The following is a 378,287-nucleotide window of genomic DNA, read 5'->3' as shown; positions in this document are numbered from 1 at the left end:
AAGGTTAAGTTGAAGAGACGGAGCCGAAGCGAAAGCGAGTCTGAATAGGGCGAGGAGTACGATGTTGTAGACCCGAAACCGTGTGAGCTAGCCATGAGCAGGCTGAAGGTCAGGTAACACTGACTGGAGGGCCGAACCAGGGCACGTTGAAAAGTGCTTGGATGACTTGTGGCTAGGGGTGAAATTCCAATCGAACACGGATATAGCTGGTTCTCTCCGAAATAGCTTTAGGGCTAGCCTCGATAAGAGTCTACTGGAGGTAGAGCACTGAATGGGTGATGGCCCCACCTCGGGGTACTGATCTCAATCAAACTCCGAATGCCAGATAGATATGATCGGGAGTCAGACTGTGGGTGATAAGGTCCATGGTCAAAAGGGAAAGAGCCCAGACCGCCAGCTAAGGCCCCCAAGTGTCCGTTAAGTGGAAAAGGATGTGGAGATGCACAGACAACTAGGAGGTTGGCTTAGAAGCAGCCATCCTTTAAAGAGTGCGTAATAGCTCACTAGTCGAGTGACTCTGCGCCGAAAATGTACCGGGGCTAAACGGACCGCCGAAGCTGCGGATTGACACGAAGTGTCAGTGGTAGGAGAGCGTTCTAACAGCGGAGAAGCAGTACCGGAAGGAGCTGTGGAGCGGTTAGAAGTGAGAATGCCGGTGTGAGTAGCGAAAGATAGGTGAGAATCCTATCCATCGAAAGCCTAAGGTTTCCAGGGGAAGGCTCGTCCGCCCTGGGTAAGTCGGGACCTAAGGTGAGGCCGAAAGGCGTAGCCGATGGACAACAGGTAGAGATTCCTGTACCACTTAATAAACTGAAGGAGTGACGGAGAAGGCTAAGTTGAGCGTGTGAATGGATTCACGTGTAAGCAGTGAGGTGGTCATGTAGGCAAATCCGCATGGCGAAACATTGAGCTGTGATGCCGAAAGCCCGCAAGGGTGAAGTCAGCTGATGTCACGCTTCCAAGAAAAGCTTCTAGGGATAATTTATTAGGTGCCCGTACCGATAACCGACACAGGTAGGCGAGGAGAGAATCCTAAGATGAGCGAGAGAACTCTTGTTAAGGAACTCGGCAAAATGACCCCGTAACTTCGGGAGAAGGGGTGCTTGTGAAAGCAAGCCGCAGTGAAAAGGCCCAGGCGACTGTTTATCAAAAACACAGGTCTCTGCTAAACCGCAAGGTGATGTATAGGGGCTGACGCCTGCCCGGTGCTGGAAGGTTAAGAGGAGAGGTTAGCGCAAGCGAAGCTTTGAATTGAAGCCCCAGTAAACGGCGGCCGTAACTATAACGGTCCTAAGGTAGCGAAATTCCTTGTCGGGTAAGTTCCGACCCGCACGAAAGGCGTAACGATCTGGGCGCTGTCTCAACAAGAGACTCGGTGAAATCATAGTACCTGTGAAGATGCAGGTTACCCGCGACAGGACGGAAAGACCCCGTGGAGCTTTACTGTAGCTTGATATTGAGCACTGGTGACACATGTACAGGATAGGTAGGAGACGAAGAGACCAGGACGCCAGTCTTGGAGGAGTCGCTGTTGGGATACTACCCTTGTGTTACTGGGGTTCTAACCCGTGGCCATGAGCTGGTCAGGGGACAGTGTCAGGTGGGCAGTTTGACTGGGGCGGTCGCCTCCCAAAGAGTAACGGAGGCGCCCAAAGGTTCCCTCAGAATGGTTGGAAATCATTCGAAGAGTGTAAAGGCAGAAGGGAGCTTGACTGCGAGACCTACAAGTCGAGCAGGGACGAAAGTCGGGCTTAGTGATCCGGCGGTACCGAATGGAAGGGCCGTCGCTCAACGGATAAAAGCTACCCCGGGGATAACAGGCTGATCTCCCCCAAGAGTTCACATCGACGGGGAGGTTTGGCACCTCGATGTCGGCTCATCGCATCCTGGGGCTGTAGTCGGTCCCAAGGGTTGGGCTGTTCGCCCATTAAAGCGGTACGCGAGCTGGGTTCAGAACGTCGTGAGACAGTTCGGTCCCTATCCGTCGTGGGCGTAGGAAATTTGAGAGGAGCTGTCCTTAGTACGAGAGGACCGGGATGGACACACCGCTGGTGTACCAGTTGTTCTGCCAGGAGCATAGCTGGGTAGCTACGTGTGGAAGGGATAAACGCTGAAAGCATCTAAGCGTGAAGCCCCCCTCAAGATGAGATTTCCCATTCGAAAGAAGTAAGATCCCTTGAAGACGACGAGGTAGATAGGTCAGGAGTGGAAGTTTGGTGACAGATGAAGCGGACTGATACTAATCGATCGAGGACTTAACTAAATAGGAAAGGCAAAAACGAGCGGTTATCACAGGCAGAAAGTGAAAAGAACTGAGGAATCACGAAGGTGATGAACAGTTATTGAACTTTACCACTGTGATGCGAGAGTTGCCGGACAAGAAGAAGTAAGCAGAAGATATCTAGTTTTGTGAGATTGATGAAATCTGACAGAAGGTCTAGTGATAAGGGCAAGGAGGGCACACCTGTTCCCATACCGAACACAGAAGTTAAGCTCCTTAGCGCCGAGGGTAGTACGCAAGTGCGAGAGTAGGACGTCGCTAGGCCATAAATAAAGAAAAGTACAAGTGAGCGATTATCTTCGAATAAAACTTAGCGAACACAGAAATGGCTAAAAGCCATGAGAGTGCGCATAAGTTTATAGAGAAGATGCGAACGGTACTAGACAAAAAATGCGGGTGTAGTTTAATGGTAGAACTTCAGCCTTCCAAGCTGACTGTGAGAGTTCGATTCTCTTCACCCGCTCCAAATAGCCAATTAACATCCTTCGGGATGTTTTTTTATATTATGAAGCTTAAATCGTATGTTGTGGGAGATAAAGAAGGATACGAAATGAGATTTCCCGTCTATTTATAAAAAATCTATAAAAATAGCTTGCATTTATGGGTTCCATCATTTAGAATATAACTAACAATTTAGTTTGAATAAATCCTTTGATAAAGAAAGTAGCAATAAGTTAAACTGTTAAGCGAGCTAGTGAGGGTGGGAGTCTAGTCAGTACTTATTCGTGAAACGCCCTTTGATGGAGATTATCACAAATATATGATAAGTATAGAGTATGATAATCGGGTACTCCCCTTACAGAGCAGAGTGGATACAATTTAGTTGTATTAATTAGAGTGGTAACGCGGTGAATCATCGTCTCTTATGGTAAATAAGAGGCGATTTTTTTTATCTGTCATAATTTCTAATAAATTTAACTATAATGTATCAATAAGAGTGGTACCGCGGTAAAAGATCGTCTCTTATTCAAGAGAGGGTCTTTTTTTCTTGGTCAAAAAGGAGCTCAAATTAAATCATGAAATTTAAGAGGAGGAGATTGTAATGAAAAAGGTATTATTAATGATCATGCTCGTATTCATTGGAATGGTAGGATGTTCAAAACAGGGGGTTAGCATTGAGGATATTCAAAAGGAAGGAACGCTTTTAATCGGGTTATCGGGGGATTATCCTCCATTTGAGTTTTATAAAATGGTAGATGGGAAAGAGACACTTGTTGGTTTTGACGTCATGTTAGGTGAAAAAATTGCGGAAGAACTAGGCGTAGAGGTTAAATTTAAAAATATGGACTTCAACTCATTAATTGGGGCCTTACAGTCAGGGCAAGTGGATATGGTTATTTCAGGAATGTCACCTAATGAAGAGCGTTTAAATCAAGTTGATTTTTCAGACTTTTACTATACGGGAGAAAATGCAGTCTTAGTCAGAAAAGAAGATGCTGATCGTTATCAAACAACAGAGGATTTAAAAGATGTTAAAATCGGGACACAATTAGGTAGTATTCAGACACCAATTGCGCAATCATTAACAACAAATGTGAAAGAACTCGCATCAACACAATCCATTGTTTTAGAGTTAAGTAATGAAAATGTTGAGGCCGTTATTTTAGGAAATGATATTGCGGCACGTTATGCAGAACAATTTGATAACGTGGTTGTCTCAGACATTAAAATTGAATCTGAGGAAAAAATGGCCGTTGCCTTACCAAAAGAATCAACAGAATTAACAGAGCAAGTCAATAAAATTATTTCTACATTAAAAGCCGACGGAACCCTTGGAAAAATGTTAGAAGAGGCAATGCAGTTGGCAAACTAGATGATGTTTTTCTTTAAAGATAAAGAATAGCCAGATTACAAATGAAAAAATATAGTTTAAACGCCGTGACATAACGTTCGCTGAAGAGTGGGATCCTATTTAGGGAATAGGGTTCCTACATTTAAAAAGGATTCCTTTAAAAAGGCTAAAAATTCCTTTACTAACTTCTAAAAGAGTGAGGAACGAGAATGAGGGATCCTGTTAGAGGAAAAGAAGAATTAAAATGAAGTAGGTGGAAAAATGTTTGACTTTATTATTGATTATTATCCCATGCTTTTAAAGGGAACTGGGATCACAATATTATTAGCTTTATTAACGGTTGTTTCAGGAACATTAATCGGAATTTTAATTTCTATTTTAAGATTTAATAATAAAGGGATTATTGGTAAATTACTCAATAAGTTAGCGGATGCATACATCGCCTTTTTCCGTGGAACACCGCTCATGATTCAGTTATTTATTTTTTGGTTTGGGATTCCTCAATTATGCGGAATTCGTTTAAAACCTGTTGGTTTTATTCCAGCAGAATTTATCGTAGGGGCAATTGCCTTAGCTATTAATTCAGGGGCCTATGTAACCGAAATTTTTAGAGCAGGAATTCAGGCGGTCGAGGTTGGACAAATGGAGGCGGGACGTTCACTTGGATTAAGTGAACGACAAACGTTAAAGCATATCATTTTACCACAGGCCATTAAAAATGTTCTCCCTGCACTTGGAAATGAGTTTGTTGTTATTATTAAAGAATCTGCTATTGTTTCTGTTATTGGATTGGCTGATTTAATGTATAACGCAGATAAAGTAACTGCAGCTACATTTAATGCGTTTGGTGTTTATATAGTAGCTGCCCTGATTTATTTCCTTTTAACATCAGGCTGCTCAAAACTTGTGACTATATTTGAAAGGAGATTACAACAAGATGCTTAAGGTAAAACAATTATCAAAGTATTTTCACGGAAAACAGGTGCTTCATGAGATTGATTTAGAGATTAAAGAGGGAGAAATTGTAACTATTATTGGTCCCTCAGGATCGGGAAAGTCAACCTTATTAAGATGTTTAAACTTACTTGAAATTCCGGAATCAGGGGATGTTTTATTTGAAGAAACAAACCTTTTAGATAAAAAAACGAATTTAAATGAAATTCGTGAGCAAATCGGGATGGTATTTCAAAGTTTTAATTTATTTCCAAATAAAACAGTTGGAGAAAATATTACATTAGCGTTAAAACTTTTAAAAAAAATGGATGAGGCGCAGGCAAATGAAATAGCTCTGGGGTTATTAAAACGTGTTGGCTTAGAGGATAAATTTAATGTCTATCCCTCTAAACTATCAGGGGGTCAAAAGCAACGTGTTGCGATTGCTCGTTCACTGGCCTTAAAACCAAGGGTGATGTTGTTCGATGAACCGACATCTGCATTAGACCCGGAAATGGTAACCGAAGTACTTGATGTGATGAAAGAGTTAGGAGAAGAGGGAATGACCATGGTCATTGTTACCCATGAAATGGGGTTTGCTCGACAAGTTGCCTCACGTGCCATTTTTATTGATGGTGGAAAAATCTTAGAAGATACTACGCCAGAAACATTATTTACTCGACCGACGCACCAACGAACGAAAGAATTTTTAGCAAAAGTATTATAAAGTCATAAAAAGCTACCAGCGAAAAGGCAGGTAGCTTTTTTTCTCGTTCATTAATTTCCTCGGAAATTAAGAGAAATATTCGAAGATTAGCAGGGAAAGAGGGATGATATAGAAAAAAACTGAAATTTGTTGTATAATAGGAAAATAGGAAGGGGGGGCAATGAATTAGTTATGAGAGAGAAAAATTAGGTGTGTGAAGAAGGGAATGAAATAGAGCTTTAAGTAAAAATGGGAAAAGGGGGAATTGTTTTTGTTAAGGGTCTTATTGGTGGATGACGAGGAGGATGTTTTAAATAAACTTTTTTATATTGTCGAATGGAAGCGCTTTGGTTTTTGTGAGGTGAGACGATGTAGTGATGCAACAGAAGCACTGATACTCTTGTCTCAGGAAATGTATCATTTAGTGTTTATTGATTTAAAAATGCCTAAAATATCGGGGATTCAGTTAATTCAAGAGATGAAAAGGCGCCATCATCGGGCCCTAATTGTTGTGCTTAGCAATCATGAGGACTATGACCAAGTGTCCCAGGCCATGCGATTAGGAGTGTTTGATTACTGTATCAAGAAACATTTAAATTCCGAGGAGATGCAATCTTTGATCAGGCGTGCATCGATTTGCTATCCGACGAGTCAGGAGATGGCACACACAGGTCCTTTTCTTTTGTATTATCTTACTTTTCAACGCAGTCTCGACACCAGACACGGTAAGTTAGTTGAAGAGCGAGTTAAAAAAGTATTTCTTGGATGTAATGTTTTTCGATTAAATGATAGTGGATTTGCCGTGGTTATCGCAAAAAATGGAGTTTTTCATGAAATCAGTTGCTTCGATTATTGGATGAAACTGCGTGCTCAATTAAGGGACACCTTAAAGGTGAAGAATGAGGTCTCCCGTGGAATTATGGTGGAGTCTATAGAAGCGTTACGGAATTACCTGACTTCGGGGATTGAAGAAACAGCTAGCTATTATCGACAAGAGGTATTTAATAGTTTAATCTACATTCATCAATTCTACATGAAACGAATCTCAGGATGCGAGTTAGCACGAATGGCCTGTTTACATGAATCGTATTTAGCCCGTCTTTTTAAACAGGATACTTCTAAAACGATTTGTACCTATATTAATGAATTAAGGGTATATAAGGCGACAGAACTGTTGAGAATTCCTGGTATTAAGATTAAGGAAGTCGCCCAATTAGTTGGCATTCAGGATCAACTGTATTTTAACCGGTTATTTAATCGTCAATGTGGGGTTAGTCCGAAGCGTTATCAGGAGAGAATAAAGTTCGACGGCATCATTTAGAACAATTCGATAGAATATGAAAAAAACTGTCTTTTAAAAGGCAGTTTTTTTCATATTTTTGTTGAATGATGACTAAAATGAAGTAGGAGGCGATGTAAATGAAAAAGGGGTGGCTTCTTGTTGGAACTCTTTTTTTACTAAGCGGATGCATAAATAGTGGAGAAAATAAACTTTCTTCTGTTAATCGGGTGGAGGTTCGATTTGGAGAGGAGGTTAAATCTACGATTGAAGAGCCCGAGGATGTCGAACAACTTGTTGATATTTTATTGAAAGCAAAAAGAGGAAATCTTGTTCGTGAAGAATCCTATGTCTTATCTGAACCGCTTGTTTATGAATTTTATGAGGGGGATCAGTTGGTACAGACGGTGCTGTTTAATGGGGAGGATACGACGCGCATCTTAAAGGGAGGACTTTGCTATGAAGTAGAATACGAGGGGATTTCTGTATCAGAGTGGTATGAAAAGTTAATTCTTCCTTAAGAAAAAATTAAGAATGATTCTATCTTTTTATTAAGATTTTTGCGTTATAGTTTTAAAGTAAACGAATGAGGTAGGAGGAGGCGGAAGTCGATGAAAAAGGAGCGACGCATGGGATATTTCAAGAATGAACAAAGTATAGGTTATATTCTCCAAAATCTGATGACGGTAGCTTTAATTGTTGGCGTGATGATTCATTTCGTTATGCGATAAAAAAATGTTGGAAAATATCAAAATTAATGTATAATTGTAAATAGATAATAGAGTATTGTCGTTAAGGGGGATATAAGGTCGATGCAGCGTAAAGCGATGTATTATGGTGAGCAAAATCATGTTGGAATTGGATATGTATTGAAGAATATGATGACGATTCTTCTTGTTGTTTTAGTGATGTATCATTTCATAATGAAAGGTTGATGATTTCTAAGGTAGAAATCATCTTTTTTTATGTAGAAATATAATTCATGATAAACGCCTCGGGGTATTAAGAAATTATTAAGAATTAATCATGTTTTTTATTAAGATATTTAGGGTAAAATGGGGGAAGTGATAGTTTATTGAAAGGTGGGTTATGAATGAAGAAGCGAGCTAACATCCATAAAGTGTTGATTAGAGTGATCGTTATTCTGATGATTGGCTTAGGTGCTATCGGTATTTATTCACGCTACCCGCAAATGCGAGAGCGTGCCATTAAAATGACGGATAATTTTTACGAGTCTTACATGTTTTTGTGGAATTTTTCCGAAGGAATCTATTCGTTAGACAGTGTCTTAAAAGAAGGGGAAGCAAGTCAGTTTTATCCGTTGTCGCAAAGTTGGCAACGGGATTACCAAAAGGACATGGATTATTATCTTAAACAGGGGGATGAGGTATTAGAACATAAAGGAGATCAATTAGCCGAGCTATTAACGGAAGGGGCAGCCGAAAAGACGGATGATTTGTCAGCGTATCAGTATGTGCTCGCCTTACAATTTGATGGGGAAGGACAACTAACGATTAAGAAGATTATCGGGGCCAGTTCGACGGAAACACGGCAACGATTAGAAGAGTATTTATCAAACTATCCAACCGATATCAAAGATACAACGATGGTTTTTGGTGTCCATCAGAGTTTGTCTAAGGATGGATTGCTCAATCATAAAATTGAAAATTACTTAGGTGGGGAGTATTTACAAATTGTCGTTGTCTATTTAGTATCCATTACGCTTATTGTTTTAGTTATTGTCTTTATCCTCCCATTTTCGTGGTTTGAGGAACTTGCTACTGTACGAGGATTATTGCTTGTTCCATTGGAACTGAGATTCATTTTTGTCATTGTGACGGCAATTGCCTCAGCGTTTGCTCCGCTCCTTGTTGTGCTGACGCAGGCTCACCAGTGGACACAGTTGATTGACCCTGCACTTGTTCATTGGATTAACCTCATTTGTTGGGGAGGATTTATTGCGGTTGTCCTACTTCATGCCCTTTATGTAAAAGAATTTTTTGTGATTGGCCCATGGCAGATGATTCGTCAACATACGATTTTAGGTCAGTTAGTCTATTTTTGGACTCGACCAAAAGTAGTGGTTGAAACAGAAACAGTAGAAAAAGTGATTTTCAAGGAAGACCCTCGTGTTGATTTGATGGTTTCACGTCTGGAACTTTTAAAGGAAACGTTAACGAGAGTGAAGCATTCTGTTGAGAATACCGCCGATATTGAAAATGTTGCTGTCCAAATCGAGTCTCTTTTGAAATTATGTGCACTAAATCGCCCAAAGACAACGGTTAATTTAACGAAACTCATCTCTGATACATTAGTGCAATTGGAACAAGAATATATACCATTAGAAGTCAAACTAAGATTTCCAGAAAAGACAGTATCTATTCAGGCGAATGAGGAGGACTTAAAACTCTTGATGGATTCTTTATTAATGGGAATTGCCACGTCAGCTTTACAACAGACGCGCGTGTATTTACAATTAGCAGAATCGGAAGATTTAGTGGTGTTTACAACACGTAGTGTGATTCGCTCAGAGGTGAATGAGACATGGCCTGCAAGTTTAAATCAGTTAGCCGAGTATATGGATGCCCAATTAGAAGTAGTAATAGATGGGGATTTATTAAAAATGGATATCGCATTTAAAAAATAAAAGAGGGGTGAACCCCCTCTTTTATTGTAAAAAAGTATACTTTTTAGGTCGATAATGGTATAATTTGTTTGAAATTGTTAAGAAATTTTTATTAACAGTTTAAAGGATGTAGGCCAAAAAAAGTAAAATGAGGTGTATTGAAGTGAAGAAACGATGGAGTTTGCTACTTATGAGTGGTTTATTATGTTTAGCAGGGTGTCAAGGAAAGACGCAGCAAAATGAAATGGAAATGGTGACGTCGATTCAGGAGCCAGTTGAGATTGAGTTTTGGCACGGAATGAGCGGGGCGTTAGGTGAAACAATGACGGAATTAGTAGCCGATTTTAATGAAGGAATTGGAAGCGAAAAAGGAATTAAAGTAAAGAGTACATACCAAGGTAATTACGAAGATTTAAAGGCTAAAACGATGGCTGCGATTAAAGCCGGAAATAATCCCGCAGTTATTCAAGGGACATTTAATAATATCATGGAGTTTATTGGGTCTGGGATTGTTCAACCGTTAGATGATTATATTTTTAACCAAGAAATCGGAATGAATGATTTCGAAGATATTTATGAAGGGTACCGTTTAGAAAATTCAAGTTATTGTGAGGATCAACGCTACTATGCTTTACCGTTTTCTAAATCAACAGATTTACTCTTTTATAATCGCACATTTTTTGATGAACATGGATTAACCGTTCCAACAACGTGGGATGAGTTAACGGAAGTTTCTAAAAAGATCTATGAATTGACGGGGAAAACGGCGTTTAGTATTGATAACCCAGCGAATTATTTAATTACTTATTTAATGCAAGCAGGGGCTGAGTATACGAATTCAAAAGGAGACCTACTTTTTAATAATGAGGCAGCGATTGAGGCATTAACGATGCTTCAAGATAATGTGAATGCAGGGTATTGGCGTTTAGCAGGTGAGGATAGTTTTTCATCAGGTCCTTTTTTAGCTGAGAATGTTTATTTATATATTGGATCAAGCGCAAGTGAAGCTTTTTTACCAGAAGAAAACTTTGTTTGGGAAGCGGCAATGATCCCACAATTAAAAGTTGATCAACCGCAAAATATTCAACAAGGAAACAATGTTGCCATTTTAAACAAAAATAAAACATCGGAAGAGGTTTATGCGGCTTTTGAATTTATTAAATATTTAGCATCTGATGAAGCAAACTTAAAATGGGCAACAAGCACGGGGTATTTACCTATCCGTGAATCAGTGGCGACGTCAGAAGACTATGCGTCATATGTGCAACAGGCCAAGCAATCAGCTAAGGAAGCGGGAATTGAAGCTGCAAAGAGCGGATTTGTTGAACCGCTGTTCTTAATGGATCATAAAAATTCTAATTTAGTCCGTACCGAAGTGGGAGCAATGATTGAAGAAATCGTGTTAACAAATGCTGATGTTGTTGAAACAATTGAACGCTATATTCAAAAATTAAATTAGGAAAAAGGGACAAGTATTCCCTTTTTTATGTTATAAATACAAAAAACGGAAGCCTATTTATGGTGTAGGAGCGACACCTCTCACAACGTATGGCAAGCCAGGACAAAATGTTTAGCCTTCTTTAATCAGGATTTATAAGGGTTTCTTTGTTTGAAATAAATTAAGAAATGGCACTTGATCGGGTTCAACTAAAAATTAGCTCTAATAGGGCTTCATTAGTAATGACAAAACGCCTAAATGCGACTGCTGTGATGTGGCAAATTTTATCAACTTTTTGTTAAAAAAATATTTAAAGATGAAATATGGGTGGGTAAAGTATATAGAGTCTATATGATATATAAATTAAAAAAGTAGCTGAGTGGCTACTTTTTTAATTTATTTTTATCTTCTCTTAATTGGCTAACAGTAAGTACGGGTAATCCCGTTTTAAACGCAATTGTTGTGTCATCTAGAACGTCTAATAGGTTCTTGGCGATTTCTAAATCCCGTTGCATCTTTCCTTGCTCAATTCCTTCATCTCGTGCTGTTTGTAGACGGCTTGTTTCATCAAGTAGAGCCTTTAAGCGAGCCTCATAGTATAAACGGTATTTTTCATTACAGCTTAGGACAAGGAGTTCGTCCTTTGCTTCGCGAATCGTTTCATCCTGACGTGCCAACTCATAGCTGACTTGACTTTCGGGATGTTTAATAAATTCGAGCCAGGCTTCTAATTGTGTTTTTATTTCATCCGCATGGTGGATGTCTTTTATCTTATCTAATTCAATGAAATGGATTTCTAAAAGGTCGCTTAATTGTTCATTTCGCTCGCGTTCTTTTAAAACGTAACAACTATGATACTCGGCAGTTTCAAGTAAGTCAAAAGATAAGAGATTGATGCAGACTGTTCGTTCTAACTTCTGATAAGGAATACCACTTTGAAGTTGCCCAGAAAACAAACGACTCCAATAAAATAAACTGCGTTCAATCATATTTTTTTCATCTGCCACTTGAACCTCGACATTAATTAACTCCCCTTTATTGGTGGTCGCTAAAATATCCAAAGTCCCCATTTTATCCTCTTTGTATTGCTTGTCAATAGTTCGGTCCTTAAAGGTAATCGAAGTAATCGGTTCATCTGGCGTCAAAACGGCATTTAAAAATGAAATTAACAGTTCTGGTCTCTTCTCGTTTCCAAACAGCCCCTTAAATACAAAGTCCATTGTTGGGGGTAATAATACCGGTCCCACGTTTTCTCCAGCCCCTTTCGGTTGTTTCATTAAATCATCTAAATTTATCATAATTAATTACCTCCATTATAACATATTAACGATGTCAAAACCTCTTTCTATCTTACAATACGCGTATAAACGGAGATTTCCTTTTTAAATTAAAATATTTTGAATCTTCACAGCAAATGGCACGTGATCGGGTTCAACTAAAAATTAGCTCTAATAGGGCTTCATTAGTAATGACAAAACGCCTAAATGCGACTGCTGTGATTCGGCTATTTTTATCAACTTTTTGTTAAGACTCAATTCTTGTGGTGATCCTGAAAATGGATTAGTTAAATTTAAGCCTTTAAAAATAGCTCGTTTTTGCCTGACAGTTAATGCTAGATAAGTTAATATGTAAAAAAAGGAAGATGGGTGATGGGGTGAAACAGATACTATATAAAAATCCAGTGGCTTCAATGGTGACATTAAATTTATTTACTTTTCTTATTTATATATTTTGGTTTTATAAAACAATCGGTATTTTGATTTTTATCCCGTTAGCTGTTTTAAATCGACGGGTTATCATCAATCATCTAACTCTTACGCAATTAAGAAAACTCATTATTTATGGGAGTTTCTTTTTAATGTTTGGGGGTTCAGTTTGTTATGGTCTTTATCTCATTAATTTTGTGTCAAGATAACGGATGAGTTTCAAAAATTAAATGAGGTAAAAGGAGGATTTGAAAGAATCCTCCTTTTAATATTTATATAACTTTCATAATCGAAACGCTACCATTTATCATAAGATAAAGTAGGGCTTTATCTGTGAGGGAGGCGGATGAGATGAAAAGAGTGATGCGATTGATTGTTTATATGATGCCCTTAGTGATTGTGTTTTTAGGGGAAGTATTAGCTAAAACAGAGGGAAGCCGAGCCCAAATTTATGTTCCTTTATTAGCATTATTTCCATTTCTTTATTTTTTGCAAGGAATGCTCGTTTCTTTTTATGGAGGAAATTTGCATGTCGCTGTTATGATGACTTCCATTTCCTATGCCATCACGCTTTGGCTATTTTTAAGTCCAGCTTCATGGGGAATGATTTTGATTTATCTACTTGTTGTCTTCTTCCTTGGATTATTTTTGGAAATGAGGCATAAGCACTAGGAAATGGCAGGTTAGTGAAAGCTATTTTCATAAAGTTGAGCGAGTTCTTTAAGACGACGATCGATTCGTCGTTTTTAATTTGGAGGAATTCACGAAAGGGGTTTTAGTGACCACTTATGTTTATTAGATGAAAAAGGCTCTTTCACTTCAAGGGAGTCTTTTTTTCATTGAAAAAAGCCCGATTCGAATCGGGCTTTAATAATGACGGCAACCGTTTTTTTGGATGAATCCACCGTGTTCTAGTTGATAAAATTCATGAGATTCTCCGACGACGCGTGGTAAGGAACCAATTCGTAAAACTGTCGTGGCGTGAGAGGTTGTCGCAGGTTCAGTGTAAACAGCTGTGTTACTAATGACTTTAACGACGAAACTTTCCGGTAATGGTTGTACAACTTCATTTGATGATTGATCTAAGACATGACAAGCTTCTTTAGCAATCCAACCCACTTTTGTTTTAAAGTGTTGAGGTGTTTCGCTTGTGACTGCAAAGACTTGGTCCTTTGCTAGATGAGCGGTGACCTTTGATTGAGGATTGTCCTCTTTGTGCGCTGTACACGATTCATTGATTGCAACTAGAAATTTATCTTTTGGGACATAAAAACTTGACGCATTAAATCTAACATTTGCCATTTTTCATCATCTCCCTTAGTGAAACATCGTTTGCCATTAGTAATATATGTTTCTAAACAGAGAAATACGACAAGATAGGATGTTGTTTTTGAAAGGGGCAATGGGCTGAAAAAAGGAAGCCTCTTTTCAAGGCTTCCCATCAGTTATTTGTTGTTTTTTAACCACATGATGGCATTATAGGCGTGCATCGCGGCACCAGTAGGTAAAATATCTTCATTAAAGACTACTTTTTCATTATGCATCGGTTTTCCGAATAATGGGTTTTCCTGCTCTGTTCCAGCTCCAAGTAAGAGATAAACACTTGGCACATGGTAGGCGTATGACGCAAAGTCTTCAGAACCCATGCCTCCCTGTTCAAATTGAATGACAGCCTGCTCACCAAGTAGGTCTTTCATATAAGAAGTTATTTCATGTGCTAACGGTGTATCATTCGTTAGCGGTGGAACAGAAGAGAGCTCAATCAGTTCAGCCGAGCCTCTAAACATTGTCGCTGTAGAAACGACGATTTCATTTACTCGATTAACCATGTAATCTAAAAGTTCCTTATCAAGGCTGCGGATGGTTCCCTCCATCACAACTTCTCCGGGAATGACGTTCGGTGCTTCCCCTCCAACAAATTTTCCAATGGTGATGACAGCTGGTTTTGAAGGTGACACTTCACGTGCAATGATTTCTTGAAGTGCGAGGTAGATATGGACGGCGATGTTAATCGGATCAACACCTGTTTCTGGCATTGCCCCGTGGCACCCTGTCCCCTTAACTACAATTTGGAATCGGTAACATCCGGCAATCGTTGTGCCAAGTCCACATAAAACGAGATTAGACGGTGTTTGGGAGTGAACATGCATCGCCAAAGCGGCATCAACTTTAGGATTTTCTAAGACACCGGCGGCTATCATTTTTTTAGCCCCTGTGAAGCCTTCTTCATCAGGTTGGAAAACTAGCTTAACGGTTCCCTCGAGTTGATCCTGATTCTGTTTTAAGAGTTTTGCAGCCCCAAGGAGCATGGCAGTATGCATATCGTGTCCGCAAGCGTGCATGCAACCATTTGTTGATTTAAAGTCGCAGGCTGACGTTTCTTTCACTGGAAGAGCATCCATATCGGCACGTAGCATTATGGTTTTTCCAACCGTCCTGTAAGGGTCGCTACAATTCCACTTTCACAAATTTCAATCGGATCATAACCCAATGATTTTAGTTGTTCCATGACATAAGCTTTCGTTTGAGGTAAAGTTGCGCCCACTTCAGGAATTTGATGAAGGGCGCGACGGTAACCGATTAATTCGTTCTTAATGGCTAGTGCTTGTGTTATTAATGTGTTCATCGGAACATCCCCTTTTTCTTTAATTTTATTGATTATAAAACATTATACAACAAAATTTTAAGATTCTTAAAGGGTGAATAAAAATCTCTCTCTTATGATGCACATCACGTCAGGTGAACAGGGAGGGCGTGAACTTAAACACGAGCACACGGTATTAAAAGAGATCGATGTCTTTCCTCTTCTAAAAGGCTCATTAAACCATCATCGTTTTTAAATAATCCGCAATATTGTATAGTGCCGCGCCAATAGCGGGGGTGTATTTTCCTTCAATTCCAAGAATAATATTTTCACGGGTGAGTGGGAAAGGGGCAATTTCTTTTAAGTAATGTTGAATAAAGGTGAGATCTTCTTGATTAAAGTAAGGGGCAAGGTGTCCGCTAATAATGACGACGCCATCGACGATAACGGTAATATTTCGAATCGCCTCTGCCAAGTGAGTCAAGTAAGTTTTCCAAATGGTTTGACAGTGATCATCGCCGGCGCGTAACTTTTCAAAGAAGTCAGGAACACTCATTTTTGCTTGGGAGACAAGTGCATGGATAGAACAGTAAGTCTCTAAGCATCCACGGGAACCGCAGTAACAAGTGGGGCCTTGTTTATTAAGGGAGAGGTGCTCAATAATTCCACTTCTCATTTGAAGTCCATTATGAACTTTACGGTGGGTCATAATAGCGCCACCTAGGTTTTCATTTAAAAAGAGAAGGATGGCACTATCAAGCTCTTGGTGGTGCCAAAGTTCGAGGTAGGCAGCTGCCTTAGAGTCGTGAGTCAATCGACAAGGATAGGGAATGAACTCAGCAAGCGTCGAGCGTTTTAACTGGTCATTTTGAAGGATGGGGCCATAACTGACGGACTCACCATCTGAGGAAATGATGCCTTGAATAGCAATGGATACGCCTAAAAGGCGATCGGGATTAATGTTGTTTTTTTCGATAAATTGTTGAACGAGCTTACCTATTGTTTGATAGTACGGTGTTTCATCCGAGTAGGGGATGGGATGGGTTTGTTTATGCGTGACTTCACCGTATAAGTTGACGTGGACAAGATGAATACAATCTTTTAAAATGCCAAGACCGATCGATGTTCGGGCTAATTTATTAATGGTGATTAAATGAGCACGTCTTCCCCCTGTTGATTCTAAATATCCCGTTTTAAGGATAAGTTCTTGATCTTCTAGCTCTTTAAGATTTTGGCTAACGGTGGAAAGCCCCATCTGTAAAGATTGAACCAATTGTAGTTTTGATGTTTCCTTCTCTTGATAAATGGCAGTGTAGACTTTCTTTAAATTAATTTGTTTAATGGCCATGGTGGTCATTCCTTTGCTTATCATCGGGTACCTCCTAGTTTTCATCATCTATTTCAATCTAAATATAAACGCAAAAATGTTGCTCGCCAGCGATTAGAGTGTGGGTCTTATCAGGGGGGGCGCGTGTTGCCAGCGTAGGAATTGGCGTAGAGATTTAGGCAAGGAAGAGTTAGACTCATTCAGATTTCTAGGGTCGCTATCGTCAATTTTCTTTTGGATCGGTGAGGAAAAAATAAGGATCTGTGAGAGAATGCGACCACTTGTGCACTCAAAATTACACAAAGTCTGGCTAATCTTTTTCACGGTAAATATTTAACAAGAAGTGGTGGGCAGTGCTAGGCTGCGAGAAACATTTAGGACAAAATCATCCAAAAGAGCCGATTTTTTAGTTTTGGTTTATATATAGAAAATATTTCTGTTTTTCTCTAGTCGTAATTATAGTACATTCAAAGCAATAAATCAAAAAAAGCTCAAGGGAGTAAAAAAAATATAAAAAACATCCTAAAAAAGCGTTTACAAAATAGAGGGTTTAGGCTACAATGAACTTACACTTAACATTAAGTCTAAAGTTAAAGTGGAAAGTTTCTAGGAGAGAAAGGATGAATAAAATGAAAAGTGCGGTATTTTACGGGAAACATCAATTGAAAGTAGAGGAAGTGAATCTTCCTGTTGTTGGAGAACATGAGGTATTAGTCGAAGTAAAAGCATGTGGTGTATGCGGGACGGACGTCCATATTTATGAAGGTGATGAGGGAGCGGCACCTGTTACGCCACCGACCATTTTAGGACATGAATTTTCGGGGGTTATTAAAGAGGTAGGTACCGCAGTTAAAAGTTGCGCGGTTGGAGACCGTGTGAGTGTGGATCCGAATTGTTATTGTGGGGTTTGTGATCCATGCCGAAATGGAATGGCACATTATTGCGAAAATATGATCGGGTATGGAACAACAGTGAATGGTGGATTTGCTGAATACTGTGTGGTTAAAGAAAGCCAAATTTATAAATTAGGTGATCATACGTCTTTTGAGCAGGGAGCAATGGGGGAACCTGTGGCTTGTTGTTTACATGGAATTGATATGTGTGAAATTAAACCTGGACATCAAGTAGTGGTCATCGGTGGGGGAATGATTGGATTATTAATGATTCAATTGGCTAAATTAGCGGGGGCAGCAAAAGTCGCTTTATTAGAGCCAGTCGCGAGTAAACGTGAAGTGGGATTATCGATTGGAGCAGACGTTTGTATCGATCCGTTAACAGAAGATGTTGAAAAAGTACTTAAGGAAAATGGCATGACATGGATTAATACGGTTATTGAATGTGTTGGGCGAATCGATACGATTGAGACAGCGATTAAGGTTGCAGGAAATAAAGCAGTTGTCATGATGTTTGGATTAACAAAACCCGAAGAAGAGTTACGCATTAAACCGTTTGAAATTTTCCAAAAAGAGTTAGTCTTAAAAGCGTCTTACATTAATCCATATACACAAAAACGTGCGTTAGATTTAATTGATTCAGGTCGTTTAGATGTTGAGAGCATGATTTATGAGGTATGTGGACTTGAACAATTAGAAGAGATTTTAAGCGATCCAAAGTTACGTGCGAAAGGGAAGTATTTAATTTCTCCTTCTAAATAGGAAGAGATTAGAGGGGGGATAGTATGAGTCCAGCATTTATTGCAGATCCACAGCGGCTAGTGATAGCCGCCTTATGTGGCGTTTTGTTATTACTCGTTTTAATTGTTAAATTTAAGCTTCATCCGTTTATTTCGCTCCTTATTTCCGCGTTTGTTATAGGACTTGGAAGCGGTCTTCCTGTCCCAATGCTTGTGTCTGCTGTTGAAGAGGGAGCGGGACAAACGTTACAGGGGATTATCTTACTGATTGGACTGGGATCTATGTTCGGGGGAATATTAGAGGTCTCAGGTGGGGCCCAGGCAGTAGCCCAAGCCTTAATCAAAAAATTCGGTGAAAAAAGAGCGGGACTTGCTCTTGGGTTAACAGGGTTAGTCGTAGGGATTACCGTATTCTTTGAAGCAGGTGTCGTTATTTTAATTCCACTGGCTTTTGGGTTGGTGAAAAAGACGAAACGATCAACGCTTTATTATGTGATTCCGTTACTGGCCGGATTGGCCTCAGCCTTTGCGTTTATTCCACCTTCTGCGGGTTCAGTGCTAGTCGCTAATCTTTTAGGGGTTGACCTAGGGATTATGATCGTCGTTGGTGTGATTGTCGGGCTAATGGCCTTACTTGTGGGAGGAATCTTTTTCTCACGCTTTATTGGTCATCGCCTGCATACCGCTTTACCGACCAATGTGTTGGAAGTAGAGGAAATTGATGAAAATCAACTTCCATCTTTTAAGCTAGTGGCAACTATTATTCTCATCCCACTTCTTTTAATTCTAGCGAGTACTGTATCGGTTTATCTTGAGGGGCTTCGCCCGATTCGACCGATTCTTGAGTTTTTAGGGACGCCGTTTGTGGCATTAGTGATAGCCGTATTAAGTGCCGTTTATCTTTTAGGGATTAAACAAGGGTATAATGCGGAACAAGTGCGAAAGATTTTAGAGCGCTCTTTACGGCCAACTGGACAAATTTTACTTGTCATTACAGGTGGAGGTATAATTAGCTTTATTTTACAAGCTTGCGGCGTAGGAGAACTTGTGGGTGGCCTATTAGAAAGTAGTGGCTTACCTTATGTTTTAGCAGCTTTCCTCATTGCTGGATTTATTCGTTTTTCTGTCGGAGCTGCGGTTGTGGCGATGACGATGGCTGCTGGAATTATGGCATCGATGCCTGCTGTGCTGGAATTATCACCCCTTTATTTAGCCGCCATGGTTTGTGCGATTAATGGGGGAGCGACGGCCTTTAGTCACTTTAATGATTCAGGATTTTGGTTGGTGAGCTCACTTTTAGAAATCGATGAAAAAACAACATTAAAATCATGGACAGTTATGGAAACATTAATTGGAGTGACAGGGTTGGTTTGTGCCCTTGTGATTTCGATGTTTGCTTAAAGTCGAAAAAAGGAGGATAAAAACGTGTTTCAAATTGAGGTTGTTTTAAATAGTATCACGCATGCGAAAGATTTAGTTTCAATTGCAGAAGGAACACCGTGTGAGGTTTGGCTTCATTGTCATCGTTACGTGGTTAATGCAAAATCATTACTAGGAGTGCTGAGTTTACCTTTTATGGAAGAGGCGAAATTATCACTTGAAACAGAGGATCAACAGGTGATTGATGAGGTTTTAAAAAGATTAAGCACTTTTCATTTACTAAAAGATGAAAGCGCTATTAACGATAAGGCGTATGATTTAGTGGCGCTTGGGGAAATTTTGATTGATTTTACACAAGAGGGTGTCACGGCATCCGGCCAAAAAATATTTGTTCAACATGCTGGAGGAGCTCCTGCTAATGTTTTAGTCGCTGCTAGCAAACTGGGATCAAAAACGGCATTTTTAGGAAAGGTGGGTACAGATGCTCACGGTAGGTTTTTGAAAACAACACTAGAAGCGGAAGGAGTGGAGACTAAGGGACTCATTCTTGATTCAAATTTCTTTACGACGCTCGCCTTTGTAGAATTAGATGAAAGCGGGGAGCGAACCTTTTCATTTGCTAGAAAGCCGGGGGCGGATACCCAAATTCAAAAAGAGGAACTTCCATTAGAAATTTTAAAACAGAGTCGCATCTTTCATGTAGGATCGCTGTCTCTTACGCATCAACCGAGCTATGAGACGACGTTTTACGCGGTTAAATATGCAAAGGAACATGGGGCGATGATTTCCTATGACCCAAATTATCGGGCGTCCTTATGGGAGAGTGAAGAAATCGCGAAAGAGGTCATGCGCCAGATGATTCCTTATACGGATATTATGAAAATCTCGGAGGTTGAGATGGAGCTTTTAACGGATCAATCGACTCCAGAGGCTGCTGCCACGTGTTTAATTAATCAAGGGGTTCAAATCGTATTGATTACACTCGGAAAGGATGGCGCGTATCTTTATACGGAAGAAGGCGGGCAGTTGATTCCAGGGTATTTAAGCCATGTCATCGATACAACGGGAGCGGGAGATGCCTTTCTAGGCGGCTTTTTACATAGTCTTTCACAACACCCTATTTTGATGTCACAACTATCTTTAAAGGGATTAACGTCTCACGTCAGACTTGCAAATGCGGTGGCAAGCTTATGTGTTGAACAAATGGGGGCGATTCCAGCGATGCCTCTTAAAGAATCAGTTTGTAAACGTTTTATTGGATTTGCGTAGTCTAGTAGGGGCGAGGGTGATCAGGACAAGTCGCCCCCCTGGTTAAGAACAAACAAAAGGATGACAGTTGACACTCGTCATCCTTTTGTTTGTTTACGTTTTAAGCGCTCTGTGCATCAGATCTTAAGAAACCTTAGCTGATTGCAACTGACGGAAGGTTAAATCGCGAATCGCTATCTTTTATGAAATAGTTGCAGATGAGTGATAGGCGGGCTTTGATATGTTATAATGAAGAAAATGAATGATGTCCTCTTTTGAAATCGTTATTTTCTTTATAGGGGCCCCTTGCTCATCAAGTGTCTGACCTCTTATAGGAGTTCCCAACAGAGAGAGTCACGTAAAGGTGAAAAATTCAGTAGGATGGTGGGTCGCTATTTTATTTATCGGACGTAAGAAAGGGGTTGTAGCCAAAAATGACGCTTGCTAGCGGATGAAAAAAAGGCGAGATGTTTTAATAAAAGGAGGATAGCTTGCATAAGTTATTAAAAAAGGGCATAGGGTGGGATTTCTATGAAATTATTTGCATCAGATTACGATGGAACCTATTGGAAACATACATTTAAAGGTCAGGTAGACCTTGTTAAAAATATTAAACAAACGAAACAGTGGCGTGAAGAGGGGAATCTTTTTGTTTTTGCAACGGGACGTCCTATTTCCATGATGAGGCTAGAAAAATATATGCATGGCATTGTTTACGATTATATTGTAGGGCTAAATGGTGGAATCATTATCTCTAAAACAGGAGATATTTTATTTCGGGAAACTATCAATAACTCGATTGCTCGAAAAATCATGATTTTAATTCAACAAAAAGAGGTGTTACATTACTCGGTCAGTGATGGATTATGTGGCCACTATCATACGGCTTTTGGATGGTCCCACAAGACTTTTTATTTATTTGCCTTTTTTAAATTATTTTTAAAAACTTATGGGCTTACTTTAGATGAGGCGTTAAATCGACCCGTTGTTCAAATTTCAGTCAAATTAAAAAGTGCCGACGAAGCGTCTTCCTTTGCTCATCAAATGAATCAATTGTTTGGAAAAGATATTGTGGCTTTTTCTAATCTACGCCATGTTGATATTGCGGCTAGGGGTCTTTCGAAGGCAACGGGAATTGAATATATTGCGAATCGGCATGGGATTGATGCGAATGATATTTATTGTATGGGAGATAGTTTTAATGATTTGCCTATGTTAAAACGCTATCATGGATTCACGCTTCCAGAGGCCCATCAGACGATTAAAGAAAATGTACGTGGAGTATTTGAAACGGTGGGCGATGCGCTCACACAAATTTTAAAGGGGTAAGGAAAGGTCAAAGGGAACTTTGGCTTTTTTTGTGTGAGCTATCACCAATCGGGGCTAAAGTGGATATACTATCAGTGAATCGTTCTATTGACGTGTGATATCATTTGTCAACAGATTGGTTAAAGGGGAGTGAGTTTATGTATGATCGACCACGTTTTAATCGCCGTAATCCTTATTCTTTTTTAAGGGGATATCGTGAGAATCATGAAGGGGGCTTTGACCCAAATTTTGTTCCGGTTCCGTATCCAGGTGAATTTGGTGGATTAGGTTCATTTATTGTCGGAGGGTTAGCGGGTGCCTTTTTGGCGAGTGCCTTTGGTAATAAGCATGATCAGGCGGCGCATCCAGCACAAGCTACGACCAGTTCGGTTCAACCCGTCATTCAACCGGTACCGGTCGTCCAAGGAATGCCTTATAATTATTCGCCTTATGGCTATATGTCACCGACATCGCAATTAAAGGAGCCTAAGGTGAAAGAAAAAGATGACGACGAGGAGTTATATCCGGATTTTGATGAGTGGAAAGGAAAACAACCGGTAAAAGAAACACATCAAGTCTATACCATCCCAAATCAGGCAACGTCTAACAAAATGCCAACGTACCAACAGGCGCCCGTGTATTACCAACCGATGATGCCGGCTTATCAGGTGATGCAACAATCCATGATGCCTTACCCATCAAGAAATGGTTCGGCCCGTTGGATAACAACAGATGTTTCTCCGTATCAGGAAAGTTCCGGTCCGTTTATGGCAATGGTTCCGGTCGTGACACATCAAGTGGCGTTAGAAAGTCGTCCAGCAACTCAGGTGATGCCTTATTATATGATGCCTGTCCAACAAAGTCCGCTTCTTTAACAGTGGAATAAAAAAACTCGAAGAATGTCCCGCTAATTTGGAGTTTTCCTCGAGTTTTTTTATGATTATTTTGTTAAAAATCATCATTTTCTTCAATCGCGTGGTATTTGTTTGGCGGGTCTTCCGGTAACTTGAACGGGTTAACGTGAACGGTACAGTGTTTAATTTGAGGAAGGTGATGTTCAAGTTGATAGTGGACCTGCTCTGCAATCGCATGGGCTTTAATAAGGCTTAAAGTAGGATCGACAGAAATTTCTAGATCAACATAAATTCGATTGGAATGGATCCGCGTTTTTAATGAATCGATGGCAAGGACGCCGTCTACCTGTTCGATTTGCTGTTTGATTTGAGCAATGAGTTGGGGGCTTGCCGCTTTATCAATCACTTGGTTTGTGGCCTCAATGAAGATTTGAATAGCTACTTTTAAAATAATGACGGTAATAATAAGGGCCGCTAATGGATCAAGGATGGGAAACCCTAAACGAGCCCCGATAATTCCAATGAGAGCTCCAATCGATGAAAGAGAGTCGCTTCGATGATGCCACGCATCAGCGGCAAGGGCCGTGGAATTTATTTTTTTCGCCTGGTATAAGGTATAATGATACATCCACTCTTTAACAGCAATCGATAACAAGGCGGCCCAGATTGTCACTGATCCCGGGGTTAAATAATGGTGGGATACAATGGTTTCAATAGCGGAATAGCCAATAGAGAGTCCAGTTAAACATAAAATAAACGATAGAATTTTGCTTAAAATAGGCTCGAACTTTTCATGCCCATACGGATGGGAACAGTCAGCAGGTTTTTGTGAAAGACGAAATCCGATAAGGACCCCAATAGAACTAATGACATCGGATAAGGAATGAATCCCATCAGAAATCATTGAGGCACTGTGTCCCACGAGTCCAGCAACTAGTTTAATCATCGTTAAAATCGTATTCATCACAATTGTGACGAGTAAGGTATGATTTCCAATCTGCTCCCGATTAGATGAATTCACATCAAACACCTCCATTAGTGGTTTGTTACTTATAGTTTATGAGAAAAAGTTAGGATATGTGCCTAAAAATGTATAATCATCGGTGAGTCGGGGATATTAAGAGTAACCCAGTTAGAAAGGAAGGGGATTTCAATGAATATGACATTAATGATTCAAATTGGATTAATGCTTTGTGTCATTAGTATTGTGATAATGGGACTTGTCTTCTTTATTGCCTATGATCATCAACTCAGACGAAGACAGGCTTTACAATATCATTTAGATGAAAAAAAAGGTAATCCTTTTCCTTTTTAAAGGGTTACCTTTTTTCTATTGTGAAGTAAATGTGATTAAAGATCGGCAGGCCGTTGTCCCAAAGTTGTAAGAAGTAATCGGTTGATAATGTTCGATTTCCCGGTGCCTCACCGTTTTCATCGTCCTGACGAAGCGAATCAAAGAAATAGACCTCGCTTAGTGATTGATCAAATCCAACAAGTGTCATGTAGTGTTGCCAATTTAAACCATCACCGACTAAGACAATAACAGGTGTTCCCTCAATCAATCGACTTTTTAACGTCTCAAATGTTCCGCGATAGAGTGTCGCCTCATAGGCACTATCTTTAAAATAACTTAAAATTCCCTTCGGTAAAACATAACCAGAAAAGGGTAACTTATAGCCGAATTTTTCGTACAGCTCAAGCCCCGTCTGAGACTCCCCAAAGTGTCTTAATACGTAGGCGGTTGAGAAGGCCGAGCACTCGTTATGAACTTGAGTTTCAAAGCTATTTTCCTGATCAATTGAATAAGAGGAAGGAACGCTTTTTGTTAGAGAATCCCGTTGGGGAAAGGGGGTTAAATAATAAAAAATGATGAGCACGAGAAGAAGTAGACCTAAACTGCCCCAAAATAACCATCGTTTCATTGCATATCTCCCTTTGTTTTAAATGTATCCTCAGTATAGCATAGTTCCTTAAAAAGCGTCAAATATTGGTATTATAAGTAGGGAAGATTTTGATAGGATCTAAAAGGCTAATCGTCCTTTTTAAATCGTAGTTTTTTTGTCTAAGAAGTGATAAAATAAGAGAAAATGTGAACGATGAAGGTTTGGAGGAGTAGCGATGAGTAAACGTGTCGTGTTGGCGGAAAAACCGTCTGTTGGTCGTGACATTGCTCGTGTGCTTGGATGCACGAAGCAAGGTCAGGGATATTTAGAAGGAAAAGATTATGTCGTGACATGGGCACTTGGTCACTTAGTGACACTTGCGGACCCAGAGGCATACGATGTGAAATATAAATCGTGGAATTTAGAAGATTTACCCATGTTACCGAAAGCGTTTAAATTTGTGGTGATTAAAAAGACGGCGAAGCAATTCAAGGCAGTGAAGGAACAGCTGTTAAGAAAGGACGTTTCTGAAATTGTCATCGCGACGGACGCGGGGCGCGAAGGAGAATTAGTGGCACGTCTCATTATTGAGAAATCGGGTGTAAAAAAACCACTTAAACGTTTATGGATTTCTTCAGTGACGGATCAGGCGATTAAACAAGGATTTAAATCATTAAAAGATGGACGTCACTATGATGATTTATACGCATCAGCGTTGGCGCGTTCTGAGGCGGATTGGATTGTCGGAATGAATGCGACACGGGCCTTAACAACGAAATACAACGCTCAACTTTCATGTGGTCGCGTGCAGACCCCAACCTTGGCCATGATTTCAAAAAGGGAAGAAGAAATTAAACAATTTAAATCAGAACCTTATTTTGGGTTAACGGCCATGAGTGAGTCCGTGAAGTGGACGTGGCAAGACGGAAAGTCAAAAAGTACACAGACATTTGAAGAACAGCGTATCGATGAGTTAATGCGTGCGCTTAAAGAGAAACCGTTACAAATTATAGAAGTTAAAAAGGCCGAGAAAAAGGTTTATGCGCCGGGCTTGTATGATTTAACGGAATTGCAGCGGGATGCAAATAAAAGGTTTGGATTTTCGGCGAAAGAGACGTTATCAACGATGCAAAAATTATATGAACATCACAAGGTGCTCACATATCCGCGAACGGATTCACGCTATCTTTCAACGGATATTGTTGCTACTCTCCCTGAGCGCTTAAAAGCGGTCGCTATCGGACCTTACCGAGGGGTGGCGAACCAACTGTTAAAGGGTAAAATCGTCACAAATTCTTCGTTTGTCGATAATAAAAAGGTAAGTGATCACCATGCGATTATTCCAACCGAGCAAACACCCCTGTTAAGCGATTTAAGTGATAAAGAACGAAAAATTTATGATTTAGTCGTGAAACGATTCCTTTCTGTCTTTATGAAGCCATATATTTATGAGCAGACGACGATGTTGGCTAAAATGGGTCAGGAATCGTTTGTTGCGAAAGGAAAGCGTGTCGTGTCATTGGGGTTTAAAGAAATCTACCACGTGGATGAAGAGGAAGGGGATGGGTTAGCCAATCTCCCAGTTGTTGAGGAAGGGACGGTCTTATCTCATATTAAATTAATCAAAACATCAGGACGGACTCAACCACCCGCTTATTTTAATGAAGCGACACTTTTATCAGCGATGGAGAATCCATCACGATATATGAATCAGGCCTCAAGTGAGGTGGTTAAAACATTAAAGGAAACGGGTGGATTAGGGACGGTAGCGACACGCGCCGATATCATTGAAAAGTTATTCAATAGTTTTATGATTGAGAAAAAGGGCCAAGATATTTATTTGACATCAAAAGGGCGACAATTATTAGAACTGGCGCCTAAGGAGTTAAAGTCACCTGAATTAACAGGACAGTGGGAGAAAAAACTTCAAGATATTTCAAATGGGCGCTTAAAGCGCCAACAGTTTGTCGGGCAGATGCGCGAGTATGCAAGTCAAATTGTGCATGAAATTAAAGGAAGCGAAGCCACGTATAAACATGAGAATTTAACAACAACGAAATGTCCAACGTGTGGCAAGCCGATGCTTGCCGTGAATGGAAAGCGTGGAAAGATGCTCGTATGCCAGGACCGTGAATGTAACACGAAAAAGACGGTTTCTCAATTGACGAATGCTCGTTGTCCAAATTGCCATAAAAAGTTAGAACTTCGTGGTGAGGGAGACAGTCGAATGTTTAGCTGTGTGTGTGGGTACCGTGAGAAGCTAAGTACGTTTAATAAGCGAAAATCGGAACAGAAAAAACAAGGAAGCAAACGTGACGTCCAAAAATATTTGCGTGAACAAGAAAAGCAACAAGAACCAATGAATTCAGCGCTCGCTGATGCGTTAGCTAAATTAAAATTATAAAAAAATAGGCCTTTGGGTGAATTTCATCGAGGGGCCTATTTTTTACATTTTCTGTTGTTTTTATACACGCATTATATGATTTTTTAGAAGTTATGTGGTAGGGTGAAATAGACGGGAGAGTCATGAATAGGATGGCAGTTGCATAGACTGTTAGAAGTTTTATAAAGGAGGAAATAAAACGTATGATTAAGAAATCGATTCTTACCTTGGGATTGGCTATTGGGTTAAGTCTTTCAACGCCAGTTTTAGCAAAGACGTCGTTTAGCGGTGAATACCGTCAGGGGGAGATTTTATCTTTTGGAACAAGTTTAACAAAGAGTGAAGAGGCTGCTCTCCGGGAGTATTTCGGGGTACCCGCGGATATGGAAGCTATTTATGTTGATAATGCCACAGCGATTGAGCAATTAGGGTTAGCACCTGATGCGTTAGATGATTATACGGGAGGCTGGTATTCATCGGCGTATGTTAAGTTAACGGATCAAGGAGGGGTTCAAGTTTCATCGAAAAACGTAAGTTTAGTCACGAATGAGATGTTTGCGAATGCCCTCATCACGTCAGGAATTTTAAATTGCGAAGTTAATGTTTCAGCACCGTTTATGGTGACTGGAGAGTCAGCATTGGCAGGAATTTTAGCCGGTGCGGAAGAAATTATGGGTGAGAGTCTCTCTGAGGAGAATAAAGTTATTGCGAAAGAAGAAATTGATACAACGCTAGAGGTTGCTGATGAAATTTTAAACGATGAATCAAATAATATTGATTCAAAAAGTGATTCATCAACCGTTGCATCAGGAATTATGAACGACATTAAAGAGCAAGTCATTAAGGATTCACCAAATTCAGTTCAAATTGGTCAAATCATTACGAATGTAACAAATAATTATGGAGTCGAATTAAGTGACGAAACGAAAGCACGCGTTGCCTCTTTAATGGAAAATGTGAATGATTTAGATATTGATTACTCAGAGATTAAAGATACAATGAAAAATATCGGAAATAGCATTGCCGACAGCCTCAAAGAAGCAGGCGTGCATTTGAAGGAATCTGGCCTATTAGAAAGTATCGGAAACTGGTTTTTAGATTTATTTGCCTCTTTTGGTGAATGGATTAAACAGTTATTTGTTTCTATCCCAGATTCGAATCAGGCTGAGACAGATAACAATGAGTTAGAATCAACAGTGGCACCAACGGTTGAAGAAGAGCAAGACTCACTTCCAACCAATATTGACTCAAGTTCATTAGACGAATCATTACTGGAATCGACACAGGATACAGAGGAATCTGTTGAATTGCCAGAGGCTAAGGACACGGAACAAACTCAAGTGGACGGTGTTTTGCAGGCAGACGAATTAAATCCAAATGATGAAACACAAGAGGCTCTAAATTAATAAAGAAAAAGACAGAATAACAGTTAACTGTTATTCTGTCTTTTTCTTTAAATAGCATTAATGACGATAATAAGTATAATGACGGTTTAAAGGGATAAAGGTTTGATAAAAAATATGGATTTGTCCAGAGAAGGTGTGACTCTCATTTTCAAAATTAAAGGTTCGAGTTCCCCATCCATAGCAATTATCCCATGATATCGTATGAGGACTTTCGTTGTAGTAAGTCCATTGTTGTGGGCTTGGAGGAACCGGCTCTCCCTGGTGGTCTTTAACGGGATAAGGAAGAATAAGACGGTACGTGTGAAGAATGATGTTAGGAAGATGGACGGTTTGGTTGGTGGCGGAAAATTTCTGTGTGAGTGGAGAACCTTTTAAGGGTGAAAGATCGCAGACGTGATTATTATCAAGTGTGAGGGAAATCAACTCTGTTTTGTCAGCGAGTGGCGAAATATCAGAAATTTGATTGTCGTGTAATGTTAACGTTTGGAGTTCAGTCATGTTTTGAAGGGGAGTAATATCGGTAATTTCATTTGTATATAAGTCTAAAATTGTAAGATTCGTTACTGTCTTTAAAGGGGAAATATCATGAATCTGGTTTTGATTAAGGGTTAATAAGGTTAATTTTGTCATATCTTCTAAACCGTTAATCGATTGAATTTGATTGTAATGTAACCATAAGTGAGTTAAGTTCACTAGTTTTTTTAACGATGTAACTGTTGTGACCTTTGTGTCAGAAATATAGAGTTTTTGCAAGTTTGTTAAATTCGCAAGAGGTGTAATGTCTGTTAGGTCGGTATTCATATAAAGGTGTAATTCTGTTAAACTGGTTAGGCCAGCTAATGCGCTTAAGTCGGTAATTTGATTATTGAATAATAATAATTGTGAAATCGAGTTAGGAAGTCCTGCTAAACTTGAAATATCGGATATCTGATTGTCGCCAAGCTGTAAGGATTCTAAATTAATAAGATGTGAGAACGAATCTTGTGAGGGTAAGGTTGCAATCTGATTGGTATTTAACAGAATAGTTGTTAAACTCGATGGAAGATTTGAGACGTTTGAAAGGTCGTTAATTTGATTATCGATTAAATCTAAAATTTGGAGATCGGTGAGAGCAGACAAATCCGGAAGGGTTGTCAGGTTGTTGTAAGGAAAATAAATATCTGTGACGTTGACACAGTATTCGATTCCCGTAAGGTTTGATATTTTTTGTGTTACGGGTTTTCCGTCTCCAGAATAATCAAGTTCATCTAATTGGGCGAGATCGTCATCTGTAAGTTGCAGAGTCTCAGAAGTGATTATCCCTTTATCTATGAGGGTATTGCGAAGATATGTATAAAAGGCAGCATCGGGGATATTAACGGGTGTGGCCAAAGCCATCACCTCCTTTTTAAAATTTCTACTTTAGTATATGTCTTTAGCAACAAGAGGGTGACACGATAACAAAGCATGAAGAATGTACAAAATGAGTTCCCTATGAAAACAATTTAAAAAACCATTTGAGCACGATAAAGCTCGGAGGAAATACATCCGTATTTGTGTGTGGATTCAATGGTTTTTTTATGATTAAGGATTGATAGGATAACGGAGAACTTTTAGGTTTAAAACATCTGGGACCTAGCATGAAAGAAGCTGAAGGGAAAAATAAAAGGTGAGTTAAACGACTAGGAGTCAATAAATTTTTAAAAAAGAGATGATGCACGCGTAATAGAGGTTTATTAAAGCTAAATGACTTCTCAGTATCTATAAATTTTAAAAAGTCATTTCTACGAGTGTCATTTGTCGTGCTTTTTTAAAGCGAATAAAAAATTAATTTTTTTCTAAAATTTTATTGAGTTATGTTAGCAAGTTTTTGTTGTTATTAGGTTGGTTTAATGATAGGCTTAATTTATTAAGTTAAGATAAAAAGGATGAATTAGATGAAGACATGGATGATGGTGCTAGGCATGAGTATTTGTTTAGCTGGATGTGATAAAAAGGTAGAAAAGCAGGAGGAGGTCACTCCAAGCGAATTTAAAAATTTATTAATGATGGATGAGGTTCATCGAGAGGCATATGAGAGTGACGTGACGTATCAAGTGGGGGACCCCGTTATTTTTTTAGATGATTCAGGCGTTCTTTGGCAGGTGACGCTTACTTCTTATGAAGTTGTTAAGGATCGGTATGCCGCATCGAAGGAAGCACTTGTTCTTCACTTTAATTATCGTTATCTGTTAAAAGATTTTGAGATGAATGAAACAGTGATGCCTGTCTCAATTCCAACTGTTTTTTATGAGAAATGGGCACTAAAGCCTCAAAGCTTAGCTGAGGCGAAGATTGCGTATCAATTTGGTGAATATGAAAAAAGTCCGCACATTCTTTATGAGCCAGTTATTAATCAAGAGGTAACGTGTCAACTTGTGCAACTAAAACCGAATAAAGAACAAAATTGTTTTAGTTATTATAGTTATGCGGGGGAGGGAAACTATCTGATTAGTTTTGAGGGGAACAAAAAAGAGCGTTTCAACTACTCTCTCGACATTAAACCGGAGTCGAATTTTTAGAAAAAATAACCAAAAAAATCAATATTATTCAAAAATATGCCAGGTGTGGTATGATAAATAAGGATTAGGAAAGAGCTAAAAATATAAAAGAAGGGACCATGTTATGAGTATGAAGAAAAAAATTTTAATGGGTGGGGCCATTAGCGTTTTAACCGTCGGACTTTTATATGGAGGTTATAAAGGGTACGAGTATTATACGGCAAAAGAACTTGTTGCCACTTATGAGACAAAGACATTTCCAAATATTAAAGTCAATGGACAAGATGTATCTAATTTGTCGAAGAAGAAGTTAACTCGTGCGCTAGAAAAAGAAGTTGAAAAATTTGCAACACGTAGCATTGAAATTAAAATAGATGAACATACTTTTACAAAAACATTAGATGAATTAGGGTTAACGATTGAAGAAAATCTTGAGAAATTAGCGGATGAAATTTTTACGCTTGGAAAAGATTTAGAATTGATAAAACAAGCGAAACGAATTAAAGAGGCGCCATTAAAGGAGTATCAGATTGATTATTCGTATGATGAGACATTAGTTGATGGGTGGCTTGAAACGATTGCAAATGAATTGTATGTGGAAGTAGAAGAGCCAACCTTAACGATGGTATCAGCCGGAAACTTTGAAGTGACCGGGGGCCGAGATGGATATCGTGTGGAAACAGCGGAGATTGAAGAGCAAATCAAAAAGGCTTTAAATAAGAGCTCAACAAAAGCAGTCAAAATAACAGCTGAAGGTGTTGTCACACATCCCCAACGTGATAAAGAGGCGCTTGCATCGGTTAATCATCGAATTTCAAGTTATAGCTCGACTTTCCCAGCAGGTATTCCAAGAGCCCGCAATGTGGAGTTGGCCACATCAAAAATTAATAAAACCGTGTTAATGCCAGGTGATGAATTCTCTTATACGGAAAAAGTTTCACCTGTTATTTATTCAAACGGTTATGTTGATGCAACCGTCTTTATCAATTCTAAGCCGGTTGATGGAGTAGGAGGCGGAATTTGCCAAGTATCCTCTACACTTTATAACACGGTATTAAAAGCCGGAATCTTACCGACAGAACGTCGAAACCATAGTTTACCTGTTGGATATGTTCCAAGTGGGTTAGATGCGACGATGGCAGAAGATTTAATCGATTTTAAGTTTGTGAATACGCTCGATTATCCTATTTATATTAATGCATATACGAGCGGTGGAACGTTAACCATTGATTTTTGGTCACACGAAAGTGCCCTAAACGGTGTAACGTATAAGCCTCAAGTTAGACAGTTAGCAGCGAATAAATATCAAACGTCTTTATTAGGATATGATGCAGCTGGAAATGTCGTATTTAATAAGTATATTGATACAAGTGTTTATAAATAATAAAAAGTGTTTCCATTTAGGTGGAAACACTTTTTTTCATGATTAAATGGCGCCTCACGTGTGTTAGAAGGGGCCTTTGAGGTGCCACTGATTTTAAAAATTGAATATACTAGGGTGTATCCTACTTAACTTAATCGTTCAAACCATAAAACTAATTTAACAAATGAAGGAATGTGAGGAGCACTCATGAATGTGATAGTGGATCAACAATTAAAAGCCGCACTCAATCAACAGTATTTAAATCAACCATTAGAATCAGATATAACTAAAGAACAGTTAATGAATTTACAAGGAATTCTCGTATTAGAAAACAAAGGAATAAAAGATTTAAGTGGGATTCATCATGCGATTCATGCCACGCAGATTCATCTGGGTAGCAATCAAATTAAAGATCTTTCTCCCTTAAAGGGATTAAAAAATATTGAGCAATTAAACCTTAGCCATAATCAAATTGACGACCTAAGACCGCTAAGTCAATTAAAGCAGTTAACACGCTTAGATGTGAGTAGAAATCACATTCGTAGTTTATGGCCGCTAACTAAGCTTGACCGTTTAAAAATGTTACTCGTCGACTACAACCCCCTTCAAGGTTACGAAGAGTTACGATTTATGAAAAAACTGACGTTTCTTTCTTTAAAGGGATGTGGAATTCAGACGCTATTTCCGCTCGAACCGTTAACACAATTGCAAACGTTAACGTTAGAAGAAAATAAAATTGAATCACTTGTACCGATTAGTGAACATTTTTTATTAACCCAACTTCATTTAGGCCATAACCAGATCAGTGATTTATCACCGCTTTCGAAGTTAACTCATTTACGTGTGCTATTTGTCGAAAATAATCAGATCAGCGATTTAAGTCCATTGCGCCGATTAAAACATCTTCAATTTTTGGATTTAAGTCATAATCGAGTCCGTCATCTAGACTCACTGAGTGGTCTTGAATTTTTAGAGGCCCTAAATTTAATTAATAATCAGGTGAGTGATTTGAAACCGATTGAAAAGCTTCCGTTATTAAAGGCATTATTAGCTCAGGGAAATCAAATTGCGTCTATTTCGGGGTTGAAAAAGTTATTAATTGTTAAGTTAGAACGCCAACATATCCAGTGGGAAATAGAGGGAGATAATCTTTCCTGTTTGGATCTAAGAGGACGAATCACAGATATAAATGGAACCGTTCCAATGATTTGTGTAGACCCTAAAATGGGAAGTTATGACCCTCGGAGCAAGATCGTTAGTATCCCTGAGGGAAAGACACATCTTACTTTAGGATTTGAAGGGGAATGTGAAGATGTTCCCTTTAGCGGGACAATTGATTGTGTCTTAAAGCCAAAGGTTAAAGAATAAAAAAAACACCTCTTAATAAGAGGTGTTTTTTTTATTCACTCATTGGGGGATTCATTGCTTCAAGGGCCGCTTGATATCCCGCCTGATAGCCTTCTTCAAATCCTTGGTCATAAAATTGGTTGTTCTCTTCTTCCTGTCCCACTTTATATTTTGCAGATGTACTAAGAACGTGATTAGTGACCGTCACTTGTTGAATTGAAAATTGATCTTCTTCATTTAACGTATAATCAGGAACCTTTAATGTATTTGAATCAACATAAATGGTTTCATGGGCGTTATCATTGATTTTTACACGACTAGAGTCGGTAAAGTTTTGTCCTTTGACGATGAATTGCCCTTCCTCATCTTGGTAAACCTCAGAAATGGAAATTTCATTAACCCCCATTTGTAATTTAGTTGGTTCATAAGGGTTCACTCCATCGTAAACATAGCGTTCACCGTATAGCATATCGTATTGTAGAAGTTTAAGATTTTCTTGATAATCAGCTTCATCTTTAAATTGTTGATGGTAGTTAGTTAACGTTCCATGATGGATCCCTAATTGGTCTAATACGTGTGCCCCAAGTTGATAGGCTTCGATATTAGCGTCTTGTTTTTCAAGGCCGAAATTATTCCAAATAATATACTCTGTTTGGAACATATCGCCGTTAGCTAATTCTTCATTTGTAATATCAAGGGTTGGCAAGTGATCCCCATACATGACAAGCACCGTGTCTTCGTTAATTAACGAAAGGGCAGAAATGAGCTCTGCAATAAAAGTATCCATTTCATGAATTTCATTCGTGAAATATTCAAATGAGTTTAAGCGTTCGGTGTCATCAAATCCACTTAATTTAATTTTAGAGTGATTTTCAACAGGTGTACTTGGATAATCTCCATGCCCTTGAACAGAAATCGTATAAATATAATCTGAGTTTTCAGTCGATTTTAAGGCATCAAGAATAGGTTTAATTAAATATTTGTCTTTTGCCCATCCGCGTGGGGTAAGCTCTTCTACGTTCATGTATTCAACTGATGTAAAGGTATCAAAGCCTAGCATTTTAAATACCTTTTGGCGACTATAGAACGTTCCTTTATTATTGTGAATCGCATGTGTTGAATAACCAAGGTCTTTTAAATCATAATTGATCGTTTCTGCTGTTGTCTTACGTAAGATTGATTTATACGGGTACTCTCCGGCTCCGAAGAATTCTAAGTTCATTCCTGAGATAGCTTCAAACTCCGTATTAGCAGTTCCCGCACCAACAGAAGGCACAGTTAAGAAACCTGAAGAAAATTGTTCTTTTAGTTTACGGAAGTTCGGCACAGGATCCTCTGAAAATTTTAAATCTTTCATATAAGTTGGATCAAAGAATGATTCTAATTGAAGCATAATAATATTAGGTGCCTTTTTTTGTAACATCAATTGGTTATCATTGTTGGCAACTAAATTAGAACCCCCAATCGTTGTTGATTCAGATGATGCAAGTTGCTCTTTTAGTTGATCAACTGATGCTTCAGAGTAGTTTGCTGGACGAGTAATCCCAGTGTTTAATAATGTATTTGTAAAACAGTAAGGGAATCCGTAATCGAGATATGCGAATGCAATGTTTCCAAAGTAGCTAGCCACTACATTTGTTTTTAATGCCCCTTGTGTTAAACAGAAGAAGCAGAGGATTCCGCCTAAAAACATGGGTACAGCTTTTTTATAATTGACCTTATCCTTTGATTTTGGTGCTTTAAAGAACGCAATGACGACACCAATTAGCGCTAAAGCAACGCCAAGGATGATTAATCCAATTTGAAATTTTGAAAAGTATTTTTCTAAAATATCGAACGTTGATGAGATTAATTTTAATTCGTTTGCCGTAAATGGTGTGACACGGTTGTTGAGGACAATCCCATTTGTAATTCCCCCCGCTAACCAAATGACTGAAATCGCAGTGAAAGTGAAAACTTTTCGGCGAACGAGTAGCGAGATAGATAACGTCAATAAGATTAATAACGTATTGTAAAGAAAAACGAGTGGTGAATGAACGAGATAGTTAAGTGCCGCAACAACTGAATGACGACTAAAGCTTTCGATGAGAAAGTTTAATAAGATGGCAACAAGTAACGAAATCGTATAATTGTTATATAAATATTTTTTTATCATTTCTTTCATCTGAAACCCCCATAGATAAAACCTCGGTTTGTGATGATTTTTTCGAGGTTATTAAGTTGATGAATCTTATGTCTAACCTATCAGACATTGTAGCAATCTCGTCCCTTAAAATCAATTAGAAAAATTTACTACATTTATAGGTGCCCTTTCTACGCTTACGATAGATAAGGTAGGCTAATCAGGGATGCTATTGTCTATTTTAGTGAGACTCAATTCAAGTAATTATTATACGGATAAAAATAAAGAATTCATCTCCTAGATGTGTCTTTTTATAAAATTCCTCAAACTTTTTACTTCTTATAGGTGCGGTTAACTGATGTAATCGCTTATTTTGTTTATTTCACCATAGAATGTCGAAGGTTGTAGGGCAGGAAGGGGTTATCTTTATTTATATAGGGGAGGTAGAGGAATAAAAAAAGAGAACATAAAAGTTCTCCTTTTTTAGATTCTTTTGTTAGAAAGGGTATTTTAGCTAGCTTTAGGACGTAAACATTGACTAACGCGAGAGACAATTGTTTCTTTCTCAGCGTCATTACTTCCGTTCCATAAGATTTCAAAAATAACACCGAGCCCAGGAAGTGTTTTTTCTTCCCCTGACTCAATTGCATCAATAATCGTTTCACGGATTTCATCATAGTTAGAATCATCTAAGTTTGCCATGACGGCTTTTCTTAAATCTAAGTTCATCAACATCACCTCATCATTTTATCTTTCAATTATAGTTTTTCAAAATGCACCGAAAGTATACGCGCTTTATTTGATGAAATTTTTATGGAGAAGTGGTCTATACTAAGGATGTTAGTCGTTTAAGAAAAAGGTGCCACGGATAAAAGGTGGATCGTAAGGTGTCAAGGGCTACCTTGGTTGAAAAAAAAAGAAAATGTCTTTTTACCGTAAACGCTTCATCCTATAAAATGATTTGGAAAGTTTATAAAATTATAGTAAAATAATAAAATAAATCCGTTTGCAAAGCGGTATGAACGAAAAGAAAGTAGGTCGAGGATATGGGGAATCGCTTTTTAAAGGGGGCCATGATTTTAAGTATTAGTATGTTCGCGACGAAGTTCTTAGGAATTTTGTATGTTATTCCATTTCAACAATTAGTTGGAGCTTCTGGGATGGCATTATACAACTATGCTTATACGCCATATGCCCTGTTTATTAGTTTATCCACGTTAGGAATCCCAGTTGGAATTGCAAAGTTTGTGTCAAAATATAATGCGGCTAAGGAGTATGATACGGCACGGACGATGTTTAGGTATGCAAGTTGGTTTATGATTGCACTCGGATGTGTTGGCTTTTTAACGATGTATAATATGGCGCCTTGGTATGCTAATGTCGTATTAGCAGGTCAAAGTGAGTTAGCAAATACAGTGGAAGATGTAACGATGGCGATTCAAACGATTAGTTTTGCCTTATTGATTATTCCAGTTATGGCAATTTTCAGAGGATTCTTTCAAGGGAATCAAAATATGGTTCCAACGTCAGTTTCTCAGTTTGTTGAGCAGGTCGTACGAATTGTTTTTATCCTTGTAGGCTCTTATTATATTATTCATATAAAGGGTGGAACGGCGAAGGAAGCGGTTGGTTTTTCTGTCTTTTCGGCTTTCTTAGCGGGGATTACAGCTTTTTTAATTTTGTATTATTATTGGAGAAAAAATGTAAAGCAGTATAATCAGTTGCTGAATGAAACGGTTTCTCATGAACCAAGAAATTTTGGAAATTTATTTACAGAGTTAATTGCGTATGCGATTCCGTTTGCGATTTTAGGATTGGCAACTAATCTATTCCAAATTGTGGATCAGACAACATATAATCATTACATGTTAAAGAGTGGCTTAGATGGAGTAATTGTTGAGGATTCTTACGGGATGTACGCAGGATCATTGTATAAGATTATTATGATTCCTGTCTCGTTTGCGATTTCGTTTGGTCAACCTTTAATTCCAGAGTTAACGTATCATCTGACGGAAGGAAATATGAAGTCGGTTCGTAAAAATTTAATGTTGGCGATTCAATTAACTTGTTTTATCACTGTCCCTGCCGTCGTAGGAATGGCGCTTCTTTCGGAGCCTATTTTTATCATGTTTTTTAACTCATCGGTCAAAGGCTATAATGCGATGGGAGGAGATATTTTTAGATTAGGATCGTTGCTTGGATTATTTATGGCACTTTATAGTATTGTCACGGCGATTTTACAAGGGATTGGTAAACAGTGGAATGGTATTATTTTCTTAGTGCTTTCGTTAGGAATTAAATATCTTGGAAATGTGTTATTAATTCCGATTTTTAAAACAGATGGAGCAACGATGGCGACGATGATTTCGTATACCTTCTGTATTGTCATGAGTTTAGTGGTCATTCAACGGGAGACAAAGTTTAAAGTGGCTAACTTAATTCGCCGATTGGTTGCGATTTTTGTTTTTACAGGGGTCATGGCCCTTGTTGTGGTGGGCGTGAAGTTTATTTTAGATTTATTTATGAACTATCAGGTTCATCATATGCTCTCATATTTATATGTAGGAATTGCGGGACTTTTCGGTGTTATAGTTTACTTCGGACTCGCGTGGTATTTTGATCTCATTGAGACCCTTTTTGGGACGAAATTTTCGTTAAAACGATTGAAGGGACGCATAGTTCGTCGTCGCTAGTTCATACTAAACAAAAGACAACTTAGTATGAAGGTGATGAAATGAAGCGGTTAGTTTCGTATGTCGTGTTAGGATTCGCGGTAGTAGGGCTTTTATTTGTGGGCGGTTTTCGAACGGAGATTCAGTTGACACAACAGGCCAAACTGAATATGGCGCGCTTAGGCCATGAAATTCAAGAGGTCAAAGGGTATGTTAGATCCTGGTTGGGTGAAGATAAAGAAGAGACGGTGGTGGTGAGCACTGATAATAGTCCGCAACGAGCGAGCCTAGATGTTAATTACGATGCTGCCTTAGAGATAGTAGAGGAAATGTTAAAGGATTTAGAACATTTATTTACAGCGGATCAGCAACAAGCAGTTCAAAAGGAGATGGATCAGCTGTACAAGCAACATTTATTACAACAATATAAGGATCAACTTGCACCAAGTTATTATGAATAAAAAAGTTGTTTTACATCAAATATAAAAAGAACGCCTAGGCGTTCTTTTTATATGGTCGTTTCAGGGCGAAATCCAAGATAACTTTCTACTTTTCGAAGTCTGATGTTCATATTATCAACTTTACTTTGGATGTCTTGTGGCGCTTGGGATGGACTCATATCTTGAAAAGGGGGAGTGGGATTAACGACAGGTGATCCATTAGATGTTTGTGTAGGGTTTTGTGCAGGAATGCCTGGGACACGGGTAGGTGTTGTATCAGGCGTCAAGGTGAGGGGCTGATTAGAAAAATATTGATTGCCGAGGATATTCGTTTGTGTTAAATCTTCAAGGGAAGGGGTCAAATCCTGGGGTGCTTGGGTGGGTAATGAGTCGAACGCAAAATCGTTAAATGAGGCTGAATCCGAAAATGTAACAGTGTTCATTGGTTCTGCTCCAATGTTTGAGCTAAGTGGTTCATTAAATGAAGAAGTGGGTGTCAATGACGCGTAAGTATTTTGTAGACTTGGGTTTGAAATAGATGTGACATAACTATCGTTACTCATCATCGGTTGGGGTTGATTAAAGTTGTTACCCATCATGGATTGAGGTTGATTGAAGTTATTACCCATCATGGATTGAGGTTGATTGAAGTTGTTACCCATCATGGATTGAGGTTGATTGAAGTTGTTACCCATCATGGATTGAGGTTGATTGAAGTTGTTACCCATCATGGATTGAGGTTGATTGAAGTTGTTACCCATCATCGGTTGAGGTTGATTGAAATTATGACTCATCATCGGTTGAGGTTGATTGAAATTATGACTCATCATCGGTTGGGACGAATTGAAGTTATTGCTCATCCCTGGTTGGGATGGATTGAAGTTGTTGTTCATCATTGGCTGCCCTTGATTAAAGCCGTTATTTACCATCGCGTTTATTCCTCCTGTAGGTGGGACCATTCGTCCAGAGACTTGAGGACCCGCGCTATGATTAAAGCCCATTCCTCCTTGAGGCATTCCATTTGGTCCTTGTGGCGTAGGTTTTGGCGGGTTAAGAAATTGATTTAAATAGAATTGCTCCATCTGTTCAACAGGCGATTTTGTTTTTTGTTTTTTTAGTTTACCAAACATGGGCGAAGCCCTCCTTTCTTTTAGGTAAACGAGTTTTAGACACGGGTTGTTAGGCCATACGTTAAGATGTTTGAGTCAAGCGTGAACCACAAAATAACCGGTGCCTTTAACCTGTTAATATATTCTATGATTTATGCCCTAGTTGTGTTATGATATTTTTGTTGAAAAAAAGTATTTTTGTCGGAGGATAGGCCAGTGCGTTTAGATAAATTATTAGCTCATACGGGGTATGGTACCCGTTCTGAGGTGAAGCGATTATTAAAATCAAAAGTTGTAAAGATTGATGGTCAGGTGGCGAAAGACGCCAAAGTAAAGGTTGACCTTTCATCTCAAGTTGTCACTGTTTTTGATGAAGTAGTAGACTACCGTGAATTTGTTTATATCATGATGAATAAACCGCAAAACTGTTTAAGTGCGACACGGGATCGTGATTATCGAACCGTGATCGATTTGTTAGATGAGTCGTATTTGATTTATGATGTGGCCCCCGCAGGGCGTTTAGATCGAGATACGGAAGGATTAGTGCTCTTAACAAATGACGGAAAATTAGCACATGAAATTATCTCTCCTAAAAAAGAGGTGTATAAACATTATAGAGCCCACATCAGTGGCGAGTTAACCAAGGAAGCCGTGAAGCGATTAGAGAACGGGGTCGAAATTTTAGACGGAAGCAATGAGTCTTTTATGACCAAGCCTGCAAAGCTTCAGTTAATCGGATCGATGGATGATCTAACTGTCGTTGACATTTGGATTATGGAAGGTAAATTTCATCAAGTGAAACGAATGTTTGCGAGTGTAGGGTGTAAAGTCGAGTATTTAAAACGATTAGCGATCGGTGAATTGAAATTAGACGAGTCGCTACCTTTGGGTGGATATCGTGAATTGAAAGATGAAGAGCTTGAGTTGCTACGACGAACGGTTTAATAAGATGAGGCAGGGGTCACTAAAAGGTGGCCTCTTTTTAATGGGCTAAGAGAATTGTTGCTTTCACAAAGGCGGGGACATGTGATACAATTAGGGCGATAAAAAAAGACGAAAAAGAAGAAATATTGTCAAAAAATTAAGAATATAGGTTAAGACATCTATAGTAAATAGAAGAAAGGTGCTGATAGTGATGCGTTTAAGAAAGGTAAAAGGAGCGTCCGAAACGATTGCTGCCCATCCAGAGATTGTCATCCCAAATGGTGAGGAGTTAAAAGGAAACTGGCAATCTGTTTTTGAAAAGGAACAACCTATTTATATTGAGGTAGGAATGGGGAAAGGGCAGTTTATGATTGGAATGGCTAAACAAAATCCTCATTTAAACTTTATTGGAATTGAAAAGTTTGATTCAGTTATGGTTCGTGCATTAGAAAAGGTGCTTGAGGCAGGAGAACTTCCTAATTTAAAGCTATTAAAAATCGACGCAGAAGATTTAACCGATATTTTTGCTGAGAACGAGGTAGAAGGTGTTTATTTAAACTTCTCGGATCCATGGCCAAAGCCTCGCCATGCGAAACGCCGCTTAACACATGAAAACTTCTTAACGCGCTATGAACAAATTACGGTCCCAAATGGATATTTACGTTTTAAAACGGATAATCGTTTACTTTTTGAATATTCGCTCGTTAGTGTGACAGGGTATGGAATGAAACTTGAAGATGTTGCGTTAGACTTACATCAACGAGAAGCGTTAGATTGGAATATTATGACGGAATATGAAGAGAAGTTTAGTGCAAAGGGACAACCGATTTATCGATTAGAGGCACAATTTCAATCAAAAAAGTTAGCTTAGGAAAGTGGGGATGAAGTTGAAAGTTGTGGTAGGATCAACGAATAAGGTAAAAGTGGGAGCGGTTAAGCGAATTCTCACCCCACAAGGATATGAAGTAGAAGGAGTCGATGTTTTAAGCCAGGTTTCAGACCAGCCATTTAGTGATGCTGAGACCGTATTAGGTGCAAGTCATCGTGCACAAGGGGCGCTAGCCTTTGGGGACATTGGAATTGGACTTGAGGCTGGAGTTGAATATTTAAATGATCAGCTGTTTTTAGTCAACTGGGGTGTGCTAAAAACGAAGGAAGGTCAAACCTTTTATGCGGGAGGAACGCGCCTGCCATTGCCTGATGAATTACGTGACGCCCTAGAAGATGGAATCGAATTGGGTGATGTCATTGATGGTTATTCTAAGCGACAAAATGTCCGTACAAATGAGGGAGCCATCGGCGTTTTAACAGCTGATTTTGTCAGTCGAGAAGATAATTTCTGTCATATCGTCCGCTTGTTATGGGGACAATTCGTCCGTAATAGCAATTGTTGTCGAAAATAAAAATTTGGTTAGAATCGTCTCCTATGATATAATAGAGTATATCATGTGATAAGGGGGCGATTTTTTTGTCGAAACAAAAAACTGATATGCAAAAAAACAGTGAAGAAATGAAAAAAGTATCACATTGGCTAAAAGAACAAGTGATTAATTTTACTCAATCGTCAAAACGAAAATTACAAGCCATTCGGCTAAAAAATAAATTAAATTCAACATCAGAAGGCATGAACGAACATTCATCGCGACTTCGAGTCATTAATCGTCTAACGACGACAATTAGTGGGGTAGTCGTGGTGGGACTAAGCGTTGGGCTTCTTTATATGGCTCAACCTATTGTAACAGCAGAAACGTTTGAAGGAACGATGGAAGACAGTATTAGTGCCGCATTTAATTACAAGGGAAATAATATTAATATTAAGAATGAGACACTAAGTTATCATATTCCACGACAATTTAAGTATAAATGGTCAATAGGAGTTAATGATATTATTAAATATAAAGATAACGAGGTGATTATGAATTATAATCATCAATATAGTGCTGTCGATGTGAATAATGAGACGTACGACCTCTTACGTGATGAGAATAAGGCGGCGGGTCATGAAGTTTTTTACAAAAGCTTTAATCGCGATGGAAAAAATGGATTTGTTCAATTGGTTCAATTGCCCGAGAAATATTTACTGATGGTGTTAGTGGATGGAACAAAGCTTTCAGCCATTATTGACTATCAAGAGGCCCCTTACTTAACATATAATATGTTAGTTTTAGGGCGTACGGCAGTAGCTGATGAAGTGGGAGTTGCTAAGGAATTACAAGTTTCAAAAAATGAGGCAAAATTAGAGGATGCTGAAGCGAAAGTTCGGTCGGTAGACCCTAATGTAGAGGGGCAAGGGAATGAGGCACAGGACGCTAAGGCGCCTGTGATATCGAAAGAAGATACACAAGCAACAGAAATGAGCGAGTCAGTCGATTCTTCGAATCAACAGATGGCGACTGAGGAAGGAAATCAAGTTATTCAATTTGATTTTAGTACAGAAAAGCGTCAGGAAACAGAGGGAAATAAGTAGCGAAGATGATCATCTTTGATGAGGAGCCGATGATAGAAAACTGTTATCGGTAAGTATAAAAAAGGAGGATTCATATGAAAGAGATTACGACAGTAGAGCAGTATCAAGAGATTATTAAAAATGAAAATGTGATTATTTTATTCACCGCTAATTGGTGTCCAGATTGTATGGTGATTAAACCATTTATGCCAAAAATTGAAGAGAAATACTCAAATTATCAGTTTTATACGGTTAACCGCGATCATTTAATGGATCTTTGTATCGAACTTGATATCTTTGGAATTCCTAGTTTTGTGGCCTTTAAAAATGGAAAAGAAGTGGGACGTTATGTTAATAAGGAACGTAAAACACGTGAACAAATTGAAGGTTTTATTGAATCATTGGCATAGGTCATTAAGATTAAATCGTCATGAAAACGCGTGGCGATTTTTTTTGAACATTGTTGAGAATAATGGAATTTTTCATGTATAATTAAATGTAGACATTTGGGTAATTTAGGGTGAGACAATATGAAAAAAAGGAAGATTTTTGATATTGAGAAAATTGGTTTTGGAGATGAGGAAGTTGTAGCTACTCCAAAATCAGTCTCAATAAATGAAGTGAAACAAAGAGTAAATACGGTTCGTCAATCGGAAGTTAAACCGGTGATAGACCGCCCACAGGCAATATTAAGTCAAGAAATTAAAGTGGTACAGGAAAAGAAACCGATGCCATCAACAACACGCACAGGAGAGGGACAAACGGGTGCACCAAAAACGGCCATTTATAAGCCGGTAGAGTTTGTTTCTCCGATTACTGGACGGCGCGTGCAACAACCTAAAGCGGTCCAACTCGCGCATGGGAAGTATCAATTATCGACTGCAACCATCGTTACCGATGAAGGTCAAGAAGCGGGGCAACGTGAGGAGGAGTTCGCACCTGTTTGTCGTGAGGAGCTAACAGCTATTTCTAACGAGGAGCTAAACGAGCTCTTCGAGCCGACTGATGATGTTACTCCTTGTCCCAGTTTTACAGCTGAGGAAGACGCTTCTTGTTTGGAAACAGACGAAAAAACGGTGGATCGATCAGTATCAAAAGATGAGGAAATTAACACACCGGTAGCGTCAACCCAGGCTGTGAATGACTCCATAGATGAAGGGGCACCGACGGTTGAAGAGGAACAAACGGAACGAGTAGAAAATACGGTTGCTTTTCAACAAGTAGCAGGGGGATTAAAGGAAAAAAATCAGGAGTTAGGATTAGAAGATGTCTTTTCCTTATTAGAGGATGAGGAACAATTGCCTTCGATTTTTGATTCAATTCTTTCCGAAGGTGAAGTCGACCAAGCGATTGAGCAAGATCAAGTCATTGATTTTTCTCAATCGATCGAGGAGGATGACCTTCACTCACAAGATCTCCTTTTTGAAGACGATGACGAACCTTACGATGATGAGAATTTTTGTAACGAATTATTAGATCAGGTTCAGATTGCGGATGAAGAGGAAGAGGTTATTTATTATGAAACGCCTTCTTTAGAATTGCTAAATGAACCGAAACGCGAAGATTTCATCGATGAAGAGTGGATTTTTAGCAAGATGGATATTCTTGAGCGAACGTTCCTTGATTTTGGAGTAAAGGTGAGGCTAACGGGAGAATATACGCAAGGACCAACGGTAACTCAGATTGAAATTCAGCCGGAGTCAGGAACAAAATTAAATAAAATAATGAATTTATCGGATGATCTAAAACTTAGTCTGTCTGTTGAGGAGTTACGTATTGAGCCGATTCCAGGTAAAAATACGATAGGAGTAGAAATTCCAAATCCTAAGCGGAAAATGGTTTGTTTAAAAGAGATTCTTTCGCGACCAGAATTTATTTTACATGAAAGTCCTCTTTACATTGGGTTAGGGCAAGATGTAGCAGGAAATCCAGTTTATGCGGATATCGCGGCGATGCCACACGGATTAATCGCGGGACAAACAGGTTCAGGTAAAAGTGTGTGTATTAATACCTTACTTATTAGTATGTTGTATAAAGCGAGCCCCGAGGAAGTTCGTGTGATGTTAATCGACCCTAAACGAGTAGAATTGGCTCCGTATAACACCATTCCGCATTTAATTACTCCTGTTATTTGTGATGAACACAAAGCTGCTCAAGGATTGCGCTGGGCAGTAGAAGAGATGGAGCGACGCTATGATTTATTTTTAGCAAATGGTGTTAAAGACATTAAGTCCTTTAATGAACGCCGTCACCAATTTGAAATATCTTATGGGAAACTCCCCTATATTTTAATTGTTATTGATGAGTTAGCCGACTTGATGATGGTGTCAGCACAAGAGGTTGAAGATTGTATTATGAGGATTACCCAAAAAGCTCGTGCGGCAGGAATCCATCTGATTGTTGCCACGCAACGACCAACGGTGGATGTCATTACGGGAACGATTAAGTCTAATATTCCAAGTCGGATTGCGTTTACCGTCGCCCAGGCGAATGATTCACGGGTAATTTTAGATGAGACAGGTGCTCAAAATCTGTTAGGGCAAGGTGATATGCTGTTTTTAGGAAGCAGTTCAAAGGCAAAGCGCGTTCAAGGAGCCTATATTTCAAGCGAGGAAATTGAACGTATTGTTGATTGCATCAAAGGAAAGGGGAAACCGAAGTATTTAATTGCAGATGACATCTTTAAACGTGGAACATCTGCAATGAACACGGATACAGACCCGCTCCTATATGAGGCAATGAGTTTTATCTTTGATCGCGGATATGCGACCGTATCATCTTTACAAACACGTTTACGTATTGGGTTTAATCGTGCCGCCCGAATTATTGACACGTTAGAGTTAAATGGATGGATTGGCCATCCTCAGGGGGCACAAAAGCAACGTGAAATAAAAATTACACGTTCGGAGTTTGAAAGTTTACAAGATCAAACGCGCCTATAAATAAAATGAGAAAAAACGTTCCCTCTTCATTGTCATGAGGGAACGTTTTTTTATAGGTGGATGATATAATGGAAAGAATCGTAAAAAGACGGTTTCCAAATACATGATAAATGATATAATAGTAAGGAAATTATGACGAGATAGGAGTCGATTCGAAATGAGTGAAAAATACCATCTCATTGGGATTAAGGGTTCAGGAATGAGTGCGTTGGCACATATTTTATATGATATGGGATATGAGGTTCAAGGATCGGATATTGAGGAGACTTTATTTACTCAGATCGGATTAGAAGCTAAAGGGATGAAGCTTTATCCATTTGGACACTCTCATATCGACCCTGATATGACCGTGATTATCGGAAATGCATTTAAGGATGACCATGTGGAAGTGGTATTGGCGAAAGAGGTTGGAGCAACGTGTATTCGTTATCACGACTTCTTAGGTTCTTTAGCGGGGAACTTTACGTCAATCGCTATTTCTGGAACTCATGGAAAAACAACAACAACAGGGTTGTTATCACACGTGTTACGCCTTAACCACAAAACATCATTTTTAATTGGTGATGGGACAGGACAAGGGGTTAAATCAAGCGAATATTTTGTATTTGAGGCTTGTGAGTATCAAAGACATTTCTTGGCTTATCATCCTGATTATGCAATCATTACAAATATTGAACATGATCACCCAGACTACTTTAAGGATATCGATGATGTGCTAGATGCGTTTAATACATTTGTAAGTCAATGTAAGAAAAAAGTGATTGCTTGCGGTGATGACGTTGAGGTGAAAAAATTAAAAGACACTGATAAAATTATGACCTATGGATTTGAACCAACTAATCATGTCGTTGCAACAAACGTCATTAAAAGTTCAGCAGGAACAACATTTGATGTCTTAATTAATGGAGAATTTTATCATACCTTCCATACACCGTTTTTTGGAGACCATATGATTTTAAATAGTTTAGCCGTGATTAGTATTTGTTATTTAGAAGGGTTGAATCAAGAAACGATTGAAAGTGATTTATGTTCGTTTGAAGGTGTGAAACGTCGTTTTGCACAAAAAAATTATCGTGATCAAATCATCATTGATGATTATGCCCATCATCCAACAGAAATTGCGGCGACATTAAAAGCGGTTCGTCAAAAATATCCGGATCGTGATTTAGTTGCTGTATTTCAACCGCATACATTTACGCGAACAGCTGCCTTTATCGACGAGTTTGCTCAAAGTTTAAATTTAGCGGATTATATTTATTTAACAGAAATATTCGGATCTGCTCGTGAAGAAAGTGGTGCTGTCAATATTCAAACATTAATTGATAAATGTCATAGTGGCCATTTAATTACGAAAGAGACAGTCAATCAGTTAGAACAATATCCAACCGCTGTTATTGTCTTTATGGGAGCGGGAGATATTAAGAAGTATGAGGATGCTTATACCACATTAACGCCAAGCATTTAAGGTAAGTTTTAAGGAGAGAAAAGAATGATTTTAGCAGCAGGAATGACAGTAACATTAACCTTATCGGATTTATTAATGTTAACGATTATTGGATGTTTGATTGTTTTAACGGTATATCTCGTATTAACGTTAAAGGCAGTCATTCGTTTGCTTAATGAATCACGTGTTCTAGTTAATGAGAGTACAAAGATTGTTGATGATGTGCAAGAAAAAACAAAGGTCATGGGGGATTACATGACGGATGCTTTAACAAATGGGCATGGAATTTTTAAAATTTTTTCGGTGATGAATCGTCAGCGATAAGTTGATTCATTTCGATCACCCGATTGTTCAATAATTTTTAGCGGAAACGGTGATAATTTCCGTTAATACTTCATAGGATAATCTGAAATGGGTAAAATAGAAACTGTAAAAGGAAAGGTGGTTTTTATATGAAAAAAAGAAATGCTTTTTTCTTAGGCGCACTAGTGGGGGCAGCAGCTGTTGCCTTATTTACACCTAAGTCTGGTCAAGAAATGCAAAAAGAATTATTACAAAAATTAGAGGATCTTCAATCAAAAATCAAAGATATTGAAGTGGATGAAGTAAAGGCTGCTTTTACAGCGAAATTAGATGATGTAAAAGATGTGATTAATAATTTTGACTGGGAAACATCAAAAGCAGAACTTGAAGTTAAAGTGAACGAAGTAAAAGCTAAATTAAACGAAATGATGGTTCGTTTAGATGAGGCTAAAGATAATATTAAAGATCAAGCGGAATTAGCTCAAGAAGATTTAGAAGAGAATTTTACTATCGTTATTGATACGGTGAAAGAACATGCAAAAGATATTGCCGAAGATGTGAAAACACGTGTTTCTAATGTTTCAGATGATGCAAAAGTGATTGCATCTGATGTGGCAGATGAAGTGAAAAAGGCGACATCTGATGTTGTTGATATTGCCATGAAAAAAGAAGAGAAATAATGAAAAGGAATAGCTCTTTCATAGAAGAAGGGGCTATTCCTTTTTAACATCATAACAATCGGCGTGATGACTTAATGAATAGAAAAAAGAGTTATGCCTTTCCCCAACATAACTCTTTTTAAATTAGCAATAATAACAAAGCGTATAGCTTGTTAATAAATATTGCGGAATAAGATTAACTTTACAAGGTTTAATCAAAGGCGCTAACTCGTACGCATATGCGACGACCTCATTCATTGTTGGATGAAAATGAATATAATCTTCTATGTCTGGATCATAGAGTCCCCATGCTTCCCTTGAATAACAATATTGAATGTAGAGTTCTTTCATTATATCCCTCACTTTCAATGAGAAAATGTAGATTAATTATATAATGGAGCCAAAGTTTATTTTGTCGTTTTTACTCCACGTTTAAAAAATCCATTTTTTCATTTAACGTTTTTAAAATATAAAGAGCTGACTTATATTTATGCTGCTTTTCGTAGATGTGATGAAGTTGGTAAGAGTAGAGTTCGAACGCCTGACGATCATGGCGTTTTTTTGCAAAAGGAATCGCTTCTCCCTGAAGGAAGATTCGAAAAGAATCTGAAAGAGGGCGATTCATGAGGTAATGATAGAATTTCCATTTTAAAATATCGGGGAGCGGCACAGAAAAAGGGAAATGAGTTAACTGCTGTAGCAACTGTTTTAATTTAGTAGTTTGTTGAGACTGATAGTAAAGGTCCATTAAGGACGTAAGGGTTTCAACCTTATAGGATGACGTCTTTAGACCTTGAATGTACATGATTTCAGCATTAGGATAATCTTTAAGGGCGGTGTAATACTCACCGTAACGATTAAATAAGGTAGACACTTGTCTGTATGGGTCTTTAAGTGTTAACTTCGCTTTTAATTTTTCAAGTAAAGGGGAGGCGGTTGAAAATAGATGAGTGAATGTATATTCTTGACATAAAAGAAGCTCACAGTCAAGCGCGTATCCCATTGCATAATCTTTGAGGAAGAGGGCATTCGCCTCATAGGCCAATTGAACGGCCTTCAACGAGTGGCGGGAAAGTGAGTAATAACGGGCTAACATCAAAAGGAGCAGGGGATCATCCCAATGGTGTTTGATCGCTAACTCATAAGAGAGGTCGTAGTATCCTTTACTAAGTTGTCCATCATGTAATAAAAAGTAGTAATAACCCATAAAGAGAAAATAAAATTGAAGTTCTTCTACCGAAAAATAAGGGAGCATTTTTTCAAGGAAGGGCATCTCACGTTTGGCATAACTGGTGTTTCCTTGAAGAAGATAATAAGAAAATTTGAGGAGGGAGAACTGGTAGTGCAGTTCAAAATGTGCTTCGTTTAAGTCATGGGCGGATAAGTCTTGATGATAAATCATTTGGCGAATGGGAAAGAGCCATCCCTTTACGGGTGGCTTTTTCCTAGGAGAAAGCGTTAATTTTTTATAGATAGCCTCTAACAGGGAAGCGGAAGGAGCGAGTTTTCCAGTTTCGATTTTTGATAAGGTAGACGGGGAACAAAGCGGTGTAAAGTCTTCCATTTTTAGCTTTAAAAACAACCGTCTATCTCGAATGAAGAAACCAGCAGGGTACACTTCTTCAGTGGATAAACGTTCATGCATGATTTGTTGAGCGCGTTGATAACATTTCATAAGACACCTCGTTTAGTTAATGAATTAATCCCTTCAAGACTTAAGATAAAAAATAATTTAGGTCTAGTGATAAAAGAGCGACGATTTAAGGAGAAGATCGAAAGGGATAGTCTTTTTTGATATCAGCCTTTTCTAGCAGAAAAAAATCATCGCTACCTTTTTAGTTTAACAAAACAATAGATGGATCACTATGGATGATATGGATAAAAATATGAACGGAGTTGACAATAAGAAGGAAAGGACCACGCTAGAAGGCAGGTGTTGTCTAGTATTAGTAAGGAAGCAGAAAGTTAGCCCTTCGTTTAGTCGAATCGTTTTTCGTAAAAAATGTTCATGAGAAGAGGGGGGCGTATAAGGTGCATAATGAGCAGGGGAAGGACACATCCCCCTGTTTTTGCAAACAAAAAGACGATTTCAGTAGAGAAATCGTCGTTGTTATTCAATTTATTTTGGTTCTATAATTTTTGGTGTGGGTGGGATTACTCACACCTTTTTGATTGCCATAAATATTGAGACAAAAAAAAGAGACATAGTCCCCAAAATCCTATACAATGTAATCGGCTAAAACAACACGAAAGGATTGGTTTTATGTCTCATACTAATTGTATCTCAACTTTACTTGATTTAAAAGATAAAAATATTACTTTTTCAGAAAATTGTATCCAGGAAACTCAGATTAAGAATGTTCGTTCTAAACTTATTTTGGGGACTCTTTCTTTTCAACCGACTCATTGCTACCACTGTGGTCATTCTTTTGACTCAAATATCATTAAACACGGCTTCAAAACTTCACGTATTAAGCTAGTCAAAATTTCCGGATTTGATGCTTATCTAGACTTAAAAAAACAACGTTATAAATGCCGTCATTGTGACCGAACATTTACCCTAGAAACATCTTTTGTTAACCCTAATTGTTTTATTTCCACTCCCGTAAAACAAGCCATCTTTTTAGAAGCTAGTCATAAGAAATCCGAAACAGATATTGCACGTGAGCTTAACGTTTCTCATTCAACCGTTAACCGCGTCATTCATTCTTCCTATGAAGAACAGCCGCTTCCCTTTAATTCTCTCCCAAAAGTTCTTTGTTTTGACGAGTTTAAGTCAGTTAAATCGGCCGAGGGTCACCTGCCATGCGAAGCATGTATCCTCCATTGGTAGGGAACGGAGCAATGTCCTTCATTTTTTGTGATGCGTCCAATGGAAAGCTAATTAATATCGTTGAAGACCGTCGCTTAAGTACTCTAAAGGACTATTTTATGCGGTTTTCTAAGGAAACTCGTGAAGGTGTAACCCACATCGTCATTGACATGTACGCCCCTTATATGACACTCATTAAAGAGGTATTCCCTAAGGCTAAGATTGTTTTAGATAAATTTCATATCGTTCAACTAGTCTCTCGTGCTCTTAATAAAACACGCATTCGTTTCATGAATCAAAATAAAGAGTTTTATAATAAATTCAAACATTATTGGCGACTTCTCTTAAAAGCCCAAGAAGATCTTAATGCCACTCATTACTTCTATTCCAACTGCTTCAAAAAGATGATCTCTCAACAAGAAATTATTGACTTTTTATTAGCCCTAGACCCTGAACTAAAGGAGACTTATGATTTCTACCAAACTGTCCAACAGGCTATTAAACTTCGTAACCTTGAAATATTTCATCATGCCATTCAACATCCCTCTGACCTGCTTTCACACGAAATGAAAACAGCTTTAAAAACACTCACTCATTATCAAGATTATGTCAAAAATACTATCGAAACTCCCTATACAAATGGAGTACTTGAAGGAATTAACAACAATATCAAAGTCATTAAGCGAATCGCTTTTGGATACCGTAGTTTCTACCATTTCAAAGCAAGAATTTTGATTATTCATAAATACACTTTTGAACAAAAAAAGAAGAGGAATCAAACCATCTAAAGAATAGCCTAATTCCTCCCGATTATATGTATAGATTTTATTCACCCACACTATTTGACAAAGAACCTTTATTTTAATGCTTTTAATACTTTGTTTGCAAGGCCGAGGTAAGCAACTCCAATATCCTCTGTTGGAGTGAAGATGGAGTGTGAGAGGTTATTTTGTGGTTGACCGATTGGGAGTGTAGCAAGTAGGTCAACCTTTAAGGCATTTGCAACGATTTCTCCACCACCTGAACCAAAAATCGCCTCATGGGCCTGATTGACTGGATTTGGGTAATAAGACATGTTTTCAACGACCCCAAGGATTTGATGTTTAAGTGTTTGAGCCATATACCCTGATTTCACGGCAATATGTGAAGCGGTCGGATGAGGAGTGGTTACAACGATGACATAGGCTTCAGGAATAAGCTTTTGAATATCGATGGCAACATCACCTGTACCAGGAGGGAGATCGATGAGCATAAAATCTAAGTTCTCGTCCCATTCCACGTCGTTAAAAAAGTGATTTAACATTCGATTAAGCATTGGACCGCGCCACATGAGTGGTTGATCGTCTTCTAAGAAAAACTCTGTTGAAATGACAGGAATATCAAACGCCTTTGGAGGATAGATTTTATTATTGCTCGCTAATTGGAATCCTTCTTTTTTCATTTCGAAAATATGAGGGATACTTGGTCCGTAAATATCAGCGTCAATAATCCCAACCTTTTTTCCTAAGCGTGCAAGTGCAACGGCTAAATTAGCTGTAACCGTTGATTTTCCAACGCCACCTTTTCCCGAGGTAATGGCGATATAAGTTGTTTTTTTCTTTGTTGTCGATTCTTCTTGTGATGGAAGCTGCTCAAATTGTAATTTAACTCCACGGAATTTAAAGTCAATTTTAATAAGTTTCGCTAATTGGCGTGAGAGTGTTTTTTCTTCTGGGCCTTTAATTAATCCGATGGCGAGAATCGCTGTTACAATTGAATCCTCTTCATTGACGGCGAGATGGCGAATACTGTGCTGTTCGCCTAACGTTTTTTGTGTGCTTGGATCGATTAATTGTTCAATCGCTTGTTTGATTTGTTCTTTTATCGTCATGTTTAACAACTCCTTTATTAAAGCATATGAATCATCTAATTTTTATTATACCTTAAAATAGACGAAATGCCTGAGTTAACGCTCAATGTGAAGAGGAAAATTCATATATTCTTCTTGGTTTAGTTGGGTGCAAAGTGGTTCGGGTAAAATCGCGCTATAGGCAGCGGTGACCGCCTGTTCGTGCTTGAGAATTTCATGAGCTTTTAGCTCGAATTTACTATATATAGGAACCGTCACTTCCTTTTTAATCTGTTTTAAATAGCGTTTACCTGTAGGGGTCGAACCTAAAATTCGAACGTAAGGGGCGCCGTTTTCAATCTGTAAAGCACGAATCCAAGTTTTTTCAGTTTGCGTCAAAATGTGAGCACAAATACGTTGAATCCGTGTTCGGGTATAGCGCTTGGTTTTGACATGATTCATAAATTCTTCAAAGCTTGAACTCTTTATCATCGCAGCATATAAACGGTTTTCAAGTCCTTCTTCAACATCATGGATGCCGAGGAGGCCTTTAGGGGTGAGCGTGAGAATTTTTTGCTTAAGAAACGGAAAATAGGCTTCCCACGTGTGGTAGGTTGCTGTTAGCTCATAATGCTCCTTTAATAGGTGGGCCACATTTTTTGGGACAAATGCATCAATGGCTTGTCCCTTTTCACTGAGATTTCTGATAGACGTTGCACTAGAAATCGCGTGATGCGTTGGGGCGAGGTCGCGGTAATCACTATGTATTCGTGTTAACGTGCCAGCCGTTATCGGACTATTTAATTCACGAATAGCTTTGAGGTAGTAAAGACCTAGGGTGTTGTTTGGAGAGGTTGCTAACTCATGATTTAGATTAAAGGATTCTAAGGTCGCGGCACTTGCCTTTGGAAGACTAAGCCCTGATTTTAGCTGTTGTTTGAGTTTTTTTTGAAATTGATCCTCTTGCATGATTTGATCGAGGGTCAATAATTCATTAATATTTCCGCTTTCGCTTCCAAAAATGAGTTCATTTACGCGTAAATGTGTTAAAATAGAAACGGCCCCTTTTGCAAATAAGTCGGCAGATTGACAACTATAGACATAAGGAAGTTCAACGACGAGATCGGCGCCGTTTAACAGTGCCATTTTAGCGCGTTCCCATTTGTTTACAATCGTCGGTTCCCCTCGTTGGGTAAAATGTCCACTCATCACGACAATGAGCACATCGGCCTGTGATTGTTTAAGACTTTCTGTTAAATGGTATAAATGACCGTTATGGAATGGGTTATATTCAACGATTAAACCGGTTGCTTTCATCTTTTATCACCTTCCTTGTTTTATTATAGCAAAGATTAGGTGAACATCGCTAAAGTTTTAGCGGATGAGGCGTTGATTCGGTTAACGAAATGGCCTACTTTTTTGGATAGATAGATGATATTCTCTGATGAGTAGGGGATATTAAAAAGGAGTGCTACGCGATAAATTTATAAGATTACAATTCTTTTTGTTGAAAATTATCAAGTGATGTGTTGACAATAGGATACAAAGTATGTATAATGTAATCTGTTGCAATTAGAGGTGATTGTAATGAAATGGGCAATTGCTCAACTAGTCAAACAAGGTTCCAAAGTTTTTGAAATTGATGAACTGATTGATTTCTCTGACATTGTGAACGCACACGATGAAATTCGTAAACTTTCAAAGGTTAAAGTGACAGGAACAGGACAGCTTCAAGGAAAAAAAGTTGTTTTCAATCTTCATATCGAAGGGACGATGACACTCCCTTGTGCCGTTACACTGGATGATGTAGAGTATCCATTTGATTACGATTCAGTAGAAATTTTCGTATTAGATGCTGATCTCTATGAAGAAGGTGAAGACGAGTATCTCGTAACTGGAACAACAATTGAACTCGCACCGATTATTTGGCAAAATATTTTGCTACAAAAACCTTTACGTGTGGTGAAGGAAGGTGCTTACGAAGAAATGAAGAAAAAAGGTATCGAATTTGAAACAGAAGAAGATTTGCACGAATCAGAACCTGAAGTAAAAGTCGATCCGCGATTAGCAGTTTTATCAAAATTGCTAAATGATACTCAAGATAAGTAGGAGGTGTCAACATGGCTGTACCACAAAGAAGAACATCTAAAACTGCAAAACGTAAACGTCGTACTCACTTCAAATTAGAAGTACCAGGTATGGTAGCTTGCCCACAATGTGGAGAAATGAAATTATCTCACCGCGTATGTGGAACTTGCGGAACTTACAAAGGACGCGAAGTTGTTAAAACTGAAGAATAATCCTTTATTAATGGGCCCATTAATAAAGATTAGCGAACCAGAACAGAAATGTTCTGGTTTTTTTGTGGTTCTATAATATTTGGTGTGGGTGATGCCCACACCTCTTTTATTGAAATTAAAAAATAAGTACAAAAAAAGAGACATAACGTCCCAAATTCTATACAATGTAATCGACCAAAAAAACACGAAAGGATTGGGTTTATGTCTCACACTAATTGTATCTCAACTTTACTTGATTTAAAAGATAAAAATATTACTTTTTCAGAAAATTGTATCCAAGAAACTCAAATTAAGAATGTCCGTTCTAAACTTATTTTAGGCACTCTTTCTTTTCAACCGACTCATTGCTATCACTGTGGTCATTCTTTTGACTCAAATATCATTAAACACGGCTTCAAAACTTCACGTATTAAGCTAGTCAAAATTTCCGGATTTGATGCTTATCTAGACTTAAAAAAACAACGTTATAAATGCCGTCATTGTGACCGAACATTTACCCTAGAAACATCTCTTGTTAACCCTAATTGTTTTATTTCCACCCCCGTAAAACAAGCCATCTTTTTAGAAGCTAGTCATAAGAAATCCGAAACAGATATTGCACGTGAGCTTAACGTTTCTCATTCAACCGTTAACCGCGTCATTCATTCTTCCTATGAAGAACAGCCGCTTCCCTTTAATTCTCTCCCAAAAGTTCTTTGTTTTGACGAGTTTAAGTCGGTTAAATCGGCCGAGGGTCACCTGCCATGCGAAGCATGTATCCTCCATTGGTAGGGAACGGAGCAATGTCTTTCATTTTTTGTGATGCGTCCAATGGAAAGCTAATTGATATCGTTGAAGACCGTCGCTTAAGTACTCTAAAGGACTATTTTATGCGGTTTTCTAAGGAAACTCGTGAAGGTGTAACCCACATCGTCATTGACATGTACGCCCCTTATATGACACTCATTAAAGAGGTATTCCCTAAGGCTAAGATTGTTTTAGATAAATTTCATATCGTTCAACTAGTCTCTCGTGCTCTTAATAAAACACGCATTCGTTTCATGAATCAAAATAAAGAGTTTTATAATAAATTCAAACATTATTGGCGACTTCTCTTAAAAGCCCAAGAAGATCTTAATGCCACTCATTACTTCTATTCCAACTGCTTCAAAAAGATGATCTCTCAACAAGAAATTATTGACTTTTTATTAGCCCTAGACCCTGAACTAAAGGAGACTTATGATTTCTACCAAACTGTCCAACAGGCTATTAAACTTCGTAACCTTGAAATATTTCATCATACCATTCAACACCCCTCTGACCTGCTTTCACCCGAAATGAAAACAGCTTTAAAAACACTCACTCATTATCAAGACTATGTAAAAAATACAATTAAAACTCCTTATACCAATGGAGTACTCGAAGGAATTAACAATAACGTCAAAGTCATTAAACGTATTGCCTTCGGATATCGTAGTTTCTATCATTGGGTCCCCTAGCGTACGTAGCGAAGCTCGTACATTTCATCAATTGCTAGGGAAAGGTCACCTGCCATGCGGAGCATGTTTCCTCCACTGGTAGGGTAGTCAAAGCAAAAATTTTGATTATTCATAAATACACTTTTGAACAAAAAAAGAAGAGGAATCAAGCCGTCTAAAAGATGGCCTAATTCCTCTTGATTACATGTATAGATTTTATTCACCCACACGATTTGACAAAGAACCTTTTCGGTTATGTCGAAAAAGGGTAATCAATACAGGTGCCAGCCCTTTTTATCATAAATTGAAGGATTCCCCTCTTGTGAATGGGTTGGTAAACTTTACAATTTCTTGTACGTATGGTAGGATTAGTTATAGTATGACAGTGGGGGAGACTAGATGATTAGAAAATTGATGGAAAAGGACCGCGAAGCGGTTTTAACGTTTTTGCGAGAGGAGCCCCTTTTGAATTTATTTCAAATCGGGGATATTAGAAATTATGGGTTTAACTCAAGTATTCAGACTGTTTATGGTTATTTTGATACGAATCATCAGTTAACAGGTGTTCTTCTTCGTTACCGGCAACACTATCTTCCTTATTTTAAGGAGGAGGGCGAGGTGTGTCAGTCCTTTTTAGATGTTATTAAAACAGACCCTGCGGCACAGATGATTTCAGGAGATGAGCGGTTGGTTCGCCCTTTTTATCGTTGTTTTAATGAAGTAGAGAAAGAGATGACCTTTTTGTGTGAATTAATAGATGGAACTCATTTGCCCTCAAATGAGTTAGTAGGGGTAAAGCGAGCGACAGTAGCAGATGCTCCTCGGATTGCGACATTAATCCAGATGATAGTGGAGTTCCACTCAGATTCGGCTAATGTTCAGAATATAAGACAAAAGATTAAGGATGAATCTGGACGGATTTACTACATTGAAAATGAACACAAAGAAGTGATTAGTGTGGCACAATCAACAGCTGAAAATGAGGAATCGGCAATGATTGTCGGGGTAGCGACGCATCCTTTGTATCGGCGACGGGGGTTCATGACGCAAACCTTATCAAAGCTATGTTATGATTTGTTAGCAGAACAAAAGCGAGTATGTCTATTTTACGATAATGAAGCAGCGGGAAGGATTTATCATCGATTAGGTTTCAAGACGATGGGGACATGGGTCATGTTAAGACGTGTCCAACAAACACGATGAGTTTGGTGTTAGCAGGAGTTGAGACAATCTGATGGAAAAATGAAGAATTTTGCAGAAGAAATACGCTATTTTTAAAAAAGATGTGATACAATAAAGGAAAAAATAAGGTATAGGAGTGAGACAATGGAAAGCTTAATTTGTTCAACAACTACAATCGCATTAGGTGTTGCACGAAGCGATGTAACCGTCGATTACCGATTGATGGGGGGGATGTCAAACTTAATGTACGTCGTTTCAGCCAAGGGGAAAAAGTATACCTTCCGTATTCCGGGAAAAAACTCGGAGGTATTTGTTGACCGTAAAGAGGAATTGTTCAACATTCAAATTATTGATGGACTTGGAATTAATAATAAACTGGTTTACTTTGATACGAAAACGGGATATAAGTTATCAAAATTCGTTGAGGGAACACCATTAGGAGAGATGCCAGACCCGGAATCTCACTTAGAAGAAGTAGCCTGTGTTTTACATCGATTACACGATTCGGGACTAAAAGCGCATAAGGATTACGGTCCTTATGAACGATTAGAGAAATACGAACAAGAGGTTAAATTATTAGGATATACGCACGATGAAAAGTATACCCATCTTAAGTCAGTATTTTTAAGTCACCGCGAATTCCTCGATCAATTTGAACAAGTGATTTGTCATAATGACAGTCAAATTTCAAATATTGTGATTGGGGAAGAACAACCTTATTTATTGGATTGGGAGTTTGCTGGAAATAACGACCCGATGTATGATGTTGCTTGCGTCGGTAATAAAGATTTTGGATTAGCCTTAAAATTTTTACCGGTTTATCTCGGTCGTGAACCACGTGCTGAAGAATATCGTCGAGTGTATTTATGGCGAGCATTTCAATGCTTGCAATGGCATAATGTTGCTTTATATAAGGAAATGATCGGACTGAGCCAAGATTTAGGTGTTGATTTTAAAGGGGTCGCAACCCTGTATTTGGCCAAAGCTGAGGAGTTCCTAAACGGGGCCAATCAATATTAATTAATTAGGAGGGGAAGCTAATGGGCTCCTCCTTTTTTTGTTTTTAGCGGAGTAACCGTGTAAAGTCGCCTAATGGCACGATTCGATAAAAGATGGCAGACATCGCTGTCTGATTGGTCGTCGTTAAAGCAAAAAGCAATTCACGTCAAAAAGTGAGTTGCTTTTTTCATAAATGGGACGATTACCGTATATTTTTATAGTAAGGATGTATCGGGTGGAGGGATAAAATGGATGGATTTTGCTGTTTAACATTGGAACAAGTCTATGGTCCGCAACTCAAACAGGCGGTCCTTTTAGATCCGAATGTGATCAATTACGACGAATTACGTTATTTAAAGGTGTTGCACATCGGCTATGATGGTTGCCCTCATCAAGGGGAGCTCCTTGTCCATCACACCGTAGCCAAGGAGGTCCTTGAAATCTTTCAAGCGCTGTATGAGATGAACTACCCCATCGAAAAAATGCGTCTCATGAGTTGTTACGACGGTGATGACGAATGGTCGATGACCGATAATAACAGTAGTGCGTTTAATTTTCGTTACGTGACGGGAGACGGGGGGAAGAAGTATTCGAAGCATGCCTACGGTTTGGCGATTGATTTGAATCCACGGGTTAATCCTTATATAAAAGGTGAAATCGTCCTTCCGAAGAATGGGTTACCTTATATCAACCGGGACCAGCATGCGCTGGGGATGATTAAAAAGGATGATGCCGTCTATCGATTGTTTAAACAATACGGTTGGATTTGGGGGGGAGATTGGGAAACCTTGAAAGATTACCAACACTTTGAGAAAAAGAAAAAATAAAAATCCAGGAGTTTCCTGGATTTTTATTTGCGTTTAAATAACACTTTGTCGCTTGTTATTTGCGAGGTTGTATCCCAAGTGGTCTCATCCTTTGGATCATAGGCTTCTAAAAATTCAATAACTTCTTTTGTTACCGCCGTTGGAGTTGATGCTCCTGCTGTGACAGCAACGGTTTCGATCTCTTTGAGCCAATTAAGGTCGATATCCGCTACAGAGGCGATGCGATGTGAAGGGGTATGGGCACGCTCGATTGAAATTTGTGAGAGTCGCGCCGTATTATTGCTATGCGGATCACCAACAACTAATGTTAAATCAGCTGCTCCTGCTTGATTGGCGACGGCCTCTTGACGCACTTGAGTGGCGTTACAAATTTCTTTAATAAAGGTTGCCTGTGGAAATTTTTCTTTTATTTTTTCTGAGAGTGAGTAAACATCCCACAGGCTCATTGTTGTTTGATTGGTGATAATAATTTTTTCGTTAGTTAGCGCGAGTTTTTCTAATTCATCGGCCTTAGATAAGAGATGGATATGGTCTTTATCTACACCGAGTGCTCCTTCAGTTTCTGGATGTCCGTGCTTACCAATATAAATGACGTCATAGCCAGCATCGATATGTTCTTTCATCAAAACATGGGTTTTAATGACGTCTTTACAACTAGCATCAATAACGGTTAACCCTTTATCCATCGCTTTTTGCTTTACCGCGGGAGCGATTCCGTGTGCAGTAAAAATAACAGTTCCGGCGTCGATTTGTTCAAGGAGTTCTTCACGTGTTTTTGTTTTATCGTCGATGGTGATGACGCCTAAATCATCAATCGCCTTCGTGATGTGTTCGTTATGAACAATCATGCCAAGGACATAAATAGGTCGTGGTAACGATTCGTCTTTTGCTGCATCTTGAACAATATTTAGGGCGCTAATAACCCCGAAACAGTAACCTCTTGGGGCAATTTTTATGACTTTCAATGCATTCACCTCTACTTTAGATTATGTATTTATTATAGCATATTTCGACTTAAAACTCCTAATAATGAACAATATAGCTTGAATTTTAAGTCCTATGTTTGATATGATAGAATTTGTATGTCAAATGGAATAGCAAAATAACGAGTTATTTTCGTTAAGATGGATAGAAGTTAGTCATACTAACAGTGAAGGAGTGGTAGAAATGTCTGTACGTTTTGAAGAGTTAAAGATTAAGCCTTACTTAAAGGAAGCCGTAGCGAGTCTACATTTTGAAGAATTAACACAAATCCAGGAGGAAGTCATTCCGTTAGCATTACAAGGGAAAGATATTATTGGACAATCGCAAACAGGAAGTGGAAAAACACATGCTTTCTTATTGCCGATTTTTCAAAAGTTAGATGAACAAGCACAACAAGTTCAAGCCGTGATCACAACTCCAACGCGTGAGTTAGCGGATCAAATTTATCAAGTAGCGAATCAACTTGCTTCATTTTGTGAGCACCCAATTAAAATTGGACGTTTCGTTGGTGGAACAGATAAGCAAAAAACAATTGAAAAATTAGGAACACAACCTCAAATTGTAATTGGGACTCCAGGTCGTATTAAAGATTTATCGATTAACGAACGCGCCTTATTCGTTCATACGGCAAAAATGTTTGTGGTTGATGAGGCAGATATGACGCTTGAAACTGGATTTTTAACTGAAATTGATCAGATGGCCGGAACGATGGGGAACGATTTACAAATGATGGTGTTTTCAGCAACGATTCCTCAAGCGTTAAAACCCTTTTTGAAAAAATATATGACGGCTCCGGTGCATATTCATATTCAACCTCGTCAACAAACAGCGGTTAAAATTGAGCATGTTTTATATCCGACAAAACACCGTAATCGTGTAAATATTGTGGCCCAGTTATTAAAGGCATTAAACCCTTATTTAGCGATTATTTTCGTGAATACGAAACAAAGTGCAACGGAGGTGGCGAATGCTTTAACATCAGCAGGGCTTCGTGTCGGACAAATTCATGGGGATTTAACCCCACGTCAACGTCGTCAAATGATGCAACGTATTCGTCATTTAGAGTTTCAATATATTGTAGCGACAGATATTGCCGCACGTGGAATTGACATTGAGGGAATTAGCCACGTGATTAACTACGAATTACCACAGGATTTAGAGTTTTACATTCATCGTGTCGGTCGAACAGCGCGTGGAAATTATGATGGAATGGCGATTACGTTATACGATTCAAAAGAGGAAGAATTATTACAACAACTTGAAGCGCGTGGAATTGAATTTAACTATCGTGAATTAAAAAATGGAGCATTAGTGGAGGTAAATGCGCGTAATGCTCGTCAAAAACGTGTGAAAAAGGAAAATGAAATTGATAAAATTGCGAAAGCTAAAATCCGTAAACCGAAAAAGGTAACACCGGGTTATAAAAAGAAAATGAAAGCCCAAATGGAGCAGGTGAAGCGTCAGGAACGACGTAAACGTAAATAATAGAGGGTTAGGTGGTATAAGATGTTAAAAATTGGATCACATGTTGGGATGGCTGGAAAGGAAATGCTTCTTGGAGCGGCTAAGGAGGCCGCCTCATATGGTGCAAATACGTTTATGATTTACACGGGGGCCCCACAAAATACGCGTCGTAAACCGATTGAAGAGCTAAATATTGAAGCGGGATGGGAGTATATGAAGCAGCATGGACTATCTGATATTGTCGTCCATGCACCTTATATTATTAATTTAGCGAATACTGTTAAACCGGAAACGTTTGAATTGGCCGTTGAGTTTTTAGCGAAAGAAATTGAACGATCAGAGGCGCTGCGCGCTTATACACTTGTCTTGCATCCAGGTGCACATGTAGGAGCTGGAGCAGAGGTTGGATTGGCCAAAGTGGTTGAAGGACTTAATGAAGTGTTAACGAAAGATACGAATATTACGATTGCGCTAGAGACGATGGCAGGAAAAGGGACGGAAGTTGGGCGTAGTTTTGATGAGCTGGCCTATATTTTTGATAATGTCGTACATAATGAAAAATTACGTGTTTGTTTCGATACCTGTCACGTTCATGATGCAGGCTATGACTTAGTGAATGACTTCGCGGGTGTTTTAGAATCGTTTGATCGTTTAATTGGAAAGAAACAGATTGCCGTTTTCCATATTAATGATAGTAAAAATATAATGGGGGCCAAAAAGGATCGTCATGAGAATATTGGATTTGGAGAAATCGGATTTGATGCCCTCAAAACCATTATGTATCATCCAGATTTTAAAAAGGTTCCGAAAATCTTAGAGACACCTTATGTTGCTGTTGGAGGGGATTCTAAAGAGAAATTACCACCGTATAAACAAGAAATTGAGATGTTTAGAAAAGGGGAGTTTGACCCTAAAAATCTTGAACGTATTTTAGGAAAACAATAAAAAAATAACCATCCGTTTGGATGGTTATTTTTTATTAAAAATGATATTTCGTTTAATTCCTGTAATTAATTCATTGTATTTAGATATATTAGACGTTTTTAAATGGGTACGTAATTGGTCATGATTTAAAGATAACGAAGGCTCATCGATAATCTCACTCCAATGATGGGTCAGGAGATGATGAAAGTTTATTAAGTCATTGGGATCAATTTTCAAATCGTTCTTACAGTTTAAAGTGAATAACTCCTCAACACTTAAATGCATCAAGGTTGTTTTTAGTAACTCATACATAGCAAGTCCCCCTTTGTAACAAATGAGTGGCACTTCTTTATACTATGCAGTTTATGGAAGAATGGTTCGAAAAATGCTTATCTTTTTTCTGGCATCGTTTACAAGTGAGATTCTTTTTTGTGTCTTTACGTGATATGAAAAAAACCTCGAAGCATATTCGAGGTTTTTAAGTTAGGCTTTTTGTTGTTGCTCACGTTCTTTGACTAAAAGTTGAATTTCTTCGACTAATGTATCAAACATTTGATCTTCTGGGACTTTTCGAATAATTTCTCCGTGTTTGATGAGGATTCCTTCTCCGCGACCACCGGCAATCCCAATATCGGCATTTTTAGCTTCACCTGGGCCGTTAACCGCACACCCCATTACAGCAACATGAATATCGTGAGGAATTGTGGTTAAGTAGTCTTCAACGCGTTGAGCGAGTGGAATTAAATTATATTGAATACGTCCGCACGTTGGACAAGAAATAAGGGTTGGAGCATTTTTGATTAATCCAAAATTTTTGAGAATTTCACGTGCGACTTTAATTTCCTCAACCGGATCGGCACTTAATGAAACGCGCATGGTATTTCCAATTCCTTGGTGAAGTAAAATCCCGAGTCCGATTGAACTTTTAATTGTTCCAGAAAATGCCGTTCCTGCCTCTGTAATTCCTAAATGTAAAGGATAGTCAAACGTTTGGGCTGCAAGTTCATAGGCTTTAATCGCTAAATCTGTATCCGACGCTTTTAGCGAGATAATGATATCTTCAAACCCTAAATCTTCTAAAATTTTAACATGCAATTGGGCGCTTTCGACCATTCCTTCTGGCGTTGCTTGCCCATATTTTTTTAAAATTTCACGTTCGAGTGAACCGGCATTGACTCCAATACGAATGGCCACCTGTTTTTTCTTAGCCGCTTCAACGACTTGGCGAACCTTTTCTTCGTTTCCGATATTTCCAGGATTAATTCGGATTTTATCGACACCTGCTTCAATCGCAAGTAAGGCTAAACGATAGTCGAAGTGAATATCAACGACTAACGGAATAGAAATTTGTGCTTTAATCTCTTTTAAAGCGTGTGCATCTGCCTCATCTAAGCATGCGACGCGGACGAGTTGACATCCCGCCGATGCTAAACGATTAATTTGTTCGACTGTGGCTAAGACGTCGTGCGTTTTCGTTGTGGTCATACTTTGAATAATGACCTCATCTTTACCACCAATAAATAAGTTTCCGACTTTTACACGTTTTGTATGTTGACGATGTGTGAACTGAGACACCGTAAATCACCCCACAATTTAGCTTCTTTTGATATAAAATGCGAAAATGACATTTCCTATCTGTCTTTAATTATATAATAATTCCAGAGTGTTTCAACTGTTATACAAAAAAATCAGGAGGCGAAGAGATGACGGAATATCCTTTTTTACCATTACCTTATACTTATAATGCGTTAGAACCTATTTTGGATGCAAAAACAGTAGAGATTCATTACACTAAGCATCATAAAGCTTACTTAGACAAATTAAATGCACTCGTCAAACGATATCCTTCTTTTTTTGAGGGGAAAACGATAGAAGATGTACTGAGTCATCCCGATGAAATTCCAGCTGATATTCGTCAAGAGGTGATTAATCAAGGGGGCGGGTATGCCAATCACAACCTGTATTTTTATTGTTTATCACCGAATGGCGGAGGGGAGCCGTTTGGAAAATTAGCGAAAGAAATTAAACTCGCGTTTGGAAGTTTTGATCAATTAAAACGATTACTCGCACAGGCAGCAACGTCTCAATTCGGATCGGGTTATGGATGGCTAGTTCTTGATCAGAATAAAAAGTTACGGGTGGTGAAGACACTTAATCAAAATTCTCCATTAAGTGCAGGCTTTACACCATTATTAAATCTTGATGTTTGGGAGCACGCGTATTATTTGAAATATCAAAATCGTCGGGCGGATTATACAGAGGCTATTTTTGAAATTATTAACTGGGATGAAGTAGAGCGCCGTTTTGAGGAAGGGCTTCGTAAATAGTAAAAAAACTGGTTCGAGTAATAATCTGTACCCTTTGTCAAGGACAAAGAAAAAAACCTAAGCAACTTGAAGCTGATTTCTGTATCCTACAGGAGTCAGCTTTTTTAAATTCCATTGATATCTAAAGTTGTTATGATAATCTATATATTCTTCAATTTCAATGAGTAAATCATCAAATGTCAGTTGATTGGTTATATCTGCTTCATCTTTTAGATGCCCAAAAAATGATTCTTGTGGAGCGTTATCCCAACAATTCCCCTTCCTAGACATTGATTGTTGAATTCCTAATTCCTTTAATTGATTCGAAAATTGCGGACTCGTATAATGCACGCCCTGATCGGAGTGAATAATCGTTTCCTTCGTTAATTGGACAGTCGGATTTTCTTGAAGTTGGTTCAGTGTTTGGAGAACAAAATCTATCTTTAAATGCTCACTTAATTGAAAAGCTAAAACTTCATTTGTTGCACTATCTAAGATGGTCGAGAGATAGGCAGTCTGACCCTTTCCATATTTTAAATAAGTGATATCGGTTAATAGAACTTTATAAGGTTCTAATGGCCTAAATTGACGATTAACAAGATTTGGACAGACACGATGTGCTTGTGTCGCTTTAGCGAGTTTACGATAGGGATTGCTTCGACGAACTTGACTCAATAGTCCATACTTTTTCATGATTCGATGAATAGATTTTAGGTTAAAGATAATGTTGAATTCCCCTTTAAGAACCATCGCTACTTGGCGAATTCCCTTGTTTTTTCGTCCCTTAAAACAAATGGCCTTTTGAATAACTTCTAAACGATGTTGTTCCTCCTTTAATCGCTTTAAACGAGCTTCTTCAGCACATAACGAAAAATAACGATAATAACCTGATCTTGAAACACCAAGACTATCGCATAAATGAGAAATTAAAGATTTAAATTTAGTTGATGTCTGATTCACTACTTGATGAATCATTTGAAACTTTACTTCTTTAGAGACTATTCGAGCATTTTTCTCATGAGTCTCAACTTTTTTAATAATTCGTTCTCAATCTTTAAAACTTCTAATTCAGCCTGCGTGCGTAATAATTGTTCTTCTAGCGTTAACTCTCGTTTTAGGGACCTTCCAGAATTCTTAGTACGACTATCATCCAATCCTAATGGGCCCTGGGTTTTAAAGGCTTGTTTCCAACGTTTAGCTGCAGAATTCACACGCTGCATGCCAAGCACCGTAACATTAAATCCATAGTATTCGAATATCTCTCGCGGAAACTTTCCTTTCTCGCTCATCATAATAAAGTTCTCCTTAAATTCTTTCGTATAAGTAATCCCTTTTTCAGATACTGACTTAACATATTCGTTTTGTTTGAGTTGTTCAATCTCTTGTGGTGTAAATAACTTCTTGCTCATTTAAAATCCTCCTAAAATCTAATAGTTAATATTATAACAAAAAGGCCCTAGAAGGTAGACTTTTTTTATTTGTCTACTCTCTAGGGTACATTTTATAATGAACCAGTTTTTTTAATTTTAACAAAAGTGGACAGACTAAAGGTATGTATCCATAGGTGAGGAGGGAGATTTATTTGATTGGAGAATGGATCTCATGAACAAGGATAACAGGGTTAAGATGATGAATGAAATCTTCCCACCTATCGCGCCCCTGTTGGATGGAAGAAGAGGTGTGGGGGTCGTGGGAACCCATACGACAAGATGACCTATTTTTTTACACAAAAAATTCAAAAGACCCGTTTTTAAGTGTGATATAATAGGTGAGAAGTTAGAGTGAAAGGTGCGGGATGGACGTGGATAAGTTATTTAAACTAATCAAATCATTAGTTTTTAGAATACAAGTATTAAAAGTAGTTTGTTTGTTAATGTTTATTGTGATTGCGTTCCGTTTATATGCTATTCAGGTGAAGTATTCGGACGATTATCAGGCTTATGTGAATAAGACATCGACTGTTGCCTTGCAACGGAATGTTCCGCGTGGGGTCATCTACGATCGAAATATGTCTGTGTTAGTTGATAACGAGGCGGTGAGTACGATTACGTATCAACGGTATGCGGATGTCAGTGAAAAAGAGATGCATCAAATTGCTGATAAATTGGCGGATTTAATTGAAGTGGATTTTAGCAAGTTGACGTCACGTGATTTAAAAGACTTATACTTAGAGAAATTTGAGGATGAGGCGAAGGAGTTATATACGAAAGAAGAGTTGAAAAAGTATGGGGATAAAAAGCTCTATCAATTACAACTCAGTCGTATAACGGATGACATGTTATCAAAACTTACCGATCAGGATAAAGAGGCCCATGCGATTTATATTAATATGAAAAAGGGGACAAATCAGACATCTAATATTATTAAAAAAGGTGCAACTGAAGAAGAAGTAGCGATCGTTAGCGAACATTTGGAGTCGATGCCAGGGGTGAATACAGAGGTCGACTGGGATCGAACGTATCCAAGTGTTGCGCAGTGGCACCCGATTTATGGACGTGTTTCAAGTTATGAGCAAGGATTGCCAGCGGTGTTAGTAGATTATTATAAGGCGCATGACTATCAATCAAACGATCGGGTAGGATTATCCCAGTTAGAACTTTATTATGAGGCGTTACTTGGTGGGCATAAGTCGCAATATTTATTAACGAATGATGACGATACGTCAACGTATGATGAAATCTATGAGGGGCAACGAGGGTATGAATTAGTGTTAACCATCGATGCCGAGTTGCAGGCAGCCGTTAATGATATTGTCCGTGATGAGTTGTTAAATGCGAAGAAAAATTCATCGACGACGAAGTATTTACGTGAGGCGTACATCGTGATGACAAACCCTAATACGGGGGAAGTGTTAGCGATGACAGGAAATATTATTGATTGGGACGACGAAGCAAAAGATTATGTGATTTATGATAACTCGCTTGGAACTTTTCAAAGTTCGTTTACGGTCGGATCGGTTGTTAAAGGTGCGACCTTGCTTAGTGGATTTAAGTATGGAGTGACGACGCCAGGACAAGTGGTTAATGATACAAAGATGTACTTTAAAGGTGGTCTTGTCAAAGGATCGTGGCAAACATTAGGGGCGGTTAATGACTTAACAGCGTTACAAAAGTCGAGTAACGTGTACTTCTTTGACCAAACGATTCGTTTCGGTGGCTCATATTATTCACCGTACATGGCGCTAAATCTGAATTTAGATGTTTTTGATAAATATCGTTCAACCTTTAATGAGTTTGGACTCGGTGTAAGTACTGGAATTGATTTACCGAATGAGTCGACGGGATTAGTTGAAGCGCAGCGAACGTCAGGGAAACTTTTAGACTTCGCGATTGGACAGGCGGATTTATACACGCCGATGCAACTTGTTCAGTACGTTTCAACGGTTGCGACGAGTGGGAAACGTTTTGCTCCGACACTCGTGAAAGAAGTCTATTTGCCATCGAATGACGATATAAGTGGAAAACAATTAGTTAAAGGGTTTGCTCCTAATTTATTAAATGTGGTTGAATTAGATCAACAATATTTTGATCGTGTTCATCAAGGGTTTGTAATGGCCTTACAACAAAGTGGAGGAACGGGATATTCAACGTTCTATAAGGCAAACTATAATCCTGCAGGTAAAACAGGGACGGCACAGGAATATGCGCGTGATGCGGATGGACGATACATCAAGGATGCCAACGGCGAATTTATTGACGTGCATAGTCGAACATTAATTGCCTACGCCCCTGCGGATAAACCAGAGGTGGCTCTTTCTGTTATTGTTCCGCAATGTGAGTTACCGAGTCAATCCCACCCGATTTCGCTTCAAATTGGTGAACGAGCGATGCAAGCCTATTTTGATTTAAAGAAAGAACGAATGGCGGCTCAAAATGAAGTGGATAATGGAGAGACTATAGGACAAGCACCGGAGAATGTAGCACAAGGTGAATAAAGAAAAACAGAAATGGCTGAATAAAAGGGGAGAAAGGCCCCATAATAAATTGATTTAACGTGTAAAAAATATAGGCGAAAACGAATGACTTGGAAACTATTTTTAAATAAGGGATAAATTACTTATAAATAGGTCTTGAGGTACGATTAAGCTTTTGTTATAATTTTTACACAGGAGATTAAACAACAAAGAAACACTTTATAGTACAAATTGATAAAAAAAACTTTGTTTTTTGATGTCGTGCGTGCTATAATGTAGAAGTTGTTATTAGATTGGAGGGATTTTAGTGCGAGTAAATCTTACATTAAAATGTACAGTTTGCGGTGAAGAAAATTACATTTCTAAAAAAAATAAACGTAATAACCCAGAACGTCTTGAGATGAATAAATACTGCCCACGTTGCCGTAAATCAACTGCTCATCGCGAGAAAAAATAAGGAGTCATCCTTTTTACAAGCCCTGCCTTCGGTAGGGTTTTTTTTATGTTCAAACAAAATGTATGGATGAGAACTTTAAGAGTTGAAGGTTTTAGCTTTTTTAGACAGTGAGGAGACTAATCTAGTAGAACGAATGGGTTATTTTATCTATTGACTAAAGAAAAATAAAGAAAGAAAGCGATTTTTTACACTTTTTAGTGAATAATGTTTGTGAAAAAATAAATCATGGTATATAATTAAAAATGAATTTAAGACACATTTGCATTTCATAAAAATAGTGAAGCTGTCGGAGTTCGCGAAAATATGGCATACGAAAGTGTATGTCATAAAAACATGTTGTAGAGGTGAAAGATATGAAAACAGGTGTAAGACGCGTTGCTTTAGTCGGAACAGGATTCGTAGGAATGAGTTTCGCATACTCAATGTTAAACCAAGGCGGATTAGAAGAATTCGTTTTAATCGATGTAAACAAAGATAAAGCTGAAGGGGAAGCAATGGATTTAAGCCATGGTTTACCATTTGGACCACAAAAAATGGATATCTGGGCGGGGACATATGAAGATTGCCGTACAGCAGATATCGTTGTTATTACAGCAGGAGCTAACCAACAACCAGGGGAAACTCGTTTAGCTTTAGTTGAAAAAAATGCAAAAATCATGCGCGGAATCGTTCGTGAAATCATGAAATCAGGATTCAATGGAATTTTATTAGTAGCAAGTAATCCAGTTGACGTATTAACTTACGTTGCATGGCAAGAATCTGGATTACCACGTCACCGTGTAATCGGATCAGGAACAACTTTAGATACAGCTCGTTTACGTTTCGAAATCGGTAAATATTTAAATGTTGACCCACGTAACGTACACGGATACATTATCGGTGAACACGGAGATACTGAGTTCCCATTATGGTCTCATACAACTGTAGGTGTTCAACCAATTATGGATGTTGTGGCTAACAACCCTAAATTCAACCAAGAAGATTTAGAGCAAATTTACGTAAATGTACGTGACGCTGCTTACCACATCATTGAACGTAAACGTGCAACTTACTACGGAATCGGTATGGCATTAGCTCGTATCGTACGTGCTATCTTAGGTGATGAAAACAGCTGTTTATCAGTTTCAGCTTACTTAAATGGACAATACGGACAAAATGACGTATTCGTAGGGGTACCTGCAATCGTTAACCGTAACGGAATCCGTGAAGTATTCGAATTAAACATTACTGAAGAAGAAACAGAAAAATTAACAAAATCAGTTAACGTATTAAAAGAAACTTTAAATACAGTTAAATAATTTTAAAAAAAAGCACCGGACTCTGACACGGTGCTTTTTTTATGAATTTTGAATATGTAACGGGTTTGGTTATTTTTAAAGGGGTTACATCTTTTTATTAAGAAGACTTTATGATAAAATGAATACGAAGAAATTATTAAAGGATCAAGTACATGATATAGGAAGATATCTGACTTTATGTGGCATGATAAGGAGGAGTTTGAAAATGAATAAATATGTATTCGGAATTGACGTTGGTGGGACAACAATTAAATGCGGATTATTTTCATCAAAAGGTGAAATTTTAGATTCTTGGGAAATCGTTACGAATAAAGAAGATAACGGGGACCATATCGTTTCTGATATTGCACGTACGATTGAAGCAAAATGCGAAGAAAAAGGAATTCAATTAAGCGAGGTTGAAGGTGTTGGAATTGGGGTTCCAGGACCTGTTGATAATAATGGTGTTGTCAAAGTTGCCGTGAACTTAGGATGGACAGAACGCCATGTGAAAACGGAATTAGAAGAAATGATTAAAGTTCCAGTGGCAGTTGGAAATGATGCAAACGTCGCTGCATTAGGTGAATTATGGTTAGGGGCTGCTGCAGGGGCACAAGATGCGATCATGTTTACGTTAGGAACAGGTGTTGGTGGTGGAGTCATCGTTGATGGTAAAGTTGTTGCAGGTGTTCATGGTGCCGGGGGAGAAATCGGTCACTTAGCGGTTGTTCTTGAAGATGGGAATCAATGTAACTGTGGGAAAAAAGGATGTTTAGAAACGGTTGCTTCTGCAACAGGAATCGTTCGCGAAACAGAAAAATTCTTACTTCATACAGCAGAAGAATCAACGTTACGTCAATTAGATAAAATCGAAGCTAAAGATGTCTTTGATGCAGCGAAAGCTGGAGATGCTGTTGGATTAAAAATGGTTGATCAATTAGGTCGATATATTGGTTTAGCGGCAGCTAACTTAGCAGCAACAACTGATCCACAAAAGATTATTATCGGTGGAGGGGTTTCAAAAGCCGGAGACATTTTAATCGATACCATCGTTAAACATTACCAAAATTATGCTTTCAGTGCGGTTCGTCAAACACAATTTGTTTTGGCTGAATTAGGAAATGAAGCGGGAATTGTTGGTTCAGCTTATTTAGCTAAAACGTTATAATAATAATTAGAAAAGCACCCTTTGTGGGTGCTTTAATCGATTGATGAGGTGATTTTGTTGAACGTTTATCCATTAGTATTAGGACCTGTTCAAACGACGTGCTACGTTGTTTCAAGTCAAGGAAGGGCAGTTATTGTAGATCCCGCTGCCAATGCCACTAAAATTATTCAATATTTAGGGACGAAGAAACTCATCCCTGAGGCAATTTTGTTAACTCACGGTCATTTTGATCATATTGGTGCTGTCAACGAGTTAGCAGCGAAGTACAGTCTTCCAATTTATGCGCATAAATCGGAAAAAGAGTATTTTGATCAACCAGAGGTTAATCTTTCAACGATGACGTATCAACCGTTTGTGTTAAGCGAAGACCTGGATTATCATTGGTTAGCGGATGGGGCAACACTTACTTGTTTGGATACTCAAGTAAAAATCTTTCATGTACCTGGTCACACGTCGGGAAGCCTATGTTACTATTTTGTGAAAGATCGCATGGTATTCACAGGAGATACACTATTTAAACAATCGATTGGACGAACAGATTTTATTTATGGAAACCATCAACAGTTAGTGACTGGAATCAGACAGAAATTATTAACCTTGCCAGATGATACACTTGTTTATCCTGGCCATGGTGACTGTACAACGGTTGCAGACGAAAAAAGAAACAATCCATTTTTAAACAACTAGGAGGAGGCGAATTTGCCTCCTTTTTTTATAGGTTCATTGGTGATGAACAATGTTTAAACATATTTATTGTTTTTTAGACATAGGGTATACAAGTGGCGCCATGTTTTATCCTAAACTTACGGTCATTATCATTGATCCGATGTGTTTGATGATTAAATCGTGAGAGAGGTAACATGAGAGGTGAAAGCTTTTTCGCCCCATAAGAGATAGATTTTTTATAAAGGGAGGAGAGAAGAAATGGATCAAACGGGACAATCAAATCCATTAGGGGAGGCCCCTCTTTTTAAATTGATTTGTAAATTTGCCATTCCCTCAATGATTAGCCTTTTGGCGAGTGCGATTTATAATATTACAGATCAGATGTTTATTGGTCATCAGGTGGGTGTTCTTGGAAATGCGGCAACGAATGTTGCGTTTCCTGTCGTCACTTTGGCAACTGCTATTTCTCAGTTGGTTGGTGTTGGGACAGCGGCTCATTTTAATATTTGTCAAGGAGCCGGACAGGAGTCGGATGCTAAACGATTTATTGGAAATGGACTTGGGTTCATGTGTTGCGCGGGAGTCGTTATGATGGGGGCTTTATTTTTGTTTAAGTTAACCATTTTAAATTTATGCGGAGTAACGGATGAAGTGTTTAACTATGCTAATCTTTATTTAAGTGTCACGCTATTTGGTATCCCGTTCTTTATCTTTTTTACCGCGGGTAGTTTTCTGATTCGGGCGGATGGGAGTCCACGCTATGCGATGGGATGTTCGATGACGGGGGCGCTATTAAATGTCGTTCTTGATGCTCTTTTTATGCTCGTTTTTAAATGGGGAATCTTTGGTGCTGCACTCGCCACCGTTTTAAGTCAAGGGGTTTCAGGAACGCTTTGTTTATGGTATTTTAATCGCTTCCGGGCGTTTAAGATTAAGTGGCAAGATCTTCGGCTTCAACCGACGTATGTGTGGGAGATTGCCAAATTAGGATTTCCTAATTGTTTAACGCATTTTTTAATGATGGTGGTCAACGTGTTGATGAATCATACGCTCGTTTTTTATGGTGCCCAAAGTCTATATGGAAGTGCTATTCCGTTGGCAGTTTCCGGAGTGGTCGCCAAACTCTATACAATTTTATCGGCGTGTTCAATTGGACTAGCCCAAGGATGTCAGCCAATTTGGGGATTTAATAAGGGGGCTAAAAACTACCGTCGGGTGAAAGAAACGTTTAAAAAAGCGATGATGATGGGATTAATGTTTAGTTTTACAGCATTTTTACTGTTTCAACTCTTTCCACGCCAAATTGTTGGGATTTTTGGTGGAGGAGGGGAGCTTTATTTTCAGTTTGCGACTAAATACATGCGCATTTATTTGATGCTCATTTGTGTCGTTGGGGTTCAACCGCTTATTGTCAACTTCTTTACCAGTACGAAAAAAATGAAACAGAGTATGATTCTTTCACTGGCCCGTCAAGGACTCTTTCATATCCCTTTAATTTTGTTGTTCCCGATGTGGTTAGGGATAGATGGAGTGCTATACGTCGGACCCATTGCGGATTTTTTAACCTTTATGTTATCTATTATTTTGATCATGCGCTATTTTAAAGAACTAAATGAATCTGAGTTTTAAGTGTATTTTTACAATAGACGAATTAAAGCCCTTAACTGTGAATTGAAAACAGGTAAGGGCTTTTGTTTATTGAGGAAGTTTTTGTTTAATGAGGGTGATGATTTCTTCTACGGTTTTATGATCGGTCTTAATGGTATCATGGGCGCATTCTCTGTAGAGGGATTCCCTTTTGTCGTACAAGGTACGAAGTTTTTGTTCCATTGGTTCATTTTGGAGGAGGGGACGATTTTGGTCATCGATCCGAGTGACTAATGTTTGGATGCTTGCCTCTAAGAAAATAACGTAGGCGTTATTTTTGAGGTGTTCTCGATTTTCTTTTTGGATGATGATTCCGCCTCCGGTTGAGAGAATGCCTGGAAAGGTTAAAAGGGTTTGGAGCGCTCTCGTTTCTAGTGTGCGAAAGTAGGCTTCCCCTTTGGTAGCAAAGATGTCTTTGATTTGTTCATGGGTTGTTTGTTCGATAAAAAGGTCGCTATCGTGCCACGGGAGGTGGAGTTCCTTTGCGAGTTGTTTTCCAATGGTGGTTTTCCCACTTCCCATCATGCCAATGAGGGCAATTGGTTTCATATGAAATCCCTCCTAGTTCATAGTGTAATCATGGGTCTTTTTGTCATAGGTAATGCTCCCTGATTCTAAGTATTCATTATAGTGAAATTGATAGGTGACTGCAAGTGTCTCATACCCATTTTTATAGCTTATGGTAACCGGGGTCCCATTATGTAAGGAAATGACCTGAGGTGGTATTTTTTCATGTCCTTCAACGATTTTTGTTCCTAGTTGGTCTGTTATTTGTTTGACGCATTCTTTTTTGAGTAGGGAGAGTGTTAAATGATCGCGTTCGAGGTGATAAAGACGCGCCTGATCTTCAATTCGATAGGAGAGGTGAAGCAGGAGAAGGGCGATCATTAAGCTCATCGCGAGTGTTAAGGGAAGAATCATCCCCTTTTGGTTCATCAAACTGGCACCTCCGTTTCGTCAACCTTATCCTCGTTAAGTGGTTGAAGTGGGAACCGATGAGAGGTTAGGTAAATGGAATAGCTATTATTTTTAGTGCGAAGGGTGAGGGTGACGGACTGATCATGATGTTGGGTGATGTCTAATTGGTCACAATGATAGAGGGCGACTTCGCCGCCCTTTCCATCGACTTGGCGCATGAGGCGATGATTAGAAATAAAGTAGGTAGATTGTTTACCCGATTCAAGATAGAGGGTAAGCTTTTCTCCTGAGATATCGAACCGAAGCGCGTGTTGAGCTTCTTTTTGCAATCGTGCGCGCAAGGTTGTTATTTCCTCATGACTCACCCGGTCTAAATCGGTTTGGTACGTTTTAATGAGGGGGAAGAGTCGAAGGATGAGAAGTGTCAGAAGGGCTGTAATGACGAGACCGATGAGATGTTCAACGAGTAAAAATCCATGATTAGATAAGCTATAGACAAATTTTTTGTTCACACGGATTCCCTCCAGTCATAAGTAGCACAAAGTTGAGCGTCTTTTTGGGTGACGGTATAAGGGATGGGGGAGGTAAGATGAAGGGGGAATGAGAGGGTGTTGGGTTCAAAGAGCCAGCGATCTTTTAATACATAGAGGTGATAATAGAGCGTTTGTTGGACGTCAAGGTGCTGTTGCTTTTTGAGAAGTTTAGGTAAGACGTGGGAAAGACTCATGGCAACGGTACATAGGATCATCAGCCCGATGAGGCATTCAGTCAGAATATATCCCTTTTGGTTCGTTCGAATCACGGATATCAATTCCTCCTGTTCCGATTGAAAAGACAATCTTTTTTTCTTGATACTTACTTTTAATAAGAAGTGTTTGACCACCTCCAATGTGGCCGAGGTTATTAAATGATAAATCGGTTAGTGTTGTACTAACGGATGGAAAAGAAATTCCTTGAGGGAGTGTCCGGAGTTGCTGGTTGGTTCCGTTTTGTCGAAGCGCATACTTGTTTTCTTTATGATAGATGCGTAACGTGTACGTCCCTCCTTGAAAGGGCATCATATTCGCTTGGCGAATGTAGTTTAAATCTGATTGGAGTAACGCAATGGCCTGATTAAGTTTGATGCCGTCATAAAGTTTTACAAGGGGTGGGAAGGAAATCAGAGATAATGTTCCGGTAATTAAGAGGGCTAGGAGCGCCTCGATGAGTGTAAATCCTTTTTGATTAAGAATCATTCGCCCTCCTTACACACTTTTTCGCGGTCTTTGGCGATTTGATTGAGTTCAGATTCGGATAAGGGCTCGCCTAGGAGATCGGCTGACGTTTTTTGTGCCTCAACGGATTGGTCAAAAGCCTCACATCCGGTCTGATTGGTTTTCTCTAACACGGCACTTGCTTTTGGAAAGACGAGGAGGACGAGTACCCCGACGATGACCATGACAATTAACATTTCAATAAGTGTAAATCCTTTTTGATTCATTTGAATTCTTTTTTTCATAAGATAATCCTCCGATTGTTTAGATAAGTTCCGCCATTTGAAAGACGGGTTGTAATAGACTTAAGTAAATGAGTACAATAATGAGCCCGATGAGGGCTAAAAAAATAAATTGAATCGTTTTAAATAAGGTGTTCATGTGTTGGGTGAGTCGTTTGAATTCTTCGGTGCTATAGGTCTTTAATTCTTGGTGCACCTTTGCAAGCTGCAAGGCGTGTTTCATTATAAGTTTGAAGTACGCGGTAAAGTACGGGCTCTTTTCGAACAAATCGCCAAGGGAAATACCGTTTTCTAGCCGTTGTTGAAGTTCGTCAATGATGTGGCGGACGAAGGGGATGTTTTCAAAGGATCGCATCATGAAAAGACTTTCTTTTAGCGGGAGTCCGCAGTTTAGGAAGATGAGCCATTGGCTGCTAAAGTAGTAGGAAAAAACGTGCTGAGAAAGCGATTTGAGCAGCGGAAAATGAAATAGGAGGTGCGGAATACATCGGTGGGGACTTGTTAAAATGAGAAAGAAGCTACCGATGAGGAGAAAGATAAGGAGAAGGAGCCCGCCAAGAAGAAGGAGGACGCCATTTAGTAAGGTAGGATCGCCTTCAATATGGAAGCTTTGGTAAAAATCTTCAAGTTGTGGGAAGAAAAAAAGATAGACGATGCCAAGTATTCCGATCATTAAGGTAAATAGGAAGAGAGGGTAACGTAATTTTTTAGAAAGCTCCGCCTTGTTTTGAATTAAATGCTCGCTATATTCCGCCGCCTTTTGTAATCCTTGCAAGAGGGACCCCGCCTCTTCGCCACATCGGACAATATAGACAATTCGTTTTTCAAAGTGGCAAGTTTCTAAGGTGGAGGCAAAGGGTTGTCCATTGGCACAATGCGCTGCGAAGGGAGCGATGGCCTCTTGTTTAAAGAGTGTTCCCATAATCTCTAGTGCTTGTGCTAACGAAAATCCTTGCTCAATCAGTTGGCTAAAGCGAGTTAAAAATTTTTGTTGTTCGCAAAGGGGCCAACGGGGGGATAAGTGATGGATTGTGGGCATTATACTAACTCCTCGTCTAATGTGTGATAGGGAAGCGAAGCGGGCGAAAGTTGGGAAAATAGGTGATCGAGTTGTTCACCAAAACAAAGTTCAAACATGGCCTTTCGTTCGGTCTTATTTTCAATTAATTGTTGATTCGCGATGCCAACGAGTGCTTGTTCAAGGTCTTGGGTGGATATTCCGAGGTCGATGAGTCGATTTAAGGTTCCCCGTACATTTTTAGCATGGACGGTTGAGATGACTAAGTGGCCGGTAAAGGCTGCACGCAGCGCCTGCCGAGCAGTCTTGACGTCACGAATTTCACCGATGACGATGACATCAGGATCGTGGCGCAAAATTTCTTTGATTCCAACATCGTAGGTCATCCCAAGACTTTCGTTGACTTGCATTTGAACGATATCGGGTTGTTGGTACTCAACGGGATCCTCAATGGTCACAATGCTTTTTCCAAGCTCGTCTTTTAAGTAATCGATCAAGGCGTAAGTCGTTGTTGTTTTTCCACTTCCCGTCGGACCGCTGATGAGAATTAAACCGGCCGGCATTCTTGCCATATCTTTTAAAATATCAGTCGTTTGAGGAAAGTGCGAAATTTCATCTAATTTTTTTTTATGGTGATGATTGATGAGTCGCAGCACAAGACTTTGATAATGAGGCGTCGGTAAAATGGAGACGCGCGTATAGTAAAGCGCTGTTGCATCTTTTAGCTTGAGTAATCCTGACTGAGGTTGTTTAGGATGGGTAAGGGTTAATGAAGCATGAAATTTGATATAAGCGAGGAGTTGTTCGTAGGTGGATGGGCTCATACGATCGCTTGAAATCATTAATGAACCGACCCGAAATTGAACGAGGATATCGTTGTCTTTTAAGGTAAAATGAATATCGCTCGCTTTAAGGGTGATTGCTTCTTTTATGAGACGTTTAAGTCGTGTATGAATCGAGGGGCCCGACTCCTGCTGAGTGGGCGTGAGTGGGGGATAGATTGGTTTTCTTTTTGTGAATAATGAGCTAACCCGCTGAAGGGGCATTAAAATCACCTCCTGCCTTACTATACGAAAAAAGGGGGCGATTTCCTTTTTTAAATGAACGAATTAAAATAAAAAATGAAGAGTAGGTTCGGTTAAACAGGATGGAGTGGGCGAAAGCGCCCCTTTGTTAAAGGTCGAATAACCAATCAGGCATCCGTTGGGGAAGGCGATGGATTGAACGAGGAGAGGCCATTAAAGACTTGTGGTATTAAGTCAAACAGTTAATTGATAAAAATAATTAAAGATTCTAAAAACTTAGGCGCACTGAACTAGACCCTCGGCTAACCTCTGAAAAAAATTAGCCTAGCGCCAGGACAGAAAGGATTCAAAAGCAACAACTGTTAGCCTTTGAGTTATACGCTCCTTTCTGGCGTGTAGAGTTGGCGGTTACGTAGTAGCGTATCCACCAAACGCACAAATTTTCTGGCAGTAAGGACGAGGGCTCGTTTGTGTTTAAATTTCGGAACTTCATCATATTTCTTGTGATAATAGAGACGGTAACTTTCTTCGTGACGTCTTATAGAGTTGGCAGCCTCAACCATATAATACCGAAGATATTGATTACCTGTCCGTGTCATAGGTGTACGTTCCGATTCAAAGTTTCCAGATTGATTCTTCTTTCAGTAAAGTCCGCAATACTTGGCTAATTGAGCTTCGTTTTCAAAACGTTCAATTTGACCGATTTCAGCGACAATACCGGCGGCATACACGATACCGATTCCTGGAATACTTTTTAAGCATTGGACCTCTGAAACAACTTCAAATAAGGCGACAATACTTTTTTCTAAATCTTTAATTTGTTTTTTTAATGTTTGAATTAATCTCGCATAAGTCGCTAAAACCATATCCACTGATTCTTGGACGACTTGGGCTAAACGATAAGAGTCGCGAATCGCTTTCTTAATCATTTTAGCTATCTTTTGTGGGTCACTAAAGCGACCGCGCCCCTTTTCTTGTAAGAGAAGGGCTAAATCTTCTAACTCCATTTGGGCAATTTCATCAAGTGAAAGTGAGTCAGAGAGAAGATCAAGCATGGTGGCACCAAAAACAGAAGTATCAAGTTCCTTAGAGAGCGTATTACATTTATAGTAAAGGTTCTCAAGAAAGTGTTGTTTACATTCGGTTAATTGGTGAACGAGTTGGTATCTCGAACGAGTCAACCGTTGAAGAGCGATGTAACGCTCCTCTTTTAAAACCGTCTTATTAAAGCGTTCAATGCGTAAGAAATCCGCAATACGAAAGGCATCAATGCGGTCGGTTTTATCCTCTTCAAAAAGGCCTTTGTATCGATGGATAGACTTCGGATTTTGAACGACAACTTCCACGCATCCAAGGGACTTTAAGTCAGTGTCCTCAGATAAAAATGTGGCAGGATGAAAACTGTAAATAGAGGTGGACTCCATTCCAATCACAATCTTTTCATAGTTAAAAGAGTGGTGAAACGTTAGAACAGATTCCTTGATAGATGAGGCACCGTTTAGATTATTAGGAAGTGTGACTTCCTTCAGAGTGGTGTCTGAACTATCTAGAAAACAAACATCAAGCTTTTCAGAACTCACATCAATACCGACAAACAATTTCATGGAAAGGACCTCCTTTCTTTGAGATAAATTTGGAATAAACTCGGATGCGGACGGATATCCCTAGGGCCCAAAACATGGCGACAACCTCGTGTATAAGTATTCTAAAGAATCGCCCCATGAGTGCTGCCCTCAGCCTACTAAGAAGAGGAATATGGGACGAATCGATACAGCTTGTGCGTATGCCGAACAGTTTTGGTCTGGGTCACAGTCTTTAAAAGTAGTCAAACTACAGGGGGAGAAAGTATATTCCTGATGGATCCAATTCCATTACCTATATGGTGGGATGTCCGATAAAATCTCAGACAAAAAGAGGGTAACCAATTAACTGAAATGACGGAAAGAAGAGTCAAGATAACATGAAGTTTTCAAAGAACAATTAACGCCCATTAACAAGGGCATAAACTTATTATACGAGGGGGGAAAAGTATAAAAAAAGCCACTCAGTTACCGAGGCGTCTGTTTAGAATCAATAGCGGATGAGGTGAAAGGCAGTGTTTGTTTATGGAAGGGGGAAGCCTTTTTTTAGTAAAGGGCGAATTTAATGGATTTAAATCGTTTAAAAGGATTGAAAGTATAAAGGAGTCTCGGTAGAATAATAATAGGACTAGTGAAAGTGAAGTGATATCAAGTGAATCTTGGATTGTTTTTTAGTGGAGGAGCACTTCCGCTGATTATTATTGTGATTGCCTTATTTCAAAAGATCGAGTGGCGGAAGGAAATAAAACGTCAGGCACGAACGTACTTTTATGAGGGAGCCTGGTTAAAATTTGCTCTTTGTTTGGTGATCTCGGTTGTGGGTGTGATTGTTTTATCTGCGTTACTCGGGGTGTTTATTCCCTTTTTATCGGTGTTATGCTCGGTGTTTGGAATGGGCGTTGTTTCGTATGGGACGATTGAGGTGATGCGTTTTATAAGAAACCATCAAGAGTTTGGATTAAGAGATTTTATTTCTATTGATAATGTAGGTGGAGCAGTTAGCGTCTATTTTATTAAATGGTTATATACCTTTTTTTGGTCGTTGCTATTAGTAATTCCAGGGATGATCAAGTCGTATTCTTATTCTCAAGCGATGTTTATTATCAGTGAGGATCCGGCGATTGGGGCTGATGGGGCGATTACCCGTAGTCGTGAAATGATGAATGGTCATAAATGGGAGTTAGTCATTTTACAATCGAGTTTCTTCGGATGGGCGATTTTAGGAGCCTTAACCTTTGGAATAGCGATTATCTATATCTTACCGCTTTATGCGATGTCAATGGCGGTATTTTATGAGTATGTGAAAAGGGACTATTTTGCTGCAAAGGCATAGGTGTTCATGAACGAACAGAGCGTTCATGGATTTATGGCGCGAATGAGCGTTTATGAGATAAATTTTAGGGTTAAAGCGAAAGTGACCGGTCGATTTGAGAGGCCGGTTGCTTTTTTTATGGTGTAGGAAAATGATATAATGGATCGTTTTGTGCTATAATAAGAGGACGAAAGTGAGTGATGTTATGATTCGAGTCGCACAAATTAAAATTTCAATAGATGATTCAATTGATAAGGTAAAAGAGTTAGTTTTAAAGCAATTACGGTTAAAGGAGCATGAGCTTTTAGATTATCGTATTTATAAACAATCGATTGATGCCCGTCGCCGTGGAAAGTTAGATTTCGTCTATACGGTCGATGTGGCGGTGAAAGATGAAGAAAAAATCTTGGCGAAGAAGTTACCTAATGTGTCTAAAACGCCAGATATTGAGTATAAGTATCCTGTGAAAGGTCAAGAGGCAATGAACCATCGTCCTGTTGTTGTTGGCTTTGGTCCAGCCGGTATGTTTGCGGCCTTAATTTTAGCTGAAATGGGGTATCGCCCCATTGTGTTAGAGCGTGGTGAAGCGGTTGATGAACGCGTACGTTCGATTGAAAAGTTCTGGAAAGAGGGAATCTTAAATCCAAATTCAAATGTGCAGTTTGGGGAAGGCGGAGCTGGAACGTTTTCTGATGGAAAGTTAACGACACGCGTGAAAGATTTACGCGGTCGAAAAGTGCTTGAAGCATTGGTTGAGGCCGGAGCTCCGGAAGATATTTTATATATGGCGCATCCTCACGTTGGAACAGATTTGTTACGCGGAATTGTGAAAAATATTCGCCAAAAGATTATTTCACTGGGAGGAGAGGTTCGCTTCAATCAACAAGTGACAGGGTTTTTAATGGAAGATGGGCACATTTGCGGGGTGAAAGTCAAAGGTGGTGACACACTGTTAACAGAAAATGTGATTGTGGCGATTGGACATAGTGCACGCGATACGTTTTATGAGTTATATGAGAGTGGGGTCTCTTTTACGGCTAAACCGTTTGCTGTCGGTGTAAGGATTGAGCATCCTCAAACTTTAATTGATGTGGCCCAATATAAAGAGTTTGCGGGACATGAAAAATTAGGGGCGGCAGAGTATCGATTGACGCATAAGGCTGAAAATGGACGTGGCGTGTATACATTCTGCATGTGTCCAGGTGGGCTTGTTGTCCCTTCAAGTTCTGAAAAAGGGCGTTTAGTCACAAATGGAATGAGTGAGCATGCACGTAATCAAGAAAATGCGAATAGTGCCTTACTTGTTCAAGTGTTTCCGGAGGATTTTGGCTCAGATCATCCACTGGCTGGGATTGAGTTTCAACGTCGATTAGAGGAAAAGGCCTTTGGGATGGGAGGAAGCGATTATAAGGCACCGGCTCAACTAGTTGGGGACTTCCTCAAAGGACAGGCCTCAAAACGTTTAGGAACGGTGACTCCCTCATATGCATTAGGTGTTAAGTTAACAAACTTACATAAGTTGTTCCCATCGTATATGACAGATGCCATGAAAGATGGTCTGAAGGCTTTTGATCGAAAATTACACGGCTTTGGGATGGATGATGCGGTGATGACTGGCGTTGAATCTCGCTCTTCTTCGCCAGTGAGAATGGATCGCGATAGCGAAACATTACAGTCGCTGACGGTTAAAGGGGTCTATCCATCAGGAGAAGGTGCAGGCTTTGCAGGAGGTATTGTATCAGCTGGAATTGACGGGATTAAGTGTGCAGAGGCAATGATTCAAGCCTTTGCGCCAAGTTTAAAGAAGTAGATGAGAACGTCATTGCTTTTATTGAATATAAAAAATCACACCGTTTGATGGTGTGATTTTTTAATGTTGAATCGTTACCATTTGACCGGCTTGCAAAAAGAGGTCTTGATTGAGATGAACGAGTTCATCTGGGGTTAGTTTGTAACGAATTAAAAGATCTTGGAGGGATTCCCCTTCAGCAATGACATGGATCCTGTTATTCTCTAGCAGGGGAACGTTGATGAATTGTTTAGGTTGAATGATAAGGGGCTTATTTCCGTTTAATTTCATGAGTTCAACCGGGGTTGTGTCAAATTGGGTGGCAATGCTTTTAATCGTGTCACCCGCTTGAATCATATATCGAGTTATTGTTAATGGTTGCGCATTCATTTTATTCACTTCCTTATCGTTAGGGATAAGTTTCCTACTATAATCTATGCAAAAAGTGTGGGGATTTGCCCTCTTTTTTGGATAGATTAGCAACACGATTTCAACCGTTTAGGCATAGGTTGATAGTAGGAAGGTAGAGGAGGGGATTTTAATGATTATCGTTTTTACAACAGTGACCCTTTATATGATTGGGATGCATCTTAAAATGAATCAATCACTAAAACATCGCGTGACCCCAGAGATCAATTGCCTTTTAATTTTAGGATCTTGTTTAAAGGACCAGCATGTCTCGCCTACATTACGTGCCCGTCTTGAATTAGGGGCAACGTTATTAAGAGAAAATCCACACCTTCATGTCATTGTGACGGGAGGAAAGGGAACCGCACAGCTTCCTGCAGAGGCACAGGTGATGAAGCGGGTACTGATCGAAGATTATGGAATTGAAGAAAATCGTATTCTTGTTGAAGACCGCTCGACGAATACGTTTGAAAATTTATTTTTTTCTCAATCACTATTTGGAAAACATCAGGTAGCAATTGTAACGAATGAGTTTCATAGTGTGCGTACTTCATTACTTGCCCGCCGATTAGGTATTTCTCATATCATCATCGGCGTAGCGACCCCTGCTAATAAACGTCTAAAATGGGAGTTGCGTGAGCACTTGGCGCTACTTAAATCATGGGTGGTGGATCGTTAGTTGGCATTCGTTTCTTGCGTTTTCTGATCATTCGCCTTATAATCTTTACAGGACGCAAAAATGAGGTGACGCAATGGAAACATGTAGCATAGAAGCTATTCATGATGAAGTCGTTTTATCGGTGAAGGAAAAAATGCCAAGAGACGAGGAGTTATTAAAACTGGCAGATTTATATAAAGCGATGGGAGACTTAACACGGATTCGCATTTTGGCTGCTCTTGTTCAGTCGGAAATGTGTGTGTGCGATTTAGCATCGTTGCTTGAGATGACACAGTCAGCTATATCGCATCAATTACGTGTGTTGCGTCAAGCCCATCTTGTTAATTATCGTAAGGTTGGCAAAGTGGTTTACTATTCACTGGATGACGAACATATTAAAATGTTATATGAGCAAGGATTAGTCCATGTGTTGCATCAACATCAATAGCTTTGTTTTTGAGGAGGATCGGATAGGTTATATCGGATGCTCCTTTTTATGTGACGTCTTGTCGAGGTGAACAGAAGACATAGTGGATTCCTTTTAATAGGGAATCGAATGGAGAATAATTGTGGTGTTAGTGCATGACGGGCTGTCTGAGATGAGGGTGTTTTTAGTCTAAGAAAAGAGCGTTGTGTAGAAGGTGTTTTCTCTTAAGTGAAGGCGAATCTCACTCTTTTTCCCAAGGCAGAGGGCAGTTTTAAAATCGTTGAGAGCGCCCATACGATTCGATGCTTGCCGGCATATATAATAAGAGGGCAGGAAGTGTTGAATAAAGGAGTGATAGTATGCCTTATATTGTTGTAGATGCTGGTCATGGTGGATGGGATAATGGTGCTCATTACAATGGACATCGTGAAAAGGATATTACGTTGCGTGTAGCGACAAAAGTAACCAAACGATTGAGAGAAATTGGATTTACTGTGACGCAATTAAGAACGGATGATACGTACGTTGGAAATGCTTCAGCACGTGGTCGTCAAATTGCAGAGTTACAACCTAATTTAGCTATTAGTATTCACGTCAATAGCTCAGGTGGAGAGGGAAAATTACGTGGAGCCGAAATTTATGTGCCGCTGGCAGAGGATAGCGCACGTTTTGAGTATTATTTACAAGAAGAGTTGAGTCATCTTAATGCGTTTCGAGAAATTTATTCACGCGCTTACACCGGAGAGTTTTACGATCGTCATATTAATCCGCAAACGTTAAGATTTACCCAAACGTATAGTTATACGGATTATTATGGAATTATTCGTGAGGCTTGGCGTGGAGGTGTTTCTTGTGATATTATCGAGATGTTTTATTTAGATAATGAGGGAGACCTTTATACCTTTTTAAATCAAGAGGATGCTTATGTTGAAGCGATTGTCGTGGCGTTAAGTAAAGCGTTTAATATGAATTATGAACGCGAAGCTCGACATGAAGTGGTTGACCGTCCAGAACCATTAAAAACGGAAACGTATTATCGCGTTGTTTGTGGATCATATTCTGATTTAAACGAGGCGAAAAAAGTACAGCAAGCACTTGCTCGTGCTAATTATCCAGGGGTTTGGATTCAACCCGTCGAAACGAAACGATAAAAAAAGCTCCCAACGGGGCTTTTTTTTTATACGGAAAAAGGAAAGTAGCGATTGTTGGCGTATTGATAAGGGGGGGAGTATTTAAGATTCTGAATATGTTATAATAATGGAGGTTTAATGAGCGACCTGATCATTGAAAAGAGAAGGAATGCAAAGTGTGAGGTTAGTTGGTAATTGGTTTGTTGATAACGTCTTTTTTAATGGGAGAGGTTCGATAATACGGTGTAAACGGGAAGAGTAAATCGATGGATGGGGATTGAGCGTAGGCTGTCATCTATAAGATGAAAAGGTTAGCTATTGCTTCTTACAGGAGAAGGGCTCTGACGTCCATGGCTTCGTGTTCTAAGGTTAGGAGGACGTTTATTTCAGGGTCCGTGAAATCGAGGGGTTGTAAAATCAATCATGTGATAGACGGCGAAAGTTTTGAAGGCGTTCGACAAGATGAGAATAAAAAGAGAGTTTTAATGATTAACCGAGGTGGTGATGATGTGTTAGAAGAACGTTTAGTTGTTTTGGGACTAGAAGTTAAGGTTGTACGTAAGAGAATAAAAAATATGTATTTACGGGTCCGTCGTACGGGGGAGGTAGAGGTTTCGGCTGCACCACGTGTTGAACGAAAGACGATTGAATCGTTTATTGTTTCGAAGTGGTCATGGGTTCAGGCGAAACGAAACCAAGCGTTATTATCTCTTGAAAAACAGTTGCAGGCGGATGAAATTTTTTATTTTGGACAGCGTGTGACGATCAAACGGCACCCGGCAAAAAAAATATCAGTTGAACGAGGGGAAGAGACGTTGCATTTTTTTGGTCCCTCAACGTATGACGATGAACGCGTTGTTTTATGGATTAAAAACTGGATGTTTTGCGAGTTGCAGCAAAAAATTGAACAGTTAGTGAATGCGTATTGGCCATATTTTCATGGGAAAGGTTGTGCTCCTGTGGAGATTAAGTACCGCCAGATGACTGCGACATGGGGAGTGTGTCGTCCGCAACGCGGGACGATTACCTTTAATAAGAATTTAATTCATCAGCCTGATGCGTTTATTGAATATGTTGTCGTGCACGAGTTGAGTCATTTGGTTGAGGCTAATCATAGTGCTCGATTTTATCAAGTGGTCGAATTGTTACTCCCGGAGTGGAAAATGTATGATAAACAAAAAATTTCATTTTAGGGGTTCCCTTTTTTAGAGGTGGGAATATAATGAAGTATAGACAAAGAGGTCTTAGTTAATAAAAACTAGATGTGAACAAAGGCGTTCTTCAATAAATGAGGAACGCCTTTTAAATTTTCTTTTGGGCCCAAAGACAATTGCGCATCGTCCAAATTTAGACTAAGGAAATTTCCACTGACTGTGTGGGATTTTAGGAGGGACAGATTATGACAATTGATCTTAATGTAATTATTGATACCCTATGGGTAGTCATTGCTTCAGTGTTAGTGTTTTCGATGCAAGCGGGATTCGCGCTTGTCGAGAGTGGGTTTACGCGTTCTAAAAACGCGGCGAATATTATGATGAAAAATTTCTGCGATTATTCGATTGGTGCACTCGTTTTCTTTGTACTTGGTTTTTCGTTAATGTTTAATGGTTCGAACTTCGGATGGGTTGGGACGCCTGATTGGTGTATTTCCGGTGATTATAGTTTTCTCGGATTAATTATTCCATTTCTTGCCTATGTTTTCTTTCAAACCGTTTTTTGCTCGACATCGGTGACGATTGTTTCAGGGGCAGTTGCAGAACGAATGAAATTTTCAACCTATTTAATTTTTAGTGCGATTATGACAGCCCTTATTTATCCAATTAGTGGTCACTGGGTTTGGGGTGGCGGATGGCTTTCTCAATTAGGATTCCATGATTTTGCAGGTTCTGCTGTTGTTCATTCCCTAGGTGGATTTGCTGCTTTAGCAGGTGTCTTACTTCTTGGTGCACGCCGAGGAAAATTTAATGCGGATGGTTCAGCAAATACGATTCACGGTCATGGATTAACGCTTGCTGCAATGGGGGTTTTCGTGTTATGGATTGGTTGGTTTGGTTTTAATGCAGGATCAACATTAACTGCAAGTGATCCAGAGGCAATTGCTCATGTTATGGTAACAACAAACTTAGCACCATCAGCCGCGACCGTCACCGCACTTATTGTTTCCTGGTTAAAAGGTAAACCTAGTGTAGATGCAGCCATGAACGGAGCATTAGCGGGATTAGTCGGAATTACCGCAGGATGCGACCTTGTTTCACCTTTCGGTGCTATTGCGATTGGGGTTCTTTCAGCCCTTGTGATGATGGCAGGTAATTATTTATTAGAATCTAAATTTAAAGTTGATGATGCGGTGGGTGCAATTCCTGTTCATGGATTCTGTGGAGTTCTTGGAACCATTTTAACAGGTGTATTTGCAACGACAGGTGGTTTGTTATACGGTGGCGGTTTCCACTTCTTAGGTGTTCAAGTGCTTGGGGCAGTGGTTATTGCGATTTGGGGCTTTGTTGCTTCCTATATCGCCTTTGTCATCTTAAAACGTACCATCGGACTTCGCGTCACTGAAGAGGAAGAAATGAAAGGTCTTGATTTATCTGAACATGGTGTAAGTGCATATCCTGGATTTAAATCAGATGAGTCAGACTTATAAAGAAATCCGGTTAAAATAAATAAAAGCCTATCGTGTGAATCATCGACGATAGGCTTTTTGATAAGGAAAGGCTTGTAGAGAAATGCTTGTAGAGAAATGCTTGATTAAAAGGTTTTGTCTACAAGTTTTTATTAATGGAATAGAAGGGTCATAAGGTCCATGAGGATACTAATATAAACAACGATGGTGAGGAGGAGGTAGAGCAATCTAATCACAAGATACACGGTATGAAGAAGTGGATGGTGGTCCCACAGGACAGTTAACTTTTGATTAAGTTGATCGATGCCTTGTTTTTTTAGGCTTTTTATACGAGCAAGGACCCCTTCGCCCCAGGAAAAATTTTCAATTAGTATTCGAAGGAACTCAGATATAAGCAAGATAGTCAATTTAAAACAACAAAAAAGATAAAAGATTCGGAACAATATCGAAAAAAAATTCATTTTTTTCACCTCGTTTTTATTTTAACGAGGGAGGGGAGAAAAAACAATAGCGGTGCACAAAATTTTTCAACTCCCTGTTCTTTCCAAGTGAAATAAGGGAATCTGTTTCATTAGAAAATGCTCGCTTTGGATTGATGATAAGTGATAAGTGTGAGAAGTGAACAGGAGAGAGGGTTTTTGGGTGAAAGTTAAGGAATTTGGTGTTTTTTGAAAGAAGATGTATGTTTTGCAACAGAGGTAGAAAAATAAGGGTAGCCAGTTGGCTACTCTTATTTTTGATAGAAACAGGTGATGAGATGAGACGAATGCGGATGTTTTTTTTAATAGGACTGAGTTTTTGTATGTTAGTGGCTGCGATTCCTGTAAAGGCGAAGGAAGACATTTCAACGGATGATTATATTGGGTTTTATGGGATGGATCCGGAGACATTTGATTATCTTTATACGTACAAGACCGTTGATTCAGCGCACTTTGCCAATTTTATTGACGGCTTGCTTGAACATGATGAGTATGGAAATTTAGTAGGCGCGATGGCAACGAGTTGGGAAAGTAATGAAGATAAAACCGTTTGGCGATTTAAGTTAAGAGAGGGGGTGCATTGGTATACGGATGAAGGAGTGGATTATGGTGAAGTGATAGCTGATGATTTTGTTACTGGGCTTTGGCATGCCGCTGATTTTCAATCCCAAACCCTTTATTTGGTGCAACCTTTAATCAAAAATTTAGACGCTTATGTCAAAGGGGAAGTTCCGTTTAGTGAGGTGGGGGTTCGGGCGATTGATGACTATACGCTTGAATATGAGTTGACTCAACCGACGCCGTATTTTCCAACGATGACGACGTATTCGATTTTGCTTCCTGTTAACCGTAGCTTTTTAGAGTCGAAGGGAACCGGTTGCCGTCTTGGGAACCCCGATTATTCAACCTGTCAATTTGGTGCCGTTAAACCGGAATCCATTTTATACAATGGGGCTTATTTCTTAAAAAATTTTACGTCGAAGTCGACGATTGAATATGTAGCCAATCCAAATTATTGGGATAAAGAAAAGGTGCACGTGAAAAAAGTAAAGCTCATTTATTGCCAACAGGCGGACCCGACGACGCTCTTTTTAGCTTTTGATCGTAAGGAGATTGTGTCCGCTCCATTAGATGTGAATAATCCCCCTCTTGTGAAACGTGCGAAAGAAAAATATGGGGATTCTATCTTTGTGACGGATACAAACGGTGCGGTAGCGTTTGCGACCTTTGTTTTTAATCGTCAACAGTATCATTCACCGCTAGATAGTAAACAGGATGTTTCACCCAAAACAAACAAACAACGGGAGGATACAAAACAGGCCCTTTTGAATACTTCTTTTCGACGCGCGATTATGCGAGCGATTGATACGGAATCGATTAATCGTCAAATGGTTGGCGATGAATTGAAAAAGACTTCGTTAAGAAATATGCTTACTCAACCGACTTTTGTTAAAACCTCGACGGGAGAATACTATGGGACGTTAGTGAGCGATTCGCTAAAAGGGTTAGATGCTAAGCTTTACTCTAAACAACTGAGTCTTGAGGATGGACAAATGGCCTTTTTTAATCCGGAACTTGCAAAAGAGCAGTTGGCGATTGCTAAAGAGGAGTTAAGTCGTGAGGGCGTTCAATTTCCCGTTTATTTAGATGTGATTTTAAATGGAGAAAGCGAGACGAGTTTTCGAAGTGCTCAGGCTTTAAAACAAAGTATCGAGGAATCTTTAGAAGGAGAGGTTCGTCTGAACCTCATTATGAGTTCTCGTGAGAATTTATTGGCGTCAAAAACGGCGGAGTTAGTGAATAGTGACTTGATCTTCTCGGCCGGGTGGTCACCTGATTACGGAGATCCGAAAAGTTATTTAGACATTTTAGACCCGGATAACGGGGATTTGTTAAAAAGTTTTGGTCTTAACCGAGCGGCTGTCCAAAGCGAGGAAGAAAAAGAGATTAAGGAACAGATAGGATTGTATATTTATAAGGAGTTAAAGGACCTTGCGAATGCTGAAGTGGCGAATATAGATAAGCGATATGAGCTTTATGCGGATGCTGAGGCGTATGCAATTGATCAAGCTTATTTTATTCCGCTTTATTCTTCAGGGGGGAGTTATGCGATTACGCGAATTATTCCGTATACGAAATCATATAGCCCGTATGGATTGTCATCGATGAAGTTTAAACGCATGCAATTAAGTGAGGAAATTATTACGTTAAAAGAGCGCAATAAACGGTATGAAAGATGGCAACAAGAAAAAGGTGGTCAGTTGGAGTCCACCCAAATTTAGCAAGTGAAAAAATACTTTTCATTCCCTACAATGTGAGATATAATCGAATAAGATAAAATTCAATCGACACATGGAGAAGGTGTGTTTGAAGGGAGAGTCGTTAATGAGTGTTTTAAATGTAACAAACTTAAGTCATGGATTTGGGGACCGCGCCATTTTTGAAAATGTTTCATTCCGTTTATTAAAAGGTGAGCACGTTGGATTAGTTGGAGCAAACGGTGAAGGAAAATCAACGTTCATGAATATTATTACGGGAAAATTGGCGCCTGATGAAGGAAAAGTTGAGTGGTCACGCAATGTCCGTGTTGGATATTTAGACCAGCATGTTGCTTTACAAGAGGGAATGACCATCCGTGATGTGCTAAAAACTGCCTTCCAATATTTATTTGATATGGAAGCAAAAATTAATGATTTATACATGAAAATGGGAGAGGTATCTCCAGAAGAAATGGATGCCTTACTTGAGGAAGTTGGGGTCTTACAGGATATTTTAACGAATAATGATTTTTATGTCATTGATGCGAAGGTTGAAGAAGTTGCAAAAGGATTAGGATTACAAGAAATTGGTTTAGAACGTGATGTAACGGAATTGAGTGGGGGACAACGTTCGAAAGTTTTACTTGCAAAATTATTACTTGAAAAACCGGATATTTTATTATTAGATGAGCCAACGAACCACTTAGATGAGGCGCATATTACATGGTTGACGCGTTATTTACAAGAGTATGAAAATGCCTTTATTTTAATCTCACATGATATTCCATTTTTAAATAGTGTGATTAATCTCATCTACCACATGGCAAATCAGGAGTTAAACCGTTATGTGGGAGATTACGATAACTTCGTCCGTATTTATGAGGCGAAAAAAGCACAGTTAGAATCAGCGTATAAAAAACAACAACAAGAAATCGCTGATTTGAAAGATTTCGTTGCGCGTAATAAGGCACGTGTCTCAACACGTAATATGGCGATGTCACGTCAAAAGAAATTAGATAAGATGGAGATTATTGAACTGGCAGCTGAGCGTCCAAAACCTGAATTTAATTTTAAAGTGGCTCGTACCGCTGGACGTTATATTTTTGAAACAAAAGATTTAGTGATTGGGTACGACGAGCCGTTATCAGCTCCTTTAAATTTAACGATGGAGCGTGGACAGAAGATTGCAATCTGTGGGGCAAACGGAATCGGGAAAACAACGTTATTACGTAGTATCTTAGGAGAAATTCCTGCTATTTCTGGAAGTGTTGAATTAGGTGAACATTTACATATTGGTTACTTTGAACAAGAAATCAAAGGTGGAAAAGACAAAACATGTTTACAAGAGTTTTGGGATGAGTTTCCACATTTAACACAAGGTGAAGCACGTGCAGCATTAGCTAAGTGTGGATTAACAACAAAACATATCGAAAGTAAAGTCATGGTTTTAAGTGGAGGGGAACAAGCCAAAGTTCGCTTAGCTAAATTAATTAACCGTGAAACGAACGTCTTAATTCTCGATGAGCCGACAAACCATTTAGATGTAGACGCGAAGGAAGAATTAAAACGAGCATTAAAAGAATATAAAGGAAGTGTCCTTTTAATTTCCCATGAACCTGAGTTTTATCGTGAGGTTGTGACTGATATTTGGGATGGGGAAAAATGGACTACTCGCTTAGTTTAGGGGAAGAGTCGAGCCGTTGAAGGCTCATTCTTCTTTTTTTTCATTTAAGTGGGAGGTGATGGCATGATTATTAAAAAAGGCATTAAAGATATTGTGAGTTATGTGTATCAACAAGGTGATTTGAATTTAGAATATTTTTCTGCTAATCGCGCCCAGTATGGGACGAAAGCTCACCAGGCGATTCAGGAGCGATATTTAGAGGAAGAATGCGAGGTTTATGTAGAAGGGCGTTACGCGATCGGTGAGCATGAATTTCACCTTAATGGACGAGTGGATTTATTGCTTGAACGAGAGGGGCAATGGATCGTAGGGGAGATTAAATCGACTACCCGGCCATTAGACGCTATTATTCCAGGGGATCGTCCTACCCATCTTGCACAGGCAAAAGTTTATGCATACTTACTTTTATGCGAGCATCCGGAGTGGGAACAAGTTTTGGTGCGGCTAATTTATTGTGATTTAGAAGGCGTACAAACGCGACAAATCGATGAAATGTATACGAAGGAAGAGTTAGAACCTTTTATGGAGCAAACGTTACAAATTTATTTGAAGTGGTATTTGATTCTCGTTCGTTCGATGACGTTGAAATTAAAGTCAGCTAAAAGTTTCACCTTTCCGTTTGGTGATTTTAGAAGTTACCAACGAGAACTTTCGGCCTCCGTTTATCACTGTATTAAAAAACGTAAACAACTGCTATTACGGGCCCCAACGGGGATCGGTAAAACGATGGGAACTATTTTTCCAAGTATTAAGGCGTTGAGTGATCAAGAACAAAAAATATTTTATTTAACGGCAAAAACAATAGGAAGGCAAGTCGCTGAAAAAGCTTTTGATGTGTGTTTGGCGACGGGGTGGGTAGCAAAAGTGACCACGATTACCGCGAAGGAAAAAATTTGTTTGATGGAAGAGGTAAAGTGCGACCCCACTTATTGTCCGTATGCTAAAGGTTATTTTGACCGGATCAATGAGGCGGTCAAAGACCTATTTGAAACTGAGCAACTCTTTAATCGCGATCGGCTAGTGGCGTATGCTAAAAAGCATCAGGTGTGTCCTTTTGAGTATTCGCTAGCGATGGCTTCAATTAGTGACGCGATTATCGGTGATTATAACTACATGTTTGATCCACGTGCCTATTTGCGACGCTTTTTTGACGAACCTTCCCCTCATATTGCGTTAATAGATGAGGCACATAATTTGTATGATCGAGCATGTGAGATGTATAGTGCTTCTTTGACTAAAGGAAAGGTTCAAGAGCTTAAACGTCTATTCAAAGGAAAGAGCAAATCACTTAATAAGGCATTAAACGCCCTCAATTTGAAGTTATTAGAGTATCGGCAAGAGTTAGAGGAGGATAAAAAACAGGAAATTTTTAAGGAGGAAGTCGAGTCTTCTTTTTTAACGAAAGTGATGGCTTTATTAGAAGGGGTAGAAAAATATTTATATGCGCATCCTACAACGGAGTATAAGCCGCAATTAATGGATTTATATTTTGAATGTCATCAGTTTTTACGAATATCTGACTTTTATAATGAATGTTTTCGTGTTCGGTATGAAAGGATGGGGATAGATTTAAAAATCAGTTTGATTTGTTTAAACCCGAGTCTCTATCTTTATGACCGAATGCAGCACGTTCGTTCGGCTATTTTGTTTTCGGCGACGCTTCATCCGTTAAGTTATTATCAGACGGTGTTGCTTCATGATGAGGCGTGTGAGCATATTTTTTTACCGTCCCCATTTGGGCGTGAAAATTTAGATTTGTATGTTCATTACGGCATTTCAACGAAGTATAAGCAGCGGGAAGCTTCTTTGTCGAAACTTGTGTTTACGATTTTTCAAGTCACGCGTCAGAGAAAAGGAAATTATTTTATTTTTTTCCCGTCTTATCAGTATTTAGAGCAAGTGTTTGAGGGCTATAAATCGTTAGTTGGCGAGGAGCAAGTGGTGATTGCTCAGGAGCGTGAGATGGATGAACATGATCGTGAGGTATTTTTAGCTCAATTTGAGGCTCAGTCGGAAAAGACATTGGTGGCGTTTGCTGTTTTAGGAGGCATATTTAGTGAAGGGATTGATTTGATTGGGGACCGGTTAATTGGATCGGTCATCGTCGGGGTTGGACTTCCACAACTTAATCCATTAACTGAACAACGACGGTTATATTTTGAGGAAACCTTTCAAAAGGGGTATTTATATGCGTATCTTTATCCGGGATTTAATAAGGTGATGCAGGCCGTTGGACGTGTGATTCGTTCAGATACCGATCGTGGGATTGTTGTTTTAATTGATGAGCGTTATGTAGAGCCGACGTATTTATCGTTATTTCCTTACGAATGGCAGCATGCGAAGTTTTTAAAGTAGTTTGTTTGCGCAGAAGAAGAGTGTGTTAGTAATTATTTTTTTTGGAAGTGATTGACTTTAACCGACAATTATGTTAAATATTAAGACATCTAATAGTTTGATATCTAATCATTTAGAAGGAAGGAGCACCGTTGATGAAAGATGAATGCGAAGGACATGAGTTATTAGATTTGAACCGATTATTTGTAAAAACAGCTAAAATGCATCGCCGAATTTTTCAATATGAATTTCAAAAGCTTGGCTTAACGGAGGGGCAACCGAAAGTATTAGACTATTTGCATCGTCATAATGGCTGTTCGCAAAAGGAGTTAGCTAAACATTGCCATATTCAACCGGCGACGGTGACGAGTTTGCTCGCACATTTGGAGCGACGGGGATTGATTTATCGGCAGGCTAATCAGGATGATCGCCGAATGACGAACGTTTTTTTAACGGAGATGGGAATGGAGTTAAAATATCGAATTAATCAAGCTTTCCGTCAAATCGATGATTGTTTGTTTGAAGGTTTTACATCATCAGAGCGAGGGCAAATGAAAGAGTATTTAGAGCGAATGTATGAAAATTTGCGTCGAAAGGAGATTGAGGCACATGATTAAACTATTACGCTATTTAAAGGGATCGGCCATCCTTTATGCGATTTTGGCCCCTTTATTTATGCTTGTTGAAGTTTCGATGGATTTAATGTTACCGACGATGTTATCGAATATTATTGACATTGGAATTACAAATGGCGACACGACCTATGTATGGATGACCGGAGCTAAAATGATTGGATTTGCGGTGATCGGATTGATTGGCGGTGTTGGATGTTCCATTTTTTCAACGATTGCTGCTGTCAACTTAGGAAAAAATTTGCGTGATGGATTATTTGCGACGATCCAGTCCCTCTCTTTTTTAGAATTGGATCATTTTAAAACATCATCGTTAATTACGAGATTGACTAATGATATTACTCAGATTCAAACCATGGTGATGATGGGGTTGCGTATTTTAGTGCGAGCACCGTTATTATGCATTGGTGGAATTTTAATGGCTTATCGATTAAGTTCAGATTTATCTGGTATTTTTGTTATTACAATTCCTGTTATTTTAATCTTTGTTGCTATCGTCATGTCACGATCGTTCCCATTGTTTAAAAGTATGCAGGAAAAAATCGATAAAGTGAACAATGTCATGCGTGAAAACTTATTAGGGGTTCGCGTCATTAAGGCATTTACGATTGAACATAAACAAAAAGATCGATTTAATGAAGCAAATGATGATTTAATGAATCAAAGTATTCGTGCTCAGAAATTGATGATTATTTTAAATCCAGTGGTCATGCTTTTAGTTAACTTTAGTATCGTTGCTGTCTTATGGTATGGTGGATTTTTAGTTCAAGCAGGTGTGTTAGAGACTGGAAAAATCATGGCGTTCATCAATTATTTAACGCAAATTATGATGTCGTTAATGATGGTTATTATGATATCGATGAACTTTTCCAGGGCAAAAGCGTCAGCAGATCGTATTAATGAAGTGTTAATGACGGAATCAAGCATTCAAGATTCAAAGAGTCCTGAGGTCATCGATCAGTATGATATTGAATTTAAAGATGTGTCATTTAAATATCATGATCACAGTGAAGAGGTTCTAACGGATCTTTCCTTTAAAATTAAACAAGGAGATCGAGTAGGGATAATTGGTGGAACAGGTGCAGGTAAAAGTTCGCTTGTTCAGTTAATTCCTCGTCTTTACGATGTAAGTTCGGGGGAGGTCTTAATTGGTGGTCGAAATGTTAAAGAGGTAAGCCTACATGAATTACGAGATAAAATTGGCGTAGTTTTACAAGAGAGTATTTTGTTTTCGGGAACAATTGAGTCGAATATTAAATTTGGATATCATGACGCGACGGATGAAGAATTAGACCAAGCGGCAAGAGATGCACAAGCCATGGAGTTTATTCAATTAAAAGAGTCTGGTTATCAGACAGAAGTTGAACAACGTGGGAAAAATTTATCGGGTGGACAGAAACAACGGGTTTCCATTGCAAGGACTTTGATTCGTAAACCTAAAATTTTAATTTTAGATGATTCTTCAAGCGCATTGGATATGGCAACCGAGCGTCAATTACAAGAGGCAATTAAAGAACAGATGACAGGGAGTACGGTGATTATGATTGCCCAACGTATTTCGGCAGTCATGGATGCCAACCAGATTATTGTTCTTGATCAGGGACATATTTCGGGAATCGGGACGCATGAGGAATTATTAAAAACGAATGAAATCTATCGTAGTATCGCCATTTCACAATTAGGAGAGGAGGCGGTTCATCATGGCTAGACCGATGGGGCCAGGGGCCGGACCTGGTGGGCGTTTTCACCAAGCTGAAAAGTTAAAAAATCCGAAGTCAACGATTAAACGATTGCTTGGTTACATGAGTCATAAAATTTATGCCTTAATTTTCGTTTGTTTATTATGTATTATTTCGACGGTTGTTAATGTGTTAGCAACGAATTACTACGGGAATATTATTGATGATTATATTGTGCCACACGATTTAGCAGGGTTAAAATGGATGTGCCTTTTTATCGCTGGCATTTACTTCATTAGCGTGTTAGCCACGTACTTTCAAAATTTAATTATGGTGAAGCTTTCACAAGAAACGACGGCTGAAATTCGCCGAAATTTATTTACAAGTATGCAAAAACTACCGCTACGTTTTTTTGATACACACTCAAGCGGTGATTTAATGAGTCGTCTAACGAATGATGTCGATAACATTAATATGACCTTATCACAAAGTATTACACAAATGTTTTCAGGGATTGTAACGATTATCGGAATGTTAATCGCGATGATTGTATTAAGTCCTGCATTAACAGTGGTCGGACTCATTACGACGCCGTTGATGTTTTTAACTTCACGATTTTTAGTGAAAAAAACTCAACCGTTCTTTATTAAACAACAACAAGATTTAGGAAATCTTAATGGGTACATCGAAGAAATTGTTTCTGGACAAAAGGCCGTTCTTTTATTTTCACAAGAAGAAACGGTTGAAAATGAGTTTGGTAAAATTAATCGTCAATTAACGAAAAGTTCGATTATGGCCCAAGCCTTGTCAGGATTTATGGGACCATTAAATAACTTTATTAATAATATGACCTTTTTAATCGTAGCCGTTGTTGGGGGGATTTTGGCCCTAAACACAACAGGGCTTTCAATTGGGAATATCTTTGTCTTTATCTTATATATGAGAAGTTTTACGCGTCCGATCAATGAGATTTTGAATATTTTTAACACGGTTCAATCAGCATTAGCGGGGGCAGAGCGCGTATTTGAAATTATGGATGAAGCCCCGGAATTAGATCTTGATGGAGCACATGATATAGCTGAGCTCGATGGAGACGTTGTATTAGAACATGTTAAATTCTCATATGATAAAGGAAAAACGATTTTAAAAGATGCGTGTATCCATGCCAAAAGGGGAGAAACCGTTGCGATTGTTGGGCCAACAGGGGCAGGAAAAACGACCATCATCAATTTATTAACAAAATTCTACGATATTGATTCAGGAAATATTTTAATTGATGGTGAAAATATTGACCGCTTGACGCGTTCAAGTTTACGTCGTAATATTTCGATGGTGTTACAAGACACCTATCTTTTCTCTGAAACGGTTCGTGAGAATATTCGCTATGGACGATTAGATGCGACGGATGAAGATGTGATCTTAGCGGCTAAAATGGCGAATGCCCATGCATTTATCATGCAGTTACCGGATGGGTATGATACGATTTTATCAGATAATGGAAGTAACCTCTCACAGGGACAACGTCAATTGTTAGCCATTGCTCGCGCGGTTTTATCAAAAGCAGCTATCTTGATTTTAGATGAGGCAACTTCATCTATTGATACACGAACAGAGGTTCAAATTCAAAAAGCGATGCTGCGTTTGATGGAGGGGAAAACAACTTTTGTTATTGCTCATCGTTTAAGCACGATTAAAAACGCTGATCAAATTTTAGTTTTAAATCAGGGAGAAATTATTGAGCAGGGAACACATGAATCACTGCTTAAATGCAATGGATTCTATGCTAATTTGTATAATAGCCAATTTCGTGAATAGAAATCAAAAACTCTTAAAAGCTAGCGATGATGCTTAGCTTTTAAGAGTTTTTTTATAAGGGAAAAGGAGGGAACGAATCATCAAAAAGTGACATATACTGCTATTAGAATATTTCCTCATTAAATAGAGAGATGAGTAAAATGTCAAAAAACAAGGGGGTGAGAAAATGAAGCGTTGGTTTGATATTATCATTTCAGGTACGTTACTTGTCGCCCTCTCGCCACTGTATTTAATTATTTTTATGCTTGTATATCTTGATATCGGATGGCCTGTTTTTGAGAAACAACGCTATCCTGGCATGAACGAACAGTGGTTTACGATCTACCGTTTTCGTACCATGAATCGGGCATGCAATGAAAAGGGCGAACTATTGCCCGCCAATCAACGGTTAAGTGTTATCGGCTATTATTTAAAAAGGTTTAAATTAGATCGTTTGCCTGAGTTTTATAATGTGTTACGTGGGGAAATGAGTTTAGTAGGACCACGACCAGGATTTATTCGTTCGATTCCTAGTAAAGATGTTAACTTAACTCGCCATTCCGTTTGCCCGGGAATGACAGGGTGGAGTCAATTACACGGAAAAAACTTAACATGGGAAGAAAAGTTAGCCTTAGATTTATACTATGTGAAACATCAAAGTCTATGGTTTGATATTAAAATATTAGTGTTAAGTTTAGGCTTACTTTTTATTAAAAAACCTTTAAAAGTAAAAATAACTAAAAAAGATGAGTGAAACAAAAGGAGATTCACTCATCTTTTTTTACGCTTTTTTTCATAAAGATTTAAGCTTCTTTGTTTTCATCACTTCTTTTAAGTTAAGCTTTTTTAAAAAAGAAAAATAAAGACACGCTCTAGAATGGAATAAGAAACAGACATCTGACCATTTAAAACAAACATTAATGAGTTGTCTTTATAAATGGAATAAAAATTAGTAAAAAAAATGAAATTAATCGCATAAAAGCGCTTGCAACAAAATCGGATGGATGGTATTTTATGTATATAGTCGTTCAGTAAACGGTTACATTAAGAGGAGGGGAATTATGAAATTAACAAATTCAGCTAAATACGCATACGGATTTGGTGCATTAGGAAAGGATTTAGTTTGTGGGGTTGTTGGTGTTTACATTATGTTTTACTTTACAGATGTGATTGGGTTAAACCCGGCATTTGTTGGAACACTTTTTTTGATTGCGCGGGTGTGGGATACAGTAAATGATCCGATGATGGGAATGTTAGTAGACAATACGCGAACAAAGTGGGGAAAATTTAGACCATGGATTTTAATAGGAACTTTAATAAATGCGGTTGTTTTATTTTTCTTATTTAAGAAGCCAGACTTAACAGGGGCCCCATTATATGCTTATTTTTCAGTCATGTATATCTTATGGGGAATGACATATACCATTATGGATATCCCATATTGGTCAATGATTCCTTCTTTAACGCAAGACAAAGAGGAACGAGAAAAAATATCTGTTATTCCGCGAGTGTTTGCAGCGATTGGAAATTTATGTGTAGCAACGTTTGGATTATCGATGGTTCATCAATTAGGTAAGGGCAATCAAGCGAAAGGTTTTGAATATTTAGCGTTAGGAATTTCTATTATTTTTATTATCACCTCTGTTGTGATGTGCTTAAAGGTGAAAGAGCCATCAACGAAAGTTGCTAAGACTAATGCCTCAGAAACGGACCGAGTGACACTGAAACAAACATTTAAAATTATTGGGCAAAATGGTCAATTAAAAGTGTTTATCGTTATTGTGTTATGTATGAACTTAATGTTATCATTTTTAGGCGGAATGGCACTTTATTACTTTAAATATGTGACTCAAAATGAAGGAATGTTCCAAATCTATAATGGATGTGCTGGATTCGCAGAAATTGCTGGTTTATTAATGTTCCCAATTTTAGTGAAAAGAATGGGACGTAAGCATGTATTTAGATTAGGATGTGTCTCACCGATTGTTGGGCTATTGGTATTACTTGTTTGTGGCTTTATTGCTCCTCAAAATACATTATTGGTTGCTATCGGTGCATTTTTAGCTCGAGCGGGAGGAGGATTAATTATCGCCTCATCAACAGTTATGCTTGCTGATGTTGTAGATTATAGTGAGTATAAATTTGGAACGCGAAATGAAAGTATTATCTTTTCATGTCAGACGCTACTTGTTAAATCGGCTAGTGCTTTAAGCGGATGGTTAATTGGAGTCGGGCTTGCTGCCTTTGGTTATGTAGCAAATGCACAACAAACAATGACAACAATGATGGGGATGCGAGGACTAATGTTCGTCTTACCAGCAATTTTTATTGCACTATGTTTCATCGTTTATAAAAAGTATTACAAAATCACAGGGGATTATCATGAGGAAATTATTAAGGAATTAGAGGCACGTCAACAAGCTAGAAAACAAGGGCTAGAAGTTACTAACCTCAGTTATGAATAAAATAAAAAGGGAATTGAAACGAGGGGGTTCAATTCCCTTTTTTAGGTTTTAATGGGGAAGTTGTTTAACGTGAATAGTTGAATGTTGCACCAAGCTCTGCAATTTTAACAATCACATCAACAGCTTTTTCCATTGACGGAACAGGGATATATTCAAATTTCCCATGGAAATTATGTCCACCTGTAAAGAGGTTAGGGGTAGGCAATCCGCGGAATGATAAACCAGAACCATCTGTCCCTCCTCGAATTGGAATAATAAGTGGTTCGACATCGGATTCAATAAGTGCTTGTTTGGCTAATTCAACAATATACATTTTATCTTCAATTTGAAGGTGCATATTGTAATATTGATCCGTTAGTGTCAGTTCAATAGGCTTGGTTGGATATTGACGATTAAACTGCTCAGTTAATTGCTGAATAAATTGTTTGCGTTCATTAAATTTGTCTGAATTAAAATCACGAATGATAATTTTTAAAGTGGCTTCTTCACAGTTACCACTAATTGAAGTTAGGTGGTAAAACCCTTCATATTTTTCAGTTGATTGTGGGGTTTCAAGTTTAGGAAGGTGGTTCATGAATTCGGTGGCAATAAGTCCAGCGTTAATCATTTTGTTTTTAGCATCTCCAGGGTGGACGCTTTTTCCATGAATCGTTATTTTTGCTTCAGCGGCATTGAATGATTCATACTGTAATTCACCAAGAACTCCGCCGTCGACGGTATAGGCAAAATCTGCTCCAAACTTTTCGACTTGGAATTTGGATGCCCCGTGTCCGATTTCTTCATCTGGAGTAAAGGCTACCTTAATGCATCCGTGCTTAATCTCGGGATGCTTCACTAAGTAGTCCATTGCTGTCATGATTTCAGCAATCCCCGCTTTGTCATCGGCACCAAGTAAGGTTGTCCCATCCGTTGTAACAAGTGTTTGTCCCACATATTGATTTAAAGATGGAAAATCATTGGGCGAAAGGATGATGTTTTTTTCTTTATTTAATAAAATATCTCCTCCTTGATAGTTAACAACTTGGGGATTAACATGGGTAGCCGTAAAATCAGGGCTCGTATCTAAGTGAGAGATAAAGGCGATGACAGGGACATCGTGAGAGATATTACTTTCTAATGTTGCATAGACATATCCGTTTTCATCTTTTTCAACTTGAGTTAATCCAATTTCTTTTAACTCCTGAACAAGGATATCCCCAAAGGCTAATTGCGATGGCGTTGACGGAGTTGTTTGGGCCGTGGGGTTTGATTGCGTATCGTATGTGACATAGTTTAAAAAACGTTCCATAACTGTTTTCATCAAGCATTCCTCCAATAATTATTTTGCTTAGTATGTGCATACCGGTTAAGGTTATGTATAGTCTACCATAATTTTGAAAATTATATAAGAGAAGTTGTCAGAAGTTTATGATTCTTTGCAGAAATCATTCGATTGAAGGAAAATGTGTTATAATAAGGAATGGGTATGACAATGAGTGGAAAGAGGGGATAACGTGAAGGAAGAAAGTACATGGTTAGACTATGCGGTCGAGATTGGATGTAGTTTAGGTATAGGGTATTTGATTTCACGCTTTGTTCGTGTGGCGATTGCACGAGGGGAATCGATGCGACCGACGATTAAGAACAATCAGCCCATTTTACTAGATTGTCGCCGTTCACGTAAGCAAAGGCTAAGAAGACAGGATTTGATCGCTTTTCGAGCACACCAAAAAAAGCAGTTGAAGTTTTTCTTAAAGCGCGTCATTGCGCTTCCAGGAGATCATTTGGTGATCGAATCGGGACGCGTTTTTGTTAATGGCCATCTGATTGAAGAGGATTACTTAAATGAACCGATGAACGGTCATAATAAAGTGGACCTCATGATTGACAAAGGAAAGTTATTTGTAATGGGAGATAATCGAAATGATAGTCTGGATTCGCGAAGTCCACGCCTAGGTGTGATTGATATTGAAAAAGATGTACTAGGTGTTGTTGTTCAATTAAAAAAGTAAGGAAGTGATCGAATGACAACGATTCGTAAAGATGAACAGTTAATTTTTATTATAAACGACGAACAGGCGGGACAAACAGTTCGTGAATTTTTACAGGGGTACCATCTATCTCGTAAAAAAATTCATGAGATGTATATGAATAAAAAGGTGAGATTAAACGGGAATAGCGTTTCTTTTGAAACAATCCTTCATGCGTCTGATGAACTGGCTATCGCTCTTTTTGAGGAGGAGGAAATTGATTTTTTACCTCAAAAGATGCCATTAGAAATTATCTATGAAGATGATCATCTATTAATTATTAATAAACCAGCTGGATTAATGGTTCATCCTGATCAAAAGGATGGGAAGGGGACACTTGCTAATGGGGTAGCTTATTACTATGAGAGGCGAGGAATGAAACACCGTGTTCGCTATATTCACCGATTAGATACAGAGACGAGCGGTGGAATTATTTTTGCTAAAACATATTTAGCTCATAGTTTGTTAGATTATTGGTTAAGTGAGAAGAAAATCAGACGTTGGTATGTAGCCCTTGTTTCTGGCACGTTGAAGACGAAAAAGGGGAAAATCGACGCACCAATTGGAAGGGATCGTCATCACGGTGCTCGACGTCGTGTCAGTTCAAAAGGGGATCGTGCGCTTACTTATTATCAGTTAAAACGACAGTATCAAGGATATGCCTTGGTAGAACTAGAGTTGAAAACAGGACGTACGCATCAAATAAGGGTTCATATGAGTCATCTTGGGCACCCACTTCTTGGGGATGTCCTATACGGAGGAGCAAAAGATAAAATGAAACGTCTGGCGCTGCATTCTGCACGGATTGAAATGCTTCATCCAATTACACGTGAACCGTTAATGCTACATATTCCAATACCAAACGACATGAAGCGCTGGATAAAATAATAAAGACCACCCATTAACAAGGTGGTCTTTATTATTTTATCCATTGAGGGTTATTCATCAAACTCTACATGTTTTGCCAAACGCCAATCATATGGAAGGAGATCTTTGAGTGGAACGGCCTTTGTACGATTAATAAGAATTTTGGCATGAATATTTTGGTCGTCAAGTTGACTAATAAACTCTCGACATCGACCACATGGGGGTAATATATTTCCCCGTTTATTGATGGCTACCATTTTTACGATATGACTTTCTCCGGCTGTAATCATAGCGGCAGCAGCCGCGTGCTCTGCGCAAAACCCCATGGAGCATTTAGTTTCAATGCAAACACCTGTATAAATATGGCCACTCTCGGTTAAAATGGCAGCTGCAACACTTCCAGCTTCGGCAGCAGCTGAGAGGTGACGGGGATTTAAAACTTCCGTCGCTTTACGAATTAATTCATCAAACATACAAGTCCCTCCTCATGGTATGAGAGATAGTTGGGTTTATAATAATAGCAGAAAAGAAATTTGAAGTCAATTAGTATTAACTATAGACAAAAAGGAGGATTTTATAAAAGGTAAGTGAAAAAACGGTCTCCTTGTATAAAAAATTTACCAATCTGAGCTTTCGATTAGTGTCTCAATTAATTGCTCGCCATCAATTAAGAAAATAGGTTTATCTTTGGCAAATGTATAACAATCGGCGTCGAATGGGCTTAATGTTACAAATACGCCTTGATCAATTTGTTGGTTTCTCATCATTAAATGAAGACGTTCTAAATAGGATTGAGGAATTTCATGAGTGTTTGCATTTAAAAGGCAGGAAACTAACACTTTTTGATCTTCTAAATACATTTCAATGTCATAAAATTGTTCATTCATTCGTGGCGTTAAAAAAATTCGTTTGAATCCTTTGATCCGAAATAAATCGGCAACAAGTTCCCCAAAATCAGAAGGATTCATCGAAGAAACTTGCTGATAAAGCGCATTTTTTTTCTGCGTTAATTTTTTTTCTGCTAAATCGATACATTGGCTATCTCGTTTTAAATCTCGAGAATAGCATTGGTATTTTAAAAAACAAATCACAACAAATGAAAGTAATAAAAAGAGTAGTGTATACTGTGATGCTGTCCATTCCGCTAAGTCTAGGCTAAAGGTATAGCGAATTTGAATGAGAAAAAAGATGGACAGCAGTAAGGAACAATAAAAGAAAAACATCATTTGTTGACGCGATGATTTTAGTGAGTTTGTAGACATCCTAGGACCCCTCCGCTTAAATAAGTTTCTGTTAGTATGGATACTATTTGAAAAAATTATACCATTTAATGTAAGTTAATTGAGTTTTTTAGCCCACGAGTGGAGGGGGGAAGAAAAAGTCCTATCGGTATGATAGGACTTTTTAATTAGCGTTTTAAAAGTTGTTCTGTCGTACGACGATCTTTAGAAGATTGCGTATAACGTCGAGCTTCAGGTAATGATTTTTTTACCTCTAGACGTGTATCAGGGACGTTTCCTGTACCAAATTCAACATCATTTTTATTTTTAATACTTTGAACAGAAGCATTCATTGGAGATCCCATTTCATTTTTACCCATTGTTTTTGACTCCTTTCAAAATTCCAAGATTTTAGTTGGAATTTTATTAATAGTATGAACGACTCAATGATCAAATATGTATGTTAACGCTCAAAGTTGTCGAATAAAAACGAATGGTTAGTTGTGATTTGATTGGAAGAGACGTGGCATCTTCGTGAAAGAGTGACTGTTTAAAGTGATCAAAAGTGCTTCGTGATGTGGAGGATGAACCGAAGTCATGAAAGAATTCTTATCTTTTTCAACGATAAAAGGTGATAATTAGAGAACTTGGTTAATATAATCAAAATGGAAATGGTTTTAAACGACCGTTAATTTTTGTTTACCTAAAAGAAGTGCCTCCGTTTATAAGAAAAAGAATGGATACCACTGTTTGACCGTCTGTAAAAAGGAGGGATTGATTCATAAACTGAGGTTGACATATCGTGTCATTTTAAAAGTTGTAGGACTGATCAAATTCGATGAAAGAGGGGATATCGAATGAACTATGTGGAGGTCACTGACCAAAAGGAAAGTTTGAATACAAAGACGAGGAAGAATCGAAATCAAAAAAAAGAGGCGATGAGCCGCGTGCCAGAGAGCGCACATAATCTTTTAATGAGAAAGCATTCAAATGATTATCAATATAATTTGGAGTATTTAAAAAAATATCGTTTAGAACATGATCAGTCGGCGCTTGAATGGTTAATTTTTAATAATACTAATTTAGTTCACAAGATTATCGGACGGTATACTAAATTTTATCACCATAAGTTAGATTACGATGATTTATTTTCAGTTGGACTCGAAGGATTGATGAAGGCGATTGAAAAATTTGATTTTAATTACGATAATAATTTTTCAACCTATGCAACGTACTGGATTAAGCAAGCAGTCACGCGAGCAATTGCAGATGAGGGATTTACGATTCGGATTCCTGTGCATATGTTTGAGTCGATTAATCAGGTGATGCGTTATGAACAAAAAGCGGATCAAGGTGACGAACCTATTGATGTGACCGATTTGTGTGGGGAGTTAAATATTCCAAAGGAGAAGTACGAGGCGGTAAAGCGTGTGCAAACCTACATGTTAAAGCCCACCTCTTTAAATGGGTTTGTATCAAAAGAGGATGAGGACACCGAATTACAAGATTTAATCTCAAACGACAACGAGTTGGTGTCAGAAGGAACCTCACGCTTGTACGATAATCCAGAAAAAAAAGCAATGGATGAGGATTTAAAGAATTATATGGATAAAATGATTTTAAATTTAAACCCTCGTGAACAGTTTGTTATTACTCATCGTTTTGGTTTAAATGGAGCCGAACGAAAGACGTTGGAAGAAATTGGTGCGATTGAAGGCGTGACGAGGGAGCGCATCCGACAAATTGAAGCGAAAGCCATGCGGAAGTTACGAACACTTCTCATTCGATATAAAGAGTATTTAATTCATTAAATAAATAGAAAAGGAACCTTGGATGAAGGTTCCTTTTCTATTAAAATATAGATGTGGTGTTTTTATAATTGGGAGGGTCTTTATACGATTCGCATGAGCTCTTTTCAAATAGGAATTCAATCATTTTTATATTTTAATGAGTGTAAAATTTTTCTATTTGTGCCATGAAGAATATGAGCTAGGAAAAGGGAAATACTAAATTTAATGAATGTCTAATCAGTTTAATTGATAGGGAAGTGTTTAAATTTAACTAGAAGGAGGTTGATGACATGATAAAAAAGTAGAGAAAAAAACGTTAGGAACTGCCTATCATCCCTCCCTTCAAAGCCTCTTTCATCTTTATAAAAAAAATCATCCGGAGTCCGCGAAGCGATTTAATCTGATTCGGACCATCAATGATGATAGTTTGCATCCTGGATATGGTTATCACTTTCATCCTCATAAGGAAGTTGAAATTTTAACTTTTATTTTAGAAGGTGAGCTAACATATACCGTGAAGGGGCAAGGTGGGGGATGTATGCGTCGGGGAGATTTTACTTATTTAACCGCGGGAAGTGGGATTGAACATAGCGAGTTTAATTGGGGGGATGTCCCTATGCGAATGATACAGGTTTGGATGAAACCTCAACACAAAAATTTACACCCTCACGTTCAATATGCGACCTTTAATGAGAACTGTCATTTGAACCAATGGTACCTCATGGCATCTGATGCTAAAAATAATCCCATTCAACTTCAACAAAATGTTCAAATTTGGGTATTGAAACAAGAAGGGAATAAAAAAACGGAGTTTTTGGTGGCCAAGAATCAGCAAGCCTATTTAGTTCAATTAGAGGGAAGTTCAACAATAAATGGTGAATGTTTGTCTAGATATGATGGTTTAGAGGTTTATGGAGAGAAAATTCAAATTATGACCGAAAGGGAGGCATGCTTTTTACTGGTTGTGACCCCTTTGTCAATTGGCACGGAACTGAATGAAAAATAAGATAGGATTGAGTTAAAAAGAAAGAGTTGAATAAAAATAGCGTGGTCTATCCTAAAAATAAATTGAGAAATTTGTATAAAAACAAAGGGATTATGTCAAAAAAAATCAAATAGAGTTTTTTTATTCCAATAATTGTGATAAAATTTAGAGGTCAATCGCTCATTTAAATGAATTAATTTTTGAGTAAAAAAATTCAATGTCTTCATGACAGGGTCGATGGGTCTCATTAAAATGTTTCGATAAGAAAGGATGAAATTTATGAAAGTATTAGTAACTGGAGGAGCGGGATATATTGGACGTACAGTTGTTTCTGCTCTTGAAGATCATGGACATACCCCAATTATTTTAGATTCACTCGTAACAGGACGTAAAGAATTTACGGAAGGGAAAATTTTTTATCAAGGGGATATTGCGGATCGTCAAGTGTTAGAAAAAATCTTTTCTGATCACCCAGAAATTAAGCATTGCATTCATTTTGCTGCATTAATTGTTGTTCCCGATTCAGTGGCGAACCCTTATGAATATTACAAAGAAAATGTAGCCAAATCATTAGAATTATTTAAAAATTTACATGAATTTGGTTGCGATAATATTGTCTTCTCTTCTTCGGCTTCTGTTTATGATGTCGTTCCAGGGTTTAAAGTGACAGAGGAGTCTCCGTTAAAACCATCTTGTCCATACGCACGAACAAAATATATGATGGAAATGGTGTTACAAGATTTCTGTCATGCGTATGGAATGCATGGAATTGCTCTTCGCTATTTTAATCCAATTGGTGCTGATCCAAAATTACGCTCAGGATCTCATGTTCAGTTTCCATCGCACGTACTAGCAAAATTATTAGAGGCTGCTTCAAGCGATGAAACAGTGTTTAATATTACAGGTGTGAATTGGCCAACGCGTGATGGTTCAGGAATTCGCGATTATATCCACGTTTGGGATTTAGCCATGGCACACGTTAAAGCATTAGAAAACTTTGATCAAGCGTTTGCCCATGCAGAGAACCCGAATGATTCTTATTTAGTGATTAATTTAGGAACAGGTAATGGGGTAACAGTTAAAGAGCTAGTTTCAATCTTCGAAACCGTTTTAGGGCGTGAAGTGAACAAGAAAGAAACAGATCCTCGTTCAGGAGATGTTGCAGGAGCTTATGCAAGCTGCGAACGTGCGAAAAAATTAATCGATTGGGAAGCGAAATATACGATTGAAGATGGTATTCGAGATGCTTTCCGTTGGGATGATATCCGCGAAACGATTTTAAACTATAATTAGTTAATTAAATGAAGAAATCCCCCTAATTTAATTAGGGGGATTATGTTTGGGGGTCAAGATGAAGCGTAAGGTAAAGTGGTGTCTATTATTAGGATGGATGATTGTTATCTTTTTATTTTCCCATCAGACGGGGCAGCAATCAAGTGAGAGTAGTGGGCTAGTTGAAAAGTTATTTTCTATTTTTCCTTTTTTACCGGATCAAATTTTAGGAGTGGAGTTGCACTTTTTAATTCGAAAAGCGGCTCATTTTACAGAATATTTTATTTTATATCTTTTAATGTTTAGTGTCTTTATAGATTATGCAGTTTTAAGGAGAGTGTTGCTTTATACATTATTTGGCGTTTTTTTATATGCCTGTACTGATGAGTGGCACCAATTGTTTGTTCCCGGACGAGTAGGTTCATTTAAAGATGTCTGCATTGATACTGCAGGTGGGACGCTCGCTATGGGGTTGATTTTGCTATCTTATTATATTCAAATCAAACATAAAAGGGCTTAAAGAATTAATTCTTTGAGCCCTTTTATGTTTGATCAGCTGGATGGCAGCACGATAAAACTTGATCTTGCAGTTTGGCTAATGCCTCCTTAAGTTCCTTGACTTCATTTTTTAAGTCTTCTTTTTCAATGGCTTCAATTTTTTCAAGGCGTCTATCCTCAAGTTCTTGTAAATAGGCCCCTTGCTCTGCGATATACTCAATATTGGTTGCAATAACTTCTAAAAAGTTACCTATTGCCTCTTGCTCCTCAGGGTTATTTGCTTCCATTGCAATTAAAATGGCAATAATAAATCCGAGTGTAACTAATGCGTAAGGGTCCAGTGAAAGTAGAAATGGAAGAAATCTGGGACATTCAGGTGGAACTTTATCCTCTGCCTCAAGTGTTTCTTCATCGGTTTGTCCAAGTTCTGCATCAATGCTTTCACTTGTGAAAAAAGGGGATGGTGGAGGTGGTGGCGGAGGCGGTGAAAAGGCCTGTCTCATAATGATGACCCTCCTCTTTAAAAGGATATCATAATATATACTTATGTTAAAATCTAGATTCTGTTCCTTTAGGTCAAATAAATGGCTAAGTAGATTTCAAGTTTAATGGGGATTATTGAATCGTTAGGGGAGATCATTTGAAAAGAATCCACACAGTGATTTAATAGAAAGAATCATGGGTGATAGAGCGATAGGAAATGTTTTGAAGTTATTCCATTTTGTTAGGTATGAAATGAATAAAAGTGGGGAAAGTATATATAAGTGCAGATACAATGATACTGCCGTTAAACTTTTGTCATGGGGAACGTCTAGGTGCTCACCTGCGGTAAAGTTCTTACCGTTTAAAATGACGTACTATGTTTAGTAGGAGTGCCTCGCAACATAGCGATGATTGGAGGGCGATTATAACGGTTTAAAAGAGTGGTGTGAGTAATTATGGGTGAGAGGGTGGGCTCATAGTGACACTTAACGTGTTCAAAGTGAAAGGATTGTTATTCCGTTTACTTGTCTGTTAAAAAGGATATAGCAGGAAAGTTGGATAAAATAAATATGAAGTTATTGATGGTGATTAAAGATATTTTATTAAAAGGTTTAATGGTTGATCAGACGTTTTAATCGAATACTTACCTTAAAATCTTACCGTAGAGAGGAGGAACTGCTACGAGACAGCGTATAGCTAAACAGGGGCTAACCGTTGCAACGGTATAAATAAGATTAGCTCAACGAAAAAATTTGAATTTAGGTATAGGGTTGTCGGTGCTTGAAGTGGCGGTGTTATTCATGAAAAAGTTATTTATATTAGTGAGTCTTTGTATCACGTTGATGTTAATGGGGTGTCAAGGAAAGACAGAGTCTAAAGTTTTTCAAGTGCTAAATGAGCATATTAAATTGCAAAATGAGTGCAATCGGCAGTATGAGACGTTAACTGAGTTATTCAGTCAGGAAACGGTTCTTTATAATCAACTGATGGATCAAGGATTTGAAGACTTTGAGCAGATAAAACCTTTAGTCGACGAGGGAAGTCAATTAGTTAAAGAGATTGAATCACAACTTCAGGATTATCAAACATGTGTTGATGAAGCAAGTTTAGATGAAAAGGAACTAGGAGCAGTGGACAGTGAACCATTAAATCAATTAGTTTCAACCTATCAAATTTACGAACAGGAGTTGGAGCAATATACGCAGTCATTAATTTCATTAAATGAGGCACAACAAAATTTTTATGAGGTTATTAATGATCAAGTATCCATTGCTACACTTGATGAGCGCATAACAGCTATTAATTTAGCTATTGATGAGGCAAATACCCATTCGATGAAAGAACAAGAAGCATTAGAAAATTTCAATCAGCTATATAAAGAATATGGTAAAATGAAATAGATTGCCTCACTCATTAAAGTCGAAGTTTTACATCGGCTTTTTATGAGTGCTCCACTTTAAATCCATTCATCGCGCTACCTATTAGGATAAAAAGGCGAGGTATTTAAAGAGTCACGCAAGAAGAGATTGCTTATCAAGAGAATGGAGGGAATAGCAAAACAAAACCTTGGTTTTGCTCGTTGAAGAATGAAAACTATTTTAGCTGAAAAACAAGCACATTTTATTGATGCGTTAGCCATCCGTACCCTAGTATTTATTGGCGAACAGGATGTTCCAGTTTGGGAAGAAATTGATGATTACGATCGCTTTGTTCCTCTATTTGTGATTTATGAAGGAAATCGGGCATTAGGCACAGCGCGAATTATTCCCAAAGAAAAGGGGATTTATAAAATTGGTCGTGTGGCGATTAGACAGGAAGCCCGTAGTCGGGGTGTTGGAAAGAAATTGATGCAAGATGTTATGAACTATATTAAGAAGGAGACAATGGCAAAGGAGATTTGTTTAGATGCTCAATTAACAGCTGTTCCTTTTTATGAAAAATTAGGATTTAACGTTTATGGGGAAGTTTTTCAGGATGCTGGAATTGATCATATTTCCATGTCTTATAAAGGATAATGCTATAAAAAAAGTTCACTTCAAATGAAGTGAACTTTTTTTATGCAAAGGTTAAGTGTAACGCAGACTCTGACGTAGATTCGTTAGATTCTTCAGGTAATTCTTGGTGGTACATGGCCAATTTAGGTTCATTATTAATTGCACGGATAAATTGTTCATATTGGGTTCCCGACTGTACCATGACTTCTAGGCAAGCTAAGATTTCGTGTTCAGCCAATGGACGTAATGTATATTCAAGAACATTGCATTCTTGTCCATGGGCAAAAGTAATGTCGTATTCAATCATTGTGCGTGCAACAACGTGAGATGATTGAATAAAGCCAACATAATCTAAGCCTAAATCTGGGCGATGTGTATCTTTATGTTTAAACTCAATTTGTTGTACAAACTGATAATTTTCAAAAATTGGACGTGGTATTAACATAGAATCTACTCCTCTACTTGAAATGTGTTACCGGTTATAGAAATAGTGTAACCCATCTCTTTTAATAAAAAAGGAGAAAAAAGGCGATAACCCCTCCAATATTATCAACAAAAAACGACAATACTAAAGGGGTTATCTGCATTTATAAAGTTGGTTTATTCGCCTGCAACTGCTAATGACTGAATAAACAGGGTTGGAGAACCAACCGTTGAAGGTCCAAATTCGAGATCATTTCCAATTTGTTTGATGTTTTTTAATAAGTCAAAGAAATTTCCGGCAATGGTCATTTCATGAACAGGATCCGTTAATTGTCCATTTTCGATTAAAAAGCCATTTGCTGATAAAGAAAAATCGCCGGAAATGGCATTTAATCCGCAATGAAGTCCTTGCACATCCGTGATGTAAATTCCATTGAACGCCGCTTTTAGAAGGTCTTCTAATGGAGAGGCCTGAGGCTTGATGTACATATTGGTTGGTGAAATGTTAACGGAACTTTTAAAGCTTGCTCGTGAAGCGTTGGCAGTAGAGGTCGTCTTAAAAATCTTCGCTGTTGTTAATGAGTGGAGATAGGTCATTAAGACACCATCGGTGATGACTTCCTTTTTATAGGTTGCTACACCTTCTCCATCAAAGGAAGAACTTCCTAAACCATTTGGAAGATGCGGGTCGTCAATGAGGGTAACGATGGAGCTTGCAATTTGCTTTCCAATCTGTCCTTTTAATCGTGAGAGGTCTTTAATGACTGCATCCGCTGAGAAGATACCACTCATGGCCTCTAAAATATCACCGGCTACTAAGTTTTTTAAGACAATCGGATAGGTTCCAGATTTGACCTTTTTAGCACCCAGCTGCGAAAGGGCAGAATGGACGATTTTTTTTGCGAAAGACTCTGCTTCGTAATCGCTAAAGTCTGTACTAATAATAAAATCACCATCATTTTTGTTTTCGCCATTTTCACTTACAAGGACGCTAACATAAGCGTAAGCAAAATTTTGTCGCTCACTCACATCAAGCCCTTTTGTATTTTTTAGAATCACTTCACTTGCACCATTTGAGAAAGAGCAATAGTCAACCGATTTAACGCGTGGGTCCAAAGCAAAACATGCTTTTTCTATGGCCTTTAAGAACTCAATCTTTTCTAATGCGGTTACCTCATTAAAGGAATGATGGTAAAGTTCTAGCTTTACATAATCCTTATCCCCCGCATAAAGTTGCTCGTTTTCTTCCTTTTCCATCACTGAAGCATTGTCAATGACACTTGAGATGATGAATGGGATGGAAGAATCATCACATTTCTCAGTATAGGTGTATCCCATTTGACCTTGATAAATTCCTCGAAATGATAACCCTTGAGTTTTTGAGACAGAGTAGGCATCAACATTTTGTTCGAATACTTTGCAAGAAAAATTATCGTTTTTTACAAGATAGACTTCCATGTCTGTTAATCCAGCCTCGTATCCTGCTTTAAATAGTAAATCGATATTTATCATTTATTATTCCCCCTTTGCACCACCAACGGTAATTTCTTTCACACGAATAGCAGGCTGCCCGACATCGGTTGGAATAGAACCACTGGCTGCCCCACACATTCCCTGGGCACGGGATAAATTATTTCCTACCATATCGATTTGATGTAAAATTTCAGGTCCATTTCCGATTAACATCGCACCACGGATAGGTTCTGCAATTTTTCCATTACGGATAATGTATCCTTCATTCACGGCGAAATTAAAGTCACCTGTTCCAGGGTTCACAGAACCGCCACCCATACTTTTTGCATAGAGACCGTACTCCGTATTTTTAATCATTTCATCCAAGGTATGATTACCATTGGCAATAAAGGTATTTGTCATACGAGAAGTCGGTGCAAATCGATAGTTTTGGCGTCGTCCAGAACCTGTTGATGCCATATTCATTCGGCGACCATTTAGTTTATCAATCATATAACTTTTTAAGATCCCGTTTTCAATTAATACTTTTCGTTGTGTGGGGGTTCCCTCGTCATCGACATTTAACGATCCCCATGCATTTTTAATCGTACCGTCATCGATTGCTGTGACAACGGGACTTGCAATTTGCTCACCGAGCTTATTTGAAAAAACAGAGAGCCCTTTAGCAACGGAACTAGCTTCTAAACCGTGTCCACACGCCTCATGGAAAATGACACCACCAAATCCATTATCCATGACAACTGGCATTTTTCCACTTGGACAAAGACCAGCATTTAACATTGTGACAGCTTGGCGGGCTGCGTCGTTTGCAAAGAAATCAGTATCCAAATTCTCGACAAACTCAAACCCCTGTAAGGCACCAGGGCCGTATGCCCCTGTTTGCATTTCTGAGCCATTAGAGGCGACAGCGCGGATGGATAATCGTGTATAGACGCGCGTGTCTTCAACAAGGGTTCCTTCAGTATTGGCGATCAGTACGTGTTGTTTTCTTTCAGAAAGACCAGCAGCGCTTTGACTAATAGATGGATGATAGTCTTTAATCACTTGGCTAATTTGACGTAATTTTTCGACTCGACGCGAGGCGGGAACATCGTTTAAATCAGTTTGGACAAGGTGCTGATTCATGATGTTTTGACGTACTAAATTTAATGGTTTTTTTAACACAGGGCCGATTAGAGCAGAGGCAATTTCACGCGTTGTTTTTAATAGATTATCGCGTGAGGCATCATTTGTATATCCGTAAACTGAATTTGTTCCTTGAAAAAGTCGAATTCCAATTCCAAAATCTTGGCCTCGATTTGCTTTATCTACTTTGCCGCCTACTAAATCCATTGATTGGGTTTGTGTTTGTTCGACGTAAAGTTCAGCGAAATCTGCCCCATAGGACATCGCCTCATCCAAAACATCGTTAATTAAGGCTTCGTTTAACATAGGTTTATACCCCCTTTTTATGCATTATTAATTATTATACCATATTATGGATGAAAAACTACGTGGGCAGATTAAATAAATAGGAAAGTTGAGACAAACGATATAAATAGAGGCTGTTGTTTTTTATAAGGCTGTGCTGTTGATTAGAAAGATAAAAATGGGAGAAGAGAGTGGTACAAGAAATTGAGGAGGCTGATACATTTATACAATTGTTTTGTTTTATAGGAAGAATAGGTGTTAAGTTAAAGGATCATACTAAATGAAAGGTTATAAATGATTATTTATCAAAAGATAGAAAGTGAGTGAATGTCTAACTATGATTCATTATCTTGGCTTTATCATCGGATTTGGGGTGAGTCTTTTTTGTTCCGGTCTATTGATGATTCGTTATTTACATCGCAAGGAGAAGACTCCTACATCGGAGTAACTGATGAGGATTATATGGGTTGGATAAATAGAGGATGAATTATGTTGCTAGGGGAATTTCTTTTGGGGCAAAGGTCATAAAAGATGACGAACAAAGAAGAGTCTGGATAAATTTGTTATATAATTTTGTTTTTTACTAAAATAACAATTGAAAAGAAAGCGGTTTACTTATATAATGAAAAGGAATTTGATAGAGGATTTTAAAAAGGCTAATAAACCAGATGGGACTCTGATTTATTGTTATGGAGGGGGACGGAATGTTTACTTGTCAGGAAATTAAATCATTTAATGCGCTAGAGTTAGAGGTTTATAACTATATTATGAGACATCAAGATCAGGTCGTAGAGATGAAGATAAGGGAACTAGCAGATGCTACCCATGTATCGACGACCACCATTTTACGTTTTTGTAAGAAAATTGGATGCAATGGATATTCTGAGTTTAAATTAAAATACAGAATGTATTTGAATCAGGAAGACAAACGAATCCAGTCTGCCGACACTGCTATCTTATTAGATTTTATAAATCGAGTGGAATTAGAAGAGTTTAATCAAAAATTAGATGAGGTAGCGGGGTTAATTTACTACGCACAAAAAATTATTTTTATTGGTATTGGAAATTCAGGGATATTAGCTAAATATGGTGCGCGATATTTTTCAGGAGTCGGAAAGTTAGCCCAGTATATTGATGATCCATTTTATCCAGTACCTCCGGGCTATTATGATGCATCTGTTATTATTGCGCTCTCTGTTTCCGGAGAAAGTAATGAGACAATTAACCAGTTAAAACGATTTACGGGTTTTAACTGTGCAACCGTAGCTATTACTAGCAGTGAAAAAAATACGATTTCTAAAATTTCTGATCTGACAATTAGTTATAACTTTCCGTTAGAGCGAACGTCTGTAGAGTTAGATCTAACAACGCAAGTACCGGTCCTACATATTTTAGAAAAGTTAGGTAAAAAAGTTCAATCACTTTCTTTCAATAAGGCTATATAAAAAATAGTTTAATAATGACCCTACATGAGGATGTTAAATCGAATAGGTAGGGTTTTTTTATGCCCAAAAGATGAAGTCTTTGTTTTTTTTATGTAACAAATTCCTAAAAATGCTAATTGTTATTTTGGATTTGTAAAGTGTTGCCAAAAATGTAAGCGCTTGTTATTATAGCGGTGTAGGAAGAAATTAATGATACTTGGGAGGGAAAGTTTATGTCTAGTTCATTTGGAAAAGATTTTTTATGGGGAGGGGCTGTAGCTGCTCATCAACTTGAGGGTGCGTGGAATAAAGAGGGAAAAGGGATTAGTATTGCAGATGTTATGACAGCAGGTTCGCACGACATTCGTCGAGAAATTACTGATGGAGTGTTGGAGGGAAAGTATTATCCTAATCATACGGGGATTGATTTTTATTCGCGATATAAAGAGGATATTGCCTTATTTGCCGAAATGGGTTTTAAGTGTTTTAGAACATCGATTGCCTGGTCAAGAATTTTTCCAAATGGAGATGAGTTAGAGCCAAATGAAGCGGGATTAAAGTTTTATGATGATTTATTTGATGAATTATTGAAGTATCAAATTGAACCGATTATTACACTTTCTCATTTTGAGATGCCTTATTATTTAGTAAAAGAGTATGGAGGTTTTAGGAATAGAAAGTGTATTGATTTCTTTGTAAGATATGCTGAAACAGTTATGAGACGGTATAAGGACAAGGTAAAATACTGGATGACGTTTAATGAGATTAATAACCAGGCCGATTTTGAAGAGGATATATTTCCTTTTTGTAACTCAGGAATTTTGTTTCATGAGGGGGACAATCGTGAGGAGGTCGTTTATCAGGCAGTACACCACGAATTAGTGGCAAGTGCTAGGGTGGTAAAAATAGGACATCAAATAAATCCAAATTTTAAAATCGGGTGTATGATGGCGATGGTTCCCCTTTATCCGTATTCATGTAATCCAGATGATGTCATGCTTTGTGAAGAAGAGATGCGAAAACGTTGGTATTATGCTGATGTTCATTGCCGAGGTGCTTATGGAAACTATGCAAAGAAATGGTGGAAACGTAAAGGTCTAAATATTGTAATGGAACCAGGAGATGAACAAATTTTAAAAGAGGGAACGGTCGACTTTATTGGGCTAAGTTATTATATGTCCGGAGCCATAAAGGCTCATTTAGAGAATAAGGGAGATGTAGCATTTAAAAATTTTATTAAAAACCCATATATACAAGAATCAGATTGGGGATGGCAAATAGATCCAGTAGGACTAAGATATACATTAAATCTTCTTTATGATCGATACCAGCTTCCTTTATTTATTGTTGAAAATGGGTTTGGTGCAGTGGATCAACAATTAGAGTCTGGTGAAATAAGAGATGATTATCGAATTGAATATTTAAAAACTCATATAAGGGAGTTACAAAAGGCTATCGAATTAGACGGAGTTGATGTTATTGGATATATGCCTTGGGGATGTATTGATTTAATCTCATTTGGAACAGGTGAAATGAAAAAACGTTATGGTTTTATTTACGTTGATCGTGATAATGAAGGAAATGGAACATTAGCTCGATATAAAAAGTTATCATTTAATTGGTATCAGCAAGTTATCAAAAGTAATGGAACCGTACTTTAATAGGGGGGAAAATAGTGAAGGGAAATGAGTTAATTAGTTTTCAAATTATTTCATCCGTTGGCACTGCACGTAGTTTATACGTAGAGGCCATTCAGGAGGCAAAAAAGGGAAATATAGATGGAGCAAGGCAATTAATTGAAGATGGAGTAAAAATATTTGTGGAGGGGCATCGAGCACATGCCTCACTCATTCAAAAGGAAGCAGAAGGAGAACAGACAGCATTTAGTTTATTGTTAATGCATGCCGAAGATCAATTGATGACAACAGAAACATTAAAAATTATCGCAGAGGAGTTTATTGATATCTATCAAGATAAATTTAATCGCTAAGGGGGAATTGAAAATGTTAAAAATTAAATTATTTTGTGCGGGTGGAATGTCAACAAGTATTTTGGTGAAAAAAATGTTAGAGTCAGCTGAAAAGAAAGGGATTGCGGTAGAGATTGCTGCTTATCCTGAGGCACAGATGGATCAGCAAACAGACGATTGTGATATTGCGTTATTAGGACCACAGGTAGGGTATCGTTTAAAAACAGCACAACAAATTTGCAAACCAAAAAATATTCCGGTTGCGGTTATTCCAATGATCGATTATGGAACGATGAATGGAGAGAAAGTATTAGAGTTTGCATTGAATTTAAAATAAAATAGGGGGGGATTTAAATGCAAGAGTTTTTTACAAATAAAGTAATTCCATTAGTTATGAGATTTGTGACATTAAAAGGTGTGGTCGCATTAAAGGATGGGCTGTTGTATAGTATGCCGTTAACAATCGTTGGATCTATCTTTTTGTTACTTGCCAATTTTCCGATTCAAGCAGTTGTTGATTGGCTAGATTCAATGGGATGGATTGATCCATTAAACCAGGCATATGGAGCTACGTTCAATATTGTTGCGCTTATAGGTGTTGTTGGAATTGCCTATGAGTATGTTAAAAATGAGGGGTATCAAGGATTAAATGCTGGTGTTTTGGCGGCTGTTTCATTTGTTTTAACTACTAATCCTTATGTAGTCGCTGAGAACGGAACAGTCGTAAACAATGTAATTGATAAAACGTGGACGGCAGGACAAGGGATGATTGCGGCTATTGTAATCGGACTACTTGTTGGTTGGACTTACGCTTGGTTTATGAAACATGATATTCGAATTAAAATGCCTGCCGGAGTTCCAGAGGGAGTAGCCAATTCATTTACAGCATTAATTCCTGGTTTTGTTATTATTACAGGGGCAACGCTTATTTATTCATTCTTTAAATTTGTTTTGGATACAACATTTATAGAAGCGATTTATTCATTTATTCAAACACCGTTACAAGGATTAACTGATTCATTAGGTGGAGTTATTGCTGTTGGGTTAATTATTCCATTCTTATGGTGGTTTGGGGTCCATGGATCAACCATTGTCGGAGGAATTATGGGTTCTTTACTTCAGTCGAATTCATTAGCGAATCAGGCTATTCTTGATGCGGGCTTAGAGTTAACCATTGAAAATGGAGGTCGTATTGTGACCCAACAGTTTATTGATCAATTTATGACAGTTACGGGTGCCGGATTAACCATTGGTTTAGTGGTTTATATGATTTTCTTCGCTAAATCAGTTCAGTGTAAGGAGTTAGGAAAGCTAGGAGGTGTACCGGGATTATTTAATATCAATGAACCTATTTTATTTGGGTTACCAATTGTTTTAAATCCATTCCTTCTTCTTCCGTTTATACTGATGCCAGTTATTTCAGGAATTATTTTATATTTCTGTATGTCGATCGGGCTAGTTCCATTATTTTCAGGAGTTATGGTACCTTGGACAACGCCACCAATTATTTCAGGATTCTTGGTTGGAGGATGGAAAATGGCCTTATTACAAACCGCTATTTTAACTCTATCGTTCTTCGTTTATCTTCCATTTATTAAGAAAATAGACAGAATGAACTATGAAGCTGAAAAAGCCGCAAATTAAATGAAAGTCAAGAAAGATATAGACGATTAGGATGGATTAAATAATGAATTAATTTAGGGAGGTATCTTATGAGAATCCGTAACTAAATGTTTACGGGTTCCTTATTTCTCCCAATGGGGGTTTATCAATACGTACGATTGAAAGATAATAAAATTTTAAAAAATCACAGGAGGAATTCAAATGGCGTTTAGAGAGAACTTTTTATGGGGAGGAGCAACTGCTGCAAACCAATGTGAAGGAGCATATTTAGAAGGAGGACGTGGATTAGCTAATGTTGATGTTGTTCCAGCTGGAAGTGATCGTTTTTCAGTGGGATCAGGAATGATGAAGATGTTTAGTTGCAATGAAGAGCATTACTATCCAAGTCATGAGGCAATTGATATGTATCATCATTATAAAGAGGATATTGCACTGTTGGCTGGAATGGGGTTCAAATGTTATCGTTTATCAATTGCATGGTCACGAATTTTTCCAAAAGGAGATGAATTAGAGCCAAACGAAGAAGGGTTAAAGTTTTACGACAATGTATTTGATGAATGTTTAAAGTATGGTATTGAACCGTTAGTAACCATTTGTCATTTTGATGTGCCAATGCATTTAATTGAAACGATTGGTGGGTGGAGAAGCCGTCAAATGATTGACCATTATGTGAGATATTGTGAGACCATTTTTAAACGGTATAGAGATAAAGTAAAGTATTGGCTAACATTTAATGAAATTAATATGATTTTGCACTTCCCATTCATGGGAGCGGGATTGTATTTTGAGGAAGGTGAAAATAAGCAGCAGGTTAAATATACGGCGGCTCATCATGAGTTAGTGGCCAGTGCTTTAGCAACGAAGATTGCCCATGAAATAAATCCAGAATTTAAAATTGGATGTATGTTAGCTGCTGGAAATACCTATGCTAATACTTGTCATCCAGAAGATGTTTGGAGGTCAATTGAAAAAGATCGCGAAAATTATTTCTTTATTGATGTTCAATCACGTGGGGAATATCCGGCGTATGCTTTAAAACAATTAGAGCGTGAAGGTGTTAAAATTCCATTTGTTAAAGGGGATAAAGAATTACTCCAAACGTATACAGTTGATTTTATTTCCTTTTCTTACTATTCTTCTCGTTTAGTTAGTGCAAATCCAGACGTCAATAAAATGACAGAGGGAAATGTTTTTGATACTTTAAAAAATCCTTACTTAGAAGCAAGTGAATGGGGATGGCAAATTGATCCACTAGGTTTAAGGATTACATTAAATTCATTATATGACCGCTATCAAAAACCATTGTTCATTGTTGAAAATGGGTTAGGTGCCGTGGATATTCCAGATGAACATGGTTATGTAGAAGATGATTACCGTATTGACTATCTCCGTGAACATATTAGAGCGATGAAAGAGGCGGTTGAATTAGACGGGGTTGATTTACTTGGATATACAACTTGGGGGTGCATTGACCTTGTTAGTGCCGGAACAGGTGAAATGAAAAAGCGATATGGTTTTATCTATGTTGATAAAGATAATGAAGGTAATGGAACCTTAAGACGTTCGAAAAAGAAATCATATAACTGGTATAAAAAGGTGATTCACTCAAATGGTGAAGATTTAGAATAGATCTAAAGCCTCTCTTTATGGAGAGGCTTTTATGTTGTAATAGAACCTAATTAATAGACACTTACTTAATGTAAGCGAAAGTGGAGGGATAAAAATAAAAAAGGGGTATCTAATCAAAATTAGAACAGACGATGGAACCATCGTTAAGGAGAGGTAGATGATGTGAGTGAAGCACTTAGAGGTCGTATATATCGAAAATTAAAAGATAGTTTATGGGGATTTGATTTTATGAATGCAAGATCGAGATTTAGCAGACGATTTAACACAAGAAACAGTTTACCAAGTGTCTAAAACGCTTCATCATTTAGGGAGAATTTTAGATTATCACTATGGTGATGCCAAATTGCTACATTTTTTTGGTATAAGCAGTTAAAGAAAAAAGGTGATAGAGATGCAAACGATGGAGGAGGTATCAGGGTTAGAGGTTGGCTATCAAAAGTTATTCGTTGAAAGTCTAATGTTGAGCGTTAATCAAGTCAGGATTGAGGATCTAGCCATGGGTGCAGAGGTCGAGTTGCAATTTCCGTTAAAGGATAAATGGGGGCAACTCTTAGCTTGTATATATGGTGAAGGATCCTTGGAGGATGGAGGTTATTCATTTCAAGCAGGGAGGCCTCAATTAGGGAGCTCGTTTTCTATAGGCAACGTTATGGGAGTCAGGAAATTATTAAGATTGAAGGGATACCAAAGAGTTATTGATAAAGACCCTCAGGATAAGCTGTCATCGATCTGGGGAGAGGGGATGAAGCTTCCTGTTATTGAAATATCATAAAGACGGTCAAATGGGGATATTCTTATACTCGGTTCGTATGATCAACGAGATCCAGGGAGCTTTTTTTGAAAAATAGTCGTAATGAGCTGGTTTAAAAGTTAATCGCGTATACTTCATGCTAACGATCCTAACAAGGAGAAAATTCCTACATCGGAGTAATTGATGAGGATTATAGCAGGAAATTTGGATAAAATCGTGGCTTGCTACAGTTAAAAACATCAGTTGAACTGGTGTTTTTTTGTAGTAAAAACTAAATATAGTTGAATTTTTAATGGGAAAACCATGGTATAATCCTATTAGTTATCAATGATAATCGTTATCAAAAAGGAGGAGTTAAAAGATGATGATGAACAAGAGACTCATTGCGATGTGTGATGAGTCGAAGAAGTATATGGGGCTCACTATTTTATGCAGTTGGGTGGGAATTGTTTGTAATATCGTCATTGTTTGGTTGATTGGGCAGTTGATTAACCGAATGGTAGAGGGCGAGGCGTTAAATATGACAGGGGGATCGATAGGGGAGGCGTTGTCGTCGTATCCATTGATTGGCCCAATTTCTTTAGCTACAGGGATGATAGTTGTGATGATTGCCTTAGTTGTGAAGTGGGTGAGTCATTATTTATATGGATGTTACTCTTACCAAGCATCGGCAAATGCACGAACAACACTTCGACGTCTGATTTATCAGAAATTACTGCGATTGGGCATGGCGTATCAGCAAGTAGAGAAAACATCCGGAATTGTTCAGTTATCCATTGAAGGCGTTGAACAATTAGAGATTTATTTTGGCAAGTATATTCCACAATTCTTCTATTCGTTATTGGCGCCAATAACCTTGTTCGTCTGTTTATCATTTATTTCGTTTAAGGCGGCTCTTGTCTTTATGTTGGGGGTACCATTGATTCCTTTATCGATTGTCGCTATCATGAAGGTGGCAAAAAGAATTTTAAAGGCTTACTGGAATAATTATGCAAACTTAGGGGAAACCTTTTTAGAGAATTTACAAGGGTTAACAACGCTTAAGGTATATAATCAGGACGAACGAAAACACCAGGAAATGAATGAGGAGGCAGAGGGATTCCGACAAATTACGATGAAAGTATTAAGTATGCAATTAAACTCGATTAACGTGATGGATTTGATTGCCTTTGGGGGCTCTGCCATTGGAACAATTGTTGCCCTATATGAGTTTAAACGAGGAATGTTACAAGTCGGGGATTTAATTGTTATTATTTTATTGTCATCGGAATTTTTCATTCCGCTTCGCCTGCTAGGCTCTTATTTTCATATTGCGATGAATGGGATGGCAGCCTCGGATCGGATTTTTGCTCTGCTAGATGCACCGGAGGAGGAAGAAGGAGCGTTAGAAATGATGCCGTCAAGTCCTCAAACGGTGATTCAATTGAGTCATCTTAATTTTAGTTATGATGGGGAGCGACAGGTGTTGCAGGATATTTCTCTTGACCTTAAATCGGGGGGATTAACCGCGATTGTCGGGGAAAGTGGAAGTGGAAAAAGCACGATTGCCTCTCTTCTCCTCGCCCAAAGACGGGTAGCGAACGGATCGATTTTAATCAATAATCTTCCATTATCTGATGTGAGGAAAGAGGAACTTTATCGATATGTTTCGCTCGTTTCAGCGCATAGCCATATCTTTAAAGGGACGATCAGAGAAAATTTATTAATGGCCCGTGAAGGGGTGACAACGGATGAAATGATGCAGGCGTTACGGACTGCCCGTTTAGAATCATTTGTGATGCAGTTACCGCAAGGGTTGGATACGGAGGTCTCGGATAATGGAAGTTCGTTATCGGGGGGACAGAAACAGCGGTTAGCACTGGCTCGCGTTATTTTGGCCGATCGTCCTGTCATTATTTTTGATGAGGCGACATCAAATATTGATGTTGAAAGTGAGGAGGCCATTTGGGAATCGATTTATGAGCTGGCCAAGCAAAAGACTGTGTTGGTTATTTCACACCGATTGGCAAGTGTTAAAGAGGCAAAGGTTATTTATGTGTTAAATGAGGGACAACTCGTGGAATCGGGAACCCATCATGAATTGATGCACCGAGGAGGACACTATACTAGGATGGTAGAAAAACAACACCAGTTAGAAAGTATGAGAGAGGTGAGCAGATGAAGCGTCAATCTGGATTGAAGATAATGAGGCGATTAATTTTAGAATTAAAGCCACTCATTCATGTCATGGTTATGACGATAACGTTAGGGGTCTTAGGATTTTTAGCAGCAATTGCGATTGGAGTTTTAGCGGCGATTGCATTAGGAACATGGGTCGAGGGCTCGAGTGTTGTATCCTTTGAAACAGCCCTCGTCTTAATGGGGGTTTGTGCTGTAAGTCGCGGCTTATTACGTTATGGGGAACAGTTATCCGGTCATTATATTGCGTTTAAAATTTTATATCTGTTGCGCGATAAAATTTTTGCAAAATTGCGGACACTGGCACCGGCTAAATTGGAAGGGAAAGACAAGGGGAATCTAATTTCAATGATTACCTCGGATATTGAGTTATTAGAAGTGTTTTACGCGCATACGATTGCTCCTATCGCTATTGCTATCTTAACGAATAGTTTGATTTCTTTTGTGTTATCTCAAATTCATCCTGTTTATGGATGGGTTTCGGCTATTTATTTTATCGTCGTCGGCGTTTTAATTCCCTATTTTTCATCGATTTCTGTAAAGGAAGCAGGCGTTTTATATCGTCAGGTATTTGCAGATAGTAATCAATATATTTTAGATTCTTTGCGAGGGTTAAAAGAAATTATTTTCTTTAATCAGGGGGCAAACCGTCTAGCCAATCTGGATCATCACTCATGTACTTTAAATCAAAGTGTCAGACAGATTAAAAATCATGAAGGATTTGTTACGGGGTTAACAGGAGTCATTATTTCCTCGGCCATGTTAGTTTTTACGGGGACTGGTTTTTATTTTTATACAACGCATCAATTAAGTTTAACGGCAGTTTTGGTTGCGTTGGTTCTCATTGCCTCGTCGTTTGGACCTGTCGTCGCTTTAAGCAATTTATCCAATACATTGGCGCATACGTTTGCGTGTGCTCAACGTCTTTTTGATCTATTAGATGAGGTTCCACAAGTAGATGAGGTCGCTGGGGAGATGGAGATTCGGGCTGATCATCTTGCTTTTGATCGGGTGACATTTACATACCCCTCTAGTGACAGAGCAATTTTTAAAGAGGCCTCAATTTCAATTTCCAAGGGGGATAAATTAGCACTTGTCGGTCCGAGTGGGACGGGGAAGAGTACGTTTATTAAATTATTAATGCGTTATTTTGATGTTCAGGCGGGGCGTATTACAATTGATGGCACAACTATTTCAAAGATTCCGACGAATGCATTAAAAGCAAAGCAAACGCTTGTCAGTCAAGAGACTTACTTATTTAATGATACAATTGTGAACAATATCAGGATTGGAAAAGCCGAGGCTACTTTAGAAGAAGTGATGCAGGCGGCGAAACAGGCGGCCATTCATGAGTTTATCATGACCCTACCCAAGGGATATGATACATCGGTTGGTGAGTTAGGCGGCTTGTTATCTTCAGGTGAACGACAGCGTCTAGGATTGGCACGCGCCTTTTTACATAATGGGGATCTTCTTATTTTAGATGAGCCAACGAGTAATTTAGATGCGTTAAACGAGGGTTCAATTTTAAAGTCTATTCGTGATTATCATCAGGAAAAGACGATTATTCTTGTCTCTCATCGCCAGTCAACAACGGCGATTTGTGACCAAGTGTACCAGTTAAAAGATCGAAAGTTAGAAATGAGTTCTTAAGCGTGGATTAGGGAGGCCTAGTCCTCTCTTTTTACAAAGTTAATGATAGTGATTATCAACGATAGGAGTGGAGAACGTGGCAAAGGGAAGAATTGAGCGTGAAAAACGTGTGATTGAATTGATGATCAATGTGTATTGTCACAAGAAGCATCAGCACCAATCAAAGGGAAGGTGTTCAGATTGTGAGGCATTACTTTCCTACGCCCACCAACGCTTGAATTTTTGTAAATTTCAAGATGAGAAGACGACGTGTCAGAAATGTCCAATTCACTGTTATAAAAAGAAAATGCGACAACAGATTAAAGAAGTTATGCGTTTTTCAGGACCGCGCGTGTTGTTTTATTCACCGGTGGAGTTTTTTAAACATTTACTAGATAAATAGGGAGGTAGAGTGAATGAAGAAATTAGTAAAGGGATTATTCGTGATGGGTGGGTTTGTTTGTGTTGGTCTTGGAATCCTCGGTATTTTGTTACCTATTTTACCAACCACCCCATTTCTGCTATTAGCCTCCGTTTGTTTTGTGAAGGGGTCGACGCGATTCGATAATTGGTTTCAATCGACGTCCCTTTATCAAAAGTATTTAGCAGATTTTGTGAAACATCGGCAAATGACGCGAAGACAAAAATGGACGATTTTATTAATGGCGGATGCTATGTTGTGTGTTCCGTTTTTCCTCGTAGATTCAGTTGTGATGCGGGTGGGCTTACTGACCTTGGTTGTTGCAAAGTTTTATTACTTTTTCTTTAAAATTGACACCATTCAACACGATAAAAATTAAAAGCAAGGATTAGGAGTGAGATAGAATGCTGGCACATGTTTGTTTTTTTCTAGCACTAGGGGTTTATTATGTAGCAAAGGTAGGTTTTAAGAAGGCCTCCTTGGGGATTTATTTACACGTGATATTAGGTACCGTGTCCATCCTTTCGATGGTGATGGATACGGTCATGCAAATTGGAAGCGACCGTTTTTGGCGGTATAGCGGTTTTTCATTGACGATGTTGTTCATTGGAATTAGTGGTTACTATGTGATCAAACAAGGGAAACGTTGGATGAAATGGCACATCGTTGCGGTGGGGTCCTTCTTCGCTTATTTAATGGCTATTATCGTTTTGTAGCGGTCAGCGGGGCCTTAATCATTAGTTCCACTAATGGTTAAGGCCCCAGGATTGATGGAGCTCGAAGGTGCCGTTGATGGAATAATTCAGTGATTATTTTTTTGGGGGGAACATCATAAAACGTGGGTCATATATATATAGTGAGTTGATGATGCCCAGTGATGGTGATAGAAGGAGGGGAAAGGATGGCGGATGTAGATGATGCCTCAATTGAGGATTACGATATAGCGGATGAGGATAGCGGGTCATCGATTGATCGTTATAAGGGAAGTACATTTGCAAGTCTTTTAGTTATTATTTTATTTGTCATTTGGTTTTTATACCGAATGGGTTGTATTGGACAACGTTAAAAGGATGCATCTGATTAATTCAGGGCATCCTTTTTATATAGCGTATTTAAGGTTTCTAGAAATTGAATGATATCATCTTTTGAGGTGGCATAGGAAGTTACAAGTCGAACAACCGAATGATGCTCATCATAGGGTTCCCAAATAGTAAAGGAAAATCGCTCACTTAACACCGGAAGAAGATGATTAGGCAAGATTGGGAATAATTGATTGGTTTGTGTAGACGTCCAAAAGGAAATTCCTAAGTGTAAAAGACCTTGGCGAAGTTCATTCGCGCGTTGATTGGCCAAATGGGCAATTTCAAAGAAGAGAGCGTCTTGAAAAAGGGTGAGGAATTGAAGGCCTAGTAAACGTCCTTTTGCCAATAAAGCTCCTTTTTGTTTCATATTCAGACGGAAATCTTGGGCAAGTTCAGGATGAATGAGGACAAGCGCTTCTCCGAAAAGGGCTCCATTTTTGGTCCCACCGATATAGAATGCATCGGTAAGACGTGCATAGTCTTCAAGGGTTAGTGTATTAGATGGAGCGACTAATCCACTTCCTAGTCGTGCGCCATCCACATAGAGATAGAGATGATGCTGTCGACAAAACTTAGAAAGTTCCTCTAATTCTTGTTTCGAGTAGAGGGTTCCAAGTTCTGTTGGATTCGATAGATAAAGAAGTTTAGGTTTGACCATGTGAATGGTTTGAGGCTGTTTAAAAAAGGTGTGGAGCGCATGTAGCGTCACCTTTCCATCCGTGGCAGGGAGTGGAATAATTTTATGCCCCGTTGCCTCAATTGACCCTACTTCGTTTGTCATAATATGCCCCGTTTGGGCGGATAAGACGGCCTCGTATGGTTTTAAGGCATGTGAGATGAAGGTTAAATTGGTTTGGGTTCCTCCCACGAGAAAGTGAATCTCGCATGGCGTTGAACCTAAGTATGATTGAATGGCTGCCTGTGCCTGTTGACAGTAGTCGTCCTCCCCATAACCTGGCGTTTGGTCCGCGTTAGTCGTTAGGAGTTTTTCTAAAATTTTTGGGTGTGCCCCGTCTGCGTAGTCTATTTTAAAATTAATCATCATTAGTGGAGACCAAAAACTTGGTTTCCTTCCCTCCTTCTTGTTTCAACCAGGCTTTAAGTTGCACAAAAATCTTTTTTTGCCTTCATAACATCTATCCCCTTGGCACCGGCAAAAGGCATTCCTTGAATAGAGATTAGGGAGATGAAGGGTAAAAGATCATTCTGCTTTTTACTGATGAGTGATGGATCCTTTTAAACGCGTTCATCGATCACTCACCATAGCCCTTTTATAGTAGGAACCAGACAACGAGGTCTGTTTCATAAAGTGTAAACTCACTTTTCGTTTGTCTTTTTCGTTTGTCTATAGATACCTTATTCTGAGACTGCGATAAAAATGTTAAAAAGAAGGAACGAGTTGCCCTTAAGGGGGAACTTCTCATCAAGGACTAGTAAAATTTAGGGGAATGGGGTATGATATCATGTATGAGAGTGGCGAATCGGAACGTTGAATGATGGGTAATTAGTGGACAGGAATTTAAAATGGAGGTCGAGTGCAATGTTTGCGAAGTGGTTAATTAAACGGTTAGAAAAACAGGAGGAAACAAGAGAAGAGGGGCGAGAGCGGCTCATTTTTATTTCAGGATTAATTGGTATCCTTGCTAATATATTATTATTTGGGGTGAAGTTTGGCGTCGGGTGGTTAGCCGGAAGTATCGCCGTCATGGCCGATGCTTTTAACAACCTATCGGACACCGCATCTTCTGTAGTCACAATTGTTGGTGTGAAGTTAGCAAATCGACCAGCAGATAAGGAGCATCCGCATGGGCATGGGCGAATTGAGTATATTTCAGCGCTCATTGTAGCATTTATGGTAATGTTGGTGGGGGTTCAATTTATTCAATCCTCAGTCGGTCGAATTTTAAATCCGAGTGAGGTTCGTTTCGAGTGGGTCTCTTTCTTATTGTTGTTTGTATCGGTGCTTGTTAAAGTTTGGTTAAGTTTCTTTAATAAACACATGGGAGAAGCGATTCAATCGGGGGCGTTAAAGGCTGCATCCGTGGATGCTTTAGGTGACGTCTTTACCTCAAGTACGGTGCTTTTATCGTTTTTAATGGCGCGTTTGACATCATTTCCTATTGATGGATATGCAGGTGTGATTGTTGCAGGATTTATTTTATATGCGGGATATAATCTGGTGAAGGAAACGATTAGTCCTCTTCTAGGAGAGGCACCCGATGCGGAGCTCGTGCAACAGATCTATGATCGACTCCTTTCATTTGAGCATATTACGGGGGCACATGACCTAATGATTCATAATTATGGGGTGGGATGTGTCATTGCCTCTATTCATGCGGAGATTCCAGCAGACATCGATGTGATGACGATCCATGATATCATCGATGAAGCAGAACGACAAATCTCAGAAGAATTGAAGCTCCATCTAGTGATTCATATGGATCCTGTTTCTGTAGAAACCGAAGAGATTAAGCTGATGAAAAAAGAACTAGAGCAAATTATTGACGCGCATCCGGTGATCATGTCGATGCATGATTTTCGAATTATTGGGCAAGAACCAAATAAAAATTTGATTTTTGATTTAGTCGTGAATGGCTCGCTACTAAACAAAACAGTGACAGAGGAGTCCATTAAAGATGAGGTTATCGCAAAAATTAGAGAAACCCATCCGCAATACCGTTGTGTCATTGTGATTGATCGGATGTATGTTTAGAATAGAAAAGACCCAGTACCTTGGGTCTTTTCATTTTGTCATTAGAAGTTTCATCGAATAGCTCACTCAACGTAATCTGGCAGAAGGGGCGTTTTGCATGGAAGTATAAGAGCGAGCTCATTTTTTTTCATTTTTAAAAGAGGATGTCTAACTCACGTGAGTTAGACATCCTCTTTTAAAATCATAAAGTTTTTATAAAGTACATTGTTCTAGGACCTGCTCCACATGGTTAGGGACACGAACCTTACGGAAAATTTTTGTAATCATTCCTGTTTCATCGATGATAAACGTTGATCGTTCAATCCCGATGGCTTTTTTTCCGTACATATTTTTTTCCTTTAATACATCATATTGCTTACAAACCGTTTCTTCGGTATCAGATAACAGAATAAACGGTAAATCGTGTTTAGCGACGAATTTTTCATGACTTTGAACACTGTCACGACTTACGCCTAAGATGACAGCGTTTTGGTCTTTAAAGGATTGAATCGCATCGCGAAAATCTTTTGCTTCATTCGTACATCCTGGCGTATGATCGCGTGGATAAAAATAAAGAATTACTTTTCGTCCTAAGTAATCTTTTAAGCGATGTTGGCATTGATCAGATCCTGGTAATGTAAAATCAGGGGCTTGCATTCCTTCAGTTAAAGTAATAGGTTCCATTAAACTTCACTTCTTTCTTTTATAGTGATTATAAATAATTATGCGTTATGGTGAGGGGATTGTAAACAAATATGCTAAAATATTAATGAACTTTTTAGTCTCATTTTAAGTAAAATGTGGGGAATATAGCCAAAATACTAAGAGAAAGAGGTCGGTCATTGTTTTCTATGAGTAGGATTTAAATATGGGGTGACCGTCGCGATAGAGTAGCACGGTGTTTTTCTAAAAGGTGATCGCTAAAATAGGATGTATAGGATGACGCCCAGTTGATGGAAAGGATAAAAGGTTGGTTAATCGAAAAGTAATCAGTGTTAGGATATGAAAATAAAAGATAAGGATGTGTGAAGAATGTTAATGATTTTATCACCTGCTAAGACGTTTACATCAGGGGAGAACGTGCCCCATACGAATTTTAAGGCGCTTCTTTTTCATGAAAAGACAGCGAAGTTAGTTGAACAATTGTCTTCTTTTTCTAATGAACAATTAGGAAGTCTTATGAAGATGTCCGAGGAATTGGCGACGTTAAATAGTGCGCGCTATCGTCAATTTTATTCGGATGAGTTGCAGGCACTTCCAAGTATTTATGCTTTTTCTGGCGAAGCATATAAGGGATTGGATGCATTAACACTCGATCAAGGGGCACTTGAGTTTTCAAACGAGTCGTTGCGCATTTTATCAGGACTTTATGGTGTTTTACACCCCTTTGATGCGATTAATCCGTATCGGTTAGAAATGGGGTTAAAGTTTTCGGGAGAACATGGAAAAAACTTGTATGAGTATTGGAGGAGGGAATTGACGGATTACTTTTTGTCAGCACTCGCAACAACGCCCGGTGATCAGGTGTTGATTAATTTGGCTTCTACGGAATATAGCAAGGTGGTTGATTTCAAACAGATTAAGCAACAGTATGGCGTATTAACGATTGAATTTAAAGAACAAAAGGGAGAGTCGTTCCGAACAGTAGGGATGTATGCTAAGCGAGCGCGTGGACAAATGGCACGCTATATTTTAACGCGCAAGCTTCATTCAGTTGAGGAACTCAAACAATTTAATGAGGAAGGCTATCAATTTAATGAAGACCTGTCGACTCCAGCGACGTGGGTCTTTACCCGTTCGGTGAAAGGATGAGAACATGATTTTTTACTTTAGTGGAACAGGAAACTCCCAGGCAGCAGCAGAAACGATTGCGCGGGTACAACGGGAACGACTCGTTTCAATCATACAAGCCATTGAGGCAGAGCAATACGATTACGTGTTGCAGAAGGGGGAGGCGGTGATTTTCGTTTTTCCGGTTTACGCATGGGCTCCTCCTGAAATTGTGATGCGATTTCTTTCACGGTTAACATTTTTAGGGGAAGACCCCGATTATTTAGGAGTTATTGTGACCTACTCTAAACAAATCGGAAATTGTTTTAAGGTTGTGCATCAAGCCATTGAAGAAAAAGGATGGCGTTTAACAAGTTTTTACACCCTAAAAATGCCTCATAATTATTTAATTGTGGGGCATACCGATTCATATGAGAGGGTTTATGAGACATTGGCAGCTACTTTGCCAACCTTAGAAAGAATGAATCAGGAAATAGCACAAAAAGAGCACGTTTATGAACAGGCTACCGGATTCTTTCCTAGGATACGAACCCTAGCGGGACAGAGATGGATGCGAATCATGTCTAAACGAATCACCCCTTTCTACGCGAATGATCATTGTATCTCATGTAAAGTATGTGAGAAAATTTGTCCGACACAATGTATTGAGGTGATCCAAAAACCTTCATGGAAGGGGGAGTGTTTACATTGTCTAGCCTGTCTCCACTATTGTCCGAAGTCGGCGATTCAATATGGTAGGTCGATGGAAAGAAAAAAAAGATATACACATCCAGATATACGTTGGTATGAATTAAACCATAGCTCTACTAAAAATCGTCCGACTAAATTTTAGGATAAAAAGGGTCTCGGTTGAACGGAGGATGGGGCCATTTTAAACAGGATACAGCAGGATGAAAGGATAAAAAAAGATTTTTTAAATAAAATATGTATATTTTGAGTAAAATCGTCCATAATTTTAGTGTGAAAAAAGAAGGTGATTATCATTTAGAACCGAAAAAGAGGTAAAATGTCACATGAATTTTATTTTTTATAAAGGAGAATATTGAGCGAATGTGACGAAAAAACATATTTAATTTTAAAAAATATGAAGAAAAAAATAGTGAAAAAGGGTGAGTAACCGGTTACCTATTGAATGAAAGTGGTATTAATTTATGACGGAATGTATTATAATCATAAATGTAAACGTTGCGAAGATATATGGCTTAATTTCATATTTCTATTGCCAAAGTTTGCGGTATTAAAAATAATACAACACGATCAAAATAATACAACCATGAGTTGCGGTTATCTTATACGATAAGAGGAGGATTCAAGTATGTTTAAGTATTTACAGCGTACAGGTAAAGCATTAATGCTTCCAATCGCTGCTTTACCAATTGCCGGTATTTTACTTGGTGTTGGTGGGGCATTCTTAGGAATTGCTGGAATGACAGATGCACCAGCGATTTATCAAACAATCGCTAATGCGATTAATAACTCTGCGGTGCTTACAGCGATTTTAACAATTATGAAAAATATTGGAGATATCGTTTTTGGTAACTTACCGATCTTATTTGCGATTGGGGTTGCGGCTGGTTTAGCTAAAAAAGATAAAGCAACAGCAGCGTTAGCTTCTGTGTTTGGTTTCTTAGTTATGAACCAAGTTATCTCTACTTTATTAGGATTAGGATTAACGAAGTTAGGTGTTGTAACACCTGATAACGTTGGGGAATACGGAACTTATGTGACAACTAACCTTGGGATTTTCACTTTAAATATGTCAGTGTTTGGTGGGATTATTACAGGGATGGTAACATCTGCGTTACATAATAAATTCTTCAATATTCAATTCCATCCAGTTTTATCTTTCTTTGCTGGTTCACGTTTCGTTCCAATCATTACATCTTTAGTAATGGCTGTTGTTGGGGTAGTATTAGCTTACCTTTGGCCTTTCGTTCAAGATGGAATTGGAGCATTAGCAAATGTTGTTAACTCATCTGGAGTATTTGGTTCATTCTTATTCGGATTAGTTGAACGTTCATGTGTACCATTCGGATTACACCATGTATTCTATACACCATTCTGGTATGGTTCATTCGTTGAAGCTAACTTATTAATCAACGGTGTTGATACAATTGTTCAAGGGGCAAATACAGCTTACTTCGTACAATTAGGATCAATGGGTGATTTAGTTGGATTAGAATCTGGAAGAATGCATGAGATTGTTATGGGAACAACAGCGTTCTTAGCTGGTAAATATCCATTCATGATGTTCGGATTACCAGGGGCTGCTTTAGCAATGTATAAATGTGCTAAACCTGAAAAACGTCAAGCTGTTGGTGGTTTATTAGGAGCTGCTGCGTTAACAACAATCTTAACAGGTATTACTGAGCCATTAGAGTTTACATTCTTATTCGTTGCACCAATCTTATTCGTTGTGCATGCTATCTTCTGTGGATTATCATTCATGATTATGGCGATGTTAGATGTTTTCATCGGTATGACATTCTCTGGTGGATTAATTGACTTCGTTTTATTCGGATTATTACCTGCTGGTGCTGGTGTAGCAACACATTGGTATTGGGTATTAGTTGTTGGTGTCGTTTACTTTGCTGTATACTTCTTCGTATTCAGTTTCTTAATCAAAAAATTAAACTTAAAAACACCTGGACGCGAGGATGATAACGAAGAGGTAAAATTATTCTCGAAAAAAGACTTCCAAGAACGTAATGGTGGTGGAGCAGCAGAAAAATCAGCTGCAACTGGAACTGATGAGTGGAAAGAAAAAGCACCATTAGTATTAGAAGCTTTAGGTGGAGAAGAAAATATCGAAAACATCGATGCTTGTATTACTCGCTTACGTGTTGAAGTTAAAGATACTGCTAAAGTTGATAAAGATCGTTTAAAAGCTTTAGGAGCAGCAGGGGTAATGGAAGTTAAAGGTGGAGTTCAAGCTATCTTTGGTGGAAACTCGAATACTCTTAAAAACCATATCCTTGATATTATCGGTGACTAATTAATACTATAAAGTTAATAAAAATGACTAATCGAATGATTAGTCATTTTTTATACATGATGAAAATATATATTTCCCGGGTGAATAAAGTTACATCAACGGATTGTAATAACCAGCGTTGTTCACTAAGGATAAGTTATTTAATTGAGGTTGCTGCGTAACTGTTGGTTGGGCCATCATTTGTTGTGTATATACTGATTGACTTACAGTTGTTGGTTGGGGGTTACTAGTCATTTGAGGAAGCGGTTGTCCCCAGTCAAATGAATTCGATTGCATCCCTTGTGTTAAATTCATAGGTGGTTGTCCAGCTAAATACTCATCATAATAATAGGATTCCACGCTTTCTTGACGATTGACGACATAGTTGTGGTGATTATGATGATGATGAACATTTCGAACAACGACCGGAATAACATGATCAACTCGATGATAGTGGTGTTGTTGTGGGGTACAGGCAATAGTTGGTTCAACAACTTGTTGGCAAGTTTCATATTGTCCCATAGGTGGCATAGTGACACATCCACCCATTGGAGCATTTCCTAAACATCTCATATTTTGTTTCATTTGTGCGACATCCTTTCAATCTCTAATTCAGCTACAGTATAGAATATGAAAAAGGTAATAGAATGAACGGGAAGGTGCCTAAAAAAGGAATGTTATTTTTTTATAAATTATCAATAAGTGTGAAAGACTACTAACAGAATAGATAAAGGAGTGATTCAATGAAAAATATCATTTATCCTAATTATGAAAAAAGTACTTTGAATATTATGGCGACCTTGTTAAACTATTATGACGTAGCGTCTTCCTATCAGTCTTTATCAGTTATAAAAGAAGTATTAGATAAGGAGTATAAAAATGTAGTGCTTCTTGTTTTTGATGGAATGGGGGTTGATGCGTTAGAGAAAAACTTAAAGTCAACAGATTTTTTAAATCGCCATCTGAAGGAGGAGTTAACGGCTGTAGCGCCTTCTACTACAACTGCTGCGATGACGGCTTATTATAGTGGAAAATCACCTTTTGAGCATGGATGGTTAGGTTGGTCCCTCTATTTCAAGGAATATGGACGTTGCATCGATACTTTTTTAAATACTGACAGTTATACAGGTGAGAAACTTGAGCTTCCCCATGCAGGATATACATTAATGGGCTATACTCATGTGTTAGACCGTGTGGAAGAAGCGACAAATCATCACATAAAAGCTTATATGATTGAACCAAATTATATCAATTACCAAGGGAAAAATACAAAGATTGGTGTTGAATCTGCACAGCAATTAGTTGATGAGGTTGCAAAATTAGTGTCGACTGCCGAACAAAAATTTGTTTTCGGTTATTGGACAGACCCGGATAAAACAATGCATGAATCGGGGTGTTACTCGGCAAAAACGAAAGAAAAAATGACAGAAATTAATGAGCTATTAATGAATTTATCCCAACAGATGAAGGACACTTTGTTAATTATATCTGCCGATCATGGTTTAATTGATGTAGAGCCTACGACGTATTTAAATGATTATCCCGAGTTAACGGCATGCTTTTTAATGCCCCCATTTATTGAGGGACGCATGATGTCATTTTTCATACGTGAAGACTTAAGAGAGACGTTTTCTAAAAAATTTAATGAAACATTCGGGGATGATTTTATTCTGCTCACGCGTCAACAGGCACTTGAAATGAATTTATTCGGGTACCATACTCCTCATCCTAAAACACTCGATTTTATTGGGGACTTTATCGCTTGTGCGACGGGTCATAAAGTACTAGGTTATTTACCAGCCGTGAAAAAGGAAAAGTTTAATTTTACTGCAACACATGCAGGATTAACACGCGAAGAAATGGTAGTGCCACTTATTTTAGTTGAATCTAAATAATGTAGAGGGTCTTTCCAAATGGGGAGAGGCCCTTTTTCTATTGATCAGAAAATAAAAAAGGCTCTTTGTCAAATCGTGTGGGTGAATAAAATCTATACATGTAATCAAGAGGAATTAGGCCATTCTTTAGACGGCTTGGTTCCTCTTCTTTTTTTGTTCAAAAGTGTATTTATGAATAATCAAAATTCTTGCTTTGAAATGGTAGAAACTACGGTATCCGAAGGCAATACGTTTAATGACTTTAATGTTATTGTTAATTCCTTCGAGTACTCCATTGGTATAAGGAGTTTCGATAGTATTTTTGACATAATCTTGATAATGAGTGAGTGTTTTTAAAGCTGTTTTCATTTCGTGTGAAAGCAGGTCAGAGGGGTGTTGAATGGCATGATGAAATATTTCAAGGTTACGAAGTTTAATAGCCTGTTGGACAGTTTGGTAGAAATCATAAGTCTCCTTTAGTTCAGGGTCTAGGGCTAATAAAAAGTCAATAATTTCTTGTTGAGAGATCATCTTTTTGAAGCAGTTGGAATAGAAGTAATGAGTGGCACTAAGATCTTCTTGGGCTTTTAAGAGAAGTCGCCAATAATGTTTGAATTTATTATAAAACTCTTTATTTTGATTCATGAAACGAATGCGTGTTTTATTAAGAGCACGAGAGACTAGTTGAACGATATGAAATTTATCTAAAACAATCTTAGCCTTAGGGAATACCTCTTTAATGAGTGTCATATAAGGGGCGTACATGTCAATGACGACGTGGGTTACACCTTCACGAGCTGCTTTAGAAAATCGCATAAAATAAGTCCTTAGTGTACTTAAGCGACGGTCTTCAACGATATCAATTAGCTTTCCATTGGACGCATCACAAAAAATGAAGGACATTGCTCCCTCGGCCGATTTAACCGACTTAAACTCGTCAAAACAAAGAACTTTTGGGAGAGAATTAAAGGGAAGCGGCTGTTCTTCATAGGAAGAATGAATGACGCGGTTAACGGTTGAATGAGAAACGTTAAGCTCACGTGCAATATCTGTTTCGGATTTCTTATGACTAGCTTCTAAAAAGATGGCTTGTTTTACGGGAGTGGAAATAAAACAATTAGGGTTAACAAGAGATGTTTCTAGGGTAAATGTTCGGTCGCAATGACGGCATTTATAACGTTGTTTTTTTAAGTCTAGATAAGCATCAAATCCGGAAATTTTGACTAGCTTAATACGTGAAGTTTTGAAGCCGTGTTTAATGATATTTGAGTCAAAAGAATGACCACAGTGGTAGCAACGAGTCGGTTGAAAAGAAAGAGTTCCCAAAATAAGTTTAGAACGAACATTCTTAATCTGAGTTTCTTGGATACAATTTTTTGAAAAAGTAATATTTTTATCTTTTAAATCAAGTAAAGTTGAGATACAATTAGTGTGAGACATAAACCCAATCCTTTCGTGTTTTTTTGGTCGATTACATTGTATAGAATTTGGGACGTTATGTCTCTTTTTTTGTACTTATTTTTTAATTCCAATAAAAGAGGTGTGGGCATCACCCACACCAAATATTATAGAACCATAAAAAAATGGGTAATGGGCCTTTACGTCTCTAGAGGGTGTTGCATATGATACATTATCAATGAGGTAAAGAGTAGGGGGGATATGGATGACAAAGCGTCCTTTAATTGGAATTGTTCCTCTTTGGGATGACAAAAAACAAAGTAGTTGGGTTAAACGGACCTATATTGAGGCAATCTATGATGCGGGTGGAATTCCTATTATCCTACCTATTTTTCAATCTGAACAGTTTATTGAGGAACTAGTAGCACGAATAGACGGTCTTTTTTTAACGGGGGGTGATGATATTCATCCGAGTCTTTACGAAGAGGTGAAAGAAGAGGAGTGTGGCCATACATCAAAAGTTTTAGATGATTTTGAATGGTGTGTGCTAACAAAAACGATTGAAAAAAGAAAACCTATCTTCGGTGTTTGTCGGGGGTTTCAATTTATAAATGTCTATTTTAATGGAAGTTTATTTCAAGACATTGAAAGTCAGTACATGAAAGAGCGTTCTTTTTCGCATCGTCAGCTGCCTCCCTATGATGAACCAGCGCATGAGGTATACCTATCTGAGAATGGAGTATTACAACACTGGTTAGGTGTTCAACAATTGGCAGTGAATAGTCGGCATCATCAAGGAATTAAGCGATTAGGCGAGGGACTAATTGTAGAAGCGTTAGCACCGGATGGATTAATTGAAGCCGTCCGTCATCGAGATTACCCGTTTTTAGTGGCCGTTCAGTGGCACCCTGAATTAAGGTATAAAAGGGATCAGGCCGAACGACTTTTATTTGAACGATTTGTTTTTAGTTGTCAAGAGAATGATTTTTCTTTAAAGGGTGAATGAGATATGATAAGAAAGGCATCCTATAAAAAGGAGCCTTTTTTTTTATAATAATGAGGAGAGGATTTTATAATAATGGGAAATCTTTAATCCCCTTTTTATCTTGTGATAAACGATCAAGATTGAATAAAAAAATGACAGTTTATATAAGAAAAATGGGAAACATTGTCGATTTTTTCAGACAAGAGGTGTATAATTGCTCTATTCAATATAAGGAAAGAAGGATTGAAATGTTAAAAAATATTTGGACCATTTATAAGACAGATTTGAAACACATCGGGACCAATTACGCAGCAGCTATTGTCGTTTTAGCCCTATGCATTTTACCCTCGTTATATGCCTGGTTTAATATTAAGGCATCCTGGGATCCTTATGGGCAATCAGCAACCAGTCAAATTAAAATTGCCGTTGTAAACAATGATCAAGGAACGACGCTCAATGGGAAGGAAATAAATGTTGGGGATCAAGTAGTTGAGGAGTTAAAAAACAATGATTTAATGGGATGGCAGTTTATGAGCGAGAAAGAGGCCCAAACTCTTTTAGAAGAAGGAAAAGTCTATGCTTCTCTTACAATTCCAACTGATTTTTCACAAGATATTTCATCTCTTGTTACAACGGATGTGAAAAAAGGAAAAATTATTTATCAAGTGAATGAAAAAATAAATGCGATTGCTCCTAAATTAACAAGTAAAGGAGCAACGGGTGTTCAAGAAAGTATTAATCAAACTATTGTCAAAACTGTCAGTGGTATTTTGTTAGAGGCAGGAAAAGAGTTAGGAATTGAGATTCAAGAAAAGGTTTTACCTGAATTATCACATGTTCACTCACAGTTAGAAGAGCTCGTTTCTAAGTTTGGTGAGATGAATGAGTTAGTAGACACGGCTCACCGTGGAGGGATTCAATTAAAGGATTTAATCCAATCCATTCAAAATGATTTACCTCTGATTGAATCAACGATTGATTCTGCTAAGCAGACGGCGACAGGGTTAGAAGGCTTTATAACCTCATCGAAGTCAGCCCTTTCTGATTTCGTCCCAACACTAAAATCAGATTTAGAACTTGTATCGGTGATTAGTGGGGAACTAAAAACGTATACACAAGGGGTTAAGGATGCTATTTCAAGCGGTTCAGAACAGGCTCCACAGGTTGTTGATCGACTGATAAGTAAGGTAGATGGAACACAAGGACTTATTCAATCGTTTATTAAAATGTTAAAAAGTTTTAATAAGTTTCCTGCAGGGCGATTTGATGAAATGATTGCGCAACTTGAGGGAGTTCAAGGTGATTTAGCTCGTGTTCAACAGCTACTAGAAAAGGTTAAAGGTCAATTAGCAACAGGAGAAGGACCAGATTTGACAGTGTTTGATCAAATTTTAACTTTATTAAATGATGTATCTAACACAGCCGATTCAATTGTTAAACGTTTTGATGACGAAATTGCTCCCTCTTTAAATCAAGTTATCGATAAAGCGTATGAAACAGCAGAGTCTGTCTTAACTGTTTTAAATGAAGCAAGTAATAAGTTACCTGATGTAAAAAATTTATTAAATACCGCCTATAGTGGTTCTGACCAAGGAATTTCGGCAATTGAGTATATTAATGGAAAGCTTCCAGAGGCAGAGGAAAAACTACAAACGTTGACAGAGAAACTTGGAGAAATAAACAGTAGTGAAGGGTTACAGGAAGTATTAACGCTCATTCAAGAAGGAATTGCTCAACGTGAAAGCTTTATGGCTACACCTGTTGAGTTAGTTGAAGAAACGTTATTCCCAATGCATAATTATGGAACAGCGATGACGCCATTTTATAGTGTACTTGCTCAATGGGTCGGAATGACATTGTTAATTTCGATGTTAGCGGTGCATGCAAGAGGAGAGTATAAAAAAAGCGAAGAATACTTTGGTAAATTACTATTATTTTTAAGTATTGCACTTCTTCAAGGATTAATTATCGCATTAGGGGATTTATACCTATTGAAAATTTATTGTATGAATCCACTCTTATTTGTGGGCGGTATCTTGTTCACAAGTGTCGTTTTTACATTCATTATTTACTCACTTGTCTCTGTTTTTGGAAATGTCGGAAAAGTTGTTTCGATTATTCTGCTCGTTTTACAGGTAGCGGGTTCTGGAGGAACCTTCCCTATCCAATTAACTCCTAAATTTTTCCAAATCATTTATCCGTTTTTACCGTTTACTTATGCCATTTCGTTTGCACGAGAATCAATAGGTGGGGTTGTTCAAAGTGTTTTATCTAGAGATATAGTAATTCTAAGTACTTATATTATAGTAGCTATTCTCGTCTCAGTTTTCTTGAAAAAACCGCTCAACCGCTTGATGTCAGGATTTAGTGATAAATTTAAAGAAAGTGGGTTGGGAGAATAACGGAAGGTTAATTTTTCTTAAAAAAGATTGACACACCAATAGGGGTATGATATAAAAAGAGTAGATTATATTAGCACTCTTACTTAACGAGTGATAAAACAAGAGGGAGCGATTCAATTGAAACAGTTTAAGGCAGAATCAAAACGTTTACTTGATTTAATGATCAACTCGATTTATACGCATCGCGAGATTTTCTTGCGAGAATTAATTTCAAATGCAAGTGATGCTATTGATAAACTTTACTATCGAGCACTAACGGATCACAATTTAAGTTTCAATTCGGAAGATTATTTTATTAAAATTACGGTTGATGAGGCAAAGCGCCAAATTAAAATTTCGGATACTGGAATTGGGATGACAGAAGCGGAATTAGACGAGCATTTAGGAGTCATTGCAAAGAGTGGTTCGTTACAGTTTAAAAAAGATACAGAATTAGAAGACGGACATGATATCATTGGTCAATTCGGTGTTGGTTTTTATTCTGCATTCTTAGTGGCGGACAAGGTAACGGTGATTTCAAAAGCATTAGGGGCAGAGACAGCCTATAAGTGGGAGTCATGCGGTGCAGATGGTTATGTGATTGAACCATGCGAAAAGGAATCTGTGGGAACAGATATTATCCTAACAGTTAAAGAAAATACCGAAGATGAGAATTTCGATGAATATTTAGATCCATACAAATTAAAAGCAATTATCAAAAAATACTCTGACTTTATTCGTTATCCAATTAAAATGGATATCACACATTCGCAATTAAAAGAAGGAACAGAGAATGAATACGAAGAAGTTACAGAAGAGCAAACAGTGAATAGCATGGTTCCAATTTGGAAAAAGAATAAACGCGAATTGACTGATGCTGATTATCAAGCTTTTTATCACGAGAAACATTTTGGATTTGACGATCCATTAGCTCATGTTCATTTAAGTGTTGATGGGAATGTTAGCTATCAAGCTATTTTATATATTCCTGAAAAAATGCCATATGATTTCTACACAACGGAATATGAAAAAGGGTTAGAGTTATATTCAAGCGGTGTTTTAATCATGAATAAATGTGCGGATTTATTACCCGATTACTTTAGCTTTGTAAAGGGAATTGTAGACTCAGAGGATTTATCATTAAATATCTCACGAGAAATCTTACAACATGATCGTCAGTTAAAGTTAATAGCGAAAAATATTAAAACAAAAATTAAAAATGAATTAGAAAAAATGATTAAAAATGACCGTGAAAAATATGAAACGTTCTACCAATCATTTGGTCGTCAATTAAAATATGGGGTTTATTCGGATTTTGGTGCAAATAAAGAGGTATTACAAGATTTATTAATGTTTACTTCTTCTTACGAAGATAAATTAGTCACTCTATCTGAATATGTATCACGTATGAAAGAGGGTCAATCTCATATTTATTATGCAGTAGGGGATTCAATTGATCGAGTTAAAAAATTACCGCAATCAGAAGCAGTTCTTGATCAAGGATATGAAATGCTCTACTTTACAGAGGATATTGACGAGTTTGCGATTAAGATGCTGATGTCTTATGACGGAAAAGAATTCAAATCAGTTTCTAGTGCCGATTTAGACCTTGAAACTGATGAAAAGGATGCAGAAGCAACTAAAGAATTCGCCTCATTATTTGAAAATATGACATCTGTTTTAAGCGGTAAGGTAAAAGCTGTACGTGCAAGCCAACGTTTAAAATCACATCCTGTTTGTTTAGCGAATGAAGGGGAATTATCCATTGAAATGGAAAAAGTGTTAAATGCCATGCCAAATGGACAACAAGTTAAAGCAGACAAAGTGCTAGAAGTTAACGTTAATCATGAAGTATTTAAATCTTTACAGGCGGCTTATGAACAAGATCAAGCTAAATTTGATTTATATACAGATGTTTTATATAACCAGGCACGCCTAATTGAAGGATTAGATATTGAAGATCCAGTGGCATTTACCAATAATGTTTGTCAATTAATGAAATAAAAAGTCTTTAGAAAAACATCAACTTTGTAGTTAAGTTGATGTTTTTTTTGATTCCGGGTATGCTAAGAGGGAAGACGGATCTTCTTGTTAAATTAAGCATTTTTGTTTATAATAAAATTAAAACGTTTTATATGGAATAGATAGAAATGTTTATTCAATTCATCAAGCGTTAGAAATAGCGGACAAAGGTGGACTATAAGATAGACTTAAATCAGTCATAGAGGGTGTTTATAAAAATGTCCGGACATGGTGTTTAAGAGAGGAGGAATTAAAGATGAAAAAACGACAGAAAGAAACGATTCTCATCGGGTGTGGCCTCGTGAGTTTATCCTTGATTTTGCATTTCGTCCACGTATTAATTTTTAAAGATGTTCATCATACGATGATCTTTTTAGTTGCAGATATTGCGTTTATTCCGCTAGAGGTCTTTTTTACGACAATGATTTTAGAGCGCGTGTTAGAGAGACGTAAGAAGGAACAGGATCTTGAAAAATTAAATATGTTAGTTGGCGTTTTTTATGCTGAATTTGGAACGCAATTATTGGAGTACTTTGTTAATCAAGATGATCGTGTCGCTATTTGTAAAAAATTACGGATCCAAGATCCAAGTGTTTGGAATGATGAGTATTTTAAACGACTACAACAACTTAACTCATCGTATCATTATGAGGTGCAACTTACTAAAATTGATTTAAGAGAGTTGCAACAAATTTTACATGAGGGGAAAAATATTATTATTACACTCATGACAACAGATAGCTTGCATGAACATGAGACATTTACAGAAATGTTGATGCGAATTATGCATTTAAAAGAGGAATTAGATACCCAAGATATTACCGATTTATCAAAAATTAAGTGCACACATTTAGAGGAAGATATGGCGGCCATTTATCGCTACCTAACTTACGAATGGTGTTACTATTTGAACTATTTAAATAAATTCTATCCAAGTTTGTTTAGTACAGTGATTATGTTAAGCCCATTTAATAAAAAGCATCAGCGTACGCTATTAGAACAACGTGAAAGCGAAGGAGGTCATCTTTCGTGTCCTTATTAAAACCAACGCAAACCATAGGGTTGATTGCGTTATCTAACGGATTATCTGTACAACAAAAACCAACGCTTGATCGGTTAGAGCAAACATTAGAGGAAATGGGGCTCTCTACCGTACGTCCCCCTTCTTTGTTTGCTAAAGAGAGTGTCTATCATGCCTCAGATAAAGAGCGTGCGAAGATGTTGATGGATTTTTATAAAAACCCAGATATCCGAGCGATTTTTGATGTATCTGGAGGAGATTTAGCAAATGGAGTTCTTTCCTATCTGGATTACGAGTGGATGAGCCAACATCCCAAACCTTTTTTCGGGTACAGTGATTTATCGGTGGTGCTAAATGCGCTATATACAAAAACAGGACAATCGAGTTATCTCTATCAAATTCGTCACCTGGTCGGAACCTTTGCTGATGCACAACAGGGGCAATTTAAAGCCTCACTTTTTGAGCAGGAACACGCCTTATTCACTTTTCCATTTGACTGGATTCAGGGACAGAAGATGGAGGGCGTTGTGATTGGAGGAAATATACGATGTTTCTTAAAATTAGCAGGTACAGCGTATTGGCCCTCGTTTAAAGGGAAGATTTTACTGCTTGAGGCGTATAGTGGTGATGTGGCGAAAATGGCAACTTATTTGAATCAATATAAGCAACTTGGGGTATTTGAAGAGATTAACGGCCTTATTCTCGGACATTTCACTGAAATGCAGAAAAAATCGTTTCAGCCGGATATCGTGACACTTGTTCGTCAAATTGTTGAAAATCCATCTTTACCGATGATTAAGACTGATGCGATTGGTCATGGGGCCGACGCTAAATGTATGGTAATTGGTGGTCAGTATAACTTTAAAGAGAAAGAGATGAGATATGAGGATGGATGTAACAGATAAAAAAAGCCATTGCGGGTCGTGTCTCCATAATGTGAATAATTACTGTATGAGTACATTAGGTTATTATTTTTATGGGGAGTCGATTTCAGATGAAGAAGTAGAATGTGAGGATTGGATAAAAAATCAACATTCTTATGGCGAACGTTTAAAACAAACGATGGGTAAAGGTAAGAAATAATGAAGGCGTTTGTTCCTTGTAAAGGGAGCAAACGCTTTTTTACGGAGGAATCATTTAGAAGTCATATAACGGTTAATTGTGACATAAATTAAGAGTGTAACATGAGTTAAAGAGAGGATGATGAGTATGTATTGTCGTCATTGTGGGAAAGAGTTAAATGAAAATGCTGATTACTGTACTTCATGCGGAGTAGCAACAACAAAAGGTGATTCTTATTGTGGAAACTGCGGTTCAGAAGTTGCTAAAGAGGCGGATGTTTGTCCAACATGCGGAACTAATTTGAAAAGAGGAGTGGGGGCTCCAAAATCAAAATTAGTTGCTGGATTATTAGGAATCTTTTTGGGGGTATTTGGAATTCACCGCTTTTATTTAGGGTATACGACAATTGGACTTGTTCAATTATTAGTGAGTGTGATTCTTGGAATTTTCACATGTGGAATTTCAACTGCGCTTGTGTCATTATGGGGATTTGTAGAAGGTATTTTAATTCTTTGTGGAACGGTGATTACAACAGATGCTGGCGGGAATGAGCTTCAATAAATGAGTGAAAAAATAAGGTGGATCCGTCTGATTATTTATGCCGCTATTTTTATTTTAATCTATATGATTCCACTTGAAACCGTTGAAGGCCAGCGTTTATGTATCTGGTATCATCTCTTTCATATGGATTGTTTAGGTTGCGGGTTTACACGGGCATTTTTTAGCCTCATGCATGGTCAGATTCTAAAGGCATTCATGTATAATCCTATGGTTATCGTGGTTCCAGTTGCTTTCTTCTTGGTGTTGCAAGATAGTTGGATGATTATCCAAAGGTCGCCTCAATGGAGCCTCTTAGAAAAGTTTTTTAAGTGGGGGATGGCGCGATGTTATCCTCACAATATAAAGAACGGGTAGAAAACTACCTGTTTTTTTTATATATAAACTTTGAAAACCAAAGTAGTTGACGATAAAAGGGGCGGTATGCTATGATGAGGATAATAGAGAGGTGGAAGTTGATGGAATTAAAACAAGAGGTGTTAGCCTTGTTCATGAATCATCATGATGAGGTCATATCCGGTCAGGAAATAGCTAATCGTCTTTCTTTTAGTCGGACAGCAATTTGGAAGGTGATTAAACAATTAAGGGAAGAGGGATACCCAATTGAGTCGATAGGAAATAAAGGATATCGTTTATGCCAGGTTCGTGATCCCCTATCACGGGATTTAATTATTAAGGCGTTGCATTCCGATTATCAGAAAATACAACTTGAAATTTACCCACAAGTTGATTCAACGAATACGCGGGCAAAGGTTCGTGCAATAGAAGGAGCCCAACATGGGCATGTGATCTTAGCTGATGAGCAGACGAGGGGACATGGTCGTTTTGGAAGGCCCTTTTACTCACCTAAGGGCGAGGGGCTTTATATGAGCCTTATTTTACGTCCTCAGATGCATCTGAGTCAGTCTGTCTATGTCACGATGCAAGTTGCCGTCCTCATCTGTCGTGTACTAGAGCGTTTGACCCATCAAGCCCCTAGTATCAAATGGGTAAATGACATTTACTTAGGAGATAAAAAGGTATGCGGTATTTTAACGGAGGCTGTTACCGATTTTGAAACAGGGCAGGTCCAATACATGATCTTAGGGATTGGATTAAATGTTTGGAACGAAGAGTTTCCAGATGAATTAAAACAGATCGCCACTGCTTTAACTCCTTTAAAGACGACACGAAATGAGATTTGTGCGGCTTTATTAAATGAGGTATTACCGATTAGTTCATCTTTTTCTTTTGATGAAGAGATTTTAGTTGAATATAAACGACGATCGAACGTTTTGGGGAAGACCGTGGAGTTTGTTAAAAATCGTGCTCCGATTGAAGGCGTGGCCGAAGACATCGATGAAACGGGTGGACTCATTGTCCGATTACAAAATGGAGAGGTTGAAACGCTACATTCGGGTGAAGTTTCAATCCGAAGAAAGTAGGGGATGACTTCACTATGAGAAAAGAGATGATGAAAATTCGTGAGATAACATCAATCGCCCTTTGTTTGGCGATGCTCTGTGTCTCCTCATATGTATCAATTCCATTGCCTTTTATGACAACGCCCATTACGGCACAAACGATTATGATTAATACGATTGCACTTTGGCTAACCCCCGCACAAGCCATGACAACGATGGGTGCCTACTTGATATTAGGACTGATCGGTTTTCCTGTTTTCGCTGGGGGAAGTTCGGGCATATCCGTGTTCCTTCGGCCGACGGGAGGATTTTTAATCGCCTTTTTTATCTCGGTGGGGGTGATTAGCGGATTAAAAAAACGATTCCCGCAAAAGCTCGGGTCCAATATTTTTTTAACCGTAGGGATTGGGATGCCGATTGTTTATTTCGTGGGTGCTTTTTGGATGAGCATTCTGATGGAGATAGACTTTGTCGTCGCTTTTCAACTCTCGGTCTATCCGTTTATTGTAGGCGATCTTTTAAAATGTTTAATCGCTTGTCGTCTAGTCGAAAGACTAAATGGCACCATGAAACAAAGGTCAGTTTTTATAAAAAGGAAGTTAGTCTAATGGCATCACATAAAACTCGTTGAATGTTTATCCAACGAGTTTTATGTTTAAAAAGGTTAAAACATTGACGCCATTAGGAATCGTGTTACAATAGAGAAGAAGAAATGAAAAAGAAGAAATTTGTAAAAATAAAGAAAACTACGGGCAATGAGCCTAAAAATAGACAGAATTGAAAGAGGTAGGAAGATGTCAACCTTTAACGAATTAAACCTAAGTCCTGAAATTTTAAAGTCTTTGGCGGGACTCGGATATGAAAAAATGACGGATGTTCAATCACGTGTTATTCCTGAGATTTTAAAAGGAAACGATGTGATGGTCCAATCTAAAACAGGAAGCGGGAAAACTGCTGCTTTTGGAACGGCTATTAGTGAGCAAATTGACTGGGAGGAAAATCGACCACAGGCATTGATTTTAACACCGACGCGAGAATTAGCCATTCAGATTCAAGAGGAAATGATGAATATTGGACGCTTTAAACGGTTAAAGGCGGTTGCCGTTTATGGAAAGTCCCCGTTTAAAGAACAGGCCCAACAGTTAAAACAAAAGACGCATGTCGTTGTTGGAACACCAGGACGTGTGCTTGATCATTTAGAGCGTGGGACATTGAATTTACAACGAGTAAAATACGTGGTCTTAGATGAAGCCGACGAAATGTTGAGCATGGGATTTATCGAGACGATTGAGATGATTTTAAAGATGACGTCTTTAAATCGACAAACCTTATTTTTTTCAGCTACTCTGCCAGCTCGAATTGAAAAATTAAGCCAACAGTATTTAAAGAATCCATCTATGATAACGATTGAATCAGAGTCTATTGTCAATGAATCCATCGAACATGCGCTATATCAGGTTCGGGTGCCTGAGAAGGTGCGCGTATTAAAGGATGTTTTAACGATTGAGAATCCGACTCAATGTATGATTTTTTGTGCGACGCGCGATGAAGTTGACGCATTGTATCAAGGATTAAAGGCGCAAGGCTATCCGGTTTTAAAATTACATGGGGGAATGGAACAAAAAGAGCGACTTGAGACGATGCGCCAATTTAAAATGGGGAGATTCCCATATTTAATTGCGACGGATGTCGCAGCCCGTGGAATCGATGTGAGTCAGATGAGCCATGTTTTTAATTTTGATTTACCGGAAGATGGCGAGGCTTTTGTTCACCGTGTGGGGCGTGTTGGTCGCGCAGGAGAAAAAGGAAAAGCAGTAACATTTGTGACACCATTTGAAGCGAGAAAGCTTGAAGAAATTCAAACCTATATTGGGTTTGAATTACCGGTGAAGGAGCGCCCTGTAAAAATAGAGGTCGAACAGTCAAGGGAACGGTTTGAGTCTCAACTCAAACGTCGTCCGCAACAGAAACAGACAAAACAGGCGGATGTTCATCGTGAAATTATGAAACTTTATTTAAATGGTGGAAAGAAGAAGAAATTACGCACTGTTGATTTTGTTGGAACGATTTTATCTATCGATGGAATTTGTAAAGAGGATATCGGGATTATTGAGATTAAGGATCAAGTGACCTATATCGATATTTTAAATGGGAAAGGTTTTGATGTTCTCGATGGATTAAAGACACGGACGATTAAAGGAAAGAAATTAAAGGTTCAACGGGCCTATCAAGTATAAGTAAATAAAAGGAAAAAAAGCACTTTGTGTTGATGACCTGATGTGTCAGACATGAAGTGTTTTTTTTATGATTTTTTTCTTTGTGCCCCATTATTTTAAAGATGGTGAGGAGGGGGACACTTTTGATAAAGCATTTGCGATAAGGGGGATATTTCATGGGGGAATGAAAAAATTTTTTTCGATTAGGAAGAAAATGTCTAGGTCATAGCACCAATCGGGGTCTTTTACATACGATAGAAAAAGATAGGAGGAAGGATGTGAATCAGATGAGTGAAGAGGTTAATGAAGGGATAAGTAAGTATACGATCAAAAATCTAAATTTACAAAAGGAACCCTCGAAGTCAGCTATGATTATTAAAGTAATTCCAGCCTATTCTCGATTTGAACTATTGGATTCAGATGATGAGTGGTTAAAGGTGAGTTTTAACCATCGAGAGGGATATGTCGCTAAAGGTAACGTGTCAGTCACCAAAATAACGACGGCAACGACGCGTTTAAAAACAAGACCTTTAAAAGAATCCAAATCAATGAAGACGATTAAAAAGCATCAAGTGGTTGAAGTGGTTGATCAAGAGGGAGTTTTTAATCAAGTCTTTTATGAAGGAAAACTGGGCTATGTTGAAGCTGATCTGTTAAGTGATGATGGAATCAAATATCAACCTGATAAGCTCGGAAATTTTTATTACAATGCTGAAAAGTTCGTAAATGACCAGAAGATTAAGAGTCCGACTCCCTTTTTAGTTGTCACAGATTTAAAGGCAAAGCAAACGTATGTATTTGAGGATGTTAAGGGATCCTGGAAAGAATTATATTGTTGGCCATGTTCGATTGGGGCGGCCCAAACACCTACGATTACAGGAGTTTTTCATATTAATGGGCGTAAAGAGTCTTTTAAAACAGGACGTTATCAAGCGAAATATGCCACAAAAATCAAAGAAGGATATTATTATCACTCAGTTTTGTATGACCCAAGTGGAACAAAGGTAACGGAAGGTCGCTTAGGCGAGGCGTTAAGCCATGGGTGTATTCGTTTAGCGGCGGATCAAGCGAAATGGATTTATGACGCTATTTTAGATGGGACGACCGTTGTGATTCATTAGGAAACTTCATGAAAAGTTTCATTTAATAGGAACAAGTTTGAAGGGCCATTCATAAAATGAAGAGAAATGTCATTAGAAAGGATGAATAGAAAGTGAAAGTTGTAAAATGCCATATATCTGTCTATCAATATACATGGACAAGTTTAAATTTGCGTGCAGAAAAATCATTGATTTCGGAGGTGTTAACCATCATTCCATCCCATACGAAATTTGAGGTTATTGGATCAGATCATTTATGGTTAAAAGTCATTTATGATGGACAGATTGGCTATGTATTGAAACAAACTGTATCTGTGAGTGAGGTTCTTACTCACTCACAGGTAAACTTTTTAAAACAGCAAGCGTGTTAATAAACGAACCTTATCTTTCTAGATAAGGTTTTTTTAAAAGAAAAATTTAAAAAAAAGAAGATTTTTAGAAATTACGACAAAATATGTGGGAGCTTTTCAGTATAATTTTAAAGTAAGGGAACAAAAGGTTAAAAAATGATGTGGGGACTCGTTTTTTAATAGAGAAACTTATATTTGGGTAGATGTTTTGCGTTCTTCGCTTGTATCGTTAAAATTTTAAATAAGTTTATGCATCTGAGGACATTGACTTCAGATGCTTTTTTTTGTAAAGCTTTTTATGTTGAGGGAAAAAGTGATGGCCTTCGCATTTTCGTGTCACGCACATTCAAGGGTGAACATACTATAACATAGAATAAAGGTGAGAAAAAGGAGAAATAGTATGTTATGTTTTGAAAAATTAAATGCAATTAAAGGATTTGATATGTGGAACCCTGTTAATGCACATCAAAATAATTATGCGTGGTCAATGGCGGAAATGGGAGATTATATTTATGTTGGAACTTGCCGTAATATGTTCACATCGATGCTTTCATTAGCGAAACGACCTTTATTGGGCCAAGTTCAAACAACGGGGTTAGATAATAATGCTGAAATTTGGCGTTATAAAAAGGATGGGACACAAGGATGGCAACGCGTGTTTAAAACACATCCTTATGATAAAAGTTTTGGGTTTCGGGCGATGACGGTGCATGAATCAAAATATTCAACAGCCCTTTATGCAGCAACAATCGGGGAGCGTGTTTATATTTATAAAAGTATTGACGGTGTGACTTGGAAAAAACTACGAACACCACAGGTAGTTGGAGGAAGTTCACGTTCATTTGCTTCACTAAATGGTAGACTTTATGTGTCAACGCTGCAGGAAGGAATTGGAGGAAAAAATTCCTACCTGTATTCGAGCGCCGATCCTGAGTTTGAACCATTTAAGCTCGTTATGGACCCTCATCATCCTTATTTTCAGAAAGATAAAAATCCGATGGGCGGAATAGATGCACTGGAGGTGTTTAATCACAAGTTGTATTTAGGTGTTTCAGGTGAAAACGGGGCAGAAGTTTGGCGTTCAATGGAGGGCCAACCTGCAATGAATAAATGGATAAAAATTGGTGATGCAGGATTTGGGGATGGAATGAATCAAGAAATCATGTCGATGGGAACGTTTAAAAATCATTTATATGTGGCATTAACTAAAAAATTTCCATTAGCCTTATTTGCGCCGCTTGGTTTTGATCTTGTTCGTTTTGATCGTTGTGACTGTTGGGAACTCATTGTAGGAGGACGACCAATGAAACCAACTCATCCGAAGACAGGAGAACGAACAACGAGTCTTTCGGGCTTTAAATCGGGCTTTAATTCGCCATTTAATGTATATGGGTGGCAATTACTTGCCTATCAAGATCAATTGATTTTAACAACGTTTGATGATTCTGTTAATATGAAACTGATGCGAGATGTATTTATCCAACGAAAAGAGGGGTTGATTCAACGCATTGGACAGGAAAAATACCAGCAACTTGTATGTCTTTACGGGGAGATCATCTGCCTTTTAGAAAAATATCAGTATCCGAAAGGATTCGATTTATATGTTTCAAAAGATGGTATTCATTTTAGACCTGAGGTTTTAAGTGGACTTAATAATCCGTATAGTTACGGAGGACGGACATTACTTGTTAGCCAAGAGGATGAGCTATATGTTGGGACGGCGAATCCATATGAAGGATGCGATGTGTATAGAGGGGAAATTATCGGATGTCAACCTTACTTTACAGACGGCCAGTTACAGAGCTATTTTGAACAGTTAGAGGCACTAACCTGTGAACTTCAATGTCTTTATCCGGATTTAATTCGTCTTTTGTCTGAATTGTTTGTGACCTCGAAAAAATGAGCCACCTTTTTTGAAGGGCTAGGACCCTGGATCGCTTTATGACGTCTAAGGAGGCCTAACTATCCAAGCAGAAGGGACAAAATTTAGGATAAACTTCTCATCCAGGGACTCAACTTGTTTGACGTTTCGCCAAAAAATCACGTCTGAATTAAAACGTGATTTTTTTTGAATTCTATTCTTTTGTTTATTTAGAGTTTATATTTGTTTGGTAAAATAATAAAGCGGATGTTATAGGGAGAATACCAGTCATTTTTATCGAAAAGAGTGTTAGAAGGACGTACTAAGGTGAGTGAGTCTTCAAGGATGGGCCTTTTATTGGGGGAGAGGTAAGATATTAAAGGTGGTGATTCGTGATGATTCATATTTTAGTGGCAGAAGATGACAAGCATGCCAGAAGATTATTAGAGGTCGTCTTAAAGCGAGAGGGATATCATGTCTTAAGCGTCGAAGACGGTGAGATGGCATTAAAAGTGATCGAATCTCATCATGTCGATTTAGTCATTTTGGATGTGATGATGCCAAAGCTTGATGGTTATGAGGTGGCAAGATTATTAAGAGAGGCGGAGTTTATGATGCCTATTTTAATGGTGACAGCTAAGCAATTACCAGAAGATAAAAAGCGGGGATTTATCATGGGAACCGATGATTATATGACGAAGCCGATTGATACGGAGGAACTTGTTTTAAGGATTAAAGCCTTACTGCGACGGTCAAAAATTGCAAGTGAGAAAAAATTAACGATTGGCGATGTCGTCTTAGATTATGAATCCTTAACGGTGCACCGAAATCAAGACGTGCAGACGCTTCCACAAAAGGAGTTTTATTTATTGTATAAATTGTTATCTTATCCGGGACGAATCTTTACACGTATTCAGTTAATGGATGAGATTTGGGGCGTTGACACGGAGAGTACGGACACAACCGTGAACGTTCATATTAATCGATTGCGCAAACGTTTTGCTGATTGTGAAGCTTTCGAGTTAGTTTCAGTGCGAGGGCTTGGATATAAGGCGGTGAAAAAGGAATGAGGCAATTATTAACGAAAATTAGTTTTAGTTTTTATACGACGCTGTTTATTTTTATTTTATACGTCTTGATTTTTACGATTACCGCCTGTTTAATTTATACGGTGATTGGCCTCGGGTGGTTTGATGAGGAGAGTCTTAACCCTATGTTGTTGACGTTAGCTGCCTGCTTTTTAGTTGGAACAACGATTTCAATTATCTGGGGGCATAAAATGTTGAAAAATGTTCGAATTTTTACCGGAGCGATGGATCAACTAGCTAGCGGGGATTTTTCGGTGCGTTTAAATATGACTCATCCCTTAGAATATCAGCTGTTATCTGATAATTTTAATCGGATGGCGGAACAATTAGCAGGCATTCAGGTGCTACGCACTGATTTTATTAATCACTTTTCGCATGAGTTTAAAACTCCGATTGTTTCGATTAAAGGATTTGCCCAGATTCTAAAGGATGATACGTTGTCTAAGGAAGAGCGCGAGGAATATTTAACGATTATGATAGAGGAGGCCGACCGCCTGTCAACTTTAGCGACGAATGTCCTCATGTTATCGAATATCGAATCACAAACTCTTTTAGTTGATCGCCAACGCTTTAATTTGGGGGAACAGTTACGACAATGTATTTTGATGTTTGAACCCAAATTAATAAAAAAAGATATTTTACTGCTTGCAACGATTGAAGATGAGGATATTTATGCGAATAAAGAATTACTCAATCAAGTGTGGTTAAATTTATTAGATAACGCCATTAAATTTGTTCCAATAGGTGGAAAGATCGAAGTGTCCATGGGAAGTTATGAGGCGGATTTAACCGTGATGATTGCCGATAATGGATGCGGAATTGCGAAAGAGACGCTTCCTAAAATATTTGATAAATTTTATCAAGAAGACCATTCCCGAAAGACGATGGGAAACGGACTGGGTCTATCGATTGTCAAAAAAATTATTCTCCTTCATCAGGGGGAGATTACGTGCGAAAGTATACCAAACCAACGGACTATCTTTACGATAAGGCTCCCTAAATCTTTATAAAAGGGGGCCTTTTATCATGACTTACCAATGCTAGATAGGAATCTACCTCATGGTTGATGAAAAAGTTGCTCTTTTTTCAATTGTTTATCATGAGTTAATGTTTCTTTGTTATAGTTATCAGGTGGAGATTTGAAAAAGGAGTGCGAAAAGATGATTAGGATGTTTCGACAATTAAAAAAGAGGGAGTGGCTATTGTTTTTATGTAGCGTCCTCTTCATCATTGCCCAAGTCTGGCTTGATTTAAGGTTACCGGACTACATGAGTAAGATTACGCAATTAGTGCAAACACAAGGAAGTGAGATGGAAGAAATTTTAGCGGCAGGAGGGAAGATGTTACTTTGTGCCTTTTTTAGCCTAGCGACTTCTTTTATTGTAGCGGCGATTTCGGCGAAAGTAGCGGCTAATTTATCCGGACGATTACGTTTTGCCCTGTTTAACCGTGTTCAGTCCTTTTCAATGGAGGAAATTAATCATTTTTCAACCGCAAGTCTTGTGACGCGTTCAACAAATGATGTGACACAAGTTCAAATGTTTGTGGTCATGGGGCTGCAAATCCTGATTAAGGCCCCCATTTTAGCGGGATGGGCGTTAGTAAAGATTACGAATAAAGGGTGGCAGTGGACGTTAGCAACGGCTGTGGCTGTTGCCGTTTTGATTGTGATTGTTTCTATCTGTGTTTGGTTGGGGATGCCAAAGTTTAAGGGCATTCAACGCTTAACCGATAATGTCAATAAAATTGCACGTGAGAATATTAATGGATTACGCGTGATTCGAGCTTATAATGCCGAAGGATATCAGGAGGAAAAGTTTGAAAGAGCTAATACCAATTTGACGTACAATAATTTATTTGTCGGGCGCGTCATGGCCTTTTTATTTCCAAGTATTAACTTGATTATGAGTGGCTTAACGCTAGCTATCTACTGGATTGGTGGCTTCTTAATTGATGGGGCAATCGGAATGGAACGAATGACTGTTTTTTCAGATATGATCGTCTTCTCTTCTTATGCCATGCAAATTGTGATGGCCTTTATGATGCTTATTATGATTATGTTTATTCTTCCTCGGGCGACGGTTTCGGCGAGTCGAATTAACGAGGTGCTTGAGATGAAACCGACCATTGAGGATGGAAGTTTTATTCCTAAGGATGAGCGATTGATGGGAGAGATTGAGTTTAAGGATGTTTGCTTTAGATATGCCGATGGTGAGGACTATGTGTTAGATCACATTAATTTTAAAGTGCGCCAAGGAGAAACAGTTGCTCTTATTGGAGCAACAGGGTGTGGGAAAAGTACGTTGGTTAATTTAATTCCTCGTTTTTATGATGTAACAGAAGGTGAAATCTTAATTGGAGGAGTCAATATTAAAGACTATGACCAGCAGGCGCTTCGTAATGAATTAGGATATGTTTCACAACGGGCCATCTTGTTTGAAGGAACCATTCAATCAAACGTCGCGTTTGGAGATAATGGAAAAGCGTCATCTCGAGATGAAACAGTAGAAGAGGCCATCGAGATTGCCCAAGCATCAGAGTTTGTTAACAAGATGGAAGAGGGCTATGAGGCGCATGTTGCACAAGGTGGAACGAATTTATCAGGAGGTCAAAAACAACGGTTATCGATTGCAAGGGCTGTTGCACGTCGTCCGAAGGTCCTTATTTTTGATGATTCTTTTTCTGCTCTAGATTATAAAACCGATCGAACACTCCGTCAGCGGCTTAAAAAGGAAACGGCCGGTGCCACGTTATTTATTGTCGCCCAACGAATTGGAACCATTAAGGATGCAGATAAAATTATCGTTTTGGATGAAGGGCGAATTGTTGGAATAGGATCTCATGATTCTTTAATGTCGTCTTGTGAGGTTTATCGTGAAATTGCATACTCTCAACTTTCAAAGAAGGAGCTTGAGTCATGAGAAAGATGGAGAAAAAGGAGAGTAGTTTTTTAAAATTACTAAAATATTGTAAAAAATATACGGTGCACATTGTCATAGCGCTCATTGGAAGTGTGATTGGAACCCTTTTAACGCTATTAGGTCCAGATAAATTATCAGAAATGACAGACTTAATGACGAATGGGTTAATGGGTGAGCTCGATTTAAAAGGAATTACTTCGATTGGGATCACACTTGTTATGATTTATGCCGTTAGTTTTATTTTATCACTCACGCAAGGACTTATTATGACGCAAGTGATTCAACGCGTTTCTAAGCAATTACGAACGTCATTAACAGTGAAGATTAATCGCTTACCGATGAGTTATTATAATCAAACAACGACCGGTGATATTTTATCACGCGTGACAAATGATGTGGATACGTTAGGACAATCGTTGAACCAAAGTTTGACCACATTAGTCAGCGCAACGTGTTTGTTTATCGGGTCCATTGTCATGATGTTAAAGACAAATGTTGTACTCACGCTAACGGCCATCTTGGCGACCATTATTGGATTTATCATGATGATGTTCATTATGAAACGTTCTCAGGTGTTCTTTTTAAAGCAACAAGAGGGACTGGGTAAATTAAACGGTTATATTGAAGAGGCTTATTCGGGTCAGATGATTATTAAAGCTTACAATAGTGAAGAACAGATGATTTCAACTTTTCAGAAGATGAATCAGGAATTGACATCTAATACTTACCGAGCACAAATTCTTGCCGGATTTATGATGCCACTGATGACTTTTATCGGTAATCTTGGTTATGTGGCTGTTTGTATTGTTGGGGCAGTATTGACGATGAATGGAACGATTTCATTTGGAGTCATTGTGGCATTCATTATGTATGTCCGTTATTTTACACAACCCCTTGCACAAATGGCGCAAGCTGCACAAAGTTTGCAATCTGCTTCAGCAGCGGGGCACCGCGTTTTTGAGTTTTTAGAAGCTGAAGAAATGGAAGACGAGTCAAAAAAGGTCGGTTATTTAAAAGAAGTAACAGGAAAAGTACAATTTGACCACGTCTCTTTCGCCTATGAGGGAAGTCATCGCCCGGTCATTAAAGATTTTTCGATGACGGCACATCCAGGGCAAAAAGTGGCGATTGTCGGACCAACAGGAGCGGGGAAAACGACACTGGTTAATTTATTGATGCGATTTAATGAAATCAATCGAGGAGATATTCGAATTGATGACGTTTCAATTCATGACCTGACACGTGAAAATATCCATGATTTATTTTGCATGGTTTTACAAGATACGTGGTTATTTGAAGGAACAATTAAAGAAAATTTAATTTATAATCAGACGCACTTAACGGATGAAGATGTGGAGCAGGCGTGTGAAGCGGTCGGATTACATCATTTTATTCAAACCCTACCGGAAGGATATGAAACGCTATTAAACGATCAACTTAACTTGTCGGCCGGTCAAAAGCAACAGCTTACGATTGCTCGAGCGATGCTTAAAAATGCACCGATGCTTATTTTAGATGAGGCGACAAGTTCTGTTGATACGAGAACGGAATTAATCATTCAACAGGCGATGGATCAGTTAATGCACGGTCGAACTTCCTTTATTATTGCGCACCGTTTATCAACGATAAAAAATGCAGATGTCATTTTAGTTTTAAAAGACGGTGATATTTTAGAAAGCGGAAACCATGAACAATTACTAGCAAAAGGCGGTTTTTACGCTGAACTTTATAACAGTCAATTCGAACAAGTATAAGAATCAAAAAGAGGGAAACCAGGCGTGCCATGGGTCAAGTTTCCCTCTTTTTTTGTTGGGAAGGATATGGATGGAGCTATTTGACAGAAGAGATTTATAAAAACGTAAGCGGGTAATTATAATACGGATAGAAAAAAAGCAAGGTTCGTTGTACACTAAAGGCACACTGAATCTTGCTTTTTATTTACAATTTTCTTGAATTATTTTTGACCAGGGTAAAAAGTCCCCCAATAGCTGTGGATTTACTAAGAATTCGCAATTTGGAAGTTTTTCAAAAAGGTAGGTTAAATAACGATAGACATTTAATCCGTTGGCTTTGGCTGTTTCAATTAAGGTATATGCCATGGCGTTTGCTTGGGCCCCTTTGACACTCGTTGAAAAGAGGTAATTCTTACGTCCAACGACAACGGGTCTAATAGCTTGTTCGGCTAAATTATTAGAGATCTCTAAACGTCCATTTGACAAGAATTCTGTGAGTGCTCGTCTTTGGTTCTGGGCATAAACAATCGCTGTTTGTAACTTACCTTTAACCGTACGAATCCCTTCAATAAATTGATAAAAGGATTCAATGATTGGCCGAATTTTTGATTCTCTTTGGATTTGACGTTCCTCAGGGGAAAGGTGTATCAACTCTCGTTCTAACCGAAAGATTTGATTACAGAAGTGAACGGCTTGTTTGGCTTTCCCATGTTCCGTTGAAACCTCTTGAAATTTCCGGCGTGCATGTGCCCAACACCCATTCCCTACCAACGGTGGAGACATTTACTTCGTAAATGGCAGGGGACCCACAGTGGTCACATTTGGCAAATCTTTGTAAGCTATATAGCCATCACAATGAAGCCATCCTTTAAACGACCGAAGTAGTTCTAAAATAACAGACTTCGCGCGTGTTAAATCGGCGTGATAAAAAACAATGGGATGGGACACATCTTTGATGGTACGAATCAACCAAATTCGAGCCTCTGATGTAGCAGGTTTTCCATCCGAACGATTTAAAATCTGATAATATGTTTCATCCGCATGTAGGACCTCTTGTTGGCGTAATTTATCTAGAAATAGTTTATATAAAGGTTCTAGCCAATCAAAAGAGGCACGGATAATCCAATTAGAGAGAGTTTTCCGACTTACTTCTAATCCATAAGACGACCATTCTTTCTCTTGGCGATAAGTTGGTAATCCGAGTTCAAATTTTTGATGAAAAAGCCAAGCCAATGTTGTTGGTCCTGCTAAGCTACGTTGGATAGGTCCCTTAGGAACCTCGGCACAACGAATGGATTTAGCTTCAAGATTAGGATCATGACAATCACATTCGTAGGCATGTGAAATATAAACTTTCTTATATAATCGTGCAGGTACAAAACAGACTTCTTCACGAACAACCTTTTTCCCCATTGGTTTCATGGCCTGACCGCAATGGTCACATGTACAATCCTCTCCATGAAGTTCACAATGAACTTCTTCAATAGGTAAATCTTTCGTTAATTCTGCTTTACGACCAGATGTCTTACGACGGCGATACGTAATTTCCTCTGTCGGTTCATCCTTTGTCAGAGGTTCTTCTAATACAGGATCCCCAAAAAGGGTAAGCTGACCTGGATCAACCTTAGTTTTCTCGCTTGAGGATCCAAAAAGCTTTTTTGAAAGAAACTCAACCTGTTCAATAAGCGTATCAATTTTGTCGGTCTGCTCCATCATTTTTAATTGGAGCTTATTAATTTTTTCCTCTTTTTGGGCGAGTAGTTGAGCTTGTTGATCCAGTTTCTTTAATAGTTTCTGATTTTCTTCGATTAGTTTTGATTCAAACGTGTTCAACTTGGCTCACCTCTTTTCTAAATGATTTTATTAGTCTTAGTATGTCCAACTTTATATAGAAAATACAGGATTTATTACCATTTTTAATTAATGCATCCTTTGCGGGCGGGTTTGATAGCTTTAGGCTGTTGGATAGAGAGTCCCTCAAGTAACCAGCGAAGCTCCTGACTCGTTAACTTTTTGACTTCTTCTTGGTTTCGTGGCCATTGAAGGTTCCCATTCTCTAGCCTTTTATATAAGAGGATAAAGCCATCCGTATCCCAATAAAGTGCTTTAAATCGATCCTTTTTTAGACCACAGAAAAGAAATAAGGCATCATCAAATAAATCTAAATTATATTTATCCGTAATAATTCCCGCGAGACGATCAATCCCACAACGCATATCCGTCCGACCACAAACGACAAAAATATTTTTAACATGAGTGAAATCAACTAACATTTTTCATCAACTCCGTCAGAACTCTCCTTAAAAGATCGTCATTAATCCCAGGATAAAAAGTTATTTCACTTCCATTCAGTTGAACACAACAGATGGGAGTTCTTTTTTTAGTGGAATCTGTTTCAAGTTGAATCGGAACAATTAATGGACTTTCCTTCATAAAAATGACCTCCTTTTCTTTGATAGCTAAAGTATAGCTCAAAGTTGGAGGTCAAAATAGACATGTTTATATTACGCGCTTACATAAAAACGAGAATGAGTGTTCTTATTTGAAAGTTCCTTTTTAGTGAGGGGCTAATAAAGCATCCATTTGATTAAGGCTAATGTCCATTTATTGAGGATCGATTTGTACAAAAGGGGGAATGAATTCCTTTATTTGTTGATTCGACGTTTGTAAGCCAGTGAGAAGGTTCTCTAAATCAAGTGTGGAGAGTTTTGATAGATGTTCATTATTATATAATCAAAAGAATTAATAACGCTTTAAAAACGATAATCATACACCCTCTGCATGAATCGACAATTTTTTTAAAAAAATAATATATTTAAGTTAAAAAGAAGTAAGAGGAGAGATTTAAAATGAATATAGAGTTATTGTCTAGTCGATTTAAAGTAAAATATATTGAAGAGTCTCAAATAGATGAGGTATATGAACTTTGTAAAGGGAATCCAATATATTATAAATACTGTCCTCCCTACATAACAGTTCAAGGAATAAAAAAAGATATGATTGCACTACCAAATGGTAAAACGTTAGAAGATAAATATTATATCGGTTTTTATGATAATAATAAGCTTGTTGCTATCATGGATTTGATTTCTAAATATCCTGATGAAGAAACGGCATTCATAGGATTCTTTATGATGAGCCAAGAGCGTCAAGGAAAAGGTGAAGGGACAAACATTATTACAGAAGTATACGGATATCTTAAAGAAATAGGTTTTCTGAAAGTAAAACTTGGTTATGTGAAAGGTAATTCTCAAAGTGAAACGTTTTGGAGGAAAAATCATTTCTTAAAAACAGGAATAGAAAGACAAGAAGAGGGTTATGTAGTGGTACAAATGGAAAAACAACTTTAATTAGAAACGTTGTGTTTTAAATAAAGGTTGATAAAATAGAAATTCCTCATGGTATCAATACATTGAAGTGATTTACAGTGCGAATGATTGATTGAATCAGAATTAGCAAAGGAACTAACACGACTAATGAAACAACGATACCCCTTTTAACAAAATCTAATGTTCCCTTAATCGTTAGAGCAGAGGTAGCAATAAGTGTGAGAATAGTTATCATGAATGGATTGACAGTAGGAACTAAAGTGGTAGCAATGACTTTCTTTTTTATAGAGCATCTCCTATTAAGATATCATTTAATACTGTTATATATTAGATGCCCAAAAATAATATAATTTTAGAGGATATCATGAGTAATTCAAACAACTAGAGGTTCTCCTGTTCTAATGGCTTCCTTTGAAATTATCAAGTAGATGGCTTATGCTTATCAATATATTATTTTTATCGAGTCTACCTAAGTTCATCTCATCGTAAAGATGAGCTGTCTTTAGGATGGAGTGAAACACGGGTATAGTGACTTTGGACAGCGGTAAACGTTTGAACTGTTTAACACTTATCGTTGGTCTGTACGGAATCTGTTTTGGACTATGCGGTAAACTCTCAGAGGTGACAAGGAGATTTTACGTTCTGCTGATGTGGGATACACATAGGGGGAATTTAAGGGAGGATAGGAGCTAAAAATATGAAGCAATTTTATGTGTATCGAATTTTTACGTTAAATCATTTTATGACGGCCATTTATGTCATTTATTTACGCTCCTTAGGATGCTCGTTTGTGAGTATTGCGGCTTTTCATACAGCTAAAGATTTAACTGTGATGGGATTAGAGATTCCATTAAGTTATCTTTCTGAAAAAATAGGATATAAATTTATCTTAGCGTTTTCGGGTATTTTTATGACACTTTCAATGTTACTCATGATGGGGACAACGAATCGGGCGCTATTATTATTAAGTTTTATTTGTCGGGGCATCGCTGTATCATGCGATTCCGGAATTAGTGATGCCTATTTATATGAGCAAGTAGGTGAACAACGCTATCCTATCGTTCAATCCAATACCCTCATGTGGCGACAACTGGTCGGATCAGCCTTTAAATTAATGGGGTCAATGGTTTATTCCATATTTCATCTGCTTCCATTTCTGCTCACGTTAATCAATAGTTTAATTTCGACAGGTACCGCATTGAGTTTCAAACAGATAAAGGTTAAACGAACTCCGCGAAAGGTGTCATTTAAACAGTTTAAGGGGACGGTCTTATCTCCTACCTATCTTGCTGTTGTTTTTCATAACGTCTGTTTAATTACTTTTTTAAGTTTAACGTTTACGTATGAATCGGTGTTACTTGTCGATCAAGGCCTAGATGCTAACTATTTAGGGATTGTGACGTGTTTGAAATTAATGGTAAGCTCTTTTGGTGTCCATCTCGTTAAAAAGTTTGCATCTATCAAAAATAGTTCCAATTTTTATTTGGGATTATACGTGATTTCAACCGTTGCTATCTTAGGATTAGGGAGTCGGACGTCTATTTTAGTCATTAGTTTATCAATCTTAGTGATTTCGGTCGTAAATGGGGTAATGTTTCCCTATCGAAGCATTTTATTAAATAAAGTGATTCAAGATAATCGGGCAACGTTGTTGTCTATTCAATCTCAAGGTCAATTTTTTATGTGAGCCGTTTTATCGTTAGGAATGAGTTGGATAGCAAATCTTGTTTCCCCTTCATTTGCGATGGTAGGCTTAGCTGGATTAACATTATCCTCCATTTTAATCATGCGAGGATGCTTTTATCCGGTCATGAGAACCGTCGATGAATGGAACGAGAACAAAGTGAAGTCAGTCGCTTAACGGTTAAAAATTAAAGATAAAAGGGATCACCCATTTGGGGATCCCTTTTATCATGAAGGTTTGAAAAAAAGTTGATTGATAAGCATAATGTAATGGTCATTCAGATGTGCCATTTGTTTTTTTAAGAGGGTGGGATTATCGGTCACAATCCCATCGACTTGCATCGCAATCATCGTTTGCATTGTGGCTTCTTTATTGACCGTCCACGCATAGATTTGTTTTCCAGAATGATGGACCTGACTGATGAGGGCATAAGAGATAAAGGACGCCTCAATCGAATAGTAGTCAACGTCTTTTAAATTTTGATAATCCCCGTAAGCAAGTGCCGTAATATAGACGGTTTGGATGTCGGGGTTAATCATTTTAGCGACTTGTAAAACACGGTAATCCATGGATCCAATAAGACATTCATCTTCCATTTTGTTTTCCTCTATTAAGTCAATTACCTTTTGAGTAATCTCGGATGTTTCTTCATTGACTTTGATTTCAATCATGAGTGTCAGTTTTCCTTTTGCCTTTTTTAAGGCTTCCTCTAGCGTGGGGATCGGTTCCCCGAAAAAGGCGGCATCAAATCGTCCTCCTACTTCTAATTGCCTGATTTTTTGATAAGTTGTCTCGGTTACTTTTTGATCATAACCAGATGTTCGTTTCAGATTGGAGTCGTGCATCAAAATCACTTCTTTGTCTTTGGTCATCTGAACATCAATTTCTGCCATATCAGCACCATGTTGAATGGAATAATCAAGAGCAGCTAATGTATTTTCAGGAACATAGGTTGCTGAACCGCGATGAGCAATAATTTGAATATCATCTGAAAAGTTTCTCCGACCAATCGAGAGGAAATTAGGACTAATGAGCCCACTACCAATGAGGAAGAAAATCCCGATCATGACTCCTTTGAGAATCGGATGTTTTGTCATTTTTGACGCGCAGCCTTTTATCGGAGGAAGATACGGGGCTGGGGTAATGAGGTAAAGAGTATGGATAAAGGCGCACATCAAAATTAAAAAGAAGGACGGTGCAATAATCGTTAATATACTTTTAATGGTTAAGGCTATATTTATAAAGATTGTCGATGCCTCTGTTGGATGAATGATTTTAATGGCAAGCGCACTTATTAGAATTAGTCCGCCATAAAGCCCCATAAAGGCTATTCCGATAAGCAGAAGATAGTTCAGGGTGTAGAAACGAAGAACTACTGTTTTCGATGAGCGTTTAACACTTTCCTTCGCTGCCCGAATGAAGGGCAACTTTTGATAGACCACCCCTTGGAGGGTAAAGCAAAAACGAATGTTAAGTAAGGCTAGAGCAGAGATGAAGAGAAAATAAACAGGATGAAAAGGCGCCCGTTGGTACAATAAATCGAATAAAAATTCGGTAATTGAAAAATCTTTTAGGAAATAGTATTTAAATAAAAAGGAAGAGATAGGGATGATACTCGTTAGAAAAAGGAGGAGTAAAAGGTTTCGAGGGGCTAGAATATTTAACGCCCCTTTTAGGCTTCGTGTAATGGTTTGAAAAAGCGAAAGTCTTTGATGATGAGTAGCTGCTTGTAAAAGGAGGAGAATAGCGTAAACTTCTAAAAATAATACATATCCAAGACAAATAATCATAAAAAAGCCTAAGATTAAAACACTTGGTGAAAGGCAAAAATGAACCGCTTGCTTGGCGCTCAGATAAGTCATATTCAACTTTTGCATAATCGTTGTTAAAATTGAAAAAAAAGATGGCACGATGACTGCCAAAAGAAGCAATTTATGTATAAGCTCAAAAAGAGCAAGTGTTAGGGCATTATATTTGAGATAAGTGAACGTTTCTTTAATCAAATGGGCCATGGTTGCAACCTCCATATCTGTCGTATTACTCCATCATATGCAAAAAGGAAAATAAACTTGCTTAGGACTAACAGGAATTAATGAGGAATGGTGCACACCCATCATGAGTTTTAACAACGACCATTCATCAAGTACTAGGTGGTCCAGTTAAAAGGGACGAGGGGGTAAGAATAGTATGTACATATTTTGGTAAAATTATGAGCGAGTTAATCGATAAAATCCTTTTCTTTAAAAACACAAAAAAAATTTGTATAATAGGATTGAGCGAAAGGAGCAAATCAAAAGATGAAGACTTATTACACAACGAATTTTGATTTTTATTATGATGAAAATATGATGGATATTCCGCAAGCGGTGTTAGAGAGTGAGCAATTGTCACCCGCTGCTAAAAATATTTATATTTACTTTATTTATTTAATCACGGAGAAGGTGGAAGATATTTTAGGCGTTTTATCGCAATTAGAAGAGGCGCGAAATGATTTAGAGGCCGGCTTGTCTGAACTCCTAGCGTGTGGGTTAATAAAAAAAGAAGTCAGATGTAATGAATCAGGTGAAGAAGAATTACATTATATTGTGACTAAGGAGTTAGCAAGAAAGTGATGGACGAATCACTATTTTCTTAAAAAGGGGCCTTTTAATTATCGTGAATTTTTCATGAAAATGAGCTATAACTTTGACGATGGAGGAGTTTGTTTTAAAAGCGTCCAACATCGTTTTTATTATGAGATAAACGAAAGAGAGGGGGGAACGACCTTTAGTGTTTCATGTAATAAATAGAATTTAACCACCTCAAACTTTTATAAAAAATGGGAAGGAAACCGTTAAAAATGAAGAAGATCAAAAAGACGGATCACTTTCTCAAGTTAAATTTCAATTGACTGCATAAAAGAGCACATTTTTTTACAATAGGTGATTAGAAGAACCCCGTCTACGGATTTAAAACGAAGACGAGGTTTTTTTATTATTTTTCTTCCAAACAGAATTCGACAATTCGATTATGGTTAGCGCTTACTCGAAAAGAGGGGAGGATGAAATAGAGATTGTGTACGTTTTCACAGGCTTCAATTGAACTTTTTTTCACAATATTATTGTTAAAGAATTCACAACATGCTATACTACAGACATCAAGCAAAGATTAATTAATACGTGAGAGGGGTTTTCAAGGATGAGAACAGAGAAAGAATTTATCAACCGAATTAAGGAATGTCCGATGGATGTTAAAATCAGGGGGAATCGTCAAAGTATTATTTTATCTTTCGATGAAACAGAAGTGAAGTTCCCAGTTGTTGATTATATTTATACACGATTTGTGTGTTCTTTGTCTCATGCTCAAATCTTATCAAAAGGTAAACTAGAAGAGTTGAGTTTAAAAAGTTTCGAGGCGCTCGCAACAGCAGCGATTAATCGAAAAGGATCAAGTTTTGATTTGACATTTCAAGCGTAAGCGTGGATATAAAGGGGAAAAATGAAGGAGGAAATCAAATGAGAACAGAAAAGGAATTTATTAACTATATTAAGGAATGCCCAATGGAGGTTAAAATTAGGGGGAATCGCCAAAATATTATTTTGTCTTGTAAAGATACAGAGGTAAGATTTCCGGTTGTTGATCATATTTATACACGATTTATTTGCTCGCTTTCAGAGGCACAAATTTTATCAAAAGGCCATCTAGAAGAAATGGGATTACCAAGTTTAGAAGCATTAGCAACAGCGGCGATGAACCGTCAAGCGTCTAGCTTTGACTTAGTATTTGAGGCCTAATAAGGGAAATAAAAAAGCTAGATATTAATCTAGCTTTTTTATTTGAATGTTTTTAGTCGAACCTTGTTGAACTCACGGACGATTTGAAAGATAAGGCAGTGATGTTTTAAAAGATGAAGACAGGTAGATTAAAGGTTTGTTTTAACTATAACGTCTATGAGAAAACCTCGAAGGGCTTAGTGGCTTTGGGTGATTAATTTTAAAAAGAAAGCGTAGACAAAACGGTTAGAATTTATCTAGCTTTAATCATTTGGACTAATCGGAGGAAAGCGGTTGATAGAACTCCTTATCTAACTTCGTATAAATCGAATGGGCGGAATGGATTTTTGACCAGAGGAGGAAAAAATAAAGAGTTTTAGGCATATTTTTATGAGGATCTTCTTATAATGAAGTATCAACTAATTAAAGGAGCCTATAACGATGAAAAAATTTGAGTACCGATTAGAAAACTTAGCGATTGATATAAAGACAGTTTTAAATGTGGCAAATCAGGAGTTAACGGAAACGTTAAAACAAAAATTAGATGAACTTGGGCAAGAGGGATGGCGCCTTTGTGGAGTTAATGGTCATTTGTATTATTTTACACGTGAATTATAACTAGTATTCATTGAATAAAGAGGGAGAGGGATACCTGATCAAAATGAGGGGCCCCTCTTTTTTTGTTATGTAATGAACGAATATGGATGTTTATGAACGAAAGTGAATGAATTTGAATGAAAACGATTGACTAAAGGTGAGGATTTCGTTAAAATTGAATTGTAGGAAACGGTTTCGAAAAAGAGTTATAGAGGTGTTCAAGACATCCATGAAATGAACGTGTTTAGAAGGTCCCTCATCACGGGAAGTTAAACGAAATAGGATATTGGAGGTGAGGCTTTTGATTACGGAAAAAAGACATCAATTAATCTTATCGGAACTCAAGGAGAAAGGATCGGTAAAGGTCGCTGATCTTGTGGAGAAGTTTAATTTTTCAGAGTCAACCATCCGTCGAGATCTTGTTCAACTTGAAGCACGTCATTGTTTAAAGCGTGTTCATGGGGGTGCAATCCCTGTTCTTAATAAATTTGTTGAAAAAAGCTATCAAGATAAAAAAAGTCAATTTATTCATCAAAAAGATGGGATGGCAAAGTATGCAGCCTCGTTTGTTCAGGATGGAGAGAGTATTTATCTTGATTCAGGAACAACAACCTTTGAGATGATTAAATATTTAAAAGAAAAGGATATTGTGGTAGTGACGAACGGACTCTCTCATATTGAAGCGCTCATTGATCATGAAATTCCATGCTTTATTCTCGGGGGAAGAGTGAAACACAAGACAAAGGCGATTATCGGATATGAGGCGCTAACCTTGTTACATCGTTATAAATTTGACAAGTGTTTTATTGGAAGTAACGGGGTTCATCCCATCCACGGTTTTACCACCCCAGATCCAGAGGAAGCCTTGATTAAAGAGCACGCGATTAAATCCTCAGCAACGACATATGTCTTAGTTGATGAAAGTAAGTTTGGTGAAGTAAGTTTTACAAAGTTTGCGGACTTAGAAGAAGCGACTATTATTACAACAGGAAGTCTTGATCTTAAGGCCTATGAAAAAATAACGATAGTAAAGGACGTGAAAATATGATATATACAGTAACTTTGAATCCATCGATTGATTACGTCGTGAATATGGAGCAATTAGTTGAGGGAATGGTAAATCGGGTGAGCACCGAACATTTTTATGCGGGTGGAAAGGGAATCAATGTGTCTCAAATTCTGAATCAGCACGGAATTTCCAATCGTGCATTAGGTTTTATTAGTGGATTTACGGGAAATTTTATTGAAGGAAGCTTAAAAGAAAAGGGCATTGATACCGATTTTATTCGATTGAGTGAGGGATACTCTAGAATCAATATGAAAATTAAAACAACGACAGATGAAACAGAGATTAATGGAATGGGACCGCATATTCCAAAAACAGAGATTGATAAACTGTATCGGCAGTTAGATTTATTAACGGCGGATGATACGTTAGTGTTAGCGGGAAGCATTCCGGCGACGCTACCGGATGATTTTTACGAAAAAATGATGGAGCATGTACAGGATCGAGGAGTAAAAGTAGTCGTTGATGCCACTAAAAATTTATTATTAAACGTCTTAACCTATCGTCCTTTTTTAATTAAACCTAATCATCATGAAATAGCAGAGATGTTTGGGGTAACGATTTCAACCACGGAAGATTTGCTTCAGTATGGGAATCGCTTGAAGGACATGGGGGCGCGTAACGTCTTAATTTCAATGGGAGGAGACGGAGCAATTTTATTAGCTGAAAATGGTGAGGTATACCGATCAAATGTTCCAAAGGGGGTCGTAAAAAATTCAGTGGGAGCCGGGGATTCGATGGTAGCGGGGTTTATTGCCGGTTATGAAAAAACTCAATGTTATGAACAGGCGCTTCGTCTTGGAGCAGCGAGTGGGAGTGCCACAGCTTTTTCAAGCGATGTAGCGACAGCAGAGGAGATTTTAGCCTTAGTAAAGGAAATTGTTGTTCAAAAACTATAAAATGGAGGGGTTCATATGAGAATTATCGATTTGTTAAGTAAAGACTCAATTAGTCTTCGTTTACAGGCGAAAAATAAAATGGAGGCCATCAATGAATTAGTTGATTTAGTAGATGCTAGTGGTCACTTAACTGATAAAAAGGCGTACAAGGAAGGAATTATTGCGCGTGAAGAGCAGAGTACAACCGGGATTGGAGAAGGGATTGCCATTCCACATGCTAAAGTAGCTGCAGTGAAAAAGGCATGCTTGGCGGCCGCTGTTAGCCACGTGGGGGTTGACTATGAATCGTTTGATGGAAGTTTAGCTCATTTGTTTTTTATGATTGCTGCACCTGATGGGGCAAATAACACGCACTTAGAAGTCCTATCGCGATTATCAACGATTTTGATGGATGAATCCTTTAGAAAGAAACTGATGGATGCCAAAACAGTGGATGAATTTTTATCATTGATTGATCGAAAGGAAACAGAGGCGTTTAAAGAGGAAACAGAAGAAGTTATCGAACAAGGGGGGAATGAAAAGGCATCAAAATATCCTCAAGTATTGGCAGTCACAGCGTGTCCAACTGGAATTGCGCATACGTTTATGGCGGCAGAATCACTTAATAAAAAGGGGGCAGAGTTAGGAATTTCGATTAAGGTTGAGACGAATGGATCAGCAGGAATTAAAAATGCGTTAACAAAAGAAGAGATTGAGCATTGTGAAGCTATTATTGTTGCGGCTGATAAAAAGGTAGAAATGGCACGATTCAATGGTAAACGTGTGATTCAAACAAAGGTTGCCGACGGGATTCACAAAGCAGAAGAATTAATTAACCGGGCAGTAAATGGAGAGGCACCCATTTACTATAATTCGTCAGCGACACAGGATGTAGTGGAGGAGTCAACTGAAAGTTTCGGGCGTCAATTATATAAACACTTAATGAATGGTGTTTCAAACATGTTACCTTTCGTTGTAGCTGGAGGAATTTTAATTGCCCTTGCCTTCTTATTTGATAATCGCGAAATAAACCCAGCAAATTTTGGATCAAATACGCCGTTTGCTGCTTTCTTTAAAACGATTGGTGATGCAGCCTTCGGATTTTTATTGCCTGTGTTAGCAGGATTTATCGCGGTTAGTATCGCGGATCGCCCAGCTATGGTTGTTGGTTTCGTTGGTGGATTGTTAGCAAATGTAGGTGGCGCTGGATTTTTAGGGGCGTTACTTGCCGGATTTATTGCCGGTTATCTTGTTGTTGGATTAAAGAAAGTTTTCTCATTTTTACCATCATCACTTGAAGGGATTAAACCTGTTCTGCTTTATCCTTTATTTGGAACATTGCTTGTCGGAGTCATCATGACGTTTATTGTAAATCCGCCAGTTGCCTTTGTTAATCAAGGGTTGACTAATTTTTTAAATGGATTAGGAACGAGTTCAGCAGTTATTTTAGGAATTGTTGTGGCTGGAATGATGGCGATTGATATGGGAGGACCATTTAATAAAGCGGCTTACGTTTTTGGAATTGCTTCATTAGAATCTGGAAATGAAGCAGTTATGGCGGCTGTCATGGCCGGGGGGATGGTTCCACCTTTAGCCATCGCATTAGCCACAACGTTCTTTAGCCAACGTTTTACAAAAGAGCAACGTGATTCTGGAAAAGTTAATTATGTCATGGGACTCTCTTTTATTACGGAAGGGGCTATCCCATTTGCAGCGGCTGATCCATTAAAAGTCATTCCTGCTTGTGTGGTTGGTTCGGCGATTGCTGGTGCACTAACGATGATTTTTAATTGTACGTTGCCAGCACCACACGGTGGAATCTTCGTATTACCGGTTGTAGGAAATGCCCTCATGTACCTTGTTGCGATTGCCGTAGGTTCAATAGTCGGTGCTTGTATTTTAGGTGCTTTAAAGAAAAAATAATGATGAGTGAGTGTTGGTTGGATACCGAGGACTCGAAAAAAGACCCCAGGCAGAGATAGCTGATCTATCTTCGGACCTGGGGTCTTTTGTATAGGATTGGGGAGGCTAGGTCAACATACAATGGGTGACAGTGGTTGATTAGACAACCAACCTGGCGATAACTTTTTGTATGTTCCAACTTCCCGTTAGACGTTTCATTTTATTTCATCTACATGAAGCTGTCCATTTGCGACTAAGAACTCTTCAAACAACGGAAGCTTCTCTTGAAGTTCTTGACAAAATTGTCGCCATTCAGGCAATCGATGATGGTGACGTTGTGACCAAATGTTCATGAGTTGCAAATAGTTAGTTGTAATTCTTCCTGTCATTTTTAATCCCGCTGGGGTCGAGTACAGGAGTTTCAGATAATCTTCTTTAGACTTCGTTTGCTGATAATGTTTTTGAAGCTCTTCTAGACGCTCGATAATAAGAGGGTCTGTATAGTCGTTAAACGCAGATTTTAAATCAAACTGGCTAATTCGATGCATGGTACTCATCCCAGTAATGATGTCAGCAAAATGGTACCGTTGAAACTCAATCCAAGCTTTATTTGTAAAGGTGATATCCATATTCACGACAATCCCCTTCGCAAACGAACAATGTCCACTATTTAACGGAGCGCGTAACAGCTTTAGAGCACGTCGGTAAGGGTGAGACTCCTTTGCATTCCCTTTTAAAGAATTCAGTTGTTGTAAAACAATTTCTTCCTGATAATCCTCAATCATCGCATACCCACTCGCAATAAGGGTCTCCTCTAAATCATAGACGCGTAAATGAGAAATAATCTCCATTTTTTCTCCTCCTTTTTACAATTTAAGATTAAAATAACATGCGAAGAGATGAGGGAGCAAGGAAAAATAACAAATTTCTAATAATCGGTAGAAACGATGAACGATTTATTAGAAAATACATATAATAATAAAAAGGAAAGGAGTCGATCGACATGAGTCAAATAATTCCTAAAATAATTCATCAAATATGGTTAGGAGACGGTGATGTTCCAATAAAATATTTATCGTTTATTGATTCGTGGAAGTCACATCATCCTGATTGGGAATATCACCTATGGACGGTGGACCATCTGATTCCCTTGAGAAACCAAAGAAGTTATGATCAAACGACAGATGTCGTGCAAAAGACCAATATCGTTCGTTATGAAGTTCTTTATCAATATGGTGGAATTTACGTTGAATTAGATACAGCCTGTTTTAAAAATATTGAACCTTTATTGGATGATGTCGAATTTTTTGTGGAAACTAAAGATGATTTTTATTTTTCTAATGAATTGATGGGATGTACGCCACATCACGAATTAATGGGCGAATTAGTGGAAGGAATTTCTCGTTCTTTACAGACAGAGGGCTTAGCCCCAATTGATGAGCAAAGCGGTAGCCTTTATATGATGAAGTACCTTCTTTGGATGCCAGAGGTCACCATTTTGGAGGAGGCTATGTTCATTCCATCACATACCGAGTTGCTTCAGCCTGAGGATGGCTCATACTGCTATCGTTCAGCGCGATTCGTCCCCTCTTTAGGATAAATTGCTTTTTTTGACGCTTTACGAGTGCTTCTACTATAACATATGATAAGGCGTCATAGATAGTCACCGTTTAAGAAAAAGAGAACGTAGTTTTTAAATCCAGGAAATACCCCTTGACATAGATAGACAAGTTCCTTACGAGTCGCATGTTAGACTAATGACGATGAGAGGGGGATGCGGATGAAAAATCCAAAATCGTTTACGACGTTTTTAGAAGGGTTTAACTTAGGAACCATTCTATCATTAATTTTATTGGGGAGCATTTTATTAAGTAGTCAATCTATTCAAGCATATAGTTTAATCTTAATTCTTATCTTAACGTGTGGTGTTGTCATTGGGGTGGTTAGGCAATACTTGCTGATTCAATTAACATTAATGAAAAATATGAGCCATTCCTTTAAGCGCTCGCAAAATCAAATTCCAAAACGTTTATTAGAGATGAAAAATAATAAGTTACTCGACGCCCTACATTTATTAGCAGGGATTAGCTTACGGTTGCGAATGAACATGGGGGGAGTTGCTTTACTCACCGTTCTTTTGTTAATGACGCTATTTTTACCAACCGTCTATACGTATTATTTTTCTTCGAAGATGTTGATTGTGAGTTTAATTTGGAATCTTGCCTTTATCATTTATACGTTTAAAATAGTAAGTGAAATCAAGGAAAATTATTACTATCTTCAAGATCAGATTAATTATTTATTAGAAGTTAATCAATTTAATCCGGCTCACATGGGGCAAAAACAAAGCTAACCTTTGATAAATAAGAAATGGACAAGTGCAAGACTTGTCCATTTCTTATTTTATTGTGAGTGTGAGACCAACTGGGCAGTGATCAGATCCTAAAATTTCTGGATAAATAGTAGCTGTTTGTAAGCTTTCTTTTAGACGATTAGAAACAAGGAAATAATCAATGCGCCAACCCACGTTTTTAGCACGTGCATTTGCACGGTAAGACCACCAGGAATAACATCCTTCTTGGTGCGGGAAAAAGTAGCGAAAGCTATCAATAAATCCTTCTGAGAGTAAATGGGTCATTTCCTCACGCTCTTCTTTTGTAAATCCTGCATTTTTTTGATTAGTTTTAGGGTTTTTTAAATCAATAGGTTGGTGGGCGACGTTTAAATCCCCACATAAAATAACAGGTTTTTTCTTGTTAAGTTCGACTAAATAATGGCGAAAGTCACGTTCCCAACTTAAGCGATACGGTAACCGGGCAAGTCCGTTTTGGGAATTTGGAGTATAGACATTTACGAGATAAAATTCATCGTATTCTAACGTAATGGTTCGTCCTTCTTGGTCGTGCTCCTCCAGGTTGATTCCATAAAAAACCGACGTCGGACGGTGTTTAGTAAAAATGGCTGTTCCGGAATAACCTTTCTTTTGGGCATAATTCCAGTATTGGTAGTACCCCTCGAGTTCTAAGTTGATTTGTCCTTCTTGTAACTTTGTTTCCTGAATACAAAAAAAGTCAGCATCGATGGTTTGAAAAAAATCTAAAAATCCTTTTTTAACACAGGCGCGTAATCCGTTGACATTCCATGAGATAAATTTCAATTTTATTCCTCCTTTTTATGAAAGAAAGTTTATCGTACCTTGCGATAAAAGTCTACTAAAATGGACGATGTTTGAAAAAGATGTTGAAAAATGCAAAATCCTTTTTATAGGGGAGGGCACATAAAAGAAGCTAAAAAACATAAATTAATAGCATGATAGGGTTATGACTTTTTTGTAAGATGGGAGAGATCGACATGAACTTATGTACAGATCATTGCCAATTAATTGAGAAACATAAGGGAGGAGACCCCTCTCATTTGCAAGCATCGTCTTCTTCAAAAAGGGAGAAAAATGAAAAAATCGTTGATTTTGAATGGGAGGTTAGGCTAACAAAGAATCAGCAAACGATTGGGGGGGTACAGCTTAAATCACTCCCTGATACAGTGAGCGTAGAGTTAGGGTATGATAACTTAGAAGTTTTAAGGCAATTAAACGTTATCGAAGAAATTTTGAGAAAGTTAGTGGACTTTTCTTTTTTGACGTTAAAAGTTCCTCGATTGATGATGATGGTTCGCTCGATTGATTTTGAGTTAACTAAAGTAGTAAAAAAACTTGGGATGAGGTTAGATGAGAAGGTAAGCATTGGGGGCGCTGTTTTCTCAAAATATAGTTTAACTCATCCGATAAATGAAAAAGTTCCTCTCTTAAAAATGCGTTCAAGTGCGCAAATCCAACGAGAGGTACTTGAATTTGTAAAACGTGAAGCGGAAATTCGTATTTTAATACAAACAGGATTACGATTAAATCGCGATGCTCCTCTTGATATTATGAGAGATTACCGCTTTTGTTTAGGGGTAAAAAGTGAAAAATTGCACCGTTATACGGAGGATTGTTCATGGATGGAGACATTTGGGGAATTGTTAGTCGTTAAAAAAAATAAGTTAACCCCGTCTCATCTTCTTTTTCAAATGCAATTTCAAGATGGAATTCGCCTTGATTTTGAATTCCTAACGCTCGATAGACTAAAGGAATATGTTATCTCAGAAACATTGTATCGAGTGATTTTAGACAAGGATCATCAGTTGCCACTAAATACTCAGACTCATCTGTTTCCTAGCCGTGTTTCATGCCCGACGGAAGAGGAGTTTCAGGAGTTACTGAATGACATTTGGTGGAATCAAATTGAGGTTGCTAAGGCATTGTATCGTGAAGAGGTGACGCTAGTTGGGTCACTTTATGAGAAACTTTTAACGGAGGGGCTAACAACCCTATTAGGCTGGATGGTTGAAATTAAATATGATTGGAAGGTTGATTTAGGCCGAAAAAATAGGTGGTTAAAACGTTATTTATCAGATACTAGCTATCAAGAGTATCTTTCACTGTATCCTAATCAAAGTTATGGGGGGATGTGGGAGCGTTTGTTTTTGATGAAGTTATTCGTTGAAAAATATGCGAAAAAAGTGGCAGGGGTTCTCGGATACACCTATGATGTTGAACAAGGGGAAAAAGTAGCTAAATTTTTACATCGAATCAATTCTTTACCAAGTAACGCCAGTGAATTTCATTAATCATGACGTAAACGTCGGGCGAAAGTCAGGGGGAAATTAAGATGGCAGAAATTATTTTATTAATAGTGATTGCTGGATTGGTTTTAGGGGGGCTTTGTTTGTTGTTTGTCGGATTAGGTGTCTTCCAATTGATGATGAAAGGGATAGCATTAACGAGGATTACCGTGATTTTTAGTTTAGGCGTCTTAGTTGTTCTTTTGTGTTTAACAGTTGGTCATGTTATAAGGGTGATAAGTTATTTTGAAGCCCTTTTAAAAGCAAAAACTCATGAAAGATAGTCCCCCCTCCTTATCTTTAATACAAGGGTTCATTTGAGGAGGCAACAAAGGAAAAATAGGATAATGCATGATTGAGGGAGGAAGAGGATGAAAAGTAGGAAGAGGATGATCGGTTGGATTGTTTTAGGAGGAGCGCTTAGTTTGTTTCTTCCGTTGTTAGTGATTGGATGTTTGTATGAGAGGCAATATGGGGAAAGAAATGAGACTCCGGAATATTTAATGTATGACCTCTCAGTATTTTCAAATTTAGAACGTAGTCCTATTTCTTTTGAGTCTAATGACGGTCAATTATTAGCAGGATATGTATATACAAGTCCAGAGAATGACAACCCATTGGGGACCATTATTGTATCTTCAGGAATTGAAACGGGGCATAACGCGTATTTGCCAGAAATCAATTATATGGTAAATAGCGGGTATCGTGTTTTTGCCTACGACGGAACAGGGAATGATGAAAGTGAAGGAGAAAGTACCGGAGGCTACTTACAGGCAGCTATTGATTTGGATTATGCGATTCGTAAGGTGAAGGAAGATAAGCGGTATGGTGACTTACCGGTGATGCTATATGGTCATGGAAGTGGTGGATATGCGGTTGTATCTGTTTTAAATCATCATCAGGATATTACCGCTGTCGTCGAACAATCGGGCTTTTATGCTTCAACGGATGCGATGCCTTATCACTTTCAATGGTTAAAGCCTTATATTAAACTTTATGAGTATTTAAAATATGGAAACTATGCTCGGGAAGACCATTTAAATGTATTGATGCATACGAATAGTCATGTTCTTCTTCTTCATAGCGAAGACGATGAGGTGACAAGTTATGAGCAATCCTTTTTTAAATATGAACCGTTGCTATCGGCCCATGATCATTTAACGTTCAGACGCTATCAAAATCGTGGCCATGATGTCGTTCTTGATCAACGACTTATAAAGACGTTAAAACTACAAGTGGATGCGGATTTAGCGGAAGAGAAGATGTCGCCCACACTAAAAAGGATGTATCAACGGGTTTTTTATGACGCGAAAAAAAATTTAGATGTTGCCGTAATGCAACAGATTATTGATTTTTATAATCAATGGATATATGCAGAATATGAATAATCAGTGAAATTAGGATAAACCTCTATAGTTTCTCTTCAGCGGTAAAGGTCAATGGGCGATAGTAAAAAATGATGAACAAATTTCTGACCTTTACCTTCTATTTTTAATGGAATGATTGAACCCATCAAGTATTCAGTTTATAATACAAAAAGAGAAGTAAGAGGAAAGAAGGTAATGGTCGTTGGTTTTATATGATGTGTTAATGGTTATTTCTATTTTATGTGCACTTTTGGTCACAGGAATGATGATTTGGCTAATGAATCGTGCTAATAAGAAGATTGAGCGTCAAACGCGAGAGATTCAAGGAAAAGTTGAACAGTTAAGAGCAGTGCCTGATCGATTAAAGGTAGAGATTGGGGACAAATTGGAGGTAGTAAGGGGAAGGTTAAGAATTTGTTACAAGATGTTAACGTTTATTGGACGTAGAAGAAAACAAAAACGACTAAAAAAGAGATTGTTAAAGTAAAGTGTCTGTCTGTAAAATAAAAAAACCTCAGCTTAATAGTGAACCATAAGGGTTAGATTAAAAATTATATCGTTAAAGGTTCCTATTCGTTTGAGGTTTTTTTATAAAGAGCAGGCGAAAATGTATCCGAGGAGAAGGAGAAGTGAATTCCAAATCGCAATGCCCCCCATCGAGAACCACAGGTATGATTGAAAAGGGACCTGAAAGACACCTGCCATGAGTGAGATAAATGTGCGTACGGTTGGAATTGTTCGACCAATTAAACAAGTGATGGCCCCATAGCGCTCACTCAACTCCTTCGCTTTGTCTAATCCCTTCTGAGTGGGTGGAAATTTATAATAGAAATAATTGTACATGGGGCGACCAAATTTTAGAGCAATCAGATAATATAGAAGACATCCGCAAAGACTGCCAATAAAGGTTGTAAAAAAGATGGTAAGAAGATGAAATGAACTTTGCTTTGTCAAGTAACCGATCGTAGCTAAAATAAGATATGAGGGAATTCCGGTAAGGTTTAAGGCCTCTAAAAACATAATCACAAAAATAAGCAGAGGCCCATACTCATTAAAATAAGATAAGATCTGGGATATTGTCATGAGGTAGACTCCTAAATTTAATTTTTTAAATTTATTATACCATAAAGAAAAAAGTAAAAACAAGTTGGGTGAATCCACATCTCCTATTCAAAAGATCAGGTGTATTAGGCGAGAAAGTTTTATTAAAATGTGCTATGATGGGGGTGGAGATAAGTGTGATTTGGTATAAATACCAAGGAGGAATCATAAGGTATAAATGGTTCAATCTTTTTAGAAGGACACCCCTTTTCATATAAGTGGGGAAAGCATCTAAGCCTGTCACTTAGTAGGGCTTCGTCATCTATATTTAGCAAGACTTAAAGGTTTTCTATGAAAAGATAATTTAGAATTTGTATGTACACCAACCGAAGGAACCATATATTTTATTAAACAGACTGAGTTGTTTAATCCATTCGGATTGGATGACGAATCATTAAATAGAGATGTGAGGAGATTTAAAGTGATCGTCTCGTACAAGTCGTATTGAAAAGGAATGGACGATTTGGGAGAGGAGGTAAAAAGGGAATGTTATTGGAATTGAAAGAAAAACTAACCGTTGAAGATTTATACCACGGAAATTTTGGAATTGAACGAGAGGGACTGCGCGTGACACAAGAGGGGAAACTCGCAGATACCCCGCACCCAGAAGTGTTCGGTGATAAGTTGAAAAATCCGTTTATTACAACCGACTTTTCCGAGAGTCAAATTGAAATGATTACCCCTGTTTGTCAGACGATTAATCAGGTGCATCGCTCCTTAGCTTCTCTTTACCATCAGACAATAAAGGGGCTACAAAGGAAGGAATATTTATGGCCGCAATCGATGCCCTGTTTGTTAGAGGAGAAACAAGTAGTTGCAATTGCCCACTTTACTAGTGATGAGGAAGGAAGGGCGCTCATGGCGTACCGAAAATTATTATTAGATAAGTATGGGGCTAAAAAACAATTGATTTCTGGGATCCATTACAATTTCTCATTTAGTGAAACATTGCTGAAAAAATTATTTTTAGAAAGAGGAGCTAGCCAATCTTATCAATTATTTAAAGATCAAGTATATCTTAAAATTGTCCGTCAATATTTGCGATACCGCTGGTTGCTTATTTATTTTTTAGGGGCTTCTCCGGTCATCGATACAAGTTATTTAAGTGAATGTAAAGCTCCGCTAAAACAAATCGCGAGAGATAGTTTTTCGTATGAGGGAGCAATTTCCTTTAGAAATAGCTCAGATGGGTATCAAAATAAAGTCCCAATTTATGTTGATTACAAGGATGTAAAAAGTTACGTTCGCTCTTTACAGACGTATATTGATAAACAGACACTGTTCAGTTACAAGGAGTTTTATAGTCCGATTCGTTTAAAGGCACGGAATCCTCAACGTTTTATGGATTCATTAAAACAGGAGGGGATTTCCTATCTTGAAATACGCTCAATCGATCTTAATCCATTTGAACCACTAGGAATTTCTAAGACGGATTTACAATTTATTCATTTGTTTATCTTATTTTTATTGGAGAGTGAGGAGGTCGAGGTGGAAAACTGGCAACAGGAAGCTAACTTCAATGCAGAGCAAATAGCAAGAGAAGGACGTTGTTCTTCACTTCGACTTAAGCGAAGGGATGAAGAGGTTTTAATGACTGAATGGGCATTAGAAATATTGAATAAAATGAAACAAATTAATGATACATTTGGACTTTATCAGGAAGCAATGATGGATCAAAAGGTAAATCAGTTACGCTACCCGGAAGAAACAATTTCAGGGAAAATGGTAGAACTAATGAGGCGGAGTAGCTATCTCGATTTGAATTTAAGTTTAGCGCGTCGATATAAGGATAGTTTAAAACACCATTTGGTTTTAGGGAAAAGGGTAAAGACAGTGGATTTAGGCAAGGAAAATGAGACGTGTTTAAATTAAAAATGAAGGAGAATTCTATTTTAAGGGGGTTCTCCTTCATTTTTTTTATTGTGAAACCTGTTCAATTTCATCGAGAATTCCACTTAGGCGAAGGGCTAGTTCATCTAATTGAAGTTCTTTAAATTTTAAATCCTCCTCTGTTGCAAGTTGTTGTTGTTTACTGCGTTTGAATTGAGATGTTTCATCATTCTCAACCGCAATATAATTTGCTTCAAACGCTTGCAACAGTTCTTGCGTTTCGTGTAAATCTAAAAGAATCATCGTCTTGGTGTATCCTGATGTTAAAAACTCCGTAGCAACATTAAAGGCTGAGTTAACAGGGTGTTTAGTGAGTTGTTTATCAATTGCTTTGAAGGTTGTTTGAATGACTTTCGTATAATCAGTTTCATTTGGGTTATGAAGGTATTGCTCAACCGTGTGTACGGCTTCCGTCATTATTTTTAAAGAGGTTTCATAAAGCGAAGAGGTGTCCTGTGAAGACATATGTTTAGATAGCTTTTCTTTAAGGTTAGTTAAAGGTGTGAGAATTTGTTTAGAAAGAGTCTCAGTATAAGGTCCTGTTTCTTCGGCAAGAATATTACGTTGGGTTCGTAATTCTTTAATATTTGTTTGTAGACTTTGAATCTCGGACTCTAACATGCTACGTTCTTCATGAAGCATGGTTAGTTGAGAAGTGGCATTAGCAAGGGTAGGCGAATCTGCCTCTAGTAATTTGGAAACAGGTGTTGCTGTTGTTCGAGCTAAATCGAGTTTAATAGCAGATGTTTGAATCTGTTCGGGTTGGTGTTGGGTAAAGCTTAGGAAGATTCCGCTGACGACTACTAATCCCCCAACTAAGCTAATAGGTATCATTTGTTTAACGTTCATAATAGCCTCCTAAAAAACTAGTTTTTATTAGTATGTCCGTTTACAGGGGATTTTTACGATAAAATTCAAAATAATAGTAAATAAGAGAGATAACTTTTTGGGGGAAGAAATGAAATTTCACTTAGAATTAGGCGAGAGATGATAGGCGATGGTAAAAAACATAGAGTATTGTCGTTGATTGTCAGAAGAGTTTTTAATATAATAAGAGTAATATCAATCAGTTAGACTAAATCTAATTTCTAATCATTTGATGGGAGAAAAGCATTTAGACTGACTATAATCTGATTGGAAACATCCCATCATTTCGTCGTTTAGTTACTAGAGTATATGTAAACAGTGGTTCCGTTTTTTGAAATGAAATTTCCTACTTGAAAAATAAATTTAGGATAAAGGATTGATCCACGCAAAGATTAGTAGGGAAACGCCTAAAATGATGTAAATAACTAAGATAGGAGATGGAAAAATGAACCAATCACGGAAACGGGTACGCTCTGTTAGTTTAGAAACCTTTATCTTTTTGGGAGTAACCCTTGGCATCTTTGGATATATCGCCAGTCAAATGGGTGTTGGAATCATGTTTAGTGTTATTATGAAGACGGCCCATGACCTATTACTACAAACTGTGTTTTTAATTATGGCATTGGCCGTGTTAGCTGGGGCGCTTAGTGCGCTATTATCGGAGTTTGGAGTCATTGCTTTAATCAATAAATTATTATCTAAGGTTATTCGCCCGCTTTACGGATTACCAGGAGCAAGTATTATAGGAGCGATTGCTACTTATTTATCGGATAATCCCGCTATTATTGCGTTTGCAAAAGATAAAGAATTTCAACGTTTTTTTAAAAAACATGAAATTCCAGTTCTTTGTAATTTAGGAACAGCGTTTGGGATGGGGTTAATTGTTACAACTTTTATGGTGGCATTGGGCCCAGATTACATTGTGCCAGCGTTACTTGGGAATGTTGGAGCCATTGTTGGGAGTATCGTCAGTGTTCGCCTCATGCTTTCCTACACAAAAAAATATTATGCGAATCAAGGAATTGAAGATTTTCAACAAGATGAGGTGATTGTTGTTGAAGACTATCGTGAGATTCGTGAAGGAAACCTGTTCCAACGTATTCTTGATGCCATGCTTGAAGGAGGAAAGAACGGGGTCGAAATGGGAATGTCAATCATTCCTGGAGTTTTGATTATTTGTACACTTGTTATGTTGTTAACATTTGGTCCCTCAACGGATCCGCTGACAGGAGAGTCTGTTTATTTAGGGGTCGCTTATGAGGGGGTAGCTCTTCTTCCAGCCATAGGTGAAAAGCTCATGTTTTTGTTAAACCCATTATTTGGATTTACTAATGCGCAAGCTATTGCGGTACCTGTCACTTCCCTAGGGGCTGTCGGAGCAGCGATGTCGCTAATTCCACAATTTATTACTGAAAATATTGTAACGCCTAATGATATTGCAGTATTTACTGCGATGGGAATGTGTTGGAGTGGATATTTAAGTACCCATGTTGGAATGATGGATGCACTTGGGGTAAGACAATTAAGTAGTAAGGCAATTATGGCCCATACAATTGGAGGAATCGTTGCTGGAATGGTTGCTCATTTCCTATACATATTTTTTATTTAAAAAGTTACCGCGAGGTAACTTTTTTTGGAATAGCAACCACACAAATGAAAAGAATAGTTAAGGAATATACTTCAGATGAGGATAGTTTTATTTAAGAGATGTTGGAAAGTAGGAGTGGTAAAGAAATAAAACGGTAGAATAAATTTTATAAAGTAAATAAATATTCTCATGAATGAAGAGTAAAGGATCGAAAGGAGGAGTAATAGGTGAAAATTATGACATTTAATCTCCGTTCTGATTCAGTTTTAGATGGTAAAAATCGTTGGCGTCATCGGAAGGAGATTGTGTGTGATATTTTAGAAAAATATAGTTGTGACATTATTGGTCTTCAAGAAGTAACCGTCAAGATGCGGGCAGACCTAGAAAAAAATTTGAAAGGATATCAGATTATCGGAAGGCCAAGGAGTAAACGATTCTTTATTGAGCATAATAATATCCTTGTCTCAACCAAGCATACGATTTTAAGCCAGGAGACATTTTGGTTATCTAGAAATCCTCAGAAAGTTGGAAGTTCCGTATGGTATTCTATTTTTCCGCGAATTTGTACAACAGCAAAAATCAAATTAAGCACGGGAGAAGTAGTGAGGGTGTATAATACACATTTAGATTGTTATCTATCTCCTGCAAGACAGTATGGGTTGAAAAAAATTATGCGCTATATTGAAAAGCAGCATGCTTTAGAAAAACTACCCGTGATTCTTATGGGAGACTTTAATGCAAATCCCCATCACCGTGTCATTCAAACAATCTTTGGTGAAAAATACAATACGCAACAATTGGTTGCTGTGCAGGAAAAAGATCCGAAAATTTATCATCAGGCAACAATGGGACGGTTTAAAGATCGTGAGCGTGGAATGCATTTAGATTACATCTTTGTTTCCCCTGAGTATGAAGTTGAGCGAACACAGATTATCAAAGATAATCAAAATGGAAGATTTCCATCGGATCATTATCCATTAGTAGCAGATATTTGTTTGCAAAGAGGTAATGGATAGAAAAAGTTAATATCCAATTTTGACACGGAAAGAACACATCTTATTTAAACAAGTGTGCCATAATAGAAATTGTCTTGAAGAACAGGACACTACCCCAACAAAAATATTATAAAGTTCTCCCCAAAAAAACTTTATAATATTCTCTCTTTTCATCCCAATATTTATAAAGCATCCCCAAAAAGAAATCTTATTTGATTTCTTTTTTTATTTGTTAAAACTGAGGGGGGGAAGAGACACAAGTTTTTATATGGCAATAATGCGGTAGAAGATAAAGGATCACCTTAAGAATTAAACATCTTTCGAGGAAAGGAAGAGCCGTTAGCCTGTATTAACTAGACGCCTGCGGTTATTTAGCCCTAACTATTCGACAGTATAAAACAAAAAACACAAAAAAGACACATTTCAAAGTGCAAATATGCTATAATAATAAATGTCTTGAAGAACAAGACACTACCCTAATTAAAAAATTACGAAGTTCTCCCCAAAAAAACTTCGTAATATTCTCTCTTTTCATCCCAATATTTATAAATCATCCCCTGTTTTAAGAGGCTCGTAAGAGCCTCCTTTTTTTATCATGCTTGAGATAGTAAAGAAGGAGTTCGTGTGTGGAACTTTATCATAACAAGGCTGCTTATTTACTCTCAACGTTTATCGATAATAAAAGAGAAAAAACACAAAAAAGACACATTTTGAAATGTAAATATGCTATAATAATAAATGTCTTGAAGAACAAGACACTACCCTAATTTAAAAATTACGAAGTTCTCCCCAAAAAAACTTCGTAATATTCTCTCTTTTCATCCCAATATTTATAAATCATCCCCTGTTTTAAGAGGCCTTAGGGCCTCCTTTTTAATTGGTAGAATAAAACACGAAAAAGACACAACAATAGATAGAGAGTATGGCATAATAGTGAATGTCTTGAAAGATAAGATACTATCCTAATTTAAGAAGTTATGAAGTTCTCCCTAAACAACTTCATAATATTTTCTCTTTTCATCCTGATAGTATAAATCATCCCCTGTTTTAAGAGGCTCATAGGAGTCTCCTTTTTTTGTAGAGAAGATTGAAAAAGGGCGAAAAAACACAAAAAGGACACATGGTATCAAAGAGTTGTGTTATAATAATAAATGTCTTGAAGAACAAGACACTACCCTAATTAAAAAGTTATGAAGTTCTCCCAAAAAACTTCGTAACATTCTCTCTTTTCATCCCAATATTATAAATCATCCCCTGTTTTAAGAGGCCCGAAGGGCCTCCTTTTTTGTGTGAAAAAATGAAACCGATGGGTAAGTTAAGAAGAGAGGCGATCATGATTAGACGATATTGTTGTTTCATTATTGTAGAATCTAGCTATAATGGTGATAAAAAACGACAAAAAAAAACACAAAAAGGACACATTGTGTAAAAGGATTGTGTTATAATAATAAATGTCTTGAAGAACAAGACACTACCCTAATTAAAGAATTACGAAGTTCTCCCCAAAAAAACTTCGTAATATTCTCTCTTTTCATCCCAATATTTATAAATCATCCCCTGTTTTAAGAGGCTCGTAAGAGCCTCCTTTTTTATGTAGGTAAGAAAAATTTCCAATTTTAAAAATAATATTTAGGTTGAAATGTGAAATGATTGGTATGGGACTAAGACCTGTGTTTACCATGGGAAGTTTAATGATAGGTATGTGGGGATAGAGTGATCGTTTCTTATAACGAATTAATCTTTTTTGATAAAAAACGACAAAGAACACATGAAAGACACATTTTGAAGTACAAATATGCTATAATAATAAATGTCTTGAAGAACAAGACACTACCCTAATAAAAAGTTACGGAGTTCTCCCCAAAAAAACTTCGTAATATTCTCTCTTTTCATCCCAATATTTATAAATCATCCCCTGTTTTAAGAGGCCCGAAGGGCCTCCTTTTTTATATTTGAAAAAACCCCAACCAAAAATAGAAAAATATGGTAAAATATTTAAATAGAAGAAAAGAGGGGGAATGATCTTGGATAGAGAAAAAGCATTGAGGTTTTTAAAGGAACAAAGAAAACTCATGAATTATATGAATTCGACGTTAAGTGTTGTGTCGTGGGATACTGAGGTAATGGCTCCTGAGGAAGCAATCGATTATCGAAGTGAAGTGATTGGGTACTTATCGTCTAACTATCATCAGTTAACAACGGATTATAGAATTGAGCAAGCTCTGGGTGTCTTATTGAGTGAAGAGGATAAATTTAATCTGTATGAGCAACGCTTGATTGAAGAGTTTTATAATATTTATTATAAAAATAAAAAAATACCGGAATCCCTGCAAAAGGAATTATCGATGGCGACAGCGATAAGTAATAAATCTTGGAAAAGGGCGAAAGAAAAAGGTGATTATGAACTTTTTAAACCCCATCTTGCGCGTGTTATTGATTTGTTAAAACAGCAAGCAGTATGCGTGGGGTACGAGGGGCATATCTATAACGCCTTTTTAGATAACTTTGAAAAAGGGATGACAGTAGAGGAGTTGGACGAGATTTTTGCTGACCTTAAAGAGGGGCTTGTTAAACTTTTAGCGGAGTTAAAGGAGGCAAAGCAACTGTCATTCCGTCGGCCTAAAGGGCCATTTTCAAAAGAATCGCAATCTCAGTTGGCGTTATATATACTCAACCAAATGGGATATCGCATCCATGAAGCAGGGCGACTTGATGAAACAGAGCATCCTTTTACAGCTTTTTTAGGGCCCAAAGATATAAGGATTACCACACATTATTATGAAAATTCAATTGAAGGTGCGTTGTTTAGCACGATTCATGAAGGCGGGCATGCTATTTATGATCAAAATATGCCTCATGATTGGGCAGAATATGGGGTGAATGAAGCGCCATCGATGGGACTTCACGAATCTCAATCGCGTTTTTACGAAAATATAATTGGGAGAAGTTTACCATTTTGGAGAGCTTATTTTCCAAAATTACAAGAGTTTATGCCGTCTTATCAGTCGGTTTCTTTAGAGGAGTTCTACCAAATGATAAATGAGGTATCTCCTTCGCTTATTCGGACGGAGGCAGATGAGATAACCTACTCGTTACACATTATTATTCGCTATGAAATTGAAAAATTAATGGTGAGTGGAGAGGTTGGCATTGACGAACTTCCAATGATTTGGAATCAAAAGTATAAAGAGTACTTAGGCGTGGAGCCGAAAAACGATGCAGAGGGATTAATGCAAGATGTCCATTGGGCTGAAGGGATGATCGGTTACTTTCCAAGCTATGCGCTAGGAAACCTATACGGCGCTCAGTTTTATCATCAGATGAAAAAGGAACTTCCACAACTTAAGGATGAGATAGAATCAGGGAATTTATCAATTGTTTTTGAATGGTTGAAGCAAAATGTTCATTCGTATGGAAAGGTGTATACCCCTGGACAATTGGTTGAACATGTGACCAAAGAGCCGCTTAATCCTAAGTATTTCTTAGATTATTTGCGTGAAAAATATCTAAATTTATATCATCTATAATATTGAATTAATGCTTTAGCCCTTTGTGGCATATAATCCAACGAGGTTTCCGATCGTCGTTGGATTTTTTGTATAATGGGGGGATAAAATGAAAGTAAAAGTGAGGCGGATGAGCGAGATAGATGCGTTAAAAATATTGGTATGGCATTACGCTCCTCCTTATAGTTGGTATGATTTTGAACAAACAAACTCAGATTTTCACGTGTTGTTAAAAGATCAGTATTATTGTGTAATTGGTGAAGAAGGTGAGTTAATAGGTTTTTTTTGTTACGGAACGGCTGCACAAGTTTCTTTAGGAGTAGAGCAAGGGTTTTATCGGGATCAGGATTATTTAGATATTGGGTTGGGGATGAATCCCCTGCTGTGTGGTAAAGGTTACGGGGCTCGCTTTTTTTTAATAGGAATGGACTACGCAAAACATCAATTTGGTTTTAGTAAATTTCGGTTAACTGTAGCCTCGTTTAATCAACGGGCAATTAAAATGTATTTAAAGGTAGGTTTTGTAGAGATAGGTAGATTTATTGTTTCGACTTATGAATTTATTGTAATGATTTATGAGAGGGAATCTTAAAAGGAAGGTTCCTTTTTTTGTTTAAAATATAGTAAAATTTTAATAAAAAAGGTTGATAAAAAAATAAAGTTATTATAAAATAGAATCATAAGTAAAACGCTTTTAAAAAAGAGTGTTCTTAAAGAAATGGGAAATAGAAGGAGTGAAGGCTTCGTGTTAATGGAAAAAGAATTGTTTATTCAGGGAACAAGTGAACCGTTACAGCAGGCACGTGAATATGTGGAAAAGAAAAAAGACGAGATTATTTCTTTAAAGGATAGAAATAGATTTCATCATATGCCGGAAGTTGGGTGGATGAATGATCCTAACGGATTTTCAGTTTATGATGGGGAGTATCACCTGTTTTATCAATACTTTCCTTACGATGTTAAGTGGGGGCCGATGCATTGGGGGCATGTGAAGAGTAAAGATTTAATCAAGTGGGAATACCTTCCGGTTGCTTTAGCGCCAGATCAATCTTATGAAACAGGAGGATGTTTCTCAGGAAGTGCGTTCGAGGTGGATGGAAAACATGTATTAATGTATACCGGACACACTAATCCTAATCCAGAAGATGAATCGTATGTTAGACAGGTTCAATGTTTAGCAGTTGGGGATGGGGTAAATTATCAAAAATATATTCAAAACCCAATCATTAAAACAGAGGAAATGCCTCCGCATTCTAGTTTAACAGACTTCCGTGATCCAAAAGTTTGGAAAAAGGGAGAGACATACTATTGTATCTTAGGAAGCAAGAGTGATGAAAATAGTGCTCGTGTTTTACTATATAAGTCAGAGGATTTAATTCACTGGACATATGTTGGTTTAGTCGGAGAAAGTAATCATGAGTTTGGTTACATGTGGGAGTGTCCAGACTTCTTCCACTTAGATGGAGAAGACGTCTTAATTATGTCGCCACAAGGGGTACCTGAAGATGAGTTTAGACATAAAAATACGAATACAACGGTTTATTGTTTAGGACATTTAGACTATGATTCCGCACATTATGATTTCCGTAAGATGGAAGAACTTGATTATGGATTAGATTTTTATGCACCTCAAACAACAGAAAGTTTGGATGGGCGCCGTTTAATGATTGCTTGGATGCAATCTTGGCATCGCAATATGCCAACTGATAAGCAAGGTTGGGTGTCATCGATGACGCTTCCGCGTGAATTAACGGTAAAAGATGATATTTTATATCAGTGGCCTGTTCGTGAAATCGAAAACTATCGTACTAATTTAGTTCGTTTTGAGGACTTGTTAGTGACAGGTGTTCAACAGTTAGCAGGCGTAGAGGGGCGTCATATCGATATGGACTTGACAGTAGAGTTAAACGATGCTCAACGTTTTGAAATAAAAGTGATGAAGGGCGAAAATCAAGAGACAACAATCGCTTACGATGTTGATCGTGAGGTGCTAAGTTTTGATCGTCGTCAAAGCGGAAGTGGCATTGAGGGACTTAATTATCGTGAAATGCCTGTTCCATTAAAAGATGGAAAATTATCACTCCGTATCTTAATGGATACTTATTCAGTTGAGTTGTTTGCGCAACAAGGGGCGCATACGATGACATCAACTGTATATGCGGATTTAACATCAACACAAGTGGAATTTGCAAGTGATAAAGAAGTTAAATTAACCATTAATAAATGGGATTTAGCCGTATAGAAGATGTAGATCGTCTTAAAAAAGAGTTCCCCCCCTATAAAATGGTAGATAAAGTAAACACAAACTTTATCTACTTCTCTTTTTTATTGTAATGAAAGCTCATAAAATATCTAACTGTGTTGATTTTTTTAGATTGAAATAAATGGAATTTTAAAAATAAAGGTGATAGGATAGGATTATGCCTAACTAGAATCATGAAATGAGGGTGAATGGTTTGAATTTAAATGTTGCATTAATCGCACATGACCGAATGAAGGATCAAATGGTGAATTTTTGTTTTGCATATGAATCTATTTTAGAAAAATATGGATTGTATACAACAGGAACGACGGGAAAGCGTATTGAAGAGGGAACGTCACTAAAAGTAAATAAATTAGCTTCAGGTCCGCTTGGAGGTGACCAGCAAATTGGGGCGATGATTGTCACAGAGGAGATTGATTTAGTCATCTTTTTGAGAGATCCTTTAACGCCACAACCTCATGAGACGGATATTTTAGCATTAATTCGTTTATGCGATGTCCATGCTGTTCCTATTGCAACAAATTTAGCATCGGCAGAGATCTTTATTAGAGCACTTGATCAGGGTGATTTAGATTGGCGAACATTAAGAAAAAATAATAAGTAATGGCTATAGTTTTATAGGGGGAGAACGTATGTTAAAAGTTGTAAAGGTTAAAAAAGATTCTGCTGTGAAGGAATCGGCTATTCCATTTATTGAGGAGACTTGGAAACAAAATAGTAATTCCTCGGATGTTTATCTGAAGGAAAACGGTGTTAAATACTCTGAAGATCGATTAGAAAGTTTTTTTGTTTTAATTCAGGATGATCAAATCATTGGTTATTGTGATTTTATTGAAAATGCTCCGTTAACGGATACAATTGAAGGTCCTTGGGTGAGTTCAGTGTACATGAAAATAAATGATCGCGAAAATAACTATGGGCAGTTATTAATTAATCACGTCCTTCATTACGCCCAATTGCAGGGATATTCTAATGTATATTTATTAGCGAATTCGGGTGATTATTACCGGGAGCAAGGATGGACGATTTTAGAAAATAACGTTAAACAAGGAAGCCAACAAATTTTGATAAAAGAATTAACTGAGAGATGTTAATTATTTTTTAATGCCACTGAGTAACCGGTTACCGATTTTTTATTCTTGAGGTAACCGGTTACTTCTATAACAAAAGGAAGGGGAATCGTCCCCTTCCTTTTGTTATAGAAAGCTAGAATAGAATTTTTTAAAATGTTGAAGGCGTATGAATTTGATGGCGCGGCATTAAAAGCTCTTTATTCTATATATTAATATGGGGGGGATAAAAAGTGTTAATTAAGAATAAAGTTTTAAGGATGAGTCGTCGTGGGGAGGTAGTCAAGGAAGGTTTTTTCGTGATATAATGCACATAAAACAACATAGAAGCTAAATAAAATTTTAGATGCCTAAAGTGTAGGAGAGGTTAACATGAAAATTGGATTTTTTGATTCAGGTATTGGAGGGTTAACTGTTTTAAGCGAAGCTTTAAAACGCCTTCCTCATCATGAATATCTATATTATGCAGATACTGAACATGCACCTTATGGGAAAAGACCTAAAGAAGAAGTGTTAATGTATGTGTTAGAGGCCGTTGACTTTTTAGTTCAACAAGGAGCACAAATGATCGTTATTGCTTGTAATACAGCGACAAGTATCGCTATTACAACGCTTCGTGAGAAGTATGATATTCCTATCATTGGGATGGAACCGGCGGTAAAACCAGCCATAGAGTGTGTGAGTGACGGTTCGAAGCGGGTCTTAGTCACTGCAACACCGTTGACATTGAAAGAAGAAAAGATGCATGAACTGATTCAGCGAATTGATGGGAAACATCAAACGGACTTACTTCCATTACCCGATTTGGTTCGTTTTGCCGAGGCGCTAGATTTTTCAGATCGAACAGTGCTTCCGTATTTAGAAAAATGTTTAAGTCCGTTGGCGGTGAACCAGTATGGAGCCGTTGTTTTGGGATGTACTCACTTTCCACTTTTTCGTGCTCAGTTTGAAAAATTGTTTGAATCGACGGTTCATATCGTTGACGGAAGTTCGGGGACAGTTTCACGTTTAGAACAATTAATGCGAGAAGAAAAAGCAATAGAATCAAGTGATCCAAAGGTGAAATTTTATCAGTCAGGGAAAGAGGTTCAATCAGAAAAGGATTTAGTGAAATTTACACGTATTCTCGCTCAATTAGATGGAAGTAAATAAAAAGAGTACATTTAGTCATATGAAGGAACGTTTAATCATAGATTAAGGTGAGAGATCAGATTACTTGAAAAATGTGGTGATACTATGGATTTTCAAAACGTGAATCCCGAGTTGTTCATCGTGGTCGGTGAGTTGCTGGGTAACGTTCTTTCAAATGAGTTACCATTTAATGTACAAAATGCCGTGGGCAACTGGTTACAACTTGTTGGACAAGCGATTGAAACGTATAATGCGCAGCAGCAATATTATCAGCAAGGACCCGGGCGATATTTTACACCAGATAGTTTTAATGTAGATAATCCTCATTGTCAAAATAAACAGGGAAGTTCTAATCAGACTTCCTCCAATCAAGGGGCTTCATCTGAAGATGACGTATTGCCTAAATCTTCAAGAGCGTCGACTGACTCAGGTTCAACACCAGACATTGAACATCTTGTGCGCTTACAGGAAACGGTTGAATTACTAATGTCACGTTTAGAACAATTAGAAAAAGAAATAAAAACTTTAAAAGAGATGGATAGGGGAAAATAAACTCGTGTTAAATGGATTTTTAACATGAGTTTTTTTGTTTTGGGTATATTAATAACTGTTGGAGGTGATTATTCATGAAACATTGTAGTCATCAAGGGTTAAAAGGTGGAAATCAATTTTCTGATGTTGAGTTTGCGTCTGAGTTTGCCTCAAAAGAATCATGTTTAGATCAAGAGGCACAACATGCCTTTTTATCAGCTAAAGCTGGCGGAATGATTACGAAACGATTAGTAGAAGTCGGAGAAAAGATGCTAATGAATCAACAAAAAACGAAGTAACGTCTGTTGAATGAAAAAATAAAGGACAGGATTCCGTTCATTGTAACGGTTGTCCTTTTTTATTTGCCCATAGATGTTAAGAGCTAGAAATGGGGAAACATGAATTTTGACGAAAGGTTTAACAAAAAATATGAAAAAATGCTATCGTATTTGGTATAAAATAATAAAAAAATTATAAGTAGAAAAGGGGTTGAACGAGGGAATAGCTACAGGTAGGGCTCGGTTTTTTAGGGCCTTTCAAACATCCGTCAATGAGAGCTTGGCAGGATGGTAACTGGGGAAAGGGTGATGATCATCAAGCTGGATGACTCAGTTTAAATAAAAGGTGAAAGGGGAGAAAGCTGAGTGAGACGATATTTAATTAAAAGGTTTTTAAGATCATTGTTGTCGATTTTTATTGTTATGACGATTGTTTTTACGCTTGTTTATTCGGTAGTCCCTCGTGATCGAGTCTTTTTTTCAGATGTAAATATAGAAAAGTTGCAAAAAAGACCGGATGATTACTTGAATTATAAATATATTCAATGGGAAAAGTTGGGTTACTTGAAGTATGAGACGATTCAAGATTATTGTAGAGGACTTTACGGCGACGCGAATGGAGAGTATGTTCGTTGTTTATTACCGGACTCAAGCGAAACAAAAGAGTTTGTATCTTCTAAACAAGAGGAAGGATGGGAAGTATCCTTTTTTGAAGAATCCGGACAGGCTTATTCATTTGAAGAGATTTCACCGTTAAAACGTGCACTTAATTGGTGGGCCAACTTAATTCAAATTGATTCGCCTAATCGGGTAAAGAGTGAAGAGGCGACCCTAAAACGCCAAATTTATGTTGGAAAAGATTTTAATGATCGTCTGGCGTTGATGTGTTCGGGGTGCGAAAATAAATACTTAATATATTTTGATCAAAAGTTTCCGTTTATTCATCAAAATATAGTCAAACTGAATTTAGGAGTTTCCTATCCAACGTATAGTGGACAGGAAGTATTAGAGGTCATTACGAGTTCTCAGGGAGAAAAGGTGAAACAGGAGCTTAAAGAACCTATTAATGGTCAAGAAGCGAGCTCGATTAATTATTACACGTGTCGATATAAGGAAACGTTGGATGCCCTAGAGAAGAAGAACTTTAGTGATCATTATGCAGATTGCGATGCCATTCGAACGGATCCATCCATGATGAAGATTTCGTTTATTATGGGATTTATCTCGCTTGTGTTGACTTATGTGATTGGCTTGCCACTTGGGGTTTATATGGCGCGCCATCAAGGTCGGTGGGGGGATCGTTTGGGGCAGTGGTATATCATCTTCATGAATGCCATTCCTGGTCTTGCTTATATTGTTTTTATTCGCTTTATCGGTGGAAAATATTTTGGCTTACCTTCGATGTTCCCTATGTTAGGGGCAGAGGATCCAAGGTCTTACATTTTACCTATTTTGTCGTTAACTTTAGGTGCTACAGCTAGCCGCATGATGTGGATGCGCCGCTATATGATTGACCAAAGCCAGATGGATTATGTCAAATTTGCACGTGCGAAGGGACTTTCAGAGCGCGAAATTTTTTCAAAACACATTTTTAGAAATGCGATCATTCCTATGGTTCATGGAATCCCTGCAGCCATCATTTTTTGTATTTCTGGCGCCTTAATTACCGAAGGGGTTTATGGAATTCCAGGAATGGGTAAAATTTTACCCGATTCTATTTCGATTTATAATAATTCGATGGTGGTAGGGCTAACGTTTATTTTTACAACTTTAAGTATTCTATCGACATTTTTAGGGGACTGGTTATTGACTAAAATTGATCCACGGATACGTCTTGAAGATAAGGGAGGGAATTAACGGTGCAAGATTCACGTTTTGAATTTGTCACAGTAGATGCACGGGTAGCTGAAGAGATTGAGGCCCCATCTTATTCATATTGGCAGTCTGTTTCAAAGCAATTTTTTAAAAAGAAGAGCACGGTTATTTTGTTATTACTGATGGTCGTTATTATACTTGTTGCCTTAATTCAACCAGAATTATCAGGCTATGATCCGATGAATTCCCCTAATATTAATCGTCCAGAAATGAGATTTCGAGGGATTTCATTACAATATCCTTATGGAACAGATGGGGTTGGAAACTCAGTTTGGGATGTTGTTTGGGCGGGGACTAGGACCTCGTTATTAGTTGGATTTATTGTTGCTTGTATTAATACATCGATTGGCGTTGTTGTAGGGGCCGTCTGGGGATTTTCAAAGGCCATTGATAAAGTGATGATTGAGGTCTTTAATATTATTTCAAGTGTTCCTTATATTTTAATTGTCACTGTTCTTTTGTATACGTTTGGAAGGGGATTTTGGCAATTAATTTTAGCCATGTGTTTGACGGGCTGGTTATCGACGGCTTATTTTATTCGAACACAAGTGATGATTATTCGTGATCGCGAATATAATCTCGCTTCATCTTGTCTTGGGACACCGATGTTGCGTTTAGTTAGTCGTAATATTTTGCCATACTTGCTATCCGTTATTATGACGAATGTATCTCTAGAAATTCCAGCGGCTATTTCAACAGAAGTCACGTTATCATTTTTAGGAATTGGTTTGAACGTGGCTGTTCCGTCTCTTGGAAGAATGATTAACCAATATGCCAATTATTTTAATGGATATCCCCACTTATTTTGGGCTCCTGTTTTAACATTGGCGTTAGTGACGATTTCTTTATATGTCATTGGTCAAACATTAGCAGACGCTTCAGATCCAAGGACACATCGATAAGGGGGATGAGTTATGAAAGGTAGGGACACTATTTTATCCATTCGAGATTTAGAGGTCACCTTTAAAGTGCGAGACCGCCAACTTAAAGCTATTCGCCGCATTTCATTTGATTTGTATCGCGGGGAAACACTTGCAATTGTTGGGGAATCTGGATCTGGAAAGTCTGTGTTAATGAAGTCGCTAACAGGAATGTTGGAATCTAACGGGACGGTTAGCGGTGGAAGTATTCGTTTTTTCGGTGAGGAGCTTGCTCAAAAGAAAAAACCGCGGGAATGGGAGTCGATTCGCGGGGCTAAGATTGCGACCGTTTTTCAGGATCCGATGACCTCACTTAATCCGGTTCGTACGATTGGATCGCAAATTGTAGAGGTGATGATGAAGCATCAACGTTGTTCACGAAAGCGGGCGAAACAGTTGGCGATTGAGCTAATGGAACGTGTCGGAATCTCAGAAGCTGCCGAGCGATTTGATGCGTATCCTCATGAGTATTCAGGCGGAATGCGCCAGCGGATTGTGATCGCGATTGCGTTAGCTTGCCGTCCACAAATTTTAATTTGTGATGAACCAACAACGGCTTTAGATGTGACCGTGCAAGCCCAAATTTTAAATTTAATTAAACAATTACAACAAGAGGAAGGGTTTACCACCATTTATATTACGCATGATTTAGGGGTAGTGGCCAATGTGGCTGATCGGGTAGCTGTTATGTATGCAGGACAAATTGTAGAGTACGGAGAGGTAGAGGAGATTTTCTATGAATCGGCTCATCCGTATACGTGGGCGTTGCTTTCTTCGCTTCCACAATTAGGTCAAAAGGGAGAACGTTTATTTTCGCTTCATGGGACACCGCCTTCTTTATATCATGACATTGTCGGGGATGCATTTGCTCCACGTAATCAGTATGCGATGCGTATTGATTTTGAAGAGGAGCCGCCTTTTTTTGAAATTACACCGACTCATTATGCAAAAACGTGGCTATGTGATCCGCGAGTTCCATTTTTTAAACGCCCAAAAGCGATTGAAGGGCTTCATCAGAAGATGGTAATGATTTATCAAGGAGGAAATGTTAGTGGGAACAGAGAAGAAAGAAGTTTTAGTTTCAATCCGCGATCTTGAAATTAAATTTGATGAGTACGTCGCTGTATCAAATGTGAATTTTGATATTTATAAAGGAGAGACATTTTCGCTTGTTGGGGAATCCGGTTCAGGAAAAACGACCATTGGTCGGGCTTTAATGCGTATTCATGAGACATCGAAAGGGGATATTTTCTTTAAAGGAAAAAAGATTAATCAAAAGGTGGGGGCGCGTCTTCATAAAGAACTCATCAAAAAAATGCAAATGATTTTTCAAGATCCCGCTGCTTCTTTGAATGAACGAGCGACTATTGATTATATTGTATCTGAAGGGTTGCGAAATTTTCGTCTTTATAAAAATGAAACAGAGCGTCAACAAAAAGTTCGTGAGGCGCTATTGTCTGTTGGTCTCTTGCCTGAACATTTAACGAGATATCCTCACGAGTTTTCGGGAGGACAACGCCAACGGATTGGAATTGCCCGTGCGATGGTGATGGAACCTGAGTTTATTGTAGCTGATGAACCGATTTCCGCACTTGATGTTTCCATCCGCGCGCAAGTTTTAAATCTGTTAAAGAAGCTCCAACAAGAAAAAGAGTTAACTTATTTATTTATTGCGCATGATTTATCGGTTGTGCGTTTCATTTCCGATCGGATTGCTGTGATTCATAAAGGTAAAATTGTGGAGTTGGCAGAAGCAGAAGAATTATTTTTAAATCCGCTTCATCCGTATACGAAATCATTACTTTCAGCGATTCCGATTCCAGACCCACGCCTTGAAAAAAATAAAAAATTAGTGGTCTATACAGGGGAAGAACATGATTATTCAGAGGATTTACCGAAATGGAAGGAAATAAAAGCGGGTCACTTTGTATGGGCAAATGATGCGGAAGAAAAAAGATATAGAATGCAAATGAAGATAGGATAATAAAAAAACCGATTGAAACACGTGGTAAACCCAATAGGTTAGAATTTTTAACTAACGTATCGGGATTGTTGCGAAAAATCATCGGTTTTTTTGTTTTAATTCTACAGGAGTGGAATAAGGTATAAAGAGGGGAGGAGTAAGGCATGCAACTAAAACGTTACAACCGACAAAAGGCTATTGATTATGCTAGAAAGTGGGCGCTTGATCGTAATAGTGTTTATCACGATTATGAAAATTACGGTGGGGATTGTACGAATTTTATTTCACAGTGCTTACGGGCAGGAGAAATCCCGTTTGATGAATCAGGAAGTGATTCGACTAAGAAATGGTATTGGTATAGTGATGCAAAGCGGACACCTTCCTGGACGTCAGCTAAACCATTTGAAACTTATTTGATTGGCAATAATAAACAGGGAACGAAAAACTATGGTGTTTATGCCACGTTTTGTCGTTATGAGGAGTTAGAACTTGGGGACCTTGTGCAAAAGCGCATTAATGGTGTCCTTACCCACACGATGATTGTGACTTCAAAAGTTTTCGATGTGGACGGTGAGTTAACAGATTACTTAATCTGTCAACACTCGTATGATTTGAAAGACTTTCCACTCTCTCAAAAAGATGGCGTGCATAGCTACATTAAAATTCATGGGTATTATGCTTAACTCATTTATCTAAAGGTATCATGCATAGTTTCGATGAAATATCGCACACTACTAAAGTCAGAATTCGACAAGAAAGTGAGGCGGTATTTGATGAGTTGTAAATGTAATGGAAAATGCCATGAAAAAGGAAAAAAAGCTAAAAAATCGGAAGCAAATAATCAATGGTGTGGAGCGTCTGCCGTTGGAAATACAGATGACCATCAAATGAAAACCGAATTTAGTAACGAATGGGCTTCAACCAATAAAATGGGAGCCGTCAATCAGGAAACTAAAAAATCTCATTAAGACGAAAAGGCCCCAACAGGGGTCTTTTTATAAACGTTTGAACGAGGTAAGGTTTGTTTTTAGGACGCCTATACACGTTAGGTGAGAAATGATTAGATGTTAACATAGAAGGTGATAAGGCCTATTGTCGCACGAGGTATCAGAAACTTGTCATAAAATAAGAGGATTTTTCTTGGTGTCTGATAGCTTTTTTAGTATAATTAAAATTAACAACATGAAGGAAGGGTGAGGACATGGAGTTATTTGTTTCGGATTTAGATGGGACATTATTAAACAAATCGAGTCAAGTCTCATCAAAAAGTCGTGAAATCATTAATGACTTAATGAAAAAAGGGGTAAAGTTTACGGTTGCAACCGCACGTACGCATGCGACGGTGATTGATTTACTTGAAGGATTAGAAATTAATATGCCGATTGCGATTATGAACGGCGTAGGAATTTATGATTTAAAAAATAGAAAATACCTTGAAATTGTTGATATGGATAAACAAGCAGTTAAGGAAGCGATCACGATCTTTGATCAATGTCACTTAGAACCGATGATTTACGGAATTTGTGAGGATCAATTATCCGTTTTTTATCGTCAACTTCCAAACATTGCAGCACAAACATTTTATCATCAACGTAAAGATGCGAAATTAAAAACATTTAAACAAGTTCATTCGTTCGAAGAGGTCATTCAAACGAATAAAATCGTAAATATGCTTGTTTTTGATCGATTAGAAATCATTGAGGAAGCCTATCGCCGTGTCCAATCCATCGACGGAATCAGAGCGACCTACTATCGTACGCGTGAAGAAGGATACGGGTATATGGAGCTTTATAGTACCAATGCTTCAAAGGCAAATGGAATTAAGGCGTTAATGAAATATGCTGACTTTGAGAAAGTCATTGGATTTGGTGATAATCTAAATGACCTCCCGATGTTTGAGTTAGCCGACGAGGCGTATGCACCTGAAAATGCGGTTGACGAAATTAAAAAAGTTGCAACGGGTGTTATTCGTCACCACGATGATGATGCGATTGCACTGTATTTACAAGAACGTTACGAAGATCGCCAAAAATCGTAAAGTTTTTGATGACTCAGGTGAAAGGCTCCCCTTATTCATTAGAGGTTTTATAGAACGAATGGCGCTATATTTAAAAAGACACCGATGTACGTCCCTTTGCGGGTAAACATCTGTGTCTTTTTCTTTTTTCGTGCGTGTGATTTAAAGGGGGAATTTTTTAAAAGCGCGACTTCTAGGGCATGAGTGAGGGTCCTCCTCTTACACCCAACCAAAGAGTTGAAAAATGAGCGTATTGATGAAACAGAGTAAAAATCCAATAAGCGTTGGAATGAGGAAAGCAAGAATCGCCCATTTATATCCACCCGTTTCTTTTTTGATTGTCATGAGGGTTGTCGAACATGGCCAATGGCAAAGCGTAAAGAGTAAAACATTGATCCCGGTCAGTAATGTCCATCCATGCTCAGTTAAAATTTGGCTAAGGGAAAGAATGCTATCAAATTCAACCATCACGCCACTCGATAAGTAAGACATGAGTAGAATAGGAATGACAATTTCATTTGCAGGAATCCCTAAGATAAACGCCATTAAAATAAATCCATCAAGTCCAATTAACGTCGCAAAGGGATTGAGAAAGTTTGCGATATGGGTTAAAAGACTCAAATCGTTAACATAAAGGTGATTTAAGCACCAAATCATGATCCCCGCTGGAATGGCGATCATCACGGCACGTCCTAAGACGAAAAGTGTTCGATCAATAATAGACGTGTAAAGAATCCGACCAAGTTGGGGTGTACGATAGGGAGGTAATTCAAGGGTAAAAGAGGAAGGGACGCCTTTAAGAATGGTTTTTGATAGAAGGTAGGAGACGCCTAAAGTGATGAAGACGCCTAAAATAACAATCAGACCTACAACGAGGGCACTCGCAAGTGTTCCATTGATGGGACCAAGGTCCACATTTAAAAGGAGGACACTCGCGATGGCGATAATGGTCGGAAAACGTCCGTTACAAATCATAAAGTTATTCGTTAAAATGGCGATTAGTTTTTCACGAGGGGATTCGATAATCCGGCAACCAATGATCCCGGCGGCGTTACAGCCAAACCCCATACACATAGTCAGGCACTGTTTTCCATGAGCACACGCTTTTTTAAATAAATGATCTAAGTTAAAAGCGACGCGTGGTAAATAACCTAAATCTTCAAGGGCTGTAAATAGCGGAAAGAAGATGGCCATAGGGGGGAGCATCACAGAAATAACATTGGCAAGTGTCTGATAAACACCGTTTAAAAGCAATTCATATAACCATTGGGGGGTGTGAATGGCCGTTAAAAAATGGCTGATGTAACGGCCGAGGAACGCAAAAAAGTTAGATAGAAGTTCGGATGGAATATTGGCTCCTGCAATCGTTAGCCAAAGAATTCCTAGTAAAAGCAAGAGCATTAAAGGAATGCCAAAGCGCTTAGAGGTAATCCAGGTATCAATTTTTAAATCCCGCTCACGTGCTAACTGTTGTTTGTCGAGTAAATAAACATAATTTCGTTTGATTTCTTCGGCTTTAGCGTAACTGATCTCGGTCAAGTGATCTCGAATTTCATCTTTAGCTAATGATCGAGGTAATGTTTTTTCAATTTGAATTAATTCATCCGCTTCCTCTGGACTTAAATAGCGGTTCATAGATTGGTAAATACTTTCGTTTCCATCGATCAGACGAAGGGCGAGCCATCTGGGATTGAGATTTTTATAGTTGTTAGCGAGAAGGGGAAGGAGTTGGTGGATATGACGCTCTGTCTCTTCGTTATATGTAAGGGGTTGGTAATCGAAGGGGTAGTTATTGTTAATGATTTGATCAAGGGTTGTGGTCAGTTCATCAAGTCCTAATTTACTGCGGGCTGAGGTTAAAACAACAGGGACTCCTAGTTCTTGTTCAATGGCACGACGATCGACAACGATTCCTTTTTTTTCTGCCTCATCAATCAGATTGATGCATAAAATGACTCGGGTCGTGAGTTCCATTATTTGAAAGGCAAGGTGTAAATTGCGTTCAAGGGCAGTGGCATCCGTGACAACGACAACTGCATCGGGTTGTCCAAAACAAATGAAATCTCTTGCCACTAACTCTTCTTCCGATGTGGCGAATAAAGAGTAGGTTCCAGGTAGATCAACAAGCACGTAATCATGCTCCTTCGTTTTAAATTCTCCCCGGGCATTTGTCACCGTTTTTCCAGGCCAGTTTCCTGTGTGTTGGTGTAGCCCTGTCAAAGCATTAAAGACAGTACTTTTACCGGTATTTGGGTTACCTGTAAGGGCAATGACGAACTGATCTTCGGTTTTATCGATGGCGAATAAATCTTGTAAGGCTTCCCTTTTGGTTGAACGATAGGTTAATCCCATACAAATTCCTCCTTATCAATCATGAATTGGTTGAACCATAATCAAGCTTCCCTCCTCCTCGCGCAAGGCAATCATTGCACCTCTAATGTTATAGACCGTTAAATTATTTTTAGGGCCTTTTTTTATCACATCAATTAAAGCCCCAGTTGTGACACCAAGGGCCAGTAATCGCTCACGTAAAACACCTGTTGCGATAAGTTTAGCGACTTTAACCGTTGTTTGGCATTCAACTTCGCTTAATTTTTTCAGCATAGTCATCACTCCATTACTTGATTTAATAGGGCTAACGTTTATCTAAAAGGAAATCGATCCAAAAGGATTAACTATTTCTTTCACGAGTCATTAAATAGGGGGGGGATAAATTTTAGCCGCGGCTAACAGATGAAAGGCTAGTCGGTATAGTATATGAAGCTTCATCAAATGGGTGATAGTAAATGGACATTCTTCTCATTTACAGTTTTTTCTTTCCTGCAGGGATAGTATTTGCACAACGGTTCAAACTATAGTATTATTATAGTAGTTGCATATGATTGGAGGAGAATGGTGATGGCTGTTTCAAAGTATTATCGTATTGACGAAGCAAATCAAGAAATTGGGAATATCGAAATTCATTCACAGGTTTTTGAAGTGATTGCTCACAATGCGACAGCAGAAATTGATGGAGTTTCAAAAATGTTTGAAAGTATTTCACAATCAATTGCCGATACATTTAACAGTAAAAAACATCGAAATGGTGTTGAAGTTGAGTTTGATGAGAATGGATTAGTTGTAGATGTTTATGTGAGTATTAAAGTGGGATACGCAATCAATGAAGTTGCGGAAAAAATCCAAAAAAATATTCACCAAATGATCTATCATATGACAGCAGTTAAAACATCAGAAATCTATGTTCATGTCGTTTCAATTGATTTTGAATAAAAATAAACCACTTTCAGTGGTTTATTTTTATTTTTTTCGGCAAAATTTTAATAAATATGATAACATATATAATTGAAACTTGAAAAAATAGTATACAATATAAATATGTCCAGATGAATTTATCAGTTAGAGTTGGACCAAAGGGTTTGAGTGATAAGAAAACGACGTGGGTTTTCTAACTCATGAACCATTTATTTGTTAGTTGATAAATTGAACAACTTAGAAGATTTGAATAGAAAGAGGGATTTGTGTGATTCGTCATGTATTACGTCAATTTGCAGTACAAACATTATACCAAATGGAAGTTGGGAAGATGACTAAAGAAGAAGCCATCGAAAATGTTGAACTAGTAGTTGAAGGATTAAAGGAAGAAGCGCTAGAGCTTGTAGCAGAAGAGGTTACACCACATCAAATTCTTGAAATTGAACGTCAATTTAAGTTAGAAGATTTTTATTTTGAATTGGTTGAAGGTGTATTGGCTCATCAACAAGAGTTAGATGAATTAATTGAGGCTAACTTAAAAGGATGGAGCTTTTCACGTTTAAATAAAGTAGACCGCGCGATTTTACGCTTAGCTGTTTATGAAATGAAATTTTGTCAGGAGACTCCTCATAAAATTATTATGGATGAGGCCGTTGAATTAACGAAGGAATTTTCAGATACGGGAGATGGAAAAGCCCGTAGTTTCAATAACAAAGTATTAGATCAAATAAGTAAGCATTTAGCTTAAGTAGGATGTGGGATGGATGGAGCAAAGGCAACCCTTAACCGTTAAAGCGTTAACGAAGTACATTAAGTTAAAGTTTGATTATGATAAGAATCTGCAGCATCTCTTACTTAAGGGGGAGTTATCGAACGTTAAACGGCATTCACGTGGGCATCTTTACTTCACGCTAAAAGATGACGAGGCACAAATCAATGCCGTAATGTTTGCGAGTGCCGCCTCACATTTAGAATTTGTTCCAACGGAAGGGATGCAGGTCATCGTGAAGGGGCACATTACCGTTTATGAAGCGGGAGGAACCTATTCGCTATACGTAAAAGAGATGACCGAAGATGGAATCGGAAATCTCTATGTCGCCTATACCCAACTAAAGGAAAGACTAGCAACAGAAGGCTTATTTGATGCTCGCTTTAAGCAAAAAATCCCTGATTATCCTCAGGCAGTAGGTGTCATTACTTCTCCAACAGGGGCGGCAATCCGAGATATTATATCGACCATCAAGCGAAGATTTCCAATGGTCACCATTTATGTTTATCCTGCCCTCGTTCAAGGAGAACAAGCAGAGGCCTCAATTATTTCTTGTATTAAACAGGCCAATGCGATGAATCTAGTGGATACATTAATTGTCGGTCGTGGAGGCGGGTCCATTGAGGATTTATGGGCCTTTAATAAGGAAGGAGTCGCACGGGCCATTTTTGAGTCAAAGATTCCTATTATTTCGGCGGTCGGGCATGAGACAGATTTTACGATTGCAGACTTTGTTGCCGATCATCGCGCTCCAACCCCAACCGGCGCGGCGGAGTTAGCAGTTCCTAATTTACCAGACGTTTTAAAACATTTAAATCAGCTAAACGCACGCTTAAATCACAACTTTAATTTGCAGTTTAAACAGAAAAAGGATTATCTTACTCAACTTTGCAATCATTATATTATGAAAAATCCCGCGGCGTTATTTGAACAGAGGCTGATGTATGTGGATCAGTTGAGTGAAAAGTTGAATTATGTGTTGCAGGATCAACTGACAAGAAATCAAACAAAATGGTGGACGTTGCATCATCGACTTCTCCAATTAGATCCTAAAGCTAGCGTTGACCAAGCCAAGCAGTCCTTACTCCTTCAAGATCAAACATTGCGGCAATTAATGCTTCAACACCTTTCTCAATCGAAACAAGATTATACGGTTTTACTAACTAAACTTGAGTTACTAAACCCCTTATCCATTTTAAAAAAGGGGTACACCGTCTTGACGAATGATAAAGATGAGATGGTTACGACTGTTCAAGATATTTCTGTGGGACAGGACCTCTTAATTTCATTAGATGATGGAAGGGTAAGAGCATCCGTGAAGGAAATTGAAACAAGTGAAAGTTAATAAAGAGGTGATGCAAAGATGAGTGAAACAAAATTAAACTTTGATGAGGCGTTGCGCCAATTAGAACAAGTGGTTCGTCAATTAGAAGCAGGGAACTTGCCATTAGAACAGTCAATCGATCTTTATAAAAAGGGGATGTTACTGTCTGGTGAGTGTCATCAAAAGCTGCAACAAATTGAATCGGAGGTTGCAAAGCTTGTCGATCCAACCGGAGCCATGACTGATTTCGAGGTATCGGGGGAATAGGGATGTTACAACAATATATAAATTCTCATCGAGAATCCTTTAATGCGTATATGATGGGATTAATTGAAAAAGAAAATATTCCGAATGAATTGAAGGAGTCGATGCTCTATTCGTTATCTGTTGGTGGAAAGCGATTAAGGCCGATTATTTTATTCGCCGTTTTAGAAACATTAGGGTTGGATGCAAAAAAAGGATATCCAACAGCGGCCGCCCTTGAAATGATTCATACGTATTCATTAATTCATGATGATTTACCCGCAATGGATAATGATGATTTTAGAAGGGGCAAGCCGACTAATCACCGAGTATTTGGGGAGGCGATTGCTATTTTGGCGGGTGATGGTCTATTAACACACGCTTTTCGTATAATTTGTCAAGATAACGGGCTGACTGACATGCAAAAACTACAGTTAATTGCTCATCTATCTGAGGCAGCTGGTCCGACGGGGATGGTTGCTGGCCAAGTACTTGATATGGAAGCTGAACAAAAACAATTGACGCTTGACCAATTAAAAGAGGTCCATTTACATAAAACGGGATGTCTCATTGAATTTTCAGTTGCGGCTGCAGGAATTATCGCCGGTATCTCACAGGAGCTGCTACAGGATTTAAGACAATTTGCAAAACATATCGGTCTTGCTTTTCAAATCAAAGACGATATCCTAGACGTTGAGGGAGAGCGTGAACTTATTGGAAAAGATGTAGGTAGTGACATGGAAAATGGTAAAAATACGTATGTCTCTTTAGCAACATTAGCTGGGGCTAAAACATTGTTAGATGAGGAGATAAATGCATCGTCTGTCATTTTGGATAAAATCCCATATGACACGACACTACTTATGGCCATTGCACGATTCATTAAAGAACGTCAAAGTTAATAGCGGGGGCGATTATTCATAATCGCCTTTTATTGTGAGGCTATAGGATAGGGGATGCCGTGATAGCTTCTTGAGGCCTGTTTCTGTTGAAGGCGTGAGGAGACTCCACCCAATCGTTTATCTCGCCATCAAAAAAAGAGGAGTGTTCGTTTCTTGATGAAATAGTAAGTCCAAAGCCCAAACGAGGGCTACGATAGAAAAAGAGGTCCCGAGATAGGAATAAACGTCGAAATATGATATGATATAAAGGATTAGATAAAGATTAATAGATGGAACAAGGTTGGAGTGATTAGGATGTACGACATCAACAAGATTACGGATCCTTCATTCATCAAGAATTTATCCATTCAGGAAATGCAAGTTTTATGCGATGATGTTAGAACATTTTTGATTGATTCTTTATCACAAACTGGGGGACATGTGTCCTCAAATCTTGGGGTAGTCGAGTTGACAGTTGCGATGCATAAAGTTTTTAATACGCCAGAAGATAAATTCATTTGGGATGTTGGACACCAAGTATATACTCACAAAATACTAACAGGGAGAGCTCAACGATTTAATACGTTAAGACAGTATAAAGGATTATCAGGGTTTCCAAAGCGCGAGGAGTCACCTCATGATTGTTGGGAGACAGGACATGCCTCAACCTCGATTTCTGCGGCGGTTGGAATGGCTTACGCCCGGGATTTAAAGAAAGAAAATTATCATGTAGTGGCTGTCATTGGAGATGGATCATTAACAGGTGGAATGGCTTACGAGGCACTGAATCATATTGGACATACTAACCGAAGACTTATTGTTATTATCAATGATAATGAGATGTCTATTTCTCAAAATGTCGGAGCCCTGCATAATATTTTTGGAAATTTACGCACAAATGCCTCTTATTTAAAAACGAAACATCGCGTGAAGCGTTTATTGAAAAATTCCGTGGTGTTAAAACGTCTCATGTCGCGCGCTAAAGTGCGGGTCAAACGTTTTGTAATCGGTGAAAGTTTATTTGATGCAATGGGGTTTAAATATTTAGGGCCGATTGATGGACATAATTTAGAGGAACTCATTAAAAATTTAAATGTAGCGAAAACCGTAGATAAGCCGGTTATTATTCACGTGAAAACTAAAAAAGGAAAAGGTTACACTTACGCAGAGCAAGATAAACAAGGAATATGGCATGGAGTTGGGAAGTTTAATAAGGAGACGGGAGCGATTTGCGCGGTTCGGGATCAAGAACGCATCTCTTGGAGTCAACATATTTGCAATATTTTAATTGAGCTATCGAAACATGATTCTCGTGTTGCTGTGATAACGCCAGCGATGATTAATGGTTCAGCGTTAAATGATTATCAAAAGTTGTATCCTGATCGATTAATTGATGTCGGAATTGCGGAAGAGCACGCGGTGACGATGGCAGGTGGAATGGCCACGCAAGGGATGAAGCCTTTTGTCTCGATTTATTCTACATTTTTTAAACGTGCCTTTGATCAAGTTCACCACGATATTGCCCGTCAAAAATTAAATGTTGTTTTTGGTGTGGATCGTGCGGGGATTGTAGGTGCTGATGGGGAGACCCATCAGGGAATTTATGATATTCCAATGTTAAGGCCTGTTCCAAATTTAGTCATGATGATGCCTAAGGATGCGAAGGAAGCTGGGGATTTAATGTATACCGCTTATCAGATAGAGGGGCCAGTTGTTATTCGTTATCCACGTGGTGAGGTTTTAAAAGTCGATGTTAATTATGAGTCGCTTCAATGTGTTCGAGTGGGATCATGGTCTACGTTGAAGGCAGGGGGAGACGCCTATATTATTTCAATGGGACCTATTTTAGATGAGTTTGTAGGACTCGCTCAACAATTAGACGACGAACTTGGAATGAAAGTCGGCGTGATTAATGCCCGTTTTATTAAGCCGCTAGATACGAAATTGCTAGATGAATTGGCACTTAAAAAGGTTCCGCTTATTGTTTATGAGGAATCAGCAGTCATTGGTGGTTTAGGAACGGCGATTTTGGAATATTATAATCAGACAAAACAAGAGGTTGATGTAAGAAGGTTAGGAATTCCTGACCTTTATGTTCAACACGGAAGCGTTAAAGAAATTTTAGAAGAGTTACATCTTAGTTTACAAGACGTGAAACAGGAAATTAAGCAAGTCATTAATAAATAGGTCGGTGTCAAAAAAATATGAAAAAAGAACGAATTGATGTATTATTAACCCAATTAGGATATTTTAGTTCCCGCGAAAATGCTAAACGGGCGATTATGGCGGGATTAGTTCTAGTCAATCAAGAACGAGTGGATAAGCCAGGGGAAAAGGTTCCTGTGGAGGCAGTTATCACGGTTAAGGGAAATGTGTGTCCGTATGTTAGCCGTGGGGGATTAAAGTTAGAAAAGGCACTTCAAACTTTCCCTATTGATTTAAAAGATAAGATTATTATCGATATTGGTGCTTCTACGGGTGGTTTTACGGATTGCGCGTTACAAAATGGGGCGAAATTGTCATATGCAGTTGATGTGGGTTATAATCAGTTAGATTGGAAGATGCGTCAAGATGAACGCGTTATTTGTATGGAACGTACAAATTTTAGATATATGACGCCGGAGGATTTAGCATACGGTGCACCACAATTTGCTTGCATCGATGTTTCGTTTATCTCATTGAAAATTATTTTCCCGGTTTTAAAGCAGTTATTAGAAAAGAATGGTGAGGTTGTTGCGCTGATAAAACCTCAATTTGAGGCTGGAAAAGACCAAGTCGGTAAAAAAGGAATTGTTCGTGACCCGAAGGTTCATGCAAAAGTAGTGAAAGAAATTTTGGATTTTATTACGGCGTTAGAGTTAAGTGTACTCGGATTAACGTATTCACCGATTAAGGGGGGCGAAGGAAATATCGAATTCTTAGCCTATATTAAATATCAGGATGAGGTTTGCACGTCAATTGATGAAAAAGAAATTGAACGGATTGTAGCAGATGCGCATCAACAACTTTAATTTCAGTCATGATAAAGCATGGTTGAACGATAAAAAAGCATTCATATCATGAATGCTTTTTTTATTTTGATAAGATGAAAGCGCGCGTTTTCTACTGTTTTTGAAAAATAAAAGAATCTCTTAAAGTGTGACTTGAAATCCCGGTATTATCTATGATAAGATTAAATTATCGAACAAATGTTTAGGAATAACCCCTTAGAGTAGGTGATGAATATGTTATCGCATTTAAGTATAAAAAACATGGCAATTATTGAACATTTAGAATTAGATTTTAAAAAAAATATGACGGTGTTGACTGGTGAAACAGGAGCAGGAAAGTCGATTATTATTGATGCTATCTCTTTATTATTAGGGGATCGTGCGTCAACGGACCTTATCCGTCATCACGAAGAGGCAGCGGTGATTGAGGGAATTTTCGAAGTCACAGAAAATAAACCTGTAAAAAAATATTTATCCGCGTTGGGAATCGAGGTTGAAGATCAACTACTGATTAAACGAATCGTGAAACGAGTAGGGAATGGTCAAATTCGAGTGAATGGAGAACTGTTGTCTGCTACTCAATTAAAGGAAATAGGTCAATATCTCGTGGATATTCATGTTCAACATGATACACACCGTCTTTTTCAAAATGAGTATAATTATCAATTAATCGATCATTTGGATTTAACGGGTGAGGCGGCTGAAAAAAATAGAGCTTATCAATTAGCTCTTGCAACTTATAATCAGGCTAAACAAGAATATCTTTCTTTTAAGCGTAATGCGGAAGAGACCCAACGCCGAATGGATTTAATGATTTTCCAAAAAAACGAGATTGAGAAGGCTCAATTAAAATCTGGAGAATTTGAAGAGCTTGAGGAGAGACGAAATCTTATTTTAAATTCGGATAAGCTCCATAAAACATATAGTCAAATTTTACAATCTTTAACGAGTGATGGTGGAGCCTTAGAACGGTTATATCACGCCTATACGTCAACACAAAACCTTTCTTCGATAGATGAAACCTTGACCCCGGCTGTAGGGCAAATGGGTGATATCTATTATGGATTAGAGGATTTTGTAAATGTTATTTCATCCAAATTAGATGAACTTAATTATTATCCTGAAGAACTTGAAGAAATTGAAATGCGTTTAAATGAACTTCAACAATTAAAACGTAAATATCGTCTTGAAATTAATGAGATTATTCATTATTATGAGCAACTTGTGAATGATTTATCACTGTTTGAGGATGCCGGACATTATGAGGAAACATTATATGCCGCGGTAGAACAAGCGTATCATGTCGTTATTTCAAAGGGTGAAGAACTAAATGAAAGGCGAATGGAAGTTGCCGATGGAATTAAGGAACAGCTAGTGAAAGAATTAAAAGACTTACAATTATTTAACGCGCAGTTCGATGTAGAATTTAAACGCTTAGCTATAGAAGATAGATTAGAGACGATTTTTTTTACACACGGAATTTATGAGATTCAATTTTTATTAAGCGCAAATAAGGGTGAGCCATTAAAGCCTCTCAATAAAATTGCCTCTGGTGGAGAGTTATCACGAATCATGCTTGCCCTAAAAACTATTTTGCATCGCGGTCAGTGTATTTCAACTATTATTTTTGATGAAATTGATACAGGTGTAAGCGGTCAGGTTGCTTCAAGTATTGGAGTAAAAATGAAAGACATTTCTAAGGAGAAGCAAGTATTATGTATTTCTCATTTGCCTCAAGTTGCTTCACTTGCTGATCATCATCTTCACGTGAGTAAACATGAAAAAAATGGACGTACTGTTACGCAGGTGAAAGAATTATCCTTTGAGGAGCGAATGAAAGAGATTGCTCGAATGTTAAGTAGTGATAATATTACGGAATCAGCACTCCTTAATGCTGAACAATTGCTTTTACAAAAATAAAAAAAAGAATTCCTTATTTTTGTTTACATAAACAGAAAATTGGAATTCTTTTTTTTAGATATTTGTTATTTAAATAGCCATAATAGTAATGTAGTTCGTGTCGAAGAAAGTTGAAAGGAGGCGCAATATGAATCAAAAAATAAATAAAAATAGGTTTTTAATTCATACGATATTAATATTTGTCTTCTCTTTATTAAGTATTAGCGCTCCAGCACAAACATATGTATGGGCCCAATCTAATAATGACCAACTTTTACATATTGATGAAAAGCGAAAAATATATGAAGTCTCGACGAAGCAGGCAGAAAGAACGGCTTCTAAAAAGCAAAATCAAAATCGTTATATGTTAATTCCTGGAGGCGATGCCATAGGAATTAAGATTCAAACAGATGGATTAGTCGTTGTCGATACCTACCTTGTGAATACGGAAGGTGGAACTATTAACCCGGCTAAGGAAGCGGGGGTTATGAAAGGAGATATGATTTTAGCAGTTAATAATCAAAAGATTTCTACAATTGAGGAATATAAAGAACAGTTGATGTTAGCGAAAGAAAACAATCAAATGATATTAACGATTGACCGCCAAGGTAAAACAGAAAATATCACCGTTCATCCGGTGATTTCGACCGAAGGTGTTTGTACGACAGGGCTTTATTTACGTGACAAATTAGCCGGTATAGGGACATTAACCTTTATCGATCCTAATACGAATAAGTATGGAGCATTAGGGCATGAAATTATTGATCAGGACACTAACCAGTTAGTTAATATAAAAAATGGTGAAATTATCAACTCTAATGTTCTATCTGTGAGAAAGGCGACGACAGGAAAGCCCGGGGAAAAGGTTGCGGACATCTTATTTGATGAAAAATTAGGAACATTAGAAAAAAATAATAAATACGGTGTTTATGGACTGATGCAATCTAATGAGATGAGCCAAAAAGACTTAATTCCAATGGCTTATATCAATGAGGTGAAAAAGGGTCCAGCACAAATTTTAACGGTCTTAAATGGAAATAAAATCGAAGCGTTTGACATTGAAATTACAGAAGTAAATGTTCAAAGTGAAAAGGCAATTAAGGGAATTAAATACACAGTGACAGATCCTCGTTTATTAGAAGAAACGGGGGGGATTGTCCAAGGAATGAGTGGGAGTCCTATTATTCAAGACGGGAAAATAATTGGTGCAGTTACCCATGTCCTTGTTCATGATTCGACGCTCGGCTATGGAATTTTTATTGAATGGATGTTGCAAGAAGTAGGAATTGAATATCCAGCTCAAAAAATGGTCACAAAAGTAGCTTAATGACGTATTAGTCTTTTTTCGACATCATTTGACACAAGAGCGTGAAAAGGGTTTAAAAAGAAATAAAAGACAAAAGGTGATAAAAAAAATTTGTCGAATAGGTTTAAGAAATTTTATAATCTCACAAAAAATATAAAGTAATTATTGAAAAATGTAAGGAAGTGTAATTTAATAGATATATAACCGGAAAAATTAGGGGGCCAAAAAATGAGTAAATTAAAAGTTTTATTAGCAGATGATAATAAAGAACTAATCACTGTATTATCAGAATACATTTCATTACAAGAAGATATGGAAGTTGTTGAGGTAGCAGGAAACGGGAATGAGGTCTTATCTGTTTTAAGACAGCGCGACATCGATATTTTATTATTAGATGTGGTGATGCCAGACTTAGATGGAGTAAGTGTGTTAGAAGAATTAAAAGATAATCCAACTTTATATAAACGTCCACGCCATATTATTATGTTTACAGCATTCAACCAAGAGAAAATTATGATGCGTGCTGCGGAATTAGGAGCTTCATATTTTATTATGAAACCATTTGAAATCAATAAAATCGTAAAAATTATTCGTGATATTAATGTTCGTTTTGATACGACTGAAGTTTCAAAGCCAATTAATAATTTATATACAAATCAACGTCCTGTGGTTAAAGAGTTTGATTTAGAATCAGAAATTACAAATATTTTACACGAGATGGGTGTACCGGCACACATCAAGGGATATTTATACTTACGCGAGTCGATTAATATGGTTTACAATGATATCGAATTACTTGGATCAATTACAAAAGTTTTATATCCAGATGTTGCGAAAAAATATAAAACAACAGCTTCACGTGTTGAGCGTGCTATTCGCCATGCAATCGAAGTGGCATGGAATCGTGGAAATATTGAAGCTATTTCAAACATCTTTGGTTATACAGTAAGCGTATCAAAATCAAAGCCAACAAACTCAGAGTTTATTGCGATGATTGCCGATAAATTACGTTTAGAACATAAAAATAAAGCTGCATCATAAAACAAGATTTAAAAAAAGCATCGGGTTTTCCGGTGCTTTTTTACGTTTAAGTTGGATGAACCTCTCATGATGAATGTGCATATATTAATTCAGAATGGAACTTCCTAAAAGGGAGTTAAATGCGCTGTGAGAGGAGGAAGGGGAGATTAGAAATACGATGCTTTCTAATCTTCTAAATTTAAAATGGGAAATGATAAAATTCATCTATATAAGTTAACTTGTAATTGTCCATATTGCCGACAGTTACGGTTTTTAAATGAACGCATGTTAGCGGAAGGGAAGGTGGAATTAAATACGCCGGAGGAGATAAGAAAAGAGGTTACTCCTTCTAGAAAAGAGTTAACAAATAAGGTGGTTTTTGAGCCGATAGCAAGTGAAGGTAAAATGGTGTACACTCCCACTTCGATTGTTTCTAAGAAAGAACAGTTTCGAGGTGTTTGGATTACCACAGTTAGGAATAATGACTTTCCGTCCATATCGGTCTATGAAAACGGGTTTAATGTGGAACAATTTAAACAGGAATTTTTGGCTATTCTTAAACGATGCAAAGAATTAAAATTAAATGCAATCTTCTTTCAAGTTCGACCAGAAGGAGATGCTTTTTACGAGTCGGGTGTTAATCCATGGAGTGTTTATTTAACAGGCGAACAAGGAGTCAAACCAAATTGGGGAGAATTTGATCCGTTGGCTTGGATGATTAATGCGACACATCACGTAGGAATTGAATTCCATGCTTGGTTTAATCCATTCCGCTTAACACCGACAGGTCCAAGTGATTCGACGAAAGAGAGTTTGTTACGGACACTTAGCGACACGCATTATGCGAGACGTCACCCGGATTGGGTTTATTATTTTAATCGACAAATTTATCTTAATCCAGGGATTCCTGCGGTTCGAGAATTTATTGTGCAGACGGTCATGGAAGTGACAGAAAAGTATGAAATTGATGCCGTTCATTTTGATGACTTTTTTTATCCATACTCTTATCAGGTGGAAGAAAACGGAGTGATTAAAGTTATCAGTTTTGCCGATGAAAGTCCAGACTATCAAACTTACGAGACTTATCATCTTCCCCATCAAACGATTTTCCAATGGCGTGAGTCAAACATCAATGAAGTTATTCGAACGCTATCAGAGGCCATTAGTGAATACAACCGGTTAGCTAAAAAAAGTGTGGCCTTTGGAATTAGTCCTTTCGGTATATGGGCTTCGGCTGAGGAAACGGGAGGTATTGGTTCACAAACATCACCTAATCAACTTTCCTCATTAAGCGAGTTTGTTAATTCAAAACTATGGATTGACGAACAGTGGATAGATTATATCGTTCCTCAAAATTATTGGTCATTTATTGATCCACTTTCAACATTTGCTGATGTTTCCGATTGGTGGAATAAGATTGTGATAAATTCTAAAACGCAACTTTATATGGGGATAGGGTTATATCTTTACAATGAAGATGCACAAAATCCTGCGTGGCAGAATAAAGAAGAGATCGTTAATCAAATTCGATATCTTTCGCATCTCGACCATGTCGATGGATATGCCTTTTTTACATATCATAATTTATTAATTTCACACCATCATCTACCGGGGCAAGAAGTATTGAATCAGGCCATTGTGAGTTTAGAAAATGAGGTTTTAACGAATTATGCACTCATCCCTTCTCGACCATGGCTACAACAAGGAGAAACATTCCCTGTCAGTCAGTTAAAGGTTACTCCTTGTGATGAAGGATGTGTATTGGTTCAATTTGAGGATATGCCAGAGAATTATAGTGAATATTACGTGATCTATCGTGCTCCGAAATCGAGTCAGCGGGATGTAATCGACTTTAATGATGCCGCGTCTATTCTTGATGTGGTAGGAAAAAATAAAAAGTCGCTCATTCAACATTATACGGATTCAAGTGCGAATCCAAATCAAACCTATACTTATGCGGTTAGTGCTTTATCTCAGGCACAAGTTGAATCCGATCCTGTTTCAGTTGTATATGTTCCGTAAAAATAAAAAAAACATTTACGTAAAGTAAATGTTTTTCTTTTATTAAAAGAATGGCATATCGCGTAAGCCGATGATGCTGATGATTAATGAAATAACAGGAACAACAACAAATGATAAAGCGAGAATTAATAATAAAATTTTTGTTCCCTTCATTTTGTTTAAATTATGCGGAGCCTTTTTAGCCATATTTAATTCACCTCATAGACAACTTTTGCTATAATGTTATGTGTAACTGAATCTATTATAATATATATATCTAAAAAAAGGAAGAGGATTTACCGTTGGAAAAGCCTATATTTAGAATTATCTTCCATATTGATTTAAATGCTTTTTTTGCTTCTTGTGAAATAGCGAGGCGTCCAGAGTTAAAGGATGTCCCCGTAGCGATTACGGGAGAAAAGTCATCAAAGCGTGGGATTGTAACGACTGCTAATTATGTCGCGAGAAAGTATGGGGTGAGCAGTGCGATGCCACTTGTTCAGGCCAAAAGGAAGTGTCCTAATTTAGTGGTTATTGCCGCAAATTTTAACTTGTACAAACAGGTTTCAAGGCAATTTCTTGATCTTCTTCACACGTATACCGATCAAGTTGAGAAAGCTTCGATTGATGAGGCTTATTTAGATGTGACGGCTCTTTTTCAAGAAGGTGGGGTGCATCCTGTGCAGTTAGCATTGCAAATGCAGCAACGTATTTTCAATGAGTTAAAGATTGGGTGTAGTGTAGGAATTGGACCGAATAAGTTTTTAGCGAAAATGGCGTCGGATATGAAAAAACCAAATGGGATTACGGTCTTAAGAAAGCGGGATTTACCACAACTGTTATGGCCACGGCCTATTGAAGAGATGTTTGGTGTTGGGAAAGCTTCGGCTCCAAAATTAAAACAACTTGGAATACAGACGATTGGGGATCTGGTTCATTTTCATGAAGTTGAACGATTAGAGTGGTTGTTTGGAAGTCAGGCCTTGAAATGGATAGAGCATGCGAGGGGGGAGGACTTGAGTATTGTTGATCCACAGCGATATGAAGTTCCGTCAAGCATTGGTCATTCAACGACGTTTTCTAAGGATTATTATTTTGAACGTGAAATTAAAGAAGAAGCGAAAAAAATGTGTTTGAAAACCGCCAATCGTTTAAAAAAGTATGGTCTCTATGCAAAAACAGTGTCACTACAACTCAAGGATACACACTTTAAGCAGATGACGCGTAGTTTAACTGTATCGAAGCCTATCCAGCATATGAATGAATTATACCCGCTTGTTGAGGGATTGTTTGATGATCACTGGGAGGGGCAACCGTTACGGTTAATCGGGGTATATACCTCCAATTTAGTGCATACTAATAAAACAACTGAGCCTTTAAACTTATTTAATTATCAGTCATTTGTCGGGGAAGGGAAAATTAGGAAGACTATGGAAGAGATAAAAAATAAATATGGGGCGGATTTGATTCAAAAGGGAATTCAGAAAGGAAAGAAAAACGAATGAAAAATTTAACTGAAAAACAACTAACAACGAAGGAATATTATCGTAATTCATTTTTGAGTGTGACAGAGGATGAGGTGCAATTACCTAATCAATTAGAAGCGAAGCGCGTCGTCGTCAATCATCCGGGTGGGGTGAATTTAATTGTTTTAGACGAGGAACGTCGTTTAATTCTTGTCGAGCAATACCGTTATCCTGTTGGAAGGCTAACACTTGAAACTCCCGCAGGAAAGATTGAAAAAGGTGAGTTAACGTCTGTGACGGCTAAGCGAGAGCTAGAGGAGGAGACGGGTTATACGTGTGATTCATTAAAAATGATTGGACGTTTTGCAACGTCGCCTGGTTTTTGTAATGAATATATTGAAAATTATTTAGTTATGAATCCCAAAAAATTAGAGCATCCTGTTCAGGGAGATGAGGATGAATTTTTAAATGTCTACCACTTATCAAAAGAGGAGGCGTTAGCTGCCGTTGAAGAGGGGCGAATTTGTGATTTTAAAACGGTCTATGCAATTCAATATTTAATGTTGACGCAACGTTGGTAAGAAGGCGAGGCTTTGCTAGCAATTTTTTATACGAACGTCAGTTAAATCACGGATCGCAACGTTGAAAGGTGTCCATTAATGAACGTTGTGACCTATGCTATTTTCAATTTTATCTTTGTTAAATTTAGCGACAGGCCGCTTAACTGGGGCAACTGTATTGTTTGAGACTAAACTAACGTGTTGCCTTCGTCAATTGATGAGTAAAACGGGATAAAGTTGACGGGGGACTATCAAGTAAAGTGGTTAATAAAGGGTCAAATTGTAATTCATCCGTATCATCAGTACCATGAGAAGTAGTAATCGTTTAGTAATTTTTTTGAGATAAAGGTTGTGATTTGTAGGGATTCACACCAACTGATTAGTCTTTAAACAAATGGATTATTTTAAGAGTTCTGAAAACTTCATGTGATGCATAAATTCTTAGATTAATAATGGTCCTGCATCGGATGTTAAATCTTCTTTGGAAAATAAGTTTCATTTTTTATTGAAATGATATTGTCCTGGATGTGTCATAAAATGTAAAAAGCGTTAATCCCACTAAGGGTTTAACGCTTTTTACATTTTTATGGTGAATGAGTTAGGGTTAAAATTATTTAAGATTTCCAATAAGCCTTACGAAAAGATCACTCTAAACCGTGCGGAGAGGGAAGGAATATTTTTGAGACAACGTATCAATAGGCAGAGTTTATTTAGAGGACCAAAACACGCCAGTATCAATGCCAATTGAATAACACTGATTGACATCTTTACATGATCGGTTCACAAAAAAACTTCACGACACACTTTGGTCGTGAAGTCCCGCCGATAAGAAAAATTACAAAAAATTAGATAGTAGAACCCGTTTTTAGCTTGTTTTTTTCGATAAATAAATTAATCCTATACACATCCAAATATTCGGAATGAAATAGAAAACTTCATGATTTATTAAAATAGATAGTTTGAGTAGAAACAAAGATAGTAGTACAAATAATAAAATCTTTTTCCTATCCTTATCTAAATGACTAAATTTTCTAAAAATAAAAAACGGTACTCCAAGACTAAATATTACTATAAACGACATCAAATAAGCCCCCCAAACTAAAGCACTTGCCATGGCTGCTAAACATAGTAGACAGTCAGTTCCTAAAGTTACTGCACAAAGCACACCACAACCTGTTACAATTTTAACAGCTAATTCAGTAGTAATTTCTATAAAATCAGTTCAAGAACCAAGAACTGGACGTGATGTTATTACCTGATTACGAACCTCTGAAACTGTCATAAAAGTCTCTTGAGTATCTATAGAAACAACGTTTTTTTATTTGCATACATCCTTACCGTCATATTTCCCTCAGTGTTTTTTATAACATGTCATTTGTTAACAGTAAGTCATTCACCTTCTTTTGAAAACATAACTGTAACATTATTTAATTCATGATTACCGATCGTTCTTTATAGAATTACAATGGAATGATAAGTTTAATCCTCTGATTATGCCCCCATTCATTATTTATTTTCTCCATCAATCTTATCTTGTGAAACACGAATTAATGATTCATCACCTACTTAAGCTTCGATTATTTCCCCTAAAGGTAGCTGAAGCAATTTTACAGGCGCTAGGTCTTTATTTATTACTGCATAATTTTTTAACGTTGATAAATTGTTACTTTTTGTTTTTTGTGGATGAAGTATTAGAGGAATAAATTTGTTAGGTGTCAACAATGCAGGCAAAGACTAAAGGCAATTTAATAAAAAAGAATCCCTTTTTAGGTTAATAAAGTACAAAGTTATATCCCTCTATTATGTTTCTATAAACTAAACTCATATATAGCTTACAACATATCCTTTGTTTGTTACACAAACTGGTGTGAAATTTCTATTTATTTTTATTTTCACGTTTAATTTTATTGTCAAAAGAAAGAGTTTATCTTCTTTTTGAAAAGAAATTAGTGTTTTGTAGTTGATAAATTAAATTTTCAACTACAAAACATAATATTGAAAATTATTTAGTTATGAATCCCCAAAAATTAGAGCATCCTGTTTAGGGAGACGAGGATGAATTTTTAAATGTCTACCACTTATCAAAAGAGGAGGCGTTAGCTGCCGTTGAAGAGGGGCGAATTTGTGATTTTAAAACGGTCTATGCGATTCAATATTTAATGTTGACGCAACGTTGGTAAGAAGGCAACGCTAGAGGGCACCATTCATGAAAAGGGAATGGTGTTTTTTGATGAAGAAGTGACGTGGTGATGTTAGACTGAATGAAATAAATAAAAAAATTAAACTCATTTAGGCATAATCCTGAGTCTTCTTTCATAAGGTTGAAGAAGAAGGGGGGAAGTGCTCATGGTCGCACAAAAACGTCGCAAAAAATCGTTCTCGTATGTCTTATATGTTTTATATGTCTTACTACTACTCGTCATAATTGGTGATATTATTGGGGCTTCACTTTACGTTAAACTGGAACAATCATCCCAAAGTTTAATGGCGAACTATGTAAATGAAAATGTTAATGTTTTTAATCAGGAAAGTTGGTCATTTAATCAACTATTTTATAAACAGTTTATGTATCAAGGAAGTATGTGGGTATTAGGATTAACTGGAGTGGGAGTTATCGTAAACTTGTTTTTAGTCTTTTTAAAAGGGGTTATTGCAGGATTTAATGTCTTCTTTATTTTTCAGGCATTATCACCATTTCAGGCCATCTTAACAAGTCTTCTTTGGTTAATTCAATATTTGTTAATTTTAGGGGTTACCATCTTAAGCGGTTACTTCAGTGTCCGTTTTGTCATTATGGCGGTAAAGATTTTATTCTTTAAGAAGAATAAATTATTATTGAAAAAGCATTTGTTATACTATTTCTATCAATTAGTAATCATTACGGTGCTAACGCTGTTGACTGCAGGTGTCACTTACCTCATTCAGCCTGTTGTTTACCAACAATTTGAGAAGGCTGGAAAGTCTGAAACCATTCAACAATCAGCAGATGATTTTATTTCAACTTCATCGGATGCAACTTCACACTTAAACAAGCAAATAAATATTAATTTTGAAAGAGAAGTGTTATAATAAATTATAACAAAATTTAGATTTAGCAAGATGGTGAAATTATGACACAACTTTCAACATATGAAACGATGATAATGAAATCAGGATCAAAGCTAACCAAACAACGCAAACAGATATTAAAAGTCATTATTGATCATCCGCATGAACATTTTTCAGCCGAAGCACTTTATGATTTAGTGAAACATATCGATGACTCGATTGGAATTGCAACGGTTTATCGAACATTAGAACTTTTTGAGAAGTTAGGAATTGTTCGAAATGTAAAAATAAAAAATGATGGTGTGAACTATTATGATGTTGTTGATTTAGACGAGGAAAATCATTTTCATCATCATTTAATTTGTACAAATTGTCGTCGAATTATAGAGATTGCAGATGAACTTGAATCGTATGAGACCTTTATTGAACAAAAGTACGGGTTCCAAGTTAAGGATCATGATCTAACACTATATGGCATTTGTTCAGACTGTCAATCGTTAGAGAATAGTGAAAAACCTCTACAAAAGTAGGGGTTTTTCACTATTAAAAAACGTGAGCGGATCATTTGAAGGGTTGGTGTTGAAGTCATCATCAAACCTAGCGATGGAAAGAGGGGAGTTATGGGCTATTTAGTTTAGAAAGAGAGGAGGGATTGCCACTAGACCGGATGCGATCAATCGATTTAAAGGGGCTCAAAGCTGTTTGTTTCGTTTGTTGGTTTTTAAACGAGGATGTACCATTCCATCGATTGATATCAAGAGATCGAGGTTTAAGTGGCAGAACAGGTGATAAAAGAAAGAGAATTGGAAAATTTTTTAACCTATCTAACCATTGATCGCGGGCTAAGTTTGAATACAAAAGAAAATTATGCACGTGATTTGGGAGGTTACCTTACTTATCTAGAGCAGCAATCCATTGAGCATTTTAATCAGGTTAAGCGTGAACACATTCAAACGTATTTGATTGAGCTTTATGGACGGGGTCTAAATACTAAAAGCGTTGCGCGTCACTTATCCGCCATACGTACCTTTCATCAATATTTGATGATTGAGCGCCTATGCTCGCAAAATCCATGTGATCTTATTGAAAGCCCGAAATTAAGTCGAGATTTACCGGAAGTTTTAAGCGTGGCTGAGGTGGAACGACTTTTAGAAAGTTTTACTGAAGAAACGGCAGCTGACTTGCGCAATCACGCCATGGTCGAATTGTTGTATGCCTCAGGTCTTCGAGTGAGCGAGTTGCTCGCCTTAAACATTGTCGATATTCATTTATCGATGCAATTTATTAAGTGTCGTGGGAAGGGAGATAAGGAACGGATTGTCCCAATTGGGGAAGTTGCCTCTGACGTTTTAACGCGCTATTTAGAAAAAGCACGTCCACAGTTATTAAAGAAATCGACGGATGTCTTATTTTTAAATCGCTTTGGTGATCCTATGTCGCGGCAAGGATTTTTCAAAATATTAAAAAAGCAAGCCCAGATGGCGGGGATTACTAAAAATCTTTCGCCCCATAAATTAAGACATTCATTTGCCACGCATTTAATTGAAAATGGGGTGGATTTAAGGTTGGTGCAAGAGATGTTGGGGCACTCAGATATTTCGACCACTCAAATTTATACGCATATGAGTAAGGAGCATTTAAAGGAGTTGTTTGAGCATACACATCCGCGAGCTCAGGCGCTGAAAGAAAGAGACTCCACAAGTTAAAAAAAATAACATATAATAAATATGGATAGATTGTTAAATACTAATAAAGATTTAGTTGTCGTTAAGAAAGGACGTTAGATATGAAATATAATCGTATATTTTTAATTATCATGGATTCAGTAGGTGCCGGAGAATTACCGGATGCTAAAGATTATAATGATCAAGGAGCAAATACGTTAAAACATATCGCACAAGCTGCTAAAGGATTAAATATGCCTCATATGCAGTCGTTAGGATTAGGAAATTTAACTGAAATACAAGGGGTTGACCCGCATCAACCAGAAAAGGGATATTATACAAAATGTGAAGAATTGTCTGTAGGAAAAGATACGATGACTGGTCATTGGGAAATTATGGGGCTTAAAATTACGGAACCGTTTAAAACCTTCACAGAGACTGGGTTTCCACAGGATTTAATCGATGAATTAGAAAAACGTACAGGTCGCAAAGTAATTGGGAATAAGTCAGCCTCAGGAACTGAGATTTTAGATGAACTTGGGGAAGAACATATGAAAACGGGGGCTATTATCGTTTATACGTCAGCAGATTCTGTATTGCAAATTGCAGCACATGAAGAAATTGTTCCGATTGAAGAACTTTGGAACATGTGTAAAATGGCGCGTGAGATTACGATGAAAGAGGACTGGAAGGTCGGACGTATTATTGCGCGTCCATTTATTGGAGACAAAAAAGGAGCGTTTAAACGCACGCCAAATCGTCACGATTATGCCTTAAAACCTTTTGACAGAACCGTTTTAAATGAATTAAAAGATGCAAAAAAAGATATCATTGCTATTGGTAAAATTAATGATATTTATGTAGGAGAAGGGATTACAGAAGCCATTTTAACGAAATCAAATGAGGATGGAATGAACCAATTACTTCAGGTGATGGATCAGCCATTTGAAGGGTTAGCCTTTTTAAATTTAGTAGACTTTGATGCGTTGTATGGTCATCGTCGAGATCCACTTGGATATGCGAAATGTTTAGAAGCGTTTGATCGTCAATTAGGTGATGTTTTAACGAAGATGAAAGAAGACGATTTACTGATTATTTCAGCGGATCACGGAAATGATCCAATTGCCTCAGGAAGTGACCATACGCGTGAGTATATTCCAGTCATTATGTATTCTCCATCTATGGTAGCAGGAGGAGAATTACCTATTGGGAAAACATTTGCTAATATTGGGGCAACGGTCGCTGAAAACTTTGGAGTTAAGGCACCACTTATTGGAGAGAGTTATTTAAAACAAATGAAATAACAAGAAGAGATGAAAAAGGGATGAAATGATTCATCCCTTTTTTTGGTATTTGTGCTTCTGAAAGATTCGTTGTTTTAAAATCGACGTATAATAAAGGAAAAACTGGGAAGACTATTGAATAATGTTATAATTTAAAAGGTGATGAATATGAAGAGATGGTCTCTGTATCTTTTGATTTGTTTGATCTTGGTCGGAGCGTGGTGTCTTTTTAATCAGTTAGAGTCAACAGACACGGAGTTATCAGTGTTTGGATTCAAAATAGAATTGCAACAAGAGAAGGTATCGGGACAGGTCATTGATGAGGATGGGAAGCCCCTGGTCGCGGAAATTCGTTTTTTTGATTCGGAAGGTGGCCTTGTTAAACGAATTCAAACGAATCTAAAAGGGGAGTTTGGAATTCATCTAGATGAAGGATATTATACGATCGAACTATCGAGGGGATATGAGTATGAACGAAAATCAATTCCTGTGGAGGTTCGTCAGGGACAGCCTGTTCAGGTTAAACCTACGATTCTTACCCGACTGATTGACTGGAGAGCAAAGGATTATTATGGTGGTGATTTTAATCAACACTCCCATTTTAGTTCAGAGGGACAAAATACGGTTGAGGAAGTTTTGACGGCTAATTTAGCAAATGGGCTAAGTTATGGGGCATTGGCCGATGAAAATACCGTTGATGGTAATGATGAGTGGAATGCATTGGCGGATCAGGTCCATTATCTTGCACTGTCAGGTCAAACAGTCATGCATCGTCAACAACGATATGTGGCCGTAAATGTTCCAAAACAACTAACGCTTGATTCAGAAGCTTCGATCGATTCGATTAATCAATTAGGCCACCAAATTCATAAATCAAACGGAATCCTACTCACCGATGCTTTAAATGATTCAATTAAGTCCTTATTAGAGGGGAAAGGAATCGATGCAATTGAAATTTGGAATGGCCAACAAGTGCCTCCAATTAGAAGCTTAGAAGGGTTAGAGAAAAAAATGACCGCTAACGTTTTACGAAGAGAGAAATGGTTTGAACTGTTAAATCAAGGAATGAAAATAACGGCAGTGGCTAATTCAAATAACTATGATATTAATGGAGCCCTTATAGGTGAAGGAATAACGAAAAACGAGCACTATAATCGATGGTTAGCAGATGGAGGATCCGTCGGAGAACCACGGAATTATATTAAGGCGGATGAGTTAACGGTAGCAGGAATATTAAAAGGAATAAAAGAAGGTCATGTTTTTATGACCAATGGGCCTTTAATGGATATTACGATAAATGATAAAACATTCGGTGATGAAATAAGTGGGGTAACGGATGCTGAGATTGCGTATTTAGTAACGTCAAACCAGTCTGAATTAATGCAGTTAAATATTATTGCAGATGGAGAAATTATACAGGAAGTTCCATTAGCAAAAAATGTCCCCAACCTAGGAACATTGAATTTGAATTTATCAGATTATCAATGGGTTGCATTTGAGGTGTTAACGACATCCTATGAATATGCGCTCTCTAATCCGATTTATTTGAAAGCGGATTAAAAATCATACAAACGCCGTCGAACTATTGAATAATATGTCGTTTTTCAGTAAAATAAAGATAACAAGCAAAGAGATGGAGGTCTAACAATGGTTAAACATATTGTGATGTGGAAAATTAAAGAAACAAATGGATTAACAAAAGAACAAACAGCGCAACAAATTAAAGAAGCTTTAGAAGGATTAAACGGAAAAATCGAAGGTCTTCGTCATTTAGAAGTAGGAATTGATTTCTTACAATCGGATGCATCTTATGATGTCGTATTATATTCAGAGTTAGAAGATAAAGCTGCTTTAGAATATTATCAGGCACATCCATTACATGTGAAAGTGGCAACAGAAATTGTAAAACCTGCGGCAACTTCACGCGTTGTTTCTGATTACGAGTTATAAGAATGGGGCAATAACATTTTTGTTATTGCTTGTTTTTATTAGAAAGTTAGTAGATGAATTGATTTATTTTATGATAAATGATACCAATTAAATGGCTTTATTTTTAACTAAAGGGAGAGGCTAACAAGCATGAAAAACAATCACGATGCGTATAATTTAGTTTTTGGAATATCCATTTACGATATTTTTGGATTTACGGCTCACAATTACCGTTCTCATGACTCAAATCCGGGGCGTGTGAAAGTATCTTTTGGTGGCGTATGTCGTAATATTGCTGAAAATATGGCAAGAATGGGAGCAAATACAAAATTTATTTCCGTTCTAGGTAATGATGAAAAAGGAAAAAGCATTTTAAAGCACTCTGAATCAATCAACGTTGATATGTCTGATTCACTGATTATTGAAGGGGCCTCAACACCAACTTATGTTGCCATCCTTGATGAAAAGGGTGAAATGGTCTCTGCTATTGTTGATATTGATGTAGAGCATCATCTCACAGAAGAATTTATTGATTCGAAATCAGATGTGATTGAAGGTTCTGAATATATGTTCTTTGGAGCAGATAATCCGAAAATTTTAGAATATATTGTGAAGAAATATAACAAGAAAACAAAGTTTGTATTAGATCCTGTTTCTGCAGCAAAAGCAGCAAATATCAAAGATTTATTGCCATACTTTCACACCGTGAAACCTAATCGTCATGAAGCAGAAGTATTATGTGGGTTTAAATTAGAAACAGTTGAAGATGTTCGTCGCGCAGGAAAATATTTTCTTTCGCTCGGAATCCAAAATATTTTTATTAGTTTAGATGCAGATGGTGTTTATTACTGTACCCCTGTAGAAGAAGGTATTGTGAAGCCGAACAAGGTAGACGTGATAAACGTAACGGGAGCGGGAGATTCTTTTATTGCAGGTGTTGGCTATAGTTATTTAAATCAACTATCTATTTTAGATACAGTGAAGTTGGCTCAGGCAATGTCGATTATTACCATTTCACATGAAGAGACGATTCATCCGGAGATGGAACTTAATCGTGTAAAACAAAAAATTAATGAAATTGAATGGTCTATAACTACGTTTTAACCTTTCGATTTCCGACAAAACGAGGAGCTTTTTTGTGAAAAAAGCTCCTTTTTTTGTCTTATTGCGGAACTGGAACCGATTACGGAATCGTGGGGTATTGTGTCGGATAAAGTGTTACCGGTTACATGAGAATTATACATTGTATTAATTTTATGAAAACGATATAATCAAGTTGTAGCAAAAAGTAATGCGTTTACTTTGGAGATTCTTAACAGGTATAACACGAAGAATGGGGAGAAACACTAACGAAAAGAGACAGCAAGAAAAAGAAAAAGGAGTCGGACACACGATGAATAAAGTATGGTGGAAAGAAGCCGTGGCATATCAAATCTATCCTAGAAGTTTTATGGATTCAAATGGTGATGGAATCGGTGATCTTAATGGAATTATTACGAAATTAGATTATCTAAAATCACTTGGAATTGATGTGATTTGGATTTGTCCATTTTATAAGTCGCCTAATGATGATTGTGGTTACGATATTAGCGACTATAAAGATATTATGGATGAATTTGGAACGATTGAAGATTTCGATCGTTTACTCAGTGAAGTTCATAAGCGAGGAATGAAATTAATTGCTGATTTAGTTATTAATCATACGAGTGATGAACATCCATGGTTTATCGAATCTAGGTCTTCATTAGATAACCCCAAACGTGACTGGTATATTTGGCGAGACGGGATTAATGGAAAAGAGCCAAATAACTGGGAAAGTATTTTCAGTGGATCCGCTTGGGAATATGACGAAGAAACGAATCAATATTACATGCATCTATTCTCTAAAAAACAACCTGATTTAAATTGGGAAAATCCAGAGGTTAGAGAAGCTTTATACGAGATGGTTAACTGGTGGTTAGATAAAGGAATCGATGGATTCCGAGTTGATGCCATCAGCCATATAAAAAAGGAAGAAGGATTGGCGAATATGCCGAATCCTCAACAACTCAAATATGTTTCATCGTTTGATAAACATATGAATGTGAAAGGAATTCATCCGCTACTGGCTGATTTGAAAGCGAATACTTTCGATCATTATGATATTATGACAGTAGGGGAAGCAAATGGGGTTAAACCTGAAGATGCTCACCTATGGGTGGGAGAAAAAGAAGGAAAATTTAATATGGTTTTCCAATTCGAACATCTTGGACTGTGGAAGGATAATGGAAGTGAAAAACTAGATATCCGTCAGTTAAAACAAATCTTAACCAAGTGGCAAAATGGCTTAGAAGGTGTTGGATGGAACGCGCTTTATATTGAGAATCATGATTTAGCGCGAATTGTTTCTACCCTTGGAGACGATGAACACTATTGGAAAGAAAGTGCGACATCGCTTGGCATGATGTACTTCATGATGAAGGGAACACCATTTATTTACCAAGGGCAAGAAATTGGAATGACCAATGTGCACTTTGATAAGGTTGAGGATTATCAAGATGTCCAAAGTACGGGGCTTTACTATTCTAAGCTCGATCAGGGAATGGAGCATGATGACATTATGGAGATTATTCGTGCAACAGCCCGTGGGAATAGTCGAACACCGATGCAATGGAATAACGAAGCGAATGCAGGATTTACAACGGGGGTACCTTGGTTAGCAGTTAATCCAAACTATAAAGAGATTAATGTGCAAAAACAGGAGGAAGATCCGGAATCAATTCTTAACTTCTATAAAGATATGATTGCATTAAGAAAATCGGATGATGTCTTTATTTACGGAAAATACGAATTGATTCTTGAAAATCATCCAAATGTTTACGCGTACTTACGTATCTTGGATGGGAAAAGTGCCTTAGTATTGTGTAATCTAACGGACACTGAAACGATGGTTGATTTAGGTCAATTATCAGTATCGGCAGAACAATTGTTACTTGCAAATATGCCTGTTGAGGATCACGCAATTGTAACTGAATTGGAATTGAAGCCGTTTGAAGCTCGCATCTACAGCTTAAATTAAGCTATGATGATATAAGAATTATTAGGAGGAATAGTTGTGAAAAAGTCAGGGTTTATGTCGTTTGATTTCTGGCAAAAGTTTGGAAAGGCCTTAATGGTCGTTATCGCTGTAATGCCAGCAGCGGGGATTATGATTTCTTTAGGTAAATTAGTTGCAATGTCAGGTGGAGATATTGCAGTAATTGCTACAATCGCTAAAATCATGGAAGAAATCGGTTGGGCGATTATTGGTAACTTACATGTTTTATTTGCCGTTGCTATCGGGGGATCTTGGGCAAAAGAACGTGCGGGTGGAGCATTTGCCGCTTTAATCGCATTTATCTTAATTAACCGTATTTCAGGAGCAATCTTTGGAGTAACAGCTGATATGTTAGCTGATCCAACAGCAACAGTTAAATCACTGTTTGGAGCAGATATGATTGTTGCAGACTACTTTACTGAAATTTTAGGATCGCCAGCCTTAAACATGGGGGTATTCGTAGGGATTATCTCTGGGTTCTTAGGGGCAGCTATCTTTAATAAATATTACAACTTCAGTAAATTACCACAAGCATTAGCGTTCTTCAATGGTAAACGTTTCGTACCATTCGTTGTAATCGGGGGATCAGTTGTAACTTCATTAATCTTATCAATCATTTGGCCATTCGCTCAAGGTGCATTAAACAACTTTGGTCAATGGATTGCAACTTCTCAAGATACTGCGCCAATCCTTGCACCATTCGTATACGGAGCTGGTGAGCGCTTATTATTACCATTTGGTTTACACCACATGTTAACTATTCCTATGAACTATACTGAATTAGGTGGAACATATGAAGTTTTAACAGGTGCAAACGCAGGACAAATCGTTGCAGGACAAGAGTCTTTATGGTTAGCATGGGTAACTGACTTAAATAACTTAAAAGCAGCTGGAGATATGGAAGCCTATAACACATTATTAAATTCAGTAACACCAGCACGCTTCAAAGCAGGACAAGTTATTTTATCAACTGCTTCATTAATGGGGGCTGCTTATGCAATGTTCCGTAATGTTGACAACGATAAAAAATCAGCTTATAAATCAATGTTCGTTTCTGCAGCATTAGCAACATTCTTAACAGGTGTATCTGAGCCATTAGAATTCATGTTCATGTTTATTTCACCAGTTTTATACTTATGCTATGCTATCTTAGCAGGTGCGGCGTTTGCTTTAGCTGACTTAATCAACTTACGTATTCACTCATTTGGTATTATCGAATTCTGTACTCGTATTCCAATGATGGCGAATGCTGGATTAACAGGAGATATGATTAACTTCGTATTAGGATGTTTAGGATTCTTCGCATTAAACTTCGGTGTATTCAACTTTGCTATTAAAAAGTTCAAAATTGTGACACCAGGACGTTTAGGAAACTACAATGAAGAAGATAACACTGCGGCGGATTCAAACGTAACAGCTGGAGGAAGCCAATTAGCAAATGATATCATCTTATTATTAGGTGGAGCAGAGAACATCTTAGACGTAGATGCTTGTATGACTCGTTTACGTGTAACAGTTAAAAATGCAGATAATGTATCAGATCAACCAAACTGGAAAGCAACTGGTGCATTAGGATTAATCATTAAAGATAATGGAATCCAAGCAATTTACGGACCAAAAGCTGATGTATTAAAATCAGAAATTCAAGATATCTTAGGTTTATAATTATAGGAGCGTTTTTATGAAAGTATTAACCTTAAATTGTCATGCTTGGCAAGAAGAAAATCAACTTCAAAAAATTAAACACTTAGCCGAAGTCATTAAAGAAAAAAACTATGATGTGATTGCCTTGCAAGAGGTCATGCAGTTAGTAGACCCAAGTGATGATGAAAAGGTCAAAAAAGACAATTATGCGGTTGTATTACTTCATGAGTTAATGAAGTTAGGGGTAACAGATTATCAATTCGTATGGGACTTTGCTCACATCGGATTTGATATCTATGAAGAGGGGTTAGCGGTGCTAACCCGTCTCCCTATTAAAAAGGCCGATTCATTTGTTATCACGAATCAAGATGATATTCATAATTTCCGCACACGTCGTGTTGTGGGGGTTGAGGTGATGAACGGGGATCAACCGATGAGCATTTATTCATGTCATTTAGGTTGGTACCATGATGAAGAGGAACCATTTAAAAATCAGGTTGACCGCCTAGTTGCTAAGTTACCACAAAATCAATTAGCCCTTGTTATGGGAGACTTCAATAATGATGCTAATATCCGTAATGAGGGATATGACTACCTTTTAAGTAAAGGGTTAGTTGATACGTATACGTTGGCTGAAGAGAAGGATAGTGGTATGACGGTTGTTGGAAAAATTGATGGGTGGTCGAACAATAAAAAAGACTTACGCATTGATTTAGTTTTAGCTAACCAAAATATCAAAGTTAAATCATCCCATGTTATTTTTAATGGCCAACATAAAGAAATTGTTTCTGATCATTTCGGTATTGAAGTAGAGTTAGATTTATAAAAATTAACCCCTCTAAAGATTTTCTTTAGAGGGGTTAATGATATAGAAGATAAAGAAAAAACAACTAATTTTTTTATTAGTTGTTTTTTCTTTTATTATTCTGTTTCAAGTTCCTTAAGTTCGAGGTTTTGACGGCGATTATCTAAAGGGTTTTTGTTAATGTGATAAACGTAAAATCCCGATTGTGGTTTTGCTAAGAATTCATCGAGATAAAGTGGACCAGATGGGGTATGAGCAAGAACATACGGTTGACCATTAGGTTTCTTTTTCGAAATCCAAGTATATTGTTCATTTACGACACCATCTAAATCCTCGGCGGAAATAAGTGCTTTGTTCACGATGTTTCCATAGCGATCTTTTAAATGAATAGCAATATCCCCATTATCTAGACGTTCGTAACTATTGATTTGTTGGCGATTGTATATTTCAAGGTTTGATTTACGGTTATCTAGAAGATCTCCGTTAATATGTCGGATAGGTGCGTTTTTACTTGTACCTAAGACAACTGATTGTAAGGTTGGTTTGAGGTAGCGAACTTTTCCGTTTTGATTTATTTTTGTTTTTGTTTCAATAATATAGCAATTAAAATCTTTATGCCATTGAGCGTACCAATAAGAATAGTTCTTTACTTTTTCTAAATCCTCTAGATCAAATTGAGCAACGAATGATTTTCCTTTTTTATTAAAAACAGTTAAGTTAACAACGTCTCCGACGATGTCATATTGGTTTTTATGTTGAGTTGTCATTTAGAATCACCTCTAGTCATTTATCTTCTTTATTCATTATGCCATTATAACAAAAGATAATGTATTTTTCTACCTATAAAAACAAATCTTATCTTAATTTGCTACTATTGATAAACGCATATTCAAAAGAAGCGGATAGGGAATAAATTAAGGTGTAGTTGAAATTCTAACAAATGAAGTAAAAGGAGATATAGAACTATGTGCACTAATGGTATGAATAACAATCAATTCAATGAAAATTCAATTTTTAATTTTGAACCTCAACAACAAAATCGCTGTCGATGCCAAAGCGAGGAAATGCGCCCACAACGCCCTTGTCGAAATTCGAATCAAGCGGATCAGACTTGTGTTTCACAAAATGTATTTTTAACAGGTGATTTGTATCAAATTAAAGATGCAGATACAGTTGTTACGAATGATGTGCAGTTAAATGGGATTAGCCAGATGGGGCGTCAGGGAAATAATAACTGTAGAGTTCGACAAGCATATATGCAGGGCTATCGTCAAGGCTGTATGAAAGGGTGTCGTCAAGGTTATCGTAAAGGATTTAGAGATGGGTATTGCCAGGGGGTTAGAACAGCTAACTGCTTTGGATTAGGGAATAACTGTTGCAATAAGGAAGCAGAACTTAACACAAGTCTTTCAAATTCAACTACAAACTCCGTAGCTAATGAAGATTTCTTTTTGTTTTAAAAAGCTACGTAAAGCGAAATAAAAAAAGGCAGGATATCCTGCCTTTTTTTAATAGCTATTATTATTTTGTTTCTAACGCTTTTTTAACTAAATCTAAGTAAGAAGCAACTTTAATAGAAACACCTGATACAGCATCTGTGTGTCCATCTTCATCTGTTAATGTAACTTTTGTTACATCAAAGTTATTAGCAACGATGAAGTCTTCTAATAAGTCCATTTGCTCATGCCATGCTAATTCTCCACCCATGTCATAAGTTCCTTCTTCTGATGCAGCACGTTTTGATGTTCCATCTTCTTGGATCATATCGATATTTAAGTTAACAGCTTTTCCGTTATCATAAACAACTTCAATCACATCTGTTCCTGATTTAGCTGGAAATTCCGATTTTTTAATTCCACTGAATCCAAATTCAGTTTCACCTTTTGCAACTGAATCCATTAATTCTTGAACTAATTTTACATATGAACCGACTTTCATTGAAACGCCTGTTAATGAGTCTGTATGTCCATCTTCATCAATAAGATTGATTTTTGTTGTATCAAAATTATTGTCTACTAATGCTTTTTCTACTGCAGCAATTTGTTCATGCCATTGTAAAGCACCTTCTTCTTTACTCATAACATATCCACCACTAGCAGCTAATTCTTTTTTTGATGTTCCGTTTGTTAATACATCAATTGATACTGAAGTCGGCTTCCCATCTTTGTATTCCATAACAATTGAAGCAACGTCAGTAGAAGCTCCTGTAGGATCAACTAAACGGTTGTATGTTACCGTTCCAGTGTATGTTCCCGCTACTTGTTCAGTTTTTTGTGTTTCAGTTTTTGGTGCTTCTGCGTCATTTGAGCAAGCCCCTAAAAATAAGACTGCTGAAGCTAACGCGATTAAAAGTTTACCTTTTAACATGTGTTTGTACCCCCTACGGCTAAATATTATCTCTAAAAGACAAGCTATATTCTAACAATAAACCTCTTTCATATCAAGGTTTTTTTGTGTTTTTTTTAACAAAAAGCATGAAAAAATGAATAAAGAAAAAATAAAGGGGAAAAATAATAGAATTTTTTTGCATAAGAGAGAGGAAAAAATAGAAAAGTAAGATTATTCCTGTGTAGCTATAACATGGAATCGATTACAGTCAGAATTTAGTAGGTTTGTCAGATTACACTATGATAAAATATGTGTTGTGAAAAACAAGTAGACTATTTATAGGGGGATGACATAGATGACAGAAGTAGCACGTAAATGGTGGAAGGAAGGCGTAGGTTATCAAATCTATCCAAAAAGTTTTTGCGATAGTAATGGGGACGGAATTGGTGATTTACAAGGAATTATTAGTAAATTAGACTATTTAGCCCATTTAGGGATTAATATTATTTGGTTATGTCCTGTTTACCAATCACCAATGGATGATAACGGATACGATGTGTCAGATTATTATCAAATTGCAAAAGAATTTGGTAGTATTGAAGACTTTAAAATTTTATTAAATGAAGCTAAAAAGCGTGGAATTAAAATTGTAATGGACCTTGTATTAAATCATACGAGTGATGAACATCCTTGGTTCGTTGAGGCACGTCAATCAGTAGATAGTCCATACCGTGATTATTATATTTGGCAAAAAGGGAAAACAGATGAGTGGGGAAATGAAACTGAGCCAACGAACTGGGCTTCATTTTTTACGCCTTCATGTTGGGAAAAAGACGAACAAACCAACGAGTATTACATGCACATCTTCTCTCGTAAAATGCCAGACTTAAACTGGGCAAATGATAAGATGCGTGAATCATTATATGAAATGGTTAAATGGTGGTTAGAGTTAGGAATTGATGGCTTCCGTGTAGATGCTGTAGCCCATTTAGATCGCGACTTCTCATTTACTGATTCACATATGCCAAGTCATGGGAAATATAAAGAAGATTGGTCAAAATTCTCTAACATGCCACTTGTTCATACTTACTTAAAAGAGTTAAATGAAAAAATGTTATCTCATTATGATATTTTTACAGTTGGTGAAGTTGGCGGAGGAGCGGATGTTAATGAGGCGCTTAAATACGCGGCGTATGATTCAAAAGAATTAAACATGGTATTTACGTTTGATCACTGTTGGGCAAACAATGGATATGACTCATTAAATGAAACATGGACTAATCGTGTGAACTTATATGACTTAAAACAAGTGTTTAAAAAATGGCAATTAGGATTACAAAATCGTGCTTGGAATCCACTTTATTGGTTAAACCACGATCATCCGCGTGTGATGTCACAATACGGTGAGGCAACACATTACCATAAAGAATCAGGAAAAATGTTAGCGACGTCATTATTAATGATGTGGGGAACACCGTTTATCTATAACGGTGAGGAAATTGGGATGACAAACGCAGATCATTTAACATTTGATGATTATCATGATGTTTCGACGATTGAAAAAATTAAGAAATTATTAGGGGAAGGGCACCCAACGGAATTGATTGAACGTTATATTAAAGTGACTTCTCGTGATAATGCGCGAACACCGATGCAATGGGATCAAACGGAAAATGGTGGGTTTACAACGGGAACACCATGGATGAAAGTTAATCCAAATTATCAAACGATTAATGTGGCTTCACAATTAGAGGACGAAGATTCATTATTTAATCACTATCGCCGTTTAATTGAGTTAAGACGTTTTAGTGACTATAAAGATATCATCGTTTATGGGGATTACCAGTTAGTAGGTGAGCATCATCCAAATGTATACGCATATGTAAGAACATATGGGGATCGTCGATTATTAATCGTATCAAACTTCTTTGAAAAACCAACAACTATTTGTTTACCAGATTTAACAGCTAAACAAATGGTCATCTCAAACTATAAAGATTCATCAATGCATTTACCATGTTTAGAGTTAAGAGCTTATGAATCAATCGTTTTTGAATTAGTTTAATTAATATTATTTTAAAAGAAAATACAGTATCAATACACTCTGACTTGATACTGTATTTTCTTTTGTTGGTAAATGAGCGCGAATTGCGTATAATAGAGAAATCCGAGATAATTTTACTCAAGAAGACGCTCAAGGCTTTTAGCCAATCAAGGTGAACAGTCGTTTAGTTGCCCAATATAAGATTGATTGTGTAGCTAGATAGATAGAGGCGGGGTTCCTTTTGTGTTTTAAGCAGACATCCCTCATCCATAAAACATAAAAGGACGTTTGAGCGCATCCATGTGAAGGTCTTATTTGAATAGTGAAGGAGTTTACGATGAATCATATTTTACAATTATTAGTTGCGATCGTGTTCTTTTTTATCCTTTTTAAACAGTATAAAAAAACACATCAACCTCATCTTTTAGTGACACTACTGGCGTTAGTACTGATCGGTATTTGCCGACTAGTGGTTCCGCATCTTTCAAATCCCGCTATTCGGATAGGGGTTGTCTTTATTGCGGTACTAAGTTGCGCCCTCAGTTATGGACTCATCTGCCGTGATGAAAAAAAACGGTAAGGGGTTAGCCTTCATGGCTAACTCCTTTTTTTATCAAAATGAAAACTTAAGTGTGAAGGCGTCATATAGTAGTAGGGGAGAAACTTATTCTTCTTCCTTAGGGTGCTTTGAAATGGCTGCAAGAGGCGATCTATTATAAATGAAATTCTGTTAAAGTAAATCACCTCATGTATGTGATTAACTGAAAATTTAACGGAAGAATAGGCGTTGATCTATTATTATTAAGGTTTTATTGAATAGGATAGAGTAGGCAGAAAATGTAGCTATTTTAAAGTAGGATAAGAAGCTAGGAACTCTCTGATTTGAGGTGAAACAATGGTTAATCGAGGCAAAGACGGCTGGAATAAAGGAATGTTACAAAAAGAAAAAACGTCTTCCAAAAGTACGCGTAGCGTAAAAAAAACGCCTCTTCAACAATTTGATGTCGCGGCTTTCTTCGAGGAAAATTTGTTTGATATTATTGACCTAGAAGAAAATCGTTCAGGTGTCAAAGAGTTTGAAGATGCTGTGAAGAAGGATGAATAATGGAGCTCCCTCGACTTGTTCAAAGTAAAGATATTCATCGAGGGAAAATCTTTTATGTTGCCTTACCGTATACGCAGGGAAGACCGTTTCGGTTTGTTGAAAAGGACGGACAATACGAGGATTTGTATCGTATTATTGAGCGACCAGATGGATTTAAGGGGGTTTTTGAACCTGAGACCGGGAAGCGCCGTTCGGAAAATCTAGAAGTTGTAACAGGTATTAAATTACGCCCATGTATCGTCATTCAAAAAGATCAGTATAACCATAATGAGAAGTATCCATTTGTTGTCGTGTTACCCATTGCGACATTAACGAAGGAACATAAACAACGCCCGATTTTTAAGCGATTAATTGAGCATAATGATTTGGATCAATTCTATTATCTTGGAAATGATTGTTATATTACAGTCAATGATCCGAAACGTGTGTATAAAAATACGTTATTCTATGTTGAAGGACGTTTAAAAATTGAGGAAAGTGACATCGATATGGATGAATTAATGATGCGCTTTGCAGAATGCTTAGCCGTCAAAAAAATACGTTCTGAATAAGTAAGGGATACTTGCAAGAAAGGGATGCGTCAGGCGTCCCTTTTTGTTGCTAAAAAAGTCGAATATTTATTTAAAATAGTTTGCATTCTATTAAGAATATGATAAATTAGTTATGCTAGATTGAATTAAACAATGGATATTCATCATGCGATTGATGTTGCATTGTGTGGTGGATATGATGAGAATAAAGGGGCAGAATAAAAAGATGACAGCAAAGAAAATGTTAAAACGACCAGAGATGAAACAACTGATTGAAAAAGTAAAGATGTTAAGCCCATTTGAATTAAAGGATGAATTTATTAAAATGGCGCAGAAATCGAAGGAGTTGGGGACCCCGAAAATTTTAAATGCCGGACGTGGAAATCCGAACTGGACAGCGGCAACACCAAGGCAGGCCTTCTTTTCACTAGGACAATTTGCCGTTCTTGAGTCCCAATTAACATGGTGCGAAGGAGATTTGGCGGGAATGCCACAAAAAGAGGGAGCCTATGAACGCTTTTTGGCTTATCTTGCGAAGCACCCGGATGAATATGGGATGGATTTATTAAAACAGGTTGTAGAGTATGGAATTGATGTGCATCAATTTGATCCGGATGAATGGGTATTTGAGTTAGTAGATGGGATTATTGGTGATAATTATCCGGTTCCTGATCGTATGCTTGTCCAAACGGAGCGTGTGGTGAAGGACTATTTAATTAAGGAAATGGGGGGCGATTCTCAAACAGCGACGCATGAGTTATTTGCCGTTGAAGGTGGAACGGCAGCGATGTGTTATATCATCGACTCGTTAAAGTCAAATTATTTATTAAAACCAAAAGATAAGATTGCATTATTTGTTCCTATTTTTACTCCTTATCTTGAAATTGCAACGTTACCATCAAATGAATTTGAAATGGTGTTCATTCATGCCTCGGCGGTGAATGAGGAAGGGGTACCGACGTGGCAATATCCAAAAGAGGAGTTAGATAAATTAAAGGATACGGATATTAAGTTAGCGTTTGTCGTTAATCCAAGTAACCCACCTGCCGTCGCCATGAATGAGGAGACGCTTGCGTATTTAGAAGAAATCGTAACAAAGCATCACCCTAAATTAATGATTGTTACAGATGACGTTTATGGAACGTTTTGCGATGGATTTAAGTCATTGATGATTACGATGCCTTATCATACACTAGGTGTTTATTCCTACTCTAAATATTTTGGGGTGACAGGATGGCGTTTAGGTCTGATTGCACTAGCAAAAGAGAATGTTTATAATCAGTTGATTAAAGAATTAAGTAAGGAAGAACAAGAAAAGTTAGTAGAACGATATGAGGCGTTAACGACTAACCCGAAAGAGATCTCATTTATTGACCGTCTTGTAGCAGATAGTCGTCAAGTGGCGTTAAATCATACAGCGGGACTATCAACCCCTCAACAGGTTCAGATGGCTATTTTTTCAGTTTTTGCATTGCTTGATGAAAAAAATCGCTATAAAGAGCAAACGAAGGCGATTTGTCGCCATCGCGAGCAGTTAATTTATCAAGAGTTAAAGGATTATCCTTACTTAGAAAATGAATTAAATACGGCTTATTATAATAAGTATGATTTACTTGTCTGGGCGAAGTTAAAGTACGGGGAATCTTTTGCGACATATTTAAAAAACGAACGGAGTGCGCTTGAATTTTTATTTGACCTTGCACGACGCTATGGAATTGTCCTATTAAACGGGAGCGGGTTTGAAGGTCCTGCTTGGTCGATTCGTGTGTCACTGGCTAATTTAAATGACGTTGATTACACTAAAATTGGTCAGGCGATTAATGAGCTCTTCGAGGAGTACGCGAATGATTGGAAAAACGGGCAATAATCCGTCTACATTATGAGAGAAAAATGCCATCCTTTAAATAAAAGGAAGGCGTTTTTTTTATATTCGGTATATAATAGAAAAGTAGCAATCAATCGGTGAGAGATTTTTAACGCCTTTATTAAGATTAAGGGCCTGTTTGTAAAAAGATGAAAGATAGTTTCATAGATAGAATGAAAACAGATTGGAGGAAATAGAGTGTCAAAGGTAAAAACAAATGCGATGAGATGGTTGGACCAACACAAAATTGGTTATGATGTACTGGCCTACGAGGTTAAAGATGGAGCTGTCGATGGGATTTCCGTGGCAGCGAAGGTGGGCCGCCCCGTAGAAGTTGTTTTTAAAACATTGGTGACAAGAGGGGCGAGTAAAGCTATTTATGTGTTTGTCATCCCCGTTGCTAAAGAGCTCGATTTAAAAAAGGCTGCTAAAGCGGTCAACGAGAAAAAAATTGAACTCATTGCTGTCAACGAAATCAATAAACTAACGGGCTATATCCGAGGTGGATGTTCACCTATTGGGATGAAGAAGTCTTATCCGACACTTATCGACTCGACGGCGATGGCGCTTCCGACCTTTATTGTAAGTGCCGGAAAAATCGGTTTTCAATTAGAGCTCGATCCACAGGTTCTAAGTCGACTATTAGATGCCCAGTTTCTAGAGGTGACGATGGAGGATTAATACATGGGTTGGATTTTTTTACTTACGGTTAACTGTTTAGGATATGCCCTCATGGCGATTGATAAGCGAAAAGCTTGTCGTGGGGAATGGAGAATAAGCGAGCGATCATTATTTTTGTGCGCGTTTTGCTTTGGGAGTTTTGGCGTTTATGCGGGGATGCACAGTTGTCGGCATAAGACAAAGCATCGATCGTTTCAAGTTTGGATTCCCTTTTTAATGGCGATGCAAACCTGGATCATCTTAAAATTGTATACAGGATCCGGCCTTAGTTAAAGAGTTTTTTCTTCAGAGAAGGTCATGCCACCCTCATCCTTGCATATAATTAAGGTAAGGTGCAAGAAGGGATGTGAGGGGGATGATGAAGGACTTAGAGACAATTCGTCATCAACGAAGAGGGTTTGTTCGTGTGAAGCTATTAATTGAATATTTAGATCAACTCGCAGAACTGAAACAACTCGAAATGGGAACCTACGAAGCAAGCGACGGGGCATTAGTGAACTATGTGGTCGTTGCTAAAGGCTGGAATCATTTTGGCTCATATATTCAACTGTTATATGTTCCGCGTTCCTACGGAAAGCGATATCGCTTTTTACTTGGGGAGGTCGAGGGGACAGTTGATCAATATGAGCAGTTTGACTGTTATCTTTCAGACGCGATTCCAATGACAGAAACATTAATCGATTATATCGTGGATAAAAGTCAACATTTATCATGAGAGCGCGTGGAAGGGGGATGCCGTAATAGATACCTTTTGGGACATTAAGTGAATCGGCCGTTTCAGTTTATAAGATGTTGGTGGTAAAGTTTTATGGCACTTGGTGTCCTTATATCGTCACTCGGGCGCTAGTGGGTTTAGTGGTTGACAAAGGAAAGGTGGACGAGGTAATGAATATGGATGGAGTAGCTTTTTATAGTTGTTTGTCGTTAGCGGGGCTATTTTTCCTTTTAGCACTACTTTTAATGTTACTAGGTGAAAAGGGTGCCATATTAATTAGTGGATTTAATACCTGGCCAAAGTCTAAGCGGGACATGTATGATAAACGGAAGTTAGTAAGCGATCAAGCTCGTTTATTATGGATTTGGGCGATTATTTTGAGTATGGGTGCCGTGTTATCCTATTTTATTTCACCCTATTTTGGGCTGGTAGCATTTATTTTATGGTTGATTCTAGCGTTTAAAGACGTTCATTGGGATGCTAATCGGGCCTTTGAAAAATATCGGAAATCACCTCATTCGGAACATAAAAAATAAAATGATAAAAAAATAAAAAGGGGATTCCCTTTTTATTTTTTTTATTTTGACATTAATATCGCGTCAATGACAGTTGGATCTAATTTATTAAATGGAATAAATGGTGTTGGAGGAGTAGTCGGGGTGGCAATCATTTTTTCCATCCAGATGATGTCGTACCAGTCATGAAATTTATAGGCATGGTCATGAAAATGAGCTACTTGTTTAAAGCCACGGTGTAGGTGAAAATAATAACTCGTTTTTGGGAGTCGCTTATCTTCTTGATCCGTATACGTGAGACAAGCATTTAAATAAGTGATGTTTTGTGCTCGAGAAATCTGTTCAATTTTTTCATAAAGAAGGGTTCCGAGTCCGCGTTGTTGGAGATTGGGTTTAAGGTAGATACTTGTTTCTACCGCCCATTGACAAGCTTCACGTTTATTAAAGGGACTCGTATAGGCAAATCCTAAAATTTCATCTTTCTGTTTGATGATCAGATAGGGATAAGCTACTAAGGTTTGTTGAATTCGGGTATAAAAATCTTCTACGGATGGAAGATGACATTCGCATGTAATCGCTGTATGTAGAATATAATAAGTATAGATATGAAGTAATTCTAAAGCGTCTTCAGGCTTAGCGATAGAGATTTGAATTGTTGAGCTCATTTAAGTCTCCTCCTCATTTTGAATGGTGCGAAAAGCTGGGTGTTTACTATTATCAGAGTAGTCAAAGTTGTAGAAACAAACCTGTCTTGCCCCTAACCTAAAAACAATGTCGATTATTGTAGAAAACTATCTTTTTTAATAAAGAAAGGCGTGGTATAATTAAAGGCATTGGTTAATGTTTGATGAAAGGAAGGGATTCATGCACTGGGTTTATATCGTTGAGTGCTCTGATGGGACTTATTATACGGGATATACAACGGATGTCAAGCGTCGGTTGAAAGAACATAATGAATCACCTAAGGGGGCGAAGTATACGCGGGCTCGACGGCCGGTGACCTTATGTTATCAAGCAAGTTATGAAACACGGAAAGAGGCTTGTCAGCGGGAATATCAGATAAAAAAGATGACGCGGCAACAGAAAATAGAGTTAATAATGTCTCAAAGCAAGTGATTTGACAAATTTAAAAATAGCATCTACAATTTAAGTAGTAATCATTATTATTATAATTTATAAAAAAAGGGGTGATGGAGATGAAATACTCTAAACAGCGTGAAATGATTCATAACTGTGTGAAGGATAATCCTTGTCACTTAACGGCGGATGCTATTTATGAAATGTTAAAAAAAGATCATCCAAATTTAAGTTTAGGAACGGTCTATCGCAATTTATCTCAGTTAGCAGAGCATGACATGATAAAAAAAGTGAGTATCCCAGGTTATCCGGATCGTTTTGATGGAACATTAGAGGATCACTTTCACTTTATTTGTTTAGAATGCGGTGAAGTAAAGGATTTATTTATTCCTGAATTGTATGGAATTGACTCGGTCGTGGAGCAATCAACGGGAGTTGATGTTTCAAAATGTGAAATGACCTTCAAAGGAATTTGTGAAAAATGTAAATCGACTAAAATAGTTTAAAAGAATCCTAGGCCGTCTAGGATTTTTTTTATGGATTACAATAAAATAGAGAGGAAGGGGGAAGTTAAATGGGGAATTTTAGTTTTTCATCGCTTGGTGTGTTATTTTTATTGTTGGTATTGATTCCGAATGCCTGCTGGTGTTTTAAAAAGCCAAAAGATGATACGGCAGAAAGGGAGAATCGTTGGTTACAAACGTGTGAACAGCTTGGGCAGGTCTTAACGACAATAGCTCTTCTTATCGATGGGAATTTAAATTGGCACGGATGGTCCAATCGGTGTTGGTGGCTTATCTTAGCTAGTTGCTTTATTTTTTTGTATGAGTGGTTTTGGGTTCGATATTTTCGAAGTGATCGAAATTTAATTGATTTTTATCGCCCATTAGTGGGGGTTCGAGTGCCAGGAGCAACTTTTCCTATCCTTTCGTTTTTATGCTTGGCTTTATATGGACGTGCGCTCGTTTTAGGTTTTGCAACTTTTTTATTAGGGGTTGGCCATATAGGCATTCATTTATCACATGAACAAGAGCTTAAGACTCAACTACTGAATCAGGTTAAGGATTAATTTTTATTAAAAAGGGACTTTATTCCCGGTCCAATTTTCGATATCATAGGAGTCATAGAAGAACGGTCAGGAAAGGAGAACAAAAGGTTGATGAAAAAAAGATCAAAATGGTTGCTAGGTGCCTTTGGAACTTTGGCGATCACGAGTGCAGGATATACGATTTATCGCTTTAGCCGTCGTCCAAAAAATAGGGCAGATCGTTTTAAAGAGGAAGGGAATTATAAAAAAATCGTTGCCTGTTTGGGGGATAGCCATACTCAGGGGACGATGGCGCATAATTTTGTAGACGATTTAGCTAAGGAATTAGGTTCAGAAGGATACGAGTTTATTAATGCAGGGGTCAATGGGGATTTAGTTTATAATGCCTTGCATCGGATGGGGGAAGTGATTGATACGCATCCCGATTATATTATTATTTTGATTGGAACGAATGATATTTTGGCGCGCTTAAGTAAGTCAAATGAAATTCACTTTGAATTAAAAAAACATTTACCTCAAAAACCGACGGAGGATTGGTTTATACGTAATTTAAATCAATTGTTATGGGAATTGCGGCAACGAACAGAGGCAAAAATTGCTATTTTATCATTACCACTTATTAGCGAAGATGAAAATTCTGTTGCTTTTAAAACAGCGGTTGCGTATAGTCACGATATTTATAAAGTGGCGAAGATTCATGGAGTGACTTACCTTCCACTTAATGAATGTCAGTTGAACTATTTACAGAAAAGTCGTCCGGAAACGAAGCGTTCAGTCGTTCGTTCACCATTTGCGTATTTTATGCCGTCATTTAAACATTATGTTTTAAGAAAATCGTGGGAAGACATTTCAAACGATGCGGGGCTTCAACTCACGATTGATACGGTCCATCAAAATAAAGTAGCGACGGCAATGATTGTTAAATTAGTTCGTTCATTTTTACAAACCGAATAAAAAAACTTCTCTCAGGAGAAGTTTTTTTGTTCTAATCATCGAGGTAATGACATAGAGTGAATTGTATAAACAAAAAGAAAGAAGGTGTCGGTCATTAAACATTTGGCAAATGAAGCAAAATCAGCTAACATCGCAGAATCAGCTAACATTGTTGTTACAGATTTGAAGACAGGTTTAACGAAACAAGAAATCGAAGCATTACGATCGCAACATGGTGCAAATGAATTTACAAAGCCAAAAGAGCGTGGCCTATTTTGGGAGTTATTTGATGTATTTAAAGAGCCGTTAATGGTGATTTTAATTATTGCCAGTGGACTTAGTTTTCTAGTCGGTGAGTATCAAGACGGTATTGGGATTTGCATGGCCGTGTTGCTAGGAATTATTATCGGGCGTGTAACAGAGGGACGCTCGAAAAAGGCGGCAGAGTCATTGGCGAAGATGACAGAGGATGTATTAGTCACTGTTTTACGCGATGGAAAGAAACAAAAGGTTCGTAAAACAGATATTGTTCCAAATGACCTTGTTTATTTGGAAACAGGGGATATGGTTCCAGCCGATGGGGTTGTCCTTGAGTCAACAGATTTAAAATTACGTGAAGATATGTTAACGGGTGAAGTAGATCAAGTTAAGAAGGACAAAGAGGATTTAGTTTATGGAGGGACTCTGGTCGGAAATGGACAGGGACTTATTCAAATTGTTAAAATCGGGGATCAAACCGAGATGGGGGCAATTGCTAAAGATCTCAATCAAGAGGAACAGATGACGCCACTTCAATTAAAATTAGGAAAGCTTGGGCAGATTATTTCGTCGATTTCCTCAGGGGTTGCGGCGATTCTATTTGTCTATATGTTAATCCAAATTTTAAAGGATAGTCATATTCAATTAGAGTTTTCAAGTTTTGGTGCCTTTATTGATTCATTAAAAGAGGTTCACTTTGTGTTTCCAAGTATTAAGACAGCCTTTATTGTCTGTGTAGGATTAATTGTTGCGGCAGTACCGGAGGGATTACCGACGATGGTTAATATTACATTAGCTATGACAATGGCGAAAATGGCGAAAATCAACGTCTTAATTCGTAAAAAAGAGGCTTGTGAAACGATTGGTTCTGTTAGTGTGATTTGTAGCGATAAAACAGGAACATTAACAGAAAATAAAATGAAGGTTGGAAAATTATTTGCCAACGGTCATGAAACGCTATTTAAAGAAGTGAATGACTATCCATTACTTGTAGAGAACTGTTTAGTGAATAGTTCTGCTGAAGTTGAGTTCAATGGAACACATCATAATTATTTAGGGAATCCAACTGAAGGAGCAATCATTGCCATGGTGAATAACCCAAGTTATCAACATGTGCGTGAAAAAGCAAATATTGTGTATCAAATTCCATTTGCTTCTTCAAATAAATATATGTTAACGGTGACCAAACATTCGATGAGTTATCATATTTTATCAAAAGGTGCACCGGAGGTTATTTTAAAACAATGTAAGAGTGAATTAGTAGACGGGAAAATTCGTCCGTTAACAAAAGTGCGTGAGCAGGCAATATTAGATCAGATGAAAGAACTTCAATCGAATGCAATGCGTATTATTGCATTTGCATCAGCGGAAACAACGCGTAAAGAGGACTTCATGAATAAAAAACAATGGTTCCATCAACTGACGTTCCAAGGGTTTGTCGGAATTAATGATCCATTACGCGAAGGGGTAAAGGAGTCAATTGAATGCGCACGTGATGCAAGAATTGAAACAAAGATTTTAACGGGGGATAATATCCATACAGCAATTGCAATTGGAAATGAAATTGGAATCTTAACGCCGGATAAACGAGCAGTTGAGGCAAGTTATATCGATGGATTAACGGATGAGCAATTACGCGAAGAGGTAAAGAGTATCGCTATTGTGGCAAGATCGATGCCAAATACAAAGATGCGTATCGTTTCTGCTCTTCAAGAGAATGGAGAGGTTGTTGCCGTCACAGGTGATGGAATCAATGATGCTCCCGCATTAACGAAGGCGGATGTCGGAATCGCTATGGGAATTGCCGGAACAGAAGTTAGTCGAAATGCAGCAGACATTATTTTAACGGATGATAGTTTTAATACGATTGTTGAGGCGATCAAGTGGGGACGTGGAATTTATAATAATTTCCAACGCTACTTACAATTCACTTTAACTGTTAATATTATTGCTTTCTTACTGACGATTATTTCGCAATTATTAGACCAACCGTTGCCATTTACAACGATTCACTTACTGTGGGTAAATATTATTATGGATGGTCCACCGGCGCTAGCGTTAGGATTAGAGCCTGTCCGTCAAACGGTGATGAAGCGTAAACCAACGTCTAAAAATGCAAGTATTATCAATCGTTTAATGATTAATACGATTGTTATGAATAGTATCTTTATGATCCTAGTGTTGCTCGCTCAGTTGAAATACAACTTCTTAGGAGCTAATTTAGATCATGTCACACATGGAGCAAGCGAAGGACAAACGGTGATTTTTAGTTTATTTGTAAGTTTAGTTTTATTTAATGCCCTTAATTGCCGTGAATTTGGATTAGTGAGCATTTTCAAAAACTTCTTAAAAAATAAAATTGCCTTGTTAATTTTAGCCGGAACATTCATTATTCAGGTGATTGTGACGCAATTAGCAGGAGGTTTCTTCCATACGGTTCCATTAAGTGCCGTGATGTGGCTTAAAATCGTAGCAGTAGGTTCAACCGTTGTTTTATTTAATGAAATTTTAAAATGGGTGTTACGATTAATTAATCAGACACGTCGCCGTGTTCGTCGAGCGAAAAAACGTCGCGTCGCAACGACAAATGCTTAATTAATGTCCATGACAAACAAAAAACCAACTCTTCATTATGAGGAGTTGGTTTTTTTGATGGCAAGATTAGAAGGTAACAGATTGATGGAGCGTATAAAGGGTGCCATCAATTTCAAGGTAAAGTTCATAGGTTCCTGATAATCCCGCTGCGTTAATATACTTAGTGACGCTTAATCGATCGTTGTCCTTAATCTGCTCTTTATCAAATAAATCGACACACATGGCTGAGTAAGCTTTGCTAGATACTCGAATATCATAGACCTTCTGTTCTCCAAGTTTATTTAAAATGAGTTTCACCTTTTGCCCTTCATGGAAGTCCCCTGTAAAAATAAGACGATCAGGTTCTTTAGATAGTTTAATTGCATAAGTGTCATCGGTTAGAGCATTAGCCTGATTGAGATGTTTTACTTTAATAGGAAGGGTTGGTGTTTCTCCTAAAGTTCCGCGTATTTCTCCAGGTGTAAGGGAGTAGCTAAGATGGGGTGGATAAAGACTCATTTTTGATGCTCTATAAAAGTGGGCCGGTAAAGTGAGTTCGAAAATGGTTTCTCCATTTTTAACTTCTACGGTTTGACTTGAAAGTGTCGGGTGATCATAGAAGAAGGCCGGTTGGTTCGTCGCCACCCCGTTAACTGAACCAATTCCTCCTGAATGAACGAGGTAATGATCGGTTTCTAACTCGTCGATTTCAGAGATATAAGGGGAGTAAAATTCACTTCCACGCTCTTTTCCAAATTGAAAGGTTTGTTCAATCGTCATGTCCTGAGGATTGAGATGGTAGACAACGCCCCGTGAGTAATTGTTCGGAGCAGGGAGATAGGTGAACGGATCTTTTGAACGGTTATTTCCGTTATCAAATAGGGCTAAATCTCCATTGGCTAGAATTTTAGCGGAGTGTTGCGACCACTGCCATTCAAAATCATCACCGATAGGGGTAAAGAAGTAAGATTGCATGTCATCTGGCCAACCCGTAGGATCACCAACAATCCACTTTAGCTCCCCTGTGTCGTAATCCAAATAGACCACTGCATCTTGGTGACGTCCCGATAAAACGATGGCACGGTTGGCTTCATCATAGGCTACCGAATTATTATGGAACCAATCTTCTTTCGTCCAGTTTTCGCTTTTAGCGGCTTCCATCGGTAAGATTTTTGTTAAATCCCATGTTTTAATGATTTCTCCCGTTTGACGATCAACTTCGACAATTGCATCTTCAACGGTTAATGCATGCGGTGTATTGGTAGCAACTAAAAAGTTTCCGTTGGGTAATTCAATGGCGTCATGATGGTAGCCTCCGGGTAATTGATAGTCAACATAAATTTTTCCGATCAAATCCATTTCAACAAGTCCCGTCATATAGTAAGGAGGAGCGCTTGTTCGATCGGCACTTAATAGGAGATGCCCATTATTAAGACGAGATACCTCCCAAATATTTTTAGTTGTTAAGAACCAACGAACATCCCCGTTTATGTCGTAGGCAGCCGTATAGCCAGTAGAAGCAGGGGTCAGAAAATAAAGGTCATTCCCTAATTGTTGACGATCGGCAGACGTATGGGTTGGTAGGGGGAAATCAGCAGGAAGGGGATCAGTTTGAAGTTCAATGGTTTGTGTTTTTTCCTCGCCGAGCGTTAAGGTAACTTGATTTAACGTATCTGCATATAGCCCATAAACTGGAATTAAATGGGAGGTTGTTGCATCAAAGGTATGGGTGAACGTTGTTTGTTCATCCTTCCCTTTAACGGTCAAGGTCACCGGTTGGGCTTCGTCGGTATGAAAGGCAATTAAGGCAGAAAGCGGTGCATTGCCGTAGGGATTTAAGCTAACATAAGGGGATTCAAATGTATAGGTCGTGTTTTTTAATGTCTCACTAAGCGTTTGGTCAATCTGGTGTTGATGAGACATAGTATGATCGATTTCCTCAACCGAAGGTGATTTTTGGTTGAAGAATAGTAAGCATACTCCAATAAGCAAGGCGATTCCGCCTAATAAATAAAGTTTTGTTTCTCGTTTCATCGTATTCTCCTTTTGAAGACAAAAATAGAAAGCTATAGTTAAATAATAACCATTTTACAAAAAACTAAACCAAAAATCAACAAATTTAGTAAGGTGAGGAAAATAGAAAAACAGCTCATGGAGCTGTTTTTCTATTTTATAATGTGGATAAAAGAACGGTCATCAACTGTTACATGTGAATGTTTCATAAAATAATTAATAATAATTTCCGTCATTTCGATTGGGATTTCTTTTAAGACTTTGCAACCGCGTAGGCACTCGTAACCCCCGACGCCACTCGCACGGTAATTGTTCATCACGAGACTGAAGGAATCATGAGGTTGAACTTCTTGATCATGGACACGCATTGACACGACACGTGATCCAACCGGTTGAGTTAAGTCAAACGTATAAAAGACGTTCGAGAAGAAGTCATAGTTGTAGTGAGCCACCTTCGGCTGTAAAAAGCGACGGGCAACGGATAATTCATTGTTTTCGTAATGAATATAAGAGGCACAGACTTCAAGCGCTTCTTTTAAAATGGCCCCCGTCACTTCAAGAACAACGAGTGTATTTGGATACACATAGGTTGAAACAATATCGCGAACTGTCACGCGTTCGTTAAACCCTTTAACGACATTAGCAAAAGAGGTACAAGAGAGATCCGCATCAGAGACCTCGAGCTGAATCTGATTAATAAAGTTTGCAAGAAGGGAACCTTGAGTTGCCATCTGAATTCGCTCATCGGGTTGTAAAGGCTGATTTAAGAAGCCTGCCGGTTCATCTAGCCAGGTTTGAACGCTTTGTTGAAGGGGCATTAATGCCTGATAAAGCGTCGGATCAGGGGTATCTCCAGCAGGTTTTAAATCAGAGGTAATTTTAAATGAAGCGGTTTGATCGTCTTTTTTAACTATAATTTCCGCATATTGACTGGCATTATGTGGGGGCTGAACCACGTGGGTTCCGAATAAGTCATGATCTTTTAATGGAACATGTTGATGCCCCGTCAGAAGAACGTCAAAAGCAAGTTCTTGACAAATTTTATAGGCAATGTTTTCAGATGATGTACTCAATTGTTCGTGCGTCGCTAAGTCATATTCAAATCCACCATGGTAGATTCCAATTAAAAGATCGACTTGAGGTTTGAGTTCGTCATGAATGGATTGAATCGATGAAAAGGTATCACGCACTTCAAAGTTTTCAAGGTTGTGCGCTTTTTCCCAGATGGGGATAAAATCAGTGGTAAATCCGATGATTCCTACTTTTAATCCATTTTCCATCACTTTAATGTCTGATGAAAATAGGGGAAGTTGCCCTGTTTTATCAACGATGTTTGCACAGAGGCATTTAGCGTTAAGGGAAGTTAAGTAAGATTTTAAGTAATCATAACCATAGTTAAATTCATGGTTTCCAAGGGTGATGTAGTCATATCCCCCTCCGTTCATGACTTGGGCCACCGGGTGGGCTGTTAAGGGGCGTGAACTTAAATAGGTCATAAAAGGCGAACCTTGAATGGTATCCCCACCGTCAATGATGAGGGTATTCCCGTCTTTTTTGTAATTAGACACAATATTTAGCATCCCCATCGGTTTTTCGGTGCGATCCGTATAATCTGTCGGATAAACGTATCCGTGTAAATCTGATGTAAAATAAATTTTTAATTGTTTCATGTTGTAACACCTCATTTTAAATTATAACACAAAAAACGACATTTATTAGCCCTCCGTGCTCGTTTATTGAAGAATGCGTAGACCGTTAGGAATCGGTTGTTATTTTCCTAAAAAAGTCCAAACTCTCTCTAAACGAGGCAAAAAATGTGGTAAAATAAAGAAAAAGATGCTGATAGAAAAGGAATGACGAATGATGACAGAGAAAATGTTAGTGACAGCGACGCCACCCATGCAAGAAGAATGGAAAGAATTAGAAGAAAGTGAGTTATGGGAACTGTTAACACAATTACGAGAAGTCGATCCCGAGCTTTATGAGGATGCCGTTCAACGAATTCCTTATTTAGTGAAGCAAAACAAGTTAGTGTTTAAGTCGACACAAAAAACAGTGAAGCAGTTAACAAAATCGGCGAAGCAGACAAAAAAATATTATTATAAATTATCGAAAGCAATCATGAAGTTAATTAAGCGGGATGATGTCGCTCAGGAATTGAAATTAGAGTTGATTGAGCTATTAAAGGAATTGACGATTAAAATGGAGGGATGCGATCAACAAGGACAAGCGGCCCTCGTGGAGCGCCACAAGAAAACGATGGGATATGGAACGCTCGCTTTAATGACCATTGCGGCTGTTTATGGAGTTGTTACTCGCCAAAAGTCAACAGAGGTGACGCCAAACGATGACCGTTCTTAACGGTCTTTTTCTTTGGTGCGATAAACGTTGAAATTTAAGAATCACATGCAAGTTTAAAAGAAGTGTCTGTGGGAGTTTAATTTTTTTAAACGTTGGTTAAGGTCAGAGGAAATAAGGGAGGGCTATCTTACTGACGTGAGGATGAAGGACAAAAAAGGGGGAATCATCGGTCTGACTCGAGATATTTTTCATGATTTGCCTCGATGTGGAATATACTTTAGTAGACGAACGTATAGGGGGGGGAGGAGAATGAAAAATCCAATTCAGTATCAACGGCAAATGGCGTTGCAACTTCATTGTGGGATTCACGCCTTTTGTTTTGTCGTAACGTTTATTTGTATGTTGTTTTTGCGCTTTGAGGTCGGCTTTTTAGAGGTTTTGGCCCTCATCATCCCGCTTATTGGGGTTTTGGCTCTCTTTTTAAACTCTAATTTAGGAAAGGGACGACGAGTGATGAAGGAATGTTACCTTTGTGCGAGTGCGGCGAGCGTTCTATCCTTATTTTTGCTTTCACAGGTCTTAATGCAATTTTGTTGTAATTACTGGTTTGGCGGGCTTTTGTATTTCTTATTTACAGGGGCAGCGCTTGCCGGATTAGCCTATTTTATTTTTTTAGGCGACATGCAGTTTTTATCGAAATGTTTAACGCCAATTGCCCTTGTTGGAAGTATTGTGATCGGTCTTTTAGTGGCAATTGTTATCTATAAGTTTTTCATTGCCTATTGGTTTAATGCGGGGTTTATTTTATTTTTAAGCTATGGCCTATGGGTATTAAATTTAGTCTTAACTATTTTTATTTGTTTAGATTTGCGCATTTTATTTTTAAAAGGACGTTAAAAGGAGTTTAAAAGATGGAATCCATAACGGTTTGTTATCGACGGATGGCTAAATCAGATTTAAAGGGGCTATTGGAATTATCTCAAGATCCCCACTTTTTAGCAGGATATGGGCAGACAACGGATTGGCCAACAACACCGGAGCAAATTCGCAGTTGGTATGAGGCTAATCTTTTGGACCCTAAGACCGCCTATTTTTCAATTGAGGTGGGGGAAGAGAAACAATGGGCAGGTTTTATGAGTTTAACGGATTTTAGTGAAACAAAAGAAGAGGCATGGCTAAGCATTGGTGTTTGTCCGAAGTTTTGGGGACAAAAAATTGCAACAAAGGTGTTAGGGCAATTCATTCAGGATTGTTTTGCGAGTGGTCCTCTAAAACGTTTAAACTTGTTTGTCTTTGCAACTAATCAACGGGCACTAAGACTTTACACTCGACTCGGTTTTACCGTTCACTCATTTCATAAAACGCCATTTGGAGAGGTATATCAACTGTATGTGATGAATTTTTAGGAGGGTTGAAATGAAAAACAGAATTGAGAATAGCTCGTGGCTAGAAGGGGAGGAGCAATCCCCACGCTTATTTAAAACCGAAGGGAAACTTCATTTTGATCAAGCGATGAGGGAGGGGGATCGCTTAGCGAGTTTAAGCTTTAATATGCCAGATTATGAACGTTTAGTCTATACAGAACAAATTGCAACACAAGGATGCAACTATTTGACGATGGGGCTCATTGTTCGAGGGAACGACTTAGATGAAATTAATTATAAGGTCGCCTTTTATAATGAAAACCTCACGTGTCTAGATATATACGTACAAAACGTTGCTCCTGAGATTGAGACCCATTTTAAGCGAATCTGTGTCACCTATCCCATTCCAACAGATACAGCTTTTATTCGCGTCGGTTGGGAATTTAAAGGGCTTATTACAGGGATGAGTTGCTTTCATCCGTTTGTTTATTTACAGTAAAAAAGACGTCTTCTATTTTAGGAGACGTCTTTTAAATTAATGATGAGATGATCGCTTTTCCATGCTCCATCCTGTTGCCGCTAAAATTAAAGAAATGATAGGAGAAAGTAAGTTGAAGAAGGCAAAAGGTAAGAAGGCGATCGGATTTAAGCCAAGCGTGGCTAGCATATAAGAACCGCATGTCGTCCATGGAATTAAGGGTGAGGTAACGGTGGCACTATCTTCAATCGCGCGTGATAAATTTTTAGCTGCTAAATCGCGTTTTTCATATTCTTCCTTATACATGCGTCCTGGCATTACAATGGCTAAGTATTGATCACCGGTCACAATATTTGTGAAGATACAGGTCATTAAGGTTGCGAAAACGAGACCGAAGGTCCCTTTAGCGAATTTTAGAATATGAGATGAAATGGTTTCAAGCATCCCGGTCTTTTCTAACACCCCGCCGAAAGAAAGGGCGCAAAGAACAAGGGAAACGGTCCATAACATACTATTTAATCCACCGCGGGTTAGTAAGTCATCAACGGATTGCACCCCGGTATGAGATTCATAGCCGTAATGCATAGCTGACATCACATCGGCTAAACTTGCCCCTTGAAAAATCATCGCTAAAACACCACCGATAACGGTTCCCGTTAATAGGGCTGGTAATGCTGGGACTTTTAAGATGACCATGGCAATGACCGAAATCGGAGCGAGTAAAAGAATAGGGGATAACGTATGGAAATGGTTTAAAAGCGTCGTTTGAATTAAATCAATTTGTGCGGTATCGAGGGTTTTTCCCGCAAAATTAATTCCAATCAGCGCATAAAGAACTAGCGAGATAAGGTAGGCGGGGACGGTTGTATAAAGCATATGCTTGATGTGTTCAAATAAATGGGCCCCGGCCATAGCGGGCGCTAAGTTGGTTGTATCAGATAACGGTGACATTTTGTCTCCAAAATAAGCGCCAGAAATGATGGCCCCTGCAATAATAGGGGCACTGATCCCAAGCGTTTGTCCAATTCCAAGGAGCGCAATCCCCACCGTTCCAGCTGTTGTCCAAGAAGAACCTGTTGAAACCGCGACGATTGAACAAATGAGAAGGGTGGCTACTAGGAAAATACTGGGCGATAAAATGTTAAGCCCCCAATAAATCATCGAAGGAACGACACCACTTAAAATCCAAGTTCCAATTAGGGTTCCAACAATTAGCAAAATTAAAATTGCCTGAACCGCCATCGTAATGGTTTGAATAATTCCGTTTTCAAGCTCTTCCCACTTAAAACCGAGTCGATAAACACCAATGAGGGCCGCAACGACCGTTCCAAGTAAGAGCGGGATTTGAGGGTCCACTTTAAAGAGGGTTAAGGATAAACCTAAAATAATAATTAAAAAGATAATCGGGATTAGTGCTTCAACTAGCGTTGCCTGGCGGGCCTTTTTCACGCTCATCACTCCTTTTTCAATAGAACTCTATTTATATCATGTCTAAAAAGCACAAATAATATCTTAAAAAATTGATTTTTGTCAAACATTACTATATCATGCAAAATAGGAGGATGTAAATTAATTTTTTAAAGAAATCAAGAGGAAGGATAGCCCTTAAAACACGTAAATATTATATATTAAGGTTGCCTATCTTGAAAAAATATGGTATAGTTTAACTATGCTTAATAGTTCTTTTGGTATTTTTCACAGCATCAAATTAATTGAGTTTCTTGGGGTTTATAACGAAGGGGAATTGTGTGGGGAACAAAATTGCATTAAGTATTAAATTTTGAAGTTTTTTTGGAGGTATCAGATAATGACAGGAACAGTTAAATGGTTTAACGCAGAAAAAGGATTTGGATTCATTTCAGTTGAAGGTGGAGACGATGTATTCGTACATTATTCAGCAATTACAGGAGAAGGATTCAAAACTTTAGAAGAAGGACAAAACGTTTCTTTCGAAATCGTTGAAGGAAACCGTGGAGCTCAAGCTTCTAACGTTGTTAAATTATAATTAAACGTTTAAAACGTTGCTAAAAAGGTTAGCATCCCTCATGGGTGCTAACCTTTTTTACTTAGGCCCCCGTTTAAAAATGGGGGGAACTTTTCCATCTGGTATCAATAACCTTAAACAGTTCGATGCATCATCGTCGATCACGTCCCCTTTAGTTGGGTAAAAATATAGTAATGGGTTTAGGGTCTGTATTTATTAGGATTTTTTGAGATTAGTTTTCAACGCATGAAGGAGTAAAACTAAATAAATTTAAGTATCTATTGGGATAAGTGGACGTCATGTCGGGATGATACCTCTACCTATGAGTGGGGGAGTTATTTCAACAGAAGGATTTTTTCTAAAATATGATGGAGGAGTGACGAAGAAGGAAAATTCAATAATGGGTGTAAGTAGGGGACGAGGTCATTATAAAATTCCGCTTAGAATAAATAACAGACTTGAAATAGCTAAACTGATACTGAAAAGTAACTAAGACTGATTGTTGTTCTATATTAAAAAAAACGAACAGATTAAATTTAATCGAGTAAGTTAAAAGAAAGACTGTAAGGATACATCCATTCATGATACAGGAAAGCCCCTTAGTTTAAGAGACGAACGCAAAGATTCCAATAGGAGATTTTTAAACGATTATAAAATCATCACGACTGTTTAAAGGTGTTTAAATGAAAATAAAGTACAAAAAAGCAGGCGTTAATCGCCTGTTTTTTTAATGATAATCCCCTTTAAGGAGGGGGGTGATTGGGTTTTTCCTGCTAATAAATGATGAACGGTGATAGAAAACACTGCCTTTGTCTAAAAAAGGAGGTGAATAAAAGGGGCATCAATGGTCGATAATTTAATGAGACATGCGTGTATGATTATTGTTTAAAGATTCGTTCTCAACGAGGAACTAAAATTCACTTGAAAAATAAAGTGGGCATATACATTTTATGGTGAATTTGATAAAATAAAAGAATCTGACGAGAGAGGGGGATTTTTATCAAAATATTAATAACCGAGCTATTTTTGAGTCATATTCCGACGGGGAAGACGGCATTTGTCTTGCAAAAAATGAGCCAGTTTGTGCAAGAGTATGAAGCATCAAAGTTTAACATGTCTTCGATGCGAGCTGGGGTATCTGTTCGTGAAATTAAACATAATAAAAATGGGTTACGAATTTTTAAATTACGAATTAATAAAGGCGATCGGTTGTTGTTTACCTTTGATACGATGCGAATCCGCCCTGAATATCGCCAATCCATTATTTTTTTAGATTACTGTCACCACGATGATCAAGCGATGCAAGGTCGAACCATTGGGTTACATTCACAAGACGTTTTGGAATACGAACCGATCGAAGAGCGCATTGAACTTGAAATTGACCAGCGTTACGCAGATTTTGATTATGATCCTAATCGAGTGATTACCCGAGTGATGGATGTTCAAACGATGGCTCAACTTCTTGATGATCGTGAAGATCGGGCTGTTTATTATTTAAATGATGAACAGTTTGCGTGTTTAAAAGAACAGGATGCCCCGACCTTTATTTTTGGAAGTGCGGGCAGCGGGAAAACAACGATTAATATACATAAGGCTTTTATTTTGGCAACCCAGCCGATTAACATCGGATACTTTACGTACTCGAACTATTTAGTGGAGGATGCTAAGAAGTTATTTCACAAAATTATTGAACAGTCACCCGAATATCGAGCCGATGACCTTATTCGACGTGTGAATTTTCATCCCCTTAACGAGTACATGTCGGCCACCATCAATCAGTATAATGTTGTCACTTACGAACAGTTCCGGACGTGGATCATCGAGCGTCAACCACTCCTTCTTCGTCAACTCGATCTCCCGATTTATGATATTTGGAAAGAAATACGTGGGCTGATTAAGGGAATGATTCCAAAAGAGTGGCTGACCTATCGTGTCAATATCCATCAAAAAAAGATACCGATGGACCTGGTCGATGTATTAATCCAAAAAGGATTAGCGAAACGAAGCGGGGACGATCTTCAACTCCAAGCTGAAAAACTCTACGCAGCGAAAGCAAGATTTTTAGATGCTTATGAAACACGGGCGATTTTGTTAATGCATGAATTGCTCGATGAATATTTACTCACCCATCCAATGATTGATGAAAACATTTACTACGCCCTTGATGAACAATATTGTGTGTATTCGAGGCAATCTCGCGAATGGTTATATGAGTTAACTTTACGTTATCAGGCATTTCTACAAGAAACCGGGCTACTTGATGAAAATGATCTGGCGCGTGAATTTTTAAAAAAAGTTAGTCAAAAAGAGATGGCTTTGTTTGATTTTGTGATTGCCGATGAAATTCAAGATTTAACAGAAATTCAAATTTATTGTTTAATTCGCCTCGCTAAAAATAAAAATCAACTGTTATTTAGCGGAGATATTAATCAAACAATTCGCCCGACGTATTTTCATACGGGACGAATTGAAAGTTTATTAAAAACATCGAATACGCATCTTGGGTTTATTAAACATCAATTGATTAAAAATTACCGAAGTACGAAAGAAGTTGTTGATTTGGCCAATCAAGTGGTCGACTTGCGAGTCGAACACCTTGGACGTCAAAAGAAACATGATTATCATGAAGTTGCCGTTCGTGAGGCTAAACATTCGATCTATTATTTTAATTCCGCCCAACCTAAAGAAGTCATGCGATTACTTGAGACGGCGATTCAACGTCACTATGTGGCAATCGTTGTTCCAAATGAAGCGGAAAAACGTAATTTTCAACAGTTAACCCAATTAAAAGGGGCGATTTTCACGGTTGAAGAAATTAAGGGGATTGAAAAGGACTATATTATTTGTTACAACGTAATGAGTTATTATCACAAAGAATGGGAACGAATTTTAACAACAGATGTAAAATATCAAAATCAATATCGATATTATTTTAATCTTCTGTATGTTGCGCTCACGCGCGCGAGACATCATTTGTGTTTCATTGAGGAAAAGGTGCCTTCACTTCTTTATGAATATTTTCGTCCGCACTTTTTAATGTTTGAGGCATTTGATGAGGCGGAGTTGAAGTTAAATCAAATTTCAACGGATAATGAGTTTTATAAAGAGGCGAAACGATATGAAGCGCATGAGTTATATGAGCAGGCGATTTTAGAGTATGAGCGCTCCAATCTTGCAGGAGCTGATCAAGATGTGAAGCGATGCCGGGCGTTAATGTTAAATAAGGAAGGTCACCACTTAGAGGCGGGTCACGCCCTTATGCAGTTAAAGGCATACGACCTTGCAGCGAAATGTTATCGTCAGGCGCAAAATCAGCTACTGTATTTAAAGGCACGGGTTTTTTCCGATATTCCGTTTCAAACGCTAAAAGCAGAGTTTGAACAGGAAGGGATTGATTTAGTATCGTTTGTCTATGACCGAGAGGAGCCCATTAGTTGGGTGAAACGATTTAATCGTCTCTACATGAAATACGTGTTTGAACAAATGAAAGGCATCAATCGAATGATAGACACGATAGAGAAAATGAAGGGGTGAGATGAATGGATCGTGAGTTTTTAGAATTAATTCAGACGTTTGATCGAGCAGCGGGACGTCTAGAAACACTGGAAGAAACGATTTTAACGTTTAATGATGTCATAGAAAAGTTGCATCATCATTTAGACGAATTACTTGAACTTGTTTATTTAGATAATATTGTGACATTAGCGGAACAAAGTAATCAAAAACTGGGACAATTGAATCACCATTTAGATCAAGTCGCTAAAACGTATGAATCGCTTGTGCAGGTGAAGCAATTGATGAATGTCCACGCATTAGAAAATGAAGAGGGGACGTTGACATCGGTTGAAGATAAGCAGTATGTCTACTATGTGGTGTCGGAAACGAACCAAGTGATGGCAGTCAAAAAAGAAATGGGTGGTTATCACGGGCCCGTTCATAACCTTATTTCTAAAAAATTGGTGCAGGCGAACCAAATGGCGTTTGCTTTACGTGAGGAAACAGGTGAGGTCGTCTTATTACAGGGACCACAACTCGCGATGACATACCCACTTGAGGCGACTGACTTTACTATTTTTGGTTATGAACTGTATTATCTAACGGAACAAACCGTAAAGAAATTCCATTTATTAACCCAGGAACAAACAACACTCCTAGAAGGCGTGTGCGCCATAAGGAGCAAAAAGGGCGGGTTATGGTGTCAATCCTTTGATGGGACGCCCCAGTTCATTCCTTTTGCATCTATGTAGCTAAAGGCAAAGAGCTAGGAACATTTATAAATGGCAGGGAACCTTTGCCCTAGTAGTTAAGGGTATGCATGGGCTTTGCCACATGCACTAGGGAATCCAAGCCTTAGTAGACGAGGATAACTAAGAGTTCTTTATGCTCACACCTTAGCGTAGGGGACTCGGGTAAGTTATGTAGGTTGGGTGTTTTTTTGTATGGAATAACTAGGGCAAATGTGTTATGTTAAACGGAGGAGGGGATAAGATGAAGTATGAAATTTTCGGAAACGATTTACCGGGTGTATCGATTTTGTTAGATAAGGGGGAGTCGGTGTATACGCAATCCGGTGGGATGTCGTGGATGTCAGATAAAATGAAAATGGAAACAAACGTTAAAGGGGGCCTCATGAAGGGGATTGGTCGAATGTTTTCAGGGGAATCTCTGTTCATGGTAACCTATACTTCAATGGCTGCGGCTCAGGAGATTGTGTTTGCTTCAACGTTTCCCGGACAAATTTTAGCATTTGATTTATCAAATGGTGAGGAATGGATTTGTCAGAAGAGCTCATTTTTAGTTGGAGAACCAAGCATCCACTTAAGTGTGGAATGGACCAAACGTTTTTCATCGGGATTGTTTGGTGGAGAAGGCTTTATCCTACAACGAATTAGCGGGAAAGGAAAGGTTTTTTTAGAAACGGCAGGAAGTGTCGTTAAACGAGAACTAAAGGCAAATGAGGTTCTTAAAGTGGATACTGGAAATGTGGTTGCCTTTAGTCGCGGAGTTAAATATGAAGTTGAAACCGTAAAAGGATTTAAAAATATTTTCTTTGGTGGAGAGGGGCTCTTTTTAACAAAGTTAACGGGGCCAGGGACTGTTTACTTACAAACTTTAACCATGCAAAATGTAGCGGGACGTTTAATTCCCTATCTTCCAACAGGCGGAAATAATTAAAACCAAAAAGGACAAAACAATCTGTTTTGTCCTTTTAATCATTCAAAAAATAACGAGGTGAGTCTCACGTTTTATTTAATCGATGTCTATTTTCATTTCCTTAAAGTAGTATTCATAGTCGCGTTCATTAATCGCTCGTAATACTTTACATGGATTTCCGACAGCTACGACATGATCAGGAATATCTTTTGTGACGATACTCCCCGCTCCGATGACCGTGTTATCCCCAATGGTAACACCCGGTAAAACGACAGCTCCCGCTCCAATCCAAACATTATTTCCAATGGTAATGGGACGATTAAATTGAGCTTGCTTGATTCGAAGCTCGGGGTGAATAGGATGAGCAGCCGTTGCTAACGTGACATTGGGTCCAAACATCACATGATTTCCAACATAAATATGGGTATCATCTACTAAAGTTAAATTGAAATTTGCATAAACTCCGTTTCCAAAATGAACGTGGTGTCCCCCCCAATTGGCACGGAGTGGGGGTTCAATATAACAGCCTTCCCCAATTTCAGCAAACATTTCTTTTAGTAACTCAGTTCGTTTTTGAAACTCAGTTGGACGTGTTTGGTTAAAGTCATATAGACGGTCCAAACATTGTTCCTGCCGTGCTAAAAGTTCTTCGTTATGACAGTAGTATAACTTTTGATGATGCATGCGTTCTAAGGTTTCCTTGTCATCCATATCCATTCTCCTTTTTAGTAAAGCGTTTCAATTTTTATCTTATCATAGGAGTATTGGGGAGACAAGTTGGAATAGCTGACTCCTTCAATCATTTATTTAGTTTGGTGTACCTAGCAAGGTTTGTTTGTTTTTTCGTTGGGTGTGATGCCATGAAAGAGACATGAGGAAAGTGAGACAAAGAAAAAGTTTCAAGAACTTTGTGATGTCTAATGAAGTGAGGTAATGAAAATGAAACTTGGGCGCGTATCATATCCTCCTAGTTTAAAGGAGGTCACTTTAACAATTCCACGAGGAATCACGTATTTATCGGGAAGTAATGGAGCTGGCAAATCCACGTTATTGGATTGCCTAAGTGGGGTTAATCCGGCGTATGAAGGGACCATTTTAGGGAATGAGTCAGTCGTTTATTTAAATCAACAGCTTTACTTTTCTCCGCGATTACGAGCGCGTGATTTTCTCGATTTTATTTGTCAATTAGAAGGCATAAAGGCGTATGAACAATTATTTAACGCTTTTTTAAAAACGTATGATTGGGTAGAAACTTATGAATCAATCCAGAATAAACAAGTCGGTAAACTTTCTGGGGGAGAACGTCGATGCTTCTTTTTTATCGTCATTTGTTTTTTAGAACGTGAGTGGTATCTTTTTGATGAACCGTTTGCGGGCGTGGATGAAGCGGGAAAGAAAGTCATGATAAACATGATGAAGGCACTCCTTCGTCAGGGGAGAAACATTCTTTTGACGAGTCATGAAAAGGAACCTCTTCGTGATTTTGAAGCATTAAACGTGATAGAACTCACCGAAGGGACGTTAATTTTAAAGTCAGTACACAAAAACCACACGGATTAGCGTGTGGTTTTTGTGATTGGTTGGCCCTTGGCGTCAAAGTTTTTTCTTAACGCATGTTCGGTTAGAAAAATTGGAATAAAGAGGACGATGAGTTGAGGAATGTAAAGGAGATCACCGCCGATAGCGAAAGGGATGTCTTTTGCGCCCATGAGGATCAATCCCATTAAAAGGGTGAATACGAGTAAATAGAGGCCCCATTTTTTAAAGAGACGCCCACAGAAGTAGTGGGCAAAAACCCAAGTGTCCTTATTTTTCATCGAACGTGTCGTGCGATATCCCCAGACCGGATTGATGGTTTTGGGGACGTGTTGAGAAAAGAGGAAACCTATTATTAGCATAGTAAGTGGGATAAAGAGTTGAAATGAAAAAAGGAGTATTTTCATTGGATTCACGTCCTTTGTAAGTTTGAGTTAATCATAACACATGAGATAGTGGGGGGGCAAGGAAAAGTATTCCTAAAGCGTGTGGTGTGTAACAGGTGGTGAGAATTTGATGAAAAGAGGCGGTCTTTTGCCTTTTTTTGTGCCCAAATGTACACGGAGAGCATATAATAAAGTGTCAATCCATCGTCGAGTGAAACGTGTTAAATAGTTAGTCAGCCCCGACAGGAAAGGGAAGGGATGGGGTTTTGGTGAATATTAATCGAGTGGAGGTTTTAATCTTAAATCATAAGGAGCAGGCAGTTAAAAAGTTTGGGCGTAATAGTCAGGCAATTCGTTACTATCAGGAAGGAACGAGCAGCGATTTAATCAATGATTTATATCAACATTGGTTTGGAATTAATGAGGCGTGTATCGTGGCGCATCATTTGGCAACGATTAGTGACGAGCAAGATGATGTCAATTACATGGTGGCGGTCAATCATTTTAATGCATCGACCTCTTACGAATTGAAAAAAGCAAAGGGAAAACGGCTTCGCTACGTCTTTGTCTTTTTTGATCAAGAAGAGCAAGAGGCCCGTGCCTACGCTTATCAACTGCTTAAGCCAATGCTCCTTGGTAACAAAACGCAACCGGTATCAGTGGATATCGATTATCATAATGTCACTTTTTATTAAGAAAGATTAAAAGGGGAAGAAAGCTCTTCCTCTTTTTTTATGCGGGATTTTTGTAGTAGAATCGTCCCTTGTTTGGAACGTTTCTTGTTTCATTAAATGGAGGAATTGCGGAAGAGCAGAAAGGAGCAAGAGAATGGAGCAGATGATCCATGAGGTTGAAAGTGAAAATTGATCGGATAACCACCCAACGAAGACGAAGCAAAGAACGGTAAATCCAGATTCAAGTGTATTAAAGGTAGAGAGGAGAGTCGCACGATGAGAGGATTTGATTTCATTGTTTAAGACCGAGTAACGGTAAACTTGTTCGGACGACATGGCGACAATATGCAAAGCAAAAAAGATAAGGGCGAGCGTGAATGAGCGGGACCATGCCGTTAGGAGAATAGCGCCTGCATTTAAACTCGTTGTTAGCAAAAAGAAGGAAAGTTTATTTTCAAATCGTGAGGCTATTTTAGGCGTTAAATAATGTCCGAGCATGGCACAAAGTGTAATGAGAATTGAAATATATCCAGTGATGAGTGTTTCTGATTTTTGACTAAAGAACAGTTGCCACTGTGAGGCGGGCCCACTTAAGATGAACTGCAAGGGAAGAAGGGAAAGGGCGAGATGAAAAAAAGAAGGGTTGGCTTTAAATGCCTGTATGCCGGATAGAAGTGTCGGACGCTCACCCTCCTCTGCCTGCCGTTGAGTCTGATAGGGAGTTTTTGCATCCATTTTACACATGACAACAAGGACATTGAGGAGTAACAGGAGGGGAGCAAGAATGAAGGGGAGTTGGAGATTAATTTTGGCAAGAAGTTGAGCACCTAGGAAGGTGACGATGAGATTCGCGGCACTTAAGTAGAATTTATCCTTTGAAAAGAGTTGGGTGGAATCAAAAGTCGGATCGAGGGCATGGATTCGATCTAAGGCCCAAGATTCTAATGTCCCTGATTTTAGTGATTCGCCGATAGCAGTTAGAGCCGCGGCGGTCAATAGTCGTCCGATATGATGATGAGAAACTAATAAAAGAAATAATCCGAGTGCACGGATGAGACCACTTAAGATCATTGATGCTTTTCGCCCATAGCGATCAGAAAAAACGCCGGCAGGTAGCTCGGTTAAAAAGTTAACGAGCCAAAAGGTCCCACCGAATAAGTTAATATGTAAAAACGAAAATCCGAGCTGTTGTAAATAAAGATAGAAAATAGCACCAAAAATAGCGAGCGAACTCGTGTAAGAAATATTAATCATAAAATACGCGTGTTTAATTTTTTTGATGGATGTTTCCATGGCAGGTTCCCCCTTTTTATTGCAACGCTCCGCATCTATTAAAGGGAGGAGATTCCCGTGAAGTAGTACCTGTCAAGTAGACAGTTAATAAAAAGCGAATTTATGCGGTATGAAGTCTATATTCAACTGGACTCATACCGTATTTATTTTGAATACGTTTTGTATTATAATAGTGGATGTAGTTTGATAAGGATTGTTTAACTTCCTCTAAGGTTTGTGGTGAACTAAAGAATGGCATCTCTGCTTTGAGGTGGCGGAAGAAGTTTTCAATACAGGCATTATCCCAGCAGTTGCCTCTGCGGGACATTGACTGTATGAGTCCTATATCAGCTACTTTTTTTATGTAATTTTTATTAGTAAACTGATAGCCTTGATCGGTATGAAGAATCGCGTTTTCTTCTAAAGGAAGTTGTTTCAACTGATCAAGTACTCGATAAACTTGCGCCATATTTTGAGATTCACAACTATCGTAAGCAACAATTTCCTGATTATACACATCTTTTACCGCACATAAATAGGCCCATTTAGGATAAGGGGCTTTAACTTTGATATAGGTAATGTCCATACATAACTTTTGAAGAGGTTTGGTGGCGTGAAATTCGCGATTTAAAACATTAGAAATATTCCCGTGAGGTTGCGGGCGACGTTTGAATTTAGGCTTAGGCAGAACACAAATTAAATGATATTTATGCATGATACGACGAATACATTTATGATTAACGATCCATCCGTATTGGTTAAGGAGTGCCTGTTTAATTCTTCTCACACCATAAGTACCATTCGATTCGTTAAACACCTCTAAAATTAGATGATAAAGCTCCTCATCACGATTAGTTTTAGACGTAGGGCAGCTTTTCTCCCACTTATAGTATCCGGCTCGTGAAACAGAAGTAAGTCTAAATAAGACAGACAAAGAAAACTCCTTTGAATACTCCTGAATGAATTCAAATTGTTGTTGCTTATTTAACACCCCCTTTTTTTCTCGATTGACTTTTTTAATAATAAATTTTGAGCACGTAAATATTCGACCTCTTCTTCGAGACTCATAAATTTTGTTTTAGGACGCCCCGTGGCTTTTTTACCACGCCCGTCAATAAAAGCTGCTTCTCCCTTTTCATGGAAATCTTTCGCCCAAACATAAATCCGTTTGGGATCTTGAATTTTCAATTGTTCACAAATAGAGGAACAAGATTGCCCCTTCAAATAGAGCTGCACCGCTTGAGATTTTAACTGTGCGGAATAAGTAAAATTACGATTAATACGTTTTGATTGCATAAGAAAAGTACCTCCTTAGTAGACCTTAAAGCGATTCTATCATAACTGATGATAGTGTCGCTTTTATTTTTTTGTCTACCATGAAGGTACTATACCACCGTTCAACCGGTGAGGCGTTTTCTTTTTTCTATTATTACAGATTTTTAGGGGGGCAAGAATTGTTTGGTAATTATAACCATTTTATTACTTTTGAGAGAAAGGATTGGACCTTTAAGTTTTCTTTAAGGTTCGTCGGTATAATGAAAGAGGAAGGCGGCTTTTCAAATCCATACACGCCGGTTAGGAAAGGCCCAATGAGTCATATCGCAAATGAGATGGGAGGTCTATCAATGGCAAAACTAATGACGTTTAGACGGTATGAGAAAAAGTTTATGTTAACCCGGGCGCAATATGAGGCACTGATTCCACGATTGTTAGTTTATATGGAATTGGATCATCATTGTAAGAATCATCGGCCCTATTCCATTTATAACGTCTATTATGATACGGTGAATTTTGATGTGATTCGCCATTCGATTTCGAAGCCTTATTATAAGGAAAAGTTGCGTTTACGAAGTTATCGTATCCCGGGGAGTGAGGAGGAAGAGGTTTTTTTAGAGTTGAAGAAAAAAATTAAGGGCATCGTGAGTAAACGCCGAATGGCGCTCTCGTTAGCAGAGGCCAAGGCGTTTGTAAAGTGTGGGATTTTACCGACAGTTAAAGATGAGAAATCGAGTCAAGTGATGGCAGAAATCGCCTACTATTTAAAACATCATCGCGTGCGAGAAGCGGTTTATGTTGGGTATCAGCGATATGCCTATTTTGCAAAAGATAATCCCGATTTTCGTCTGACGTTCGATTTTAATATTTTGACACGACGTGAGGTGTTAAAACTAGAAGCGGGTTATTTTGGGACAGAATTGCTAGGCCCCTCTGAGTATTTAATGGAGGTTAAGATTTTAGGGGCAATCCCTAGTTGGTTTACGTCGCTGTTATCGGAGCTTCGTATTTATCCGACACATTTTTCAAAATACGGTCAGGAGTATTTAAATCATTGTCAGTTTAGTGAAAAAAGGAGAGAACAGTTATGTTAGAAACGATTATTCAAACGGTTGATGGGACATCATTGACGTTAGTAAATACGTTAATCATTATTGGAACGTCATTTCTTTTAGGGGCGCTCATTAGTGTGGTGTATATGAAAACGATGAAAAAGACGGGGTATAGCCCAAGTTTTGCTGTTACGTTGATCATGTTACCGATGATTATTTCGGTGATTATTTTGCTCGTTGGTAATAATGTCGCTCGTGCGTTTAGTTTAGCGGGAGCCTTTTCGCTCATTCGCTTTCGCAGTGCCCCAGGGGAGCCTAAAGATATTGCTTACGTCTTTTTTACATTGGCCGTTGGACTTTGTACAGGGATGGGCTACCTCGGATATGCTGTTATTTTTACGGCAATCATGTGTGTCGTGATGTGGGGAGTTGAGGTAACAAATTTTGCGCGAATGAAAACGAAGACGATGAAATTAAAAATTGTCGTTCCAGAAGATTTGAATTATGAGGGAACGTTTGATGAAATTTTAGAGGATTATGCGTTAACTTATCACTTAGATCAAGTGCGGACGCGGGATTTTGGGGCGCTTTTTGAGTTAACTTATACGCTAAGTCTCGATGAATCGACGTCTCAGAAACAGTTGATAGATGAGATTCGATGCCGAAACGGCAATTTAAATGTGACATTAATTCAATCTGAATTAATGGTTTAAAGTGAAAATAAAGGAGCCTTTGTTATGAAAAACAAGCGAATTTACCGAGGTATGTTTTTAAGTCTAGCTTTAATCGCTGGATGTGAGGGGGTAAAGGATTCCCCTTCTTCGGCGGACGAAATAAAAGATTCCCTGTCATCGACGTTAACAGAAGGGACTGCCATCCAATTAGGAGAAACGATTACCATTGATGGGGAGGGGGCGACGGCGTCGAACCAAACCGTGAGGATTACACAGGCGGGAACGTACTTAATTAGTGGAACGCTTGAGGATGGTCAGATTCAAGTGGAAGTTGGCAATCAAGAAGAAGTGAATTTGGTTTTGAATGAGACTCAGATTTCTTCCACCACTGGTGCGCCTATTTTAATCACGCAGTCTGCAAAGACAACGATCACGCTAATGGAGGGAACACAAAATGTTATTTCCCATCAAATGGTCATGAATGATGGGGAGGAAGTGAGTAAGGAAGAAAAGGCGGCTATTTTTAGTCAGGATGATTTAATGATAACGGGGACGGGTTCTTTAACGGTGGATGCAAAGACGTATAATGGCATTGTGAGTCAGGATGATTTGGTGATTGAGGATGGAAACTTTGTCATCGAGTCGGCTAATCACGGGCTAAAGGGGAAAGATTCAGTTGTCATTGAAGAGGGGACGTTTAAGATGACGACGAAGGGAGATGCCATTCAATCGGATCAAGAGGCAGATGAAGAGAAGGGATTTATTACGATTCGTGGGGGAGATTTTGATTTAGTGGCAGAGCAAGATGGAATTCAGGCTCAAACGAAGTTAGTCATCGAGGGTGGAACGTTTAAGATTGAAACGGGTGGTGGATATGAAGCAGGCGCGGTAAAGGAAACGACGTCGCAACCTCCTTTTAATCGTGGAGCCTCGGCGACGGCCGAGACGGCTACTACTCCTAGCGCTAAAGGTTTGAAAGCAGGCCAGGAGTTAGTGATTGAAGGCGGAAGTTTGACGATTAATTCAGCGGATGATGCGTTGCACACGAACGGCTCATTATGGATGAATGGGGGAGAGGTGACACTTTCAACGGGGGATGATGGGTTGCATGCAGATGAGACGGTTGAAGTGAATGGTGGAACGGTTGATATTTTAACGTCTTATGAAGGTTTAGAAGGTCAAGTCGTCCGAGTCAATGATGGGGTGATTCGATTAGTCGCCACCGATGATGGGATAAATGCCGCGGGTGGAATGGATGGCTCTGGATTTATGTCTTTTTTTAATCCAACGACAACATCACAACAAGAGGGCGAATCGGGATGGATTGAACTTAATGGTGGATGGCTTTACGTCAACGCCTCGGGAGATGGTTTAGATGCAAATGGCTCAATCATCATGACGGGCGGTGTGGTCATTGTTGAAGGGCCGACGAGTGGACATGATGGCATTCTTGATTTTGATGAGACATTTGATCTTCAAGGGGGACAGTTGATAGCCTCAGGAGGTGTCGGAATGCTGCAAACTCCGAGCGAGACTTCAACGCAACCGACGTTGGTGATTCAAGATTCATTTGAAAGTGGCGAGTTGATTCACATTCAGTCCGAAGAGGGGGCAGAAATCGTGACTTTTTCTCCGTCGAAAGCGTCACAGGTCCTGATCATCAGTTCACCCGACCTTAAGATGGAATCGACCTATCGTGTGCTAAGTGGGGGAACGTATTCGGTAGAGGCGACAGACGGAGTGTATCAAGACGGAACCTACACCGAAGGAGAGGAACGATTCCAAGTCGCCCTTTCAGATTTGATTACGAGTAACGGGACTTTAACTGGTGATGGGATGCGCGGCCCTGGAATGGAAGAAGGACCTGGGATGAGAGGGACCAAAGACATGAGGGAAGCACCGGAAATAAAGGATCATCCAAAAATGGAAATGAATTCGGACTTAAAAACCCCTACGTTAAATTCTTTTTAAACGAAATGAATAAAGGCAGTCCGATGAATGCGGACTGCCTTTGTGGTAAGAAGGAGAGTTAGAGAGGTGAGGAGGTTAAGGAGAAGATTTCAAATGTTATCAATGTGCAACGTGAATAGTCATTTACTTTGTGCCTACTTATCCCCATCTTGACATCGTAAGAATAATAGAGTTACAGTTATAAAATCTGTTGTAGCAAGTTCAAAGTTGCCATTAGAAGACTGGTTAGAATATGCCAAATGCATGATTTTATGCTTTAGTATCCGTCGTTCATTTATTTAAATTTTGGGACGTAAAGACCTCTTTTTACATACGCCATCGAATTTTAGATACCATTCGTTCTTATATTGGGATGTGACATTCAGAGGAAATCGTGGAGATAGATGAAATAAGCGCCTTTTGGCTAATGATGAGTTTGAATATCATCGGTATGATTATAAGTATTACTGGTGTAAGTAGTTTAATATTGATTGGATACTTATGGTAGTTTATAATAAAAACATAAAGTACTGAATAATCGTATTAAATAACGGATATAGAAGGAGGTGGGGGTGTATGAAAGGGCAGATTAATAAAATTTGCAATCATCCTATTGTCATTTTATCAACAGTAGTGGTTTCAGTGTTTATTGGAGGTGTTCTTGGTGTTTTTGCTTATTATGGACAATGGTTGGGGTAGATAATATAACCTAATTACGCTATTAATTTATTAGGAGTAAACATAAAAGTGGACAAATTAATTTGTCCACTTTTATATGTTCTCTTATCAAAACTATCTTGAACGACTCGGTACTCAAGTACCGCGATTCCTAGTCAATACCCTAGATAAGACAGGATTCCCCTAGGGTACCAAGATGATTCCCACCGCTGATTAGTGGAAATAGGTAAACGAGCCTGTCGCTTAAATACCTAATTTTACATATAAAAAAGGGGAGAAATGGAGTCATCTCATGGATGATCAATTTTTCCCGATGATAGGTTTTGCAGTTCGCTTTTCTTCTCAGTTAATCAAGAGTCGTTATCTTGTGTCTAGGAAGGTTTGATAGGTAGGGTGACAACAAAGGTTGTTTTTCCAGATGAAGTACTGGTTGCGAAAATATTTCCGTGGTGTGCCGTGATAATGGATTTAGCAATGGCGAGTCCAAGTCCATGACCGCCTGTTTCTCGTGTGCGCGACGCATCGGCACGATAGAAACGATCAAAGATTTTAGGAAGATCTTCAGTTGCAATGACTGTTCCTGTGTTTTGGACGGTCAGTTCATAAACAGAAGGACGTCGTTTGAGAGAGATGTGAATGGTGCTACCATCTAAGGCGTGTTTAATGGCATTATCGAGTAAAATAACGACGACTTGTTGGATTCGTGTCACATCGCCATATGCGATCAGTTCAGGTTCGATGTCAAGCGCTAATTGTTTATGGGATTCAAAGGCTACTGACTCCAGTGGAAGAATCGCGGTCATGAGAGCGTCGCTGAGTGAGAATGGGGTAAGCGTCATCTCCATTTCCTGGCTATCACTTTTCGCTAAAAAAAGGAGATCATTTACGAGCTTTTCCATCCGATTGGATTCTGTCTGAAGGTAATTGATCCATTTTTCTGAGGCCTCGATGGTCTGTTTAGGGTGAGTGGTTAGCACTTCGAGTGTTGTTTTAATGACAGCAATTGGTGTTTTTAATTCATGGGAAGCATCCGCCATAAATTGTTGTTGTAATTCATAAGACTTGGCAATGGGGCGAATGGCCCAGTTGGCTAAAAAGTAGCTAATGATGGTTAGGACAATGAGTGAGAGACCACCAATGGCCAGAAGAATCATCGTCAGTTGTGTCAACGTTGCCAATTCGGCGGAACGGTCTAAGAAGACAAGTAGCTTTTCACCGTCCGGTCGTGGTTGGATAAGATAACGCAATTTAAACCCCTCAAAGGAAAAGGTTCCAGTTTCCTTATCTTTGGCTAGCACCCTTTCAACAAGTTCCTGCGGAGATTCGATGGACGTATCGGGTGGCAAATGGGAAATAGAGGCGACGATTTGTCCCTCTTCATTGATTTTAAAAATGAAGCTTGATTGAAGCAGTAATGGATTAAAAGGAGATTTTTTCAAGGGTCCCCATTTTTTCGGCTCATTCATCAAAGGAGGTGGAAGATTTCCATCGTTTCTTGCCAACTCTTCCATGATTTTTAGCGCTTGCCTCGTTTCAGCTTTGGACATCAAACCGTAGGTACTGATAAAAATAGATAAAAATACGGTCAGTAAAATGGAGAGATGGATGAGAAGAAAACGTCGTTTTAAATGTGGAATCACTCCTCCCCTCCTCCTAACGTGTAGCCGACGCCACGGACAGCCTTAATCATAAGAGGAGACTTTATGAATTGAAGCTTTTTCCTTAGAAAGGATATATACACCTCAACATTATTATAATCGACATCAGCATCATATCCCCAAACCTTTTCGATGAGCATCTCTTTCGTGACAATTTGCCGTTTATGATGCAATAAACAACTCATCAAGTTGAACTCTTTTAGCCCAAGTTGAATCTTTTTCTCCCCATGGCAAAGTTCGTGGGTTGAAAGATGAAGAGACGTTTCTTTGAACCGAAGGCAATCTTCCGTTAAGACGTTGCCTTGCCGACGTAGTAGGGCCCGAATTCGGGCAAGCAATTCTTCAGTTGAAAACGGCTTGGTTAAATAATCATCAGCGCCTAAATCAAGACCATGGACTTTATCTGAAACTTGATCTTTGGCAGTTAAAAGTAAGACAGGGGTCGTTACATCGTACTGACGAATCATGTTCAATACGTCAAATCCATTTCTTTTAGGGAGCATCACATCTAGGATGATGACATCATAAATCCCACGGAGTCCATATTCAAGTCCGGCTTCGCCATCGTAGCAACAGTCGACGATATACTTTTTCGCTTTTAACAGATGGGCAATGGCATCCGATAAATGACGTTCATCTTCAACTAATAAAAGTCGCATTTTAATCACCTCACTTTCATTTTATCACACATTTCTTAAAGGATTCTGAAAAAAGAGGGGCGGTAGCCGTTATTCCTGTCGCCATCAGACTGTTAATTTTTTTGTGCAAATCATGAAACAGATGGTATGAATCAAAAAAATCGACAATATAATGAAATGAATATAGGTTTTATCGATGGGAAAATGGGGTGGAAGAGATGATGAATTTTTTAAATAATATGAATTTGTTACCTAAAAATTTTATCGTTGCAAATATTGTTGAAATTTTGAAAGAAGACCCGGATAACGGGGTTGATAAGTTGTATGAAATGTCGGGAACGTTTATCACCGATCCGCAGATTAAGGGTGTGATTGACCAAATTAAAATGTATTATGATACGCATCCTGCGATTAAACGATACGTCAAAAATATGATGTATAATACGAATAAAACGTGTTTGAATCATTTTTTGCAAAATGTTGCGGTGAAGGAGTTGTGGGAGGGAATTTCAACACGTGAGGAGATGTCTAAAAAGTATTCGGTCGCGATTCCTAATGCGTTAGTGTTAGACCTTGGGATGACGTGTCCGCTATCGGGGCGTGGTTGTACCTGTCGACCTCAACCGGGAAATGTGATGCCTGTCTCTGAGGTTCATCGTTTAGTAGGGGAGGCACGGGACTTAGGTGTTCATATCGTGGTGTTAACAGGAGGAGACCCATTTTTAGAGGAACGATTATTTAGTGTGTATGAAGCTTATGATGATGTCGAGTTTATCGTCTTAACAACAGGACTTGCCGTGACTTCGGTTGTTGCACAACGCATCGCAAAACTTGGAAATGTGTTACCGCTCGTTATTTTAGAGGGGACCCAGGCCTTGGATTCAACGACACAACAAACGGTTTTACGTTCCCTTGATATCATGAAAACAAATGGAATTTTATTCGGTATTTTAACGCCAGTGACACCCAAAAATGTCGCGCAGGTGACAACAGATGAATTTATTTTACCGCTCATTCGTAAAGGTTCGCGTTTGAATGGTTATGTCATTTCATTACGGCAAACGGAGGCGCCATGGAGTCATGAGGCGCTCAAAGACTTAGAGGAGCATATTTCCTTTATTCGTCAAACCCGCCCATACGTCACCGTTTTACTTGAAACGGATCAGATGACTAAACGTTGCGCAGTTGGTTCATTGGCCTTTCACTATGGTTTTGATGGACAAGATCAAGTCCTTGTTTTTCCACGAGTAACAACGACACAAACTGTGAATCAGCCATTAATTCAAGTGCTTCGCTTGATGCGATAAAAGACCTAAATGGAGTTCTAGAAATAAGGAGCTTTGTTTGATATAATCACCTCCAGAGAGAAAGAGGTGATTTTTTTATGGCACAATGGTTGATTTTTGCTTTATTAGCCGCAGTGAGTGCAAGTTTCGTGACGATTTTTACAAAAATCGGGATTCATCATTTAACGCCGGGGTTAGCAACGAGTGTGCGTGCAGTTATTATGGCTATATTTTTAGTGGCCGTTTCGTTCAGTCGGGGCGACTTTCACCAGTTAAAAGAGCTTGTGATGTACAAGCGGGATGTTGCATTTTTAATAGGGGCTGGAATTTGTGGGGCACTTTCATGGTTATTTTAAACATCGCATTGAAAACGGGAAAAACATGGCAGGTCGCGCCCATTGATAAATTATCAGTTGTGATTACCGTTGTTGTTTCGTTGCTGATCTTCCAAGAAGAAATAACCATGAAGGGAATCATCGGCGTTGTTTTAATTGCAATTGGGACCGTATTTGTAGCGCTAGCTTAACAGGTGAGACGGCATTAGCTTATTCGTTTGGTATGTTAAAAGCCCTTCATTTTCGTTTGAAAATGAAGGGCTTTTAACATAAAATGATGACCTGAAGCCCATTCTATCCCATGATTAAATTTTTAAAAGCTTCACAAGAATATATTAATATTTAAGAACTGTCTATTAACTTTTCTTCACCTTTTAAATCAAAAACATTTTCTAAATCAACACTCGTCATAGTATGAAGATAAACATCTTCTTCACTACTTTGATTAAATGCTAATTCATAAGCTTCCTTCAACGAAAGAGAAGTATTATTTTTTGAAAGATTTAAATTAAAATAATAACCTATACAAACTATAAAAAAAACAAAAAATAAAGGGTATTATTATTTTCCTATTATAAAATCTCATAAATCTCCCACCCAAAAAGTACAAAGAATTACCTTGGAGATAAATGGTTTCTCCAAGGTAATTCTTTATTACTATCAATATAAATATATGTACCAAAAGAGATTATTGGATTTTGCCGATTACTTCCTACCCAATGGACTGATGCATATCCAACTTCCGGAACTTTACCAGAAGCAGTACGATTGGTTCCACTATAAGCATTAACATCTTGATTATAACGAACTGCTACTTTAATATTTATATCATTTTCTGAGAAAAACAACCAACATAACCACTAACCTCAATGTTAATAACAATCTGCTTTTTATAATAACAACTCCCATAGTTTTTATATTAAAGCGTATAATATAAATATCCATTCTAAATGAACACTATCTTAAAATCATCAAACAGTGAGGAAAAAAATGAAAAAAACAAAAAACATCCTGTCTTTATTATTAATTTCAATTTCTTTATTTTTAAATTATAACTCAACTAAAATTTTAGCTGAAAATAAAAATTTATTTTTTAGTCATCTCTCAAATGAAGAAAAACTTTCACAATACAATCGAATACTAGATTTACTATTATTTGATTCTATACAAAAATCAATAAATGAAATTTATGGTGAAAATCAACGAGAATATTGGAATTTTGAAATTATAGAAATTGAACGAGGTTATTATCCATCACCATTTAATTATCGTTTAACAGTGAAATTTCAAACCTTTGCTGGGGCGCATAGTGAACCATACGACGATAATATAGCAGTATACGATATTATTAATTTTTCCCCATTAAAAATAAAAGAAATTAAATTCGAACATCATCCAACAGAAAATTAAAAATGTGTATACAACATAATAATATTGCATAATTTAAATAATAAAAAAAGGTAGAAATATTTCTACTTTTTTTTATTTTTCTTTCAAAACCCTACATAATTCATATAACCAACATTCCGAGCATATGTTTCAAGCGTCATTTCACTCTCTAATTCTTCATCCTTTTCAGAATCAATATGAATTAAATCATCATTTTGTGTATCATCTAAATTTAATTTTTTATGCCACTCTTTTATGAATGCTAAAATAAATGTGTTTCTTCCGCCTATAAGATATCTTTTCATTATATCAGGTAAAGCGTTTTATCACCCAAAGTCAGGAAGAACCAACTCCTCTTGATTACATATATAGATTTTATTCACCCACACGATTTGACAAAGAGCCGTTTTAAAAAGAAGGTCACCCAATCAGGGGACCTTCTTTAGATCATTCAATTAAACTTGAAGGGTTAGTTCCATTCATCAACGTTTGTTAGGCCTTCAATGTCTGAAGCTTTAAACGTTGGGTTTTGAATTCCTTGTTTACGTTGCATCGTGTAATTTTGTAGCGCTCTAAAGGCAAATTTACCAAGTAATAAGATAGCAATTAAGTTGACAATCGCCATAAATGACATAAATAAATCAGCTAAATCCCATACGATGGCAACCTTTGTAAGAGATCCGAAAATAATCATTGCAACAACAACAACGCGGTAGGCGATTAACCACCCTTTTTTCGTGCTCATAAATTCGATATTCGATTCTCCATAATAATAGTTTCCAATAATAGAACTAAAAGCAAAAAGTAAAATACAAAGGGCAATAAAGTAGTTTCCAATTACTCCGATTTGTGAAGTTAATGCAGCTTGTGTCAGTTGGATTCCTGTTAAATTAGGATCAGCGTGTGTTCCAGATAATAAAATAACAAAAGCTGTACAACTACAAATTAAAATTGTATCTGTAAAAACACCAAGTGTTTGGATTAATCCTTGTTGAACTGGGTGGCTAACTTCAGCAGTTGCGGCTGCATTTGGCGCTGATCCCATTCCGGCTTCATTTGAGAATAATCCACGTTTAACCCCTTGAATAAACATCACACCAAAGGCACCTGAGGCGAATGATGTAAAATCAAAGGCTTCTGAAATAATCAGACCAATTAATGCTGGAATCTTTGTGATGTTTAAAACGATGACTAATAAGGCCACAAGAACGTAAGCGACAGCTAATACAGGAACGATAATTTCTGAAACTTTCGCAATTCGTTGAACACCACCAAAAATAACACCCGCGGTAATAATCGCAAGTAAAATTCCCATGAATAATTTGTCCATTCCAAACGCCGTTTGGAATGCTTCTGTAATGGTATTGGCCTGAACGGCATTAAAGACAAATCCAAAGGTAATCGTAATTAAAATAGAGAAGAGTAATCCAAGCCAACGCTTGTTTAATCCTTTTTCAATATAATAAGCGGGACCTCCACGGTAAGCACCAGAAGCATCTTTTACTTTATAAATCTGTGCGAGCGTACTTTCGACGAAGCTTGAAGCACCACCAATAAGGGCGATAATCCACATCCAAAACACAGATCCTGCTCCACCAACGGCAATCGCTAAGGCAACCCCTGCAATATTTCCTGTTCCAACACGTGAGGCAGTACTAATACAAAACGCCTGGAAAGATGAAACTTTTCCATCTTTTGATGATTGTAAGGCACCATCTCCGAGTAATTTAATCATGTCTTTAAACATTCTAAATTGTACGAATTTCAACTTAAAAGTGAAATAAAATCCTGCGATGAGCAGTAATACGATGAGTAAGTACGTACCAATATACGTATTTCCAAAACTAATAATTGCATTAAGGAAGGTTAAGATCTTTTCCCCGATAACTTGTAACATTTCCATAATGTCCTCCTTTTGATGTTATATTATTGTCATATTCTGACACTCCCGCCAATAAGTATATCGTAAAATTGATGAAAATGGAAGAAGAAAGAAACAAAATGAAAAAAATGCCAATTTAAAAAGAGCAACTTGCAAGAAAGAAGTTGCTCTTTTCATTTAGTTTTGGAAAGGTTTAAATCCTGTGAGAACAAGTGTTGCCCAATCTGAATCAGGAGTTGTTTTCCATTCACATGTGACATTTAATTTTTTTAACCAGGCATTTAATCCTGTTGCAGTTTTACCGTCTGTTGCTGCCTGACGCCCAAAGACCTCTTTAATATATTCAAGGAGCTCCTTTTGCATCGTTGCATCTAGTGGCTTATCGATTAATGTTTCTAAATGTTCACGAACAGTGGTATAGTTTTGTTTATCATCGCGGTATAAATCGTTGACTAATAGTTGACGCTCACGATTTAACTCTAAGACAACCGCTTTAATTTCATCATGATTCGTTAAATATTTTTTAGCAATATTCATCGCTTGAACGGCTTGATCAATTTTAACAATACGTTTTTCAATAGCTGAACTTTTCATGTTTTCACTTCGCATTTCTACTAGTTTTTATTATAAGCCTAAGCATTATAACACTCTTATTTTAACTTTTCAATATAGGAATTTAAAAATTTGGTGTGATGAATGAGGAAAGAAAGTAAGTTGCTTTTTTTATTCGATTTCTAAGGAGAAAGGTTAAGGGGAGCATCTTAAGGAACAAGGGATAAAGAAGAAAAAAGAACCATATTTTTGTATAAAAGAAAAAGATTTTCGTCTACAATAGAATATTATGGTTAATGGTTGATAAAAGGAGCGGGCAAGATGAAGATTTATATTGATGCGGATGGATGTCCGGTAGTGAAGGAAACGATTGAGGTGGCGACTGCTTTTTTGATTCCTGTTGTGATTGTTTGCGATGTGGCCCATGAATTTTTTTTTGACGGGGTAGAAGTTGTGACGGTCATGCGGGGGATGGATGCTGTTGATTACGAGATTATGAATCGACTTGAAGTTGGCGATTTGGTTATTACGCAAGATTATGGCTTAGCGGCGTTGGTGTTAGCCAAGCGTGGTTATGCATTGAATCAAAATGGACGGCAGTACGATGAAAATAATATTGATGAACTGCTTTATCGTCGGCATACATTAAAGAAATTAAGGCAAGCGGGTGAGCGAGTGAAAGGTCCTAGGAAACGTTCAAAGGAAGATACGGCTCATTTTGTAAAAGCGTTGACGACATTTTTGACCGAAATTTGTGAAACCTGTTCTAGATAAACTTATCAAATGGCGAAATTTAAGGTATAATAGTATTTTTGAGACTAAAATGTCAGGTTGAATTAAAAGTTAAAAAAAGTTGGCTTGCTTGAAAAAAGGGGGGGGATTCAAACCAATGGACAACCTCCCATAAAAAATATCCGAATCCTCATATGATCAAGATGGGAAATATGAGGACTTATCAATTGGATTTGAATAAGCATGAGAAACTATCTACTTAACGGACGCCAGTTTTGGAATGAAGATGGTCATTAAAGACTTAGTTGTTTGCAGTGACGCATATTTTTTTAAAAATATCCATCAAATACCCGTCGTTCGTAAGTGAGAGAGGCGTTTAAAACGACTTCAAAAACATATTTCTTGAAAATATAGAAGGAATAAAAATAATTAAAAGGAGGTGAAACCCGTTGCCAATTTGTTAAAACAGCAAATATTATAAAACTCGCAATTCGATGACGACACCGGTGGTAAAAAAACAAGAAGTCATCCTACTTCACCTCATAACGAATTAGAGAGTGAAAACCAAACCTTCTCGTCTTGCTATAGAGATTTCAACTCTTCTTGGTATGATGAGAAATAAACGGTTATCAAAAGCTATTTAAAAGCAAGTCTCCTATGCATTTAAGCGCTAAATTCACTATAACGGTGAAAAGTATCGGGACGAGTTCGTAGAAGCTAATAAGTGCAATCCTTCGTTTAAAATTTGTTCTTGTTGTGAAAATATTAAATCGGAAACGGTGAACAGAGGACCTAACAAGTAAGGATAGAGTTTTATAATCTTTTGGCAACGGCTGTGTGATGCTAACGTGGATGATTGCTTTATCACTTTTTGTGATACAGTTTATCAATTTATGGACCATCTTACGAATGATTTTTAAGCGCAAAGATGAACCTATTTATATTATTGCATGGACATTAATTATGACCTTTATTCCGTTTATCGGATTTTTATTGTATCTTTTATTTGGTCATGGTCCAATCATGGCTAAAAAAGCGACGTTTCTCGATGAGGTAGAGGAGCGGGAATATCAGGAAACGGTGGAGTGGCAACTGAAGAAATTGATGAATCGACGCATTCATTTTCCTTATTTATCGTTTATAATATTTAATTTAAATTATAATAAATCACTGGTGATGGGGGCAAAGACATTTACCTATTTTAACGATGCAAAGGAGAAATATGAGGCATTGCTTGCGGATATATTAAATGCCAAAGATTCGATTCATGTTCTTTACTTTATTATTCGTGGGGATGAGAGTGGGGAACGGTTGATTCAAGCATTGACACAGAAGGCACGCGAAGGTGTACAAGTTCGACTTGTGTATGACGATGGGGGCAGCTTTATGACGCCTGCTTCTTTATTTCGTCCACTAAAAGAGGCTGGGGGGATGGTTGTCAAACACTACCCGGCAAAGTTAAAGATTTTTACCCTCAATTGGAATTACCGTAATCATCGTAAAATTGTTGTTATTGATGGGAAGATTGGTTATTTTGGCGGGATGAACATTGGCGATGAGTATTTATCGAAAAATCCGAAGTTTACCCCTTGGCGAGATGCCCACGTCCGTGTAACGGGAGAGGTTGTTCGTTCATTACAACTTCGGTTTTTAAAGGACTATACAGCTGTTATTGAACGTCTGTCAGATTTAGAACAGATTAAAACGCATCTTTCACGTTATTTTCCCGAAGAAGATCACGAGGATGCTGAAATTGAGTTACAACTTGTTTATGATGGACCGGATCAAGAACGGGACCACATGCGTGCGACTTATATTAAGTGGGTCACGATGGCGAAGGAAAGCATTTGGATTCAATCGCCTTACTTTATTCCAGATAGTGAGTTTTTACATGGATTAAAAATTGCTTCTCATTCGGGAATTGACGTTAAAATTATGATTCCAATTATCCCGGATAATCATTTCGTCCACCGTGCCACGACCTCATATATTAAAGAACTATTAGAAGCGGGGATTGAGGTTTATTTTTACGATGGCTTTTTACATTCTAAAACGATGGTTATTGATGGTCAATTAGCGACGATTGGGTCCGTCAATATGGATGTTCGTAGTTTTAGTATTAATTTTGAGTTGGCGGCATTTATTTATCACGAATCAGTTGCCCATCAGCTAATTGAGCAGTTTAAAGCGGACCAGCAACGGTGCCGTTTATTAGATTTGACAGATGAGAACAATAAATCGTGGTGGATGAAAGCGGAAGAGTCAGTGTATCGTCTTTTATCCATGCTTATGTAAGGTTTTAAAAAGGAGAAGTTTAAATGAAGTATCGTTTAGGGATGCGAACCATTAAGACGGCGCTAGGGGCAACCCTAGCTATTTTAGTGGCGCAGGCACTAGGATTAAAATACGCGCTATCGGCAGGGATTATTACGGTGTTAAGCGTGCAAAATACGAAGCAAAAATCAGTAGAAATAGCGAAATTACGGTTATATTCAACTGTACTCGCTCTGTTATTGAGTGGGATTCTTTTTGTAACATTCGGATTTCATCCGGTTTCATTTGGTCTGTATTTACTGCTATTTATTCCGTTAGCGGTTGAATTTAAATTGAGTGATGGGATTGTCATGAGCTCTGTCTTAGTGACGCATGTGCTCGGTGAGGGATACATCCATTGGAATTTACTCGTCAATGAACTGTTATTAGTCGCTATTGGTGCTGGCATTGCGTTAATCTTTAATCTCTATATGCCCAAAATGGTTCAACAGATCAAACACGATCAAGCTACAATTGAGGAGCAGTTTCGTAAAGTTTTGTTTTGTCTGGCCAAAACGATTCGTAGTCGTTCCGTGACAATTGATGAGGAAGTATTGTTTCAATCACTTGCGGATCAGTTAGAGTTAGCAAAGGTACGGGCTGAGCACAATCGTCAAAATTATTTATATGATGAGATGACGTATTATGCACAATATATGGAAATGAGGCTGATGCAATATCAAGTTTTAATTGGGATGCGTCAGCTTCTTGGAAAGTTGCAGATGACACTCGATCAATCGATTTTACTGGCGGATTTAACCGAGCATATTGCGAGTAGTTTGCATGAATTTAATACGACAGATGAGCTCATGGTTGAGACAACACAAGTGCTTCACATCTTCAGAAATCAATCATTACCAAAAACACGCGAAGAATTTGAAAATCGCGCCATGTTGTTTCAATACTTGAATGATGTCAAACACCTCTTAGAAATTAAGCGTCAATTTGTGATGAATTTAACGGAGGAACAACTTCAGAAATTTAAGCCGGAGGCGTCTTGCTCTTTGGATGAAAAATAAATAATGAATTTATCACGAGTTGCGGAGTTTGGAGGGTAAAAAAAATCATGTTCAATGAAAGGTTGAACATGATTTTTTTATTTATTTTTTAACTGGGATAAATTGACCGTGGCTGACTTGCATTTCTTCAAATTGAATATCAAATTTCTTTTGGTATTTTTTTAAAGTGCTAAGGTCTTTATCGGTAATAATACAAATTGATTTTCCATCAGAGAATCCGCGGGCGGTACGTCCGGCACGATGTAAATATTCATTTGGATTTGACGGACAGTCAAGGTGGATAATGTGAGTCACAGCGGGAATGTCAAGTCCACGTGCGGTCAGGTCAGAAGAGATTAAAAGTTTGATTTTACCGCTGCGGAAGGCGTCTAATGCACGTTTTCGCTCTTCTTTTTTTATATTACCACGCATCATAAACGTTTCTTTTTGGTGATAATTTAATTTTTCTGCAATTTCTTGCATGGAATCGTTTTGGTTAACGAAAATAAGGGCACGTTCTGGATCTTCAGCAACGATCAGTTTACGTAATAATTCGAATTTATCTCGACGATCGCCTTTTAAATAAAAATGAGCAATATTCGGATTCATTGAAATACGATCCGTCATTTTTAAGACGACCGGTTCTTTCATAAATGTTTTCGCTAACTCTTCTGTTTGTGAACTAATTGACGCTGAGAATAAGCATAATTGACGGTCACGTAACGTTGTTTTAATAATATCTTGGATCGTTTTAGTATTTGTATTATCAAGTAAGCTATCTGCTTCGTCAAGGATGATCGTTTTAATGGTATGGGCCGTAATTTTTTTCTTTTTGATGAGTTCTAAAATTCGCCCTGCGGAACCGATAATGAAGTGTGGTTTTTCTTTTAATTTTTTGATTTGTTTATCAATGTTTGCTCCGCCAATAATCGTTGTTGAAGTGACAGGCTCACCCGAGTTAGCCGCTAATAACTTCACTTGGGCATCAATTTGCATGACTAACTCATGCGTTGGGGCTAAAATTAACACTTGCATCTCGCGTTTGGTTACATCGATTTTTTGAAAAAGGGGAAGAAGGAAGGCGAGTGTTTTCCCGCTTCCGGTATGCGATTGAGCAATCAGGTCCTGGTGGTTTAAAATCAGGGGAATGGCTTGTTCTTGAATGGGAGTTGGGGTTGTAATCTGTTGTTTTGCTAATCCTTCAATCAGAGAAGGAGTTAATTGAAGTGTTTCAAATGATAAAGACATAGTTGTTCTCCTTTAATTAAAGTTGGGTGCGACAAGATTATTTATCGAATAGTCCGCCACCTTTGTGTCGTTTAATGCGTTTGCGTGCTTCACCAATTTGTTTATCTGGTCGCTTTAATTTATCTTGTTGTTTCGTTTTTTGTCGTTTTTCTTCAATGATTTTTTTCATTAACTCCATATTTGTTGTCATAATTCATTTTCCTCCATATAAACTAATGATATTCTTTTGGATGACCTCTTTTTATTTTATACCATTTACAACGTTTTATCTATACAAAAACCGACAAGTATTTTTGGATGAGGGGTGTCAGTGGTAAGAATAAAAGGGTGGGCTTAGGCGGGCGGTGTGTGAAAAGGCAACGATTAATGTCTGATGAAAAAAATGAAAGGTGTGGTTTGAAATGAAAATTGGTTGTTTAGAAGTGACGCTCGGTGTTCCATTTGTCACGAGTTTAAAGGAGAAGCGGATGATTGTTCGAAGTTTGGTCGCGAAGATTAGAAATCAGTTTAATGTATCGGTTCATGAGGTTGGGGCGCTTGATGTCCATCAACAAATAGTTTTAGGCGTGACAACAGGATCTAATTCAGAAGCAACGTTGCATTCTGTTTTAGATCACGTCATTAATTTTATAGAATCTAACTATGATGTGAGTGTGGAGGAAGTCATTAAAGATATTTTTTAAATGGAACAGGAGAAACCCATAAAATGAAATCATTCGTTTGGGGTTAGTAAAATTAATGCTTCGAGCATGAGAAAAGGCAACCTTGATCAAGGTTGCCTAAATAAATTAGCCTAAAACACCGGCTTTTTTGCGTGAACTTTTTCCTTTTTGTCCTTTGACCATTTCACGGCTTGGTATAAGTTGCGTTTTTTGATTTGCCGTCTGTTGTTTTTTTTGTTCGAGTAGGGCCTTGATGGCTTGCTTGGTTTGGCTCATAGTGAACGTCTCCTTTGTTTAGTTTATTATTATTTTACCGAAAAATGTCGATTTATCCTAGTGGTTCGTTAAAAAAGATTGATTATTTAATAAATTTTAGATATAATAAATTGTCTATGAGAGTGTAAAAATTACATTATAAGTGTTGAACCCCCACTTTGAAAAAACTTCAAACTGGGGGATTTTTTATGTAAAATGGTCAATACTAAAAAAAACACATGGAGAGGAAAGAGGCGAACGATGAAAAAAGAAACATCATTTTATAAGCGATTATTTATTTTAACCTTGCCGATTGTCATTCAAAATTTAATTACGACATCGCTTAATATGTTAGACACGGTTATGATTGGAAGTTTAGGTGAAGTCCAATTGGCGGCAGTTGGGGTGGCGAATCAATTTTATTTTTTATATAGTTTGTTAGTGATGGGCGTGGGTGCAGGTTGCGCCATTTTGATTGCCCAGTTATGGGGAAAACGAGATGAAGAAAAGATTCATGCCGTGTTAAAGCTTGGATTACTTGGGGCAACTGCCTTTGCGGTTGTCTTCATGGTTGTGGGCTTTTTAATGGCACAAAAAATTATCGGGTTGTTTAATACGGATCCCGATGTTGTACGTTTAGGAAGTGAGTATTTACGCATTTCAATTTTTAGTTATTTTGTTTCAGCCATTTCCTTTGTGTATGCAGGCGCTTTACGAAGTATCGGAAATAGTGCGTTGCCGATGTGGGGAAGTTTAGTTGGTTTAATTGTCAATGGCGTTTTAAATGCGATTTTAATCTTCGGTTTATTAGGGGCGCCTGCGCTTGGCGTGAAAGGGGCAGCGATGGCGACCCTTGTGGCACGTGTGGTGGAGTGTGCGATTATTTTGACCGTCGTCACGATTAAAGTAAAGCCTTTGCGTCTTCGTTTCCAAGACTTTAAAACCATTGAACTTCCGTTAGTGAAATTGTTATATCAAACGGCGTTACCGGTTGTGTTAAATGAGGCGTGTTGGGGATTGGCGAATGTGACGTATACGATGATTTATGGTCATATCGGGGTCAATGCGATTGCAACGACACAAATTACGTCGACGATTCTAAATTTATTTACGATTGTTATTTTCGGGATGGCCCATGCGTCGGTTGTAATTATTGGAAATGAAATTGGGGCCAATCGTGAGGAACAGGCGCTTTTATATGCGAAGAAGATTATTCGTTTATCTGTTGTTGTTGGTTTAGTGATGGCGGTGACGCTTGCGGCCTTATCACCTGCCATTGTCTTAATGTACAATGTGTCAGACACAGTTCGAGCGGATGCGATTAAGATTTTAATTATTTATGCGATTTTTATGTTGCCGCGTGTTTATAACGGGGTGCAAATTGTCGGAATTTTACGAGGTGGAGGCGATGCGAAATATGGATCAATTGCCCAAGGGTTATCGATGTGGTTAGTCGGAATCCCGCTGGCATTTATCGCCGCTTATTGGTTGAAATGGTCGATTTCCTCGGTGATTTTCCTTTCGACGTTAGAAGAGGTCCTTCGTTTCTTTATTTTAAGACACCGATTTAAATCAAATAAATGGATGAATAATATGGTCAAAGATATGGCTTAGTAGTATATTCTACATCCTATTTTCATATCATGCTTGTAAAGATGAGGCGGAGCGTCGCATCCTTACAAGCTTTTTTTATGAAAGGAAAATGGTGTGACGTGAGAGTAACATCAATTTTAAACACGAAGGTTAGGTAAATGGACGTGAATGCAGATGGTAGTAAAAATGAAGACCATGGTTCTTATTGTTTTGAAAACGGAGGGTTTACGTTTAATGGAACAATGGAAGAAATGATTGGAATTTGTGTTCCTCATACGGCCGCTGCAATTTCTAATCTGACGGAGGAAGGCGTAAGAAGAGCCATGCGTGAATGGTTCCCGATATTAAAGCGTTGGGTGTTGAGAGACGTAATGAAAGGTCCATTGATGCAATAGAAGTGTCTTTAGTTTAGCTAGTTATAGGATAAAAGATTTTATTTGATTGATGATAGCCTGAGGGAGGCGAATCTATATGTTCTTTAATAAAATAGGATCTCTCCTTTTGTTAGAGGAGTCCCTACGGTGTATCGTGAGTGAGATTTTTAGTTTTTGATTCCGATTGTTGGATTGAAAGTATTGCAGTTAACGACGTCTGAAATTTCTTTTGCAACCATGTTATTTAGTCTCGGCTATTTATTGTTTAGCTATGTTTTAGGAAGGCTTGCTGATCGGTTTGGGAAGAAACGATTGATTTTAATTGCCTTGGGTGTGGCCTCATTTTTACTTATCTTATGCTCACTGTCCATCGGAGTCGACTCTTTTTTTAAGTGGGAGTATTTTTTGATTGTTTTAGGGATGGGTGTGGCAGTAGTGAGTAAGGAAACAACAATGGGTGCTTGGATTCCTGAGTTGTTTAGTCGTAATGAGTGGTTGAAAGTGAATGGGGGTATTCAGGGAACAAAATCTGTCGCCAATTTAGTGGGGCCGCTTTTAGGTGGGATGATGGTTTCTTCTTTTCAAGTGCCCGTGTCACTGCTGATTCTTTCGGTGTTATTAATAGTAGGAATGGGGATGTTAAGCACGATTAAATCAGTAGAGCGTGAAGAAGTGAAGATAAATGAGGGGACTGAGCCGTTTAGCACTCATTTTTTCAGTCGAGTGAAGCTCGCTTTGAGGGAGCCTTCCCTCCGGGCTGTTTTATTGACAACGGCAACACTTAATTTAGCCATGTCACTTTATCAAACGATTCTTCTTCTTTATCTCATGACGTCGTTGAATTTAGGAGAGTCATTGAGCGGTTTTGTTCTCTCGATTAGTGGGATAGGAGCGATCTTAGGAGCTGTTTTATCTCGTCGTTTCATTCAAGTTGTCGGTTTGAACAGGACGATGTTTTTGATGCCCCTCTTAGGTGGAATTGGTGTTTTATTGATAGCTCTTCCTTTAGGGAAGGCTTGGATGTTTCTTTTGGTGATGGGACAATCTCTTTCTTTATTTGCACGAAGTGTGGGGAGTACAGCCGAACGACGGTGTGGCAATTGAAGGTTCCATCAACGATTCGAGGGGAAATGAATGGAATGATGATGACTTTAACTTGGGGGATGATTCCACTGGGTTCTTTTTTAGCCGCTGTTTTTGCCCCATTCATTTCGTATGCTTGGATGATTGTGATAGCTTAATCATGGGGGCAAGTGTTTGGACGGTTGGCGTGTGGAAAGATTCTTTGATTGCTTCAGCGTCCCTTTCTAGTGAAAGATAAATTAAAAAGTTTGGATTGACTCTTGTCAAGTGAGGGATTTCTCGTTATAATAGTTAACAATAGTAAAGATGATGATAAGAAGGAGTACATTTAAGCGATCTTTTTAGCGAGCTGATGAGGGTGAAAATTCAGTAAGAGTCATTAAATGGAAGCAGTCTTTGAATTGCGCACTGAGAACTAAGAATTTTTCTTAATGTAGGTGTTGCCGGTTGCCCACGTTACGGGTGTCGAGTGGGTCATCGCACGATGACTTATGAGGGTGGTACCGCGAAGTTGTCCTTCGTCCCTTTTGGGATGAAGGCTTTTTTTATTTTAAAAAGGAGGTCATGTCATGGAAGAAATCTTAGAGATTTTAGAACAAAATAGTCGTTATACGGATGAAGAAATTGCCGTTATGGCAGGAAAAACGGTGGAAGAAGTTCGCGAGGCGATTCGTGATTATGAGGAGCGTAGCATCATTGCGGGCTATACAACGTTGATTAACTGGGAAAATACAGGGAAGGAAAAAGTAACGGCCTTGATTGAGGTGAAAGTAACTCCTCAACGTGGTGAAGGCTTTGATAAAGTTGCGGAGCGTTTGTATCAGTTTGATCAAGTACGTGCGTGTTATTTAATGTCAGGCGGTTTTGATTTAACGGTCATTGTTGAGGGTAAAACAATGAAGGACGTCGCGATGTTTGTATCAGAGAAATTAGCGGTGCAGGAATATGTGCTTAGTTGTTCAACACATTTTGTCCTTAAAAAATATAAAGAGCACGGAACCATTTTTAAAGAACGAGAATTTGATGATCGCGAGGTGATTTTCTTATGATGATGGAAGACATGATTTTAGAACGCGTAAAAAAAATGCCCCCATCGGGGATTCGTAAATATTTTGATATGGTGCATGAAATGGAAGGGGTTATTTCTTTAGGTGTTGGAGAGCCAGACTTTGTCACGCCATGGAACATTCGAGAAGCGGGGATTTATTCGCTTGAAAAAGGACATACCCATTACTCATCAAATGCAGGTTTTTTAGAGTTGCGTGATGAAATTTCACGTTACTTACATCGACGTTTTGAGTTAAGCTACCATCCAGAAGATGAGATTTTGGTGACCGTTGGGGGAAGTGAAGGGATTGATCTAGCGCTTCGCGCCCTAGTTGGACCAGGAGATGAAGTTATTATTCCTGAACCAAGTTTTGTTGCTTACCAAGGATGCACGACTTTTACAGGGGCGACACCGAAGGTGATTGAACTAAAAGCAGAGAATGAATTTAAATTGACAAAGGAAGAGCTATTAGCAGCGATAACGCCAAAAACAAAGGTGCTGATCATGCCGTTTCCAAATAACCCAACAGGAGCCATTATGACAAAAGAAGAGCTCCAAGACATTGTTGACGTGATTAAAGATCGGAATATTGTTATTATTTCAGATGAAATCTATGCAGAACTGACGTACGAAACGAAACATGTTTCCATCGCAAGTTTTGAAGAAGTTAAAGATCAAACGTTATTAATTAACGGATTTTCAAAGGCATATGCGATGACAGGGTGGCGGTTAGGGTATGCCTGTGGGCCTAAAACATTAATTCAAGCCATGAAAAAGATTCATCAATACGCGATTATGTGTTCGCCAACTACGTCACAATATGCTGCCATTGAGGCGATGCGAAATGGCGATGCAAGTGTCGAAATGATGGTTAAGGAATATAATCGCCGTCGACGTGTTCTTGTCGATGGGTTTAGAAAGTTAGGACTTGATTGTTTCGAACCGTTAGGGGCTTTTTATGTTTTTCCATGTATTAAGTCAACAGGATTATCAAGCGATGAATTTTGTGAACAATTACTTCTGAGTGAGAAGGTATTAGCAGTTCCAGGAAATGCCTTTGGTGCATGCGGTGAAGGTTATATTCGTGCGTGTTATGCGGCTTCATACGAAGATATTAAAGAGGCACTCGTGCGAATTGAACGTTTTTTAACTCAATTAAAAAAATAGTGCTCAAAGCTCTCCGATGATTTGTGAGAGCTTTTGGCATATTTAAACCGGTCCTTTCATACGTTTGTAAGAGATTGAGATGGGGGGGATGTTGTTGCGAAAAATTTTGTTTAAAACGGTGCTTCATTTATTAGCTTCTGTTTCATTGATGTTCTTAATTATTATAGGCGGCCTTTTTGTTATGCGACAACTCTCCTTTCAATCCACGTTAGCACAAGCTGACCAACTGAACAAACAAGGTGGGATTAGTGAAATGCGCGAAGTCTCTTTAGGTGGAATTTCTCAATACATTGCGATTGAGGGAGAAAATCGGGATAATCCCGTTTGCCTTTTTTTACATGGGGGACCCGGACTCTCGCTTCCATACGGCATAAGTGGCCGTCATCAAATTGAGACGATCAGTTCCCACTGTAATGTTGTTTATTGGGATCAACGGGGTGCTGGGAAGACGTTCAGTGATCAGAAAGGGGACTCTGATTTTACGTATGAACAATTGGAGTCGGATGCAAAAGAATTAATTGCCTATTTAAGAGAGGAATTTGAACAAGATAAAATTTATTTGGTAGGTTATTCTTGGGGAAGTGTATTGGGTCTGCGACTTGCGAAAGCTTTACCGGATCAGTTAGCAGGCTATTTTGGTTTGTCACAAGTTGTTAATCCAAAGGCTTCTGAACGATTGCTTTATGAGTGGTTGCTTGAAGAATTTGAAACAACGGGCCACCATCACTTTATTACGCAACTGCGGCAACTTGGGCTTCCCCCTTATGAGAAGCAGAGTAGTCAACAGGCCTTTCAGGAGTTGTTAACACAAAGTAATGCTTATGTGAAATGGAATGAGGGGCTTCCGAATGTGAATGTGTTACAGTGGTTTTATCAAGTCTTTGCGTGTCCAGATTTATCTATTGGGGAGGCTTATGATACACTATTTCAAGCATCGGATAAGATGTTGAATCAGGGAAACTATTGGAAGCAATTGCAAGAGGTTAACTTGATTGAAGAAATCAAGCAGGTTCAAATACCGCTTTATTTTGTAACGGGAGCGGATGACTATATTTGTCCGGTTTCCTTAGTCGAGGAATTTATGAATCAAGTGTCGTCGAGTGAAAAAGAATTGTTAGTTCTTGAACATTCAGCTCATTACTTTTCGGTAGAGGATGAGACGAAGATGTATGATTGGATGAAAGAAAAAATTAAAGGAGCGCACACTAACGAGGCTTCTGATGAAGAGCAAACGGTTGGGGATGTCATTTCTAACTTGTTACAGTGAAAAATTTCAGGAGCTGTCATGACAGGAATCACGAAATGTTTAAATAAGCCGACACCTTTTGAGGTATACTAAGGCTAAATGAACATGGGGTGATTTTAGTGAAGAAAGTTAATTTGTATTCCTGGGCGATTATTATTTGTTCGCTTCTTGCCGTCATCATGACGGTTATTCAATTGACTGTACCACTGAGTGAGACCTGGAATCGATGGTTTAATCGGATTGATACAATGATTTGGTTGTTTTTTTTGTTCGATTACGGATATCGATTGGTGAAAAGTCCGAATAAAAAGCAATTTATAAAGGAAAATAAAGTGGATTTATTAACGATTATTCCCTATTTTTCTGTTCTTCGTTTATTGAGAATTGTTAGAGTGACACGTGTGTTCTCCTTGTTACATTTTGCAAAGGTGCTACGGGCAAGCGCAATGTTAAGTCGGCTTTCTAAGCGAATGGGGGAATTTTTTAAAACGAATAATTTTCACTATATTACGGGTGTGACATTTATCGTGATTTTACTCGGTTCAGGAAGTCTGTCGCTCGTTGAGGGATTGCCGTTTAAAGATGCTCTTTGGTGGTGTGTCGTAACGGTGACAACGGTAGGATATGGAGATATTGTCCCTAAAACGGGAATGGGGCGAATAATTGCAGCCCTTGTTATGATGAGTGGAATTGGATTTTTAGGGGTTTTTACCGGAACCATTTCAACCTATTTTTTAAATCGTCGGCAGGAGAAGAAAAGACCGGCCTACGTGTTAGACCTAGTGGATCGTTTAGTTCACTTTGAGGAGTTGAGTCCGGATGAATTTGAGGAAATTATCTCTATTTTACGGGTGGTAAAAATGGGAGAAGTCTCACCGACGAAGTCTCATGAGGAGGAGACGATCAGACGGAATACGAATGAGGAAAAAGAAGGAGATTACTGTGAAAAGACAGCCAGAATTGATTGAGATTAAACCAGGTTTAAGACTGAGAACACCTAAGAAGGAAGAGTGGAGGCTTGCCCATCCATGGTATCAAAATAAGAAAGTGATGTACCTTTCTGAGGGAGTTAAAAATAAAACTTATAACTTATCACAAATTTATAATATGTATGAATATTTAAGTACGCGTGGCGAGCTTTATTTTATTGAGGTCTTTGAGCACAATCGCTGGTTAGCGATTGGCGACGTGACGCTTTGGGAAGAAAACTTACCGATTGCGATCGGTGTCGAAGCGTATTGGGGTCAAGGAATTGGAAAGGCAGTGATCAACTGCTTATTAAAGCGAGCGAAGGAACTTGGAATGACAAAAATCTCAGTGCCAGCTATTTACCATTATAATAAAGCGTCCCTTCGCCTTTTTGAATCGTGTGGGTTTAAAAAAATTTCAGAAAATGAAACCGAGAAATCATATGAAAAAATGATTAAATAGAAAGATTGACAGACCAGACATTGGAAATTATAATAAAGAATATCATTAAATAATTTTCTAATTATAGGGGATTGGGGGAGAGCACATGGTAAGCTCATTTGCAATGATCATGATGGGCCTAACAGCCATCATTTGTTTTTTAGTACCACTTGGGACACTCTACTGGATTAGAAGACGGTATCAGGCATCACTGAAAAGTTTTCTTGTCGGAATGGTCATGTTTATTGTGATGGTTCAGATCCTAGAAGGACTACTTCATCTTTATTTATTAAAAATCAATCAAACGACAGCAGCATGGCTGATGCAACCATTCATTTATGCGATTTATGGTGGGTTAATGGCAGGGGTATTTGAGGAAACCGGACGCTACGTCAGTTTTAAATGGTTTTTGAAAAAAGAAACTCGGATTCAAGATGCATTAAGTTATGGAATCGGCCATGGTGGAATAGAAGCCATGCTTATTGTCGGAACAACGTACGTGAATAATTTAATTGTCTCATTTTTGATTAATCAAGGACAACTTTCGATGCTCGGATTAGGAGCAGAAGTTGAGGAACAGATTGTAACCCAATTAACACAACTTCCCCCATTTATTTTTGGATTAGCGGGGTATGAGCGCTTCATGACCTTTATTATTCAAGTCGGTCTTAGCGTCTTAGTGTTTAAAGCGGTGAAGGAACGAAAAAAATATTTTTACATCTTAGCGATTGTCATTCACGCATTACTCGATATTCCGGCAGCTTTGGCCCAAGTTGGCGTATCGAATGTCTATGTTGTAGAAGGGATTGTAACATTTGTCGCTATTTTATTTGTTAGTTTTATGCTAAAACAATTAAAAGTTTATCGTCAAGATTTAAAACAACCGGAGGATCCTGAACTAGAGGGTTACCAAAAGGCGGGATATTAAGAGAAGGTAAAGGAGGTGTCCGTTTGCTAATAGGGTTAGCAGCGGAAGTATTGTGAATAAAGCATTTCAAGCATTAGCAGATCCAACAAGGAGAACGATTTTAAAAAAATTAAATAAGGGGGAGATGACAGCGGGGCAAATTGCCGCGTGTTTTGATATGAGTAAACCCTCGATTACCCATCATTTAAATATCTTGAAAAATGCCAATTTAATTCAGAGTGAAAAGCGAGGTCAATTTGTTGTTTATACGTTGAATACAACAGTGATTGGCGATGTTGTTGGTTGGTTTTATGAGTTTGGGTATCGACTTTAAAATAATGAGGAGGAGTCTAGAGCGGTGCTTTAGACTTTTTTTGTAAAAAAATAAAGGATACTTTATGGAATCACGAATGGATGTTGCCTTTTTTGTTATACTAATTTTAAGAAAGATAAAGGGGGAGTATCATTGGATAATGTGCAGGTTATTTTAGATTATTTATCCGAGTATGGATTGTTTTTTTTGTTTGTCATTGTTTTTTTAGAATATCTTAATTTACCAGGGTTACCTGCAGGAATTATTATGCCAGCGGTCGGTATTTTAGTCGCGGCTAATGATATGAGCTTTTTGATGGCTTTGGTAGTATCTGTATTGGCAGGACTCCTTGGAAGTTATGTCCTATATTTGATTGGGTATTTCCTAGGCCATCCCATTTTGGAATGGTTTTATGAACGCTTTGAGCAAATGCGCCCGGCGATTGAGCGGGCGATACGGTATACGGATCAGTACGGGGATAAGGGAGTCTTTATTGCACGACTCATTCCGGTAGCACGAACATTAGTCTCATTGACGGTTGGGACTGTTCGAATGAATGTCTTGAAATTTACGATTTATTCGACGTTCGGAATTATCATTTGGAATTTTGTCTTTATTTATGCCGGTTATGGATTCGGTCATTTATTTTTAAAATAGGGGGAACCGGGGGAGTTTAAAGTAAGAGGAGGCGCCCCTATCATGGCAATCTTAATGTTTATTTCCCGTGTGATCAGCCTGTTTTTAATGGTTGTCTTAATTTTTTATAAAAGAAAGGAGCCAGCGCTCTTAATGGCCTGGCTGCTTCTTTTAGTCTTTCTTCCTCCAATTGGTTGCGTGATGTACTTATTGTTTGAACGGACCCCCTTGCCGAGAAAAGCCGGACTTTTTTTAAATGATATTAAAGACGAGCGCAGGGGGCGCCAAGCATCGGTTTCCCTCAATGATAAAATAACATCGCTGGTCCATTTTAATGAAAATTATAACAGTAGCCGCCTCTACCTCTATCAAGATTTTATGTATTTTGCAGACGGAAAAAGTAAATATCAACAATTATTTAAAGATATCGAGGGAGCTAAGCAATCCATCCATCTTCAATATTTTATTATTCGAGAAGATGAGGTCGGTCGTCAATTAGTCCAGTTATTGACTGAAAAAGCGGCACAAGGGGTTGAAGTTCGCCTGATTTTTGATAGTGCTGGTTGCTTTGGGACCCGACTTAAATACTTTGCTTCCCTTATGGAGGCAGGGGGACAGGTCTATCAATTTCATCCTCCAACCTTTCGCTTAATTGGATTGAATTATAATTATCGTAATCATCGTAAAATTGTCGTGATTGATGGTCGAATTGGGTATTTAGGTGGGATGAATATTGGAAATGAATATATGTCTTTGGACCCTAAATTTTCACCATGGCGAGATGCTCATTTACGTTTAGTAGGCGATGCTGTTTGGGAGTTACAACATCGCTTTTTAAAGGACTATTACATGGTGTGTGATCATCAAGAAGATGAAAGATATATTAAAGATCACTTAAATCACTATTTTGCCTCTCCTTTATCAACGACTCTGTGTCCAATGCAAATTGTTTCAGACGGCCCTGATACGACGACAGATGATATTAAGTTAACATTTGTTAAAATGATTCAAAGTGCCGTTCATACAATTCAAATTCAAACGCCGTATTTTATTCCTGATTCGTTGTTTTTAGAGACGCTCAAAATTGCAGCTTATTCAGGGGTAAAAGTTGAGGTGATGATTCCAACGATAGCGGACCATCATTATGTGTATCGCACCACGACCTCATTTATTAAAGAATTGCGTGAAGCCAACATTGACGTTTATTTTTATAAAGGATTTTTACATTCAAAGATTATTATTATCGATGAAGAGTTATGTACGATTGGGTCAACAAATATAGATCAACGAAGTTTTAAAATTAATTATGAAATTAATGCCTTTATTTATGATAAAACATTGACGCGTCAAGCGGTTCATCAGTTTCAACTGGACTTAGAAAATTGTTTGTTAGTGGATGATTCCTATGAACAAAATAAATCAGCTTGGATTCGGTTTGAAGAAAAGGTCTATCGACTGGTCTCCATGCTTCTTTAAACAAAGTAATAGTGGAAGGGGGAGAAAAAGATGCTCGTGTTGGTGGTTGTTGCGGTTATCTTGTTTTTTTATAGGGAACAAAATGCCTTCTCGACGACTTTTTATCGATTAACAACGCATAAATTTCACTCTACACAGGGACAGATACGAATCGTCCAGTTATCGGATTTACATTCTAAAACGTTTGGACGGAAGAATAAACGATTAATCAACAAAATAAAAAGGCTAAATCCAGATTTAATTTTTGCAACGGGTGATTTGATCTCATCTACAGATACCAACGGTGGCGCTTTCTTAGATCTTATTGATGGGCTGAAAGGTCAATATCCCATCTTTTATATTGAAGGAAATCACGAAACGACAGCTAGATATGACCAGATGAATAATGAAAGTGGTTGGTATGATGACTTTTTAAGGCAGTTAAAAGAAAAGGGCATTTGCCGATTAGACAATGCTTACCAACAAGTAGAAGTGAATGGGGAGGAACTGTTTATCTATGGATTAACGCTCCCCTTAACGCATTATAAGGCAGTTCCTCAGGCGATAAAAGATCGAGCGAACCACCGTGAGATTACTGATTTATCTGAGGTGTTTTCACCACTTAGGTTAGAGTCAATCAATATTTTATTGGCACATTCCCCATTTTTAGCAACGTTGTATGAAAAGCACGGATTTGATTACACCTATTCAGGGCATGTTCACGGAGGGATTTTGCGACTTCCTTTTGTAGGTGGTGTGCTCTCCCCCGAACGGAAGTTTTTCCCTACGTATAGCTGTGGTATCTATTCCATGAATCGGATGACACTCATTGTGAGTCGTGGATTAGGGAAGCTTCGCTTATTTAATCGTCCCCATTTAGTTGTGGTAGACTTAGTTGCTGATCCAAACAAACCTCGGCACCCAAAAGGTTAGACGCTATGTTTAACGTTAGGGTGCCTTTTTGTCGCCTCCAATTATCGTGTAGGGAACTTCATAGGAGGGGAAAAAGCTCAGAGGATTAAAGATAAAGGTTTAGAGATAAACTTTTATTAGGAGACTAGAAGGCAATGGAGATAGGCATCGGACGCTCGTTCGTTTAATTGGCTATCGGTCGAGCAGTCGTCACCATGTCAGACATCTAGGATTGTCCTAAGGAGGGTTACGTGGAACACTTGATTACCCTAATAAAAGGGTGAAACAACAAAGTTGGAAATAGATACGATATTTTCATAAACTTGGCATACAAAGTTTTGGAAAACTGGTGAACACTAAGGGTGTAACAGAATTTGAAAGGAGATTAAGAAGATGAAGAAATTAAACATGGTTTTTAGTACGGCTTTATTAGCCGCAACACTTGGTTTTACAGCGTATGCTAAAGATGAGGTTAAAGAAGTTCCTAATCATCCTCAATTAACAGAGGAACAAAAAGCGGAAGTGAAGCAACAATTTGAAGCCGATTATAAAGAAATGCAAGAAAAATTTAATCAATTAACAGATGATCAAAAAGAAGAAATTTATGAGTTATATGATAAAGTTAATGTTGCTAAAGTAAAATTATTAGATAAATATGTTGAGCTTGAACTGATGACTGAAGAAGAAGTAGAGGACATTCAAAAACATATGGCAGAAATGTCGGAAAAAATTCGAGAAGAAAAACAATTTATTGGCTTTAAAGCACCTTGTCCAGCTAAACAAACAGAAAAAACGAATTAAAGAGGAACATTATTTAACAAATTATTTAAAAGTTGATAAAATTATTGATTTTATCTGTATAAAGATGAATGATATGACTTTATTTGTTAAAAATAAAAAAGAATGGGGAATGTCACTTGAATCAAGAGACATTCTTTTATTTCTATGCAATGACGAAGAGACCAAAAAGGGGCCTTTTGCATACGATAAATTAGAAAAAAGTAAAGGCGTGTGAAATCATGAGAGAACATCAACCAACAGTAACCAATCAAACAAAACGGGTGATTTCTGCCACAACTCATCATACATTTAAATTAAAATTAAGTGTTGATGAACAAAAAAGAAAAGCCTATTTTGCTCGTATTAGAGGATATCGTGACCGTAAGTAACAGCCACGGTATCCTTTTTTTTGCTCGATAACTAAAAAAATTAAAAATTAGACAATTCTCTAATATTCGATTTATTAAAGGTATCTTATCTTATCCAAATAAAGGGGCGAATTTTTTAAAAAAAGGAGCATTTTAGGAGTAGGGGCATAGTCTAAAAGAGAAACCCTGTCTTTTTAATCAAAGGAGTTATAGGAAAATAGGGACGAAGAGGGCTTTTATCATCAAAAGGGGAGAGAACAATGTTGTATGGGGATCATTTATGGGCTGTGTATCAAATGGCAGCTAAGCAACCGGGGGTCGAGGCGCTCTATTATAAACAGATGATGGAGGGGAACGACCTGTTTTTAATTGTATGCCACGAGCCTGTTTTCTTTTTTTTACAGCTCGATTGGGTCCAGGCAATGGGGCCGTTTTTACACGTGGAAAAGGAGTGGAGTCGAGGGAAACAGTTTCATTGCCGAATTATTTTTCAGTCAGGATGGGAGTGTCTGTTCCAATTTATTGCTCAAAGACCATCGCTAGATGAAGATTTGCGAGTGCTTATCGATCATCATCCCATCGTTTATCAGGAACAATCCTTCAAATTAGATAGAATGGAACAAGAAAAGAAAGCTAATGAATTTGCAAAAGTAGCACACAACTTTTATATGCATGCCCTCGTTTGGGTGCGACATTTAAAAAATGGGTCCCCGTCAACTTGCCTATGGCGAGAGAGGGAGTTAAAGAAAATATATGAGCAGCTAAATGAAAAGGAAAGACGCGCATTAGGAGAGGAAAGGATACAATGGAGTCAACTAACTGCACTTCTTGAATGGGGCGATACGTTGTTAGATGAGGTAAAGCGAAGACAAGGCCCCCTTCCCCAGGAAGGGCAAATTTTCCGTTTAAAAGAACTAATTAGACAACTTATGGGGGATGGAGGGTCATAAAAGGATCGAAATGGTGCAAACTAATCCCATTAAATCTATCATCTCTCGTTTCCTATAAGTACAATTTATGGTAAAATAAAGAGATAAGTGTAGAATGGGAGTGTGAGTAACGTGAACTTAAATCAAACGCGGATTAAAAATCGAGCAGCCAATCCTGCTGTTTTTTCGCGTGCTCAGGCCTTTTATAACAGTGGGGGAAAAATTCAATACTATGTGACGTATGATCCAACTGATTTATATCAGATCTTTGCAGAAGTCGAAGACGATGGACAAACCTATCATATTTTAATTAACTTAGATGACCAGAGCAAGATTCTTCATGACCAGTGTGACTGTGGAACATTTTTATCTAATTTTGGCTCATGTAAACATGCGATCGCTGTCTTATTAAAGGTTTATGAGGATCAAATTAGAAATAAGTTAGTGATTCATTCGGCAGGCGATGAGTCCGATGCCATCATCGATGAATTATTAACGTCATATGAGTTACAATTATCATCGGTTATCCATCAGGAATGGAATGAAAAGGATGTAAGTCTCGTTCCCAAACTTGTGATGGGAGATGAGCATCAAGAATTAGGATTTGAGGTATCGGTAAAAAAGCAACGCGCTTATGTCGTGCGCGATATTTATAAACTCGCGACGGATATTTTAAATGAGAATGTCGTGAGTTATGGCAAGGAGCTTCAGTTTAAGCATTCGATGCTTCAATTTGATTTGCAGTCGCGGCCATTTGCTCGATTTATTTGTGAAATTATCCAAGAATACGATGTTTATGCGAAACAACTACCGACGCTTGGCCCCGTTAAGGCGACCAAGTGCCTAGCTTTAACGCCAAGATGGTTGGACCAATTTTATCAACTGTATCAAGGGCAGACACTAGCCTGTGATATAAGTGGCCTTGCCTCGCAGGTGATGACCTTACATCCGTATGAGCCTACGATTGAATTTCGATTGACGCAGGAAGGGACAGATTACTATTTATCGCATAACTTGGGGCCCTTTCGATTAGGCGCGGGGTTAAACTATTCTTATATTTTTTGCGAACATGAGTGTTTTCGTTGCAGTGAGGCGTTTGTTAAAAAAATATTTCCTATTTTAAGGACATTGACGCAGTCTTCTCATTATGAATTGCAAATGAACGAGGCTCACATGTCGCGCTTTTTATCACTCGTTGTTCCAAATATTAAAGAGTATATTAAAGATACATCATTAGATTTACTGTATGAAACGTTTAAAGTTTATCCCCTAGAGGTTAAATTTTATCTGGATTCGTTAAAACGCGGGGGGATTGGATTAGATGTCCATTTTTGCTATGGTGAAACGATAATCAAGGTTCATGAAACTACTGCGTCAACAGGGGCCATTTTGCGAGATGCGTTAAAGGAAACACAGGCTTTAGCAATGGTGGAACAGTATCAATTTAAGAAGGGAACCTCGAATGCCTATGCACTAGAAGATGAGGAACTCATTTATTCTTTTTTACAAGATGGGATTGATGAGTTAAAAAAAATAGGGAGTGTTTATGCATCTGAAAGTTTTAAAGCGATTAAGATTCAGGAACCGAAGAGTTTTTCCGTAGGAATTCGTCTTAAAAACGATTGGCTCAGTTTAAATTTTGATGACTTAGAATTTTCGGCCGCTGAATATAAAAAAATCCTTGCTTCTTATCGCCAAAATAAAAAATATTTCCGTCTAAAAGATGGATCATTTATTAATTTAAAAAACGACTATGTTGAAAAATTAGCGTCTTTTATGGATGATTTAAGCATTGATGAAAGGCAACTCGATGAAACAGAAATTTTGATCCCTAAATATCGGGCGCTATATTTAGATCAATTAATGAAGGTCAGTCCGACGCTTTCTATTAAACGCGATACATCATTTGATGCACTCGTCGAAGAGTTTCATCACGTTGAAGATGCAGAGTTTTGTATTCCGCCATCACTTGCAAAAACACTGCGCCATTATCAAGAGACAGGTTATCGTTGGTTAAAAACGTTGTCTAAGTATCAAATGGGAGGAATTTTAGCAGATGATATGGGGCTTGGGAAAACATTACAGGTCATTTCAGTTCTTGTATCCGAACAAGAAAAAGGAACAAAACCAGCATTGATTGTAGCCCCAAGTTCCCTTGTTTACAACTGGGAACGTGAGATTCATAAATTTGCACCGACGTTGAAAACCATCATTGTTCAAGGAACGCCTAAAGTTAGAGAGCAACTGATTGAACAAGGGGCTAACGTCGATGTCGTGATTACGTCATATGATTTAATCCGACGCGATATTTCTCATTATGAAAATCAAAGATTTAGATACTGTATTTTAGATGAGGCCCATTATATTAAGAACCATAGCACGCTAAGCTCAAAAGCAGTAAAAAAAATTAAGGCTGAGATACGTTTTGCCTTAACAGGGACACCTATTGAGAATTCATTATCTGACTTATGGTCTATTTTTGATTTTATTTTACCGGGGTATTTTGGGACATATACGCAATTTAAGAAAAAATATGAGGCTCCGGTGATGAAAAATCAAAATTTAAATTTATTGAGTCGCATTCATCAACAGGTTGCCCCCTTTATTTTACGACGTCTGAAAAAGGACGTGCTGAAAGAATTACCAGAAAAAATTGAAACGAGTCTCTATTGCGAGATGGATAAGACGCAAAAAGACTTATATTATGCGATGGTTTACGAAATGAAAGAAGAAATGAACAGTGAAATTAAAACGCAAGGTATCGAGCGAAGTCGCATTAAAATTTTAGCCTTACTCATGAGATTGCGACAAATTTGCTGTGATCCCGCCCTTTACTTAGAAAATTATAAAGGGGAAAGTGCGAAGTTGCAGTTATGCTTACAATTAGTTGAAGAATGTATCGCGACGGGGCATAAGGTTTTAATTTTTTCACAGTTTACGTCGATGCTTGATATTCTGTCAAAGGCCCTTCAACAAAAAGAAATCGAACACTTAATGTTAACGGGTGCCACAAAAACAAGTGAGCGGTTAGCATTAACTGAACAATTTAACACCGACCACACGCCCGTCTTTCTTATTTCTTTAAAAGCGGGAGGAACTGGATTAAATTTAACAGGTGCGGATGTGGTGATTCATTACGATCCATGGTGGAATATGAGTGCGCAAAATCAGGCCACTGACCGTGCCCACCGATTAGGTCAAGAGAAAAAGGTTCAAGTGTTTAAATTATTTGTAAAAGATACGATTGAAGAGAAGATTGAGCAATTACAAAAACGAAAACGTGATTTGACAGAAGCAATCGTTCAGGAAGGTGAAACCTTTATTAATCAATTAAGTAACGAAGAATTGGTTCAACTTTTTGAGGATGATTATTCATTTTAATTGACAAACGATATAATATTGCATAAAATGAAACTAAATATGAATGCGTTGATTGAGAAAGAGTAATTTAAGACCTATTTTAAAGAGAGTCGATGGTTGGTGTGAATCGATAAATAACTTGAATGAATGGGCTCAGGAGCGGAACTTGAATAAAAAAAGTAGGGAACCCGGATAACAACCGTTAACAGTTTGAAGTGAAATAACGACAATCGTTATTTAAATGAGGTGGTACCGCGGTTTTAATCGTCCTCTATCGTGAGATAGAGGGCTTTTTTTATGGCCAGGAAAATGAATGAAAACATGAAATTTATATTGAAAAGGAGTCGATAGCATGTCAAGAATTTTATCAGCTATTCAACCGTCAGGAACATTGACAATTGGAAATTACTTAGGGGCATTAAAAAATTTCGTTGAGTTACAGGATGAGCATGATTGTTTATTTTTCATCGTTGATCAACATGCGATTACAGTCCCACAAGATCGCCTAGAGCTACGCAAACGGATTAAAGAGTTAACAGCCCTTTATTTAGCGTGTGGACTTGACCCAAATAAAGCAACCATCTTTATTCAATCAGAAGTCCCAGGACACACACAATTGGCTTGGATGTTAACATGTAATACCTCAATGGGTGAACTTGAACGCATGACGCAATATAAAGATAAGGTTCAAAAGCAAACGGCTAAAGGACAAGGAATTAGTGCTGGATTATTTATGTATCCTGTTTTAATGGCAGCTGATATTTTATTATATGATGTTGACTTTGTCCCTGTTGGGGATGACCAAAAACAACACGTGGAATTAACGCGTGATTTAGCAGAACGCTTTAATAACCGTTTCGGTGAAACGTTTAAAGTCCCTGAGGTGTGGATCCCTAAAAGAGGGGCACGCGTCATGTCTTTACAAGAGCCAACGAAAAAAATGAGTAAGTCAGATGATAACCCACGTAACTTTGTTTTAATGACGGATGAACCAAATGTGATTCGTAAAAAAATAAAGTCGGCCGTGACTGATTCAGATGGCGTTATTGCTTATGACCGTCAAAATAAACCGGGAATTTCAAATTTATTAGATATCTATTCAGCCTTCACTTCTGAATCGATTGAATCACTCGTCGCACGTTATGAAGGATGCGGATATGGTCAATTTAAGTCAGATTTAGCTGAGATTGTTGTTGCAGAGCTTGAACCGATCCAACAACGCATGAAAGAGTTGCTAAAATCGAATGTGATTGATGAGGTGCTTGATGCGGGGGCAAAAAGAGCTAATCAATTAGCTTTTAAAAAAGTTAAAAAAGTAGAACATAAAATGGGATTAGGACGTAAAAAATAAGAAGGGAAAGCAGCACTTGAACTAAAGTGCTCTTTTTTTATTATTTGACTTAACTCGGCACTGTTTAACGAGAAATAAGAGAGGATGTGCATGTGGGTGATGAAAAAGGTATTAATTATTGGAAGTCCTGGTGCTGGAAAAAGTACATTTGCCAGACGATTACGTACAATCACGGACTTACCGCTTTATTATTTAGATCAAATCTGGCATTGTTCAGATGGGACACACATTTTGGAACAGGCATTTGATCAACAATTAGAACGCTTATTACAAAAGGATCAATGGATTATTGATGGAAATTATAGTCGGACCCTCGAACGGCGCTTAGCAGCTTGTGATACGGTGTTTTTACTTGATTACCCAGTAGAGGTTTGTCTACTGGGGGCAGCTTCAAGAATTGGCCATCAACGGGAGGATTTACCCTGGATTGAACGGGAGTTTGATGCCGATTTTAAACAACACATTTTAGACTTTCCTCAAAAAAGATTACCTTATCTGTATGAGCAATTAGCAGCTGTCAAATTAGAAAAGACAATTATCGTCTTTAAATCGCGGGACGAGGCACAACTTTATTTGAAAAGGTTAGCGAATAAGGGGCGATGCGTGGGAGATAAAAGGGGGGAATAGGATTCTTTTTGTTGTCGAAACAACTGATTAAACGACGTAATATTGCTATTATTTAGGGTTACTGTGGAAGGTATTGACAATAGTAGCTGGCCTAAATTACAATGAGGATAATAGTTACGAAGTTAGATGGGGGCATAATATGGGGAAGATTTTGGTTTTTTTATTTGATGGGATGACGGATTATGAAATTTCATTTATTTGTCATGTTTTGCGCACAGACGCGGGGAAAGATATTATCACGGTTGCCTACGAAGATCGTGTGATTAAATCACAGGCAGGATTTAATTTAGACCCTGACTGTACCTTGTCAGAAGTCGTTGATTTAGATGTTGAAGGATTAATTTTATGCGGGGGGCGCGAGGTAGATATTAAACCTTCATTAATGAGGCTGATTAAACGTTGTGATAAGGAAAGAAAATTATTAGCTGCTATTGGTACAGCGGGAACCATTATGCTAGCAAAATCAGGGGTTTTAGATGAAGCAACGTATACGACGCCATTAACGGCATGGACGACAAAATATCAGTATGTCTATGGGATTCAGGATCCATTTCCTCGAGATAATTATATTGATAAACGATTGGTCCGTGACCGTCATATCATTACCGCACAAAGTATCGCTTTTTTAGATTTCACCTTAGAAATTTGTGCATGGTTTAAGTTATTTCAAAATCATCAGGAAAAGCACGCGTTTGCTCGCTTAGTTAAGGGGGCTTAAAAGATTAACTCTTTATCAAAGAGTTAATCTTTTTTTATAGGGAAAGATTCGACTCTTCAATTTTCTTTTTTTTGAGTATTCTTTTAAAAATATGACAAAGATGAACAAAGTTATACAGCTCAAATAAAACAATCCATTACTTTTTTTAGCGAAAAAAGAGGGATATAAACTAGTTAGGCTCAAGATAGGATATAATGAATGGTAAGAATAAGATGAAATGGGGAGTTTATATGCCAGACATAAAATCGATCTTATTGCTGTGTTCCTTTTTATGCTTTATTACGGGGATTTTTAGTCCAGAAGTGATTATTAGATGGGGGATTCCTTCGGTTAAAACTCGAAAACGCGTGTTATGGACGTTTGGGATGATGACATTACTGCTTGTTGGGATTAGACAGCTTACGGAGTTTGCATCTGTTGAGGATAGCGCGACGAATCATCAAGGGCAAGGGGTCAATGTAGAGACCTTTGTTTTTTCTAGTCCAGAGGAGGAGCAGCAAAAAATTTATAAATTAACGTCATCGGTTCAAAATAATCAGTTAGAGATTAAAATTGTGAATCAGCAGATGGCATCGGATCGTGCGGTAGAGAAGGCTCCTGAGGGCTATGAGTTCGTTCAATTAGACGTAAACATTACAAATAAAATGGATGAACCGTCTACGATAAATCTTGCAGATCTTCAATTACAGACTGAAACATTAGAGTTTCTTCTACCGATGAAAGATCATTTACCTACACAAAAACTGGAGTTATTACCGCAGGAAAGTAAGACTGTTTCACTCGTCTATTTGCAACCGACCAAACAGGAGCAATTAATGTTCTCTTATTTGCCAACGTCATCTGAGGAGGAGACATCTGAAGAAGAGGAAGTCAGTGTGAGTCAAATTGGCGATATAGTGAAAGCAAAGCAGGCGATGATTCAAGTGCACGAGGTTAAACGAGAGGCCTCAAAAAAAGAGGGATATGAGACACTTTTAATTTCCTTAAGTCTTAAGAATTCAACGGATATGACGGTTAATTATTATCCTTTTCACTTTTCACTTGCTGCCGACGGGTTAACCCAGCGGGTGAAACCAACCATTGATATGAGTGAGGTAAAAACACTTGGAATAAGTGAGCTCGTGGGTGGAGGAATGGTTAGTGGGACATTAATTTTTGAAATTCCACAGGGGATTCAACAATTACGTCTTCATTATGATGAACCTTCTTTGTTTTCAACACAATCCATTGAAATTGATTTAACCTCAACGAATGAGGAGGCAACACCGCTACAGCCAGAAGTTAAATTAAATGAGCAGTGGCAAGCGAGCGACGCTCTTAATGACCATCACTTAGAGGTTACAAAGGTGGAATTCGTTAAGGAGACAAAATATACAAAAGCTAAAGATCATCAGCAATTTGTTATTGTCGGGGTTGAGTTGAGTAATCAATCGACTGAAAAGCAGGACTATACTGCCTTTGATTTTAAATTAATAAATGAGCAAGGACGCCTTATTTTACCTAACTTATTGTTAATTGATAATCAGTCAGAGTTAACAAGTGGTTCGCTCGAACCTTCAGAAAGTGTTCAAGGCTACCTATTATTTGAAGATACAGATCTTTATACAACTTATCACCTCTTATATTCACCGTCACATTGGAAATCAGGTGAAGGTCTAATAAAGGAACTTCATCCATCTGGGGAGTAATGCCTCAATGGGGGAGAAGCAAATAAAATTTTATGAGGGAAAATGGTGACCTCATTCATTATTTTTGGACACACCTTATCGTTAAACGGGATGGCATTTGTAGATGAAATAGAAAGGGATTGGGGATAAGAGATGAAACAGCAGTTATTTAATGAATTAGTATTGGAAGAACAACGCCCCTTCTCAAAGTGGGATTATAGTTATTTAAAAGAGACGCAGCGGATGGTTCAGTTTCCTTTAATATGGAAATTCCCCCAGGTGATTAAGCCTTATTTACGGGATGGAGAATGCCTCGTACAGATGAATAGATTAGATGAAACTGATTGGGCTAGTTTCACTTCTTTGTCAAAGAGGACAGTTGCTCTAGAAACGAAGGAAGACCATTTATTAAAGACGAGACAACCTTTAAATAATTTAGGGATTAAGGTAGTCTTTGGTGATGAAGGAGCATTGTTACCTTTTGAGAACGAAACCTTTGATGTGATGATTAATCGCAATCAAAGGTTTCAGGTGGATGAGGTCTCTCGGGTCTTGCGCGAAAATGGGTACTTTATTACCCAGCAAATTGGTGGATTAAGTAATGGTGAATTAAATGTTTGGTTAAACGTGGAACCGACGAGTTATTCCAATTGGCGCCTTCAAGTCGCAGTAGAACAATTGAAAGAGTCTGGATTCACGATTATTGAGGTGAAAGAGGATATCTCTAAAACTCGTTTTTATGATATAGGGGCAATTGTTTATTACCTGAAGACGATGACCGAGCAAATTCCTGATTTTTCCGTTGAAAAATACTTTGATCGTTTAGTCACAATGAAAAAGGTGATGGACGAAGAGGGACATTTAGATGTTACAAGGCATCGATTCTTAATTGTTGCAAAGAAAGAAACGAACGAAAATATGGAATAGGAGATCATAGGAAGGAGCTGTCGTAAAATGACTTATCTTCAAAAGTCATAGAGCGAGAGGCTCTTTTTTTGTGCTCGTTTATAAAGGTGAAGACTATTGACTGAAAATATTCTTCTCATTTTGTTAGAAGCATGCATATCAATCGGAGTTTGTATTTTTGATAGTAGGTAAGCAATTGACTCTGTTGATTACTGGAAGAGTGAAGCTGAGACTCTACTTGTTTCTCTTTGACTAGTTCTTAAATTAATTGTCTAACTTCTTAATCTGTGTGTAATTTTGATAAAATAAATTAAAAGAAGTGAAGGGGAATTTGGTGTAAACAATCATGGCGGTGTTTAAAAGAAGAGCAATAATCTATAATAGATTTAGGTTTATCAATTTTAAGAGGATAAGGTAAGGAAAAGTTAATTTAATAGCACGGGAAAACGCATTTAGAAATGAAATGTTTGATTAATCGATTGAGGGGAATGAATAAATTTTTAGAGAAACGGATTTTTTTACTTAATTTTTAAGGTATAATTTTTATTAAAAGTAGCCAGTGCTAGGAGGACTAACCATGCAATTTTTAAAAGACTATCCCCGTAAAAAAATTACGTTACAGGAAATTGAACAGCATTATCTATTAAAGGATTATCGAGAGTTATATGATTTTATTTTAAGTCTCATTGAACAAGAGGTCATTTCCCCAATTAAAAGTAGCGGAAGGAATGGGAAAAAACCATCATTGTATAAAAGTTATCGCCTTAAGATTTCTCTTGAAAATGAAAAAACTTTACAGGACGAGGTGACGTATGTGTTTCACCCCCTATTAAATCAGGAGTATTATTTAAATCATCTTAAGCAATACCAATTAGATCGAGAATCTATCTTGAAAATAAATGATTTTTTTAAAAATAAACGAGAGTTGTTACAAAAATCTACGTCGATAAACGAACGCAGTTTTCAAATTTTTACCCAAGAGAAGTTTTTAGCAACTGAAGGAAAGCGCCTATTAAAAAATTTAGGTCTTTCTCTAGAAGATTTAAATTTATATGAAACGGCGGAACCGTTAGCTTATTTTAGCTTATCTAAGAAGACACCACAAACCATTTTAATTATTGAAAATAAAGATACCTTTTATAGTTTACGGAAGCATTTGATGTCTGGAAAGACAACCATCTTTGGTGAGGAGGTTCAGACGCTCATTTATGGGGGTGGAAAAAAGGTCTGGAAAGGCTTTTGTCATTTTGAGGAAAGTGTTGAGCCATTTTTGCTTCATGAATTAAATCGATTTTATTATTTTGGAGATTTAGATTATGAGGGAATTTTAATTTTTGAACAGTTATGTGCCGAGTTTTATTGTGAACCCTTAGTGTCAGCTTATGAGGCCATGGTTAAAAGGGGGGCTAGTCTCTCTTTACCAAAAACAAAAGAAGGGCAAAATCGGAATGAGAAAGGTGTGTTTTTTAGTTATTTTGAAGAGACATCGCAGATGAGGGCCATTTTAGAGGCTGGTTTGTATATTCCACAAGAAATCGTAACAATGAGTGATTTTTAGGAGGTCTGGTAAATGCAATATGATTTTTTACGACAGTTTCAAACACGGATGAAAAAAGTTGGAGCCTATGCTGTCCTTTTTAAGAATAGTTTAGCAAAAACAACATGGAAAACGTACGGATTTGAGGAGTCGTTTGAACAAGTTAATTTACTATTTTCCGTGTTGCTCTACATTATGGAGAGTTCTTTAAAAGAAGAGCCTTGCACAATGGATGATATTGCTAATTTTATTGATCAGTTAAACCTCTCTGTTTATCAAAAGGCGTTATCGTATGAAGAAGCTAAGGAATTGGCTAATTTTATTGTGGATGTCGTATTTTGCAACGAGGGGCGCCCGATGTATTTTGAAAGTTATAATTATGAGAAAAAGGGGTATGAACCGATTCATATTAGTTTTATTGCAAATGAGATCGTTTACCTTGAGGAAGGTGTTCGGCGAACATCGTATTCTTTAACGGATGCAGGCTATGAGTTAATGTTATCAACGCTTGAGGTGGATCGTCATTTACAGTTAACGATTCAGGAGATGGTTTTCAAGTTACATTTAGAAAAAGCGACGTATGATAAAGCTGTCGATGATGTGAAAAGGATTTTTGATTTATTACGCATGCAGTGTCAAAGGATTGAAGGGGATATGCGAAAAATTAGACAAAATGCCTTGCTTTACTCTGCCAAAGATTACCAAGAACGGATTGAACAAGATTTAACGATGATTCAAGAAACAAAAACGAAATTTTTAGGTTACCGGGAAAATATTAAACATCGAGTGGAAGAACTTGAAGAAAAAGATATTGCCATACAAAAATTGATGGATGACGAGCGTGAAAACTTACAACACTTAAAAACAATTGAACAGTACTTAAACCGAGCGCTTGATGAACATCAACGAATTTTAAATTCTCATTTTGATTTAAAGATTCTGTATGGAAAGGAATTAGAAGGGCTGATTCAAATGAGTGGGATTCGGCGCTTTAATTTTCGGACAGAGCTTTATGACGTTTTATTAAAAAAACCCGATGTTTTAGAATCGATGGACGATTTTTTAAGACCACTCTGGATGCGCCCCCTTCATAAAACATACGATTTAACGAAAAGTTTTGCCCCTCAGCGCCCCCTTTATAAAAGGAAAAAGGAAGAAGAGTTTTTTGAAACATTTGAAGAGGAGTCATTCGAGGAATTTATGGATGAGCAAAAAAGGCAACGACTGATTCGTTATAAAGAGAGTCTATGTCTAATTTTAAGTTTTGTGATTAAATCAGGAAGCCTTGAGTTGAATGAGTTAAAAGAACAGTTAACACCACAAGATATCCAGGTGTTAATTCCGACGGTTGAAATCTTTAAAGAAATTGTGATTGAATTATTGCAAGCAAAAGAAATCGATATCGAACAATTAAAAAGAGAACAACTTGAGCGGACATTTGAACAAACGTTGGAATTTCAACTCAATCGGTGTTTACTTGATGTGTTAGAAGAATCTTTTATTAATCAGCAGATTCAAAAAATAGAAGTGATGCGAACAAAAGAGAATGAAGTCGTTAGATTTGAAGAGGTCGTAGACGAAAACGGGTGGAAAAAGAGCATTCAATGTTCTAATATTCGATTCGAGGTGAGCTAGATGGATTATACGCGTGAAGAGATACGGCTAAGCCAACAGATTTTTTATTATTTACTAAAACATCGAGAGTTAAATGAACAGAAGGAGAAGGAACTTTATTATGCTTATACGGCAAATGAGGCGGTCATTGAACTGGTTAAAGGTCAAGGTGAAATTGCCAGTTGTCTCATCCAACGTTATGGGAGTAGTATTTATTTAATTCCCGAGGAAGAAAATGAATTTTTAGGTTTTTCTAAGGTAGAATTGAAAAAGCTGTTATGTAAATCTCAGGCAACGGATAAAGATTATTATTTATCACAATTTATTATTTTAACGTTATTAGTTGAATTTTATGACGGACAAGGACAAAGTGCGAAAAGCCGCGATTTCATTCGTGCCGGTGAGTTGCAAAATATTATTTCTGAACGTTTGAAAGAAGGGGCTAGTTATTACGATGAACAGGAGCAACAACAATTAGGAATTGCTTATCAAAATATGCTAGAAGCTTTTGAGTCACTTCGAAGTAGTGATCGAATGAATCGGCAAAAAACCACAAAAGAAGGGTTTTTGTCTGGAATTTTAAAGTTTTTACAAGATCAGCAACTCATTGATTATATTGAAGAAGATGAAATGATTTGGACAACGAAAAAATTAGATCAATTAATGGATTATTATCTTTTAAGTCAAAATAATTTTAAGCGGGTTCAACAGATTTTAAAGGAGGTTTCAGATGAGCCGCATTAATCGAATTCGGATTGTTAATTTAAATTATAATCATCAGGCCTTTCGGATTGATGATGAGTGCTTTGATTTGGCGACTGAAAATACGTTATTTTCTTTACGAAATGGGGGAGGAAAGTCCGTTTTTATTCAAATGATAACCGCCCTTTTTGTTCGTAAAGGATATCGTCATGCGGGAGATCGGAAGTTTGAAAGTTATTTTACGACGAATCAACCGACGTTTATTATGGTCGAGTGGTGCCTTGATCAGGGGGCAGGTTATGTTTTAACTGGAATGATGGTACGGAAAAATCAAGAGATAAAAGATGAGGAGAATAGTCCTGAACTTGAAATGATTAACTTTATTTACGAGTATGAGAGTGAAAATGAATACGATATTAAACACATTCCCATTCTTATTCAAGAAGGAAATAAGAAGTCTTTAAAAGGGTTTCATGTGTGCCGCCAATTATTCGAGTCGTGTAAACAAAATAAACAATTAAACTTTTATTACTATGACATGTACCAACCGGCGAGAAGCCGGGAGTATTTTTCTAAGCTACGGGAGTATCAAATTTATTCAAAGGAATGGGAGACCATTATTAAGAAGGTTAACTTAAAGGAGTCTGGACTTTCAGAGTTGTTTAAAGATGCGAAGGATGAGAAAGGGCTTATTGAAACGTGGTTTTTAAAAGCAGTTAAAGATAAATTGAATCAGCATCAAAATCGGGTGAAGGCTTTTGAAGAGTTAATGACAAAGTATGTGAATCAGTATAAAAAGAATGAAGAGAATTTTAAACGCCAAGAAGGAATTTTACTGTTTCGTCAAGAGATGGAGACGGTACTGACACTTGAGGAGCAACTGTTAAGTCATGAATCGACGATGCTTAAGTATCAAGAGGAGTTAGCAAAGCTATATGAGATTTTAGAACTATTAAGGAAAGAAACGCTTCAATTCAAAGAGGAGGCAGAAAGTCAGTTAACCGAGTTTAAATTACAAACACATCAACTTCTATATGAACAAAGGTCATTAATCATTCATGGGTTGATGGATGAGTTAGTGGAATTAGGAAAGGAACAAAAGCGACAAATTCAACAATTAGAGCAGTTAAAAGCGCAAGAAGGAAAAATACAAAAGCAGGCGTATATTTATGAGGCTGCTCGAAGCTATCAGACGTATGTTCGAGCTTCAGAGGACGTTCAGCGCGCAGAGTCGGCGTTAGAGGTGGCGAAAAAAAGTGAACAAGAGTTGCTTCCACGCCTACAGGATTTGGGTTATAGTTTAAGTGTCGTGTATGAGGAGGAACTGGAGCGAAAAACTAAAGAAGTTGAAAAAATTGGCTGGGATTTAAAAGATAAAGAACAGGAACGATTACGTGCGCAGCGAGAGATCCAATTAAAACAAGAGGAGCGGCAAACCCTTTCGCAAACAATCGGCCGATTAGAGGCGATGCTTTCTCAATTTGAACAAGAAGAAAAGCGATTATCGACTCGCTACTTAGAACCGTTTGAAAGAAATCTAGAGGGATTTTATTTAAACGGCTGGCTCGAGACAAAGGTTGAACAGATTACAAAGGAATTAGACGAGGCGAAAAAGCAAAACAAAAAACTGTTAGAGGAAGAGCTTAAACTTAAGGAACAACACCATCAGGTTAGTCGAGATTTAGAGGATTTAAAAGAATCGTTAGGATTGGTGAAAGCTAGTGTCCAAACGAGCCACGAAAAAATGCAGAGGTTAGAGGAAGAACTTAGAATTCGCCATAACATAGGACGCTATATTGAATGGCCTGAAGATAACGTATTTGATAAAGATGGAATGATTGAGGCCTTCCGCCAAAAGCGTCAAGTGATTGAAGAAGGATTACGTTCTTATGAACGTGAAATAGATCGTTTAAAGCAAGAAAAACGACAATTACAAGCAGGGGATGTGGAAGAATTACCAGAAGAATTATCACAGCGATTAAAAGACGTTGGGATTCAACCGATTCGAGGAATCGAGTGGTTAAAACGAAACGGAAATACGATGGAAGTCAATCAAGCGTTGATTAGAAAAAACCCTTTTTTACCGTATAGTCTCATTTTAAATGAATCACAGATGAAACAATTAAAGGAATTATCCCTTGAAGTGAGCACTTCATTTCCTATTCCGCTTTTATTACGTGAATCATTAGAATCAACACCGGTCTTTGTTCACGCATCAGGTTACTGTCAGTTAGATACTTTTCCATTTTATGTCTGGTTTAATGAAGAATTATTAGACGAGCAACGCCTAGCACAATTACTGCTTGTAAAAGATCATTCCATTGAAGAACTCATGCAAAAGTGTGACAGAAGTCGCGAGACCCTGAATCATTATGACAACCAATTAGCAACTTTAAGTTACCAACAGTTATCGAAAGACAGTTATCAAAAGGCGAAACGGCAAGTGAAAGAGGCCGTGGAGTCTCAAGAAAGATTACATCAACAAATTATTGAGTTACAACAGGAAAAAGAGCGACTAAATGCAACATCTGAATCGCTTCAAAAAAATCTAAGGAGGCTAAAGGATAAAGTTTCTAAGTTAGAGATGAAAGAGAAAGACTTTAGTTTGTTTTTAAAAAGCTATGAGGACTATTTAAAAAATCATCGATTGTATTTAGAGGCGAAGGAGAATCAAGAACGATTAGTTGAAGAATTAGAAGCTTTGGCGGACCTTCAACAAGATCTTCATCAATCGATTGACCGGTTAAAATCGAGCGAGCAAAAATTACATTATGATTTAGAGAAAACAAACGAGTCTTTTACACGATTTGTTATCTATGAAGAAGGAACCCTCATTCAAAAGGATGTAGAAGATTTATTATCCGAATACGATGCGATTGAAAAACAAATGGAGGGCGCATTTAAGCAAACTCAGGATGAGTTATCTCGGGCGAATGCGCGCTTTAAAGCTGCTGAAAGTGAGTTAGATACATTAACTAAACGCTATGAGTTATTAGATGCAGACTATCGTTTTGTAACCTATGATTGTTTGTTAGAAGAAGAAAATTTACATGAATTAAGCCGATTAAAGCAACAGTATGAAGAGCAAAAGCAAGTTATTCATGCGTTGGATATCCTTAAAGGAAAAATTGAAACAAAAAAAGAGGGAGAGTACAGTCGATTAAAACGTGAATTAGGTGAGACAGAGATTTTGGATAAATCACAAGTCATCGTGCGTGATTTTGAGCGGTTATTAGTTGTCAATAACAAACAAGTAGCGTCGATGGAACAAAAGGTCAAGGATCTTGAGAAGAAAGTGGAAATTTACGAACGTGAAAAATCTAGTTTATCTGACTATCAGCAACCGTTGAGTCAAGCGTTAGTAATGGACACCTCTTACCGACTATATGAAGAAAGGGATTGGGAATTAAAGCGAAAATTGCTCATCCGTGATTACCGGACAGAAAAAGAAAGTCGTGGAAAGGTTGAACGTCAGGTTAGTGATGAGTTTCATCGATTAAATCGTCTGAGTTTAGTTGAAGATGAATTTTTCTTAAAGATTCTTTCGCATTTTGATAAATATAAATATAATCCTCGCGTGTTTATGGAACAGTATGAACTGAAAAATGAGGTGCTTGAAAATCTAATGGGTCAATTAGCGGTTAATATTCAGATGATTGAGCAAGAGAAGGAGACAGTCATTCAATTATTACTTGATTATGTCGAAGAAGTTAACCAACAATTAAAGCTCATCGATCGAAATTCAAGTATTCCTATTCGCGGTAAGCGTGTTAAAATGTTAGAAATTGAAATTCCAAAATGGGAAGAAAATGAGCGTCTTTATTATCGACGGATGAACGAGTTCGTTCATTCGGTGACGGAACATTGTCTAACATTAATGGAAGAAAACACGCCGGTTGAGGAGTTTATTGGAACGCATTTGAAAACGACCCTCTTATACGATACAATCGTTGGAACGGCTAATATTAGAATTCGCTTATTTAAAATTGAAGAGCAGCGGGAATATCCGATTACTTGGGAACAAGTGGCTAAAAATTCCGGAGGGGAAGGCTTCCTATCCGCGTTTGTGATTTTAACAAGTTTACTGTCTTTTATGAGAAAGGATGAAACCGATATTTTTTCAAGTTGTGAAGAGGGAAAAGTCTTACTAATGGATAATCCTTTTGCGCAAACGAATGCTGCCCATTTGCTTAAGCCCCTTATCGAATTGGCAAAAAAAAATAATACCCAATTGATTTGCTTATCCGGACTTGGTGGAGATTCCATTTATAGTCGTTTTGAAAATATTTATTCATTAAGTTTAGTTCCATCGAGCTTTAAAAAAGGTTGTTCCTACATGAAAAGTAAACATATTAAAGGGGAAATCGGCCAACACTTGCTCATTCCTTCGCGGGTTTACATCGAAGAACATCTTGAGGATACAGAGGATTTATTATTTTAAGAGTTTAAAAGCATATGCTGTGGTCTAGATTTAACGTTGAATGATTTTGGCATATGTGGCAGCTAGTGAAGTAGGGTTTGATAGATGAGCTTTTCTATTTAATTTAAAAAATATTTAAATGAGAAGAGGAATTTTACGAAAAACTCATTCATCTAGAGGGTAGTTATTGATGTGGAGACGATAAAAAAGGTGACAGTGTTGTCACCTTTTTTTCATGTGTATAAATGGTTAAGGGAGTGGAATGCTAGTAAAATAGGGCTAGACGTAAGGAGAAATAACTAATGACTATCGTTTTAAGTGTTAATCAGTTACAGAAGGTTTATGAGGGAAAAGTTCCCTATCAAGCGTTAAAGGATATAAATTTTAAATTGAAAAAGGGCGAGTTTGTCGCCATTATGGGACCGAGTGGAAGTGGAAAATCGACATTGTTGCAAGTTATTTCAACGATTGATTCGCCTACAGGGGGAAGCGTATTAATAGATGGGAAAAATCCACATCAGATGGTGAAAGAGGAGTTAGCTTCATTTCGAAGACGTGAGCTCGGCTTTATTTTTCAGGATTTTAACTTAATTCATACGTTAACGGTGGAGGAAAACATCATGTTACCGTTATCACTTGAAGGCGTTCCTGCTAACGAAATAACTAAACGGACACGCGAGGTGGCGAGATATTTAGGGATTGAAGCCCTCTTACCTAAACGGACCTTTGAAATATCAGGTGGTCAGGCACAGCGTGTTGCTATTGCACGTGCTGTTGCGTATCAGCCCTCATTAATTTTAGCTGATGAACCAACAGGAAACTTAGATTCTAAGGCGAAAAAGGATGTCATGAACCTGTTGAAAACTTTAAATAAAGAGATGGATAGCACGATTTTAATGGTTACGCATGATGCCTATGTGGCAAGTATGTGTCATCGCGTCTTATTTATTAAGGATGGTCGGATTTACCAGGAAATCGTAGCAGGGGATCATGAATCTGAGTTTTACCAACGTATTCTTGATATGTTAACCTTTTTAGGAGGTGATCACGGTGACGTTAATGCAAATCGCCTATAAAAATATTAAGCGCAGTCAAAGGACTTATTTGGCTTATTTGCTGAGCAGTACGGTGACCATTTTGTTGTTCTATCTTTTTAGCGCGGCAGCGATGCATCCTAATCTAACGGTTATTGAGAATGGATCAACATTATCTATTGCATTGGGGGCCGGAAATTTTATTATTTATGGATTTTCCTTCTTATTTATTGGCTACTCTTCCTGGGCATTTTTAATGTCTCGTGGAAAACAACTCGGGACATATATCATTTTAGGAATGTCCCCAAAACAAATGAAAAAAATGCTATTTTGGGAAAATGTTTTAATTGGACTTGTTGCTATTGCTCTTGGATTAATAGGGGGGATTCTTTTTTCGGGTCTATTCTTTAAACTAGTTAGCAATTTATTTGGAATGGGGGATTTCCAACTTTACGTTCCGATTGTTCCAGTTCTTTTAACAACCGTGTTATTTTTCGGATTGTTTTTAATCATTGGATGGCTAACGCCTCGCTTTGTGTCGCATCAAAAGATTCTTTACTTTTTGAAAAGCGATCGCTCTTACGCGCAACGAATCCAGTTGTCTTTACTAAAAATAATTTTATCTGGTTTGGTGTTAGGTGGTTTAATTAGTTTATTAACCCCAAGTATTGGAAGTCGTTTTGGGGAAATGTGGACTCCGCTTCTTGGAGCGTGTGGTGTGGGATTTATTTTTCTGTTAACTCCGCAACTAGGAGCCATTTATGTGAACGTAAAGAAAAGTTCAAAGGATTATTTAAAGGGAATTAATCTATTCGCCACATCTGAGGTTTCTACTTCGTTGAAGGAAAATACAACGATGCTCTCGCTAAATACGCTACTATTAACGGTTGCCTTCTTAACGATTTGCGCGCTCGGTTCTATGGAACGTAATGTGCTTAAATCGGTAACATCAATTATGCCATTTCCGTATATCTATATTGAACGTCCGGAAAATACACATGCCTTAACGGATATCAAACGTTTAGATGATCAATTATTATCAATGGAAGGAGTGGAAAAAATTTCGTATGAGATCTTAAGAAAGGAATATGGCTATGGATTTTTAAAAGCAAGTGATTTTAATCAAATTCTTATCGCAAAAGGAACCCCTCCGATGGAGTTAGCGTCGCAACGTGTGCTTATATTACCCGGGGATAAGAATATGAAGTTAAAAAATCTTTCATTATTGCCGGAGGCAAAGGAACAATTGAACGAATTTTTAACGGGCGATTTAGAGGTTCAAAAAGTAGAACAAATGGTGAGTCAAACAGGTGCCTATCGTTATATTTATGTGATTGATGATCCCCTTTGGCAACAACTGAAAGATCAAGCGGCAGACAATCTGTCGATTGAATCGTATACAGCCTACCAGGACAAACAGTGGCTGAATCATTTAAAGGTAGCAGACGAATTAGAAAAAGAGCTAGCACAGGACGAAATAGATTGGGATTATAGCTATTCTTTTAGTACGTTAGGGCGTTATTACGAATCAGAATTGTTAACGAAAAAACTATGCCTTTTCGTTGGGGTCTCAATCAGTATTATCTTTTTAGTGGCCTCTGTGAGCCTCATTTATTTTAGACTTTATACCTCGTTAGATCGCGAGCAACAAAAATATCACGCCCTATATAAATTAGGGTTTTCAAGACAAGAGATGTACCAAACAATCGGGCGAAAAGTTCGTTGGCTCTTGTGGGCTCCTTTTTCAATCGCTCTTTCGATGATGTGGCTTGGAGTGTTTTATATTGAGTCGCAGACAGCGATTAGTATTTTAACATTATCCTTGAAATACAGTGCCTTATTTCTCGTCTTATATTTCCTCTTTTACGGAATTGTGGTTCGGGTTTATCGACATAAATTTATTGAAGAGTAGGCGTAACATCACGGTGGGTTATGCCGAAGGATCCTAACGTTCGTTAATAAAGATGTTGAACCATAAGGTCTCACAAGTTAAGCACATTAAAAAGTAGGGGAAGAAATGCGGAGATTAAAGAGAGAGGCTTAGGAGTTCATGAGGTTAATTGATGGGTGAAAGGATAAGGATTTTTTTAACGATGGGCCTTTGGAGTGGCTTGTACAGGAAGTAAAAAATGGAAACTTATCGAAAGAAAAACCTAGTGATTTATTCACTAGGTTTTTTGAGGTTGGGGTGGGTTAAAGGTGTGTTACTGCTGGCAGCTAAAACACCAACTAGCGAATATTTGATGGTCATTGCCAAATAAGAGGTCAATTGATGTTCTTTTCGCTTTTCCTTGTTTTTGATTAAATCAACCCAGGTGGAAACGATAGCATCTGTATAAAAATGGGTTAAAAAATCTTTGTAGCCTAATTCTAAACGCTGATGGGTAACGTTTTCTCCATGTTCAATAATAGAGGTGACAACAGCATAAAAATCGTCGTAAAAGATTTTCTTTAAGGCAGTATGACCTAAAGAGTCATAGGCCCCTATGAGCATCGCCTCATTTTCATCGATGTAATGAATCATAAAAGTGATCGCTTCTTCATATTCGGCAATTAAATCAAACTGATGAAGGATATCGATGGCTTCTTGTTCAAAAAGCCACTTTAAAAGGTGATAAATATCATTGAAATGATAGTAAAAAGTTTTTCGATTGACGTGACAAATTTTAATGAGTTCACTGATAGTAATTTTATTAAAAGGTTTGTCTTTCATCGTTTCCTTTAGCGCATTTGCGAGCGCCCTTTTCGTCATAAATGAATGTTTTTCTTGGTTCATTGGCGGCCTCCTTACAGGTATTTTAGAAGGCTTCCTTTCATTTGGCAATGGTCAATCTAACGAATTTGTGGGGAATTTATGAAGGGTCTTTAAATGACGGGAATTTCACAGAAAGATGTCTTTCAAGTTGAAAAAGGGTGAATAAAGGCATGAAGCGCTGTTTATGATTAGACGGTGGCAACTGATTAAAGAAATTTCGTCCTTAGTTTAGAAAGAGAGGGGAGAAGATGAAAAGGTTTTATGAAAAAATTGTCCAGTATAAAAAATGTTTAGTGGTCTTGTTTACTTTCAGTGCCCTCCTTTGTTTGTGGGTCGGACAACGTGTGGCAGTCAATTATGATATTGCGGATTATCTCCCATCTCATAGTCCATCAAGTCGTGCCTTAGAGGTGATGGAGGAAGAGTTTGAAGGAGGAATTCCTAATGCGCGCGTTATGATTTCAAATGTAACGATTGCTGAGGCGTTGGAGTACAAGGAAAAGTTAGCTCGTGTAGAAGGGGTGGAAGCGGTCACCTGGTTAGATGACGCCGTTAATATTTTACAGCCGTTAGCTACCCTTGATCAGGAGCAGGTTCAAACTTATTACCAAGACAACACAGCCTTATTTACTGTAACGATTAAAGAAGATATGCGTATTGAGGCGGTTCAAAATTTACGTGAGCTGATTGGAGAGGATCAGGCAATGAGCGGAAGTGCTGTCTCAACGGCGATTTCTACAACAGCTACAGTGTCTGAAGTTCAATTAATTTCCGTGTTTGCCGTGTTATTTGTCTTAGTGGTCCTTGTTTTGACGACCACCTCGTGGGTAGAGCCTATCATTGTCTTAGTTGGGCTCGGGGTGGCGATTGCTATTAATAAAGGAACAAATCTGATGTTTGGTGAGATTTCGTTTGTGACCAATGCCGCCGGAAGTATTTTGCAGTTAGCGGTGTCGTTGGATTACTCCGTCTTTTTATTACACCGATTTGAGGAGTGTCGTCAAACAAATAGCGATGTGAAGTCGGCCATGGTTGAGGCATTGGGAAAATCAACCCTGTCTATTTTATCGAGTGGATTAACGACCGTGATTGGGTTTTTAGCACTCGTTCTCATGCAGTTTAGGTTGGGGCCAGACCTTGGCCTTGCTTTAGCGAAGGGGGTAGCCATTAGTTTAATCATCGTGTTTACGTTTATGCCGGCCCTTATTTTACTTGTTTACCGTCAAATCGATCGCACGAAACATCGTCCATTTGTTCCAAAACTCCAATCGCTTGGAAAATGGGTGAGTCGGCTATCGATGCCACTTGTTATCCTCTTTGCTTTAGTCATTGTTCCCTCTTATTTAGCCTCAAATGCCAATGACTACTATTACGGGGCGTCACACATTTTTAATGAAACGACACAGTTAGGAGCGGATACCTTAGCGATTGAAAAAAGGTTTGGGCAAAATGATACCTACGTGTTGCTTCTGCCCCAAGGAGATTTAGCAACTGAAACAAAGCTGTCTCAGGCATTGAATGAATTACCTCAAGTGAAAAGTATCATCTCGTATGTTGATTTAGCGGGAGCAGAAATTCCATTGAGCTATTTAGATGAGACGACGCGAGCCAAATTGATGTCTGAAAATTATAGTCGCATGGTACTTTCTGTCAATGTGCCCTATGAAGGTGAAGAAACGTTTTCGGTTGTGGAGACGATTCGCCATATTGCCAACCAGTATTATCCTGATGATTATTATCTAGCCGGGGAAGGGGTGAGCACCTATGATTTAATGAAGACAATTAGCACAGATATGACGAAGGTGAATTTAGTGGCAATTTTAGCCGTGTTCATTGTTCTAGTGTTTTCATTAAAATCGGTGTTACTTCCTATTTTCTTAGTTTTTAGTATCGAAACTGCCATCTGGTTGAATTTAGCAATTCCTTATTTTTCAGACACACCGATTTTTTATATCGCTTATTTAATTATTAGTTCTATTCAATTAGGCGCAACCGTTGATTATGCAATTTTAATGACGGATCGGTATCGAGAAAATCGGATGCAAGGGTCTAAAAAAGAAGCCGTCATTCAAACGATAATGGATGTAACGGTCTCGATTTTAACATCAGGTAGTACGTTAACAGTGGTCGGGTTATTGATGGGATATATTTCAAGTAATCAACTCCTTGGCCAATTAGGTCTTTTTATCGGACGAGGGGCTATTTTTTCACTCATTATTGTGCTCTTTGTTTTACCGGGAATTCTTTATCTATTTGATCATTTTATTATTAAATCTAATCCTGTCTTTTTAACAGAAAAAGAAGGGGAAGAAGTTGAGGAGGCGCTCGCATGAATCATCGAAAAAAAATAGTGGGAATGTCACTGGTAGCTTGTGTGTCTGTACCTATGCTGTCTCCAGTGTTAGCCTACGAGGAAAATACGAATAAAGAAGAGGTTGTTTATGTGAATTTAAATGGGGATGGATCGGTGGACGATATTTATGTGGTGAATATTTTTAATCCGTCGGAAACCGGAAAAATTTATGATTATGGACGGTATAAAACCGTTCGTAATATGACAGGGACTCAAAAGATTCACTATAAAGCGGATGAGGTGACCATAAACGCCTCTAAGGAACGGTTATATTATGAGGGGCAACTTGAGACAAAGGAAATTCCATGGAAGATTGAAGTTCGTTATTTTTTAAATGGAAAAGAGTACGAGGCGAATCAGGTAATTGGAAAAAGTGGGGAGTTAGAGATTCACGTTTCTATTAAGGAAAATGAGTCACAGGCGTCGAATTTCTTTGATCAATACGCGTTACAGGCGACCTTTTTATTAGATACGAATCGCTGTGAAAATCTGGTGGCTGAAGGGGCAACCATAGCGAATGTTGGTCATAATAAACAGTTAACTTATACGCTACTGCCTGGTAAAGGGGCCGAATTTAAGATAACGGCATCGGTCGAGGATTTTGAAATGGAGGCAATGGCAATTAATGGTGTCCCTTTAAATTTAAATATTGAAGTGGAGGATGAGGAGTTATTAAATAAGGTGACGCAGTTAACGGAAGCGATTGAGCAACTTGATGATGGAGCTTCACAATTAGTTGAGGGATCAAGTGATTTAAAAAGCGGGGCAACGGGTGGATTAGAATCAGGGGTTTCGGCCCTTGAGGAAGGAGCCCATACCTTAGAAAATGGGGCCGCCACGCTAAAAGATGGGGGAACGTCATTAAAAGGGGGCGCCCAAACGATGAGCAATGGAGCGACAACGTTAAATGAGGGCCTTGAATCTTTAAATCAAGGGATTCTCTCTGTTTCGGAAGCTTTAACTACATTAAATAACCAGTCATCATCTTTAACTGAAGGATCTTCTGAAATAAAGTCAGCCCTAGCCCAGATTCAACAGGCACTTGACCAAGTCTCTGTGACAACGGATGATTTGAGTGCATTAAGCAACGCATCGGGAGAGATACAAACAGGAATTGATACGCTAGTTACCGGGGCTAATACGTTAGCACAATCGGTTAGTTATGAGAGTTTCGTTCAAGCGATGGGGCAAAATGGTCTTGATATTCAAGCACTTGGGCAAAATAACATGGAAGTTGCCAATCAGGTAGAGGGACTCGTGGGTGCGTTAACAGCCCAACTAGGGACGTTACAAGAAGCCGGAATGGATACAAGTGCTCTCGAATCTCAAATTGGACAGCTCACTCAAGTCGCGAGTTTATTACGTGCAAATTCTGCGGCCTTTGAGGGAACGAAAACTTATTTTTTAACGCTAAATGGCGCCGTGAGTCAATGGGTTGAAGGGGCAAGAACCTTACAGACAAGCTATCAGACATTTGATACAAAAATCAACGAACTTGTTCAACTTTTAGGTGGCATGGCCTATCAGTTGACAGAACTATCCACGGCAATTGATACACTCGTTTCTTCTTACGAATCGTTAGATTCAGGGATATTAGCTTATACGGATGGGGTTGCTCAACTATTGGCCAACTATGACCAGCTTGTGAAGGCAGCGGGTCAACTTGTTCAAGGAAGTAGTGACCTAGCAACAGGAGGTCAAACACTTTATCAGGGAACTGAAGCATTATTAAATGGCATCACCTCGCTGTATGAAGGGACTGGATCGTTACGAAATGGTGCAGGTGAATTAGATGAAGGTGTCGCCAAGCTTTTAGTGGGAATTAGTCAATTAAATAATGGAACGCACACGTTAAAAGCCGGAACCGAAACCTTAAAAAATGAAACGTCGGGAATGGATCAAGAAATCACTCGTCAGATTGATGCGCTGCTTGAAGAAATCACGGGGGGGGGGAGCGAAGACATTGCTTCATTCGTATCGGATAAAAATACCCATGTTGAATCTGTTCAATTTGTCATCAAGGGAGAATCCTTATTGAAAGAAAAGCAAGAACAAGCCGTTGTGAAAGAAGAGAAACAGACTTCATTTTGGGAGAAGCTTATTCAATTATTTCACTAGAATGGGGGTGGGGCTCATGATGCGTTAAGGATGAGCCCCACCGTCCTCTTAACCCGTTGACTAATTTTGATGAATATCGTGAGAGGAAAGAGGATTGACAACATCGGAGAATGACTTATTCGGTTATTTTATGAGAGATGTGTATGTCACCGTAAAAAAGAACATATATATAGAAGGGATGCAAATGAAAAAATAACATCAATGATTTGCATCAGGATGAAACGAGGGGGGATTCATTTGTTATTATCAGAAATTAAAGTATCCAAGACACCAATGACACTTTCTTTAGTTGAAGGAGACTCGATTCATGAATCATTAAATGGTCTTCTTGACCGATTAGTGGCTACCTTTAATGAGGATGAGTTTTATCAGTTAACACAAGGACTTTCAATGGAAGAAAAGTCAGCATTTATTCAATCGTATATCTTTGAAAACTTAAATGAACAGGGGATTCGAATGAATAAAAAGGAACTTGCACATATTTTGAAGTTATGTCGTGATCTTGTTGATGAACTCGTAGATATGCAAGCACAAGAAGCATAAATGAAAAAGGACACTTATTGGGGAGTGTCCTTTTATCGTCCACGGGATGAGATTTTTAAAATAATAATAAGGGAGGTTCAGTGAATGATAAGAAAAGTGCAAACAGATGAATACGGGCTATTAACCGACTTTTTATATGAGGCCATTTTTATTAAAGAGGGAGATGTCCCTCCAGATCGCGCCATTGTTTATGAGCCAGAACTGTCACTTTATGTTGATAAATTTGGTGAATCTAGTGACGACGAGGCCCTCTGTTATGTCTTAAATGGCGAAGTAGTTGGCGCCATATGGGTACGAATAATGGAGGATTATGGCCACATTGATAACCAAACGCCTTCCCTCGCCATGTCCGTTTTAAAGCCATATCGCCATCAAGGAATTGGTCATCAACTACTACAAGCCATGCTCGATCTACTGGCGAAAAAGGGATATACCGGCGTCTCCCTTTCCGTCTCAAAAGAAAATACCGTCGCCATCCACCTCTACCAAAAACTCGGATTTATCACCCTCCAAGAAAGAAAAGAAGACCTCCTCATGATGTGCTACCTGGGTTCCCTGCGCCACGTGGGACAATCTTTGATTGGCATCGTGGCTATCCCCCACTGGTAGGGAGTGGTCCCCTGGCGTACGAGGCATAGCCCGTACATATCCTCAACTGCTAGGGAATGGGTCCCCTGGCGTACGAGGCATAGCCCGTACATATCCTCAACTGCTAGGGAATGGGTCCCCTGGCGTACGAGGCATAGCCCGTACATATCCTCAACTGCTAGGGAATGGGTCCCCTGGCGTACGAGGCATAGCCCGTACATATCCTCAACTGCTAGGGAATGGGTCCCCTGGCGTACGAGGCATAGCCCGTACATATCCTCAACTGCTAGGGAATGGGTCCCCTGGCGTACGAGGCATAGCCCGTACATATCCTCAACTGCTAGGGAATGGGTCCCCTGGCGTACGAGGCATAGCCCGTACATATCCTCAACTGCTAGGGAATGGCGATCGAGGTTATTTCAGAAATGACGGGGTTAGTTATAAACGATGTTAAAAAGTTAGCTAACAAATCATAGAGTGGATAGAGCCTTCTTACGGGAAGGTTCTTTTTTTGTTTTGAAACGGCATTTTTTTAAAAAGATGGGTATAGGTTGCTAAAATCTGACATAGGTATAAAGAGAATGCGTATTTTATGGAAGATTTTGTGTTCGTTCAATGTCGTGATTCGGCTTTTTTTAAGAATACTTTTTATCGAACGAATTTTTTGATGAAGGATGGACGCTTAATCTTGTACATCAGGGGGGAATGGGTGATGAAATCAACGTTAGTTTCGAAAGATTTTATGTTAGTGGTCATCGGACAAATCATTTCGTTATTTGGGAATGCGGCGTTAAGGTTTGCTTTGCCATTGTATTTACTAAACTTAACGGGCTCTTCGGCAGTTTACGGGACGGTGACAGCTTGTGCGTTTATTCCGGCTATTTTATTATCACCTATTGGTGGAATCGTGGCGGACCGTGTGAATAAGCGCAATATTATGGTTTTGTTAGATTTTGCGACGGCGCTCCTTCTCGTCCTTTTTTTAGGAATCGTCGATGTATGGAATCCTGTCGTTTTGATTGCTCTTACGTTGATGATATTATATGGAATCGCCGGGGCTTACCAACCATCCGTACAGGCGAGTATCCCCGCGCTTGTTCATGAAGATGAGGTGATGGTTGCCAATGCAATCATCAATACGATTAGCTTTTTTTCATCGTTAGTCGGACCTGTCGTTGGGGGGATTTTGTACAGTGTCTACGGATTAAAACTTATTTTATGGATGTGCATGGCCTGTTTTGTGATATCCGCTATCATGGAAGTTTTTATCAACATTCCATTTGAACGACAGGACTCTAGAATGGGGTTGTGGAAGACGGTTCGCGAGGATCTGTTAACAAGCTTTCACTTTATCAAAAAGGACAAGCCCATCATTGGGAAAGTCCTAGTCATGACATGCGGGATTAATTTGTTTTTAGCGTCCATGGTGATGGTCGCCCTGCCTTACTTAATCACCGAAGTATTGGATCTTGGAACTTTACCGGTGAATAGTCTTTATGGATTTGCTGAAGGGGCCCTAGCTGCTGGGGGACTTGTCGGTGGGATTTGTGCCGGAATTTTTGCCAAAAAACTCCCCGTTCAAACGGCGGGAACGATGCTCGTTTGTTGCGTCTGTTGCGTGTTTCCACTCAGTGTGTTTCTTCTTGTTTGCTCCTCAGGACTTGTAAACTACTTCGTTTTAACGGGATGCTGCTTTTTTATCATGATGTTTTCAACGATTTGTACGGTACAAATGATGAGTTTCGTTCAAAAGGAAACCCCTTCTCACCTCGTTGGAAAGGTGGTCGCCCTAATCATGACCCTTTCAATGTGCGCGCAACCGCTTGGCATGGCCCTATACGGAATCCTTTTTGAAGCATGCCAGGGCATTGAGTTTATCGTTTGTCTGATGGCTGGAGCCATTTCATTGGTGATTGCCTTAAAAACTTGTACGATATTTCATAGTTTTGAAGAAGACCTTGGGGCCTTTATTCAGGGAGAACAACGGGAAAATTTTTGAATCGCTCTGTCAGAAAGGTTTAGAATAGAAGATAGGAAAAAATAGGACGGTTTTTTAATCCTATTTTTTTTATTTTTAGCAGTCAACTCCATCATGGGGGAGCAGGTGCTTTTTAAAACGGTGGGTGATGGTAGGTTTAAACAGGTTGTTGATTGAATCTTCTAATCAAGTATGATACGATAATAAAAATTTAGATCAAGGGAGGAATGCGTCATGACCCTTCAACAGGTAGGAACACGAAAGATGGAGACCGAGCGGTTAGTCTTACGCCCCTTTCAGGTACAGGATGCACAACAGATGTTTGAAAATTGGGCGAGCGATGAGGAAGTGACACGCTTTTTAACATGGCCTACCCACGAATCGGTACAAGTAACGAAACAAGTGCTTGAATCGTGGGTGTCATCCTATTCTAATCGGGACTACTATCAATGGGCCATCGTATTGAAGAAAACGGGACAAGTGATTGGAAGCTTGAGTTTAATGAATGTTAACGACGAGACGGCAAGCGCTGAAGCGGGCTACTGTATTGGACGTGCGTATTGGAATCAGGGAATCGTAACAGAAGCCTTCAAGGCTATGATTTCTTTTGGGTTTGAACGGATAGGTCTTGACCAACTAGAGGCTTATCACGATGTTAAAAATCCGGCTTCTGGACGTGTGATGCAAAAATGCGGACTTCAACCGTGTGGTCAATGTCTTCGTCCTAATCCAAAGGGAGAAAACGGCGTCGTATGGTGTGAAAAATACATCATCCAATCACCGAGATAAAAAAGCGAGGTATGCCGCCTCGCTTTTGTTGTCATAAACAGAGTATGAAAATTTTGAGAATTGGATGATGCAACGTCGTTGAATGTGTGACTCGTCACGTATCAATGATTAAAAAATGGCATAGACTAATAATAGAACGCTAACATTCTATTTTATTTGGTGAAAGGAAGGGGTACAATGCGTGGGCTAATGTGGATGATGTATGTTGCCTTACTGACTGGAAGTTGTGTCATGATTGATCTTCATCAATTAAAAAAAAGACGGGATCTTGACGAAGGTGTTGTTGTCGAAGGGATGTACTTAGGAATGTGTCTTAGTGTTGTTTTAGCGAGTGTGCTTCATTTTAATGTATGCCTTGGAATATTCCTAGGACTATTAGTCGGTGGAACGTTTGGAATCTCCTTACAAACGAGTAAGAATAAATAAAGATAAGAAAAAGATGATTCGGGGGGATCATCTTTTTACATTCCAAGGTAGTCCATGTATTCAGGAATGGTCATGAGGGGCTGTTGTAGATTAGTTTTTATTTCTTCAGAGACGTTATTTTGTAACACGAGTTCTTGGCCTGCGGCTTCAACACTTTCTAACCAGACATTGACTTTTTGAAGGACGTCTGGATTTTTGCTTTTTAGTAATTTTCCACAGTTTCGGTAAATTTCAAGAATCGGTTCGGCACACGCAACAGAGGCGCGTAAGACATCAAAGTTATTTTCTCCTGGAAATCCAGAATTAGAGAGGATGACGATTTTTTTAGGGGTTGAGTCTTGATTTTTCATATCGAGGTGACCGTTGGTTTCCATCATTTGTGGGACTTTTAATGGAATGAGTCGATCAATAAAGTTTTTGAGAAGGGCGGTCATATTCCACGTATAAATCGGGGTTGCAAAACAGATAATATCTGATTCACGGTATAGGTTTAATAGATGTTCCATTTCGTCAGCAAGTACGCAACGTCCTGGTGTTTTAAACCAACAGGCAAAGCATCCTTGACATTGAAGGATTTTGTAATCTTTTAAATAAACGTGTTCAATTTCGGCTCCTGCAATGGCTGCTCCTTTTAAAAAAGACGCGGCGATGAGGTGAGTAGCGCTCGCCTTACCTGCAGGGCTACCGTTAAATACAGTAACTTTCATGAATAGTTTCCTCCTTTTTACTGCTAAATGAGCGGTTTGATGAACCTCGAAAAGTATACCATCGACGCATTTAAAAGACTATCCACGGGTCGTAGAGTCATGATTCGTTGCGAGTCGCTAGTGAAGTCGATGTCGTTTTTTATTTCCAATAAAGGTGTTTTGAAGAAAATAGGGGGGGCTAAGGCTGAGTTAGGGTTTTTTATTTTATTTGGGTTTACAAATGATGGGAGAATACTCTAATAGTATTAGGTAACAAGGGTTGCGTAACATTTGTTTCTTAAAAAATGAAGAGGTGAGTACGTTAGGATGATATGAATGAAGAAAGAAGGTGTTTGGTGTGCCACCTAAAGTTAAATATACAAAGGATGAGATTATTTGGGCAGCACTGGATCTCGCACGAGAAGGTGGGATTCGCTCGGTGACAGCAAGAGGATTAGCAGAGCGACTAGGGTGTTCAGTGAACCTATTTTTGGCCTTTTTGAGAACATGGAGGAAGTCCTCGAAGCGGTGCTTAAAACGGCTAATCAGTGATATGAGTCTCGGTTAGAGGCGGGGATTTCTTCGGGTAAGTATCCACCTATGCGATGGGGGCGGCTCTGCTTGCCATCTTCTTCTTTTTACGTCAAATGAGACGATAGGTTGGAAAGATCACGAACCGTTTGAGGAATGTGAGACGGTTGTGAAGAAGTGGTCTTACTTGATGAGGGGTCACTTTTTTTGTAAGAATTTTAATTTTATAGGAGCAAATCGATGTCTTTTCAACTAAAATGAAGAGTTTTAGCATAGAATATAAAGAAACAATGAGTCGTCAAGAGAGATTTTTTTTAAACATAAAGGGTCAAAACTGGATGGAATCAAAGTGGTGAATGGAGAGGATGAAATGTTAGTCTTTGATGAATACGGAAACCGGGAGAATCCGACGCTATTGTTGTTACATGGCGCTGGCGTTTTGGATACCTTTTCTGCTCAATATGAAGCGTTTAATGATTATCATTTAGTCGTGCCTCATTTATCTGGAGCTGGCGAATCGGCCCATCTTCCATATGAACCGAAGCAAATGGTAGCAGAACTGATTGCGTTAATGGATCATTTATCAAAAGAAAAAATCGGCGTGATGGGGCATTCACTCGGTGCCCAACTGGCGTTGTTACTGGTGACGACGTGTCCCGAACGGTTCGCGTTCGCTATTTTTTTAAGCGCCTGGGTGAATCCAAGCGCCTGGCGTGTAAAGATGTATGAGAGTGTCGCTCCGTTAGGGGCAAAATGGTTACATTTAAAATGGGCCATCCGACTTCAAGGAACGTATTTGCATTTAACACAGCAACAAATCGCCTATATGTGTAAGTATTCTCAACACATCACGCCGGCGGTCTATCGCTCGTTTTTTCAGCATACGGTCGTGTTGGCCGACCTTTTGGAGTATGACACGTTATCATTACCGATGCTTGCCATCTGCGGTGATCAAGAGATCCGTGCGATGAAGGAATCCCTTCGCCTACTGGCGAAAAATCCGTGTTGTCAGACGATCATTTTAAAACGAGCGGGACATGATTTTGTCATGAAAAAGGCAACAGAGCTCCATCCAGTGTTACGAACCTTTATCTCTGCCACTATGCAGGGACAGGAGGCATCAAAAGGGGGGTGGTCGCATGAAGCGACTTTATAAAACGCGTAAAGGAAATATGGTTGATGGGGTGTGCGGAGGAATCGCAAACTATTTAGAGGTAGACCCGACGATTATACGTCTGCTTTGGGTGGCGTTTTGTTTCTTTTATGGCGGAGGATTTTTGGCCTACCTTATTTGCATGATTATTATTCCAAGGGAACCGCTCGATGAGGAGAATAAGGGGGAATGAAGATGAAAGTGACGATGATTCATGGACAAAATCATAAAGGATCGACGTATCATCTCGCACACCTATTAGCCGATCACTTAGAGGCCGAGGTGACGGAATTCTTTTTACCGAAAGATTTCAATGCGACGTGCATCGGATGTGGGCAGTGCTTTTTAACGTCCGAGGAAAAATGTCCACATGCACCAAAACTTAAACCAATCACCGAGGCGCTCGATGCCGCCGATGTCATCATCTTAGCAAGTCCTGTTTACGTCTACCATGTGACGGGGGCGATGAAATCATTTCTAGATCATTATGCGTATCGCTGGATGATTCATCGGCCAGAAGAAAAAATGTTTTCAAAACAACTCGTCTGCCTTTCAACAGCGGCAGGAGCTGGAATGAAGCGCACGAATCAAGATTTGGCAGACAGTGCTTATTTTTGGGGAATCGCGAAGACTTATCGTTATGGGGCGGCCGTACGGGCGACTTCGTGGAAAGACGTCGATGAAAAAATGAAAGCACGCCTTGAACGAGATATGAAAAAACTTGCTCAAACCATTAGACGGCGTGATAAAAAAGTTCAACCGGGATTAAAAACAAAAGCCTTTTTTTATTTAGTCTGCAAGATTCATCGTCAGGGCTGGCCGGAGGCCGATTGTGCTTATTGGCATGAAAAAGGGTGGGATATGAAAAAACGACCTTGGAAAAAGCAATAACTAAGGTCTAGCTGATGCAAGGCATCAGCTTTTTTTAAGCAAGCAGGGGTCACACTGAAGGATAAGGGGCATATCTCAATTAGGAGTGGAATACGATAGTAGCAACGGGTTGTTTAAGGAGGTGGCGAGCGGGATGAACCTTTTATTACATGATCAAGAGGCCGGTTCAGGTGAACCTTTGTTGTTACTTCATGGAAACGGGGAGGATGGGACTTATTTTAAGCATCAACTTGCCTATTTTTCTTCTTCGTATCACGTCTTTGCGATTGATACCCGGGGGCACGGTCAGTCCTCACGGGGAAGTTGTCCGTTTACGATGGATCAATTTGTTGAAGATCTAAAGCATTGGATGGCGCATCGGAAAATCAAGTCGGCGATTATTTTAGGCTTTTCTGATGGTGCCAACGTGGCGATGAAATTTGCGCTTCGGTACCCCACTCATGTCCGAGCGTTAATTTTAAATGGAGGGAATTACGATGCGACCGGGGTCAAACGTAGTGTGCAATTTCCGATTGAAGTTGGCTATCGTCTCTGTTGCTTTTTTTTCACGCTATTCATCGGAGGCCCAACGAAACATGGAAATGCTCGGTTTGATGGTGAACGAGCCCCGTTTAACACCTAGGCAACTGGCAACGCTTGAGGTTCCGGTTTTAGTGATTGCTGGCACGCGGGATATGATTAAACGGTCACATACAGAGGCATTAGCTCGGGCCATTCCACGCTCAACCCTCGTGTTCATTCGTGGGAATCATTTTATTGCGAGGAAGGAGCCTGAGGCATTTAATCGGGCAGTGGATGACTTTTTAAGACATCTTCAGGAAAAGGAGGAATGAAATGAAGCCAAAAACATTGACAGTCAGGGGCGTGGCGACGGTTTCACTTCCACCGGATTGGATTGACCTTCAACTTCGCCTAACCACACGGGCCGCAACCTATGAACAAACGTTAGCGGAGATGGAGCATCAAATTCAGGGGGTGGCGACCTGTTTGGAAACCATTGGATTTCTAAAGACGGAAATTAAAACGCAACGATTAGATGTCTCGCTTGATCGCGAACAGGTGAAAAATGAAGCGGGAGATTATGAGTTTGTCATCATCGGTTACGTCGCACAGTGCGTTCAACATCTTTCCTTTGATTTAGACCTTGAGCGACTGAGTCAAGTGGTGTTAGCACTTAAACACTGTTCGGCGCATCCAGAGTTTGACGTAACGTACCGCCTCAAGGATCGGAAGCGTCTTCATTCATTACTTCTAGAGGCGGCGATGGAGCAAGCGATCGAATCCGCTCGCGTCCTCGCGACAGCAGGAAACGTTTCACTGCAATCTATTCATTCGATTGATTATCAGGGAAATGCCTGGTTAGGTGGGGAGCACGGCCGGCTTTTAGCCGTCCAAGATGTCACTGAAAAGATGGAGCTTTATCCTGAGGAGATCGAAGCGAGTGATGAGGTGACGGTTGTCTTTGAAATCGGAGATTAGGGGGGAACTTAGTGATGAACAGAGAATTTTTATACGAAATGATTCAAACACCCTCTCCATCAGGAGCAGAATATGAATTACAAAAAAAGGTGATTCGCTACATGAAACCTCATGTAGATACGTTTTTAAGTGATGCCACGGGAAATGTGATTAGTGTATTAAATCCAAGCTCACCGTGTAAGGTACTCCTTGCGGGCCATGTGGATGAAATTGGGTTAATGGTAACTAAAATAACGGAAAGTGGAAAACTTCGGGTAGTTAACGTTGGAGGGATTCGCGTTCCCCTTTATTTAGGACAAAAGGTGCGTGTCCTGACGGAATCAGGGGTTGTTCACGGAGTGGTTGGTGTGACACCTTCGTTGCTCGATGATCGTTATTTGCAAGCCGATGACCTTTTTGTCGATATCGGAGCGACCACGAAGGAGGAGGCTTGTCAGTTTGTGAAACCGGGAAGCTACCTCGTTGTAGATACGGATTATCGTGAACTCTTGAATGACTGTATTTGTGGGCGAGCCCTTGATAATCGGTTAGGGGCCTTTATTGTGATTGAAGCACTGCGTCGTGCGAAGGAACTGGGCACGACGGTTGGAACTTATTCGGCAACAACGGTCGGGGAGGAGACGACGTTGCGAGGGGCGATTTGGGCGGCTAAACATGTCAAACCCACACTGGCCATTGTCGTTGATGTGACGTATGCAACAGATTATGAGGATGCCTTTTCTGAGGAAGTCGGAGATATTCGAGTAGGGGGCGGCCCTGTGTTAGCCAATGGCTCGATTATTCATCCTTTATTAAATAAAACGTTAGAACAATTAGCCGATCAGTGGTCCATCCCATTGCAGTATGAGGCTGCCCCGGGTCGAACGGGGACCGATGGGGATGCGATTCATCTTCGAAATGATGGAATTCCATTGGCGCTTGTTTCAATTCCGATTCGTTATATGCATTCTGGAAGTGAAGTTGGATCCTTAAAAGATGTCGAATTAGCGATTGAATTGATCGCTCGCTTCTTATTAAGGGTAGAAGAAGGTCTAGATTTGTCGCCTTACAAAAATCTTCTTTAATTTTTTATAAAAAGGCTTGCATTTAGGGGATGAGGATGATATGATTAAGCCATGGAAATGATAAAAAATTTCCTACTCCAAATAGTTAAAAATACTTATCTGTATAATTGTTAAGATATGGTTAACTAGTTTCTACCCACGACCGTTATCTCGTGGACTACAGGTAAAACTTTTGTATGTCCTCATCATACATCCTTTTTACTTGTGAAACACCGAAATGGCCGTCGGTGTTTCTTTTTTTATTTTTTAGAACGAAACGTCACTTAGCTAAACGTTAAGGGCGTATTTTTTTATTGAGGAGACGTTAACACATGAACAAAACGTTAGATTATTATAACCAACAAGCGTCGCTTTATAATGAAACGACGTTTTCGATAGAATTTGACCAAAAACGCGCCTTTTTCTTAAAGTATCTTCAACCGGGCGCTCATATTTTAGATTTGGGATGTGGATCTGGTCGGGATAGTCGAGCCTTTTTAGCCCAAGGGTATCGCGTGACTGCCATAGACGGTTCTATTGAACTATGTAAAATAGCGAGTGAACAATTAGGACACCCTGTTCGTTGTCAACGATTTGAAGAGCTAGACGATGAAGCTATTTATGATGGAGTATGGGCGTGTGCCTCATTACTTCATTTACCGACCCCTGTTTTAAAGGATGCGATTTATCGGGTGGAACGCGCTTTAAAACCGGGTGGGTATTTTTATGTTTCTTTTAAATATGGAACTTATGAAGGGGAGCGGGATGGACGCTACTTTAATGATTTTACCGAAGAAAAATGGAGGGATGTTTTACATGACTTCCCATCTTTAACCCTTCAAGAACTCGAGGTTACAATCGATGTCATTCCTGGACGTGAAGAGATTCGGTGGCTAAATGTCATTATGAAAAAGGCGAGTAAATTAGGAGGGAGATAACAGAGGGGAAACGTTCCAATCGGGAACGTCCCCGAAGTTACCCAATGCTAGGGGATGTTTGTCGTCTTTTTCAACCCAATGGGATTGGGGGAAGGCGAGTCGTAGTAAAGGGTTAAGATTGGAAGAGATAGGAGGAGTTTGAATGCGATGGAAGTTATGGAAAGTAAGTGGGCTTATGGTGAGCCTCCTTGTCTTTTTGAGCGGATGTCAGAATGCGGTTGATCCAGTGCCTGACGAGAAGGTTGAGGCTTTGGAACCTGTACTTGAGGAAAATACGGTCGTTGCTGATTCAGTAGAACCGGACGATGTTGAGGAGGTGCCCACGCAATCAACGGAAGTGGGGAAAATCCATTTTATCAATACGGGCAATTCAGATGCTATTTTAATTGAGAATGGCGGCGAATTTGCGATGATTGATACGGGGGATACGGATGATGATGCAACGGTGGGTGCTTATTTGAGACAGCAGGGTGTGACGCGATTGTCTTATTTAATTTTAACGCATTACCATGCGGACCATATTGGGGGAGCTGATACGGTGTTAAGGGATTTTGAGGTTGAGACGACGCTTGTTCCAAATGGTGATGCGAATACGAACGTTTATCGGGAGTATATTGAGGCACTTTCGATGAAGGGATTGAAGCCAAGTGTCCCGCTAGAAGGGGCAACCTTTCATTTAGGGGAGGCCACGCTGACGTTGTATAATACGTCAGGGGGGCACAGCAATGAAAATAATAATTCGTTAGTTGTTTTATACGAACATGGCGACGATCGGGCGTTGTTTACCGGGGATGCAGAAGCTGAAATTGAGCAGACGTTAGAGGTTGGCACAGTCGAATTGTTAAAAGTGGGCCATCACGGATCTAAAACGAGTTCAAGTTCTTCTTTTATTAATCAGCTTCGGCCGAAATATGCGGTTATTTTGACGGGGCAACCCAATCAATATGGTCATCCACATGAAGAAACATTACAATTATTTGCCTCAAAAGGAATTTTGGTTTATCGGACAGATGAACAAGGGCATCTCGTTTTTCAATCGACCGGACATGGGTTTGAAATAGCGCTCAGCCCGGGATCTTACACGCCAGGTCAAGGGCGTTTAACACCAGAGACGAACCCCTCGAATTCGCAGCCCCCTCAATATAAAGATGATAATCCCAATGGAATTTATGACCAAGAGCCAACAGGGCAACGGGAATCGTATCAAAATTGTACGAAGTTAAGAGAGGTTCATCCCGACGGCGTTCCAAAAGGGCATCCGGCGTATGAGTCGAAGCATGATCGCGATAAAGATGGCTGGGCTTGTGAGCGATAAAACCAGCTAGCTTTTATTAATCATATTTAAGAGGATAGAAGACGCGGGATTTTATGCGACTGAAAATAGTTTCATTTTGATTTAATTATGTCTAATAAAACTAGTTATAGCACGATGAGGGGAGAAATTTTATTGAAAGGTATTCATAACTTTATCCAAAAATATGGTCAATCAATCGTGACTGTAACTATGATCTTACTCATCTTCTCTATAGGCTTTGGGAAAGCGACTGTTTTAAAGAGTGTCGTTATATTTTTACTCGTTCTTTTATTAGCTTTTATGCCTGATAAGTTTTTTGACGATGAAGATAGTGATGAAAAACGTTAATTTATTGAGAGGTTTCTCGAGGTAAATAAAACAGTAAGGATGGATTTTAATAACTCGGTTTAGTTCGTATTATGTTTAACGATAGGTGGGTTATTTGGGATACTTGCTTGGAATATGAAATGAAGATAAGGACGGATCATTTAAATCGTTGACGAACGAAAGAGTGGTGAAATTTTCACCACTCTTTTACATTAGAGACTTTAGTCTGTTGAACACGCAAAGCGTGTGAAACATAAAACCACCCGCTATGCGGGTGGCGAATAAAAGTTTATAACTCCATTAAAAAATCACCTTTTTTCCTATAATAGAGTTGTTCAAGCTACTATTTTAGAAGAGAAGGTGATTTTTATGGCGAATCAAACAAATAGTTTATCGCACACAAAATGGATGTGCAAATACCATATTGTGTTTACTCCTAAGTATAGACGAAAAATAATATATAATCAATATAAAACAAGTATAAGAGATATTTTAAAACAACTTTGTGCCTATAAAGGAGTTGAAATTATTGAAGGGCATTTAATGCCAGATCATGTACATATGTTAGTAAGTATTCCACCTAAAATGAGTGTATCTAGTTTTATGGGATATTTGAAAGGAAAGAGTGCATTGATGATGTTTGATAAACATGCAAATTTGAAATACAAATTTGGAAATCGGCATTTTTGGGCAGAAGGATATTATGTCAGTACGGTTGGCCTAAATGAGGCAACGATAAGGAAATATATTCAGGATCAGGAAAAGCATGATATTGCGATGGATAAATTAAGTGTAAAAGAATATGAAGACCCCTTTAAGGGGTAGCCAGTAGAACGAACACTCCTTTAGGGGTGAGCAAAGGTGGCAATGGCAAGTAGCTTGAACAAAGTGAAAGCTAGCGCCTTGAGACGCTAGCCGGTAATCAGGGCTTATAGCCCTGGAGAAAACTACCCGTTTGACGGGTAGTTTTTATTTACCAGGTAAGATTAAGATTATTTTAAAACGGGACCTGATAATAAAGGACGTCGGATCAATACTTTTCCAATTTTTAACGATTAAGGTCTCTAAAAATTAAATTTCCGTATTTTTATCTAACAACGTTTGTTTTATAATCAGTAAAACTCAAACTAACCTATTTTTGTATTTTTCTTTGAAAAAGAGACAGAGGAGGTTAGTTTTTTTATCATGAAGTGGAACAAAGCACTTCATCCCAAAATCCCCTTCATCGTTGCCAACAGGGGCAGGATCAAGGGGATTAGAAACAGTTAAGAGATTGATAAAAATAAGATTAACAGAGGGGGATGAATAGTTCGTTTGATGAACTATTCAATATATCTTATGAGCGAATAGGCTTTGCGTGACAGTTGAAAAGAAGGTTTTTTATCAAGGTTATTTTCATTGATAGATGCCGATAGATCTTGTCGAATGCGTGCGTTAGCTGTTGGGGAATGGTTGTTAAATCGCAATTGTCGTTAGTGAGGCAACATTTCCTCTAGTTGTTGCTCGAATAGAAGAAGAGGCATTAGTCGTTGATGATGGTGATGGAATGGCTAGTGTAGCGATTAATGGCAGCGTAGTTATGATGGTACTAGACATTGAAATTTCAAAAGTGATGATGGTTATGATAATTCCGCATGAACTATAATCGGCAAGTGGAGCAGGGGCACTGAGTATCACCGTCGATGGCCGTGTAGTGATAACAGTTAATGATTCAAATATGTTCTAGGCAGCATATACAAATATCTCGATGCATGAGCCAAACGGCGGATGGTAGACAGTATTATTTGATACAGCGCACTCGTATGCTCAAACACTCTATATTGAAAACACTAATGATTTACCTATTCAAACTCAGTTAATGGTATCGCGTTGCCCTAGTATTAATTGTGCTTGTTTCTTAGGGGAACCACGAGAGGTAATTCGGATTTTGCCTTTCATAATGATACGCCTACTAGTTATGTAGGGGGCATTGTTATTAACGAATGTCTAGATCAACTTCTTGAGAATCGTGTTATCGTCATGGAATCTCACAAGTCTGTTAGAAATCCAGAGTTGTGATAATACCTGTTAAATGGATGAAAGAGCTAGAGTGCCCCTCATAGCCCTTTTTTATAGATTTATTAAGAAATTAGATAATTGTTCCCGGGTGAGAGGATGAAAAAATCCTGATGTTACATCGACAGATGCATGCTCTTTTCATCTTTATTGCGACTCGTTCGGCGATAATGTGCCAAAACGAATAAAAAAACTAAAGAGAAATTGCAATATTTTTATTTATAAAGACATAAAATGTATCGAAAAGAAGGGGGATTGGGAATGAAAAAGTACTGGTATGTTTTTGTCGCTTTGTTTGTTTGCCTCGTGTCATTGCTGTCGGTATATTTCATCGTTTCGCTTGACGCTTATGATCCTGATGCGCCTGAGGACGAAAAGTTAATTCAAAGGTACGAAAAAGAAGTAGGGTCTGAAATTGATGTTATTTATGACTTTGTTGAGGATACAGGCGATTCCTTTAGCTATTGGATTGATCATGAAAATAGAACCATCACTGATCATGTGACCTTACGTTACTCGATGGAAAATCTGACCGATGAACAAAAGGATAGCCTCGCACGCTTATCCTTAGAACTTGCAACGTTACAGTATGAAAAAAATAAGTGGGCGATAAGAAAAGATTTTCCCGGCTATACGCATACAGTCGAGGTGCTAGTGATTAACAATAGCGATCATATTTATAATTTGCACTACGACTACGATGTCCTCCGTCAAACCATTACAGACGCAAATCGTGAGATGTCTGAGGCCTCTCAATCCATGGACCAATTTTCAATACAATATATCGAGGATCACCACACGACATTGTATTGGCGTAATTATTATTAACGGCTGAGTAAAGAAGCTTTTTTGGGGGAGGAAGAGTAAATTTTGCGTTCATACTAGGAGGTTTTGTGTTCAAATAGAAACACCGTTGTAGGAAGTGGCACCACTCACCACCTGTGAGGAGACTAAGAGTCATGAGTTTAAAGAAATGAAGATGATTTTGATTTAGAACAAGCCGAGTTATTGTTAAGTGAATTGGATTCGTTTTTTTCGGAAAAAGAGATAGAGGATGATTCAATATTGACGAGATTTGAAAACTTAGGGAAGTCATTGTGCATGGGAGCACGAGATGAAAATCAATACAAGAATTAAGGCGGAATGATTCCGCTTTTTTTTATGCTGTTTAGAGCATCAAACGGCTATCAATCACGTGGTCGCAGGCGTAGGAGGACTTCCGTTATCATGAAATTTCTTCTTTAAAGCGTGAGAAGCTTTTTTAAAAATATAAAAATTAGATAATTCTCTAAATAACGGAGAGGATGAAAATCCAAAAGGGATGGGAAGAACTAAAAATTCTACGATGAATAGCCCACAGAACGCTTAACGTCTCCTTATTATTTCCATTATAAGGATTTTAAAAACGAGCAGAAGACTTCTCATCATGCCTTTATTTTTCAACAACTGCTATTCATTGTTTTTTACGTGTTTGAAAGGGTTCTTTTGAAAAAATGATCATAAGTCATATTGAGGGTGCAAAAAACATAAAATTATCATGTGTTTCGACTCACTGTAGGGATAGGATGAGAAGTGATCTGATGATCATATTCGAACGAGAAATTTAAAAATTTGACGAGCAAGGAGGAGCTTTATCGGGCTTCAACAGGGATGTGGCGTGAAAATGATCGTACTATAAATGAGTTTAATAAAGTAGCTGTGAGTTAAATGGGGGATCTCAGGATGGATACAAAGATAGGGTGGGAGGAAATAGAAGTACTCATTGAAGCAATGAACTGCATTAAATCTGGAATCAAGCGCTATTTACTTTAAGATGAAGTTCTTCCTATCGGATGAATATGCCGATAGGTGAAATGTAAAAGGGAGGCGAAGAGATGGTTAAAAAAGTTTTAGTTGCATGCTTACTTCTAACCTTGATGGGATGTCAAAGGCTTAGGGACGAGGTCGTAGAAAGATTAGGGCATCCCAAACAGGAGCAAAGTGAATTGAAAGAGTCAACTAAGGAAGTTAAGGAAAGAAAAGAGATCACACAAAATTTAACGAATTCTGATTTACAGCAGTTAAATGTTTATTTGAGTCATTTAAGTAATAGTGGGTTTGAAACGTATAATAAAGAAAATCTCAATCATGATCAACTATTAGAGTTCGGCCTTTGGTTATATCTAGGAAACATGGTGAAAGTAGAATCTAAAGAAATAGATGGCGTTTATTATAGTGTTTTTAATTATGATGAGTTTAGCCATAAAATAAGTCAATATTTTGATTGTGAATTAGAGAAAAAAGGCAACGATGAATGGCTGTTTCAAGATAATAATTATTATCATCCGTTATTAGAAAGCGAATATCCGCTCAATACGGTCACTCAAGTTGATCGTATATATGATAATGGGGATAATAGCTTTTTAGTTGAAGGGCTGGTTTATCGATTTGAATCATCTATGGACACTCATATTTATGAACAGTATTTGCAACCCAAATCCACATGGAGTCCTTCAATGGAAAGTGAATTAATCGGAAATATCACGACCACGCTCGTTTATTCAGATAAATTAAACCATTATGTTATTGAAGATTATCAAGCTAAGTATTATCCGAGCGACGAAGGGGTAGAGAGTGAATCGAGCAATAACGAAGAATTCTCCTATAGCTATAAAAAGGACTACCTAGATAAACTAGACTTTATAGAAGAAGGCATGAGTGATTTAGATTACCTCTATGATAGTGGAACAACAGTCGACTTCGTTGAGGCAGAAGGAACACGCCTTAAAAGATGGGATGACATGCTAAATGAAATATATAGCTTATTAAAAACTCAACTTACAGAAAGTGAGATGAAAGAATTAAAGAGTAAACAACTAGCTTGGATCGAATATCGAGATAAGACTGCTGAGAATGAAGCAAATGCAGCAGGGGGCGGATCATTAACGACCGTCGTCTACAATAGCACATTAGCTACCCTTACAAAAGAACGATGTTATGAATTAGTAAACACCTACCTCCAATAGATTTAATGTCAATACGAATAAGGGACGATGAACGAACTATCGCTAACGAGAAGATCAAATGAGAGGAAATGACGCCGATAGTTTAAGGATTAAACTTGAACTTGCATCAAGCACTCATCCGTCCTCGTTTTTCAGATTTATAAAAAAACAACGGGTTCTGGGAAAGAGGAATCCGTTGTTTAATAAAAGACGTTTATGGGGAATAAACGTCTTTTTTAATCTAAGAAATTTAGGAAGAGTTAAAAAGTTAGCTAGCAACTTTCTTTTGCTGTTTTCATCGCCTCGTTTAAATGGGCCAATATGATGTTCATCGCGCGAATCAGATTAGAAAAGCGGGTATAGGTGGAACTCCCTTCTTTCGCGCGACTAAGGCCTGACGTACTCTTATTTTTGATAGAGGTAATTTGGGCAATCGCTTGCTCTAGATCCTCCTTTGAATAGGAACATGTTTTATTGAGTAGAAGATTCTGGGCGATGTATAAAGCCTTAATCCTGTTTTTAGAGAGCGAAAATGAAGGAGAACCCTCCTTTAATTTAGGCTGTATTTTTTCACAATTCACAATCGATGATTCAATAACTTTTAAAGTGTCCTTCATTTGTTGTTCTGTCAATGAATCCATCACGGTATCCTCCTTTATTGAAATGTCCCTCTATTATAACAAACATACGCACTTCAAGCGATGTTATGAGGTGGGTTAGTTTTTATGTTGAAGAAAGGTGCCACCTATTAGAAAGCAAATCTCCTCAATCGTTGCGAGTTACCAAGCGATGATCTAGGATAATCTAGTCCTCCTTTGCTAGGACTTATAATAGTTAGGAGGGGTGAAGAGTGTGTTTTAAGTGTTTTTTTCACGAATTTAACAGTCTATAATACCAGGTAAAATTATATACTTTAAACGAATAGTTTAGGACTGATATAACAGATTCTAGTTGATGAAGTTACTTGAAAGGATAGGTGAGGAGTGTCAAAGGAGGTATCGTTTATAAAAAAAGCAGGATATCAAGCTAACTGGATTAATAATTACAAAGGAGATAACTTCATTCTCAACTCATTGGATATCTTAAGTTTCGAGATTTCAAATGTCGTTATTGATGAGCAATGAGCGAGTCAGAGGGAGTGCTGTACTAGTGTATCGGGTAGTATAAAGCCAATTCGCCTTTTATATTTGATCAATTGTCCTGAAAATATTTGAAGGTTAAACTAAATTTGAAGAAGACGTGAGCATAAAATTAAATATATAAAAGGAAAAAAGAACACTACAAACCGACTATTGAATATATGATGTACAGAAAAGAAACTGCGTAGCCGGATATAATTTGTTGATAATTTTGTTGCCTGAGATCCAAGAGTGTGAAAGTTTATTTAAGGGGGGAGACATTTCACGCATTTATGGAATCTATCGATTCTCTTATAGAATGAAAATGGGGGTGCGTTCAATATGGAATATGTAATTATAGGAATAGTCATTTCGGTGGCAGTCGCTATAGGTGTGATGATTTTCTTGAAATCAAAAGAAAATACATCTGCTATAGTACCGGAGCGTTTTGAGCAAGACGAAGAAAAAGCGACAGCTCAGCCGATTCCGACAGAATGTAACTTACAGGAACTTGTTATTCAACTGGAGATGTTACCTGTCGAGGACATCCCGGATGAAAATAAGCTTGTCGAAATCACTGATAGCAGGGTGTTGGCTCATGTCGATAATCTGATTCCCGGATTGGTTCAAGTGGGAAATCTCGCTAATAATGCGAAACAGGCAATTCAAGCTAATAGTCAGGTTCTGTATAAAGCTGTTATCCCGACCGGCGCAAAACTAGCCAATTCAAAGGAGTTGGAAGGCGCCGTTCGAGGGTTTTATCATGGTGCCAATGGTATTGGCGGTCATGCAAATTTTGCCCCCGTTAAGGCTCCAAAAGGTGCAGTTGTAGCGAATACTGCAGCAGCGGCTATGGGTGTGGCTTCTATGATTGTTGGGCAGTATTACATGACACAGATTAATGCCGAACTTGGTGAAATTAGTGACGAAATTTCCAAGATTATAAATTTCCTGGACAACGAGTACCGTAGCAGGGTGTTCTCGCTAGTAGCCCATGTGAAGGAGATTGCGGATTTTCAAGTTGAAATCGTTGAGAACAATGAACTGAGACTTTCGAAGATTTCACAGCTTGCTCGTCTTCAAGAAGAATGTGCACAACTTCTCGGACAAGCTAACTTTGCACTTATGGGATATACTAACAAAAGCGACCTGGATTATGCTACTTATGAAAAGGAACTTTCTGAAGTCCAGAAGTGGTATGGGTATCAGAAGGCACTACTGGATGTGCTTTTTACGATATCAGAACTGCGTTACACCTTGCACTTGGGTACAGAATCCAGAGAAAGCTGTATTTCTGTACTAGATACATGTATAAGTCAGGTTTCTGAAGCAAAGAAATGTTTAACCGAGTGGCATGAGACTACTGCCAAACGACTAGGGATTGATATGTTTAACGTACGCCGTAAAAGGGATGGCTTCGATGGAGTAGTTCATTTTCTTCCGGGTCTGTTCAACGATAATCAGAAGTTTAAATCTATTAAAGAGAGTACCGCAAAAATGATAACGACCCAGTCTGCTAGCGATGTGTATACATATGACACCTCGGATTTGTATGCCAAAGATGTTCAACTGATATCTAAGGGCGACAAGTTGTATTATTTACCAACAGAGGATTAAGACGAGGAAGTTGCTTTATTAGTAAGAATGGGAAAACTTTGTTGTGGGGGTGGAATCTTTGATAGAAGATGCTCAAAATTAGAGAAAAGGATTTTTCTGCATGGATGATGGCTCATAAACGTTCATGGATATACGCATCTGAATCTGGTGACAACTTTTCAGAGGGCAGTAATCTGAAGAATACGTTAGGGGGATATGGTAAAGCAGAGAGTAGAAAATCACGGGGTGATGGAATTCCTTACGCATTTAACAGACTAAGTACTCACCTGTGCACATGATGGGGATTGGCTAAAATATGATTGAATAATGAGAAAGTGCCTCATCGCTGACACATTGCCAGCAGTGAGGCACTTCTTTATGTTAGAGACTTTAGTCTGTTGAACACGCAAAGCGTGTGAAACATAAAACCACCCTTTATGGGGGTGGCGAATAAAAGTTTATAACCCCATTAAAAAATCACCTTTTTTTCTATAATAGAGTTGTTCAAGCTACTATTTTAGAAGAGAAGGTGATTTTTATGGCGAATCAAACAAATAGTTTATCGCACACAAAATGGATGTGCAAATACCATATTGTGTTTACTCCTAAGTATAGACGAAAAATAATATATAATCAATATAAAACAAGTATAAGAGATATTTTAAAACAACTTTGTGCCTATAAAGGAGTTGAAATGATTAAAGGGCATTTAATGCCAGATCATGTCCATATGTTAGTAAGTATTCCACCTAAGATGAGTGTATCCAGTTTTATGGGATATTTGAAAGGAAAGAGTACGTTGATAATGTTTGATAAACATGCAAATTTGAAATACAAATTTGGAAATCGGCATTTTTGGGCAGAAGGATATTATGTCAGTACGGTTGGCCTAAATGAGGCAACGATAAGGAAATATATTCAGGATCAGGAAAAGCATGATATTGCGATGGATAAATTAAGTGTAAAAGAATATGAGGCCCCCTTTAAGGGATAGCCAGTAGAACGAGCACTCCTTTAGAGGTGAGCAAAGGTAGCAATGGCAAATAGCTTGAACAAAGTGAAAGCTAGTGCCTTGAGACGCTAGCCGGTAATCAGGGCTTATAGCCCTGGAGAAAACTACCCGTTTGATGGGTAGTTTTTATTTTGTGGGATGCATGTTTTGAAAAGGGGACTTTGTATCAAAGTTATCCTTAATAAAGATAGTCACAAGATTTATCAGACATCGGTGCCATTGCTTACTAGGATAGATTTCTTAAACAAGGAAACTACCGTTTATAGACTGGGTCTATTTCTTCCAATCAAAATAATCGAAATCTAACCATACAATCCTCACTCATACATGACATACTATCGTATGTCATGAGCGGTGAGGATTGTATTTGTGTTATTATTATAAAGAATAAATTAAAATATAAGATTTTTTACTTTATACCACTATTTAATACATAGTTTATATTAAATTAAATAGTATAGAGAGGAGTGATAAAATGGATGATGTTATCGTAAGAAAAGGAGTCAAATCGAATATTTTTCTTGATTTGAATATTGATGAGAGTGGTTTTGAATTTTCTACATCTATTGCAGATGCTTTGGAGCAGGCAGAAAATGAACTTACCACTTTAAATGAAACGATTAAATCTATAAAAGATTTAAAGCCAAACTGTGACAAATTAGATTATATTTTGGCTGCGAGTTCTGGCGCGTTGTGTGGCGTTATTGACATTTTTTTAGTTGGTAAACCTGGAGAATCTCCTCTTGGTGAGATTACAGATAAGTGGTTTGCCAATAGAACAATGGATTTTGCAAAACTATGCCACCCAAAACATAAGGATTTTGATAGCCTTGAATCAGCACTGAGATTTCTTGAAAAAGAATTTAAAGTTCCTTATGATCAGACGGGACTTGGTGATACAGGAAAGGTAGTATATGACTTAAATGCAAAGAACCATCATTTCAAGTCACTTGCTCATAACCCAAGTTTACTTGGCTTATTTTTCTCAATAATTGACCAATTCACTAATTCATCGCATTTCGTAAGTGACGGTCAACTTATATCTTTGGAAAAGGCAGATGAGAAGTGGGAATTGCGCGGTAACAACATATCGAGTAAATTGTTCTGTGGATTTACAAATTGGATAGGACATCTTATTTCGGATGTTTCTGGTTCACAATCAAGTGCAAGAGCTGGAAAACGTGGAATGGGAATTCCATCACCGCTATGGACATGGACAAATAATATCATCGCAATAAAAGCAAAATTAAATTTACCTGTAATAGAAACAGATAAAGCAATGAACCAACTGGCTTTGGATATTTTTAAAGAAGGTTATGATGCTCGTTTCCAAACTACACAGGCTATTCCTGTCTTTATAAATGAGATGCTTGTTAGACTCATATATTCCGTAAGACGTCTCTTCAAGTATTTCTCAGACACAAGAAAAGAAGAGCGTTCAGTTTCACTTATGTGGCAAAGATGTGAGCCGTTTTCAAATCCAACAGTTAAGAGAATGTTAACTATCGCACATGGAACCTTTTGTTTAGTTGATATTGGAGATGCTGTAGGTAGGTCCTTCGTAGTGGGAGGAGGTACTTTTAATGCCGTTGAATTTGTTTTGCGCCTAAATGTTGTAGGAGTTGGCAGATTTGCTATATCGTTATATGGGGAAACAACGCGAGCATTTTCATATAATTTCGCTAAAAAAGAGGCTGATTTTGCATCAAGAGAAACAGTTATTGTTAAGAACTACATCGAAGGGCTTAAAATTCTGGCACTAAAATATGACGACAAGTTTCTTCTAATGTTTATTGATGATTTCCAGAAAAGTGATGCGTATACAGAAGCCTTTGAAAAAAGCGTCAGCTTAGCAAAATTAAGAGATGTTCCTTCAGACAAAATACTAAAAGATAAAGCTGCTATTGATAGATATTTTGGAGGAGAATAATATGGGAAAAAAATTATCTAAACTTAAGATTGCACAACAGCAAGCAGAGGCTGCTGTTAAAAACACAAATGAAAAAATCGAGGAGTTAGGTCACAATACCAATGTTTTATATACATCGTTGAACACCATTCAATCATTGTTTGATCGGATTCGAAATGTTCCTAAGGAAGAGAGGTTAAAATACGAAAAACTTAAGGCAATTAGATTAGATTGGAAGCAACAAGCAGAAAATATTGAAATAGAATATAAGAAGGCTGAGGTTAAAGCAACCGGACAGGCGGCTGCCGGTGTTGGTGCTGGTGTTGCTGTTGCTGCACTTGGGCCTACAGCAGCTATGGGGATTGCAACAACATTTGGTGTTGCATCTACAGGTACTGCAATATCTACATTAAGTGGTGCTGCAGCTACTAATGCTGCATTAGCCTGGTTAGGTGGTGGTGCATTGACTGCTGGTGGCGGAGGAATGGCTGCTGGAAGTGCGTTATTAGCACTTGCAGGTCCTGTAGGCTGGACAATAGCAGGTATTTCTGTTGTTGCAAGTGGATTGATGGTTCTTAAGACAAAAAGTGATAAAGAGAGATTGGAAGACATCTTTACACTTATTAGTAAAAGAGATATCAAATCTTATGAACTTGCAATTGTAGAGTTAGGTGAACGTATAGATAGAATAAAAAACGAAGGAATCAAATTAGCAGAAGCTATCATTAAAATCGAGTCATTTGGTACAGAATACAATCAGATGTCTGAGTCACAGCAATATGAGTTAGGTGCATATGTCAATCTCATGGAAGCCTCTACTATGTTATTAATTAATCCAATTATGGGATTGAGACCTAAGTATACGGAAGAAGATTTTGAAAAACTCTGTGCATCTGAAACTGCTATTTTAAAAAGCTATTTTGTCAATCATAAAAGTATGGTTATTTCACTTTCTAATCTGCTATACAAAATTGAACTTAATGATAAAGATAAAAAGCTGCTTTATAAGTCGCTAAAGAAAAACAAAGAATTTATGGAGTCAATTAATATGACAAAAAAAGAATTTGATGTTGACGATTTGTATATGATTGAGCGAGCTTTGAACCACAGATATAAAACAAGTACATATTAATAGAATGCCTTTTAACACAAAAAGATAATCCTCACCACCGTAATGATAATTAATAGAAAAATAGCAGGCTATTGATTCTGCTATTTTTCAAATTTCATATTTCTTAATATTGCAATTGCTGAATTCTATATAAGTAAGCAACGTAAATCACGACTAGAGGAGCATGGTTTATTTGAGCTTGATTTACTTGATTTTGAATACTAATCATGCATTCGCATCATTAGCCTTTTTCTTATGAGTTTTATTAGAGGTAAACATAGAAAAATCCCCATTCTTGTTGTTGGGCGGTAACAAGAATGGAGATTGAAAACGATTAAGGGATTGATAAAAATAAGATTAACAGAGGGTGATGAATCAATCGCTTGGCGATCGATTCAATATATTTTATGCTTCTGCTACCGTTTCGTGAGTGTCATCGGGCTCCTTTTTTTACTGTTCATATTCGTCTTCATCGTCGTCTTCATATTCAATCACACAAGGGTATCTCATGATCCGAACACCCATGAAGAGGTTGAGACAACTTATGGCGCCCCAAAATATATCCCATGCGGATGGGGTAGTAAACAATTTGGGAATCCGTAGGATAAGACAAAAAATACTTAATAGGATGATCATCATCCCCATTCGTTTGTTAGACAATGACTGATACCTCTCTTTTCTAAATGCTTGTTCATTTCATTTTATCATAATTTGGCGATTTAGGGTACCATTGTAGGTAGGCGAGTTCAATTAATCTGTTTATTTGGATGACGTTGGTGCGGGGGGATGAATAGGGAGTGTCGGCAGGTTGTTTGACGATGGTGTAGGGGGGACTGTCGGGTTCTTTTTTTGAGTGGCAACCCGGCTTGTTGATGCGCTTTTTTAACCGCTAGGTTGAGAGAAGCCTCCCTGAATCAAAGAAGAAGGTTCATCGCTAGATTCGAGAGGATTTTTTGGGGAAGATATGATTCGTGATTCAAACAAGAGAGCGGATAAGTGGGGGAATCGAATTTCACAAGAAAAGTCATCTGGTGAACAAGCCTCCTCATCTTCAATGAAAAAAATGATTGAATTTGACGAAAAACATATTAAAATAGACATATTGGTGCTTTATTGAAGGAGTGCAACAAGATGTTACGCCATAAAATGGCGGTTTAGGAGAGTAGGTAAAGAATGAGTCGTCAGAAATTGAATGTGAAAAAGCTAGCTAAAGTTAAGAAGCGATATGGCTTAATCGGGGTCATTTTTGTTATCGTGGCAACCCTGGCCGGTAGTTATGTTGAAGATTATCTTTCTTCACGGTCTGCGGCGTCGCTTCAAGTGTTTGAAACGAATGGGATTGAACTTGAGCCGGTGATTTTAAAACGTGTCGTCGATGGGGATACGTTAGTCGTGACGAATGCAAATCGGGAGGAGGTTCGAGTTCGCCTCATCGGAATGGATACGCCTGAAAGTGTGCATCCGGATCAAAAAAAAAATACGGAAGCGGGCGAGTTGGCGAGCCAGTACACGAAGTCATTGTTAACCGTTGGACAAACGCTATATTTGGAGTATGATGTTCAAAAAACGGATCGTTATCATCGCGTGCTAGCCTATGTGTGGTTAACAGATGATGTCAATCCAGATGATATCGCCACGAACATGTTAAATGCGAAATTGGTGGCTGACGGCTATGCGGTGGCGAAAGAGTTTAAGCCGAATGTCAAATATTCGAGCCTTTTAAAACAGTTAGAATCAGCCGCGAACAACGAGCGCTAAATCGGTGATTATAGACTGAAAATCATCGTCAAAAGGTTCATCGTCCGATGGAGGGCGGTGGGCTTTTTTTATTTATCTCATCGGTAAATACGACCATTATTTAGAAAAACCATGAAGGAACGAATTTTTTACTGAGGGTAATCTAACTTGTGACCCACGGGATGCTTCCTATGAAACGAGACAATGTAATCGGGCATTATTTTTTAACCTAGGAACGTCGGAAACGTTTCAAACGACCATAAAACTATAGCGAGAGACCTTTATTCAAGGCGATGGGAACTTTTTACAATCGCTACCTGCTGGGGAAATGTGGCGAATAATCATAAAAAGAGATTGAACATTTGTTCGAATTTGTTTATAATAAAGGAAGAAAAGGAGGGAATTGGATGAAACAGCGGGTGTATATGGCGATTGATTTGAAAAGTTTTTATGCTTCGGTGGAATGTCGTGAACGCGGTCTCAATCCGATGACGACCCATTTAGTTGTTGCCGATGAAGGTCGGAGTGAGAAAACGATTTGTCTAGCGGTCACTCCCTCGCTCAAATCATTAGGCCTTTCGGGGCGTCCGCGTTTGTTTGAGGTCGAGCAAAAAGTTCAAGAGGCAAATGCCATCCGTAAACAAAGAGCCCGTTGTTCATGTTTGACGCAGGCCTCATCTGATGCCCGAGCATTGAGGGCATCGCCTGAACTGGCGATTTCCTATATCGTTGCCACGCCAAGAATGGCTTACTATTTGGAGTATAGTACCCGAATTTACGAGGTGTATTTGAAGTATATCGCACCGGAAGACATTCATGTGTATAGTATTGACGAGGTGTTTATCGATGCCACCGACTACTTAACACTTTACCAAATGACGGCGCACGAGTTAGCAAGGACCATCATTCACGACGTTTTAAAGACAACTGGCATTACGGCAACTGCCGGGATAGGCCCTAATTTGTACTTATGTAAAGTTGCGATGGACATTGTCGCGAAGAAGATGCCTCCCGATGCCTTTGGCGTGCGGATTGCTGAGCTTGATGAAACATCTTATCGAACCTTATTGTGGCATCATCGTCCGCTCACGTCATTTTGGCGGGTTGGAAAAGGTTATGCCGCTAAACTGGAGGCCCATGGGATGTATACGATGGGGGATGTGGCTCGGATGTCGTTAACTGAGCGCGGGGAACAATTGCTGTATCACCTATTTGGTGTGAATGCCGAACTCCTGATTGATCACGCATGGGGTGTTGAGTCGTGTACCATGGCGGATATTAAAGCCTATGAACCTAAACATCACAGCATCAGCTCGGGTCAAATTCTACCGACAGGGTATCCGATTAATAAAGCACGATTAGTCGTCCGCGAAATGGTCGAATCTCTCGTGTTTGAGTTGCTCGAAAAGGGACTCGTGACTCCTTCCGTTGGATTAACCCTTTGTTACGATTCCACGCGCGGTGTTCCTAACGCAAGTCGAGGCACTAAAAAATTGGCGTCGTACACGTCTTCGACCCGATTACTGAAGCAGGCCGTGACCACTTTATTTGATGATATCGTGGATCAAAGACAACGTGTTCGTCGAGTATCTCTTGTTTTTTCTGAAGTGAGGAACGCGCAAGAAATTAACGACGCTCCTGTGGTTCAACAACTCGATTTATTTACAAACGTTCAGGTGTTGCAACAAAAGGAGCAAGAACAGGAGGCAGACCGCCAAAAGGAACGTCGGCAACAAGAGGCAATGTTACAGATCCGTCAGAAGTTTGGAAAGAACGCCATTTTAAAAGGAATGAATCTCGAAGAAGGAGCTACTGGAAGAGATCGCAATAATCAAATAGGAGGACATCGCGCTTAAATGACAACGAATCATTATCAAGATATCATTCATCTTTCTTATCGCAAATCAACCCGCCGCCCTCAGATGACGAATAGGCAGCGGGCGGCTCAATTCGCGCCTTTTGCTGCCTTGACAGGACATGAGGCCGCCATAAAAGAAGTTGCGCGACTAACCGATGCAAAAGTTGAATTAGATGAAACACGGATAGGGGCGCTTCATGCCGCCCTTCATACGGTTGCTTTAACAATAAAGAACGCGCCTTTAGTCAAGGTGACGTATTTTAAGCCCGATGATAAAAAAGGAGGAGGCGCCTATGTGACCGTTCAAGAACGCGTGCGAAAAATTGATGCGTATCACCAACAGCTCGTGTTTAAATCGGGTGCTTTTATTCCCATTACGGACATCTTCACCATCGAATGTCTCGATCCGGTGCATGAAGGCTCGCTTGACTAAGACCCGACCGTTCATTTGATTTGACTGGGGGATGAAGGTCATCACGTTGGGTATGTTAAGGGAGAGGGTCAGTCATACTAGTAAGGAAGGTCGTTTGATGGGTACCTTTTTTAAAACTAGCCGTTAAAGTGGAGAAGGAGTGGATGAGATGAGTTGTACATGTGGCGTGGGCCAATCTTGCACGTATAAGGTGCCTATTTTTCAAGCATTTAATTGTGAAGAAACGAAGGCGTTGTTACAGGTGATTAAACGCAAAACCTATCAAAAAGGAGAGATGGTATTTCGTGAGGGTGAACCTGCCGATACGCTTTGGATTGTAAACGAAGGGAAACTCAAAATTTTTAATTATACGAAAGATGGAAAAGAACAAATTCTTCATCTGTTGGGTGAGGGTGATTTTTGGGGCGAACTCCAATTGTTTCAAGACACGACGTTTAATTGTTATGCCAAAGCGATTGAAGATTGCCGATTCTGTTTAATAACGAAACAGCATTTTCAACAGTTAATGCTTAAAAAACCAGAAATGAGTTTAAAAGTGTTAGAAGTCCTTAGCCAACGGTTGATTCATTTAGAGCAGTTAACACTTATGTTATCGAACCAAGACCCTGAGAGTAAGTTGGCCTATTTACTCTTAGAGTTAGCCAAGAAAGAGGGCGTCCAAGTTGGATCTAAAATGGTGATTCATTTACCCTTTACACGTGAAGAAGTGGCAAATTATACAGGACTCACACGGGAAACCGTGAGTCGAAAGTTACACCAGTTGAGTGAAAAAGGAATCATCAACATCATCGGTCATAAGAAAATAGAAATCCTAGACGTGGCCTATTTGAATGATTTAGTCTAAGTTGCAATCTCCTTTCACATGAAAAAAAAACATCCCTCCATTAGAAGGGATGCATTGTTTATATAAATGAAAACCACCTGCTATGCGGGTGGTTCTTTAAAGCTTTTAGCGAGGTATTAGAAGAAAAAAACCTCCTTATGTCTAAAATAGAAAAGGTTTCCCGACCACTTTCAAATTGACATAAGGAGGTTTATCCATGAAGGATAATAACAGTTTAGCACATACAACATGGGATTGTAACTATCATATCGTGGTTGCCCTAAAGTACAGAAGGTAGATAATCTATGGAAAAGATAGCGTGAGTAGTTAAAATCACCAGTTCAACAGGCGGTTTTTTTATGCCTTTAAGAAGCGATTTAAATCTTCTTCAACGGTTGAAATGCCACCGATGGAAAAGTTTTCAATTAAGACTTGGAGGACATTAGGGGATAAGAAGGCGGGTAAGGTTGGGCCTAGGTGAATGTTTTTCACACCGAGGGCTAGCAGGGCTAATAAAACGATGACCGCTTTTTGCTCATACCAGGCAATGTTATAGGCGATAGGTAAATCATTAATGTCTTCAAGCCCTAAGGCTTCTTTTAATTTCAAGGCGATGACGACTAATGAATAAGAGTCGTTACATTGTCCGGCATCTAATAGGCGTGGAATGCCGTTAATGTCGCCCAGATTTAATTTATTGTATTTGTATTTGGCGCATCCGGCTGTTAGAATGACGGAATCTTGTGGTAATTCTTTGGCGAAATCAGTATAGTAGGTACGCTCTTTATGGCGACCATCACACCCGGCCATGACGACGAAGTTCTTAATCGCCCCCTCTTTGATGGCACCTACGACCGAATCGGCAAGGCTCAACACTTGATGGTGGGCAAATCCTCCGATGATTTCTCCTGTTTCAAGCGGTGTCGGAGCGGCGCACGTTAAGGCGTGTTCAATCACGCAACTGAAATCTTTTGTCCCATCAGCGAGTGTTTTGATCACCTTGAAGTCAGGGTGCCCCGTATTTCCAGTTGTATAGACGCGCTCAGTATAGGTGCACCCTTGACGTGGGGGAACTAAACAGTTAGTTGTAAAGACAATCGGCCCATTGAAGGTTTCGAATTCTTTTGTTTGTTCGTGCCAAGCGTTTCCGTAGTTTCCAACGAGATGTGGATATTTTTTTAGTTCAGGATAGTAATGGGCAGGTAGCATCTCGCTATGTGTATAGACGTCAACCCCGGTATCTTGCGTCTGTTCTAATAGTTGTTTGAGGTCGTGAAGATCGTGTCCAGTGATTAAGATTCCGGGGCGGTTTTGAACGCCGATATTCACCTTTGTTAATTCCGGGTGTCCAAACGAAGAGGTGTTGGCCTGATCAAGGAGAGACATCGCCAAAACCCCAACATTTCCTAATTCAAGGGCAAGCATTGTATAGGCGCTAACATCTAGGTCGGGCTGGATTAAGGTGGCCATGAAACGATGCAGGTTATTAAATAGTTCATCGTCAGTAAATCCTAATTTCTCGGCATGCGACGTATAGGCAGCCAGCCCTTTAAGTCCGAATAAAATCAGTTCGCGTAGGGAACGGATGTCTTCGTTTTCTGTTGTGGAATGAATCGCAACCGATAAGGCTTTTTTAATCATACTTTGTTTATGGTCGACCTCAAAGTTGACGATATCGTGTGTTAAAATAGGAAGATTAGTGTGGATTAAGCGTTCTTTTAATTGGTTTCTTAAGCGGATGCTTTCTTTAATACGTGTGACGAATTCTTCTTCATCAAAATTGGCATTCGTGATGGTAGCGAACAATCCTTCTGTGACAAATAAATCGACTTCGCGGACGAGTTCTTTCTCTTCTTTCACCTCAAGCGCTAAACAAGATAATCCAATAAGGGAGTAAATAAAAGTATCCATTAAGGCGGTCAGTTCGGGTGATTTTCCGCAAACCCCAAACACGGTACATCCTACTCCTTTTGCTGCTTCTTGACATTGATTACAAAACATGGTCATTCTTTCACCTCTTTTTCATTTGTTAAGGTTATTTTATCGATCAAGGAGGAAGTTGAATGTGATTGAAATCAAATTTGATAAAAAGAGGCACGCCTTTTAGGTAAAGGCATAGGATATAGTAACTTGTTGAAGGGTGGGATGGATGTGAAGAAGTGGTTATTCGCTGGAAGTGTTCTTTTTTGTTCGGTGTTATTAGTGGCGTGTGAGTATTTTGATCAGACGAATGATGTGAAAAAGGTCAAAGAGACGCCTGTGGTTCAGGAAAAATCAGAGGTTAAGGATCCGGTCGTTGAGGAGCAAAAACCTGAAGCTGAAAAACCAGCGGCACCAAAAGAGGCTGAACGAGTTAAATTAGGGGAAACCATTGGGAATGATCAAATTGAAGTGACCTTTTTAAATGCTTATTATACGGATGACCGCAATGAGTATTGTGACGTGAAGGCGGATAAAGTGCTGGTTATTGAGTATGAGTATAAAAATTTAGCGGTTGAGAATGGATTTTCGTTATTTGAAGGTATTCATTATCAAGTGTATGATGGAAGCGGGCATTTGTTAAAAAATTACCCATCGATGGAAGCCCGTTATGGTGGAGAGGTCTCAATCGGACGCTCAACAACGGGATCAGATGCGTTGGCGGTCGTCGGGGATCAGACTCATTATGAAATTGAAATAGGGGACGTCATTGTTGAGTTTGATTTAGAATAGATTTAAACGTGTGAAGGGGGAGTGGCGTGCGACAATGGATTAATTTTTATTATTATCTCCCGTTAGAACGTTATGAAGCCCATGTTTTAACGGTTGAACTTGGCAAGGAAGCGATGACGGATGCGCAGGAGTTGTTCGACGTTTATCAACGCGCGCTCGGTATTTTTGAATGTGTGTTTTCAACGGATGATGAGGTGCTGCTTGTCATCAATACTTATCCGTGTGATGGCATTAATCCGCGCCCTCGCTCGATTAAACCGTATCTAAAGAATGAACGACTCCATCGCACGTTGAATGCCTTCATGGAGAAGGGACCACACGAAGAAGACATCATGCATTATTATTTAACGTGTCGATGGGGTGAACTAAAGAATAAAAAACTCATTTTACATTTGTGTCAACATGACCTTGTCAAAGGAGTCAAACCGATGAATGACTACTATTTCATCCAGTTAGAAAAAAAACGTTGTGTTCGGATGCAAGATGACCGGTTTATCGATTTGATTTTTAAGGATGAAACCGATAAAACACGGATGATCGAGCGTCTTTTAGCAAAAAACCTCCTTTAACAATCGTTTAACCGAAAAAGCAGGAGCCCCTATGGGGATGAACCGAAAACAGCACTTGCGATAAGGAAATTCCTTTGGAAAAATCTTTGGTCCTGTTAAAGGCGTCCTCCTTTAAACAATATAAAAAGGCAACCTGATGAACCATCGTCGGATTGCCTTTTAGTTTTGTTTAGCATGCATGATAAAAAACGGAGGTGGCATATCTTAAAGAGAAGGGAGTGGTGAGAGATTATAAAAAAGATTTTGTTGAAGGTAGGGATACAAGATGCATTTAGGGGAAGAAATTCGAGTGAAACGTGAGGCGATGGGCCTCTCGTTAGAAGAGCTCGCCCATCAATTAGGCGTACCCTCTTGGAAAGTGGCAAACTGGGAGGTCAATCAGGAGTATCCAAGCGAGGAACAATTAAGAAATTTAACGACTATTTTAGGAAAATTAGAGGAAGACGTTGCTCACCCATCACCTACTTTGGATTGGAGCTTCATTTATACGCTGCTTTACTTATTTGTCTGCGTTGCTGTGTTAATATCGATCGTTTTTTGGTGGTAGATGATTACTTATCTCGTCAAAAAGGTCCCCTGGATCAGGGGACCTTTTTGAGATGAATTTGTTACTTGGTTGATTTTAGGACGATATTTTTTTCAAAGCCGCCTCGGGCGTTTTTCTTCTCCAAACGTTTGGCTAAAAGGTCTTGTTCCCCATAACCGAGTTTTTGAGCAAGGGCAAATAAAACTTCTAAAACATCTGCCAATTCTTCAAGGTTTTGATCCGTCTTAAATTCGGCAACTTCCTCGTCTAATTTTTTAACTAAATAGTCAAATGCCACTTCATCACTAACGACTTCAATTTCCGCCGTTTTTCCTGAGGCCTGAATAATGTCTGGAATAAGATCGCGAACTAATTTATCATAAGTTAACATGCTATCGGCTCCTTTATTTTCAATTACTTTCATTATAGTTTAATTAGTGGCTATCTGTCAAAAGACCTCAAAAAGTGATAAAATAAAGAAAACAGAAGGTTTGGGAGTGAAAAGATGAGGCAACTTCGCAGTATTACAGGCTATGATGATTATTTATACGACCATTTTAAAGAAAGCTTCAAAAAAGCAAAAAAGATTGATATTATTGTTTCTTTTTTGATGGAATCAGGTGTTAAACTTTTAGAAAAACAATTTTTGGAGATTCGTCATCAACAAATTCCTATCCGTATTTTAACAGGAAACTATTTAAATATTACACAACCCTCTGCCTTGTATCGCTTGAAAGAAATTTTGGGTGATGTTGCGGATATCCGTTTTTTTAATGAACCTCGGCGCAGTTTTCATGCCAAGGCCTATTTCTTCTACTACGATGAAGGGGCCGATATGTATATTGGGTCATCTAATTTATCCAAATCGGCACTCACTGAAGGGGTGGAATGGAATTTTAAACTTGACCAAGACACGCACCCTCAGGAATTTGCCGAATATGCACGGGTTTTTGAAGATCTATTTTATAATTATTCGATTGTGGTGACGGATGCGGAGTTAGATTTTTATTCAAAGAATTGGAAGAAGAATAAGATTTATCAGACTCCGACCTTTTTGCAACAAAAATTAACGGAAGATATTGAGGAGGAAAAGGAAACCTATGTGGTTGATTTGTATCAACCCCGAGGGGCCCAAATCGAGGCACTTTATCATTTGAAGAAAACACGGGATGAAGGATTTGATAAAGGCGTCGTGGTTGCGGCAACGGGAATTGGTAAAACGTATTTAGCTGCATTTGATTCGCGAGACTACCAACGAATCTTATTTATTGCGCATCGTGAGGAAATTTTAAGACAAGCGTACCGCAGTTTTGGAAATGTTCGCCCGCTAAGTGAACGTGGATTTTTTATGGGAGGCATGAAAGAAACGCACAAGGATATTATTTTTGCCTCGGTTCAAAGTTTAGGAAAGGAAGAAAGTTTACATTTATTTGATCCTCATTACTTTGATTATATTGTGATCGATGAGTTTCATCATGCAGTCGCGTCTAATTATCAGCGGATTTTGCACTATTTTAAACCGAGATTTTTACTAGGGATTACGGCTACACCTGACCGGCTTGACAGTAAGGACGTCTTGGCTATTTGCGATTATAATGTGGTGTATGAGGCTCCGTTAAAAAAGGCCATTAATCATGGGTGGTTAGTGCCATTTCGCTATTATGCGATTTATGATGAAACGATTAACTATGATCAATTAACGTATCGTAATGGGCGTTATCAAACTGAGGAACTCGAAGATGCTTTAAATATTCACCAACGTGCAGAGTTAGTATTTAATCATTATAAAAAGTACCGTTCGGTTCGGGCACTTGGATTCTGTGTGAGTAAACGGCATGCGGATTTTATGAGTGAGTATTTTAATGAACAGGGGATTTTAGCTTGTGCCGTTTATAGTGGTGATGGAGGGGCGCAGACACTTCCACGAGAAGAGGCCCTTACCAAACTTTCAAAGGGTGAGATTCAGGTGATTTTCTCAGTGGATATGTTTAACGAAGGACTCGATATTGCCGCACTGGATATGGTACTTATGCTACGACCTACTGAATCGCCAACGATTTTCATGCAACAACTCGGTCGTGGACTCCGCTTGTCGAAGGATAAACAGTATTTAAATGTGCTCGATTTTATTGGAAATTATAAAAAAGCCAATCTCATTCCGTATTTAATTACTGGGACGACTAAAAAAGAGTTCAAACGGGCAAGTGAAGTTATTCGTGAGGAGACGTTGTTACCAGAAGGGTGCTTTATCGACTTTGATTTTCAATTAATTGATTTGTTTGAAAAAATGGAAAAATCAACTCAAAAAATCGAGGGTTTAGTGGTAGAAGAATATGAACGGGTAAAGGATGAACTCGGACATCGCCCGTCTCGTGTTGAGTTTTTTACACTGATGAATGAGGGCATTTACCACCTCGTTAAAAGTAAAGCAAAATTAAATCCATTTAAAAATTATCTGGCGTTTTTACAACGACAACACGATTTATCACCAGAGGAAGAGGCGTGGTTGTCAACCTCGGCGGGGGCTTTCTTAACCATGATTGAAAAAACATCCCTTTCAAAAACATATAAGCTACCCACCTTTTTAGCATTTATCAAAAATGGGAGCCTTCAATTACACATTGATGACGATGATTTATACCGAGCCTTTTTAGACTTTTATTCAAAAGGATCAAATGGGGTAGATTTGGTAAGAGATAAGGGAACAGCTAATTTTAAAGAATGGGGCAAAAAGGAATACGTTAAGCTTGCCCGAAAAAATCCCGTTCACTTTTTATGCCAAAGTGAATCCCACTTCTTTAGCAAAGACGATCAACAGGTCTACCTTCATTCGGACTTAAAACCTTATCAAGATAACCCTTTATTTATCGACCATGTAAAAGATGCGATTGACCTAAGAACCCAAGAGTTTTACAAAACACGCCTTGAAAAACTGAAGGGATGAGGAGGTGAGCTGTCGTCTTTGCGGGATAGCAAATTTAGGAAGAGCGTAGGTGAAGCAACTTGCCTTCTATTAGTAGTAAAAAGAGTAAAACTTATTCGAAGAATCCCCCACTACAACCAAGATACGAAGTCTTTCAGACACAAGGGTTCCATTGCTTTACACCTGAGTTGTCAGTAGGCTTTGGAGGTGTTCTTGTTAGAATGATAGTATGGAAGCGGGGGAGTACGGGATTAATTCTCTTGAAAAAACGAATGTTTGTTTGGATATATTTTATCAGATTTTGCTATAATAGTTTTATGAAGGGAGGTTACTTATGGTAAATAAACATGAAATTCATTGTCTAAAAGGGTATTTAGCTTATATAAAGAGTTTAGAAAATGTTATTGGTGAGTTTTATTATCGAGGGCAATCCGCAGAATATGTTAAAATGCCTCCTAGTGTGGCAAGAGAGAGGAATTTCCTGAATCATGAAGGGGATATTTTTTGTGATGCATGCGTGCTAGCCCCCGAAAAATTAGGTGATCTGAAAACTCCCCTGGAAAAATTGGCGAAGCAACAACATTATAATATTCCTACACGGTTAGTTGATGTAACAACGGATTCGTTGATAGCTTTGTATTTTGCAACAGAGGACAGAGGTAGTGAGCATGGTGCGAATATTTATGTTTATGATTTGAAGGGGGTTGAACCAACGGATGAGCGGGTTCAGGCACTCTCATTAATAGCTTCCCAAAGGGAATACGATTTGAATCAGTTATGTCAGGAATATGAAAAGATATTTGGCGCCTCAATCACTAAAGAGAAATTTTTAGATTTAATTAAGGACCCTGTACTAGTAAAAATGAATGAGGATTTAAAAAATTCTAATAGGCGTTTATCTATTCAAAAAGGTGCCTTTGTCATTTGTGGGAATAAAGTATTGAATGGAAATATTCAAAGGGAGCTTATTTCTCTTGATACGTTAAATCCGATAAGTGTCATACATATCCCATACGAATATAAAGAGCTTATTCATAATGAACTGGATTATAAATATGGAATTAATAAAATGAAAATTTACCCCGAATTACCTTCTGTGGGAGATTATTTGAGAAAAAAATATGGAACGATAAATAAGCCTAATATAAATGATTGTTATATCATTCAAAATGATGAGGATAATTCAACACCGTATATTAAGAGGGGATCAATTTTCGTTACATTGACTAAGAATCTTGGGATTGATGAGATTAAAGGGATAGCGTCTTTAATCATTAAACAGTATGCCGATTCAAATGATGTCGTATGGGTATATATCGCAAAGAACGAGGCAGATTACGTTCAATATAATTGGATTCTTCGGGCTCAGTGGATTAATCCGAGTGCCGATGAGCGGTTTATACCATTGCCTTTAGAAGAGAAGGGAGACGATGGATATTCGTGGTCGTATAGTACTAATTACTATACAATGGGGCAATTTTATGAAGATTACTATGTAGGAGATCATACTTTATTGAATGAGCAGTATAAGATTTTTGCGGAATGCAAAAATGTTTATGGTGAGCTTAAATCGGCAAGTAGGGAATCAGATTTACCAAAGCTAATCGAACTTATACATAATAGTAGTAGTAAATTTGAAGAATTGGATCGTAAGGGAAGCAATATTGGTCTTACAAAAAATAAAAAGTTCCGTGATTATTTAATGAATTATAGGTATTTCACAGGTAGTTTAGATAACTTAAAGTTTTGGGCAGATCTTCCAAACTTGAATGATAGGGGCCGTTTATACCACTTGAATAAGGTCATTAATAGGGCAACTGAATATGCCGAGGTTATAGAGAGAGATTATAGTTATTGGAAAAAAGAGGTTATTAATTCCGGTGGCCAGGAGGGTAAAAAATGAATGTAGAGAATTATTTGCAGAATAAATTAGAGGAATGGGGAGTAGAAGGAGTCCAAAAATTTATTGAATTATACAATAGTGTTGATAGTGAAAGATTAAGAAAATTATTTTCTAAATCACATTATGAGGTAAATAAGCTTTTTACATATTTAAATCAACGTTTACAGAATGGACATTATAATGCAGCTCAAAGTAGAGAGTTAATAGAGTGGATAGAGCGAATAGAAGAGTTGCAGCTGCATTTAAAGGAATCAAACTTAGCCTTTGAAGTTAATGAGTACTATAAAAACTTATTCGAGAGTTGTAATGGTTTTTTGCAACGAACTGGAGGTAGTGCTATACCATCTAACTTTAGGAGAATAGAACTTTATTCTATTGAACCAATTTTTAAACTAGCATCTAATGAAAACGTTACACTTAAAGATGAAAGAAGATATAAATTAAAATTAATTGGTGAAGGATCGTATGCTAAAGTATTTAAATACAAAGATCCAGATTATAATAAATATTTTGTATTGAAGCGTACCAAAACTAATCTTGATGAAAAAGAAAAAGAGAGATTTAAGCGTGAATTTGATGAAATGAAAAAGTTAAACTCGCCCTATATTGTTGAGGTTTATCAATTTGATGAAGATAAATATGAATATAAAATGGAATACATTGATTATACAATTGGAAAGTTTATTAAAGAAAATAATAATAAACTTACTCTTGATGAAAGAAAGAAAATCATATGGCAAGTTTTAGCTGCATTTGATTATATTCATTCTAAGGGCCTTCTCCATCGTGATATAAGTTTATCTAATATTCTTGTTAAATGTTATGAGGATACCAGGGTGATTAAGATAGCTGATTTTGGATTAGTAAAAATCCCAGATAGTAATCTTACAAGCTTAAATAGTGAGATAAAGGGATCGTTGAATGATATATCTGATTTGCAAAGGTGCGGTTTTGATAAGTACACAAAGCTCCATGAAACGTATGCACTGTGTCGGCTGATATCGTTTATCCTGACTGGAAGTACGAAAATTGATAATATCAAGAACGCTCAGTTAAAGGCATTTATGGAGAAGGGGGTAAATCCTCAATTAGATCAACGGTTTAAAAATGTTTCTGAGATAAAAAATGCCCTTAAATTTTTATAGGACTAACGGATCAGGTCTCCGTCAGTAAATTTACTCCCGCTACAAACTAAGACTTCAACTAACCATCAATCCATAGACGCCCTACACGATAGGGGCGTGTGGGCTTGTTGGTTAGTTTTTATGTTTAAGGAAGATGTCTTCCAGTAGCGGGAAAAGAAAATCCCCTCAATCGTTGCGTGGGGAGTCGCAACAGTTGAGGGGATTGATTTTTAATAGGAGGATGAATAGAAAGTTTAGCGACTATTCATTTGATGGTATTAATTGCGTTTCTTAGAAGATGGAATATAAAAAGAAAGTTGAGTCACCTACCCTTATTTCGATGCCAATAAAGGTCTTGTCTAATTTTATTACCGGCGTAGGGCATCTCAAGAAAACTTTTTAACGATGATGGTTATCGTTGCTTATATAGTTGTGTATTGTATTCTACTAATGGTTCTTACAATGGTTAGTTGATTTTTTATTTCTAATGTCATGGGAGTAAATTTTATAGCTTTTTTAGGTATTTTATAAACGGATTAGTGAAATTATTAAATGAAAAATTAGGGTATCTATCCCCTGTGAATTTCGTGAAAATAACCTAAAAAAGTTGTTACCACGTTAATAAATAAGAAGTTTTTCTGTGGGAGTTCTTCCTGCTCTCATAGGAGATTTAATGGGTCCTTTAACTTCATTAGGAAAGGTTAGGATTAGCACTTATATATAATAAAAAGACGTTCATGGGGGGGGAACGTCTTTTTATTATATGAGAAATTTAGGAAGAGTGTAAGCATCTCACTTACAGTATTGTTATGGACTATAAGAATAATATTTATTCAAAAAATTAGGATTATTTTTTAAAAAGTTCTATCTCTCTTCTGAAAGTCACCTTCTTGGGGCCTGTAGTCACTGTGAGGTGTGATCTTAAAGATGGAACATTTCATTCCAGGGGTGCCACGGGATCGATTCGATTGAGGTGCAATCGTTTGCGAGGCGGTCACGGGATTTGGTAAAGTCACTCATATGGGGCAATCTGGTCGATTTCTTTTCTCCGACACAGGGAAGATAAGACGAAAATGCAGGTTAGAGGGTACATTTGACTTCGAAATAGGGGCTTGAGAGGCTATAGTTATACCCTGGACTAATTATAATCGTCTTGGTGTCGGCCTCAATCTCTGAAAACAGTTTACAAATTGCTTTGAACTGGAGGCAATCTGTTTTTTTACAAATGAAAAGGCCTTTGTTCACTTTGATAAGGTTTGGAAGGGGGGAATCGTGTTGATAGATTTCACAGGCAACAAATTTTTTCACGTGCTCGTTGTTTTGCTGGATAATGACGCTGTAGTCGGGTTTAATGGATAAGTTTTGATGAAAGCATTCGTTAAACATGGTCTCAAGGCGTTTATAGAAGTGATCATTCATTTCTTCTTCCTCTAACGGGAGTGCATAATAGTAGGTTTCGTTAAAGGTGAACACTTTGGATTCATCGTCACGATAACTATTAATGCGTTCGATTTCATGTTGTAAATCATTTAAGACGATTAGGTTTTCTTGGAGAGCGGCTATTTTTTCTTCTGTCATTTGTTTGCCATATTCGATTAATTGTTTGTAATTAAGTGTCTGATCTTTTGTGAGGATTAATTCTTTGACTTCTTTTAAGGGAATAGATAAGTTAATACAGATTTGGATGAGCTCGACCATTCGTGTTTGTTCAACGGTATAGTAGCGGTAATGGCTATCTGGATCAATGTAGGTAGGAGGGAGCAGGCCGATTGAATCGTAGTATCGAAGTGCCTTTATGCTACATCCTGTTCTTCTCGCTAATTCTCCAATGGTTAATAAGTTATTTTTCATAGAATCACCTTGACTCTCCCCTAAGGGGATACTTTATAGTCATTATAGAGTGTTATGGCGCTCATGTCAAAGGAGGCGAATGATGAATCAAGAATTTTTTGGAACAATTCCGCCGAAAAAGTTATTTATGAAGTTGGCAATTCCCGGATTATTTAGTATGTTGTTTTCGTCGCTTTATATGATGGCTGATGGGATGTTTGTCGGAAAGATGATAGGAGGGAAAGCGTTAGCGACGATTAACCTTGTTTTTCCTATTATCATGATTGTGTTTGCAGTCGGAGATATGATTGCAGCGGGTGCATCCGTCAAGATAGGGATGAAGCTCGGTGAAAAAAAGAGGATGAGGCGAGTCATATTTTTTCGATGGCCCTGTTACTAATGTTGGTGATTGATAGTCTGTTTATGATTGCGAGTTTGTTTTTTGCGAAGGACCTGATTTTTATTTTAATTAAGGATAAAGAACTTGCGACGTTAGCCTATCAATTTGCTTATGTCTTTATTTTGGCGTTTCCTTTTATCGCTCCTTTTTTTGCCTTGGATAATTATTTAAGGTTATGCGGAAAAGCCACGCTGAGTATGTGGGTCAATATCGCAGTGTCTCTTTTTAATATTGTATTAGATGCACTTCTTATCGGTTATTTTAAATTAGGAATAGAAACCGCGGCTTGGGCGAGTGTCTTAAGTATGTTGATCGGAACGCTCATTTTTCTTTATCCGTTTATCATGAAGAAGGTAGCTTTAAGATTTACTAAACCGAAGGTCGATGTAAAGGAGTTTTTATATGTGATTTACAATGGGAGTTCCGTGTTTTTAGGCAATATCTCAGGATCAATTATGGCCATTATTACGAATGGATTTTTGCTTTATTATGGCGGGCCTGTGGCCGTTGCGGCATTTTCAGTGGTGACGTATATCGATGCCTTAATGCTTCCTATTTTATCAGGAATGGTCGATTCCATCCTTCCGGTCATTAGTTATAGTTATGGAGCTAAAGATTACCGACGGATTACTCAATTTTTTCACCTCACGTGTCGAGTGGGATTTGTGCTTTCTATCGTGACGCTATTGATTATGGTGATGTTTCCAGATTTTTTAGTCGGTTTGTTTTCTTCAACATCGGAGGGTGATCTGATCCAAATGGGGAAAATCGCTTTGTTATTAAGTGCGCCGTCTTATTTAGTTAATTGGTATAGCTTGACGGTTGGGAGTTTTTTAACTGGTATCGAGAAGGCGACGGCATCGATTGTTGTCATGTTAGTGGAGTCTGTGTTGCTTCCGTTATTTTTGATGGTTGTTTTAACAAAGTTCATGGGTGTTTATGGACTTTTCCTCGTCCCAAGTGTTGGCGGATTGGGGGCTGCCGTCATCGCCTGGATGACTTGGAGGAGATGTGTCAAAAAAGAGTTTAATTCGTTTCGATTTGGTGTGAAGTGATCATGAGTTTTCTGCAAGAGGAGTCGGATTTCGTGAATAGTGGTGAAAGAGGGGCATCGGATGGTGAATGCGATCTTAATAGAATCTCATTTTCTTTATGTCAGTTGGTATCTTCCCATCGTGCCATTGATGATTATTTGATTGTTCGTTTTTATTTCGGTTATGATTACTGTTTATTTATCGATTCAACGGATTAAACAGAGCTCGGTGATTGAATTATAATAAAGATAAGAATTATTCGTTAAAAAGAGCGGATAAGAAGAATGATCGGTTTTAAATAAATTTGAACAGGTGACCTAAAAGCTTGAGGAGGTGAATCAAGTTTTTAGGTCATTTTTAGTTGAGTCTTGTCGTATATTGGTAGTAGGTTTAAGAGAATTTGTTGGAGGGGGGCAGACGTATGAAAAAGAGTTTGTGTTGTCAAGCAGGGTTGAAATTTTTCTTTGGGGTACTGATGGTCGGGGGATTACTCTTTCTTGCTGCAGGGTCGTTTCATTATTGGCAAGGTTGGCTACTCATGGCTATTTTATTTATTCCCATGCTAGGGATAGGACTTTTATTGATGGTAAAAAATCCTGACTTGCTCAGAAATCGGTTAAACGCACGGGAGACGCAAGTCAAGCAACGATGGCTGGTTCGTCTGAGTGGGCTGATGTTTACGATGGGATTTATTGTCGCAGGGTTAACCTATCGTTGGCATGGGGTGATGTTACCGGATTGGGTTTCTTGGATGGGGGCTATTTTGTTTTTGTTTGCCTATGGAATGTATGCGGAAGTTTTAAGAGAAAATCGTTATTTATCACGGGTCGTAGAAGTTCAGGATGGACAAGAGGTCATCGATCATGGACTTTATGGAATGGTTCGTCATCCGATGTATAGTGCCACGCTCCTTTTGTTTTTATCGATTCCACTCATATTAGGTTCACCCATTTCTTTTGTTATTTTTTTGATGTATCCCTTTATTCTCGTCATGCGAATTAAAAATGAGGAACAGGTGCTTGAAAAGGAGTTAACGGGATATTCGGCATATAAAAAGCGGGTGCGATATAAACTTATTCCACTCCTTTGGTGATGGAAAAAAGCGTCGCGCGAAAGCATTAAACTTCGATCAGATGATGAATAATCGCAGAAAATTTTCACCCATAGCAGGAGTCGGACTTTTTGGCTCAACCGACGCTGTATTTTTATCGCTCGATAATATAAAAATTAGATAATACTCTAATAATTGAATGTATATAAAAAGCCGAGAAAAAAGCATTTTTTATCTGTTTAAATCATAAAATGTAATATAAGGAAGTATCTAATACTTGAGATTCTCAAAAAAGGGGGATTAAGTATGAGTTTAGGGGAAAAAATTAAGGGGCGCCGTGAAGAATTAGGTTTATCGGTAGAGCAATTAGGCGAAAAGTTAGCTGTTTCTCAGGAGCTAATCATCAAATGGGAGTCAGGAAAATGCATTCCGCATCTATCACATCTCATAACCATAAGTGACGAACTCGGATTAACGCTCGATGAACTTGTAAAAGAGGACGAAGCCGTTAAAAAACACGTACTATCGGCGAAATCGTTGGAAAAATGGTACCTCGCGATTTTAATTTACTTGTTGGCCATTGTCACCTATATCGGCTATTTCGCGATTCATAATCATATTTTTATGGTCGGATTTTTAGTCGCGACGTTGTTTATGTTGTCGTTTGAATTAAAATACTTTATTACTAGAAGAATAAGCCGACACGATCAGAAAGAATAAGATGTAATCCTTAGTTAGAGGAGGCCGCTCCGTAACTAAGGATTTTTTTTAACGTATTGCACCTGAACCCCTATCAATAAAAAGAGAGATAGCGTCTATAAACTAATACTATAATATAAAAATTAGATAATACTCTAAATAATGAAATGATAAATATATAGAAGGCGATGCTTTTTCTTCATCACCAACAAAAGAGTCCCACCTAAAATTAATAAATAAATGAGCTAGTCATAGTAATGCATGCCGCCTTCTTGAAGTAGGGTCACGTACTTTTCTTTATTTAGGTTGTATCGGGGCGTGTCCTTTCCATAAATCAATTCTGCACAGTCAATTATCATTTGGGCCAATTTTTCATCGGTCATTCCTGATTGAGGTTGGGGAAGAGTCCCTGTTCCTGTAATTTCCCCATCATTTTCCCGAATAGAGATTGCAAAGGCAGAGTGGTCAAAGGTTATATTCATAAACTGTTCTTTCTCTTTATGAAGTTCGTATCTCGGTTGGATGCCTTTCAGTTGATAGGTCTCAAAGTCAGCACGATGAAAAGTTTGATGATTAAGAAGTGTCATGAATTTTATTTTATTTAAGGTGTAAGCCTCACTGTCTTTCCCATAAAGGAGTTCCACCCCATCAAGCAACATTTGGACAAATTGTTGATCCGTCATTTTTTTCGTTGGATGGGCAATGTGACTAAAGCCGATGATTTCACCTGTTCCCACTTTCATTTTAATCGTGAAAAAGGAATCGTCAAATTCGACGTTAAAGAACTGTTGTTCATCCTTTTCCATCAGATACGGATCGGTCGTCGCGGCTTGCCCAGTGAGACCACGCATCAATAACAAGAAACCGATTATAAAAAACTGTAATTTTTTCATGATCATTCTCCTTTCTATGTGATTTAAGATACCCGATAATGAAGGTTTTATAAAAGAAGAACATATTTTTTATTTAAAACAACTGAATGAGCAGGGAGTCTCCCACGGCTATACCTGTTATTGATAAAACGTAAAAATAGAATGCTGATCGGGGGAATGTGCTCTAACAGTTAATGGGGATTCGTTGGGGGCGTTTTATCCTTTTCGTTTAACGCCTTTTTTGCATGAACTCTATTAAGTGAGAAAATATAACTGGAGGGGGGGAGTAGCAAGATAAACCTAGTTGTAGAAAGTGGCCGGCTAAACAGCGAGGAGGGTGCTCCTGTTTGAGATTTTATTAATCGCCGGTAATCGGTTTCTATCTTGGGAAAACGATAGATTTTTGTTAAGCTAAAAAGAGGAAAACAAATCATAAAAAAGAGAGGATAGAGGAAATGACAGAGAAAGAAAAAATGTTACAGCAACAATTATATGATGCCAATTATGATCAAAAGTTGATAGAGGAACGGAGCGTAGCGAAAGATCTTTGTTTTCAATATAACCAGTTGTTACCCTCAGATGTCGATGCTCAGCAACAATTGATGAAGAAGTTGCTTGGAAAAACGAGGGATTCCTTTTGCATTATGGCCCCTTTTTGGTGTGACTACGGCTATAATATTGAAGTTGGAGAAAATTTCTTTGCCAATCACAACACCGTCATTTTAGATGGAGGAAAGGTGACGTTTGGAGATAACGTCTTCATTGCCCCAAACTGCGGGTTTCATACAGCGGGTCACCCGATCGATTTTGAACGTCGAAATCAAGGGCTAGAGTATGCATATCCAATTACAGTAGGCGACAATGTTTGGATTGGAGCCGGGGTTCAAGTGATGCCAGGTGTAACAATCGGTAGCGACGTTGTGATTGGGGGCGGTAGTGTCGTTGTCAAAGATATTCCTGATCATTCAGTGGCAGTTGGGAATCCTTGTCGAGTTATCCGTCCGATTACGGAGGAAGACCGTCAAACGTGTTGGAATCGTTCACCTCTAAACAAATGATTATGTGTTGTAGCTAGGTTCTGTTTTCTTGCAGTTATTGGTGCGACTTTCAAGTGATCAAGGTTCCAAATATAATAATAATTCCTATTTTTATTGAATAATTAGATTCTTTATGATATAGTAAAAGAAATTAGGGATCCGGGAGGACGTTAAAATGACTTATTCGATTGTATATAGTAGTGTGACAGGAAATACAGAACAGTTAGCACAAGCGATTCAACAGGCGGTTGGGGCAACTTATTGTGGGAAGCCATCTGATGAGGCGTTAGCGGCTGATACGATTTTTATTGGATTTTGGTCGACTCGTTATTCTTGTGGGGCGAATATTCAAGCTTTCATGAAGCAATTGTCAGGGAAAAAGGTCTTTTTATTTGGAACGGCTGGCTTTGGCGATACAAAGGAATTTTATGAAAAGATTTTAGAAAGTGCGCAAACACATCTTCCAGCATCAAATGAACTAATTGGAAGCTATATGTGCCTTGGAAAGGTAACTGATAAAATGCAGACACACATTAAGGAGGGGGCTCCTGAGTTATACGCGGAGATTAAAGAAGTATTAGCTGAAGCAGCTCATCACCCGAACCAAGCAGATTTGGACGAGTTAGTTGCGTCAGTTAAAAAAGCGTTAACTAAATAATCCCATTGAAGGGGTCTTACGACCTCTTTTTTTTATTTTTCGCCAAGAAGGACTCTTTGTCACGCATTATTCATTTCTTTTGAAAAAGGCTTGCACTAGATGATAAATTATGATATGATATAAGTCCGGAAATGATAAAACATTTCCTACTCCAAATAGTTGAAACATTTACTTGTATAATTGTTAAGATATGGTTAACTAGTTTCTACCCACGACCGGTTATCTCGTGGACTACAGGTAAGAACTTTGTATGTCCTCATCATACATCCTTTTTACTTGTAGAGCATCGAAATGGCCGTCGGTGCTCTTTTTTTTGATTTATAAATAATTCAGATCGTGCATCTGAAAGAACTGTAAACGTGGATCATTATTCAAAGGGGGCGCGCTTAGCCTTTTTATGCGCGTTGTTTAGTTAAACGACATCCCGCTTCCCGATGAGTTTGAATGATGGAAATGGGTCGATTGTTATGAAGTATCACGACGGTTGGAGTAGGTACTTGAAATGTTGCAATTTATGATTGATCATTAATGATACAAGGGAGCCACCTAGGGCTTCCTTTTTTTATTTTAAAAATGAAAAAGGAAATGAGGTATTTTTGGCGTATTTTAAAACGGGAGGATGTTAAAATTCCCAAATATTTATTATAATAACAGATAGGAGCGATTTAAATGACTGAGATAAAACGTCAAAACCCCCACACGATAGGAGTTGAGGAAGATTTGGGACCTGTATTATTACCTCCAACCATGGATTTTGTTTTTAAAGGATTATTTGGAAATGAAAAAAAACCTGAGATTTTAATTTCCTTTTTAAATGCGGTGTTAACACCAGAAGAGCCAATTACATCCATTACTTTCAAAGATCGAACACTCGATAGAAGGTATCGAAAAGATAAGGTAGGGGTTCTTGACCTCTTGGCTCAAACGGATAAAGGAGAACTCGTCAATGTTGAAGTTCAGTTAGCAGATGAAAATGACATGATTGAACGAAGTTTATTTTATTGGAGTCGACTGTTTTCTGGGCAACTAGAAAGCGGGCATTTTTATGATCAGTTAGAACGAACTATTTGTATCAATATCCTTGATTTTAACCTTATGGATACCGATGATTATCATAGTTCTTACCGACTAAAAGAGCGTGATCGAAACGATGAGTTAACTGATTTACTAGAAATTCATTATATTGAATTAAAGAAAATGAAAGATATCAAAGATGTGAGTGAAGTGAAGACTCAGCTTGAAGCCTGGATTGAATTTCTTAAGCATCCAGAAAGTCGTGTGAGTTATGAGTTAGCACATCAACATGAAACAATTCGTGAGGCAAAAGAGGAATTATTGGCGTTAAGTTGTGACCGAAAATACCGCCTTCATTATGAAGCAAGATTTAAAGAGTGGATGGATCGACTTAATCGAATGCATTATGCGGAGAAAAAAGGAATCCAACAAGGCATTCAGCAGGGGATTGAACGTGGCATTCAACAGAACAAGGTCGAAATTGCTAAACAGTTAATGGATGTACTAGATGTCCAAACCATTGCCATTAAAACAGGATTATCCCTTGATGAGGTCCTTCAACTTAAAAAAGAAATGAGTTAATAGGATTATTCTTTTAAATAAGTATTGGAAGAAAGAGACGAGTCTGTCTCTTTTTTCATTAAGAACAAACGGTTGGGGTCTGTGATCTGTTAATCTACTGTGTCCAGAAATCAAACTCCCTGATTTTGCTCATCCTCCAAAAAAGGGTTTTCATTGATAACCCTCTTTTTTTTTCGTGCAATCCCCTTGAATTTTTGTGTTTTTCTGCCATAATAAGAGTACTTATTTAATTTAAAAAGGAGGCGGATGACGTGAAAAAGTTACCGTTAATTGCACGTATTATTATTTGGTTACTCATTGGTATTAGTTTAGGGGTGATTTGTCGCACGACCCATTTTGCAGGACCGATTATTGTCACCGCCACTTTCCGTCAATTAGTTAGTACATTTTTAAGCTTTGTGATTCCACTCATTATTATCGGACTCATCGTCCCTGGAATTGCCTCTCTTGGAAAGCAATCTAAAAAGGGATTATTATTGACAACTACATTGGCCTATTTATCAACGATTAGTGCGGGAATCATTGCATTTATTATGGGATGTACTGTCCTCCCTCATCTTACGCAACATGTTGAAACATTGATGACAGAGGGCGAGGGAGTTACCCCGCTATTCACCTTAGATATTCCTGCATTGATGAGCGTGATGAGCGCCTTAGTATTATCTTTCATTTTAGGGATCGGATTAGCCTCAAAACCTAAAAGTTCACTACTGAAACTATGTACCGAATTTAGTGAATTAATGATGGCCCTCATCAAAAACGTCATCATTCCTCTTGTCCCACTCTACATTGGGTCAGTTTTTTCAGAATTAAGCTATAGTGGTGAAATCTTTGTCACCTTAAAATCTTTTCTTCTCGTTTATCTTGTATTATTTTTACTTCAGGTGGGCTATTTAATTATTTTGTATACTTTAGCGGGGGGAATTAAAGGAAAAAATCCTTTCTCTTTACTGAAACACATGATTCCTGCTTACATTACAGCAGCAGGAACCCAATCGTCAGCTGCGACGATTCCAGTTACGCTTGATTGTGTGAAATCAAATGGTGTGCGTCCAGATATTTGCGAATTTGTGATTCCACTATCTGCAACGATTCATATTGCGGGCGATACGATGACGATTGTATTAACGTCAATGGCGCTCATGTTGATGAATGGCCAAACGCCAACACTTGGGCACTATGTTCCCTTTATTTTGATGCTTGGTATTATGATGATTGCTGCCCCTGGTGTTCCAGGAGGTGGAGTCATGGCTGCTCTTGGATTATTACAGTCTATGCTTGGGTTTGGTGCCCTACAAACGCCTCTTATGATTGCCCTTCACGCGGCCCAAGATAGTTTTGGAACAGCAACTAATGTGGTAGGGGACGGTGCCATGGCTATTTTTGTTGAAAAATTAATGTCTCATGAGACAGTAGAGTCTGTGAGTCTACAAGAAAAAAGATGCTAAAGGCATCTTTTTTTATTTCTTTTTTTTGATTTTCCTGATAAAATATAAGTATAAAGCGCTTTCTTTGATAACTTAGACCAAGTGGGGGGATTCATTAAATGAAGAAAGTTTTCACAGTAGAAATAGATGTAAACAATGTCCAAACAGGAAAGGTAAAGGATGTTCGATATGATCATTATTTAGAAGAGGATTCTGTTGAGATTGAACATGAGGGACAACAAGTTATTGTTTTACGTTCACATTTAGAACTGTATGAGGTAAAAGGAAATCTCAATCGTTATAGAGGGCAGATGCTTGAGTATGTGATAATCGGTTACGATTCCTTACGAAATATTTACTATGGGTCATGCCTTGAGGTGAAGCGCCAAAAAAGGCGCCAGTTGATTAAAGAATTAGAAACGGGAAAACCATATTTAGCAACGATTACTAAATTGACGTATTTTGGAGCTTATTTAACAATTGAAGGTATTTCCGTTATTTTAAGAAATCGTGATTTTGCAGCCGATTACACAACGGTTTCTGATATTTATCAGGTCGGCGATCAACTTGAAGTCTGTTTCTTAAAAGCAAATAATAACCTTAAAATTAATGTCCAAGCTGTTAATAAATATGTTCAAACGTCGACCATTACGATTGAGGATTTTGAACCACATACCGTTGTTTATGGAACGGTCCGAAGTATTAAACCATGGGCATGTTTTGTTAATATTGCGCCTAATTTAGATGCTATTTGTCCCATTCCCATGGTTAACTTCATTAAGGAGGGATCGCCTGTGGCCTTTAGAATCCATCAGGTACGTGTTGAGGAAGGAAAGGTTAGGGGGAAAATCATTAAAATAATGGAAAATAGATCTTCCAACTTACAGTCTGTGTGATAAATGATTGAAATGATGCATAGATAGTAAGGAAGGAAGTTTTCTGAATGAAAGCCGTTCACTCTTCCTTTAGGGGAAGATTACCGGCTTTTTTTGTGATTTATTGTAGGAAATATGTAAGAGGTGTTGAAAGATAAGCTATTATATGGTAACGTTAAAATCTATGTTAAATGGTCAAGTAGGAGGTAGTTAGGGTGAAAGATTTAATCGAATGGTTGATTCTCTCTACTTTGTTAACTTTAATAATGGAAATCATTCGATTTCAATCCGTACGCAAAGCCTTTTGTTTTGTCAAGCGGAGTCCTCGATACGCGCTAATTAATTTGCTCATTGTATCGGCGACGTTAGTCCCTGTTTTTTTCATGTCACGAAAACTTTTCTTTTTAAGTTGTGTCATCTTTTTTTGGTTATTTTTATCGATCGTTAATGCCATCGTGACCTTTCTTCGTGGTTATGCCTTGATGTTTTCAGATATTTTTTTAATTAAGGAGGGGCTGAGTCTTTCTTCCCACTACTTTACTCCACCCGTAATTGGATCGATTCTGATTGCGATGATTGGTTTAATGTTTGCTGGAGGTTATGTGTTTACGTTTCAAACGTCTATTCATAGTGGTTGTGCATTTTTTGCGTTGTTTTATTTGGTTTTTTCAATATGGGGTATAAATCGGTTGGAAAAAAAACGTCTTTGCCATCCTTCGTCAGAGGAATATGCGGCGATGGGATTTGCTTATGCAATGATGAATTCGTTATATCCTTATTTAAATCGAAAACCAACCGCATATAGTGAAGCGACGATGAAGCATATCTTAAAAGGAATGAATCAGACAGTAAAGGTGAACAGTCACGCGATCAAACCCGATATTATTTTTTTACAGTTAGAATCATTTTTTGATCCGCTCTTATTAGAAGGGGTCTCATTTAGTCAAGATCCAATTCCGACGTTTCGGCGATTGAAACGAGCGAATCAAAGCCAAAAGATGCAAGTTCAAACCTTTGGGGGAGGAACAGCTAAAACTGAATTTTCCGTTTTAACTTCTATGAGTGCCGAACTTTTAAAGCCCGGGGAGATCCCACATTTGTCTGTTCTTAGGAAAAAGTCGGTGGAATCACTTGCCACACAGCTTAAACGTCAGGGATATGTTTCAACCTTAATTCATAACTATGAGGGGAATTTTTATAACCGTCATTTAGCTTATGAGAAGTTAGGGTTTTCACGCTATATCCCGATTGAATACATGAGTGGGGTTGCTACGCCACACGATTTAGCACAAATGAATGACCAATGGGTCATGGATTATATTATCAAGACGTTGAAACACGATGAACCAGCGTTTATCTATGGAATTACAGCAGGAACCCATCAACCGTATGATGAAAAACTTCCAGACCACCTTTCTCCTATAGAGGTGTTTGGAGATCTTGAAGAGCCAGTTAGACAAACTTTACAAAATTATGTGACGCGTCTTTATCAACTCGATCTTCAGTTAAACCGTTTAATGGATGATTTAGCTGCCTCTAAGAGGGAAACAGTATTGTTTATGTTCTCTGATCATCTGCCTAATTTACCGATTTTAACGGATGAAACATACTATTCAAAGGATCCCTTTGAAGTGGATTATTTTGCTGCTCATTTCCATCCAAGTTTTGATTTAAATCCGTTGCCACCTTTAAATTGTTATGATGTTGGAACATGGTTAATGAATAGTTTAAACTGTCCCTTATCTATCATTCAACAGGTGCATGAAAGTTATTGTCATGACACTGCTTATCGCGAGGTATTAAGACTCGCACAATATGACCTATTAGAAGGAAAGGGTTATTTAACTCCATCCTTTGATTTATCACCTGAACAACCGATGGTATTTGGGTTAAATGAACAGCATATCAGTGGCTATTCCTTTACTGACGAGGGGTTAGTTGTTGAGGGAACCGGCTTTAACATTGATTCTCAATTGTTTATCGATCAGAAGCGGGTAGAAACTCAATTTGTAAATGAGACTAAACTT

Annotated in this window: 350 protein-coding genes, 1 tRNA gene, 2 rRNA genes, 6 pseudogenes, 2 riboswitches and 3 other annotated features (2 of these 364 only partly in view); of the genes and pseudogenes, 281 read left to right on the top strand and 78 right to left on the bottom strand. The window is 38.2% G+C overall.

The genetic code is table 11. The features are described from left to right. From AC6I0I_RS07605 to AC6I0I_RS07555, 11 genes are all read left to right on the top strand, one after another. Positions 1-2,263 (top strand): 23S ribosomal RNA (locus AC6I0I_RS07605) (it extends 631 nt beyond the left edge of the window). 173 nt (positions 2,264-2,436) lie between these two features. Continuing rightward, positions 2,437-2,545: ribosomal RNA gene (gene rrf, locus AC6I0I_RS07600) — 5S ribosomal RNA — on the top strand. A gap of 128 nt (positions 2,546-2,673) precedes the next feature. After that, a tRNA-Gly gene (locus tag AC6I0I_RS07595) sits at positions 2,674-2,747 on the top strand. A 176-nt stretch (positions 2,748-2,923) separates the two neighbouring features. Beyond that, positions 2,924-3,148: a binding site (T-box leader), on the top strand. A gap of 175 nt (positions 3,149-3,323) precedes the next feature. Further along, positions 3,324-4,094, top strand: a complete 771-nt coding sequence (locus AC6I0I_RS07590; protein WP_161832913.1) for a transporter substrate-binding domain-containing protein — start codon at positions 3,324-3,326, stop codon at positions 4,092-4,094. A 240-nt stretch (positions 4,095-4,334) separates the two neighbouring features. Continuing rightward, positions 4,335-5,018, top strand: coding sequence for an amino acid ABC transporter permease (locus AC6I0I_RS07585; RefSeq protein ID WP_161832914.1), 684 nt, complete (start codon positions 4,335-4,337; stop codon positions 5,016-5,018). Then, complete coding sequence (locus AC6I0I_RS07580) at positions 5,011-5,733, top strand: amino acid ABC transporter ATP-binding protein (protein ID WP_161832915.1); 723 nt, start codon at positions 5,011-5,013, stop codon at positions 5,731-5,733. The genes AC6I0I_RS07585 and AC6I0I_RS07580 overlap by 8 nt, the downstream gene beginning before the upstream one ends. A 250-nt stretch (positions 5,734-5,983) precedes the next feature. Then, entirely contained in the window at positions 5,984-7,033 is a 1,050-nt protein-coding gene (locus tag AC6I0I_RS07575) for a response regulator transcription factor (RefSeq protein WP_161832916.1), read from the top strand. 98 nt (positions 7,034-7,131) lie between these two features. Next, entirely contained in the window at positions 7,132-7,512 is a 381-nt protein-coding gene (locus AC6I0I_RS07570) for a hypothetical protein (RefSeq protein ID WP_161832917.1), read from the top strand. Positions 7,513-7,803: 291 nt separating this feature from the next. Next, on the top strand, positions 7,804-7,926 hold the full coding sequence (locus AC6I0I_RS07565) for a hypothetical protein (protein ID WP_255421511.1): 123 nt from the start codon (positions 7,804-7,806) through the stop codon (positions 7,924-7,926). Positions 7,927-8,084: 158 nt separating this feature from the next. After that, positions 8,085-9,638: a hypothetical protein gene (locus AC6I0I_RS07560; RefSeq protein WP_262953791.1), complete on the top strand. Its 1,554-nt coding sequence runs from the start codon at positions 8,085-8,087 to the stop codon at positions 9,636-9,638. A gap of 169 nt (positions 9,639-9,807) precedes the next feature. Beyond that, positions 9,808-11,076 carry an ABC transporter substrate-binding protein gene (locus AC6I0I_RS07555; RefSeq protein ID WP_262953792.1) on the top strand — a complete coding sequence of 423 codons (1,269 nt, stop codon included), beginning with the start codon at positions 9,808-9,810 and terminating at the stop codon, positions 11,074-11,076. 362 nt (positions 11,077-11,438) lie between these two features. Here the strand turns inward: AC6I0I_RS07555 and AC6I0I_RS07550 are convergent, their stop codons facing one another. After that, positions 11,439-12,353, bottom strand: a complete 915-nt coding sequence (locus AC6I0I_RS07550; RefSeq protein WP_237658989.1) for an Rpn family recombination-promoting nuclease/putative transposase — start codon at positions 12,351-12,353, stop codon at positions 11,439-11,441. Positions 12,354-12,709: 356 nt separating this feature from the next. Here AC6I0I_RS07550 and AC6I0I_RS07545 point away from each other — a divergent pair, with 356 nt between their 5' ends. Next, positions 12,710-12,970: a hypothetical protein gene (locus tag AC6I0I_RS07545; RefSeq protein ID WP_161832795.1), complete on the top strand. Its 261-nt coding sequence runs from the start codon at positions 12,710-12,712 to the stop codon at positions 12,968-12,970. Between the two features lie 142 nt (positions 12,971-13,112). After that, entirely contained in the window at positions 13,113-13,433 is a 321-nt protein-coding gene (locus tag AC6I0I_RS07540) for a hypothetical protein (protein WP_161832794.1), read from the top strand. A gap of 195 nt (positions 13,434-13,628) precedes the next feature. On the opposite strand, the gene AC6I0I_RS07535 is transcribed toward AC6I0I_RS07540, so the two are convergent. The 4 genes from AC6I0I_RS07535 to AC6I0I_RS07520 all read right to left on the bottom strand — a co-directional run bounded on the left by AC6I0I_RS07535 (position 13,629) and on the right by AC6I0I_RS07520 (position 16,717). Further along, on the bottom strand, positions 13,629-14,063 hold the full coding sequence (locus AC6I0I_RS07535; RefSeq protein WP_161832793.1) for a hypothetical protein: 435 nt from the start codon (positions 14,061-14,063) through the stop codon (positions 13,629-13,631). Between the two features lie 143 nt (positions 14,064-14,206). Next, the gene (locus tag AC6I0I_RS07530) at positions 14,207-15,178 is read right to left on the bottom strand and encodes a M20 metallopeptidase family protein (RefSeq protein WP_262950789.1); all 972 of its coding nucleotides are present in this window, start codon (positions 15,176-15,178) and stop codon (positions 14,207-14,209) included. Then, complete coding sequence (locus AC6I0I_RS07525) at positions 15,178-15,387, bottom strand: hypothetical protein (protein ID WP_262950790.1); 210 nt, start codon at positions 15,385-15,387, stop codon at positions 15,178-15,180. Before AC6I0I_RS07525 ends, AC6I0I_RS07530 begins: the two co-directional genes overlap by 1 nt. Positions 15,388-15,580: 193 nt before the next feature. Further along, positions 15,581-16,717, bottom strand: a complete 1,137-nt coding sequence (locus tag AC6I0I_RS07520; RefSeq protein ID WP_262950792.1) for an ROK family protein — start codon at positions 16,715-16,717, stop codon at positions 15,581-15,583. Between the two features lie 575 nt (positions 16,718-17,292). On the opposite strand from AC6I0I_RS07520, the gene AC6I0I_RS07515 reads away from it, so the two are divergent. From AC6I0I_RS07515 to AC6I0I_RS07495, 5 genes are all read left to right on the top strand, one after another. Then, a complete protein-coding gene (locus AC6I0I_RS07515) occupies positions 17,293-18,327 on the top strand; it encodes a zinc-dependent alcohol dehydrogenase family protein (RefSeq protein WP_262950793.1) in 1,035 nt (344 codons plus the stop codon). A gap of 23 nt (positions 18,328-18,350) precedes the next feature. Next, positions 18,351-19,706 (top strand): GntP family permease, encoded by a 1,356-nt coding sequence (locus tag AC6I0I_RS07510; RefSeq protein ID WP_262950794.1) that lies wholly within the window; start codon positions 18,351-18,353, stop codon positions 19,704-19,706. 24 nt (positions 19,707-19,730) lie between these two features. Further along, positions 19,731-20,954 carry a PfkB family carbohydrate kinase gene (locus AC6I0I_RS07505; protein WP_262950795.1) on the top strand — a complete coding sequence of 408 codons (1,224 nt, stop codon included), beginning with the start codon at positions 19,731-19,733 and terminating at the stop codon, positions 20,952-20,954. A 510-nt stretch (positions 20,955-21,464) separates the two neighbouring features. Beyond that, the gene (locus AC6I0I_RS07500) at positions 21,465-22,262 is read left to right on the top strand and encodes an HAD-IIB family hydrolase (protein WP_161832919.1); all 798 of its coding nucleotides are present in this window, start codon (positions 21,465-21,467) and stop codon (positions 22,260-22,262) included. Positions 22,263-22,399: 137 nt separating this feature from the next. Beyond that, positions 22,400-23,116, top strand: a complete 717-nt coding sequence (locus tag AC6I0I_RS07495; RefSeq protein WP_262953793.1) for a hypothetical protein — start codon at positions 22,400-22,402, stop codon at positions 23,114-23,116. Positions 23,117-23,189: 73 nt separating this feature from the next. Here the strand turns inward: AC6I0I_RS07495 and AC6I0I_RS07490 are convergent, their stop codons facing one another. Next, a complete protein-coding gene (locus tag AC6I0I_RS07490; protein WP_262950800.1) occupies positions 23,190-24,116 on the bottom strand; it encodes a cation diffusion facilitator family transporter in 927 nt (308 codons plus the stop codon). 132 nt (positions 24,117-24,248) lie between these two features. On the opposite strand from AC6I0I_RS07490, the gene AC6I0I_RS07485 reads away from it, so the two are divergent. After that, positions 24,249-24,410, top strand: coding sequence for a hypothetical protein (locus AC6I0I_RS07485; RefSeq protein WP_161832911.1), 162 nt, complete (start codon positions 24,249-24,251; stop codon positions 24,408-24,410). Positions 24,411-24,414: 4 nt separating this feature from the next. On the opposite strand, the gene AC6I0I_RS07480 is transcribed toward AC6I0I_RS07485, so the two are convergent. Then, positions 24,415-25,017 (bottom strand): C39 family peptidase, encoded by a 603-nt coding sequence (locus tag AC6I0I_RS07480; RefSeq protein ID WP_161832910.1) that lies wholly within the window; start codon positions 25,015-25,017, stop codon positions 24,415-24,417. Positions 25,018-25,213: 196 nt separating this feature from the next. On the opposite strand from AC6I0I_RS07480, the gene AC6I0I_RS07475 reads away from it, so the two are divergent. Then, positions 25,214-27,382, top strand: coding sequence for a DNA topoisomerase III (locus AC6I0I_RS07475; RefSeq protein WP_262953794.1), 2,169 nt, complete (start codon positions 25,214-25,216; stop codon positions 27,380-27,382). Positions 27,383-27,564: 182 nt separating this feature from the next. After that, entirely contained in the window at positions 27,565-28,767 is a 1,203-nt protein-coding gene (locus AC6I0I_RS07470) for a DUF1002 domain-containing protein (protein WP_161832908.1), read from the top strand. A gap of 57 nt (positions 28,768-28,824) precedes the next feature. Here the strand turns inward: AC6I0I_RS07470 and AC6I0I_RS07465 are convergent, their stop codons facing one another. Further along, positions 28,825-30,138 carry a leucine-rich repeat domain-containing protein gene (locus AC6I0I_RS07465; RefSeq protein WP_237658971.1) on the bottom strand — a complete coding sequence of 438 codons (1,314 nt, stop codon included), beginning with the start codon at positions 30,136-30,138 and terminating at the stop codon, positions 28,825-28,827. A 545-nt stretch (positions 30,139-30,683) separates the two neighbouring features. On the opposite strand from AC6I0I_RS07465, the gene AC6I0I_RS07460 reads away from it, so the two are divergent. The 3 genes from AC6I0I_RS07460 to AC6I0I_RS07450 all read left to right on the top strand — a co-directional run bounded on the left by AC6I0I_RS07460 (position 30,684) and on the right by AC6I0I_RS07450 (position 34,017). Beyond that, complete coding sequence (locus AC6I0I_RS07460; protein WP_161832512.1) at positions 30,684-31,307, top strand: hypothetical protein; 624 nt, start codon at positions 30,684-30,686, stop codon at positions 31,305-31,307. Between the two features lie 103 nt (positions 31,308-31,410). Further along, positions 31,411-32,670, top strand: coding sequence for a VanW family protein (locus AC6I0I_RS07455; protein WP_161832511.1), 1,260 nt, complete (start codon positions 31,411-31,413; stop codon positions 32,668-32,670). A gap of 186 nt (positions 32,671-32,856) precedes the next feature. Then, positions 32,857-34,017 (top strand): leucine-rich repeat domain-containing protein, encoded by a 1,161-nt coding sequence (locus tag AC6I0I_RS07450; RefSeq protein WP_262953795.1) that lies wholly within the window; start codon positions 32,857-32,859, stop codon positions 34,015-34,017. A gap of 31 nt (positions 34,018-34,048) precedes the next feature. Here AC6I0I_RS07450 and AC6I0I_RS07445 read toward each other — a convergent pair whose 3' ends face one another. Both AC6I0I_RS07445 and sspI read right to left on the bottom strand, forming a co-directional pair. Beyond that, a complete protein-coding gene (locus AC6I0I_RS07445) occupies positions 34,049-36,160 on the bottom strand; it encodes an LTA synthase family protein (protein ID WP_262953796.1) in 2,112 nt (703 codons plus the stop codon). Between the two features lie 468 nt (positions 36,161-36,628). Further along, positions 36,629-36,847, bottom strand: coding sequence for a small acid-soluble spore protein SspI (gene sspI, locus AC6I0I_RS07440; RefSeq protein ID WP_161832508.1), 219 nt, complete (start codon positions 36,845-36,847; stop codon positions 36,629-36,631). A 317-nt stretch (positions 36,848-37,164) separates the two neighbouring features. Here sspI and AC6I0I_RS07435 point away from each other — a divergent pair, with 317 nt between their 5' ends. Both AC6I0I_RS07435 and AC6I0I_RS07430 read left to right on the top strand, forming a co-directional pair. After that, positions 37,165-38,811 (top strand): putative polysaccharide biosynthesis protein, encoded by a 1,647-nt coding sequence (locus tag AC6I0I_RS07435; protein ID WP_161832507.1) that lies wholly within the window; start codon positions 37,165-37,167, stop codon positions 38,809-38,811. A gap of 41 nt (positions 38,812-38,852) precedes the next feature. Further along, positions 38,853-39,251, top strand: a complete 399-nt coding sequence (locus tag AC6I0I_RS07430; RefSeq protein WP_161832506.1) for a hypothetical protein — start codon at positions 38,853-38,855, stop codon at positions 39,249-39,251. Positions 39,252-39,298: 47 nt separating this feature from the next. Here AC6I0I_RS07430 and AC6I0I_RS07425 read toward each other — a convergent pair whose 3' ends face one another. Continuing rightward, positions 39,299-40,360, bottom strand: a complete 1,062-nt coding sequence (locus AC6I0I_RS07425) for a hypothetical protein (RefSeq protein WP_497993528.1) — start codon at positions 40,358-40,360, stop codon at positions 39,299-39,301. Positions 40,361-40,555: 195 nt separating this feature from the next. Here AC6I0I_RS07425 and AC6I0I_RS07420 point away from each other — a divergent pair, with 195 nt between their 5' ends. The 9 genes from AC6I0I_RS07420 to AC6I0I_RS07380 all read left to right on the top strand — a co-directional run bounded on the left by AC6I0I_RS07420 (position 40,556) and on the right by AC6I0I_RS07380 (position 49,078). Beyond that, on the top strand, positions 40,556-41,284 hold the full coding sequence (locus tag AC6I0I_RS07420) for a pseudouridine synthase (RefSeq protein ID WP_161832504.1): 729 nt from the start codon (positions 40,556-40,558) through the stop codon (positions 41,282-41,284). 190 nt (positions 41,285-41,474) lie between these two features. After that, on the top strand, positions 41,475-42,134 hold the full coding sequence (trmB, locus tag AC6I0I_RS07415; RefSeq protein ID WP_161832503.1) for a tRNA (guanosine(46)-N7)-methyltransferase TrmB: 660 nt from the start codon (positions 41,475-41,477) through the stop codon (positions 42,132-42,134). A 10-nt stretch (positions 42,135-42,144) separates the two neighbouring features. Beyond that, complete coding sequence (locus AC6I0I_RS07410; protein WP_237658970.1) at positions 42,145-42,666, top strand: DUF84 family protein; 522 nt, start codon at positions 42,145-42,147, stop codon at positions 42,664-42,666. Between the two features lie 65 nt (positions 42,667-42,731). Continuing rightward, a complete protein-coding gene (locus AC6I0I_RS07405; protein WP_161832502.1) occupies positions 42,732-43,730 on the top strand; it encodes a hypothetical protein in 999 nt (332 codons plus the stop codon). 74 nt (positions 43,731-43,804) lie between these two features. After that, positions 43,805-44,119, top strand: coding sequence for a thioredoxin family protein (locus AC6I0I_RS07400; protein WP_161832501.1), 315 nt, complete (start codon positions 43,805-43,807; stop codon positions 44,117-44,119). Positions 44,120-44,239: 120 nt separating this feature from the next. Next, positions 44,240-46,651 carry a DNA translocase FtsK gene (locus tag AC6I0I_RS07395; RefSeq protein ID WP_161832500.1) on the top strand — a complete coding sequence of 804 codons (2,412 nt, stop codon included), beginning with the start codon at positions 44,240-44,242 and terminating at the stop codon, positions 46,649-46,651. A gap of 157 nt (positions 46,652-46,808) precedes the next feature. Then, positions 46,809-48,116 (top strand): UDP-N-acetylmuramate--L-alanine ligase, encoded by a 1,308-nt coding sequence (murC, locus tag AC6I0I_RS07390; RefSeq protein WP_161832499.1) that lies wholly within the window; start codon positions 46,809-46,811, stop codon positions 48,114-48,116. Positions 48,117-48,140: 24 nt separating this feature from the next. After that, on the top strand, positions 48,141-48,419 hold the full coding sequence (locus AC6I0I_RS07385; protein WP_237658969.1) for a hypothetical protein: 279 nt from the start codon (positions 48,141-48,143) through the stop codon (positions 48,417-48,419). Positions 48,420-48,547: 128 nt separating this feature from the next. After that, positions 48,548-49,078, top strand: coding sequence for a YtxH domain-containing protein (locus AC6I0I_RS07380; RefSeq protein WP_161832498.1), 531 nt, complete (start codon positions 48,548-48,550; stop codon positions 49,076-49,078). 123 nt (positions 49,079-49,201) lie between these two features. On the opposite strand, the gene AC6I0I_RS07375 is transcribed toward AC6I0I_RS07380, so the two are convergent. Together AC6I0I_RS07375 and AC6I0I_RS07370 are read right to left on the bottom strand one after the other, a co-directional pair. Further along, positions 49,202-49,408: a hypothetical protein gene (locus AC6I0I_RS07375; RefSeq protein WP_161832497.1), complete on the bottom strand. Its 207-nt coding sequence runs from the start codon at positions 49,406-49,408 to the stop codon at positions 49,202-49,204. 70 nt (positions 49,409-49,478) lie between these two features. Next, positions 49,479-50,732, bottom strand: a complete 1,254-nt coding sequence (locus AC6I0I_RS07370; RefSeq protein ID WP_161832496.1) for a helix-turn-helix domain-containing protein — start codon at positions 50,730-50,732, stop codon at positions 49,479-49,481. A 588-nt stretch (positions 50,733-51,320) separates the two neighbouring features. Here AC6I0I_RS07370 and AC6I0I_RS07365 point away from each other — a divergent pair. Together AC6I0I_RS07365 and AC6I0I_RS07360 are read left to right on the top strand one after the other, a co-directional pair. Further along, complete coding sequence (locus tag AC6I0I_RS07365) at positions 51,321-51,890, top strand: transposase family protein (RefSeq protein WP_338617937.1); 570 nt, start codon at positions 51,321-51,323, stop codon at positions 51,888-51,890. 11 nt (positions 51,891-51,901) lie between these two features. After that, entirely contained in the window at positions 51,902-52,657 is a 756-nt protein-coding gene (locus AC6I0I_RS07360) for an ISL3 family transposase (protein WP_338617938.1), read from the top strand. A 68-nt stretch (positions 52,658-52,725) separates the two neighbouring features. Here AC6I0I_RS07360 and AC6I0I_RS07355 read toward each other — a convergent pair whose 3' ends face one another. Next, positions 52,726-53,739, bottom strand: coding sequence for an Mrp/NBP35 family ATP-binding protein (locus AC6I0I_RS07355; protein ID WP_161832929.1), 1,014 nt, complete (start codon positions 53,737-53,739; stop codon positions 52,726-52,728). Positions 53,740-53,814: 75 nt separating this feature from the next. After that, positions 53,815-55,014, bottom strand: a complete 1,200-nt coding sequence (locus AC6I0I_RS07350; protein WP_161832928.1) for a nucleotidyltransferase — start codon at positions 55,012-55,014, stop codon at positions 53,815-53,817. 270 nt (positions 55,015-55,284) lie between these two features. Between AC6I0I_RS07350 and AC6I0I_RS07345 the strand changes: the two genes are divergently transcribed. The 7 genes from AC6I0I_RS07345 (at position 55,285) to AC6I0I_RS07315 (ending at position 60,462) form a co-directional block, all read left to right on the top strand. Further along, complete coding sequence (locus AC6I0I_RS07345) at positions 55,285-55,806, top strand: YceD family protein (protein ID WP_161832927.1); 522 nt, start codon at positions 55,285-55,287, stop codon at positions 55,804-55,806. 11 nt (positions 55,807-55,817) lie between these two features. After that, positions 55,818-55,997, top strand: coding sequence for a 50S ribosomal protein L32 (gene rpmF / locus AC6I0I_RS07340; RefSeq protein WP_006783624.1), 180 nt, complete (start codon positions 55,818-55,820; stop codon positions 55,995-55,997). Positions 55,998-56,198: 201 nt separating this feature from the next. After that, positions 56,199-56,768, top strand: a complete 570-nt coding sequence (locus AC6I0I_RS07335) for a transposase family protein (RefSeq protein ID WP_338506340.1) — start codon at positions 56,199-56,201, stop codon at positions 56,766-56,768. Between the two features lie 11 nt (positions 56,769-56,779). After that, entirely contained in the window at positions 56,780-57,475 is a 696-nt protein-coding gene (locus AC6I0I_RS07330; protein ID WP_497993520.1) for an ISL3 family transposase, read from the top strand. Positions 57,476-57,853: 378 nt separating this feature from the next. Further along, positions 57,854-58,657, top strand: coding sequence for a GNAT family N-acetyltransferase (locus tag AC6I0I_RS07325; RefSeq protein WP_262951143.1), 804 nt, complete (start codon positions 57,854-57,856; stop codon positions 58,655-58,657). A gap of 123 nt (positions 58,658-58,780) precedes the next feature. After that, on the top strand, positions 58,781-59,656 hold the full coding sequence (locus AC6I0I_RS07320) for a choline/ethanolamine kinase family protein (protein ID WP_262953892.1): 876 nt from the start codon (positions 58,781-58,783) through the stop codon (positions 59,654-59,656). A gap of 227 nt (positions 59,657-59,883) precedes the next feature. Next, on the top strand, positions 59,884-60,462 hold the full coding sequence (locus tag AC6I0I_RS07315) for a M15 family metallopeptidase (protein ID WP_262953891.1): 579 nt from the start codon (positions 59,884-59,886) through the stop codon (positions 60,460-60,462). A 23-nt stretch (positions 60,463-60,485) separates the two neighbouring features. On the opposite strand, the gene AC6I0I_RS07310 is transcribed toward AC6I0I_RS07315, so the two are convergent. After that, positions 60,486-61,436: a 4-hydroxy-3-methylbut-2-enyl diphosphate reductase gene (locus AC6I0I_RS07310; protein WP_317452442.1), complete on the bottom strand. Its 951-nt coding sequence runs from the start codon at positions 61,434-61,436 to the stop codon at positions 60,486-60,488. 193 nt (positions 61,437-61,629) lie between these two features. On the opposite strand from AC6I0I_RS07310, the gene AC6I0I_RS07305 reads away from it, so the two are divergent. Both AC6I0I_RS07305 and AC6I0I_RS07300 read left to right on the top strand, forming a co-directional pair. Further along, positions 61,630-62,931 (top strand): DEAD/DEAH box helicase, encoded by a 1,302-nt coding sequence (locus AC6I0I_RS07305; RefSeq protein WP_161832906.1) that lies wholly within the window; start codon positions 61,630-61,632, stop codon positions 62,929-62,931. A 21-nt stretch (positions 62,932-62,952) separates the two neighbouring features. Further along, positions 62,953-63,855, top strand: coding sequence for a deoxyribonuclease IV (locus AC6I0I_RS07300; protein WP_161832907.1), 903 nt, complete (start codon positions 62,953-62,955; stop codon positions 63,853-63,855). 24 nt (positions 63,856-63,879) lie between these two features. On the opposite strand, the gene AC6I0I_RS07295 is transcribed toward AC6I0I_RS07300, so the two are convergent. Continuing rightward, positions 63,880-64,146, bottom strand: coding sequence for a hypothetical protein (locus tag AC6I0I_RS07295; RefSeq protein WP_262953890.1), 267 nt, complete (start codon positions 64,144-64,146; stop codon positions 63,880-63,882). Positions 64,147-64,317: 171 nt separating this feature from the next. Further along, a complete protein-coding gene (ispG, locus tag AC6I0I_RS07290; RefSeq protein WP_161831977.1) occupies positions 64,318-65,409 on the bottom strand; it encodes a flavodoxin-dependent (E)-4-hydroxy-3-methylbut-2-enyl-diphosphate synthase in 1,092 nt (363 codons plus the stop codon). A 128-nt stretch (positions 65,410-65,537) separates the two neighbouring features. Between ispG and AC6I0I_RS07285 the strand changes: the two genes are divergently transcribed. Next, positions 65,538-66,161, top strand: coding sequence for a superoxide dismutase (locus AC6I0I_RS07285; RefSeq protein WP_262953889.1), 624 nt, complete (start codon positions 65,538-65,540; stop codon positions 66,159-66,161). Between the two features lie 57 nt (positions 66,162-66,218). On the opposite strand, the gene AC6I0I_RS07280 is transcribed toward AC6I0I_RS07285, so the two are convergent. Continuing rightward, positions 66,219-67,549, bottom strand: a protein-coding gene (locus AC6I0I_RS07280; protein WP_411040339.1) for an IS3 family transposase whose coding sequence is annotated in 2 segments (ribosomal slippage) — positions 66,219-67,145 and positions 67,148-67,549 — 1,329 coding nt in all. Because the reading frame shifts where the segments join, the coding sequence is not laid out codon by codon here. 386 nt (positions 67,550-67,935) lie between these two features. Here AC6I0I_RS07280 and AC6I0I_RS07275 point away from each other — a divergent pair. The 6 genes from AC6I0I_RS07275 to AC6I0I_RS07250 all read left to right on the top strand — a co-directional run bounded on the left by AC6I0I_RS07275 (position 67,936) and on the right by AC6I0I_RS07250 (position 75,250). Further along, the gene (locus tag AC6I0I_RS07275) at positions 67,936-70,074 is read left to right on the top strand and encodes a peptidoglycan D,D-transpeptidase FtsI family protein (RefSeq protein WP_338505888.1); all 2,139 of its coding nucleotides are present in this window, start codon (positions 67,936-67,938) and stop codon (positions 70,072-70,074) included. A 286-nt stretch (positions 70,075-70,360) separates the two neighbouring features. Then, positions 70,361-70,510, top strand: coding sequence for a 50S ribosomal protein L33 (rpmG, locus tag AC6I0I_RS07270; protein WP_055242559.1), 150 nt, complete (start codon positions 70,361-70,363; stop codon positions 70,508-70,510). 353 nt (positions 70,511-70,863) lie between these two features. Beyond that, positions 70,864-71,808: an L-lactate dehydrogenase gene (locus tag AC6I0I_RS07265; RefSeq protein ID WP_161831980.1), complete on the top strand. Its 945-nt coding sequence runs from the start codon at positions 70,864-70,866 to the stop codon at positions 71,806-71,808. A 205-nt stretch (positions 71,809-72,013) separates the two neighbouring features. Next, on the top strand, positions 72,014-72,955 hold the full coding sequence (locus AC6I0I_RS07260; protein ID WP_161831981.1) for an ROK family glucokinase: 942 nt from the start codon (positions 72,014-72,016) through the stop codon (positions 72,953-72,955). Positions 72,956-73,012: 57 nt separating this feature from the next. Further along, positions 73,013-73,642: an MBL fold metallo-hydrolase gene (locus AC6I0I_RS07255; RefSeq protein WP_161831982.1), complete on the top strand. Its 630-nt coding sequence runs from the start codon at positions 73,013-73,015 to the stop codon at positions 73,640-73,642. A 237-nt stretch (positions 73,643-73,879) separates the two neighbouring features. Continuing rightward, positions 73,880-75,250: an MATE family efflux transporter gene (locus tag AC6I0I_RS07250; RefSeq protein ID WP_161831983.1), complete on the top strand. Its 1,371-nt coding sequence runs from the start codon at positions 73,880-73,882 to the stop codon at positions 75,248-75,250. Positions 75,251-75,316: 66 nt separating this feature from the next. On the opposite strand, the gene AC6I0I_RS07245 is transcribed toward AC6I0I_RS07250, so the two are convergent. From AC6I0I_RS07245 to AC6I0I_RS07210, 8 genes and pseudogenes are all read right to left on the bottom strand, one after another. Then, a complete protein-coding gene (locus tag AC6I0I_RS07245; protein WP_262953915.1) occupies positions 75,317-75,817 on the bottom strand; it encodes a shikimate kinase in 501 nt (166 codons plus the stop codon). A gap of 12 nt (positions 75,818-75,829) precedes the next feature. Next, positions 75,830-76,207: a hypothetical protein gene (locus AC6I0I_RS07240; protein WP_161831985.1), complete on the bottom strand. Its 378-nt coding sequence runs from the start codon at positions 76,205-76,207 to the stop codon at positions 75,830-75,832. Next, positions 76,204-76,698, bottom strand: coding sequence for a competence type IV pilus minor pilin ComGF (locus AC6I0I_RS07235; RefSeq protein ID WP_161831986.1), 495 nt, complete (start codon positions 76,696-76,698; stop codon positions 76,204-76,206). Before AC6I0I_RS07235 ends, AC6I0I_RS07240 begins: the two co-directional genes overlap by 4 nt. Positions 76,699-76,950: 252 nt before the next feature. Further along, on the bottom strand, positions 76,951-77,421 hold the full coding sequence (locus AC6I0I_RS07230; protein ID WP_262953914.1) for a prepilin-type N-terminal cleavage/methylation domain-containing protein: 471 nt from the start codon (positions 77,419-77,421) through the stop codon (positions 76,951-76,953). Next, entirely contained in the window at positions 77,418-77,684 is a 267-nt protein-coding gene (locus AC6I0I_RS07225; RefSeq protein ID WP_161831988.1) for a prepilin-type N-terminal cleavage/methylation domain-containing protein, read from the bottom strand. The genes AC6I0I_RS07230 and AC6I0I_RS07225 overlap by 4 nt, the downstream gene beginning before the upstream one ends. 19 nt (positions 77,685-77,703) lie before the next feature. Further along, positions 77,704-78,720, bottom strand: a complete 1,017-nt coding sequence (locus AC6I0I_RS07220; RefSeq protein WP_262950911.1) for a type II secretion system F family protein — start codon at positions 78,718-78,720, stop codon at positions 77,704-77,706. Further along, the gene (gene comGA, locus AC6I0I_RS07215; RefSeq protein WP_262953913.1) at positions 78,720-79,745 is read right to left on the bottom strand and encodes a competence type IV pilus ATPase ComGA; all 1,026 of its coding nucleotides are present in this window, start codon (positions 79,743-79,745) and stop codon (positions 78,720-78,722) included. The genes AC6I0I_RS07220 and comGA overlap by 1 nt, the downstream gene beginning before the upstream one ends. 353 nt (positions 79,746-80,098) lie before the next feature. Continuing rightward, a pseudogene (locus tag AC6I0I_RS07210) lies at positions 80,099-81,328 on the bottom strand (IS110 family RNA-guided transposase). A gap of 628 nt (positions 81,329-81,956) precedes the next feature. Between AC6I0I_RS07210 and AC6I0I_RS07205 the strand changes: the two are divergent. Beyond that, positions 81,957-82,637 carry a DUF975 family protein gene (locus AC6I0I_RS07205; protein WP_262953911.1) on the top strand — a complete coding sequence of 227 codons (681 nt, stop codon included), beginning with the start codon at positions 81,957-81,959 and terminating at the stop codon, positions 82,635-82,637. Between the two features lie 184 nt (positions 82,638-82,821). Next, entirely contained in the window at positions 82,822-84,426 is a 1,605-nt protein-coding gene (locus tag AC6I0I_RS07200) for an NAD(P)/FAD-dependent oxidoreductase (RefSeq protein ID WP_262950925.1), read from the top strand. Positions 84,427-84,486: 60 nt separating this feature from the next. Here the strand turns inward: AC6I0I_RS07200 and AC6I0I_RS07195 are convergent, their stop codons facing one another. After that, positions 84,487-84,795, bottom strand: a complete 309-nt coding sequence (locus tag AC6I0I_RS07195; protein WP_262953910.1) for a LysM peptidoglycan-binding domain-containing protein — start codon at positions 84,793-84,795, stop codon at positions 84,487-84,489. Positions 84,796-84,946: 151 nt separating this feature from the next. On the opposite strand from AC6I0I_RS07195, the gene AC6I0I_RS07190 reads away from it, so the two are divergent. From AC6I0I_RS07190 to melB, 13 genes are all read left to right on the top strand, one after another. Continuing rightward, a complete protein-coding gene (locus AC6I0I_RS07190) occupies positions 84,947-85,492 on the top strand; it encodes a YdcF family protein (protein WP_161831994.1) in 546 nt (181 codons plus the stop codon). Positions 85,493-85,565: 73 nt separating this feature from the next. Next, positions 85,566-85,919: an ArsR/SmtB family transcription factor gene (locus AC6I0I_RS07185; RefSeq protein WP_161831995.1), complete on the top strand. Its 354-nt coding sequence runs from the start codon at positions 85,566-85,568 to the stop codon at positions 85,917-85,919. 338 nt (positions 85,920-86,257) lie between these two features. Continuing rightward, positions 86,258-87,049 carry an N-acetylmuramoyl-L-alanine amidase gene (locus tag AC6I0I_RS07180; protein ID WP_161831996.1) on the top strand — a complete coding sequence of 264 codons (792 nt, stop codon included), beginning with the start codon at positions 86,258-86,260 and terminating at the stop codon, positions 87,047-87,049. Positions 87,050-87,537: 488 nt separating this feature from the next. Continuing rightward, complete coding sequence (locus AC6I0I_RS07175; RefSeq protein ID WP_161831997.1) at positions 87,538-88,221, top strand: M48 family metallopeptidase; 684 nt, start codon at positions 87,538-87,540, stop codon at positions 88,219-88,221. A gap of 206 nt (positions 88,222-88,427) precedes the next feature. Next, positions 88,428-89,672: an ammonium transporter gene (locus AC6I0I_RS07170; RefSeq protein WP_161831998.1), complete on the top strand. Its 1,245-nt coding sequence runs from the start codon at positions 88,428-88,430 to the stop codon at positions 89,670-89,672. A gap of 751 nt (positions 89,673-90,423) precedes the next feature. After that, positions 90,424-92,412, top strand: coding sequence for a peptide ABC transporter substrate-binding protein (locus tag AC6I0I_RS07165; protein ID WP_237658921.1), 1,989 nt, complete (start codon positions 90,424-90,426; stop codon positions 92,410-92,412). A gap of 103 nt (positions 92,413-92,515) precedes the next feature. Further along, positions 92,516-94,072: an ABC-F family ATP-binding cassette domain-containing protein gene (locus AC6I0I_RS07160; RefSeq protein ID WP_161832000.1), complete on the top strand. Its 1,557-nt coding sequence runs from the start codon at positions 92,516-92,518 to the stop codon at positions 94,070-94,072. A gap of 63 nt (positions 94,073-94,135) precedes the next feature. Next, positions 94,136-96,427 carry a helicase C-terminal domain-containing protein gene (locus AC6I0I_RS07155; protein ID WP_262953908.1) on the top strand — a complete coding sequence of 764 codons (2,292 nt, stop codon included), beginning with the start codon at positions 94,136-94,138 and terminating at the stop codon, positions 96,425-96,427. Positions 96,428-96,561: 134 nt separating this feature from the next. After that, positions 96,562-97,023 (top strand): MarR family winged helix-turn-helix transcriptional regulator, encoded by a 462-nt coding sequence (locus tag AC6I0I_RS07150; RefSeq protein WP_161832002.1) that lies wholly within the window; start codon positions 96,562-96,564, stop codon positions 97,021-97,023. Next, the gene (locus AC6I0I_RS07145; RefSeq protein ID WP_262953907.1) at positions 97,016-98,746 is read left to right on the top strand and encodes an ABC transporter ATP-binding protein; all 1,731 of its coding nucleotides are present in this window, start codon (positions 97,016-97,018) and stop codon (positions 98,744-98,746) included. The genes AC6I0I_RS07150 and AC6I0I_RS07145 overlap by 8 nt, the downstream gene beginning before the upstream one ends. Next, the gene (locus tag AC6I0I_RS07140) at positions 98,739-100,532 is read left to right on the top strand and encodes an ABC transporter ATP-binding protein (RefSeq protein WP_262953906.1); all 1,794 of its coding nucleotides are present in this window, start codon (positions 98,739-98,741) and stop codon (positions 100,530-100,532) included. The genes AC6I0I_RS07145 and AC6I0I_RS07140 overlap by 8 nt, the downstream gene beginning before the upstream one ends. Positions 100,533-100,698: 166 nt before the next feature. Continuing rightward, positions 100,699-101,265, top strand: a complete 567-nt coding sequence (locus AC6I0I_RS07135; RefSeq protein WP_262953904.1) for a sugar transferase — start codon at positions 100,699-100,701, stop codon at positions 101,263-101,265. A 307-nt stretch (positions 101,266-101,572) separates the two neighbouring features. Continuing rightward, complete coding sequence (melB, locus tag AC6I0I_RS07130; RefSeq protein WP_161832006.1) at positions 101,573-102,976, top strand: melibiose:sodium transporter MelB; 1,404 nt, start codon at positions 101,573-101,575, stop codon at positions 102,974-102,976. A gap of 64 nt (positions 102,977-103,040) precedes the next feature. On the opposite strand, the gene pepT is transcribed toward melB, so the two are convergent. Beyond that, positions 103,041-104,276, bottom strand: a complete 1,236-nt coding sequence (gene pepT, locus AC6I0I_RS07125; protein WP_161832007.1) for a peptidase T — start codon at positions 104,274-104,276, stop codon at positions 103,041-103,043. Between the two features lie 193 nt (positions 104,277-104,469). Here pepT and lepB point away from each other — a divergent pair, with 193 nt between their 5' ends. Both lepB and AC6I0I_RS07115 read left to right on the top strand, forming a co-directional pair. Next, positions 104,470-104,967 (top strand): signal peptidase I, encoded by a 498-nt coding sequence (gene lepB / locus AC6I0I_RS07120; protein ID WP_161832008.1) that lies wholly within the window; start codon positions 104,470-104,472, stop codon positions 104,965-104,967. Positions 104,968-104,979: 12 nt separating this feature from the next. Beyond that, complete coding sequence (locus tag AC6I0I_RS07115) at positions 104,980-105,873, top strand: RluA family pseudouridine synthase (protein WP_161832009.1); 894 nt, start codon at positions 104,980-104,982, stop codon at positions 105,871-105,873. Positions 105,874-105,923: 50 nt separating this feature from the next. Here AC6I0I_RS07115 and AC6I0I_RS07110 read toward each other — a convergent pair whose 3' ends face one another. The 3 genes from AC6I0I_RS07110 to AC6I0I_RS07100 form a co-directional block, all read right to left on the bottom strand. Continuing rightward, positions 105,924-106,325 carry a cytidine deaminase family protein gene (locus tag AC6I0I_RS07110; protein ID WP_262953903.1) on the bottom strand — a complete coding sequence of 134 codons (402 nt, stop codon included), beginning with the start codon at positions 106,323-106,325 and terminating at the stop codon, positions 105,924-105,926. Positions 106,326-106,469: 144 nt separating this feature from the next. Continuing rightward, the gene (locus tag AC6I0I_RS07105) at positions 106,470-107,114 is read right to left on the bottom strand and encodes a restriction endonuclease (protein ID WP_262953902.1); all 645 of its coding nucleotides are present in this window, start codon (positions 107,112-107,114) and stop codon (positions 106,470-106,472) included. A 146-nt stretch (positions 107,115-107,260) separates the two neighbouring features. Further along, positions 107,261-107,452: a hypothetical protein gene (locus AC6I0I_RS07100; RefSeq protein ID WP_161832012.1), complete on the bottom strand. Its 192-nt coding sequence runs from the start codon at positions 107,450-107,452 to the stop codon at positions 107,261-107,263. Between the two features lie 477 nt (positions 107,453-107,929). On the opposite strand from AC6I0I_RS07100, the gene AC6I0I_RS07095 reads away from it, so the two are divergent. The 5 genes and pseudogenes from AC6I0I_RS07095 to AC6I0I_RS07075 all read left to right on the top strand — a co-directional run bounded on the left by AC6I0I_RS07095 (position 107,930) and on the right by AC6I0I_RS07075 (position 111,639). Then, complete coding sequence (locus AC6I0I_RS07095) at positions 107,930-108,883, top strand: sigma-70 family RNA polymerase sigma factor (RefSeq protein ID WP_161832013.1); 954 nt, start codon at positions 107,930-107,932, stop codon at positions 108,881-108,883. A gap of 340 nt (positions 108,884-109,223) precedes the next feature. Then, positions 109,224-109,490: pseudogene (locus AC6I0I_RS07090) on the top strand (pirin family protein); the annotation flags it as partial. Further along, positions 109,479-109,868, top strand: a complete 390-nt coding sequence (locus AC6I0I_RS07085) for a pirin family protein (RefSeq protein WP_317453428.1) — start codon at positions 109,479-109,481, stop codon at positions 109,866-109,868. The pseudogene AC6I0I_RS07090 and the gene AC6I0I_RS07085, both read left to right, overlap by 12 nt. A gap of 258 nt (positions 109,869-110,126) precedes the next feature. Further along, on the top strand, positions 110,127-111,140 hold the full coding sequence (gene galE / locus AC6I0I_RS07080) for a UDP-glucose 4-epimerase GalE (protein ID WP_161832840.1): 1,014 nt from the start codon (positions 110,127-110,129) through the stop codon (positions 111,138-111,140). A gap of 58 nt (positions 111,141-111,198) precedes the next feature. Further along, positions 111,199-111,639, top strand: coding sequence for a VanZ family protein (locus AC6I0I_RS07075; protein WP_161832841.1), 441 nt, complete (start codon positions 111,199-111,201; stop codon positions 111,637-111,639). A 22-nt stretch (positions 111,640-111,661) separates the two neighbouring features. Here AC6I0I_RS07075 and AC6I0I_RS07070 read toward each other — a convergent pair whose 3' ends face one another. Continuing rightward, positions 111,662-112,120: a hypothetical protein gene (locus tag AC6I0I_RS07070; protein ID WP_161832842.1), complete on the bottom strand. Its 459-nt coding sequence runs from the start codon at positions 112,118-112,120 to the stop codon at positions 111,662-111,664. Between the two features lie 780 nt (positions 112,121-112,900). Between AC6I0I_RS07070 and AC6I0I_RS07065 the strand changes: the two genes are divergently transcribed. Further along, on the top strand, positions 112,901-113,500 hold the full coding sequence (locus AC6I0I_RS07065) for a YkyA family protein (RefSeq protein WP_161832843.1): 600 nt from the start codon (positions 112,901-112,903) through the stop codon (positions 113,498-113,500). A gap of 186 nt (positions 113,501-113,686) precedes the next feature. Beyond that, a complete protein-coding gene (locus tag AC6I0I_RS07060) occupies positions 113,687-114,115 on the top strand; it encodes a GNAT family N-acetyltransferase (RefSeq protein WP_262953901.1) in 429 nt (142 codons plus the stop codon). A 40-nt stretch (positions 114,116-114,155) separates the two neighbouring features. Here AC6I0I_RS07060 and AC6I0I_RS07055 read toward each other — a convergent pair whose 3' ends face one another. The 3 genes from AC6I0I_RS07055 to AC6I0I_RS07045 all read right to left on the bottom strand — a co-directional run bounded on the left by AC6I0I_RS07055 (position 114,156) and on the right by AC6I0I_RS07045 (position 117,421). Then, complete coding sequence (locus AC6I0I_RS07055; RefSeq protein WP_161832845.1) at positions 114,156-114,539, bottom strand: hypothetical protein; 384 nt, start codon at positions 114,537-114,539, stop codon at positions 114,156-114,158. 155 nt (positions 114,540-114,694) lie between these two features. Continuing rightward, a complete protein-coding gene (locus tag AC6I0I_RS07050) occupies positions 114,695-116,029 on the bottom strand; it encodes a TldD/PmbA family protein (protein ID WP_262953900.1) in 1,335 nt (444 codons plus the stop codon). A gap of 3 nt (positions 116,030-116,032) precedes the next feature. Beyond that, a complete protein-coding gene (locus tag AC6I0I_RS07045) occupies positions 116,033-117,421 on the bottom strand; it encodes a TldD/PmbA family protein (RefSeq protein ID WP_161832847.1) in 1,389 nt (462 codons plus the stop codon). 683 nt (positions 117,422-118,104) lie between these two features. Between AC6I0I_RS07045 and AC6I0I_RS07040 the strand changes: the two genes are divergently transcribed. The 13 genes from AC6I0I_RS07040 (at position 118,105) to AC6I0I_RS06980 (ending at position 130,093) form a co-directional block, all read left to right on the top strand. Beyond that, entirely contained in the window at positions 118,105-118,845 is a 741-nt protein-coding gene (locus AC6I0I_RS07040) for a MurR/RpiR family transcriptional regulator (RefSeq protein ID WP_161832848.1), read from the top strand. 212 nt (positions 118,846-119,057) lie between these two features. Continuing rightward, positions 119,058-120,485 carry a 6-phospho-beta-glucosidase gene (locus AC6I0I_RS07035; RefSeq protein WP_262953899.1) on the top strand — a complete coding sequence of 476 codons (1,428 nt, stop codon included), beginning with the start codon at positions 119,058-119,060 and terminating at the stop codon, positions 120,483-120,485. A gap of 14 nt (positions 120,486-120,499) precedes the next feature. Beyond that, the gene (locus AC6I0I_RS07030; RefSeq protein WP_161832952.1) at positions 120,500-120,814 is read left to right on the top strand and encodes a PTS sugar transporter subunit IIA; all 315 of its coding nucleotides are present in this window, start codon (positions 120,500-120,502) and stop codon (positions 120,812-120,814) included. 13 nt (positions 120,815-120,827) lie between these two features. Beyond that, a complete protein-coding gene (locus tag AC6I0I_RS07025) occupies positions 120,828-121,130 on the top strand; it encodes a PTS sugar transporter subunit IIB (RefSeq protein ID WP_262950890.1) in 303 nt (100 codons plus the stop codon). A 17-nt stretch (positions 121,131-121,147) separates the two neighbouring features. Then, entirely contained in the window at positions 121,148-122,437 is a 1,290-nt protein-coding gene (locus tag AC6I0I_RS07020; protein ID WP_161832092.1) for a PTS sugar transporter subunit IIC, read from the top strand. A 180-nt stretch (positions 122,438-122,617) separates the two neighbouring features. Then, positions 122,618-124,045, top strand: coding sequence for a 6-phospho-beta-glucosidase (locus AC6I0I_RS07015; protein ID WP_161832091.1), 1,428 nt, complete (start codon positions 122,618-122,620; stop codon positions 124,043-124,045). Between the two features lie 400 nt (positions 124,046-124,445). Next, positions 124,446-124,817, top strand: coding sequence for a hypothetical protein (locus AC6I0I_RS07010; protein ID WP_262953898.1), 372 nt, complete (start codon positions 124,446-124,448; stop codon positions 124,815-124,817). Positions 124,818-125,157: 340 nt separating this feature from the next. Beyond that, the gene (locus AC6I0I_RS07005) at positions 125,158-126,957 is read left to right on the top strand and encodes an ABC transporter ATP-binding protein/permease (RefSeq protein WP_262953897.1); all 1,800 of its coding nucleotides are present in this window, start codon (positions 125,158-125,160) and stop codon (positions 126,955-126,957) included. Further along, complete coding sequence (locus AC6I0I_RS07000; RefSeq protein WP_262953896.1) at positions 126,954-128,627, top strand: amino acid ABC transporter ATP-binding/permease protein; 1,674 nt, start codon at positions 126,954-126,956, stop codon at positions 128,625-128,627. Before AC6I0I_RS07005 ends, AC6I0I_RS07000 begins: the two co-directional genes overlap by 4 nt. A 76-nt stretch (positions 128,628-128,703) precedes the next feature. Continuing rightward, positions 128,704-129,009: a nitrous oxide-stimulated promoter family protein gene (locus AC6I0I_RS06995; protein ID WP_161832086.1), complete on the top strand. Its 306-nt coding sequence runs from the start codon at positions 128,704-128,706 to the stop codon at positions 129,007-129,009. 13 nt (positions 129,010-129,022) lie between these two features. Continuing rightward, positions 129,023-129,406, top strand: coding sequence for a YbaN family protein (locus tag AC6I0I_RS06990; RefSeq protein WP_161832085.1), 384 nt, complete (start codon positions 129,023-129,025; stop codon positions 129,404-129,406). Between the two features lie 25 nt (positions 129,407-129,431). After that, a complete protein-coding gene (locus tag AC6I0I_RS06985) occupies positions 129,432-129,743 on the top strand; it encodes a hypothetical protein (RefSeq protein ID WP_161832084.1) in 312 nt (103 codons plus the stop codon). A 185-nt stretch (positions 129,744-129,928) separates the two neighbouring features. Beyond that, entirely contained in the window at positions 129,929-130,093 is a 165-nt protein-coding gene (locus AC6I0I_RS06980) for a hypothetical protein (protein WP_161832083.1), read from the top strand. A gap of 14 nt (positions 130,094-130,107) precedes the next feature. Here the strand turns inward: AC6I0I_RS06980 and AC6I0I_RS06975 are convergent, their stop codons facing one another. Beyond that, complete coding sequence (locus tag AC6I0I_RS06975) at positions 130,108-131,154, bottom strand: threonine aldolase family protein (RefSeq protein WP_338617954.1); 1,047 nt, start codon at positions 131,152-131,154, stop codon at positions 130,108-130,110. 495 nt (positions 131,155-131,649) lie between these two features. Between AC6I0I_RS06975 and AC6I0I_RS06970 the strand changes: the two genes are divergently transcribed. Further along, the gene (locus AC6I0I_RS06970) at positions 131,650-132,822 is read left to right on the top strand and encodes a cation diffusion facilitator family transporter (protein WP_161832081.1); all 1,173 of its coding nucleotides are present in this window, start codon (positions 131,650-131,652) and stop codon (positions 132,820-132,822) included. Between the two features lie 192 nt (positions 132,823-133,014). Here AC6I0I_RS06970 and bcp read toward each other — a convergent pair whose 3' ends face one another. After that, complete coding sequence (gene bcp, locus AC6I0I_RS06965; protein ID WP_161832080.1) at positions 133,015-133,485, bottom strand: thioredoxin-dependent thiol peroxidase; 471 nt, start codon at positions 133,483-133,485, stop codon at positions 133,015-133,017. Positions 133,486-133,833: 348 nt separating this feature from the next. On the opposite strand from bcp, the gene yaaA reads away from it, so the two are divergent. The 3 genes from yaaA to AC6I0I_RS06950 all read left to right on the top strand — a co-directional run bounded on the left by yaaA (position 133,834) and on the right by AC6I0I_RS06950 (position 137,587). Further along, positions 133,834-134,613 carry a peroxide stress protein YaaA gene (gene yaaA, locus AC6I0I_RS06960; protein ID WP_262953895.1) on the top strand — a complete coding sequence of 260 codons (780 nt, stop codon included), beginning with the start codon at positions 133,834-133,836 and terminating at the stop codon, positions 134,611-134,613. A gap of 4 nt (positions 134,614-134,617) precedes the next feature. Further along, on the top strand, positions 134,618-135,424 hold the full coding sequence (locus AC6I0I_RS06955; RefSeq protein ID WP_262953894.1) for an EFR1 family ferrodoxin: 807 nt from the start codon (positions 134,618-134,620) through the stop codon (positions 135,422-135,424). 483 nt (positions 135,425-135,907) lie between these two features. Beyond that, positions 135,908-137,587, top strand: a complete 1,680-nt coding sequence (locus tag AC6I0I_RS06950; RefSeq protein WP_161832077.1) for a PTS transporter subunit EIIC — start codon at positions 135,908-135,910, stop codon at positions 137,585-137,587. Positions 137,588-137,677: 90 nt separating this feature from the next. Here the strand turns inward: AC6I0I_RS06950 and AC6I0I_RS06945 are convergent, their stop codons facing one another. Beyond that, positions 137,678-138,151, bottom strand: a complete 474-nt coding sequence (locus AC6I0I_RS06945) for a hypothetical protein (protein ID WP_262950654.1) — start codon at positions 138,149-138,151, stop codon at positions 137,678-137,680. Positions 138,152-138,309: 158 nt separating this feature from the next. Here AC6I0I_RS06945 and AC6I0I_RS06940 point away from each other — a divergent pair, with 158 nt between their 5' ends. Then, positions 138,310-139,461, top strand: coding sequence for an alkaline phosphatase family protein (locus tag AC6I0I_RS06940; RefSeq protein WP_161832076.1), 1,152 nt, complete (start codon positions 138,310-138,312; stop codon positions 139,459-139,461). A 126-nt stretch (positions 139,462-139,587) separates the two neighbouring features. Here AC6I0I_RS06940 and AC6I0I_RS06935 read toward each other — a convergent pair whose 3' ends face one another. Then, a complete protein-coding gene (locus AC6I0I_RS06935) occupies positions 139,588-140,880 on the bottom strand; it encodes an ISL3 family transposase (RefSeq protein WP_338617442.1) in 1,293 nt (430 codons plus the stop codon). 223 nt (positions 140,881-141,103) lie between these two features. On the opposite strand from AC6I0I_RS06935, the gene AC6I0I_RS06930 reads away from it, so the two are divergent. The 18 genes from AC6I0I_RS06930 (at position 141,104) to AC6I0I_RS06845 (ending at position 161,560) form a co-directional block, all read left to right on the top strand. After that, positions 141,104-141,844: a gamma-glutamyl-gamma-aminobutyrate hydrolase family protein gene (locus tag AC6I0I_RS06930; RefSeq protein ID WP_262953561.1), complete on the top strand. Its 741-nt coding sequence runs from the start codon at positions 141,104-141,106 to the stop codon at positions 141,842-141,844. Between the two features lie 227 nt (positions 141,845-142,071). After that, positions 142,072-144,225: a YhgE/Pip domain-containing protein gene (locus AC6I0I_RS06925; protein ID WP_262953560.1), complete on the top strand. Its 2,154-nt coding sequence runs from the start codon at positions 142,072-142,074 to the stop codon at positions 144,223-144,225. A gap of 117 nt (positions 144,226-144,342) precedes the next feature. After that, positions 144,343-146,208 carry a molecular chaperone HtpG gene (gene htpG / locus AC6I0I_RS06920; RefSeq protein WP_262953559.1) on the top strand — a complete coding sequence of 622 codons (1,866 nt, stop codon included), beginning with the start codon at positions 144,343-144,345 and terminating at the stop codon, positions 146,206-146,208. A gap of 274 nt (positions 146,209-146,482) precedes the next feature. Beyond that, a complete protein-coding gene (locus AC6I0I_RS06915) occupies positions 146,483-147,268 on the top strand; it encodes an MJ1433 family protein (protein ID WP_161832072.1) in 786 nt (261 codons plus the stop codon). Further along, positions 147,256-148,152, top strand: a complete 897-nt coding sequence (locus AC6I0I_RS06910; RefSeq protein ID WP_161832071.1) for a S66 family peptidase — start codon at positions 147,256-147,258, stop codon at positions 148,150-148,152. The genes AC6I0I_RS06915 and AC6I0I_RS06910 overlap by 13 nt, the downstream gene beginning before the upstream one ends. Next, complete coding sequence (locus tag AC6I0I_RS06905) at positions 148,130-148,330, top strand: hypothetical protein (RefSeq protein ID WP_262950647.1); 201 nt, start codon at positions 148,130-148,132, stop codon at positions 148,328-148,330. The genes AC6I0I_RS06910 and AC6I0I_RS06905 overlap by 23 nt, the downstream gene beginning before the upstream one ends. A 126-nt stretch (positions 148,331-148,456) precedes the next feature. Further along, positions 148,457-148,870: a TM2 domain-containing protein gene (locus AC6I0I_RS06900; RefSeq protein ID WP_161832069.1), complete on the top strand. Its 414-nt coding sequence runs from the start codon at positions 148,457-148,459 to the stop codon at positions 148,868-148,870. Continuing rightward, a complete protein-coding gene (locus AC6I0I_RS06895; RefSeq protein ID WP_161832068.1) occupies positions 148,871-149,224 on the top strand; it encodes a DUF2752 domain-containing protein in 354 nt (117 codons plus the stop codon). It begins immediately after the preceding gene. Between the two features lie 101 nt (positions 149,225-149,325). Beyond that, on the top strand, positions 149,326-150,291 hold the full coding sequence (locus AC6I0I_RS06890) for a biotin--[acetyl-CoA-carboxylase] ligase (protein WP_161832067.1): 966 nt from the start codon (positions 149,326-149,328) through the stop codon (positions 150,289-150,291). Between the two features lie 14 nt (positions 150,292-150,305). After that, positions 150,306-150,878 (top strand): biotin transporter BioY, encoded by a 573-nt coding sequence (locus AC6I0I_RS06885; protein ID WP_161832066.1) that lies wholly within the window; start codon positions 150,306-150,308, stop codon positions 150,876-150,878. A gap of 186 nt (positions 150,879-151,064) precedes the next feature. Further along, positions 151,065-152,507: a DEAD/DEAH box helicase gene (locus AC6I0I_RS06880; RefSeq protein ID WP_161832065.1), complete on the top strand. Its 1,443-nt coding sequence runs from the start codon at positions 151,065-151,067 to the stop codon at positions 152,505-152,507. 266 nt (positions 152,508-152,773) lie between these two features. Further along, complete coding sequence (locus AC6I0I_RS06875) at positions 152,774-153,607, top strand: L,D-transpeptidase family protein (protein ID WP_237658932.1); 834 nt, start codon at positions 152,774-152,776, stop codon at positions 153,605-153,607. Positions 153,608-153,699: 92 nt separating this feature from the next. Beyond that, positions 153,700-153,957 carry an SH3 domain-containing protein gene (locus AC6I0I_RS06870; RefSeq protein WP_161832063.1) on the top strand — a complete coding sequence of 86 codons (258 nt, stop codon included), beginning with the start codon at positions 153,700-153,702 and terminating at the stop codon, positions 153,955-153,957. Between the two features lie 379 nt (positions 153,958-154,336). Continuing rightward, a complete protein-coding gene (locus AC6I0I_RS06865; protein ID WP_262950643.1) occupies positions 154,337-155,839 on the top strand; it encodes a hypothetical protein in 1,503 nt (500 codons plus the stop codon). Positions 155,840-156,192: 353 nt separating this feature from the next. Continuing rightward, positions 156,193-156,867, top strand: coding sequence for a response regulator transcription factor (locus AC6I0I_RS06860; RefSeq protein ID WP_161832061.1), 675 nt, complete (start codon positions 156,193-156,195; stop codon positions 156,865-156,867). Next, complete coding sequence (locus tag AC6I0I_RS06855; protein WP_161832060.1) at positions 156,864-157,895, top strand: HAMP domain-containing sensor histidine kinase; 1,032 nt, start codon at positions 156,864-156,866, stop codon at positions 157,893-157,895. Before AC6I0I_RS06860 ends, AC6I0I_RS06855 begins: the two co-directional genes overlap by 4 nt. 150 nt (positions 157,896-158,045) lie before the next feature. Then, entirely contained in the window at positions 158,046-159,806 is a 1,761-nt protein-coding gene (locus AC6I0I_RS06850) for an ABC transporter ATP-binding protein (RefSeq protein WP_262953558.1), read from the top strand. Further along, entirely contained in the window at positions 159,803-161,560 is a 1,758-nt protein-coding gene (locus AC6I0I_RS06845) for an ABC transporter ATP-binding protein (protein ID WP_262953556.1), read from the top strand. Before AC6I0I_RS06850 ends, AC6I0I_RS06845 begins: the two co-directional genes overlap by 4 nt. Positions 161,561-161,740: 180 nt before the next feature. Here AC6I0I_RS06845 and AC6I0I_RS06840 read toward each other — a convergent pair whose 3' ends face one another. The 4 genes and pseudogenes from AC6I0I_RS06840 to AC6I0I_RS06825 form a co-directional block, all read right to left on the bottom strand. Further along, complete coding sequence (locus AC6I0I_RS06840; RefSeq protein WP_237658974.1) at positions 161,741-161,905, bottom strand: transposase domain-containing protein; 165 nt, start codon at positions 161,903-161,905, stop codon at positions 161,741-161,743. An 18-nt stretch (positions 161,906-161,923) separates the two neighbouring features. Then, positions 161,924-163,252 (bottom strand): annotated as a pseudogene (tnpC, locus tag AC6I0I_RS06835) (IS66 family transposase); the annotation flags it as partial. 203 nt (positions 163,253-163,455) lie between these two features. Then, a complete protein-coding gene (gene tnpB, locus AC6I0I_RS06830) occupies positions 163,456-163,812 on the bottom strand; it encodes an IS66 family insertion sequence element accessory protein TnpB (RefSeq protein ID WP_161832238.1) in 357 nt (118 codons plus the stop codon). Then, positions 163,802-163,972: a hypothetical protein gene (locus AC6I0I_RS06825; protein WP_161832239.1), complete on the bottom strand. Its 171-nt coding sequence runs from the start codon at positions 163,970-163,972 to the stop codon at positions 163,802-163,804. The genes tnpB and AC6I0I_RS06825 overlap by 11 nt, the downstream gene beginning before the upstream one ends. 416 nt (positions 163,973-164,388) lie before the next feature. Between AC6I0I_RS06825 and AC6I0I_RS06820 the strand changes: the two genes are divergently transcribed. Together AC6I0I_RS06820 and AC6I0I_RS06815 are read left to right on the top strand one after the other, a co-directional pair. After that, complete coding sequence (locus AC6I0I_RS06820) at positions 164,389-164,889, top strand: GNAT family N-acetyltransferase (RefSeq protein WP_262953615.1); 501 nt, start codon at positions 164,389-164,391, stop codon at positions 164,887-164,889. 676 nt (positions 164,890-165,565) lie between these two features. After that, the gene (locus tag AC6I0I_RS06815) at positions 165,566-166,555 is read left to right on the top strand and encodes an MFS transporter (RefSeq protein ID WP_262953614.1); all 990 of its coding nucleotides are present in this window, start codon (positions 165,566-165,568) and stop codon (positions 166,553-166,555) included. Between the two features lie 224 nt (positions 166,556-166,779). Here the strand turns inward: AC6I0I_RS06815 and AC6I0I_RS06810 are convergent, their stop codons facing one another. After that, complete coding sequence (locus tag AC6I0I_RS06810; RefSeq protein WP_262953613.1) at positions 166,780-168,564, bottom strand: glycerophosphodiester phosphodiesterase; 1,785 nt, start codon at positions 168,562-168,564, stop codon at positions 166,780-166,782. 285 nt (positions 168,565-168,849) lie between these two features. Here AC6I0I_RS06810 and AC6I0I_RS06805 point away from each other — a divergent pair, with 285 nt between their 5' ends. From AC6I0I_RS06805 to AC6I0I_RS06775, 7 genes are all read left to right on the top strand, one after another. Next, entirely contained in the window at positions 168,850-169,164 is a 315-nt protein-coding gene (locus tag AC6I0I_RS06805; RefSeq protein WP_161831668.1) for a hypothetical protein, read from the top strand. Between the two features lie 565 nt (positions 169,165-169,729). Continuing rightward, complete coding sequence (locus tag AC6I0I_RS06800) at positions 169,730-170,008, top strand: hypothetical protein (protein ID WP_161831667.1); 279 nt, start codon at positions 169,730-169,732, stop codon at positions 170,006-170,008. Positions 170,009-170,046: 38 nt separating this feature from the next. Further along, positions 170,047-170,325 (top strand): hypothetical protein, encoded by a 279-nt coding sequence (locus AC6I0I_RS06795; protein ID WP_262953612.1) that lies wholly within the window; start codon positions 170,047-170,049, stop codon positions 170,323-170,325. A 420-nt stretch (positions 170,326-170,745) separates the two neighbouring features. Beyond that, positions 170,746-170,922: a hypothetical protein gene (locus tag AC6I0I_RS06790; protein ID WP_202618724.1), complete on the top strand. Its 177-nt coding sequence runs from the start codon at positions 170,746-170,748 to the stop codon at positions 170,920-170,922. A 280-nt stretch (positions 170,923-171,202) separates the two neighbouring features. Further along, positions 171,203-171,949: a DeoR/GlpR family DNA-binding transcription regulator gene (locus tag AC6I0I_RS06785; RefSeq protein ID WP_161831665.1), complete on the top strand. Its 747-nt coding sequence runs from the start codon at positions 171,203-171,205 to the stop codon at positions 171,947-171,949. Further along, complete coding sequence (gene pfkB / locus AC6I0I_RS06780; RefSeq protein ID WP_161831664.1) at positions 171,946-172,866, top strand: 1-phosphofructokinase; 921 nt, start codon at positions 171,946-171,948, stop codon at positions 172,864-172,866. The genes AC6I0I_RS06785 and pfkB overlap by 4 nt, the downstream gene beginning before the upstream one ends. Before the next feature lie 15 nt (positions 172,867-172,881). Further along, the gene (locus AC6I0I_RS06775) at positions 172,882-174,768 is read left to right on the top strand and encodes a PTS fructose transporter subunit IIABC (RefSeq protein ID WP_161831663.1); all 1,887 of its coding nucleotides are present in this window, start codon (positions 172,882-172,884) and stop codon (positions 174,766-174,768) included. Positions 174,769-174,962: 194 nt separating this feature from the next. Here the strand turns inward: AC6I0I_RS06775 and AC6I0I_RS06770 are convergent, their stop codons facing one another. Continuing rightward, the gene (locus AC6I0I_RS06770; RefSeq protein WP_161831662.1) at positions 174,963-175,598 is read right to left on the bottom strand and encodes a hypothetical protein; all 636 of its coding nucleotides are present in this window, start codon (positions 175,596-175,598) and stop codon (positions 174,963-174,965) included. Between the two features lie 152 nt (positions 175,599-175,750). On the opposite strand from AC6I0I_RS06770, the gene AC6I0I_RS06765 reads away from it, so the two are divergent. Further along, entirely contained in the window at positions 175,751-176,347 is a 597-nt protein-coding gene (locus tag AC6I0I_RS06765) for a glycosyltransferase family 32 protein (RefSeq protein WP_161831661.1), read from the top strand. A gap of 180 nt (positions 176,348-176,527) precedes the next feature. After that, complete coding sequence (locus AC6I0I_RS06760) at positions 176,528-177,100, top strand: hypothetical protein (RefSeq protein ID WP_161831660.1); 573 nt, start codon at positions 176,528-176,530, stop codon at positions 177,098-177,100. Between the two features lie 45 nt (positions 177,101-177,145). On the opposite strand, the gene AC6I0I_RS06755 is transcribed toward AC6I0I_RS06760, so the two are convergent. Then, the gene (locus tag AC6I0I_RS06755; protein WP_161831659.1) at positions 177,146-177,904 is read right to left on the bottom strand and encodes an exodeoxyribonuclease III; all 759 of its coding nucleotides are present in this window, start codon (positions 177,902-177,904) and stop codon (positions 177,146-177,148) included. A 194-nt stretch (positions 177,905-178,098) separates the two neighbouring features. Here AC6I0I_RS06755 and AC6I0I_RS06750 point away from each other — a divergent pair, with 194 nt between their 5' ends. From AC6I0I_RS06750 to AC6I0I_RS06735, 4 genes are all read left to right on the top strand, one after another. Beyond that, positions 178,099-179,412 carry a GNAT family N-acetyltransferase gene (locus tag AC6I0I_RS06750; protein WP_161831658.1) on the top strand — a complete coding sequence of 438 codons (1,314 nt, stop codon included), beginning with the start codon at positions 178,099-178,101 and terminating at the stop codon, positions 179,410-179,412. Between the two features lie 41 nt (positions 179,413-179,453). Then, a complete protein-coding gene (locus AC6I0I_RS06745; protein WP_161831657.1) occupies positions 179,454-179,690 on the top strand; it encodes a hypothetical protein in 237 nt (78 codons plus the stop codon). Between the two features lie 87 nt (positions 179,691-179,777). Continuing rightward, positions 179,778-180,794, top strand: coding sequence for an alpha/beta hydrolase family protein (locus AC6I0I_RS06740; RefSeq protein ID WP_161831656.1), 1,017 nt, complete (start codon positions 179,778-179,780; stop codon positions 180,792-180,794). A gap of 181 nt (positions 180,795-180,975) precedes the next feature. Then, a complete protein-coding gene (locus AC6I0I_RS06735; RefSeq protein WP_161831655.1) occupies positions 180,976-181,260 on the top strand; it encodes a hypothetical protein in 285 nt (94 codons plus the stop codon). A 101-nt stretch (positions 181,261-181,361) separates the two neighbouring features. Here the strand turns inward: AC6I0I_RS06735 and AC6I0I_RS06730 are convergent, their stop codons facing one another. Continuing rightward, positions 181,362-181,856, bottom strand: coding sequence for a DedA family protein (locus AC6I0I_RS06730; RefSeq protein WP_161831654.1), 495 nt, complete (start codon positions 181,854-181,856; stop codon positions 181,362-181,364). A 504-nt stretch (positions 181,857-182,360) separates the two neighbouring features. On the opposite strand from AC6I0I_RS06730, the gene gshAB reads away from it, so the two are divergent. After that, the gene (gene gshAB, locus AC6I0I_RS06725) at positions 182,361-183,746 is read left to right on the top strand and encodes a bifunctional glutamate--cysteine ligase GshA/glutathione synthetase GshB (protein WP_262950629.1); all 1,386 of its coding nucleotides are present in this window, start codon (positions 182,361-182,363) and stop codon (positions 183,744-183,746) included. 45 nt (positions 183,747-183,791) lie between these two features. Here gshAB and AC6I0I_RS06720 read toward each other — a convergent pair whose 3' ends face one another. Beyond that, positions 183,792-184,613, bottom strand: a complete 822-nt coding sequence (locus tag AC6I0I_RS06720; protein WP_262953611.1) for a hypothetical protein — start codon at positions 184,611-184,613, stop codon at positions 183,792-183,794. A 463-nt stretch (positions 184,614-185,076) separates the two neighbouring features. Between AC6I0I_RS06720 and AC6I0I_RS06715 the strand changes: the two genes are divergently transcribed. The 17 genes from AC6I0I_RS06715 to AC6I0I_RS06635 all read left to right on the top strand — a co-directional run bounded on the left by AC6I0I_RS06715 (position 185,077) and on the right by AC6I0I_RS06635 (position 202,789). Then, positions 185,077-186,240, top strand: a complete 1,164-nt coding sequence (locus tag AC6I0I_RS06715) for a CD0519/CD1768 family membrane protein (RefSeq protein WP_262953610.1) — start codon at positions 185,077-185,079, stop codon at positions 186,238-186,240. Between the two features lie 215 nt (positions 186,241-186,455). Continuing rightward, the gene (locus AC6I0I_RS06710; protein WP_202618729.1) at positions 186,456-187,235 is read left to right on the top strand and encodes an endonuclease/exonuclease/phosphatase family protein; all 780 of its coding nucleotides are present in this window, start codon (positions 186,456-186,458) and stop codon (positions 187,233-187,235) included. A gap of 2,003 nt (positions 187,236-189,238) precedes the next feature. Further along, positions 189,239-190,741: a carboxypeptidase M32 gene (locus AC6I0I_RS06705; RefSeq protein WP_161831649.1), complete on the top strand. Its 1,503-nt coding sequence runs from the start codon at positions 189,239-189,241 to the stop codon at positions 190,739-190,741. An 88-nt stretch (positions 190,742-190,829) separates the two neighbouring features. Beyond that, positions 190,830-191,312 carry a GNAT family N-acetyltransferase gene (locus tag AC6I0I_RS06700; RefSeq protein WP_161831648.1) on the top strand — a complete coding sequence of 161 codons (483 nt, stop codon included), beginning with the start codon at positions 190,830-190,832 and terminating at the stop codon, positions 191,310-191,312. A gap of 159 nt (positions 191,313-191,471) precedes the next feature. Beyond that, positions 191,472-192,962 (top strand): glycoside hydrolase family 32 protein, encoded by a 1,491-nt coding sequence (locus tag AC6I0I_RS06695; protein WP_237658904.1) that lies wholly within the window; start codon positions 191,472-191,474, stop codon positions 192,960-192,962. A gap of 214 nt (positions 192,963-193,176) precedes the next feature. Continuing rightward, a complete protein-coding gene (locus AC6I0I_RS06690) occupies positions 193,177-193,587 on the top strand; it encodes a methylglyoxal synthase (protein ID WP_349769631.1) in 411 nt (136 codons plus the stop codon). 28 nt (positions 193,588-193,615) lie between these two features. Beyond that, positions 193,616-194,077 (top strand): GNAT family N-acetyltransferase, encoded by a 462-nt coding sequence (locus AC6I0I_RS06685; protein ID WP_161831645.1) that lies wholly within the window; start codon positions 193,616-193,618, stop codon positions 194,075-194,077. A gap of 348 nt (positions 194,078-194,425) precedes the next feature. After that, complete coding sequence (gene murI / locus AC6I0I_RS06680) at positions 194,426-195,205, top strand: glutamate racemase (RefSeq protein WP_161831644.1); 780 nt, start codon at positions 194,426-194,428, stop codon at positions 195,203-195,205. 84 nt (positions 195,206-195,289) lie between these two features. Next, a complete protein-coding gene (locus tag AC6I0I_RS06675; RefSeq protein ID WP_161831643.1) occupies positions 195,290-195,736 on the top strand; it encodes a hypothetical protein in 447 nt (148 codons plus the stop codon). Between the two features lie 74 nt (positions 195,737-195,810). Next, entirely contained in the window at positions 195,811-196,014 is a 204-nt protein-coding gene (locus AC6I0I_RS06670; RefSeq protein WP_161831642.1) for a spore protein A, read from the top strand. Positions 196,015-196,359: 345 nt separating this feature from the next. After that, positions 196,360-197,850: an ABC transporter permease gene (locus tag AC6I0I_RS06665; protein WP_161831641.1), complete on the top strand. Its 1,491-nt coding sequence runs from the start codon at positions 196,360-196,362 to the stop codon at positions 197,848-197,850. Positions 197,851-197,852: 2 nt separating this feature from the next. Further along, on the top strand, positions 197,853-198,770 hold the full coding sequence (locus AC6I0I_RS06660) for an ABC transporter permease (protein ID WP_161831640.1): 918 nt from the start codon (positions 197,853-197,855) through the stop codon (positions 198,768-198,770). A 12-nt stretch (positions 198,771-198,782) separates the two neighbouring features. Beyond that, positions 198,783-199,886, top strand: coding sequence for an ABC transporter ATP-binding protein (locus AC6I0I_RS06655; RefSeq protein WP_161831639.1), 1,104 nt, complete (start codon positions 198,783-198,785; stop codon positions 199,884-199,886). Continuing rightward, the gene (locus AC6I0I_RS06650) at positions 199,840-200,772 is read left to right on the top strand and encodes an ATP-binding cassette domain-containing protein (RefSeq protein ID WP_262950623.1); all 933 of its coding nucleotides are present in this window, start codon (positions 199,840-199,842) and stop codon (positions 200,770-200,772) included. Before AC6I0I_RS06655 ends, AC6I0I_RS06650 begins: the two co-directional genes overlap by 47 nt. A gap of 143 nt (positions 200,773-200,915) precedes the next feature. Continuing rightward, on the top strand, positions 200,916-201,434 hold the full coding sequence (locus tag AC6I0I_RS06645; RefSeq protein ID WP_161831637.1) for an amidase domain-containing protein: 519 nt from the start codon (positions 200,916-200,918) through the stop codon (positions 201,432-201,434). Positions 201,435-201,524: 90 nt separating this feature from the next. Further along, positions 201,525-201,719, top strand: coding sequence for a hypothetical protein (locus AC6I0I_RS06640; protein WP_161831636.1), 195 nt, complete (start codon positions 201,525-201,527; stop codon positions 201,717-201,719). Between the two features lie 233 nt (positions 201,720-201,952). Continuing rightward, positions 201,953-202,789, top strand: coding sequence for an HAD family hydrolase (locus AC6I0I_RS06635; protein WP_161831635.1), 837 nt, complete (start codon positions 201,953-201,955; stop codon positions 202,787-202,789). 198 nt (positions 202,790-202,987) lie between these two features. On the opposite strand, the gene feoB is transcribed toward AC6I0I_RS06635, so the two are convergent. Both feoB and AC6I0I_RS06625 read right to left on the bottom strand, forming a co-directional pair. Further along, the gene (gene feoB, locus AC6I0I_RS06630; RefSeq protein WP_161831634.1) at positions 202,988-205,120 is read right to left on the bottom strand and encodes a ferrous iron transport protein B; all 2,133 of its coding nucleotides are present in this window, start codon (positions 205,118-205,120) and stop codon (positions 202,988-202,990) included. Positions 205,121-205,135: 15 nt separating this feature from the next. Beyond that, positions 205,136-205,372, bottom strand: a complete 237-nt coding sequence (locus tag AC6I0I_RS06625; protein ID WP_161831633.1) for a FeoA family protein — start codon at positions 205,370-205,372, stop codon at positions 205,136-205,138. 294 nt (positions 205,373-205,666) lie between these two features. On the opposite strand from AC6I0I_RS06625, the gene AC6I0I_RS06620 reads away from it, so the two are divergent. The 11 genes from AC6I0I_RS06620 to AC6I0I_RS06570 all read left to right on the top strand — a co-directional run bounded on the left by AC6I0I_RS06620 (position 205,667) and on the right by AC6I0I_RS06570 (position 218,474). Continuing rightward, positions 205,667-206,038 (top strand): Asp23/Gls24 family envelope stress response protein, encoded by a 372-nt coding sequence (locus AC6I0I_RS06620; RefSeq protein ID WP_161831632.1) that lies wholly within the window; start codon positions 205,667-205,669, stop codon positions 206,036-206,038. A 250-nt stretch (positions 206,039-206,288) separates the two neighbouring features. Continuing rightward, positions 206,289-206,768 carry a transcription antitermination factor NusB gene (gene nusB / locus AC6I0I_RS06615; protein WP_161831631.1) on the top strand — a complete coding sequence of 160 codons (480 nt, stop codon included), beginning with the start codon at positions 206,289-206,291 and terminating at the stop codon, positions 206,766-206,768. 16 nt (positions 206,769-206,784) lie between these two features. Then, entirely contained in the window at positions 206,785-208,134 is a 1,350-nt protein-coding gene (gene xseA / locus AC6I0I_RS06610) for an exodeoxyribonuclease VII large subunit (protein ID WP_161831630.1), read from the top strand. Positions 208,135-208,152: 18 nt separating this feature from the next. Beyond that, the gene (gene xseB / locus AC6I0I_RS06605) at positions 208,153-208,380 is read left to right on the top strand and encodes an exodeoxyribonuclease VII small subunit (RefSeq protein WP_161831629.1); all 228 of its coding nucleotides are present in this window, start codon (positions 208,153-208,155) and stop codon (positions 208,378-208,380) included. Between the two features lie 2 nt (positions 208,381-208,382). Further along, a complete protein-coding gene (locus AC6I0I_RS06600) occupies positions 208,383-209,258 on the top strand; it encodes a polyprenyl synthetase family protein (RefSeq protein WP_161831628.1) in 876 nt (291 codons plus the stop codon). 294 nt (positions 209,259-209,552) lie between these two features. Then, positions 209,553-211,424: a 1-deoxy-D-xylulose-5-phosphate synthase gene (gene dxs, locus AC6I0I_RS06595; protein WP_262953609.1), complete on the top strand. Its 1,872-nt coding sequence runs from the start codon at positions 209,553-209,555 to the stop codon at positions 211,422-211,424. A 17-nt stretch (positions 211,425-211,441) separates the two neighbouring features. Further along, complete coding sequence (locus AC6I0I_RS06590) at positions 211,442-212,248, top strand: TlyA family RNA methyltransferase (protein ID WP_262953608.1); 807 nt, start codon at positions 211,442-211,444, stop codon at positions 212,246-212,248. 213 nt (positions 212,249-212,461) lie between these two features. Continuing rightward, entirely contained in the window at positions 212,462-214,147 is a 1,686-nt protein-coding gene (gene recN, locus AC6I0I_RS06585) for a DNA repair protein RecN (RefSeq protein WP_262953607.1), read from the top strand. Positions 214,148-214,274: 127 nt separating this feature from the next. Then, on the top strand, positions 214,275-215,453 hold the full coding sequence (spoIVB, locus tag AC6I0I_RS06580) for a SpoIVB peptidase (RefSeq protein ID WP_262953606.1): 1,179 nt from the start codon (positions 214,275-214,277) through the stop codon (positions 215,451-215,453). A gap of 207 nt (positions 215,454-215,660) precedes the next feature. Then, complete coding sequence (gene spo0A, locus AC6I0I_RS06575; protein ID WP_161831623.1) at positions 215,661-216,473, top strand: sporulation transcription factor Spo0A; 813 nt, start codon at positions 215,661-215,663, stop codon at positions 216,471-216,473. Between the two features lie 282 nt (positions 216,474-216,755). Then, entirely contained in the window at positions 216,756-218,474 is a 1,719-nt protein-coding gene (locus tag AC6I0I_RS06570) for a glycoside hydrolase family 10-like protein (protein ID WP_262953605.1), read from the top strand. 42 nt (positions 218,475-218,516) lie between these two features. Here AC6I0I_RS06570 and AC6I0I_RS06565 read toward each other — a convergent pair whose 3' ends face one another. Continuing rightward, positions 218,517-218,660, bottom strand: a complete 144-nt coding sequence (locus AC6I0I_RS06565; protein ID WP_202618723.1) for a hypothetical protein — start codon at positions 218,658-218,660, stop codon at positions 218,517-218,519. A 95-nt stretch (positions 218,661-218,755) separates the two neighbouring features. Between AC6I0I_RS06565 and AC6I0I_RS06560 the strand changes: the two genes are divergently transcribed. The 12 genes from AC6I0I_RS06560 (at position 218,756) to AC6I0I_RS06505 (ending at position 233,949) form a co-directional block, all read left to right on the top strand. Further along, positions 218,756-219,958 carry a DNA polymerase IV gene (locus tag AC6I0I_RS06560; RefSeq protein ID WP_262950617.1) on the top strand — a complete coding sequence of 401 codons (1,203 nt, stop codon included), beginning with the start codon at positions 218,756-218,758 and terminating at the stop codon, positions 219,956-219,958. Next, the gene (locus tag AC6I0I_RS06555; RefSeq protein ID WP_262953604.1) at positions 219,955-220,500 is read left to right on the top strand and encodes an NUDIX hydrolase; all 546 of its coding nucleotides are present in this window, start codon (positions 219,955-219,957) and stop codon (positions 220,498-220,500) included. The genes AC6I0I_RS06560 and AC6I0I_RS06555 overlap by 4 nt, the downstream gene beginning before the upstream one ends. A 2,325-nt stretch (positions 220,501-222,825) precedes the next feature. Further along, positions 222,826-223,548, top strand: a complete 723-nt coding sequence (locus AC6I0I_RS06550; protein WP_161831619.1) for a stage II sporulation protein M — start codon at positions 222,826-222,828, stop codon at positions 223,546-223,548. Between the two features lie 41 nt (positions 223,549-223,589). After that, positions 223,590-224,057 (top strand): Fur family transcriptional regulator, encoded by a 468-nt coding sequence (locus tag AC6I0I_RS06545; protein ID WP_161831618.1) that lies wholly within the window; start codon positions 223,590-223,592, stop codon positions 224,055-224,057. 243 nt (positions 224,058-224,300) lie between these two features. Then, positions 224,301-225,233 carry a site-specific tyrosine recombinase XerD gene (gene xerD / locus AC6I0I_RS06540; protein WP_262953603.1) on the top strand — a complete coding sequence of 311 codons (933 nt, stop codon included), beginning with the start codon at positions 224,301-224,303 and terminating at the stop codon, positions 225,231-225,233. A gap of 80 nt (positions 225,234-225,313) precedes the next feature. Continuing rightward, the gene (gene deoB, locus AC6I0I_RS06535; protein ID WP_161831617.1) at positions 225,314-226,495 is read left to right on the top strand and encodes a phosphopentomutase; all 1,182 of its coding nucleotides are present in this window, start codon (positions 225,314-225,316) and stop codon (positions 226,493-226,495) included. A 147-nt stretch (positions 226,496-226,642) separates the two neighbouring features. Next, positions 226,643-228,034 carry a CehA/McbA family metallohydrolase gene (locus AC6I0I_RS06530; protein ID WP_262953602.1) on the top strand — a complete coding sequence of 464 codons (1,392 nt, stop codon included), beginning with the start codon at positions 226,643-226,645 and terminating at the stop codon, positions 228,032-228,034. An 87-nt stretch (positions 228,035-228,121) separates the two neighbouring features. Next, on the top strand, positions 228,122-228,424 hold the full coding sequence (locus AC6I0I_RS06525; protein ID WP_161831615.1) for a Dabb family protein: 303 nt from the start codon (positions 228,122-228,124) through the stop codon (positions 228,422-228,424). A 129-nt stretch (positions 228,425-228,553) separates the two neighbouring features. Beyond that, the gene (locus tag AC6I0I_RS06520) at positions 228,554-229,507 is read left to right on the top strand and encodes a carbohydrate kinase family protein (RefSeq protein WP_262950613.1); all 954 of its coding nucleotides are present in this window, start codon (positions 228,554-228,556) and stop codon (positions 229,505-229,507) included. Positions 229,508-229,796: 289 nt separating this feature from the next. Continuing rightward, the gene (locus tag AC6I0I_RS06515; protein ID WP_262953601.1) at positions 229,797-231,461 is read left to right on the top strand and encodes a glycoside hydrolase family 13 protein; all 1,665 of its coding nucleotides are present in this window, start codon (positions 229,797-229,799) and stop codon (positions 231,459-231,461) included. A 36-nt stretch (positions 231,462-231,497) separates the two neighbouring features. After that, a complete protein-coding gene (locus AC6I0I_RS06510) occupies positions 231,498-233,144 on the top strand; it encodes a PTS transporter subunit IIBC (RefSeq protein WP_262953600.1) in 1,647 nt (548 codons plus the stop codon). Between the two features lie 16 nt (positions 233,145-233,160). Next, a complete protein-coding gene (locus AC6I0I_RS06505; RefSeq protein ID WP_161831611.1) occupies positions 233,161-233,949 on the top strand; it encodes an endonuclease/exonuclease/phosphatase family protein in 789 nt (262 codons plus the stop codon). A 95-nt stretch (positions 233,950-234,044) separates the two neighbouring features. Here AC6I0I_RS06505 and AC6I0I_RS06500 read toward each other — a convergent pair whose 3' ends face one another. Continuing rightward, complete coding sequence (locus AC6I0I_RS06500; RefSeq protein ID WP_262953599.1) at positions 234,045-234,695, bottom strand: hypothetical protein; 651 nt, start codon at positions 234,693-234,695, stop codon at positions 234,045-234,047. 198 nt (positions 234,696-234,893) lie between these two features. Here AC6I0I_RS06500 and AC6I0I_RS06495 point away from each other — a divergent pair, with 198 nt between their 5' ends. Further along, the gene (locus AC6I0I_RS06495) at positions 234,894-235,388 is read left to right on the top strand and encodes a hypothetical protein (RefSeq protein ID WP_262950605.1); all 495 of its coding nucleotides are present in this window, start codon (positions 234,894-234,896) and stop codon (positions 235,386-235,388) included. A 61-nt stretch (positions 235,389-235,449) separates the two neighbouring features. Here the strand turns inward: AC6I0I_RS06495 and AC6I0I_RS06490 are convergent, their stop codons facing one another. Beyond that, on the bottom strand, positions 235,450-236,295 hold the full coding sequence (locus AC6I0I_RS06490; protein WP_262953598.1) for a hypothetical protein: 846 nt from the start codon (positions 236,293-236,295) through the stop codon (positions 235,450-235,452). 316 nt (positions 236,296-236,611) lie between these two features. On the opposite strand from AC6I0I_RS06490, the gene AC6I0I_RS06485 reads away from it, so the two are divergent. The 9 genes from AC6I0I_RS06485 (at position 236,612) to AC6I0I_RS06445 (ending at position 243,731) form a co-directional block, all read left to right on the top strand. Further along, positions 236,612-238,321 carry a glycoside hydrolase family 13 protein gene (locus tag AC6I0I_RS06485; protein WP_262953597.1) on the top strand — a complete coding sequence of 570 codons (1,710 nt, stop codon included), beginning with the start codon at positions 236,612-236,614 and terminating at the stop codon, positions 238,319-238,321. 316 nt (positions 238,322-238,637) lie between these two features. Then, positions 238,638-238,880, top strand: coding sequence for a hypothetical protein (locus AC6I0I_RS06480; protein WP_161832599.1), 243 nt, complete (start codon positions 238,638-238,640; stop codon positions 238,878-238,880). A 315-nt stretch (positions 238,881-239,195) separates the two neighbouring features. Continuing rightward, a complete protein-coding gene (locus tag AC6I0I_RS06475; RefSeq protein WP_161832598.1) occupies positions 239,196-239,405 on the top strand; it encodes a hypothetical protein in 210 nt (69 codons plus the stop codon). Further along, on the top strand, positions 239,405-239,956 hold the full coding sequence (locus tag AC6I0I_RS06470) for a type II toxin-antitoxin system PemK/MazF family toxin (protein ID WP_161832597.1): 552 nt from the start codon (positions 239,405-239,407) through the stop codon (positions 239,954-239,956). Before AC6I0I_RS06475 ends, AC6I0I_RS06470 begins: the two co-directional genes overlap by 1 nt. Positions 239,957-240,101: 145 nt before the next feature. Beyond that, on the top strand, positions 240,102-241,802 hold the full coding sequence (gene aspD / locus AC6I0I_RS06465) for an aspartate 4-decarboxylase (RefSeq protein WP_338505805.1): 1,701 nt from the start codon (positions 240,102-240,104) through the stop codon (positions 241,800-241,802). Between the two features lie 195 nt (positions 241,803-241,997). Next, positions 241,998-242,480 (top strand): Cys-tRNA(Pro) deacylase, encoded by a 483-nt coding sequence (ybaK, locus tag AC6I0I_RS06460; RefSeq protein ID WP_161832595.1) that lies wholly within the window; start codon positions 241,998-242,000, stop codon positions 242,478-242,480. A 3-nt stretch (positions 242,481-242,483) separates the two neighbouring features. Further along, positions 242,484-242,753 carry a DUF1294 domain-containing protein gene (locus AC6I0I_RS06455; protein ID WP_161832594.1) on the top strand — a complete coding sequence of 90 codons (270 nt, stop codon included), beginning with the start codon at positions 242,484-242,486 and terminating at the stop codon, positions 242,751-242,753. 82 nt (positions 242,754-242,835) lie between these two features. After that, positions 242,836-243,195 carry a hypothetical protein gene (locus tag AC6I0I_RS06450; protein WP_161832593.1) on the top strand — a complete coding sequence of 120 codons (360 nt, stop codon included), beginning with the start codon at positions 242,836-242,838 and terminating at the stop codon, positions 243,193-243,195. Between the two features lie 170 nt (positions 243,196-243,365). Then, positions 243,366-243,731, top strand: coding sequence for a DUF3784 domain-containing protein (locus AC6I0I_RS06445; RefSeq protein WP_161832592.1), 366 nt, complete (start codon positions 243,366-243,368; stop codon positions 243,729-243,731). A gap of 41 nt (positions 243,732-243,772) precedes the next feature. Here the strand turns inward: AC6I0I_RS06445 and AC6I0I_RS06440 are convergent, their stop codons facing one another. Then, positions 243,773-244,375: a GNAT family N-acetyltransferase gene (locus AC6I0I_RS06440; RefSeq protein WP_161832591.1), complete on the bottom strand. Its 603-nt coding sequence runs from the start codon at positions 244,373-244,375 to the stop codon at positions 243,773-243,775. Positions 244,376-244,574: 199 nt separating this feature from the next. On the opposite strand from AC6I0I_RS06440, the gene AC6I0I_RS06435 reads away from it, so the two are divergent. The 5 genes from AC6I0I_RS06435 to AC6I0I_RS06415 all read left to right on the top strand — a co-directional run bounded on the left by AC6I0I_RS06435 (position 244,575) and on the right by AC6I0I_RS06415 (position 249,621). Then, on the top strand, positions 244,575-244,826 hold the full coding sequence (locus AC6I0I_RS06435) for a GIY-YIG nuclease family protein (RefSeq protein WP_161832590.1): 252 nt from the start codon (positions 244,575-244,577) through the stop codon (positions 244,824-244,826). An 80-nt stretch (positions 244,827-244,906) separates the two neighbouring features. Continuing rightward, the gene (locus AC6I0I_RS06430) at positions 244,907-245,293 is read left to right on the top strand and encodes a Fur family transcriptional regulator (protein ID WP_161832589.1); all 387 of its coding nucleotides are present in this window, start codon (positions 244,907-244,909) and stop codon (positions 245,291-245,293) included. Positions 245,294-245,361: 68 nt separating this feature from the next. Beyond that, complete coding sequence (locus AC6I0I_RS06425; protein ID WP_161832588.1) at positions 245,362-245,856, top strand: hypothetical protein; 495 nt, start codon at positions 245,362-245,364, stop codon at positions 245,854-245,856. A 90-nt stretch (positions 245,857-245,946) separates the two neighbouring features. Beyond that, on the top strand, positions 245,947-246,789 hold the full coding sequence (locus AC6I0I_RS06420) for an SGNH/GDSL hydrolase family protein (RefSeq protein ID WP_161832587.1): 843 nt from the start codon (positions 245,947-245,949) through the stop codon (positions 246,787-246,789). 84 nt (positions 246,790-246,873) lie between these two features. Beyond that, on the top strand, positions 246,874-249,621 hold the full coding sequence (locus AC6I0I_RS06415; RefSeq protein ID WP_262953596.1) for a calcium-translocating P-type ATPase, PMCA-type: 2,748 nt from the start codon (positions 246,874-246,876) through the stop codon (positions 249,619-249,621). Positions 249,622-249,687: 66 nt separating this feature from the next. Here the strand turns inward: AC6I0I_RS06415 and AC6I0I_RS06410 are convergent, their stop codons facing one another. After that, positions 249,688-251,634, bottom strand: a complete 1,947-nt coding sequence (locus AC6I0I_RS06410) for an aryl-sulfate sulfotransferase (RefSeq protein ID WP_161832586.1) — start codon at positions 251,632-251,634, stop codon at positions 249,688-249,690. A 131-nt stretch (positions 251,635-251,765) separates the two neighbouring features. Next, positions 251,766-253,283 (bottom strand): bifunctional metallophosphatase/5'-nucleotidase, encoded by a 1,518-nt coding sequence (locus AC6I0I_RS06405; RefSeq protein WP_262950597.1) that lies wholly within the window; start codon positions 253,281-253,283, stop codon positions 251,766-251,768. A gap of 193 nt (positions 253,284-253,476) precedes the next feature. On the opposite strand from AC6I0I_RS06405, the gene AC6I0I_RS06400 reads away from it, so the two are divergent. From AC6I0I_RS06400 to AC6I0I_RS06385, 4 genes are all read left to right on the top strand, one after another. Beyond that, positions 253,477-253,974 carry a hypothetical protein gene (locus tag AC6I0I_RS06400; RefSeq protein WP_237658975.1) on the top strand — a complete coding sequence of 166 codons (498 nt, stop codon included), beginning with the start codon at positions 253,477-253,479 and terminating at the stop codon, positions 253,972-253,974. Positions 253,975-254,223: 249 nt separating this feature from the next. Then, a complete protein-coding gene (locus AC6I0I_RS06395) occupies positions 254,224-254,811 on the top strand; it encodes a hypothetical protein (RefSeq protein WP_161832584.1) in 588 nt (195 codons plus the stop codon). A gap of 14 nt (positions 254,812-254,825) precedes the next feature. After that, positions 254,826-255,320 (top strand): GNAT family N-acetyltransferase, encoded by a 495-nt coding sequence (locus tag AC6I0I_RS06390; protein ID WP_262950595.1) that lies wholly within the window; start codon positions 254,826-254,828, stop codon positions 255,318-255,320. A gap of 10 nt (positions 255,321-255,330) precedes the next feature. Then, positions 255,331-255,777 (top strand): hypothetical protein, encoded by a 447-nt coding sequence (locus AC6I0I_RS06385; protein WP_262953595.1) that lies wholly within the window; start codon positions 255,331-255,333, stop codon positions 255,775-255,777. Positions 255,778-255,813: 36 nt separating this feature from the next. Here AC6I0I_RS06385 and nhaC read toward each other — a convergent pair whose 3' ends face one another. Then, positions 255,814-257,205 carry a Na+/H+ antiporter NhaC gene (gene nhaC / locus AC6I0I_RS06380; protein ID WP_262953594.1) on the bottom strand — a complete coding sequence of 464 codons (1,392 nt, stop codon included), beginning with the start codon at positions 257,203-257,205 and terminating at the stop codon, positions 255,814-255,816. A 355-nt stretch (positions 257,206-257,560) separates the two neighbouring features. Between nhaC and cspD the strand changes: the two genes are divergently transcribed. From cspD to AC6I0I_RS06360, 4 genes are all read left to right on the top strand, one after another. Further along, on the top strand, positions 257,561-257,761 hold the full coding sequence (cspD, locus tag AC6I0I_RS06375) for a cold-shock protein CspD (RefSeq protein ID WP_161832600.1): 201 nt from the start codon (positions 257,561-257,563) through the stop codon (positions 257,759-257,761). A 1,062-nt stretch (positions 257,762-258,823) separates the two neighbouring features. Further along, positions 258,824-261,274: a UvrD-helicase domain-containing protein gene (locus AC6I0I_RS06370; RefSeq protein WP_497993475.1), complete on the top strand. Its 2,451-nt coding sequence runs from the start codon at positions 258,824-258,826 to the stop codon at positions 261,272-261,274. 5 nt (positions 261,275-261,279) lie between these two features. Next, entirely contained in the window at positions 261,280-261,987 is a 708-nt protein-coding gene (locus tag AC6I0I_RS06365) for a hypothetical protein (protein WP_161832538.1), read from the top strand. Between the two features lie 241 nt (positions 261,988-262,228). Then, on the top strand, positions 262,229-262,915 hold the full coding sequence (locus tag AC6I0I_RS06360; RefSeq protein WP_161832539.1) for a TIGR00266 family protein: 687 nt from the start codon (positions 262,229-262,231) through the stop codon (positions 262,913-262,915). Positions 262,916-262,990: 75 nt separating this feature from the next. On the opposite strand, the gene AC6I0I_RS06355 is transcribed toward AC6I0I_RS06360, so the two are convergent. Then, positions 262,991-263,605: a sugar O-acetyltransferase gene (locus AC6I0I_RS06355; protein ID WP_262950588.1), complete on the bottom strand. Its 615-nt coding sequence runs from the start codon at positions 263,603-263,605 to the stop codon at positions 262,991-262,993. Between the two features lie 228 nt (positions 263,606-263,833). Between AC6I0I_RS06355 and AC6I0I_RS06350 the strand changes: the two genes are divergently transcribed. Further along, complete coding sequence (locus tag AC6I0I_RS06350; protein WP_262953592.1) at positions 263,834-264,454, top strand: ATP-binding cassette domain-containing protein; 621 nt, start codon at positions 263,834-263,836, stop codon at positions 264,452-264,454. On the opposite strand, the gene AC6I0I_RS06345 is transcribed toward AC6I0I_RS06350, so the two are convergent. Then, entirely contained in the window at positions 264,451-264,837 is a 387-nt protein-coding gene (locus AC6I0I_RS06345) for an SdpI family protein (RefSeq protein ID WP_262953591.1), read from the bottom strand. The two genes, AC6I0I_RS06350 and AC6I0I_RS06345, sit on opposite strands and share 4 nt — an antisense overlap. Positions 264,838-265,413: 576 nt before the next feature. Here AC6I0I_RS06345 and AC6I0I_RS06340 point away from each other — a divergent pair. After that, entirely contained in the window at positions 265,414-265,521 is a 108-nt protein-coding gene (locus AC6I0I_RS06340; RefSeq protein ID WP_411040336.1) for a hypothetical protein, read from the top strand. Here AC6I0I_RS06340 and AC6I0I_RS06335 read toward each other — a convergent pair. The 3 genes from AC6I0I_RS06335 to AC6I0I_RS06325 all read right to left on the bottom strand — a co-directional run bounded on the left by AC6I0I_RS06335 (position 265,518) and on the right by AC6I0I_RS06325 (position 268,058). Next, a complete protein-coding gene (locus AC6I0I_RS06335; protein ID WP_161832548.1) occupies positions 265,518-266,783 on the bottom strand; it encodes an MFS transporter in 1,266 nt (421 codons plus the stop codon). The genes AC6I0I_RS06340 and AC6I0I_RS06335 overlap by 4 nt on opposite strands. A 100-nt stretch (positions 266,784-266,883) precedes the next feature. After that, entirely contained in the window at positions 266,884-267,753 is an 870-nt protein-coding gene (locus AC6I0I_RS06330; RefSeq protein ID WP_262953589.1) for an IS3 family transposase, read from the bottom strand. Further along, on the bottom strand, positions 267,747-268,058 hold the full coding sequence (locus tag AC6I0I_RS06325; protein WP_262953588.1) for a helix-turn-helix domain-containing protein: 312 nt from the start codon (positions 268,056-268,058) through the stop codon (positions 267,747-267,749). The genes AC6I0I_RS06330 and AC6I0I_RS06325 overlap by 7 nt, the downstream gene beginning before the upstream one ends. A gap of 329 nt (positions 268,059-268,387) precedes the next feature. Between AC6I0I_RS06325 and AC6I0I_RS06320 the strand changes: the two genes are divergently transcribed. The 4 genes from AC6I0I_RS06320 to AC6I0I_RS06305 all read left to right on the top strand — a co-directional run bounded on the left by AC6I0I_RS06320 (position 268,388) and on the right by AC6I0I_RS06305 (position 272,412). Further along, the gene (locus AC6I0I_RS06320) at positions 268,388-269,131 is read left to right on the top strand and encodes a polyphosphate polymerase domain-containing protein (RefSeq protein ID WP_161832549.1); all 744 of its coding nucleotides are present in this window, start codon (positions 268,388-268,390) and stop codon (positions 269,129-269,131) included. Then, positions 269,125-269,802 (top strand): DUF4956 domain-containing protein, encoded by a 678-nt coding sequence (locus tag AC6I0I_RS06315; RefSeq protein WP_161832550.1) that lies wholly within the window; start codon positions 269,125-269,127, stop codon positions 269,800-269,802. The genes AC6I0I_RS06320 and AC6I0I_RS06315 overlap by 7 nt, the downstream gene beginning before the upstream one ends. A 24-nt stretch (positions 269,803-269,826) precedes the next feature. Next, entirely contained in the window at positions 269,827-271,734 is a 1,908-nt protein-coding gene (locus AC6I0I_RS06310) for a carbohydrate-binding domain-containing protein (protein WP_262953587.1), read from the top strand. A gap of 555 nt (positions 271,735-272,289) precedes the next feature. Continuing rightward, positions 272,290-272,412, top strand: coding sequence for a hypothetical protein (locus AC6I0I_RS06305; protein WP_255421493.1), 123 nt, complete (start codon positions 272,290-272,292; stop codon positions 272,410-272,412). A 350-nt stretch (positions 272,413-272,762) separates the two neighbouring features. Here the strand turns inward: AC6I0I_RS06305 and AC6I0I_RS06300 are convergent, their stop codons facing one another. Beyond that, positions 272,763-273,428, bottom strand: coding sequence for a sensor histidine kinase (locus tag AC6I0I_RS06300; RefSeq protein ID WP_445285843.1), 666 nt, complete (start codon positions 273,426-273,428; stop codon positions 272,763-272,765). 599 nt (positions 273,429-274,027) lie between these two features. Then, a complete protein-coding gene (locus tag AC6I0I_RS06295; protein WP_262953585.1) occupies positions 274,028-274,708 on the bottom strand; it encodes a response regulator transcription factor in 681 nt (226 codons plus the stop codon). Between the two features lie 200 nt (positions 274,709-274,908). On the opposite strand from AC6I0I_RS06295, the gene AC6I0I_RS06290 reads away from it, so the two are divergent. Further along, positions 274,909-275,994: a radical SAM protein gene (locus AC6I0I_RS06290; RefSeq protein WP_161832554.1), complete on the top strand. Its 1,086-nt coding sequence runs from the start codon at positions 274,909-274,911 to the stop codon at positions 275,992-275,994. A gap of 77 nt (positions 275,995-276,071) precedes the next feature. Beyond that, positions 276,072-276,499 (top strand): annotated as a pseudogene (locus AC6I0I_RS06285) (EamA family transporter). A gap of 423 nt (positions 276,500-276,922) precedes the next feature. On the opposite strand, the gene AC6I0I_RS06280 reads toward AC6I0I_RS06285, so the two are convergent. Further along, positions 276,923-277,156, bottom strand: a complete 234-nt coding sequence (locus tag AC6I0I_RS06280; RefSeq protein WP_161832556.1) for a DUF8837 domain-containing protein — start codon at positions 277,154-277,156, stop codon at positions 276,923-276,925. Positions 277,157-277,298: 142 nt separating this feature from the next. On the opposite strand from AC6I0I_RS06280, the gene AC6I0I_RS06275 reads away from it, so the two are divergent. Continuing rightward, the gene (locus tag AC6I0I_RS06275) at positions 277,299-277,718 is read left to right on the top strand and encodes a DUF3888 domain-containing protein (protein WP_161832557.1); all 420 of its coding nucleotides are present in this window, start codon (positions 277,299-277,301) and stop codon (positions 277,716-277,718) included. A 448-nt stretch (positions 277,719-278,166) separates the two neighbouring features. Here AC6I0I_RS06275 and AC6I0I_RS06270 read toward each other — a convergent pair whose 3' ends face one another. Together AC6I0I_RS06270 and AC6I0I_RS06265 are read right to left on the bottom strand one after the other, a co-directional pair. Next, a complete protein-coding gene (locus AC6I0I_RS06270) occupies positions 278,167-279,600 on the bottom strand; it encodes an alanine/glycine:cation symporter family protein (RefSeq protein WP_161831405.1) in 1,434 nt (477 codons plus the stop codon). Positions 279,601-279,756: 156 nt separating this feature from the next. Beyond that, on the bottom strand, positions 279,757-280,173 hold the full coding sequence (locus AC6I0I_RS06265; RefSeq protein ID WP_161831403.1) for a hypothetical protein: 417 nt from the start codon (positions 280,171-280,173) through the stop codon (positions 279,757-279,759). 279 nt (positions 280,174-280,452) lie between these two features. On the opposite strand from AC6I0I_RS06265, the gene AC6I0I_RS06260 reads away from it, so the two are divergent. The 3 genes from AC6I0I_RS06260 to AC6I0I_RS06250 all read left to right on the top strand — a co-directional run bounded on the left by AC6I0I_RS06260 (position 280,453) and on the right by AC6I0I_RS06250 (position 284,195). Continuing rightward, positions 280,453-280,905, top strand: a complete 453-nt coding sequence (locus AC6I0I_RS06260) for a YaiI/YqxD family protein (RefSeq protein ID WP_161831401.1) — start codon at positions 280,453-280,455, stop codon at positions 280,903-280,905. A gap of 810 nt (positions 280,906-281,715) precedes the next feature. Next, the gene (cls, locus tag AC6I0I_RS06255) at positions 281,716-283,158 is read left to right on the top strand and encodes a cardiolipin synthase (protein WP_237658883.1); all 1,443 of its coding nucleotides are present in this window, start codon (positions 281,716-281,718) and stop codon (positions 283,156-283,158) included. 23 nt (positions 283,159-283,181) lie between these two features. Then, positions 283,182-284,195 carry an aromatic acid exporter family protein gene (locus AC6I0I_RS06250; RefSeq protein ID WP_161831397.1) on the top strand — a complete coding sequence of 338 codons (1,014 nt, stop codon included), beginning with the start codon at positions 283,182-283,184 and terminating at the stop codon, positions 284,193-284,195. Between the two features lie 81 nt (positions 284,196-284,276). Here AC6I0I_RS06250 and AC6I0I_RS06245 read toward each other — a convergent pair whose 3' ends face one another. Then, positions 284,277-285,422: a DEAD/DEAH box helicase gene (locus AC6I0I_RS06245; protein ID WP_161831395.1), complete on the bottom strand. Its 1,146-nt coding sequence runs from the start codon at positions 285,420-285,422 to the stop codon at positions 284,277-284,279. Positions 285,423-285,459: 37 nt separating this feature from the next. Further along, positions 285,460-285,612 carry a hypothetical protein gene (locus AC6I0I_RS06240; RefSeq protein WP_202618711.1) on the bottom strand — a complete coding sequence of 51 codons (153 nt, stop codon included), beginning with the start codon at positions 285,610-285,612 and terminating at the stop codon, positions 285,460-285,462. A 211-nt stretch (positions 285,613-285,823) separates the two neighbouring features. Here AC6I0I_RS06240 and AC6I0I_RS06235 point away from each other — a divergent pair, with 211 nt between their 5' ends. After that, a complete protein-coding gene (locus AC6I0I_RS06235; RefSeq protein WP_161831393.1) occupies positions 285,824-286,105 on the top strand; it encodes a DUF503 domain-containing protein in 282 nt (93 codons plus the stop codon). A 105-nt stretch (positions 286,106-286,210) separates the two neighbouring features. Here AC6I0I_RS06235 and AC6I0I_RS06230 read toward each other — a convergent pair whose 3' ends face one another. Then, positions 286,211-286,360: a hypothetical protein gene (locus AC6I0I_RS06230; protein WP_202618710.1), complete on the bottom strand. Its 150-nt coding sequence runs from the start codon at positions 286,358-286,360 to the stop codon at positions 286,211-286,213. Between the two features lie 240 nt (positions 286,361-286,600). Between AC6I0I_RS06230 and AC6I0I_RS06225 the strand changes: the two genes are divergently transcribed. The 29 genes from AC6I0I_RS06225 (at position 286,601) to AC6I0I_RS06085 (ending at position 320,408) form a co-directional block, all read left to right on the top strand. After that, positions 286,601-287,953 carry an MATE family efflux transporter gene (locus AC6I0I_RS06225; protein WP_262953582.1) on the top strand — a complete coding sequence of 451 codons (1,353 nt, stop codon included), beginning with the start codon at positions 286,601-286,603 and terminating at the stop codon, positions 287,951-287,953. A gap of 137 nt (positions 287,954-288,090) precedes the next feature. Then, positions 288,091-288,327 carry a zinc ribbon domain-containing protein gene (locus AC6I0I_RS06220; protein WP_161831389.1) on the top strand — a complete coding sequence of 79 codons (237 nt, stop codon included), beginning with the start codon at positions 288,091-288,093 and terminating at the stop codon, positions 288,325-288,327. A gap of 153 nt (positions 288,328-288,480) precedes the next feature. Then, on the top strand, positions 288,481-289,410 hold the full coding sequence (locus AC6I0I_RS06215; protein ID WP_161831387.1) for an MFS transporter: 930 nt from the start codon (positions 288,481-288,483) through the stop codon (positions 289,408-289,410). Beyond that, positions 289,398-289,547: a hypothetical protein gene (locus AC6I0I_RS06210; protein ID WP_262950562.1), complete on the top strand. Its 150-nt coding sequence runs from the start codon at positions 289,398-289,400 to the stop codon at positions 289,545-289,547. The genes AC6I0I_RS06215 and AC6I0I_RS06210 overlap by 13 nt, the downstream gene beginning before the upstream one ends. A 142-nt stretch (positions 289,548-289,689) precedes the next feature. Continuing rightward, positions 289,690-289,918: a binding site (T-box leader), on the top strand. 40 nt (positions 289,919-289,958) lie between these two features. Then, positions 289,959-290,438 (top strand): Lrp/AsnC family transcriptional regulator, encoded by a 480-nt coding sequence (locus AC6I0I_RS06205; RefSeq protein ID WP_161831383.1) that lies wholly within the window; start codon positions 289,959-289,961, stop codon positions 290,436-290,438. After that, positions 290,435-291,604: an aminotransferase class I/II-fold pyridoxal phosphate-dependent enzyme gene (locus tag AC6I0I_RS06200; protein ID WP_161831381.1), complete on the top strand. Its 1,170-nt coding sequence runs from the start codon at positions 290,435-290,437 to the stop codon at positions 291,602-291,604. Before AC6I0I_RS06205 ends, AC6I0I_RS06200 begins: the two co-directional genes overlap by 4 nt. A 94-nt stretch (positions 291,605-291,698) precedes the next feature. Beyond that, entirely contained in the window at positions 291,699-292,871 is a 1,173-nt protein-coding gene (locus tag AC6I0I_RS06195) for an alpha/beta fold hydrolase (RefSeq protein WP_161831379.1), read from the top strand. 98 nt (positions 292,872-292,969) lie between these two features. Next, positions 292,970-293,818 carry a potassium channel family protein gene (locus AC6I0I_RS06190; RefSeq protein ID WP_161831377.1) on the top strand — a complete coding sequence of 283 codons (849 nt, stop codon included), beginning with the start codon at positions 292,970-292,972 and terminating at the stop codon, positions 293,816-293,818. Beyond that, complete coding sequence (locus AC6I0I_RS06185) at positions 293,793-294,281, top strand: GNAT family N-acetyltransferase (protein ID WP_262953581.1); 489 nt, start codon at positions 293,793-293,795, stop codon at positions 294,279-294,281. Before AC6I0I_RS06190 ends, AC6I0I_RS06185 begins: the two co-directional genes overlap by 26 nt. Positions 294,282-294,366: 85 nt before the next feature. Then, complete coding sequence (locus tag AC6I0I_RS06180; RefSeq protein ID WP_161831373.1) at positions 294,367-295,188, top strand: YhfC family intramembrane metalloprotease; 822 nt, start codon at positions 294,367-294,369, stop codon at positions 295,186-295,188. A gap of 52 nt (positions 295,189-295,240) precedes the next feature. Next, positions 295,241-295,501, top strand: coding sequence for an autorepressor SdpR family transcription factor (locus AC6I0I_RS06175; protein ID WP_161831371.1), 261 nt, complete (start codon positions 295,241-295,243; stop codon positions 295,499-295,501). 141 nt (positions 295,502-295,642) lie between these two features. Continuing rightward, complete coding sequence (locus AC6I0I_RS06170; RefSeq protein ID WP_262950668.1) at positions 295,643-296,137, top strand: DedA family protein; 495 nt, start codon at positions 295,643-295,645, stop codon at positions 296,135-296,137. Positions 296,138-296,179: 42 nt separating this feature from the next. Continuing rightward, on the top strand, positions 296,180-297,592 hold the full coding sequence (gene cls, locus AC6I0I_RS06165) for a cardiolipin synthase (protein ID WP_202618709.1): 1,413 nt from the start codon (positions 296,180-296,182) through the stop codon (positions 297,590-297,592). Positions 297,593-297,622: 30 nt separating this feature from the next. Beyond that, entirely contained in the window at positions 297,623-298,504 is an 882-nt protein-coding gene (locus AC6I0I_RS06160; protein WP_161831368.1) for a metallophosphoesterase, read from the top strand. A gap of 372 nt (positions 298,505-298,876) precedes the next feature. Then, positions 298,877-299,284 carry a DUF2680 domain-containing protein gene (locus AC6I0I_RS06155; protein ID WP_262950554.1) on the top strand — a complete coding sequence of 136 codons (408 nt, stop codon included), beginning with the start codon at positions 298,877-298,879 and terminating at the stop codon, positions 299,282-299,284. A gap of 218 nt (positions 299,285-299,502) precedes the next feature. Continuing rightward, positions 299,503-299,652, top strand: a complete 150-nt coding sequence (locus tag AC6I0I_RS06150) for a hypothetical protein (protein WP_161831364.1) — start codon at positions 299,503-299,505, stop codon at positions 299,650-299,652. Between the two features lie 239 nt (positions 299,653-299,891). Next, positions 299,892-300,581: a hypothetical protein gene (locus tag AC6I0I_RS06145; protein ID WP_262950552.1), complete on the top strand. Its 690-nt coding sequence runs from the start codon at positions 299,892-299,894 to the stop codon at positions 300,579-300,581. A 111-nt stretch (positions 300,582-300,692) separates the two neighbouring features. Continuing rightward, positions 300,693-303,941: a DEAD/DEAH box helicase gene (locus AC6I0I_RS06140; RefSeq protein WP_161831360.1), complete on the top strand. Its 3,249-nt coding sequence runs from the start codon at positions 300,693-300,695 to the stop codon at positions 303,939-303,941. Between the two features lie 39 nt (positions 303,942-303,980). Beyond that, positions 303,981-304,195: a binding site (T-box leader), on the top strand. Positions 304,196-304,272: 77 nt separating this feature from the next. Then, on the top strand, positions 304,273-305,271 hold the full coding sequence (trpS, locus tag AC6I0I_RS06135; protein ID WP_161831358.1) for a tryptophan--tRNA ligase: 999 nt from the start codon (positions 304,273-304,275) through the stop codon (positions 305,269-305,271). A gap of 96 nt (positions 305,272-305,367) precedes the next feature. Then, a complete protein-coding gene (locus AC6I0I_RS06130; RefSeq protein ID WP_432766970.1) occupies positions 305,368-305,898 on the top strand; it encodes a P-loop NTPase family protein in 531 nt (176 codons plus the stop codon). 139 nt (positions 305,899-306,037) lie between these two features. Continuing rightward, positions 306,038-306,616 (top strand): DJ-1/PfpI family protein, encoded by a 579-nt coding sequence (locus AC6I0I_RS06125; RefSeq protein WP_161831356.1) that lies wholly within the window; start codon positions 306,038-306,040, stop codon positions 306,614-306,616. A 230-nt stretch (positions 306,617-306,846) separates the two neighbouring features. Beyond that, positions 306,847-308,304 carry a DUF4352 domain-containing protein gene (locus tag AC6I0I_RS06120; RefSeq protein WP_161831354.1) on the top strand — a complete coding sequence of 486 codons (1,458 nt, stop codon included), beginning with the start codon at positions 306,847-306,849 and terminating at the stop codon, positions 308,302-308,304. A 132-nt stretch (positions 308,305-308,436) separates the two neighbouring features. After that, entirely contained in the window at positions 308,437-309,210 is a 774-nt protein-coding gene (locus AC6I0I_RS06115) for a methyltransferase domain-containing protein (protein ID WP_161831352.1), read from the top strand. A gap of 556 nt (positions 309,211-309,766) precedes the next feature. Then, positions 309,767-310,747, top strand: coding sequence for a Wadjet anti-phage system protein JetD domain-containing protein (locus AC6I0I_RS06110; RefSeq protein WP_262953579.1), 981 nt, complete (start codon positions 309,767-309,769; stop codon positions 310,745-310,747). 12 nt (positions 310,748-310,759) lie between these two features. Next, entirely contained in the window at positions 310,760-312,361 is a 1,602-nt protein-coding gene (locus AC6I0I_RS06105; RefSeq protein ID WP_262953578.1) for a hypothetical protein, read from the top strand. After that, positions 312,362-313,084, top strand: a complete 723-nt coding sequence (locus AC6I0I_RS06100) for a DUF6063 family protein (RefSeq protein WP_262953577.1) — start codon at positions 312,362-312,364, stop codon at positions 313,082-313,084. Next, on the top strand, positions 313,071-317,483 hold the full coding sequence (locus tag AC6I0I_RS06095; RefSeq protein ID WP_262953576.1) for a coiled-coil domain-containing protein: 4,413 nt from the start codon (positions 313,071-313,073) through the stop codon (positions 317,481-317,483). Before AC6I0I_RS06100 ends, AC6I0I_RS06095 begins: the two co-directional genes overlap by 14 nt. A 281-nt stretch (positions 317,484-317,764) precedes the next feature. Continuing rightward, positions 317,765-318,538: an ABC transporter ATP-binding protein gene (locus tag AC6I0I_RS06090; protein ID WP_262953575.1), complete on the top strand. Its 774-nt coding sequence runs from the start codon at positions 317,765-317,767 to the stop codon at positions 318,536-318,538. Continuing rightward, positions 318,522-320,408 (top strand): ABC transporter permease, encoded by a 1,887-nt coding sequence (locus AC6I0I_RS06085; RefSeq protein ID WP_237658884.1) that lies wholly within the window; start codon positions 318,522-318,524, stop codon positions 320,406-320,408. The genes AC6I0I_RS06090 and AC6I0I_RS06085 overlap by 17 nt, the downstream gene beginning before the upstream one ends. 249 nt (positions 320,409-320,657) lie before the next feature. Here the strand turns inward: AC6I0I_RS06085 and AC6I0I_RS06080 are convergent, their stop codons facing one another. Beyond that, positions 320,658-321,272 (bottom strand): TetR/AcrR family transcriptional regulator C-terminal domain-containing protein, encoded by a 615-nt coding sequence (locus AC6I0I_RS06080; protein WP_161831338.1) that lies wholly within the window; start codon positions 321,270-321,272, stop codon positions 320,658-320,660. A gap of 227 nt (positions 321,273-321,499) precedes the next feature. On the opposite strand from AC6I0I_RS06080, the gene AC6I0I_RS06075 reads away from it, so the two are divergent. The 7 genes from AC6I0I_RS06075 (at position 321,500) to AC6I0I_RS06045 (ending at position 330,046) form a co-directional block, all read left to right on the top strand. Continuing rightward, entirely contained in the window at positions 321,500-323,584 is a 2,085-nt protein-coding gene (locus tag AC6I0I_RS06075) for an efflux RND transporter permease subunit (protein ID WP_262953574.1), read from the top strand. After that, positions 323,581-325,722, top strand: coding sequence for a hypothetical protein (locus tag AC6I0I_RS06070; protein ID WP_262953573.1), 2,142 nt, complete (start codon positions 323,581-323,583; stop codon positions 325,720-325,722). The genes AC6I0I_RS06075 and AC6I0I_RS06070 overlap by 4 nt, the downstream gene beginning before the upstream one ends. Positions 325,723-325,959: 237 nt before the next feature. After that, positions 325,960-326,265 carry a hypothetical protein gene (locus tag AC6I0I_RS06065; protein WP_161831332.1) on the top strand — a complete coding sequence of 102 codons (306 nt, stop codon included), beginning with the start codon at positions 325,960-325,962 and terminating at the stop codon, positions 326,263-326,265. 84 nt (positions 326,266-326,349) lie between these two features. After that, positions 326,350-326,874: a GNAT family N-acetyltransferase gene (locus tag AC6I0I_RS06060; protein WP_161831330.1), complete on the top strand. Its 525-nt coding sequence runs from the start codon at positions 326,350-326,352 to the stop codon at positions 326,872-326,874. Between the two features lie 691 nt (positions 326,875-327,565). Then, positions 327,566-328,852, top strand: coding sequence for an MFS transporter (locus AC6I0I_RS06055; RefSeq protein ID WP_262953572.1), 1,287 nt, complete (start codon positions 327,566-327,568; stop codon positions 328,850-328,852). Positions 328,853-329,065: 213 nt separating this feature from the next. Next, complete coding sequence (locus AC6I0I_RS06050; RefSeq protein WP_161831326.1) at positions 329,066-329,620, top strand: GNAT family N-acetyltransferase; 555 nt, start codon at positions 329,066-329,068, stop codon at positions 329,618-329,620. Between the two features lie 177 nt (positions 329,621-329,797). Further along, on the top strand, positions 329,798-330,046 hold the full coding sequence (locus tag AC6I0I_RS06045; RefSeq protein WP_262953571.1) for a hypothetical protein: 249 nt from the start codon (positions 329,798-329,800) through the stop codon (positions 330,044-330,046). Positions 330,047-330,081: 35 nt separating this feature from the next. On the opposite strand, the gene AC6I0I_RS06040 is transcribed toward AC6I0I_RS06045, so the two are convergent. After that, the gene (locus tag AC6I0I_RS06040; protein WP_262953570.1) at positions 330,082-330,753 is read right to left on the bottom strand and encodes a flavodoxin family protein; all 672 of its coding nucleotides are present in this window, start codon (positions 330,751-330,753) and stop codon (positions 330,082-330,084) included. Between the two features lie 880 nt (positions 330,754-331,633). Between AC6I0I_RS06040 and AC6I0I_RS06035 the strand changes: the two genes are divergently transcribed. From AC6I0I_RS06035 to AC6I0I_RS05975, 13 genes are all read left to right on the top strand, one after another. After that, entirely contained in the window at positions 331,634-332,419 is a 786-nt protein-coding gene (locus tag AC6I0I_RS06035) for an alpha/beta fold hydrolase (protein ID WP_262953569.1), read from the top strand. Continuing rightward, positions 332,403-332,609 (top strand): PspC domain-containing protein, encoded by a 207-nt coding sequence (locus AC6I0I_RS06030; RefSeq protein WP_161831317.1) that lies wholly within the window; start codon positions 332,403-332,405, stop codon positions 332,607-332,609. The genes AC6I0I_RS06035 and AC6I0I_RS06030 overlap by 17 nt, the downstream gene beginning before the upstream one ends. A 2-nt stretch (positions 332,610-332,611) precedes the next feature. After that, on the top strand, positions 332,612-333,307 hold the full coding sequence (locus AC6I0I_RS06025; protein ID WP_262950524.1) for a flavodoxin family protein: 696 nt from the start codon (positions 332,612-332,614) through the stop codon (positions 333,305-333,307). 133 nt (positions 333,308-333,440) lie between these two features. Then, entirely contained in the window at positions 333,441-333,929 is a 489-nt protein-coding gene (locus AC6I0I_RS06020) for an alpha/beta fold hydrolase (RefSeq protein WP_262953568.1), read from the top strand. Then, on the top strand, positions 333,820-334,140 hold the full coding sequence (locus AC6I0I_RS06015; RefSeq protein WP_411040335.1) for an alpha/beta fold hydrolase: 321 nt from the start codon (positions 333,820-333,822) through the stop codon (positions 334,138-334,140). The genes AC6I0I_RS06020 and AC6I0I_RS06015 overlap by 110 nt, the downstream gene beginning before the upstream one ends. A gap of 1 nt (position 334,141) precedes the next feature. Continuing rightward, positions 334,142-334,786 (top strand): SIMPL domain-containing protein, encoded by a 645-nt coding sequence (locus AC6I0I_RS06010; protein WP_262953566.1) that lies wholly within the window; start codon positions 334,142-334,144, stop codon positions 334,784-334,786. Positions 334,787-334,800: 14 nt separating this feature from the next. Then, complete coding sequence (locus AC6I0I_RS06005; RefSeq protein ID WP_262953565.1) at positions 334,801-335,850, top strand: zinc-binding metallopeptidase family protein; 1,050 nt, start codon at positions 334,801-334,803, stop codon at positions 335,848-335,850. A 79-nt stretch (positions 335,851-335,929) separates the two neighbouring features. Next, positions 335,930-336,030, top strand: a riboswitch (purine riboswitch). A 131-nt stretch (positions 336,031-336,161) separates the two neighbouring features. Then, on the top strand, positions 336,162-336,767 hold the full coding sequence (locus AC6I0I_RS06000) for a class I SAM-dependent methyltransferase (protein ID WP_262953563.1): 606 nt from the start codon (positions 336,162-336,164) through the stop codon (positions 336,765-336,767). Positions 336,768-336,909: 142 nt separating this feature from the next. Next, the gene (locus AC6I0I_RS05995; RefSeq protein WP_317453423.1) at positions 336,910-338,082 is read left to right on the top strand and encodes an MBL fold metallo-hydrolase; all 1,173 of its coding nucleotides are present in this window, start codon (positions 336,910-336,912) and stop codon (positions 338,080-338,082) included. A 132-nt stretch (positions 338,083-338,214) separates the two neighbouring features. Next, on the top strand, positions 338,215-338,409 hold the full coding sequence (locus tag AC6I0I_RS05990; protein ID WP_262953562.1) for a hypothetical protein: 195 nt from the start codon (positions 338,215-338,217) through the stop codon (positions 338,407-338,409). 348 nt (positions 338,410-338,757) lie between these two features. Beyond that, positions 338,758-339,213 (top strand): IS200/IS605 family transposase, encoded by a 456-nt coding sequence (gene tnpA / locus AC6I0I_RS05985; RefSeq protein WP_161832950.1) that lies wholly within the window; start codon positions 338,758-338,760, stop codon positions 339,211-339,213. A gap of 1,491 nt (positions 339,214-340,704) precedes the next feature. Further along, positions 340,705-341,271, top strand: a complete 567-nt coding sequence (locus AC6I0I_RS05980) for a hypothetical protein (protein WP_262953771.1) — start codon at positions 340,705-340,707, stop codon at positions 341,269-341,271. A gap of 1,046 nt (positions 341,272-342,317) precedes the next feature. Next, entirely contained in the window at positions 342,318-343,448 is a 1,131-nt protein-coding gene (locus tag AC6I0I_RS05975) for a lysozyme inhibitor LprI family protein (RefSeq protein ID WP_262953770.1), read from the top strand. A 251-nt stretch (positions 343,449-343,699) separates the two neighbouring features. On the opposite strand, the gene AC6I0I_RS05970 is transcribed toward AC6I0I_RS05975, so the two are convergent. After that, on the bottom strand, positions 343,700-344,068 hold the full coding sequence (locus AC6I0I_RS05970; RefSeq protein WP_161831296.1) for a hypothetical protein: 369 nt from the start codon (positions 344,066-344,068) through the stop codon (positions 343,700-343,702). Between the two features lie 342 nt (positions 344,069-344,410). Here AC6I0I_RS05970 and AC6I0I_RS05965 point away from each other — a divergent pair, with 342 nt between their 5' ends. The 10 genes and pseudogenes from AC6I0I_RS05965 to AC6I0I_RS05920 all read left to right on the top strand — a co-directional run. Continuing rightward, positions 344,411-344,551 (top strand): hypothetical protein, encoded by a 141-nt coding sequence (locus AC6I0I_RS05965; RefSeq protein ID WP_262953769.1) that lies wholly within the window; start codon positions 344,411-344,413, stop codon positions 344,549-344,551. 336 nt (positions 344,552-344,887) lie between these two features. After that, the gene (locus AC6I0I_RS05960; RefSeq protein ID WP_262953768.1) at positions 344,888-346,162 is read left to right on the top strand and encodes a hypothetical protein; all 1,275 of its coding nucleotides are present in this window, start codon (positions 344,888-344,890) and stop codon (positions 346,160-346,162) included. A gap of 517 nt (positions 346,163-346,679) precedes the next feature. Further along, positions 346,680-347,135 (top strand): IS200/IS605 family transposase, encoded by a 456-nt coding sequence (gene tnpA / locus AC6I0I_RS05955; protein ID WP_497993452.1) that lies wholly within the window; start codon positions 346,680-346,682, stop codon positions 347,133-347,135. Positions 347,136-347,628: 493 nt separating this feature from the next. Next, complete coding sequence (locus AC6I0I_RS05950; protein ID WP_262953441.1) at positions 347,629-349,083, top strand: hypothetical protein; 1,455 nt, start codon at positions 347,629-347,631, stop codon at positions 349,081-349,083. A 1-nt stretch (position 349,084) separates the two neighbouring features. Beyond that, positions 349,085-350,194 carry a hypothetical protein gene (locus AC6I0I_RS05945; protein ID WP_262953440.1) on the top strand — a complete coding sequence of 370 codons (1,110 nt, stop codon included), beginning with the start codon at positions 349,085-349,087 and terminating at the stop codon, positions 350,192-350,194. A 1,152-nt stretch (positions 350,195-351,346) separates the two neighbouring features. Then, positions 351,347-351,931 carry a thermonuclease family protein gene (locus AC6I0I_RS05940; protein ID WP_262953439.1) on the top strand — a complete coding sequence of 195 codons (585 nt, stop codon included), beginning with the start codon at positions 351,347-351,349 and terminating at the stop codon, positions 351,929-351,931. A 386-nt stretch (positions 351,932-352,317) separates the two neighbouring features. Beyond that, positions 352,318-353,766, top strand: a complete 1,449-nt coding sequence (locus tag AC6I0I_RS05935; RefSeq protein ID WP_161831293.1) for a Y-family DNA polymerase — start codon at positions 352,318-352,320, stop codon at positions 353,764-353,766. Continuing rightward, the gene (locus AC6I0I_RS05930) at positions 353,767-354,201 is read left to right on the top strand and encodes a hypothetical protein (RefSeq protein ID WP_161831291.1); all 435 of its coding nucleotides are present in this window, start codon (positions 353,767-353,769) and stop codon (positions 354,199-354,201) included. A gap of 148 nt (positions 354,202-354,349) precedes the next feature. Continuing rightward, on the top strand, positions 354,350-355,045 hold the full coding sequence (locus AC6I0I_RS05925) for a Crp/Fnr family transcriptional regulator (protein WP_262953438.1): 696 nt from the start codon (positions 354,350-354,352) through the stop codon (positions 355,043-355,045). Between the two features lie 196 nt (positions 355,046-355,241). Beyond that, positions 355,242-355,319 (top strand): annotated as a pseudogene (locus AC6I0I_RS05920) (IS200/IS605 family transposase); the annotation flags it as partial. A 62-nt stretch (positions 355,320-355,381) separates the two neighbouring features. Here the strand turns inward: AC6I0I_RS05920 and hcp are convergent. Then, complete coding sequence (gene hcp / locus AC6I0I_RS05915) at positions 355,382-357,031, bottom strand: hydroxylamine reductase (protein WP_262953437.1); 1,650 nt, start codon at positions 357,029-357,031, stop codon at positions 355,382-355,384. Between the two features lie 144 nt (positions 357,032-357,175). Here hcp and AC6I0I_RS05910 point away from each other — a divergent pair, with 144 nt between their 5' ends. The 3 genes from AC6I0I_RS05910 (at position 357,176) to AC6I0I_RS05900 (ending at position 358,852) form a co-directional block, all read left to right on the top strand. Then, positions 357,176-357,736: a hypothetical protein gene (locus AC6I0I_RS05910; protein WP_262953436.1), complete on the top strand. Its 561-nt coding sequence runs from the start codon at positions 357,176-357,178 to the stop codon at positions 357,734-357,736. 26 nt (positions 357,737-357,762) lie between these two features. Next, positions 357,763-358,305 (top strand): DUF3885 domain-containing protein, encoded by a 543-nt coding sequence (locus AC6I0I_RS05905; RefSeq protein ID WP_262953435.1) that lies wholly within the window; start codon positions 357,763-357,765, stop codon positions 358,303-358,305. Between the two features lie 265 nt (positions 358,306-358,570). Beyond that, a complete protein-coding gene (locus tag AC6I0I_RS05900) occupies positions 358,571-358,852 on the top strand; it encodes a helix-turn-helix domain-containing protein (protein ID WP_262953434.1) in 282 nt (93 codons plus the stop codon). A gap of 61 nt (positions 358,853-358,913) precedes the next feature. Here the strand turns inward: AC6I0I_RS05900 and AC6I0I_RS05895 are convergent, their stop codons facing one another. Continuing rightward, entirely contained in the window at positions 358,914-359,222 is a 309-nt protein-coding gene (locus AC6I0I_RS05895) for a nucleoside triphosphate pyrophosphohydrolase (RefSeq protein WP_161831278.1), read from the bottom strand. A 114-nt stretch (positions 359,223-359,336) separates the two neighbouring features. On the opposite strand from AC6I0I_RS05895, the gene AC6I0I_RS05890 reads away from it, so the two are divergent. The 3 genes from AC6I0I_RS05890 (at position 359,337) to AC6I0I_RS05880 (ending at position 364,802) form a co-directional block, all read left to right on the top strand. Then, positions 359,337-361,775 carry a DEAD/DEAH box helicase family protein gene (locus tag AC6I0I_RS05890; protein WP_262953433.1) on the top strand — a complete coding sequence of 813 codons (2,439 nt, stop codon included), beginning with the start codon at positions 359,337-359,339 and terminating at the stop codon, positions 361,773-361,775. A 313-nt stretch (positions 361,776-362,088) separates the two neighbouring features. Continuing rightward, positions 362,089-363,657, top strand: coding sequence for an FRG domain-containing protein (locus AC6I0I_RS05885; protein WP_262953432.1), 1,569 nt, complete (start codon positions 362,089-362,091; stop codon positions 363,655-363,657). Continuing rightward, positions 363,654-364,802: a protein kinase domain-containing protein gene (locus tag AC6I0I_RS05880; protein ID WP_262953431.1), complete on the top strand. Its 1,149-nt coding sequence runs from the start codon at positions 363,654-363,656 to the stop codon at positions 364,800-364,802. Before AC6I0I_RS05885 ends, AC6I0I_RS05880 begins: the two co-directional genes overlap by 4 nt. Positions 364,803-365,861: 1,059 nt before the next feature. Here the strand turns inward: AC6I0I_RS05880 and AC6I0I_RS05875 are convergent. Further along, positions 365,862-366,632: a MerR family transcriptional regulator gene (locus AC6I0I_RS05875; RefSeq protein ID WP_262953430.1), complete on the bottom strand. Its 771-nt coding sequence runs from the start codon at positions 366,630-366,632 to the stop codon at positions 365,862-365,864. A 79-nt stretch (positions 366,633-366,711) separates the two neighbouring features. Here AC6I0I_RS05875 and AC6I0I_RS05870 point away from each other — a divergent pair. The 5 genes and pseudogenes from AC6I0I_RS05870 to AC6I0I_RS05850 form a co-directional block, all read left to right on the top strand. After that, positions 366,712-367,196, top strand: a pseudogene (locus AC6I0I_RS05870) (MATE family efflux transporter); the annotation flags it as partial. 12 nt (positions 367,197-367,208) lie between these two features. Next, a complete protein-coding gene (locus AC6I0I_RS05865; RefSeq protein ID WP_411040333.1) occupies positions 367,209-368,066 on the top strand; it encodes an MATE family efflux transporter in 858 nt (285 codons plus the stop codon). A gap of 32 nt (positions 368,067-368,098) precedes the next feature. After that, complete coding sequence (locus AC6I0I_RS05860; RefSeq protein ID WP_161831267.1) at positions 368,099-368,263, top strand: hypothetical protein; 165 nt, start codon at positions 368,099-368,101, stop codon at positions 368,261-368,263. Between the two features lie 203 nt (positions 368,264-368,466). After that, positions 368,467-369,138, top strand: coding sequence for a methyltransferase family protein (locus tag AC6I0I_RS05855; RefSeq protein ID WP_262953427.1), 672 nt, complete (start codon positions 368,467-368,469; stop codon positions 369,136-369,138). 264 nt (positions 369,139-369,402) lie between these two features. Next, a complete protein-coding gene (locus AC6I0I_RS05850) occupies positions 369,403-369,816 on the top strand; it encodes a helix-turn-helix domain-containing protein (protein ID WP_262953426.1) in 414 nt (137 codons plus the stop codon). A gap of 224 nt (positions 369,817-370,040) precedes the next feature. Here AC6I0I_RS05850 and AC6I0I_RS05845 read toward each other — a convergent pair whose 3' ends face one another. Next, positions 370,041-370,688 (bottom strand): hypothetical protein, encoded by a 648-nt coding sequence (locus AC6I0I_RS05845; RefSeq protein WP_262953425.1) that lies wholly within the window; start codon positions 370,686-370,688, stop codon positions 370,041-370,043. Positions 370,689-371,122: 434 nt separating this feature from the next. On the opposite strand from AC6I0I_RS05845, the gene AC6I0I_RS05840 reads away from it, so the two are divergent. From AC6I0I_RS05840 to AC6I0I_RS05815, 6 genes are all read left to right on the top strand, one after another. Further along, a complete protein-coding gene (locus tag AC6I0I_RS05840; protein WP_262953424.1) occupies positions 371,123-371,725 on the top strand; it encodes a sugar O-acetyltransferase in 603 nt (200 codons plus the stop codon). 154 nt (positions 371,726-371,879) lie between these two features. Continuing rightward, positions 371,880-372,362 carry a flavodoxin family protein gene (locus tag AC6I0I_RS05835; RefSeq protein ID WP_262953423.1) on the top strand — a complete coding sequence of 161 codons (483 nt, stop codon included), beginning with the start codon at positions 371,880-371,882 and terminating at the stop codon, positions 372,360-372,362. A 152-nt stretch (positions 372,363-372,514) separates the two neighbouring features. Continuing rightward, positions 372,515-372,616: riboswitch (purine riboswitch) on the top strand. A 415-nt stretch (positions 372,617-373,031) separates the two neighbouring features. Continuing rightward, a complete protein-coding gene (locus AC6I0I_RS05830; RefSeq protein WP_262953422.1) occupies positions 373,032-373,958 on the top strand; it encodes an Rpn family recombination-promoting nuclease/putative transposase in 927 nt (308 codons plus the stop codon). Positions 373,959-374,209: 251 nt separating this feature from the next. Next, a complete protein-coding gene (locus AC6I0I_RS05825; RefSeq protein WP_262953421.1) occupies positions 374,210-375,406 on the top strand; it encodes a dicarboxylate/amino acid:cation symporter in 1,197 nt (398 codons plus the stop codon). Between the two features lie 98 nt (positions 375,407-375,504). Further along, complete coding sequence (locus AC6I0I_RS05820; protein WP_262953420.1) at positions 375,505-376,281, top strand: RNA-binding protein; 777 nt, start codon at positions 375,505-375,507, stop codon at positions 376,279-376,281. A 194-nt stretch (positions 376,282-376,475) separates the two neighbouring features. After that, on the top strand, positions 376,476-378,287 hold the 5' portion of the coding sequence (locus tag AC6I0I_RS05815; RefSeq protein ID WP_262953419.1) for an LTA synthase family protein. Its footprint extends 105 nt past the window's final position; the window shows 1,812 of its 1,917 coding nt (coding positions 1-1,812); the start codon lies at positions 376,476-376,478; the stop codon falls past the right edge of the window.

The organism is Turicibacter sp. St.80E1 (genome assembly GCF_059728495.1).
Note: the sequence above shows the minus strand (reverse complement) of the source record. Positions and strands in the feature narration are given on the sequence as shown.

Excerpts from the sequence above, each read along its gene's own strand:
- yaaA (WP_262953895.1), top strand. The coding sequence starts at position 133,834 with ATGTTAATGATTTTATCACCTGCTAAGACGTTTACATCAGGGGAGAAC.
- AC6I0I_RS07000 (WP_262953896.1), top strand. The coding sequence starts at position 126,954 with ATGAAGCGTCAATCTGGATTGAAGATAATGAGGCGATTAATTTTAGAA.
- AC6I0I_RS07265 (WP_161831980.1), top strand. The coding sequence starts at position 70,864 with ATGAAAACAGGTGTAAGACGCGTTGCTTTAGTCGGAACAGGATTCGTA.
- AC6I0I_RS06110 (WP_262953579.1), top strand. The coding sequence starts at position 309,767 with ATGCAATTTTTAAAAGACTATCCCCGTAAAAAAATTACGTTACAGGAA.
- AC6I0I_RS07540 (WP_161832794.1), top strand. The coding sequence starts at position 13,113 with ATGAAAAGAGTGATGCGATTGATTGTTTATATGATGCCCTTAGTGATT.
- AC6I0I_RS07075 (WP_161832841.1), top strand. The coding sequence starts at position 111,199 with ATGAAGCGTAAGGTAAAGTGGTGTCTATTATTAGGATGGATGATTGTT.
- AC6I0I_RS06220 (WP_161831389.1), top strand. The coding sequence starts at position 288,091 with ATGGACGTGAATGCAGATGGTAGTAAAAATGAAGACCATGGTTCTTAT.
- AC6I0I_RS06245 (WP_161831395.1), bottom strand. The coding sequence starts at position 285,422 with ATGTCTTTATCATTTGAAACACTTCAATTAACTCCTTCTCTGATTGAA.
- AC6I0I_RS07480 (WP_161832910.1), bottom strand. The coding sequence starts at position 25,017 with ATGAAACGATGGTTATTTTGGGGCAGTTTAGGTCTACTTCTTCTCGTG.
- AC6I0I_RS06335 (WP_161832548.1), bottom strand. The coding sequence starts at position 266,783 with ATGGAAACATCCATCAAAAAAATTAAACACGCGTATTTTATGATTAAT.
- AC6I0I_RS06515 (WP_262953601.1), top strand. The coding sequence starts at position 229,797 with ATGAATAAAGTATGGTGGAAAGAAGCCGTGGCATATCAAATCTATCCT.
- AC6I0I_RS07520 (WP_262950792.1), bottom strand. The coding sequence starts at position 16,717 with ATGATAAGCAAAGGAATGACCACCATGGCCATTAAACAAATTAATTTA.
- AC6I0I_RS05840 (WP_262953424.1), top strand. The coding sequence starts at position 371,123 with ATGACAGAGAAAGAAAAAATGTTACAGCAACAATTATATGATGCCAAT.
- AC6I0I_RS07055 (WP_161832845.1), bottom strand. The coding sequence starts at position 114,539 with ATGTTAATACCACGTCCAATTTTTGAAAATTATCAGTTTGTACAACAA.
- AC6I0I_RS06450 (WP_161832593.1), top strand. The coding sequence starts at position 242,836 with ATGATGAAGGACTTAGAGACAATTCGTCATCAACGAAGAGGGTTTGTT.
- AC6I0I_RS07140 (WP_262953906.1), top strand. The coding sequence starts at position 98,739 with ATGGCTAGACCGATGGGGCCAGGGGCCGGACCTGGTGGGCGTTTTCAC.
- AC6I0I_RS06810 (WP_262953613.1), bottom strand. The coding sequence starts at position 168,564 with ATGGCCCATTTGATTAAAGAAACGTTCACTTATCTCAAATATAATGCC.
- AC6I0I_RS06020 (WP_262953568.1), top strand. The coding sequence starts at position 333,441 with ATGAACCTTTTATTACATGATCAAGAGGCCGGTTCAGGTGAACCTTTG.
- AC6I0I_RS06265 (WP_161831403.1), bottom strand. The coding sequence starts at position 280,173 with ATGAAAAGTTCAGCTATTGAAAAACGTATTGTTAAAATTGATCAAGCC.
- AC6I0I_RS05885 (WP_262953432.1), top strand. The coding sequence starts at position 362,089 with ATGGTAAATAAACATGAAATTCATTGTCTAAAAGGGTATTTAGCTTAT.
- AC6I0I_RS06120 (WP_161831354.1), top strand. The coding sequence starts at position 306,847 with ATGCCAGACATAAAATCGATCTTATTGCTGTGTTCCTTTTTATGCTTT.
- AC6I0I_RS07170 (WP_161831998.1), top strand. The coding sequence starts at position 88,428 with ATGACAATTGATCTTAATGTAATTATTGATACCCTATGGGTAGTCATT.
- AC6I0I_RS07285 (WP_262953889.1), top strand. The coding sequence starts at position 65,538 with ATGACGGAATATCCTTTTTTACCATTACCTTATACTTATAATGCGTTA.
- AC6I0I_RS06405 (WP_262950597.1), bottom strand. The coding sequence starts at position 253,283 with ATGAAACAATTAAAAATTTATTTTACATCAGATTTACACGGATACGTT.
- AC6I0I_RS05900 (WP_262953434.1), top strand. The coding sequence starts at position 358,571 with ATGCATTTAGGGGAAGAAATTCGAGTGAAACGTGAGGCGATGGGCCTC.
- AC6I0I_RS06980 (WP_161832083.1), top strand. The coding sequence starts at position 129,929 with ATGGCGGATGTAGATGATGCCTCAATTGAGGATTACGATATAGCGGAT.
- AC6I0I_RS07165 (WP_237658921.1), top strand. The coding sequence starts at position 90,424 with ATGTTTTTTTTAATAGGACTGAGTTTTTGTATGTTAGTGGCTGCGATT.
- AC6I0I_RS06555 (WP_262953604.1), top strand. The coding sequence starts at position 219,955 with ATGAAAAATTTAACTGAAAAACAACTAACAACGAAGGAATATTATCGT.
- AC6I0I_RS07425 (WP_497993528.1), bottom strand. The coding sequence starts at position 40,360 with ATGTTTGGTAAACTAAAAAAACAAAAAACAAAATCGCCTGTTGAACAG.
- AC6I0I_RS07160 (WP_161832000.1), top strand. The coding sequence starts at position 92,516 with ATGAGTGTTTTAAATGTAACAAACTTAAGTCATGGATTTGGGGACCGC.
- trmB (WP_161832503.1), top strand. The coding sequence starts at position 41,475 with ATGCGTTTAAGAAAGGTAAAAGGAGCGTCCGAAACGATTGCTGCCCAT.
- AC6I0I_RS06545 (WP_161831618.1), top strand. The coding sequence starts at position 223,590 with ATGACACAACTTTCAACATATGAAACGATGATAATGAAATCAGGATCA.
- AC6I0I_RS05820 (WP_262953420.1), top strand. The coding sequence starts at position 375,505 with ATGAAGAAAGTTTTCACAGTAGAAATAGATGTAAACAATGTCCAAACA.
- AC6I0I_RS06270 (WP_161831405.1), bottom strand. The coding sequence starts at position 279,600 with ATGGAAATGTTACAAGTTATCGGGGAAAAGATCTTAACCTTCCTTAAT.
- AC6I0I_RS06200 (WP_161831381.1), top strand. The coding sequence starts at position 290,435 with ATGATGATGGAAGACATGATTTTAGAACGCGTAAAAAAAATGCCCCCA.
- comGA (WP_262953913.1), bottom strand. The coding sequence starts at position 79,745 with ATGCCCCTTCAGCGGGTTAGCTCATTATTCACAAAAAGAAAACCAATC.
- AC6I0I_RS07445 (WP_262953796.1), bottom strand. The coding sequence starts at position 36,160 with ATGAAAGAAATGATAAAAAAATATTTATATAACAATTATACGATTTCG.
- AC6I0I_RS07460 (WP_161832512.1), top strand. The coding sequence starts at position 30,684 with ATGAAGACATGGATGATGGTGCTAGGCATGAGTATTTGTTTAGCTGGA.
- AC6I0I_RS07570 (WP_161832917.1), top strand. The coding sequence starts at position 7,132 with ATGAAAAAGGGGTGGCTTCTTGTTGGAACTCTTTTTTTACTAAGCGGA.
- AC6I0I_RS07050 (WP_262953900.1), bottom strand. The coding sequence starts at position 116,029 with ATGATAAATATCGATTTACTATTTAAAGCAGGATACGAGGCTGGATTA.
- AC6I0I_RS06040 (WP_262953570.1), bottom strand. The coding sequence starts at position 330,753 with ATGAAAGTTACTGTATTTAACGGTAGCCCTGCAGGTAAGGCGAGCGCT.
- AC6I0I_RS06305 (WP_255421493.1), top strand. The coding sequence starts at position 272,290 with ATGAAAGGGCAGATTAATAAAATTTGCAATCATCCTATTGTCATTTTA.
- AC6I0I_RS07110 (WP_262953903.1), bottom strand. The coding sequence starts at position 106,325 with ATGTTTGATGAATTAATTCGTAAAGCGACGGAAGTTTTAAATCCCCGT.
- AC6I0I_RS07250 (WP_161831983.1), top strand. The coding sequence starts at position 73,880 with ATGGATCAAACGGGACAATCAAATCCATTAGGGGAGGCCCCTCTTTTT.
- AC6I0I_RS06470 (WP_161832597.1), top strand. The coding sequence starts at position 239,405 with ATGGAGCTCCCTCGACTTGTTCAAAGTAAAGATATTCATCGAGGGAAA.
- AC6I0I_RS07230 (WP_262953914.1), bottom strand. The coding sequence starts at position 77,421 with ATGATTCTTAATCAAAAAGGATTTACACTCATCGAGGCGCTCCTAGCC.
- AC6I0I_RS06825 (WP_161832239.1), bottom strand. The coding sequence starts at position 163,972 with ATGAAGGAAAGTCCATTAATTGTTCCGATTCAACTTGAAACAGATTCC.
- AC6I0I_RS07470 (WP_161832908.1), top strand. The coding sequence starts at position 27,565 with ATGATTAAGAAATCGATTCTTACCTTGGGATTGGCTATTGGGTTAAGT.
- AC6I0I_RS05890 (WP_262953433.1), top strand. The coding sequence starts at position 359,337 with ATGAGGCAACTTCGCAGTATTACAGGCTATGATGATTATTTATACGAC.
- AC6I0I_RS06025 (WP_262950524.1), top strand. The coding sequence starts at position 332,612 with ATGAAAGTGACGATGATTCATGGACAAAATCATAAAGGATCGACGTAT.
- AC6I0I_RS07045 (WP_161832847.1), bottom strand. The coding sequence starts at position 117,421 with ATGTTAAACGAAGCCTTAATTAACGATGTTTTGGATGAGGCGATGTCC.
- AC6I0I_RS07095 (WP_161832013.1), top strand. The coding sequence starts at position 107,930 with ATGAACTATGTGGAGGTCACTGACCAAAAGGAAAGTTTGAATACAAAG.
- AC6I0I_RS06310 (WP_262953587.1), top strand. The coding sequence starts at position 269,827 with ATGAAAAACAAGCGAATTTACCGAGGTATGTTTTTAAGTCTAGCTTTA.
- bcp (WP_161832080.1), bottom strand. The coding sequence starts at position 133,485 with ATGGAACCTATTACTTTAACTGAAGGAATGCAAGCCCCTGATTTTACA.
- AC6I0I_RS06685 (WP_161831645.1), top strand. The coding sequence starts at position 193,616 with ATGTTAAAAGTTGTAAAGGTTAAAAAAGATTCTGCTGTGAAGGAATCG.
- murI (WP_161831644.1), top strand. The coding sequence starts at position 194,426 with ATGAAAATTGGATTTTTTGATTCAGGTATTGGAGGGTTAACTGTTTTA.
- AC6I0I_RS07555 (WP_262953792.1), top strand. The coding sequence starts at position 9,808 with ATGAGTGGTTTATTATGTTTAGCAGGGTGTCAAGGAAAGACGCAGCAA.
- AC6I0I_RS06125 (WP_161831356.1), top strand. The coding sequence starts at position 306,038 with ATGGGGAAGATTTTGGTTTTTTTATTTGATGGGATGACGGATTATGAA.
- AC6I0I_RS06925 (WP_262953560.1), top strand. The coding sequence starts at position 142,072 with ATGTTAAAAAATATTTGGACCATTTATAAGACAGATTTGAAACACATC.
- AC6I0I_RS06955 (WP_262953894.1), top strand. The coding sequence starts at position 134,618 with ATGATTTTTTACTTTAGTGGAACAGGAAACTCCCAGGCAGCAGCAGAA.
- AC6I0I_RS06970 (WP_161832081.1), top strand. The coding sequence starts at position 131,650 with ATGTTTGCGAAGTGGTTAATTAAACGGTTAGAAAAACAGGAGGAAACA.
- AC6I0I_RS07190 (WP_161831994.1), top strand. The coding sequence starts at position 84,947 with ATGATTATCGTTTTTACAACAGTGACCCTTTATATGATTGGGATGCAT.
- trpS (WP_161831358.1), top strand. The coding sequence starts at position 304,273 with ATGTCAAGAATTTTATCAGCTATTCAACCGTCAGGAACATTGACAATT.
- AC6I0I_RS06600 (WP_161831628.1), top strand. The coding sequence starts at position 208,383 with ATGTTACAACAATATATAAATTCTCATCGAGAATCCTTTAATGCGTAT.
- AC6I0I_RS06085 (WP_237658884.1), top strand. The coding sequence starts at position 318,522 with ATGCAAATCGCCTATAAAAATATTAAGCGCAGTCAAAGGACTTATTTG.
- AC6I0I_RS06060 (WP_161831330.1), top strand. The coding sequence starts at position 326,350 with ATGATAAGAAAAGTGCAAACAGATGAATACGGGCTATTAACCGACTTT.
- AC6I0I_RS06645 (WP_161831637.1), top strand. The coding sequence starts at position 200,916 with ATGCAACTAAAACGTTACAACCGACAAAAGGCTATTGATTATGCTAGA.
- AC6I0I_RS06775 (WP_161831663.1), top strand. The coding sequence starts at position 172,882 with ATGAGAATTATCGATTTGTTAAGTAAAGACTCAATTAGTCTTCGTTTA.
- AC6I0I_RS06355 (WP_262950588.1), bottom strand. The coding sequence starts at position 263,605 with ATGGATGACAAGGAAACCTTAGAACGCATGCATCATCAAAAGTTATAC.
- AC6I0I_RS06480 (WP_161832599.1), top strand. The coding sequence starts at position 238,638 with ATGAATCATATTTTACAATTATTAGTTGCGATCGTGTTCTTTTTTATC.
- AC6I0I_RS06030 (WP_161831317.1), top strand. The coding sequence starts at position 332,403 with ATGAAGCGACTTTATAAAACGCGTAAAGGAAATATGGTTGATGGGGTG.
- AC6I0I_RS06940 (WP_161832076.1), top strand. The coding sequence starts at position 138,310 with ATGAAAAATATCATTTATCCTAATTATGAAAAAAGTACTTTGAATATT.
- AC6I0I_RS07355 (WP_161832929.1), bottom strand. The coding sequence starts at position 53,739 with ATGACGATAAAAGAACAAATCAAACAAGCGATTGAACAATTAATCGAT.
- AC6I0I_RS06180 (WP_161831373.1), top strand. The coding sequence starts at position 294,367 with ATGGTAAGCTCATTTGCAATGATCATGATGGGCCTAACAGCCATCATT.
- AC6I0I_RS06230 (WP_202618710.1), bottom strand. The coding sequence starts at position 286,360 with ATGAGCCAAACCAAGCAAGCCATCAAGGCCCTACTCGAACAAAAAAAA.
- AC6I0I_RS06770 (WP_161831662.1), bottom strand. The coding sequence starts at position 175,598 with ATGGAGATTATTTCTCATTTACGCGTCTATGATTTAGAGGAGACCCTT.
- AC6I0I_RS06055 (WP_262953572.1), top strand. The coding sequence starts at position 327,566 with ATGAAATCAACGTTAGTTTCGAAAGATTTTATGTTAGTGGTCATCGGA.
- AC6I0I_RS05865 (WP_411040333.1), top strand. The coding sequence starts at position 367,209 with ATGTGGGTCAATATCGCAGTGTCTCTTTTTAATATTGTATTAGATGCA.
- AC6I0I_RS07245 (WP_262953915.1), bottom strand. The coding sequence starts at position 75,817 with ATGAAACCAATTGCCCTCATTGGCATGATGGGAAGTGGGAAAACCACC.
- AC6I0I_RS06875 (WP_237658932.1), top strand. The coding sequence starts at position 152,774 with ATGAGTGAAGAGGTTAATGAAGGGATAAGTAAGTATACGATCAAAAAT.
- AC6I0I_RS06765 (WP_161831661.1), top strand. The coding sequence starts at position 175,751 with ATGAGTCAAATAATTCCTAAAATAATTCATCAAATATGGTTAGGAGAC.
- AC6I0I_RS06070 (WP_262953573.1), top strand. The coding sequence starts at position 323,581 with ATGAATCATCGAAAAAAAATAGTGGGAATGTCACTGGTAGCTTGTGTG.
- AC6I0I_RS07085 (WP_317453428.1), top strand. The coding sequence starts at position 109,479 with ATGCGAATGATACAGGTTTGGATGAAACCTCAACACAAAAATTTACAC.
- AC6I0I_RS06095 (WP_262953576.1), top strand. The coding sequence starts at position 313,071 with ATGAGCCGCATTAATCGAATTCGGATTGTTAATTTAAATTATAATCAT.
- AC6I0I_RS06900 (WP_161832069.1), top strand. The coding sequence starts at position 148,457 with ATGTATTGTCGTCATTGTGGGAAAGAGTTAAATGAAAATGCTGATTAC.
- AC6I0I_RS06090 (WP_262953575.1), top strand. The coding sequence starts at position 317,765 with ATGACTATCGTTTTAAGTGTTAATCAGTTACAGAAGGTTTATGAGGGA.
- AC6I0I_RS06295 (WP_262953585.1), bottom strand. The coding sequence starts at position 274,708 with ATGCGACTTTTATTAGTTGAAGATGAACGTCATTTATCGGATGCCATT.
- AC6I0I_RS06790 (WP_202618724.1), top strand. The coding sequence starts at position 170,746 with ATGAAAAAATTTGAGTACCGATTAGAAAACTTAGCGATTGATATAAAG.
- AC6I0I_RS06990 (WP_161832085.1), top strand. The coding sequence starts at position 129,023 with ATGAAGAAATTAGTAAAGGGATTATTCGTGATGGGTGGGTTTGTTTGT.
- AC6I0I_RS07330 (WP_497993520.1), top strand. The coding sequence starts at position 56,780 with ATGTCTTTCATTTTTTGTGATGCGTCCAATGGAAAGCTAATTGATATC.
- AC6I0I_RS06435 (WP_161832590.1), top strand. The coding sequence starts at position 244,575 with ATGCACTGGGTTTATATCGTTGAGTGCTCTGATGGGACTTATTATACG.
- sspI (WP_161832508.1), bottom strand. The coding sequence starts at position 36,847 with ATGAACTTAGATTTAAGAAAAGCCGTCATGGCAAACTTAGATGATTCT.
- AC6I0I_RS06505 (WP_161831611.1), top strand. The coding sequence starts at position 233,161 with ATGAAAGTATTAACCTTAAATTGTCATGCTTGGCAAGAAGAAAATCAA.
- AC6I0I_RS06860 (WP_161832061.1), top strand. The coding sequence starts at position 156,193 with ATGATTCATATTTTAGTGGCAGAAGATGACAAGCATGCCAGAAGATTA.
- AC6I0I_RS06360 (WP_161832539.1), top strand. The coding sequence starts at position 262,229 with ATGAAGTATGAAATTTTCGGAAACGATTTACCGGGTGTATCGATTTTG.
- AC6I0I_RS06590 (WP_262953608.1), top strand. The coding sequence starts at position 211,442 with ATGAAAAAAGAACGAATTGATGTATTATTAACCCAATTAGGATATTTT.
- AC6I0I_RS06155 (WP_262950554.1), top strand. The coding sequence starts at position 298,877 with ATGAAGAAATTAAACATGGTTTTTAGTACGGCTTTATTAGCCGCAACA.
- AC6I0I_RS06975 (WP_338617954.1), bottom strand. The coding sequence starts at position 131,154 with ATGATGATTAATTTTAAAATAGACTACGCAGACGGGGCACACCCAAAA.
- aspD (WP_338505805.1), top strand. The coding sequence starts at position 240,102 with ATGCGATTGATGTTGCATTGTGTGGTGGATATGATGAGAATAAAGGGG.
- AC6I0I_RS07155 (WP_262953908.1), top strand. The coding sequence starts at position 94,136 with ATGATTATTAAAAAAGGCATTAAAGATATTGTGAGTTATGTGTATCAA.
- AC6I0I_RS05945 (WP_262953440.1), top strand. The coding sequence starts at position 349,085 with ATGGGAAAAAAATTATCTAAACTTAAGATTGCACAACAGCAAGCAGAG.
- AC6I0I_RS06740 (WP_161831656.1), top strand. The coding sequence starts at position 179,778 with ATGAAAAGTAGGAAGAGGATGATCGGTTGGATTGTTTTAGGAGGAGCG.
- AC6I0I_RS05935 (WP_161831293.1), top strand. The coding sequence starts at position 352,318 with ATGAAACAGCGGGTGTATATGGCGATTGATTTGAAAAGTTTTTATGCT.
- AC6I0I_RS05970 (WP_161831296.1), bottom strand. The coding sequence starts at position 344,068 with ATGGATTCATTGACAGAACAACAAATGAAGGACACTTTAAAAGTTATT.
- AC6I0I_RS06815 (WP_262953614.1), top strand. The coding sequence starts at position 165,566 with ATGAAGCAATTTTATGTGTATCGAATTTTTACGTTAAATCATTTTATG.
- AC6I0I_RS06525 (WP_161831615.1), top strand. The coding sequence starts at position 228,122 with ATGGTTAAACATATTGTGATGTGGAAAATTAAAGAAACAAATGGATTA.
- AC6I0I_RS07585 (WP_161832914.1), top strand. The coding sequence starts at position 4,335 with ATGTTTGACTTTATTATTGATTATTATCCCATGCTTTTAAAGGGAACT.
- AC6I0I_RS06935 (WP_338617442.1), bottom strand. The coding sequence starts at position 140,880 with ATGTCTCACACTAATTGTATCTCAACTTTACTTGATTTAAAAGATAAA.
- AC6I0I_RS06915 (WP_161832072.1), top strand. The coding sequence starts at position 146,483 with ATGAAAAAACGACAGAAAGAAACGATTCTCATCGGGTGTGGCCTCGTG.
- AC6I0I_RS06045 (WP_262953571.1), top strand. The coding sequence starts at position 329,798 with ATGCGTGGGCTAATGTGGATGATGTATGTTGCCTTACTGACTGGAAGT.
- feoB (WP_161831634.1), bottom strand. The coding sequence starts at position 205,120 with ATGGGATTAACCTATCGTTCAACCAAAAGGGAAGCCTTACAAGATTTA.
- AC6I0I_RS06390 (WP_262950595.1), top strand. The coding sequence starts at position 254,826 with ATGGAATCCATAACGGTTTGTTATCGACGGATGGCTAAATCAGATTTA.
- AC6I0I_RS06840 (WP_237658974.1), bottom strand. The coding sequence starts at position 161,905 with ATGGCATATACCTTAATTGAAACAGCCAAAGCCAACGGATTAAATGTC.
- AC6I0I_RS06800 (WP_161831667.1), top strand. The coding sequence starts at position 169,730 with ATGAGAACAGAGAAAGAATTTATCAACCGAATTAAGGAATGTCCGATG.
- AC6I0I_RS07535 (WP_161832793.1), bottom strand. The coding sequence starts at position 14,063 with ATGGCAAATGTTAGATTTAATGCGTCAAGTTTTTATGTCCCAAAAGAT.
- AC6I0I_RS06145 (WP_262950552.1), top strand. The coding sequence starts at position 299,892 with ATGTTGTATGGGGATCATTTATGGGCTGTGTATCAAATGGCAGCTAAG.
- AC6I0I_RS06290 (WP_161832554.1), top strand. The coding sequence starts at position 274,909 with ATGAATTTTTTAAATAATATGAATTTGTTACCTAAAAATTTTATCGTT.
- AC6I0I_RS06150 (WP_161831364.1), top strand. The coding sequence starts at position 299,503 with ATGAGAGAACATCAACCAACAGTAACCAATCAAACAAAACGGGTGATT.
- AC6I0I_RS06655 (WP_161831639.1), top strand. The coding sequence starts at position 198,783 with ATGAAAGGTAGGGACACTATTTTATCCATTCGAGATTTAGAGGTCACC.
- AC6I0I_RS05850 (WP_262953426.1), top strand. The coding sequence starts at position 369,403 with ATGAGTTTAGGGGAAAAAATTAAGGGGCGCCGTGAAGAATTAGGTTTA.
- AC6I0I_RS05960 (WP_262953768.1), top strand. The coding sequence starts at position 344,888 with ATGGAATATGTAATTATAGGAATAGTCATTTCGGTGGCAGTCGCTATA.
- AC6I0I_RS06745 (WP_161831657.1), top strand. The coding sequence starts at position 179,454 with ATGGCAGAAATTATTTTATTAATAGTGATTGCTGGATTGGTTTTAGGG.
- pfkB (WP_161831664.1), top strand. The coding sequence starts at position 171,946 with ATGATATATACAGTAACTTTGAATCCATCGATTGATTACGTCGTGAAT.
- AC6I0I_RS05875 (WP_262953430.1), bottom strand. The coding sequence starts at position 366,632 with ATGAAAAATAACTTATTAACCATTGGAGAATTAGCGAGAAGAACAGGA.
- AC6I0I_RS06640 (WP_161831636.1), top strand. The coding sequence starts at position 201,525 with ATGAGTTGTAAATGTAATGGAAAATGCCATGAAAAAGGAAAAAAAGCT.
- AC6I0I_RS06445 (WP_161832592.1), top strand. The coding sequence starts at position 243,366 with ATGAATATGGATGGAGTAGCTTTTTATAGTTGTTTGTCGTTAGCGGGG.
- AC6I0I_RS06625 (WP_161831633.1), bottom strand. The coding sequence starts at position 205,372 with ATGCTGAAAAAATTAAGCGAAGTTGAATGCCAAACAACGGTTAAAGTC.
- AC6I0I_RS07260 (WP_161831981.1), top strand. The coding sequence starts at position 72,014 with ATGAATAAATATGTATTCGGAATTGACGTTGGTGGGACAACAATTAAA.
- AC6I0I_RS07295 (WP_262953890.1), bottom strand. The coding sequence starts at position 64,146 with ATGTATGAGTTACTAAAAACAACCTTGATGCATTTAAGTGTTGAGGAG.
- AC6I0I_RS06795 (WP_262953612.1), top strand. The coding sequence starts at position 170,047 with ATGAGAACAGAAAAGGAATTTATTAACTATATTAAGGAATGCCCAATG.
- melB (WP_161832006.1), top strand. The coding sequence starts at position 101,573 with ATGAAATTAACAAATTCAGCTAAATACGCATACGGATTTGGTGCATTA.
- AC6I0I_RS06700 (WP_161831648.1), top strand. The coding sequence starts at position 190,830 with ATGAAAGTAAAAGTGAGGCGGATGAGCGAGATAGATGCGTTAAAAATA.
- AC6I0I_RS07485 (WP_161832911.1), top strand. The coding sequence starts at position 24,249 with ATGAATATGACATTAATGATTCAAATTGGATTAATGCTTTGTGTCATT.
- AC6I0I_RS05980 (WP_262953771.1), top strand. The coding sequence starts at position 340,705 with ATGAAAAAGTACTGGTATGTTTTTGTCGCTTTGTTTGTTTGCCTCGTG.
- AC6I0I_RS06855 (WP_161832060.1), top strand. The coding sequence starts at position 156,864 with ATGAGGCAATTATTAACGAAAATTAGTTTTAGTTTTTATACGACGCTG.
- pepT (WP_161832007.1), bottom strand. The coding sequence starts at position 104,276 with ATGAAAACAGTTATGGAACGTTTTTTAAACTATGTCACATACGATACG.
- AC6I0I_RS06895 (WP_161832068.1), top strand. The coding sequence starts at position 148,871 with ATGAGTGAAAAAATAAGGTGGATCCGTCTGATTATTTATGCCGCTATT.
- AC6I0I_RS06730 (WP_161831654.1), bottom strand. The coding sequence starts at position 181,856 with ATGACAATATCCCAGATCTTATCTTATTTTAATGAGTATGGGCCTCTG.
- AC6I0I_RS06550 (WP_161831619.1), top strand. The coding sequence starts at position 222,826 with ATGGTCGCACAAAAACGTCGCAAAAAATCGTTCTCGTATGTCTTATAT.
- AC6I0I_RS07560 (WP_262953791.1), top strand. The coding sequence starts at position 8,085 with ATGAAGAAGCGAGCTAACATCCATAAAGTGTTGATTAGAGTGATCGTT.
- AC6I0I_RS07180 (WP_161831996.1), top strand. The coding sequence starts at position 86,258 with ATGCCTTATATTGTTGTAGATGCTGGTCATGGTGGATGGGATAATGGT.
- AC6I0I_RS07200 (WP_262950925.1), top strand. The coding sequence starts at position 82,822 with ATGATTCGAGTCGCACAAATTAAAATTTCAATAGATGATTCAATTGAT.
- AC6I0I_RS07035 (WP_262953899.1), top strand. The coding sequence starts at position 119,058 with ATGTCTAGTTCATTTGGAAAAGATTTTTTATGGGGAGGGGCTGTAGCT.
- murC (WP_161832499.1), top strand. The coding sequence starts at position 46,809 with ATGAGTGAAAAATACCATCTCATTGGGATTAAGGGTTCAGGAATGAGT.
- AC6I0I_RS07275 (WP_338505888.1), top strand. The coding sequence starts at position 67,936 with ATGGACGTGGATAAGTTATTTAAACTAATCAAATCATTAGTTTTTAGA.
- AC6I0I_RS07395 (WP_161832500.1), top strand. The coding sequence starts at position 44,240 with ATGAAAAAAAGGAAGATTTTTGATATTGAGAAAATTGGTTTTGGAGAT.
- AC6I0I_RS06670 (WP_161831642.1), top strand. The coding sequence starts at position 195,811 with ATGAAACATTGTAGTCATCAAGGGTTAAAAGGTGGAAATCAATTTTCT.
- AC6I0I_RS07450 (WP_262953795.1), top strand. The coding sequence starts at position 32,857 with ATGAATGTGATAGTGGATCAACAATTAAAAGCCGCACTCAATCAACAG.
- AC6I0I_RS05940 (WP_262953439.1), top strand. The coding sequence starts at position 351,347 with ATGAGTCGTCAGAAATTGAATGTGAAAAAGCTAGCTAAAGTTAAGAAG.
- AC6I0I_RS05975 (WP_262953770.1), top strand. The coding sequence starts at position 342,318 with ATGGTTAAAAAAGTTTTAGTTGCATGCTTACTTCTAACCTTGATGGGA.
- AC6I0I_RS06115 (WP_161831352.1), top strand. The coding sequence starts at position 308,437 with ATGAAACAGCAGTTATTTAATGAATTAGTATTGGAAGAACAACGCCCC.
- AC6I0I_RS07495 (WP_262953793.1), top strand. The coding sequence starts at position 22,400 with ATGTATGATCGACCACGTTTTAATCGCCGTAATCCTTATTCTTTTTTA.
- AC6I0I_RS06495 (WP_262950605.1), top strand. The coding sequence starts at position 234,894 with ATGTGCACTAATGGTATGAATAACAATCAATTCAATGAAAATTCAATT.
- AC6I0I_RS06400 (WP_237658975.1), top strand. The coding sequence starts at position 253,477 with ATGACAGAGAAAATGTTAGTGACAGCGACGCCACCCATGCAAGAAGAA.
- AC6I0I_RS06760 (WP_161831660.1), top strand. The coding sequence starts at position 176,528 with ATGAAAAATCCAAAATCGTTTACGACGTTTTTAGAAGGGTTTAACTTA.
- AC6I0I_RS06350 (WP_262953592.1), top strand. The coding sequence starts at position 263,834 with ATGAAACTTGGGCGCGTATCATATCCTCCTAGTTTAAAGGAGGTCACT.
- AC6I0I_RS05835 (WP_262953423.1), top strand. The coding sequence starts at position 371,880 with ATGACTTATTCGATTGTATATAGTAGTGTGACAGGAAATACAGAACAG.
- AC6I0I_RS06710 (WP_202618729.1), top strand. The coding sequence starts at position 186,456 with ATGACATTTAATCTCCGTTCTGATTCAGTTTTAGATGGTAAAAATCGT.
- AC6I0I_RS07525 (WP_262950790.1), bottom strand. The coding sequence starts at position 15,387 with ATGAACACATTAATAACACAAGCACTAGCCATTAAGAACGAATTAATC.
- AC6I0I_RS06205 (WP_161831383.1), top strand. The coding sequence starts at position 289,959 with ATGGAAGAAATCTTAGAGATTTTAGAACAAAATAGTCGTTATACGGAT.
- AC6I0I_RS07400 (WP_161832501.1), top strand. The coding sequence starts at position 43,805 with ATGAAAGAGATTACGACAGTAGAGCAGTATCAAGAGATTATTAAAAAT.
- AC6I0I_RS07105 (WP_262953902.1), bottom strand. The coding sequence starts at position 107,114 with ATGTCTACAAACTCACTAAAATCATCGCGTCAACAAATGATGTTTTTC.
- AC6I0I_RS06010 (WP_262953566.1), top strand. The coding sequence starts at position 334,142 with ATGAAGCCAAAAACATTGACAGTCAGGGGCGTGGCGACGGTTTCACTT.
- AC6I0I_RS07410 (WP_237658970.1), top strand. The coding sequence starts at position 42,145 with ATGAAGTTGAAAGTTGTGGTAGGATCAACGAATAAGGTAAAAGTGGGA.
- spoIVB (WP_262953606.1), top strand. The coding sequence starts at position 214,275 with ATGAATCAAAAAATAAATAAAAATAGGTTTTTAATTCATACGATATTA.
- AC6I0I_RS07060 (WP_262953901.1), top strand. The coding sequence starts at position 113,687 with ATGAAAACTATTTTAGCTGAAAAACAAGCACATTTTATTGATGCGTTA.
- AC6I0I_RS06005 (WP_262953565.1), top strand. The coding sequence starts at position 334,801 with ATGAACAGAGAATTTTTATACGAAATGATTCAAACACCCTCTCCATCA.
- AC6I0I_RS06950 (WP_161832077.1), top strand. The coding sequence starts at position 135,908 with ATGTTTAAGTATTTACAGCGTACAGGTAAAGCATTAATGCTTCCAATC.
- recN (WP_262953607.1), top strand. The coding sequence starts at position 212,462 with ATGTTATCGCATTTAAGTATAAAAAACATGGCAATTATTGAACATTTA.
- AC6I0I_RS07315 (WP_262953891.1), top strand. The coding sequence starts at position 59,884 with ATGGATGGATTTTGCTGTTTAACATTGGAACAAGTCTATGGTCCGCAA.
- galE (WP_161832840.1), top strand. The coding sequence starts at position 110,127 with ATGAAAGTATTAGTAACTGGAGGAGCGGGATATATTGGACGTACAGTT.
- AC6I0I_RS06475 (WP_161832598.1), top strand. The coding sequence starts at position 239,196 with ATGGTTAATCGAGGCAAAGACGGCTGGAATAAAGGAATGTTACAAAAA.
- AC6I0I_RS06240 (WP_202618711.1), bottom strand. The coding sequence starts at position 285,612 with ATGACAACAAATATGGAGTTAATGAAAAAAATCATTGAAGAAAAACGA.
- AC6I0I_RS06430 (WP_161832589.1), top strand. The coding sequence starts at position 244,907 with ATGAAATACTCTAAACAGCGTGAAATGATTCATAACTGTGTGAAGGAT.
- xseA (WP_161831630.1), top strand. The coding sequence starts at position 206,785 with ATGGAGCAAAGGCAACCCTTAACCGTTAAAGCGTTAACGAAGTACATT.
- AC6I0I_RS06325 (WP_262953588.1), bottom strand. The coding sequence starts at position 268,058 with ATGCAATCAAAACGTATTAATCGTAATTTTACTTATTCCGCACAGTTA.
- AC6I0I_RS07195 (WP_262953910.1), bottom strand. The coding sequence starts at position 84,795 with ATGAATGCGCAACCATTAACAATAACTCGATATATGATTCAAGCGGGT.
- cls (WP_237658883.1), top strand. The coding sequence starts at position 281,716 with ATGATTGCTTTATCACTTTTTGTGATACAGTTTATCAATTTATGGACC.
- AC6I0I_RS06320 (WP_161832549.1), top strand. The coding sequence starts at position 268,388 with ATGGCAAAACTAATGACGTTTAGACGGTATGAGAAAAAGTTTATGTTA.
- AC6I0I_RS06715 (WP_262953610.1), top strand. The coding sequence starts at position 185,077 with ATGAACCAATCACGGAAACGGGTACGCTCTGTTAGTTTAGAAACCTTT.
- rpmF (WP_006783624.1), top strand. The coding sequence starts at position 55,818 with ATGGCTGTACCACAAAGAAGAACATCTAAAACTGCAAAACGTAAACGT.
- AC6I0I_RS05880 (WP_262953431.1), top strand. The coding sequence starts at position 363,654 with ATGAATGTAGAGAATTATTTGCAGAATAAATTAGAGGAATGGGGAGTA.
- AC6I0I_RS06500 (WP_262953599.1), bottom strand. The coding sequence starts at position 234,695 with ATGACAACTCAACATAAAAACCAATATGACATCGTCGGAGACGTTGTT.
- AC6I0I_RS06530 (WP_262953602.1), top strand. The coding sequence starts at position 226,643 with ATGAAGAGATGGTCTCTGTATCTTTTGATTTGTTTGATCTTGGTCGGA.
- AC6I0I_RS06880 (WP_161832065.1), top strand. The coding sequence starts at position 151,065 with ATGTCAACCTTTAACGAATTAAACCTAAGTCCTGAAATTTTAAAGTCT.
- AC6I0I_RS07530 (WP_262950789.1), bottom strand. The coding sequence starts at position 15,178 with ATGCTACGTGCCGATATGGATGCTCTTCCAGTGAAAGAAACGTCAGCC.
- AC6I0I_RS07145 (WP_262953907.1), top strand. The coding sequence starts at position 97,016 with ATGATTAAACTATTACGCTATTTAAAGGGATCGGCCATCCTTTATGCG.
- AC6I0I_RS06930 (WP_262953561.1), top strand. The coding sequence starts at position 141,104 with ATGACAAAGCGTCCTTTAATTGGAATTGTTCCTCTTTGGGATGACAAA.
- AC6I0I_RS07510 (WP_262950794.1), top strand. The coding sequence starts at position 18,351 with ATGAGTCCAGCATTTATTGCAGATCCACAGCGGCTAGTGATAGCCGCC.
- AC6I0I_RS06490 (WP_262953598.1), bottom strand. The coding sequence starts at position 236,295 with ATGTTAAAAGGTAAACTTTTAATCGCGTTAGCTTCAGCAGTCTTATTT.
- AC6I0I_RS06805 (WP_161831668.1), top strand. The coding sequence starts at position 168,850 with ATGAAGACTTATTACACAACGAATTTTGATTTTTATTATGATGAAAAT.
- AC6I0I_RS07515 (WP_262950793.1), top strand. The coding sequence starts at position 17,293 with ATGAATAAAATGAAAAGTGCGGTATTTTACGGGAAACATCAATTGAAA.
- AC6I0I_RS07020 (WP_161832092.1), top strand. The coding sequence starts at position 121,148 with ATGCAAGAGTTTTTTACAAATAAAGTAATTCCATTAGTTATGAGATTT.
- AC6I0I_RS06455 (WP_161832594.1), top strand. The coding sequence starts at position 242,484 with ATGGGTTGGATTTTTTTACTTACGGTTAACTGTTTAGGATATGCCCTC.
- AC6I0I_RS07100 (WP_161832012.1), bottom strand. The coding sequence starts at position 107,452 with ATGGGTAAAAATGAAATGGGATCTCCAATGAATGCTTCTGTTCAAAGT.
- AC6I0I_RS06720 (WP_262953611.1), bottom strand. The coding sequence starts at position 184,613 with ATGAACGTTAAACAAATGATACCTATTAGCTTAGTTGGGGGATTAGTA.
- AC6I0I_RS06225 (WP_262953582.1), top strand. The coding sequence starts at position 286,601 with ATGAAAAAAGAAACATCATTTTATAAGCGATTATTTATTTTAACCTTG.
- AC6I0I_RS07385 (WP_237658969.1), top strand. The coding sequence starts at position 48,141 with ATGATTTTAGCAGCAGGAATGACAGTAACATTAACCTTATCGGATTTA.
- AC6I0I_RS06420 (WP_161832587.1), top strand. The coding sequence starts at position 245,947 with ATGAAAAAAAGATCAAAATGGTTGCTAGGTGCCTTTGGAACTTTGGCG.
- AC6I0I_RS06485 (WP_262953597.1), top strand. The coding sequence starts at position 236,612 with ATGACAGAAGTAGCACGTAAATGGTGGAAGGAAGGCGTAGGTTATCAA.
- AC6I0I_RS07300 (WP_161832907.1), top strand. The coding sequence starts at position 62,953 with ATGTTAAAAATTGGATCACATGTTGGGATGGCTGGAAAGGAAATGCTT.
- AC6I0I_RS06250 (WP_161831397.1), top strand. The coding sequence starts at position 283,182 with ATGAAGTATCGTTTAGGGATGCGAACCATTAAGACGGCGCTAGGGGCA.
- AC6I0I_RS05950 (WP_262953441.1), top strand. The coding sequence starts at position 347,629 with ATGGATGATGTTATCGTAAGAAAAGGAGTCAAATCGAATATTTTTCTT.
- AC6I0I_RS07025 (WP_262950890.1), top strand. The coding sequence starts at position 120,828 with ATGTTAAAAATTAAATTATTTTGTGCGGGTGGAATGTCAACAAGTATT.
- AC6I0I_RS07335 (WP_338506340.1), top strand. The coding sequence starts at position 56,199 with ATGTCTCACACTAATTGTATCTCAACTTTACTTGATTTAAAAGATAAA.
- AC6I0I_RS06985 (WP_161832084.1), top strand. The coding sequence starts at position 129,432 with ATGCTGGCACATGTTTGTTTTTTTCTAGCACTAGGGGTTTATTATGTA.
- AC6I0I_RS06425 (WP_161832588.1), top strand. The coding sequence starts at position 245,362 with ATGGGGAATTTTAGTTTTTCATCGCTTGGTGTGTTATTTTTATTGTTG.
- AC6I0I_RS07550 (WP_237658989.1), bottom strand. The coding sequence starts at position 12,353 with ATGATAAATTTAGATGATTTAATGAAACAACCGAAAGGGGCTGGAGAA.
- AC6I0I_RS06105 (WP_262953578.1), top strand. The coding sequence starts at position 310,760 with ATGCAATATGATTTTTTACGACAGTTTCAAACACGGATGAAAAAAGTT.
- AC6I0I_RS07225 (WP_161831988.1), bottom strand. The coding sequence starts at position 77,684 with ATGAAAAAAAGAATTCAAATGAATCAAAAAGGATTTACACTTATTGAA.
- AC6I0I_RS06865 (WP_262950643.1), top strand. The coding sequence starts at position 154,337 with ATGTTATGTTTTGAAAAATTAAATGCAATTAAAGGATTTGATATGTGG.
- AC6I0I_RS07455 (WP_161832511.1), top strand. The coding sequence starts at position 31,411 with ATGAGTATGAAGAAAAAAATTTTAATGGGTGGGGCCATTAGCGTTTTA.
- hcp (WP_262953437.1), bottom strand. The coding sequence starts at position 357,031 with ATGACCATGTTTTGTAATCAATGTCAAGAAGCAGCAAAAGGAGTAGGA.
- AC6I0I_RS07010 (WP_262953898.1), top strand. The coding sequence starts at position 124,446 with ATGGAGGAGGTATCAGGGTTAGAGGTTGGCTATCAAAAGTTATTCGTT.
- AC6I0I_RS07590 (WP_161832913.1), top strand. The coding sequence starts at position 3,324 with ATGAAAAAGGTATTATTAATGATCATGCTCGTATTCATTGGAATGGTA.
- deoB (WP_161831617.1), top strand. The coding sequence starts at position 225,314 with ATGAAATATAATCGTATATTTTTAATTATCATGGATTCAGTAGGTGCC.
- AC6I0I_RS06035 (WP_262953569.1), top strand. The coding sequence starts at position 331,634 with ATGTTAGTCTTTGATGAATACGGAAACCGGGAGAATCCGACGCTATTG.
- AC6I0I_RS05995 (WP_317453423.1), top strand. The coding sequence starts at position 336,910 with ATGCGATGGAAGTTATGGAAAGTAAGTGGGCTTATGGTGAGCCTCCTT.
- xseB (WP_161831629.1), top strand. The coding sequence starts at position 208,153 with ATGAGTGAAACAAAATTAAACTTTGATGAGGCGTTGCGCCAATTAGAA.
- AC6I0I_RS06260 (WP_161831401.1), top strand. The coding sequence starts at position 280,453 with ATGAAGATTTATATTGATGCGGATGGATGTCCGGTAGTGAAGGAAACG.
- AC6I0I_RS07565 (WP_255421511.1), top strand. The coding sequence starts at position 7,804 with ATGCAGCGTAAAGCGATGTATTATGGTGAGCAAAATCATGTTGGAATT.
- AC6I0I_RS06440 (WP_161832591.1), bottom strand. The coding sequence starts at position 244,375 with ATGAGCTCAACAATTCAAATCTCTATCGCTAAGCCTGAAGACGCTTTA.
- AC6I0I_RS07115 (WP_161832009.1), top strand. The coding sequence starts at position 104,980 with ATGACAACGATTCGTAAAGATGAACAGTTAATTTTTATTATAAACGAC.
- AC6I0I_RS07150 (WP_161832002.1), top strand. The coding sequence starts at position 96,562 with ATGAAAGATGAATGCGAAGGACATGAGTTATTAGATTTGAACCGATTA.
- AC6I0I_RS07580 (WP_161832915.1), top strand. The coding sequence starts at position 5,011 with ATGCTTAAGGTAAAACAATTATCAAAGTATTTTCACGGAAAACAGGTG.
- tnpA (WP_497993452.1), top strand. The coding sequence starts at position 346,680 with ATGGCGAATCAAACAAATAGTTTATCGCACACAAAATGGATGTGCAAA.
- dxs (WP_262953609.1), top strand. The coding sequence starts at position 209,553 with ATGTACGACATCAACAAGATTACGGATCCTTCATTCATCAAGAATTTA.
- AC6I0I_RS07005 (WP_262953897.1), top strand. The coding sequence starts at position 125,158 with ATGATGATGAACAAGAGACTCATTGCGATGTGTGATGAGTCGAAGAAG.
- AC6I0I_RS06385 (WP_262953595.1), top strand. The coding sequence starts at position 255,331 with ATGAAAAACAGAATTGAGAATAGCTCGTGGCTAGAAGGGGAGGAGCAA.
- AC6I0I_RS07475 (WP_262953794.1), top strand. The coding sequence starts at position 25,214 with ATGAGTAAACGTGTCGTGTTGGCGGAAAAACCGTCTGTTGGTCGTGAC.
- AC6I0I_RS07350 (WP_161832928.1), bottom strand. The coding sequence starts at position 55,014 with ATGAAAGCAACCGGTTTAATCGTTGAATATAACCCATTCCATAACGGT.
- AC6I0I_RS07065 (WP_161832843.1), top strand. The coding sequence starts at position 112,901 with ATGAAAAAGTTATTTATATTAGTGAGTCTTTGTATCACGTTGATGTTA.
- AC6I0I_RS06520 (WP_262950613.1), top strand. The coding sequence starts at position 228,554 with ATGAAAAACAATCACGATGCGTATAATTTAGTTTTTGGAATATCCATT.
- tnpB (WP_161832238.1), bottom strand. The coding sequence starts at position 163,812 with ATGTTAGTTGATTTCACTCATGTTAAAAATATTTTTGTCGTTTGTGGT.
- AC6I0I_RS07320 (WP_262953892.1), top strand. The coding sequence starts at position 58,781 with ATGGAAAGCTTAATTTGTTCAACAACTACAATCGCATTAGGTGTTGCA.
- AC6I0I_RS06315 (WP_161832550.1), top strand. The coding sequence starts at position 269,125 with ATGTTAGAAACGATTATTCAAACGGTTGATGGGACATCATTGACGTTA.
- AC6I0I_RS06410 (WP_161832586.1), bottom strand. The coding sequence starts at position 251,634 with ATGAAACGAGAAACAAAACTTTATTTATTAGGCGGAATCGCCTTGCTT.
- AC6I0I_RS07070 (WP_161832842.1), bottom strand. The coding sequence starts at position 112,120 with ATGAGACAGGCCTTTTCACCGCCTCCGCCACCACCTCCACCATCCCCT.
- AC6I0I_RS07360 (WP_338617938.1), top strand. The coding sequence starts at position 51,902 with ATGTCCTTCATTTTTTGTGATGCGTCCAATGGAAAGCTAATTAATATC.
- AC6I0I_RS06365 (WP_161832538.1), top strand. The coding sequence starts at position 261,280 with ATGGATCGTGAGTTTTTAGAATTAATTCAGACGTTTGATCGAGCAGCG.
- AC6I0I_RS07435 (WP_161832507.1), top strand. The coding sequence starts at position 37,165 with ATGGGGAATCGCTTTTTAAAGGGGGCCATGATTTTAAGTATTAGTATG.
- AC6I0I_RS06275 (WP_161832557.1), top strand. The coding sequence starts at position 277,299 with ATGAAAAAAACAAAAAACATCCTGTCTTTATTATTAATTTCAATTTCT.
- AC6I0I_RS06620 (WP_161831632.1), top strand. The coding sequence starts at position 205,667 with ATGGCTGTTTCAAAGTATTATCGTATTGACGAAGCAAATCAAGAAATT.
- AC6I0I_RS06080 (WP_161831338.1), bottom strand. The coding sequence starts at position 321,272 with ATGAACCAAGAAAAACATTCATTTATGACGAAAAGGGCGCTCGCAAAT.
- AC6I0I_RS07325 (WP_262951143.1), top strand. The coding sequence starts at position 57,854 with ATGATTAGAAAATTGATGGAAAAGGACCGCGAAGCGGTTTTAACGTTT.
- spo0A (WP_161831623.1), top strand. The coding sequence starts at position 215,661 with ATGAGTAAATTAAAAGTTTTATTAGCAGATGATAATAAAGAACTAATC.
- AC6I0I_RS05930 (WP_161831291.1), top strand. The coding sequence starts at position 353,767 with ATGACAACGAATCATTATCAAGATATCATTCATCTTTCTTATCGCAAA.
- AC6I0I_RS06635 (WP_161831635.1), top strand. The coding sequence starts at position 201,953 with ATGGAGTTATTTGTTTCGGATTTAGATGGGACATTATTAAACAAATCG.
- AC6I0I_RS07185 (WP_161831995.1), top strand. The coding sequence starts at position 85,566 with ATGGAAACATGTAGCATAGAAGCTATTCATGATGAAGTCGTTTTATCG.
- cls (WP_202618709.1), top strand. The coding sequence starts at position 296,180 with ATGGCAATCTTAATGTTTATTTCCCGTGTGATCAGCCTGTTTTTAATG.
- AC6I0I_RS07430 (WP_161832506.1), top strand. The coding sequence starts at position 38,853 with ATGAAGCGGTTAGTTTCGTATGTCGTGTTAGGATTCGCGGTAGTAGGG.
- AC6I0I_RS05855 (WP_262953427.1), top strand. The coding sequence starts at position 368,467 with ATGAAAAAGAGTTTGTGTTGTCAAGCAGGGTTGAAATTTTTCTTTGGG.
- AC6I0I_RS07370 (WP_161832496.1), bottom strand. The coding sequence starts at position 50,732 with ATGAAATGTTATCAACGCGCTCAACAAATCATGCATGAACGTTTATCC.
- AC6I0I_RS07345 (WP_161832927.1), top strand. The coding sequence starts at position 55,285 with ATGAAATGGGCAATTGCTCAACTAGTCAAACAAGGTTCCAAAGTTTTT.
- AC6I0I_RS07380 (WP_161832498.1), top strand. The coding sequence starts at position 48,548 with ATGAAAAAAAGAAATGCTTTTTTCTTAGGCGCACTAGTGGGGGCAGCA.
- AC6I0I_RS06885 (WP_161832066.1), top strand. The coding sequence starts at position 150,306 with ATGAGAAAAGAGATGATGAAAATTCGTGAGATAACATCAATCGCCCTT.
- AC6I0I_RS06395 (WP_161832584.1), top strand. The coding sequence starts at position 254,224 with ATGAAAAATCCAATTCAGTATCAACGGCAAATGGCGTTGCAACTTCAT.
- AC6I0I_RS06695 (WP_237658904.1), top strand. The coding sequence starts at position 191,472 with ATGGAAAAAGAATTGTTTATTCAGGGAACAAGTGAACCGTTACAGCAG.
- AC6I0I_RS07220 (WP_262950911.1), bottom strand. The coding sequence starts at position 78,720 with ATGCCCACAATCCATCACTTATCCCCCCGTTGGCCCCTTTGCGAACAA.
- AC6I0I_RS07375 (WP_161832497.1), bottom strand. The coding sequence starts at position 49,408 with ATGAAAGAACTCTACATTCAATATTGTTATTCAAGGGAAGCATGGGGA.
- AC6I0I_RS06000 (WP_262953563.1), top strand. The coding sequence starts at position 336,162 with ATGAACAAAACGTTAGATTATTATAACCAACAAGCGTCGCTTTATAAT.
- AC6I0I_RS07365 (WP_338617937.1), top strand. The coding sequence starts at position 51,321 with ATGTCTCATACTAATTGTATCTCAACTTTACTTGATTTAAAAGATAAA.
- AC6I0I_RS06890 (WP_161832067.1), top strand. The coding sequence starts at position 149,326 with ATGGAATTAAAACAAGAGGTGTTAGCCTTGTTCATGAATCATCATGAT.
- AC6I0I_RS06905 (WP_262950647.1), top strand. The coding sequence starts at position 148,130 with ATGAGGATGGATGTAACAGATAAAAAAAGCCATTGCGGGTCGTGTCTC.
- AC6I0I_RS05845 (WP_262953425.1), bottom strand. The coding sequence starts at position 370,688 with ATGAAAAAATTACAGTTTTTTATAATCGGTTTCTTGTTATTGATGCGT.
- AC6I0I_RS07040 (WP_161832848.1), top strand. The coding sequence starts at position 118,105 with ATGTTTACTTGTCAGGAAATTAAATCATTTAATGCGCTAGAGTTAGAG.
- AC6I0I_RS06100 (WP_262953577.1), top strand. The coding sequence starts at position 312,362 with ATGGATTATACGCGTGAAGAGATACGGCTAAGCCAACAGATTTTTTAT.
- AC6I0I_RS06820 (WP_262953615.1), top strand. The coding sequence starts at position 164,389 with ATGAATATAGAGTTATTGTCTAGTCGATTTAAAGTAAAATATATTGAA.
- AC6I0I_RS06075 (WP_262953574.1), top strand. The coding sequence starts at position 321,500 with ATGAAAAGGTTTTATGAAAAAATTGTCCAGTATAAAAAATGTTTAGTG.
- AC6I0I_RS07015 (WP_161832091.1), top strand. The coding sequence starts at position 122,618 with ATGGCGTTTAGAGAGAACTTTTTATGGGGAGGAGCAACTGCTGCAAAC.
- AC6I0I_RS06845 (WP_262953556.1), top strand. The coding sequence starts at position 159,803 with ATGAGAAAGATGGAGAAAAAGGAGAGTAGTTTTTTAAAATTACTAAAA.
- AC6I0I_RS06345 (WP_262953591.1), bottom strand. The coding sequence starts at position 264,837 with ATGAAAATACTCCTTTTTTCATTTCAACTCTTTATCCCACTTACTATG.
- tnpA (WP_161832950.1), top strand. The coding sequence starts at position 338,758 with ATGGCGAATCAAACAAATAGTTTATCGCACACAAAATGGATGTGCAAA.
- AC6I0I_RS07305 (WP_161832906.1), top strand. The coding sequence starts at position 61,630 with ATGTCTGTACGTTTTGAAGAGTTAAAGATTAAGCCTTACTTAAAGGAA.
- AC6I0I_RS06945 (WP_262950654.1), bottom strand. The coding sequence starts at position 138,151 with ATGAAACAAAATATGAGATGTTTAGGAAATGCTCCAATGGGTGGATGT.
- AC6I0I_RS07500 (WP_161832919.1), top strand. The coding sequence starts at position 21,465 with ATGAAATTATTTGCATCAGATTACGATGGAACCTATTGGAAACATACA.
- AC6I0I_RS07135 (WP_262953904.1), top strand. The coding sequence starts at position 100,699 with ATGAAGCGTTGGTTTGATATTATCATTTCAGGTACGTTACTTGTCGCC.
- AC6I0I_RS05830 (WP_262953422.1), top strand. The coding sequence starts at position 373,032 with ATGACTGAGATAAAACGTCAAAACCCCCACACGATAGGAGTTGAGGAA.
- AC6I0I_RS06675 (WP_161831643.1), top strand. The coding sequence starts at position 195,290 with ATGGATTTTCAAAACGTGAATCCCGAGTTGTTCATCGTGGTCGGTGAG.
- AC6I0I_RS06300 (WP_445285843.1), bottom strand. The coding sequence starts at position 273,428 with ATGGCGGATGCTTCCCATGAATTAAAAACACCAATTGCTGTCATTAAA.
- AC6I0I_RS06160 (WP_161831368.1), top strand. The coding sequence starts at position 297,623 with ATGCTCGTGTTGGTGGTTGTTGCGGTTATCTTGTTTTTTTATAGGGAA.
- AC6I0I_RS06850 (WP_262953558.1), top strand. The coding sequence starts at position 158,046 with ATGATTAGGATGTTTCGACAATTAAAAAAGAGGGAGTGGCTATTGTTT.
- AC6I0I_RS06750 (WP_161831658.1), top strand. The coding sequence starts at position 178,099 with ATGAACTTATGTACAGATCATTGCCAATTAATTGAGAAACATAAGGGA.
- AC6I0I_RS05895 (WP_161831278.1), bottom strand. The coding sequence starts at position 359,222 with ATGTTAACTTATGATAAATTAGTTCGCGATCTTATTCCAGACATTATT.
- gshAB (WP_262950629.1), top strand. The coding sequence starts at position 182,361 with ATGTTATTGGAATTGAAAGAAAAACTAACCGTTGAAGATTTATACCAC.
- AC6I0I_RS06235 (WP_161831393.1), top strand. The coding sequence starts at position 285,824 with ATGAAAATTGGTTGTTTAGAAGTGACGCTCGGTGTTCCATTTGTCACG.
- AC6I0I_RS06565 (WP_202618723.1), bottom strand. The coding sequence starts at position 218,660 with ATGGCTAAAAAGGCTCCGCATAATTTAAACAAAATGAAGGGAACAAAA.
- AC6I0I_RS06050 (WP_161831326.1), top strand. The coding sequence starts at position 329,066 with ATGACCCTTCAACAGGTAGGAACACGAAAGATGGAGACCGAGCGGTTA.
- AC6I0I_RS05925 (WP_262953438.1), top strand. The coding sequence starts at position 354,350 with ATGAGTTGTACATGTGGCGTGGGCCAATCTTGCACGTATAAGGTGCCT.